Source organism: Planococcus chinensis (assembly GCF_020071995.1).
Lineage (GTDB): Bacteria > Bacillota > Bacilli > Bacillales_A > Planococcaceae > Planococcus > Planococcus chinensis_A.
Genome location: NZ_JABWTK010000004.1, coordinates 1 through 352,084, shown reverse-complemented (window position 1 = coordinate 352,084; position 352,084 = coordinate 1). Strand labels below are relative to the sequence as shown.

Sequence of the window (352,084 nt, the reverse complement as noted above, 5' to 3'; positions counted from 1 at the left end):
CAGAATATCAAAAAAATGACCCTCCTGCTTAACAGGAGGGTCTAAAAACTCGATGTTCAATTGATTTTTCATTCAAAAACAAAGAGCTTGATGGTCAAAACCTTAGTTTCTCAACAAGCTGAAAAAACCGGTCTATGACCGGTTTTTATTGTTGGATCAATTCTTTTAAGTCGCCCGCAATTTCATCTACCGGCACATCTGTATAGCCATCGTAGTTATTGGCGACGGCCCCTTCTGCATCCATCAAATAAAACGAAGTGCCGTGGACCACTTGGTTGCTGTTTGGATCGTCTTTAACCAAAGCCTTGAAATTATCGATGGCAAAATCCGCAATTTCTTCTTGGCTGTACCCTGTCAGCAAATGCCATTTCGATTCATCAGGCACTGAAAAATTGCCTAAGTACTCCTGCATTTTCTCGGGTGTATCTTCTTTCGGATCCACACTGAACGCCACAATTTTATAATCTTCGATGCCTTCTTCCACCAGTTTTTCCTGGATGCCGGCCATGTTAAAGGTCATCGGCGGGCACACCGTTTCACAATTGGTGAAGACAAAAGTGGCAAGCCATGGCTTCCCTTTTAAGCTATCCAGGGAAACTTGCTCCCCTCTATGATCGGTATAGGAAAAATCCTCAATTGATTGATTGCCGCAGGCTGAAAGAATCAGGATCAGCCCCATCAGGAGGGCAATTCGCAAATGTCTCATGATGCATTCCTCCATTCATCCATAACCTTAATCATATCGAATGCTCTTGGCCAATTCAACTGAACCTCTCTGCTCTTTGTCACAAATCTGTGAAGTCAGGAAAGTTTTAATGTCACCAGTGCATCGTGTATCGCCACAAGCTTTGCTTCCACCCGGTGCATCAAGTAAAAGGATACAAAAATCGGGAAGCCCACTTCTTGGATTAACCGCATCCACTCATCCATTTTTTTCACCTCGCTTCTATTCAAAAAGGCTCCCCCGAATCAGGAGAGCCCACTTGTTAAACTTCGTATTCGACGACGTTGCGTTCCACGATGCGTGCACCTTTGGCGGTGGCAAAATGTGAACCTTCCACTTCGAAAATATTTTGTGCAATGATCGTCTGCATGCCTGCCTGAAGTTCAAGCGGCGTGACGTTCTCGCGCGGCTCTTCTACCGACAGCGTGACTTCTTTGCCCGCTGCTGTGGCAAAGATCAATTCCAATGTTTTCGCCATTCCTTATTCCCCCTTTGTCATTATGCGTAAATGTTGAGCCCAGACTGTTTTTCCAGGAACATCAGCTCTTTCGTGCCAAAGCCTGTCAAAACGATTGCTACCGCGTGAATGGCGTCAGCCGCAGCTGTTTCCGTTACGTTGTGGTACGCTTTCACTTTTTTCTTCGTCTTGCCTTTGTCGTCCAAGCCGTTGTCATACGTGCACCGAATGCTTGCATTTTTAAATTCGCTTGCTGCCATGTCGATCACCTCCTTTCATTCGCTATATAGACACAAATCGAAAAAAGAGATACCTTTTGGATGAATTTTTACGAAAATCCTTCTATAATAGATGAAGGTAAGAATAAACGAGGTGAACGAAGTGGCACTTGAAGGCTGGTTTTTATGGTTTATCCTGTTCTGGGTCGTGGTATTGGTCGGCTTGTTTGCAATCGGCGGCTATTTCATGTTCCGGAAGTTTTTAAAGTCGATGCCAAAAAAAGACGGCTTATCGGATTTGAACTGGGAAGAGTATTACGTGGATAAAACCATCCACTTGTGGGGAACAGAAGAAAAAGCGATGCTGAATGAACTCGTGCAGCCGGTTCCGGATTTGTTCCGTCCGGTCGCTAAGCAGAAAATCGCAGGCAGAATCGGCCAAATTCTGTTGGAAGAAAAAGTGAAGAAAATGAAGCTTGAACATATTATTCGGGGATATATCATTGCGACTCCAAAACGCGACCACAAATTTCTCCGGAAAAAGCTGGCGGAAATGCAAATTGATATCGCTCCTTATGAACAATATTTTGGGAAATAAAAAAAGCTGTTCCTTTATAGGAACGGCTTTTTTATGTCCGAAGCACTCAAAAACTGAAAAGCGCCATGATTAAGATGAAGGCAGCCACGGCAAGAAAGAAATAACCGAGCCCTTTTTTGCGATTGTTCCGGAGTTCCTCAATGCCGAATAAGGCAAAAAAGAAACCCATAAACAAAGTAGAAAACGCTGAATACGTGTAATCTTTTGTCGTTAAGCCATATACCGATATGGCGATCACAATAAGTCCTATAACAAAGCGCAAAATTTTCAAATGGCTGCCCCCGGAATCAGTTTAGTTAAAAAGTGCAGTTCCTCAATTAGGAACTGCACTTTCCATTTTTCCCTGCAATTTTCTGTACTGCATGTACATGGCCAAACGCCATGGGACGATCATGCCGAATGCCAGGATCCAGAACATGCCGCCCAGTTCCCCAACATCAATTGTGGAACTTAACACGACTTTGCCAATCACACGGATCAGCAATAAGCCGATCAGGATAAAAACAAAGGCTTTTGACTGCTTCAAATAAATATCGCCGTCCCGGACTTCAAACTTGGATGACCATATCAGCACCGTTGAAAACAATACGCCGACGAGAAGCGCTTCTCCTATTTGGATAGGGGCGACTCGAAAAAAAGGAAATACGAACATCAAAGCCCCCGTAGACATAAATAAAGGAGGCAAAATGATTTTTTTCGCCGAAGCCGGTTTTTTAGCAGATTTGCTGCGGACAATCATTGCCATAATCCCCATACCCAGCGCCCCGACAGTGGTTACCACCAGCATGATCCAAGGAGGAACCATTTCAAGAAACTCAAACATGTCGGTCAACTCCGAAGCTCCGTATTTTTAGGCCAGTTTCTTCTATTATAAATCTAGTATTCATGCTTCCACCTGCTCTATCATTAGAATCCTTGGAAATCCCCGAAAACCGGGCTCAAGATACGGATCAAATACGTCATTCCGTCAAAAAACAGAAGCACACCGACAGCAATCATAACATAGCCGCCAACGGTCATGATCTTCTGGCTATTGCGGCGCAGCCATCCTGTCTGTGCCACAAAGAATGACAAGACGAAGAACGGAATCGCAAATCCAAGAATATACGCGACCATATACCAAATGCCAGACCCTGGGTTCGTTGCAGCAAGCGCATAAATGGCTGCTGTGATCGGTCCGGTACACGGCGTCCATCCTGCCGCAAAAGCCAGACCGATAACGAATGTTCCAAGAAAGCCGGACGGCCGGTTTTTAAACGACACTTTCCGGTCTTGCATTAAGAATTTTGGTGTAAACACACCGACAATCATCAGGCCGAACAAGACGATGAAAATAGCGCCGACTTGGCGGATCAATTCATCGTATCGAACAAACCATTCGTAAAAGAAAGAAGTGCTGAATCCGAGGGCAATAAAAATGGTTGAAAACCCTAATAGGAAAAATAATGTATGGTACATGCCACGTTTGCGCATGACCTTTTTGTCATTTTTGAGTTCATCTATCGACATCCCGGTTATATACGACAAAAATGCCGGATATAACGGCAGCGTACAGGGCGAAATAAAACTCAAAAATCCCGCACCAAAGGCGAGAAACAAATTGATATCACTGGCCACAATTGTCACCCTTTCACTATGCTCTCCCTATCTTACCAAATTTGTCTTTACATGACCGCCTCTTTGCCTGTGACATCTTTGTGGACATTGAAAACCGAAGGGGTATTTCGGCAACCAAGCCTAGTTCTTTGCTGAATAGTTAACTGTCGTTGGTTAGTTAAGCTTATTGTTTTTCATCATTTGGTCGTTTTTATGCATTTGTGTTTTTCTTCTTGTTGCTTGTTTTGATTTTTTATTATTTTCCTTATGTAGCTTTCTACATGTATTAAGGAAAAAGTGCTTTTCAATTTGATTCTGAATTTTACTGCTTTTTTAGTTTTTCCCTTTTGTAGTTTTCTACATTTATTACAGGTTAAAGCCTATTTTCAGAAATTGAAAAAGAACGGCCGCAACCGTTCCTTTGTTTTATTCCACAATGCCATTTTGAAGCAAGTACATTTTGTGGTACAGTCCGCGTTTTGCCAATAATTCCTGATGCGTGCCCCGTTCGACAATTTCACCGTGGTGCAGCACCAAAATCAGTTCGGCGTCCTGGATTGTGCTGAGCCGGTGTGCAATGGCAATCGTTGTCCGCCCCTGCCTCATCCGCTCAAGCCCAACTTGGATGGCCATTTCGGTTTCGGTGTCAATATTGGCCGTCGCTTCATCAAGCACCAGTATTTTGGGATCAGTGGCCATCGTCCGGGCAAATGCCACAAGCTGCCGTTGTCCGCTTGAAAACGTAGATCCACGTTCCGTCACTTGTTGCTGGTAGCCCCTTGGCAATTCATTGATAAAACGGTCAGCCTGTACAAATTGTGCTGCAGCCTGGACCGTCTGATCCGTCATGCTGCGGTTGTGCAAGCGGATATTGCTGTCAATCGTACCGTAGAACAGGAACGGATCCTGCAGAACAAGCCCCATTTTGCTGCGCAGCTCTTTTGCCGGGTATGCTTTCACCGACTGCCCGTCAATCAGGATATCGCCCCGTTCAAACTCATAAAACCGCATCAGCAAATTGATGATGGAACTTTTTCCGCTCCCCGTATGGCCGACAAGCGCCACGGTTTCCCCCGGCATTGCCGTGAAACTGATATTTTTCAATACATCGGCTTTGCCGTCATAGGAAAAGCTGACATTGCGGAATTCGATTTTTCCGTCGGCAATTTCTCCGCCTGTCCCGGCTTGCGCCGGCGCCAAATCGTCTTCATCGAGCAATTCAAAAACGCGGTATGCCGATACGATCGCCTGCTGGAAAATCGACAGCCGCTCCATGACCTGGTTGACCGGTTCGAAAAAGCGGTTGATGTACGCGACAAAGGCATACAGGACGCCTACTTCCACCGTATTTGTAAATGACGTTACGCCGAAGTAGCTGAGCAAAAGGATCAGTGCGAGGGCATATACCAGATCAATTGCCGGATGCAGAAGCAAGCCGTCCAATTTGATATTGCGTTTGCCTGCCTGCCAATGCTTCTCGTTGATTTCATTGAATTCATCCTGCAGCCGCGCTTCCTGGCCGAAAGCCTGGACCATGCCCATTCCTTGCAGCGATTCGGACAATTTGGCATTCAGCTGGCCGAGCCGTTCACGCAGGTCCTGGTAGAATTCCGAACTGTATTTGCGGTACAAATACATGATCCAAACAAGTACCGGCAGCACCAGCAGCGTAATAAGGGCGAGCCGAACATTCAGGAAGAACATCGCGATATAAACGCCGACGATCAAGAAGATGCTTTGCACAAATCCGATCAGGACACTGACAAACATTTCTTTGATGGCTTCGGTGTCATTCGTAACACGCGACACCATGCTGCCGGCAGGGGTCCGGTCGAAATAGCGCATGCCAAGATTTTGGACTTTCGTGAAAACATCAATGCGCAGCTGCTGAATGATTTTCAGTGCCGCTTCCTGGAATTTCAGCAGTTGAAAATAGCTGATGACCACATTGGAAACCTGGATGAAAAAATAGCCCAGCGCAAGCCCGACGACCGGGCCGGTTGGAAACGAACCGGGCGTCAAGTAATCATCGATGAATGTCTTGATCAGGACCGGCCCCAGCACATCGCCAATGACGGACAGCACCAACAGGAGCATGGCGACTGCCAGCATTTTCTTATGCGGCGCCAAATACTTCAACAAGCGTTTAAAGACGAGCCATTGGTCTTTGCCGGTCAATTCTTTCGGTTTTTCCATTACGCTTCGCCTCCCTGTTCGACGAGCGCTTCCAATTGCTGCAGCTCATACATTTCGTAATAGCGCCCTTTTTTCTTCATCAATTGGTCGTGGGTGCCGATTTCGGCAATTGTGCCTTCATGCATGACGATAATTTGGTGCGCATGCTGGATCGCGCTCAAGCGGTGGGACGTGATGATCGTCGTGGCGCCGGTCCGTGTTTTTTTCAAAGAAGAAAGGATCGCTTCTTCCGTTTTGGCATCGACCGCTGACAACGAGTCGTCCAAAATCAGCAGTTCCGGCTGCATCATCAACGCCCGGGCAATGGAAATCCGTTGTTTCTGGCCGCCAGACAGCGACACGCCGCGTTCCCCGACGACCGTGTTGTAGCCTTCCGTAAAATTCAGGATATCATGATGGATATGGGCAAGCTTTGCCGCCTCATGCACTTCATCAAGCGTCGCTTCCGGCCGGGCAAAAGCGATATTGCCGGCTATTGTCGTGGAAAACAGGAAGTGGTCCTGCGGCACATAGCCGATGGCTTTTCTCAATTGCTGTTTTTTGTAGTCGTTGACTGAAATGCCTCCAAACGTGATGTCGCCTTCATAATGGTCGAATTCACGCAAGAGCAGGCGTAAAATTGCCGATTTTCCGGAACCGGTCTTTCCGACAATGCCAAGCGTCTCTCCGCGCCGCAAGATGAAATAAATATCCCGGAGCGCCGCCCGGTCGTCGCCGGTGAATTGGAATTGTTCAAGCGAAAAGACAATATCGCCTTGCGGACGCACATCAACGGCGTTTTCCTGGTCATCGATATCGACCGGTTCTGCAAGCAATCGGCGGATCCGGTCATAGGAAGCCCGCCCGCGTTCAACGATATTGAAAAGCCAGCCGAAAGCAAGCATCGGCCAAACCAACAGACCAAGATAGGTAGTGAAGGCCACCATATCGCCGATGGTCATTTCGCCGTTCATGACAAAATATGTACCAAATCCGAGCGCCAGGAAATAACAGACACCGATAATCGCCGAAATGGTCGGATCAAACAGCGAATCGACCCGGGCCACCCGGATGTTTTCATCGACTACACGGTCGGACAACCTCTTGAAGTCGTCAATGTCCTGCTTTTCTTGCCCGAATGTCTTGATCACTTTCATGCCGGAAATGCTTTCCTGCGTCTTGTCATTAAGGCTGGAGAAAGCTTCCTGCGCTCCGTGGAACCGTTCGTGCAGCAGCTTGCCGTAATAATTGGTCATATACGCCATCAGCGGCATCGGCAGCAGCACGATCAATGTCAACTTCCAGCTGACGGTCAGGGCCATCGCCGCAATGACAAAACCGCCTGTCGCAATCGAATCGACCAGTGTCAAAACGCCGATGCCGGCTGTCTGCTGCACCGCCTGCAAATCGTTCGTGGCATGCGCCATCAAATCACCGACCCGCCGCTTCTGATAAAATGCCGGCGACATCCGGGTGAAATGAGTGAACAGGCGTTCACGCAAATTCCGTGCCAGCAGGATCGATGAACCGAAAATCATCAAACGCCAGGCATAACGGAGCGCATACATCAAAAGCGCCGAAGCGCCGAGTATACCCAGCCATTTCACCAAAAAAGCGGGCGTCAAAGTGCCCCGCCCAATTTCGTCGACGACAAATCCGATAATGCGCGGCGGCAGCACACCGAGAAATGCCACAAACAAGAGCAGGATGACTCCTGTCATGTATTGCTTTTTCCTTTCCTTGAAAAACCAGCCCAACTCCCAAAAAACGCGCATATTCTTTTCCCCTTGCTCTTTAAAATATATGTATGAGTGGATTCTTTTTTTATTTTACCAAGCTTATTTATGGAAAGATAGAAAATAATTCGAGTTTTGAAATAAATTGGGCAGCCATCATTCTTCCGTTTCTTCAAAGCTGCCGTCTGCATTATGGCCGCCGATCAGGCGGGCGCGTTCACGTGCCGTGCCGGCTTCTGTATAGGAAACCGCCCGCAAGACGGCGGTCGGCCCGTATTTTGACCGCAGTTGGTCCATCGCTTCCCCGAGTTTGCGCGTCTGCCATTTGCGCTGTTCAAACAAACTCAATTGCATGGAGGTTTCATCTTCGAGCTTTGTCAATGTAATGGCGAGCCTTCTCGCCGGGCGGCCGTCATAAAACTCCTCCAGCAATTCCTTGCACACTGCATAGATTTTCAGGGTCTCATTGGTCGCTTCGTCGATGGTGCGGGCCCGGTGGAAACCGCCGCCGAACGCTTTTTTGCTGTAGCCGACCGAAAGTGTTACCGTCCGTCCCGCTTTCCCTGCCGTGCGCGCCCGTCTGGCTACATCTTCAGCCATTTCAAGAAGCACCGTCAAAATATCCCGGGCAGTTGTATAATCGCGGTACAGAATCTGCCCCTTTCCGTAACTCACTTGCCCTTCGATGATCGGCGGGCCCAGCTCGGACAAATCGATGCCCCAAGCGTGGTGGTACAGCTGGTTGCCCAGTATCCCGAAACTGGCTTCAAGCTGCGCCAATTCCGTATGCGCCAAGTCGCCGACAGAGAAAATGCCCATGCCGTTCAATGTGGCTTCGAGCCGTGAACCGATTCCCCACATTTTGCTGAGCGGTGCAACCGGCCATAATTTTTCCGGCACATCTGCAAAATCCCATTTCGCAAACCCTTTGTTTTTGGCTTCCAAATCGAGTGCCAGTTTCGCCATCAGCATATTCGGGCCCATGCCGATTGCGGAAGGCAAACAGAACTGGCGGATGATATCGTCCTGGATGCGGGCAATCAACTGTTCCGGCGTCCCCCATAATTTTCGGGTGCCGCTTAAATCGACAAAACTTTCATCGACGCTGTACACATGGATCGCTTCAGTAGGAACATATTCTTTCAGCAAACGGGTAATTTCCATCGATACATCCAGAAAAAAGCCCATTTTTGGCTCGATTTTCAAAATGCGCGGATCGTCCGGAATTTCGAAGAGCCGGGTGCCGGTCCGCACGCCGAATTCTTTTTTCAGCATCGGCGAGGCTGCCAACACTACACTGCCGCGCCGCTCCTGGTTGCCGATAACGGCAATGCAGGCAGTCAATGGATCCAGGCCAAGGTCAATTGCCGTGCAGCTGGCGTAGAAACTCCGCATATCGAGGCAGATGATCGGCCGTATCTTCAATCCTTCATACATGCCTTTCGCCTCCTTTTTCTCTTTCTTCTTTAAGCATATAGGAACACTTGTTCTTAATCAATAACCGTTTTTGTCAGGCCTTAAACCCGCAGCAGCTGTATCGGAAGTCATTGGGCAAAGAAAAAACGGCTTGCCTTTGTGAAAGAGGCAAGCCGTTTTGGATAAAACAAATGTAAAAGCCGATTTTCCTTAGGGGAGAGGAAAATCGGCTTCCAGCTTCCAGATACGGGTACCAAGCGCATCTGGCTTATATGATTGGACTTTTCACCCGATGAGTTGCTTGGCAAGTCCCAGTTGATGGTGTACTTGATCAAATCCTGTGCCCCCGAGCGAATTTCTGCGCTGCACGGCAGTTTTCGGCTTCAAGGTTTCGTAAATGTCTTCGCCAATCAATGGGCTGGCATCCTGCAGATCCGAAAGAGGCAAATCTTTCAGGAAATAACCGCGCTGGATGCAGGTGAATACCAGTTTGCCGGTCACGTCATGCGCTTCGCGGAACGGCATGCCTTTTGCCGCCAAATAGTCGGCAAGCTCTGTAGCATTGGAGAAATCCGAATGCACAGCCTTTTCCATCGAATCGATGCGGACCGTCATCGTGCGGACCATGCCTTCAAATATCGGCAGCGAGCCCATTAACGTGTGGACGGTATCAAACATGCCTTCCTTGTCTTCCTGCATGTCTTTATTGTAGGCAAGCGGCAGGCCTTTCAAAGTGGTCAGCAAGCCGAACAAATTGCCGTAGACGCGCCCGGTCTTGCCGCGGATCAATTCCGCCATATCCGGGTTTTTCTTTTGCGGCATAATGCTTGAGCCGGTCGAGAACGCATCATCGAGTTCGATGAAACGGAACTCTTCACTCGACCAAAGAATGATTTCTTCGGCAAAACGCGACATATGCATCATCAGCATCGAAGCATTGCTCAAAAATTCCACGATGAAATCGCGGTCGCTGACGGCGTCCAGGCTGTTTTGGTAGACGCCTGAAAAACCGAGCAATTCCGCAGACATTTCACGGTCAATCGGAAAAGTCGTACCGGACATTGCACCGGCGCCAAGCGGCGACAGATCAATGCGTTTCAGCGATTCCGTCAAGCGTTCCTTATCGCGTTCGAGCATCCAGAAATACGTCAGCAAGTGATGGCCGAATGAAATGGGCTGCGCGCGCTGCAGATGCGTATAGCCGGGCACAATGGTATCCACGTGCGCTTCGGCCTGCTCCACAATCGCCGACTGGAAAGCCGCAACCGCTTCGATGATTTCCTTTACCCGATTTTTTAAATAAAGATGCATATCGGTCGCGACTTGGTCGTTGCGGCTTCTAGCGGTATGCAGCTTGCCGCCGACCGGACCAATTTCATCGATTAAATGCTTTTCCAAGTTCAAGTGGATGTCTTCATTCGAAACACTGAATTCCAGATCGCCGGCTTGTGCTTTTTCTTTCAAGGTTTCAAGACCTGATAGGATCAGCGCCGCTTCGTCTTCCGTAAGGATCTGGCAGGCTGACAGCATTTTCACATGCGCCGTGCTGCCTTCCAAATCTTCCATGACTAATTTCTGATCAAAAGAAATTGAAGCTCCGAACTCATCGACCCACTGTTCGGCCGATTTTTGGAAACGGCCTCCCCACAGTTTGGTCATGATTGAACGCCTACTTTCACGTTTTCAGGAACAACGACTTCTTTTTTGTTGACCATTGAATTGACAACAGTCGGAAGGCCCCACAATTCGATAAAGCCGACAGCCGAGTCGTGGTTGAACGTATCGTCTGTAGAGTACGTCGCCAATTGTTCGCTATACAGCGAGTTAGCCGATTTACGCCCTTCGATGATGGCATGGCCTTTGAACAATTTTACACGCACTGTGCCGTTGACAAATACTTGCGTTTCTTTCAGGAATGCCTGAAGAGCGGTACGAAGTGGAGAGAACCACAATCCTTCATAGATCAATTCCGTTAATTTTTTCTCGATGACCGGTTTGAAATGCGCCATTTCTTTCACCAGCGTGATGTCTTCAAGCTCTTTATGCGCCGCAATCAATGTCATGGCCGCTGGAGCTTCATAGATTTCACGTGATTTGATGCCGACCAAACGGTTTTCCACATGGTCGATTCTGCCGACGCCGTGTTTGCCGGCCAGTTTGTTTAATTCCAAAATGAGGTTCGCGAATGTATACGAAACGCCGTTCAACTGAACAGGCACGCCGTTGGCGAATTCGATTTCCACCACATCCGGCGTATCCGGTGTATTTTCCAATGCGTTTGTAATGTCATAAGCTTCTTCTGGCGGTGAAGCCCACGGATCTTCTAAAACGCCGCACTCGTTGGCGCGTCCCCAAAGGTTTTGGTCAATCGAGAACGGGCTGTCCAAGTTTACCGGAATCGGCACATTGTTTTCTTTGGCATAAGCGATTTCTTCGTCACGCGACCAAGCCCAAGCACGGACAGGCGCTACGACTTCAAGATTCGGGTTCAATGATTTGATCGATACTTCAAAACGCACCTGGTCGTTGCCTTTTCCTGTACAGCCGTGGGCAACAGCAGTTGAACCGGTTTCTTCTGCGATTTCAACCAATTTCTTGGAGATCAACGGACGCGACAATGCCGACACAAGCGGATATTTGCCTTCATATAAAGTATGGGCTTGCAATGAAATAAGTGCGTATTCATCGGCAAATTCTTCTCTTGCGTCGATCATGTAGCTTTCCACCGCGCCGACTTGAAGCGCTTTTTGTTTAATGAAGTTTAAATCTTTGCCTTCCCCGATATCCAGGCAAACCGCGACGACGTCGTAGCCTTGTCCTTTCAGCCATGGAATGGCTACCGATGTATCTAATCCGCCTGAGTATGCGAGTACGATTTTTTTATTCAATATGAAAACCTCCAGTGTATTTTTATACAGTTATATGATGTGAATATACATATAATAGCACGGACTATTTATAAGTGCAAGTAAATTAATTCATGTTTTTGCATAAAAAAAAGCAGCGCTAGCTGCTTGAGTTTGTAGGCAAAAGAATTTTTATGCTTGAGAGATGTAGGAATATGCAACAAGACATGCCGGATTCTCCGTTTCAGCCGGACGCGTTCCGCGGGCTCGCGCCGAACTAACTCGGAACTTACGTCCCGAGTGGATTTCGGCACTTCGCTATCCCGCTAGAGTCGCCGGCTTCCACTCCGGATTCTGAACATGAAGACTATCCAGAGACGTCGCTTATTCTCATAAGATAATTGTTTAAACTTCGACCCGATTCACATTCAGGATCGAATCAAAGAGAGACGCCCCAACCGGTCCGGCCACGCAGACTCCTGTGGAACAGTGAAAGCTGAAGACCCCGCAGGCAAGACATTGGCCGAATGCAGTGAGGTCATGTCTTTGCGACGAAGCTAGCGCAGCGATGCAGGAGCAGCGGGTTTTCAAAGCGACGAGGAGGCTGAAGCTGAGCCCACGGAAAGCGAAGTGGCCGGTCCGGTGGGTTAATGCATTTGTCTTCATTTACTTTGTATACAGTCTGAAACAGCGCTAGCTGCTTTTACTCTCCACCGACTGTATATTCATGTGTATCCATGTTGATGCGCACTTCCGTCATTTCCCCGTCTATCATATTATTGAACAGGAATCCGATTTCATTGTCCCGGACGATCGGCTGGCCCAGTATGACCAGGCTCGACAATTGTTCTCCTTCTATATAAGCGACAAGCGCTTCGGATTGCTCCGCAGACTCTTCATCGTTCAAAATAGAAACGGTTTGCGCTTCGCCTTCCATTGGAAAGGTTTCGCCGAGCGGCCCTTTATAATCGATGCTGACTTTCATGCCGGTTCTGATATCACTGATGACCCCTTCGGTCGTTTCGGTGCCATTATCAAACTGGACCTTTACATCTTTCGGGATGGTGAAATAAATATTGTTCACAAGGATCTGGTTCTCCTGCGTCACTTGTGTGATGAACCCTTCCTCAGACATTTCCTGCTGTTGTTCGGCAGTTGCTGCTTGCTGTTCGTTTGGCTTGTCTGCAACAGGCTCAGCGGCCTTGTCATCAGAACATGCAGCCAAAAATAGCAGGCTTGCCATCAAGATGCTTAATTTTTTCAACATAACCCATTCCTTTTCGCTTTAATCTTCGCTGTCTTTATGCATTTTTTGAAAAGTCCAACAGGTTCATTTTAACCGCTGAAAGTCCTTGGTGCAATAAAAACTGTTCAGACTTTCGAATACCGGAAAATCCCCGAATCATCCAGCCGTTCTGTGATTAAACCGTCTTCCAGCAAATAATCGATTTGTCCAATCGTTTCAGACAAGGTCAGCCCCAGCTCTTTTTCATACGCATATGGAAACAGCTGCTTCGTCAAGTCGTACACGGTCTGTTCTTCCCCGCTCCCCAGCATATCGAGCACTTTCATCGCACGCTGATGCTGCTTTTCTAAACGCCCTGCGACCAGTTCATGGACATTCCGCACTTCATCGCCATGTCCGCTGTAAATCACATCGATCGGCATTTTCAATAAACGCCCCAACGAAGCATTGTATTGAAGCAACGATTTCGGACGGCCATCAGCAGGATCAAGCGGAGGCTCAATCAGCGGATTCGAAGACACTTTGGCGATCACGTGGTCGCCGCCGATCATTTCTTTGCTTTCCGGATTCCAAAACGACAAATGGCTTTGTGCATGGCCAAGTGTTTCCATCGCATGCCATTCTTCATGCCCCGGCAAAGCATCGCCTTCATTAATCGACATATCCAGCGGCCGGCTGCCCATCAGATTCAACGGCCGTTTCATTTTCTTGACCCAAAACCACAGCTCTTCCGGAACGCCTTCTTCTTTCAGGCGTTCAAGGTAAAAAGCATCGTGGTAATCAAGAAAGGCCTGGTCGCGCCTCAACCATAAATCGTTATAGGGATGGCCATACAATTTGGCATTGTCAAAACCGTCAACCCAGCCGGCATGGTCCGGATGGTGATGCGTCAGCACAACCTGCTCCACATCTTCCGGTTCCACATGGGCTTCCTTCAGCCCCGCCTTTAGCGCAAGCCATGCTTCCGGTGTTTTCGGACCGGCATCAATCAATGTCAGCATATCTCCTTTAATCAAATAGGAATTGACGTCGCCGACTGCAAAAGGCGTCGGTATAATTATCTTATGTAAAGTCATTTCTCCATCTCCCTTGAAACTGAATCGCTATTCACCTATCATACCGATATTTTCCTGTTTCGTCACGCACCAAAGAGCATTTGACAAACAATTGAGACTCCCTCTATAATGCAGGTAATATAGACAGGCGAAGAAAAAGACCAGTACAGAAGGTGATGGTGCCAAGAGAGTGCGCTCTAGCTGAAACGCGCATCCCCTCTCCCTTCTCGAACCTGCTTTCGAGCTGCCGTGCAAACACGGCCGTATCTCTGCGATAAAGAGCTCGAGAAGTGCCGCTCGCCGGCAAACTTAGGTGGTACCGCGGAAACCAAGCGTTTTCGTCCTTGCAAAGCAGGGACGAATGCGCTTTTTTTGTGGAAAAACGGAAACGGCCGTTTAGATTCGACAGGCATAAGACGGATTGGCGAAGCGGCATGTTTTCAGCCGCACAGCCGGAGCGGCTTATGACCCGAGGAGCTGGGCACCGGAGTCTAGACAACGGAAAAGCGTAGGCAGCCGTATAGCCCCGACAAGCGCTGGAAGGCTTGCAGGCGATGGCGCTTTTTGCCATCGCAGGTAAGCCTGAAGCGACCTCGAGGGGCTGGCCGCCGGTGGCTAGACAATGAAATACGGAAGCGGACTTGAAGGGCTGGGCCTCGAAATGCGAAACGAGCCATTAAAATCCAATGCTCCACGCCCGCCAAATACATAAGAACCACAGAATCCAATCCATCCGATTACAGAAAAAAAAAGGAAGTGATCGCAATGAATATCGTTTGTGTAGGAGCCGGATCCATGGCGGAGTCCATGATCCACGGCTGGATCAATAAACGCATACTAAGTCCAAGGAATATTTCCGTAATGAACAAATCAGATGTTGAACGTCTGGAATTTTTGCGGGATGAGTACGGGGTCAATATTGTCCAAAAAGAAAAAACGGAACTGGAAAACGCCGATTTTATTCTGCTGGCCATGAAACCGAAAGATGTCAATGCTGCGCTGGGCGGCATTCAGGAACACTTATCTCCCGGCACGGTCATCTTGTCAGTTGTTGCCGGTGTCTCAATCCAGACCATTCAAAAGCTGGTCGGCGATTTGCCGGTTGCCCGCGCCATGCCGAACACATCCGCAAAAATCGGCAAGTCGGCGACCGGCGTCGCCTGGAGCAAACAAGTGACGTTGGACCAGCAGTACGAATTGCGCGATCTGCTTTCTTCGATCGGCAGTGTCACCGTCGTCCAGGAAAGCCAGCTCGATGCCGTGACAGCTATTGCCGGCAGCGGCCCGGCTTTCGTCTATTATTTTGCAGAAGCGATGACCGAAGCCGGAGTCAATAGCGGGTTGTCGCTCGAAGACGCCACCAAACTCGTGCGCCATACCATTTCCGGCGCCGCCGACATGCTGCAGCATGCAGATTTTAAAGAATTGCGGGAAAAAGTAACCAGCCCGAACGGCACCACCGCAGCTGGAATCGCTTCTCTGGAGAAAAACGACTTCAAACGCATCATCGGAGAATGCGTAGACCAAGCGGCTAGCCGTTCCCAAGCCTTGGGACGCGAATTCGAATAATTCCTTCTGCTATACTAGTTATCGACTCGTTTGGAAATAAAGGGGAGGAATTTGTATTGGCTAAATTATTTGAACCACTGACCATTAAAAATACCACTTTCAAAAACCGCATCGTCATGGCACCGATGTGTATGTATCAAAGCGATCAAGAAGACGGACAAGTGACCGATTGGCACCGCGTGCATTATCCGACGCGTGCTGTCGGGCAAATCGGACTGATCATCGTGGAAGCGACGGCTGTCCAGCCGCAAGGGCGAATTTCCACAAGAGACTTGGGCATCTGGAATGACAGCCATATTGAAGGGCTTGCGGAGATTGTCCGGCTGATGAAGCAAAATGGCGCCAAAACAGGCATCCAATTGGCGCATGCCGGCCGCAAAGCGGATTTGGAAGAGCCGATCCAGGCACCTAGCGCGATTGCTTTTAATGAAAAATACCAGACGCCGCATGCCATGACGGCAGAAGAAATCGAAGAAACCGTCCAGGCCTTCAAAGAAGGCGCAAGACGGTCCAAAGAAGCGGGCTTTGATGTGATTGAAATCCATGCGGCGCATGGCTACTTAATCAATCAGTTCCTGTCGCCGCTTTCCAATAAACGCACCGACGAATACGGAGGATCTGCGGAAAATCGATACCGCATCCTGCGCGAAGTAATCGACGCCGTCAACGAAGTATGGGACGGCCCGTTATTTGTCCGCATTTCAGCAACGGATCATACCGAAGGCGGCATGACGCCGGAGCAATACGTGGAAATGGCGCAATGGATGAAACAACAGGGCGTAGACTTGATTGATGTCAGTTCCGGAGCACTTGTGCCGGCTCAGATTTCTGTCTACCCGGGCTATCAAGTGCAGTATGCGGAAACCATCAAAAACGGCACACCGATTGCTACAGGAGCGGTCGGCTTGATCACGAGCCCGTTGCATGCAGAAGAAATTTTGCAAAACGACCGTTCGGATATGATCTTCCTGGCGCGTGAACTGCTTCGTGACCCTTACTGGGCTTATACGGCCGCAAAAGAGCTGAATGCCGATATTGAAGCGCCTACCCCCTATAAGCGCGGCTGGATATAAGGCAGTTGCAAAATCCCTGGAATTTAGTATACTGAAAGTAACGTAAAAAAACCGAATGCCGGAGCATTCGGCCAGCTGCATGCCGCACCATGGGCGGTTGGCTGGAAATCTTGGCTTTGAAAATAACCGTCATTCCTCTACCACAAGGGACGGTTATTTTCTTTGTCTATAGCCAAGTCCCTCGCCTGCAGCTGTATATTTATTTTAGCACAATAAGAACATATGTTCTATTATTTCTGTATTTTCAGAACAAAAAGTGTTTAAAAATCCGAACGGGTTTAGTATACTGAAATTAGCGTAAAAAAACCGAATGCCGAAGCATTCGGCCAGCTGCATGCCGCGCGTGAGCGGTTGGCTGGAAAACTAGGCTTTGAAAATAACCGTCATTCCTCTACCACAAGGGACGGTTATTTTTTTTCGTTCATGGCCAAAATCATGGAAACGACCAAAGTCACTGCACTGATCGTGAGTCCAATGCTCGTAAAAACGAGAGCAAATGATTCTGAAATAGTCATGTCACCACCCCCTTTCTCCGGGAATGGCCAAACCGTCCTCATGCAGCTGTACCTTTATTTTATCACAAATAGAACGTTCGTTCTATTATTTCCATTAAAAACTTTTAAAATCCAGAAAAAACCATCGTTCAGCGATGGTTTTCCAATTTTTTCTTTAATTCGTGTGACTGCTGGTGCCATTCGTACTCCGCAAAATCACGGGCGATCCATGTCCGGGGATGCACGTCTTTCACTTGGGCAATCAGTATTTTTTCATCTTCCGGCAAGAAGCGTGCGCTGATGTGATTGGCAATCAACGTCTTCGCACCAGCCCGGCTTGCCGTTTTTGCGGCATCCAGTATCGTGGAATGGCCGTAGTCCTTTGCCAGTTTTTGCGTTTCTGCATCAAAAGTGGCTTCGTGTACAACAACATCAGCATTTCGGCTTAACGCAACGGCGGCTTCGCAATAACGCGTATCGCCAAGTATGGTGACAATGAATCCCGGCTGGGCAGGTTCAGTGACATCCGCACTTTTAATTGCTGTTCCATCTTCAAGCACGACATCTTCCCCGCCTTTTAATTTGGCGAGCAGCGGCCCTTTCGGCACGCCGAGAGAAGTGGCGCGCTCCATATTCAATTTCGGCAGCAAAGGCTTTTGCGTAATGCGGAAGCCGTGCGACGGAATGACGTGGTCAAGCAACGCCGCTTCCACCTTCATGCTTTCGTCTTCGAAAATGACGCCCTCCAGTTGTTCATAGAACAGGATGTCATACGTCAAATGCGTCCGGCTAATGCGGAGGAAGGTTTCCACAAACTCTTTGATGCCTGTTGGACCGTATATTTCCAGCGGTTCGTCTCCTCCTTGGAACGACCGGGAACCGAGCAGGCCGGGCAAACCGAAAATGTGGTCGCCGTGCAAATGGGTGATGAAAATCTTTTCGATTTTGCGGGGTTTTACGGTGGTATGTAGAATCTGATGCTGGGTCGCTTCTCCGCAGTCAAATAGCCAGACTGTCCCGCGCTCTTCCAGCAGTTTCAGGGCAAGCGCACTCGTATTGCGCTGTTTGGATGGCATGCCTGCCCCTGTACCAAGAAATAATAACTGCATAAAGTCCCTACTTTCTATTGTGGTCGTGATCGTCAAGAAAATCTTTGCTGAAGCTGGTTTTCGAATCATAAGAGGTCTTCTTGTATTTTGCGCCGCGGACCAGGACGTTTTTGCCGAATTTCGATTCCAGTTTGGACATCAAATCCAAAATCGGCTCTTCTTTGGCATGCTCCTGAAAATTGAAAATTGACAGCTGCTCGGTCATATCGCCTTTGTCCTTGACGTTCGATACCGTGACCCCGACCAGCCGGAGCGGTTCCCCGTTCCAGTTTTTCGTGAACAATTGCCAGGCGTGGCGGAAAATATCGTCGCTTTTCCAGACGGTATTTTTCAAGGTGATGCTGCGGGTGTGGTTTTGCCATTCCGAACTGCGGGTCTGGATGCTGACGGTCGGCCCTGCCAGTTCCTTGGCTTCCAGCCGGTTGGCCACTTTTGCACTCAACTGGCGGAAAATCACCTTCAACTGCTCTTCATCCGTTTCATCGACCGGCAGCGTGGTGGACGTGCCGACGCTTTTCGTGTCGTAAATGGACTCGGGATCTACAATCCGGTCATCGATGCCATTCGCCCGGTTTTGGAGCCGCAATCCGTTCTTGCCCATTTTTTCCTTGATGAGGCCGGTATTGGCAGTCGCCAAATCCCCGATGGTCTCGATCGACAAGCGTTTTAATTTCGCTGCAGTGCTTTCGCCGATGCCATGCATTTCAATGACTTCCAGCGGCCATAATTTTTCCTGGATGTCGCGTTTCCGCAATACTGTAATGCCCATCGGCTTTTTCATATCGGATGCCGTTTTGGCCAAAAACTTATTCGGCGCAATGCCGATTGAACATGGCAAATCGAGTTCCGATTTCATGCGCTGCTGGATTTCTTCCGCAATCGACAACGCGTGGCGCTCTTTCGCAAGTTCCGTCACATCGACATAGCCCTCATCAATCGATACCGGTTCAACCAGATCGGTATACGAACGCAAAATCTCGAACATCGCTTTTGAAGCGGCCCGGTAGCGCTCGAAGTTCGGCGGCAGCAAGATCAGTTCCGGGTACTTCCGCTTCGCTTCATGCACCTGCATCGTAGTGTAGATGCCGTGCGCCCGCGCTTCGTAAGAACACGTCACGATGATGCCGCGCCGCTCTTTCGGATTGCCTGCAATTGCAATGGCTTTCCCTTTCAGGCTCGGGTCATGCGACTGCTCGACCGAGGCGTAAAAACTATTCATATCTATATGGAAAATCACTCGGCCAGCCATGCGGATCGCTTCACTTTCGTTTTCTTCCAGTTTACCACATGAAAAGCGCGGATGCTTGCTGCCCCGTATTTTCAGAATAGCGGTTCCAACCCATACGGCCCACATACATTACTGCCCATAAAAAAAACGCAGCTGCCGCCGGCTTTCCCGGCTGCAGTTGCGGTTTTCTCATCATTCTATTAAAGTGCTGATTCCTTCACGATTTCAACAAGCATTTCTGCCAGTTTTTCGAGCTCTTCGATCGGCATGCGTTCTTTTTTTGTGTGGATTTCTTCGTAGCCGACACAAAGATTGACCGTTGGTACGCCGTGGCCGTTGAAAATATTGGCATCACTGCCGCCGCCGCTCATCAAAATCGGTGCTGGGCGATTGATATTGGCTGCGGCTTTTTTAGCGATTTCGACGACGCGTTCATTTTCGTCAAAATGGAAGCCCGGATACATCAGTTTGACTTCTGTTTCCGCACGCCCTCCCATTTGTTCGGCCACTTCTTCAAAAACAGATTCCATATGCGCCGTTTGGGACGCCAGCTTGTCTTCTTTGATGGAGCGCGCTTCTGACAGGATATGCACTTCGTCGCAGACGATGTTTGTCGCTTGTCCGCCTTCAAAACGGCCGATATTGGCAGTCGTTTCCTCATCAATGCGCCCAAGCGTCATTTTCGCGATCGCTTTTGCTGCAATGGTAATTGCTGAAACGCCTTTCTCAGGAGCCACACCGGCATGGGCTGTCTTGCCGTAGATGGTCGTCCACAATTTCGCCTGGTACGGCGCCGATGTAACGATGCCGCCGACTTTGCCGTCGCTGTCTACAGCGTAGCCGTATTTGGCGAACAGCAAGGAAGAATCCATTTCTTTCGCTCCCACCAAGCCGCTTTCTTCACCCGCTGTGATGACCAGCTGGATATCGCCGTGTTCGATTTGCTGTTCCTGCACGCTGCGGATCATTTCAAACAACGCGGCGATGCCGGCTTTGTCGTCTGCACCCAGAATCGTCGTGCCGTCTGAATACACATAGCCGTCGCGGATTTCCGGCTTGACGCCTTTGCCCGGAACCACTGTATCCATATGGACAGTGAAATAAATGGCCGGTACATCTGCAGCCGTTCCGCGCAGTGTGGCAATCAAGTTGTTGGCGCCGTGGCCCGTACGTGTTGAGGAATCATCTTCTTGAACGTAAAACCCAAGTTCGCTCAACTTTTCTTTCAGCACACCGGCAATTTCTGCTTCATTTTTCGTTTCAGAATCGATTTGCACCAATTCAAGGAATTCGTTTAACAGCCGATCTTTTTTCATAAATTAGGACCTCTTTCTTTTTGGGCTTGTGCGCCCGGTTAAATCAATGAACAATCAGCGGGAAACAAAGCCCCCGCTGATTGAAGTTGTTCTTTATAAAGGCATATTGCCGTGTTTTTTTCGCTGGGCGTGTATCTTTTTTATTGCGCATCATTTCAAGCGCCTGAATCAATTTGACGCGTGTTTCCCGCGGATCGATGACGTCATCGACCATGCCGCGTGCTGCTGCCACGTATGGGTTGGCGAATTTCTCACGGTATTCCTCGATTTTCGCTGCACGCGTTTCTTCCGGATTGTCGCTTGCTGCAATTTCACGGGCGAAAATGATGTTCGCAGCGCCTTGTGGCCCCATAACCGCAATTTCAGCGTTCGGCCATGAGTATACCAAGTCAGCGCCGATTGATTTGGAGTTTAATGCGACATAGGCGCCGCCGTATGCTTTGCGCAGAATGACCGTCATTTTCGGCACGGTTGCTTCTGAATACGCATAGAGGATTTTCGCGCCGTGGCGGATGATGCCGCCGTGTTCCTGCTTGATGCCCGGGAAGAATCCGGTAACGTCTTCAAAAGTGATCAACGGAATATTGAACGAATCGCAGAAGCGGATAAAACGGGCCGCTTTGTCTGATGAGTCGATATCAAGCCCGCCGGCCATCACTTTCGGCTGGTTGCACACCAAGCCGACCGTTTCGCCTTTGATGCGAGCTAGCCCGACGACGATATTGCGGGCAAACTCCGGCTGGACTTCCATGAAACTATCGGCATCGACCACTTGCTCCACAACTTTGCGGACATCGTACGGCCGGATCGCTTCGTAAGGAACGATATCAGCAAGATCCGGACGGTAATCGTCTTCTTTGTCCACTTCAAGCCGCGGCGGCATTTCTTGGTTATTTTGCGGAAGGTAGCTGATCAAACGGCGCACCATCTGCAATACGTCCTGTTCGGAATCCGAACGGAAATGAGCGTTTCCGCTAATTGCTGTATGTACTTTCGATCCACCTAAATCTTCAGATGAAATTTTTTCGCCTGTCACCGTTTCAATGACTTTAGGACCTGTGATGAACATCTGGCTCGTCTTGTCGACCATGAAAACAAAATCCGTGATGGCCGGCGAATACACTGCGCCGCCCGCTGATGGACCCATGATGACGGAAATTTGTGGAATTACGCCGGAATAGATGGAATTCCGGTAGAAAATATGGCCGTATCCATCAAGCGACAACACGCCTTCCTGGATGCGTGCTCCGCCGGAATCGTTCAAACCGATGAATGGTGCCCCGTTTTTCGCCGCCAAATCCATAACGTTCGCAATTTTTTGGGCATGCATTTCGCCGAGTGCTCCGCCAAATACCGTGAAGTCCTGGGAGAACAAATAAATTGGACGTCCGTTCACTTTGCCGTAACCGGTTACAACCCCTTCACCCGGCCCTGCACCCATCCCAAAATCGGTAGTGCGGTGTTCCACGAACGGGCTCAACTCGACAAAAGAACCTTCATCCACTAATAGTTCGATGCGTTCACGGGCAGTCAGCTTGCCTTTTTCATGCTGCTTGTCGATGCGTGCTTCGCCGCCTCCAAGCTCGATTTCACGTTTGCGGTCATACAACTCATTGATTCTTTCGTAAATGTCCATTTCTCCACTCCTCAATCATTGCTTTTCACAAAGTTCGTATAATACTCCGTTTGATGACTTCGGATGCAAAAAGGCAACCATTGCCCCACCTGCCCCTGGACCTGCATGCTCGCTCAAAAGCTGGACGCCTTTGTCGCGCAGCTCTGTCATGCGCTGCTCGATGTTTTCTACTCCGAAAGCGATGTGATGGATGCCTACTCCCCGTTTTTCGATAAACTTCGCAACGGCGCCTGTATCATCCAGCGGTTCGAGCAATTCGAGTTTGATATTGCCGGCATCAATAAAAGCCACTTTTACCTTTTGGGATGCCACTTCTTCAATTTTCAACAATGGACAGCCTAGAGTTTCAGTATAGTATGTAAGGACTTCATCAATGCTGCGTACAGCGATTCCAATATGGTCGACTTTTTTCATTTTCTCACTTCCTTTTTTAAGTTCTCTTTTATTGTACCCATTCCGTTGCTAAAACTAAAGGGGCTACTTGAATATTTGGAAAACGGCAGAACGTAGAGCTACAAATCCGTCTCGGTTTATGGTATTATTTCTTAAAAGCCATTCTGGAGAATAAAGGAGCATTGCGTTCATGAACAACCCTGCATTCCGTAAGTTTATCGTCTATGCGATGATTGGCATCATGCTGTTGTCCACTTTAATGATGGGACTAAGCTTTGTCATCTAATATGCAAGAATCGAATACACAAAAAGACAGCTGAAATCATCCGACTTCAGCTGTCTTTTTATTGGTGAAGCCTTTATAGGACGATTTGATCTCCAAATACGATTCCATTTCTTCGATTACTTGGTAAAGCGCCGCCATCGCCAGGAATTTTTCGTGGCTGTCAGGCAGCGGCATACCGGCAAAGTCGTCTTTCACAGCTTGCAATTTGCTGATATAGCGGTAAGCCGTATTGCCGGAATGGACATGGCTTGCCAAATCTTCCAGAAAATCAGCCACCAGATGCGAATGGCCGACAATGACGGGCAGCGCCGTAATTTTCGGCAGGATGCGCTCGATGATTTCAAGCTGCTGCTCCCGCATGTCGAAATAATGATAGTACTTATTTTCGAGACGGGTCACGTGGTTTTCAACATCCTGATAAGCCAGCGCTTTCGCTTTTTTCAACAATTCAGCGCTCTGGGTCAATTCTTTGCCGTCCCAGTTCGACTCTCCTTGCCGCAGGAAAATCGAAATTTCCTGGAAGATGGAGGAATACAGCGATTCAATCTCATAGCGGTACATATTGAGTTTCCCTTCGATGCTCGGCATGTACATATTGACTGCCAGTGCTGTTCCGAAGCCGACGGCCATCAAAGACAATTCATTGAAGAACAAATCCAGCGTCAGGTTTTTCGAATCGTAAATATGCAGCAAGATGACCGAACTGGACACAAACCCGTCTGAAAACTTCAGGGAGACCAGCACCGGGATAAACACCAGAATCATCAGCCCGATCAGAAGCGGGTGATAAGCAATGCTTTCCAAAAAGACGAATGCAAAGGCGATGCCGATCAAACTTGCAACAAAGCGAGAGAATGCAGCGCGGATGGATTTCTTTTTCGTCGGCTGAATGCACAAAATCGTCAAAATCCCGGCAGACACATAATAATCCAAATTGAAAAATTGCGCCAGGGAAATTGCGATCGCTACACCTGCAGCGGTTTTCATTGTCCGGTAGCCAATAGAAAATCGTTTCAGTTTCATGTTCTGCTCCTTTTCGCCGGCATAAAAAAATGCCCCTTTTTGAGGGGCATTCGTTTTAGATTTCCTTGCAATGCTCTTCAAACAACTCTTGGATGTGCGTAATTACGGACATCGGATCATGGCCTTCAATTTCATGGCGCCCAATTTCATCTGCCACTTTGCCATCTTTCAAAAGAACAAACGATGGAGATGACGGAAGATGGTCTTCGCCAAAAATTGCGCGTGCCTGTGCTGTCGCTTCTTTATCCTGTCCTGCAAATACCGTCAACAGGCGGTCAGGGCGTTTGTCGTAATGCACGGAATGTACGGCTGCCGGACGGGCGATGCCGCCTGCGCATCCGCATACCGAGTTGATCATGACGAGGCTAGTGCCTGGCTGAGCAAAAACTTCCTTCACGTCTTCAGGTGTTGTCAATTCTGTATAGCCAGCGTCCACCATTTCCTGGCGTGCCTGCTTCGTAATATCATTCATAAGAAAATTAAAATCCATTGCCATTTCTATCACTCCTTATCATTTCCTTCATTAATCATAGCAGGAGTTGAAAAGACATGCAAAAAAGCTTACTCGAACAATTCCGCAATGGCTTGCGCCACCGTCAGCTGATCCTGAAGCACTTTCTGTTCAAGTGTGCCCACTTGCTTCCGGCGCTCGGCATCGCCGTAAAAACGGCTCAGCAATTCGTCCGTAATCATGGAATTGAACCAGTCTTTTGTTTGGTTCTGCCGGCGTTTTTTCCAGTAGCCGCTGCCTTTGACCGTGCTTTCGAAGTCTTTGACCATATCCCAGATTTCCGAAATGCCGGTTCCTTCAAGAGAAGAAGCAGGCAAGGCCTGCGTTTTCCAGCCCTCAGTCGCCCGCTGCAGGAAATGCAGGATCTGTTTATATTCGCGCACTGTCTTTTTGGCAAGTTCGGCATTGTGGCTATCCGCTTTATGGACAATGATGGCGTCCGCCAGCTCCAAAATCCCTTTTTTCATGCCCTGCAGTTCGTCCCCGGCGCCGGTGAGCACCAGCAGCATAAATATGTCAACCATGCCGCGGACGAGCGTTTCGCTTTGCCCGACTCCCACCGTTTCGACCAAGATGATATCATAGCCGGCCGCTTCGCAGAGCAGCATTGTTTCACGGGTCTTTTTATGGACACCGCCGAGCGTACCAGCCGTCGGCGATGGCCGGATAAACGCTTTGGGATTGCGCGCCAGGCTTTCCATGCGCGTTTTGTCGCCCAGGATGCTGCCGCCGGTGATCGAAGAACTCGGATCGATGGCAAGGACTGCCACACGGTGCCCAAGCGCCGTCAGCATTTCGCCGAACGTCTCGATGAATGTGCTTTTGCCTGCCCCCGGGACACCCGTGATGCCGATGCGCACCGAGTTTCCGGTATGGGGGAGCAAGCGGTTCAACAGCTCCTGGCCATGTTTTTTATGCTCCGGATTCGAGCTTTCAAGAAGCGTAATCGCTTTTCCTAAATGAAGGCGCGAACCGCTCCGGACCCCTTCGGCCATGTTGTCGTAATCGAAAGGGTTGTCCTGCGGTTTTTTGAATCGTTTCCGCGGCGAGGCCATCATTCCGTCATGGGCAGCTTTGACCCCCTCCATTACCCGGCGAGTCCCTGTTTCGCGGTCCATCAGTCGGCCACTTCCTCGTATCCAAGGCGCACATAAATTTCTTCAATCACTTTTTGCGCTGCCACAGGAATCACGGTACCTGGCCCGAAGATGGCGCTCGCTCCGTTTGTGCGCAGGAACTCATAATCCTGTGCCGGAATAACGCCGCCGACGACGATTAAGATATCTTCGCGTCCAATTTTCTTCAGTTCTGCCCATAAGTCCGGCACAAGCGTCATATGGCCTGCCGCCAGGGAACTGACGCCAATGACGTGCACATCATTTTCAACTGCCTGCTGCGCTGTTTCTGCCGGCGTCTGGAACAACGGGCCGATATCCACATCAAAGCCAAGGTCGGCGAATGCAGTCGCAATGACTTTCGCGCCGCGGTCATGGCCATCCTGCCCCATTTTCGCAATCAGGATACGCGGACGGCGCCCTTCATTTTCAATAAAGTCCTCGGTCATTTCTTTGACAACTTCGATTTCCTGCTGGTTCGAGAAGTTCGAACTGTATACGCCGCTCACGGAACGGATCACCGCCTTATGTCTTCCGGACGCTGCTTCGATCGCATCGGAAATTTCGCCAAGAGTAGCACGCAGGCGCGCAGCATCAACAGCACATTCTAAAATGTTTTCGTCGCCGCTTTGCGCAGCCGCCGTCAATCGGGTTAATGCTTCCTGGACTTTGTCGTTGTCGCGGGAAGCTTTCATCCGCTCAATGCGTTCAATCTGTGTTTTTCGCACAATGGTATTGTCGATATTCAAAATATCAATCGGATCTTCTTCGTCCAAACGGTAGCGGTTGACGCCGATAATCACTTCTTCATTGGAATCGATTTGCGCTTGCTTTTTCGCTGCTGCTTCTTCGATGCGCATTTTCGGAAGGCCGGTCTCAATCGCTTTGGCCATGCCGCCAAGTTCTTCGACTTCTTCGATCAGCTGCCAGGCTTTTTCCATCAATTCCTGCGTCAGTTTTTCGACGTAGTACGAACCGCCCCAAGGGTCGATCACTTTGGTCATCATCGTTTCTTCCTGCAGGAACAACTGCGTATTGCGTGCGATGCGGGCAGAGAAATCTGTCGGCAAAGCGATCGCTTCATCAAGGGCATTGGTGTGGAGCGACTGGGTATGGCCCATTGCCGCTGCATTTGCCTCAATCAATGTACGGGTTACGTTATTGAACGGATCTTGTTCGGTCAAACTCCAGCCGGATGTCTGCGAATGCGTACGAAGTGCAAGAGACTTGCTGTTTTTCGGATCGAACGATTTCATCATTTTCGCCCAAATTTCACGACCTGCGCGCATTTTGGCGATTTCCATGAAATAGTTCATGCCGATTCCCCAGAAGAATGACAAACGCGGTGCAAACGAATCAATATCGATGCCTGCTGCCAGCCCGGTGCGGACGTATTCAAGCCCGTCAGCCAATGTATACGCCAGTTCGATATCCGCTGTGGCTCCCGCTTCCTGGATATGATAGCCCGAAATGGAAATTGAGTTGAATTTCGGCATTTTGGTGGATGTGTACTTGAAAATATCCGCGATGATCTGCATGGACATCGCCGGCGGATAAATATACGTATTCCGCACCATGTATTCTTTCAGAATATCGTTCTGGATCGTTCCGGCCAGCTGCTCCGGTCCGACGCCTTGTTCTTCTGCTGCCACGATGAAGAACGCCATGATCGGCACGACTGCCCCGTTCATCGTCATCGATACGGACATCTGGTCAAGCGGAATGCCGTCAAACAGGATTTTCATGTCTTCGACGCTGTCGATGGCGACGCCCGCTTTTCCGACATCACCTACTACGCGTGGATGATCGGAATCATAGCCGCGGTGCGTAGCCAGGTCAAAAGCGACCGAAAGCCCTTTTTGGCCCATTGCCAAGTTCCGGCGGTAAAATGCGTTGCTTTCTTCTGCTGTTGAGAATCCGGCATATTGGCGGACGGTCCATGGCCGCGATACATACATCGTCGGGTAAGGCCCACGCACGTTCGGAGCAAATCCAGGGTGGCTTTCCTGCAAATCCGCGATGTCCTCTTGGGAATAAGCCGGCTTAACCGGTATTCCTTCGTTCGTTTCAAAAACTTCCTCGTGGATGGCCACGTCTTGATTGATTTTTAATTTCTGCAAATCCACTTTACTGAAATCCGGTCTTCCCATATCAAATGGCCTCCTTTCCAAGGCTAAGAATTTGTTCCAGCTTTGAGGTGATGTGTTTGCCGGAGAAAATGGCATCCGTTACGCCGAATTCTTCCCAGCGGTTTAAATCGTCTTTTCCGTATTTGCCTGCAACATCAATAGTGGCAGTTGTATCCAAAGCAGGAATGATGTTTTCGAACACTTCTTTTGGTCCGCATAGGACAGCGTAGTCGATGGCGTTGTACTCGAGGAACCGGTTGACTTCTTCAGCACTCGAAAGTTCCGGGCTGACAAGCGGTTCGATGCCGCCTACGGCCAAAAAGCCTTGGACAAAGTCCGATTGGGCTTTCACTGTTTTTAATGGCGCCACATGCAAAACAGCCGCTTTCAAAAGTTTTTCTTTGCTTTGTGCACGCAGTTTTTCAAACGGCGAGGCTAGGCGTTTGGCAGACATATAAACCAAATGGCTCTCGGCCACTTGCCCTTCTTTGACCGGTTCTTGCGGATTGGCATAGATATTCGTGCCGATCAAGGAATTTTCCCGGGTGGCGACTTTTTCTTTGCGTTCCACCCATTTGGCCTGAATATCGTCCGTCAGCCAGCCCGACTTGATAACTTCGGAATAACCGCCGGCTGCTTCAATCTCCAGGAAATAACTCCATGCCGCATCAACGAATTCTTTTGTCAAGGTTTCAATAAAGTAAGACCCGGCCGCTGCATCAAGTACATGCGATACATGGGTTTCTTCTTTAATGACCAATTGCACATTGCGTGCAATCCGGCGGCTCTGTGCATCAGGCACCGTCAAAAAGTCATGCGGGTGAACCGTATGCGCATTTGTGCCGCCAAGGACCGCTGAAAACGTGGCATTACCGGCACGCAGCAAATTCACGTAAGGATCCAGTTTTGAATAAGAGCGCACCGACGTTTCGGTGAAAACCGGAATGGTCGGCGCTTCTTTTCCGTAAGCCGAGCAGAACGCGTTCCAAAGAACACGGAAAGCACGCAGTTTGGCGATTTCCTGAAAGAATTGCGTATCAACCGCAAAACGCACCCACAGGTCTTCTGCCTGGGCATCGAAATTGCCGCGGTCCATCTTCTCCGCCAGAATGCTGAGTGCCACCCCTAATTCATGGACAATCGTTCCACCGGCATTATGTACAGGCACAGTATCGATCAATTGTGTACGGACTTTTTTCGGTGCATTCACTTCTGTTTCAGAAAAAATAACACCTTGCACATGCCCCATCTGTTCTTCTTCGATAAAATCGAAGACGCGGAGAATGCCGTTGTCATCAGATCCCAAACGGAAATACAGCGGATAATGGATGATTAGTTCTGCCAGTTCTTTCAGTTCGGCATCCGTCCATTCCAAGTTCTGATAGCTGAGATAGACAATCATTTCATTGCCGCGCTTCAAGTCATCTTTGATCGCTTCCAAATAATCACTGACAGTTGCGGCATGGGTTTCCTGGGCCACAAACCACCCTGGAAGCCGTTTGCCGTTTTGCACAGCTTTTGTCTGATCGAAAACAAAGGTGTCGAGGCGGTCCAGCATTTCTTTCGTATAAAGCGGCTCGAGTGTGATTCCTTCAATAGTGGGTGTTTTCAAAGTTTTTTCGAACGGTTTTCCTTTGAGCGCTTTTTCAGCAGCTGCCTGCCATTCTTCGTAGGTACGTTCCGAAAATTGAGTCTTTTTCATCGATTCTATTGTCAAGCTGTTCCCTCCTTAAAGGATATCTCTTCCCATTTTACCTGAGTAACCGCTCACATTAAAGAAAAAAAAAGCTGGAAGTCCGAAGACCCCCAGCAATCCGTCAATAAACGGATGTATTTTCTTTGTTCATATTCTCAAGTATTTCTTTGACGCGGCCGAGGAATTGTCCACAAACAAGCCCGTCAAGTACGCGGTGGTCAAGCGATAAACACAAGTTGACCATGTCGCGTGCTGCCATCATGCCGTTAGCCATGATCACCGGACGCTTCACGATGGACTCTACTTGCAGGATTGCTGCTTGCGGATGGTTGATGATGCCCATCGACTGGATAGAACCGAACGAGCCGGTGTTGTTGACCGTAAACGTCCCGCCTTGCATATCCGCAGAACCCAATTTCCCGTTGCGGGCTTTTAATGCCAGCTCATTGATATCGCGGCCGATTCCTTTAACCGACTTTTCGTCCGAGTTTCGGATGACCGGCACGAACAAGGCATTGTCCGAAGCGACAGCAATCGAAATGTTGATGTCTTTTTTCTGGATGATTTTATCTCCAGCCCACATCGAGTTCATCATCGGGAATTCTTTCAAAGCTTGGGATACGGCTTTCACGAAGAACGCGAAATACGTAATATTGAACCCTTCTTTTTTCTTGAAGTCGCCTTTGATGGAATCACGGTAGGAAACCAGGTCCGTTACATCCACTTCGATCATCATCCAGGCATGCGGCGCTTCGTGCTTGCTCTTCAGCATATTGGCTGCAATTGCACGGCGCACACCGGTAACCGGAATTTCGATATCGCCAGGAGCGCTTTCAATCGGTGCTGATTTTGCAGCAGGAGCCGATGTCGGTGCGGGCTGCGCTTTAGGTGCTTCTGTTTGCGGTGTCGGAGCTTCCTGCTTCGCTGCCGGCGCATCTCCCGCTTTCGGGATATTGCCGCTTTCAATCAACACCAGCAAATCTTTGCGCGTAATGCGCCCTTCATTGCCCGTGCCCTGTACTTGTGCAAGATCAATGTCGTTGTCTTGTGCAAGCCGCAAAACAGCTGGTGAATAGCGCGCTTTTGATCCTTCCGGACGTGCCGGCTGGGAAGAGCCTTTCGTTCCGCTCAATCCGGATGTCGGTTTTGTATCATCAGCAGGCATAACGTTTTCTTTACCAATATTGGCAGGCTGTGCTTCAGCTTCTTCTGCCGGAGCTGAGTCGCCGCCTTCGGTTTCGATCGTGCAGACGATTTCGCCTACTGCCAGTGTTTCGCCTTCTGCAGCAATTAATTCTTTAATGGTGCCGGTAAAGGAAGATGGCACTTCCGCTGTTACTTTATCGGTGTTGACTTCCGCCAAAGGATCGTACTTATTGACGTGGTCACCGGGCTGAACGAGCCATTTTTCAATCGTTCCTTCCGTCACACTTTCGCCTAGCTGAGGCATTTTTATATTTTCAATAGCCAAAGGGATTCCTCCTTAACTGCTTTTATCGTACTGTGGAGCGTATGTGGCGACTCCGCTTTTCTTGTTGTCCAGCTTCGTCGCCTAGTCCCTCGGGTCGCTTCGGTCTTGCCGGCAATGGCAAAGGAACGCCATTTCCTTCAAGCCCTCCAGCGCCTGTCGGGACTGGACAGGCGACTCCGCTTTTCTTGTCTTAAAACTCTGCTAGTTCCCGCATTGCTTTTTCTACTTTGTCCGGATTGATCATGAAGTATTTTTCCATTGTTGGAGCATAAGCCATTGCCGGAACGTCCGGTCCTGCCAAACGGCGGATCGGCGCATCCAGGTCGAACAGGCAGTTTTCAGCGATAATTGCTGCCACTTCGCCGATGATGCTTCCTTCTTTGTTGTCTTCTGTTACCAGAAGAACTTTGCCGGTTTTTTTGGCAGCTTCGATGATCGCTTCTTTATCCAATGGATAAATCGTACGAAGATCCAAAACGTGTGCTGAAATGCCGTCTTCTGCAAGGCGTTCTGCCGCTTGAAGCGCGAAATGCACAGCCAGTCCGTAAGTGATGACCGTGATGTCGTCGCCTTCGCGTTTCACGTCCGCTTTGCCGATTTCGATGGTGTAATCTTCTTCCGGCACTTCCCCTTTGATCAGGCGGTAAGCGCGTTTATGTTCGAAAAACATCACCGGATCTTCATCGCGGATTGCCGCTTTTAACAAGCCTTTTGCATCGTAAGGGGTGGAGGGAATGACGATTTTAAGCCCCGGCTGGTTGGCGAATACCGCTTCCACTGATTGGGAGTGGTACAAAGCGCCGTGGACGCCGCCGCCGAATGGTGCACGGAAAACAATCGGGCAAGACCAGTCGTTGTTTGAACGGTAACGGATGCGAGAAGCTTCCGAAATGATCTGGTTGACTGCCGGCATGATAAAGTCCGCAAACTGGAATTCCGCAATCGGTCGAAGGCCGTACATCGCTGCACCGATGCCGACGCCTGCAATTGCAGATTCCGCAAGCGGCGTATCAACTACACGGTCTTCTCCGAATTGGTCGTATAACCCTTGTGTCGCTTTAAATACGCCGCCTTTTTTCCCAACGTCTTCTCCAAGAACAAAAACGTTTTCGTCACGCTCCATTTCTTCTTTCATGGCAAGCGTGATGGCGTCAATATAGTTCATAACTGCCATTATTCGTTTCCTCCTTCAGCGTAGACGTATTTCAAAGCATGTTCCGGTTCAGCATATGCAGCGTTTTCCGCATAATCGGTCGCTTCGTTGACAATCGTCATGATGCGGTCGTTGATTTCTTTTTCAAGCTGATCGTCCATGATGTTGTGCTCTTTCAAATAAGCGCCGAAAGTCAAGATCGGATCTTTTTCTTTTTGCGCTGCCAATTCATCAGCAGAACGGTACTGGCGGTGGTCATCATCCGATGAGTGGGCGGTCATCCGTTCGGAAACCGTCTCAATCAGGCTCGGCCCTTCGCCGCGGCGTGCGCGGTCAGCTGCTTCTTTTACGTGTTTGTAGACTTCAATCGGATCGTTCCCGTCAATTGTCACACCCGGCATGCCGTATCCGATGGCCCGGTCCGAAACGTTCTTGCTCGCCACTTGGCGGTCAAAAGGAACGGAAATCGCGTATTTATTGTTTTCAACCATTGTGATGACCGGCAATTTATGGACGCCCGCAAAGTTCAATCCCTCATGGAAGTCCCCTTGGTTGGATGACCCTTCACCCAATGTGTTAAACGTGATGAAATCCTGTTTCTTCATTTTGCCTGCTAGGGCAACCCCAACTGCGTGAGGAAGCTGTGTTGTAACCGGCGAAGAACCCGTCAAAATGCGGTTTTTCTTCTGTCCGAAATGCCCTGGCATTTGGCGGCCGCCGGAGTTTGGATCTTCCGCTTTGGCAAAAGCCGACAGCATCAAATCTTTTGGCGTCATGCCAAAATGAAGGACTACGCCAAGATCACGGTAATAAGGAGCGACATAGTCTTTCGTGTTATCCAGTGCATAAGCAGCTCCAACTTGTGCCGCTTCCTGCCCTTGGCAAGAAATGACAAATGGAATTTTACCTGCACGGTTGAGGAGCCACATGCGCTCATCGACGCGGCGCGCCGTTAGCATCGTCTCGTAAATTTTCAGCAAATCTTCGCTGGTCAAGCCAACTTCTTCGTGTTTTGCAACCATTGAAATTCCTCCTTTAACTATGAATCGCTTTGCCGTCTACTGCCAGAGCCGCTTCACCCATCACTTCGGAAAGCGTCGGATGCGGATGGATCGTATCGGCGATTTCCCACGGCGTTGCATCCAGCACCATGGCAAGGCCCGCTTCTGAAATCATATCCGTTACATGCGGCCCGATCATATGGACCCCGAGAATATCGTTTGTTTCTTTGTCTGCGATGATTTTGACAAAACCGTCAGACTCTCCGTAAACTAACGCTTTGCCGATCGCTTTGAATGAGAATTTGCCTACTTTGACGTCAAAGCCTTTATCTTTTGCCTGCTGTTCTGTAATGCCGACGCTTGACGCTTCCGGACTTGAATAGATGCAGCGCGAAACCAAATCGTAATTGATGGCATGCGGCTTGTTGCCTTTAATATGTTCGACTGCCGTAATCCCTTCATGCGAAGCAACGTGCGCCAATTGCAGCCCGCCGATCACATCGCCGATGGCATAAATATGGGATTCTTTCGTCTGAAACGAATCTTTTACTTGAATAAACCCTTTTTCAACGATGATGTCGGTGTTTTCCAAACCGATATTTTCAACATTCGCCTGGCGTCCGACCGATACCAGCATTTTTTCAGCACTAAAAGTTTCTGTCCCAGCTTTCAGCTCTGCCTGAATCGACACGCCGCCCTCGCCTGTTTCAAGAGTGTCTGCCAAAACTTTGGCGCTCGTTGCAAATTTGATGCCTTTTTTCGTCAATAATTTCTGCATTTCTTTGGAAATGTCTTTGTCTTCTGTTGGAATAATGCGATCAGCATATTCGATGACCGTTACGTCAACACCGAAATCATTGAGCATCGAAGCCCATTCGATGCCAATGACGCCGCCGCCGACAATCAAGATCGACTTCGGAAGTTCTTCCATTTGAAGCGCTTCGTCAGAACTCATGACAAAGTTTCCGTCAATCGTTAATCCTGGCAATGTGCGAGGGCGGGAGCCGGTCGCAATGATGACGTTATGCGGAATCAGCATTTCGTTTTCTTCACCGTTAGCCATCTCTACGGATACGGTGCCGGCATTCGGCGAAAAGATGGAAGGCCCTAAAATGCGTCCAATTCCTTCGTAAACATCGATTTTGCCTTTTTTCATCAAGCCTTGAACGCCTGCGTGCAATTGGTCCACAATCCCTTGCTTCCGCTGTTGCACACGAGAGAAATCGAGTGAAACTTCTCCGGTGTTTACACCGAAATCCGCCGCGTGGTTTTTCGTTGTCGAATAGACTTCTGCACTGCGCAGCAGCGCTTTGCTTGGAATGCATCCTTTATGAAGGCATGTGCCGCCAAGATTGCCTTTTTCGACGATTGCCGTTTTTAAGCCGAGCTGGGCAGAACGGATTGCTGCTACATAGCCGCCGGTTCCGCCGCCAAGGATGACTACATCATAATTTTGTGCCATTTAAAGACGACCTCCTTTTAATCATTTTCGTGCTGTATATGTTTTTGCTTTTTCTTCTTTATTTAATACCCGAACGGCTCCTTCGACCAAAGCCTGAAGCTCGTTTTCGCCGGGCATGACCAGGACATCCGCAATCCAGTTGATGCGTTCGGAAATCGATGCAGTAAATTCTTTGCCGTAAGCCAAACGCCCCGTCAAAATGATGGCGTCTACTTTGCCGCATAAAACCGTACTGGCCGAACCGATTTCCCGCGCCACTTGGTATGCCATCGCTTCATAGATGCTTTGGGCTGTTGCATCGCCTTTTTGAACGCGCTTTTCCACTTTCACTGTGTCGGTGGTGCCGAGGTAACCGGCAAGGCCGCCTTGCCTGATGAGCATTTTCAGGATTTCCTGCCGGCTGTACTTGCCTGAATAGCAGAGCTCCACCAAATCGCCTGCCGGGACCGTGCCAGCCCGTTCCGGACTGAATGGGCCATCTCCATGAAGTCCATTGTTCACTTCTACGACACGCCCGTTCAGATGCACGCCGACTGTGATGCCGCCGCCCATATGGGCTACAATCAGCCGCACATCTTCATAGGCTCGCCCTTTTTCTTTGGCATAACGCCGGGCTACGGCTTTATGGTTCAGCGCATGGAAAATTGATTTCCGTTCAATCAACGGCAACCCCGAAATCCGGGCAATCGGGTCAAGCTCATCAACTACCACAGGATCTACAATGAATGAAGGGATGTTTAATCCTTCCGCAATTTCATAGGCGATGATGCCGCCAAGATTGGAAGCGTGCTGGCCCAGTATCCCTTTTCGCAAATCCTTGAGCATGGTTTTATTGACTTTGTATGTTCCGCCTTCGATGGGATGCAGCAGCCCGCCTCTCCCGCACACGGCGGAAAGTTTGGAAACATTCATGCCTTCTTCATCCAATGTTTCCAGGATGGCTTGTGTCCGAAAACGGTATTGATCAGGAATCGTTGGAAAATCAGCCAAAGACTCAGCCGAATGGTGAATCGTCCGTTCCATGATCAGGATTTCGTTGTCAAAAACGCCGATCTTAGTCGATGTAGAACCCGGGTTAATGACCAAAATACGATGCAGCTGTCCTTGCACAGCGAACCCTCCGTTCTTTTTCCATTTTCAGCGGAAAAAGCCAGTTTCCCGGCTCTTTCTGCGTTCTTTATGTGAGCTGAATGCCTGGTTTTGAGGAGACTCCGCTTTTCTTGTCTAGCTGCAGCGCCTAGCTCTTCGGGTCATAAGCCAGCCCAGCTGTGTGGCAAAGAGCGCCACTTTGCTGGTCTGTCTTATGCCCATCAGAGCTGGACAGGCGCTTCCGCTTTTCGATGGTGTCCAGTTCCGCCGCCTAGTCCCTCGGGTCGCTTCGGTCTTGCCGGCAATGGCAAAGGAACGCCATTCCCTTCAAGCCCTCCAGCGCCTGTCGGGACTGGACAGGCGACTCCACTTTTCTGGACTATCTTCTGCTGATGATGTTGTGTTCGTTGCGAAGGAAAGAGCTTCTTGATTTGGCAACGCGTTCGATGCGTTCTTCTGCCAAACGGTCTGCTGCTTTGTAGCTTGGGATTCCGTCGCGTTTTGAGATTTCAAAGATTTTTGAGATACTGTCGTAGATTGTGCCTACGCGTTTCAACGCACGTTCTTCGTTGTATCCGTATAATTCGTCAGCAACGTTGATTACGCCGCCTGAGTTGATAACGAAGTCAGGTGTGTAGACGATGCCGCGTGCTTCTAGTTCGTCGCCGTGGCGTTCTTCTTTCAACTGATTGTTGGCAGAGCCTGCCACCAATTTTACTTTTAACTGAGGAATCGTTTCGTCGTTGATAATGGCACCCATTGCACATGGAGCGAAAATGTCTGCTTCTTGCATGTAAATATCAGCCGGTGCCACTGCCACCGCTCCGAAATCATTTACCGCACGCTGAACAGCTTCTTCGTTGATATCGGACACGATTAATTTCGCGCCTTCTTCGTGAAGGTGTTTGCATAGCGTGTAAGCTACGTTTCCGACACCTTGGACTGTAACTGTTTTGCCTTCAAGTGAATCGTCACCGAATGCTTCCAAAGCTCCCGCTTTCATCCCTTTGTAAACGCCGTAAGCCGTTACCGGAGACGGGTTTCCTGATGAGCCGAATGCTGGTGATACGCCTGTCACAAAATCAGTTTCCTCACGGATCAAGTCCATGTCAGCAACTGTTGTGCCTACGTCTTCTGCTGTGATGTAACGGCCGTTTAAGCCTTGGACAAAGCGGCCGAAAGCACGGAACATTTCTTCGTTTTTGTCTTTCAATGGATCTCCGATGATAACGGTTTTACCGCCGCCAAGGTTTAAGCCGGCTGCAGCATTCTTGTAAGTCATGCCGCGCCCTAAACGGATCGCATCTTCAATCGCTTCTTCTTCTGTTGCATAGTTCCACATGCGCGTGCCGCCTAGTGCTGGCCCAAGCGTTGTATCGTGGATGCAGATAATCGCTTTAAGTCCTGAAGTTTTGTCTTGGCAGAAAACCAGTTGCTCATAGTCGTGTTGTTCCATTTTGTCAAAAATAGCCATTGTTAGTTCCTCCTAGTATGTTCGTTAAATGTTGGACGAGCGAAGAGCTAAAGCAAGCGAATACAGTTTGCTTTCAGCACTGTCGGCGCGTGAAGTCAATACGATTGGTGCTTTGGCACCGGCAATCAGCCCGCCGACTTTCGCTTTTGAAAAATACACCAATGATTTGTATAGGATGTTGCCGGACTCGATATTCGGGACGAGCAGAATGTCTGCATTTCCAGCGGTCTCGCCGGAAATCCCTTTATGTTTTGCCGCGTTGATCGAAATAGCATTATCGAGGGCAAGCGGCCCATCGACGATGCAATCGGTAATTTGGCCTCGCCTGTTCATTGCGGCAAGTGCTGCGGCATCCAGTGTCGCGTGCATCGCCGGATTGATGACTTCAATCGCGGCAAGCGGAGCAACGATCGGCTTGATGACGCCAACAGATTTGGCAATTTGAACAGCGTTTTGTATGATTTGAGCTTTTCGTTGAAGATCCGGATTGATATTCATTCCGGCATCGGTGATGAACAGCAAACGGTCGAAGCCTGGAATTTCAAAAGCTGCCACATGGGATAAGATCTTTCCGGTCCTCAGGCCGAAATTCCGGTTCAACACCGCCTTCATCAAAACAGCGGTAGGTATATGGCCTTTCATCAGCACGTTTGAATCGTTTATGTACACCGATTTAACCGCCTGTTCCGCTGCTTGGGCAGGCCCTGCAGCGTGAAGCACCTTAATTTTTGGATGATCAATCAGATGAGGAAAGTCGGCATGGATCATTTTTTTCAATCTGGCTTCGTCATCATACAGCCGGAAAAACGCAAAATTGCGTTCCACTGCCACGCTGACGGCTTTGAGCACTTCAAAGTCTGCCGCTGCTGCGAGCGCCACGGTATGTTCCGCTTCCACAGAAATTTCATCCATCAATTGAGTTAATGTAACCACTTTCAACACCTCATTCCTTTTTAATTAAAACAGAAAAAAGAGCGGAATATAAGAGTTGTAAGCGCTTTATTGCCATTATTAACTAAAAAACCTTGCAAATTCTTGCAAAACCCTGCAAGAATTTGCAAAGACCTTAGGAAAGTCCGTATTTTTCTAGTTTGTAATAAAGGGTGCGCAAGGAAATTTCCAGTTGCTTAGCGGTTTTGGATTTGTTGCCGTTAAACTGCTTTAATGCATGTTGAAGAATCCCTCTTTCAATCGTATCGAGCTGTTCCTGCAGCGGCACCGATGACTCGAAAGTCACTTCGTGTTTCGCTTCAGGCGCTTTAATCATATTTAACGGAATATGCTCTTCGGTCAGAACTTTGTCATTCATCTGCATAAAAATCATTGCCCGGCTCAGGACGTTTTCAAGCTCCCTTACATTGCCGGGCCAATCATAGACGCGCAGCAATTGCAGTGCTTTGTCCGTGACGGTTTCAATTTGTCGGCCATATTCCTGATTCAGCTTGAGCAGCAGCCGGTCCACGATGCTCGGAATATCCTGTTTCCGTTTCCGAAGCGGCGGGATTAAAATCGGCATCCGGTTTAGCCGGTAATACAAATCTTCGCGGAAAGTGCCTTCCAGCAATGCCTTTTCCATATTGGCATTGGTGGAAGCGATCACCCGGACATTTACGGGAATCGGTGTGGTGCTGCCGATCCGGAGCGTTTCATGTTCCTGCAGCACACGCAGCAATTTGCTTTGGATCATCGGCGACAATTCCCCGATTTCATCCAGGAAAATACTGCCATTATTCGCTTCTTCGAATAGCCCTCTTTTTTCGCCGCTTTTAATGCCGGGCAGCGCCCCTTCTTCGTAGCCGAACAATTCGCTGTCCAGCAATTCCTCTGTCAATGCGGCGCAATTTACCCGGACGAACTTTTTGTATTTCCGCTCGCTCGCACTGTGGATGGCGTGGGCAAATAATTCCTTGCCGGTCCCCGATTCGCCGCGCAATAACACCGTTACCAGCGTCTGTGCAGCAAGTTTGGCCTGCTGGAGGCTCAATTGCATTTCCGGACTCAAACCAATGATGTCGTCAAATGTATATTTCGATTCGAGTGTCCGGATAATGCTTCTTGCCCGGTCCAATTCTTTCATCAACGAGCGGATTTCAGTCGTGTCGTGGATAACGCCGACACTGCCTTTCAGCTTGTCATCCACGATAATCGGGGCAACATTGACGATTACTTCCCGGTTTGCCGGGCCGACTTTCAAATTAACGCCCCGGTAAGGCTTTCGGGTTTGGAGCGCTTTTAAGTGCATGCTTTCCCCTTCAGAAATATCCGCAGAAGCCGGCTGGCCGATGACTTCTTCCATTTGAAGGCCCGTGATGCGGGTATAGGCCGGATTCACGAGCAAGCCGTTGCCGTTTTCATCGACGACCGATATGGCATCATCGCTCGATTGGATAATCGCTTGCAGCATCGTCTGGACTTCTTTTAAATCCGTAATCTGTTCTGCCAGCGACACGACTTCCGAAATGTCTTTAAAGACAGCAAATGCACCAATCGTTTCACCATGTTCATCGACCATCGGAAAACGGGAGGAAACGATTTTAGCCCCGTTCGGCAAAATCAGCTCCCGGTTCAGTTCCGTGCGACCGCTTTCATATGTGTGCGGCAATTCACTGGCCGTGATGAATTCATGGATCGGCCGGCCGATGGCAAGCTCTGCTTGGACTTCGAGCATACGCGCGGCGCTTTTGTTCAGGAAATTGATATGCCCGTTCCGGTCAATCCCGACCATGCCTTCTTCAATCGAATTGAAGATGATGTTTTGTTTATGGCTTTCTTCGCTTAAAAGCGAGATGAAATGCTCTTTCTCGGTGATCAAACGGACCAAGACATTGGCAATGCCGCCTGGAATAATGACAGTGGACTTCGGAAAATGAAGCGGCAATTCCTGCTGGACTTCATCGCTCCCTGTCACATTGACCACCATATGGACCTCGTCTTTATTAAAATCCCGGTAATCGATTGAAACGGGAATGCCCCATTGTTTGGCTTTTTGTACGGCCGGTGCTGCCAGATTGATGTCTGCGATGCCGCACACCCGCATATAGTCAGATTCCAACAGCATCTGGAGAATAGCCGACCCTCCGGCGCCTCCACCTATAATCAATACGTTTTGCAATGGTCTTCATACCTTTCCGGTTTTGCTGTGCAAATCTTTGCAGTATCTTTCTTTAGCGTACCTGAGGATGTGTTTCTTGACAACTAAAACGGAATTAGAAACAATAGAGGTGAAGGAGTGGAAACATGGGACGTTTAATCGCATTTATCATTTTGCTGATTCCTGGTATTATGGCTGCATACGGCATAAAACTGATGCGCGATACCTTATTTAATAAACTATTGGAACCTTACCCTGCGTTGTGGATGCAATTTACATTAGGAACAATTTTCGTGGTGCTCGGCATCGGATTTTTTGCAGGCTTCCTGTTGAACCGGGACCGCAAAAAAGGGACCGTCGCCAAGAGATTCCAGAAGTAACAGTCTTCCTGGAATAACGTCAGAAACCGTTTAAAATCAACAGAATAAATGAACAAAAAAATTGCGTCTACCTGTCATAGGTCAGACGCAATTTTTTTGTAATCCGCTCCGGATGGTCAGTAATGATCCCTTTCAGCTGCGGTGCGATTTTTTTCATAGCAGCTTCCGAACCGATAATTCCATAAACCCGGATGGTTTTTTTCATTTCATGGAGGGCTTCCAGAAAAGACAAAGAATACAGCTTTCTGTGAAGGTGGATGCTATCTACCCAATCCATATGCCGAAGGGTTTCCAAAGGCAGGCTCTTCTTCAAGATCAATGCCATTTCTTTTGTCGGCATTAATTGTTTCATTTCCTTCAGGAGCTGTGGGTTAAACGAAGAGATATGGAAATCGTCCAACCCATCGAGCATCGCCGCCAATATTTTCGGCCCATTCGGATGGGCCGAAAATGAATTTTTCATTTCGACATTCAATGGAATGTTTTTTTCCTTTGCCCATTGGAACACTTCATAAGCAAGCGGAATTTCCAGATCTGAAAAACGGCGCTTCCACCGTTTGCCAATCTTTATTTCTTTTAAGTACTGATAATCAATTTCTTCGATTTTGCGTTTTTCGCCGCCAAGCCGCTTTAAATTGTCATCATGGAACACGACCACTACGCCGTCTTTGGTAATCTGCACGTCCAGTTCAATGCCAACTTCAAGCTCGCAAGCTTTCTGAAACGCATCCCACGTATTTTCCAGCGCATTTTTGGAAGCTCCGCGATGGGCATACACTTTTACTTCGGACAACTAGATCATCTACTTTCTGTTAGTTAGGTTTAATGCCGAATAATTGAACTTCTGATTGGAGCTAAAAAGAAAATAGGCCAGGTTTTGATCGCCCCGGCCTACCCCTCAATTTGTCAGTCAAAAGAGACGTTATGTTCAACCTCGTCCTGATTGGTCCACGTTACCACAGTGCCGGGAGCAACGGTCAATTCCGATTCGCTAAAAGCAAGATCCGCCATTTCCACTGCCGCTTCGCCGCTGGAAGATGCCCCATCTTCCACAATGACCGTCATTGTCATGGTCGGATGCGGATCGCAGTGGAGCGGAAATTCACCCGCTTCGCTAAAAACAAAACTTGTGATTTCGCCTTTTGCGATTAACGGGGAAGCCGTGCCGCTTGCTGCTTCAGGCGCATCGGCAGGATCGATCGAAGACGATTCCGGTTCATCCTCTTTGGCAGCGTCATCTGCATCATGATCGCCCTTGTCCATTTCATGGTCCGCAACATCTGTGTCCTCTGCCGGCTGCGCATCTTCCTGGCCACAAGCCCCTAACACCAAAACACCCCCAACAATAAGCGCACCCCATCTTCTGTTCATGCAAATCCTTCCCTTCTTGTATTTCTTATAAAGTCCAAAGAAACAAACGGGCAATTTACATTAAGAGAATGATTGCATGCAACTTCTGAGAGGGGGTCCTAGATGCTTGAATAGCCAGTTGCATCGCAAGGATTCTTTACCTCTTATTATAAGGTAGAATCCATCCGGATGCTATCGGCAACCATAGCAATAAACTGGGAATTGGTCGGTTTTGATTCCAAATGCTCTTCGCTGTATCCGAACAGTTTGGAGATGTGCTGTGTTTCTTTTCGGCTCCACACCACTTCGATGGCATGGCGAATAGAACGTTCCACCCGCTGGGGCGTAGAGTCAAAATGTTTGGCGATTCCCGGATAAAGCTCTTTTGTGACCCGATTTAAAATATCCGGATTTTCCAGCACCAATGAAACCGCTTCTTTCAAGAAAAGATAGCCATTGATGTGGGGAGGAACTCCGATTTCTTTAATCATATGGGTGATGGCTTCATCCTTCGCAGCTGCTTCGTTTTTGGGATTGTCCACGTTTTCGCGTTTATGCATAATGTGGCTGATTTGAACGGCCAGCCGTTCTGTCTCAAACGGTTTCATGATAAAGTACGACGCACCGTATTCAGCCGCTTGGCTCATGATGGATTCCTGTCCAAACGCAGACAGCATGATGACATCAATGTCCCTCAATTCCCCATCTTCTTTGATGGCGTCCAGCACGGCGATGCCGTCTAAATAAGGCATGATGATATCAAGCACCAGGACATCCACTTCGTGCTGTTTCAGCATCTCTATGCAAGTTTTCCCGTTATATGCGACAGCGACAACTTCCATATTCGATTGGCTGCTTAAATAATCACTCATGAGCTTTACCAATTCGCGATTATCGTCTGCGATTGCAATTTTGATCTTGTCCATCAACTTTCTCCCCCTGATGACTGCTACTTGCAATTTACCTCATCGTCAGTTTTCTGTCGCGCGCCAACGTCAACAATTCTTCGGCATGTTGCAATGTCAATTCCGTAATTTCTGCGCCGGACAGCATGCGGCTCATTTCTTCCGTGCGTTCCTGGCCATCCAGTTCATGGACGGCGGTGACCGTGCGCTGTTTTTCCACTTTCTTCTCGATGAACAAATGCTGGTCCGCCATCGCCGCTACTTGCGGCAGATGCGAAATGCACAGCACTTGTGAATGGACGGAAATCGCAGCAATTTTCTCGGCAATGGCCTGTGCCACCCGGCCGCTGACTCCCGTATCCACTTCATCGAAAATGATGGACGTAATGCCCTGGTGTTTCGAAAAGATCGTTTTTAAAGCGAGCATCATTCTCGACAATTCTCCGCCGGACGCCACTTTTGTCAACGGCTTTAGCGGCTCTCCCAGGTTTGTTGAAATGTAAAAAGCGATTACATCGCGGCCATTGCGGTCAAAGCGGCCACTCGGCAGCGAACTGAAATTCACTTCAAACGACGCTTTGCCCATATGCAAGGCCTGCAATTGTTCCATAATGGCGTTGCCCAGCTGTTTGGACGCTTTTTTTCTAAGAATCGTCAATTCTTCGGCTTCAACCCGCAGATCTTCCGTAAGTTCTTTCAGCTTTTCCTGGTCCAGCTGCAAACGCTGGTCCCGGTTAATCAGCCGGTCGAGTTCATCAACCTGCGTTTCATAATACAAGAGCATATCTTCAACTGAAGCCCCGTACTTCCGTTTCAACGATTGAAGCAGCGTCAGGCGCTGTTCAATTTCATTGAGGCGCTCCGGATCAAATTCCATATCGTCAATTACGCGTTTGATTTCAGTGGAGACATCCTGAAGCTGATAAAAAGCGCTCGATAAGGTTTCCGACTGGCTGCTGAACGCTTCGTCGACCGAAGCGGCGTGTTCGAGTTCGGACATTGCGGAACCGACCCAATCCAGGCCTTTGGATTCGCCTTGGATCGCTTCATGTGCTGCAGATACCGATTCGTAGATTTTATTGAAATTCTGCAGCCTTTTGCGTTCCTGCTGCAGTTCTTCTTCTTCTCCCGCTACCAGTTCGGCAGCTTCGATTTCCCGCAGCTGAAACGTCAGCAAATCGATTTTTTGTGCAATCTGCTGCTCGTTTTCATTGTACGAAGCAAATTCCCGCTTCAGCTTCAAGTATTTATCGTAGGTATTCAAATAACTTTCTTTCGCTTTGGCAATCGACTTTCCGGCAAACTGATCCAGCAAAAAGACATGCTGTTTTTCATCCATCAATTCCTGCGTTTCATGCTGGCCATGTATGTCGATCAAAGCCGCACCCACTTCCCGGAGAATCGAGATAGTCACCAATTTTCCGTTGATGCGGCATACATTTTTCCCTTTATCGTTCAACTCGCGGCGAAGCAAAATATCGCCGTCGCTCGAGGATATGCCAAATTCATCCAGCTTACGGAACACTGGATGCTTTTCATTGTCCAAAGAAAAAAGACCTTCAATTTCTGCTTTTTTAGCGCCGTGCCGTATAAATTCTTGGCTCCCGCGCCCCCCTGCCAATAAATGCACCGCGTCAATGATGATCGATTTTCCGGCGCCGGTTTCCCCGGTCAACACGGTCAATCCTTCTGTAAAGCTGACGGTCAATGCATCGATAATGGCGAAATTGCGTATATCCAGTTCCCGCAGCATACCCATCCACCTCTTTTTATAGCATTTCGATCAAACGTTGTTTCAGCACTTCCCGCTGTTCGGTATCCCGGCAAATGATCAGGCACGTATCGTCCCCGCAAATCGTGCCCAGAATTTCTTCCCAATCCAGATGGTCGATCAACGAGCCGATGGCATGCGCATTGCCCGGCAACGTCTTCATGATCAAAAAGTGGCTGGCCCCGTCAATGCTGACGAAAGCATCCGTCAACGCACGGTGCAGTTTTTGCATCGGGTTAAAACGCTGGTCTGCAGGCAAACTGTATTTATAGCGCCCATCCTGCAGCGGCACTTTTACTAGATGCAATTCTTTTATATCACGCGAGACCGTTGCCTGCGTTACTTCATACCCAGCGGACTTCAATAAATCCACGAGTTCGTCTTGTGTTTCAATTTCACGATTGGAAATCAAATCGCGAATTTTTATATGGCGTTGGCCTTTGTTCACTTTATTGTCCTCCCAGAATGAATAATTATTCTATATACCTAATATCGTACCTTTTATCCTTCCGAAAAACAAGCAAGGAACGGAATAAGCATTGGAAACAGCCGCACTGAAAATCACTCGGGCCGGCGTTTCCTGCCAGGAGCAACGAGCCAAAAAGAAAACACATCCCGCTGGAATGTGTTTAAAGTTTTTCATGTGCCATTTTGACGGTTTCTGCCACTTGCTCTGCCGAGAGAGGAGCAATCTCTTCCCCTTCAGCGGCGGATTGCAGATGGAACAGAAATTCGATATTGCCTTCTCCGCCGGTAATCGGCGAAAAAGACATGTTTTTCAAATGGAAACCTGCATCAATGGCGAAGCCCGCCACTTTTGCCAGTACTTCTTTATGGATTTTCGGATCGCGCACGATGCCTTTTTTGCCGACAGATTCGCGCCCTGCTTCAAATTGAGGTTTTACCAATGCAATAACATCGCCGCCCGGCACAAGAATCGTCTTGAGGACCGGAAGAATGATGCGCAGCGAAATAAAACTGACATCAATCGTTGCAAATTCCGGCAGCCCTTCAGCAAAATCTTCCGGCTTGGAGTGCCGGAAGTTGGTGCGTTCCATAACGGTGACGCGTTCATCCTGCCGAATTTTCCAAGCCAATTGATTATAGCCGACATCCAGCGCGTAGCAATGCTTCGCACCGTTTTGCAAAGCACAATCGGTAAATCCGCCGGTGGAAGAACCGATATCCAGCATCAGCTTGCCTTCAACTGATAAGTCAAATTCCGCCAATGCTTTCTCCAGTTTCAATCCTCCGCGGCTTACATATTTCAAGTCGTTGCCTTTCATCTGAAGCGGTGCATCTTCGGCGATTTTTTCACCGGGACGATCCATCCGCACTTCATTAGAGTAGATAATGCCTGCCATAATTGCCCGTTTTGCCTTTTCGCGTGTTTCGCAAATCCCGCGCTCTACCAGCAGCACATCTACCCGTTCTTTTTTCGGTTTGTTCATAGCGCCGTCGTTTCCGCCTTTGTTTCCGGCTTCACACGCTTTTTCACCACACGCACGACTTCATCGCTGTTCAAATGGATTTCATCCATCAGTTCCGCCACATCGCCGTGTTCGATAAACTGATCTGGAATCCCTAAGCGATCTACAACCGCTCCGCGGTATTGGTTTTCTTCAGCAAATTCCAATACTGCGCTGCCGAATCCGCCTTGCAGTACAGCTTCTTCGATCGTCACGATTGGTACACTGCGTTCGAAAATCTGGTGAAGCATGCTGATGTCCATCGGTTTGATAAAGCGGGCATTGACCACTTCCGCCTGGATGCCTTCTTCGCGCAATTGTTCCGCAGCGTGAAGCGCCATCGGGATGGTCGTTCCGAATGTTAAAATCACCGCATCCGTTCCTTCTTCCAGCACTTCCCATGAACCGATCGGCAAAGTTTTCAGCTCTGCGTCCATCGGAACACCTAGACCGTTGCCGCGCGGATAGCGCAGCGCAATCGGGCCGCCGTTGTAGTCAATCGCCGTTTTCACCATATGCTGGCCTTCGTTTTCATCTTTTGGCATCATGATGACCATGTTCGGCAAGTTGCGCAAAAACGCGACGTCAAAGACGCCTTGATGCGTTTCTCCGTCTGCTCCGACAAGCCCTGCCCGGTCAATGCCGATAAAGACATTCAAGTTCTGGCGGCAAATGTCGTGGAGAACCTGATCATACGCACGCTGCAGAAACGTCGAGTAAATTGCCAGGAATGGTTTCATGTCCTGGGTTGCAAGGCCCGCTGCCATTGTTGCAGCATGCTGCTCCGCAATCCCCACATCATAAAAACGGTCAGGGAATTCAGAAGCGAACCCGACTAATTTAGAGCCGACTGGCATTGCAGGCGTAATCGCCACAATGCGTTCATCGGTCCGGGCAAGTTTCCGGACCGTTTCCGCTACAAGTCCGCTCCAAGAAGGCGCCTTGGACGAAGATTTCACCAAATCACCGGTCTCCATTTTGTATGGGCCAGTTCCGTGCCAAGTGCCGACTGTATCCGTTTCCGCAGGCAAAAAGCCTTTCCCTTTTTTCGTGATGACATGGAGCAGAACCGGACCGCCGGTTTTCTTGGCGTACCGCAGGTTTTCTTCCAATTCTTCCAAATCGTGTCCATCAATCGGACCAAGGTAGGTAAAGCCAAGCTCTTCAAAAAACATGCCGGATACGACAAGGTATTTCAAGCTGTCTTTCAGACGCTCTGCCGTAGAGGCCAATTTACCGCCGACTGCCGGAATTTTCTTCAATAGATATTCCAAGTCGTCTTTGACTTTATTGTATTTTCCGGCTGTACGCATTCTGCCGAGCATGCTGTGCATCGCGCCGACATTCGGGGCGATGGACATTTCGTTGTCATTCAGGATGACAATCATATCGGTTTTTTCATGGCCGATGTGGTTCAGGGCTTCAAACGCCATGCCGCCGGTAAGCGCCCCGTCTCCGATAATCGGAATCACGTGGTTTTTCGCTTTTTTGATGTCTCGCGCCGCTGCCATTCCCATTGCTGCCGACAAAGAAGTCGAACTATGGCCGGTTTCCCAGACATCGTGATCGCTTTCATTGCGTTTAGGGAACCCGCACAAACCTTTGAATTGGCGAAGCGTATCAAACTGGCTCGCTCTGCCCGTCAAAATTTTATGCACATAAGACTGATGGCCAACGTCCCAGATAAACTTGTCATCAGGGCTGTTAAATACTTTATGCAACGCAATTGTCAGTTCCACAACTCCCAGGTTTGGCCCAATATGGCCGCCTGTCCGGGAAAGGTTTTCTATTAAAAATCGCCGTATATCTTCACTTAAACGAACGAGCTGTTTATTGTCCAGCTCTTTTAAGAAAGATGGACTAGTAATCGTATGCAGATCCATTCCATCACGCACCTTTTTAAATTTTTTCCATTAAATAGCCTGTTTCCATTATATCAATCTCAGCCCAATGTACAAATTCGGGGGCCGAAATTCAGTTTTTTCTTTTCACAATCAACGCAGTCAGTTCTTCCAAAAGCCCTTTTTGCCCGCCCAGCCCTTGGATCGCCTGCAGTGCTTCGGCCGCATGGTAATCGAGTTTTTCTTTTGCTTTTGGCAAAGTCAAAAGGCTCGGATACGTGCTTTTCTCACTCGATTCGTCTTTGCCTGCGGTTTTGCCCAGTTCCTGTGACGTACCTGTGACGTCTAAAATATCGTCCTGGATCTGGAATGCCAGACCGAGATGTTCGCCGAAGCGGCTGAGTGCCAGCATTTCTTCCGGAGTGGCTTTTCCAAGAATCGCTCCTGCCAAAATGCTGTAGGTCAGCAATGCCCCCGTTTTCAAGCGGTGCACTTGTTCAAGTTCCTCGAGCGTCAATTTCTTTTCTTCGCCTTCGATGTCGAGCACTTGCCCGCCGACCATTCCTTCAGCGCCTGCTGAAACACTCATCAAATCGATGAGCCGGATTTTGTCGTCGCTTGATACATGCTGCAGCCGCGCCACTACACCAAAGCTATAGGTAATCAAAGCATCACCCGCCAGAATGGCTACGGCTTCGCCGAACACTTTATGGTTGGTCGGCATACCGCGCCGCAAATCGTCATTGTCCATACTTGGCAGATCGTCGTGGATCAGTGAATACGTATGGATCATTTCAATCGCAGCAGCCACTTTCAATGCTTCCGGATGTTCCCCGCCTAGTTCATGGAGGACAGCCAACAGCAGAATGGGCCGGATTCTTTTTCCGCCCGCCTGAAGGGAATAGTGCATAGACTCTTTTAATGAAGACGGAATGGACAATGCGTCAATCAAATCCGCCAGCTCTTTTTGAATCAACGGTTCGTAATGTGATCGGAATTCGGTTAAGTTCATTTTGCATTACCTTCCGTTTCTATGTCCACTGACACTTCTTTGCCGTCTTTCATCATGGTCACGAGCTGTTTTTCCGCATTTTGCAGCTTGTCGTGGCAGACTTTCGAAAGTTCCATTCCTTTTTGGTATAAAGTCAGCGCTTCTTCGAGCGGCACATCGCCTTGCTCTAACTGACGCACGATCTCTTCAAGTTGTTCCATCGCCTGATTAAACATGATTTCTTTTTCAGCCATCTTTATTGTCTCCTTTGCTTGTTAAAATGCGTTCTGTAACAGTCGCTGCCAAGTTTCCGTCTTTCATCGAAATGGTCAGACTATCGCCTTCTTCAACTTGGGTGACACTTTTGACGACTTGGCCGCCTTTGTATGAAATCGAATAACCGCGGTCCATAATTTTCAATGGACTTAAGGCATCAAGTGTCCGCATAGCAGAAGACAGCTGCTGGGTACGGTTTCGCAAGGATTGGCCGATCAGACTGTCCAGCCTTCTTTGGAGATGATCCAATTCGCTTGTGGATTGTTTGATCAAATTTTCAGGGCTTCTGCCTGCCAATTGCCTATCCAGATAGGCATGCTGCTCTCTTGAGCGCCTGTAAGTTTGCACAACTTCACGCTGCAGGGAGTCTGTTGCCCGTTCAACCCGCTCAATAAACGGCCGGTACAAACGGTCTGGATAAGCGAACGGCATCGACGAAGTCAGCCGGTTCAGCGCCGTTTTTTCTTTTGTGATCGTATTGGAAGCCATCCGGTACATACCGGTCCGGTAGCTCAATAGCCGTTCGAGCAATTCGGCTTTGCTTGGCACCGCAAGTTCAGCCGCCGCTGTCGGAGTCGCCGCCCGAAGGTCCGCGACAAAATCGGCAATCGTGGTATCGGTCTCATGGCCAACTGCGGAAATGATCGGAATGCGCGACTGGAAAATCGCCCGCGCTACGGCTTCATCGTTAAATGCCCACAAGTCTTCAATCGAACCGCCGCCCCGTCCGACTATCAGGACGTCGTAATCCGATTTATTGGCTGCCTGGATGGATTGGACAATCGACTGGATGGCCTGCGTCCCTTGCACCAAGGTCGGATAAATCACAATTTTCGCCAGCGGATACCGGCGGTTAAGCGTAATGCAAATATCGCGTACCGCTGCCCCGGTAGGCGCAGTGACAACCGCAATTTTTTTCGGAAAACGCGGGAAGGGCTTTTTATGTACAGCATTAAACAGGCCTTCTTTCGCCAGCTTTTCTTTCAGCTGTTCAAAAGCCAGATAGTAATCCCCGATGCCGTCAGCCTGCATCGTTTGGGCATACAGTTGGTATTGGCCGGAAGCTTCATAGACGGTGACATCGCCGCGGATCAGCACGGTCATTCCGCTTTCCGGTTTGAACTTTACCGTCCGGGCATTTGCTGCAAACATCACAGCCGGCAGCCGGGACGAATTGTCTTTCAATGTAAAATAAATATGCCCGCTCGTATGGATTTTTACGTTTGATAATTCCCCTTTAACGTAAACGTCACGCAAATGGGGATCGGCATCAAATTTCTTTTTTATGTATTTGGTTAACGCCTTGACGGATAAATACGGGTCGCTCGACAAAATTTCAACCCCAATCTTAGAAATTAAAAAGCTGTCTTTCTTTCGAAAAACAGCTTCTTTTTTATTCATTTTACATCGTTTCGGCGCTTTTGTCTTTCTGAAGCCCATTTTCAGCGGATTGGACCGTGTTCTCCATTAGCATCGCAATGGTCATCGGGCCCACGCCTCCAGGAACCGGTGTAAGGAATGAAGCCGTTTGGGAAACCTCCGCAAAATCGACGTCCCCGCACAACTTGCCGTTTTCGTCGCGGTTCATGCCCACATCAATCACGACTGCACCAGGCTTGATAAAGCTTTGATCAATCAATTTTGCACGGCCGATTGCAGAAATCAGAATATCCGCCTGTTTTGTAAAAGAAGGCAAATCAGCTGTTTTGGAGTGGCAGTACGTAACTGTCGCATCTTTCTGCAGCATTAATTGCCCGACCGGTTTGCCGACGATATTGCTGCGGCCGATGACTACGGTATGTTTTCCGGCAGGGTTGATATCGTAATGTTCGAGAAGTTTCATGATGCCGTGCGGCGTACAAGGCAAGAAAGCCTCTTTTCCGATCATCATATTGCCGACTGAAATCGGATGGAAGCCGTCTACGTCTTTTGCCGGATCGATGGCCAGAATCACTTTGAATTCATCAATCTGCGCCGGAAGCGGCAGCTGCACCAGGATTCCGTGAATTTGCGGATCATTATTCAGTTCTTCTATCGTTGAAAGCAGTTCCGCTTCCGTCAAGCTATCCGGAAATTGATGCAAATCCGAACGCATGCCGAGGGCTTCACATGTTTTCTTCTTGTTTTTGACATATGTATGGGAAGCGGAGTCTTCACCGACCAGCACTACTGCCAGACCGGGAATAACCCCTTGTTCTTTCAATCGTTCCACGCGCGTTTTTACTTGCTCTTTGATTTTTTGGCTTACTGCTTTACCATCTATTGTTGTCGCAGTCACTGTAGTTCCTCCAATTCAATTTGCTAGTTCGTCTGTGAATTTCGATAATACCCCGTTGACAAAGCGGCTTGACTTGTCATCTCCGAATGTTTTGCTGAGTTCGATCGCTTCGTTCATAATGACGCTTGCCGGTGCATCTTCCATATACGCCAATTCAAAAACAGCCATGCGCAGGATGGTCCGTTCCACTTTTGGCAGGCGTTCAAGCGCCCAGTGCTCGAGGTGGCCTTTCAGCTTTTCGTCGATTGCCTCCATATTGGTATGCGTCCCTTGGACAAGCAAATCATAAAAATTATCGCGTTCAAGCCCCATTACGTGCTCGGTTGCTTCTGCAATTGTCAATTCCGTTCCATCCACTTGAAATAAAGTCTGGAGCGCCTTTTCACGTGCTTCATGTCGTTTCATAATAATATCCGGTCTCCTTTTCACACTAATTATCCCCCATTATACAGGTAATGCACCCGAACTTCCATGTTTGAAATGTTTCGATAATTAAGGGGAGGCGCAATGTCAGCGTGATGTTTAATCGGCAATCCGCAAAACGGAATTTGCCAAAAAGAAAGCACTGTCCGCCAAGCCTGTAAACAGACTGGATGGACAGCGCGTGCTTTTTTCGTTTAGCCCAAGCCGTGAAGCGTGCTTACTCTTCGGTCTGCTGGGTTTCGAATTGGACACCGGTAATATGGACGTTGACTTCCTGGGTTTGGAGAGACGTCATATTTTCGAGTGTCTGTCTTACTTGTTCCTGCAGCTTCAAAGCGGTTTGCGGAATCGAAACGCCGTACTTCACGACACAATAGATGTCAATCATCAATCCTTCTTCTGTCAGATCGGTCTTGACGCCTTTGCCGTGAATTTTCTTGCCAAGGCGTTCGGCAACACCGGAAGCGAAGTTGCCCTGCATGCTGGCAACGCCTTCGATATCAGTCGCTGCTATGCTGGCGATGATTTCAAGCACTTCCGGCGCCACTTCGATATTTCCTAAATGCTGTTTGCCGCTTGCTTTCATTTGCAAATAAGGGGCTGTTTTTTCTGCCATGTTGAGTTCCTCCCTTAGGATCAGGATCCTAGAACGTCGTACTTTTCAAGGAATTTCGTATTGAAGTCCCCGGATTTAAACACTTCATGATCCATCAGTTTCAAGTGGAACGGAATCGTTGTATGAACGCCTTCGACGACGAATTCATCGAGCGCGCGTTTCATTTTGGCAACCGCTTCCTCACGCGTATCTGCAAACGTGATGAGCTTCGCTACCATTGAATCGTAATACGGCGGAATGCTGTAGCCTGGATACATTGCCGAGTCCACGCGTACGCCAAGGCCGCCCGGCGGCAAGTACATCGTCACTTTCCCAGCAGATGGCATAAAGTTTTTCGCCGGGTTTTCCGCATTGATGCGGCATTCAATCGACCAGCCCTTGAATGTGATGTCTTCTTGCTGGAACGCCAAAGTTTCGCCCGAAGCCACTTTCAATTGCTGCTGGATCAAATCGATGCCCGTAATCATTTCAGTTACCGGATGCTCCACCTGGATGCGTGTGTTCATTTCCATGAAATAGAATTTCTGGTTGACTGCGTCGAAAATGAATTCGACCGTTCCGGCGCCGCGGTAATCAACAGCCAAAGCCGCTTTTACAGCCGCTTCACCCATTTCCGCACGAAGTTCCGGTGATAAGGCCGGAGACGGCGCTTCTTCTACCAGTTTTTGCATCCGGCGCTGAATCGAGCAGTCACGCTCGCCTAAATGGACGGCATTGCCGTGCGAGTCAGCCAGCACCTGGATTTCAATATGGCGGAAATCCTCAATGAACTTTTCAATATAAACGCCTGGATTACCGAAAGCGGCCGCAGCTTCTTTCTGTGTCATCCGAAGTCCTGTGATAAAATCATCGCGGTCACGTGCAACGCGGATGCCTTTGCCTCCGCCGCCGGCTGTGGCTTTGATGATGACCGGGAAACCGATTTCCTCAGCGATTTCAAGGCCTTCTTTCTCACTGCCGACAATGCCGGTAGAGCCGGGCACAACTGGAACACCTGCAAGGCGCATCGTTTCCCGTGCCACGTCTTTTGTTCCCATTTTGGAAATGGCAGCGGAAGTAGGTCCGATAAACATGATGTCGCATTCTTCACAGAGCTCTGCAAAACTGGCGTTTTCAGCCAAAAAGCCATAGCCCGGATGGATGCCGTCACAGTTTGTCAATTTCGCTACGGAAATAATGTTAGAGAAATTCAAATAGCTGTCTTTCGATAGCTTGGGTCCGATGCAATATGCTTCATCCGCCAATTCTACGTGAAGCGCTTCTTTGTCCGCTTCGGAGTATACCGCTACCGTTTCGATATCCATTTCCTTACAGGCACGGATAATCCGAACAGCGATTTCACCGCGATTTGCAATTAACACTTTTTTCATAGCTTTCTCCTCCTCAGTTAGCTTTTACGAGGAAAAGAGGCTGGCCGTATTCAACTAGCTGGCCATCTTTTACAAGAATTTCAGCAATTTCCCCATCCACTTCCGCTTCGATTTCGTTGAACAACTTCATCGCTTCTACGATGCAGACCACTTGGTCAGCAGAAACTTTCGATCCTGGCTGAACATATGCCGCTTCTTCCGGTGAGGGTGATTGATAAAATGTGCCGACCATCGGCGATAAGATCTTATGTAGATTTTCATCTTGCGCTGCTGGAATTTCAGGAGTCTCCTCTGAAATCAGTTCTTCCGGTTTTGCAGCTGGAGCTGGTGTTGAAGCTGGTGCTGGCGTAGCTGGAGCTGCTGCAGGTGCCGATTGGGCTGGCGCTGACGGCGCTTGTGATGCTGCATTTGCTTCGCCGCTGTTCTTCTTCAGCTTAACTTTTGTACCTTCGGATTCGTAGGTGAACTCATCAATTGATGAATTATCCACCAGTTTAATAATTTCTCTGATTTCTTGGATTTTCAATTTGTTCTACTCCCCTTTATGTATGGTTTATACAACTATTTCATTTTAGACTTTTTTCTGAAAAAATGAAATAGCCATTTGGCAATTGGAAAAGTGGCCTCTTGCGAAGAGACCACTTTTTCAACCAACTTCAGTGCACGAACTTACTGTGCGCGTGATACGTAAGAAGAATCTGTTGTGTTGATGATCAGCTTGTCGCCAACATTGATGAAGAAAGGAACTTGTACAACAAGGCCAGTCGACAAAGTAGCTGGTTTTGAACCGCCGCTTGCCGTATCACCCTTGATGCCTGGGTCCGTTTCTGTAACTTCCAGCACAACTGAATTTGGAAGTTCTACGCCGAGTACTTCGCCTTGGAACTGGATGACTTGAACTTCCATGTTTTCCTGAAGGAATTTCAATTCGTACTCAATGCTTTTCTCAGGCAATTCGATCTGGTCGTATGTTTCGGTGTCCATGAATGCATGAGTATCCCCACTTGCGTATAAATATTGCATTTTGCGGTTGTCAATTTGTGCTTTCGCCACTTTTTCACCGGCACGGAACGTTTTTTCGTTGACGTTGCCTGAACGCAAATTGCGCAATTTTGTGCGGACAAAAGCTGCGCCTTTTCCTGGCTTCACGTGCTGGAATTCCATTACGCGCCAGATGTCGCCATCCACTTCAATTGTCACACCTGTTTTAAAATCGTTTACTGAAATCATGTAAGTTCCTCCGTTTGTTATAAAATGCGTAGCTCTTTCGTGGAGTGAGTTAATCGTTCATTTCCTGACTCAGTTATCAGTATATCATCTTCGATGCGAACTCCGCCAATTCCCGGAAGATATATTCCCGGTTCCACTGTTACAGCCATTCCCGGTTCAAGAACTGTCTGCGATTTAAATGATAACCCAGGTGCTTCATGCACTTCAAGTCCGATGCCATGCCCCGTTGAATGGCCGAATGCTTCTCCGTAGCCTTTTGACTTGATGTAGTCGCGTGCAATGGCATCCGCCTCAATGCCGGTCATGCCCGGACCGATTTTTTCAACAGCTTGGACTTGTGCATCCAGGACCACTTGGTAAATCTCCTTCAATTTTTCGGAAGGCTCTCCAACGGCCACGGTACGCGTAATGTCCGAAATATAGCCGTTATACAAGGCTCCGTAGTCAAGCGTAATAAAATCGCCGCTTTCAATCTTTTTCTCCGTGGCTACGCCATGCGGCAAAGCCGATCGAAGTCCGGAAGCGACAATCGTATCGAACGAAGAAGACGTGGCTCCTTGTTTTCTCATGAAAAATTCAAGTTCATTCGAAATTTCCAGTTCTGTCTGGCCGACTTTGATGAATTTGCAGATATGTTCAAACGCATCATCCGCAATTTTCGCTGCCGCTTTTAGGATGCTCACTTCTTCTGGTGTTTTGATCATCCGGATTTTTTCAATCAAGCCGCTGACCGGTTTTAATTCCGCATCGATTTTGGCTTGGTAATCCTGAAATGCTGCGTATGTCACGTAATCTTTTTCAAAAGCCAGCGATTTCACGGCAAGGTTTTTCGCAAGTTCTGCCGCTTCTTCCAATAAATTCGTTTTAGCCTGCACGACGTCGAATTCTTTGACTTGTTCTCCCGCTTGTTCCGTGTAGCGGAAATCGGTGATGAAATATGCTTTATGTGGAGTGACAAGAGCCAATCCGGCCGTTCCGGTAAAGTCAGTTATGTAGCGAAGATTGTACTGGCTTGTAATCAACATAGCCTCGATTTGCTGTTGTTCCATTTCTTTGCGCAATTTTTGTAATTTCAATGGAGTCATCCTCTCGCTTGTTTTAATAACAGTGCATGCAGCGCCAGCTTGTAAACGTCCTGGCCGAATCCAGTAATCTGTCCGGCCGCTACCGGAGCGATATGCGAATGCTGGCGGAATTCTTCGCGTTTGTAGACATTTGAGATATGTACTTCAACTACAGGAATTTGAATGGCGGCAATGGCATCGCGTATTGCGACACTCGTATGGGTGTAGGCGCCGGCATTCAAGACAATTCCTTCCGTGCCGTCGTCAGCCGCCATATGGATCCAGTCGATCAATTCGCCTTCATGGTTCGACTGCATGCACATCAGGTTGATGCCGTTTTCTGATGAGAACTCCTTCAAGTCTGCTTCGAGTTCATCGAGCGTAAAGCTGCCGTATGCTTCTTTTTCGCGTTTCCCGAGGCGATTTAAGTTCGGGCCGTTCAAGCACAAAACTTTCATTTCTCCACTCCTTCCCTTCGCATTCTTCATTATTTTACCATACCGCTCAATTCAAGAGAGCAAATATTTCATTAATGGCCGGCTTCGTTCGTTGTTTCGGTTTTTTTATTTTCGGATATTATCCTTATGTAATTTTTTACATTTATTAAGAAATAAAAGCGTATAGCAAATTTGTGACATTGTTTCCCGCGCAGACTGGATTTGAATTTACTAATTGGTATACCAGTTGGGTTTTTGGCATGAAAAAACGCGGCGGCCGAAGCCGTCGCGTGGTTGGAGAAATATTATAATCCGCATTTCAGTTGAGCGTTGCAGTTGGTGCAAGTGTTGCAGCCGCCCATTTCTTCTACTGTCCCTTTGCGGCAGACCGGGCATGTGTTGCCCACTTCAGAGCCGATGGTGACATTCGTAGAACGCAGATCTTGGATGGTATCAATAAGGACGATAGGGCGTTTCCCTTTGACTTCTTCCGGATGGCTTTCTTCAAACGTGTTTTCTTCCGCTTTCAGCGTCAGCACCTGTGAATCACGGCTGCCGTCGACATAAACCGTGCCGCCTTTTGCTCCGCCTTTGTACAAGCGCTCGTAGACGCCTTGTACCTGCTCGACTGTATAGCCACGCGGTGCGTTGACCGTCTTCGAAATAGATGAATCGATCCAGCGCTGGATGATGCACTGCACATCCGCATGGGCTTCAGGAGCCAGGTCCATTGAAGTGACAAATGCTTTCGGCAAGTTTTCTTCATCCGCGTCCGGATTATTTTTCAGATACTCGCGTACGATATCGGCTTTCACTTCGATGAATTTGCCGAGACGTCCGCTGCGGTAGTAAGTAAAGGAATAATAAGGTTCAAGGCCAGTCGATACGCCCACCATTGTACCGGTTGAGCCGGTCGGAGCAACTGTCAGTAAATGCGAGTTGCGGATGCCGTTTTCCAGAATTCCCTGGCGTACTTCTTCCGGCATGCCCTGCATAAAGCCGGTTTCGGTGAATGCTTTCCGGAGTGCCGCCGTTTCTTCGTCGGTGTTGCCGACAAGGAATGGGAAGCTTCCGCGTTCAACTGCCAATTCTGTCGACTGCTCGTATGCTGCCACAGCGATGGCCTTGAAGATTTCATCGACCAATTCGTTGCCTTCAGGCGAACCGTATTCTTTGTCGCAGTAAATGAGAAGATCCGCAAGGCCCATAACCCCAAGTCCGACGCGGCGCTCACCCAGAGCCTGTACACGGTTTTCTTCAAGGAAGTAAGGAGTCGCGTCAATAACATTGTCCTGCATGCGGACACCGACGCGCACTGTTTCTTTTAATGCCTCGAAATCCACTTGCTTAGTTGACGGGTCGGCAAATTGCGCCAAGTTGACTGCTGCCAGGTTACAAACGGAATAAGGCGCCAACGGCTGCTCGCCGCAAGGGTTTGTCGCAACGACTTTTTGGCCGTATGCTTTCGCGTTTGTTTTGTCGTTGGCGTTGTCGATGAAGAAAATGCCGGGTTCTGCAGAATAAGTTGCACAAACATTGATCAAGTTCCAAAGTTCGCGTGCTTTCATCGTACGATAAGTGCGGACTTTATGGCCCATTCTTTCCCATTCGCGCACGTCGCCCACTTCATGCCATTGTTCGTTGTAGATGGCCATCTCTTCTTTCGAATAAGACTCTACAGCCGGGAAGCGCAAATCGAAGTCTGCATCTTCTTCCACCGCTTTCATGAAATCATCCGTCAAGGTCACGGAAATATTGGCGCCTGTCAGGAATTCTTCGTTATGAACGGAATACGTGCCGCCATCGCGCAATTTTGTTTCAGCGTCGCGCATGATTTTCTCGTTGAATCCGCCCATTCCCGGAATCGCCCGGTAGTTCAGGATGCCTTGGTACATGGCTTCTTCCTGTTCGGTCAGCGGCTTGAATTTCAATTTATTGTGCGCAAGCTTTTTGATCGTTTCATCTTCCGAGTTCTCGATCAGGAAACGGAGGATGCGGGGATTCTGCATTTTTGAAATGATGAATTCCGCAATATCCGGATGCCAGTCGGCAAGCATGATCATTTGGGCGCCGCGGCGTGATCCGCCCTGCTCCACCAAGTGAGTCAATTTGGCGATATCGTCCAGCCATGAAACCGATCCGGAAGATTTCCCGTTGACGCCTCGCGCCAGTGTGTTGCGCGGACGCAGCGTCGAGCCGTTCGTTCCGACTCCACCGCCTCGAGACATGATTTCCATCACTTGTTTGCGGTGATCCGAAATCCCTTCGCGCGAATCGGCCACAAATGGCATTACGTAGCAGTTGAAATACGTTACATCGGTATCTGCTCCCGCTCCGTAAAGAACACGGCCTGCCGGAATGAATTTCAATCCGACCAATTGCTGATAGAATTTCTCAAACCATTCCTGGCGTTTTTCCGGAGTCGCTTCAACAGAAGCCAAGCCCGTTGCATTGCGTTTTGCGATTTGCTCGTAATAGACTTCGAGCGGCTTTTCAATGACATCCAACGTACGGTTGACGATGCCGCTTTCCTGTTCGCTTTCTTTGTCAATCGCACTGCGGTAATCTTCTTCAATCCAGATTTTTGCCGTGTTGGCGGCTTTATCGATCGAGACAATATAGCCAAGGCCGCGAGCCGGGAATTTCGGATCTTCTTTGACGGTCAACACGACGAAGTCGCCGGCTTTAAGTGTCTTTTTCTCCGTATCTTTGAATGAATACCGGTCAATCATGACGAGGCGGGATACCCCTTTATGCGTAATTTTCATATCAGGAGTAATCGCATGCACCTGCGGAAACGCTTGGATGTCGATGTTGAGAGAATGTGGATCAAGTGTATATTGAGTTTGTGTAACAGAAACCATTTGACAATTCCTCCTTTGTATTATATGGAGTGAAACACTATATATAGTATTACTACTTTTCCCATGATACTAGATGTTGAAACTCTTTGGAATAACAAAATTTTGCGCTGGAATTTTTTCCAATTGAAAATCCACTAACAGCAAGCTTTTCAATCGGACCCAGAAATCAAAATGAGCCAAAAGACTCCTTAATTCCGAAAATTCCATTCATCATTTCCGTACTTTTTCTCTTCTATGGATTTAATATATGCAAGCTGTTCTTCACTTAATATGTAAGGCGTGAGATTGATGGCCAATGCTTCTTCAAAGCCGGCTTTAAAGGCATCTACGCACTCTTCAATTGTTGCAGGACGTGCTCTGAGCGAATTGATCGCCACCGCTTTTTCAGGAATTTTCCGGCGCATCGCCTCTTCGGATTCCGGACTCGAAAATTTAAACACAGACAGCAATTTTTCAGCATCCAGATCCAATAGGATAGCTCCGTGCTGCAGAATGACTCCCTTTTGCCGGGTCTGTGCGCTTCCCGCTACTTTTTTGCCTTCAACGACCATTTCATACCAGCTTGGCGCGTCAAAACAAACCGCACTTTTCGGCTTCTTTAAATCAGCCCGCTTTTCATCGGTATCCGGCACTGAAAAATAAGCATCCAGCCCCAGGTTCTTGAACCCTTGCAGCAATCCTCCGCTGATTACGCGGTAAGCTTCCGTCACTGTCTCCGGCATTTCGGGATAATCTTCCGATACGATGACGCTGTAGGTCAGTTCATGCTCATGGAGCACTCCCCTTCCCCCGGTCGGACGGCGGACAAAGCCGAGCCCGAGCGCTAAAACCTGCTCCATATCAATTTCTTTTTCCACGCGCTGAAAATAGCCGACCGACAAAGTTGCGGGGTTCCATCCGTAGAACCGGATCACCGGTGGAATTAACCCTTCGCTGTGCCAGTCCAATAACGCTTCATCCATTGCCATATTAAACGCGGGGCTGTTTTGCCCCGAATTTATGAAATACCAATCTTTAAATTTCACAAGATCGCCTCCTAAATCCAATAATTAGTGTAACATTGGCATTGAATAACCGTCACTCCTTCTTTTATAATAAAAGGAGAATAGAAAGGGGCAAGAACATTGGATTTTCTGTATATCATCTTAGGCGTTCTGCTGATAGCGATCATCTTCGGACTGATTTCCTATTTCCGAATTAAAAAAGCTGTCACAAATCTTACACAAGAACAATTTATCGAAGGCTACCGCAAAGCTCAGCTGATTGATGTACGCGAACCGAAAGAGTTTGCCGGCGGGCATATCCTTGGCGCGCGCAACATCCCTCAATCCCAATTGCGCCAGCGCTACAAAGAAATCCGTTCTGACAAACCGGTCTACTTGTATGACCAGAATGGTGCACGCAGCGGACGGGTTGCGTTATTCTTGAAGAAAAAAGGCTATAACCAGCTGTATCAACTGCAAGGCGGTTTCAAGCAATGGACCGGCAAAGTCAAATCCAAATGATGTACCCATAAAGTCTTTCCAAACCGGAAAGACTTTTTTTCTACCCAAACAGGCGATTAACTTCCATAGAAAAGAGGAAAACCATGACAAAACCAACGATTTTATTTCCGCACGACCATGCACTCCGCGAGACTTTGCCGCATTATGCGGATATCGCAGCCGTATCCGGACGCATCTTCTCCCAGCTCAACGAACGTTCAGCGGGTGCCTGGATGCACATCGACATCGCTGAGACGATTACGCAGCTCCACACCTATCTTCTCGATATGATGGAAAACGGCCAGCTAGCCTATGAAACGCTGTCTTATATTTACGAAGCGCGTCCGATGGGCAAAATCGGCAATGTGCCGGACGATCTGCACAGCGGCAATTTGAAAATCCAGGAAACATTTGAAAACCGGCTGATCTACTTTCCGGCCCATGAAGTCGCACTGACGCAATTGCCGTTTTATACAACGGCAGACAACAGCTGGCCGGAATTCCAATGTTACGCCAAATCCATCGACGGCGCGTTCCGCTTTCTTGAAGATTTGAACGAAATGCTGCGCCAGGCCTTGATGAATAATATTACATTCCTGGTCGACACCGAAGAAGGCGTGAAGCGGCGCAATTACGGCGAGATGGCGATCGTCTCACGCGACGATGTCATGCTCGAAGCCAGCGTCAAACAGGACATCTTCCGTTCGATTGACGAGTTTTTCCGCGACGGCGGCCAGTTCTTCAAGGAATACGGCGTGCCGTTCAAGCGCGGCATCCTGTTGTACGGCTCTCCCGGCAACGGCAAGACGACGCTTGTGAAGTCCATCACCGGCTCTACAGATGCGCCGGTCGTCTACTGGCAGATTACGGAGTACACAAACAGCTACACCGTCCAGGAAGTGTTTGGAATCGTCTCGAGGCTCGCTCCGGCCATTCTCGTGATCGAAGACATCGATTCGATGCCGGAATTCACCCGCTCGGTTTTCCTGAACACACTCGACGGCACCCAATCGCGCGAAGGCTTGTTCATTATCGGCACGACCAATTACCCGGAACGAATCGACCCGGCGCTCATCAACCGCGCTGGACGCTTTGACCGGGCTTATGAGATTCCATCGCCTGATAAAAAACTGCGCAAACAGTATTTGCGGAAACTCGACATCAAATCGATTTTCTCGGAAGATGAAATCGATGACATGGCGAAATTGACAAAAGGCTTGTCCATTTCGCAGCTGAACGAGCTGTATATGAGTTCTGCCCTCAATTGGCATTACGACGGCGACTCCGGCTATGCCAAGCGCATACAGGAGCTTCAGAAGCAGAATAAGCGCACCGAGCGCAATGACTGGGAAGATCCGGAATCGACAATCGGTTTTTGATTCCCCGAACAGAAAAAAGCCCGTTTGAAAGGAATAATCTTTCAAACGGGCTTTTGCATGCTATTCGGCTTTCGTGTAGCGCAGAACCGGCTTGCGGGCAGCCTGCGTTTCATCCAAGCGCTTGATTACGGTTGTGTGTGGAGCGTTCTGGACGATTTCCGGATTTTCTTCCACTTCTTTCGCAATCTGGATCATTGCATCGATGAACGCATCAAGCGTTTCTTTCGATTCTGTTTCCGTCGGCTCGATCATCATGCCTTCTTCCACGTTCAACGGGAAGTAGATCGTTGGCGGATGGTAGCCGAAGTCAAGCAGGCGTTTCGCCATATCAAGTGTACGCACGCCCAGTTTTTTCTGGCGGCGTCCGCTCAGCACAAACTCATGTTTGCAGTGGCGGTCATACGGCAAATCGAAATGAGGCGCCAGTTTGCGCATCATGTAGTTGGCGTTCAGTACGGCGTATTCGGTTACCGCTTTTAAGCCGTCCGGCCCCATGGAGCGGATATACGTATAGGCACGGACATTGATGCCGAAGTTGCCGTAGAACGGTTTTACGCGTCCGATTGATTCCGGGCGGTTGTAATCGAAAGTCAAACCTTCTTCGGACTTCACCAATACCGGTTTCGGCAAATATGCAATTAGGTCTTTTTTCACGCCGACAGGGCCTGAACCCGGTCCGCCGCCGCCGTGAGGGCCCGTGAAGGTTTTGTGCAAGTTCAAGTGGACAACATCAAAGCCCATGTCGCCAGGGCGTGCTTTTGACATAACCGCATTCAAGTTGGCACCGTCGTAGTACAATTTGCCGCCCACTTCATGGATGATGGCAGCCATTTCCAAAATCTGCTCTTCAAACAATCCGAGTGTATTCGGGTTGGTCAGCATCAATGCCGCTGTATCTTCCCCGACTACGCGCTTCAAGTCTTCAAGATCCACTAAGCCGTGTTCGTTCGATTTAACCGTTACGGTTTCGAAACCGGCTACTGTAGCCGATGCCGGGTTTGTGCCGTGTGCAGAATCCGGAACGATGACTTTTGTGCGTTTCATATCGCCGCGTGATTCGTGGTAAGCGCGGATCATCATCAATCCTGTCCATTCGCCGTGAGCGCCGGCAGCCGGCTGAAGCGTCACTTCGTCCATGCCGGTGATTTCTTTCAAGTGCTCCTGCAAGTCGAACATCAATGCCATCGCGCCTTGCACAGTCGATTCTTCCTGCAGTGGGTGGATGTTTGCGAATCCAGGGAAACGGGCAACGGTTTCGTTGATTTTCGGATTGTATTTCATTGTGCATGAACCCAATGGATAAAATCCGGAATCGACGCCGTGGTTGCGTTTAGACAAAGCTGTGTAATGGCGCATGATGTCGAGTTCCGATACTTCCGGAAGCTCTGCTGCTTCTTTGCGGATCAAGCCTTCCGGCAGAACATCTTCCAAATCGATTTCCGGAACTTCAAGATCCGGCAGGCTGTAGCCGATGCGGCCTTCTTTCGTCATTTCAAAAATGAGCGGTTGGTTGTCTTTATGCATGAGTAGCCCCCATTTCTTGCACTGCTGCAGCAACTGTCTGCACAAATGCATCGATTTCTTCTTTCGTACGCTGTTCGGTAACCGCAATGAGCATATGCCCTGCCAGTTCATCGTAGCTGCGCCCAAGATCGTATCCGCCGATGATGGCTTTTTCGAGCAAGCTGGCATTGATTTCCTTCACAGGCGCTTTCGTTTTGACAACAATTTCGTTGAAATGAGCGCCGTCAAAGGCGATTTCAAATCCAGCCTGTTTCAGCTGCTGTTTCATATAGTAGGTTTTGGTGATGTTTTGCACCGCCATTTGCTTAGTGCCGACTTTTCCTAGCGCCGTCATTGCAACTGAAGCAGCAAGTGCGTTCAAGGCCTGATTCGAACAAATATTGGAAGTCGCTTTGTCGCGGCGGATATGCTGTTCGCGCGCTTGCAAAGTCAAAACAAAACCGCGGCGCCCGTCTTCATCCGTTGTTTCACCGACTAAACGTCCAGGAACTTTTCTCATCAATTTTTTTGTCACAGCGAAGTATCCGCAATGCGGTCCGCCGAACGCTTCTGCGATTCCAAACGGCTGTGCATCGCCAACCGTAATATCAGCGCCCAGTTTTCCTGGGGGCGTCAATGCGCCGAGCGCCAATGGATTGGCTGATACAACGAACAACGCCCCCGCTTCGTGGATGATCGGTTCAAGCACAGCCAAATCTTCCACTTGGCCAAAGAAGTTCGGGTATTGGATCATGACAGCTGCCACATTGTCATCAATCAAGTTTTTCAATGCTTCAACATCGGTATGGCCGTCTTTCAATGGAATTTCTTCCACTTCAATGGATTGGCCGAGTGCGTAAGAACGCACGACGTCGCGTGATTCCGGATGGACTGCGCGGGACACGAGAATCTTTTTGCGGCGCGTATGTCCGGCAGCCAGCATCCCTGCCTCTGCAAGAGCCGTTCCGCCGTCATACATCGAAGAGTTCGCAAGATCCATGCCGGTTAATTCGCTGATCATCGTCTGGAATTCAAAAATCGCCTGCAATTCGCCTTGTGAAATTTCCGGCTGGTACGGAGTATAAGCCGTATAAAACTCAGAACGTGAAATCACATGGTCCACAATGATCGGTTTGTAATGGTCGTAAACGCCAGCGCCTAGGAATGAAGCGAAACGGTTGGAATCGGCATTTTTCGCCGCCAATTGAGCCAGCTCTTTTGTCAAGGAAGATTCAGATTTTGCCGGTTTGATATTGTATTCGCCTTTAAAACGGACTTTTTCAGGAATATCCGCAAACAATTCGTCGATCGATTGGATTCCGATTGTGTCCAGCATGTCTTTTTCGTCTTGAGACGTCATTGGTAAATAACGATGTTTCATGGAGTGCTGTCCCCTTTTCAAATGAAATTATTTTGATCGTTTGTAGAACGGTGTTTCGACTGTTTTCGCTTTTAGGCGTTTATTGCGGATTTCAATTTCCAGTTCCAATCCCACTTCGGCAAATTCAGTAGACACTAAAGCCAGCCCGATGTTTTTCTTCAAAGTCGGCGACTGGGTACCTGTCGTGACTTCCCCGATTTTTTCACCGTTTGCATAAACCGGATAGCCGTGGCGCGGAATTCCTTTATCGATCATTTCAATGCCGACCAATTTGCGCGGCACGCCGTTTTGTTTTTGTTCAGCAAGCGCCGCTTTTCCGATGAAATCCGATTCTTTCTTCAATTTCACGACAAAGTTGATGCCGGCTTCAAGCGGCGTGATGTCTTTTGACAATTCCTGGCCGTAAAGCGCCAGGCATGCTTCAAAGCGCAACGTGTCCCGTGCCCCTAGACCGCAAGGCAGCACACCGTCTGCCTGCCCTTCTGCAAGAATCTCATCCCAAAGCGCGACTGTCGCTTCCGGGTTTGCGTAAATTTCAAATCCGTCTTCTCCTGTATAACCGGTCCGGGAAACAATGACCGAATGGCTGCCGACTTTCACATCCGTTTTAAAACGGAATGCTTTGATTTCCGACAGGTCTTCATCCGTCAAACGCTGCAAAACGGATTGCGCAAGCGGCCCTTGAAGCGCCAATAGCCCGTACTTGTCCGATTGGTTGTCGAGATTTACATCGCCGGAAACAGCTTGCTGCATCCATTCGAAATCTTTATCGATATTGGAAGCATTGACCACCAGCAAGTAATGGCCGTCGCTGATTTTATAAATCAGCAAATCATCTACTGTACCGCCGTCTTCGTAGCACATTGCCGTGTACTGGGCTTGGCCGTCCTGTATTTTGGAAACATCATTGGTCACCAGGCGCTGCAAAAATTCCAGGCTGCCGGAACCTGTCACCAGGATCTCACCCATATGCGAAACATCAAAAAGGCCCGCTTTTGTTCTTACCGCTTCGTGCTCTTCTTTGATGCTTGAAAATTGGACCGGAAGTTCCCATCCGCCAAAATCAATTGTCTTTCCGCCGTACTTTGCGTATGCCTCAAAAAGAGGGGTACGCTGCAATTGTCCTGTCATTTCGCCCATTCATCTTCCTCCTCGGATAATCAAATTCCACAAAAAAAGGACAGAGATTCCCCTAAAATAGGGAAATCTCTGTCCTGGAACCTGAAAGTTTACCTTTACGGCTTTCCTCTTTGGTAGCTGCAAAGCAGCGTTCTCCAGAGATGCGTCCCGCACGAGTCTTTTTGCCTGAGAGATTCATAACTGTTGTTATTTGCTCCTTCGGCGACGCTTTCGCGTTCTCTCCCCGTGCGCTCATCCGCCCAAATCGAATCATTTGGTCCAAACCGTTATACAGAATAGTATAACTTTGACTATATCCTAACATTGATTAGGCGGAAGCGCAAACAATTTTCTACAGAGCACAAAAAGACGAACAATAAATGAAAAGATACATTTATCATTCGCCTTTTAAACGATTCACTTGAAAAGCGGCATATTGTGTTATTTGCCGCAAGGTGCGGAATTCTGTACGGATGGTAATATGGGCAGCCGCTTTATAATGGCGGTAGCGCGATTTGAACAAAGCTTCGATTTCTTCCCGAGTTGAGTTGCGGACAATCGGCCGGTTCACGTCATTATGGATCCGCCGCCAAATTTCCCGAAAAGGGGCATCCAAAAATAGCACCAAGCCGGTTTCTCGCATAATTTTCCGATTTTCTGCACGAAGCGCTACACCGCCGCCAGTCGAAATGATGCAATTGTCATGGCTGTGGTTTCTTAAAAACTGCGTTTCGAGATTCCGGAAATACTCTTCCCCGTTCTGTTCGAAAATCTCCGGTATCGTTTTGCCTGTCTGGCGGACAATTTCCTTATCCATATCGTAAAAAGGCAGTTTCAGTAAAAAACTGAGCCTTCTGCCCACCGCACTTTTGCCGCAGCCCATAAATCCGACTAAATATATTCTTTTCATCTTTCTACCTAAGACTCCCCTACTGCTCCGGCGTGTTCTGCTTTTCAATTTCCATTAGTAGTTGTATCGTAGCATGTCTATGCATATTTTCCAATCCATCATATGTTTTGTATTGGACAGAATAGACAGATACGCCGTGGGACAGCAGGATGAGCGCCGATAGAAAAAACACCAGTGTTCCCGGATATAACGCGCCCTTACCGGACTTAAGGAGGTGTAACCACATATTCCGCCTCCTCTATTGCACCGTTTGAAAATTCTGCATGGACGGTAAATTTCGGGCCATTCATTCCAAACCGGCAATTTTTGATGCCGGTCAGCATAATCTCATGGCCTTGCTTAAACTTCTGTTTCCTTACTGAATGATCATACAGCTCGATATCGAATTCCACACTTTGTTGAATTGTACGGATTCCCCCTCCATTATTGATGATTTCAATTGACTCGCTTCCTGCCAGATAGCTTTGCAACTCTACGCTGAATAACTGCCATTCCGTATGTTTGGCATGGGTTTCTTTGGAAAATGACACCATAAATCCGAAAAAAAGCACTATAATCGGCAGAAAAATCATCAAAATTGACAGTTCCAGCAGCGAATTCAAGAAGACGAAGCCTTTTTCATCAAGCCTGTTCATTCGATGCATATCGTTTTTTCAGCCTTCTGGTAATTTTCGTAATGCACACAAAGCTGGTCAGCCATTTCCCAACGGTAAACCGTCCCGTTGACTCGCCTTTCCCCGCTCGTGTTTTTGAATCCACGCATTTCCTTCGCGCCTTCATGGAGTGTCTCAACCGCAATCATGCGTTCTTTCTTTAAATGGAGCGACTGCTGCAGCTGCTGCATCACCGGCAGCAAGGTGCCGAATAGCATAAACAGCATCAGCAGGCTAACCATTGTTTCCGCCCAGGAATATCCGTGTTCATTCAGAAAAAACCACCCTTCCTTTTCCCAGATGGATGACCATCGAACGTTCACCCGTACTCGTAGAAAACCACATCGTTCCTGCACTTGTCACAGAACCGTTTGCCGTAAAATAGACGCCGTCGATATTGCTCGCCTTTTGGATGCTGACCGAGGGCGGCAGTTTTCTCGTCGGTAGCAGCTTTCTGAAATTCTGAATCACTTCGTAGGTCCGGTCGCTTTGGCGAAATACTACCATAACCGATGTTTTACTGCGATAAGTTTCACTTTGGGCATAGTAAATGTCCCGCAGCAGCAAATCAAAAAAACGGTCTTCTTGTTGTTCTGTTTCAAAGGTGCGGTACGAAGGGATGGCGATGCCGACCATGGTCATTAAAATCGCCAGCACGAGGAGCATTTCCAGCAAAGTAAAGCCTCCTTGCTTTAAGACGCTCTTGATGTCACGACTCCATCAGTGGAAATCTCCACCGCATCGCCGTTCGGGCAAGTGGTTTCATTGGTTTTCAAATATCCGCCTGACACCAGTTCGGCAATGGTCGGCACTTTTTTCTCATCCATCCGGTAAGATTCCACCTGGCCCTGCACCATGTGCACAAACGCTTTGCAGCCTTTTTCATCGACCGCCGATGTCTGCTTCGTGACGTTCGGGATGGCAATGGCGATCAATACCGTGATAATGAGCATAACGATCAGCATTTCAATCAATGTAAATCCTTTTTGGTTTTTTAATAGACGCATAATTCTCCTCCTCAAATGGTATGGACTAAATTGTACATGGGCAATAAGATCGCCAAATAAGCTCCGACAATGCAGATGGCAATCATGACAAAAAACGACGGCTGGATGATGCGCAGCAATTGGGCGGTGTGCTGTTCAATGCGCTCCATCAGCACTTCGCTGTAGAGAATCAATTCTTTCCCAAGATAACCGGTCATTTCCCCATGCTGGACAAACGAAGCCATATCAGCGGCGAAAAAAGGCTGGCGGCCAAGCGCCGCTGACAGCGGATTGCCTGTCATCACTTCTTCGTGGCAGGACTTTGCCATGAATTGAATGATGGAATGATAAGTCTGGTTTTGGAGCAGGTGAAGCGATTCCTGAAGTGAAATGCCGCTGTGAAGTAAAGTTCCCAACTCTCTTGCCAAAAGATGCGACCAGTACAGCCGCATGAATTTGCGGAGCAGCGGAAATTTCAGAAGCCAAGCGATTTGCCGGTCGACAGACTGCTTTTGGAGCAGCGCCCAGAAAACGGCGAATGTGATTCCGATGACTGCAAAAATACCGATAAACACATCAGGCAAACTCAATAAATATGCCGGCACCCCGCCCGATTCTTCCCCTGACTGCAAAGACTCCATCAATTCGGTTAAATTGGGGACGTAATTCGTGCGGAAAAACAGGAACAGCACCGATGTGAACAGCAGCAGCGACACCGGGTACACCAAAATGTTGCGGAGCTTTTTCTGGACGCCTTCGGTCCGGGCGAAGCTTTTGGCAATGCTTTCGATCGATTCCGCCAGGCGGCCATGGTGCTCCGCGATTTCCACGGGAAATAGCACCTGATCTTTAAAGCCGAGAAACTTCAGAATTTCTGCGGCATTGCCGCCGCCTTTCAGGATGCCTGTCATGCCGGTTAAAGCTTCTTCGGTCTTCGAGGTATGCATCGGCAAGAGCAGCGTCAGCGCCGTTGGCAATAAATAGCCTTCTTTCATCAGGACTGCGAGGCGGCTCAGAAAATGTTCCCGGTCACGGATAGGAATTTGGTTTGATTTCATAGGAAGCTTCAATCGCACCAATTTTCACTCCTTCCCTGATCTGTCCGCCGAAAGACAAATGCTCCGGCAAGGAATAGCTTTTCTGGCCTTTTGCGGATTCCAGCGCTTCATCCAGCCGGTCGCCGTGCAGAATTTCATACAAAGCCCGGTACGACAGTTCAGGGTCTTCCATATCCGGATACACCGGGATAATGCGCTGTGCGGAAACAGCAATCAGCGTTTGTGACATATCCTCAAAGGAAATGCCCAAGTCCCGAAGACGGTGCAGGCACCCGACTGAATGCCGGGCATGGATTGTCGAAAACACCAGGTGTCCGGTCAGCGCCGCGCGCACAGCAATTTGCGCCGTATCAGCATCCCGGATTTCGCCGATCATGATGATATCGGGGTCATGGCGGAGAATTGCTTTTAGCCCGGCTGCATAGCCTAGGCCGGCTTTTTCGTTGACCTGGATTTGCAGGATTGATTGGTTTTTGCGTTCGACTGGATCTTCGAGCGTGATAATATTGCGGTTCAGTTTTTCGCTGCAATGCTTTAAGAGTGAATAAAGCGTCGTCGATTTGCCGCAGCCAGTCGGACCGGTCAATAAAATCAGCCCTTGCGGCGCTTCTGCCAGTTTTTCCAGCAAATGTGCGGAATCCCGGAAAGCGGCAAGCTGATGGATCGATTCTGCAACATTATCTGCCATCACACGGATGACGATGCTTTCTTTTGTCAAAACGGAAGGAAGGGTTGATATTCTGAAATAATAAGGAAGGTCTTGAATGGGAAGGTGAAAGGATCCGGTTTGGGGTTTTCGTTTTTCGCTCATGTCTAATAGGGAAAGATATTTGAAATAGGCTATCATGCGATTGCCCAGATCAAGGGGGAGTTTGGCCACTTGCCGCAGCGATTGGAACGAGCGGTAAGAAACCGTGTAGCAGGTCGGTTCGGGTTTGATGTGGATGTCTGTTGTGCCATTTTCAACCGCATCCTGAAGCAGGTTGGCACATCGGCGTTCAACAATTTCTTGCATAGCCACCTCCTGTTTTGGATTGAACAAAGGCCGCCGCTTTGTACCCTCATAGTATAGCGAGCCTCCTCAAAAAATGGAATACTTTTTCCAAAAATAATTATTTGACCCCCGGTTTTCGGGGCAAATCCCATTTTTGGCATAGGCTTTTTTTGAACGCCTTGTCGGAAAATCGAATCTTTGTTAAGCTTGAAGCAACAATACACGTGTTTGTCACAAAGAAAGACCAACTCGTAGTTTACACACTCGCTCAATTTCCTATATAATAAACAGGAGATTACTGTAGTGTGGCAAAGGAGGGATTACCCATGGACAAAATGTTTAAATTAATGGGATGGTGGACTGGGATTTTTGCAGTTCTTTTTTATGTAGGCGACATGGTAGAAGTATCATTGATAATGGTTGCTAATACCGGCTTTTTTGTACTACTTGGATTCTTAAATATTTCTGAACGCATGTACTTGTATGTTTTTGGAGCTTACTTAACAGTATTTTTCGTCGGCTTCACTTATTACACTACGTTCATCCATATTCCTGGTGCTGGACACTAATCAACAACTTTAGAAAACAAAGAAAAAGCGGCCCTCGTGGCCGCTTTTTTGTTTGCTCGCTACGCTTTCAAAAAAGGGTTGCTCGCTTTTTCATTTTCAGGTGTCGTTTCCGGGCCGTGCCCGGGATAAAGGATCATATGCTCCGGAAGGGTCAGCAAGGATTCACGTATCGATTGCAATAACTTTTTCTCGGATCCGTCGATCAAATCGGTACGGCCGATGCTGCCGCGGAACAAGGTGTCGCCCACAATCGCAAAGCCTTCATCGCCGAATGAAAAAGTGACGCTTCCCGGAGAATGCCCCGGCGTATGGAATAAGTCCATTTTGAACGAACCGATTTCGAGCACATTTTCCTGGTCCAGCAAAACATCGGCTTCTTTCATCCGGTAATCCGGCACCATGCTGTATTTGCCGGAACCGTTTAAATTCGGGCGGCTCAGCCAGTCTTTTTCCACTCGGTGCAAATAAACCGGAATTGCATAGAGTTCCCGCAAGTCGTCGATTGCCCCAATGTGGTCAAAATGTGCGTGGGTTAACAGGATGGCTAGTGGCTTCAATTGTTTGGACTTCAGGAAAGACACAATCTTGCCGCTTTCCTCGCCCGGGTCGAAAATCAGGCATTCTTTTTGGTCATTTGATATGATATAGCAATTTGTCTGGACAGGGCCCAGCTCCATTTGGTTGATTTTCAGCATTTTGTTCACCTCTTTTAAATTATAGCATTCCAACTGTTCAACGGAATGACATTTTTAGCGCTCGACAAACTTAGCCAAATTCTTTACAATAAAAGAGAACGCGACGGCACTGGCTGTTAAAGTTGAAGGGAGTGTCATAGATGAACTTGCTTATGGTTATTTTTGGTCTTATTGCTGTGTTAGCGGCAATTGGCTCTGTGCAAACCATTAAAAACAAACAAATTTTAGGATTTCTTTTTAACTTCGGTACGTTTGTGATTTTCGGTGCTTTCACAGCAGCGACAATCATTTTCCAAGGTTACCCACCAAGCCTGCACTAATCCTTAAAAAACTGATGCTCCCATGCATCAGTTTTTTTCTTTCTGCCCAACAAAAAAAGGTTCCGGAAAATATCCCGGAACCTTTTTTGATTTAGTTTTGCGTATCCTCTTTAAGCTTCTGCTGCTCTTTTTCGAGTTTTTTCAAATCATCCTCTGACAGGATCAATTGGCCGTTCTTTTCATCATAGAACCGCAGAAGGTCTCCGTTGATGATTGACTCGGAATACTCCAGTTCGGTCATTGCAGGCTCGATGGAGGATTCACAGGCCGCTTTGTCCGTCTCTATGCCTGTGTCGATGTCGTAGCAGACATTCCCCGCATAGACATGCTGGCTGGTGATAAAACGGCCATCCCGGAAGATGACAAATTCTTCATGTTCTTCAGAGAACAAATCCCCGCCAAACTGAATGTCTTGTTCAGACTCAACACCCAGCAAATGCATGACAGTCGGCCGGATATCGATTTGCCCTCCGATTTCTTCATCGACATGGCCTTCCCCGTATCCTGGGATATGGACAAAGAAGGGAACTTTCTGCAATTGAGCGGATTCATAAGGCGTGATTTCTTTTCCAAGGTATTGCGCCATCGCTTCGTTGTGGTTTCCAGAAATGCCGTAATGGTCGCCGTACATCACAATGATGGAATTGTCATAAAGCCCCTGTTCTTTCAATTCCTCAAATAGGACTTTAACGGACTCATCCAAATAGCGGGCTGTCTGGAAATAGCGGTTGACGGTTCCCGAATTGGAATCATATTCGTCGATCAATTTGTCTTCCTCATCCAGATAAAAAGGATGATGATTGGTCAACGTGAGCAGACGCGTATAGAAAGGCTGCGGCAAATCGGCCATATGTTCAACCGACTGCTCCATGAATGGGATATCTTTCATTCCCCAGTTGACGGCATCACCTTCGCCGATTGCATAGCTCTCGATGCCAAAAAATTTCTCGATGTTCAATGACTGATACATGATGTCCCGGTTCCAGAAGCTCTTTGTATTGGCGTGCTGGACAGAGGTATGGTAACCCTTGTCGCCTAAGCTTTCCGCCATGGAATTGAAGGTGTTTCCGCTGTGCGTGAAGAAAACCGCTCCGCCGCTTAACGGGTAAAGCGAATTCTCTACCAGGAACTCAGAATCGGAGGTTTTGCCAAGGCCGGTCTGATGGTAGAAGTTTGGGAAGTAAATGGTATCCTCGTCTTCTGTCAAATCACTGAGGAAAGGCGTAATCGGTTCGCCGTTCATTTCTCCATTAATCGTAAACGACTGCAAAGATTCCAGTGTCACGATAATCAAGTTCCGCCCTTCGGCGACGCCAAACATGTCCTCAGACGGATCCGGCTGGTTCGCACGGATGTAGTTGTTCACTTCGACCAGTTCAGAGCCTGTAGCAAGGGCCCGCTGCGCCTGCGACTTTGATTGCACATACATATCGTATAAATGGTAATTGTACATACCGATATTTTTGACAAGCATTTCCCGGTCAAAACCGCGCGTCAACAATTGTGGGCGTTCCGTTTCGGCCAAACCCAAATTAAAAAACAGGACGGCTGCCGAAATTATGAAATACGCTTTTCTCTGGCCAGCAAGATTCAAGTTTGCAGCCGGTCTTGTCCGGATAAACTTAATAGCAAGCAAGATCAGGACGACATCCGTAAAATAGACGAGATCGGTGATAAAAACACTTTCGGAAGCGCTCGATCCCAAGTCTCCGAAATTGTCTGTCTGAAACAGGACCGGCAACGTGATAAAGTCACTGAAAAAGCGGTAAAAGGCAACGTTCGCATATAATATAATAGAAGAAATAAGTGCAATAACGAGTATATAACGGTTTCTGGCTTTGTCATTTTTAAAGAACAACGCGATTCCATAAGCAAACAGCAGCAAGCTTAAAGGGTTAATGAATAAAATGAATTCCTGTAGCGCATTATCTATGGTGATTGAAAAGCTGGTTTTATACGTTAGATAAGTCTTTAACCAGGTAGCTATGATGGCGATTGCAAGAATAGAATGCTTCGGCCATTCCTTCTTCCACATCCTCTGCATCCTCCTTTTAAATTGGGATTTTAACGTATCTTAACATATGCTCGGCTTAAGTAGACAGAATTGTCACAATCTTAACGGTGACTCAACATAAAAGATACCCCTTCTGATACGCTTCAAACACGCTTTGGTTTCCTATTTTAATTTAATTTGCATTTATTGGCGTTTTTTCTGGCGCAAGATAAGCATCGCGGTCGAGTATTCTTTGGCACTGATAAATTGCAGCCGGTAAAGCTCGCGGATTTCTTCCTCCATCAGCTCAAGATCCGCAATCGGGTCGCCCGTATAAATAATGGTGCCGTAACGTTTCAGCAGTTGCATCACATCGTATAAGTTCTTCATCCGCTCACCTTCCCTGTTGCAATCGATTCGCATTCTGTATGTATCATATCCACCGGAATGTCGTGGGGCTCCACAAAAATGCGGTCTGCCAGCTGCACGCCAAACGCCAATGAACGGGTTGCCCCGGTGTAAGTCGCTAAATAACGGTCATAATAACCCCCGCCAAAACCGATGCGGTAGCCTTCTCTCGTATACACCACTCCCGGCACGATGAGCAAATCAATGTCTTCCGCTTTCAAGTGCACCGTTTCCTCCACTTTTGGTTCTTTCAAATGCATATAAACCGTTTCCAATTGATTAAAATCGGTGATTGCATAAAAGTCCATTGTGCGGTCTTTGCGCCAGCACTTCGGAACAGCCACTCTTTTTCCAGCTTCCCAGCAGGCTTGTATCAGTTCATGGGTATCCACTTCCGGAAACGCCGAGATGGTGACACCGACTGTACCGGCTCTTTGGAAAGCGGGGTCTTCCATCAAACGGCCGACAATAAGGCGTGATTTCCGCTGGTGCTCCGCCCTTTCCATATTGTTCAATTGTTCGAGTACCTGCTTGCGCTGCATCGCTTTATCCAATTGAATGCCTCCTTCCTTCTTAAAAAAGTTAAAATGAATTCTATGTAATGTAAATGGAAGTATCTTTCTTTAGTTTAAAAGATTCCATCGGTTTTTGTCCTTTATAAAGAAAAAAGCCAAAACCCGTTAAGGTTTTGGCAGTCAATGAATTACTTCGTTTCACGGTGTAAAGTCATTTTCTTTTCACGTGAGCAATATTTTTTCATTTCAAGACGCTCAGGGTTGTTGCGCTTATTTTTAACAGTGCTGTAGTTACGTTCGCTACATTCTGTACAAGCTAAAGTGATGTTAACACGCATCGGTATCCCTCCTAATTCTTTCAAAGATCATTTGTTTATTTAAGCGGTTGATCTATACGACTTAATTATTATAGCATATTTCATGGCAAAGTCTACTGCTAGCGGCTAACTTTTATTTCCTTTCCATAAAAAATTCTCCGGCGGAAAGCTAAGCCGGAGAACGGGATTATTTGTTCAAATCGTAATGGCTGCCGCGCACCAGGTAAAATAGCTGTTCGGCTATATTGGTGGCATGGTCGGCCGAGCGCTCCATATAGCGGCAAACAAATGCAAGCTGCGTAATCTGGCTCAATTTATCCGGATGCTGTGCCCCCGATTTCATCAGCTTGTTGATGACAACGCCGTAAAGATTGTCCACTTGATCGTCCAGTTCTGCAATTTCCTTTGCTTTGACGATGTCTTCCTCAACAAACGCTTCAATCACTTGCCGCAGCATCGCAGCAGCAAGCGCATGCATCTGCTTGATTTCATGGATGGGCGACAACAATTCCTCTTTGCCGATCCGGATCGTTTCTTTTGCGATATTCACGGCATAATCGCCGACCCGCTCCATATCCGTCGCCACTTTGATGATGACAATGAGCCTTCTGAGGTCTGTCGCCACAGGAGACTGCTTGGCGATCAGCAAAATGACTTTGTCGTTGATTTCTTCTTCGAGCTGGTTGATCGCTTTATCGTCTTCAATCACTTCGAGGGCAGCGTCTATGTCATGGTCTGTCAGCGCATTGACCGCTTTCGTCAAGGCATCGACGGCCATATTGCTCAATGTAATTAATTGTTCCTGGGCAGATTGAAGTTCGTAATCAAATTTTTCGCGTACTGACATCTGGATTTCCTCCTTCTATTAGCCGAACCGGCCTGAAATGTAATCTTCCGTCCGCTTGTCTGAAGGGTTGGAAAAAATGGTATCCGTTTGATCGTATTCAATGACTTCCCCGTTTAGGAAGAAAGCGGTTTTGTCCGAAATGCGCGCCGCTTGCTGCATATTGTGTGTCACGATAATGATGCTGTAATCCCGTTTCAGTTCCTGCACCAATTCCTCGATCTTCAAAGTTGAAATCGGGTCTAGCGCCGAAGTCGGCTCGTCCATCAAGATGACATCCGGTTCGATGGCAAGTGCACGGGCAATACAGATCCGCTGCTGCTGGCCGCCGGAAACGCTGTAGGCATTTTCCGTCAAGCGATCTTTCACTTCATCCCAAATAGCGGCGCCGCGCAAACTTTTCTCGACAATTTCGTCGAGAATTTTCTTGTTTTTGATGCCGTGGATGCGCGGCCCGTAAGCGATATTGTCGTAAATCGATTTTGGAAACGGATTCGGCTTCTGGAACACCATGCCGACGCGAGTGCGCAATTCTTCGACGCCGTAATCCGAATCGAAGATATTGCGGTCCCGGTAAAGAATTTCCCCCGAGGTTTTGACCGATGGCACCAGCTCCACCATCCGGTTCAAAGTTTTGATGTATGTCGATTTCCCGCAGCCGGACGGCCCGATAATCGCTGTGACTTCGTTTTCTTTGATGTCGAGGTCAATGTTCTTTAACGCATGCTTTTCTCCGTACCATAAATTCAGCTGCTTCGTCAGGTAGACAGATTTACGGTTCTCCGTTTCCGCTAATTTTGAACCCTTCTTTGTTTTCGGTATGCTTACTGTTGTCATAATGAATCCCCTTCCGCATGAATAAGATTAGTAACGTTTTTGGAATTTGTTCCGGATGACGGCTGCGACGGTGTTCATCAAGAGAAGAACCACCATCAATACGATGATTCCTGCTGCGGCCACAACCTGAAATTCCTGCTGCGGGCGGCTGGACCAATCGTATATCTGCATCGGCAGAGCGGTAAATGTATCCATGACGCCGGACGGCAAGAACTGAATAATCACCGGTATGCCGATGACGATCAGCGGCGCCGTTTCTCCGATAGCCCGGGACAGTGCCAAGATACTCCCTGTCAAAATTCCAGGAATAGCAGCCGGCAAAATGACTTTGACAATCGTCTGCCATTTTGTAGCACCCATGCCATAAGACGCGTCGCGCAATTCTCCTGGAATGGCCCGTATGCTTTCTTGTGCAGCCACAATGATGACCGGCAAAATCAGCAAGCTCATCGTAAAGCCGGCTGCAAGGACACTGTTGCCAAGAGACAACGCACGGACAAAAATGGTCAATCCAAGCAAACCGAAGACGACGGACGGCACCCCGGCCAAGTTGGAAATATTGGTGCGGATAAAAGCAGTCATCCGGTTCTTTTTCGCGTATTCCTCCAAATAGATGGCTGAGCCGACACCGAGAATGATGGACGTCGGTGCGACTACCGCCATCAGCCATAACGATCCGACGAGCGCCGCTTTAATGCCGGCTTTTTCCGGGAAGCGGGAAGCGAAATTGGCCAGGAAATCCCATGAAAGATGGCTGATTCCCTGTGTACCGATCCGGTAAAGGAGAATCGCCAAAAACAATAGCGACACCAATGTGGCAAGCAGGAATAGCCCTTTAAAAAGCGTGTTTACTATATTTCTTCCGTTCATTCGTTTAACGACTAATTCTTGGTCAATGTATTTCATCTTAATACTCCTCTCTGAAACGTTTTGACACGTAACTTGCGAGGATGTTCATCACCATCGTGAAGACGAACAGCGTAAATCCGACTGCATAGATGGAGTAGTAAATGGTTGTGCCATATCCTGCATCCCCTTTGGAAACCTGGACAATATAGGCCGTCATCGTTTGGATGGAACCTGTAAAGTCCCCGTCCATCTTCGGCGTCGACCCTGCAGCAAGGGAAACAATCATCGTTTCCCCGATTGCCCGTGAAATGGCCAATACAACGGATGCGACAATTCCGGACAAGGCCGCCGGCAATGTCACTTTCATTGCCACTTCGAATTTTGTCGATCCCATGGCAAGCGCGCCTTCGCGGATTTGCTTCGGCACAGAACTCATGGCATCTTCTGATAAAGAAGCAATCATCGGAATGATCATAATCCCTACCACAATCCCCGGTGATATGGCATTGAAGATCTTAATTTCCGGAAAGAAACTTTGAAGAACCGGTGTGACAAACGTTAAAGCAAAGAATCCGTAAACAATCGTCGGAATACCGGCCAATATTTCCAGTACCGGCTTGACGATGCGGCGGACGGTTTCTCCGGCGTATTCGCTCAGATAAATTGCTGCTCCTATGCCGATCGGCACTGCCACGATGGTGGCGATCAAAGTCACTTTCAGTGTCCCGAGGATCAACGGCCAGATGCCGAACAGCGCTTCTTTATTCGAGAATGGCAGCCAAGTGGTGCCTAACAGGAAATCAGTGATAGGCACGCGGGTGAAGAATGTGACCGTTTCAACTATCAATGTCAATACGATGCCGATTGTTGTCAGTACAGATACTGAAGCAATTAAAAACAAAATGATGGGTATAATTTTTTCGATAAATTGTTTGTTCTTTTTACCTTTCGACTGCGCGATCATTTCTTGCACAGATGGACGCATATGGAATCCCCTTTCAACCGCAAAAGGCGAGCAGCGGCTGCTCACCCTTAGACTTGAACTTCCGAATTATTTTTTCAGTGCTTCTAGATCTGTTAAACCCTTTTTGTATTCATCTTCAGAAAGAGCTACATAGCCGACGGCCTCAGCCATTTCCCCTGCATTTTCCAGCGTATACTTCATGAAGTCGTATGCTGCCGGATCTTCAGCAAGTGCTTTGTTGCTGGCATAAGTGAAGAGCGGACGTGACAACGGAGCGTACTCTCCGGATTCGATCGTTTCGTTGTTCGGTTCAACGCCGCCGATTTTCACTGCTTTCAATGTATCCTGGTTAGCGACATAGTACGCATAGCCGAAGAATCCGATGGCATTTGGATCCGCCTGGATGCCTTGCACCAAAACGTTGTCATCTTCTGATAGTGTTGCAGCACTTACCAAGTCTTCATCTTCAAGGATGACTTCGTTGAAGTAATCGAATGTTCCAGAGTCCGTTCCCGGTGAGTAGAATACAACTTCTTCATCCGGCCATTCCGGATTGATATCAGACCATTTTTTCGTTTTGCCGTCTTCGACCCATAGTTTCTTCAGGTCTTCAACTGTCAAATCTTCGACCCAATCGTTTTCCTGGCTGACGACGACGGTCAATCCGTCAAATGCCAATTGGAATTCCGTATAATCAATTCCGGCTTCTTTAAGTTTGGCAGCTTCTTCTTCTTTAATAGGACGTGATGCATTTGAGAACGCTGTTTCCCCCTGGATGAATTTTTCAAATCCTCCGCCGGTTCCTGATACGCCGACTGTCACTTGGACATTTGGCTGAGCTCCCGCATATTCTTCTACAATGCCTTCCATGATTGGAGCGACTGTAGATGAACCGTCACCCGAGACCGATCCTTCAACTTGCGCCGATTCTTCTCCAGCGGTTTGTGAAGAAGTTTCTGTTGATTCATTAGCCGATGTTTCTTCCGAGCTGCTTCCGCAAGCCCCAAGAACTAAAGCCGATCCAAGAATGGTTGATGCCATAGCGTATTTCCAGATTCTCATTGTGCAGTTCCTCCTAGTGTTTGTTTGCTTTACTCTTTTTACTATATAGAGAGATTATTGAGGACATATAAAGCGATTGTTAAGAGATTGTAAAGTGAAGTTCCAATTATCAAAAAAATGCTTTCAATAATAGTTAGCCGGCTGTCCTTCTTTCCACTATTTGCTGCATTAGGCCCGTATATATGACGCGCAGCCAAAAGTCCAAACATTTCTACTAACTTATGTACCAGAAAAATGCTAAATAGTATGAGAACTGATTTTGAAATAAAAAAAAGGAAGCCATAGGATGGCTTCCTTTCTCAGATTGTTAATAAAGATATAGAAAAAATTCCTTCTTCTTATATCTCTGATATTCCGCAAAACAGCTCCGCTTTCCTGCGGGCTTGCGCCGAACTAACTCGGCCTGACAGCCGAGTGGATTTCGGCACTTCGCTGTCCCGCGGGAGTCTTTGCTGTTTTGCTCCATATCAAGAGTAGGCGAGAAACAAGCGTGCGCTTCATTTTGCTCTCTTTTCACGCGGATCCCTGTAAAGAAGCAAGAAACGGAATGAAGCGGAAGGCGGCGAAAAACTACTACTCCTGTTTCTGCATCGCTTCACTAGCTTCGAAACATGAAAGAGCGTTGCATCGCTGCGCTAGCTTCGTCGCAAACAATTCTGCTTTGCAGACTTGTTTCCTGCGGGAGCAGAGACGGAGTAAAGCGAAGGAGCGAAACGGCTTAGAGAATGGAATGTTTCTCAACAGCCAAAAAACGGAAGCCATAGGATGGCTTCCGCTTTTTATTGCCCTGCCCCTTCTTCCACTTCAGTGGAAGTGTAAGGCGGCAAGATTTCACTTGTTGAATCATTCACTCTTGATTTAGTCAGTTCAAAATACTTGTCAGCTGCCGCACGGGCGATTTCGTTATTCGTTTTCGGCACATTTTTATAATCCGTTGTCACATATGGAATAACAACCGCATATGCAATTTCCGGATTCTCAAAAGGCGCAAATCCGATATGCGCAATATTGATGGAAGATTTCCCATTCAATGGATGCTCTTTGTCGTAATACGTCACTTCCGCGGTTCCCGTTTTACCGGCAGCCTTGTAAGGTGCATCCTGGAAAAACGCACGTGCCGAGCCTTGGGCGCCGGTATACACACGCCGCATGCCTTCTTTGACCTGATTGATTTCTTCTTGTGTATTATTGATGCGATTCAGAACCTTCGGCTCGACAGTTGTTTCAATCGGGCCAAGAGTTCTTCCATCTGTAGATGGCTGGCGGATTTCTTTTACCAAATGCGGTTCCATCCGGTAGCCGTTATTCGCGATGGTAGAAATGTATTGCGCCAATTGCAGCGGCGTATACGTATCATACTGCCCAATCGCCATGTCCAATAACGAATAGCCATTGGTAGTGCCGCCGGCATATCCGGTTGCTTCGTTCGGCAAATCAATGCCGGTCTTGACGCCAAGTCCGAATTGGGCGTAGGATTTGCGCATCGTTGTAAAACTTTCTTCCGGTACCCGCAATCCGCGGTTGTATTGGTACGTAGTGCCAGCAATCCGAAGTGCAATCTTGAACATATACACGTTTGAGGAGCGCTCAATCGCCTGCAGGTCGCTCATTGGGATGCGGTTGAACAGATGCGTATTGAAAATCGAATTTTTTTGTGTTGTAGAGGCGAATTTCAATGGTTCATCGATCATGACTTCATTCAACTCAACGGCATCTTGCGAATAGCCAGTGAGCAAAGTCGCCCCTTTTACCGTCGATCCCATTTCATGGCTTGCCGTGAAAGCGCCGAACGCATAATCATTGACCACGGTTTTGCCGTCCCGGTCTTCGCCAAGGCGCTTGCCTACCAATGAAATGATTTCTCCGTTCTGAGGATTCATCATCACAAGATACGCGTCTTTCACCAATTGTGAATTCGGTCCGCGTTTTAATGCCAGCAATTTATCTTCCACGATTTTTTCCATTGCGCTCTGGATTTCACTGTCAATCGTCAACACCAAATCTTTCCCTGGTTTGCCTTCGTCGACAGGAACCGTATCTACTACCCGGCCTCGGCCGTCGGTAATATTCTTAACAACGGATTTCTGCCCTTGCAGCACTTCTTCATATTGTTCTTCCAAAAAACTCGTGCCGACCCGATCATTGCGGGAATAATCCCGGGCCAAGTAATAATCCAGTTTGCTTGCAGGGATTCCCTGGTCCGGCGTTGTGGTACTGCCAAGGATTGTCAGTTCAGTTGACTTTACACGTTTCCAATCGGTCACGGTATTAACGCCTTTTAGTTTCGGATCGGTCAAGCGCTCGGAAACACGGGCAAATTCTTCGTCTGTTACCCCTTCATTTTTGATGATCTGAGGAGACAACGCATACCCTGAAGTCATTTCCCGGTAAATCGCCAGAATCTCCAGCTCTTCTGCCGTCAGGCTATTCAATTCTTCTTCCGTGATTTTTTCACGGACTAGCGCATCCAGCTTGCGCTGTTTTTCTTTTTCCTGGATGTCTTCACCTTCGATGGCTTGCCTTTCTTCATCTGTCACTTTTGCTGTTGCTTCTTCACCATGAAGCAAAATATAAAAATCCTGCTTGTCGCGCAGAGTTACCCGATCGGTTTCTTTTTGGATCAATTTCGCCAATTCGGATGCCACTGTCAGCATCTCTTCTCTTTTTGTGGTCTGCATTTTCGTATATGTAATCGCATTGACAGGGTTGTTGTCGACCTGCACGCGGCCTTCGCTATCAAAAATCCGGCCTCTGGGCACGCTCGTATTGACCGGCACTTCTTCGGTTCGGGCCAATGCCCGGGTAAAATCTTCCCCTTTTACAATTTGAAGATAACCGAGGCGCAGAATCAAGACGGAAAACAGCAGAAAAATGGAGAAAAAGAGGACATTCATCCGAAAGACGGTATGTGATTTCAGCTTTGCCCTTGCAAGCGAAACACGTCTTTTCTGAGGGGTATTCATTGTTTGCACTCCTTCCGCCAAAATTACTTTGTTAGTATATCATCGAAATCAAAAAAACACACACTTTTTCAGACGAAAAAGTGTGTGCAAAGTTTCAATTTATGATAATTATTTAGCAGCTGTGAAGCGTTTTGATACTTCTTCCCAGTTAACTACGTTCCAGAAAGCTGCAAGATAGTCAGGGCGTTTGTTCTGGTACTTCAAGTAGTAAGCGTGCTCCCAAACGTCTACACCAAGGATTGGCGTTTGCCCGTCCATCAATGGAGAATCCTGGTTAGCTGTTGAAGTTACTTCCAACTCGCCGTTGTTAACAACTAGCCAAGCCCAGCCAGAACCGAAACGTGTTTTGCCTGCGTTTTCGAATTTCGTTTTGAACTCATCAAAGCTTCCGAACTTAGCGTCGATTGCTTCTGCAAGTTCGCCTGATGGAGCGCCAGTGCCGTTTGGTGTAAGCAATTGCCAGAACAACGAGTGGTTAGCGTGTCCGCCGCCATTGTTGCGCACTGCTGTGCGGATGTCTTCTGGTACTGCCTGCAAATCAGAAATCAATTCTTCAACTGATTTAGATGCAAGGTCTTCGTGGCCTTCTAATGCCGCGTTTACGTTTGTTACATAAGTGTTGTGGTGTTTCGTGTGGTGAATGTTCATCGTTTCTTTGTCGATGTGTGGTTCAAGTGCGTCATACGCGTAAGGTAATTCTGGTAATTCATAAGCCATGATCAAATTCCTCCTTGAGTCTATTGTTCTACTTTCTTAGCGTAACAAAGTTTTCAAAACCTTACAATTAAAATGCATGGCTTTTGGTGCGATTCAGCCTAAAGACTGATTAAACAAGGAAAAAGAACAAAGCGACCATCACGATTTGGATGATTCCTTTCGTAAAGACCGATGTGATGAATCCGACTACCGACCCAATGCCCGAACGGATCGATTGCTTAAGGCTTGACCGGTTGAAAATCAACTCCGCAATGATGGCCCCTAAAAACGGCCCGATAAGGATTCCCGCAATCGGAATGACGAACGGCCCGATGATCAGCCCGATGGTGCTTCCCCACAAGCCGGCTCTCGAGCCGCCGAATTTCTTGACCCCAAACGCATTGGCAAGTGCATCTGCCCCGAACAGCAGAACGACAAACAGCGATTGAATCAGCCAGAACCACCACGGCAAGTCGCTGAAGTCAAAAAACAGCCCATAAATCAAAAAGCCGCCGAATATAAATAGAACCGCTGGGATGATGGGGTAAACCAGACCCACAAAACCAATGATAAAAAACAAGACAATGAGTATCCAGCCGATCACTTCCATTTTTCAGCCTCCTAAATTAAAAACTCTCTTTCATCGTGCCTTACATTTAAATAAATGTAAAGCGATGAAAGAGAGTGGTTTACAGCTCTATGAAGTTTTTTGTTATGAACGGTTCCCGAGGATCGCTTCAGCAATATTCACGGAGTGGTCGCCAATCCGTTCCAAGTTGCTGACGATGTCTACAAAGACAATTCCTGCCTGAGCGGAACATTGGCCTTCATTCAAACGCAAAATATGTTTTTTCCGGAATTTGCGTTCCATTTTGTCGATCAAGTCTTCCTGTTCAGCTACTTCCCTTGCCAACTCATGGCTGGTCGTATCCAAAGCATTCAACGCTTTCTCGACGGTCGCAATGGTCAGTGTAAACATTTCGGCCAAATCAGCCATGGCATCATCCGTGATTTTCACCCGGTTGTTTTCCTGGTAGTCGATCAATTCGATGATGTTTTCAAAGTGGTCGCCGATGCGTTCGATATCGCGAACGGTTTCCATCAGCATCGTGTGGCGCGTGGAATCCGCTGCCGAAAGCGATTCTGCTGAAATCAGCACCAAGTAATCGGTGATTTTCTGATCCAGGTTATTGATGGCATCTTCCAACTGGTAGCCCATCTCGGCATCTTTTTTGCTCTTTGTTTTCAAATATTCATAAGTTTCCTGTAGCCCTTGTACCGCAAAATGGCCCATGCGAAGCACTTCTTCTTTTGCCTGTCCAAGCGCAATCGAAGGCGATTGTTCGATAAAGTGGACATCCAGGTGTTTCGGTTTGAATTCAATCGTTACATCCTGCCCTGGTATAACACGTGTCACCAGGTATGCCCAAGCCCCGATCAACGGGAACTGGATGATGGTGTTGACTACGTTAAAAGTACCGTGAGCAAATGCAATCTGCATTTTCGGCTCCAGGTTGAGCACTCCCGCTATCCATTCCACATACATGGTAAATGGAGTTAAAAGAATTAAGAAAATAACGGACCCGACTACATTGAACAGCACATGAACAGCTGCTGCACGGCGCGCTGCAATAGATGCGCCCAAAGCTGCCAGCACCGCTGTAATGGTGGTTCCGATGTTATCGCCGAACAAAACCGGCAAAGAAGCACCAAGCGTCAAAATGTTCTCATCATAAAGCCCCTGCAAAATTGCAACTGTTGCACTGGAACTTTGGACAATCAACGTAAACACCGTTCCGACAACAACGCCCAGAATCGGCATTTCGCTTAAGCTGATCGTGAGATCAATAAACGACGCAGATTCGCGGAGCGGCTTCATGCCGTCGCTCATCAGTTCAAGCCCGAAGAACAATCCGCCGAACCCGAAAATAACTTGCCCCATATTTTGAATCTGGTTTTTCTTAAAGAAGAAAATCAGAAGTGCGCCAAGTGCCATAATCGGCAAGGCATACGCACCGACATCCAGTCCAATGATAAACGCTGTAATGGTTGTCCCGATATTGGCTCCCATAATAACGCCAATCGCCTGCCGTAGAGTCATAAATCCTGCGCTTACAAGACCGACTACAATAACAGTCGTCCCTGAACTCGATTGAATCAGGACAGTTACGATGATACCAACGAGTACCCCCATGAACGGGTTGGTGGTAAAGCGGTCCAAAATACCGCGAAGTTTATCGCCCGCAGCCTTTTGCAAGGCATCCCCCATATACTTGATTGAGAATAGGAAAATCCCCAACCCTCCAAAGAAGGTAAAGAGCATTTCTTGCCAGTTCGTTTCCACGATTATTATTCATCTCCTAAATTTACGATTTCACACCTAACCTATTATGAAGACTTCAATAAGAACTTGTAAACACCTTTTGAGAAAATTTACAATCCCGTAACAAAGCAGTCTATTTTGAGCGCAGATGCATGGTACGATACACTTATAGCTTGAAAGGAAGATTGCTGTGAACCTATTTCAATTATTTAAAGCCAGTCTGATGGAACCTCGAAAGCAGGCAGCCGTCCGTATTATGAGCATCGGAAAAATCCTGCGCTATGTGTTTTTGCTGATTTTGCTGATGACCCTCGTTTCTTTCATAGAACTTGCGGCGGGACTTGGTGAAACAGGCAATGATATGGAAGGCTTGCTGGAATTCGTAGAGGACATCAAATGGCTCTTGTACCCGTTTGCTTTCATCTTTTTATTCGTCTCGACCACGCTTTACCAATTTGTCAAAATCAGCCTCTTTGCCTTGATTGGCCTCGCTTTCATCCATTTGAAAAAGCGCAAAGGCGAGTATCGGCATTTATGGCGCACGACGGCTCTTGCGGTCACAGTTCCGACACTTTTGTCGTTTGCTTTCAGTTTTTTTGATGTTGCCATCTGGGTGACATGGACAATCGGCTTACTGACAATCATTTATCTGCATTTTGCGACAAATTATTATCCGAAGCAGCCTCCGGCGAAAAAGAAGCCTGCCTGACCGTTCTTCTTGTCTTTTCCATTGAGACACTGCTAAAATGGCTATAGGTAACGGAACAAGCTAGCATTTGTCCTAGTTGAAGAAATGGGGAACTGGATATTTAACCAGCCATCCCAAAAAGGAGAGAATTTTAATGAGTGAAAGTATTCACCGTACGAAAACACGCCCCGTTAAAGTCGGAGACCTGACTGTAGGCGGAAGCAATGAATTATTCATTCAGAGTATGGCGACAACCAAAACACATGATGTAGAAGCGACAGTGGCGGAAATCCTGCGCCTCGAAGAAGCGGGTTGCCAGATCGTCCGTGTAGCTTGCCCGGATGAGCGTGCAGCTTATTCAATCGGTGAAATTAAAAAACGCATCAATATCCCTCTTGTTGTTGATATCCATTTTGATTATAAATTGGCGTTGATCGCCATCGAACAAGGCGCTGACAAAATCCGCATCAACCCGGGCAACATCGGGCGCCGCGAAAAAGTGGAAGCCGTCGTGAATGCAGCGAAAGCAAAAGGCATTCCGATTCGCATCGGCGTAAATGCCGGTTCACTGGAACGCAAAATCCTTGAAAAGTACGGCTACCCGACTGCAGACGGCATGGTTGAAAGTGCCCTTCATCATATTAAAATCCTTGAAGATCTCGACTTCCATGACATCATCGTTTCCATGAAAGCATCGGATGTCAGCCTGGCCATCGAAGCATACGAAAAAGCTTCCAAAGCTTTTGACTACCCGCTTCACTTAGGAATCACGGAATCCGGCACCTTGTTCACCGGTACAGTGAAAAGTTCTGCCGGCCTTGGCGCTCTGCTTGCCAAAGGGCTAGGAAACACCATGCGTATTTCGTTAAGTGCGGACCCTGTGGAAGAAGTCAAAGTGGCACGCGAACTGTTGAAAGTGTTCGGTTTGTCTTCAAACGCAGCTACCTTGATTTCATGCCCGACTTGCGGACGCATCGAAATCGATCTGATCTCCATTGCAAATGAAGTGGAAGAATACATCTCCCACATCAAAGCGCCGATCAAAGTAGCGGTTCTTGGCTGTGCAGTCAACGGTCCCGGAGAAGCACGCGAAGCAGACATCGGCATTGCCGGTGCCCGCGGAGAAGGTTTGCTGTTCATGCACGGGAAAACCGTACGCAAAGTTCCAGAAGAAACAATGGTAGACGAGTTGAAAATCGAAATCGATAAACTCGCTCAAGAGTATTTTGACAAACAAGCAGCTGAGAAAGCCGAAAAAGAAGCGCTTGAACAACAAGCATAAGGTTGTGAAGCTATGAGATACCGTTTTGGCATCGATATTGACGGAACTGTGACGTCCCCGACTTCGCTGATTCCGCATATCAATGAAGCATTCAATAGTACATTGACGCTCGACGACATAAAAGAATACGATTTGACTGCTGCCCTTCCCCATTTGCCGAAAGGCGAGTTCTACAACTGGTTCCGCGGCTCGGAAGCGAAGATTTACGCCGCTTCCCCGGTTTCGGAAAACGCCAAGAACATCCTCGACAAATGGAAGGACCAGTACGAACTGTATTTCATCTCTGCCCGAGGCGAAAACGTGCGCGACATCACGTTCGATTGGTTTGCGGAACACGCAATTGCCTATGACCATATTGAGCTGATCGGCACACATAAAAAGATCGAAACTGCAAAGCGCCACAATGTGAATCTGTTTTTCGAAGATAAACATGACAATGCCGTGGAAATTTCAGAAGAACTGGATATTCCGGTATTGTTGTTTGATACCCCTTATAACCGTGAACCGATTCCGAAAAACGTCATCCGCGTTTACAATTGGCTCGAAGCGGAACAATGGGTACAAAACGAATTTGCTTTGCAAAATGCCTTAAACGGCAAATAAACATAACGAAAGCCATCCGCGCCCTATGCGCGGATGGCTTTTTTGATTCGTTCATGAGTTTGGCTGTTTATATGCGATCAGAAATATTTAGTTGGGTTGTTCATTTTTTATCGACTAAAAAAAGAGCAGGCAGAGAAAATTCTGCTTGCTCTTTCATCTATTACTGGCATTCCGGACATGTGCCGTAGATTTCGAATTTGTGATTGGCGATTTGGTATGCTGGAAGAGCTGCACCGAGCATATCCATCGGACATACCGGAATTTCTTTGACATTGCCGCAATCCATGCAGATAAAATGATGATGGTGATGGTCGCTTTCGCATTGCATACGGAAATGGCGTTCGCCGGACAGTTCCGTTTCTTCCAATATGCCAAGCGAAACAAAAGTGGCCAAATTGCGGTAAACGGTATCGAAACTCATGCTTGGGTAATCTTTTTGCATGACGTCCAGCAAATCGCGCGCCGTCAGATAACGGTCATCTTCTGCAAACAGCTCCAGAATCTGTGACCGTTTCGCCGTTTCTTTATAGCCGTTTTCCTTTAAAATTTCCCATGCTTTCGTGATGTTCATGCAACTGCCCCCTTTTTCATTGAAACCGAAACTTTTTTATAGCCAATGACGATTAACAGCAATAAAATCGATGTCACAACAATGGTGCCTCCAGGTGCCAAATTGAAATAGAATGCGGTGATCAGCCCGGAGATCACGGAAAATTCCCCGAACAAAATCGACAGCCAGATGGTTTGTTTGAAGCTTTTGGATATGCGCATAGCGGCAGCTACCGGTATTGTCATCAGCGACGAAACCAAAAGAATCCCAACGATCCGCATAGATCCGGCAATAACAAGCGCCGTTACAATCATAAACAGGAAATGGATCCATTTTGCCGGAAGCCCGGAAGCTTTCGCGTACTCGTCGTCAAAAGACAGCACGAACAATTCCTTGAAAAACAGGAAAATGAACAGCAGTACGACAATGGCAATGCCGAGAACGATAAAGAGATCTTCCCGGCTGACAGCAGAAACCGATCCGAACAAGTAGCCAAACAAATCATTCGAAAAGCCTTGTGCCAAGGAAATAAAAATGGCCCCAAAGCCGATTCCGGCAGAAAGAATGATTGGAATCGCCAGCTCTTCGTAATGCTTGTATAAACTTCTCAGCCGTTCGATTAAGATCGAACCTCCGACCGATGCCGCAATCCCAAGAAATAAAGGATTCAGCATCGCAAAAGCTGCGACGCTCTGGCTTAAATACAGGCTCCCGGCAATGCCGGCAAGCGTTACATGGCTTAAGGCATCTGCAATCAGCGATAAGCGCCTGACGACGATAAATACCCCGAGAAGCGGCGCGATGACGCCGATGATAATGCCGGCTGCAAAAGCATTTTGTAAAAACGCATACGTAAATATCGCATCAATCATGGCTATGGACTCCTCCGATATGATGAATTTTCCGGACAGAATGGCCATACCATGCTTCGCGCTGAGCGTCGCTCATTGTATGGAGCTGGTCTTTAAATCCGTGGAAGTGAATGGTCTGGTTCAGACACGCTACGTGCGTAATTTTGTCCGTCACAGTATCGACGTCGTGCGTCACGAGAACCAATGTAATGTTCTGGTCCCGGTTGAGCGACGCCAGCATATTATAGAACGACTGGACGTTCTGGTGGTCGATGCCGACCGTCGGCTCATCAAGGATCAGCACTTTCGGTTTGGCTACCAGAGCACGTGCAATAAAGATGCGCTGCTGCTGGCCCCCGGACAACTCGCTGACGCTGCGTCCGCTGAATGCTTCCATGCCGACCGCAACCAAGGCCTGTTGGACCTGCGCTTTGTAGTCTTTCGGCAAGCGGTGGAACAAGCCGGACTTTTTAGCAAGCCCTCCTGCCACCACTTCTTCAACCGTTGCGGGAAAACCGGAGTTGAACGAATTCGATTTTTGTGACACATAGCCGACCCATTCCCGGTGCTTGAAATTTTTGGCGTCAACACCGAACAATTCAATCGAGCCTTGTGTCGGTTTGATCAAGCCAAGCATGATTTTCAGAAGCGTCGATTTGCCGGAGCCGTTCGGTCCAAGAATTGCCAAAAAGTCTCCTTCTTCCACTTTCAGTGAAATATTCTCGAGCGCTTTTGTTTGTTCATATTCAAAACTGATGTCTTTAATGTTGATCAATGGCGCGTCCATGAAGCCGCCTCTTTTCTAATTAATAATGATTACGATTTACAACCATTAAGAAATTATAGAGGAGTCTTACGTGAATGTAAATAGATAGGACTTAATTTGGTATCTTCTGATAATCGTATGCCGTTCCTGGTTTGTTTTGCTGATGTGCTTTTCTATGCCGAATCGGCTGAACTGCAATTCCAATGGTTGAAAGCCAGTTTTAGAACTAAAGTTTGCTTTCCATATAAAAAAGCCGCAGGCGAACCTGCGGCTTTTTTGTCCTTCTCTTAAAGAGGCGTTTTCAGTTCTTCGATGACGCCTGGCGTGAAAATTCCGTTTTTGAACATTTCAATTTCAAAAGCGTACGGCGCTTTTTTGTTTTTGGCATCAAGGCCGACGTAAGGCGTTTCCAGGATTTTCGGTACGTGCTTCAAATCCCGATGATGGACAATGCCATTCAACGCTTCAAAGCCGATTTCCCCGAATCCGATGTTTTCGTGGCGGTCTTTGCCGGCACCGCGGACGTTTTTGCTGTCGTTGATGTGCAGTACTTGGATCCGGTCCTTGCCGACGATGCGGTCAAATTTCTCTAACACGCCGTCAAAATCTTCTTTGATGTTGTAGCCGGCGTCGTGCGTATGGCAAGTATCGAAACAAACCGACAAGCGCTCATTATGGGTGACTCCGTTGATGATCGCAGCGATTTCTTCGAAGCTGCGGCCGATTTCCGTGCCTTTGCCCGCCATGGTTTCAAGGGCGATATTCACCGGATAATCCTGGGACAGCACTTCGTTCAGGCCTTCGATGATTTTCGCCGTCCCCACTTCCACTCCGCCGCCGACATGGGCGCCGGGATGCAGGACGATCTGCTTCGCGCCGAGCGCTGCTGTGCGTTCGATTTCCTTTTGCAGAAATTCGACGCCATGGGCGAACGTGTCCGGCTTCAAGCTGTTGGCGATATTGATGATATACGGTGCATGGACCACGATATTCGACAGATTGTTCGCTGCCATATGCGCTTGCCCCGCTTCAATATTCAATTCTTCAATCGGTTTGCGCCGCGTGTTCTGAGGCGCACCGGTATAAATCATGAAAGTAGTAGCTCCGTAGGAACTCGCTTCTTCACTGGCTGCAAGCAGCATTTTCTTGCCGCTCATTGACACATGTGATCCTAATAACATGATAAAATCTCCTTACTTTTTACGGTTTTTGCGGCGTTCGATTTTCTTGATTTCGTCCATTTTCCACTTCATTTTCTTTTTATAGCCCGGTTTTACGGCTTTCGGTTTATGGACCATTGTCTTCGCTTTAGCATCTGCTTCGTTCGGCGTTCTGCTGCGGGATTTACGGCTGTGGCGGTTTTTCAGGTCGACAAATTCGCCTTTGACAATGTCTTTCTGCTGGAATGGAATGCCCATTTTCTCAACGCGGACAATCGCATCTTCTTCTTCCGGATTGAAAATCGTGATGGCCAGGCCTTTCATTCCCGCACGGGCCGTACGCCCGACACGGTGAATAAAGAATTCCAGGTCTTCCGGCAATTCGTAGTTGATGACATGGCTGACCCCTTGGATATCGATTCCGCGGGCGGCCAGGTCGGTTGCCACAATGTACTGATACTCCAAGTCGCGGATCTGTTTCATCATTTTCACGCGTTCACGCGGCGGCAAATCACCGTGGACGCGTCCGACGCGAATGCCTGCTTTGCCCAGTTCCCCCGCTACATAATCGGCGTTGGTCTTCGTGTTGACGAAAATGATGCACAAATACGGATTGATAATGCCCATAACTTCTTTTAGGCGTTCAACTTTGCGCTTGCTGCGGGCTGGAAGCAAGTAGAAATCCAAGCCGTCTGCTGTCGGGCGCTTGTCGCCGATTTTCACATGGACCGGTGATTCCATATATTTTTTCAGGAACGGCTTTAATTTTTCCGGAATGGTTGCAGAGAAGACGTACATCTCCAAGTTCTCCTGCATTTTGCCCGCCACTTGGTCAATTTCTTCGATAAAGCCAAGGTCAAAAGCTAGATCCGCTTCGTCCACTACCAGGATTTTGCCCGTGTGGACCAAAAGTGCGTTTTCTTTTACTAAGTCTCTTAAACGCCCAGGTGTACCGATGACGATATGCGGCTGAGTCTTCAATTTATTGATCGACCGCTGCTTGTCTGTTCCGCCGATAAAGCTTTTCACTTCAATGTCGGACCCTTCTACAAGCTTCATCATTTCGGCATAAATTTGTGTTCCCAGTTCACGCGTCGGCGCACAAATGACAGCCTGCACTTCTTGGCGGCTCGTATCGATGCGTTCGGCAATCGGGATGATAAAGCTGTGGGTCTTCCCTGTTCCTGTATGGGATTGCCCGATTGCTGAGTTGCCTTTCAATATATGGGGCATGATTTCTTTTTGGATCGGTGTCGGTTCTGTAAATCCTAATTTTTCTACCGCTTCAAGTATAAACGGCTTTAAATTATATTCGTTAAATTTTGTCATGGGATTGAATCCCCTCCTTATGCTCTTGACATTATAGCATGAAATTGCATTTTCCGTATTGCAACTTTTGTAAAGCAGCGCCGTCTCCGTTATAATGAAAGTATGTTTTTGAAAGGAGTGCGGTTATGAAAGTAATGAAGATTTCTCCAAGAGGGTATTGCTATGGAGTGGTAGATGCAATGGTCATTGCAAAAAATGCGGCCATGGATGAAACTTTGCCCCGCCCTATTTATATATTAGGCATGATTGTACACAATAAACACGTAACAGATGCATTCGAAGAAGATGGCATCATTACACTGGACGGCAAAAACCGTCTGGAAATTTTGGAGAAAGTCGAAACCGGCACCGTTATCTTTACAGCGCATGGTGTTTCCCCACAAGTCCGCGAACTGGCGAAACGCAAAGGGTTGGTTTCAATCGATGCGACTTGTCCGGATGTGACCGTGACCCACGATTTGATCCGTGAAAAAACGGCAGAAGGCTACCAAATTGTCTATATCGGCAAAAGCGGCCACCCGGAACCCGAAGGTGCAATAGGAGTGGCTCCGGATTTGGTGCATTTAGTGGAAACAGTCGAGGACGTCAACAACTTGGAACTCGATTCCGACAAAATTATTGTCACCAATCAGACAACAATGAGCCAATGGGATGTTGTCGACATGATGAAGCGGTTGAAAGAAAAATTCCCGCATTCGGAAGTCCACAAAGAAATCTGCCTGGCGACGCAAGTGCGGCAGGAAGCTGTTGCTACACAAGCTACGGAAGCCGATTTATTGATTGTTATCGGCGATCCGATGAGCAACAACTCAAACCGTCTGGCTCAAGTTTCACAGGACATCGCCGGAACTCCGGCTTACCGCATTTCGGACCTGTCCGAATTGAACCTGTCATGGCTTGACGGCGTCGAAACCGTCGCGATTACAGCCGGCGCTTCTACTCCGACGCCAATTGTCAAAGAAGTGATGAACTTCCTGGATAAGTACGACCCGGAAGATCCAGCTACCCACGATTTGACGCGGAGCGTACCGCTTAACAAAATTCTACCAAAAATCAAGCATCCGAAACCTTCGGACCGCATTGAACCTTACCCGGTCGGTGAATAAAAGCATTGTCACGTCCACCCGTTAAGGTTTAAAATAAGGCAAGTGGAAAAAGACCGTCCCTGCCCCTAGCGACAAGTAAACCGTGAGCTTTTAAATAAGTCTCACGGTTTTTCTGTACATTACATCTTGGATATGGAGTGGATAGGATGAAAAAAATTGCTGTGATTGGATCCGGAGGCTCTGGCAAATCAACTCTTTCAAGAAAACTTGGCGAAAAACTGTCCATTGAAGTGTTCCATTTGGATGCGATTCTGTGGAAGCCGGACTGGGAAGCGGTTGCAAAAGACCAGCAAAAACTCATCCAGCAGCAATTGGTCGCAAAAGACCGGTGGATCATTGACGGCAATTACAACGGCACACTTGATATCCGCCTGAAAGCGGCCGATTGCATTATTTTTATGGATATTCCCCGTTCCCTTTGCCTGTATCGCGTCATCCTGCGGACTTTTCGCCACCGCAGCCAGCCCCGGCCGGACATGGCGACCGGCTGCGAAGAACGCTTCAACTTCAATTTTTTGAAATGGGTATGGAATTACCCGACCGACAAAAGGCCGGAAGTGATGAATAAACTTGAACGCTTGCGTGGGCAAAAAGAAATCATCATTTTAAAATCCCCTAAAGAAGCCCAGCTTTTCCTGGAGAATATAAAAAACGAGAGCACCGTCACTATTCCATAATAGTTCGGGCTCTCGTTTTTTATTTGTTTATTGCGGTCTTCCGCATGCAACAGGTGTTACTTAAACCGGAACGGTTCGGTATCGACTTCGGACGGCAAAAATTCACATTGCCAGTTCTGCCGGTTCGACATATGGTCGACAACGCCCTGAATCATGACTTTTTCAACATGATGGCCAGGATCAACCACCGCCAGATCCATCGCTTCTGCGTCCTGGGCTACGTGGAAATACAAATCGCCGGTTACATAGACATCCGCTCCCGAACGTTTTGCGGCCTGAATGTATTTATTGCCGTCTCCGCCAAGCACAGCCACTTTCCGGATCTTTTTGGCCATATCCCCGACAACACGGACTGCCGGTACATCGAGCCGTTCTTTAACCAGTTCCGCAAACTCTTCCAAGTTCATGTCATCAGGCAGCATTCCAACCCGGCCGAGGCCCATCGCTTCTTCTTTATTCTCCAGCGTAAACACATCATACGCCACTTCTTCGTATGGGTGAGCTGCAATCATGGCACGGATCGCCCGGTCTTTTTCGTATTTACGGATCACCACTTCAATTTTGGATTCAGCAGTGACTTCCATCTTCCCTGCTTCGCCGATATACGGATCCGCTTTTTCAGTTGGCCGGAATCGGCCGGTGCCCGATAAAGTATAGCTGCAGAATTCGTAATCGCCGATGGCTCCTGCTCCCGCTTTTCCTAATGCTTCTCGTACTTGTTCTTCGTGGCTTTCCGGAACAAACACGGCAATTTTCACCAGCTCGGCTTCGTATGTAGGGACGAGCACGTTCGTTTCGGCAAGACCAAGCGCATCTGCCAATAAATCATTGACGCCGCCTTTGGCGACATCGAGATTGGTATGGGCTGCATATACAGCGATATCGTGCTTAATCAACTTTTCGATCATACGCCCCTGCGGAAAATCGGTCTGTAGGTTTTTCATCGGACGGTAAATCGGCGGATGATGGGCAATGATCAAGCCGACGCCTTTTTCAATCGCCTCGTCTACCACTTGTTCATTGACATCCAGCGTAACCAGCACCCGTTCAACTTTTTTGTTCAGTGTTCCGACATGTAGGCCGATGGGATCGCCTTCCACCGCCAGGAATTTAGGTGACCATTTTTCAAACTCTTCGATGATTTGCTGTCCATTAGGAATTTTCACGATTCAGCACCTCTTCAACCAGTTTTATTTTTTGCACCAGTTCATTTTTCTTATCGACGATTTCCAGTGTTTGTTCTGTGGATTCAATAGAGGCAATGATATTTGTCCACTGCGCGCTTTCTCGCTGCCACTTCTCCTGGAACGCTTCCGTCTGCTGTTGCATGAGGACGGGCCCCATCAGCAGTTCGGCTGGCGTAAGGACAACCGGCTGGCTGCTCCGCTCCAGCACGAGAATTTCGTAAATCTTATTGTTTTCTTTGATAATTTCTTCATCAATGATGATCCAATGATGGGTTTGTGCCCATTCACGGATGGCTTTGGCATGGACATTCGGCTGGAGGATCAAGCGGCTGACACCCGCCAATTTTTCATTTCCCTGTTCCAGGATCGAAACGATCAGCGGACCGCCCATTCCAGCTATGGTAATGGCAGTAATGCCATCTTCCGGATGGATGGCTTCAAGCCCACTGGCCAGCCTGACCTCAATTTTGTCTTCCAATTGTTCTTGCTTGACCTGTTTTTTTGCGGACTCAAAAGGTCCTTTTACGACTTCTCCGGCAATTGCACGTTCAGCCAGTCCTTGTGAAACGAGGTAGCATGGCAAATAAGCGTGGTCGCTGCCGATATCCGCCACAATTGCCCCGGTCGGCACATGGCTCGCTACACGTGTAAGCCGCAATGATAATTGTTGAGCATTCATTTTTTAAATCCTCCTAATCTAGAAAAGCGCAGGCGCCTTGCTTAGCCCCGACAAGCGTTGGAAGGTTGGCCGATGATGGCGCTTTTTTGCCATCGCCGGCTGACCTGAAACGACTCGAGGGGCTAGGCGCCGGAGCTGGACAATCGAAAAGCGGAAACGGCCGTTTAGGTTCGACAGGCAAGAGATGGACCAAACTTCTTTGGTCCATCTCTTTGCGACGAAGCACAAAGTGCTGCAGGAGCAATAAGGTTTTTTGACGAACCAGCGAAGTGGCGCTCTTTGCCACTTCGCTGGGTTGACTTATGACCCGAGAACCTGGCCGTTCCAGCTGGACAATCAAAAAGCGCAGGCGCCGACTAAAGAAAAACCCTTAGCTCGTTGTGAACTAAGGGTTTTTTAATACTATTCGAGTGAAAGTACCCACTCAGCCATTGCTGGGATGTTCTCACCTTCGATGAGTCCACCTGGCATTGCGCCTTTACCATTTGCAATAATGTCTTCGATTGCTGCTTGATCCAGTTCAGTTGCGACTAGTGAAGGACCTACTCCGCCTTCATAGCTTGAACCGTGGCATGATACACAGCTTTGCTGTGCTTGTGCTTCAGGATCGAATTCAGCAGATTCCGTGCTTCCGCCATCGCCTTCTGGCGCTGCGTCTCCACTTTCTCCGCCTTCTTCTGCATGTTCAGCAGCAATGTCTTCTTGGTTATTGGCGCCTTCTAAAGATAAGAAGAAAATCAGACCAATACCGAACGCCATGATTAAGATGTAAGGTACAATTGCATTTTTTTGCATCCGTTACCCCTCCCTCTATAAGTTCTGCTTGATGATAGTGTTCGTATCATTCATTATTGTACTGTATTATTAGCAAAACGAAAAGCCATAACGGAGAACTTTTACTCGATTGTGACAAATTCAGCAACTTAACAGCCGATTTGGCGGGCGATGACCATCTTCTGCACTTCCGAGGTCCCTTCGCCGATTTCAAGCAATTTGGCATCGCGCATATAGCGCTCCACTTCGTACTCTTTCATGTAGCCGTAGCCGCCGTGGATTTGGATGGCTTCATCCGCCACTTCCATGGAAATTTCAGAAGCATACAGTTTTGCCATGGAAGCTTCTTTTGTGAACGGACGCCCCTGGTCTTTCAGCCATGCCGCTTTGTAGACCATATTGCGAGCCAATTCAATCTTCAATGCCATATCGGCTAATTTGAATTGCGTAATCTGGAATTCAGAAAGAGACTTCCCGAATTGCTTGCGCTCTTTTGAATAGTTCAAGGCACGGTTAAATGCCGCCTGCGCGATTCCTACCGCCATTGCAGCGATTCCAATGCGTCCGCCGTCCAAAGTTACCAGGAATTGCTTAAAGCCTTCTCCACGCTTGCCAAGCAGGTTTTCTTTCGGTACCCGTACGTTTTCCAGCACCAATTCCGTTGTATTCGAAGCGTGAAGGCCCATCTTTTCATAATTGTCGATGATGGTGAAGCCTTCTGCATCCGTCGGCACAATAATCGCCGAAATTTCTTTTTTGCCATCGTTCATGCCTGTAATCGCCGTGATGGCCAAATGTTTGGCATAGCTCGCGTTTGTGATATACACTTTCGATCCATTGATGACCCAGTCGTCGCCGTCTTCAACTGCACGCGTTTCCGTACCGCCTGCATCCGACCCGGCATTGGGTTCCGTCAATCCGAACGCTCCGAACGATTCACCTGTACAAATCGGCGCCAAGTACTTTTCTTTCTGCTCTTCTGTCCCGAACAGATTCAACGGTGCACCGCCCAAGGAAATATGGGCCGAGTAGGTTATTCCTGTAGAAGCACAGGCGCGGCTCAATTCTTCTGTCACGATCGCAAAGCTCGTCGTATCCGCCCCGGCTCCGCCGTATTTTTCATCAAACGGCAATCCCATCATCCCCATGTCGGAAAGCTGTTTGAAGATTTCTTTCGGAAATTCATTGGTGCGGTCACGATGGACGGCCCCTGGAGCTACTACCTTATCGGCAAACTCTTTAATGGTTTTCTTAATCATCTGCTGTTCTTGCGTCAAATCGAAATTCATTTCACTACATCCCCTTTGTTGTGAATACGCTTACAACTTTCATTATATAGGAAAAATTTAGACAAACTCAACTGTTATCCTAAAATACATAAAAAAACGCTCCTGTGCTTTATGCACAGGAGCGTTTGCAATTATTATTCCAAGAAATCTTTCAAGCGTTTGCTGCGGGAAGGATGGCGAAGCTTACGGAGCGCTTTCGCTTCGATTTGGCGAATCCGTTCACGGGTTACGCCAAACACTTTGCCTACTTCTTCAAGTGTACGTGTGCGGCCATCGTCAAGGCCGAAGCGCAACCGGAGTACATTCTCCTCGCGGTCGGTCAAGGTATCCAATACATCTTCAAGCTGTTCTTTCAGTAACTCGTAAGCCGCGTGGTCGGACGGAGACTGCGCGTCCGAATCTTCGATAAAATCGCCAAGATGCGAATCGTCTTCTTCACCGATCGGTGTTTCAAGCGATACCGGTTCTTGTGCAATTTTCAGGATTTCACGCACTTTTTCAGGAAGCAAGTCCATTTCTTCACCGATTTCTTCAGGCGATGGCTCGCGGCCAAGGTCCTGAAGCAACTGGCGCTGAACACGGATCAGTTTATTGATCGTTTCAACCATATGGACGGGAATCCGGATGGTCCGCGCTTGGTCAGCAATCGCACGGGTGATGGCCTGGCGGATCCACCAAGTGGCATACGTACTGAACTTAAATCCTTTGGAGTAGTCGAATTTCTCAACAGCTTTGATCAAGCCCATATTCCCTTCCTGGATCAAATCCAGGAACAGCATGCCGCGGCCGACGTAGCGCTTGGCAATACTTACTACGAGGCGAAGGTTGGCTTCAGCCAAGCGCTTTTTCGCTTCTTCATCGCCTTGTTCGATCAATTTCGCCAAGCGGACTTCTTCTTCCGCTTTCAACAGATCGACACGGCCGATTTCTTTCAAGTACATACGCACCGGGTCATTGATTTTCACGCCTGGCGGTACGCTCAAGTCATTCAAGTCGAATTTTTCTTCAGTCGGCTTCATCAGGCGATCCAAATGTTCTTCGTCGTCTGATTTGCGTTCAAGCTCTATGCCATGGCCTTCAAGTTGCTCAATGAACTCTTCAACTTGATCGGACTCCAGTTCAAAAATCGCTAATTTATCGGCTATCTGTTCATAGTTAAGTTCACCGGTTTTCTTACCTGTTTCGATTAATTGTCGTTTTGCTTCTTCTACTGTTGTTTCGGGACCTTCTGCACTTAATGAAACATTGCTTGCTTCAACTTTGTTTTTGCGTTCTGATTTCTCAGCCATACGACTTCCTCCTTTTAAAACCGGATAAACTTACAATGATTTGCGCAAAGCAATCACTTCTTGCGCAAGAAGTAAAGCGCGTTGTAGATCATGCTGTTTTTCCGCTTCTTTTGATTGCTGGATTTTCAAATTTATCTGCTGCTCTATCCGGTGCTTTTCAAGATGCTTGATGCAATCCGCTATTTCTTCATCCACATGCTCCGGATCACGTTCAGAAAGCGTCGTTTCCATGACCAGTTTCCGGAGTTCCGAGTCCTGGAGCGTTTCCAGGAATTTATGGAAATCCGCCTTGTCCCACTCTTCATAAAATCCGAGGAGCTGGACATACAGCGCTTTAAATTCTTCACTGACAAAAGGCATTCCCGATTCGACTTCAGCGAGTTTCCTCATCACTTCCCGATTGGCTAAGGCATGCGAGAAAAGCAGCCGTTCGGCCCGGTGGAAAGAGGTGATCCGCTTCGGCTCCCGCTTTACGGTGGTTTTGGCGGCCCTTTCCGGGCGGCTTTGCTCAATCGAGCGGTTCTCCAGTTTGCGGTACTGCTGCAAAATCGCTTCTTCAGACAATCCGGTTTCATTGGCCAATTGCTTTATATACAAATCACGTTCAATCGGTGAAGAACGGCCAGCCAAGAGCTGCAGCACTTCCTGGATATATTGCAGAAGATCGTTTTCATATTGGAAATTCTTATGTCTGCGGGCATGCATCATGGCAAACGCGATAAAGGCGTGCGGTTTGCCGATGACCTGTTCCCGAAATGCGTCTTGGCCATGCTCCCGGACATAATCGTCCGGATCCATTTTCCCCGGAAGAACAGCAACTTCCACTTTGAACTTGTCTTCATTGAGTGCAATAGCAGCCCTTTTTGCTGCTTCCCACCCGGCATCATCGCCGTCAAAGCAAATGACGATTTCCTGGGCAAAGCGTTTCATTGCGCGGATATGCTGTGGGGTCAGCGAGGTGCCCATTGTCGCAAGGGCATTGTCGACGCCGGCTTTTCCGGCAGCAATGACATCCATGAAACCTTCAAACAGGACGATTTTCCGGTTTTTCCGGATGGCGCTTCTCGCCTGATGAACATTGTAAAGGACCTGGCTTTTCTGGAAAATGGGTGATTCCGGGCTGTTCATGTATTTTGCTTCCGTCTTCGTATTTTCCAAGATTCTGCCCGAAAAGGCAATAACTTTGCCGTTTTCGTTCATAATCGGAAACATTACACGGCCGCGAAAGCGGTCAAAAAAGCCGGTTCCCTGTTCGCGCTGAATCGCCAGCCCGCTGTTCACCAATTCTTCTTCGCTATACCCTTTGCGCTGCAGGGCCGTCGCCATATAATTCCATTCCGGCAGTGACCATCCAATACGGTACCGTTCAATCATTTCCCGCGTAAATCCCCTGTTTTCCAGGTAATCCAGCGCAGATTGGCCTTCTTCCGTATTGAGCAGTATATGATGATACATGTCTGCCGAAAATTCGTGCATCAAAATCAGCTGATTGTCGCTTTTAGAAGGGGCATTCGCTGCTTCACCAGAAGCATGCGTGTTTACTTCGACTTCAATGCCGGCACGGCTTCCCAATCGGGCCAATGCCTCTTGAAACGTAATATTCTCTATATCCATGAGGAACGTAATGGCGTTTCCGCCGGCGCCGCATCCGAAGCAATGAAAAATCTGCTTATCGGAAGTGACCGAAAATGACGGTGTGCTTTCTCCATGAAACGGGCAAAGCCCGAACCAATTGCGCCCTCTTTTTGTTAATTGGACGTATTCTCCGACTATGTCCACAATATCCGTTGTTGACCGGATCTTTTCAATCACTTCTTCAGGAACTCGATTGGACACACTATCACCATCTTTTTTTCTTAACTTACTGTATTCGAGATATTCAGGTGAATTCCTTCATCTTTTCATAAAAAGATGAGCCAAATAAATAGACCTTAATATAATTTATCCACAATTCTTCATTATAAAACGTTTCTGTGAAAAAATCCACAAATAAAAATAGAAAAACCGCCCTTAGGGTGGTTTTTCAAATCCGATTATTTCGTTTATTCAAAATCAGGTTAGCGGTTTCTTCTACCGCCCGGTTGGTGACGTCCACCACTTCACAGCCGATGCGCCCCACCACTTTTTCGAAATGCGCAATTTCTTCGTGGATCCGGTTGATTCGGGCGTAATTTGCATCATCGCTTAAACCGAGTGCAATCAGCCGCTCTTTCCGGATATGGTTCAGTTTCTCCGGTGAAATGACAAGGCCGAAGCATTTGGCAGGGTCCACCTTGAACAATTCTTCCGGCGGATCCACTTCCGGCACCAGCGGAACGTTTGCCACTTTCAGCCGCTTGTGCGCCAAGTATTGAGACAAGGGGGTTTTGGACGTGCGGGAAATGCCGACAAGGACAATATCCGCCATCAAAATACCGCGCGGGTCCCGGCCGTCATCGTATTTCACTGCAAACTCAATGGCTTCGACTTTCTTGAAGTAGTCGTCATCCAATTTCCGGACGAGACCAGCTTCTTCCAGCGGCACCGAATCCAGTTCTTTTTCCAAAGCATCCATCAGAGGCCCCATCAAATCGACTGCCGTCACTTTGTATTTGATTGTTTCCTTTTTTATGTAGCTTCGCAAATCGTGAGACACCAGGGTGTACACGATAAAGGCTTTTTGCTGCTCAGCCAGTTTGATGATTTCCTGCAAATGATCCACCGAATCAATGTATGGAAATCTTTTAAGTACGGCATTTTGATCTGCGTATAAATATTGGCTGATCGCCGCCTTTGCGACAAGTTCCCCTGTTTCTCCGACAGAATCGGAGACGATAAACAAGCGAAGCTGTTTCATACTATGCACCTCACAATTCATGGCTTTCCGACAAGGATAAAAATGCCCGTGTAATATTCGTTTTTGTCAATCGGCCAATCACTTTAAAGCCTTCCGGCTGCTCATCGACCACCGGCAATGCGTCAATCTGCTGATTGATCAGGCGATGCGCTGCCTGGATCAACGATTCGTTTTTCACGCAATACGTGATATTCGGCATCCGTGTCATAATGATATGTACGGGGATGGCGGACAGGTCCTGGTTGCCCAGACTGGTTCTGAGCAAGTCTTTGCGCGACAATACCCCTGTCAAAAGGGAATTTTTGTCTACGACAAACAAAGTGCCGACATCGTCCAAGAACATCTGGCTGATGGCGTCGTAGACACTGACGTCTTCCCGCACGACGACGGGAATCGATTGAAAATCTTTCACTTTCATGTTGTTCATCGTATCCGAAATATCCTGCCCTGGTTTTTTGCCGGAATAAAAATATCCCACACGCGGGCGGGCATCCAAAAAGCCGGCCATCGTCAGGATGGCTAAATCGGGTCTTAATGTTGCTCTTGTCAAATGCAGACGGTCTGCAATCTGCTCACCCGTAATCGGGCCATTGCCTTTGACAATCCGCAAAATTTCTTCTTGCCGTTTATTGAGTTCGATCGGACTCACCGCCTCAAAATATGTTATACTCAATGTTAATTATTATATACTAATTAACGCGATATTGCGAAGAAAAGTTTAGCGTGGTACAATACTTATCGAATCGAATATCAGGCTACGATGGAGAAATACAGTACTGTCGCAAAAAGCGAGCGGGGATGGTGGAAGCCCGCACAGACAGGAAACAGGCGCTCCGGAGCCATTATCTTTTAAGAGGGCTGAAACTTTCAGCCAATCGGGGTGGAACCGCGGGTTATAACGTACTCGTCCTCGGACTATATGTCCGGGACGTGTACGATTTTTTATTTTATGGAGGTAATTTTTATGTCAATGGAAGATGTAGTATCGTTAGCGAAACACAGAGGATTTGTATTCCCAGGCTCTGAAATCTACGGCGGCTTGGCAAACACATGGGATTATGGCCCGCTTGGCGTCGAACTGAAAAACAATATCAAAAAAGCTTGGTGGAAAAAGTTTGTCCAGGAATCCGTCCATAACGTCGGCCTTGATGCGGCAATTTTGATGAACCCGAAAACTTGGGTGGCATCCGGACACGTCGGCAACTTCAACGATCCAATGATCGATTGCAAAAGCTGCAAGACGCGCCACCGCGCCGACAAACTGATCGAAGATGCACTCGATGCAAAAGGCATTGAAATGATCGTTGACGGCCTGTCTTTCGAACGAATGGCTGAATTGATCCAGGAACATGAAATCAAGTGTCCGACATGCGGCGCGCAGGATTATACTGACATCCGCCAGTTCAACTTGATGTTCAAAACCTTCCAGGGTGTGACCGAATCCTCAACGAACGAAATCTTCCTTCGTCCGGAAACGGCGCAAGGAATTTTCGTCAACTATAAAAACGTCCAGCGCTCCATGCGCAAAAAAATGCCGTTCGGGATTGCACAAATCGGCAAAAGTTTCCGAAATGAAATCACTCCGGGGAACTTTACGTTCCGTACGCGTGAATTCGAACAAATGGAACTTGAATTTTTCTGCAAACCGGGCGAAGACTTGGAATGGTACGCTTACTGGCGCGATTTCTGCAAAAACTGGCTGTTGAATTTGAATATGTCTGAAGACAATATGCGCCTTCGCGAACATGACGAAGACGAATTGTCCCATTACTCCAATGCGACAGTCGACATCGAATACAAATTCCCATTCGGCTGGGGCGAGCTTTGGGGCATCGCAGACCGCACCGACTTTGACTTGAAGCGCCATATGGAACATTCCGGCGAAGACTTCAACTACATCGACCCGGTTACAAACGAACGCTACGTTCCGTATTGCATCGAGCCTTCACTTGGCGCAGACCGCGTAACGCTGGCATTCCTAGTAGATGCTTACAATGAAGAAGAACTTGAAAATGACGACAAACGCACGGTCTTGAAATTCCACCCGGCGCTTGCGCCTTATAAAGCGGCTGTCCTGCCTCTATCGAAGAAATTGGCTGAAGGCGCAACGGAAGTATTCGCTGACTTGGCGAAGCATTTCATGGTGGATTACGACGAGTCCCAATCCATCGGCAAACGCTACCGCCGCCAGGATGAAATCGGTACTCCGTTCTGCATCACGTACGACTTTGATTCTGTGGAAGATGGCCAAGTAACCGTACGCCACCGCGATTCCATGGAGCAAGTGCGCATGCCGATCGGCGAAGTGCAGGCTTATATCGCTAAACACATTGAGTTTTAATAGATGAACAATCCGGAGCATCCATGTGGTGCTCCGGATTTTTTATGTCCGTGGGACCCGGCGGCTTTTGCTGCGGACAGTAAGGTGCCGGGTTGGGACGGTATTTGCCCCTGTCCCGACAGTATTTCGCCTCAAGCGGATAGTATTCCCTGCCTTTCAGACAGTACCCGCTTCCCGCCATGCTTTTTCCAATAAAAAAGACCCGCTCAGGTGATTTCATCCTGCTGCGGGTCTTCTTCTTCTTTTTTTGGCAAAAATTCAGGGGTGCGTTCAAGCTGTTCCAGGAATTTGCGTGATTTCAGGCGTATTCCCGCCTGTTCTTCGTAAATCGTCCGCACAATTCCTTTCAGCAGCGATTTCGATTCCTTTTTCAGCTTCAGCGAGCCGACGCGTTCGATCGGCACAAAATAAAATGTACGGATCAGCTTAACGAGCGCCGGGCTCAACCGGATGATATAGCGGTCGATGTGGAAACAACGATGGCACAAGAAGCCGAGTTCCTCGAACGAAAATGCGAATTCGCCGTCGGTGGCGCCGCAATTTGCACATTGGTGCAAAGTCGGCGTGAGGCCCGCGGACGGCAGCATCTTCCATTCAATGAACAGCGAAATCGCTTCCGGGTCGTAGCCTTCTTCGATTGCATGAAGCGCCTGGTACAGCATATCGTAAATGGCGGGCTGCGGTTCATCCTGTTCAGTCAGCCGGTCAATCAATTCGGTGATATAGCTGGCATAAGCCGTTTTCATGATGTCTTCCCGGATATGTCGGAGCGACTCCAGCGGGTCCCCGCTTTGCAGCGTGCCCATGCCTTTGCCTTTAAAAATCGAATAACTGCCATGCGTAAATTGCTGGGTCACAGCTGCGAGGCGGCTCGAAGGCTTTTTCGCACCTCTCGCCATGCAGGTGATTTTCCCTGCTTCCCGAGTGAACAAGGTGACGATTTTGTTGTTCTCGCCGTATGCCTGCGCCCGGATCACAATCCCCTCTAATTGATTCAGCATGAAACCGACTCCTTAATATTCGTCGTCTCTGAAACCGAAATCACGCAAATGCACTGCTTTGTTGCGCCAATCCTTCTGGACTTTGACCCATAGCTCCAAAAACACTTTTGAGCCAAGCAGGTTTTCGATGTCCTTCCGTGCACGGGAGCCGATTTCCTTCAGCAAAACACCTTTTTTCCCGATCACGATGCCTTTTTGGGAATCGCGTTCGACCATAATCGTTGCCTGGACGCGGATCATGTCTTTGTTTTCGCTGTCCGGCGCAATTTTTTCAATAACGACCGCGATGGAATGCGGAATTTCCTCCCGCGTCAAATGCAATGCTTTTTCGCGGATCAACTCCGAAATGATAAAGCGTTCCGGGTGGTCCGTCACTTGGTCGGCTGGGTAGTATTGCGGCCCTTCCGGCAGGTATTCCGTGATTTTTGCAAGCAAGTTCTCAACGTTATTGCCTTGCAGCGCCGAGATCGGAATCGCTTCTTTAAAATCGAATTCGCTGCGGTAGCCTTCAATGATTTTCGGCAGATTGTCCGGATGTACCTGGTCGATTTTGTTCAAAACCAAAAAGACCGGCACATCGATGCCTTTCAGCATCTCCAGGACAAAACGGTCTTGTTTGCCGATGCGGTCATCTGCACTCGCAACAAACAATAAAACGTCCACTTCGCGGAATGTGTTCTTCGCAACACGCAGCATGAAATCACCCAATTTATGGCGTGGTTCATTGATTCCCGGCGTGTCGATAAAGACCATTTGGCTGTCGTTTGTTGTTACGACTCCCTGCACTTTATTGCGCGTCGTTTGCGGCTTATCACTCATGATGGCGATTTTCTGGCCGACGACACGGTTTAGAAACGTCGATTTGCCGACATTTGGGCGTCCGATGATCGAGATAAAGCCCGATTTGAATCCGTTATTTCCCTGCTGCATACTCTAAATCCTCCGTTGAAAACGCACCTGGCAACAGTTCGCTGACTGTCGTTTCCTGGACGTCGCCATTTAAATTTGTTAAATAAACCGGCATGTTCGGCGCGCAGAATTCTGCGATCACTTGACGGCAGGCGCCGCACGGTGACACCGGGCCTTTCGTATCTGCTACAACAGCAAGTGCCGTAAAGTTTCGTTCGCCTTCTGAAACGGCTTTGAACATCGCCGTGCGCTCTGCGCAGTTTGTCATGGAATAGCCGGCATTTTCAATATTGCAGCCGTGGTAAACTTTGCCGTCAGCAGTCAAGAGCGCTGCGCCGACCTTAAATTTCGAATACGGTACATATGCCCGTTCGCGTGCAGTTTTTGATTCTGTCATCAATTGTTCTTTTTCCATTACGAATCACCTCTGTTAGTTAAAACCATTTTGGGATAAAGATTAGTAAACCAATTATAGCACTTGCAGCGGCAAATACCAAAACGGCGCCCGCCGCGATGTCTTTCGCTTCTTTTGCAAGCGGGTGGATGTCCGGCGACGCCAGGTCGACGACCCGTTCAATCGCCGAATTCATCATTTCCAGTGCCAGCATGCCGCCGATCACCAGCAGGACGATAAGCCATTCACTTTTTGAAAGCCCTGTCCAAACACCTGCGGCCAGGACCACAAGGGCGGCCAGGAGATGCAGCCGCATATTCTGCTCCCGTTTCAGCGCAGCCCCGATTCCCTGCACAGCAAACTTGAATGAGTTGAAAAATCTACTCGCCTTCATAACCGTCACGGGTTATTCCAAGCGAAGACAAAATTTCTTCCTGCTTGGCGAACATTGTCTTTTCATCTTCTTTTGTCATGTGATCATAGCCCAGCAGATGCAAAAAGCCGTGTACGGCCAAAAAGCCCAATTCCCGTTCAAATGAATGGCCGTAGTCTGCCGCCTGTTCTTTTGTCCGGTCCAGTGAAATGATGATATCGCCGAGCATACGCGGCTCCATCGACCCGACGATTTCAACTTCCCCTTCGCCCAGTTCTTCCATGGCAAAAGAAATCACATCGGTCGGCGCATCTTTGCCCCGGTATTCTTTGTTGATGTTCTGGATTTCTTCGTTGGTCACAAAAGTGACAGACACTTCAGCAGCACCGATATGTTCCGCGTCGGCCGCATGCTGGAGGATTTTTTCTACAAACTGAAGTTCGCTCTCGCCCAGACTTTCCGTTTCGTCCATAAAATCAATCGACATCATGCCTTTTCCTCCTGTCATTTTGTTTCTTTCGGATACTCAATGCGCGAATGGAAAATGCCATTCAGTGTCTCGCACATGATGTGCTTGACCGTCTTGAGTTCTTTCATGGTTAAATCGCATTCTTCGAATTGCCCATCTTTCAGTTTATCCTCTACAATTGCATCGACCAAATTTTTTATTTTTTCAGATGTTGGTTCTTTCATGGACCGCACGGCCGCTTCTACGCTGTCTGCCACTGAAATAATGGCAATTTCTTTCGTCTGCGGTTTCGGCCCGCTGTAGCGGTACATCGCTTCGTCCACTTCCGGATTTTGTTCTTTCGCTTTATGGTAGAAGAATTTCAGCAAACTGGTGCCGTGGTGCTGTTGCGCCACATCGACGATTTCTTTTGGCATCTTGTGTTTTTTCAACAGTTCGGCACCGTAAGAACCATGCTCCAAAATGATGCGGCTGCTCGTTTCCGGCGGCAGCGAATCATGGGGATTACGCATATGCATCTGGTTTTCGATAAAGAAATGCGGCTGCTTGGTCTTTCCGATATCGTGGTAATAGCAGCCGACACGGGCAAGCAGTCCATTTGCGCCGATTGCTTCACAGGAAGCATCCGCCAGATTGGCGACCATGACACTATGATGGTAGGTGCCCGGCGTTTCCGTCAGAATTTTTTTTAATAACGGATGGTTCGGGTTGGACAGTTCAATCAATTTCATCGTCGACAGCAAACCGAAAGCCGATTCAAAAAATGGCAAGAGCCCGATCGTCAGCGCGCCGGACAACAAACCGGAAATGACAGCAGCTGAAAAATAAAAGCCGATTTCGGTCCAATCATACTGGCTTTGCCCGATGAGCAGATAAAAGCCGACAAATAACGCATTAACAACCGCTACCGCAAGGCTTGTCTGGAGCAACCGGGTGCGCCGGTCGTCCTGCTTGATCAAGTAAATGCCAATCAGGCCGCCAAATATAATATACAAGGCAAGGTCCATTCGGATTATGGCGGCACTGCCTTCTTGCAACAACATACCCCCTAATGCCCCTGTAAGAAACGTCACACAGACTGCAATTCGTTCATTCAGCAGCATTCTGACAATCATTCCGGAAAGCGCAGTGGGAAACAGGAAAGCGATGACAACATCAAAATTGCCGCTTACCACATGAATAATTTCCATAATGGCCATCGAAAACGTAAGCACGGAAACCACGACCAGAAGCGCGGTTATTTTTTTCTGTTCGCCTGTATTGGATTGGCGGATCATGACCGCCAAAATCACCATGGCAATTACGACAAACAGCAGCAAACCGAAGAGCGGCTTGTAATCCTGCTGGTCTTCCGTCATGCCGGCAAGTTCCAGCTGCCGGTAAATTTCCCGGTCAACGACTTGCCCTTCCTGCACCAATACCTGTCCTTGCAGAATGCGCGTCGGTTCCACACTGGCTCTTGCCTGTTCAATCTGCGCATTCGTCAATTCCTCGTTGACGACTTCATTGGGAATGATACTGGAACGGCCAATCATCACGGCAGCCTGCAAAATGGAAGCAGGTATTTCAGTTTCTTTCCGTATTTCCTGCTCGGCTGCATTGCGGAAAGCCGCAACTTCGTCCTCGCGGATTGGATGTTCCAATGTATCTTCTACAATTCCCGTTAAAAATTGCTCCACTTCTTGAAGTTTATTTTGCGGCAGCACCACTAAGGCACGCAGCATATCATCGGTCAGCCTGAGGCCATTGTCGCTTGTTTCCATCAGCCGGATATTTTCCCGCAGCGATTCAATCATTTGATCGGTTTCAACCGGTTTGCCGTCTTTTTTATCGGGCAAGTTCTTCGCTTCGATGACATATCCAAACAGCGACTCGATAACGGCTGCCTGATTGGCAGCAATTTCCTCGTTGAATTGATAGCTCGGCTGCACTTCCGAAGCTGCCCGTTCCCTTTCCAATTCCGTTTTGAATGGATCGACTACGGTCTTAGCTGAACGGATCGGTTCTTCTGAAAGCTGAAAAAGTTCGATGGAATACTTGTCAGTTTGCAGTGAACTGTATAAAAACGCATACATGATGGCTCCGATTGCCACTATCAAAATGGCAGCCATCACTTTAAATCCCGCTTTTTCGTATAGTTGTTCTGCTTTTTTCCTCATTCCGAACACCCCACTCTAGTACTTCTATCATATCAATTACCGAATGGGATTTCACGGATAACTTGAAATTATTAGAAATTGAAAACCGGTTTTCACAAGACCGACATAAAAAAACCAGCCCTTAAGAAGGCTGGTCGTCGTATGCTTCGATAATTTTCGCAACAAGCGGATGGCGAACCACATCGCCCCGCTCCAAGTATTGAATATGGATGCCGTTGACGCGCTGCAGAATCGTTTCTGCCACGATTAAGCCGGATTCAGCTCCGCGCGGCAAATCGATTTGTGTTTTATCTCCGGTAATGATCATCTTCGAACCAAATCCAAGGCGTGTCAAGAACATCTTCATCTGTGCCTTAGTGGTGTTTTGTGCTTCATCGAGGATGACAAAGGCTTCATCCAAAGTCCGGCCTCTCATATAGGCGAGAGGGGCAATTTCAATGGTTCCCCGCTCAATCAAGCGGTTGGTCTGTTCTAGCCCCAGCACATCATGCAATGCATCGTATAAGGGACGTAGGTAAGGATCCACTTTTTCTTTTAAATCGCCGGGCAGGAATCCGAGGCTTTCGCCGGCTTCCACCGCTGGGCGCGTCAGGATGATTTTTTTGACTTGGCCGTTTTTCAGTGCCTGTACAGCCATCACGACGGCTAGATAGGTTTTGCCTGTTCCTGCCGGTCCAATCCCGAACACCAGGTCCTTGCTGCGCACAGCCTGTATATAATGGCGCTGGCCGATTGTTTTGGCGCGGATGGCTTTGCCATTGGCATTGCGGGCCACTTCTTCATCATATAATTCAGCGAAATATTCAATCGTGCCGGCTCTTGCCATTTCTATTGCGGAAACGATGTCACGTTGATCGATATTGATGTTTTTGCGGATCACTTTCAATAACTGTTCAATCAGCAATTTCCCGATCTGTTTGCCTTCTTCAGAACCGGACAGCCGGATGATATCGCCGCGGGTGATTATTTGAATTTGGAACGCTTCTTCGATTAAGGTCATGTGACTATCAGATATCCCGAGCAGCAGCACCGCTTCATTTGGGTCTTTCACATGAAGTTCAAGTAGTTGGTTTTCTGTCATGTAGTCGCTCCTTGGAATGTGAATTTACTATAAATTCACTGTATCATTAATTGTGAATAGTTGTAAAATATTTTGGAGTGTTATTTGTTTACATAATTAAATTATAAAAAACTAAAAACCGGCCAGTGTGTACTGGCCGGTTTGCATATTACCTTTTTGATTTTGGCGGCATTAAAATCTCCGCTAAAATAATTCCGCGCTGCACATCTTCTGCATCAAGCGGCAGCAGATCTTCTCTGCTGGTTGTTTCATTCTTCGTGCTTAAAGGCACAGGATTATGCGCAGACAATCTGCCTGGCGATGCCATCTCTTTTGCCTGTCTCTGTGTTTTCTGGACCGGCAGTCGTTCCGCAGCTTTTTCAGCAGCCCGTTTGACTTGCTGGGTTCTTTCCGGCTGCTGTTTCATCTGCGTTTGAAGGTCGCCATAAATTTCTTTGGCGTAATCCTCTGCCCGCTTCAAGGTCCGTTGTCCGGTTTCTCGCGCAGGCGTTCTCCGCTGCTGCGGTGCATCGTTGTCTCCTTCGCCTTTTTTGTTATTAAAGAAGGCACCGATGGCCATTACAATTAAACCGAATATGAGAGCTTCCATGCGAAAAACCTCCCTTGTGGCTGCCCATTATTATTTCGATTCCACTTTTTCAGAGCCTGTACGGGCGATTGAGTCTCTCATGCCGGTATCAGCCTGGACGTTTTTGTAGTTAACGTAGTCCATGACACCGATATTGCCGGAACGAAGCGCTTCTGACATGGCAAGCGGCACTTCTGCTTCCGCTCCCACAACTTTCGCTCTCATTTCGACAACTTTCGCTTTCATTTCCTGTTCGCTTGCTACCGCCATTGCTCGGCGTTCTTCCGCTTTCGCCTGGGCGATTTTCTTGTCTGCTTCTGCCTGCTCCGTTTGAAGTTCGGCACCGATGTTTTTGCCGATATCAACGTCTGCAATATCGATCGACAAGATTTCAAATGCTGTACCGGAATCCAATCCTTTTCCAAGCACTGTCTGGGAAATCAGGTCCGGGTTTTCAAGAACTTTCTTGTGGCTGGTGCTTGAACCAAGTGTTGAGACAATCCCTTCACCTACACGGGCAACGATTGTTTCTTCACCGGCACCACCGACTAAACGGTCAATGTTTGCACGAACGGTGATACGCGCTTTTGCTTTTACTTCGATGCCGTCCATGGCAACACCTGCGATAAATGGTGTTTCAATCACTTTCGGGTTAACCGACATTTGAACCGCTTCTAGAACGTCACGTCCGGCCAAGTCGATGGCTGCTGCACGCTCAAACGGCAATTCAATATTTGCACGGTGTGCTGCAATCAATGCATTCACAACGCGGTCAACGTTACCGCCGGCCAAGTAATGGCTTTCCAACTGATTGATGGAAACCGTCAACCCTGCTTTTGATGCCTTGATCAACGGGTTTACGATACGCGATGGAATAACGCGGCGTAGGCGCATCCCGATTAATGTGAAGATGCTGATGCGGACACCTGCTGCTAATGCAGAAATCCATAATGTGATTGGCACGAATGTAAAGAAAATCGCTAAGACAACGATAATCCCAATTATCGCGGCGCCAAGACCAATTGCTTCAATTCCCATACTTTATTCCTCCTCTTGTTTTTCAAGTTCTCGGACGACAATCCGAGAACCTTCTACTTTAATGATCTTCACTTGCTTTTTCGGATCGATAAACCGGCCTTCCGACACAGCATCAATCCGCTCGTCCCCTAGTACGATTGTTCCGGATGGGCGCAGCGCCGTAGCAGTCACGGCAATTTGCCCAATCAGTTCCGGACGGTTAACAGCTGAAACATAGCCGCTTTTCGTATCGGTGGCATCTGTTAATATCAGCCGTTTAAACAATTGCGGCCGTTTGCCAAAAAATTTCACTATGATCACCATCCCTGCTGTAGCTGCGATTAATGCGATGAAAATTGAAATGGCAGTAGACATTAAACTTCCTCCAGCCAGGAAAACACTGACCAGAATCGACGTGATGCCGAGTATTCCCAAAATGCCTCCGGGAATAAGAAATTCAGTAAACAGCAAACCGAGACCGATGACCACCAAAGCGATGGATCCGAATCCCGCATATCCCGCTACAAAATGCCCGTAAAAATACAGCAGTAGTGAAATGAGGCCGATAAAACCCGGAACGCCGACGCCTGGTGTGAAAAACTCCAGCAGCAGCCCGAGTGCAGCTATTGTCAATAAGACCGGCACTACTAAAGGATGAGTCAAAACAGCAGCCGCTTTGCTGGAGAAAGTTTCGGGAGCATCCGCATTTTGCAGGTCAGGAGCTTCTCTTGCAGATTCCGTTTCAGCAAAAACCGTGCTCTCCGCTGCATGAACGGAAGAGCCATCCAAAGCCTCAGGTAATGCATCTGAAAACAGCAATAATGATAAGAACAAAAGACTGAATGCCAGGATGCCTTTCAAGCTGTGCATAGGACTCGCCCCTTCCACTTTATCCCGCTTTTCCAATCAACAGGCGTACCGGCTCTGCTGAATGGGACTCTCATTTACTGTTCTATTGTATATACGGACAAACACGCTAATGGTTTCATTTTTCTCGCTATTTTTATTATAGACTATTTTCACGCGTTACTTAAAGAATGCGCTTACAGGATCCTACTGAGCTTACTTGGTGTGTCGATCTGATGGCGTATGTTTGTTAGGTGCCGGCTAAAAAAATGCAAATAGAAAACCGGCTGTACGATTAATCGTACAGCCGGTTTGTGCTGGTCGTTCATATTTTTTAAAAGTCATTTAAAAGTAAAGTCAATTAAAATTTACGTTTACGCGCAGCTTCTGATTTCAATTTGCGTTTTACGCTTGGCTTATCATAATACTCGCGCTTTCTTACCTCTTGCATTGTTCCGGACTTAGAAACAGTGCGTTTGAAGCGGCGAAGAGCATCTTCAATTGATTCGTTTTTACGAACAGTTGTTTTTGTCATCTCTTTTTCCCTCCCTCCGAACACACGTTGAAGCAAATAACAACAAGTGTTATATATTAAGAAATTATAACGTATAAACCTAGATAGGTCAACACTTAATAATCAGAACTTGCTGTTAGCCCCTGCATAATTTTGACGCCTGAGCTTGCACCGATGCGAGTTGCACCAGCTTCAACCATTGCTTCCAGATCTTCCAGGCTGCGGACTCCGCCTGAAGCTTTAACGCCCAGATCAGGACCGACCGTTTCGCGCATCAATTTAACATCTTCCACAGTAGCGCCGCCTGTTGAGAAGCCGGTTGATGTTTTCACAAAATCAGCTCCCGCTTCTTTAGTAAGGCGTGATGCCGTCACTTTTTCTTCATCTGTCAATAGGCTAGTCTCAATGATGACTTTGACAATCGCTTTGCCTTTTGCCGCTTCCACGACTGCAGCAATATCATTTTTAACCAACTCTGTATCACCGCTTTTCAATGCGCCGATGTTGATGACCATATCGATTTCGCCTGCTCCTTTAGAAATCGCATCTTTTGTTTCAAATGCTTTTGTTTCTGAAGTGGAAGCTCCCAGCGGGAAACCGATAACGGTGCAGACTTTGACTGTGCTGTCTGCCAATTCTTTTGCCGCTGTCGCTACCCAAGCAGGGTTCACACATACGGAAGCAAAGTTGTATTCTGCTGCTTCTTTGCAGATTTGGACGATTTGTTCTTTTGTTGCTTCAGCTTTTAATAAGGTATGGTCAATATAAGATGCAATGTTTGACATGTTGAGAAACTCCATTCTGATTTTAAATTGATTGGACCGCCATTTCTTCCATCACACGGACAAATTGCCCTTCGTTATATGGATAGCCGGCTTTCGTAATTTTCACTTTGACAATTTTGCCGATCATGGACTCATCGCCAGGAATCACGACTCTCAAGTAATTATCCGTATAGCCTTCCAGCATGCCGCTATCGGAATCCTCTTTAAACCGCTCTTCCGGAATGATCTCCAGCAATTCCCCTTCAAATTGGGAAGCGTATTCTTTTGCCAATTGATCGTTCAGCGCAATCAGCCGGTGGACGCGGTCGTTTTTAATGTTTTCATCGATCTGGTCTTCCATCCGTGCAGCCGGAGTGCCGGTGCGCTGCGAATAAGGGAACACATGAAGCTCGGAAAATTTATGGTCGTTGATAAAATGATAGGTCTCCATAAATTCCTCTTCTGTTTCTCCCGGGAATCCGACAATGACGTCAGATGTAATCGCAAGATCAGGCAAAGCTTTCCGCAGCTGAACAAGCCGGTCCGCGAAAAATTCCATCGTGTATTTTCTTCTCATCCGTTTCAGCACCGTATCCGACCCGGATTGAATCGGGATGTGAAGATGTCGGACCACGATATTGGACTTTTGCAGCACGTCAATTACTTCATCTGTCAACTGGCTTGCTTCAATGGACGAAATGCGCAGCCGCTTCAGCCCTGCGACTTCCATTTCCAAGTCGCGCAGGAGCTGTGCCAAGTTGTAGTTTTTCAAATCTTCTCCGTAACCGCCTGTATGAATGCCGGTCAGGACGATTTCCTGATACCCTGCATCCACCAACTGTTGGGCTTGGCGGACAACTTCTTTCGGATCGCGGGACCTCATGAGGCCGCGTGCCCAAGGAATGATGCAGAATGTGCAAAAATTATTGCAGCCTTCCTGAATCTTTAAAGATGCACGCGTATGGTCCGTGAACGACGGCACATCCAATTCTTCGTACACCCGGTTTTTCATGATGTTGCCAACCGCATTGATCGGTTTCCGCTCCCTTTTATACTGCTCGATGTATCCAAGCAGTTTGGTGCGGTCTTGTGTTCCGACGACAATGTCCACTCCGGGAATCGCCATTATTTCTGCAGGTGAAGTCTGTGCATAACAGCCTGTCACGCAAATGACGGCATCCGGATTTTGGCGGACAGCCCGGCGGATGACCTGGCGGCTTTTTTTATCTCCTGTATTGGTTACAGTGCATGTATTAATGACATAAACATCGGAATGACGATCAAACTCGCTGCGCTCGTAGCCTTGTTCTTTGAACAATTGCCAGATTGCTTCTGTTTCGTAATGATTCACTTTACAGCCTAAGGTATGGAACGCTACCGTTGACATCAGTGGCCACCTCTTTCATTCGAATTCATAGGACATTGCAGATAATGCATATAACGGAGCCGTTTCGGTTCGTAAAATCCGAGGGCCAAGTGACGTGAACAAAGCGCCGCCTTCTTTTAGGAGCGCTACTTCCGTGTCAGAAATCCCGCCTTCCGGGCCGAACAAAAACAAGATTGAGTCTTTATCATACAATGATTTCAAGGTTTCAGCAAACCGCGTCCGGCTCTGTTCGCGGGCTTCTTCCTCATACGCTACGACGACGGCATCAAAGCTTTTTGCCGTTTCCATCAGCTGTTTGAATGTATGGGTATTATGTATTTCAGGGATGTGGGTCCGGTGCGATTGCTCTGCCGCTTCTTTGGCAATCTTCTGCAGCCGCGCCCGTTTCTTTTCGCTTTTCGAACCATCCCATTTGACGATGGAACGTTCTGCAGCAAAAGGAATCAATGCATACATGCCAAGCTCCGTCGACTTTTGGGCAATCAATTCCAGCTTATCGCCTTTCGGCAATCCGCAGGCAATCGTCACTTTTTTCGGCATTTCCACATCCGTTTGAAACTCTTCTTCGACTTGGACGTCGACATCGAATTCCGCTTTTAAAATAGTCGAAAGAAATGCTTTTCCTTCGCTGACAATGATAATCTGGTCGCCGGGTTCCTGACGCATAACTTTGGCGATGTGCTTCGCATCATCGCCAGTTATCGTCACTTTTCGATTTTCAGGAACTGGGCCATCAATAAAATATCTTTGCATCACAGCACCCCGTTATTCCGGTTTTTTAGAAATGATCGTTACCCAGTCTTCCATCATCATGACGTCCTCAATGGCGAAGCCTGAAGCTTCCAGCGCTTCCTTCACATCGTTTTTCTTCGCAGAAATAATGCCCGAAGTGATGTAATGCCCACCCGGTTTAACTACCTGGAACGCATCATCCGTAAAGGACATGATGATTTCCGCCAGGATATTCGCTACAACAACATCCCCCGGCTCATCGATCGTATCAAGCAAATTCCCTTGGACGACGTTGATCCGGTCCTGCGCTTTATTCAATTTGACGTTGATGCGTGCAGAACGGACCGCTACTTCATCAAGATCCAACGCATGCACTTCTTTTGCGCCCAATAAGGCGGCACCGATTGCCAGAACACCAGAGCCGGTTCCGACATCGATGACCCGCTCGCCCTGTTTCACGGTTTTTTCCAAAGCTTGCAGGCTCATGACCGTTGTCGGATGGGTCCCTGTGCCAAACGCCATACCCGGGTCCAGTTCAATGATCAATTCGTCGCTTGATACCGGTTCATACGTTTCCCAAGTCGGCACCACAGTAAAGCGTTGGGAAATTTTGACCGGGTGGTAGTATTTCTTCCACGCGGTCGCCCATTCCTCTTCGTTCACTTCGCTGATGGTTACCAGATTGGCGCCGATGTTGATATCAAATTTCACGAGATTGCTGATGGCGAGTTTAATCGCTTCGACGGTTTCACCCAAAAAGGAATTGACCGGCAAATATGCTTTCACAATAACGCCTTCAGCCGGAAAGTCTTCCGGGTCCAACGAATAGATTTCGCCAAACTGGTCTTCCCGTTCTTTTGTCAAATCTTCCGAGTCTTCGATCACAACACCGCTCGCTCCTGCCTCATGCAAAATATTCGAGATAGGTTCAATCGCTTCATTTGTTGTACGGACCGCTAGTTCTGACCATTTCATTTAAAAACCGGCTCCTTTACTCACCTTTGATGGTGCGCTTGATTTTATCAAACAGCGAACTGCTTTGCTCTTCCGGAATATCTCCGCTGATCTCAGCAAAGTCACGGAGCAGCTGCTTTTGTTTTTCATTCAACTTGGTTGGCGTTTTCACGCGGATGATGATGTGCTGATCTCCAGTGCCGTAGCCATGAACGTTTTTAACGCCTTTTCCTTTTAAGCGGAAACGGGCGCCGCTTTGAGTGCCAGCGGGAATTTTCAGCTTCACTTTGCCGGAAACCGTTGGCACTTCAATATCATCACCAAGTGCCGCTTGTGCAAATGTAATCGGCAAATCCAGGTAAATATCATCGCCTTCGCGTTCAAACTGCTTATGCGGTTTTACACGGAATACGACATATAAGTCTCCTGCCGGCCCTCCGTTGACACCTGGGCCGCCTTGGCCGCTTACACGCAATTGCTGCCCGTCATCCACACCTGCCGGAACCGTAACTTTGATGGTTTTGACTTTGCGGACCGTTCCTTCGCCGCGGCAAGTCGTGCATTTTTCTTCGATGATTTGGCCGGTGCCTTGGCAGTGATGGCAGGCACGGCGGTTGACCATGCGCCCGAAAGGCGTATCCTGTGTCACATTCAATTGGCCAGACCCTTCACAGTGCGGACATGTTTTCGGCTTAGTGCCGGGTTTTGCGCCTGAACCGTGGCAAGTTCCGCACGTCTCGTCTTTAGGAATTTCCACTTCTGCTTCTTTTCCGAAAACGGCATCCATAAAGTCGATCGTCATGGAATACTGCAGATCGTCGCCTTTTCTCGGCGCATTCGGATCGCGGCGTCTCGTGCCGCCGCCGAAGAACGTACTGAAAATATCATCAAAGCCGAAGCCTTCAGCACCTCCGCCGAAACCGCCAAAGCCTTGGTTCGGATCCTGATGGCCAAACTGGTCATACTGTGCTCTTTTTTGGTCGTCGCTCAGCACTTCATATGCTTCTTTTACTTCCTGGAATTTCTCGGAAGCATCTGCTGCTTTATTGATATCCGGATGGAATTGTTTCGACAATTTCCGGTATGCTTTTTTGATTTCTTCTTTTGAAGCGGTCTTGGACACGCCCAACACTTCATAATAATCTCGCTTGTTCATATGTCACTCTCCCTCTTGCAGTCATCTGTAATTGTACACGGTTTAGAATAGCCATGCAAAGACTCTTAGAAAAGCGGAAGCGCCCATGTAGATTCGACGGGCATAAGACGCTTTGGCGAAGTGGCATATTTTCAGCCACACAGTCCCGAAATGCGGAAGTGCCTGTTCAGCTCTGACAGGCATAAGGAAGACCAGCAAAGTGGCGCTTCTTGCCACACTGCTGGTCTCACTTATGTCCAGAAGAGCTAGGCACTGGAGACTGGACACCAGAGTGGCTTATGACCCTAGAATCTGGGCGCTGGAGTCTAGACATAAATCCGCTATTAGTAAAACGTAAAAAAATACAGACACAATGTTCTTTTAAGTGTGAAAAAGCCAAAGCATGTTGCTTTGCTTTGACTTTTTCGGGTCCTGCTTATTTATCGTCTTTTACTTCTTCGTATTCAGCGTCAACGATGTCATCGTTGCCTGGCGCGCCGCCAGCTTGTCCGCCTTCAGCGCCCTGCTGTGCTTGTGCAGCTTGCTCGTAGGCTTTCATTGCCAATCCTTGAAGAATTTCGTTCAATTTGTCTTTTTTCTCACGGATTTCTTCGATGCTGCTGCCTTCAAGGGCAGTTTTCAACTCATCGCGAGCAGCTTCAGCTTGTTGTTTTTCTTCTTCCGTAACAACTTCGCCAAGGTCTTTGATCGTTTTATCTGTTTGGAAGACCGCTTGGTCCGCTTCGTTGCGGATTTCCACTTCTTCTTTCACTTTCGCATCCGCTTCAGCGTTTTCTTCCGCCTCTTTGATCATGCGTTCGATCTCGTCTTCAGTCAAAGATGTGTTCGACTGGATCGTGATTGTTTGCTCTTTTTGTGTTCCAAGGTCTTTCGCCTTAACGCTGACAATACCGTTTTTGTCGATATCGAATGTTACTTCGATTTGCGGAATGCCGCGTGGTGCCGGCGGAATATCAGCCAATTGGAAACGGCCAAGCGTTTTGTTGGCTGCTGCCATCGGACGCTCCCCTTGAAGAACATGGATATCAACAGCTGGCTGGTTGTCTGCAGCAGTTGAGAACACTTGTGATTTTGAAGTCGGGATCGTCGTGTTGCGTTCGATCAATTTCGTGAACACACCGCCCATTGTTTCGATGCCAAGTGAAAGTGGTGTTACGTCAAGAAGAACTACGTCTTTAACGTCGCCAGTCAAGACGCCGCCTTGAACTGCTGCACCCATTGCCACTACTTCATCCGGGTTAACGCCTTTATGCGGCTCTTTGCCAGTTTCTCTCTTGACTGCTTCTTGTACAGCCGGGATACGTGTAGATCCACCGACCAAGATAACGCGGTCAAGTTCAGAAGCTGAGATGCCTGCATCTTTCAATGCTTGGCGAGTTGGCCCTAAAGTACGTTCTACTAATGAATGAGTCAATTCATCAAATTTCGCACGTGTCATTGTCACTTCCAAGTGAAGCGGTCCAGCTTCTCCTGCAGTGATGAACGGCAATGAAATTTGTGTTGAAGAAACGCCGGAAAGGTCTTTTTTCGCTTTTTCAGCAGCATCTTTCAAGCGCTGAGTCGCCATTTTGTCCTTCGACAAGTCGATGCCGTTTTCTTTTTTGAATTCCTGCACCAAATAATCGATGATGATTTTATCGAAGTCATCCCCGCCCAGACGGTTGTCGCCGGCAGTAGATTTTACTTCAAATACGCCATCGCCAAGTTCAAGGATGGAAACGTCGAATGTACCGCCCCCAAGGTCATAAACCAGGATGGTTTCGTCAGTTTCTGTTTTATCCAAACCGTATGCAAGCGCTGCTGCAGTCGGCTCGTTGATGATGCGCTCCACTTCAAGTCCAGCGATGCGGCCAGCGTCTTTTGTTGCTTGGCGCTCTGCATCGTTAAAGTAAGCCGGAACTGTGATAACCGCTCTTGTAACTTTTTCGCCTAAGTATTCTTCGGCATAGCCTTTAAGATATTGAAGGATCATTGCAGAAACTTCCTGCGGCGTATAGTCTTTGCCTTCAGCAGAAACGGTTTGCGTAGTACCCATCAAACGTTTAACGGATTGGATGGTGTTCGGGTTCGTGATGGATTGGCGTTTTGCCACTTCACCGACTTGGCGTTCACCGTTTTTAAATGCTACGACAGAAGGAGTTGTACGGTTGCCTTCTGGATTTGGAATGATTTTTGGTTCGCCGCCTTCTAATACTGCGACTGCTGAGTTTGTTGTTCCTAAGTCGATACCGATAATTTTGCTCATTTAAATTCCTCCATTACCAAATTATTCGTTAACTTTTACCATAGACGGACGAAGCACTCTGCCTTTAAGGGTATACCCTTTTTGAAGTTCCATTAACACGGAGCCCGGCTCTGCGCTTTCGTCTTTTTCCTGCATGACTGCCTGATGGAAGTTCGGGTCGAATGGTTTCCCAAGCGCCTCGATTTCTTCCAAGCCTTCGCGTTTTACCGCTTCAAGCAAGTTGTTCTGAACCATTTGAAGCCCTTTAAGGATAGAAGCGGCTTCGTCGCTTTTTGCTTCGACAGCCAAAGCCCGGCCGAAATTGTCCAGCACCGGCAATAAATCCGTCAAAAGGGATTGAGAACGGTATTTTTCAGCATCCTGTCTGTCTTTTTGGGCACGGCGCTTGAAATTGTCGTAGTCCGCTAACAGACGAAGATATTTGTTCTGCTCCGCTTCAAGCTGTTCGCGAAGTTCGGCCGCTTCATCGACCTGTTCTTCAGCAGGCTGTTGTTCCGAAGCTTGCTCATCCGAAGCTTCAATAGCTTCTTCCGATGCTTCTCTTCGTGCTGCTTCCGTTTCAGGGTCCATTTGTGCCTGGAACTCCTCGTCCACTTCCACTTCGCTTACCACTTCTTCAGTTTGTTGAGGTTTTTTTTCTTTAGACAAATCTGTTCCTCCTTTATTCACTTACCCCGGATCATTCGGGTCAATTCTTTCGACAATTCGCCGCTGAGCGTATCCAATAAGGTAACGACACGTTTATAATCCATGCGTTTTGGACCTACAATGGCGATTGAACCCGTTTGTTCTTCTCCAATGTCGTATGAAACAGTAATCACACTGCAATCTTCCATCGCGGAAAGTGCATTTTCAGAACCGATCCGGATATGGAGACCTTGGCTGCCGACCGGCAGAATCATCGGAATATGCTTATGTTCTTCCATGACATTCATCAAATCCCTGATTTTCTGTAGATCATGGAAATCCGGCTGTTTGAGAATGTTCAGCTTGCCGCCGAAAAAGACATTGTCGTCATGCGGCATAACAACCGCTTGCCTGAAAGTGGAGAACAACTCCCCGTAGCGGTTGACATGCTGTTTGAACACCGTCAAGGTTTCCTGCTCCAAACGAAGATGCAAATCGTTCAGCGAAACTCCGGCAAGGCGTTCATTCAGTATATTGACCATCTTTTCGATATCCGCCGGATCCAGCCCTTCCGGAATGGTGAACACCCGGTTTTCTACATGGCCATTATCTGTGACAATGATGGCCACTGCCGTATCCATCGTCAGCGGGACAATCGACAACTTTTTCACCGTATGCTTCCGGACATCCGGACCAAGCAAAATGGCCGTGTAGTTCGTCAGCTCCGATAAAATCATCGCCGAGCGCTTGATGACTTCTTCGGTTTCAGCAATTTTATCTTCAAAAATAGACCGGAGCTGCTGGATGTCCTGCTTCGGCAATGGCCGAGGCGTCAGCAAATGGTCAACATAATAGCGGTACCCTTTTTGTGAAGGGACCCGCCCCGATGAAGTATGGGTCTTTTCCAAAAATCCTAATCCTTCGAGATCAGCCATTTCGTTACGAATCGTTGCCGGACTAAATGGAAGTTCGGATTTCTTTGATAGTTGGTTCGATCCTACCGGCTGAGCTGATTGAATATAATCATCTACTGTCACTTTTAAAATGAGCAACTGCCGTTCTGTTAACATGATCATCACCTCTGTTAGCACTCTATGTGTGCGAGTGCTAATACTACATTAAAATTACCAAATTCCATTTGGCTTGTCAACGGAGACGCCTGAATTTATCAAAATAAGTCAAACTAAAAAAATTGATTTGTTTTCACTGCTTTAGGGAGCAGCCGATTTATCGGTTCCCGTATTTTCTTAAAGCCATCGGCCGAAGAAATCCCGGCAATGGCTTCAAGGAATTATTTTATCGCAACCCCGACAGACGAACAGGCCGCATCCACTTGCCGGCCTATTAATCCCAATTCTTCTGTTTCATTTCTTTAATTCAATAAAAACTGTTCAAATACTTCGTTGCCGACAAAACGGCCTTGTTTCGTCAGTTTCACCCGGCCATCTTCAATCTGCAGGTGCTGATTTGCCACTTCTTTTTCCAAAATTGCTCCATATACTTCTTCCAGCGACTGCTGGAATTTTTCCTGGAAACCGCTGATGGAAACGCCTGCCGTTTTGCGCAGCCCCAGGAACATTTCTTCTTCCATCTTCTCATTGACGGGCACTTCATGCGTATTCAAGATCGGACGGACGCCTTCTTCAAGCGGCGCCATGTATTTTTTCAAGGGCCCGTGGTTGGAATAGCGCACGCCGTTCACGTAGCCATGGGCGCCCGCGCCGACGCCGATGTATTCCGCATTGTCCCAGTACAACAGATTATGGCGCGATTCAAAGCCCGTACGGCCAAAATTCGATATTTCGTATTGCTTCAAGCCGCGCTGTTCCATCTCGGCCATTAACTTTTCGTACATATCCGCTTCCAGATCTTCCGTCACCGTATTGAGTTTTCCTTTGGTCATCAAATTATAGAAAACCGTTTTCGGCTCGATGATTAGCGAATAGGCAGAGAAATGCGGCAGTCCGAACCCGAATGCCCGCTCCAATGTCTCTTCCCACTGCGCCATCGTCTGGCCGGGAAGCCCGTACATCAAGTCGAAACTCAAGTTCGTAAAGCCGACTTCTTTCGCTTCGGCAACTGCCCGTTCCACGTCTCCGTTGCTGTGGGTGCGGCCAAGGCGCTTCAACAGATCCTCATCGAATGACTGGACCCCCATCGACAAACGGTTGACGCCGCCGTCGAACAAGACCTGCATTTTTTCTTTCGTCAGTTCATCCGGATTGGCTTCAGATGTCCATTCCAGGTTGTCCGCCATCGGGACATATTGATGGATATAGCCGAGCAATTTCTGCAATTGCGCCGGCGTCAACGAGGTCGGCGTTCCGCCTCCAAGAAAAATCGTCTCCAGCGGCTGGTCAAGCGCTCCTTCCTGTTTCCAAAGCGCCAGTTCTTTTCCGACCGAATCGATATAGCCATCTACAGGCTGGTCTTTAAAAAATACTTTATTGAAGTCACAGTAGTGACAGATCTGATGGCAGAATGGGATATGGATATACAATCCTTTAACCATTGCTATTCCTTCTTTCTAATAGGAAAAGGAGGCGCAAAAAATCGGCCTCCTCCATTGTTTATTTTGATTGGTCGTCCATTTTCAGGATGGCCATAAATGCTTCCTGAGGCACTTCTACAGAACCGACTTGCTTCATGCGCTTCTTGCCTTCTTTTTGCTTATCAAGAAGTTTCCGCTTACGTGAGATATCTCCGCCGTAACATTTGGCAAGAACGTTTTTGCGCATCGCGCTGATCGTTTGGCGAGCGACGATTTTCTGTCCGATCGCTGCCTGGATCGGCACTTCAAACTGCTGGCGCGGAATCAATGACTTCAATTTATCCACAATGACTTTGCCGCGTTCGTAAGCAAAGTCGCGGTGGACGATAAAGCTCAAGGCATCCACTTGTTCGCTGTTCAATAGAATGTCCATCTTCACCAGTCTTGACTCTTTATAGCCGATCAACTCGTAGTCAAACGAGGCATATCCTTTTGTCCCGGATTTCAATTGATCGAAGAAATCGTAGACGATTTCAGCAAGCGGCAATTCATATATGATGCTGACGCGCGTGGCATCGATATAGTCCATCGTCAGGAAGTTTCCGCGTTTTTTCTGGCAGATTTCCATAACGGCTCCGACATAATCGTTCGGTACCATAACGGTCGCTTTCACATAAGGCTCTTCCACTTTATCAATCTTCTGTGCATCCGGCATCATGGCCGGGTTATCGATTTTCAGCACTTCGCCGTCTGTCATATGCACATCGTAGATAACGCTTGGTGCGGTTGTAATCAAATCGATGTTGAATTCCCGTTCGATGCGCTCCTGGATGATTTCCATGTGCAATAGCCCGAGGAATCCGCAGCGGTAGCCGAAGCCAAGCGCCTGGGAGGATTCCGGCTCGAATTGCAGCGCGGCGTCATTCAGTTCCAATTTTTCAAGCGCGTCGCGAAGGTCGTTGTATTTGGATGTATCAATCGGATACAATCCGCAATACACCATCGGGTTCAAGCGTCGGTAGCCTGGCAGCGCTTCAGCTGCCGGGTTGTTCGCAAGCGTAATCGTATCGCCGACTGTGGAGTCGCCGACATTTTTGATGGCTGCTGTGATAAAGCCGACATCGCCGACTGTCAATTCTTCCTGCAGCGCGGTATGCGGCGTGAAAACGCCCGCTTCGATTACATCGAACTCTTTGCCGGAAGCCATCATCTTGATGCGGTCTCCCGGTTTGACTGTTCCTTCTACAATCCGGATATACGCGACAACGCCGCGGTACGGATCATAAAGCGAGTCGAAAATCAACGCTTTCAGTGGTGCGCTCGGGTCACCGGTCGGTGCTGGGACTTTCTCGACCACCTGTTCCAGAATTTCTTCGATGCCGATGCCGGCTTTTGCTGAAGCAAGTACGGCTTCTGAAGCATCGAGTCCGATAACGTCTTCGATTTCGCCTCTGACGCGTTCCGGGTCAGCGGCAGGCAAATCGATTTTATTGATGACCGGCAGGATTTCCAATTCGTTGTCCAGTGCCAAGTAAACGTTCGCCAGTGTCTGGGCTTCGATTCCCTGCGCTGCATCCACGACCAATACGGCGCCTTCACAAGCAGCAAGGCTGCGGGATACTTCATATGTGAAATCGACGTGCCCTGGGGTGTCGATCAAGTGCATGATATAGGTTTCCCCGTCTTTTGCTTTGTAATGCAGCTGAACGGCATTCAATTTGATCGTGATGCCGCGTTCGCGTTCCAAGTCCATGGAATCCAATGATTGTGCTTTCATTTCACGGGAAGTCAAAGCTTCCGTTTTCTCTAATATGCGGTCAGCAAGCGTAGACTTTCCGTGGTCAATGTGCGCAATGATGGAAAAGTTACGGATTTTGCTTTGGCGTGCTAATCGTTCCTCATGATTCATTCTCTTCACTCCTAAATAAACTACTTTGAATTATAGCAGTGTAGCCGCCATCCGGCAATGAAAGCCTGTTGAAAACGTTTCACTGTCAAGGAAAACTTCTTTGCATGTATCTATTGCATTCTTTTCCTGGATTTGATAAAATAACTGATGTTGTATAGAGACATAAAAGAGTTGAGATGATTCCCATCTCTGTTCCTAATTGTCTAGGAGGTGAAATACATGCCAAACATTAAATCTGCAATCAAACGTGTCCGCACGAATGAAACGAAAAACGCTCAAAACTCACATGTGAGATCGACTATGCGTTCTGCTGTCAAAAAAGCTGACCAAGCTCTTTTGAACAACGAAGAAAACGCTGGCGATACAGTTAAAGCGGCAATCAAACAAGTGGAAAAAGCGGCTTCTAAAGGTCTTATCCACAAGAACACTGCAGCTCGCAAAAAATCTCGCTTGATGAAAAAACAAGCGTAAAACACAAAAGGCCGATTCCTCAGGGAATCGGCCTTTTTACTTTGTCCAACTAGTTAAAGAAAACGTTTCGCTGTGCGGATACTCCAGCAAAGAGCCAGCAAGAGCATCCGCTTTCTCTATCCACCCTTTGGACACGCCCCTTTTTTAAAGGGGTGTGTTTACTCGGAACGCTTACTGCGCTATTCCCGTTTTTCTCCCCTGCTTGCGTTTCATCAAAAAGAATTCCAGGATGCGTTCGCGGTTGCCGCTTTGGGTTTTCAGCTGCAAGTCGATTTCGGCAAGGTCATTGAGCACTTCGAGCAGCCGCTGTTCCGGAATTTGCTGGCGTTTTTCCACCAGCAGCTTGACCCGGTACGGATGCGCTTTTAATTGCTTGGATATTTGCTGCGCATGGTAGCCTTTTTTCTGCAGGTAGTAGACATGCACCATAAAGCGGATTTGGGAAGCCAGAAGCGCGGTCAGTGCGACCGGCTCTTCTTTTTGGCGGATCAAGTCGTAGTAGACGCTGAGCGCCTCGCTGATGTCGCCGTCAAGATAGGCCTGCAGCATTTTGAATGCATCCTGCTCCAGCGTCCGCGCCGTCATCTGCACAATCAGTTCGTCCGTAATTTCTTCCTCTGCTCCGAGGTACAGCGACATCTTCTCGAGTTCAGAAGACAGGAGCGTCAAATTCGTGCCGGCCATCTCAATCAAGCGCTGGGCAGATGATTTTTCGATGTGCTTGCCGAACTGTTTGGCTTCGTGCTGCACCCATACTTCCAGGTCATTGGCCTGCAGCGCTTTTGCCTCCACCATGACCGCGTGCTGCTTGATCAGTTTGGTTATTTTTTTGCGCTCATCCAGTTTTTCATAAGGCGCCACAAAAACAGTGACCGAACTCGAAGGCGGATTTTGGAGCCAGGCTTCCAGCGCTTTCAAATTGTGGTCAATTTTCTCTTTGCCGCGTTCGGCCGCTTTTAAGAACGAGGCGTTCTTGGCGATGATCAATTTGCGGTCGCTGAAAAACGGAATGGTGTCCGCTTCTTCTATCACATAATCCACCGGCACTTCGTCCAAATCAAAATTGATGAACTCCGGTTCGCCGTCTGTCAGTTTTGTTTTTAATAAATCCAAAGTTTTTTCGATGAAATAACTTTCGGTCCCTGTAATGACGTAAACAGGATCGATTTGTCCGTTTCGAATGGCTTTCCATATTGAAGTGATCATGAATCGCACCTCCTCTCTCTACTATATCGGATTTTCATGCGTTTTGGTATTTCGACATTTCTGTGTCGGCTTCCAATATCAGCGGATTATCTTCAGTTCAATCTAGATTTTTATACGCCGTTCAATTATAATAAGAGGGAATTAGGAGGGATAGCAATGAATGAATTTGAACAGAACGTACAGTCGAAGCGCAATGACGCCATCGACGCAGGAATGGGATTTGTTGTATCATTCGTATTTTTTGCGGCTATCTTCATTATTGCGGCAGTAGTGCAATTTGTAGCTCGCTAAATAGAAAAAAAAGTTCCCGCTTAATTGCAGGAACTTTTTTTTATTTCAGCGCATCGTTTGAAGCGTCGCCTGGCCGTCTTTGATTTCCATCTCGATGGTGCCGGTATCGGCCGTATTCAAAGTGGGCAAGCCAAGCGCGTTAAAGCGCTCGACCACTTCTTCACTGGGGTGCCCGTAGCGGTTATCGATCCCCGTCGAGAAAATCGACAGCTTCGGTTCGACCAGTTCCAAAAAAGCCTGGCTGCTCGATGTCTTGCTGCCATGGTGTCCCACTTTCAAGACGGTCAGTCCGGACAACGCCTGCCCGTATGCCGCTTCCAAATCGCGTTCCCCGGCTTCTTCCAAATCCCCGGTAAACAATGCCCGGTACTCTCCGCTCTCAACCAGCAGCACGAGCGAATCGTTGTTGCCTTCATACTCCGCGTCCGCCGGCGACAAATAGCGGAATGTGATTCCGCCTTTCGCCCATCCTGAACCCCTTCCCGGAAACCGCACGGCCGCTTCTTTCGCAAACGGCGCGATGTCCCGGATAATGCCTTCCGCCTGCGATCCGGGCGATAAATGGAGTTCTTTGATGCGCAGGAGCGGAAACAGTTCTTCCGCCCCTTCGGCGTGGTCTGCATCGGCGTGGCTCAATACCAGCACATCCACCGACGACAGGCCGTTCCCTTTTAAATAAGGCGCCACAATCTGCCTGCCGACTTCATAGGGACTGCCGCGCTTTTTGAATTCTTCCGTATCAAAACGCAGAAGCCCGCCGCTGTCAATTACATACACCCCTTGCCGGTAAGGCAATTCAATCACCGCACTGTCGCCTTGCCCGACATCCAGAAACGCCACTTTCAACGAAGGGTCGAAATACGGCAGCAGCGTGAAAACAACTGCCGGAACGATCAGCACAAGCAACTGCCGATAGCGGAAACCCTGCTCTGCCAAACTGTAAAACAGCAGGACGCTTACAAACAAGGCTGCGAGCATCCATGCTTCCGGCTTTCCCGGGTTCCACATTTGATAAGGCAGCCCCGACAGCCACACCATGAGCTTTTCAATAATCCCCCTCAACGGTTCATATATTCCAAATACAAATTCGGCTGCCGGCTGGAATAAAATCGTCAACGCCAAAAGCACGAGATTTGCCGGCAGAATAAACAGCGTGTAAAGCGGCACAAAAAGGCTGTTGACCAGGAAAGCCGACAAGGAAATTTCGTAAAAATGAAAAAGCAGCAAGGGATACAGCGTCACTTGCGAAATCGCGGTTAAAATCAGGCCGCTTTTAATAGCCGATTGGTCCGCCGTCAAAAAGCGGCTGGAGTAAATAATGCCAAACGTCGCCCCGTATGACAATTGAAAACCGATGTCGTACATCATGAAAGGGTTCCATAAAATAAAGAAGACAAAGCTGCCGAGCAGAATATGCGCAATCGAGACGCGCAGGTTAAAAAGGCGGACAAAAAGCACCGCGCTTACCATGAACACCGAACGGAGGACGGAAGGTGCACCTCCTGCGAGGACTGCATACACCGGCAAAATGCCAAGAAGCAGCAACAGCGCGGTTTCTTTCCGGACCCTAAGCCGCAGGAGCACAAAATACACAATGCCGACAAGAATGGCGACGTGCAAGCCGGAAATCGCAAACAGATGCGTAATGCCAAGTGTCTGGTACATGAGACGGTCTTCGTTCGCCATGTTTTCCTGCTCTCCGATCAGCAGCGCTTCCGCTTCTGCAGATAAACCGGCCGGAAACGCCTGTTGGATATGCTTTTTCAGCCATTGCCGCTGCCGGTATAATTTGCTGATCACCGTCTCTTGGCGCTCCATGCCGTTGATCGATTCGACGGCCAAAATGTAGCGGGCCCCGTTATGGTCCAAATGCTTTTGCATATCAAAAGAAAAGCGATGGGACGGCGGAGAAGGTGCTTCAAAGGCGCCTTGTACCACTAACATAGATTCAAACAAATTTTCTTCCAGTACCGCTTTTTCTTCAGCCGTCCCGATGCGGTATCTGGCATAAACACGGATGCCGCCGTCCAGCCGGGCAAACCCTCTCAGTCCGTCGCCGTCAATAACATAATCACCATCAAATTGGAGTTCTCCCGTATACGGCTTGCTATAATCAAACGAATCGTGGCTGCGGATTTCCTGCAGCAGGAAAAAACCGGCCGCAATGGCGGCGATAAATAATATATGCTGAAACGATTCCTTTTTCCAGCCCATCCAACAAAAAAGCAGCGCCATGAACACAAGGATTACCAGTGTTTCATGCGCTGCCAAAGTAGCCAGGACGATTGCGATCGCCAAGTAAAGCCAACTATTTTGATTTACACTTCGACTTCTCCGAATAATGCATTCACCCGTTCTGTATAATGGGCCAATTCTTCTTCGGTGCCGCCTTTTTCACGCAAAGTCTCCAGCATTTCCATGTAGAGTCCTGCTTTTTCCGCACTTAAAAAGTCGATTTTCCGTTCGTCAAATACGACTTGCACCACTTCGACTCCTGCCTGTTCGAATAATTCGATGGCATAGGCATGGTTTTTATAGTCTGCCGCGTAATATAGCCGGGCAATTCCTGCCTGAATGATGGATTTTGAGCATTGGAGGCACGGAAAATGGCTGACATACATATCGGCTCCATTCACGCTGACGCCGTATTTGGCGCATTGCAACAAGGCGTTCATTTCTGCATGGATGGTCCGCACACAATGGCCATCCACGACGTAACATCCTTTGTCGATGCAGTGGTCGCCACCTGAAATGGATCCGTTATAGCCGCCTGCCATGATGCGCCGGTCCCGGACAATCGTCGCGCCGACCGCCAGTCTCGTACAGGTGCTTCTGAGTGCTAATAAATGGCTTTGCGCCATGAAAAATTGGTCCCACGTGATTCGCTTCATCTAATTGCCTCCTGCTAATGTGTCTAAAATAAGTGTAGCAGAGGGGGAATTTTCGTCAACCGTCCGTTTGACTCATCTCGCTTTCAGTTGACGGTGATGCTGTCTTTCAATTTTTCGAAGGTTTTGTCGCCGATACCCGTGACATTCGTCAAGTCTTCGACTTTCTGGAAGTTGCCGCTGTCAGTCCGGTACGCGATGATTGCCGCCGCTTTTGAAGGGCCGATTCCAGGCAGCGTCATCAGCTCGGCGTCCGTGGCAGTATTCAGGTTAACGAGCGCTTCTTTGGCACCGCCTGCCGCCGTTGCACCCGGCTGAGCCGTTGGCAAGGCAGCTTCTTCACCGGCTTTCGGTACGTAAATGACCATTTCGTCCGCGACTTTCATCGCCAAATTGATCGCTTTTGGTTCAGCCGCCTCCAAAAAGCCGCCAGCTGCCTCAATGGCGTCTGTCGTCCGGGAATCCGCCGGCAATTCATAAACGCCGGGTTTCGCTACTTGGCCTTTAATGTCGACCATCACAGTTGTTGGAACTACTGTTTGGGTGGGGGTTTCTGACTGCTGTGGGGGTTCAGCTTGGATCAAATCAAGTGATGCCTGAAGATCTTCTTCCGGTTTTTCCTGAGGGATTAAAAAATAGATGGCTAACAACACAATGACTACTGCCGGAATCAGCAGCCAGCCAAACTTGCTCTGGAGCTCGGATACTTTCAGCGGGCATTCCTCATTTCTCCAGAAAGCAATTAGATAGAAGCTGTCTGAATTGTACATTAATGAAAAGGGATTGTCTATACTGTTTTATCGGTACATGAATATAAAAACTGACCACCAAATAGAGGCATTTTTCTGAGGCTGTCGAGCAACTCTGATGGTCTGAACCATTCCGCTTCTTTACAAGATGCCACGTGTAAAGGAGTGGGAAAATCAAGCAATCTGTAGTTTCCTGCCCTCTCTTGATATGAAGCAAAACAGCGGAGACTCCCGCGGGGCAGCGAAGCGACGCAGGAGCATATGTTTTTAGCGGAGCTGTTTTGCGGAATATCGCAGGTATTCTAAGTAGAATTTTTTCTATACCTTTCTCAACACGTTAAAAACCTGCCCGCAAAATGCGGACAGGTTTCTCGTCATTCATTTGATAATTTTTTGGCGTGGAAAAAGATCCGTTCGCTTTCCCCGTCCGGTGCTTCACCGGAAAAGTCAGCGGTGATCGATTCCACTGTAAAGCCTGCAGCTTCGAGCCAAGCGATGTAATCTTTGATTTCGTATGTTCGCTGCTCGTGCGTTTCCTCAAAGCGTTCAAACAAACGGCCCTGGCGGATAAAAAACGTGATGTCATGAACGACACTATGCGGGCAATCCCCCGGTTCCGTATGCCAAATATACGCAACGTCTTCCCCGTCAAAAACGAAAGGGCTGTCCATGTAGACCGCATCCACTTTATGGATGGAATGCACATCAAAGAAAAAATGCCCGCCTTCATTCAAAGCTTCGAACACTTCTTTGAATGTCTGCTGCACTTGTGTTTCCTTTTCCAAGTAATTGAGCGAATCTATGGCAATCGTCACGGCGTCAAAGCCGTCCAGACCTTCCAAATTGTCCATCGACAACTGCAGCGTCGGGATGCTCTGGCCCGCTTCCTGGAAGCGCTGGCTGGCGATTGTCAGCATTTCTTCCGACAAATCGCTGGCCGTTACATCAAAGCCCACTTCGTTAAAAAGCTGTGAAAGGGTGCCTGTCCCACAAGCCAGATCCAGAATTTTTCCGGACTGGATATGAGCGGCCACCCATTCCACATACTTTTCATACGGAATGTCTTCCATCAGTTCATCATAAACCGATGCGAATTTTCCGTACCTCATATTTCCATTGTCGGTGCTTCTCTCCATAGGCGTTCAAGATTGTAGTACGAACGCTCGTCTTTATGGAATACATGAGCCACGACATCTCCTAGATCGACTAAAATCCAGCGTGCTGCGTCAAATCCTTCAACGCTTTTCACCGGGTTGCCGGCTTTTTCAGACTGGTCGATCAATTCTTTGGCAATTGCCTGCACTTGGCGGTCGGAATTACCGCTGCAGATGATGAAATAGTCGGCAAGCAATGAAATGCCTTCCATGTTCAAAACGACGATATCCTCGGCTTTTTTGTCCTCGGCAGCACTGTATGCCATTTGTAGTAAAGTTTGTTTAGTCATTCTTTCACTTTCCCTTTCTGTTGTACGAAGTATTGATGACACTTCAGTGAATCCGGATACACCGGTTGATTTTTTGATACCAGAAACTCGATGGTATGTTTAATACTGGCTTCCATCATAACATCCAATCCCTGATCTTGTAATTGACGCAATTCTTCAACACCTGTAAATTTGCGGTTCGGTTCGACCAGGTCGGCAATATAGACGATTTTTTCAAGATCCGACATGCCGGCGCGGCCAGTTGTATGGTATTTGATGGCGTTCAGCACATCTTCATCTTCTACACCGAATTCTGTGCGGGCGACATAGGCGCCAACCGGGGCATGCCATAATTCTGCGTGGTACTCAAGCAGCAGCGGGTCCATGTTTTCGGAAATAATGATCGACTTCATCCATTCCCGGTCTGAAAACTTCGCCACGTCGTGCAAAATCGCCGCAATCCGGGCTTTTTCTGCCGGCACATTGAATTTCTCCGCCAAAGCGACAGCCGTTTCCACTACACCTCTGACATGATTGTACCGATTTTCAGGCAGCCGTTCCTTCACTTTCTCAATCATCATGCTTTGGTCCATATAACCGCTCCTCTCGAATAAAAGCTTCCACTTTTTCCGGCACTAAAAACCTGATCGTTCCTTGTGCAGCAACGCGTTCCCTCAGCATCGTCGATGACAAATGAAGTTCCGGCGAGTCGATCAATAAGACGGGATATGCGCTTTCGTGCAAATAGCCCGGGCGCCGTATTCCGATAAAGCGGACCATCTGCGCCAGTTCATCAATCCGGTGCCAAGTAGGCAGCCCTTCGATGCTGTCGCCCCCGATAATAAAATAGAACGCCGTCTCCGGTTCCCGCTGAATCATTGCTTTCATCGTGTCAAACGTATACGAAACGCCGCCTTGGCTGATTTCAAAATCTTCTACGCGAAATTGTTCATGCCCCTGGATCGCGAGCCGGGTCATTTCGAGCCGCTGGGCTGCAACGGCGCCGTAGACTTCTTTGTGCGGAGCAATGTAATTGGGCATAAAGCGGACTTCATCCAAACCGACGGCATGAAGCGCTTCGTTGGCCATGATTAAATGGCCTATATGAGGCGGATTGAAAGTTCCGCCTAATATCCCGACTTTTTTCATTTGGCTCTTGGCAGCTCAATTCGCTTATTGTTGACGGACGGCTTGTAAAGAACGACTGTGTGGCCGATCAACTGGACAAGCTCCGCGGAAGTGCCTTCAGCCAATTGGTTGGCGACATCGTGTTTGTCGTCATCGTTGTTCTGCAGAATGCTGACTTTCAATAATTCGCGCGCTTCGAGCGCTTCTTCGATCTGGCGCAGCATCGTTCCGCTGACGCCGCCTTTGCCCACTTGGAAGATGGGATCTAAATGATGTGCTTCGCTTCGCAAAAAGCGTTTTTGTTTACCTGTTAACATAATTGCCTCCTAGTTTTTCAGTGATAATCTGGATCATCTTTTCAGTATCGGGCTGGATGCCCGTCCATTTCTCAAATGCGATGGCGCCTTGATAAACGAACATGCCGACCCCGTTCAATATGGTGCAGTTTTTTTCTTTTGCCGCTTTTAAAAACGGCGTTTCGAGCGGATTGTAAATGATATCCGCCACAAGTGATCCGGTGCTGACCCGTTCAAGGGAGATCGGCAGCGCTTCATCTTTCGCCAAACCGACAGAAGTGGTCTGGATGATGATGCTGAAATCGCCAAGCGCTGCTTCTGCATCTTTTAAAGTCATAGCGGAACTGCCGCAGTCATTCGCCAGCTCCACTGCCCGGCGATGCGTGCGGTTCGTGATGGTGACGTCCGTGAAATTAGCGCGCTTTAATGCAAAAGCGATGCCTCTTGCCGCGCCGCCTGCACCGATGACCAATACTTTTTCATTGGGCGTGATAGGCTGGGCAGACAACGAGCGGACAAAACCGTCGCCGTCCGTATTCCAGCCGACATACTGGCGGCCGTTATAAGTGACGGTGTTCACCGCATTCATGATGACGGCAGTTTCATCCAATTTATCCAAAAACGGGATAACAGACTGTTTGTGCGGCAAGGTGATATTGAAGCCGCTGACGCCCAAAGCTTTCATAGAATGAAATGCGTTTTCCAGCTCGAACGGCTGAACGTGGATGGGTATATAAGTGGCATCGATTCCATGTTCTTCAAACCACAAGTCGTGCATAAAAGGCGACAAGGAATGTGCGATCGGGTCGCCGATGACAGCGTACCATTTCTTCATCAAAATCCCCCTAGATCAATGATGGACGTAAAAATACTTCAACGCCTTTAGGCGCATAGGCTGCTACTACCACATTCGGGTGCTGAACCGTAATCCAGCCAAGGCCGGAAAACACGATATCCGTTTTCCCTTCTTTTACCCGGAATTCCCGGCGGACTAACTCTGGGAACTCTTCTTTGTATTCAGCAGACGGCGGCGCGAGCATGCCACCTAAATGCTGTTCGTACAATGCATCGGCATTATCCAGCTTCGTCCGGTGGATCTGCAGGTCGTTCGCTACATGGACAGTGAACGATGAGCGGTCCCCCTGTATAAAGTCAAAACGGGCAAGTCCGCCAATAAACAGCGTTTGTTCCGGATTCAACTGGAATACCCGCGGTTTCAGCTCTTTTTTCGGCATGATCATTTTCAGTTCGGACGGGTGCAGATGATGCGCCAGTTGGTGGTGGTTAATAATCCCCGGTGTGTCATACATCGATTTATCGTCATCCAACGGAATTTCGATCATATCAAGAGTCGTTCCAGGGAAATGGGAAGTTGTGATAATATCCGCTTGGCCCGTCGCTTGTTTGATAACGCGGTTGATGAACGTCGATTTCCCGACATTCGTCGATCCAACGACATAAACGTCTTCGCCCTGGCGGTATTTATCGATTGCTTCCATCGCTTCCACGACGCCTGTCCCTTTATGGGCACTGACGGTCAAGACATCGATGGGTTTTAATCCCTGTTTTTTCGCTTCCTGTTTCATCCAGTTGATCAGCTTATGCTGTTTAACGGATTTCGGCAGTAAGTCGGCCTTGTTGGCAATCAGCAAAATATCGTTCGAGCCGACAAAGCGGTGAAGCCCCGGAAGCCAGCTGCCGTTGAAATCAAAAATATCAACAATTTTCACAATCAGGCCTTTCCGTTCTCCAAGTCCGTTCAGGATTTTTAAAAAGTCGTCATCAGTCAGCGACACCGGCTGCAGTTCGTTGTAATTTTTCAAGCGGAAGCAGCGCTGGCAAATGATTTCTTCTTTTTCTAATGAGGATACGGGTGCATAGCCAAGTTCCCCTGGCCGTTCTGTCTGGATTTGCGCACCGCATCCGATACATGTTGGCATTTCGTTCAATTTTCTTCCTCCCACGTTAATTGTCCTTTTTCTTTTAACTTCTTCATGATCCGGCGTTCCAGCAGGCGGTTAAATCGGGTGATGAATCCATCCGACTGCGCCACTGGCAAGACCAGGATGGTGTGCAATTTGTTTAAGTTTCCGCCAAAAATGTCCGTCATCATCTGATCCCCGATCACCACAACCTGGTCGCGTGAAACGTTCATCAATTTCAAGGCTTTCCGGAAAGCGCGTCCCATCGGCTTGCGCGCCTGGAAAATAAACGGAATTCCGAGTGGATCGGCAAACGATTTTACCCGCAGCTCTTTGTTGTTTGACACAATGATCACTTGGATTCCCGCTTCTTTCATGGATCTTAGCCAATCAATCAGCTTCGGCGTCGCATCCGGCCGGTCCCATTCGACAAGGGTATTGTCTAAATCGGTAATGATGCCGCGGACACCTTTTTCCAATAGCGACTCCGGCGAAATGTCAAAGACACTTTTTACGTATTGACTTGGTATGAATTTTTGATACATCATAAACCACTCCTGTTTCCCGAACTTAATTCTATTGATTATACCATATGTGCGAGTGCTTCTCCCACCTTGATTCGCTCTCCTGTCCTGACATTCGGAGAAAATTCAATGCGATCCCCTTCAAAAAACAGCACTACGGTAGAACCGAAACTGAAATATGCCACTTCTTCGCCTTTTTTCCAGGACTCCCGGGAGTTCGTCAATTGAATGGAATTGACAAACATAGCTCCGACTTTAACAACCAGCAGATTCGCCGATTGGGTTTCCAGCTCCGTGATCAAGCGGTAATTTCCGCTGATCGGCGACTTGCCGTAACGCAGGCCTGCGCCATTGACAGGATACGATTTTTTCCCTAACACATATTGTTTGAGGACTTTCCCGCTTGCGGGGCTGTGGATTCGATGATAATCGGCTGGTGAAAGATAAAGCACAATGTATTTGCCGTTCTGGTAGGAATCTGCAAGCGCAGCATTGCCAAGCAGATCCGCAAGCGAATATTGCTGGTTTTTCACAAGGAAACGGATGCCTTCATGCAAATCCCCGAAAACTTCAATTTTTCCGTCCACTGGCGATACGACCGGCACATCAGCTACTGGTCGGCTTTCCGCTTTTAACGTTCGGATGAAAAAATCATGCAGCGTCGGAAAAGATTCCAACGGATTTTCTATATCGGCTGTCGGTATTTTATAAGTTTTGATATAATTTGAAATCACCCGCCGGCTCAAAGAAGACTGGGCGAAAGAGCGGATCATTCCTGACGTCAACGGTCCATTCGTCAGTTCGATCGATCGCTGATAGATTTTTTTCTTCACACTGGCACCTCCATTGCTTAAAATAGTCTACCATTTTTTGTTCTTTCACAGTATAATGAACTGAAGAAGTTTACAAAAAAAAGGAGTGTTTTCCATTGCTGATATTAGAACGAATGGATCACACAATTAAAAAACTACGCTCTCAGGCAGCAAACATGCTGACAATAGGCAATATGGCTTTCGGCGGGGCGTCCTTAATGGCCGCTCTCAACGAGTTTTACAGCTATAGTGTGCTATTTATTTTTATTGCCGCTTTTCTGGACCGCTTTGACGGCATGGTCGCGAGGAAATTCAACCAGGAGTCCGAACTCGGCAAACAACTGGATTCAATGAGCGACATCATTTCCTTTGGCGTTGCACCGGCGATCCTGATTTACCAGCTGGTGCTGACTGAGTTTGGTGTGACCGGTATGGTCTTTACTGTCATCTACATCGCAAGCGGTGCTTTTCGCCTTGCACGTTTCAACATTTCGGAATCCAATGGCTATTTTGTCGGATTGCCCATCACAGCCGCAGGCACTGTGGTGACGTTGTCTTATTTCGGACTTTCCGTTTTTCCGCCTGTCGCATATATGTTTATGTTTATCATATGCTCACTCTTGATGATCAGCACTTTTACCCTCAGAAAAGTATAATAAAGATAAAAGCTGGAAGCGTTGTTTACAACGTTTCCAGCTTTTTTTGCATTTACTTGGCAGCCAGCCGTTCTACGACATTTAAAACAATTTCAGTGGAATGCTTTGCAGCAACCGGCAAAAATTCATCAAACGAGATATTGGATTCTTTTCCGGCAATATCCGATAACGCACGGATCACTACAAATGGCACGTTGAATTGGTGGCAAACTTGCGCTACAGCGGCCGCTTCCATTTCAGAAGCTTTCATCGACGGGAAGAACCCTCTGACTTTCTCCACACGTTCCGGATCGTTCATGAACGAATCCCCGGTTGCGATCAAGCCAACACCGTATGGATGCTCTCCCAGCTCTTCTACAGCTTTGGTCGCCAAGTCTATCAATTTCTTGTCTGAACGGAATGCTGCCGGCAATTGCGGCACTTGGCCCATCTCATAGCCGAAAACGGTCACATCAACATCGTGGTGGCGGACTTCATCTGAAATGACGATTGCCCCTACTTCCAGCGCCTGGTCAAATCCTCCTGCAGATCCGGTATTGATGACAACATCCGGCTTGAACTGCTGCAAAAGAAGCGTCGTGGACATCGCGGCATTCACTTTGCCGATTCCGCTCTTCAGCAGCACAACGTCCTGCCCTTTGTATGTACCTGATGTAAATTCACAATTAGCGATTTCGCTTACTTGCGCATTTTCAAGGCTGCTTCTCAATAATTCCACTTCTTCTTCCATCGCTCCGATAACGCCGATTCTCATTTTCCATCGCCCTTTCCCTGTCTAAAATCTATCCTGCCTAAATTCCCGCAAAAAAAGACGCCCATTAATAGGCGCCTTCCAGTGTTTTTAATACATCCATTTTCACGGGTTTCCAGCCTTCGCCATCTTTAAATTCCAGATGGACGCGATATTTTTGTGATTTGTCTTTGGACTGCACGACACCGATCGATTTCTGCGGGCCGCCGCCATTCTTAATCATCATAACATACATATTATCTTGGCTTAAACCGGTAGCATATGAAATTGCATTGATTTTTTCGTTCCAGTCGACCGACCCTTTATCATAGACCGATACGTGTTTGCCTGACTGTTTTGTGCCGACCGGCTCCCAGCTTGTGTTGATGACTGTTTCTTCAACAACCGGATCGCTCGAATCTTCACGCGTAATGGTGCCGCCTGTTACTTTTCCTTCTTCAGCAGCCTTTTCTTCTTCTGCTTTTTCTTCCGCAGCTTTATCTGCTTCTTCTTTTGCTTTCGCTTCTTCTTCAGCCTTTGCGTCAGCTTCTTCTTCCGCTTTTTCATCGGCTTCAGCATCTTCTTCTAGGTTGGTTTCTTCTCCGCTCGTTTGCTGTTCAGTATCTGTTTCGATTGTTACAGATTCCGGTTCTTGGGCACTTTCATCTCCGTTGTCCAGGAAGATAAAAGCTCCGGTAATCACTATCAAGGCAAAGACTACCCCGATCATCCAATTTAGAAGAGAATTCGACCGGTTCTTTTTGTCCAAACGAGAAGGATAAGGTTTTTTTTCATTTGTCATCGATTTGCCTCCTCTTCACATTATTTTAGCATAATGCCATGTTACAAATTTGACGTTTTAACAAAAGAAATGTTTCAATTTCGTGTTATTTGCTTTTAAGCTTGAATAAATTTCAAAAAAACAGCCATTCAAAAAAGAATGGCTGTGTATAATTTAAGAAATTGAAACGATTTTGATTTCCATTTCGCCGCCTGGCGTCAACACTTTTACATTTTCGCCAATTGTGCGCCCAATCATGCTTTTCGCGATAGGCGAGTCATTGGAGATGCGCCCTTCTAATGGGTCCGCTTCTGCAGAGCCGACGATTGTGTAAGACTCTTCATCGCCATCCGGCACTTCTACGAAAGTGACAGTTGTCCCTAAACGGACGATATCTTTATTCAATTCGTTTTCGTTGATGATCACGGCGTTGCGGATCATCGATTCCAACGTAGAGATGCGCCCTTCAACAAACGCCTGATCTTCTTTTGCTGAGTCGTATTCCGAGTTCTCGGAAAGGTCCCCGAAACTGCGTGCTATTTTAATCCGCTCAACGACTTCTTTCCGTTTAACGGTTTTTAGGAATTCCAGTTCTTCTTCCAACTTCAGCTTACCTGCAGCTGTCATCGGAAATTGTTTTTCATTTGCCATTATTTTTCCCCACTCCTTCAACTGCTGACTTTAGAAGGTTTTAAGCTACCATCCGTCAGTCTCGTATCATCATATTATAAATTGTCAATCTATTCAAGAATTGTTTTAATTTTTGTAACCATTAAGTCGATTGCCACTTCGTTTTGCCCGCCTTCAGGAATAATCACGTCGGCATAGCGCTTCGTCGGCTCGATAAACTGGTTATGCATCGGACGCACAACGTTCAAGTACTGGTCGATTACTGAATCGATCGTCCGGCCGCGTTCGTTGATGTCGCGCAGCAAGCGGCGGATAATGCGCAAGTCTGCATCGGTATCTACGAATAATTTGATGTCCATCAAATCACGGAGACGCTCGTCTTCCAGAACCAGGATCCCTTCGAGGATGATGACATCTTTCGGTTCAATCAAAACGGTTTCTTCAGCCCGTGTATGTAAGGCGTAATTGTAAACCGGTTTTTCGATCGGCTCCCGGTTTAATAATTTATTGACATGCTCAATCAGCAAATCGGTATCGAATGCCAATGGATGGTCATAGTTTGTTTCCAGACGTTCTTCAAAAGCCAAATGGCTTTGGTCTTTGTAATAGTAGTCCTGTTCGATCACTACCACTGAGTTTTCTTTGAATACTTCATAAATGGAATTCGTTACGCTCGTCTTGCCTGAGCCCGAACCTCCTGCGATCCCGATAACGACCGGACGGTTTTTAGACATTCTTCCAAGCTCCTTGCAAACTTATGTTTTTTAGTTGGCTCTTTTTTTGCAGACCATAATGCCGTCTCCGACCGGCAAAAGCTCCGTGTCATAAGAAGGATGATTCAGCATATGTTCTTTAAAAATTTTCAAGTTCCGGATCATCGTGCGTTTTCTCCGCGGAATCTCCGAAATCTCCTGGTCCGCCATTCCATGCATATACATATTATCACAATATACGACTCCCTGCTCAGACAATAAGGTTTCGTATTTTTCAAAAAACCGCTCGTATTGCCCTTTCGCCGCATCAATGAAAATCGCATCATATTCCTGGCTTAACAAAGACAGATCCATTTCGAGTGCATCCGCATGGAAAATGCGTATTTGATGGCCCAATCCGGATTGTGCGATAAACTCCACAGCCTTCTCATAGCGTACGTCATCCCGTTCAATTGTATCGATTCGGCAGCCTGCCAGTTCAGAAGCCATCATAATGGCAGAAAACCCGATTGCCGACCCGATTTCGAGGATTGACCCCGGCTGTTGCTGCAACAGCAAATCGGTCAATTCACGGATGCCCTGGTCTTCCATAATGGGAACATGGTGCTCTTCTGCATAAGCTTTGACCGCTGTTATTGTCTTTGCCAATTGTTCATGGTCCATTGTATTAAAGCTCCTTTTCGCCTGCTGCAAAAATTACAACCAATAATAACATAAAACAAGAAGGAAAGCGAGGTCGCTTCCTTCTTGTCATGTTTTGTACACTTATTCCCGTACTTGCCGGCGAGAAACCGCCGGCTTTTCCGAGGCAGCACTCTTCTTATTGGCCGATGTACTCATCGCGCTTTTTAAGATGTTCTTCATAGGTAGTAGAGAAATGGTTCGTTCCTTCTTTGTCTGCCAGGAAGTATAAATACTCCGTGTCAGCCGGGTCAAGCACAGCGGCAATCGACGATGCTCCAGCAGCGGCGATCGGCCCTGGCGGCAGCCCTTTATTCGTATAGGTGCTGTAAGGATGCTCGAATTCGTAGTCTTTATTGAATAAGCGTTCTTTGTGTTCGCCCATTGCATAAATGACTGTCGGGTCCGTCTGCAGCGGCATGTCCTTTTCGATGCGGTTGTAGAAGACGCTCGCGATCGTGTTGCGGTCAGAACCTGCTGTCGCTTCTTCTTCCAACAGAGAAGCGAAAGTCAGCAGCCAATGCGGCGTTTTACCCATCTCTTCCAACACGGCCTGGTACTGGACCACATTGGATTCCGTCGCCTTGAGCATGTTTTCGATGATCAAGTTCAACGAAGGGTCTTCTTCATAAAACGGATAAGTCGCTGGGAATAAATAACCTTCCAGTGCGTAACGGACATTTTCACCTTTGATTTCATCTGTCAGCAAAGTTGGGTATTTGACCATCAACTCGTCAATATACGCGTCGTCTTCCATTTTATCCATGAATTCCTCGGCGCTGTACTTCGTTTTCTTTGCAATGACGTTTTCAGCAATCTGATCCAGCGTCAACCCTTCCGGCACCGTAATATTAAACAACGGCTCCCGGTAGACTTTACCGGTCTTCAGGCTCTCGGTGATTTCATCAAGCGTCATGGAAGGCAAAAGCCCGTACGTGCCAGCCTGGAAATCCGCCTGATTTTTGAATTTCACGTAATACTTATAGATGCGCGCATCCTTGATCAAACCGTTCTCTTCCAGCAACGCTGAAATGCTGTCAAGGTTTGAGCCGATCGGCACTTCGACTTCGACGATTTTTTCTGACTCCGCATCAACCGGCTCCAGCGCGTCGGTGACATAGCTGTATGCAGCAAAAGCGCCAACGCCCAACACAAGCAGCAAAGCGACCGTCACGATAAAAACAATTCGGCGGACAACTTTCACTTCTTTTTTCTTCTCACTCATGCGTTCATACATAATTTCTTTTTTCGATTGCTTGTCCACGGGTCCCCCCCCTTAGCTTTTTCCTCTATCCCGTTTGAATGGCCAGCAATTTCCCGCCGGTAAAGCGGAAAACCACTGACCACACATACGCGTTTGGTACTACTCGCCCCCAGTGGAGATCATAAACCCAATGGTTGTAGTTTCTCATTTACAGTATACCGAATTTCCGGCAAAAGAAAAAGACGGAATCTACGTACAATTCCGCCCTTCTCCTGATCCGATTAAAGTTCTTCGTTCTCTTCTTCTTCGTCAAGGAACGTATTCAACATTTCTTCAATCATATCCCACTCCGCGTCCGTTTCGACCGGGCGAAGTTCTCCGCCTGCAATTTTGCCGTCTGTGTCGGCATTTTCAGTGAAAGAAGAAGCCTGGATTTCGATTTCGCCTTCATCATCTTCTTCAGCGCCTACCGGGAAATACAAAACATATGATTTTCCGAATTCTTCTGAGTCAAATGTGAATAATACTTCAAATAGCTGCTCGTTGCCGTTTTCATCAACGACTGTAATGTGTTCTTGTCCGTGTTCCATTTGCGTCACCTCATCATTTTTTAAAGTCAAGATAGCCTTGCAAAATCATGACCGCAGCCATCTTGTCAATTACTTTTTTGCGGTTCTTGCGGCTGACATCCGCTGAAATCAGCATTTTTTCTGCTGCCATCGTTGTCAGTCTTTCATCCCAAAGCACCACCGGTATAGCATACGCTTCTTCAAGCAAAGCTGCAAACTTTTCCGATGCTTCTGCACGCGGGCCGATCGAGTTGTTCATGTTTTTTGGATAACCAACCACAACTTGGCTGACTTCGTATTGCTTGATCAGTTCGCCCAGGCGCCCAAATCCGAAATCTTCTGCAGCTTCATTGATCTTAACTGTCTCGATGCCTTGCGCCGTCCAACCGAGTGCGTCGCTGATTGCGACGCCGATTGTTTTTGATCCGACATCCAGTCCCATTATTCTCATGCTTAGTCCTCTTTATTCTTTTTGATATAAAACTTTACAAGCTCTTCCAGAATTTCGTCCCGTTCAAGTTTGCGGATTTTATTTCGAGCATCCTGGTGGCGAGGAATATAAGCCGGATCACCTGATAATAAATATCCGACAATCTGATTATTCGGGTTGTACCCTTTTTCCTCCAATGCAGCATGGACTTGCAGCATTACCTGCTTCACTTCCTGCTCCATTGATTCATCAGACGGGTTGAATTTCATAGTTTGATCAAATGAGCTCACGACAAGCACCTCGCTTTCGGGTCTAGATAGGAGAAGAGCGCTCTCGCTGTCTGAAGTTTATTATAAACGATATCCGGCATTTATTAAACCTATTTGAACAAGTTGTAGACAGATTCCAACGCTGCGCCCAGTTTTTCCGGGTTCTTCGCGCCTGCCATTGCCATATCCGGACGGCCGCCGCCTTTGCCTCCGCACTGTTCCGCTACGTGTTTGACGATTTGACCGGCATGATAGTTCCCGCCTGCCAGATCTTTTGTGACGCCGGCAATCAGCATAACTTTTTCGCCGTCTGTTGCACCGAGTACGATGACCGCTTTTTCGAATTTCTGCTTCAGGTCATCCATGATCTGGCGCAGCTGGTTGTTGTCTTTTGCTTCCACTTTTGTAGACAGAACCGTAATATCGCCAATTTGAAGCGCCGAGTCCAACAATTCCCCGGACTGTGCATTCGAAATTTTCGCCATCAGCGATTCGTTTTCGCGCTGCAAAGCTTTCATGTCCTGCTGGAAGGTCTGCACTTTTTGGACCAAATCTTTAGCAGACGACTTCATCAGCCCTGCCGCTTCTTCAAGCGTGCGTTCGCTGTCTTTGAAGTTCTCGTATGCGCCTTTGCCGGTCACGGCTTCGATGCGGCGAATGCCTGCGCCAATGCCGCTTTCTGAGACGATCTTGAAGACACCGATTTCGGATGTATTGACGACATGGACACCGCCGCAAAGTTCAAGCGAATAGCCGCCGATTTCCACTACGCGGACCACATCGCCGTATTTCTCGCCGAATAAAGCCATTGCGCCCATGTCTTTTGCTTCCTGCAAATTGTGGTAGCCGGTTTTCACATCGATGCCGCTCCACACTTTTTCGTTGACAATTTGTTCAATTTGCTCGAGCTCTTCTTTTGTTACTTGCCCGAAATGAGAGAAGTCAAAACGCAGACGGTCCGGTCCGACATACGATCCTGCCTGATTGACATGCGTGCCCAATGTATCTTTTAATGCCTGATGGAGAAGGTGCGTTGCCGTATGGTTTTTCACCGTATGGCGGCGTTCGCTTGCGTCCACTTGGGCAAAAACAGCGGTTTTCGTCAATTCGCCGGTTTCAACACGGATTGAATGCAGGTTTTGGCCATTTGGCGCTTTTTTCACGTCCAATACAGAAGCCTGCACCAAATCGTTGCTGAGCGTTCCGCGGTCGGCAATCTGTCCGCCGCTTTCTGCATAAAACGGCGTGCGGTCCAAAATGACTTGCACTTCTTCGCCTTCGTGCGCGCTGTCAGCCAGTTCGCCGTCTTTGATGATTGCCAGGACATTAGCTTCTGCAGCAGTCAGGCTATAGCCGATAAATTCGCTTTCGTCTTTGATATTGCCAAGCACTTCGGATTGCGTCTGCATCGAGTTGACGTTTTGGCGCGCTTTTCGTGCACGGTCGCGCTGCGCTTCCATCGCCGATTCAAACCCTGCATGGTCGATTGCCATGCCGCTTTCTTCTGCATACTCTTCCGTCAATTCAACCGGAAAGCCGTAGGTATCGTACAAACGGAATGCGTCTTCGCCCGGGATTTCATTGTGCCCGGCTGCTTTTTGCTGTTCGACGACAGCCGACAGGATTGCGAGTCCGTCGTGAAGCGTTTCGTGGAAACGCTCTTCCTCGAGTTTCATGACGCGGATAATAAAGTCCTGTTTGTCGTTCACTTCCGGATAGAAGTCTTTCATGATGTCGCCGACAACCGGTACAAGTTCATACATGAACGGTTTTTCGATGCCCAATTTTTTCGCAAAACGGACAGCGCGGCGCAATAATCTTCTCAGCACATAGCCGCGGCCTTCATTGGACGGCAATGCGCCGTCTCCGATTGCAAATGCAACGGTGCGGACGTGGTCAGCGATCACTTTGAAAGCCATATCCGCTTCAGCGTCTTCGCCGTATTTTTTGCCGGAGATTTCTTCGGTTTTATTGATGATTGGCATGAACAGATCCGTATCGTAGTTCGTCGGCACGTCCTGCACGACAGAAGCCATGCGCTCAAGCCCCATGCCCGTATCGATGTTCTGTTTCGGAAGCGGTGTATACGTGTGGTCCGGGTTGTGGTTGAACTGGGAGAATACCAAGTTCCACACTTCCAGGTAACGGTCGTTTTCGCCGCCCGGGTACAATTCAGGATCGTTCAAATCATTGCCGTACGTCTCTCCGCGGTCGTAGAAGATCTCGGAGTTCGGTCCGCTCGGGCCTTCGCCGATATCCCAGAAGTTGCCTTCCAGGCGGATGATGCGCTCAGCCGGCACGCCGACTTCGTTCAGCCAGATGCTGTACGCTTCTTCGTCTTCCGGGTGGATCGTGACGGACAATTTCTCCGGCTCGAAGCCCATCCAGCGGTCGTCGGTCAAGAATTCCCAAGCCCAGTGGATCGCTTCTTTTTTGAAGTAATCGCCGATGGAGAAGTTCCCGAGCATTTCAAAGAATGTATGGTGGCGCGCCGTTTTCCCGACATTTTCAATGTCATTCGTGCGGATCGACTTTTGTGCGTTGACGATTCTCGGGTTTTCCGGAATCACGCGTCCGTCAAAATATTTTTTCAGTGTTGCTACACCGCTGTTGATCCACAATAGCGACGGATCTTCAAACGGCACAAGCGGAGCACTCGGCTCCTGGTCATGGCCTTTTTCTTTAAAAAATTCGATGTACAATCTTCTGATGTCTGCAGCTTTCATCGTCTTCATGGTTTTCATCTGTATTCCTCCTTCAACATAATAAAAAGCCCTCATCTCTTGCGCTTTGCGCAAGGGACGAAGGCTTTATTTCGCGGTACCACCCTAATTACACGGACAAAAGGGCTCCGTGTCTCTCATTGTGCCTTAACGCGGCTTCACGGCAGGGATTGGCTGCACTCCGGAGTAGCTTTCTAAAATTGCATGGCGAAGGTTCTTTCAGCCTGGGAACCTCTTTCTAAACAGATGCGAATTTTATACTGTCTCCATCAATGTGTTGGTTATTGATTATAGATTGAATTATATAGAAAAAGGAAGGGCTGTGTCAATAGCGGCGAATTTCGGGAATGCAGCCGGCAGTTTTGAAATACGCTCGGTTAAGGTTAAAATACGCTTCGTTTGGCAGAAATACGCCCAGATAAAGTTAAAATACGCCCAGCAGCAAAAGAAATACGCTTCTGGCTGAAAATTTCCGACAAAAAAGCGCCCGCAATGGACGCTTCTTTACGCTTCAATAAAATCAGTCGGCTTGACGCCTTCCATGCCGATCAGCGGATGGATCAGATGGGCATTTTCAGCAGTCAGGCTTACGGGTCCGCTCGGCTCTTTCTTCTCAACTGAAGGAGCGGGTGTTTGTGCCGCTGTGGCATCAGCTGAAGCTTTCACTGTAGCTTCTTCTGCTTCTTCCGGTTCTGCTGCCGATAACTGCAGACGGCTTTTCAACGTAGTCATGCGCTGCGTATCATCGGTCCGCTCGACGCCGTAGCGGAACACTTGCGGGTCGCCGCACAGGATCAGGAAATCCTTGCTGCGCGTGATGCCGGTGTAAAGGAGATTGCGACGCAGCATTTTCATGTAGCCGCGGACGACCGGCATGATGACCGTCGGGAATTCCGAACCTTGCGATTTGTGGATCGAGCAGCAGTACGCGAGCGTCAGCTGGTTCAAATCCGAGCGCTGATACGTCACTTCGATGCCATCGAACGATGCGACGAGCAGGTCCTGTTTCTCGACCGTTTCTTTTGCTTTCAAGATGGCGATGACTTCACCCATATCGCCATTAAAGACATTGCTTTCGGGCTGGTTGACAAGCTGCAAAATCTTGTCGCCGATGCGATATGTCACATCGCCGAACACCAATTCTTTCCGCTTGCCGTCCGTGTTCGGGTTGACCATTTCCTGGATCATGCGGTTTAAGGCATCGATGCCGGCCGGCCCTTTGTACATCGGTGCGAGCACCTGCACATCGCGAATCGAATGCCCTTTTGCGAGTGCGCTCTTGACCACTTTTTCCACCACTTGCGGAATCTGGTCGGCACCTGCTTTGATGAACGAACGGTCCGCAGTTTTCGCGGTGATGTCCGCCGGCAGCTGGCCGTTTTTCATTTGGTGGGCTAGCTCGATGATCGACGAGCCGGACGTCTGGCGGTAAATGTCGGTCAGTTCGACCGTCGGAATGCGCTTTGATTCCAACAAATCACGCAGCACCTGCCCCGGTCCGACCGGAGGCAATTGGTCCTGGTCGCCCACAAAAATGATCTGGGCGTCTTCTGGAACCGCTTTTAACAATTGATGCGCGAGCCATGTATCGACCATCGACATTTCATCGATGATGATCAGCCGGCCTTCAATGTCTCGCTCGGTTTCTTCTTCTTTTTCCTGGCCGTTAAAGCCGAGCAGACGATGGATCGTCATCGCCGGCAGTTCTGTCGATTCGCTGAGCCTTTTGGCTGCACGCCCGGTCGGAGCCGCCAGGATGATCGGGAACGGCTCTTTTTTCTTGGCATAGTCTTTCGGGTCAAGCGATAGGCCGTGGAGTTCCGCATATACTTCAACCAGTCCACGGACGACGGTCGTCTTGCCGGTACCCGGTCCGCCTGTCAGAATCATGACGGACGAGTTGATGCTTTGTTCAATGGCCTGGACCTGTGTTTCCGCATAATTGACGCCGAGCCGCTCTTCAGCTTCACCGAGCGCTTTCCGCACTTCGGACGCCGGAAAACGGTCGCGGTTGGCCTGAGAAGCGAGCATGGTTTCGATTTTCGTGGCGATGCCCAGTTCCGAATAATACAGCGATGGCAAATAAAGCCGGGTTTCTTCCCCCGCCACTTTTCTTTCTTCATTCAGTTCGATCATCGCTTTTGAAATCATCGGGATTGGAATTTCATCACGCTGGCTCGCTTCCAGCATTTCTTTCACCATCGGAATCATTGTTTTGGCATCCAGATAGACATGCCCTTCAGACAAAGACGCCTGGTTCAATAAATACAGGATCGACGCTTTGATGCGGTCCGGATGGCTGCCGGTAATCCCTAGTTTCCATCCGAGCTCATCGGCACGCTGGAAGCCGATCCCTTCAATTTCTTCAATCAAGCGGTACGGATTTTTCGTCAGCACATCGATCGTTTCTTCGCGGTAGGCCTGATAAATACGCATGCCGACTTGCGGGCCGAAACCCCAGTCGTTCAATTGGATCATAACCCGCTCCAGCCCCAAATTCATTTGCAAGGTTGAACGGATGGTATCTTTCTTGTCGTCCGACAAACGGGGCACGGCATCAAGCGCTTCCGGATCTTCCAGAATTTTTTTGATGGCGTCTTTGCCAAGCTTTTTAACGATCGTCTCTGCCGTCTTCCGGCCGATGCCGTTGAACATATCGCTCGACAGGTAATGGACGATGCCCTGTTCGGTTTCCGGAACTTCTTTCGTGAATGTTTCGACCTGGAACTGCACGCCGTATTTCGGATGATTTTTCACAGCCCCCGTAAAACGGTATTGTTCCTCAAGCGACAGTTTCGGAAAATAGCCCGACACGATAATTTCTTTTTCAGGGTATGAGGTGTTGGTTTCTTGAATTTTCACTTTGGCGATGGAAAACAAGTTTTGGGGATTGTGAAAAATCGAGACGACAGGACGGCCTAATACGAATTGCACTTCTTCTTGGAATAAATCAATTTGTCCGGTCATTGATGCCGTCTCCTTTCACAAATTATTGCAGTTTCGAAGCGATCATATCATACGCATAACGCGCCATTTCATTTCGTTCATCAAGCGTGTACGCCTGTTTCAAGTGAAACATGGCTTCGTTGACGCGGTCCGTTGACACCGCGTACAGAACGCCGAGGTTGTAATGGGCATCCGAATGGTTCGGGTCCTGCTCGAGCACTTGCAGGAAATGCGGTTCCGCCAACTCAAACAGTTCCACCGACGCCAGCGTGATGCCGTAGCTTAAGCGCGCTTGTGCGTCTTCCGGGTCCAATTCGATGGCACGCTGAAGATACGGAAGCGCCAATTTCGGCTGTTCTAGCTTCTCGAAACATTTGCCGATCATGAAATGAGCATCTGCGCCTTCCAGCCCATATTGGACCGCTTTTTCATACAATTTCAATGCTTCCGCGTAGCGTTCAACATTGAAATACAGATTCGCCAGCCCGTAATAAGCGGTAGCGGATGTTTCATCCAGGACGATCGCTTTTTGGAAAAAGCGCTCCGCCCGCTCCACATCGTCCATCGACGTCAGCACATGGCCGAAGTTGATATAGCCGAGCGGGTTGTTTGGTTCTTCTTCGATTGCTTGAGTAAAAGCTTTGATTGCTTCTTCGGTGTTGCCTTCTTGAAGGGCCTGAATGCCGATTTCGTTGTAATTCATACTAGTCTCTCCCATTAACCTACGTATTCTAGACGTGCGCCGTTTTTGAAGACACGGTCGATTGTTCCGCCGCCCAGGCATTCTTCGCCGTCGTAGAAAACGACTGCCTGCCCCGGTGTAATCGCACGGACCGGCTCATCGAATGTCACGATGGCTTCGTCGCCTTTAAATTCTACCGTTACGCCTACATCTGCCTGGCGGTAGCGGAATTTCGCGGTGCATTTCAATATACCTGTCGGCGCTGTATCTGAAGTGAAGCTCAAGTTGACCGCTGACAAGCTGTCAGAGAACAAAGCTTCGTGGTTGATATTTTGGCCGACGTATAAAATGTTTTTGTCGAGGTCTTTGCCGATGACGAACCAGGGGTCCCCTGCTCCGCCGATGCCAAGGCCCTGGCGCTGGCCGATGGTGTAATACATCAAGCCGTCGTGTGAGCCTTTTTTGACGCCGTCAAGCGTTTCCATCGAACCGGGCTGTGCCGGCAGATATTGGCCAAGGAATTCCTTGAAATTGCGTTCGCCGATAAAGCAGATGCCCGTCGAATCTTTTTTCGTCGCTGTAGCAAGTCCCGCTTCAAGCGCGATTTCGCGCACCCGTTTCTTTTCCATATGGCCGATCGGGAACATCACTTTTGACAATTGGTCCTGATTTAATTGATTCAGGAAATAGGTCTGGTCTTTGTTATTGTCTTTGCCGCGCAGCATTTTCGTTTCGCCGTTTTCAGCGTGCGCAACTTGCGCGTAGTGGCCGGTCGCAAGGTAATCCGCACCCAGGCTCAAGGCGTGCTCCAAAAATGCCTTGAATTTGATTTCTTTATTGCACATCACGTCCGGATTCGGCGTACGGCCCGCTTTGTATTCTTCCAGGAAGTACGTAAATACTTTGTCCCAGTACTGTTTTTCAAAATTGACGGCGTAATATGGAATGCCGATCTGGTTGCAGACGCGGATGACGTCTTCGTAATCGTCCGTCGCTGTGCAGACGCCGTTTTCGTCGGTATCGTCCCAGTTTTTCATGAAAATCCCGATGACGTCATAGCCTTGTTCTTTCAATAAATACGCGGCAACTGAAGAGTCGACCCCTCCGGACATGCCGACGACAACACGTGTATCTTGTGGTGCTTTTGCAGTCATTTTCTAATCACCTTTTCATTTTAGCGCGAGGCGCTTACTGATTTGAGCTGTCTTTTGTGCAGCTTCCGTTATTTGTTCTTCGGACAAACCGATGCCGAAACTGAAGCGGATCGAATTCCGCAGTTCTTCCGCCCGCTCGCCGTACATCGCCACAAGGACATGCGACGGGTCGATCGAGCCGGCCGTGCAGGCAGAGCCGCTTGATGCGGAAATGCCGGCTAGGTCCAAGTTGACCAAAAACGATTCAATTTCGATTCCGGGCAGGCTGAGGTTCAGGACATGCGGCATTTGGTTGATGCCGTTTTCCTTGAATTCCACGCCTTCCTCTCGGAGAATGTTCTTGAAAATCTCTTTATAGCCTTGGTAGGCCGCCTGTTTCTGGTCCATCGTTTCCAATGAAATTTCCACCGCTTTGGCAAATGCCATGATGGCCGGTACGTTTTCAGTCCCTGCGCGGCGTTTCCGTTCCTGCTCTCCGCCGTATAGCAGCGGCGCAAGCTGAGTGCCTTTTCGCTGATACAAAAAGCCGATACCTTTCGGGCCGTTCAGCTTATGCGCCGATACGGACAATAAATCCACATGCAGAGCTTCAACATCAATCGGCAATACGCCATACGCCTGCACGGCATCGGTATGGAACACTACATCGGTATCTTTTAGCAGTTCCCCGATTTCCGCGATCGGCTGCACAGTTCCGACTTCATTGTTGCCTAGCATGATGGTCACTAGAATTGTATCGTCCCGCAGCGCATTTTTCACGTCTTCTGCTCGGACGGAGCCGTTTTCGTCCACCGGCAAATACGTTACGTCGTAGCCTTCGCTTTCCAGCTTTTCGCATGCATGCAGCACGGCATGGTGTTCAATGGTAGACGTAATGATGTGTTTGCCCGCCTTTTTGGCAGCCGTTCCGAAAATCGCAAAATTATCGGCTTCTGTCCCGCCGCTGGTAAAGACGATTTCCGGATCGTTGGCGTTGATGCTTCCGGCAAAGATCCGGCGCGCTTCATCCAGCGCTTTGCGCGCAACGCGGCCGGTGCCGTGAATGCTTGAAGGATTGCCGTAGACGGTTCCGAGTGCTTGGGAAAAAACTTCAGCCACTTCCGGATGCATCGGTGAAGTGGCCGCATGGTCTAAATAGATTTGTTTCATTTTGACTGACTCCTTATATATAAAACATGTAGTTTTCGTTATCGTTGTCCTGCGTTTTCATTAAATCTTCAATGCTGGTCGTGTCCAAGACGTTTTTGACCGCGTCCCGGATGCGCACCCATAGCTCGCGCTGCGGCTGGGCTTCGTCTTCGATGCCTTCAACCGGCTGGATCGGCCCTTCCAACACGCGGATGACGTCGCCTGCCGAAATTTCTTTCGGATGGCGGGTCAGCATATAGCCGCCGTACGCCCCGCGCACACTTTTCACAAGGCCGGAATTGCGGAGCGGCCCGACGAGCTGTTCTAAATAAGCTTCGGACAAATCGTATTCCGCTGCAATTTTGCGGAGCGGAATCGGCCCTTCGCCGTATTGTTTGCCGAGCGCAATCATAATTGTTAAGCCGTAGCGGCCTTTTGTTGATATTTTCATCTTTACACCCCTGAATCAGTTTCCAATTATTCTTCAAAATAGTATATCATAACTCAGCAAAATGGACTTGCAATGACTTTTATTTCGTGAAACGCTATACTGATAGAACGAATGTACGGAAGGAGTGCTTAGTTTGCAGAACGAACCTTTAGCTTTCCGTATGCGTCCGCGGACGGTCGACGAAGTGGTCGGCCAGAAACATGTTATCGGACCGCATACGGCGTTGTATAAAATGATCCAGAACGGCCATGTGCCGTCGATGCTGTTGTACGGCGACCCCGGAATCGGCAAAACGTCGATTGCCCACGCCATCGCCGGCACCTCGAAACTGCCGTTCATCGCGTTGAACGCCACAACTTCCGGCAAAAAAGACGTCGAAGAAGTGGTCGCCGAATCGCGCATCACCGGCAAAGTCCTGCTGTTCCTGGACGAAATCCACCGCTTCAATAAACTCCAGCAGGATGCCCTCTTGCCCCATGTCGAAAGCGGCGCAATTGTGCTGATCGGCGCTACGACGGAAAACCCGTTCCACGACGTCAACCCGGCCATCCGCTCCCGCTGCGGCGAAATCAAGCAATTAAAGCGGCTGACGCATGAAGACATCGTCGAGCTCCTGAAAAACGCGTTGAGCGACGAAAAGCGTGGACTCGGTAATTACGAGATCGAAATATCCCCTGCGCAAGTTGAACGCATTGCAGAAGGCACCAACGGCGACGCCCGAAAAGCGCTGACGATGCTTGAATCCATTGTGGTGGCATCAGACGAGCGCGACGGCAAATACATCGTCGAAGACCAGATGGTGGAACAGATGATCAAACGCGTCGGCGTCTTCGGCGACAAAAAAGGCTCGCATTTCTACAATTTGCTGTCGGCGCTGCAAAAATCCGTGCGCGGCAGCGACGTCAATGCGGCGATGTATTATTTGGCGCATCTGCTGGAAAACGGCGATTTGACGGCCGTGACGCGCCGTTTGCTCGTCATGGCCTACGAAGACATCGGCCTCGCCAACCCGCAAGTCGGCGCCCATGTGCTCGCTGCCTGCCAGGCGGCCGACCGCCTCGGCTTGCCGGAAGCCCGCATTCCGCTCGCTCAGGCGGTCGCGGAGATGTGCCTGTCGGAGAAATCCAATTCGGCGTACAAAGCCATTGACGCGGCCATTGCGGCGATCAATAAAGGCGACACCGGCGATATCCCGCCGCACCTGAAAGACACCCATTACGCCGGAAGTGCTGAACTCGGCCACGGCGGCTACAAATATCCGCACGACACGCCGCTCGGCTCATTCGGTGGCTGGGTCGACCAGGATTATTTGCCGAAAGAAGTGAAGTCGGCGGATTACTATCAACCCGTCATTGCCGGCTCCGAAAAGAAATTTGCCGGCATTTACGAGAAATTAAAGTCTTTCCGAAAGAAAAAATAGTACGGCAGCCGTTTCCACTCATGGAAACGGCCTTTTTTATGGCTTTTCGCCCGCGAAAAGCGCCTTTTCTTTTGGCAATCGGCATTTGTGTTCGTTGATTGGAATTTATTTGCGTTCGCGGGAAGTTTATTTGCGTTTAAAATTTTTTATTTGCGTTTAAATAAATTTATTTGCGTTCAAAGCCGGTTTATTTGCGTTCAGCAAAATCCGACTGGCCAAGACCCGGTTTTGATGGCTTTTCGCCCGCGAAAAGCGCCTTCTCTTTTGGCAATCGTCTTTTGTGTGCATTTAGAACGATTTGTGTGCGTTCACAACGATTTCTGTGCGTTCGGCCAATTTCGGCACGCAAAAGCCGGCTCTACCTGCGAGCCGGCTTTTCATTAATTATTTCTGACGCGTTCAATCGGAATCTCGCGGGTGATGTCGTTGACAACCCAGCTTGCGCAGATCAAGCCGACAGTAGACGGCGTGAAGGCGTTGGAGCTCGGCGGCATTTTCGCTTTGCGGATGGCGGCATCCGGCTTTCCGACAGTTCCAACGACGTCTTCCCGGATGACAATCGGGCTTTCATCGGAAAAGACAACCGGAATGCCTTTGCGGATTCCTGCTTCACGCAATTTCTTGCGGATAATTTTCGCAAGCGGATCGGTATGCGTTTTGGAAATATCCGCAATGCGGAAACGCGTCGGATCCGTCTTGTTCGCTGCGCCCATGCTTGAGATGATTTTCACGCCGCGCTTGTAGCATTCCTGCATCAAGTGGACTTTGTAGATCATCGTATCGGATGCGTCGATGACGTAATCCGGGTTGTAGCTGAAGAATTCTTCAAACGTTTCTTCCGTATAAAACATATGTAAAGAAATCACTTCACATTCAGTGTTGATGTCGGCAATGCGCTCCTTCATCACTTCCGCTTTGGATTGGCCGACAGTTGAAAGGTTGGCCACCAGTTGGCGGTTGATGTTGGTGATGTCGACATTGTCTTTATCAACGAGGATAATGCGGCCGACTCCGCTGCGTGCACATGCTTCAGCGGCGAATGAACCCACGCCGCCCACGCCCAGAACAGCGACAGTTGTATTTTTCAGTAATTCGATTCCTTCTTTGCCCACGGCTAATTCGTTTCGTGAAAATTGATGTAACATGATTTTCCTGCCCTTCAAATTGAAAGTTGAGAGATATACTAGGAATTATACACAATTAAAAACCCCCCGACAAATTGCCGGAGGGTGAAAAGTTAAAATAATGGAGAATCCCAATCGTGCCGTCCTTGTGGTGCATATCGTTTTTGAACCCGCTTCTAGCAGGTGGGTGACCTCTCCATCACTTATAACTTCCCCTGAGAGGCATGTTAGCCATGACGAAATTTGGTCTCCCGACGACAAAATGTTGGGTCAAAACTGAATAGCTTAAAACGAACACATCAGGATTCTCTACTACTTGTATGTTAGCACACCTTTTTTAATTGCACAAGAATTTTACTTTAGTTATTTTTCATTATTCTGAATACTGACCGATAAGCTTAATTCTTCAAGCTGCGATTCGGAAACCGGGCTTGGCGCATCCGTCAAAAGATCGCTGGCGCTTGCTGTTTTCGGGAAGGCAATGGTGTCGCGCAAATTGGTGCGTCCTGCAAGGAGCATAACGAGACGGTCGAGGCCGAATGCAATCCCGCCGTGCGGAGGCGTTCCGTACTCGAACGCATCCATCAGGAAACCGAACTGGGCACGGGCTTCTTCGTCCGTAAATCCAAGCATTTGGAACATTTTCTCCTGGATGTCGCGGCGGTAGATGCGCAGCGAGCCTCCGCCAAGCTCATAACCGTTCAGGACAAGGTCATACGCCTGTGCGCGGACTTTCTCCGGCGACGTCGTCAGAATGTCCAGGTCTTCTTCAAACGGCATCGTGAACGGGTGGTGAGCCGCAAAATAGCGCCCTTCTTTTTCGTCGTATTCAAACAACGGCCAGTCCGTAATCCATAAGAATTTGTATTGTGAGTTGTCGATCAGGCCAAGTTCTTTGCCGAACTTCAAACGCAAAGCGCCGAGTGCATCTGCTACGACCGAAGAAGAATCCGCTACGAATAACAGAAGGTCTCCCGCTTCCGCTTCTGCGCGTTCTGTTAACGCAGTGGCTGCATCGCCTTCAAAGAATTTCGCAATCGGGCCTTTCACGCCGTCTTCTTCCACTTTCAGCCACGCCAGGCCTTTTGCACCGTAAACGGAAGCAAATGAACCGAGTGCGTCGATGTCTTTGCGTGAGTAGTTGGCTGCCTGGCCTTTGACATTGATCAATTTGACTTGACCGCCGTTTTCAACCGCTCCGGCGAACACTTTGAACGAAGAATCTTTCACCAAGTCGGACACGTTGACCAGTTCCAGGCCAAACCGGACATCCGGCTTGTCGGAGCCGAAACGGTCCATGGCTTCGGTATAGCTCATGCGCTGGAATTTCGGTTCAATGTCAAGGCCTTTGACGTCGCTCATCATTTGGACCATCAAGCGCTCGTTCATCTCCAGAATTTCTTCCATCGATTTGAAGCTCATTTCCATATCGATCTGTGTGAATTCCGGCTGGCGGTCTGCACGCAAGTCTTCGTCACGGAAGCAGCGGGCAATCTGGTAATATTTATCGAATCCGGAAACCATCAGCATTTGCTTGAACAATTGCGGCGATTGCGGAAGCGCGTAGAATTCGCCTTCGTGTACGCGGCTTGGCACCAAGTAATCGCGTGCGCCTTCCGGAGTGGATTTTGTCAAAATTGGTGTTTCCACTTCCAGGAATCCTTCTTCATCCAGGAAACGGCGGATTGATTTCGTGATGTCCGAACGCATTTTGAACGTTTCGTACATCGCCGGACGGCGCAAATCCAAGTAACGGTATTTCAAGCGCAAGTCTTCATTGACGTCGGTATTGTCTTCAATCGCAAATGGTGGGTTTTTCGCCGCATTGATGATGCTGGCGTTTGTAACCTGTACTTCCACTTTTCCGGTTTTCATAGCCGCATTGATTTGGCCGTCCGCTCTTGCAACGACGAGGCCTTCGATATGCACAACAAATTCGTTGCGCAAAGTTTCTCCGACTTTCGTCGCTTCTTCCGAAATTTCCGGGTTGAACACCACTTGGACGATGCCGCTGCGGTCGCGGACATCGACAAAAATCAATCCGCCCAGGTCACGGCGTTTTTGTACCCACCCCTTTAATGATACGGGTTGTCCGATAATTGCTTCGTTGACTTCTCCACTATAATGCGATCTCGACATGTCTATTCCTCCAATGATTTCTTTTTCGTAATCGTTCCAGCGATCTCTGCAAATGCAACGGTCTGTTGTTCGCCGGTCGCCATTTCTTTTAAAGCAACTTGTCCACTCGCCATTTCCGTCTCGCCCATGACGATGACATAGCTCGCGCCTTTGCGGTCGGCCGATTTCATCTGGGCTTTTAATTTCCGGCCCGTGTAGTCCATATCAGCTGAAATGCCGCTTGAGCGAAGGTCCTTGATGATGCCGAAAGCTTTTTTCTTCGACGCTTCGTCCATGGCAATCACGTATACTTCCAGGTTCTGCGACTGGCCGATTTCCACTTTTTCCATTTCCAGCGCCAGAAGCAGGCGTTCGATGCTCATCGCAAAGCCGATGCCCGGCGATTCCGGTCCGCCGAGGTCTTCCACCAGGCCGTTGTAGCGCCCGCCGCCACAAAGCGTCGTAATGGCGCCGAAGCCTTCCGCATCGCTCATGACTTCAAATGCGGTGTGGTTGTAATAATCCAGGCCGCGCACCAAGTTCGGATCGATGACATACTCAATGCCGAGCTCGTCCAAGTACATTTTCACCTGGTCGAAGTAAGCCTGTGATTCTTCGTTCAAATAATCAGCCAGTGACGGCGCTGTCGCCATCAACGGGTGGTCGCGGTCCACTTTGCAATCAAGAATGCGCAGCGGATTTTTCTCAAGGCGCGTCTGGCAATCGCTGCAGAACTCGTTGATGCGCGGTTCAAAATGTTTTACCAAAGCTTCTCTGTGTGCGATGCGACTTTCTGTATCGCCAAGTGAATTGAGTACGAGGCGCAGCCGCTTCAAACCGACGGAACGGTAAAGCTCCATCGCCAGTGAAATGACTTCTGCGTCAATCGCCGGATCTTTCGAGCCGATCGCTTCCACACCGAATTGCACGAATTGGCGCATGCGGCCTGCCTGCGGGCGTTCGTAACGGAACATCGGTCCGGTATAGAACAATTTCACCGGCTGGTCCGGCAAGCCGAATAATTTATTTTCCACAAATGAACGCACAACGGATGCAGTGCCTTCAGGTCGAAGCGTCAAACTGCGGTCGCCGCGGTCCTGGAATGTGTACATTTCTTTTGTCACGATATCCGTCGTATCGCCGACGCCGCGCTGAAACAATTCCGTGTGTTCGAAAATCGGTGTACGAATTTCTTTGTATTGGTAAAGATTGCACAGTTCAATGATTTTCGCTTCGATTTCCTGCCATTTGGCAGAATGATCCGGCAGCACATCGTACGTGCCGCGCGGTGCTTGAATATTATTGCCCATTTTTTCCACTCCTTCATTTTTCCATACAAAAAAGCCCCCGCCCCTTGCTTACGCAAGGGACGAGAGCTTTTAATATCAGCTTCCGCGGTTCCACCCTAGTTGATGCCAAAAAGACGGCACCCTCTCATTCCGGGTAACGGCCGGTTCCGTTCCTTCCTAATAAGCGCATGCAGCGCCTTTCAGAAAAAAGCCTCTTAAGTGTTTTTCATTACAGATTCCTGCAGGAAAGTTTACAGCCCAGGACTTTCCCTCTCTTTTCAGCCAATCTTGCAATTACTTTCTTCGTCATCAGCAAATGTATATAAGTATAATAATCTTAATCTTAAGGACTGCCCCAAACCTTGTCAACCTTTTTTGACAAATGGCCGTTTTTTTTTCATAATACTAAGAGGTGTAAATTTAAGGAGGTGCTAGATGAACCGCAAGTGGTTTATTGCCATTATTTTATTCATATTCATGTTTTCCGGAATTTCTCCGGCCCCTGCGGCTGATCCCGCACTCGCTGCCGCCGGCGATGTAGAGATTACCGGTGAAACCGTCAATGTACGGACCGGCCCCGGCCTTTCCTACGATGTGATCGGTGAATTCGCCCAAGGCGACACGGTGAAAACGCTATCGCAAAGCGGCGACTGGCTGGAAATCGAAATCGGCGGTGAACAAGGGTGGATCGCTTCCTGGCTGACGTCCGGAACGGCATCCGGGAATACGGAAGTTTCCGGCGTCACGGCTGTTGCAAGCGTCGACCGCCTGAACGTCCGCGCACAGCCGGACATCTCCGCTTCGGTGCTCGCCCAAATGAACGCCGGCGATCAGGCAACGGTCATCAGCGAAGCTGGCGACTGGGCAGAAGTGGATTTCCAAAATACGCGTGGATTTGTGTCTAAACAATACATAAGCACGTCCCAACAAACAGCGGAAAAGCCGGCCCCGGCCACTGCAGAAGCCGCTTCTTTTGAAATTGCGGTGGATGTTCTGAATGTCCGCAAAAAACCGGACCTCAACTCGAAGGTGCAGGGCAGCGTCAATAAAGGCGAAGTGTTCCCGGTGAAATCGACCAAAGACAATTGGGTCGAAATTCAGCTTTCCGAAAAGAAAACCGGCTGGGTCTATGCGTTCCATGGCCATTTGTCCGATGAATCAGCAACTGCTGTCGAAGAAACGGCAAAGTCGGATACTAAGAGCGTGACCGTCATTACGAACGGCACCAACCTCCGCTCCGAGCCTTCCACTTCTTCAAGCGTGGTAAGCCGTGCAGATGCAGGCGATAAACTGCAAGTTGCTGAACAAAGCGGCGACTGGTACAAAGTTTCGTTGCCGGACGGCACTGCTGCTTATGTCGCGACTTGGGTCGTAACTAGCGGCGAAGCGGAAGACACTGAAGAAGAAAAAGAGAAACCCGACCGCAAGAAAGGCACGCTTGACGGCTTGACGATTGTGCTCGACCCAGGCCACGGCGGCAATGACGGCGGTACGGTCGGCGCCCGCAAAACCCTGGAAAAAGATTTGACGCTGCAGACGGCTGAAACGCTGTCGCACCATTTGCGCTCTGCCGGAGCGGACGTGGTGTTGACGCGCCAATCCGATACATATGTCGACTTGCGGAAGCGCGTATCTGCTGCCCATCAAGTCTCAGCGGATGCCTTTATCAGCCTTCACTACGACGCAACGGATGACAGCAGCGTTTCCGGGTTTACGTCTTATTATTTGCATGAATTCCAGGAGCCGCTCGCGGCAGCCATCAATTCCGGCTTAGCCGGCAAAATCGAGCTCCGCAACCGCGGTGTCCAGGCCGGAAATTACCTCGTGCTTCGTGAAAACAAGCAGGCGGCTGTCCTGGTCGAACTCGGCTATTTGAGCAATTTCAACGACGAACGCACTGTGACGGCGTCGAAGTTCCAGGAACAAGCAGCGCTCGGATTATACACCGGCATCGTCAACTATTTTGATGCACAATTGGAAGAATAAACGGAAACAGCACGGGAGAAGAAAATCTCCCGTGCTGTTTTTTTATGAAATTCTTGCTAAGGCAAGCCTTCACGCTCCTGCAAATAAAAAACCGGCACAGGAAACATGCTCCTGTACCGGTCTTCTTACGACTCCACCAATATCGTCACGGGCCCGTCATTGACGAGCTCGACATCCATCATGGCACCGAACACGCCGGTTTCGACGGTCAGCCCGTTATTCCGCAAGGCGTCATTGAACGACTCCCAAAGCGGTTCAGCGGCTTCAGGGCGCGCCGCCGAAATAAAGCTCGGGCGCCGCCCTTTTTTCACATCGCCGTAAAGGGTGAACTGGGAAATCGACAGGATGTCCCCGCCGTTTTCCAGGATCGAATGGTTCATCTTGCCTTCTTCGTCTTCAAACAACCGAAGTCCGGCAATTTTATCCGCCACGTACTTGGCGTCTTTTTCTGTATCTTCATGCGTGATGCCGACGAGCAGGACGTAGCCGGAATCGATGGCTCCCGTCACCGCGCCGTCCACTTTCACGCTTGCTCTTTTGGAACGCTGTAAAATGACTCGCATATGTCCTCCTTAGTTCGTTACCCGTTTCACCGAATAGACATCCGGAATCTGCTTGATGCGCTCGACCACCCGGTTCAGATGAGAAATATGCGGAATCATGATCGTCATGTTGATGGTTGCGATTTTATCCGAATTCGCCCGGCCGCTGACAGCTGTGATCGTTGTTTTCGTTTCGCTGACCATGTGCATCACTTCGTTGATCAAACCGGTGCGGTCGTAAGCTTCCACTTCAATGTCGATGTGGTAGTCTTTTTTATCCGGTGCGCCGGCATTTTCCCATTCAACCGGTATCAGCCGGTCGGATTGGTTGGACTGTACATTCGGGCAATCCGCGCGGTGCACGGAAACTCCGCGCCCTTTGGTGATAAAGCCGATGATGCTGTCGCCCGGCACCGGATTGCAGCAGCGCGACAAGCGGATCATCATGTTGTCAATGCCGCGCACGATGACGCCGGACTCGGTTTGCTTCACCGGTGTATTGGATTTCATTTCCACCGTAATTTTTTCGATGGCTTCTTCCTGTTCGCGTTTTTTGCGCTGCTTTTCCGCCAGTCGGTTCACCACTTGCTGGGCGGTGATGCCCTGGAATCCGACTGCTGCGTACATATCGTCTTCCCCGGCGAAATTGAATTTTTCGCAGACGCGCTTGATGTTCTCATTCGTCAGCACTTCTTTTACCGGAAATTCCTGTGCCTTGATTTCTTTTTCAATCAATTCTTTGCCTTTTTGGACATTGTCGACGCGCAATTGCTTTTTGAAGAATTGCTTGATCTTATTTTTTGTCTGCGTCGATTTGGCGATTTTCAACCAGTCGCGGCTAGGGCCAAATGATTGTTTCGATGTCAAAATCTCCACGATGTCCCCGGTTTTCAGTTCGGTATCAAGCGGCGCCATCTTGCCGTTCACTTTAGCGCCGATCGTTTTATTGCCGATTTCCGAGTGGACGCGGTATGCGAAGTCGATCGGCACGGATCCTGCCGGCATCTCGATGACATCGCCTTTTGGCGAGAACACATAGACCATATCCGAAAACAAATCGTATTTCAACGATTCCATGAATTCTTCCGCATTGTCCGACTCGTTCTGGAAATCAAGGATTTCACGGAACCACGTCAAGCGGGAGTCCACAGTGTTTTTCGGCATATCGACTTTCCGGCCTTCTTTATAGGCCCAGTGCGCCGCAACCCCGTATTCGGCGATGCGGTGCATTTCTTCAGTCCGGATCTGCACTTCGAGCGGATCGCCCTGCGGCCCGATAACCGTTGTGTGAAGCGACTGGTAAAGGTTCTGTTTCGGCATCGCGATATAATCCTTGAACCGGCCCGGCATCGGCTTCCATGTCGAATGGATGATGCCCAAGACAGCGTAGCAGTCTTTGATGCTTTCCACTGTGACGCGGACCGCCAACAAGTCATAAATTTCGTTGAATTGCTTGTTTTGCAGCACCATTTTGCGGTAAATGCTGTAAATATGTTTTGGACGCCCAAAAAGATCCGCTTTAATGCCGACTTCGTCGAGCTGTTCGCGAATTTCATCCATGACATTATTCAAATATGCTTCCCGCTCTGTGCGTTTCTTTTTCATCAGATTAACGATGCGGTAGTACTGCTGCGGATTCAAATAACGGAGCGCTGTGTCTTCCAGCTCCCATTTGATCGTATTGATCCCTAAACGATGCGCAATCGGCGCAAAAATTTCCAGCGTCTCGTTCGCTTTCATGCGCTGCTTTTCCACCGATTGGTATTTCAGTGTACGAAGATTGTGCAGCCGGTCTGCCAGTTTAATCAAAATGACGCGGATATCCTGCGCCATGGCGACAAACATCTTGCGATGGTTTTCCGCCTGCTGCTCTTCTTTTGACATGTACTTGATTTTGCTCAGTTTGGTGACGCCATCGACCAGCATCGCCACTTCTTCATCAAAATCACGGACGATGTCTTCCCGGCTGACGGGCGTATCTTCTACAACGTCATGCAAAAAACCTGCAGCCACTGTTGCAGGATCCATTTGCAGTTCAGCCAGTATGCCGGCCACTTGGACCGGATGGACAATATAAGGTTCACCGGATTTCCGGAATTGTCCCTCGTGGGCAGCAAGCGCCACTTGGTATGCCCGTTTTATCGTATCAACATGATCGGCATTCATATAAGACGCAACCATTTCGAATACGTCTTCAGGTGTCCTAACTAAATCTTTCGCCATAATTGCCCACCTTGCTTCTGATTTTTCGAAAAGTATATCTTTCTATTATAAAAAACAATGGACAGAAAAGTAAAGCTTTCTTATTGCTGCTCCATTACTTTAATGAATTCGCGCATATAGTCCGGCAAATCCGGCGGCCGTTGGCTCGACACCAAATGGCCATCCACAACGACAGGTTCATCCAGCCATTCGGCACCGGCATTCACCATATCGTCTTTGATGCCCGGCGTACTGGTTACCTTTTTGCCGGTCAGAATGCCTGCTGAAATCAGCACCCAACCCGCATGGCAAATCTGGCCGATCGGCAGTTCGTGCTCGTCCATAAACTGGACAATATTCAGCACTTCCGGGAACCGGCGGATCTTGTCAGGCGCCCATCCGCCTGGAACCAGGATGGCGTCATAGTCTTTCGGGCTGATGTCGCCGTAGGAAAAATCCGATTCCGCCGGCACACCGTATTTTCCGATGTACTTTACCCCCGCTTCTTCCCCCGCAATGTCCACTTGCGCCCCTTCTTCACGCAAACGCAAAATCGGATACCACAATTCCAGGTCCTCAAATTCATGATGCACGAAACTAAGAATTTTCTTGCCGCTCAATTTCACTGGATGCACCTCCCTTTATTGGCTGTTACTTGTTATTTTATCGCTATTTTCAGTGAATTGCTGAATGAATGCCTAAGTTTTTTATAAATAGTAACACAGCATACACAAATTCGACATTTTTCGCGATTAATTTCGACAAAAATTTTAAGTCGGAAAAACCGCTTCCTGACCGACATTCTCCACAACGACCGTTGCATTGCCTTTGCCGCCTTTTACCGGATGCTCCGCAGAATCAAAGCAAAGGATATTTCGCACCATTACCCGGTCGCCGCTCCCTATATACAGATCGGATTTCGACTTTTTAAAACCGGTGATCCGCCCGTTCGTCAGCGATACGTCTCCCGCTTTGTACTGGATGGCTGCGGCCGGATGTCCCTTGTAATCGTATTCCGGGTCGCCGATAAACAGAAACCGGTTGATTGCCACATTGCGAAAGCCGGATACGACCAAAGCACGCGGCGACGAACCGGCATACATATCGGTGAATACCGGAGCAACAGATACCAGGCGCTGTGCGGCAATATTAAAGGCGGATAGGGAATCCGGGTCTTCGTTCGCATGGTGGCCAATATGGCGGAAGTTGAACGAGCGGTTGTCGCTGACCGACAAATGGCCGGAAATGAAGACGCCTGTCGCGGCGGAACTGGTCGCATGGGCTTTGATCTCCACGCCGCCGAAACAGCGCGTCGTTGAATTGTTGAGCAGCCACACAAAACGGGAACCGTCATCGATTTCAATGCCGTTTGAATTGGAAAAGCCTTTTTTATGCGAACGGCCGCTCGGGTCGCATAAATGCGAATTGGAAATGAATATGTAATCGCTGTGGTGGGTCGTGATGCCGTCATCGCCGAATCCCCAGCCGTTCACCCGGTCGAGCCAGACATACCGGCTGCCGCCTCTTGCCCGCCGCCCGTCGCCGCCGTAATTGTAGACAGTAGACGAAATGTCAAAGCAATGCAGCCCCGGATTCACAGCCGCCACTTCTTTCACCCAGCCATACGTAACATGGGCATAGGTCAGGCAGCTCGAAAAATTATTGCCGGCGCTCGTATTTGACACATTTCCTAGGCGCTCCACATTCCAATCGAGCCCCAAGCGCTCCACCGAGATGTGGCTGTTGCCCCGTATGAAATTCCGGTTGGCCAATAGGCGCTGGCGTTTCGGTGCAGCGCTATGCAATTTCAGCACGGTTGAAGCTTTTCCTGCTCCCCGAAGCCGCGTCCAGGAAGGCAGTTCCAGTTTCCGGACGATGTACACTCCTGCCGGCACATAAACATCCACCCGCCCGTTGCCGAATGCTTTCTGGAATGCTTTGGTGCAATCGGTTACGCCGTTTCCGACCGCTCCGAAATCCTCCACATTTACTTGCCGTGTAAAGGCGTTTTCCAGTTTGGTATATTCTTCGTCCAGCTCTGTTTTCCATTCCGGAACCACGTCGCCGTTTTCCACCCGCTCGGAATAATGGTGCGGGTCTTCGATAGAATGCTCTTCGGCCAAGAATGACCAGAGCCGCTCCAGGCGCGTTTTCTTGTAGGCGAAATTCCTATTGGGGCGATCGTTTGATTTAATTTGGCGGAAAAGTTCCTGTGTTTCGTTGGTCAGCTCTTCAATCGGCTGCGGGTCGTTCAATATCGCTGCCAGCAGTTCCTTGTTTTTTGCTGGATCGTGGTATTTGCTAAGCTCCATGTCCATCACCTCTCCCTTCCATACCCGCCGGACTATAAAAAATTCCCCCCGCCATTAATTGGCGGAGGGAAAAGATTAATATTGCATAAGTGTCATAACGTCATAGCCGTCAAGGTTCTTGCGGCCGTCCAAATATGTCAGTTCAATCAGGAATGCACAGCCGACGACGATGCCGCCCAGCTGCTCCACCAAATTGATGGTTGCGCCGATCGTTCCGCCCGTCGCCAATAAATCGTCCGTGATCAATACACGTTGGCCTGGTTTGATGGCATCTTTGTGCATCGTCAACACGTCTTTGCCGTATTCAAGGCCATATTCAGCGCGAATCACTTCACGCGGCAATTTTCCTTCTTTGCGGACAGGTGCAAAGCCGATTCCCAGTGCATACGCAACCGGGCAGCCAATGATAAAACCGCGGGCTTCAGGGCCGACGATAAGTTCTGCATTCACTGTTTTCGCGTATTCCACAATCTGGTCGGTAGCGTATTTATACGCTTCCCCATTGTCCATGATTGTCGTAATGTCTTTGAAACGGATGCCTGGTTTTGGCCAGTCTTCAACAATTGTTACGTACTGCTTTAAATCCATAATTCTTCCTCCTTGGCAGACACTTTCGCATCAAACCACTCTTTTAAATCCTTATAAGACGCATACAAGAGCTTTTGTTCCAACGCGATTTGCTGCTGGCGCTTCTTATAAATCGGCGCTTCCGACAAATCCCGTTTTCCCGGTGCTGCTGCAATCTCTGTAAGTCCATTGTTAAGTGTAACAAAACCGAGTTCAAAAAACACCTGAAGCATGAAAAATAATGCTTCCCGCGTCCAGCCTTTATGCTTGGCCAGCTCATCACTGTGCTTTTTAAAATCGAACGAACCGCGTTTTTTAATAAAGGCAAAGAGCCACGCAAACTGCTCCCGCGTAGGGATCTGCTCAAAATACTGCGACTCTTTTGCATAGAAATGGGCATAGATCCGTTTCGGATTAATATGTGACAAAACTTCGGCTAATTGCTCTTCGGTGTCCGGCAAATCCAGAAGCACCAGATGGAATTTCGGTTCATCAAGCTCTTGAAGCGTCTCTGGCGTATAAATCGGCTGCTGCAGAAGCGTCTGGAATACGGCAACGGTTTCCGGTTTAAATGCCAGGAAAACCTGCTCTTTTTCCGGAATCAGCTTCGACCAGCGGGACACTTGCCGAATGCCGCGAATATCGAACAACTGCCATTCATCCGTTCGGATGTCTTCGATCATCAGCTGCGGCTTTTTGCGGCCGTTCCATTCATTGATCTGAAGGTCGCCGATCACATCGATTTTCACATCCGGCGTCAATTCGTCGCCGAGAGGGCCGATGCCGAAACCGACCGCATCGATCGTCGCTGCGTTTTGGGCCAGTTCCATTTTCAAGTGGTTTTGCGCCGCGCCGATTTTACGGATCGACGCCACTTTCACTTCATCGAGGAAAAACTTCGGCTTGGCAAAGCCCATGCCGAATGGCGCCAAATAGCGCATCGATTCAATTGTGTCGATATCGATTTCTTCCAGGCGGACAGGGATGTCAATTTCCACTACGGGAATTAGATCTTCTTCGGTCAAACTCGTTTCCGCCTGTTTGTTCAACCGTTCGCGAAGCGCTTCGACATGTTCCATGTCGAGCGTCATGCCGGCTGCCATCGGATGTCCGCCGAAATGCGGCAGAATGTCGCGGTTCGCAGCCAGTTCATTGTACAAATGGAAGCCTTCGATGCTGCGGGCAGAGCCTTTCGCTTTGCCGGTTTCCGGATTCAGCGACAGCACAATCGTCGGACGGTAATATTTCTCCACGAGCTTCGAAGCCACGATTCCGACAACGCCGGGATTCCAGCCTTCCTGGGCCACCACAATGACGTGCGGCGGACCGTCCGGATAGCGCGCTTCCACTTGCGCCGTCGCTTCGTCTGAAATCTGTTTGACAATCGCCTGGCGCTCTTTGTTCAATACATCGAGCCCTCCAGCAAGGCTGCGCGCTTCCGATGCATCTTCGGTCATAAACAATTGCACCGCCGGATCGGCATCCTGCAGGCGGCCAATCGCATTGATGCGCGGGCCGAACATAAAGCCGATCGTTTCTTCCGTAATTTCGCGCTGCTTCACACCCGAAACTTCAGACAAGGCGTCAATCGCCGGACGCGGCGTATCCCGCAGCGCTTCCAAGCCCATTTTCACAAGAATGCGGTTTTCATCATGCAAAGGCACCAAATCGGCAATCGTGCCGATTGCGACCAGTTCCACCAGATGGTCCGGCACTTCTTCATACAAGGCCTGGGCGATTTTGAATGCCACACCGACGCCTGCCAGTTCGCCGAACGGATAATTGCCTTCCGGATGGCGCGGATGGACGATTGCCAGTGCAGCTGGCATCGTTTCACCGATGTCATGGTGGTCGCTGATGATGACTTCCATGCCGAGGCTATTGGCAAACGCCACTTCGTCGATGCCGGAAATGCCGTTATCGACGGTGATGATCAAGTTCACCCCTTCATCATGCGCTTCCTGGAACAATTCTTTATTCGGCCCGTAGCCATGCTTAAAACGGTTCGGGATCTTAAAGGAGACATCGGCGCCGAGGTCTTCGAGCACCGTCAACATGACGGTCGTGCTCGTTACGCCATCGGCATCGTAATCTCCGTATACTAAAATTTTCTGCTGTTCTTCAATGGCTTGGCGGATGCGCCCGACGGCAATGTCCATATCTTTCATGAGATACGGGTTATGTATTCCGTGCGCGTCCATGTTCATGAAATTGCGTGCTTCTTCAGCGGTCGTAATGCCCCGCGTTACTAATATTTTGGCCAAAACGGACGAAATGGACAATTCTTTTTGGATGGCTTGCACCCGCTCCATGTCCGGAGTGGTCAAGCGCCATCGCTTTTTGGATTCTATCATGTACATTCACTTCCTTACCCGTTCATTATACAGAATTTCCGCGCAGACAAAAAGAAGATGCCCCAAAAAGAAATTTAGGACATCTTCTTTGTCTGGTTTAAAGCGTTTGGCGGTCATCCGTGACGACCATCGCTTCCGGATGGACATCGGCTTTCTGGTATTCCGCAATTTCATTTTGCTGCGTGGCAATCAGCGATTCCTTCACCGCAATTTCTTTTTGCAGCGATTTGACTTTTCGCTGCAGCGTGAACATCCGGATGATGGCAACGATGCCGCTGAGCAGAAATCCTAAAAGAGCGGAGACAAGAATAACGAGAATGAGCGGCCATTGGGCTTCCCCAAATAAATAATTGACTGGAACATTTTCTACATTGGCAACGGCAAAAATTGCGAGCAATACGGCCAGTATAAGCCCGATAATGGCGAGCGCTTGAAATTTCATCGTGCACATCTCCCTTCAAAATGAATAAAAAAATGGAACAAGGTCATAAGTTCTATACCCTGTTCCATTTCTTTTATAAACTTATCCCGGCAAGGTAAAGAACCTACCTGAGCCAAACTTCTTTTTTAGACAACAGGCTCGTCAGAACCCCATTTGGATTGCGCTTCTTTTTTCTCGATATCGATTGGGCCTTTCTTGCCAAGCTCGCGTTTTTTCAAAACAAGCCATAACTGGGCTGCAATGAAAATCGAAGAATACGTACCGGCAATCAACCCGATTAATAAAGCGATCGAGAAGTTCGTAATAGATGGAGCACCGAAAATCAATAATGCGATTACAACAAAGACCACTGTCAAAACCGTGTTCACCGAACGCCCAAGCGTCTGGCGCAGCGACGTGTTGACCACTTTCTCCAGCTGCTCTACCGTATCGATTTTCTTCATGCGCTTCATATTCTCGCGGATCCGGTCAAAGGTGACGATCGTATCGTTGATCGAGTAGCCAACAATAGTCAGCACCGCAGCGATAAAGGTGATGTCCACTTCAAGGCGCAGCAAGCTGAATATGGCAACAATGAAGAACGCGTCATGCAGCAAAGCCACGATGGAAGCGACACCCATGCGCCATTCAAAACGGAAGGCCACATAAATGATGATGCCGATGGCCGCATAAGCCAATGCTTTAACTGCATTTTTCGCCAGTTCCAATCCGACTGTCGGAGATACGGTTGAAATATTCGGCTCTGCACCGAATTCTTCAGCAGCCACAGCCTTCAATTCATTGATTTGTTCCTGGCTGAAATCATCGGTATAGCGCGCTACGCCAATATTCGACGCATCGCCTGAAATGACGACATCCTCTGTCTCAAACCCGGATTCCGTCAAGAAGCTTTGGACTTCTTCTTTGGTCAACGCGGATTCAGATGTAATTTCGACACGCGTACCGCTTGAGAAGTCGATTCCAAGATTCAAGCGGAAAATTCCGATGACCACCATGCCTGCCACAATCAAGGCGATGGAAGCAATAAAGAATTTATTGCGGTTGCCGGCAAAATCGAATCGGTCGAAACGAGTCGACAAATCAAGGATTTCAAGATTTTCTTCCGGTTTGTGGACAAGCGATCTTCTAAGTCCGAACAAGCCGTATTTGCCATCCAGTACGCCGCTGTTCACCCATAGTCCAAGCAATAGACGCGATCCCCAGACAGCTGTCAGGAAGGAAACCAGGATCGAAATGATCAATAGCGTCGCAAAGCCTTTAACAGAACTTGTTCCGAAAATGAACAAGACGATCGCTGCAATCAACGTCGTTACGTTGGCGTCCAGGATTGCTGAGAACGAACTCGCTGCTCCGGCTTTGAACGATTCCTTGACGGAGCGGCCAACACGCAGTTCTTCGCGGATCCGTTCGTACGTAATAATATTGGCATCGACTGCCATCCCGACACCGAGCATGATCGCTGCGATACCCGGCAGCGTCAGAACGCCACCGATCCATTCGAATACAAGAAGAATCAAGTAAACGTAGACGGATAAAGTCACAACAGCGACTAGCCCCGGCAAGCGGTAGTAAATCAGCATGAATAATAAAATCAACGCGATACCGACACCGGCAGCAAACACCGTCTGGTCAAGCGCCTGAGCACCGAACTGGGCGCCGACTGAAGTCGAGTAGATTTCTTCCAGGCTGACCGGAAGCGCACCGGCGTTCAAAATGCCCGCCAAGTTCTGCGTTTCTTCTACTGTGAAGGCACCGGAAATTTCAACCGATTGTGAATTGATGCGCTGAGAGACACGCGGCGCGGAAACGAATTTCGGATCCGGCTTCGTTACTTCCTCTGCATATGAATCTACGCCTTCTTCAAAATCCAGCCAAATGACCAAGACATTGCTTGGCGGCGGCAATTGTGAAATTTCGCTCGTGATTTCCGCGAATTTCCCTGGATCGTTCAATTCAAGGGTTACAACGGGTGCTCCGTTTTGGTCAAACGTTCCTGTTGCTCCGCCTTGCTTCAAGTCACTGCCGTCAAGCATCACTTCATCTTCCGCATTGCGGAATGTCAAGTTCGCTTCGGTCGACAACAGTTCCCGGGCAGAAGCCTGGTCTTCTACACCCGCCAATTGGACGCGGATGCGGTCTTCGCCTTCAATCTGGATGACCGGTTCACTGACGCCGAGCACGTTGATCCGGCTCATCAAAGCGTCCGTTGTATCGGCCAGGACATCCTGCGTAATTTCCTGCTCCCCGCCGTTAAGCGGTTTTACTTCATAGAGAACTTCGAATCCGCCTTGCAGATCCAATCCCAATCTGATGTCTTTTGCAATGGGTAAACTCGTGGGAGCCATAATTCCTATCAAGGCGATGACGATTAGGAAAAAGGCGATTATACGGCCTCTTGCTTTCATATGTAACTATTCCTCCTCAGTGTGAAAAACACAGCACTATCATTATGAAACAGCCGCTTTAAGGTGTCAATTCGAAGAAGGCTTTTTTGGAACCGGACGCAAGAGCTGCTCGAGCTCTGCCAAATTTCCTTCTGCAAAGAAGCTTGCTCCTTTTAACCCTTCCACCTGATGATACGCGACAAATTCCGAAGCGGTCGTCCCCATAATATCGTTGACCATTTCGTGAAGCCGCATGTCCTCGATATTTTTCTTCTTCCACTTTTTCTTCAAACAGAATTGCCACAATGACTCCGGTGTTACGGTGTCGTACTGCATGTAATGGAACTCAGCAATTTTGCTTTCCAATGCAGGCAGCACCATGTCATATTGATCGGTAAAATCTACCATTTTAAATCTCCTTCCATCCGTTCTTTTCCATTGTATCCGATTGCAGGAATATTGAGAACATTGCTTTTTATTTTTTATGAGATTATTGCTTATATTTGACGATATTCCGTAAAACAGCTCCAAAGCAGTGTATAAAGTAAATACTTCTTTAATTCAAAATGCCGAGAAATTTTGGCAATCATAATTATTCCGCTTCAGGCGGACGCTTTTCGCGGGCTCGCGTCGAGCCGCTTCGTTGCTCCTGCGATTACTCGTCGCAAATTGAAAAAACATTCGCTTTGCAACTCCAGGGTCTCGACGGCTTCGCTTTCCCGCAGAAAAGGCATTGGCCGAAGCCTGCGAGGGCAAGCCTTTGCGACGAAGCTAGCGCAGCGATGCAACGCTCTTTCATGTTTCGAAGCTAGCGAAGCGATGCAGAAACAGGAGCAGTGGTTTTTCGCCGCCTTCCGCTTCATTCTATTTTCCCGCTTCTTTACAAGATGTCACGTGTAAAGAAGCGGGAAAATCAAGCAACCCGTAGTTTCATGCCCTTTCTTGATATGGAGCAAAACAGCGGAGACTCCCGCGGGACAGCGAAGTGCCGAAATCCACTCGGCTGCCAGGCCGAGTTAGTTCGGCGCAAGCCCGCAGGAAAGACATTAGCCGAAGCCTGCGAGGCTAAGTCTTTGCGACGAAGCTAGCGAAGCGATGCAACGCTCTTTCATGTTTCGAAGCTAGCGAAGCGATGCAGAAACAGGAGCATATGTTTTTAGCGGAGCTGTTTTGCGGAATATCAGAGATACTCTAAAGGAAATTATTGTATATCTTACTCAACAAGCTGTTTAATTCAACTATATACGGTTCAATTTTTAATTAAAAAAAATCGCCTTCAAAGTCGAAGGCGAGTTTTCTTAGACAGTTGTTTTTGCTGAATCGACAACGCGGGCGATTGCCTGGCGCTCGAATTGCATACGAGTTCCGTCTGCAACAGTCAGGTAAACCGTTGTGTCATCCACAGCGTCTACTTGGCCGTGAAGGCCTCCGATTGTTACCACACGGTCTCCGCGGCGCAATTCCGATTGCATGTTAGCTGTCGCTTTTTGACGCTTTTGTGCAGGACGGATAATGAAAAACCACATTAACAAGAACATCAAGATTAACGGTGATAATGCTACCAAAGTATCCATTTTTCAAGTTCCCCCTTTCACTCTCTCTTTTCTTTTAGAAATTTTTAGCGTTTGGCTTATTGAAACCATAAGCTTCAAAAAATTCTTCGCGGAAATCTCCCAGGCGGTCCTCACGAATCGCTTGGCGTACCTGTTTCATTAAGTTTAACAGAAATTGCAGATTATGATAACTAGTAAGTCTGATTCCGAAGGTTTCATCTGCACGAATCAAGTGATGCACGTACGCACGCGTGTAATTTGTGCATGTGTAGCAGTCGCATTTTTCGTCGATCGGCGTGAAATCGCGCTTGAATGCTGCGTTTTTGATGTTCAGGCGCCCCGTGCTTGTCATCAGTGTGCCGTTTCGCGCAATGCGTGTCGGCAGGACGCAGTCAAACATATCGACGCCGCGAATCGCTCCGTCGATCAATGAATCCGGAGAGCCAACGCCCATCAAATAACGCGGCTTGTCTGCCGGAAGCAATGGCGTCGTGAATTCAAGTGCGCGGTTCATGACGTCTTTCGGTTCGCCGACGGATAAACCGCCGATGGCGTATCCCGGGAAATCAAGCGACACCAGATCGCGTGCGCTTTGTTTGCGCAAGTCTTCGTATTCGCCGCCCTGGATGATGCCGAACAAGCCTTGGTCTTTTTTGCGGGCATGCGCTTCCATGCAGCGCTCCGCCCAGCGGGATGTCCGCTCGACGCTTGATTTCATATATTCATGGGAAGCCGGGTATGGCGGGCATTCATCAAACGCCATCATGATGTCAGAACCAAGGTCGTTCTGGATTTCCATCGCTTTTTCCGGGCTCAGGAACAATTTGTCACCGTTCATGTGGTTGCGGAAATGGACGCCTTCTTCTTTGATGTTGCGGAATTCGCTCAAAGAGAACACCTGGAAGCCGCCGGAATCCGTCAAAATCGGACGGTCCCAGTTCATGAATTTGTGCAGGCCGCCTGCTTCGCGGATCACATCGTTGCCTGGGCGCAGCCACAAATGGTACGTGTTGCTCAAAATAATGCCGGCATCCATCGCTTTCAATTCTTCAGGCGACATCGTTTTCACGGTTGCCTGCGTGCCAACCGGCATAAACGCCGGCGTTTCAAATGAACCGTGCGGCGTGTGGACAATCCCTAAACGCGCTCCGGTCTGTTTGCATGTTTTAATATGTTCGTACCATACTGCTTCAGTCATTGGTGAGTCTCCTTTTTCTGTGGTTCAATGAACATCGCATCCCCGAACGAGAAGAAACGGTAGCGCTCATTTACTGCTTCGTTATAGGCATTTAAAATGTTTTCGCGGTTCGACAAGGCACTGACCAGCATGACCAGCGTCGATTTCGGCAAGTGGAAATTGGTGATCAAGCCGTCGATTGCTTTGAATTCAAAGCCTGGGAAAATGAAAATATCGGTCCAGCCGCTGTCTTCCTGAAGCTCGCCGCCAAATTTCTCTGCAACGGATTCAAGCGTGCGGGTCGACGTCGTGCCGACGGAAATGACACGGCCGCCCTGTTTTTTCGTGTTGTTGATGAGATCTGCCGTTTCCTGCGTAATGCGGTAGAATTCGGCATGCATTTTATGGTCATCGATCGAATCGACCGATACCGGGCGGAATGTGCCCAGTCCGACATGCAACGTGATAAAAGCGATATTGATGCCTTTTGCGCGGATTTCATCGAGCAGTTCTTCCGTGAAATGAAGGCCGGCAGTCGGAGCCGCAGCGCTTCCCCGCTCTTTTGCAAATACGGTCTGGTAGCGCTCCTGGTCTTCCAGCTTTTCGCGGATATATGGAGGCAAGGGCATTTCGCCAAGAGCATCCAAAATTTCATAGAAAATGCCGTCGTAGATCATTTTGAAATGGCGGCCGCCGTGGTCAAGAAGCGCCGTACATTCTGCTTTCAATAGTCCGTCGCCAAATGAAATGACCGTGCCCACTTTCACTTTCTTCGCCGGCTTGACTAGCGTTTCCCATACATCGTCTTCAACTTGCTTCAACAGCAGCAATTCGATATGGGCACCGGTTTCTTCCTTGACGCCCATCAGGCGCGCCGGCAAGACGCGCGTATCGTTCAGGACGAGCGTGTCCCCTTCGTGCAAATAATCGATAATATCGCGGAAATGGCGATGGTCGACATCGCCTGTTTCTTTATTCATCACCAACAGCCGGCTTGACGTCCGGTCAAGCAGCGGCGTTTGGGCAATCAATTCTTCTGGCAGGTGGAAATCAAAATCGTTTACGTTCATTTTTCAAAACTTCCTTCATTTAGAATCATTCAGGCATTTCCATCTGGAAATGCTCATAAGCAAGCCGTGTAACAATGCGCCCTCTTGGCGTGCGCTGGATAAAGCCGATCTGCAGCAAATACGGCTCATAGACGTCTTCAATCGTCGTCGACTCTTCGCCGATGCTTGCAGCAATCGTATCCAGGCCGACCGGGCCGCCGCGGAAACGCTGGATCATGCCCATTATCAATTTATGGTCGATATGATCCAGGCCGAGCGGGTCGACCTGCAGCATTTCAAGCGCCTGGGAGGCCATGTCTTCTGTAATCGTGCCGTTGCCGCGTACTTGTGCATAATCGCGCACCCGTTTTAACAAACGGTTCGCAATACGCGGGGTCCCACGGCTTCGCCGAGCGATTTCAACCGCTGCATTCGGCGCAATATCTGCTTCGAACAATTTCGAACTGCGTACGACGATATCCGTCAGCGATTCGGTGTCGTAATAGTCGAGTCGTGCATGCACGCCGAAACGGTCCCGCAGCGGTGCCGACAAGGCGCCTGCACGCGTAGTGGCACCAATCAGCGTGAACGGCGGCAAATCAAGCCGCACCGAGCGCGCAGTAGGCCCTTTGCCGACCACGATATCCAGGCAGAAATCTTCCATTGCCGGATACAGCACTTCTTCAATCGAGCGGTTGAGCCGGTGGATTTCGTCGATAAAAAGCACATCCCCCGGTTCAAGCGACGATACGACGGCCGCTAAATCGCCCGGGCGTTCGATTGCCGGTCCGCTCGTCATTTTCACATTTACTGCCATTTCATTGGCGATGACGGCTGCCAATGTCGTTTTTCCGAGTCCAGGAGGCCCGTACAAAAGTACATGGTCCAAGCTCTCCTCGCGCATTTTCGCCGCTTCGATGAAAATTTCCAAATTGTGCTTCACTTTTTGCTGGCCGATATACTGCGCCAAATACTGCGGGCGCAGCGACTGCTCAAAGCGCTCATCAAATTCGGAAACTTCGCCTCCGATTACCCGTTCTTCCATGCCGTCCGCCTCCTTTTCATCAGTTTTGTTTCAATAATAATTGCAGCGCTTTTTTCATATAGCCTTCTGTGTTCAAATCCAGGTCTTTCAGCTTCGGCTTCACTTTCGCAATTTCGCGTTCGGAATAGCCGAGTGCCCCAAGTGCGAGCATCGCCTCTTCCAGCTCCACATCGTCATGCGCCAAAAAACTGTGTGACACGTCGCTTTCAAACGGCTCGCCGAAGAATTCGGTCAGTTTGCCTTTCAAGTCGAGAATCATCTGGCGCGCCGTCTTTTTGCCGACGCCCGGGAATTTCACGAGATACGACTCGTCTTCCCGTTCGATCGCTTCAATGACGTGCTGCGGCTGGCCGCTTGCTAAGATCGCGAGCGCCCCTTTTGGCCCGATGCCGGATACCGAAATCAGCTTGCGGAACAATTCCCGCTGCTCGAGTGTCGGAAAACCGAACAATAAATGCGCATCTTCCCTGACGTGGTAATGCACAAACACTTGCAGTTCCTCCGTTCCGAACGAATACGGATTCGGCGCGAAAATCTGCCAGCCAATCCCTTGCTGCTCCACTACTAAGTATTCCGGGGTCACGCGTGTGACAACCCCTTTTATGTAATCGTACATGTACGTCGCCCTCCAATTTAACTTATTGATTATAGCATATTTGTTCCCCTTTTACGAAATAAACCCGCTATGAAAATAGCCGTGTTAAAATAGAATTACCATTTAAGAAAGCTGGGATTCCCTATGACAAAATTATACGGCGAACAGCGCCGGCAAATCTTGCTCGAAAAATTGAAAACCTCAAACGAACCGTTGACCGGCGGCGAACTGGCGAGCTTCGCCGGCGTCTCCCGCCAAGTCATCGTCAGCGACATGACGCTCCTAAAAGCGCGGAACGAACCGATCATCGCGACTAGCCAAGGCTACCTTTATATGCGGGAGCGCGGAACGGAAACCATTAGCCGCCGCATCGCCTGCCGCCACCAGCCGGAAGACACCGAACGCGAATTAAAGATTCTGGTGGCTGCGGGCGTCACCGTCAAAGACGTATCGGTTGAACACCCGGTATATGGTGAACTGACAGCAGGCATCCACGTGTCGAATGCCGCAGAAGTCGAAGCGTTCATGCAGCGCGTCCGCGAAACCGGCGCGAGCTATCTATCGGAGCTCACCGACGGCACGCATCTGCACACCATCACCGCACCAAACGTCGCCATGCTGGAAAGCGCGATTGCCGCTATGCGCGAGCACGGCTTTTTGTTAGTAGATAACGAATAAGGAATGGCGAAAATCCGGAAACCCGTTTGGCGGTTTCCGGGTTTTTGTTTTGTGTGCACTTGTTGGAATTTGTGTGCGTTCAGAAAGTCTTCTGTGCGTTCAGCATATTCCGGACACTTTTTCGCCTTCACCACCACGGCCAAACCCTTTGAATGGATGCTTTTCGCAAGCGAAAAGCGAAACGGCCAACCAGAAGACAACTTCCCATAAAGTTTATTTGCGTTCATGGCGATTTATTTGCGCTCAACGGAATTTATTTGCGTTTAAAACTTTTTATTTGCGTTCAGCACAGGTTTATTTGCGTTCAGCATTTTTCGACAAAAAATCCCCGCAGCACAATCGCTGCGGGGATTTCTTTATGCCTGGTTGCGGTACGTGAAGTACGAACCGAGCGTTTTGACTTCACAGCCGATGGCGGCCAGTTCTTCGAACGCGCCGCGCATCATTGTGGCGCTTTCGTCTTCCAAGACATCGATGATAAAGAAGTAATTGCCGAGGCCGGTCTTTAACGGACGCGATTCGATTTTGCTCAAGTTGAGCTGGCGCCAAGCGAATACCGACAGCACCTGGTGCAGGACACCCGAGCGGTCGTCTTTTGGCGGCGAAATCATCAGCGTCGTTTTGATCTGGCCTTCGTGCCCTGTAACTTCCAGTTTATGATCGGTTTTGGACAGCACGAAAAAGCGTGTGTGGTTAAAATGGAAATCATGGATATCACGGTGCAGAATCGTCAAGCCGTATTTCTGCGCCGAGAATTCATTGCCAATGGCCGCAATCGGGCGCTCGGGCAGTTCCGACACCATTTTCGCAGCAGCCGACGTCGAGCTGTATTGCTCGAGCGGCGTGTTTTTATATGTATAATATAAAAATTTATGGCTTTGGGCCAATGCTTGCGGATGCGAATAAATCGCTTCGAACGAATCGGCGTCTGCATTGTCCGGGTGCACCAGAAAATGCTGGCCAATCGGCGAAAGGACTTCAGCCGTTACGTATAATTGAGCTTCATGGAACAGGTAGTCGACCGTCAGCGAAACCGATCCTTCCAACGCATTTTCCAGCGGCACGACAGCGTAATCGACGCTGCCTTCTGCCACTGCTTCAATGCATTCAGGAATCGTTGCAAACGGGACCTGCTGGCCATCCGGGAAAACCCGGAGCGCCGCCAAATGCGTAAACGACGCTTCCGGCCCTAAAAATGAAATTCGGTTTTTTGCAGTTTGTCCAGCCATCCAACCACTCCTCTTTATGATGATCCACTTGATACAATATCAGCCGACTCGACAAAATCGAGTTTCTTCAGCTGTTGCAGAAAAGCATCCAGTTCCATCTCCATCGCCGTCACGTCCAGCGACAGCGTCACATTGGCGCGCCCCTGGATCGGAATCGTCTGGTGGATGGTCAGGATATTGCAGCGGGCTTCCGCCACCGTATGAAGAAGCATCGCAAGCGTCCCGGAACGGTCCTCCAATTGAAGGAACACCGTCAGGATCCGCTCGCGCACGATTGAATGGAATGGAAATACCGCATCCCGATATTTATAAAACGCCGAGCGAGATAAGCCGGTTTTATTGACCGCATCCAAAATCGACATGCGGTCGCGCTGCAGCAGCCGTTTGACTTCCAGCGTCTTCTGCATCGCTTCGGTCAAAACATCCTCGCGCACTAAATAAAACCGTTGTTCCGATATATCCTTCATTCCTCAACCCTCCAAATAAAGTGCAACTAAAACCGGTAAGGGAGAAATCCCTTATCAGTCCATAAATTCGAATTCGAACTCAAGCAAACGGACCGTGTCGCCGTTTTCAGCACCGCGTTCGCGCAGCGCGTCGTCAATGCCCATGCCGCGCATCTGGCGGGCAAATCGGCGAATCGAGTCTTCTCTTGAGAAATCGGTCATTTTGAACAAACGCTCAATGGCATAGCCCGACAAAACATACGCGCCGTCCGGATCGCGTGTAATATCGAAGCCGTCTGCCTCTGATTCGTGCTTGTACAGAACGGTGCTTTCTGATTCATCCGCCTCTTCGTCGATCAATGGGAATTCTTCTGTGACTTCCAATAGATCGGCGATAGCGTGCAATAAGCTCGACAAACCTTTGCGGCTCAGCGCAGAAATCGGGAAAATGCGGGCATCTTCCGGCAATTTTTCACGGAACTTCGCCAGGTTTTCTTCCGCATCCGGCATATCCATTTTGTTGGCGACAATCAATTGCGGACGTTCCGTCAAACGCATATTGTATTGCTGCAATTCTTCATTGATGGTTACGTAATCCTCATAAGGATCGCGGCCTTCCATTGCGGACATATCGATGACATGCACGATGACGCGCGTACGTTCGATGTGGCGCAGGAATTGGTGGCCTAAGCCGACGCCTTGGTGTGCGCCTTCAATCAATCCCGGAAGATCGGCCATAACGAAGCTGCGGTGGTCTTCTGTTTCAACCATGCCGAGGTTCGGCACGATTGTCGTGAAGTGGTATTCCGCAATTTTCGGTTTTGCTGCAGAAACAACGGACAACAGCGTCGATTTTCCGACACTTGGAAATCCGACAAGTCCGGCATCCGCCAATACTTTCAATTCCAAGGTTACATTGCGTTCATAGCCCGGTTCGCCTTTTTCAGACAGTTCCGGTGCCGGGTTTGCAGGCGTCGCGAAACGGGAGTTTCCTCTGCCTCCGCGGCCGCCTTTTGCGATGACCGCTGTTTGGCCGTGTTCCACCAAATCCGCAATCGTTTCGCCGGTATCGATGTCTTTAACGACAGTGCCCGGCGGAACTTTGATGAATGTATCTTCGGCTTTCGCGCCGTGCTTATTGGAGCTCATGCCGTGTGTTCCACGGTCAGCTTTAAAGATCCGTTTGTAGCGGAAATCCATCAATGTGCGCAGACCTTCTTCAACGATGAAGACGATGTCGCCGCCTTTGCCGCCGTCGCCGCCCGCAGGACCGCCATTTGGTACATATTTTTCGCGGCGGAACGCAACCATACCGTCCCCGCCGTCGCCACCTCTAACATAAACTTTTACGTGATCGACAAACATATTATCCCTCCATCTGTGCGCGTACCGTGACCCGTAAGCCATCCGGACCGCACTCTTTTACAGCGTATAAATTTGAAACTTCCGGAATCTCAAGATCCGTCCAGTTTCCGTTCAAAGCTAATTCCATCGTCAAAGACTCGCCTTCATTTTTCAAAAGGATCTGTCCTGCGTACTCGGCATACGGATCCAGCTTCGGCTCTACGGTATGCACGAATTGTTCCATCACAGCCAAAAACGCCGCATCTTTTTTCCGTGATCCCTTTTGTCGCCAGGCACTCCACTCGAAAATGAAATTCCGGGTGCTGCCATTTTGAGAGCAGCAGCCACTCCTCAGTCATCGGCATTTTCAAGCCGGACAACCGGCTCAGATGCATAGCCGCTTCGGCATGCGAGCGAATAATCGCTTGGGCCTCTTCCTGCCGTCCCAGATCCAAATACATATTGATCAATTGCAATTCATTCAAGAAGTCATGGCGCGCATGCCGAAGCGATTGTGCCACCGTTTTCGTCTCTTTCATAAGTCACGTCCCGTTTTAGCTTCTTTTATTAGTATAACAAGATTCCGCGGGAATTTCTTGAAAAAGAAAAAGGGCTGCAAGCGCAGCCCTTTTCGTTTTGTATTAAGCTTCTTGTGCTACTGGGTATACGCTCACTTTTTTCTTGTCGCGTCCGTAACGTTCGAAACGTACGATTCCGTCAACTTTAGCAAAAAGTGTGTCGTCTCCACCGCGTCCTACGTTTTCACCAGGGTAAATTTTAGTACCGCGTTGACGGTATAAAATTGAGCCGCCAGAAACGAGTTGGCCGTCTGCACGTTTTGCGCCAAGGCGTTTAGATTCTGAGTCACGTCCGTTTCTCGTTGAACCTACACCTTTTTTGGATGCAAAAAACTGAAGATCTAATCTTAACATTCTGTTCCACCTCCTAAGCTGTGAAGGTTATTTTAATATATTGCCCATAATCTTGTTCAATCGTTTTTAAGGAAACGATCATCGCACGCACGAGCAATTGAACTTGCTCTTCTGTCTTCTCATCAAGGCGATCGGGAAACACAACTTTTAAATAGCCGCTGCTTTCCTGCTGGATTTGGGGTTCGATTTTCGTCAGCTCCATAATGGCATTCACCGCTCCAAAGGAGACAGCGGACGCTCCAGCACATACGAGGTCTTGCCCGTGTTCAGCAAAATCCGCGTGGCCTGACATTTCGAATGACAAAATGCGGTCAGATGTTTCTTTTACGTTTACTCGTATCATGTCTTACAGGTTGATCGCGTCGACAGTCAATTTCGTGTATGGCTGACGATGACCTTGTTTTTTGTGATAGTTCTTTTTCGCTTTGTATTTGAAGACAGTGATTTTCTTTTGTTTGCCGTGTTTTGCAACTTTAGCAGTTACAGTAGCACCTTCAACGAAAGGAACACCAACTTTAGTGTCTTCTCCACCTACGAATAAAACTTTGTCAAATGTGATGACGTCACCAGCTTCTCCGTTCAATTTCTCAACGTAGATCTCTTGGCCCGCTTCAACTTTGATTTGTTTACCACCAGTTTCAATAATTGCGTACATATCCTTGCACCTCCTCTTAGACTAAGACTCGCCTATTCAGGTGATCTGCATTGCTGCTGATTCTTACGTAACCTGATTCGAGCGGTTGTAGCACAGGTGCGCTACAAACATAACATTAAAATAATACCATGCGACAAAGGTCGCGTCAACCGATATTTGAAAGTAAGCGGCAATGTTTTGTTGCTTTAATATATTTACCCGGAAATTCCGTGAACTATTCATAGAACTGACCTGAATGCACGTAGAATTTTTCCGAGTGATCATAGAATTGCTTCGAACGCTCATAGAACTCTCCTGAGTGATCATAGAACCACTCCAAGCGCTCATAGAACTCGTTGAAGTGATCATAGAACCACTCCAAACGCTCATAGCCCCAGCATGAGTCAAATCGGCGACAGATTTCCGCCGCAAATAAAAAACCCCTGCATTTCTGCAGGGGCTCTCATTTTTATGATTTTGCGAAAATCGATTTGACTTTCGAGAAGAAGTTTTGGTTTTTCTTGTCCATCGTCATCAACGGCACAGATTCACCAAGAATCCGGCGTGCGATGTTGCGGTAGCCGATGGCGGCACGGTTTGTCGGATCCATGACAACCGGTTCGCCGCGGTTCGAGCTTGAGATGACCGATTCTTCGTCGGCTACGATGCCGAGAAGATCGATTGACAAATGCGTCGTGATTTCATTGACGTCCATCGACTCGCCGGAATTCATCAAATGCTGGCGGATGCGGTTGATGATCAATTTCGGCGGCTCAATGTTTTCTTCAAGTTCCAACAGGCCGATGATGCGGTCAGCGTCGCGGACAGCTGAAATTTCAGGCGTCGTCACGACGATTGCCTTGTCGGCGCCGGCAACGGCATTTTTATAGCCTTGCTCGATGCCTGCCGGGCAGTCGATGATGACGAAGTCATAATCTTTCTTGAGTTCCATCACCAATTCTTTCATCTGTTCAGGATTGACGTCGTTCTTGTCAGCTGTTTGCGCAGCCGGCAAAAGATACAGCATGTCATCAAAACGTTTGTCTTTGACAAGCGCCTGGTGCACTTTGCAGCGTCCTTCGAGCACATCGATCAAATCATAGATGATGCGGTTTTCAAGCCCTAAAATAACATCTAAATTGCGCAAACCGATATCCGTATCGATCAGGCAAACCTTTTTCCCTTGAAGAGCCAATGCAGTTCCGAGATTGGCGGTTGTCGTCGTCTTTCCGACGCCTCCCTTACCTGATGTAATAACTATAGCTTCTCCCACATTAGCTTCCTCCTTTAAACGTTGAAATTTCCGGCCGTAAGAACCGCAATTCCTGTAAACGATCTATGATGATGCTGCCACTCTTATGTAAATAAGCGCATTCCATTTCCGGCTGCTCCGATAATACGGTTAATTCATCCGTCATGATTTCCAGCATATCATCAATTTGCAGATGCGTCGCTTCCAGCCACGAAGCAGCAATGACTGCGTCGCGGTTGCCGTTGGCTCCTGCATGCGCGATGCCTTTCAGGCGCCCGAGCACGTAAATATTGCCGCCGGCCACGATGCGGCCGTTCGGATTAACGTCGCCTACAACTACGAGGTCGCCGTCCGCTTTGACCACTTGGCCCGAACGGACGATGCCGACGTAGGTTTCCGACTGCTGTTCCAATACCCGCTGGTTGCAATCCGCAACCGTCACGACGTCGCTTTTCACGCCCACGACCTGCAATTCGGTATTTTTTTGGGTAACTTCGGTAATTTCTTTGATCTGGGCCTCAGTGCAATACCGATTGCCCAGGGAAATCTGTACTTCTGCACTGCCTTCCAGCGCAGGGTCCGACACCTTTGCCTGCAGCTCTTTCAGCAGATCGGTGTAAGAACACTGGTCGTCGAGCTGCAGTACGAGCCCTTTGTTCGTCCCTTTGATATAGACAAGATTCTTCAAAAATGTGTCACCTGCGCTTCCATAATAATAAAAAACAGCTTCGGCCATCGGGCATCCAAGCTCCGACAGCCATCATCTTCCGCTTGAAGAGGCGGAAGTTTATTGATTGTAAAACCGTGACAAAGTCAGGCTTTTATTCTGTTCGAACGTTCTCCGGACGATAACCGACCGGAATGCCCAGCCAAGAACGATCAAAAATAATGAGTTTGCAATCATCGACGGCAGTAAGCGCATATTCAAAAACGAGCCTATTGAAACGGACGTTAAGCCGATCAATGAGAAAAACTGAAACAGCACAAATTCAAATACAGCCGTAAGCACCAATGCGCTGATTGCAGCAACGATTAAATTGCGCTCGATATTTTTCACGATGTACCCTGCAGCCACACAAAGTGCAGGATACAAAAACGAATATAGTCCAATTATATCGATGAAGAACACATCATACAAGAGCCCGAAGAATAATCCGTACAGCATTGCCCGTTTTGTGTTGTGAAAAATCGACACAAAAATTAAAAATATGATCAAAAACCGCGGCACAACGTAGTAATAGTCTCCGCCAATCGTCAAAGGTGAAAACATGCCGAATACCGGCTCCAGAAAAAACAGCGCTAGGCCGATCAGCGGAATCCAGAATCGTGTCATGATTCATCATCCTCAATCACGCCGTTGTCTTCCCCATCCACTTCCGGCAGCACGCGGTCTGCAATCACGACATGGTTCAACAACGTAAAGTCGGCAGCAGGTTTGACGTAGACAAGCTGCGTCAAGCCAAACTCATCAATGGTGATTTCGGTGATTTCCCCGATGACGATGCCTTTCGGGAAAATGCCGCCGAGCCCGCTGGACGTGACTTGCTGGCCTTTTTCAAGCTTGATGTCGGCGTCAATCCGTTTCAGGAGCAATTCGCGCCGTTCCACGTCGTAGCCTTCGATCAAACCAAAAACATTCTTTTGGCCGCCGATAACCATGGCGGAAACCCGGTAGTTCGGGTTCTGGGTCGAAATCAATTCTACTGTAGCGGTATTAGGGGTAGTTAAGGTCACTTTTCCAATGAGGCCTTGCGCCGTCATGACGGCCATGTTTTCCGACACACCGTCGTCCGTGCCTTTATTAATGATCATTTTTTCTTCCCATTGATCCGGATTCCGGGCAACTACTTGCGCCTGGATCGGGTTATAACTGCGCAAATCGGCTTCCTTGCCAACGAGTGTCTTCAACTCGGTATTTTCCGAGCGCAAGTCGGTCACTTCTGCCTGCACACTTGCAAACTCTTCTAGACGGGATTTCAAATACTTATTTTCTTCATATGTATTCAAAAGAGAATCGATATTATCAAACATTCCCGTGATGAATTGGGCTGGCACGGAAAAAACCATCTGGCCAGCGCCGACGACATCCTTGATCATTTGCTCCGGCGCCGATACATTGTCGCGGTCGCGAAGCGAAAAAGAAATTAAGGCAACAAGCAGGATAACGCCGAGCAGCAGCAAAATAAGCCGCTTGTTTGAAAAAAAGTGAAACATTGCGGCAATCCTCCTTATTTATGTGATTGCTGATATCGAAAATCTTCTATATGATCAAGCGCTTTCCCGGTCCCGATTGCAACGCAGTCGAGCGGATTTTCAGCCACAATCACTGGCATATTTGTTTCGTCTGAAATCAGTTTGTCCAGGTTTTTGAGCAAAGCTCCACCCCCGGTCAAGACAATGCCGCGCTCAATCAAATCCGCGGAGAGTTCCGGCGGCGTCGCTTCAAGCGTGGCTTTCACTGCATCCAGTATCGAAGCCACCGGTTCTTTCACGGCTTCGGCAATTTCTTCAGCACTGATTTCAATCGTTTTTGGAAAGCCCGTCAGCAAATCGCGCCCACGGATTTCCATTTTAGCATTTTTTTCTGAATCCGTAACAGTGCGTGCAGACCCAATTGTCCATTTAATCGTTTCTGCCGTGCGTTCGCCAATCGTTACATTATAAGCCTTGCGAATATAGTGGATAATGGCGACGTCCAGCGCATCGCCGGCAATTCGAACCGATTGGCTGGAGACGATGCCGCCGAGTGAAATGACGGCCACTTCAGTCGTTCCGCCACCAATATCGACGACCATACTGCCGGCAGGTTCCCAAATCGGCAAATTTGCTCCGATGGCTGCAGCAAGCGGCTCTTCAATCGTGAACGCTTCGCGCGCTCCCGCTTGCCTGGCTGCATTTTTAATGGCCCGTTTTTCGACAGACGTGATGCCAAATGGCACACAAACCATGACATTCGGCTTGCCCCATGAGCGGCCGGCCGTCTTCAGCGCGGTCTGCAAATAATGCCGGATCATCGCAGAAGTCGTCTCGAAATCTGAAATGACGCCGTCTTTCATCGGCCGTATCGCTACAATCGATGCCGGCGTACGGCCGATCATATTGCGGGCGTTTTCCCCGACGGCGACGATATCGCCCGTATTCGTATTTTTAGCGACTACAGAAGGTTCCCGCAGCACGATGCCTTGATCTTTGATGAAAACTAATGTATTGGCCGTACCTAAATCGATGCCGACATCTCTGGATCCGATTCCAAACACATCTATTCTCCCCTTCTTTAACGCTCTTTAACGGCCAATAAACCCACCTCTTAAAAAAGGTGGAATTGTATAGGGCCGCAAAGTCCGATTCAATCAACAAACAGCCTGCAGAACACTTATGCCCTGCGGATTGCGGTGTCTCTTTATAGAAAAAAAGTGATAGTGCCGATACAATAACTCTCATTATAGCGGATAAAATCCGAAAGTAACAGCCCTACATAAATCCCTTTTCATTCAAGGAAGTAAACTGATGGTCCCCGATAATGATGTGGTCCAATAGTTCAATGCCGATGATGCTGCCGGCTTCCATCAGGCGTTTTGTCACGGCAATGTCTTCCGGCGACGGCGCCGGATTTCCGGACGGGTGGTTGTGCGCACAGACGATCGACGCCGACGATCGACGCACCGCTTCCCGAAAAATTTCCCGCGGATGGACGATGCTGGCGTTCAGGCTGCCGACGAAAATGGTTTGTTTGTGCATGACTTGGTTTTTGATGTTGAGGAATAATACGACGAAATGTTCTTGTTTGAGCGAAGTCATATCCGCCATCAAATACGAGGCGGCGTCTTTCGGGGAACGGATGGTGAATTTCGTGTCGGTTTGTTTGGAGGACAAACGGCGCCCAAGTTCAACGGCTGCAAGGAGCTGCACCGCTTTGGCTTGCCCGATGCCTTTAATCGACGTCATTTCTTCGATGGTGGCATCCTTCAATCCCTGGATCTGTTCGAAATAAAGGAGGACCCGGTTCGCGAGATGCAAAACCGATTCCTGCTTTGTGCCCGTGCGGAGCAGGATCGCGATGAGCTCCTGGTTCGATAAGCTCATCGCGCCCTGGGTGACCAGCCGCTCGCGCGGACGGTCAGCAGCATGGACATCCCTGATCATTAAGGCTTGTTCAATCTGCATGGACATGGCTCCCTTCAAGCGAAATAAAACCGGAAAGCATCAATTTCTGCGTCAGGCTTGCCAGTGGAAATCCGACCACCGTATTGTAGTCGCCATCGATTTTCCGGACGAACAAACCGGACATTGTCTGGATGCCATAAGCACCCGCTTTATCGTATGGATCTTCGGTGCTGGTGTAAGCTTCAATCCATGTTTCCGGCAAGTCGTAAAACGTCACGCGGGTGATTTCCTGGAAGGTCTGCTCGCTGCCGCCTTTCACAATCGTGACAGCGGTGATGACGTCATGGGTCTCTCCGGACAGTTGGCGCAAGTAACGCTGTGCCTGTTCTTTGTTCTGCGGCTTCCTTAGGATTTCTCCGTCCAGTACGACAACGGTATCCGAACCGATGACGACGGCTTCCGGATGCTTTTTCGCCACGTCTTTCGCTTTCAGCAAAGCGCATTCGATGACATAGCCCATAGCGGTCTGGAACTTCGACGGATCCGGCTCTTCTTTGGAACTCGGCACAATTGAAAACTCGATGCCGAGGCTTTCCAGCAATTCTTTTCTGCGCGGTGATGCGGACGCCAGGATGACCGGCGCGTTGGCTTTAAATTTCATAAAACTATTCCTCCCTTTTCTAGCATCATACCGAAAATCGCCGCAGATGAAAATTGTAGACAAAAACACAAAAATAATTTTTGCCCGTGTTTCGGGATCTCAAAAATGAGATTTGAAGGATGTTTGGATTGGAAATCGCTTGGCTCCGCGGTTTGGGAAAATATTTTGAATGATGGGCAGTTGATTGATATTCCGCAAAATAGCTACGCTTGCCGCGGGCGAGCGCCGAGCCGCTTCGTCGCTTCGCTCCTGTTTCTGCATCGCTGCGCTAGCTTCGAAACATGAAAGAGCGTTGCAGGGTCTCGTCTGTCTCGCTTTCCCGCTGGCGTCTCCGCTATTTTGCTCCATATCTTTGATGAAAGAAAATGTAGCATAATAAAAAAGATGAAGCATTAAGCTTCATCCCCAGAAATTCATATACCAATTCAACAGCGCATCGCCCCAGAAATAGGTGATGACAGCGCCAAGTGCAATCGACGGTCCGAACGGTACCGGCGTTTTGCGGTCCTGATTACGGACGCGCAGTTGGACAATCCCGGCAATCGCCCCGATGAGTGATGCAAAGAACAATGTCAGCAACGTGCCGCTTGTTCCGAGCACCAAACCGATGACGAAAAACAATTTGATGTCGCCGCCGCCCATGCCGCCTTTTGAGATGACGGCAATCAATAACAGAATCCCGAACCCGACAGCCGCTCCGAGCAATGCGTCCCACCACGGATCAAGCGGGATAAACAAACGCAAAGCGAGCAGCACAATGCCGACCGGAAGCAACACTTTATCCGGAATCAGCATATACGCAATGTCCGACACGGTAATGATGACCAGCAATGAAACAAAGATCAAGGCGACAATCAGTTCCGGCTGGAAGCCCAGCTGCCAAAATGAAATGGCAAAAAGCGCTGCGGTGATCGCTTCCATCAACGGATAGACCCAGTGGATCTTCTCGCCGCACGAACGGCAGCGGCCTCTTAAGAACAGATAGGAAAATACCGGCACCAGGTCAAGCGCCGTCAATTGCCGGTCACATTTAGTGCAATGCGACGGCGGAAAGGCGATCGATTCGTTTTTCGGCACGCGCAAGCCGACGACGTTATAGAACGAACCAAACACCAGCCCGAATATGGAAAAGAATGCGGTATAAGTAATGAACATAGAAACCCTCTTCACGTTTAAGATTTTTTAAAGCAAAAAGAGAAATCACGATGATTTCTCTTTGGGTGTTTCCTTTTTACTGGCCGTCGGCAGCTGCCGATTCGCCGTCTTCAACATTGACTTCGACGTTGACATCAACATCCGTTGTGTCTTCAGGAGCAACAACTGCTTCCTCTTCCGCTAAAGCCGTGCCGTCGTTTTGCGGCAGCGGATTGACTTTTTTCGCCGGCGGCGGTGCATCCACTTTTGGAAGCGTGTCGGTCAATGCAATCAAATCCGGTCGGAAATATGCGGTAAAGCCTAATGTGACTTCAAGCTTTTCTTTTTCCGCTTCCATCGTCGTCACTTCTTCATTGGCGCTGAAGTCGATTGAATCGATGACCAAGATCCGGTCCATCGCTTCCACTTCTTTGATGAAGGTCGTGATGCCTTTATAATCTTTCGTTTCAAATGAAACGGTCGTTTTTACTTGTTGTAGATTTTCCAATCCTTCGACAGGAACTGGTAAAGTGACCGGCTCTTCAGCGATGGCAATATCGGTTACAAGCGACTTCGAAAGCAATTCAGCTTGTTCAATCTGCAGAACCAGCAATTCCGATAAGGGTTCGATTGATACTTTTTGCTGCAGTTCACTTGTGCTGATCTTCTCGCCTTCCGGCAGTTCTTTCAACTGGGTCTGAAGCGCGATCAAAACGTCACGTTCCGAGCTCAGTGTCTGTTCCGCTTGCAGGCGTGCATCTTTCGCCGGTGCATAAACCATGAAATAAGAATAAGCACCGAGCGACAATAGGAAGACAACTGCTAAAATGATCAGGCCTTTTTCTTTTTGGCTTTTCGTCAAACTGCTCATTGGCCATTCCCCTCCGTTCCTTCTGGAGTGGCTGGTGTTTCTTCGTTAACTTCAACGTCTACATTTACATCTGTATCAGTTGCTGGCGTTTCGGTTGTTCCAGCAGCCGGCGTCTCAGCCGGAGCTTCTGCTGCTGGAGTTTCAGCAGGCGGCGTTTCCGCTGCAGGTTCTGCCGGTGTTTCTACTGGCGTTTCGCCTTCCACCACTTCTGCCGGAATCCGTTCGTCAACAAAAATCAAGGTATATGTAGCAAGATAGCGTGGATTTTCGATGACTGCATCTTCATCTTCTACGACAACCACTGTTTCTCCCGCTACAGCAGCAACCGTTTCTTCTTGCAATTCTTCTTGAGATACAGAATCTAATGTCGCTGATTTAAGCAACTCAGAAGTTTTCAACTGTGCTAAATAAAACGCTGCTTCACGGGCTGTATCGAATTGAACCGTTAAAAGGGCTTGATCCAAACCAACATAAGAAAAACTGTCGAAAAATCCGCGCTGCGGCAATTTGGATACCAAATCGCTTAAGATGGGCAATGTATCAAATTGATAACTTTCCGCCCAGTCGACGGTAACTTTCAATTGCTGCTCTTCGTTCATGCCCTGCTTCGCTTCCAACTGTTCGCGGATTGCCGCTTGTTCGGCAGCCACTTGTGCGGATTGCGCATTAAGTTCGGCCTGTTCTTTTTCATTGGCACTCGCCATAAATGCAAAAACTGCCCATAGGATGACAGCCAAAAGTAATATCGCAATCGCCGCGATGAGAAAAGCGGGACGGTCCCGCTCTTTTTGCGGCAATAAGTTAATATCGACAAGCATGGATTACACCTCTTTCAGCGCAAGACCGATGGCGCGGTTAAAACGTCCGGGTATATCTTCCGAATCATCCGTTGGGATGGCATCAAGCACAACCGGCAAAACCGGCAAAGAAAAACGCTCTTCCAATCGAGCCCGGAATGCGTCCCAATCGCTGTATTCGCCGTTGCAGATGACTTTCGTTATGCCGACTTCGCCGCCATTCATATTAAAGCTATAAAAGTTGGCAAGTTTTTCTGTTTCCTCTTCAATGACCTCCATTACAGCTGCCGGATCTTCCGAAATCGTTGTGGATAATTCCAGATCAACCGGCCGCATAAATAGCGGGAAATGTTCATGGAAGATGGAAACCGTCATTTTTTTTGATTGCAGGTCAATCAGCATGACATGTTCGTCTTCGGTGAAGTCATGCTGCAGGTAAGCCAAGCGGTATAGGGCAAGCGGCGTGACGTCTGCCACAACTGCTTTTAATTTCACTTTATCCAACACATTTTCATAATCGTTGATGACCGATTCTTTCGAAGCGATAATAATCACTTCCGGTTCTTCAGTATCGGTATGATAAGGCACCACATCAAAGACGGGATCTTCGAAAGGCAAGTAAAGCGTTGAACCGATTTCGATGAAGAAATGTCCCTTCAGTTCATCGGGTTCAACATCTTCGGGGTAAGGTACTTTGCGGATAATAACGAATTCGTCAGGGGCGAGGAATCGGACTGACTTCTTAGAGAGACCCCACTGATTGACAGCCTTATCGAGTATCGCTTCCAGCGCTTCCGCATCGATGATTTTCCCGTCTTCTATGATACCGGCGGGAAGAGCAAGCTCTTCCGCACAGCTCAGTTGAAGCGGTAAATGGGATTTCAGGTCGACATGACGAATCGCGTCTTCTTCTATAGTTATTGTCGCGACTCGCGCTTTTCTCGATAAAAACGATAAGGCCATTTTCTCAGCTCCACTAATAAATTATAAATAATTATTGATATATTTGTTTCTGGGAACAAATTTTAATTTTATCTTCCGCTAACTGTAATTGAAGTGCCGGCTGCATAAACTGGATCTGCTACATATGCACCATTCTCAGCGCTATTTGGAAGTCTAGAAATATCGTTCTTAGTTGCAGCTTCAAAAGCAATTGTAATTCCATTCAAAGGTTCGTTAGTGCCTGTGAATTGACCAGTAGCTAGATTGATACTTACAGCTTTCTTCTCAGTTTCAGACAATCCTTCGAAACTTCCAGAATCTTCAATAAAGCCTGCTGATTCTAGCTGGAATAAAGTTACTGATGTTCCTGGGGTTGCTTCAGTATTATACAGATCTGCCGCATTTAAGATGTTTGTAGCATCAGACTTAATTGCACCAACTCTTGAATTTTCGATTATTCCTGCAATCGCCGGAATAGCAATTGCCGCAATAATCGCGATGATAACAATAACTGCCAAAAGCTCGATCAATGTCATACCTTTCTGGTCTTTCAATTTCTTTTGAAGAAATTTCTTCATTTTCTTTCCCCCTATAATTTGTATTTTTAGCACTACTTTGAGTACAACTTAATTATAACCATAGTCACGAATTACGCAATAGCATTTTTCAATTTTTTTAGAATTTTTTTCAATTATTTTTGTTATTTTGACCTACATTTGGTCCACATTTTGGAACATTTCAAACATAGGCATCATTATTGATAGGATTATAGTCCCAACAATTGCAGCTAAAAAAACAATCATCAACGGTTCTATCATTGCCTTTAAGCGGTCGGTTTCCGCTTCCACTTCTTTTTCGTAGAATTCCGCTACTTTGGCAAGCATATGATCGAGCGATCCGGTTTGTTCCCCGATCATAATCATATGCGGAATGAGCGGCGGAAAGGCCCAGTGGTTTTTCATCGGCTCTGTCAGAGATCCACCGCGCTCCAGTGAATCACGTGAAGCGATGATGACTTTGGACATAACGGCGTTGCCCACCACTTTTTCCGTCATGGTCATAGCCTGAAGGATTGGAACTGAACTCGAAAACAAGGAACTTAATGTGCGCGTTAAACGAGCAAGTGCCGATTTTTTTAACATATTTCCGAATAACGGTATCTTTAGCATGATTGTATCCAGAATAAACTTACCTTTTTCATTCCGTTTCATCAGCCAAATCGTTCCTGCAAACATCAAGGCTGCCGCTATCAAGATATACCAATAATTTTTAACAAAGTTACTGGAACCCATGACAAATTGTGTGAGCGGCGGCAATTCGCTGCCCATGCCTTCGAACATTTCCGCAAACATCGGGACGATAGACGATAGAAGGAAAATAACTACCCCGATCGCTAAGAATCCAACAACTATTGGATAAGACATCGCTGAGATGACTTTCTGCCGCGTCTGATACGCTTTATCGTAATGCGTCGCAAGCCGGTCCAGAGATTCATCAATATTCCCCGACAATTCTCCAGCCCGGATCAAGTTGATGGTCAGCGGCTCAAAAATTTTCGGGTATTTCGCCAAGGTATTGGATAAGGAATTCCCTTTACGAAGCTCATCATCCACTTCCGTCAAAGTTTTTCGGAGTGCCTTGGAATCGACTTGTTGAGATAAAATTTTCACCGCATCTACAATGGTTACCCCCGCTCGCATTAAAGTAGAGAACTGGCGTAGGAACATGATGAACTGGTCGCGTTTTACCGGCGCTCCGAAAGAAATATCTTTTTGAAGTGCCGTTGTCGGAATCTCCCGGATATCGATTACCCGCACTCCATCGTCCCTTAATTTCTGAACAGCACTTCGCTGGTTATCCGCGACGATGATGCCGGAGCGGATTTTTTTGCGGTCACGCCCTTCGTATTTAAAACGCGCCATCTTATTCCTCCTCTACCAAGAAAGGACGGGCAATTTCCCGTGTGATTTTCCCTTTTTTCAATAGCTCCTGAACAGTAGTCGACATCATATGCATACCGGAAGCACGATTTGTCAAAATGATGTTCGGAATCTGGTGCACTTTTTCTGTCCGTATCAAGTTGGCGATGGCGGTGTTATTGATCATGATCTCCGTTGCCGCTACACGTCCTTTACCATCAGCTGTTGGAAGCAAGCGTTGGGAAATAACTGCTTTTAAAATACCGCCAAGCTGCGTCCGAATCTGAGAGTGCTGTTCTGGCGGAAATACATCGATGATCCGTTCTACAGTAGAAGCCGCACTCGATGTATGGAGTGTCCCCATAACCAAGTGACCAGTTTCAGCCGCTGTGATGGCCGTCGTGATGGTTTCCAAGTCACGCATCTCACCGACCAGGATAACATCGGGATCCTGACGGAGTGCTGCCCGCAGGCCGTTCGCAAATGAGTTTGTGTCAAAGCCGACTTCACGCTGGTCAATGACCGATGTGCCATGGCTGTGCATATACTCGATTGGATCTTCCAGGGTAATGATGTGCTTGGACAGGTTTTCATTCATATGGCGGATCATCGCAGCTAGCGTCGTCGATTTCCCGGAACCGGTCGGGCCTGTCACCAGGATCAAGCCTTGGTGGGTGTCCGATAGTTTCTTCAATGTATCCGGCATGTTCAAATCATCGATAGTAGGGATTTTGGTCGGAATCGTCCGGAACGCATGAGAAATGGAGCCGCGCTGGTGGAACGAGTTGACCCGGAAACGGGCAACGCCGGGAATGGAGTACGAGTAATCCATCTCGCCTTTTTCAAGGAAGGTTTCCCACAGGGAGTCCGGCATCAAAACGCGGGCGATTTCTTTTGTCATTTCCGGCATTAGCTTTTCTTCGCCGTATTGCTTTAAGGCGCCGTGCATCCGGAATACCGGCGGGATGCCGGTTGTCATATGGATATCGGAAACTTTCAAATCCGTGGCAGCGGTCAAAACTGTATCTACGTAATTTAGCGTCGTATTCATCGGTTAATCTGTCATGGCAACGCGCAGCACTTCTTCTGTCGTTGTCAGACCCTCCTTCACTTTTAATAAGCCATCGTCGATCAGGAAGATGGTGTTGTTTTTCACGGCAACTTCGCGGATTTCCGCTGCCGTACCGCCGCGATTGATGATCGTTTTGATGTCTTCGTCGACCACCAGCACTTCGTGGATCGCCATACGGCCGCGGTAACCGGACATATTGCAGCGCGGGCAGCCTGCGCCGCGCGCTACGGTATCGACGGTCAAACCGCGTTTCGCAAAAATCTCCTGTTCACGCACGGTCGCCGGCTGCGCTTCTTTGCAATCCCGGCAAACCCGGCGGATCAGACGCTGGGCGACTACGGCATTCAGGGACGCGGTTACCAGGAACGGCTCGATGCCCATGTCCATTAGACGCGTAATCGATGCAATCGAATCGTTGGTATGGATTGTGCTGAGCACCAAGTGACCGGTCAAAGATGCGCGGATCGAAATATCGGCCGTTTCCTTGTCTCGGATTTCACCAACCATGACGATGTCCGGATCCTGGCGCAGAATCGAACGCAATCCGGCGGCAAACGTCAACCCGACATTCGAATTCACCTGGATCTGGTTGATGCCTTCAAGCTGGTACTCTACCGGATCTTCTACGGTGATGATATTGACTTCTTCACTGTTCAATTTATTGAGTGCTGCATACAGCGTCGATGATTTACCCGAACCGGTCGGACCGGAAATGAGGACGATGCCGTTCGGTTTGTCAATTTCACGAAGAAACCGTTGCATATTCAGTTCATTAAAGCCGAGCTTGTCGATATCGGTCAGGTTAGCGCCCAAGTCCAAGATACGCATAACGATTTTCTCACCGAATACGGTCGGCAGCGAGGATACGCGCAAATCGATGGCGCGCAGGTCGACGGTCGTCTTGATTCGTCCGTCCTGCGGAATCCGGTTTTCAGTGATGTCCAGGTTCGCCAGGATTTTGATGCGCGCCGTGACCATTTGCTGCATCGTTTTCGGCAGGATTTTTTCCGTGCGCAGCGTGCCGTCAATGCGGTAGCGCACGAGAATGCGGTTTTCCTGCGGGTCAAGATGCACGTCGCTCGCTTTCAGCGAGACGGCATTGGAAAGGATCTGGTTGACGAGGCGGACAATCGGCCCGTCAATGTCATCCAGGTCTTCTTCTTCCGTTGTGTTTTGCGGCATTTCTTCTAGCATGTCGTCGTACGATTCTTCTTCGTAGTATTTGGCGATCGTTTTTAGGATATCTTCTTTTGAAGCAATCGCAGGTTCAATCTGGAATCCCGTCGTCAGACGCAGATCATCAATTGTGATGAAATCCGTCGGGTCGGTCATCGCGATAAACAGCCGGTCGCCTTCCGCACGGAGCGGCACCAACGATTTCCGTTTCGCGAATTCTTTTGGCACAACGTTAAACAGTTTCGGATCGAACGGATAGCGGAACAGCGTGACATGCGGAATGCCGAGCTGCACTTCGAGTGTTTCGATCAATTGCTGCTCGGTGATCAAGCCGCGCTGTACTAATGCATCTCCGAGCTTTTGGTCCGATTGTTTGCCGTCGAGCGTGCCTTGCAGGTCTTCTTCGGAAAGAAGGCCCAGTTCTATTAAAATGTCACCTAGTCTTTTTCGTGTTCTTGCCAAATCTCTTCCCCCTCAAAACTCGTTAAGGATTGACTTTATTCCCGCTTTTGTCATACACCGGATCTTTCTCTTCTTCGGTATCTGGTGTTGTACCAGACGCCGGTGTATCGTGGACTCTGTCTCCGTTTTCATCCACAAGCCCAGGCTCGCCCGGTTGCGGTGTTACTGGAGTAGCAGCTGGTGTATCGTGTACGCCATCTCCGTTCTCGTCCACAAATCCTGGCTGGCCTGGCTGCGGTGTCGGCGTTACTGTTGATGTGCTGTCATGGATCCCGTCGCCATTGGCATCGACAAATCCGGGTTGCCCCGGCAGCGGTGCTGCGACAGTTCCGTCATGGACCCCGTCACCGTTGGCATCGATAAATCCTGGCTGGCCCGGAAGCGGCACCGCAGTACCGGCTGCAGGAGCCGTTTCGGTTTTGGTCAGCGGATAAATCTCAATGCGGTGAACCGGCGGATAAAAGTCCGTTGATACCGGATCAAGTTCCAATTCTTCTCCATCTTCGCGTGTAGAGCGAAGAACATTGATCCGGACGCCGTCGCGCCCTTTTTCTTCAAGCGCTACGCCTGAAGTGACGAATGCACTGTATTGTTTGATCAAGCGCGGTTCCACTTTTTCTTCCCCGCTTGTCATAATTTCATATTCGTAGATAAATGGATAACCGGTAATCATCGCTGTCAGCGAATCTCCGTCAATGCTCAAGTTTAATTGGAACGTATTGTCATTCGGGTTTGTGAAGACGAAATCGATTCCTAGCGGCCGGTTGATCGCGGATTCCTTGCCGAGCGGCACGGCAGTCGGTGCAACGGTTCCGATGCTGCGTTCTTCCACGGTAAAGTTGGTCTGGAGAACAGCGGCATAGATAGATGAAGCAATCTGTGTCAGCTCGGAATCGGTCACATTGGCTAGTTCCAAGCCGCTGATAAAGTCCAAGAAAGAAAACGGGCTATTCGGTGCAATGTCGATACCGTTCAATGCATTGACAACTGCCATGGCATCTCCGCCTTTTAAGCTATGGGAAATTTTCGCTTCGGATACAACATCTTTTGCCACTTGGAGTGTATCGTCGCTGATGGCTACTGTTGTTTGAGTCTGGCCGCCAGCCAAAGCTGTTTCCAGTTTTGTTGTGATGTTCTCAACGTCGGCTTCTGTAAAGGAGGCAGCCGGAAAATGCTGTTTCAGGAAAGCGCCGGTCGTTTCCGGTGAAAGCTGGAAAACGAAGCTGTTTTGCGTGCCGCTTTGTGCTTGTCTAATGGTATCGTCCAGCAGAATTTCCGCATTTTTAAGCGGGTAGCTTGCCGTAGCATCCTGGTAAGTCACCAGGAGCTCCGCTGTCTGGCGCCATAAATCCGCTTGGCCGACAAATAGCTGTTTTGCTTCTCCATGTTCCATATTGGAAACATCGGTTGTTCCGATATACGTATTGTCGCCGAATTCTTCCGTCGGGAAAATCCAGGTGTCTACGGCCATCGCTCCCGCGTTGGCTACGCCGAATAATAGCAGCGCTGATGCCAGTATCGCTGCAAAGGTAATTCCGAATACTTTATTGTCCACCTTGATCTTCCTTCCCGACTGGTTTAATCGATTGCATGCCGAACGGTTTCGCGCCGACAAGTTCTTTGATGCGTTCCGGTTCCTTCACAGGCTCCGGTTCTTTTTTCAGATCCGGCATTTTCACTGTTTCCGGCATGATGATCTTTTCCGGCACTTTGATGGTTTCAGGTGCCTTCACCGTTTCGCGCTCTTTGATCGGTTCCGTATCTTTAACGGGTTCCGCCTTTATGGCAGGCGGTGTAGTGGCTGCTGGAGCAAGCAATTCTTTCCGGCGCGCTTTCCGCTCTTCGGCATCCTGTTGTTTTGCCAGCTCTTCTTTTTCCAGTTGCTTCATATAAAGAAGGCTCGATAAAAGCGAAATGCCGACCAGTGCAAGCACCGGTAAATACCAGGCAAAACTGGATTGCATGAATAGTGCTACGGCGGCAGCGGCAAGCGCTCCGCCGGCCAAAGTCATTCTTCTGGCGAGCGGTATGGTTTTAAAGCCGAAATAAGCAAGCGGCAGTATTATAGCCGCGATAATGAGTAAAAATAATAAGCGTATCAAATTGTGACCCCCTAATCATGTGAAAAACTTTAGCTGAAAAAAATAAAGCTTAATACTCCACCTCGAAATCAAAATCCGTATTAATCGGATTCGGAACCGAAACATCTGTTGTCACTGTTTTCGTGTTCTTTAAAGTGACCCCGCAATTCTTTAAAAATGTGGAATACGTGTCTTCTCTGACTACATACAAAGCTGTCATATCACGCGTCTGATTATCTACTTTCGTTGTACGCGGTGTTCCGTTCGGGTTTTTCAAGGTGAAAGTCTTGCTCGGGTCTTTTGAGTAGTAAGAAAGCTTGCCGCCTTCTGAAAACTCGATTTCTTTTGAAAGCCTGTCCAGGTCGGTTTGTGATATCCGGTCGATATCGATGCAAAAATGTGAGAAATTAGAGACTTCGATATGATTTTTCCAATCAATACTTGCTTTTTCTGATTCCGTCACAGGATTTTCATAGCCCAGAACCAGGAAGTTTGTGTAATACAAATTTTTGATATTAACATCCACACTCAGCTCTTTGACAATAATGGTCTGTTTCACGCCATTTTTCCCCAGATTGATTAGGTTGTTTCCAGCATCCAGCTTTCCGTTAATAATCAGGTTCGCATTGACGAGATTGTTCATATTGTTGAAGGCGTTCGCATCTCCCTCCTGAACCACTATGCTGATGCCTTGGAAATCCAGGTTATTGCAATTGGTGGTGCAGACGTAGCCTGTAAAATCAGTGGTATAAACCCGGAAATCTTTCGGATCCAGATGTGCTGCTTTGATGTCAGTTATGAAAGCATTCAGTTTTTCTCCAGTTTTGGATACGCATTCGTATGGGGCAGCAGCAGTATTTGCTTTCACTTCAGCCAATAAGGTCGCACATGATTTAGTTGGAGGATTTAAAGTGAAGATTTTCTCATAAGTTAAATCCTCGTCAAGTTGAATTAGGATCGTATCTACTTTTAATGCTTCATCTGCATTTAAAAACGTGTCCGGCACGTTAATATCAAAAGTTGCGGTCAAGTCTTTATTGATACTTTCAGCCGTCCCTATTACGTCCAGCTTCACTTCAATGCTTTTCACTTTTTTATCCGCAACTGAACTATCGTTAACATCTAGCTTATCGGCATTTCTATTTGTCGCTACAGCAGATTGGACAGAATAATCAATTTGCCCTGTGGAAAAAGGATCGGATTGAGCTGTCAAACTATTTAATGCATTTACTTTAGCCAGAACTTCATTAATATATAGGGTTCTCATTTCTCCATCTATTTTCTGCTCCCAAGCTGTCCGCTTTTGAGGTGTATCGCAAGCGGTTCCCATCGGCGCCTTGATGCAGTCAATCAATTCATTCAGCTTTAATTGAGTTTGTTCGGAAACTTCTTGTTTGATAATTTTAAGCTCCCGCTCGAAATCTGATGTAAAGTACAGCGTGCCCATTTCCGCAGCTGCTACGGCATGATTCGACGTATCCACTGTTTTTTCTTGAGCAGCATGATTTAACGATCCTGCAATAAAGGTGGCAGATATCCCTAGAAATAAAACAATCACTAATAAAACGATTACCAAGGCATATCCATGTTTGTTTTTTATATATTTCATTTATCCTGCCCCCATCAACTAGTCCGTTATTATTCGTGTAAAAGTTGTATTAACAGTTACTTTGCCATCAAGTTGTAAACTAAAGTTTGCATGAGTTTTTTTAGGTTCAATTAGGACCGGCCCATCCGAATTTCCGTCAAATTTAGCATCTTTTAATTTAGTGCCTGTAAAATTATGATTGCTGCTCGATACCCGCATAAAAGGGGCTGTCGATGTATTGCATGTAGCCGCATCTGGACAGACCTGAATTTCAAGCTGGTTATTTGCATCGTACCTTAATATATATGAATCATTTTGGCGATGTGCATTTGATAAAGCAGTGATAATGATATTCGCTTCTTGTTGCAAGCGCGTTTTATTATTTTCTAATGCAGAATGCTTCATACCGATTGAAAGAGCTGTCCAGCCGATTCCGGCTATTAATGAGACAAGGGCCAATGCGGCAATCAGTTCGACAAGCGTTATTCCTTTTTGATTTAATTTCATCTTATGATTCACCTGGCTTTTCTACAGAAAATTTAATATAGGAAAAAGTTTCACTGCTCAATTGATTGTCTTTAAACACTTTAAGGTGTACTTTGTATAATTGGGTCAAGCTGGGGTCCTCACAAGGCAAGTTGACTGTTGCCGAAGAAGGCTGAAAAGGTTCACAATTCAGGTAAACATCTGCTTCATATTGATATTCCCCGCCTTTTTTAAACCTTACAAAAGCTGTGTTCGAGTTAGCAGTATCTTCTATATAAGAATATGTCCCATCTTGCGCTGGAATATTAGTCATCTCAATCGGAAGTTTCATTAGGAAAGTTTCATATACGGAAGCGTCGCTGGCGTCCCTTTTGCCTTTCCATTTTTCTTCTGACACGATTTTCGCCATTTCCTGCTTCACCAAGTTCATTGTGTCCAATTTTGCTTCAGTCTTATTGTTAAAAAGCGTCATTTGCGGAAAAATGGTTATGATGCTAGTAAATAGGATGCCAAAAATGACAAGGGAAGCAAGCACTTCAATCAAGGTTAGACCTTTTTCATTCCCGTACTTTTTCATTTCCATCCTCCTACTTAATATAGTAGTGTTTTTATTCCTTAATTTTACATTTAAAGCTGTATTTAAGTCTAAACGGTATTATAAGCCTATTATTACATTTTATCTACAATTTGGCACCACTTATTTACAGTAAAATATAATCTTTTTACCAATATTCTATTTTTAAAAAGTGTTTAATATAGTAAAAAAGACCGTGAAACGATTTAAAATCGCTTCACAGCCTTATTTGGCGTAGGCAGCAACTTTGTTACGCCCTGCCTGTTTGGCTCCGATATACAATGCGCGGTCTGCATTCCGCAGCAAAGCGTTCGGTTCGTCGCTGTCATCAGGGGCGGTCGAGACCCCGATGCTTAACGTAATATGGATTGTTTCAAGTGAACGCACTGCGTCCAGGTCCTGCTGGATTCGGAAACCGTGCTTTTCGATTTTCTTGCGCAGCCCTTCGGCAAACAGCAGCGTCAGGTCTTTGCTGTAGCCTTCGAATACGACGACAAATTCTTCGCCGCCGTAGCGTGCGACGATTCCTTCTTTCCCGACTTCCGCTTCTAGGATCCGCGCCAGCTCGACAAGGATGTCGTTGCCACTTTGATGGCCGTACCTGTCATTGATTCCTTTAAAATGGTCGATGTCTATCATGACGAGTGACAGGTTTTTAACGGCACCCGACTTTACTTTGTCCATGCTCCTCTCAAGCGCCTGATCCAGGTAGCGGTAATTGTATAGTTTGGTCAAGCCACAGCGTTCGCTGGTGGCGATCGCTTTTTGGACGTAGCCGGCTTTTTCAAGCGATACCGCGAAATAGGCACTCAAAATATCCAGTATTTTTAATTGGTGGTTCTTGAATGCGTATTTCTTTCGGGATGCCAGCATCAGGACACCCTCAATGCGGTTATTGCGGGAAATCGGCATGCACATGATGCTTTCTGAATCAATCGGCAGATAGCCCGTCACGATATCCTGCCATTCGCTTTTTTTATTGTAAAAAATAGGCGTATTCGACAGAATGACATTACCGGCGATGCCTTTGTAATAGCGAACCGGCGGAATGCTCAGTTTTTGGAACTCCTGGTATTCGAACATCCGGAGCATGAGCAAATTGCTGTCGCGGTAATCGATGACATACGTATAGTCCGATTTGAACATATCGGAAACCTGAATGACGAATTGGTCGAGCACTTCATCGGTCGTCAGCCGGGCCGCCAGCTGATGGCCGATTTCCCCTGCCCTTTGCAAATCGTTATTGATTAATTGACTGTTGTTGTAAAGCTTCATCACAGCGGTCATGATCAGGAACGGAATGCCGAGAAGGAGCAGCGCCGGAATGCCGATATAGGCTTCCGAAATGTATAACGCAATCGCATACGGGAAGATGATGAGCGTCAGCGCAAGATCCCATAAGGCATCGACGGAGAAGAATTTCACTTTATTGCCGGTCAAGCGGTCATATGAGTAGTAAATGATCTGATTGGCTGAAACGGATACCAATTGGAAGATCAAACCGTAAAACAGGATGTGCAGCAAATTCAGTGAACCGATTTGTCCGCCAGCCCCGAGATAGGCAAGCCCTGAAAAACAGGAAATCATGAAAAACATAATCGAGTTAAACGGAATCCGCATCGTCAGCGGTTCGTCGGTCCGGCTTCTGACCATGACAATCAGCATCGTCAACTGCGAGATCAAGATTTCAACGAAGATGCCGTATTTCAGGAAGACGGCGATTGTCACCCACTGGACGAGATAGGTCGAAGCCCCGTTGATGTTCATCGGCATCAGGCAGGTGAGAACAAAAAACAGGATGTATGCCGATAAATGCCAAGGTTCTATTTGAGGCGGGGGAAAGATTTGGTAGATCAAATACAGTCCCGGCGGCACAAGCAGCAGCCAGACAATCCATAAAGCCCAGCTGTTTTTGCTGATTCGCGTCATTTCTTCACCTCCCTGTAAGTCTGTAAAAGCAGCTTTCTTTCTCACTCAACAGGTTCTTGGTAGTTCTTGAACATGCTGAAATGATTGTTTCGAAGTGCGGACAGTAAATAAAGAGAACCCGTGACTATTGTCACTTCTTCTTTATTAGATACAGGTAATATATCACAATTAGTTATAATTGTCTTTATTTTACTTCTACTTTCTGTAAACAAAATTTTGGCAGGCAACGCGCGTTCATTGTCAAAGTCGATAAACGTAAAATGATCGCTAATTGTTTCCAGCTGCTCCAGGATATTGGCGTATGCTTTATCTTTCATCAGCGCCATCACGATATGAATCTTTTTATCGGGATAAACTTCTTTGATCGTATCAACAAGCGCACTGACGCTTGCTTCGTTGTGTGCGCCGTCCATGATGAGGTTCGGGTAGATTTCTTCAAAGCGGAACGGAATGAATGCCGAAGCCAGCGCCGTTTCTGCTAAGTTGTGGTTGAATTTCAGCAGCAGTATTTCTTTCGCCGCTTCGAGCGCCAAGCCGGCATTTTCTTTTTGATGCCGGCCTTTCAGTTTCAGTTCGGTGTTGATTTGTTTCTGGGGCCGAATCAATTCGGCGTGCAAGGAATCTGCTTCCTCCCGAATGACTCGTTCCGCCGCTTTTGGCAAATTGCCGATGATGATTGGTTTCCATTTTTTTATAATTCCCGCTTTATGCCAAGCAATATTTTCCAGCGTATCGCCCAAAAAAGCCGTGTGTTCATAGGAAATCGACGTGATGATCGAAAGTATCGGATTGATGACGTTCGTGCTGTCGAAGCGCCCGCCCATCCCTGCTTCAATGATGGCGATATCCGGTTTTTGCTGTTCGAAAATTAGAAACGCTGCAGCTGTCAATAATTCAAAATCGGTCAGCGGGGTTTTGATATTGGCCAACCGTGCCATTGCCTGATCCATGTCTTCTTCAGTTACGGCTTTTCCGTCCACCTGGATCTGGTCGTGCAGGTCTTCGATCCCTGGCGAGAAGAAATTGCCCACGGTCAGTCCGTGCTTGCGCAGGATGGCAGAAAGGAAAGCACCGGTCGAACCTTTTCCGTTCGTGCCGGCAATATGTATAAAGCTGATGTTTTGATGAGGGTTGTTTAATTCCGCAAGTGCGGCTGTAATGGCTTGAAGACCTGGTTTGATTGAAGCATCCGTCTGGATGTTCCATTTTTTCTTGTAGAAATTGAGTCCATTAATCATGATTTCGGCCTTCCTTCCCCGGTAAACGTGATACACTTTTTTTAAGTTAATTATAGCATGAAGGTGGAGTAGAAATGAAAACATGTTGGGTGATCTACAACGGGAGTTTGGTTTCGGATAAATTCGCGGACCAGGCGCAACTGGTGGCAGAAGCAGCGGAACGCGCCGGTGTTCAAACATATATAATGAAGAATTATGAAATTTTAATGGATTTGAAGAATGATGCAGCGCTGCCCGATTTTGCGGTGCTGCTCGATAAAGACATCCTTCTTGGGTATTTTCTGAAAAGCCACGGGATTCCGGTATACAATGATCCGGCCATCATCGACCTGTGCGACAATAAAGCCACACAGTATATCCGGTTAGCAGCAAGAGGACTGCCAATGCCGCGGACGATTGTGGCGCCGAAAGTGTATCCGAATTTCTCGATTTTGGAATCCGGTTATTTTGAACGGATCATCGAAGAGCTGAAGTTTCCGATGATTATCAAAGAAGGCCACGGCTCGTTCGGCATGAAAGTGTATCTGATCGAAGATGAAGCGGCCTTTTACGAAAAAGTGGAATCGCTTCGCGGCGTCGATTTTGTGTTTCAGGAGTTTATCGCTTCGAGCCGCGGCCGTGACATCCGCGTCAATATTGTCGGCGGCGAAATTGTAGCTTCGATGTACCGCCATTCGGAAACGGATTTCCGTGCAAACATCACAAACGGCGGAAAGGCGTCTCCTATCGACTTGACGGAAACCCAGAAACGGCTGGCACTAGATGCAGCGGATGCTGTTGGTGCCGTCTTTGCCGGCGTGGATCTGTTGTTTGGTACGGATGAAGAACCGCTTGTCTGTGAAGTGAACGCCGCGGCCCATATCCGTAACATCCTGAACGTTACCGGTATCAACGTGGCGGATGCCATGATCGCTTATATATTGGAGGACTTGCGATGATCGTTTTATACGAAACGAAAGATGCAGTTCGCAACGCCGGGTTTATCCAGGAACTGCAGAAGTTCGGGGAATTCCGGCTCGTGCAATGGAATGATTGGACCGAAGACGGACTGGCGGTTTTAGCAGATACTCTTCAGGGCCAGCTTGTGCTGTTCCGGGTGCGCCGTCCCGAAGCTGCCCGTTTTCTTGAAGACCATGGTGTGTTTCTCGTAAACCGCGCCGAAGTGAACCGCATTGCCAATGACAAATGGCAGAGCTTTCAACTATTGCAGATGCTCGGTGTGCCGGTAATTCCGACTTACCGGGAAGCGCCGGCGTTTCCTTGTGTGGTGAAGACGGCGGACGGGCACGGCGGGACGGAAGTGGAAGTGATAACGTCTTTAGATGAGATTCCGTTTGAATCCTGTTCGCTCGTTTTTCAGTCAGTGGTGGACCATACGGCCGATGTGCGGGCCTATGTTATTGGCAACGAAGTGATCGGCGCTGTGAAGCGGAGTTCTGCGGACGGCTTCAAGGCGAACTACTCGCTTGGCGGTTCTGCTGAGAAGTATATTCTTTCTGCTGCACAGGAGCAAGATGTGCTGAAAATTGCACGGGCGTTGAACAGCGATTACATCGGAGTGGATTTTTTGCTGCTGCCGGACGGGCGCCATGTGTTCAACGAAATTGAAGATCCGGTCGGTGCACGGTCGTTTTATGAGACGCATGATGACAATATTGCGGAGCTGCTGGTTACATATTTGAAAAAGATCGAAAAAGAACGGCCGTTTCGGCCGAAAGAGAAATGATTGGGCAGCCTGCTTTTGCGGGCTGTTTTTTATGGGCTCTTTTTCTTTGATTAGCAGTTCTGCAAGTTTGGTTTGAGTTGAAAGCTTTTCGTTGTGAGCTACAACCTCTATCGACTGAGTTACGACCCGCTTCTATACTAAAGCCTTTCATTTTCCAGGACTAAGTTTCCCAAAAGCGGGTATCTTACTAATTGGACAAAAAATTACTAGGAGGGATTCGATGAAGATTCAAGCAGCGGTAACGCACGGATTGGGTGAAGAGTTTAAGTTTGAGGAAGTGGAACTGGGCGAACCAAAAGACCATGAAGTTCTTGTGAAAATTGTAGCTTCGGGGGTTTGCCATACGGACGCAGTGGCAAGAGACCTTGGACTGTCCCCTTTCCCGGCCGTCCTTGGCCACGAGGGTTCGGGCATTGTGGAGAAAGTCGGTTCGGCGGTGACTTCGATTGAAGCCGGCGACCATGTCGTGTTGTCGTTCGCTTACTGCGGACACTGCGAAAACTGCCTGACAGGACACCCGACGGTATGCCTAAACTTTAACGACTTGAATTTCGGCGGAAAGATGCAGGACGGCACAAACCGGATTCATCACCACGACCACGCCGTTTCCACTTTCTTTGGCCAATCGTCATTCGGCACGTTCGCTGTGACGAATGAACGGAACGTCGTGAAAGTCGACAAAGAAGTCGACTTGGCTTTGCTTGGCCCGCTTGGCTGCGGCATCCAGACGGGTGCCGGGACCGTGCTGAACCGCATGAAGCCCGAATTCGGTTCATCGATTGCCATCTTTGGCAGCGGCGCAGTCGGATTGAGTGCGGTGATGGCAGCGAAAATTGCCGGCTGCCTCAACATCATTGCTGTCGATATCCATGACAACCGCCTAGAACTTGCCAAAGAACTTGGTGCTACGCATACATTGAACGGAAAAAATGTTGACGTCGTCAAAGAAATTAAGGAAATTACGGGCGGCGGCACGCATTACGCAGTGGAGACGACCGGTGTCCCTCCGGTTGTGAAACAAGCCATCCATTCATTGCGCCCGCTCGGCTCTTGTGCCATAGTCGGGGTAACACCGGAAATGACGTTTGATGTCCACAACGACATCATGGCGGAAGGCAAAACGGTGATGGGGGTCATCGAAGGCGACTCGATTCCGCAAGTGTTCATTCCCCAACTTGTCGCTTATTACAAACGCGGCATGTTCCCTTTTGACAAGCTGACTAAAGTTTATGAGTTTGAACAGCTTAATGATGCTTTCGAGGACTCAAAAAATGGCGCAACCATCAAACCGATTGTGAAAATCGGGAAATAAAAAAAGGGGTCCTGGAATTCGTTCCAGGACCCCTTTTTTTATTAAGAAGTCAGCCGCAACCCGACTACCGCCGCGACAATCATGGCGATAAAGGCGATGCGCTTCCAGTCTTTTGATTCACCGTAAACGAACATGCCGAGCAGCGTGCCGCCAACCGTTCCGATGCCGGTCCAAACTGCGTACGCAATGCCCATCGGCAAGGTTTCCATCGCCTGGCCGAGCAAGGTGAAGCTGACGATGAATCCTCCGATCAGAATGGCGTAGGAGGAAAGCTTTTTGTGTTTGACGACACGGTTCATGCCAATCACGCCCACCACTTCAAACAAGCCGGCTAATATTAAGTATACCCAAGCCATATTATATTACCTCTTCTTTCTTTTCGGGATCTGCGGTAACAAGTTTCAGCCCAAGAACTCCGGCTAGGAGCATGCTGATAAAGAACACTTTTGTCCAGCTGAACGGCTCTCCGAACACGACCATTTCCACAATGACGGTCCCCGCTGTCCCGATTCCGGTAAATACCGCATATGCTGTAGCGACCGGCACTTTTTCCAGTGCTTTTAAAAGTACGACAAATGAAAAGTAAATGAGTACCGCGACGCCCACCCATTCCATCCATGTGCTCGCGTACTTCAATCCGGTCGCCCATAGTATTTCGATAATGCCCGCCGCGATGACGAGTATCCAATGTAAATTCATAGCTTTTCCTCCGTTACTCTATTCAAACTTTTGATATGCCGCGCCAATAGAAATGCCAGGAAGCATCCAGTCTTTTATTCAGCCGCTCGGGCCCGCCGTACAGCATTTCCACAAAAATGCCGTCCAGTACGCCGAGAAATGCTGCAGTTGCCCGCTTTACATCAATTGACGCATCGAGCTGCCCTTCTTTTACAGCGTTTTCCAGAATCGGCTCCAGCTGATCTTCGAGTGAGTCGAGGTACAGATAAACCTTTTCCATCACTTCCTCGTACAGATGGGCCGGCGGGAAAAAGGAATTGCGCAGCCAGAACTTCGTATCGGCATTTTGTTCGTAGCGGACTTTATGATGCACGAGAAAATTGTATAGGAACTCCTTGATCGGTTTTGTTTGGTTGTCTTTAATAAAATCTGTGATAGAAGCAAGTTCATTGGCTACCACATCATTTGATACCTGCATAAACAATTCATCTTTCCCTTTAAAATGGGCGTAGATCGACTGCTTCTTGATGCCGACCGCTTCCGCGATATGCGCCATCGATGTCCCCTCGTAGCCATGTTCCGCAAAGCGGTTTAGTGCGGCTTCTTTTAATTGATTCAGCGTCATTTCTCCAGGCCCCTTCCGAACGTTCGTCAGGTATAACTATAGCAATTCGGTTTTCAGGTGTCAATCTTGGCGTATCGGGAAAACTTCGATAAAAGTCCTGGAAACTCCGATAGAAAACCTTAAAACTTCGATAAGAACTCCGAAAACGCCGATAGAGACTCCAAAAACTTCGATAAAAATTCTAAAAACCCCCGTTAGCGATAAGCTGCTTCGCAAGCTAAACGTTCAGCACATAAAAAACCGCTCTCCCGAAGGAAAGCGGTTCGTCATTTTACAGGTTTTTTAATTCTTCGATGCGTTTTTCGACTGTGGCGTGTTTTTCCAAGTAGTCGGCTTCTTTTTTGCGTTCTTCCGCAACTACCGCTTCCGGCGCTTTGGAAACAAAGCGTTCGTTCGACAGTTTGCCTTGAACGAGTTTCACTTCTTTTGCCCATTTCTCAAGTTCTTTGTTCAAGCGGGCCAGTTCTGCGTCGATGTCAATCAAGCCTTCAAGCGGCATGAACAACTCGGCACCCGATACAACGGCGGACATTGATTTTTCCGGAGCTTCGATGTTTTCACCAATCGTCAAAGTTTCCGGGTTGCAGAAACGCTCGATGTAGGCGGCGTTCTCTTTCAGAACCGCATGGATACCCGCGTCTTTTGCAGAAATCGTCAACGCCACTTTCTTGCTCATCGGCGACTGCACTTCTGCACGAATCGTACGAACAGCCGTGATGATGTCCATCAACAGCTTCATGCTCGACGACTGGCTTTGGTCGGTCAACGACTCGTCCACTGTCGGCCATGCAGCAACCGTAATTGATTCGCCTTCGTGCGGCAAGTTCTGCCAAATTTCTTCGGTGATGAATGGCATGAACGGATGCAATAAACGCATCGTGTTATCGAGTACATACGCCAGAACCGAACGCGTCATTTTCTTCGCGTCTTCGTCTTCGCCGTACAATGGCAATTTCGCCATTTCGATGTACCAGTCACAGAAATCATCCCAGATAAAGTTGTAAAGCGAGCGGCCCACTTCACCGAACTCGTAGCGTTCAGCGAGATGCGTCACTTGTTCGATTGTTTCATTCAAACGGGTCAAGATCCAAGAATCCGCTACCGAACGTTTGCCGGAAAGTTCGATTTCCTCGTATGTCATGCCGTCCATGTTCATCAATGCGAAACGGGAAGCGTTCCAGATTTTATTGGTAAAGTTCCAGATGGACTCCACTTTCTCCATCGAGAAGCGAAGGTCCTGCCCTGGAGATGATGCTGTTGCCAGGAAGTAGCGAAGCGAATCCGCTCCGTATTCCGCGATCACGTCCATCGGATCGACGCCGTTGCCGAGCGATTTCGACATTTTGCGTCCTTCGGCGTCACGCACCAAGCCGTGGATCAATACGTCTTTGAACGGTTTTTCACCGGTAAATTCAAGCGCCTGGAAAATCATGCGCGATACCCAGAAGTAAATGATGTCGTAGCCGGTAACTAAGGCATCTGTCGGGTAATAGCGTTTCAACTCATCGCTGTCTTCCGGCCAGCCGAGTGTCGAGAACGGCCAAAGCGCTGAAGAGAACCACGTATCGAGAACATCTTCGTCCTGCGTCCAGTTTTCAGCGTCTGCCGGCACTTCCATCCCTACGTAAATTTCGCCGGTTTCGTTATGGTACCAAGCCGGAATCTGGTGGCCCCACCACAGTTGACGAGAGATGCACCAGTCGCGGATGTTTTCCATCCAGTGCAGGTAGGTCTTTTCGAAGCGGTCCGGAACAAAGTTGACGCCGTCTTCGCCGTGCTGCAGGTCAACTGCCGTCTTCGCCAATGGCTTCATGTCAACAAACCACTGTGTTGAAAGATAAGGCTCAATAACTGCCCCGCTGCGTTCCGAATGCCCAACCGAATGCAAATGCTCTTCGATTTTGAATAAAACATCCATGTCCTGCAGGTCTTTAACGATTTGCTTGCGGCATTCGAAGCGGTCCATGCCTTCGTATTTGCCGGCATTTTCGTTCATCGTACCGTCTTCGTGCATGATCAATACGCGTTCCAAATTGTGGCGGTTGCCGATTTCAAAGTCATTCGGGTCGTGTGCCGGTGTAATTTTTACGGCGCCGCTTCCGAATTCCATGTCTACGTAATCGTCTGCCACGATTTCCATTTCACGTCCGATAATCGGCAATGTTACCTTCTTGCCGATCAAATGCTGGTAGCGCTCGTCTTTCGGGTGAACCGCTACCGCCGTATCGCCAAGCATCGTTTCGGGACGGGTAGTCGCGATTTCGATGTGGCCGGAACCGTCTGTCAGCGGATAGCGCATATGATAGAACGCACCTTGTACGTCTTTGTAGATAACTTCAATATCCGAAATCGCGGTTTTCGTCGCCGGATCCCAGTTAATGATGTATTTGCCGCGGTAAATCAGTTTCTTTTCGTAGAGCTTTACAAATACTTCCTTAACCGCATCCGACAAGCCTGCGTCCAAGGTAAAGCGTTCGCGGGAGTAATCAAGTCCAAGGCCCAGTTTCGACCATTGTTCACGGATATGCCCCGCATATTCGTCTTTCCATTTCCACGATTCTTCCAAGAATTTCTCGCGCCCTAAATCGTAGCGGGATTTCCCTTCTTCTTTCAGCTTGCCTTCTACTTTTGCCTGTGTGGCGATTCCAGCATGGTCCATTCCAGGAAGCCACAGCGCGTCAAAGCCTTGCATGCGCTTCATGCGTGTCATGATGTCCTGAAGCGTTGTATCCCAGGCGTGGCCCAAGTGCAATTTTCCGGTAACGTTCGGCGGCGGAATCACAATCGTATACGGCGTTTTGCCGCTTTCGGGTTTTGCTTCAAAGAATTTGTTGTTGACCCACCACTCATAACGGCCTTTTTCAATCGATTGCGGATCGTACTTCGTCGGCATTTGCGGTGTTGTCGGCGTTTGTTCAGTCATTGAAATTCCTCCTTTTGATTGTATTGCCTTGAGAGAAAGTTTCCCGGAAAATAAAAAAACCCCTTCGTCTGTAAAAGGACGAAGGAGTTGTTCGCGGTACCACCTTTATGCACAAGTCAAAATAAACCTGGCTCTCAAGTTCGATAACGGATTTCACATCCGGTTCCCACTACTCAACTTTCACAGGAACTGCTCCGAGGTGACATTCAAATGCTTGTTCATGAAAACCTCTCACCACTCGGTTTTCTCTCTGAAATGTACGCACATTCTACTATCCTCATCAACGCATCAAATATATACTTTCATCCATTATACTCAAGCTCCGCTTTTAGCGTCAAGTTTTTTCACAATATAGGCAACAATCGGCGACGCCACGAGCAAAATGAAAAACAACCGGAACAATTGGAAACTGGTGATGAGCGCGACGTCCCCACCGGTTGCGAGCGCTGTAATCGCCATTTCTGCAATGCCGCCGGGTGCGGCACTCAAAAAGAAATCAAGGAAGATGTAATCCGGCAGCCACTTAGCGAGAAGATAGGCAATGAATGCTGTGAAGCTGATGAGCAATACATTGTTGAGAACGATGGCTGCACCCAGACGAACTGTCAGCTTGTCGCCGATTCCTTCCATCTGAAGTCCGAGGCCAGCTCCGATGCAAACTTGTGCAAAGGCAGTCAGCCAGTACGGAATATCAATCAGCAGTTCCCCTGTCACCGTCTGGACAATTGCCAGCGTCAAAATCGGTGCCAGGATTTCCGCAGCTGGAAAACCGATACGTTTCATTCCGAAATACAGGATGATACCGACGAGTAAGCCGACAAGCACGGCTGTCGGCGCAAACGTAAATACCTGCTCGCTGAGTTCGCCTTGTTCCCTGCCTGTAAGGAATACTGTCAGAAACGGAACGACCGTCACCACCATGAAAATCCGGATCGTCTGCATCATCGTGACGACGGTGAGGTTCGCCGAAGGGATGTCTTCCGCGATGACAACCATCTGCGCAAGGCCTCCGGGAATCGAGCCAAGCAGGCTCGTTGCCAAGCTTTCATTGACCATCCTCTTGAACAACAGTCCGAGCACAATTGACAAGGAAACGACCGAAATCGTCATGAATGCCATATACGGCAAATCGAGCCACATGAGCAGGACTGCGTCGCGCGTAAACGACGAACCGATTTGTACGCCGAGCAGGATCAGCCCTGTCGTGCGCAGTGATTTTGGCCAGTACAATTGGAGGCTTGTAAATTGGCTAATGAGCAGTATGGTGAACATCGGCCCAAGAAGCCACGGCAAGAAAATGCCGAGCGTTTCGAACAGCCAGCCGGCAAGCGCGGCAATCCCAGCTGTCCTTAAGAATATGTACATCTGCATCCCTGCCTTTCGCTTTCCGAAATACTATTACTTCCTATCGTACAGGAAATGGGGCTTGAAATCTTGTAATTGCGAGAAAATCTTTCGGCGAACCAGGATTTTTCTTTCCTTCAAAACCCAAAAGATTTTGGATGCCGGCTTTTCGCCAGCGAAAAGCGAAACTGCCGGTTTACTTGCGGCAAAACGAAAATACTTGTGCAAAGCTTGTGTTTACTTGCGGCATGCGGCATATTACTTGCAGCAAACGCCTGTTTACTTGCGGCAACCGCTACTTTACTTGCAGCAGCGTCGCTGGAGCTGGTAAAATTCATAGTTTTGATTAGCCTGAGGGTGAAATACGGATTCTATGAGCGCTTGTTGGCGTTCTATGATCACTCCAACTGATTCTATGATCACTCATCGAGGGTCTATGATTACTCAGCCATAGTCTATGGTCACTTACCGCGTTTCTATGATCACTCACCCTAAAATCCGCACAAAAAAGCCCAACCGCAATCAAAGCGACCGGGCTTCAAATCTTATTATCTCGCTAATTTCGCAAATACGGTATGGAAAGCTTCCACTGTTTTCGCGATATGCGCTTCGGTATGTGCTGCCGACAGGAACATGCCCTCGAACTGGGAAGGCGGCAGGAAGATGCCTTCTTCCGCCATCAAGCGGTAGTAGTCTGCGAACAGTTCCGTATCTGATGTTTTCGCTGAATCGAAGTCAACCACGTCTTCATTCGTGAAGAAGAAGCCGATCATTGAACCCGCACGGTTCACAGTGTGCGGGATGTTGTACTTCTCAGCCGCTGCACGGAAACCGGCTTCGAGCTGATCGCCGCGCTGGACGAAGGTTTCGTACGTTTCTTCATTCAAACGGGACAAGGTTTCGTATCCTGCAGTCATGGCTAGCGGGTTGCCCGACAATGTGCCTGCCTGGTAAATTGAGCCGCTTGGCGCCACTTGCTGCATGATTTCGCGTTTGCCGCCGAATGCGCCAACCGGGAGGCCGCCGCCGATGACTTTCCCGAGGCATGTCATATCCGGCGTTACGCCGAAATGGCCTTGTGCACAGTTGTAGCCGACACGGAAACCGGTCATGACTTCATCAAAGATCAAGATTGTTCCGAATTCGGTTGTCAAATTGCGCAGTTCCTGAAGGAATCCGTCTTTTGGCGGCACGACGCCCATATTGCCGGCAACCGGCTCTACGATGACAGCCGCGATATCGTCGCCGAACTCTTTAAATGCCAGACGCACGCTTTCCAAATCATTGTATGGAACGGTGATCGTGTTCGCCGCAACCGATGCCGGCACTCCTGGTGAATCCGGCAGGCCGAGTGTTGCAACACCGGAACCTGCTTTGATCAGCAGGCTATCCGCATGGCCGTGGTAGCAGCCTTCGAATTTCAGGATTTTATTGCGGCCGGTATAGCCGCGTGCCACGCGCAATGCACTCATTGTTGCTTCCGTACCGGAAGACACCATGCGCACCATTTCAATAGAAGGAACACGTTCCATCACAAGTTTCGCGAGTTCATTTTCAAGCAAAGTCGGTGCGCCGAAACTGGTTCCGGACACAGCCACTTCCTGGATCGCTTTGACAACGTCCGGATGGGAATGGCCCAAGATCAACGGACCCCAAGACAAGACGTAGTCGATGTATGTGTTGCCGTCGATGTCTGTGATCGTTGCGCCGCTGCCGGATGCCATGAAAATCGGATCCATGTTAACGGATTTGAACGCACGGACCGGCGAGTTGACGCCGCCCGGCATTAATTTTTTCGCTTCTGTGAATGCTGCAATCGAATTTTCGTATCCCATTTATTTCTCCTCCAGCCAACGTGCCGCGTCTTTTGCATGGTACGTCATCAAAATGTCTGCTCCTGCCCGTTTCATGCTAAGCAAAGTTTCAAGAACCATTTTCTTCTCGTCCACCCAACCGTTTAAAGCGGCTGCTTTGACCATCGCATATTCGCCTGATACGTTGTAGGCAACAATCGGAAGATCGAAATTGTCGCGTACTTCACGGACGATGTCGAGGTAAGAAAGAGCCGGTTTCACAATCATGAAATCTGCGCCTTCTTCGATGTCAGATCCCGCTTCGCGAAGTGCTTCCAAGCGGTTCGCCGGGTCCATCTGGTAGGTTTTGCGGTCACCGAATTGCGGTGTGGAATGCGCTGCTTCACGGAACGGCCCGTAGTAGGCAGATGCGTATTTCACGCCGTAGCTCATGATCGGTGTGTTTTCAAATCCAGCCTGGTCCAATCCGTAGCGGATCGCTGCAACAAAGCCGTCCATCATGTTCGACGGTGCGATGATGTCTGCACCGGCTTTCGCCTGCGACACAGCTGTACGAGCCAGCAAATCAAGCGATTCGTCGTTCAAGATTACGCCGTTTTCAATCACGCCGCAATGGCCGTGGTCAGTGTATTGGCATAGGCACGTATCGGCAATAACCACCAATTCCGGATGGCGCTGTTTTGCAAAGCGGATCGCTTCTTGCGTGATGCCATGGTCGTGGTAGGCTTGTGTTCCGACTGCATCTTTTTCATTCGGCACACCGAACAAAATAACGGATGGAATGCCAAGGTCTACAACTTCGTCCAATTCTTCACCGAGGCGGTCCAATGAAAAATGGAATACGCCCGGCATTGACGAAATTTCTTCTTTGACGTTTTCGCCTTCTACGACAAAAATCGGATAAATGAAATCTTCTTTATGCAAGCTTGTTTCGCGGACCATTGAGCGGAGGTTGGCAGATCCGCGCAAGCGGCGTCCACGGTTGAATTTCAAATCAGTCATTTGTTAAAACTTCCTTTCGCGATTTCGTTGATCACTTCGATATACGTATATTTCTTTGGAATAAAATCCACTGTTCCGCCTTGCTTCTGGATAGCGGCTTCAGTTACGTGCCCGATGGCAGCAATGCGGATTCCTGACCAGTCCCCTCCGGCTTCGCGGTATGCAGCAACAGCGGACGGACTGGCAAAAATCACGGTTACGCCTTTTAAGGCTTTTAATTTCTCGGCATTCTCTATTTTAAAGCTCGTTTCGTAAATAATCCATTCATCCACCTTCAGCGGCATCGATGCAATGGTATTTTTGGCGAGCGACCCTTTGATGAAAAGACAGTCCGCGTTGCCCGCTACAGCCGGGAATTCCTGAATGAACACATCGGCACTGTAGATGCTTGGCATAAAGCTGACGGTGTAGCCATGCTGTTCCAAAACACTCGCCGTCTTTTCCCCTACCGCAGCAATTTTTGCAGCCGTTTTGATATGCAATTGGCAAAAAGCGTCTGCACTGTTGCCGCTGGTGAAAATTAACCAGTCGTAACGTTCGAAATCCGGCAGTTGCGACTGCCGGACTGAAGTTTCTATAAGCGGTAAATACCGGGTTTTGGCACCCAGCTTCTCTGCATAGCCAACCGCTTCCTGCGGCTCGTTGGAACCGGTGAAGACGATGGTTTCGCCTGTTAAAGGAAGATTAGCGTCACACATGGTTCTCGGCTTTTACTTTTTGAATTAATTCGTAGCCGCCTTGTGCACTGATGCGCTCGGCAACGATGCGCCCAGCTTCGATCGGGTCGCGGCTCACGGCTGTTTCTTTATACACTTCATCGGCTTCCGGAGAAGAAATGAGGCCGGTAAACGAGATTTCACCGTCTGCAACCGTTGCATAGCCGGCAATCGGTACTTGGCAGCTGCCGTCCATATCCCGTAGGAATTTGCGCTCAGCATGGACTGCCAACGCTGTTTTTTCGTCGTTGACTTTCGCCAAAGCTTCCAACAATTCCGCATCGTCTTCGCGGCATTCGATGCCGAGTGCGCCTTGGCCAATCGCTGGCAGGCAGTCTTCAACTTCAAGGAATTCCGTTACCAGGTCGTCTTTCCAGCCCATGCGCTTCAATCCTGCAGCTGCAAGGATAATGGCATCAAACTGGCCGGACTGCAATTTTCCTAAACGCGTATCGATATTGCCGCGGATCCACTGGATATCCAGGTCCGGACGCATCAACAAAAGCTGCGAACTGCGGCGCAGGCTGCTTGTTCCGACAACCGCTCCAACCGGAAGGTCCATAAACTTCACATGGCCATTTGAGATAAAAGCGTCGCGCGGGTCTTCGCGTTCCGGTACACAGCCGATGACAAAGCCTTCTGGAAGAACTGACGGCATGTCTTTCATGCTGTGGACAGCAAAATCGATTTCTTTGTCGTGCAAAGCCTGTTCAATTTCTTTTACAAACAAACCTTTGCCTCCGACTTTGGAAAGCGTCACATCAACGATGCGGTCGCCTTTTGTAACGATTTCTTTGATTTCAAATTCAAATGGCGCGCCCGCCGCTTTCAATTTATCGATAAACTGCCCTGTTTGCGTTAACGCAAGCTTGCTTCTTCTTGAACCTACAATAATTTTTCTCAAATGAATCCTACCTTTCTTTAATACCAAAAATGAAATTCAGACAACCGGCTTCCGAGGAAGAAGTTGATGAGTAAAAGCAAAAACGCATAGATATGCGCCATTGCATAAGACATGCCATTCAAATTGCCTTTTCGGTGGCGGTACAGCACCCAGCTATAAATAAGCAGCAGGATGAACGAACCGACGATTTTCATGTCCAGCAGCGAAAATTCCGCCAGAGAGATGATGGCCCATTGCAGCCCCAGAACCAACGACACGAACAACAGCGAAATTCCCACAAGAATGGAAATCGTCATGCCAAGTTCCGTCTGGCCAAGCGACGGCAAATTGCTCCATTGCTTTGTCCACTTTTTCTTTTTCAGCAAGCGGTACAAAACAAGGTGCAGCGCCGAGAACACAAACGACAGCGAAAAAGCGACGTACGACAGAATGGCGAATGTAATATGGATGAACAATAATTCCGAAACCAGGTCCTGTCCTGCCGGTGACTTTTCAATTTGCACCGGCGCAAATGTATGAATGGTCATAAAGATAAATCCGATAATATTGATGAAAAACACCGCAAAATCAAAGCGGTAAAAAATCCGCAGCACGAGCGACAAAGTCACCAGCAGCCACGCATAAAAGTAGATGCCTTCAAACAAAGTCAGGATCGGGAACCGCTGCGTTTCGATGATGTATAAAACGAGGAATACAGTTTGCATCATCCATACGACGCCAAGCAAGCTCATCGCAATACGGCTCGCTTTTTTCTCTTTATATAAATAATCAATAAAATAAAAAACAAGGCTGACAGCATATAGAATAACCATAGCTTCATGCAGCCTTGCCATTGTTATATCAGCCATCCCATTCCCCTTCGTTTCCATAATTAAAGGCGTTCCCGCATCTACATTTTAGCATATAGATTCGAAAACGCCTCTTTCAGAAAGCTTAAAATGAATATCCGGGAGTTTCTTGTTTTTGAACGTTCTGTTCTTTATTGGTTGCCGCCTTTTTCTGCGGAGCTTTCATTTGTTTTGTAATTTCCACTTGCACATCTTCTTCGATGCCGAAAATCTGCTGGAACAATTCAAGCTGTTCGCGTGATTTCGGTGCACCGGCCATTTCTTTTGCCTGCAAAATCGGCTCTTTCAACAATTGGTTGATAATCGATTTTGTGTGTTTGTTCAGGATCTTCTTCTCACGGTCGGTCAAATCCGGCATTTTGTTTTCAATGCTCGCCATTGTTTCCGCCTGGATCGTCAATGCTTTTTGGCGCAATGCGGAAATCACCGGTACGACGCCAAGCGTTGTCAGCCAGTCGTTAAACTGCTGTGCTTCGTGGTTGACCATTGTCATGATTTCACCTGCTGCGCGTTCCCGCTCAGCCAGGTTCGCTTCTACAATCCCCTGCATATCATCGATGTCATATAAGAATACATTCGACAATTCCGAGATGCGCGGATCCACGTCGCGCGGCACTGCGATGTCCACCATGAACAACGGCTTGCCTTTGCGAAGTTTTTCAACAAACTGCATCAATTCATAATCGATGACGTAGTCCGTTGCACCCGTTGACGAAATCAAAATATCCGCTTCTAAAAGTGCGCATTGCAATTGGTTCATTGGCACTGCACGGCCGTTGAATTTTTCTGCCAAGGCTTCGGCTTTTTCAAACGTACGGTTGATGACCGTCACGTTGTCTGCCCCGCTGCCTTGCAAGTTCTTGATGGCCAATTCGCCCATTTTGCCCGCGCCTAAAATAACGACCCGTTTGTTTTTCAACGTGCCGAAAATTTTCTTGCCCAGCTCAACAGCTGCATAAGAAACCGATACGGCATTCTCGCCGATCGCTGTTTCGGAATGCGCCCGTTTTGCCAATGTCACGGCCTGCTTGAACAATTGGTTAAAAACCGTTCCGGTCGTGCCGTTTTCCTGTCCGGCAAGGAAACTGTTTCTCACTTGTCCAAGAATCTGGGTTTCCCCAAGCACCATGGAGTCGATGCCGGCTGTCACACGGAATAAATGCTCAACCGCTTCTTCTTGTTCATGGACAAACAAATACTGGGAGAACGCCTCTTGGGACAGACCGAAATAATCCGCCAAGAATTGCTTCACATAATAGCGTCCTGTGTGAAGCTGATCGACCACCGCGTAGATTTCTGTCCGGTTGCAAGTAGACACGATGACATTCTCCAATATGCTTTTTTGTTCTTTTAACGCCTGCATTGCTTGTGGAAGTTCCGATTCGATGAATGAAAGCTTTTCGCGGATTTCCACCGGTGCAGAGCGATAATTCACCCCGACTACTAATGTATGCATGGGATCAAAACACCTTTCACGTTCATATTTCAATATAAGTAAGTATACCACTTTTGTACTGTTCTAAGCTTTACAATTTGTGAACAAGCAATGAATGTATGTTTATTTATAATTATTATAATGTAAGTTTATCAAAGCGTCAGACCACTAACAAGCATAACGCTCTTAGTCGAAATAGTGCGAGAACTTAAGCGCAGCGCGGCTTCAAATTAAGGAAATTTTGCATAGACAGGCTTAGGAATGAGGCTGGCTTGTGAATACGGCAAGCTGATTGGTTTATCTGCGGTTTTCAGGATTTATCTGCGGTACTTATGTTTTTTCTGCTTTCCTGAAGATTTATCTGCGTTGCTGAAATTATATCTGCGATGCGCAATTATCCAGCTCCGTTTCAAACTGAAAGCTCTTTTAAATGTCTGCTTTTCAAAAGCGAATATTCCCTTTCACTTGCGGCAAACAGGATTTACTTGCACCAACTTAAGTGTTACTTGCAGCATACGCCTGTTTACTTGGGCCATTTCATTTTTATTTGCAACAACCGACCTGTTACTTGCAGCAAAGCCCCACTCTTCTTTTTCCCACAAAAAAAGCGCAGCCTCAGCTGCGCTTCCTTCGCATTACATTCTTTTTTCGATTTCTGCCCAAGCGGCATCTTTGCCGAGGCCTGTTTCGGATGAAAAGACGATCAATGGATCGTTTTTATCCATTTCGAGCGTCTGGCGAACCACTTTTTTGTGCTTCTCCCATTTGCCTTTTGGAATCTTATCCGCTTTCGTGGCGATGATGATGCACGGAATATCGTAATGCTTCATGAAGTCGTACATCGCGATGTCATCCCGGCTCGGCGCATGGCGCAGATCGACGATTTGGATCACCGCACGCAATTCTTCACGTCCGGTAATGTAGCGCTCGATCATTTTGCCCCAAGCTTCACGTTCCGATTTCGAGACTTTGGCATAGCCATAGCCTGGAACATCGACGTAAAACAATTTTTCTTCTATTTTGTAAAAGTTCAGCGTCTGCGTCTTCCCCGGTTTCGAGGAGATGCGCGCCATGCTTTTGCGGCCGATCATTTTGTTGATGAACGACGATTTCCCGACGTTCGAACGGCCCGCTAAAGCGAATTCCGGCAGGCCGTCTTCCGGATACTGCTCCGGACGGACGGCACTGATTACAAGTTCTACATTATTGACTATCATTCGTTTGCTCCTTCTAATGCGATTTCCAGCGCTTCATCCGCCAGCGAAACGAGTTTGAACGTCAATTCTTCGCGGACACTTTCTGGAATGTCTTCAATATCCCGCTCGTTGTCAATTGGCAGGATGATCGTTTTCAATCCGGCACGGTGAGCGCTCAATGTTTTCTCTTTCACGCCGCCGATCGGCAAAACGCGTCCGCGCAAGGTGATTTCACCTGTCATGCCGACTTCGCGGTGGATCGGGCGTTTTGTCAGCGCAGATACGAGTGCTGTCGCAATTGTAATTCCGGCAGATGGACCGTCTTTTGGAACAGCGCCTTCCGGAACATGGATATGGATATCGTGCGACTCGTGGAAGTTCGGATCAATGCCCAGCGACTCAGCGCGTGCTCTGACAAACGACAACGCCGTTTGCGCCGATTCTTTCATGACGTCTCCGAGTTTCCCGGTCAATTGCAATTTGCCTTTGCCTGGTGACAGCGACACTTCAATTTGAAGCGTATCGCCGCCGACAGTCGTATACGCAAGGCCGGTTGCTACGCCGACTTGATTGACTGTTTCAGCCATGCCGTAGCGGAATTTACGTTTGCCGAGGTAATCCTCGATGGCATCCGCTGTTACCACCACTTGCTCTTTTTCGCCTGCAACGATCTGTTTCGTCACTTTCCGGCAAATCGATGCGATGGTGCGCTCGAGTCCACGGACACCTGCTTCGCGTGTGTAATAGCGGACCAGGTGAAGCAATGCACCTTCTTCAAACTGAAGCTGCTCTTCCGTCAAGCCATGTTCTTTCAATTGCTTCGGCGCCAAATGGTTTTTCGCAATCATTTGTTTTTCCGCTTCCGTATAACCTGCAATTGTGATGACTTCCATCCGGTCGCGGAGCGGACCTGGAATGGAACCAAGATCATTCGCCGTGGCAATGAACAGCACGTTCGACAAATCATAGGTTTCCTCAATGTAATGGTCGCTGAACGTATTGTTTTGTTCCGGATCCAATACTTCAAGCATTGCCGATGATGGGTCTCCCCGGAAATCATTCGACATTTTATCGATTTCATCCAGCAGGAACACCGGATTGACCGTACCTGCCCGTTTCATCCCTTGGATGATGCGTCCCGGCATCGCGCCGACATACGTACGGCGGTGGCCGCGGATTTCCGATTCGTCGCGCACGCCGCCAAGCGAGATGCGGACAAAGTTGCGGTCCAGCGATTCCGCGATCGATTTCGCCAGTGAGGTCTTCCCGACACCTGGAGGGCCGACCAGGCAAAGAATCGGTCCGCGAAGTGAATTGGTCATCTGTTGGACAGCCAAATATTCCAGTACGCGTTCTTTGACGCTTTCCAGTCCGTCATGGTCACGGTCCAGCACTTCTTCCGCGTATTTGATGTCGAGGCGGTCTTCCGTCGCTTCTGACCACGGAATCGTGACAAGCCATTCGATGTAATTGCGGATGATGCCGCTCTCTGCTGCTGCAGACGGCAATTTTTCGTAGCGGTCCAGTTCTTTCAAAGCGGCTTTTTCAGTTGATTCCGGCATGCCGGCGTCTTCAATGCGTTTCCGCAAATCGACGATTTCTCCAGATTTGCCGTCTTTGTCGCCCAGTTCCGTTTGAATGGCTTTCATTTGTTCGCGCAAATAAAATTCTTTTTGCGTTTGTTCCATCGATTTTTTCACACGCTGCGAAATGCGTTTTTCCAAATCGATTACTTCCTGCTCATTGTGAAGGCGCGCAATCAGCATCTCGAGGCGCGTATTGACATCAAAAGTCTCCAGCACTTCCTGCTTTTCGTTCACTTTCAGCGGCAGATGTGAAGCGACCATATCGGCCAGACGGCCCGGTTCTTCGATATCAGCTACCGTGTTGTAAGTTTCATTTGACACTTTTTTCGAAGCTTTCGCGTATTTCTCGAAATGCTCGAGCAGCATGCGCATCAAAGCATCTTGTTCAGCCGTGCGCTCCGGCTCATCCGGGAATGAAGTAACTTCCACGACAGTGATGGCTTCTTCTTCCTCGTAATTTTTCCATTGCCCACGCTCCAAGCCTTCCACTAAGACGCGGATCGTGCCATTCGGCAATTTCAGCATTTGTTTTACATAGGCAAGCGTTCCAATTTTTTGCAAATCGTCTTTTTCAGGCTGTTCGATGCTCATTTCTTTTTGGGTTGCCAAAAAGACAATATTGTCTTCGAGCATTGCCTGTTCCAATGCCGCGATTGAACGTTCTCGGCCGACGTCAATATGAAGCACCATTGTCGGAAATACGAGAAGCCCTCGCAGCGGCAATAATGGTACGCGTTTGGTTACTTTTCTTTTAGCCATTAGAGAGTTGCACCTCCGATTATTTTCGTCAAAAAAACAAGCTGACCCCTTACGCGCGGATGTGCACGATCAGAGTCAGCCCGTATCATCCTTTTTTACTCACTTTCCCCTTACGCCGCACTCCCGATTGCTCGGAAGGAAGCAAGAGTCAAAGTCTGATTGGTTAAACAGCCATCCATCGAGCAAAGCTCACAGGGACCGGCGTTTCACATTATGCGGATGTTTTTTCGTTGTCTTTTTCGTCGTATTCAGATCCATCTTCTAAGATGAGTCTTGGCGTTTCGTTTTTCGTTACCGTATCTTTTGTAATGATGCATTCCACAATGTCTTCGCGTGAAGGCAAGTCGAACATTACTTCAAGCATGATGTTTTCGATGATTGAACGAAGTCCGCGGGCACCTGTTTTGCGTTCAATTGCCAATTTCGCAATTTCTACCAGAGCTTCATCTTCGAACGTCAATTCAACATCGTCAAGCTCCATCATTTTTTGGTATTGTTTGATCAATGCATTTTTCGGTTCCGTCAAAATCTGAACAAGTGCATTTTCATCCAATTGCTCAAGGCTTGCCAATACCGGCAAACGGCCGATAAATTCAGGTATCAAACCGAATTTCAGCAAATCTTCCGGAATCAACTGGCTAAGAAGCGACTTGTCGTCCAGTTCTTCTTTGTTTGGATCTGCACCGAAACCGATGACTTTGTTGCCCAAACGGCGTTTGATGATTTGTTCGACGCCGTCAAATGCACCGCCGACGATGAACAGGACATTCGTCGTATCGATCTGGATGAATTCCTGGTGAGGATGCTTGCGTCCGCCTTGTGGAGGAACGCTGGCAGTTGTGCCTTCCAGGATTTTCAGCAATGCCTGCTGAACGCCTTCACCTGATACATCACGTGTGATGGACGGGTTTTCCGATTTGCGGGCCACTTTATCGATTTCATCGATATAGATGATGCCTTTTTCCGCACGTTCCACATCATAATCTGCAGCCTGGATCAGCTTCAAGAGGATGTTTTCAACATCTTCCCCTACATACCCAGCTTCTGTTAACGAAGTGGCGTCAGCGATTGCAAACGGCACATTCAGGATGCGCGCCAAAGTTTGCGCAAGCAAAGTTTTCCCGCTTCCTGTTGGCCCGATCAAGACGATGTTAGATTTCGACAACTCAACGTCATCGATCTTGCTGTTGGAATTGACGCGTTTGTAATGGTTGTAGACTGCTACAGCCAATGACTTTTTCGCCTTTTCCTGGCCGATGACATAGCCGTTAAGAATATCCAGAATCTCTTTTGGTTTTGGCACTTCTTTGAATTCCACTGCTTCTTCTGTACCCAGCTCTTCTTCTACGATTTCCGTACAAAGCTCAATACATTCGTCACAAATATATACACCTGGTCCTGCAACCAGTTTACGAACCTGTTCTTGCGGTTTTCCGCAGAATGAACATTTTAAATGGTCTTTTTCATCATTGAATTTGAACAATGTATTCACCCCTATTCAAGCCATAATATTACAAGATTATGCTTATTGTAGCAACTAATTAGAATTACTACAAAGAGAATGCTTCTATATTCCGAATAAATAAAAGAATAATTTTATGCCGCTTCCGCCGCTTTGGGCACGGCTCTCGCAAGCGCTGGAAAAGCTTTCTATAAAGAGAGATGCTTATCTATATATCCCTCTAATTACTAATCGTTTAGATATTCCGCAAAACAGTGGAGCTATGTTGCGGAATATCGACAGACTAACAGTATGAGTCAAACTTATATAGTTGTGTTTTTTATTCTATGTAGAGGAAAACAAGGCACGTCGCCGTGCCTTGTTTTCTATGAAGCTTATATGTGTTGATTATTCAGCGTCTTGAGCGTTTTCCACTTCAGTTGTGATCTTAGCGTTTTCCACTAGGAATTCAACTGTGTTTTGCATGCGGATATCGTTTTCAAGCATTTCAGTGCCGCCTAAAGCAGTTTTGATTTGCTCGATGTCCATGTTGAACTGGCCGGACATTTTTTCAAGTTCTTTGTCGATGTCTTCTGAAGTAACTTCCATGTTCTCTGCTGCAGCGATTGCTTCAAGCACTAGAGATACACGTACGCGAGTTTCAGCATCGTCATGCATTTGAGCGCGCAAAGCTTCTTCGTCTTGGCCTGAGAACTGGTAGTAAAGGTCAAGGTTCATGCCTTGCTGAGTCAAACGCTGTTCGAATTCCTGCATCATGCGGTCCATTTCAGTGTGGATCATGGCATGTGGAAGATCGATTGTTGCGTTTTCAGCTGCTTTTTGAACTAGCTCGTCGCGAAGTGCTGCATCCGCGTTTGCTTTTTTCTGTTCAGCCAAAGTTTCTTTCATTTTTGTGCGAAGCGCTTCTAGGCTTTCAACTTCTGGATCGATTTCTTTAGCGAATTCGTCATCAAGTTCTGGAAGCTCTTTCGATTTTACTTCGTTTACTTTCACTTTGAACGTTGCAGCTTTTCCTGCAAGTTCAGCAGCGTGGTATTCTTCAGGGAAAGTGACTTCAACGTCTTTTTCTTCTCCTGTTTTTACGCCTACCAATTGCTCTTCGAATCCTGGGATGAATGAGTTTGAACCGATTTCAAGAGAATAGCTTTCTCCTTTGCCGCCTTCAAATGCTTCTCCATCAACAAAACCTTCAAAGTCGATTACTGCAGTATCACCTTCAACGATTGCTTCGTCTTCTTTAACAGCAAGCTCAGCGAAACGCTCTTGGTTTTCTTTCAATTGGTTTTCGATTTCTTCGTCAGTTACGTCTGTAGCTGGCTGAGAAACTTCAAGGCCTTTGTATTCGCCAAGCTGAACTTCCGGTTTAACCGTTACTTTAGCTGTGAATACAAGCGGCTGTCCTTTTTCAAGAGTGACGATATCGATTTCCGGGCGGTCAACCGGGTTAAGGCCTGCTTCTTCAACAGCGTTTGCGTAAGCATCCGGCAAGATGAAGTCTAGGGCATCCTGGTAAAGTGATTCTACGCCAAAGCGTTGTTCGAACATCTGGCGTGGCATCTTCCCTTTACGGAAACCTGGTACGTTAATTTCTTTAACGACTTTTTTGAACGCTTTGTCCAATCCTGCATTTACTTCTTCTGCAGGCACTTCTACTGTAAGTGTTCCTGTGTTACCTTCTTGCTTTTCCCATTTTGCTGACATTTATAAGCCCTCCAAACATTTTCTACAAAGTCATATTACCCGTTTTATACGAATTTTGACAACTTCAATATTATAGCATAGATGCCACTATGTTCAACTATTTCTACCCATTGCGCAACTCAAACCATTGCTCGGCATGAAAAATGAGGCTCATCAGTTCCGAGTCGCCGTCAAAATTCATTTCCCCGGTGAACAATTGGTCCAAATAGCTCAAGTAAGCATCTGCAACTTCGGCCCCTTCATACTCATCCCACTGGAACGGATAAAACAAATAAATATGGCGGTCGAACAGTTCCTGGACCATTTCCAGGCGCGTCGGATCTTTCTCCAGCATCTCTTCCATCATCCGTTTGATGTCCCGGACTCTTGAATTGTTGATTGGATCCGGCAGATTCGCTACGGAAAATTCCTTTTCGTAATGGAATTTCTGCACCGTTACGCGGGCTTTCACTTTTTCCTGGTGAATCATGAACAATATGTATGTCTTCGTCAATAAATCGGTTTCCGGATGCTGCACGATTTCAACCAGGCTGTTCTTCAACATCTCATAGCTTGCCGGCGGCAATTCCATGATCAGCCTTTCCTGCTCATGCGGCGGCAGCTTGACGAAATTCTCCGGCACGTATTGGGTGAGATCGATTTTCACATTGGCGTTTTTCACCGCAATGCGCTCATTCAAATCGCGCAGCTGCAAAAACTGTGCCAGCCGCTCTTCCGGCAAAACTTTTTCTTCAATCAGCACTTCAATCATCCGTTCCGCTTCTTCAAACTCCCGGACCTGCATTAAAATACTTATGTATAATTCCATTGTTTCTAGGTAATGCACAGGCCCGACTTTCAGCAATTCCCGGCACACCTCAAGCGCTTCCTCGTATTCCCCCAACTCAAACAAGCAATAGGCGTATGCACCGAGTGCCCCGGCATGTTCCGGTTCGTAAGACAGCACTTGGTACAGCTTATCGCGAGCGTCTTCGTAATTCTCGTCTTTCAGCAGCGCCATGCCTTCTGTCAGCAGGCGGTGAATCGTGTTCGGAAATACGATCACATTGCCTTTGCGCTGCAAGTCCCTATATTTTTTTCGCATAAAAAACACCCCGTTTGTACTGTCTATCATACCATACCGGGATTTTACGGGAAAATAAAATAACAGACATTTTAGAAATTTCACGTGAAGAAACGCAGCAAACACCCCCTCTTCTGCTAAGACCTTGCCCAGTGGTGCTGTTAAAAACAAGGATGCTTTACTGATTCTTTTGGCTGGAGCCAAAAACAAGGAGCCTGACTGGAAGGCTCCTTGTTACATACCTAATAAAGTTTGGAATTGATTCGTACGGAACCAGCGGGGAAGAAATTGGCGAATTTCATCATCGTTATAGCCGACTTGCAGCTTTTTTCCATCATGAAGAATTGGGAGACGCAGCACACCGGGGTTATCTTGGATGACTTGATATAACTGAGGCATCGACAAACTGTCGAAATCGAGTTTTAATTTTTTTATGGCGTAGGCTTTTTTCGAAATGATCTCTTCGGTGCCTTCGTTGGTCAAAGACAGGATTTCCTGAATTTCTTCAATCGTAATCGGCGTAGTGGAAATGTTTTTCTCGACATACGGAATATTGTACTCATTGAGCCAAGCGATGGCTTTTCGGCAAGAGGTGTTGCTCGTTGCGGTAAATAGTTTTGCTTTCATCTGTTCACGGTCCTTTCCATATCTTTTATTTTTCCAGAGCGCATTTGTTCAATAATGTCCGGTGGAAACAATGTCCGGCAAAATACTTTGGCAAATTCCTTGTAATCCACGCAAACGCCTTCATTCTTTCGGCTTTGCAGCTTTTCCATCATCGACTGCAAGCACCAAGTCAACGTCTCGATGTCGATGTCCGGCCACATGAGCCCTTTTTTCTGAAGCATTTGCAGATGCTCGAGCACTTTTCCCTGCATGCGCGTTTTCGCTTCATTGACCACTTCGGCAAGTTCCGCATCTTTCAATAAAAGTTCCGGCATCAGCTTCCGCAAGTTTTTTTCGTTGATCTTGTGGTAATGCATTTCCAAGCGTCCCGCCAATAGCTTTTCGGGGTCCCCGCTTTTCCATTCCAAATCGAGAGGCATCATAGAATCTATCTGGTTGTCGATCAGCGTCATCAGCAATTGCCGCTTATCCGAAAAATACCGGTAAAACGTTCCCGTTGCCACTTTCGCATGGGCCGCAATTTCTTTCGCTGTTGTATGTTCAAATCCTTTTTCACTGAATAGCAGTTTCGCACTTTCAATCAATGCTTCTCTTTTTTGTTTTGAACGCAGTTGTTTTGGAAACGTCGGGAAATCTCCGACAAGGTTTTCATGCTGCATTTCCTCACCTCATAGATAAGAATAACACGCCGGCCCCCAAAACATGAACTCTGGTTCATGTTTTATTCATCTTTTTTTGCAGAATTGCTTCACATTTTCGCCAATAAATAAAAAAAAGCCCAAGTTTTTTCCTCGAGCCGGGAACCTGCCTACCAAAGAGGCTCTTCTTCGGCCGAAAGTTCCGTAAGAAATGGCATGTAGGCCACACAGAAGCAAAATAGCAGAACCATGAAGCCAATTATTATAAGCGGATTAACCGAAGCAATCGCATTTAATAACAAGGGCAGTAAAATCAGCATGTTCAAAAAACCGATTTTCTTGCGCGATTTTAAGGAGATGTATTGGCCCTTCCCGCAAACCGGGCAAATCAGCTTGCCGCTTAAAGTAAGCTTGAAGGTCTTTTTTATCGTCTGTTTCCATGTCCAGTTGGTTTGGCAATGGGTGCATGTCGGCATTTCGATCAACTCCTGTTACTATTTATACGATTCGCAACGGAATTGGTTTCGTTTTCCAGCTAAATTCTTTGTTAAACATAGGCTGAATCCGACAAACTATTATTGCCATGCGTGCAAATAAAAAAGGCCTTGAAGCGTTTTGCTTCAAGGCCTTCTTCTATGTACATTTCTATAACGTCCCAGGAGAGATTCGAACTCCCGACCGACGCCTTAGAAGGGCGTTGCTCTATCCAGCTGAGCTACTGGGACAAGGCTTTCTTAGCAGCTAAACTTCAGCGCCCCGATTCTAGTGGACGTTTGCGCTTTTCTACTGAAAGACAATTTTAATTATAGAAATGATTTTCGGAAAAGTCAATGCTATTTTAAAAAAACATTAAAATAAATATTATTCGTTTGATAGTAACCATTCAGGTACAGCCTGTTTTAATTGCTGCAAGGCATTGCCTCTGTGTGAAATGGCCGCTTTTTCTTCCGGCTTGAGTTCTGCCATGGCACGACCTTCACTCGGCACCCAAAAAATCGGATCGTAGCCGAAGCCATTTTCACCGCGGCGCTCCGTCAAGATTTCCCCTTCGCAAGAACCGGAGAAGGTGACGGTTTTCTGATTCGGTGCCGCAACAGCCAAGACGCAGCGGAAACGGGCAGTGCGTTCGTTTTCCGGAACACCTTCCAGTTTCCCTAATACTTTGTCGATATTTGCATTATCGTCTTTTGCTTCACCGGAATAGCGCGCAGAATAGACGCCTGGCTCACCGTTTAAGGCGTCTATTTCCAGTCCGGAGTCATCGGCGATAACCGGCATTTGAAGAGCTTTTGCAGCCCCTTCAGCCTTTAATATCGCGTTCTCTTCAAACGTAACCCCTGTTTCTTCAATGTCCAAGTCCTTGGCAACGTCCTGCAACGTCAATACATCATAGCCAAGCGGACGCAGCAAAGCTTCAAAGTCTCTCGCTTTCCCTAAGTTCTGAGTCGCAATCAATACTTTTTTCATAGATTCGATTTCACCTCTTCACCTACGCGATTGGCCAATTCGCCAAGCACTTCTTTTTGTTTGGAGATCAATTGGCGGATTCCTAATTCGCCGAGGTCCAGCATTTCATTCAGCTGTGTACGTGAAAACGTCGCTTCTTCGCCCGTTCCCTGAAGTTCCACAAAATGGCCGGCTCCAGTCATAACCAGGTTCATATCAACTTCTGCAGAAGAATCTTCGACATAGTTCAAGTCCAGAATGGCTCCGTGTTCGCCGTCGATGCCGACGCTCGTTGCAGCCAGAAAATCAGTCACAGGGAATGCGGTCAACTCCAATTTGCCGATGGCCATTGTCATCGCAACAAAAGCACCGGTGATGGAAGCCGTACGTGTACCTCCGTCTGCCTGGATCACGTCACAGTCGATCCACAGCGTGCGTTCGCCTAATTTCTCAAGATCAACGACTGCGCGCAGCGTACGGCCGATCAGGCGCTGGATTTCCATTGTCCGTCCACCGACTTTGCCGGCAGAAGATTCGCGCCGGTTGCGGCTGTTTGTTGCACGCGGCAGCATTGAATACTCTGCAGTGACCCAACCCTTCCCTTGCCCTCTTAGGAATGGCGGCACCTTGTCTTCAATGGTCGCTGTGCAAATCACTTTCGTTTGCCCGACCGTAATCAATACTGAGCCTTCCGGATGGATCAAATAATCTACATCCATGTGCACCGGGCGCAGTTCGTTTGTTTGTCTTTCATCTATTCGTGTCATTTTAAAATTCCTCCTCGTATATGCTTACCTAGCGTATCATATTTGCTCTTCTACAGCCAAAAACCTGACAGCCGAAGCTATCAGGTTTTTGGGAATCGAATGGAATGGATCACAGGTTCTTCAATCTTGAGCCATTTCTCAATAATGGTCTGGAAAATCGGAAGAGAGCCGGATGTATAAAAATGATGCACCGGCGGCCGTTTCCAGTCCGCGAATTTCTGGGCGAACCGAAGATGGCGCTCTACGTCCTTGGCCGTTTCCTGTGCAGATGACACCACTTGAACCCCTTCTCCAAAGACTTCTTCGATAAAGCCCTGCAGGAGCGGATAATGGGTGCATCCAAGAATCGCCGTATCAAAGGTTTCCCCATCAATTTGGGACAGCGTTTCCTGCACCATTTTGCGGGCAAACTCCCCTTCGTATTCATCACTTTCTACTAGCGGCACAAAACGCGGGCAGGCAAGCTGAACCACGTGTGCAGATGATACCAGCGACTTGATCGCTTTTTCATAGGCACCGCTTTGCACCGTTCCAAGTGTTCCGAGAACGGCAATATTCTTGGATGACGAATTTTTGACCGCCGCCCGGGCACCCGGAAAAATTACCCCGATTACCGGAATCGGCAGCTTTCTTTGAAGCGAATTCAACGCTGCGGCTGTTGCCGTGTTGCAGGCGATGACCAGCATCTTGATCCGTTTTTTCATCAATGCCTGTGCCATCTGCCACGTGTACTTCTTGACTTCCTGAAGGGATCGCGGGCCATACGGGCATCGCGCATTATCGCCTATGTAATAAATCTGTTCATTTGGCAGGAGTTTCATAATTTCCTTTGCAACTGTCAATCCGCCTACTCCTGAATCAATTACTCCAATTGGCGCATTCACGTTCATCGCCTCAATTCTATTTCATGTTGTTGTGAAGTTTCTCAAGCAAGAATGATAATTGCTCCACTTCGTCTCCGTCGAAATCAGCGAGAACATTTTCCAAATAATCCTGGCGTTTCTTAATTACTTCTTCAATGATGCGTTCGCCTTCTTTTAACAGCTTGATGCGCACGACGCGGCGATCCTGCTCTTCGCGGATGCGGACGACCAACTCGTTCTTTTCCATGCGGTCCACCAGATCCGTCGTTGTGCTGAACGCCAGATACATTTTATTGGAAAGGTCTCCAATGGTCATATCCCCATGTTCAAAAAGCCATTGCAAAGCAATAAACTGTGGAGGAGTAATGGTATAAGAATTTAAGATTTCCCGGCCTTTCTGCTTGATGATGCCGGCGATATACCGAAGTTCTTTTTCCAGAAACGCAATCCGTTCGGGATCATGGAGATTCGTTTGGTTGTTATCATTCATTGAAATCAACACTCCTTGGCTACGATCTACTATAACTATAGTGACGCTTTTTTATTCATAACGCAAGAACTCACTCAATTTTTCGAGGAAATTAAGCGATTATTTGTAAACAGTTCTTTCTCCTGTTCAGTCCAAGGATGGCCTTTACCGGTTTTTTTCGAAATCTGCACCATGGCACCGCGGCCTGTAAAGCAAGTCTCGCCTTTTTCGTTGGTGACCCAGTAATGCACATCGATTGAAGAATTGCCGACCGATTCCACTTTAACGTGGACTTCCAGCTTTTCGTCGAAATAAACCTGTTGGGTATAATCCACCTGGATGTCTGCCACAACCGGGAACAATTCATTGCCGCCGGCCAGCCAGCTTTGCATCAATCCCAATTCTTTCATATATTCGATGCGGGCAAATTCGAAGTACGTAATCGGCACGGTGTTGTTGACATGCCCGAACATATCCGTTTTCGAAAAACGGACCTGAACCGGCGCCGAAAAACGGAACCCTTTTTTCCAATCCTCAAAATCCTTGATATAAGCTGCTTTCATAAATGAACCTCCACCCATCTCTTTGTTTTTTTAGTATAGCAAATATTCCAAAGGGAAGGTTGCGGCATTTGTCCTATAAACAAAATAAAAACCCTGCCGAGGCAGGGTTTTGGGTAGGAGTAGACGATAAGAAAAAGAAGAAGTTTCTGCGCTTTTCTTGTTGTCTAGCTGCAACGGCCAGGTTCTCGGGTCATAAGCCAATCCAGCTGTGTGGCAAAGAACGCCACTTCGCTGGTCTGTCTTATGCCTGTCGAACCTGAACGGCCGTTTCCGCTTTTCTTGCTGTCTAGCTGCAGTGCCCAGATTCTAGGGTCATAAGCCACTCCGGCTGTGCGGCTGAAAACATGCCGCTTCGCCGAATCGTCTTATGCCCGACGAATCTACACGGGCACTTCCGCTTTTCTTTACTAGTCTACCATTCTGTCGCTTCCGAAGAAGTTGCGGAACATTTGAACAGTAGTGTCGCGGTTCAAAGCAGCGATTGAAGTTGTCAAAGGAATTCCTTTTGGACATGATTCAACACAGTTTTGAGAGTTACCGCAGCTTGCTAATCCGCCTTCGCCCATGATGGCATTCAAGCGGGCGTCTCTGTTCATGGCGCCTGTTGGGTGCGCATTCATAAGACGTACTTGTGAAAGTGGAGCTGGTCCGATGAAATCGGATTTATCGTTGACGTTCGGGCATGCTTCCAAGCATACGCCGCAAGTCATACATTTAGACAATTCGTAAGCCCATTGGCGTTTGCGTTCAGGCATACGCGGCCCTTCACCAAGGTCATGAGTTCCGTCAATCGGAATCCATGCTTTGACTTTTTTCAATGAATCGAACATACGGCTGCGGTCAACGACTAAGTCGCGGACTACAGGGAATGTTTTCATCGGCTGAAGGCGGATCGGCTGTTCCAATTGGTCAACTAGAGCTGTACACGACTGGCGCGCTTTGCCGTTGATGACCATTGAACATGCGCCACACACTTCCTCAAGGCAGTTCATGTCCCATGTTACTGGAGTGGTTTTTTTCCCTTCCATATTAACCGGGTTACGGCGAATTTCCATCAATGCCGAAATGACATTCATGTTCGCGCGATATGGCAATTCGAACTTCTCCATGTACGACTCTTCGTTCGTGGAGTTTCTGCGTTCGATTTCAAATATAACCGTTTTTGCTGCTTCACCCATGGTAAATTAGCTCCCTTCTTAGTGTTTCGCTGAGTAATCACGTTTACGAGGCTTGATCAATGATACATCAACATCTTCATAGTGGAAGATCGGTTCGTTGTATCCATTGAATTTCGCCATTGTCGTTTTCAAGAATTCTTCATCGTTGCGTTCCGGGAATTCAGGCTTGTAGTGAGCGCCGCGGCTTTCGTTGCGGTTCAATGCTCCAAGAGTGATTACTCGTGCTAAATGTAGCATATTTTTCAACTGACGTGTAAACATAGCGCCTTGGTTGCTCCAAAGCTGTGTATCCGTGATGCTGATGTGATTGAAACGCTCAAGCAATTCCTGGATTTTTTCATCCGTTGCTTTCAGTTTATCGTTGTAGCGTACCACGGTTACGTTATCCGTCATCCATTCGCCAAGCTCTTTGTGAAGTACATAAGCGTTCTCTGTACCGTCAAGAGCAAGAATTTCTTCCCATTTGCGCTGCTCTTCAGCAACTGCACGTTCGTAAATGTCCGAAGGAAGATCTTCTGCAAGAACTTCCAGTCCTTCGATATACTCAAGTGCGTTCGGCCCTGCAACCATACCGCCGTAAACAGCAGATAGAAGCGAGTTGGCGCCTAGACGGTTTGCACCGTGCTGAGAGTAGTCACATTCACCGGCAGCAAGTACGCCTGGGATGCTTGTAAACTGATGATCATCAACCCATAGACCGCCCATTGAATAGTGGACAGCCGGGAAAATCTTCATCGGCACTTTGCGAGGGTCATCACCTGTGAATTTCTCGTAAATTTCGATGATGCCGCCCAATTTTATGTCCAATTCTTTCGGATCTTTGTGTGATAGATCCAAGTAGACCATGTTTTCGCCGTTGATTCCTAGCTTCTGGTTAACGCAGACGTCGAAGATTTCGCGAGTTGCGATATCACGAGGCACCAGGTTACCGTAGGCCGGATATTTTTCTTCCAGGAAGTACCAAGGCTTGCCGTCTTTATACGTCCAGATACGTCCGCCCTCACCACGAGCAGATTCGGACATTAGACGAAGTTTATCGTCTCCCGGAATTGCTGTCGGGTGAATTTGGATGAATTCGCCGTTCGCATAATATGCGCCTTGCTGATAAACGATTGAAGCTGCAGACCCCGTGTTGATGACAGAGTTTGTTGATTTACCGAAGATGATCCCCGGTCCACCAGTTGCCATGATCACAGCGTCTGCGCGGAATGCCTGGATTTCCATTGTCGTCATGTTCTGAGCTGTAATCCCGCGGCCTACACCTTGGTCGTCCAGAACAAGGCCAAGGAATTCCCAGCCTTCGTATTTTGTAACCAGTCCGCTCACTTCGTGGCGGCGAACCTGCTCGTCAAGCGAGTAAAGCAATTGCTGGCCAGTTGTTGCGCCTGCGAAAGCTGTTCTGTGGTGCATCGTTCCGCCAAAACGGCGGAAGTCAAGAAGTCCTTCCGGAGTCCGGTTGAACATAACGCCCATACGGTCAAACAAGCGGATAATCGCTGGTGCTGCATCCGCCATTGCTTTAACCGGACGCTGGTTCGCCAGGAAGTCTCCACCATAGACTGTATCGTCAAAGTGAATATCCGGTGAATCTCCTTCACCTTTGGTATTTACAGCCCCGTTTATCCCGCCTTGAGCACAAACCGAGTGGGATCTTTTAACTGGGACGATAGAAAATAAATCAACGGGTGAGCCTGCTTCGGCTGCTTTAACAGCTGCCATTAAACCTGCAAGGCCGCCCCCGACAATAATAAGTTTGCCTTTCGCCATTTCGGTATTCACTCCTCTTTTAGTTCACCAATAATTCAACCGTTCTTAAACGAACGCGAATAAAGCTCTGATGCCAATGATTGAAAGCACAACAAACACTAGAAGCGTGAAATAAGTTGCACCGCGTTGAGCTTTTTCAGACTGCGTGATTCCCCAAGTAACAAGGAAAGACCAAAGTCCGTTAGCCAAGTGGAAAGTTGCCGCTAAAACTCCGACAATATAAAACGCTAACATTAATGGATTGCTTAAAATGTTTTCCATCATGTTGAAGTCCGCTTCAGCTGCATTGCCGATCGCAACTTGGAAACGAGTTTCAAACACGTGCCATGCGATAAAGATCACAAGGAAAACCCCTGTATAGCGTTGTGCTGTGAACAATGCGTTGCGCATGTAGCTGTATTTGCCCACGTTGTGTTTTGAAGTAAACGCTATGTATAAACCGTAGAAAGCATGAAACAACAACGGTAAATAAATAACGAAAATCTCCAAGAAGATGACGAATGGAAGATTCGCCATAAAGTGAGATGCAGTATTGAATGATGATTCACCCTGCGTTGCAAAATGGTTGACGATTAAGTGCTGCGTCAAGAACAATCCGATCGGAATAATCCCGAGTAAAGAATGTAACCTACGCAATAAAAATTCTCGATTTTCCAAAATTTTACCTCCCTCAAGACATTGTTACGCAGCAAAAAAAAGACAATCGTTTAAAGACAAAAGCTTTTTCTAACTGCCTTACATCATGATACAAAATTATGACATATTTATTGTACTCTCCGATATTAGGAGCGTCAAGGCAACTGGGGGTTTTTGTACATGATTCTTAATCGCAATTTATTATATTAAAAACTAATTCCGGCTTCTTGTGAAAACGGTTCCTTTTTCGCTGCTTCAGCCATTAATTCTGCTGCTAAGGGCATAAAACGATTCTGCTCCGTCAAAACTAAGGGATTTTAACATTTTTTTAAGCTTGCAAAATGTGAATTTTATCACAAAAGAAGAAGTCCGTTTCTTTTATTAAGCGGCAGGATGTCCATTCCTATTCTTATATAACATTTACGCTTTATTGTGATAAACGATGACAGCATTGTCATTTTTCTGACATATATAACAACGAAGCAATCTGTACCTCTGTTCGAACTGGCCATTTAATTTCGTAATCCGCTTCGATTCACTACATGATATCTTCTGTTCTTCTTGGCTCCAGCAGAAGGCAAACCGGAACCGCTTAATACATTGGTGTCGGCAAATCAAAAAAGCGCCCGCTCACAAGCGGACGCTTTTCCACAATTCGTTTATTCCGATAAACCAAATGCATCGTGCAGTGCATTAGCAGCACTTTGCATATCCGCTTCCGGCACAACGACGGAAATTTTGATTTCCGACGTGCTGACCATTTTGACCGGAATCCCCTGGACGCGGAGAATGTCGAACATCTGCGCCGCGACGCCGGGGTTGGAAACCATGCCGGAACCGACAATGGACACTTTTGATAAGCCGACTTCGTAATTGGCAGCTGAAAAGCGGATGTCTTCCTGAAATTCGTTCAGTACGCGTTTTGTTTCTTCGAGGCTTTCTTCTTTGATGGAGAAAGACACTGACGGCGGGAATTCGTCCGTAATGCTTTGCACAATGATGTCGACATCGATATGGTGTTCGGCCAGCTTCGTAAAGATATTGGCCAATGACCCGTTGAACGGTTTTTTATACGATACGGTCACCCGTGCAATGCCCGGTTCAAATGCAACGCCTCTGACGATTAAGTTTTTCTCCACAGTGATCACCTCTTGTATGATTGTGCCCGGTTCATCCGAGTAGCTTGCTCTGACGGATAATGGGACTTTGTTGTTTTTCGCAAATTCAACAGCGCGCGGATGCAGGACGCCTGCCCCCAAATTGGCAAGTTCAAGCATTTCGTCATACGAAATCTGCTCGAGTTTTCGGGCGCCGGCCACGGAACGCGGATCGGACGTATACACGCCGTCGACATCGGTGTAAATCTCGCATTTGTCTGCACCAAGTGCAGCTGCCAGCGCTACAGCGGTCGTATCGGATCCGCCCCGGCCAAGCGTCGTGATGTTGCCGATCCGGTCTACTCCCTGGAATCCCGCTACTACGCATATAAAGCCGTTTTCCAATACCCGTTCCAAACGCTCGGTATGGATGGTTTCAATGCGGGCATTCCGCGGAACTGATTCCGTTTCAATGCCCGCTTGCCAGCCGGTGAACGACAGCGCTTCGTGGCCCAATGATTTGAACGCCATCGCCAACAGCGAAATGGTCACTTGCTCGCCTGTAGCGAGCAGCATATCCATTTCTCGTTTTGAAGGTTCTTTTGAAATCTCACCAGCCAATGCGAGCAGCGTATCTGTCGTTTTGCCCATTGCGGATACGACGATGACGACCCGATTGCCTTTTTCTTTTTCCAGTATGGCCCGTTTCGCAACACCGATGATTTTTTCCGGTGTTGCCACGGAAGTCCCGCCAAATTTCATTACCACTGTTTTCATTTCCATTCACTCCCACATTTTTAAGATGTGGCTCTCAGCATGCCAAGTTTGGCAATAAAAAAAGGCAGCCCGCTGCGCATGCAGCAAACTACCTCTTTTATCATGTACGAATACGAAAAACGTCCATGTGAGATAGCCCTCCAGAGATTGACTCTGACAGCCCGGCACTTCTTAAATGCCGAACCAGCATACGGGTTTGCAACAACTCCGCACACTTCGGCGACCGCCCCTTTCTCCAGACTTCACAGATTTTGCACATCTCCGAATGGGTACTATTGACGTTCGCGCCTCTATCATCACTTTTCCAAGTGATTCAATTATGTTTTTACGATAGCATGTTATTGCTCGCTTGGCAATGCCTGCTGGGCAAAATGCTGTTGGATAGAAGTGGCAAGGCTTAGCGGCATGCCCGCTTCGCGCAATTCCTCCACCGTCGCTTCTTTGATTTTCTTGACAGAACCAAAATGTTTCAGCAGCTGCTGTTTGCGTTTTGGCCCGACGCCTTCCAAGTTATCGAGTGCCGATTGGATCGAATTCTTCCCGCGCAGCTGGCGGTGGAATGTGATAACAAACCGGTGAACTTCGTCCTGAATGCGCTGCAATAGATAAAACGCTTCGCTCGTGCGCTTTAGCGGCACCACTTCAATCGGATCCCCGTACAAGAGCTGCGACGTCTGGTGCTTGGCGTCTTTTGCCAGGCCGGCAATCGGAATTGACAAGCCCAGTTCATCTTCCAGGATTTCACGTGCAGACTCCATTTGCCCTTTCCCGCCGTCAATGACAATCAAATCCGGCAAAGGCAGGCCATCTTTCAACACACGCGAATAACGCCGGCGAATCACTTCCCGCATAGCGGCGTAATCATCCGGTTTTGACGCGTTGCGGGTTTTATATTTGCGGTAATCTTTTTTCGACGGCTTGCCGTCGATAAAGGTGATCATCGCGGATACGGCATCGGCTCCCTGGATATGCGAGTTATCGAATGCTTCAATGCGGAGAGGCGTCGCAATATTCATCGCTTCACCCAACTCCAAACAAGCGCCGACCGTCCGCTCTTCCTGGCGCTCCAATAGCCCGAATTTTTCCTTGATGGCAATATCGGCATTTTTCTTCGCCAGTTCCACCAAATCCTTTTTCTTGCCGCGCTGCGGCACCAGCACACGGACATCGAGCCATTCACGCACCAACTCTGCGTCAACGCCTTCCGGAACCAGTACTTCGTTCGGTTTCATATGGTGCGACTGCTCGTAAAATTGGCCGAGATAGGTCATGAATTCATCCTGCGGGTCGCGGTACAGCGGAAACAACGAAACGTCCCGCTCAATCAATTTTCCTTGGCGCACGAAAAAGACCTGCACACACATCCACCCTTTGTCGACAGCATAAGCAAAAACATCGCGGTTGGTGAAGTCGTTCATCGCCATTTTCTGTTTTTCCATGACCGTTTCAATATGCGAAATCTGGTCGCGGAATTCTTTGGCGCGCTCAAACTCCAGGTTTTCGGATGCCTCGGACATTTTTTCGACGAGCTGCTCTTTCACTTCCCGGAATCCGCCGTTCAGGAATTTGGTAATGCCGTCGATCATATCCTGATACGTTTCCTTTTCCACCGGTTTGATGCACGGTGCCAGGCACTGCCCCATATGGTAATAAAGGCAGGCGCGGTCCGGCATCGTATGGCATTTCCGGAGCGGATACAGCCGGTCAAGCAATTTCTTCGTTTCACTTGCGGCGTAAGCATTCGGATAAGGACCGAAGTATTTGCCTTTATCGCGCTTGACTTGGCGCGTAATGATCAATTTTGGATGGCGCTCACCCGTGATTTTCAAGTACGGATAGGTTTTGTCGTCTTTCAGCATGATGTTGTATTTCGGATCATGCTTTTTGATCAAGTTCAATTCCAGGATCAATGCTTCTTTTTCGGAATTGGTGACAATATATTCAAAATCCTCGATTTCACCAACCAGCCGCTGCGTTTTGGCATCATGGCTTCCGGTAAAATACGACCGTACGCGGTTTTTCAGCACTTTGGCCTTGCCGACATAAATAATCGTATTTTGGCGGTCTTTCATCAAATAACAGCCGGGCTGGTCTGGAAGGATTGCTAATTTATGTTGAATCAGTTCGTTTGCCATAGTCTCACCCTATTAAAAAACCGGGCCACCCGGACCCGGTTTAGAATTATGCGTGCTGGTTAACCAATTCTGCCAAAGCTTCTTTTGGTCTGAATCCAACCACTTTGTCAACTGTTTCTCCGTCTTTCATCAATAGAAGAGTCGGAATTGACATGATGCCGTATTTGCCGGCAGTTTCTTGGTTTTCGTCAACGTCTACTTTTACGATTTTTACTTTATCGCTCATTTCAGCATCCAATTCTTCTAATACTGGAGCAATCATTTTACAAGGTCCGCACCATGTAGCCCAAAAATCTACTAATACTAAACCTTCTGAGATTTCTTGTGAAAAGTTCTGATCTGTACCGTGTACAATTGCCATGAATAATTCCTCCTTAGTAGTGTAACCAAACTATGCTCTGATTATAGCATGCCCAAATTCGGCTAGCTATTTATTTGCCTAATGCTTCTTTACCCGGAAAATACCGGAGATAAACGAAGAAACGGCTCCTCTGTATTTAGAGGAGCCGGGTGGTATTACATTACCTTTTTAAACTCTTCAGTCAACATCGGAATAACTTCGAACAAGTCGCCTACGATGCCGTAGTCTGCCACTTTGAAAATATTCGCTTCCGGATCTTTGTTGATCGCCACGATGACTTTCGAGTTGGACATACCAGCCAAATGCTGGATTGCTCCTGAAATACCGGCAGCAATGTAAAGATCAGGTGTTACTACTTTTCCTGTCTGCCCGATTTGCAGGGAGTAATCCACGTAATCCGCGTCACAAGCTCCACGCGAAGCGCCTACAGCGCCGCCAAGCAAGTTCGCCAATTCCTGAAGCGGTGCAAAACCGTCTGCACTCTTCACGCCGCGGCCTCCAGCGATAATCACTTTCGCTTCTGAAAGGTCGACCCCTTCAGCAGATTTGCGGACAACGTTTTTGATGATGGTGCGCAAGTTTGTGATGTCAACAGACAATGAGCTGACGTCGCCAGAACGTTCTTCTTTTGCAAGAGGAGCGATGTTGTTCGGGCGTACCGTGAAGAACAACAAGCCGTCTTTGTTTTTCACTTTTTCAAACGCTTTACCTGAGAAGATTGGACGAACGAATACAGCATCATCACCTTCTCCTTCAATAGCAGTTACATCAGAAATCAAACCGGATTGCAATTTCGTTGCAATCTTCGGCGACAAGTCTTTGCCGACAGCCGTGTGGCCGAAAACAAGTGCTTCCGGGCTTTCCTGTTCGATGACCGCCATAAGCGCCTGACCGTATCCATCAGATGTATAATGCTTCAAATGCGGATGTTCGACTGTTACGACACGGTCCGCACCGTAGTTTACCAATTCTGCTCCAAATTCGCTGACAGCGTCCCCTAGCAGGACAGCTACCACTTCTCCGCCATCAGAAACTTGTTTTGCAGCAGCAATTGCTTCGAATGAGACATTGCGCAACGCGCCTTCGCGCGTTTCCGCCAATACTAATACTTTTTTCGACATAGTCCGTTTACCCCCTAAGTAGATGTGAAAATGTATGGAACGAAATAGTTTCGGTTAAAGATGATGCGAGCTAATTAGCAGGTCGCTTCCGCTTTTCTTATTGTCCAGCTCCGGTGCCCAGCCCCTCGAGTCGCTTCAGACCGGTCTGTGATGGCAAAGTACGCCATCACTGCCCAGTCCTCCAGCGCTTGTCGGTGCTGAACGGGCACCTCCGCTTTTCTTTATTGTCCAGCTGCAGCGACCAGATTCTCGGGTCATAAGCCACTTTGGCTGTGCGGCTGAAAACACGCCGCTTCGCCAAATTGTCTTATGCCTGTCGAACCTAAACGGTCGCCTCCGCTTTTCTTTATATAACTTTCGCTTCGTTGCGAAGCAAGCTGACCAATTCAGATACTTGATTTGATAAATCGCCCTCAAGTACGCGGCCTGCAGCTTTTTTCGGCGGCAAGTAAACTTCAATAGTTTCTGTTTTCGCTTCTACATCGTCTTCTTCGATATCCAGGTCATCCAGTTCCAGTTCTTCAAGCGGCTTTTTCTTCGCTTTCATGATTCCCGGAAGTGATGGGTAACGCGGTTCGTTCAAACCTTGCTGCGCTGTTACCAATAATGGCAATGACGTTTCAAGTTCTTCTGCATCCCCTTCGATGTCGCGGACAATCGTTACAGTAGAACCATCAATTTTCAAATCAGTGATCGTTGTTACGTAGTTGATGCCTAGCAAGTCCGCTACGCGAGGCCCGACTTGGCCAGATCCGCCGTCAATAGCGACGTTTCCTGTCAAAATCAGATCCGGCTCTTTGTCTTTCAAGTATTCAGCCAGTATGTACGCAGAAGTAAACTGGTCCATTTCTTCTAAATCATCTTCCGTATTGATTAAAACCGCTTTGTCAGCACCCATAGCCAATGCTGTGCGCAGTTGCTTTTCAGCTTCTTCTCCGCCCATTGTGACAACGGTTACTTCTCCGCCGTGCTCATCGCGGACAGTGATGGCTTCTTCAATCGCGTACTCATCGTATGGATTAATGATGAATTCCGCGCCGTCTTCCTGGATTTTGCCACCAGAAACGACGATTTTTTCTTCTGTGTCAAACGTACGTTTTACCAATACATAAATGTTCATGAACGTAAACCTCCCAAGTATTATTTCCCTTTAAATTGTGCTTCGCGTTTTTCCAGGAATGCCTGGATGCCTTCTTTTGCATCTTCTGACACAAATACAGTGCCGAAAGATTCCGCCTCAGCGTTTACCCCTTCAAAATAAGAAGCAGATTTGGCGTATTGCAGCATCTGGATCGCCGCTTTTACCGATACCGGGCTTTTCTTCGCAATTTTCTTTGCAATTGAAAGCGTTTCCGAAAGTAGGTCTTCTTCGGCATAAGCCCGGTTCGCAAGTCCAAGCTGAGCTGCTTCCTTGCCTGAAATCGGATCGCTTGTCAACAGCATTTCAGCTGCTTTCGCCACCCCGACATATCTCGGCAGACGCTGCGTGCCTGCAAATCCAGGAATCAGCCCAAGCTGAAGTTCCGGCAATCCCAGTTTAGCATTTTCGGAAACGAATCGCATGTGGCAACCCATAGCCAATTCCAGACCGCCGCCAAGTGCTGCACCGTGAATCGCTGCAATCACCGGTTTGTGGAAGGTTTCGACACGTTCGAAAACCTGCTGGCCACTCGCTGATAATTTCGAAAATTCTTCGCCTGAAGAAACTTCCGTAAACTCTTTGATGTCTGCTCCAGCAGAAAAGAAACGTCCTTCTCCGTGCAATAAGACAACCCGGACTTCGTCGTCGTTTTCCACTTCATTAAGCAGCTGGTCCACTTCAAGAATAAGTGAACGCGATAAAGCATTTGCCGGCGGACGGTTGATTGTAGCAATCGCCACACCGTCTTCTTTCTTCCAACTGATAAATTCCATCCGATGAGCCCCTTTCTTTAAGCGCGCATCCCTTTCATCAACAAGCGATGAACTTTCGGCGCCAAATCGACTAAATCATATTTATGATCGTTCATTACCCAAGTGGTAATCGTCTCATCCATTGTACCAAAAACCATTTGCCTTGCGAGTCTGATGTCCATATCTTTGTCAAATTCGCCATCTTCCATCCCTTTGACCAAAATCTTGTCCATCTGCAATAAATACTCCCGCAACACACCATTTATTTTCATGCGGATCTCATGGTTTGATTGCCTGAGTTCGAGCTGGGTGACGATGGCGAGGTGCAGATCGCTTGAAAGAAGTCCGAAGTGGCTTTCAATCATCAACCGGAGCTTTTCGGAAGCAGACACTTCTTGTGTAAGGATGTGTTCCAGCTTCTCGACGAACATGCCCATTTTTTCCTGAAAAACAGAAATGAGGATGTCCTCTTTGTTTTTGAAATATAAATAAATCGTTCCGTCCGCAACTCCGGCCTGTTTCGCAATCTTCGAGACCTGCGCTTGATGATAGCCATTTTCAGCAATAACAATCACTGCTGCATCAACGATTTGCTTGTATTTCGGTTTATCCTTCTTTACCAATTCATCACCACCCAAAAAAATATGAAAATATGAATGGCGGTTCATTCATATTTTCATATTATAGTTAATTTACTTTTGTGTCAAGCTTTTGTCCCACTTTAACGGTCGGTAGGACTTTCACTTCTTCAAGCGGAAGATCTGCTGACCGTTAAGATCTGTTTGGATCACGATGGAACGGCTTCGTTTTGTTTGGCGATTTCTTCATCGACCAGTGAACGCCGCAGAATTTTTCCGACTGCGGTTTTCGGCAGCTCTTTGCGGAATTCGTAAATGCGGGGAACTTTAAAGGAGGCTAAATGTTCCCGGCAATACGCGTTAAATTCTTCTTCTGAAACATTATACCCTTCTTTTTGGACAATGTATGCTTTCACCGTTTCTCCGCGGTAAGCATCCGGCACTCCGGCAACTACGCATTCCTGGACAGCTTCGTGTTCATAGAGCACTTCTTCGATTTCACGCGGATAGATATTAAAGCCGCCGGCGATGATCATGTCTTTTTTGCGGTCCACGATAAAGAAGAATCCTTCATCGTTCATGTAACCAAGATCTCCTGTCAACAGCCAGCCGTCTACAATGGTTGCCGCCGTATCTTCCGGGCGGTTCCAATAGCCTTTCATCACTTGGGGCCCTTTGATCGCAATTTCACCGATTTGGCCATTCGGAACGGGATCCGTTGTTCCGGGAAGGAAAATCTTGCAGTCAGTATCCGGATACGGCATTCCGATCGAACCTTTCACCCGTTCTCCCCACAGCAAGTTGGAATGCGTAACAGGCGAGGTTTCGGTCAGCCCGTAGCCTTCCACCAGTTTCCCGCCGGTGATCTTTTCGAACTTCTCCTGCACATCTGCAGGCAAAGGCGCAGAACCGCTGAGGCAGGCTTCAATGGATGACAAATCGTATTTTCCGATATCCGGATGGTTCATCAAGCCAATGTAAAGCGTTGGTGCGCCAGGGAACAGCGTTGGTTTTTGCTTGTTGATCGTTTTCAATGCCGTTTCCGGTTCAAACTTCGGCAACAGCACCATTCGGTTGCCTTGCATGACCGAAAGGATCAGGACAGTCGTCAAACCGTATACGTGGAACAGCGGAATGATGCCCATAATCGTTTCTTCGCCGTTTGTTCCTTTATACAGCCAGCTGTCGCACATCGTAGCGTTGGAAATCAGATTTTTATGCGTCAGCATAACCCCTTTCGGCGAACCGGTTGTGCCTCCGGTATACTGCAGGAGCGCCAAATCTTCTTCAAAGTCAAACGGCGTTTTCGCGACTTCGGTCGATGCGGTTTTCATAATTTCCGTAAACAAATGGTTGATGCCGCGGTGTTCGACTTTCACTGTCATGCCGTACTGTTTTTTCTGCACCATCGGATACATAAGGTTTTTCGGGAACGGCAGATAATCTTTGATGCCGGTAATAATGACGTTTTCCAATTTTGTTTCCTTGACCACTTTTGAAATTCGCGGGAACAAGATATCGAGCGATACAATGGCCTTGGCGCCTGAATCGTTCATCTGATAGGCGATTTCCCGTTCGGTGTAAAGCGGATTGGTCATGACTACGACGCCCCCCGCGTACAGCACTCCATAAAAGCTGATCACGGCTTGCGGGCAGTTGGGCAGCATAATGGAGACACGGTCCCCTTTTTTAATGCCAAGCGTTTGCAAGTAATTGGCGAAGCGTTTTGAGGAATCATACAGTTCGTGGTAAGTGACGTCTTTCCCCAAAAAGTGGATGGCCACTTTGTCCGGAAACTTTTCATAGGCATGAGTCAAATATTCCTGGACCGGCATGCTTGGATAGGAAAGGGTATGAGGCACTTCGGGCGGATAATGGGCGAGCCACGGCTTTTCAGTCATTCTTTTTTCCCCCTTTTGAACTTAATAATAGTGCGAATATTCCTATTTTTATTATACCGTGTATTGATAGCGCTTTCAATAGTGAATGACGGCTCATTTCCGTTAATCGTAAATTTATCTTTCCAGCTTCTCCTTCCATTCACTTTAAGCCCAATAAAAAAACGGCGCAGCACTGGGCTGGCCGTTCTCTTTAAATAAACAGAAAAACAATTCCTACGATGACGAATAAGATGCAAAAAACGAACAAAATTTTAATGAGGTTTTCCATTGCCCACAACTCCTATTAAATACTTGCGCCAACGACGTAAGACAATCCGACTGAAATGGTCAATGAAATAAATCCGACGGAGCGGTTGTCATTTTCAATTTCCTGGTCCACATTGAACTTCGGCGTCAGGAATTCAAACAATAGGTAAGCAAAAATCAGCAGCGTAAATCCATACAGCCCCCAGCCGATCATTTGCGCCAGCGTATTATGCTCTTCAATGGAAAAACGAAAAATGTTCGTGACCCCGAAAATCTTGCCTCCGGTTGCCATTGCTACTGCCAAATTCCCTTTTTTAATTTCTTCCCAGTTTTTATACTTGGTGACGATTTCAAAAATCACCATGGAAACGATTAAACACAATACAACCACACTGAAGTATCCAGCTGTTTCAACCAGTGGATGCGTCCAAAAACCTGTTTCTGACATGCCTCATTCTCCCCTATACTGAATCACTTTAACTCAGCGACTGTAACGCCCGAGCCGCCTTCCCCTGCTTCGCCAAAGCGGTAACTTTTCACTCGCGGATGTTTTTTCAAATATTGCTGGACGCCTTGGCGAAGGGCTCCAGTCCCTTTTCCGTGAATGATGGAAACTTGATGGTAATTAGATAGTAACGCATCATCGATGTATTTTTCAACACGGACTATTGCATCTTCATACCGTTCTCCGCGAAGATCCAATTCCAATTTCACGTGGCTGTCCCGGTTTTTGAGAGTGGCCATCGCTCTCGTTTCTTTCTGTTTTTCGGGCTTCGTGTACTGAAGATCGGTTTCCGGCAGCTTCATTTTCAAGATGCCGATCTGCACAATCCACTCGTTGGCGGATACTTTTTCCACCAGCGACCCTTTTTGGCCGAATGAAATGACTTTCACTTCGTCGTTCGGCTTCAGTTCTCGTGTTTGATTGGCTTTAGCCGCTTTTTTCAGGACACGGTTTTCAGGCATTGCCGCTTCCAGGCGTTTTTTGGCATCAATCAGTTGATGCTCTTTGATGCTCGACGCCTGATCCATTTGCATTTTGCGGAGTTCGGACATGACGCCTTCCGCTTCTCTTGTCGCCTGTTCGACGATTTTGCGCGCTTTTTCTTTCGCTTTTTCTTCCAGTTTCTCTTTTTGGTTTTCGTATTGCTTCAATTGCTCTTCCAAATCTTTTTTCAAATGCTCCGCTTCTTCCAAAAACTCTTTGGACTGCTCGGCATCCCGCTCCGATTCTCTCCGGCTCTTCTCGAGAGACGCGATCATTGAATCGACTTCTCTGCGATCTGTCCCGGTAAAGCTTTGGGCATGTTTGATGATGTGTTCAGGCAAGCCCAGGCGCTTCGAAATTTCAAATGCGTTGCTTCGCCCCGGCACACCGATCAGCAAGCGGTAAGTCGGGCTCAAGGTTTCCACGTCAAATTCGACGCTCGCGTTGGCAACGCCCGGCCGGTTATAGGCATAAGCTTTCAATTCCGGATAATGCGTCGTCGCGATGACGCGTGCGCCGCGTCCGTGCACTTCATCAAGCAAGGAAATGGCCAAGGCTGCACCTTCCTGCGGATCCGTACCAGCACCCAGCTCATCAAAGATCACCAGTGAATTTTCATCGAATTTCGTTAAGATGTCGACAATATTGACCATATGCGAAGAAAACGTACTTAAGCTTTGTTCGATCGACTGCTCGTCTCCGATGTCCGCAAAGACCTGGTCGAACACCGCAAGTTCCGAACCGTCAAGCGCCGGGATTGGAAGCCCTGCCTGCGCCATCAGTGTGAATAGGCCAACCGTTTTCAAGGTGACTGTTTTCCCGCCGGTATTCGGCCCGGTAATGACAATCGCCGTTACATCACGGCCAAACTCGATGTCGTTCGCCACCACTTCGTCAATCGGAATCAACGGATGGCGGGCTTTCCGAAGATTGATATAGCCTTCTGTATTCATCTCGGGTTTGGAGCATTTCTTAGCCGACCCGTATTTCGCTTTTGCAAGAATCAAATCGATTTCGCCAAGCACTTCCACCAGTTCAAAAAGTTCATGTGCCACTTCCTGAACTTGGGCTGATAGCATTTGGAGGATGCGGTCGATTTCTTCTTTTTCTTTCATTTTCAACCGGCGTACTTCGTTATTGGCTTGGACGACTGCGTCAGGCTCAATAAACAGGGTCTGGCCGGATGACGACTGGTCATGGACGATGCCGCCGTAATGGCTCCGGTATTCCTGTTTGACGGGAATCACGTAGCGGTCGTTGCGGATTGTGACAATCGAGTCCGACAGCATTTTCGATGCGTTTTTGCCGCGGATCAAGCTTTCCAGGCGTTCGCGCACCCGGCTTTCCTGGGCGCGCAATTGCTGGCGGATGGTGCGAAGCGTTGAACTGGCGCTATCCAGTACACCGCCGTTGTCGTCGATGCACATATTGATATCGTGCTCCAGTGCAGTTAAAATCGGCATCGATTCTTTCTTCTCCAGGAAGTGGGGGATTTGGATGTCCCCTTCTTCTCGGATGCCTTCAAAGAACTGGCGAAGGATCCGGCTTGCACGGATTGTAGATGAGACTTCCATCAATTCCATCGGGCTTAGACTTCCGCCGATTTGGGCGCGTTTTGCGTGCATGCGGATATCGAAAATGCCGCCCATCGGCACATTCCCTTTTACGCGGAGCACTTGCGATCCTTCATCCATTTCTTCCAGCAGGCGGTTTACTTCATTTATATCGGTCGATGGCAAAAGCTCATCGATTTTGGCTTTTCCAAGCGAAGACGTGCAGTATTTTGCCACTTCATCGCGGATTTTATAAAATTCGAGCGTTCTCAATGCGCGTTCAGCGATCAAGCGAGACCCCTCCTATTTTTTCAGGTATTCTTTCAATTTTTCCAATGGCCAGGTGTTGACAACATTGTCTTTTTTCAACCAGGCTTTTTGGGCATGGCGGACGCCGATGGCCATAACGTCAAGTTGTTCGATGGCGTGCGCGTCCGTATTAATGGCTACCGGCACCCCTTTTTCCTGCGCCATTTCCAGGTGTTCCACTGCCAAGTCCAAACGGTACGGGCTGGCATTCAATTCCACGATTTTGCCGTATTCTTTTGCCCAGTCAAGCAATTGTTCCATATCCGGGTCATACCCGCCGCGCTGGCCGACAATGCGGCCCGTCGGATGGGCAATCATGTCGACATGCGGATTTTTCATCGCCGTCAACAGGCGTTCCATGATTTGTTCCTGCGGCTGCTGGAAACTTGAGTGGATGCTGGCGATGACAAAATCAAGCTGTTCGAGCACGCTATCGTCAAAATCGAGCGAGCCGTCCGGCAGGATGTCCATTTCGGTGCCGGACAGCACTTCGATGTCATCGTATTTTTGGTTCAGCTCACGGATTTCCGCGTTCTGTTTCAGTAAGCGCTCCGGCGTTAAACCGTTCGCGACTTTCAAATACTCGGAATGGTCCGTGATGACCATATAATTATAGTTATGGGCACGGCATGCATCAATCATTTCGGTCAACGAATGGGCGCCGTCCGACCAAGTCGTATGCATATGCAGATCGCCTTTGATGTCTTCCAAGTCGACCAGCGACGGAATATCATCCAACAAATCCAGTTCCCGGCCGTCTTCCCGCACAGTCGGCGGAATGAACGGCAAGCCAAAATGAGCATAAAAGTCGGTTTCTGAGGCAAATGTCGCCACGGTTCCGTCTTCCTGCTCGACTCCGTATTCACTGATTTTCTTGTTCTGTGATTTCGCGAGCTGCCGCATTTTTACGTTATGGTCTTTCGATCCTGTAAAGTGATGCAGCGCCGTAACAAACTCTTCCGGGGCCACAAGGCGGAAATCGATGTCGATTGGATCCTGGAATTCCACCGTCACAGAAACTTTTGTATCGCCGGAAGCGATCGTTTCCTGGATCGGCAATGCGTCGAGCAACTGCTCTTTTACGACTGCCGGCTGTGCAGTAGCAACGATGAAATCGAGGTCTTTGCTCGTTTCTTTTGTCCGGCGGTAGCTGCCCGCAACCGAATATTCACTGACTTCTTTGATGCCTGACAAAATCCCATTGATAAACTCCACAGCTTCTTCTGTTTTCCAGATTGGGTGGCGGCCCGGTTTGGAATCGAATTCCATCAATTCCTTTAAAATCTTATCTTCGGATTTCGGCCCGAAGCCAGGCAACTTTTGAATCTGGTGGTCGAGGCACGCCTGTTTCAACGATTCAGCAGAATCAATGCCCAGTTCTTTATAGAGCTTGGCGATTTTCTTGCCGCCCATGCCTTGTAATTTCATCAACGGCACAAGCCCTTTTGGCACTTCTTCCTGAAGTTCTTCAAGCACGGACGATTTGCCGTTCTCCAACAAGTCGAGAATGACATCTCCTGTCCCTTTGCCGATGCCTTTCAGTTTCGTCACATCGTCGATTTCGTCCAGGCTGCGCTGGTCGAGTTCAAGCGCCTGTGCCGCTTTGCGGAATGCCGATACTTTGAACGGGTTTTCCCCTTTAAGTTCCATATACAGCGCAATTTTTTCAAGTGTTCTGATGATAATTTTTTTATTCATCCCAGAGCCCTCCAGTAATTTTGACTTAAAAAAACTTCCCTCGGCAAGAGAGAAGTTTTTGGTTACGTATAAATATACCACCATTCTTTTACTTTCTCAGAGAAATAAGGCGTATGTTCGAGCATCGACTGCGCAATGCCTGAGTTCTCGAGCTGGTTTTGGACCGCATCCATCGGAAGCAGCGCAAACACGTAAATGAAAATGAACAGGAGTATGTATACTTCGATAAATCCTAAAACCGCCCCTAATATTCTGCTGACAAATCCAAGGACCGGCAGATATTTGAGAAAATCGAACATCGTGGCAATCAGCTGCAGCCCAAATTTCACTACAAAGAAAATCAGCGCAAATGCGAAAAGCTGGTAAAAAGTCTGATCCAGATCAAGCTGTTCGATGGCGATGGTAAACCGTGATCCGTCATTGACAGCCGGGTAAGGTACCCACAGCACGAAATAATCAGCCAGCGGTTTGTAGTAAAGATAAGCAACGACGAGTGCGACAATAAACCCTACCATGTGGATCAGCTGGAGCACGAGGCCCCTTTTGGCGCCGACAATGATGCCGCCAATCAGCAAAATCAATAAAATAATATCAAGCATGTCCGTCAACCCTTCAACTTTCTCAATTCATTTTCTAATTGTTCTACCCGCTCTTTCAGTTTAAGATTATCATGTACCGTATTTACAGCTGTCAGTACAGCGAGCTTTGAACTGTCGAGAGATGGGGCCACCGCATGGATTTCACGCATCTTCTTGTCCACAATCGATGCCACTGATTCCATATGTGCAGAAGTCTCAGCGCCGACGATTTTATAAGTATAGCCATATATCTTTACCGAAGTGCGGATTTTGTGATCCTCTGCCAATGTGCCATCCCTCCTTAGAAATTCTATATATAATCATAACATGAACCGAACCAGAATGTGAATTATTAGAAAGGAGACTCACCATGTCAAATACTGTGCTCCAACTTCCAGAGGAAAGTCTCCTCCAAGTGATCAATCATTACGAAAACAAGCGGATTGCGGCGAAAGCTCCCTACATCCGTTTTACCGCTAAACTGACCGACACCGTCGTAACCGTCTACAATTCCGGCAAAGTGATGTTCCAAGGCGCCGGCGCTGAACGCGAAGCAGCCCGCTGGGGTTCCGCCTCCCCTTCTGCTGCCAAAACCGTATCCACTAAAGGCGACACACTGCCGCCGGATTTCGCGAACAAATCCGTCCTCGGCTCGGACGAAACCGGAACCGGTGATTTCTTCGGTCCCATCACAGTGGCAGCCTGCTACGTGCCGGCTGAGGGAGTCGCGCTCGCCCATGAACTCGGAGTGAAAGACTCGAAGCAATTGACCGACGACTACATGCGGAAAATCGCACCGGATTTGAAAGAAGCGTTTGCCCATAGTGTGCTGACCCTAAAAAATGACAAATACAACGCAGTCCAAAGCAAAGGCTGGTCCCAAGGGAAAATCAAAGCGCTGCTGCACAATCAGGCATTAAAGCATGTCCTTCGCAAAATAGCGCCGGAAAAACCCGACGCCATCCTGATCGACCAGTTTGCCGAACGCGGCATCTACTATAAGCACATTAAAGACGAAGCGGAAATCATCCGTGAAAACGTCCTGTTTTCCACAAAAGCGGAAGGCCTCCACGTGTCCGTCGCCTGCGCCTCGATCATTGCGCGCGTCGCTTTCCTGGAAGAAATGGATGCGCTCAGCCGAAAAGCAGGTGTCACTTTGCCGAAAGGTGCTGGCAAAATTGTTGACGAAGCGGCGGCGAAGATTTTGCTGAAGCACGGTGAAGCGTTTATGCAGTCGGTGACTAAGGTGCATTTTGCGAACACGAAGAAAGCGAAGGATTTAGCTTTTAAACGGCGTTCTAAATGAAATAAAGATCTGTTCGGAAACTCGGGGTATTTCTCGGGTTTTTTTGTTTAACTATGTAATTTTTGGAATAATTTTATATTAACATATTACTAGAATTAATGGTGAAGCTTTTTGAGGATTAAGTACTAGGGGGAATCAAAAGAACGGAATCCAAGGATTCCGTTCTTTTGATTATGGTTGGTAATCTACGTCCATTTCTAAATCCCAATCTAATTCGGAGATCAGTAGTGGCAAACTGAATTTTTCTTTACCTTCAACATTATAGTTTATAGAGACGCCGCAACTTTCAAGAAATTTTGTAGCATCATTAAAGTAAACCACTTTTGCTATACTAGGATTTACAGTCGGTATGACTGTTTTTGAGAATAAGTAAATTTTCCCACTTCCTTTAACGGATATATCCGAGCTGCTTTGGCCATTAGCATTACTCGTATCGATAGTAGTAAAGAGGTCACTAGGTGAAGGAGTAATTCCATCAAGATTTACGCAAAGTTTTGACCCATCATTAATGGTGATTTTACTAGCCGTGTAAGTACTTTTTGCACTGTTACCTACGTTAATGATGGTATTATTAACGATATTTTGGTTATTTTGAAAAGTGATGATTTCTGCTACGATAAAATTATTATTTGTGTGCTTATTGGTATTTTGGAAAGCCAATAAGCCTTTATAATACAAGGTGAGATTATCAGACTGGTTAATATTAGTATTTGTAGTAATAGTCCCGCCATCAGCTAATATAGGTATGTTATAAGCATTAAAATTGTTCATTTGGCTAGGGAATTGTTCTACTTTAATATAAAAAGAGCTGTCTACTCCCACTTCTCGCAATTTTTTCAAATAATCTTCAGTAATGACTCCACTAAATATGCATGGGGGCATGGTCTTAGTAATAGCTGAAGCTGCAGGACATGCACTTAAAGGTATACTGGTTAACTGCGGGAAGAAATTTGTTACTTCAGTTATTGGCTGCCCCCACTTTACTTCCACTTCAGACATAGCATTCTCATTAAAAAATGGAACTTCAGGAAAACTAAGATCTGAAGAAAGAATTTTTGTTCTTTGTGCAGTTGGTGTTGTAGATGCATTTTGTGCTACATCACTTTTTTCGCCAACTACATCAATTGTTAACTTAATCGAATTGTCTGTACTGCTCATCGGCATAATCGTAAGATCTTTTAATTTATGAGTAAGCGTATCGCTGATATTGATTTGACTGGCATTCGTTTTTAAAATGTTGAGTTCAGTACTCATCTTAGTAAAGAATTCATTTCTTAAATCTTCGTCATATTTATCAATATTACATTTAATCCAAATCTGCATCGCTTGCCCTGGTACCACAGGACAGCCAGTATTTATCGACTGATGATTTGGATACTTTTTCACTTCTGTTTCAAGTTCTGCTTTCTTCACCAAAGCTTTTGCATTTATCTCTGCATAAACTTTGGCAAAAATATTTTCTGCTTCTTTTGAATATTTCTCTACACCCATTTCAGCAGCTGTTACAGCTAAATTTCCTTGATCGACTGTTTGTTCCTGTTTCGCATGGCTCATAGAAGCTTGAATAAATACCGCTGAGAAACTCAAGAACAACACAATCATCAATAATGCAATGACTAGAGTGTACCCTTCCTCTTCTTTCAATTTTTTCATAGCATCCAGCCCTCCTTCAGAGAAAAATTAATAAAGCAAAATTCAACTTCGTATTTATGAAGGTTTTCTTTTTTATGCAGGTTTATCTTCTTAGCTGCCTTCAATATATCCAAAAGTTTCGCTATTGAACGTATCACCAGACTTTACTATTAAATGAACTTGATATAATTTTTCAATGCCTGTTTGTCCGGTGAATTTGGGATCTTCATAAAAACGCAATTCATATCGGTAATCACCTTCATTTTTTTCCAGGTAATGAATTGCTTTACCTCCAGCATCCACTTCATTCTTTGCGGTTTTTCGAACATAAAGACTAGCAGGGTCTGTTTCTAACTTACTTAATATTTCATTCTGCGCACCTGTAAAAGTCACCCCTTTTATCTCACTCATTTCCTGCCGCGCTAGATTCATCGTTTCCAGCTTCGTATACGTTTTGTCATTAAATAATGTCATTTGAGAAAAAACACCCATGATGCCAACAAATACAATTCCCAATAAAACTAGAGTGGCCAAAATTTCTACCAGTGTTAATCCTTGTTCATTTATCATTAATTTTTTCACTGTGCTCCTCCTTCTTGATTGGAAATTTTGTACCGGGACATCACTTGTGCCATTTTTACTACTAAAATCCCTTTATTCCCAGTTTATCACAAGAAAAATAATTTACTAGTTCTTTTTAATTACTTATATATAGAAAATAGAGACTTCCACCCTGTTTAACCACATAAAAAAGCGGAACCATAAAGATTCCGCTTAATTTTATATATCAATTTTCCTATTCGATTAACTGCGTAGTTCTGCGCCTACTTCTGTTAAGGCACTCAAAACTTTCTCATGAGCATTCGTCACTTCTTCATCCGTCAAAGTTTTTTCCGGATCGAAGTACGTCAACGAAAACGCCACTGATTTTTCGCCTTCTTCCATCTTGTCGCCTTCGTACAAGTCAAAGACGCGTACATCTTTCAATAGTTTGCCGCCTGCGTTGCGGATGACCGCTTCGATTGTGCCGGCTTCAACGATTTTCGAAAGAACCAAGGCAACGTCACGCGACATAGACGGGTAGCGTGGCACTGGTGTGTAAACAAGTGCTTCCAGCTGAACGTCCAATAATGCCGAAAGGTTAAGTTCCATCACAACGGTGTTTTTCAAATCGCGTGCTTTCTGCTCGTTCGGGTGAAGCTGTCCAATCACGCCGATCCGGTTGCCGTTCAACATGATGAAAGCGGTGCGTCCCGGATGCAGATCTTCCATTTGGCCGCGTTCGAATGCCAGTTCAACCCCTAGGCGAGCCGCCAATCCTTCGACAATGCCTTTCAGCACAAAGAAGTCGACTTCTTTCTTCTCACCTTGCCAGCTGTGGTCGAGCCATAAGCCGGTCATAGCGATTGCGAGATGCTCTTCTTCGTTCAATAATTCATCGTCCGCTTTCAGGAACACAGCGCCGGTTTCATACAAAGCGACCGAATCCATTCTTCTTGCGGTATTGTACGATACCGATTCCAATAAATGCGGCAGCAAGCTTTGGCGCAAAGTGCTGCGCTCTTCGCTCATCGGCATCAACAATTTCGTTGTTTCCGTTTCCGTCAATGCGAATTGCGTCGCTGATTTCTCAGATGTCAGTGAATAGGTTGTCGCCTGAAGAAGGCCAGCGCCTTCTAACACTCTGCGGACAATACGGCGTTTTTCCTGGTACGGCGTCAAGCCGCCCGGAGCCGCTTCTGTTACCGGAAGCGTTGCCGGGATTTCATCGTAGCCGTATAGGCGTGCGATTTCTTCCACAACATCTTCTTCTATTTGAATATCCTGGCGGCGTGTCGGAACAGAAATGACAAGTTGGCCGTTGATGGCATCTGTGTTGAATTTCAAACGGCCGAGAATTTCCATCATATCTTCAAATGGAATCTTCATGCCGAGGCGTGTATTGATAAAGTCCGGCGACACTTTAACGATTTTTTCTTCGCGTTCCAACTGATCGAAAACAAGCGATCCTGCCAGCACTTCCCCGCCTGCAAGTTCCGCAATCAAGCTTGCGGCACGTTCTGCAGCCGGGATGACGCGGTTCGGGTCAACGCCTTTTTCATAGCGTGAACTTGCATCGCTGCGAAGGCCATGGTCTTTCGACGTTTGGCGAATCGAACCTGATGCGAAGTATGCGGATTCGATGACGATTGTCGTTGTCGAATCGCTGACTTCCGAGTTGGCTCCGCCCATCACGCCTGCAAGCGCTACAGGTTCTTCTCCGTTTGTAATAACCAGGTTATGGGCAGACAAAGTGCGTTCTGTGTCATCAAGCGTCGTGATTTTCTCGCCTTCTTTTGCCTGGCGGACAGTGATGTTCCCTGTTTTTAATGAATCGTAGTCAAACGCATGAAGCGGCTGGCCGTATTCCATCAAGACATAGTTTGTCACGTCGACCACGTTGTTGTGCGGACGGACGCCGGCAGCCATCAAGCGCTGCTGCAGCCACATCGGGGATTCCTTCACTTCGATGTTGCGGATTACTTTCGCAACGTACAGTGGATTCGCTTCCGGCGAATCGACATTCAACGAAAGCATCGATTCCGCAGAATCTGCCGCTTCCGTGTAATTTGATTCCGGCAATTTGACGTCCTCTGAAAGGATGGCGCCGACTTCATAAGCCACACCGAGCATGCTCATGGCATCCGCGCGGTTCGGCGTAAGCCCAAGTTCAAGCACGGTATCATCCAAATCGAAGTTTGCAATAACGTCGCTTCCGACTTCCGCATCTTCCGGCAACACATAAATGCCTTCTGCATAAGCTTTGGGTACGAGTTTGCCTTCAATGCCCAGTTCCTGGAGCGAGCAAATCATGCCGTTTGATTCTTCGCCGCGAAGTTTCGCCTTTTTGATTTTCATGCCACCCGGCAAGTTTGCGCCGGGACGCGCCACGATGACTTTTTGGCCTGCTGCGATATTCGGCGCGCCGCAGATGATCTGCGTTGTTTCTTCGCCGACGTTCACTTGGCAGATCGATAGTTTATCCGCTTCCGGATGTTTGACGCATGATTCCACGTAGCCGACAACGACATTTGTCATGCCGTGGGAACGGTCAATCACCGCATCCACTTCGATGCCGGAGCGCGTGATTTTTTCACCCAAATCAGCGGGTGCCAAGTCTTGTGTATCTACATAATCTTTCAGCCATTTAATGGATACTAACATGTTTTATTTCCTCCTTAAACTTCAGTGCGTTGGAATTGGGATAAAAAGCGGACGTCGTTCGTATAGAAGTGGCGGATGTCTTCAACGCCGTATTTCAGCATCGCGATGCGCTCCGGCCCCATGCCGAAAGCGAATCCAGTCAGGCGCTTTGAATCGTAGCCTGCCATTTCCAGTACGTTCGGGTGAACCATTCCGGCACCCAAAATTTCCAGCCAGCCGGTTTTCTTGCAGACGTTGCAGCCCGACCCGCCGCATTTGAAGCAGGAGATGTCCATTTCAACGGACGGCTCTGTGAACGGGAAGAAGCTTGGGCGCAGACGGATTTCACGGTCTTCGCCGAACATTTTCTTCGCGAACACTTGAAGCGTCCCCTTAAGGTCGCTCATGCGGATGTCTTCGCCGATGACCAAGCCTTCGATTTGCGTGAACTGATGCGAATGCGTCGCATCATCGCTGTCGCGGCGGTACACTTTCCCCGGGCAAATGATTTTGATCGGTTCGCCTTTTTTGATTTCCATCGTGCGTGCTTGCACCGGTGACGTATGCGTACGCAGCAAGATTTCGTCTGTTATATAGAAGGTATCCTGCATATCGCGTGCCGGATGCCCTTTTGGCAAGTTAAGCGCTTCAAAGTTGTAGTAGTCTTTTTCCACTTCCGGGCCTTCTGCAATTTCATAGCCCATCGAAACGAAAAGATCTTCGATTTCTTCAACGACGCGCGTCAACGGATGCGAATTTCCCGTTTTCACAGGACGGCCCGGCAAGGTGATGTCGATCGTTTCGCTTTGCAGTTTTTCATTGATTGCCTGTTCTTCCAGGATCGCCATGCGCTCTTCAAGAGACGCCGTCACTTCCTCGCGGATGACGTTGACAAGAGCCCCCATTTTCGGGCGTTCTTCAGCCGGGAGTTTTCCCATGCCTTTCAATAAATCCGTAATCGGCCCTTTTTTCCCTAAATACGCCACACGGACATCGTTCAATTCTTTTACGTTTGTTGAAGCTGAAATTTTCTCCAGCGCTTCTGTTTTCAATTCCTGCAATTGTGCTTCCATCTTTTCTCCTCCTTTAAACAGTAAAAAGCCCCGTCCCAGAAAAGGGACGAGGCATTATTCGCGGTACCACCCTAGTTAATGCGCACAAGGCGCAATCACTCATTTACGTAACGGCTCTTCACCGGCCTGTCTTTACAGCATGGATGCTGGTCCCGTCAGGCAGCTCGCGGGGTGAACTTCCGAGGCGTTTTGCATATCCGCACTCCCAGTCAAGGTGCAGACTCCCTTTATGCATGCGCGCGACGTACTCTTCCCGGTCACAGCTTTTCATTATTTACTCTTTCATTATACGAAATCCTGTAAGTTTAATCAAACTTAGTTTTTCGGCACCAGGCTGTATAGCAAGATGCCCGTTGCAACAGCCACATTCAAGGATTCAGCGGCGCCGTAAAGCGGCACCACCAAATTCTGGTCCGTCTGCTGCAATAAAACCGGATCCACGCCGCTGCCTTCGTTGCCGACAAGCAGTGCGAATTGTTCCCGGCTCTCGGCTTCATGGACCGGTGTGGCATTGAGGAGTGCGGTGCCGAACACCGGGATGCTGCGCTCTTTTAAAGCTGGCAGCCATTCCGCCAATTCCCCTTTGACAACCGGAATCTGGAAATTCGATCCTTGCGCCGACCGGACCGTTTTCGGGTTGTAAGGATCGGCACAGCCTTTTCCAAGAACGACTGCGTCCATGCCGCTCGCCAAAGCGGTGCGGATCATTGTTCCGATATTGCCGGGGTCTTGAACCGCATCAATCAACAATAATTTCGTCCATGTCTGCTGCTCTTCTTCAGTGAATTCCGGCTGCGCACAGTGGGCGAAAATCCCCTGCGAGTGCTCCGTTTCCGAAATCTCTTTTGCCACTTGCGCCGTTACTGAGTATTGCGGTACATCCGATACGTCCCAATCTCCCGGAATGTCGACGCCTTCGCGGACAATCAAGGATTTGATCAAGCTTTTCTTTTTCACTGCCTCTTCCGTCAAATGAAAGCCTTCTACCAGAAATTCCGCAAACTTATCGCGTTCTTTCCGGGTAGTGACAAGCTTTTTCCAGTGCTTGACGAGTGAGTTTTGAGTGGATTCGATTCTTTTCATGTTTCGTTCACGCCTTTATTTCAGAATAGCTTAAGTATAGCACAGCTCAGATCTCTCTCGTGAAAAAGTCAAAGCCAAGTGCCGTCAGAATGCCGAAGGTCAATGTCCAAGCGGCGATGCTGATTGTCAGCCAAATGGTCGTGTTCTTCTTTGTCGCTCCGAGCGTCATGCCGATGAAAGCGGCAATGTGCGTTCCGATTAAGATCGGGCCGAGCATCGCAAGCCCCGGCAAACCGTATTTATTCCATATTTTTTTGGCACGCTCGCTTTTTTTATTCTGCGTCTTGCCTTTCGCTTCCTGCCGCTTGAGGTACCAGACTTTGAACCGGTCAAAGCCGATGATTAATGCAAGTACCGTCAGCATATTGCCGACAAACGCCGTGACCATGACCCAAAAAGGCGACAGTCCCCAGACGATGCCGAGCGGAATAACCAATGCAATTTCAAACCACGGAATCGCGGCTCCTAGAAAAACAAGAAAATATTCGTAGATCATTCTGTTTCCTCCTTTAAATGGCTTCTGACTTCACGGTAATAAATCCAGTATTGGCCAAGCGCAACCAATAAGATGCCCCAAATGACGAATAGTTTCGGAAGCGGCAAGATGATGGCAAAAGCCGCTAATAAAGGCAGGCTCCAAGTGATGAAAGTATACACTTTTTGAGCCGCTTTTCTTGTAATGTACGTCATGCCTTCATCCTGCTCTAAATATTCAGGCGGACGGATTGAAAAAGCAGAAACTTTTTGATGCGGATTGTTTTTATTGTGCTTACGAAGTTGGAAAGCGAAAACTGCAAGCAGAATCAAGTAAACCAGAATTGAAATCGTCGCAAAGAGGCTTTGTGCTCCTCCTATGCTTACTGTGACGCTTTGCTCCGTTTCCGTATTGACCACTTCAGTCAGCGGTGAGCTAATGCCATATGCAAAAACGCCGAGCAAAATAATAAATGCCATCATCCATAACGGATACTGCAAGCGAAAATCATTTTTCATCTCCTTCATCCCCTTCCAGCCAGAATAATTCATCGACATTTGTTTGAAGCGCGTTCGCAAGTTTCAACGCCAGCGTAATCGACGGCGAAAACTCTCCTTTTTCAATAAATGCAATCGTCTGCCGCGTAACATCCACTTGCTTCCCAAGATCGCTTTGTGTAAACCCGTACCGCGCCCGCAGCTCCTTCACCCGATTCTTCAGCATCCGCTACCTCCTCTGCTCGTCTCCATGTTCGGTTTATATAACATAATGTACACTATACTTAACATTAAGTAAAGTATTATTGACATCACTTGAACTTATCGGACCGCTGGATGCGGTCCCGGCATTTTAAAAGCCCTCCGCGAATGGAGGGCTTGAAGGTTTGAAATATGAGATGGAGGGCGGGTAATGGATGCTTTTCGCGGGCGAAAAGCGGAAAAAAGACTCTTAGTTGCGGCAAATAGTCCTTATCTTGTAGTATTTTAAAATTACTTGCAGCAAACTGAATCTTATTTGCAGCAAATCCTGCTTACTTGCGATAAAAGACAGTTTACTTGTAGAAAGTCAAAATTTGTCCTTTTTTATTTGATAAACGCGATTCCGATATGTCCCTTGAGTTTCTAAATCGTATTGCGAAAGCTCCCTAGAAGCCGTATATGGAGAATCGATTTTTAGAAAGTCTCTATATTGTTGGTTGTTCACTTTCGAGCTAACTAAAGAAAAATATTCCCTTAGAGCGTCTTGCGATGCTGTATGATCCGCTTTATTACAGCAGCTGCAAATCCATCCAGATTTATTCTTCCGGCTGATGGAGTATGTCATACATTCTCTACATAATATGCCAGGCTTTAACTCCCTCCGGTCCAACCGATATTGTTCACACAGCGGAATCCGCTGGTAAGGCACTTGATTGTCAGCAATCGCGCTCTTGATATTCATTAATCTATGTGAGGCTGTACGTTGAGGAAAGTTTTGAAGAATGATATGCAGATACTCTACCATCTGATAAGTTTTGCAAATATGCTTATCTTTTGGCTTTGAGATGAATTCGCATTGTTTTGGGGTAAACACTATGAGGCCGTCAATCGGCATGTTGATTTTCTGAAGCTTAAACCAGGCTTCCAGAAAGCGCATATGCTTTTTTAATTGAATAACCGGATCTTCCATCACTGTTTTTTCTTCAATTTCATTGAATCTGTAAAACTCACCTGTAGCTTCATCGAAATGAATCTTCCCGCTGATATTCTTCGATTCGATGATCAAAGCACAGCGGTCTGTCAGCAGCAGCCCGTCCATTTGCACTCTCCAATCATCAATCGCTAAATTGACATTCCAAATGATGTGATGCTCTTCTTCACAATAAAACTCTTTAAACTTCTTTTTCATTCGGGCTTCGCCCAACTTTCCGGCTTTGCTCCGGTACAGCTCCACTTCGAAAAACTTCCGATGGGAATGTTCCTCTGGCAGCCGGTTTAATAAGCATTCCAGCGCTTCTATTTCCGACAGCAAGTTCACTTCTTTTTTGTCCATAAAACACCTCCTAATAGATAAAGTAAACCAGTCCCATGGCTGTTTCAAACTATATTTTTAATCTTTATTTTTGATCCTATTTCTTGTATGAAATCCGATGTTTGCATCAAGATATATACTAGCGCTTATCGTGGCCGCACTTTACTTGCGGCAAATCAAACACGCTTGCAAAATACGAAAATTACTTGAGGCATCTTCCCGTCTACTTGCAGCAAATGGTCCATTACTTGCGACAAACACCGGTTTACTTGCACCAATAAAAAAACCCCCGCAAAAAGCGGAGGTTTCCAATCACATCACTCAAATGTAATGCGAGCGACTGTGTCTTTATCCAATTTCTTGATTACTTCGATGATCAATTTGACTGCATTTTCGTAGTCGTCGCGGTGCAGGATGCCTGCGTGCGAGTGGATGTAGCGGGTAGCGACGCCAATCGCAAGTGACGGAACGCCGTTTGCCGTCAAGTGAATCGAACCTGCGTCTGTACCACCGCCGGCGATCGTTTCGAACTGGTACGGGATGCCGGCTTCTTCTGCGGTATCAACCACCAGTTCGCGCAAGCCGCGGTGAGACACCATCGATGCATCGTATAACAGGATTTGCGGGCCAGCGCCCATTTTGCTGGTGGATTCCTGGGAAGAGATCCCCGGTGTATCACCGGCAATGCCGACATCAACTGCGAAACCGATATCCGGCTGGATATAAGCTGCAGCTGTTTTCGCCCCGCGTAGGCCGACTTCTTCCTGGACAGCTCCCACTCCGAAAACAATATTCGGGTGATCAACGCCTTTCAACCCTTTTAAAACATCAATCGCAATGGCACAGCCGATGCGGTTATCCCAAGCTTTTGCCAACAGCATTTTTTCGTTGTTCATGACGTGGAATTCGAAATATGGAGTAACCATATCTCCTGGAGCCACGCCCCATTCTTTTACTTCTTCGCGTGAAGAGGCACCGATATCAATAAACATGTCTTTGATTTCCACCGGTTTTTTGCGTGCTTCCGGCGAAAGGATATGCGGCGGCTTCGAACCGATGACACCGATCACTTCTTTGCCGCTGCGCGTTGTGATTGTTACGCGCTGTGCAAGCATCACCTGTGACCACCAGCCGCCGACTGTCTGGAATTTCAAAAAGCCTTTATCGTCGATTTGCGAAATCATAAAGCCGACTTCATCCAAGTGGCCGGCTACCATGATTTTCGGACCGTCCGCTGCGCCTTCTTTGCGTGCGATCAAGCTGCCTAGTCCGTCCATTTCAACAGAATCAGCAAATGGTGCTATGTATTTTTTCATGACTTCGCGTGATTGGCGCTCGTTTCCGGCAATTCCGTTCGCATCGGTCAATTCTTTGAGCATTACTAAAGTTTCGTCCATGTTCGTCATTAATTCGACCCCCTAAATAGTTGTACTAGCTTATTATAAATCAAAGGCTTCTCATTATCAAAAAATTTCAACTAGTATCCTTCGTTCTGGCGGTCATAATTTTTCTGGTTTTTGGCGATGTATGCTTCCAGCACTTCGTCGTAAGTAAATCCAAGCGAAGTGGCAATGGCGCCGTACCAGCTCCAAATGTCCTGGTAATTCCCCATCGAATAATCTTCCGCAAACTTGTGGATGCTCGCTTGTGTTCCCAAAAACAGTTCAGTCAAATCATCAATCGCAACGGGCTCGGGCCAGTTTTCCAGGCTGTTTAAGTCTTTCTCAATGCCGAGCGACAAAAGGAAATGAATCGAGTCCACGTATTCTTCGAGAATCACTTCTTTTTCAGATGGCCCTTTTGTGCTCCAGAACTTGAAGCAGCGGGTCTCATTGGCCAGCTCCGCGAGTTCCACCAATAATGCCAGACACTTCTTGCGGAATACGTCCTCCTCGATCCCCTGGTTTTCCTGGATAAAGCGGTCCAGTTCTTCCTGCATCACAAATAACTTTTGCAAATTCATAAAAATTCTCCTTTTTTCAAATAAAATCTTGAAACCAAAATACTTTTCATCCGTATATTATACATTAGAACAACTCGAGACAGGGGGACTTCATGTGGCTTTTTTAATTCGCATCATTGTCATCGCCATTATTGTTTATGTATTTTACCGCTTGCTCCGCTATATTTTGGATCCGATGCGGAAACTGGATGCAGCTGTCGAAAACGGCTCTTATTATTTTTATGATGATGTGAATAATGTCCGGAAGAATTTTTTCATCGCTATGCGCGGTGTGGTATTTGAAGGGGAAAAGTATTTGGGGACGACAGAGAATGCATTTGAAGTGGTGTCCATTTTTGTCTGGACCGAAAATCCGGATAAGCTGCAGGGATTCACCAAAGAAGACTTTTATTTCCTTGAAAAAGAAATTTCGATGAATTATCCGGATGCCCAGATCAACTGGAAAAATCCGATTGAGCAATTAATGAAAAACGGAGGGTGATGGACTCACCCTCCGTTGATTAACTGATAAATCCATACGAGCAATGCGGCATCAATTACGGCCAGCATCAAAAAGCCGACCCGGAAATTGGTGTGGCGCGTTTTGTGGCGGAACATCATCATGCCGAGATAGGCGCCGATGCCTCCGCCAAAAATGGCCGCAGTCCACAAATTCTTTTCCGGAATTCTTCGGCCGTGCTGCCTTGCCTGCTTTTTGTCTATGTACATCATGAGAAACGCCAGAACGGATACGGCTCCAAAATAACCGAGAATGATCGCAAACATGTAAATACCTCCATAAAAAAGACTGGCGAGTTTTCGCCAGTCTTTTTTATTTGTCCAGCTGCAATGGCCAGTCCCTCGGGGTCATAAGCCAACCCGGCTGTGCGGCAACTAGCGCCGCTTCGCCGGTTCGTCTTAACCCCCTATTGCTCCTGCAACGCTTCGCGTTTCGTCGCAAAGTTATGGCCAAAACTTCCTTTAGGCCATAACTTGCCTGTCGGGCCTAAACGGCCATTTTCGCTTTTCTTATTTGTTCATTGCGTTTTTAGCTTGGTCAGCCAATGCTGTGAAAGCAGCTGCATCAGATACAGCGATTTCAGCTAGCATTTTGCGGTTGATGTCGATTCCAGCAACTTTCAAACCGTGCATTAGACGGCTGTAAGAAATGTCGTTCAAACGAGCTGCTGCGTTGATACGAGTGATCCACAGTCTGCGGAAGTCACGTTTTTTGTTGCGACGGTCACGGTAAGCATAGTTACCAGACTTCATTACTTGTTGGTTAGCTACTTTATATTGAATGTGCTTCGCACCGTAATAACCTTTTGCTAATTTAATTACCTTTTTACGACGCTGGCGCGTCACTGTTCCACCTTTTACGCGTGGCATAATACATTACCTCCTGCTTGAATATGAAAAATTCGATTTTTGTTTTTGTAGAATTATAGCGTACAGCTTTGACAGCTGTTTTCGCTTTTCGATCTTGTCCAGACTTCAACGGCCAGCTCCTCGGGTCATAAGTCAACCCAGCTGCACGGCATAAACCGCCGCTTCGCTGAACTGCCTTATGCCTGTCGGAGCTGAACGGCCGTTTCCGCTTTTCTTACTTCATGTTGTAGATCAAAGATTTGATGCGTTTCAAATCGCCTGCAGAAACAAGTTTCCCTTTGCGAAGGTGACGCTTTTGCTTAGTCGATTTGTTTGCAAATAAGTGGCTTGTGTGTGAACGGTTGCGTTTTACTTTACCAGTTCCAGTTTTCTTGAAACGTTTCATCGCACCGCGGTGGCTTTTCATTTTCGGCATTTCGAGTTCCTCCTAAACAATTGTACTATTATTCTTTTTCGTGAGTTGGCGCTAGCATCAAGAACATGCTGCGGCCATCCATTTTAGGGCGCTGTTCAACCGTAGACACTTCTTTGCACGCTTCAGCGAAGCGCTCAAGAACGCGTTGTCCGATTTCTTTGTGCGTGATGGCACGGCCTTTAAAACGGATTGATGCTTTAACTTTGTCGCCTTTTTCAAGGAACTTGATCGCATTGCGAAGTTTCGTATTGAAATCATGCTCATCGATTGTCGGGCTCAAACGAACCTCTTTAACAACGATGACTTTTTGATTTTTACGGATTTCACGATCTTTCTTCTGCTGTTCAAACTTGAATTTACCATGGTCCATGATGCGAGCGACCGGCGGCTTAGCTTGAGGAGCCACAAGTACAAGATCCAAGTTGACACGAGCAGCAATTTCAAGTGCTTCGTTACGTGTCTTAATGCCGAGTTGTTCACCGTTCTGATCAATAACCCGTAATTCACGTGCACGAATACCTTCATTTACATTGATGTCTTTGCTAATATTAATCCACCTCCGGATAGTGTCGCGAATAGCTTAAATGCATGAACCGACGGACGTTGTCGGCTTACAGGTTCCGATCCAAAACAAAAGCGGGTGGACCACAGAGGTCCACCCGCAAATATGACACACGCACGCATGCGTGTAGTAGTCAATCGTGTATACCTGCCAACAATACGTCAATCAGGTGAGAAGCGGGTGCTCCTGCTTTGCACATATAAGTATTCTATAACCTTATTCATAATACCATGCACCTATATGCATGTCAACACTTTTAGCGAAGTTCGCTTTGGATCAGTTTCAGGAAGTCATCGAACGGCATGCTTTCTGATTTCTGCTCGCCGTATTTGCGGACGTTGACCGAACCGTTCTCAAGCTCCTGGTCTCCGATCACCAGCATATAAGGAACCTTTTGCATCTGCGCTTCACGGATCTTATAGCCCAGTTTCTCGTCGCGCTCATCAATATCGACGCGCAGGCGATGGTTTTGCATCTTCTCCTGAATTTCCTTTGCATATGCACTGTGGGCATCTAGTGAAACTGGAATTACTTCCACTTGCACCGGTGCCAGCCAAGTCGGGAAGGCGCCTTTGTATTCTTCGATCAGGAAGGCCACAAAACGCTCCATTGTTGAAACGACGCCGCGGTGGATAACGACCGGACGGTGCTGTTTGCCGTCTTCTCCGATATACGAAAGGTCAAAGCGCTCCGGCAATAGGAAATCAAGCTGGACAGTCGATAAAGTTTCTTCTTTGCCAAGCGCTGTTTTCACTTGGACATCCACTTTCGGTCCGTAGAACGCCGCTTCGCCTTCCACTTCTGTATACGGCAGCTCCAAATCATCCATTGCTTCTTTCAGCATGGCCTGTGCACGGTTCCACATCGCGTCATCGTCGAAGTATTTCTCTGTGTCTTCCGGATCGCGGTAAGACAAACGGAATGAATAGTCTTTGATGTCGAAGTCTTTATACACTTCGATGACCAAGTTGACCACACGCTTGAATTCTTCTTTGATCTGGTCCGGGCGAACGAAGATGTGTGCATCGTTCAATGTCATGCCGCGTACACGCTGCAGGCCGGAAAGCGCTCCGGACATTTCATAGCGGTGCATCAGGCCAAGTTCCGCGATGCGGATCGGCAAGTTGCGGTATGAATGGATGCCTTGTTTGTAAATCATCATATGGTGTGGGCAGTTCATTGGGCGAAGCACCAATTCTTCGTTGTCCATTTGCATAACCGGGAACATATCGTCCTGGTAATGATCCCAGTGTCCGCTTGTTTTATACAAATCGACGCTGCCCATTACCGGTGTATAGACGTGGTCATAGCCCAGGCGTTCTTCTTTATCGACAATATAACGCTCGATGATGCGGCGGATTGTTGCGCCTTTTGGCAGCCACATCGGCAAGCCTTGGCCGACTTTTTGGGAGTTCATGAATAAATTCAATTCTTTCCCGATTTTGCGGTGGTCGCGTTCTTTTGCTTCTTCCAGGAATGCCAAATGCGCTTTCAAGTCTTCTTTCTTGAAGAAAGCTGTGCCGTAGATGCGCTGCAGCATTTTGTTGTCGCTGTCGCCTCTCCAGTATGCACCTGCTACACTCAACAATTTGAATTCTTTTAATTTCCCTGTTGACGGTACGTGAATGCCTCGGCAAAGGTCGAAAAATTCGCCTTGCTCATAAATCGACACTTGCTCGTCTTCCGGAATCGCTTCAAGCAGTTCCAATTTATAAGGATCTTCAATAGAAGCAAAGCGTTCCTGTGCTTCTGCACGGGAAACATCCACTCGCACGATTTCCAAGTTTTCATTGATGATTTTTTTCATTTCTTTTTCAATGGCTGGCAAGTCTTCAGAAGTGATTGCTGACTCCGAATCAATATCGTAGTAAAAGCCGTTCTCGATGACCGGACCTACACCAAGTTTAGCATCGGGATACATGCGCTTCACCGCTTGCGCCAAAAGATGCGCTGTGGAATGGCGAAGAATTTCAATCGCTTCATCCGATTCCGGCGTGATGATGGCGATGCTGCCATCTTCTTGGATCGGCGATTTCAAATCAATCAATTGCTCGCCGACTTTACCTGCCAAGGCTTTCTTGCGAAGCCCCGGTGAGATCGATTGAGCGATTTCTTCTGTAGTCGTGCCTTTTTCAAACTCTTTTACTGCACCGTCTGGGAATGTTAATTGAATCATGTCTGACATTTTACTCTCTCCTTTTTATGTAGTATTGGGTTTCTCACGATCCAGCTGCAGCGCTAAACGGCCGCTTCCGCTTTTCTTGTCCAGCTGCAGCGGCCAGCCCCTCGAGACGCTTCCGCTTTTCCATACAAAAAAGCCCCATCCCAAAAGGGACGAAGCTCTGTTCGTGGTTCCACCCTTCTTCTATTCCGGACAGAAAAACTGTCCAAAATGAAGCTCTGCATCGGCTAACGGGCCGGTTCCGTCAACTGCTACTCGAATGTTCACAGTTGCTGCTCAAAGGGGGTAAACGTTTTGCCGGTACTAAGAAGCTTGCAGCCGGGGCTTCTCTCTCTGAAAGTCGTGCAAATCCGTTGTTGTCCTCATCCATGCATTTTAAATCTGATTGATTGTTTTTACTATACTGCGAAAAAATCAAAAACGCAACACCTGTATGGTTAATTCCGGCGGTTTTTGCCATCCAGCTTGATCGGCGCAGTCAGTGCTCTGATGCGTTCCATGACGCGCGCCGCTTTTAGGTCTTCTTTTTCGCCGCGCTGCGAATACGTCAGGTGATGCTGAAGTTCCGAGTAGCTGAAGTTGGACGTCATGAATGTCGGCAGCCGTTCAGCCATCCGGTAATGGAGGATGGTGCCGAGCACTTCGTCGCGCGTCCAGCTGGACATCGCTTCCGCTCCGATGTCATCAAGCATCAGCACGTCTGCACGCTTCACGTAATCGACTTTCTCCTGCAAGGTCTGGTCGCCGATTGCCTGTTTCATCTCACGCATGAATTCCGGCACAAACACCAGTACGGATTTGACGTTCACTTCTGCGAGTTCATTGGCAACGGCACTCAGCAAATATGATTTGCCGACCCCAAATTTCCCGTAGAAATACAAGCCTTTTTCAGGCAGGTTGTCAGGTCCTGTAGCATTATCCAAAAACTCCGTAACGGCACGAAACGCTTCCATGCGGCTCGCGTCCGGTTCAAAATCGGAAAGCGTCGCCTGCATCACTTCTTTTGGCATGTACATGCTGTGGATCAGCGAAGAGGCACGGCGCTTGTTGTCGTACTGGTTTTTCAAACGGCACGGTGTATACGCAATGCCGATATTGCCGCGCTCGAGCACCAAATTCGGCTCAAAGCCCTTCAAGGTATTGATGCAATCCCCAAGCCCCGGGCATTTATTGCAGTCATGCGATTGGTAAATATATTCGTACAGTTTGCCAAGGCCTTTGTCGACCACGTTTTTGTCCACTTCTGCTGCATTTTCTTCCAAGAACTTCTGGACGCCTGGATGTTCCAGCACTTCTCTTCGCATCTCGTTATAGCGTTCTGAAAAAGCAGGGGCGTTTACCACCCGTTTCATTGTTTCGCGAATCGGTTCCATTTAATCACCCTTAACTCTCTTCATCGCAAGTTTTGCGAGAAGTTTTTGTTTTTCCACTTCTAGATTATCGTTTTTCGGTGCGTTCGTTTCTGCCGGCGCTTCATCCTTCTGATAAAACCATTCGGGCAGTTTTTCTTCGCGCACGGGTTTGCCGCGGTTCGACCGTGCCGGCGCTTTGGAAGATGAAGCGGGAGAACCTTCCGACTTCCACTTCACGTACTGCTCGTGTTCTGTGCGCGCCAGCTCCATGGCATCTTTTGCCGTGGTGATATTTTTGCGAAGCCAGTGCGATGCGATTTTCTCCACGTAGGCTTTTGTCAGTTTCATATCCGTGCGCAACAAAACGTATTGCAGCAGCACATTGACGACCGCCGGCTCCATGCCGTATTGCACAACGAGCTGATTGGCCAGTTGGACATCTGCCGGCAGCGGTTCTTTGCCGTTTGCAATATCGCGCAGCACTTCGACCGGAGACGCCGACTCCAAATACAAAATCAGCTCATCCTGTCTTGTTTTCGGCGCTTCTGCCGGCTTCATTTCGGTTTTATGTACCGGCACCAATTGCGGCGCTGAAGTGGCTACGGTCAATTTGTAATAGTCTGCGGCCGCTTTTTTGATTCCTTCGACGGTCAGTCTGTAATCGTCGTCAATCGCGAGCAGCACGACTTTCTGCATTTCCAGCGGCCCCCAACTGTACAAAAATGCCAGCTTGGCGATGATGTCCCGGATGGACGCTGTCAATACACGATTCGGCACCAATTGTTCCGACAGCCCTTGGCGGAGAAGCCCGAAATCAAAGGCGGAATCGGTCTCATAGCTGCCGTTTGTCCGTTCCTGCAAATCTTTCGTTTCTGCCGGGTAGCCCGCTTTGGCGTGGACCGGCTGATATATATCGGTAAACGTGCGGGAAACTTCTTCGTAGCCTTCCCCTATTTCCGTATGAATGATAAAGCGGTCTCTGACTCTCCGGTAAGCCGATTCCCCGATTTTGCTGAACAGGAACATCGACAGCAAAGGATCCGCAAAAAAGCTTTTCGGATCCAGTGGAGGGCATAATTCATAAATGAACGAGCGGTTTTCATCGTCTTTGCGGTATGTACGAAGAAGGCCGATCGCTTCAAGTTGAATGCGCGCTTCGAATACTTTGGCAATCGGGATGCCGAGAATGTTCATCAAGGTGTAATGAGTCGCTTCTTCCCTGCTTACCTCACCTTCCGCCCAGAGCGTCAAGTAAAAGGCAGCCGCTTCCGCGCCGATCAGCGGCTGGTACAGCAGCGTCAATAATTGGCGGTCGTAATTTGAAAACGGGTAGGGCATCCGAATTTTAAAAGAATCCGCAGCTTGAAGTTCTTTATATAGTGCAGACATAATTCACCGCCTTACTCGGATTTCTTATCTTCCGGACTCTTTTTCAATAAATCCTTCAACTCATCAATAAATACAGTAATGTCCTTAAACTGGCGGTAAACCGAAGCAAAGCGGACATAGGCCACTTCATCAATCCCGGCCAGCCGGTCCATCACCAATTCCCCGACTTCTTCAGACTTCACTTCTGCGTTGCCTGCCCGCCGGAGGTTCTTCTCAATATCGAAAACTACTTCTTCTAGCACTTCCAGTGAGACTGGCCGTTTTTCACAAGCGCGGATCAAGCCTCTCAAGACTTTTTCACGGCTGAACTCTTCACGCGAGCCATCTTTTTTGACGACAATCAAAGGCATTTCTTCCACTTTTTCAAATGTGGTATAGCGATAGCCGCAGGATTCACATTCCCGGCGCCTTCTTATGGATTTATTATCATCAACTGGCCGCGAATCAACAACGCGAGTGCCATTGTGCTGGCATGCTGGACATTTCATTTCGACATCTCCCTAAACTTTCTATCTGTTCTCTCTAGTATAACAAAATTTCTTTTAGAAAATAGAAAAAGCAGAGGAATTAATCCCCCTGCTTGTTGTTTTTCATGTTAAATGAATTATGCATTTACTGAAACTTTGGTTTTTCCAACACTGACTGGACCCATTCCGCGTGGCACTTCTACAAATTCGCGTGTACCGGAATTTAGTGCTTCTGCGATATAATTCGCTGCAATGGTCGGATCTAAATCTCCACAAGTATAAACATCAATACTTGCGTAGCCGTGTTCCGGGAAGCTGTGGATCGTTAAGTGCGATTCAGAAATGATGACTACCCCGCTGACTCCTTGAGGTGCAAATTTGTGAAAAGCGACTTCTCTGACTTCTGCTCCGGACTTCAGTGCTGCATCAACAAAAGTTTGTTCGATAAAATCCATATCGTTTAATTTGTCAAAATCACACTGCCAAAGTTCTGCAATTACGTGACGTCCCATTGTTTCCATGGTTCGTTTTCCCCCTTTGATATCATTTTGTGTTTGATGCGCAAAATATTCAAAGTTGACTACCACGGGGGAAAGTTAGTCCAAAGAGGTCCTAACCCTTTAAGCAGTCATGTGAATAAAGATTGCTCCATCCGTTGCCGTAAACCTGTTGGTAACGAAGAAGTTCGCAGCCTTTTTGGCTACGAATGTTAGTATATGATGGATTGAAATGAAATGCAATAAAAATAACTTAAATTAAATAGTTTTTTTAAAGGAAAGTACTACATAAAAAACCGCCACTCTTCTATGAGAAGTGGCGGTTTTTATTAACTATCAGGCGAAAACCAGTGATTTCGCTACTTTTTTCGTCAAATCGACGACACGTGCAGAGTAGCCCCATTCATTGTCGTACCAAGCCAGTACTTTGACTTTGCGGTTCCCGATCACCATCGTGGAAAGGCCGTCAATTGTTGCCGACTCATAAGTGGTATTAAAATCGACCGACACAAGCGGCTCCATCGTAAATCTTAGAATGCCTTTCAAATCCGTTTCAGAAGCGCGGATAAATGCTTCGTTGACGTCCTCCACCGTAACGTCCTGCTCCAGGTCGACAACCAAGTCAACCAGGGAAACGTTCGGCGTCGGCACCCGAAGAGCCATGCCGTGCATCTTCCCTTCAAGTTCAGGAAGAACTAAAGACAGCGCTTTCGCGGCACCCGTAGAAGTCGGAATGATGGACTGGCTGCATGCGCGCGCCCGGCGTAAATCTTTGTGGGGATTGTCCAGGTTTTTCTGGTCGTTCGTGAAGGAGTGGACTGTTGTCATTAAACCGTTTTCAATTCCGAACGCATCGTTCAATACTTTAGCGACCGGCGCCAAGCAGTTGGTTGTGCAGCTCGCATTGGAAATGACGTCATGCTTTTCAACTTCCAGTTTGTCGTCATTCACGCCCATTACAATTGTGATATCGACGTTTTTGCCAGGTGCAGATAAAATGACTTTTTTGGCTCCTGCTGTTAAATGGAGGCCCGCTTGTTCGCGTGAATTGAATTTCCCTGTGGCTTCAATGACAATATCAATGCCCATCTTTTCCCATGGCAGCTTTAAAGGATCCCGTTCATTGACGAGTTGAACTCGTTTGCCGTTAACAATTATTGCATCTCCTTCAGCAGAGACCTCGGCATCGAAAGTTCCATGATTTGTGTCATATTTAACCAAATGCGCTAAAGTTTCAGCAGGGTAGCTGGCATTAATGGCAGCAACGGTGATGTCGTCCATTAAAATCGCTTGTCTAAAAACCATGCGGCCAATACGGCCAAATCCGTTAATCGCAATAGAAACTGTCATGTACGAGTCCTCCAATTAAATAAGTTATACTTATATTTTTAATTCGTTATATAGTATAACACATTTTACGGATTCTGGAACCTTAAAGTCACACGTTTCTTTATTATTCTGAATGTAATCGTTTCCACTGGTCCAAAATGCGGTTTAATTGCCATTTGGTTTCATCGACTGAGCCATTATTGTAGATAACGGCATCCGCTCCTTCTTCTTTTACGGACATCGGCAATTGGGATGCAATGCGCGCCCGTGCTTCTTTTTCGCTTAAGCCGTTGCGCTCCATCAACCGCTTCAGTTGGAGTTCTTCCGTTACGCTGACAACCAGCACTTTGTCGACCAAGTGCTGCAGGCGGCTTTCAAATAAAAGCGGAATGTCCATAATCACTGTAGCAAAGCCCTGATCTAAAAATTCGCCCCGCTGCCGAAGCATTTCCATCCGGATGGCCGGATGGATGACATCGTTCAGCTTTTTTCGGCTTGCCGGGTCGTTGAAAATCAGTTCCCCCACTTTTTTGCGGTCCATGGTGCCATCCGGAAGAATCACTTCATCCCCGAATAGCTCCCTGATTTTCTCCAGTGTTTCACTGCCCGGCTCCACCACAAGGCGCGCCACTTTGTCGGCATCCACAATGGGATAGCCCATTTCCGCAAGCATAGCGGAAACTGTACTTTTTCCGCTGGCAATGCTTCCCGTTAACCCAATAATCATCTTAAACCCTCACTTTTGGCAGGTTGGACAGTAAACCGAAGTCCTGCCGCCGATTTTCAGCGACTTGGTGGCACTGCCGCACACCATGCATTGTTTTTTCCCATACATTCCAAAGCGGTTTTGCATGCTTCCCGATTCACCGTTGATGTTCCGGTAATCCGAAATAGTGCTCCCGCCAGCTTCAATGCTTTCCAGCAATATGGCCACAATCGATTCAAACAGCTGGCTTTTCCGCAAACGGCTAATTCTGCCTGCTGCCCGGTTCGGATGGATTTTCATCCGGTAAAGGGCTTCCGTGGCGTAAATATTGCCGCATCCGGAAATCACCTGGCCGTCCATGATCACTTCTTTGATGGCTTTGTTTTTGTATTTCGGGCTATCGGCCATCTGCAGGAAATGGTCCAGCGCCCCTGCTTCAAAAGGTTCCGGCGCCATCAAAAGAAGCGGCGGGTAATCCGCCTCTTCCTTTAACACACGCATTTCCCCGAATCGCCGGATATCTGAATAAGCGAGCAGGTTGCCGTCGCTCAATGTCAGCACCACGTGGACGTGGCGCCTGAATTTGTCTTCGTTGATCGACAGCAGGCTGTCGACATAAAACCAGGCGCCAGACATCCCCAAATGGTTGACGAGCAAAAACTCCTCTTCTGTTTTCAAGGTAAAATAGATATACTTGCTGCGCCGTTCCACGCTGATAATTTGTGCTCCGATCAAATTGCCGATAAAAGAATCGGCTTCCATCTTTTTAATAATGGCTTCTTTTCCATTTGTTTTCGATAAGCGAATCGTATCTGACACATAGACATCGCGGATCTTTTTCCCAATGGAGACCGGGCGTATCAGGCGGACAACGCCTTCCACTTCCGGAAGTTCAGGCATCCAAGAGCCCTCCTATCATTTTGTATCGTACCAAGTATCGCCAAATGCAAAGTCCACTTTCAGCGGCACGTTCAATTGGACTGCATTTTCCATAATCTGCGGCACGAGTGTTTTCAGTTTCTCCAATTCTTCAGGAGGCGCTTCAAAAATCAATTCATCGTGCACTTGCAGCAGCATACGCGTCTGCATATTTTCCTGTTCCAGCGCATCCGCCATATCGATCATCGCTTTTTTGATGATATCGGCTGCACTTCCCTGGATCGGCGTATTCATCGCTGTCCGCTCGGCAAAGCTGCGCAGATTGAAGTTCGAGCTGTTGATGTCCGGTAAGTAGCGGCGGCGCTTCATCAGCGTCGTCACAAATCCGTTCTGCTTCGCTGTCTGGATGCTGCCGTCCATGTAATTTTTGACGCCCGGGAAACTCTTCAAGTAATTGTCAATGAATTCCGCGGCCGCTTTCCGGGTGATGTTTAGGCTCTGCGACAACCCATAGTCGCTGATGCCGTAGACAATGCCGAAGTTGACCGCTTTTGCGGCACGGCGCATGTCCGATGTAACTTCTTCTAAAGGCACGTTAAACACGTCACTTGCTGTTTTCGTGTGAATATCTAAATCGTGTTTGAAGGCGTCTATCAGGCTTTCGTCTTTCGACATATCGGCAAGTACACGCAGTTCAATCTGCGAGTAATCTGCTGCAACCATGATCCAATCCGGTTCAGATGGCACAAACGCTTTTCTGATTTTGCGCCCTTCTTCTACCCGAACAGGGATGTTCTGCAAGTTCGGATTGATGGAGCTGAGGCGCCCGGTAGTCGTCAAAGCCTGTTGGAAACGCGTATGGACTTTGCCGTCTTCATGAATTTCTTTCAACAAGCCTTCAATATAAGTCGAAAGGATTTTGCCCAGCTGGCGGTACATCAGGATTTGCGAAATGATTTCATGCTGGCCTTCCAGCTTTTCCAGTACGTCTGCCGCCGTCGAATAGCCGGTCTTTGTCTTTTTCAAGACAGGCAAACCCAAGTTTTCAAACAGCACGACGCCTAATTGCTTCGGTGAATTGATGTTGAATTTTTCTCCGGCAAGCGAGTGGATGTTCTTTTCGATTTCGGCCAATTTCTCGCCCAATTCTTTGCCCATCGCCACCAGCTGCTCTTTGTCCACTTTCACGCCAAACGATTCCATCGTCCCGAGAACCGTAGCAAGCGGCAATTCCAGGTTGTAATACAGCTCGAATTGTTCGTTCTCCTCCAATTTCTTGAGGACGGTCGGGCGGACTGCCCAGATCGTGCGGCCTTTTCTGGCAATGTGTTCATGCAGAATGCTGTCATCCGGAACCGATTTTTTCGCGCCTTTGCCGTAAATCTGTTCGTTCTGCGATACGTCTGTATAGCCGTATTCCTGGACGATGTTTGCCAGGTCGGTGTAAGTGAGCGACGGATTGACGATATACGCGCCGAGCATCAAATCAAAATCAACGCCTGCCACTTCCAAGCCGCAGCGATAGAAAGCCGCTGTTGCCGCCTTTGAGTCCGACATGTATTTTTTCTTCGTGTCGTCCATCAACCATAGTTTAAAGGCTTCAGAACCTTTAACGACATCCATTGGAATGACATAGGTTTTAGAAGCAGTGGCAAGCGAAACGCCAAGCAAATCGCATGTATGGTATTGTTCATCATACATTTCAAGATGGATGGCCATTTCGTCTTCAAAGATCGCCGGGTCGATTTCCTGCAGCACTTCAAATACCAGCTCTTCTTTCTCCGACTCTTCTGCTGTGTAGTCCATTTTTTCCAGCAGCGATTTAAACGCCAGCTCATTCCAAACCTGAACCAATTCGTCCTGGTCCGGGCCTGAATAAGCCAGTTCATCAATCTTAATTTCAATCGGCGCCTTGCGCTCGATCGTCGCCAATTTTTTGCTGATCAATGCCAGCTCTTCGTTTTCAACGAGCTTCTCTTTCAGTTTTCCTTTTTGCTGGTCGATCGCTTCATACACGCCTTCGACCGAGCCATGGGCTGCCAACAGTTTAAGGGCCGTCTTTTCCCCGACACCCGGAACTCCCGGAATATTATCGGAAGAATCTCCCATCAGGCCTTTCAAATCGATAATCTGCTCAGGCGTCAAACCGTATTTTTCCTGGATATGGTCAACAGTATATTTTTCAATATCGGTGATTCCTTTGCGCGTAATGTAGACGGTCGTCGACGGAGAAGCGAGCTGCGTCAAATCTTTGTCTCCTGAAATGACAATGACTTCATCGCCTGCTTGTTCCGCCTCCAAACTTAAAGTTCCGATAATATCATCGGCTTCATAATTCGGCAATTCGTAGCGCTTGATGCGGTAGGCATCAATCAATTTACGCAAATACGGAAACTGCTCAGATAGCTCGGGCGGTGTTTTCTGGCGTCCGCCTTTGTATTCACTGAATGTTTCGTGGCGGAAGGTGGTTTTTCCGGCATCGAAAGCGACCACCATATGCGTCGGCTTTTCTTCCTCCAGTATTCGCTGCAGCATCATCGTAAATCCGTAGACAGCGTTTGTATGGACCCCGTGTTCATTTGTTAATAGCGGCAAGGCAAAAAATGCCCGGTACGCCAAACTGTTTCCATCCAATAATAATATTTTCTTCGCCACAATATTACCCCTTTCAATAGGACCCATGCAGACAGCTAGTTCGTCTTCGAACAAATTCGCCCATTCTGCGTCTCCTTGTAAAATCATTATGCTTACCAATTAAATAAAAATAAGCCGTCATTCCTTTTATTTTACCACGTGGGCAAAAAGAAAAGAAATGACGGCCTAGCTTATTCCATATTCCCTGACAGAATTTGGGCATATGGCGAATCAGACGGTAAGATGATGACGGTATCTTCCCCGATTGTTTTTGTATAAGATGACAGCGAACGGTAAAGCCCGTAAAACTCTGGATCTTTCGAAAACGATTGGTTGTAGATTTTGGCTGCTTCCGATTCCCCTTCAGCCTGGATCAAAGCGGCTTCTTTCCGGGCAGTCGCAATCACTTCCTGAGCTTCCCGGTCTGCCTGGGCTTCGATTTCGCGTTTTTTCGCATCGCCTTGCGACAAATAGTCCTGGGCCGTTGAATCCCGTTCCGAAATCATCCGCGTGTAAACCGACTGCTCATTTTCTTCCGGCAAATCGGTGCGTTTCATCCGGACATCGACTACTTTAATCCCATACTGGTCTTTTTCAAGCAGTTCATTGACTTTCGCTGTTACATTGTCATTCAAACTGCCGCGCGAGGAATTCTCATCATTGATGATTTCATCGTAATTCAGCTGGCCAAGTTCCGTGCGGACCACTGAATAAATAAATTCTTCCATCCGCGATTCCGCATTGACGATTGAAACAGCGTTGGTGATCAAATCAATCGGATCTACCACTTGCCAAACAGCGTAGTTGTCGATGATGATGCGCTTTTTGTCTTTCGTATTGATTTCCGCTTCCGATACATCGTAGGTCATCTGGTATTTCGGCAAAGTAGTAATGCTTTGGATAAACGGAACCTTCATCCGGATGCCTGGTTCATCTTGTATCGCCACCACTTCCCCGAATTGGCGGACCACCCGGTATTCGTTTTCTTTTACCACATAGACATTCGTCAAAATGACAACCAAGGCAAACAAGGCGACCGATAGCGCTACAATCAATTTCCAATATTTTTTGAATTGAATAGGCTCTTTCGGCGGTCTTTGCTTTTTCGGCTTGATCGGCTTTTCCCATGGATTCGGTTTTTTAGGCGTTTGCAAAGGATTGTTGGGTTCCATCAGTTTCCGCCTCCTTCCTCTGTTTCTTTCGTTTCTTCAGTTTCTGCCGCTGGAGGTACGACTGTCTGCATCTCGTTAAGAGGCAAATACTTCATCGTGCCGCCGTCGTCGTTCATAATGTAAAGTTTGGCATTCGGCAAAACCGTTTCCAAGGTTTCCATGACGAGGCGCTGCTGCGTGACATCAGGATTTGTTTTATACTCCGCATATAATTTATCGAAGATGGCCACATCCCCACGTGCTTGTTCGATGCGCGATACTTTCTGGCCCTCTGCACGGGAATTGATTGCCGCTTTTTCCCCTAATGCTTCATTTCGCTTCTGGTTTTCGTATTTTTGCGCTTCGTTGATTTTGGTGTTCATCGTTTCACGGGCATCTGTTACATTGGTGAACGCTGCCCGGACTTCTTCGTTCGGCAATTCCACGTCCTGCAGCTTCACCGCCAGAACCGTTACGCCGATATCGTATTTTTCAATCAATGAAGCCAAGAGATCTCTAGTTTCTGCTTCGATTTCCGCTTTTCCGGATGTCAGTGCATCATCAATCAACGAACTGCCGATAATGGAACGGATGGAAGCAGAAGTGGCATCGTGAAGAATTTCCTGGGGGGCTTCTGAATTGAATAAGTACTTTTTAGGGTCGGTGATTTTCCACTGGACGACCAGGTCAGTCAACACAATGTTTTCATCACCCGTAATCATTTTTGTTTCCTTATCAAATGCGACAATCTCACCTTCTGCGTTTTGGTTATAGCCAAACTGAAGGCTGTACGTTTCTTTGGAAAGAATTTCCGCTTTTTGGATTGGCCAAGGCAATTTAAAATGCAGGCCGGACTCCACAACTGTTTCTTTTGCTTCCCCGAATGTAATAATGACAGCTTGTTCGGATTCATCTACGGTGTACCAGCTGGTAAAGACGGCTATCAGCACTAAAATGCCTGCAATGGACAAGCCGATAATCGACAGAACTTTTTTCGTAGCCATTTTTGCTCCTCCTTTTTTTCCTTATATTTCATATACGTAACAATATTGAAATAGTTTCAGGAAAAAAGAAAAAGAGCCCCGGGGAGGGCTCCTTTTCCCTTCATGCGGTTGAAGGGGGGTTCTATTAAACCTTAACACTTGAATGTGAAGCCAGTGTTAAGGTTCTGTAAATGTTAAGATTCTTTGATAAATAAAACAACCAGCGTCACCATTGGTTGTTTAGACTGTAGACAAAAACAAATTAAAGGAATAGCAATGCATAAAACCAACCGGACCGGCCACTTCGCTTTCCGTGGGCTCAGCTTCAGTCTCCTCGTCGCTTTGAAAACCCGCTGCTCCTGTTTCTGCATCGCTTCGCTAGCTTCGAAACATGAAAGAGCGTTGCATCGCTGCGCTAGCTTCGTCGCAAAGACATGGCCTCACTGCCTTCGGCCAATGTCTTGCCTGCGGGGCCTTCAGCTTTCGTCGCTCAGTCGCACTGCTCCTTCACTGCTCCCACTGGAGTCTTCGTGGCCGGACCGGTTGGACGTGTCACTTTCATTTGAAAATAAACAATAGACCGAATGACGCTCAATTTTTTAGTTACAGAAGAAAAGCGACACCTTTGGGTAGCCTGCACACTAAGGATCCGAAGTGAAAGCCCGCGGAACGCGTCCGGCTGTAACGGAGGATCCGGCATTTCCGGTTGCCTGTTCATTCACCTTTCAAGCTTAAAAATTATTTTTCTACAAGCTCAACAACCAGCGTCACCACTGGTTGTTTTTGTATTTCTTATAATAATTCACTTGTCTTGCAAACAGGTACAATTTCCGTTTCAAATGTGTATCTTTCTTATAGAACAAAGGATTGACGTATTTGCCTTTTTTCAATAATTGATTGATGTCACGCTGCACCGCTTTATTGTCGACAAATTTGCGGAGGACAATTTTCGGTACGACCGTGAACAAGAATTCTTCATTCAAATACGTGACAGGTTTTTCCACGCCGTAAATCAAGTCGTCAACAAAATACGTGGCCATGTTATGCCCTAAAGCAGTGACGTAGTAACTTGAACGTCCTTGGCGGATATTCACTTCGAACACTTTGAACTTGCCGTCCCGCTCATCATATTTCAAATCGAAATTGGCAAAGCCGGTATAGCCCACTGCTTCCAGGAAATTCTGGAGCTTGACCATCATATCTTTGTTGTAGCGTGTGATCAAAGCGGTATAGTTCCCGATCGCCGTAACGGTATGCTCCTGCAGCACCACCTGGGCATAGGTTACGAGCTGCGTTTTGCCTTTGGAATTGGCATAGATGACAGAATCCCACATATATGTATCATCGCCTGGAATATAATCCTGGATGATCAATTCATCCTGATACCCGCTGGCAATAATTGTCCGGATGACTTCCTGCAATTCCCGTGGATTTTCAACTTTATAGACTTTCTGCTGGCCTTCGAATTTATTGAGGTTATACTCAATGCCGTTGCTCGGCTTAATGATGACTGGATACATCATTTGCTCTTCAAACGGCTGTCTGGAACGGCAGTCGTAAAAGAACGTTGTCGGTGTATCGATGCCATGTTCGCGGCATAACTTGTAAAAATTCGATTTTACCTGCAACTGGTTCATCAAATCTTCCGAAATGTAATTAAAGACAAAATGCTCTCGTAGGACCGATGCATTTTCGATGATCAAGCGCACGTACAAATCATTTGTGCCGACCAGCAGCAATGTTTTTCCCGGTGTTCTGTATTTGCCGGCCACTTCTGTCAAGATCCCCGCAAATTGCGCCGGGTCGGACAAGCCGGAGCGCAGCTCGATGGTCTCTGTTATTGTACTCATTGCCGTAAACGACAACGGTTCTTTCCCCACTAAAACGGGTTTGATGCCATATGCTTCGTGAAATGAAATGGCCATATTATAAGCGTTCATATCAGTGCCTACAATAATCGGCAGAAAAGGTAAATTATCCATATGTTCCTCCTATATATTAATCTGCTAAAGGCAAATAAATGGTAAAGGTCGTGCCGACGCCTACTTTGCTCGCAACTTTCACTTTGCCGTGATGTGCCTCTATCAAATGTTTAACTATTGATAATCCTAACCCGGTTCCGCCGGAATTTCGACTGCGGGCACGGTCGACCCGGTAAAACCGTTCAAATAGCCTATCAATTTCTGATGCTTCAATACCTATACCCTGATCTTCCACTTCGATAATCGCTTCATCGCCTTTTTTATACAGGCGAACCGTAATGGCTGTTTTAGCTTGCGAATACGTGATGGCATTGATCAATAAATTCATCATGACTTGTACAAGGCGATTTGGGTCCCCTTGTACACTAACCGGTTCGAGTTCAAGTTTCAACTCGATATTTTTATCTTCAAGCTTTCTTTCAACCATTTCTCCTGCCCGTTCGATCAGCATTTCCAAATCGGTCGGCACGGCATCCACTTGAAAACCAGCTTGTTCCACTTTAGAAAGCTCCAGCAGATCCTTGACGAGCATCTCCAGCCGGTGGCTTTCTTTTTCAATGATTTCCAAAAAAGAAAGCGTCGTTTCCGGATCTTTGTAGGCACCGTCAAGCAGCGTTTCCGTGAAGCCTTTAATCGATGTAACCGGCGTTCGCAGTTCATGCGAGACGTTGGCCACAAAATCTTTCCGGATTTGTTCCAGCCGCTTCAACTCGGTAATGTCATGGGAAACAATGACAATTCCGAGCCATTGCTCATGCTCCCCCAAAACCGGCGCGCCGTACACATCGATATGCTTCGTACTGATGCCTTGCTTGAACTCCAGCTGATTGCGGGCAGAAGTTTCCGTCATAAAGACCTGTTCGATAAACCGCTCCAGAACATGCGGAATCGGGATTTCTTTGTAAAATTTCCCTTCGATATCCTCACTCGATAACTGAAACTCGGTCATGAACGAGCGGTTGACCAATGTTATGCCGCCCTGCCGGTCAATCATGATCAGCGCACTGCCCATGTTTTCGATGAGCGTTTTCAAACGTTCTTGCTCCATCTCGCGAACCGAAGTGATTTCCTGCAAGTTTCTAGCCAAAATATTAATAGTGGAACTCAACTCCACTGTACTGGCATTGCTGTATTCAAAGGCCCGCGCCCGGTAATTCCCTTTTGCCAATTCCAAAGCGGTTTCTGTCACATTCTCAATCGGCAGCGCCTGGACTTGAATGATGCGGTAGCCGATAATCGCAGAAAAAAGCATCGCCACCACAAAAATTAAAAACAGGAACAGCCAGACCTGCATTTTGTCGTGCGTTTCCGCATAGATAGGAAAAAGCTGGCCAATGACGACAAAAAGGCCAGCTAACAGCACACCGATCCAAAGCAGAATCGTCATCAGCAATCGATGCTTAAATGATTTCATCCTGCCTTCGGCTCCTCGAATTTGTAGCCCAGTCCTCTAATCGTTTTGATATAGAGCGGTTTCCGGCTGTTTTCTTCTATTTTATCCCGCAAGTGGCTGATATGTACATCAACAATCCGGGTATCTCCTGCAAAATCGTATTTCCATACGGCACTAAGCAGTTGATCGCGCGTCAAAACCCGGTTTTTGTTTTCCATTAAATACACCAGCAGCTCAAACTCTTTTGGTGTGAATTCAATTTGTTCTTCGCCGAGGTAAACTTCAAATTGTTCCGGGAAGACTTTTAAGTTGCCAAATGTCAGCGGTGCAGAAGAATCTGTTTGGGCAACGGACGTTTGATCTGTCCGCCGCAAAACCGCCTTAACACGGGCAACTACTTCACGCGGACTGAACGGTTTGGTCATATAGTCATCCGCCCCAAGTTCAAGGCCCAGCACTTTATCGAATTCATCGTCTTTTGCGGTCAGCATGATAATCGGTGTTTGGACTTTTTGCTGGCGCAGCGACTTGCAAACCTCCACCCCGTCCATAGACGGCAGCATCAAATCAAGCAAAACCAAAGACGGCTTTTCTGTTAAAGCTTTTTCGTACCCTTCTTTTCCATCGTTCGCAATGATCGTTTCATAACCGGCTTGCACCAAGTTATATGACAACAAAGTCGCAATTGAATGTTCATCTTCGATAATCAATATTTTTTTCAGCATTTGACATCCTCCACATTCAGTTTGAAACCCCCATTCCAAACCGCTTTAGATATTATCTGCAGCTTAAGTGGACAGCTGATTGATGATTTGGGGCGGATGGACCAATACAGTTCCTTCCACTACAGGACTGCCTTCTTCATTTGTTGCTGCGATGTGGATGGTGACTTCGTTATGTTTGATATCCACTTCAATCACTTCCAGCAAGAACTCGATTGTTGCATAGTGATAGACCGGCTCGCGGAATTTCAGCTTTTGTTCTGTAATATAAGATCCAGGACCAGGCAAATATTTGGAGATTGCAGAAGTGATAATGCCCGTCAGCATAATATTCGGCACAACGGGTTTTCCGTAAACTGTTTGCGAAGCGAAATCATGCTGTATATACAGCGGATTGCCGTCATTCGTCAAACCAAGATAAAGCAGAAGATCTTTGTCTTCAATTTTCTCTGTCAGATTCAGCTTTTCTCCGACATTCATTTCTTCGACTTTACGGCCTAATTCACGCTTCTTTCCAAGCAACAATAACTTTCCCTCCTAAATCTTGATACCTCTATAGTATCAAGTAAGCTCATATAAGTGCAAGCGCTCGGAGACCTACTCTCCCCGCATCTGCCGCTATTAAAAAAACGAGCAAGAAAAATCCCTGCTCGCCTGGTGTTAGGCTAAAACTTTCATGACGGCTTTTACTGATTCAGCCGAGTTGTTCAATAAGGTTTGTTCTTCATCGTTCAAATCGATTTCGATAACTTTTTCGATGCCGCTAGCGCCAAGAATCGTCGGTACGCCCAAATAAATGCCGTCCAGTCCGTACTCGCCTTCTAAATAAGCGATGGAAGGCAAAATCCGGCGCTGGTCTTTAATAATAGCTTCTGCCATTTCAACCAATGATGCAGCCGGCGCATAATAGGCAGATCCATTCCCTAAAAGATTAACAATTTCCGCTCCGCCTTTTCGCGTCCGTTCCACGATTTCGTCGAGGCGTTCTTTAGAAATCAAAGTTTCCAGCGGAATGCCGCCTGCATAAGAATAACGAACCAAAGGCACCATATCATCTCCATGGCCGCCTAGCACAAATCCGGTGACGTCTTTCACCGATACCTTCAATTCTTCAGCAACAAAGCTGCGGAATCGGGCGGAATCCAGAACTCCCGACTGGCCAATGACGCGCTCTTTCGGGAAGCCGGACTCTTTGAACACGGTATAAGTCATCGCATCTACCGGGTTTGTTAAAACAAGGATGGTGGTATTGGGCGAATATTTTACAACTTCAGCCGTAACAGATTTCATGACTTTTTGATTGGTCTGGACCAGATCATCACGGCTCATCCCTGGTTTTCTTGCGATTCCGGCAGTAATGATAACCAGATCCGAGTCTTTCGTGTCTTCGTAGTTGGCTGTTCCGGTCACCCGTGCGTCGAAGCCTTCGACAGGACCGGTTTCAGCCATATCCAGCGCTTTTCCTTTTGCCGGGTTCTCCATTTGCGGAATGTCCACGAGCACGACATCGCCCAATTCTTTTTGGGCAAGCAGAAATGCAGCTGTTGCACCTGTAAAACCTGAACCGATTACAGAAATCTTTTTACGTTTGAATGTCATAAAAAACTCCCCTTTGGTATCGATTTGGATATGAAAAAAAGAGGGGTTTCCCCCTCTCCTTATCTTACAAGTTTTTAATTAATTCGTCAGCGAACTCAGAGCATTTCACTTCTGTAGCGCCGTCCATTAGACGTGCAAAGTCGTAAGTTACAACTTTAGAAGCAATTGTTTTCTCCATAGAATTCGTGATCAATTTAGCAGCTTCGCCCCATCCAAGGTGTTCAAGCATCAATACGCCTGAAAGAATAACAGATGAAGGGTTTACTTTGTCTTGGCCAGCGTATTTAGGAGCTGTACCGTGAGTTGCTTCAAAAATCGCATGTCCAGTATCGTAGTTGATGTTCGCACCAGGTGCGATACCAATTCCGCCTACTTGAGCAGCCAAAGCGTCAGAGATGTAATCTCCGTTCAAGTTCATTGTTGCAACAACGTCGAACTCGCTTGGACGTGTAAGGATTTGCTGAAGGAAGATATCAGCGATTGAATCTTTAACAAGGATTTTGCCTGAAGCAAGAGCTTCTTCCTGCGCTTTGTTTGCAGCATCAGTTCCTTGCTCATCTTTGATTGCATCGTACTGGTTCCAAGTGAAGACTTTATCGCCGAATTCTTGTTCAGCCACTTCGTAGCCCCAGTTTTTGAAAGCTCCTTCAGTGAATTTCATGATATTGCCTTTGTGTACAAGAGTTACAGACTCGCGTTTTTCAGTCAATGCATAGTTGATTGCAGCACGGACCAAACGTTTTGTTCCTTCTTCAGAAATCGGCTTGATGCCTAGGCCTGAAGATTCAGGGAAGCGGATGTTTTTAACGCCCATTTCATCTGTTAGGAAAGCAAGCAATTTTTTCACTTCGTCAGAACCGTTTGCATACTCGATACCTGCATAGATATCTTCAGTGTTTTCACGGAAGATGACCATGTCAGTGTCTTCTGGGCGTTTAACCGGTGAAGGTACGCCTTCGAAGTAGCGAACAGGACGCAGGCAAGTGTATAGATCAAGTTCTTGGCGCAAAGCTACGTTCAATGAACGGATACCGCCGCCGATTGGTGTAGTAAGAGGCCCTTTGATCGCGATCAAGTATTCGTTGATTACGTCCAAAGTTTCTTGCGGCAACCATTCGCCAGTTTGGTCGAATGCTTTTTGTCCAGCAAGGACTTCTTTCCAAACGATCGCTTTTTCGCCGTTATAAGCTTTGTTGACTGCTTCTTCAAGAACGCGTGATGCTGCATTCCAGATATCCGGGCCAGTACCGTCACCGATAATGAATGGAATTACTGCTTGGTTAGGGACGTTCAATACGCCGTTTTCAACTGAGATTTTTTCACCGTTAGTCATTTGTAATAGCCTCCTGTAGTCAAAGTCATAGGGCTGCACAATGTGCGAGCCCCATGTATTTTTTGTTTTCAACTTAACTGCTTTAAAGCTTGTCTAGTTCCGGTGCCTAGCCCCTCGAGGTCGCTTCAGTCAGTCCAGCAATGGCAGAAAACGCCATTACCAGCCTGACTTCCAGCGCTTGTCGGGGCTGAATAGGCACCTGCACTTTTCTATTGTCCAGACTCTGGCGATCAGTCCCTCGGGTCATAAGCCAACCCAGCTGCGCGGCAAAAAGCGCCACTGCGCTGGTCTGTCTTATGCCTGTCGGGCCTAGACGATCGCCTCCGCTTTACTATTTATCTTTCAGAAACTGGAACATAAGTCTGCATTCCAGGTCCGATGTATTCAGCACGCGGACGGATCAAGCGGTTGTTTGAATACTGCTCAAGGATGTGAGCCAACCAGCCTGATGTACGGGATACAGCAAAAATCGGAGTGAACAGGTCGTGTTCGATATTCAAAGAATGGTAAACAGAAGCAGAGTAGAAATCCACGTTCGGTGGAAGATCTTTTTGCCCAGTTACGATTTCTTCGATACGGATTGACATTTCATACCATTTTTCTTCGTTGCGGATTTTCGTTAATTTTTGGGACATTTCGCGCAAGTGTTTCGCACGTGGATCACCTTGGCGGTAAACGCGGTGTCCGAAGCCCATGATTTTTTCTTTGTTCGCTAATTTTTCATTGATGATTTCATCAACTTTATCAACAGAACCGATTTCAGTCAGCATCTTCATTACTTGTTCGTTCGCTCCACCGTGCAATGGCCCTTTTAATGCGCCGATTGCTGCAGTGATTCCTGAATAGACATCAGACAATGTAGCAACTGCAACGCGTGCAGTAAATGTAGATGCATTCAATTCGTGGTCAGCGTGTAGAACAAGTGCTTTGTTGAACGCTTCTACTTCAATGTCTTCAGGCATAGATCCTGAAAGCATGTAAAGGAAGTTCGCTGCATAGCTCAAATCGCTCTTCGGTGCCACTGGCTCTTCCCCTTTGCGGATGCGGGCGAAAGCAGTAACGATTGTCGAAATTTTAGCCTGGATGCGAATTGCTTTGCGGTAATTCGCTTCAGGGTTCATTTCTTCTGCCTCTTCGTCAAATAGTCCAAGCATTGAAACGGCTGTGCGAAGAGCCGCCATTGGATGAACTTTTGCGATTGGGTATGTTTTGAAGTGATCCAGCACTTCTTGAGGGATGGCCATGTCATCCGCCAATTGCTGTTTCAATTCTGCTAATTCATCTTCTTTTGGCAAACGCTGATGCCAAAGCAGATAAACGACTTCTTCGAAGCTAGCATTGTCTGCTAAATCGTCGATATTGTAGCCAACGTATGTAAGAGTGTCATCAATAATAGAACTGATGGCAGATTGTGTCGCTACTACACCTTCTAAACCTTTTGCCGATGTCATATAAATCGCTCCTTCTTATTCTAATTCATCATTCCAAAAAAAAAGCCCGAATGATGGGTTTTCAATCATTTGTAAATCTGAATCAAATTCCTTACTTTGTCATTATAATCAACTTTGAAGAATTTGTGAATGAAAACGCTTAGTTTTATTAAATTTTCCTGAAAAACGATGAATTCACTCGGGATTATCGGACGATAACCCGAGTGTTTTTCATGTTTTTTTGAATCAGCTTGAAAACAAGCGGTTTATACAATTTCTGGGTCGGTTTAAAAAGCATGGAAAGGCCGACTGCATCTGAAATAAAGCCAGGCGTCAAAAGCAGGACGCCGCCCACTAATACAAAAGCGGCGTTCAGCAAATGATCTCCCGGCGGCTGGAAGCGGCTGAAGCTATCCTGGATATCATGGATTGCTTTCACTCCCCGCTTTTTCGCCAGATAAGCTCCGATAAGCCCGGTTACAATGATGATGGCGAGCGTCGGAAAAAAGCCGATTTTTCCTCCGGCCCAGATAAGCAAGGCCAATTCAAGTGTTGGAACAATAATCAGAGCTGTAAAAAACCATTTCATAGTTCGGTTGAACCTCCTGAGTTGTTTTACAAGACGCTGGCGTGGCCGTGGTAAATAATGCCGGTTTCGGCATCAATCGTAATATCGTAATCATTCTCGATCATTCCTGTCGCATTCGTAACACCGACAATTACCGGAATCCCAAGGCTTAAACCGACAACCGCCGCATGGCTCGTCAATCCGCCTTCTTCTGTCACAATGCCCGCACATTTTTCAATTGCCGGCATCATTTCACGGTCTGTCCCGATGGTTACGATGATTTTCCCTTGAGTATCTGCAGCCAAAGCTTGTTCAGCATTTCTGACAACCAAAGTTTTGCCCATCGCAACCGTTTTGCCGATGCCTTGCCCTTTGGCAATGCTGTCGCCGATTAAATGCACTTTCATCAAGTTGGTTGTACCTGCCTGGCCGACCGGTACACCTGCCGTGATGACAACTAAATCACCATGTTTTACAAAATGGTGCTTCAAGCTTTCATCCACTGCATTTTCAAGCAATTCATCGGTCGAATGGACTTTAGAACCGACGATCGGCTGAACACCCCATACAAGCGTCAGTTTACGGGAAGCGATATCTGCAGATGTAACTGCGATAATCATGACGCCCGGACGGTATTTCGAGATCATTCTTGCTGTATGTCCGCTTTCCGTCGGTGCGATGATCGCTTTCACTTTCAAGTTCAAAGCTGTGTAAGCAACGGCTTGGCCAATCGCTTCCGTCATGTTTGATTCTTTTTCTTTTCTGCGTGTAGAAACGATTTGTTTATAATTCAATGCATCCTCAGTCGTCATCGCAATGCGGTGCATCGTTTCAACCGATTCAACTGGATAAAGGCCGGCTGCCGTTTCTCCAGAAAGCATGATGGCATCCGTGCCGTCAAAAATGGCGTTCGCTACGTCACTTGCTTCTGCACGTGTCGGGCGCGGGTTGCGCTGCATGGAATCGAGCATTTGAGTGGCAGTGATTACCGGTTTGCCGGCGCTGTTGCATTTCTCAATCAGCGATTTTTGAACCAAAGGAACAACTTCCGCCGGAATCTCAACGCCAAGGTCGCCGCGTGCTACCATTAAACCATCGGAAATCATCAGGATGTCGTCAATATTGTCAACGCCTTCCTGGTTTTCGATTTTCGGAATGATTTGGATATGCGAACCGTTATTGTTTTCCAGAAGTTCACGGATTTCCATCACGTCAGATGATCTTCTGACAAAAGAAGCAGCGATGAAATCTACGCCTTGTTCGATGCCGAAAAGAATATCTTGGGCGTCTTTTTCCGTAATTCCTGGCAATTGCACAGAAACGCCTGGTACGTTGACGCCTTTTTTGCTTTTAAGGGTTCCGGCATTTTCCACGTAAGTATGGATCAAGCCTTTTTCTTTATCGATGCCGGTTACACGGAGTTCAATCAACCCGTCATCTAGCAAGATGATGGATCCTTCGTTCACGTCTTCAATCAGTTGGCCATAAGTAATAGAGAACAATTCATTTGTTCCCAGCACTTCCGTCATGGAAATGGCAATGGATTGCCCTGTAACCAGTTCAACTCCGTTGTTCTCCATGTTATGTGTGCGGATTTCAGGTCCCTTGGTATCAAGCAGAATCCCAATAATTTTCCCTGTTTTTTTCGATGCTTCACGGATGCGTTGAATGCGCAATGCATGTTCTTCATGGCTGCCGTGCGAAAAATTCAAGCGGGCCACGTTCATCCCAGCTTCAATTAATGATTCCAGTAATTCCGGGGTTTCACTTGCCGGACCAATTGTACAAACGATTTTTGTTTTTCTCAATATACTCACTCCATTTGACTTATTAAATTGATAACTCTTTCGATAAGGTAAATAAACTCATGTCAGCGTCGTGCTTTTCCGTAAACGCTTTGGTCATATCATAGTCTACCACTTGATGATTTTTCATGCCAATCGCGCGGCCGCCTGAACCTTCAAGCAGCACTTCTACAGCACGTGCGCCAAAAAGGCTTCCAAGTACACGGTCCCGTGCAGTTGGGGATCCGCCGCGTTGAATATGGCCCAAAACGGAAACCCGCGTTTCAATACTTGCGCGTTCTTCTATTAAAGTGGCCAATTCATTGCCGTTCATCACACCTTCAGCGACAATAATGATGCTGTGCTTTTTGCCGCGTTTTCTGCCTTTTTCCAAACGGTCGATCATATCGTCCAAGTCGAAATCTTCTTCCGGGATCAAAATGGTTTCCGCTCCGCCTGCAAGCCCTGCCCATAAAGCCAAGTCTCCAGCATCCCGTCCCATTACTTCTATAATAAACGTGCGCTCATGGCTGGTCGCCGTGTCACGGATTTTATCAATCGCTTCAATGACCGTATTTAATGCCGTATCAAAACCGATGGTGTAATCTGTTCCTGGGATGTCGTTGTCGATTGTTCCCGGTACACCGACACAAGGGAACCCTCGTTTTGTCAATGCCATCGCTCCACGGTAGGAACCGTCGCCTCCGATGACAACCAGGCCGTCCAAGCCGTTCTTTTTCAATTGCTCGATCGCTTTTTCCTGCCCCGCATCGGTTTTGAATTCTTCGCACCGTGCAGAAAAAAGTTTGGTGCCGCCGCGTTGGATAATGTCCCCTACATCGCCGGCTTCCATGTTTTTGATGCGGCCGTCAATCAGCCCTTGGTAGCCGGAAAAGACGCCAGCTACTTCCACTCCGTGGAAAATCCCTTTCCGGACGACTGCCCGGATTGCTGCGTTCATTCCTGGTGAATCTCCACCACTAGTCAGTACGCCAATTCGTTTCATACTAATCGCCTCCCACAATTCCTTTTACTCTTTTCACCTTACCATGTGGCTTCCCACCTGTCAGTCTTGAAAACACAATTCTTCCATTAAGATTTTATTTTGTCAAAAACACGCAAAAAGAAACCGCCGGGGCGGTTTCTTTATTCGCTGAAAATGCCGATTGATTTGAATTTTTCGTAACGCTGATCGATCAGTTCCTGGCCAGACAATCCGTTTAATTCATCCAATGACTCTTTGATGGACTCCCCGATAAATCCGGCCTGTTTTGCGTAGTCGTGATGAGCACCGCCCCGGACTTCTGTGATCATCCGTTCAATGATTTTCATTTCCAGCAAATCAGGTGCCGTAATTTTCATCGCTTCTGCAGCCGTTTGTGCAAGTGCTGAATCTTTCCAGAGAATCGAAGCAGCGCCTTCCGGTGAAATAACGGAGAAGGTTGAGTTTTCAAGCATCAAAATGTGATTGCCGACGCCAAGCGCCAACGCGCCGCCGCTTCCGCCTTCGCCAATTACGATTGAAATGACCGGCACTTCAAGGCCTGCCATCTCCACGAGATTGCGTGCAATCGCTTCGCTTTGGCCGCGCTCTTCTGCCGCTTTACCCGGATATGCACCTTTTGTGTCAATCAGGCAAATGATCGGACGCTTGAATTTCTCAGCCTGCTTCATCAAACGAAGTGCTTTCCGGTAACCTTCCGGATGCGGCATCCCGAAATTGCGGCGGATATTTTCTTTTGTCGCCTTGCCGCGCTGATGGCCGATCACTGTCACCGGCTGTCCATGAAACGAAGCAATGCCGCCGACGATGGCTTCGTCGTCTCCGTAAAGCCGGTCGCCGTGCAGTTCAATAAAATCTTCGAACAGAAACGGAATATAGTCGAGCGTGGTCGGACGTTCCGGATGGCGCGCCACTTGGACACGGTCCCACGGCTTCATATTTTCGTAAATATCGTTCTCAAGCTTGGATAAACGCTCTTCCAGGCTCTGAATCTCCGAACTTAAATCCACGTCAGCTGTTTTCGTATAGTCTTTCAGCTCTTCAATTTTTTGGCGCAGCTGGATCAGCGGCTCTTCAAATCCCATGGCTTTCGGAGCTGTTTTCGTTTTAGGCATTCTGTTGTGCCCCCTTTGTGTGCAAACGCACAAGTGTCGACAATGTCGCCTGCATGTCGTTCCGGTGCACGACGGCATCCAATTGGCCGTGTTCCAACAGAAACTCTGCAGTTTGGAAGTTTTCAGGCAGTTTCTCCCGGACCGTCTGTTCAATAACGCGGCGTCCGGCGAATCCGATCAATGCTTTCGGCTCTGCAATATTGATGTCTCCAACAGAAGCGAAACTTGCAGAAACGCCGCCTGTTGTCGGGTGTGTCAGAACGGAGATGAACAATAGCCCTTCGTTGCTGTGGCGTTTCAGCGCCACACTTGTTTTGGCCATTTGCATCAGTGACAGCACACCTTCCTGCATGCGCGCACCGCCGCTCGCCGTAAAGATGATGAACGGCAACCGTTGTTTCGTGGCTGCCTCGATGGCCCGCGTAATTTTTTCGCCGACAACCGATCCCATGGATCCCATACGGAAATGGGAATCCATAATCGCCACAATCACTTCCTGGCCTTTCAATTTGCCTGAACCCGTCAATACCGCTTCATTCAATCCGGTTTTTTCGCTGTCGGAATTGATTTTTTCCGTGTACCCCGGGAAGCCTAAAGGATTTTCCGTCTTCAAATGATCATCCATTGAAGTGAACGACTCTTCATCCAACAAGCTTTCCACTCGTTCATGCGCCGTCATTTTAAAATGATGGTCGCATTTCGGGCAGACTTTATGAAGTTTAGCCAATTCTTTCGTCAGCGTAATATGCTTGCATGAAGGACATTTTGTCATTAAGCCTTCTGGAACGTCTTTTGCTTTTTTTGTAGGAATCGTCGTTTCTTTTTTGTCTTTATTTCGTTTAAAAATCTCACGAATCATCGCCATTTTGCATTCTCCTCTTTTGTATCCATCCGCTCCACGATTTGAAGGATTGGACGGCTAACTCTGTATCTCGCTGCTCCAGCGCCGATAAAATCGGCTTCAGGAGTTCTTTTTCCGGGCCGGAAACAGCTTCTGCATAAGGATTACCGCTGTATTGCTGCAATAAAAACCATATTTTCAAAGATAAACGATTGCCTGAAAGTACCATGACTTCCCGGACAAAGTCTTCTCGAAGTATATTTTCTTCACTTTCCAGCTTCTTTCGAAAGCTGTCCCACACTCGAATGCCGTCAAGCGCTTCGTTCTGGCAAATCAACCGGATGGCGGCCACTTCGTGCATAAGCCTCGTTTCCCACACATCTTCCTGTGATTGATTGTCCTGCAGGATGAATGTGGATAAAACTTCTACTAATTTGTGGTTGCGGTGGTCTGACAAAAACGTGCCTTCTCCTCGGCGCGTTTCGATCAATCCAAGCAATTCCAAACTGCGCAGCGCTTCCCGCAGTGTAGATCTTCCCACCTGCAAAGTTTCAGCCAATTCTCTTTCTGATGGAATGCGGTCACCCGGACGGATTTTCTCCCGTCGGATCATATCACGAATATCGCTGACTATATCTAAATATCGCTTTGGTTGATTCATGATCGCTCCTCAGTTTCCATTAATTTGAAAGTGGTCTGGCCACTCGTAAGTTAAAGGATACAAAACTTTTCGGCTCTCGTAAAGAAAAAAATACGATTCTTTGAAGAAAAACGAAGAATGCCATGAATAAAGGGATTCAGCGGAAAAAAGACGCACTATTCCAACAACAAAAAGACTGCAAAACAAGCTCATTGCCATGAGTTTGTATGCAGTCTTTTGTCTGTCCCAAGTTATTCTTCTATCGATTTGCAGATGATTGAACTTTTGTTGTTGCGGTTTTCAATCGCTCCTTGGACTTCCAGAACGGCATGCGGTTCGAGCAGCGCGTTGTATTTGGCGTACTCTTTTGGGAACAAGGTAACAGAAGCAGGACCGGTTTCATCCTGCAAGTTGACGAACGCCATGGCGTCCCCTTTTTTCGTGCGGATCCGTTTGACTTCTTCCACCATGCCAAGAACCGCCACTGGCTGCCGGTCTTTGATATTCTTCAGGCTGCGCATCTCGGCATACTTTTTGCCGCGCTTTTCTTTTTCACGGGCAATGGGATGAGTGGACAAATAAAAGCCGAGAACTTCTTTTTCAAAATCCAGTTTCAAATTCTCCGGAATCGGCGAAGCTTTGGCATATTTCGGTTTCATGAAACTGGAGCCCATTTCATCGAACAACCCTGGCTCCTCATTCGGTTTAACAAGTTCAGCATGCTTGATGGCGCTGTCGAGTGAGGCAAGCAGCACCGCGCGGTCCAGGCCGAAATCGTCCAGCGCTCCCGCTTTGATCAGCGGCTCAAATGCCTTGCGGGTAAAGTGGATTGCGGAAATACGTTCCGCGATATCGAACATGCTCGAAAAAGGCCCTTCTTTCCGTGCTTCCAGCAGCACTTTGACGGCGCTTCCCGGAACGCCTTTCACTGAATTCAGCCCTACCCGGATTCGGCCCTCTTCCACCGAATAGGAATGGAAACTGCGCTGTACGGAAGGCGGCAGCAAGCCGATATTCTTATCTTTTATTTCCTGCAGCAATTGCTGCGTCTTTTCAGCATTGCCCGCACTGTTCGCAAGGATGGCTGCGTAAAAGTACACCGCATAATGCGTTTTCATATAGGCCAGTTGATAAGAGATCATGCTATAGGCAACCGCGTGGCTTTTCGGAAAGCCGTAATCGGCGAATCGGACAATCAGGTTATACACTTCCGTTGCAGCTTCTTCCGTAAAGCCCTTGGCGGTGGCGCCGCTCGTGAAATGCAGCCGCTCCTCGTCCAGGATTTCCCGCTTTTTCTTGCTGACTGCCCGGCGCAGCAAATCGGCTTCTCCAAGCGAAAATCCTGCCATGCGGGCAGCAATCTGCATGATTTGCTCCTGATAAACAATGACGCCATAAGTTTCGCTTAAGATCGGCTCCAGAATCGGGTGGACATAATCGACACGCTCCTGTTTATGCTTTCGTCTCGCATACAGTGGAATAAATTCCATCGGGCCCGGACGGAACAAGGCATTGACTGCCACGATATCCCCGAACGCCGTCGGGCGGATTTGCTGGAGTGCGCGGCGCATGCCGTCCGATTCCAGCTGGAAGATCCCTGTCGTGTCCATTGCAGCTAGCAAGGCATAGGTTTTATCGTCATCCAACGGAAGGCTGCGGTAATCGATGCGTTTTTTCGTATCCAAATAGACAAGTTTCCGGATTTGTTCGAGTATCGTTAAATTCCGGAGACCCAGAAAATCCATCTTCAACAACCCAACCGCTTCAAGTTCCCCCATCGGCCATTGCGTGATGAAAATACCTTCGCTGCCTTTTTCAATCGGTACATGCTCGACCAGCGGCGTCGGGCTTAAAATAACGCCCGCTGCATGGGTGGAAGCATGGCGCGGCAAGCCTTCCAATTTCAAGGCTGTTTTGAACCACGATTTGCGTTCTTCTTTTTGGACTATCCAGTCATTCAGTGCAGGCGACTCTTTTAAGGCAGACCTCAAAGTAGTGCCGATCCGGCTCGGAATCATTTTGGAAATGGCTTCAAGCTCTTCCGCTTCAAAACCGAACACGCGGGCTGTGTCGCGGGCAACCGCTTTTGCCGATAACGTTCCGAATGTGATGATTTGGGCGGTGCGCACATCGCCGTATTTTTCTGCTACGTATTCCACCACTTCGTGCCGACGGTGATCGGCGAAATCGATGTCGATATCCGGCAGCGTCACCCGTTCCGGATTCAAGAACCGCTCGAACAATAAGCCGTGTTCGAGCGGGTCAACGTCCGTAATCTGAAGCGAATAGGCGACAAGCGAACTTGCCGACGACCCCCGTCCCGGCCCCGTTAAGATGCCGTTGTCCCGGGCAAACTTCATAAAGTCCGCTACAATCAGGAAATAATCGATATAGCCCATATTGCTGATGACGGATAATTCATACCGAAGGCGCTCGGTATAGGCTTTCGTATACTTCGGAACGCGCTCTTTCAGCCCCTTTTGGCAAAGCTCCCAGATGTAAGCCTTGCGGTCCGTATTTTCAGGCAGCGGATAAACCGGCAGCAATTGCTGATTCATCGGAATGCTAACCTGGCAGCTTTTGAGCATTTTCTTTGTTTCTTCCAGCCATTCAGGATTTGAAGAAAACCAGGAATTGAATTCTTCTCCCGAGGGCACATAAGCTTTTGTATGTTCCGGACGTTTCCGCTGTTCATCGTTCATTTTCAAACCTTGGCCAATGGCTGATGCCACTTCAAACGCAAAAGCATCCGCTTCCTGCATGTACCGGCTTTCCTGCGTAGCCATGATTTGCATATTGTACTGCACGCATTGAGCAGCAAAACCGTCTTCTTCAGCCCTCCGCTCGCCGCCGGGCCGTTCAATGCTGCCAAAGCAAAACTCCCCAAAAATGGCTTTTACGAATCCAAAAACTTCACTTCGGTCCGTTAAGGTCCATTCTGTTTTATTCGGAATCACACACAGGAGCCCGCCGCGATACGCCTTCAACCAGGATTCCGGCAAGGCGGTTTTATCCCGGGTTGACAAAGCACTGCTGATTTTCAATAAATTCTTGTAGCCCTGATTGGTTTGGGCATAGAGCACGACCGGATACTCCTGCTCTTCAAATTCGATAAACGTGGAAAGGCCGACCACCCCATGGATGCCGGCCTTTCGGCAAGCTTCCCAAAAAGGAAGGATGCCATATAATTTTGTGTTGACGATGGCAGCTGATGCCGTCCCTTGTTCCATTAGAAAAGGGAAAAGTTCGTCAAGGCGCACCGTGCTTTTCAGCAGATCAGCCGATGTGCTTATATGCGGATAAACCATTGACAACTTGATCCCTCCTTTTTTAAGATGCGCAAATTTCAATCAGCCGCTCAATTACGCGGTCCGCTTCTTCCCAGGAATACGCTGTAGCGCCAGAAGCCATCGGATGGCCACCGCCTCCAAATTCTTTTGCCAATCCATTGATGACGGGGCCTTTGGAGCGAAGCCGTACGCGGATCTCAGTTTCTTCTTCTATAAAGATGACCCATGCTTTTAAGCCTTTCACATTGCCGAGTGAACCAACAAGCAACGAAGTCTCGCTCGCTGTCACTTCGAATTCCTTCAAGACATCCAATGTGATTTTCACATAAGCGGCGCCGCTGTCATCCATCACAAAGTTCTGATAAATATAGCCTTGCAGATGAAGCAGATTGCGGTCCATCTCATACATACCGTTGTGAAGCTCGTTTCGGTCAAAATTGGATTTGATCAACTCTCCTGCCACTGCAAATGTCTTTTGGGTCGTGCTCGGAAACAGGAATCGGCCGGTGTCTCCGATAATTCCCGCATACAGGAGCCGTGCAGCCGAATCGGGCATTGTCCAATTCTCCTGTTCCTGTCCGTATGTAAACAATTCGTAGATCAATTCCGAAGCAGAACTGGCATTGGTATCCACCCATAAAATATCCCCGTATGCATCGTCGTTCGGGTGATGATCGATTTTAATGATTTTAGCTCCGTTGGCGTAGCGCTGATCGTCTACCCGTTCCGTGTTGGCGGTGTCTGTGACGATGACAAGAGCGCCTTCAAAATCAGCGTCCTGGACAACATCCGGAAAATCCATAAAATCAAGCGTGGTGTCATGTTCTCCAGCTGCCAGGATCCGCTTTTTTGGATAATTGTGCTGCAGCAAGTATTTCAGGCCAAGCTGGGAGCCGTATGCATCGGGGTCCGGACGCACGTGGCGATGGATCACAATGGTTTCATACTGTTTAATTGTGTCGATGATTTGACTGTTCATATCCAAGTTCCTCCGTTATCTAAGGAAATCCATTCGCATTTTCAGCCGATTCTCAGTACAATAGAGTTGAGTTCTGGAATACAGGAGGTCCCTAATGTTAGTATTTGTTGGTTTAATCATTGTATCATTTGTTTTTTATTTTTATTATAAAACAAAACAATTCCGTGCGGTTTTGCCGATTCGCAAAAAATGGTATGCCGCTGTCGCAGCATTCTCACTCGGAAGTTTCATCTTCTTTTTCGGCATCAATTTTCTTTTCATCTACCAGTCTTTGGTGACTTATATCGTTTCCGGCGTTTTCATTATCCTCGGCTTTATGATGATGTACTCTAATTACAAAGCCGCTAAGCACTACCACAAATTCGTGGCAGAAGAAGCCCGGTTGAACCAGTAAAATCTCTCCTTGCGGGGAGATTTTTTATTTGTCCATCATTTACCTGTCCAACAATTGGAACGTCAGCAAAGCTTTGCCCACAATCTTATGGTCGGCCAGCACTTCCACATCCACTTTGGCGGACTTGCGGCTGATGTGCAATATCAAAGGTTTGATATGGAGCGTGGAATCCAGCTGCACCGGGTTCAGGTAATAAATCGTCATATTTTCCAATGCACTTTCTCTCCGGTTTTTGGTTTTTAAGGCAGCTGTTGCCGCTTCCACTAAAATGGTGGTGTATGCCCCGTACGAAACCGATCCATAGGCATTGGTCATCTGCGGCGTAACCTTGAACTCCAAAGCGAGCTTGTCCGTTTGCGGCAAATGCAGCTGGCTCTTGATGATGTCATCAATGGTCTCCCCTTGCTGCGGCTGCCGCTGGGCCGTTTGAATGGCTTTCAGCACATCTTGCCGGCTGATGACGCCTTTCAGTTTTCCGTGGTCATCGGATACCGGCAGCAAATCAATACCTTCCCAAATCATCCGGTGGCCTGCTGCGGCTACACTGGTTTGAAGCGAAACGGTGATGGGATCTTTCGTCATCACTTTCTCAACCGTTTCTTCATCTGAATGGCCGATTACATCGCGGGATGTAATGATGCCGACCAGTTTGCCGCTGTCATCGATTACTGGAAACCCGCCATGCGTCGTTTCTTTGTTCAATTCACGGTACCGGCTGATGGGATCTTTTTCATATAGCAAATGCGTATTTTCGAATGGAATCAAGATATCTTCTATCAACAGGATTTCTTTTTTGATCAATTGGTCATAAATGGCCCGGTTGATCATCGTTGCTACAGTAAACGTATCGTAGCTTGTTGAAATGACCGGCAGCTCGTACTCATCCGCCAGCCGCTTAACATTGTCCGAGGCATCGAATCCACCTGTGACAAGCACAGCCGCTCCTGCCCGCAGCGCATATTCGTGCGCTTTAAAACGGTTTCCGACAATCAGCAGATTCCCGGCTTCGGTATAGCGCATCATGTCTTCAAGTTGCATGGCACCGATGACGAATTTGGTCAATGACTTATGCAGGCCTGCTCTTCCGCCCAGCACCTGTCCGTCGACAATGTTGACGATTTCTGCATACGTCAGCCGCTCGATATTTTCTTTCTTTTTACGCTCGATGCGGATGGTGCCGACCCGTTCAATTGTCGAAACGAGGCGCTGGGTTTCTGCCTCTTTGATCGCCCGGTAAGCCGTTCCTTCGCTGACCTGCAGATCTTTTGCAATCCGCCTCACCGAAATTTTCTCTCCGACCGGCAGCGTCTCTATATACTCTAAAATCTGTTCGTGTTTCGTTGCCATAAACTCACCTTTTCTTTCTGCTTGCTCTTGCCCATAGTGTACCATATTTCCTATTGAAACAAAGGCACTGGTGCGGCTAAAGAGGCGGTTCGAACAAAATTTTTCAGCTCAAAAAAATCCAGAGAATAAGATTCTCCGGATTCTGGTTTTACAAGTCGATGGTTCCGCCGGCCTGCAAGATATTCACTTCTGCATTTTTCACCAATGCTTTGAATTTTTCAGGATCCTGTTTGATTGGCGGGAATGTGTTGTAATGGATCGGCACAACGGTTTTCGGCTTTAACAGTTCAACTGCATAGGCAGCGTCTTCCGGCCCCATGGTGAAAAAATCGCCGATCGGCACAAATGCCACATCAATTGCGTTGCGTTCTCCGATAATCGCCATATCACCAAAAACTTCGGTATCTCCGGCATGGTAAACCGTCTTGCCTTCCGCTTTAAACAGAAGCCCTGCCGGCATGCCGCCATAAATGACGTCTCCTTCTTCTGTCGTATAAGAGGAGCTGTGGAACGCTTTGGTGTATTTCACTGTTCCAAAATCAAACTCATAAGAGCCGCCGAGGTTCATACCGATTGTATTCAGCCCTTGGCTTCCCAAATAATTCGCCAGTTCCACCGGCGCCACAACTTGGGCATCATTGGTTTTCGCCAAGTCAATCGTATCGCCCACATGATCGTTGTGTGCATGCGTCAGTAAAATGACATCCGGCTTTTCTTCACTGGCCGTCAAGTCTGTTAAACTGTTGCCGCTGATGAATGGATCAATCAAAATCGTTTTGTTTCCTGTTTTGATTTTTACAACCGAATGGCCATGATAAGATACTTGCATGTAATCCCTCCCGAGTTTATTGGCAATCATTTCAAGCAGTATTATACCCTGAAATTTGATATGCTACACATATAGAAGGAGGAATACATATGAATAAAATACAGCAATTGAAAGCTTACTTAACCGAATCCGATATTGATGCAGCATTTATCACTAACCCTGACAACGTTTTTTACGCCAGCGGTTTTAAAAGCGATCCACACGAACGCCTTCTTGGTGTCATGGTCTTCAAAGATGCAGAACCGTTTCTGATTTGCCCGCAGATGGAAATTCCGGATGCGAAAAGCGCCGGCTGGAACGGCGACATTGTCGGCCATGTCGATACAGAAGACGCGATGCAGGTACTGCACCGTACAGCTGCGGAACGGAACGAAAATGTCCGCCGGATCGCCATCGAAAAATCCCATATGACGGTGGACCGCTTCGAAGCTTTGAACCGGCTGTTCGGCAATCCTGAATTTGTGGCGCTTGATGAAAAGATCAATGCCATGCGCGTCATTAAAGATGAAGCAGAACTTCAAATTTTGAGAGAAGCAGCCGAACTTGCGGATTACGCGATTGAGATTGGAGCCAAAACTTTGCGTGAAGGCATCACTGAAATTGAAGTGATGACCGAAATCGAATTGGCGCTGAAAAAACGCGGCGTTACGCATATGTCGTTTGATACAACCGTCCTCAGCGGACCAAAAGCGGCTTCTCCGCACGGCAAAACCGGCGACCGCAAAATCCAGAAAGGCGATTTGGTGCTGTTCGACCTTGGCGTTGTCCATAAAGGCTATTGCTCGGACATCACCCGTACACTGGCGTTCGGCGAACCGAATGACGAACAAAAAGCCGTGTATGACATTGTCCTTCGCGCTGAACTTGCTGCTGTAAATGTCGTGAAACCGGGCATAACTGCTGCAGAACTTGATCAGGCCTCGCGCCAAGTGATTGAAGATGCCGGCTACGGTGAATATTTCACGCATCGCCTGGGCCACGGGCTTGGCATTTCCGTGCACGAATTCCCTTCCCTTCATGGATCCAACGATATGGCGATGGAAGCTGGAATGGTCTTCACCATCGAACCCGGCGTTTATGTACCTGGAAAAGTCGGCGTCCGCATTGAAGATGATGTCGCCGTTACAGAAAATGGCGTTGAAGTATTGACGAAATTTCCAAAAGAACTTCAAATCATTTCAAATTAAATGCAAAAAGCAGTCACCGGAGAAAGTTCGGTGACTGCTTTTTTGATAATGCCCAATTGTTCAATAATCTTACTTACGCCAACAATTCGTCGACTGATTTGTACTCGATGCCCTGGTCGTCTGCAACGGCTTTATACGTTACATAGCCTTTAAGCGTGTTGACGCCTTTTTTCAGCGCTTCGTTTTCTAAAATAGCTTTTTCGTAGCCTTTGTTGGCGATTTGTACTGCGTAAGGAACGGTAACGTTCGTCAAACCGATTGTCGAAGTCCGTGGAACAGCTCCTGGCATATTTGCCACCGCATAGTGAACCACATCGTGCTTAACGTAAGTCGGGTTGTCGTGAGTTGTGATGCGGTCGCTCGTTTCGAAAATACCGCCTTGGTCGATCGCGATATCCACGACCACAGAACCTGGTTTCATGGATTTGATCATTTCTTCTGTTACCAGTTTCGGAGCTTTCGCGCCTGGGATCAATACAGCACCGACTACCAAATCCGCTTCTTTTACAGATTCTGCAATGTGGAATGGATTTGAGATCAATGTCTGCACATCACCGCCGAACAAGTCATCCAGCTGGCGCAGGCGATCCGGGTTCAAGTCAAGGATTGTTACGCTTGCGCCCATTCCGACTGCCACTTTCGCTGCGTTCGTACCAGCAACACCGCCGCCGACAATAGTTACTTTGCCGCGTGAAACGCCAGGAATGCCGCCAAGCAGAATGCCGCCGCCCCCGTGGATTTTCTCAAGGAATTGTGCACCGATCTGAGTGGACATTTTGCCCGCCACTTCGCTCATTGGTGTAAGCAATGGCAAAGTATTGTTCGGAAGCTGAACTGTTTCGTAAGCAATCCCGACCACTTTGGAATCAAGCATCGCTTTTGTCAATTCCGGTTCTGGAGCCAAGTGAAGATATGTAAAGAGAATCATGCCTTCACGGAAATAACCGTATTCCGAAGAAACCGGTTCTTTCACTTTCATGATCATTTCCTGTGCCCATGCTTCTTCAGCAGTGTTTACGATTTGCGCTCCAGCAGCTTTGTAATCTTCGTCTGTAAAACCAGAACCAAGACCAGCTTCTGTTTCGATAAATACTTCGTGTCCATAAAGCGCCAAGTTTACTACGCCTGCCGGTGTCATTGCTACACGGTTTTCATTGTTCTTAACTTCTCTAGGTACCCCAATACGCATTACAAAACCCTCCATTTGTGTGCTATAGAATAGTAATTTATAAAACATCTAAATGTTCAAAGCAAGTCTATTCTATCAGATAATTCCTGTTTCTGCTCTTCTTTTTTATGTTTTTCGAATTTTCTCCTTAAAAAGCCCGTTCCGACAATTTAATTATTATGATAAAACAAAAACTACCTCCTTTTAGTTCTCCAAAAAGCGTAAATCCGTTCATATAACCGCCAAATACCCGGTAAATTTTTGTGCGAAAAGAAGGAACTCGCCTTTATTTATCGAAAGATATAACTATAGACAAGGAGGAATGCACAATGACATTGAAGTATTCACAAATCCTAGTGGCAGTTGACGGTTCGAAAGAGGCAGAATGGGCTTTTAAGAAATCGGTGGGAATTGCCAAACGAAATAATGCGACATTGAATTTGGTAAATATCATCGATACACGTTCGTTTGCGGCTATTGAAGCGTATGACCGTTCGATTGCAGACCGTGCTCAGAAGTTCGCTGAAGATTTGCTTGGAGGCTATAGAAAAGAAGCCGAAGCAGCCGGTGTCAGAAGCGTTAATATTCTCGTGGATTACGGTTCTCCAAAATCAATGATTTCACGTGAACTCGCTAAAAAGGTAAATGCTGATTTAATCATTTGTGGTGCAACTGGTTTAAACACAGTTGAACGTTTCCTCATCGGCAGTGTGTCTGAACATATTGTGCGTTCGGCAAAATGCGACGTTCTAGTGGTGCGTACAGAAGACGCAGATGACGACGACATCAGCGCAAGCACATACAGAGCAAGCGATGAGATCGATTCAGACACAAATTCTGAACAAATTGTCGGCGACAAAACTCCGCTTCATCAAGGTTCAGAAGTAGGCAAAGACATCGGCAGACGATAACTGGTTAAAAAATCCCCTGATTGCAAAAACTGCAGTCAGGGGATTTTCTTTTGCATTCAATCGGAAGGGCTTTTCTTTTTCATGAGGATCAGCCGATTTGTCGAAGAAATTACGTCCACTTGCTCTTCGCCTTTGTGGTACATCACCGAGGCCCCTTCTCTAGTCCCCTTTTTCCAGCCGCTTGCCCGGATGACAACTTCATAGCCAAAGGGAATCCCATTTTCTTCTGATGCACCGTTCCAATAGTACAATTTTGCAGTTTCTTTATCTTCTGTAATTTCCGCGAAAACCGGCTCCGGGAAACCTGAAAGTGTTTCAGCCGGTTCGTATGCATAAAACGTAGCCACATATAAAAATCCGGCAAGCAAAATTAAAAAAGCACCTGGCCATGCCAGCTTTTTCTTCATTTGTCCTCCTCCTAGTTTTACCGAAGCATCTTAACTATATGTACGCTTTTCATTTAAAAAAGTTACGCAGAATAGAGTGAATTTACAAATTTCTTTTCGAAATAAAAAAACAAGCGGTAGATTGCATCCGCTTGTTTTTGGGTCACCGTTTAAAACTTCCCCGGGTATTCCTTTGCCAGTTTTTCATTTAGATCTTCCATCACATAAGGGTTCCAGACCAGCTCCTGTTCAACAATCATTTTGTAGCCGCTTAGAGGGCTGGGCGAATTTATTTTTTGGTAAGCTTGTTCGAGCAGCTCAAGCTCCATCGGATCGTAATAGTCGCCGCTTTCCTCGTTTAACGCTTTGGCCTGTTTCAACTGTTCTAATGATTTTGCCGGATCCATGATTAACTGCACTTCGGCAAGCAAAAGCAAATCATCTATTTGAAACTCCTCTTCCCCTTTGCTGATTTTCTCCTCCAGGGAAGCAATCGCTTTGGCGTACAATCCTTGCTCCAAATAGATATCCGTCAACATCCAATACGCCTCATCTACCTCAAACTTATTGCCGCTCTTTTGAAGGTCTTTTAAGATTTGTTCCGCTTTGTCAAATTGCTTGGCGTCGATGGCATTATACGCCTGATCCAATTTTGCATTGCGCATTTTCTGTTCTTCCAGCATATCTTGCAAAAACGTTTTCTGGAATTCCGCAAGTTCCATCCCGGTTAATGCCTCCAGTTTGCGGTAAAATTCCGAAGTATTTCTAGAAGCTAATAAATCAGGAATAAAATCCGTTCCGTGGTCCATCACCAACGATTGTACAGCCAGAAAACTTTGGGCATACGGGTCGTAGCTTTCGGTAGATGCCTCTTCAAATTCGGTGTAGATATCCAGACTGCGGAAATCAATCAGCTCGACCGATTGCAGGTCATACCAGTAGCTATTATCTTCCGCCAGAAAATCAGCGAGCCCTTCTTCAAACCAGGACGGAATCCGTTGAATACCCAAATTGTTTTCTTCGGCATATAGATGGCTCTGGTAATGGGTATATTCATGAAGCAGGATCAGCTCCCAAATTTCATCCTCGGGCATCAGATGAATCGTCCGGTTGCCGGAATTGTAATAACCTGCAATCCCTTCCATTCCCGAACTCGACTCAAGCGATTCATAGCTGCTGTGGAATTCAATCGACAACCCACTGTCATCTTCAATGCCAAAAAATGAATGGAATCCCTGCTTTTCTTCTTGAAGCAGCCGGTCGATTTTTTCAATTTGCTGTTTCTGGTCTTCAGAATAAAAATAGGTCACCCCATTTTTTTCAGTCTTTTTCAACTCTTTCTGGGAAGGCACCTGAAAAATGCTGCTTGCAAAAAGACGGGATTTTTCTGTATAGGCTAAGTTATTGTCTCCGACTGTGTATTCCACAAAAGAGTTCGCGACTGCAACAGATCCTACTACGGTTGAAAGAACAATGGAGAATATCATTAAACCGATGTGCTCTGGGATAGTACGGAACCCTATAAATTCCAAGCGGTTCGTCACCACTCCGTAAACGCTCACAATAAAGAGAATCAGACAAACCAAAAGGAATAGTGAAGCGATTACCAGCCCTCCTACAAGCCCTTGGTCAAAAATTAATAAAAAACTCGCAACCGATGACGCAACGAGTACTAAAATTAAGGTAAAAAACTTCATTGTGCTATTCATGTCATCCTCCGTCTTTCTGTAATGGCCGTTTTGTCCGATTCTCATTGCTCTGTAAACGAATCCGTTTTCAATTTATACTTTCCTATATCATTCCCCCGGAGCCGATTACGTACGCAGAAATTCAGAAAAAAATCTTGAGTGGATTTTTCCTCGTTTATCCTTGCGGCATCTGGATTTTTCAGTGCTCCAACAGCCAGCGAAATGTCTGCCTATTCATAAGCAAATATCTTTTAAAGTTCTCCAGTAAAAAACCGTCTCTTTTAGCTTTTTGCCAGCGATTTCAATATCCAGTTGATCGATCGCTTTTCCGCCTAGGTTGCTATAAAAGCCGCATGCTGGATTGTCTTCCAAGGCGAGGATAATGAGTTCATCCATCTCTTGTTGCTGCAAATTATCGATAATCGGCTTTATCAATTGCTTTCCGAATCCGCGTCCCTGATATTCTTGCAAGAGATAAATGGCATACACTTCTCCGACAGTATCCCCGTAATTTCCAGTCCGTTCTTTGCCGCCGGTCGAAAAACCGGCCACTTGTTTGTCTTCCGTTTCCGCAATGAATACCTGGCTTACCGCAATATTGCTGCGCCATTGCTGTTCCCGGACTTCGTAATCCAAGCGGTCCAAATAATCCTGGGGGACAATGCCGCGGTAAGTGGTTTTCCAACTGTCTATATGAACTTGCGCAATCCCTTTCGCATTACCTATTCCAGCTTGTTTAATATGCATCAAACCACCTCAGTCTTTTCTATATTTTAACAGCTTCTCTTTTCAGAAAATAGTTTTATTTTCAATAAAAAAGCTCTTTCATTTTGTGAAAGAAATCCAGGTTGAGTTGAATGCTATACAGCAAGTCAACCCAAACAACCTTCTGGTTGGTCATGTTTTGATTGTTAAAGGAGTTTGAATATTTACCTAACGGGTATTTCTGGGTTAGTAGACTTTTCAAAACTAGGGGGCTTTAAAATGGAAAACAATGATCGAAATGATTCTGTCCGAAAAGATCGGCAAAATACTCAGCAATTCCAGGCATCTGATTCAGGTACGCCTAAGGATGTTGGAAAAGAAGCGCAACGGGACAGTGTTCTTCAGGAAAGAGGCACTTCAGACACACATAACAATAGTTCCAACGAGCCTTACCTTGCTGACGGGGACACCACCATCAGAAAAAAAGACCCGGATAATTCAGCGGACTGGCGGGAATCGGAAGAACCAAACCCGAGCAGAGAAACAAGCGGTTGGCAAAAAAGCAATGATTTTGACGACACCATCCGGGAACCAGAGGGAACTTTTACAACAGGGGAACGCGGAAACGTCATAAACAGCGCTACTTGGGATCCGGGGAGCCAGACAAGTGAAGAAGATGTGGCACACGTAGATGTGAACGATTACGATCAAACCAGTTCACCAGAAAACCAAAAGCGGGAACAGCAGATCAAATCTCGCGAAGAGCGTTTAGACGTGAACAAAGACCGTACTTAAAAAGAGAAGTAACTATAGAAAATTGCTTGGTGGAAGAAAACCATTCCATTGACATACCGATAAAGCGAGAAGAGCCGAAAGGATGAACCAGTCCTTCGGCTTTTTTTATGGACAAATTCCAAAAATAAAGAATTCTCCTTAATAGGAACGCCCACCGTACTTCGTTTTCAGCAGGTGTTTTCTTCCTTGATTTCCCTTGAGAAGATGCAGATTCAGTCTTTTGGGTTCAATTTTCGGTATTGTAATTCGCTCCCTTTTTAGCATGTCACTTAGACACTGAAATAGCCGGTTTATAATTCTATTTGCAGTCCTGATAATCAGTGTCCAAAAAAGACGCAAAAGTGCTTGAACCCTCTTGGCATCCATAAAAACAGACCGCTAATTAGGGGTCTAATTAGCGGTCTATTTGACGTTTTTAATGACGGTTTTGCGATTTCAAAACTGAACAGCTTATGTTCAGAAGCACGGTTTTCATTTATTGGAGCCAGCTATCCAAAAACTCCCGGTGTTCTTCTCCGTAATATGAAGTGAAAAAATCTTTAAAAGTCGGCGTGTTCACGTATTTGAATTGATATTCCTCGTAATAAGCCGCTAAAAACTCCAGCGCTTCGTCACTGCCGCCGCGTTCCTCGAAGAAATTCCGCAGCACAAGCGGCGCTTCCCCGTAAACGGTCGATACGTATTCACCTTCGTTGTATTCACTCAACGGCAGATTCGCATACTTCTCTTGGCGGTAAGCATCTGCTGCCATTTGTGCCGATCTGAATCCGTAGTCTTCATCCTGGTAGTAGTCCGACAGAAAAATGGAAGTGGCAAACTCGGTGATGCTTTCATCAAGCCAGGCATCTTCGTATGGATCATTTCCCACAATATAATAGAACCATTGATGCCCAATCTCATGGACCAGCACTTCATCGAGCGCATCCCATGTACTGGCTACTTCAATCACGTTCGGGTATTCCATGTAGCCGTCATTGGCAATGATATCGAGTTCCGGAAACGGGTTGTCCCCAATCCGTTCTTCAAAAAATGCGTACGCCGCTTTTGCCTTGACGATATTTTCATCCATAAATTCCTGGTCCCTTGGCATAAAGAGCCGCAGGACCGTCTCATTTACTTCTACCGACTCAGAGAGCCATTCTTCGGTGTTCAGAAAAGCCAAGTAAAAATCTTTGATCCGCTCCCCTTTCACTGTACCGGATGAAGACGGCTGGATGCTCCCTTCAGTGGCAGAACTGGCCACCAGGTACTCGTTCAGCAACGTATAGCTCACTTCAAAATCCCCAAATCCGCTATGGTAACTCTCCCCGTTCATATCAAAATCCTGAATGTCCCATCCTTTGTCATATTGGGCAAGCATCGGGTACCATTGCGCTAAAAAGTAATTGTCCCCGTCCTGTGACAATCGCATGCCGTTTTCCGGCAGCTTCAAGGTATAAGCAACTGATATTTCTTCCGTACTTTCCGGTTCCAATCCCGCTTCCAGTTCTACCAGCAATTTATTGTTCTCCAGGCTATAAGACAATTCTTCATCTCCGCGCTTTACTGATTCGACAGCGATTTCAGCGGATGCTTGCGCCAATTCCGCCATGTCGTCCGGGTTGATGGCATTTGGAATCAAATAAAATCCAAGATCTTCAAAGGCTTCGTTCGATTCATTCAACACGTTGATGTCCGCAGAAATCCGGAAGCGATTTTGATCATCCATTTGTACGTCCAATTTGTAATCAGCGCTTGCGCCCATTTCGGTTGAACCTTTTTCATTACTGGTTTCGCGCAGTGAAAAATAGATAATCGCTGCCGCAACCAGGATCGCAACTGCTGCAACCGCTACCCATATCATTTTTTTATTTGCCGACTTGTTCTTCATGTGGCATCTCCTATCTTGCTTGTGCTGCTGTCCAGCACCCAGTCCGCCTGCTCTGCTGGCCTGAGCATTTCTTCGTAATACGCTTCCGCTTTCCAATAGCGCCGCTTCAATAAGGCACTATTGCCCCGCATTGTCTCTGATTCCCGTAAAAACCGTTGGTCTGCCGGACATTCCAGGTATGCCACGCAATCGAAAAAATGGCGCCATTCTTTCCTTTGAAGAAACACCCCTTCAATCAGGATCACGCCTTCACCAGGCAGGGTAAACGTCTGCAAAGAGCGGCTATCCCGGTCCGCATCATATACCCAAAGGTTTAACTGTTCTGCCGTTTTCAACTTTCCAAAGAAGAACTCAGCGAGATGTTCCGCTTCCCATTGGAGAAAATAATACTCCTGCCACTCTTCAAGCCCGGTTCCATAGCGCCGCTTCTTTTCCACGATGAAATCATCGATATGAAAGACATAGACCGTTAAGCCCTGTTTCGTGAGATGGGCTTCGAGTTCTTTAGACAGTTTTGTTTTCCCGGTGCGGCTGAATCCATCAATACCAAGGATGGCCCTTCCGGAGAAATCCTGCCAATCCATTTGTGAAAACCATTCTTCTGGTTCTATTTTCAATTGTTCCTCAAACCTTTCCCTACTTCTTCTTTAAATCCTATTCGACGATTGGCGTTTTTTTCCTTCTTACACATTCATACGCTAACTGTTCTGTAAAAGTTTCAAAGTTTTCCCTGTTTTATTCTATGTTATTATTAACAGTGTTCGAAAAAAGAGGTTCGCAAACTCCCTCTCTAAAAAACTAAGGAGATGTTTCATTTGAAAAACGAAAAAGCGGTTGTCGTATTCAGCGGCGGCCAAGACAGCACCACTTGCCTGTTCTGGGCATTAAAGAATTTTAAGGAAGTAGCTACCGTGACATTCGATTATGGACAACGCCATTCGGCAGAAATCGAATGCGCTCTTAAAATTGCAGAGGAGCTCGGCGTCTCGTTCAAAGTGCTTGATATGACCTTGATCAACCAACTGTCAGCCAATGCGCTGACGCGCGACGACATCGAAGTAACAGCAACCGAAGGCGAATTGCCCTCTACATTTGTGCCGGGCAGAAATCATTTGTTTTTGTCTTTTGCAGCGGTTTACGCCGATGCCATCGGAGCGCGGCATTTGATTACAGGCGTCAGCGAGACCGATTTCAGCGGTTATCCCGATTGCCGGGATACGTTCATCAAATCGCTGAACGTGACGTTGAACCTGGCCATGGACAAGCAATTCGTCATCCATACTCCGCTCATGTGGCTCGACAAATCCGAAGTATGGGAGCTGTCGGACCAATTGGATGCGCTCGACTTTGTCCAGGAGAAAACACTGACCTGCTACAACGGCATTCCGAGTTCCGGCTGCGGTGAATGTCCGTCCTGCATCCTGCGGAATGAAGGGCTCAGGGCCTATAAAGTGAAAAAAGCTGCAGGTGCTCATTTATGATGCAGCAATTCTATCCGTCTGTGCCGCATGCGTTCCGATTCGAATTGAATAAAGACATGCATTTTTCAGCAGCCCATTTCATCCCGAGCGAAGACGCAGGCAAATGCCAGGAAATGCATGGCCATACGTATTTCATCAATCTCACTATCTGTGGAAACGAACTCGACGCCACTGGTTTTCTAATCGACTTTAAACTGCTGAAAAATTTAATCCATAAAAAATACGATCATTCGGTATTGAACCACCACCCTGAATTTGAAGCCAAATTCCCAACGACCGAACTGTTGGCCCAACAAATCTGGCAAATGGTTGAAAACCTTCTTCAATCCACCGCCAACCAGCCGCATTGCCTGCAGGTAATCGTCCGGGAAACGCCGACGAGCTATGTCGTATACCGTCCCGCCAAGGAGGACTTCGAATGAGAATACCGGTTATGGAAGTATTCGGTCCGACTATCCAAGGCGAAGGCATGGTCATGGGCCAAAAAACGATGTTTGTCCGGACCGCCGGCTGTGATTACTCTTGTTCGTGGTGCGATTCCAAATTCACATGGGATGGCACCGGCAAAAGCGTCTCTAAACAACCAGCTGACATCATCGAAGAACTAAAAACGATCGGCGGCCAAGCTTTTTCTCATGTGACCATATCCGGAGGCAATCCGACGTTGCATAAAGGCATTGCCGAACTTGTGGCTCTATGCCATGAAAACGGCTGGAAAGTCGGTGTGGAAACGCAAGGGTCGATTTGGCAGGACTGGATGCCGGCAATTGATGACATCACCATTTCACCGAAACCCCCAAGTTCCGGCATGAAGACGGATTTCAGCAAACTGGACTTCTTCATGGATAAGCTGGCATCTGCCAATGCCAGCTTAAAAGTGGTCATTTTTGATGAAGATGATTTCAAGTATGCCGAAGACCTTCATCTGCGCTACCCAGCTGTCCCGTTCTTTTTGCAGACAGGCAACAGCGATACCGCAACAACGGACGACGCCGGGCTGACAGCCTCTCTTTTAGAGCGCTATGAATGGCTCATTGACCTGGCCGTCCAGTCATCGGTGATGAACAATACCAAAGTCCTGCCCCAGCTCCATACCTTGGTGTGGGGAAATAAACGCGGCGTGTAAATAAAAAAGCGTGAAATCGAATGATTTCACGCTTTTTTGGCTGTCGAGAAACATTCCATTCTATAAGCCATTTCGCTCCAAGTGGACGCTTTCCGCTTCATTCGGCTCACTCTTTTAATAAAGAGTTGTTTTCATTAAAAAGAGTGGATGAGTATACATGCTATTTATTCACAGTTCACTGTCGATATGGAGCAAACCAGCGGAGACGCCTGCGGGAAAGCGAGACAGCCGAGACCCTGCAGGAGCGAAGCGACGAAGCGGCTTGGCGCTCGCCCGCGGCAAGCGCAGCTGGTTTGCGGAATATCGGAGATATTCTAAAAGATTTTTTCTATACCTTTCTCAAAAAGCTAAAAAGCGTGAAATCGAATGATTTCACGCTTTTTCCTGTTCAGTTAATACTTTCAAAGCCTGTTTGACCGTTGCATAAGACTCGGTCATCGACATGTCCATTCCTGTGTTGACAATTGTCTGGGCAAGATCCGGACGCAAGCCGGCAACCACGATATGAATCCCCATCAAACGCAGTGTGCCGCCGATCTGGTAGATGGCTTCTGCTACTTGGGCATTGATCATCACTAAACCTGAAAAATCCGAGATGACGTGCCGGACATTCATCTCAGCCAACTGAGGAATCACATTATCAATGATGTGGCGGACTCGTACTTCATCGATAAAACCGATCAGCGGCAGAACCACTATATCGTCCTTGATTGGAACAATCGGAGCTGATAATTTGGTCAGCTCTTTTCGCGTTTCTTCCTGGTACTGATCCGACAGCCGTTCAAATGCAAAAAACGTTTCGTTTAAACTGACATCCAAAATTTGGCTGATGCGTTTCAAGATAAAACCTGCTTCTCTGACAGTCAACTCAAGGTCTACGCTAAGATCGGTAAATATTTCATTGACAATCTCCCGCGTCGGGCCATAGCGCACCACGATCTCAGAAATTTTGCCGCCACCCGCAACTTGCATCGCCGCATTGTTTTTGCTCCATTTGATCAGTTCTTCCGGAACCACTTCTTCGTCTTTATAAATCAATACATCGCCGAAAAAGCCAAGAAGTTGATTGTACATGGCAAGGGCCTGTTCTTTTTCAGCATCGGAAATGACTAATCCCATTCTGCCAATGACACTTTCAACAATTTGATTGGAGATTGAATCTACATTGCTGTTTATATAAGTAGAAAACTTCGAAATTCCGTTCATGGCTCTTCCCCTTTTTAGATACTCACTTTTCATTATATATGAAAAAAGCAACTATACTCTAAAAATATTGACAATAAACGGAATTTCTACCTAGTTTCTTATACATTCTCTCAAAAACATGTCGCAATCTCCTTGGTTACTGCAGTTCTTCCGCTTTCCGGTAAGTCAAAGTTTTGCCCGTATAGCCAAACAGAACCGTTAAAATCGGTGACAGGAGGCAAAAGAAGGCAAACGGCAAATAAGTTAACGTGGAAACGCCTAAAACGGAAGTGATAAAAATGCCGCAGACGCTCCAAGGGACAAGCGGGTTGACCACCGTTCCTGCATCTTCCATTACACGGCTTAAATTTTTCCCGGCAAGACCGACTTTTTCGTACTGCGATTGGAAAGCTTGCCCGGTCAATAAAATCGACAAATATTGCTCACCAATCAAGACGTTGATCCCGATGGCTGTCAACGCTGAAGCCGCAATGACCGAAGAAACCTTTCTTAATAAGCTTTCCAGTTTATCTAGCAGACATTGGACGATTCCGAGCGTGAACAACAATCCGCCCATGCTGAGTGCAAGCAGAACCAAACCAATTGTAAACAGCATGCTTTCCATACCGCCTCTTGATAGCAGGGTATCAATATCCGTAACCCCTGTTTCAGAAACAAACCCGCTGTACAAAATCGCCAGCACTTCTGCCGCGCTGTAACTGAAATGGAAAAAGGAAATCGCAACAGCGACAAATGAACTGACGGCAAGTGTCATCATGGCCGGCACTTTTCCGATTGTCAAAAGGATCAGGACAATTAACGGAATCAATGAATACCAATGGATGGCACCGGTATCCAGCAAGCCTTGCTGGAAAATGGCGACATCATCTACTTGAGCCACAGAAGAATCCGGCGACAGCACGGCAAATACAATCAGTGAAATGATAAATGCCGGAACGGTCGTCCATCCCATATTGCGGATATGCTCGAACAAATCCACACCGACCATAGAAGATGCCAGATTGGTCGTGTCAGACAGCGGCGACATTTTGTCCCCGAAAAATGCACCTGAAACAATGGCACCGGCCGTAATCGCCAGTGAAATGTCCATAACAGATGCCATGCCGATAAAGGCAACGCCGACCGTTGCTACGGTCGTCAGTGAGCTCCCGATGGATAGCCCGATAATGGACGTGACCACGAAAACAATGGCAAAAAAGAACAGCGGCGTGACCAAATTGAAGCCTGCATATATAAGCGTTGGAATCGTACCGCTCATCATCCAGCTGCTGATCAGGATGCCGATGAAGAAAAAGAGAAATACCGCGCTCATACCGGCTCCCGCTCCGGCGACCAAGCCTTTTTCCAGTTTGTAGTACGGCACGCCTTTGATCAATCCGTAGCAGATCAACAAGAGAATCGAAAAAAGAATCGGAATATGCGGCACTGCTTCAAATTGGATGAGGCTGACGCTAATGATCAGAACGATCAAAGCGGTCATTGCAAACGCTTCTTTGACGGACGGTGTTAAAACTTCTTTAATCTGAAACATGGCTGATTCCCCCTGAATGTAAAAAAATATAATAAAAAAAACCTGTCATCCCCATAAAAAGGGACGAAGGTTTCTCCGCGTTACCACCCTATTTGACAGCCTAGGCTGTCCACTTCATTAAAAAGTTGAAAAACGGATGGCGTACTTCATCCATATCGCTGCCTGAACTTCCACCACATATCCAGTCTCTGCTTGCTGCCCGCGAAATGCTTACTGCACCATCTTCAACACTATTTGATTGCATCTTTGATTGTTCTAAATCTTATCATGTTCCCTGTACAAGTCAAGGCCTTATTTGGCCGGGGCATTAGTTTTTATGGGAAGATCCCGCCAAACTAGTGTTTTCTGCCCTGCTTTCTTTACCAGCGAAAAACTTTACAAATGGCACAATGAATACGGACAGGAATAAAATCCGGAATAATTGAAAAGCCGTGACCACTGTTACATCGGCATGGACCGAAGCCGCAATGATTCCCATTTGATCCAGCCCCCCGGGCACGACGCTCAGGAAACTTGTGGAAAAGCTTAAATCGTATAGGTCCTGGAGAATGAAACTAAGGCCATAAGCAAAGGCAATCAGTACCGCACTTGAAAAAATGGAATAGAAAATCAGTTTCGGAGTGAGTTTCATGTCTTCTTTTTTCAATAGCAAACCAATATAAATCCCGATCAGCAGTTGCGCTATATGGAGCAGCAAGTTCGGCATTAAAGGGACGTCCACTCCGGTGATGTTTAGCACCATAATCAGAAACACAGGCCCTAACAAAAAGGCAGTCGGCACGTTAATTTTCTTAAAAAGCATACCTGCTGCGTAGCAGAAAGCTAAAAGGACGAAAAGATAGATTGAATATTCGCCTGCCGCTGCCGTCCCTGGCTGCACAGCACTGCCGCTTGCCACGATAAACGGCACGGTCGCGACAATCAACAATACCCGGAGCACATGGTAAAACGTTACGGCTGTCAAGTCGATATTTTTCTGTTCTTCGGCAAACGTGATGATCTGGGACAAGCCACCTGGCACACAGCAGGTCATGGCTGTTGCCTTATCCACTTTTGTCCGGTTTGCCATCAACGAACTGATAATCAGAAACAGCCCGAAAAAAGCAATATTGATGATGAGCATCGGCAGAAAATACTGTTTCATGCCATGCAGCGCATCTAGTGTAAAGGCAATTCCGATGACGTATCCGGCAATCACAAGGCCGGTATTCCGGAAAGCGGCGTCCCACTTCAACGAAACCGGCGTAAACAATTGGACCAGCAGCACGGCAAACAAAGAGCCCAGCAGCCAAGGCATAGGCGCACCCAAAAACTCAAAAAGCAATGCTCCTGCCAATCCAATGATAAATGCTTTTCCCATTGGGTATAAGTTCAAGTAGGTCATCTTCTTTCCTAATTTGCCATTCTATTTTTCCATTATAGCTTTTTTCTGTTGTTCATAAAATTTTTTCACTTGGATTCCTGCATAAAAAAAGCCTGCCTCTGTCCGGCAAGCTTTCGTGGTTTATTGATTTCCGTTGATTGAAACGGTTTATTTTTTTATGAAATGGCCGGTTCCGAATAAACGGGGATCGGCAAATCAGAAGTGCCGCGCACTTTAGCAAGGAAACGGGCTGCTTCTTTTGACAGGTGCATCTCCTTCGACTGCATTTGTTCTCTCAAAACTTCGAGCATCCGGTAAGCTGTCTCTTCTTTTTGGTAGGAGGGATTCACGGAAAAGTGCAAGATGACAAAGTAATCATCCTGCTGCTCCACTCCTGCAAGTCCGGTGATATTGTCTCCTTCTTTCCAAAGAAAAAGCTGCCGCTCCGGATTTTCCTCATACATCCGAATGGTTTCCTGCAGCAATCTAAAATTGAGGCCTTTTGCCATTAAAGACAATAATCCTATGGCCACTTTGTTATATGATTTTTTGTATTTGTAAAACATCCTGCAATCCCTCGATTTCGATTTTCTAATCTTAAACAGTCTGTCGCGCTACCCATCTACATTTGTATACGCCTTTTTTAAAATTTATAAACCTGAAATTACTATTTTTTTATAATTTCACTCTCTTATTTTTACAAATAAAAAAGTCCAACTTCTTAAAGTTGGACTGAAAGGACTTTGGCTATTTATTATAAGTAATTCACAGAATGCAAGGCACGGATGGCGCTTGCTGCATGCGTTCCCCAGTGAATTTCAAAATTGTATTTCCATTCAGCGATTGCTTCTGCATGGTTTCCCTGCTCATATAAAATCAATCCACGTTTGACATCGCTGTAAATGTCCAGCACATCGTCCGTCAAAGTTTCGTTTAGCGGCTCTTCCATCATTTCTTCCAAGTCTTCATCGGAGTGATAGGGATCGTACCCTCCCCAATACACATTGTGGGTGCCAAAGTCTACTTGGGGCAGTTGGAAATCAATATCAAAAGAATCATCTTTGCCTGGTTCGGTTTCCGGCAGATATAGAGCCTTCGTGTACAATTCAGTCACTGCTGCATGCAGCTGCTTAAATTTCTCAATTTCCCCTAAAGAATTTAACGAGTCCATCAAATGGCAGTATTTTTTTGCGGCTTGTAAAAAAGCGGCTACTTCAGTAGATTCCATATCCTGTCACGTCCAGTCCTAGAGTATCTGTGGAAACCTTCGTTTCTCCAATAACCTTTTTGGTTTACTTTTTCCTTTATGAATGATCCTGCAGGGCCGTCTGCTTCACCCTTTTCGGTCTATTTTTTCATGAGTTTTATGTACTCCTGTTGGACAAGGTCACTAAAACTTTCCTGATCTTCTTTGGATGCCAAAAGTTTTGCGATGCGCTTCGAATCTCCTACCACCTTCCGCACTTTTGCATTGTAGCGGATGATGTGATCATATCGAAAATCTTTCCGCAATTCGGCAAACCATTCTTCCTGATCCAGCCGTTCCAGATTTTTTTCGAAATCCGAGGGTTTAAGAAAATAATTTTGCAATTGGTTGCCGGCTTTGAAGAGGACCGCACTCCCTAATAATTTGATCACAAATTTGAACATAGTAAGCCACCCCGTGAACTTATTATCGATTACGTGTACACGTTCGAAAAGTTGTTTATTTCCCTTTGAAGAACGACGGATTTTTTATCCAGTCTTTTATTAGATCAATAAAAGACTTTCTAAACTTTATATTCTCGTTTGCCGCATTAAATTCCTTCTTTAGGAACGGCTGCTGCCCGCTTATCCGGCCAGTTCACCAGGAATATTCCCGTGAAAATCATAAACCCTCCTGCAAGCAAGGTTGGACCGATGGCTTCGCCCAGCAGTAGCCACCCTGAAATAATCCCGAAAAAAGGCGCCAGGAACAGGAATGCACTGACTTTCCCCGGATTGCCGTTTTGCAGCAGGAAAAACCAGATGGCAAATTGGACGATTGACGCCGGGATGGCGAGCCACAACACGATGAAGATCGAAGTTGGATTGATTACAAGCCGGGCATCTTCCAAAAGGAAACTTCCAATCAGCAAAAGCAAACCGCCGGAAAGCATTTGATAAGCGGTCAGTACCCAAATATCAAAACGCTGCCCCCATTGCTTAATGAGCAGCGTGGCGATTGCCCAAAAAACCGCACTGCAAAATCCGAGAAGCGTCCCGACTTCTGCCTGCAGCTGTCCACCCATCGTTACAAATACACCGATAAACCCTAGAATCACACCGCACCATTGGACAAGCCGGTAGCGGATGCCCAGTGCCAATGTCCCAAAGATCACCACCAACAGGGGATTCATGAACGTCAGGATAGCGGATTCGCCGGCTGTGATGGTCCGCAGGCTTAAAAAGATGGAGCCCATAACACCAGCCGTCTGAAAAGCCCCGATGCAGATAATTTTTAGCCAGTCTTGCAATTTTTTTGGATGCGGCCGCCGAAGCACCCGGACGATTGCCCCCATCAGCAAACCAGCCAGCGTAAAACGTATTCCGACTAACAGCAACGGCGATACATGAACCATTCCTATCTTGCCTACCGCAAAAGATGATCCCATTAAACTGGTCGTTAAAATGACCAACAGCGCAAAAGCCCATTTATTGTTCAAACCCACATCTCCCTTTGGCATTCCATTATCCGTGTCTGCTGCCCATACGATTTAAAGTTTGCGCCAGTACCTTACCGAAACGATTTTTTCCTCGGTACTTGAATGGGTAGCCGACAGTTCACTGCAGCTTATAAATTCGCGTGCTTCGTAAAAAGGAATGCCTTTTTCATTTCCTTTCGCGACCGATACCCATTGTTCCTGTGCGCCGAATTCCTCTTTTTGCTGCCGGGTAATGGCCTCCAACAGTTTTGTTCCAATGCCTTCGCCAAGCCTTCGGGGGTCCAGGTATAACACGAAAATTTCTCCCTCTTTTCCGGAAATCATTCCGCCGCCGCCTGCCCCGACTACTTCGCTGTTTTCGAGTGCGACAAAATATCCGCCCCATTCCCTGCTGCTGTTTTCCACTTCTTCCAATATCCGCTGTTCGTTATAAAACTCTTCGATCACTGCTGCGATATAATCAGCTGAATACATCTCGCTGTAGGTCGCCCAATAGCCTTCCGTACAGACGCGGGCAATCCCTTTCACATGTTCCGGCTGTGCTTTTTGAATAACTGCCAATCTGACTTCCCCCTTCAGATAAACTCCATCATTTGGTAGTGGATAAAAATATTTATTATAGGTATGAAATTTTCTGATTATTGTTTATGATTTTATTGTATCTTATTTGGATTAATAAAGTGCTTTGCTTTAGAAACAACTTGATGCGGGAGGAGGAATTGGATGATTACGAGGAGAACGGTCCTTTTTCTTGGTTTATCCCAGCTGGTTTGCTGGGGCATTTCTTATTATTTGATTGCCGCATTCGGTGAAGTAATAGCGGATGAACTGGGCTGGAGCAGCACTTTGGTATACGGAGGTTTTTCTGCCGCTTTGGTCGTCATGGGCCTCACTTCCCCGTTAACAGGAAAACTGATCGACCAGTACAGCGGCCGCTTTGTGATGTCTGCCGGGTCCCTTCTTTTAGCCATCAGTTGTGCCGGCATCGCCTTGTCGCAGTCCGTTTTAGCCTATTACATTTCATGGATTGTTCTGGGTTTCGCCATGCGCCTCAGCTTATATGATGCGGCTTTTGCAACATTGGTCCGCATTGCAGGATCCGGCGCAAAACGATCCATTTCACAAATTACGCTTCTTGGCGGACTGGCTTCCACCGTTTTTTGGCCGATCGGCTTTTTCCTTTCGGAAGCTTTCGGTTGGCGGACCGCCTTGCTTGTTTACGCTGGATTTGCACTGCTGACGCTTCCGCTTCATCTGGCCATTCCAAAAGAACGGTTCCAAGAAAGCGAAACGGACGAAGAACTAAAATACGCTGCTTTTGAAAAACTGAATTTAACGGGCCGCGAACGCATTTTTGCCGGCAGCCTCTACGCACTCATTTTCACGCTGCTTAACTTTTTGAACTCCGCCATGTCGGCCCATATGATCGCCATATTGTCGGGGCTCGGCCTTGCAGCAGCTGTTTCGGTCTGGATTTCCACACTGCGCGGAATCGGGCAGTCTCTCGCACGAGTGGCTGAAATCCTGTTTGGCGGCCGGCTGCATCCGTTCAAGCTGACCGTCCTTGCTTCTTCATTGCTGCCGCTTTGCTTTGTCATCGGATTATTCAGCGGCGATTTTTTGGCAATGGCGTTTATTTTTGCTTTTTTGTACGGCGCAGGCAATGGCCTGATGACCATTACCCGCGGCTCTCTTCCCTTGGTCTTGTTTGACAACCGGACTTACGGTGCTTTCGTCGGAAAACTTCTGGTGCCGAGTTTCCTGCTATCCGCCATCGCACCGGTTTTTTATACCGTCATCATTGAGCATTACGGAGAACAAACCACTCTCTTATTTTCTGTCGCTTTAGCATTTGTTGTTTTTGCGGCCACTTTATGGTTGAAAAAAAGGTATACATATACCGAAGCGGCTTAAACCCTCGGTTACCGCTTTTGAAACAACGCAGCCCATAAAGCGGATACCCCAAACACCTTGTCCGTTTTTGCAGCGTCTTTCATTCGGCAAATCTCAATTTCCTCAAACTCATAAAAAATCCTTCTCAGCCGCTGCTCCGTAAACCCGAGTCCGCCTTCGAGGCTTCTTTTCCGGTATACTTCCCAATCAGACATACCGGATCCTCCAAGCTCTCCTTCCTGCACAAAACAAGTAATGGCAAAATATCCGCCTGGCTTCAGCGCCCGTTTGACCAGGTTGATATAGTCAAGTCGGCGGTGCGGAGCAATATGGTGGAAGCAGCCTGAATCATACACCAAATCATAGGCACCTTCTTCGACTTCAAGCTTAAAGATATTCCCGTGAATATAATTCACTTTCACGCCATGTTCTTTTGTCCGTTCTTTCGCCCACTCAATCGATTGCTCCGATACGTCCACTGCGTCTATAGAACATCCTTGTTCTGCAAGAAAAATCGCATTCCTGCCGGGGCCGGAGCCTAACTCCAGAGCCTTTTGGGCGTTAACCCTTCCCGTATCCATGTAGCGGACTAAATTTTCATCCGGTTTGTCCACAAAAAAGGGATATTCTTTCCGCGGTCTGCATAGAAGCCGTCCCAAAAAGGCGCAGGTTCACGCAGCAACGAATCGAGCATATCGAGCAAGTCTTCTTGATTGTTGATTTCTTCTGCCATAACTTTCCCTGCCTTTGATTGGTCTATTTTAACGTCTGATTGTTCAAATTGCTGATCCACGAAGAGGTGGGATGGTGTTTCGTTAATGCCTTCAAAAGCCACTCTTTTTGTTGATCACTTAAGCGCAGCATCGCGACTGAGAAATCGTGCTGGTCTTTATCCCTTTCTTCTTTCGCTTTATAAAGAAGCTGCAGTTCTGGTGCAATGTATTTTCTTCCTGATCGATCTGTACGAATCGCATCTTGAATCGCCATCCTTATGTCCGGATCTCTTCGGAAGACAATCTCACCATCTTGTTTATCCGTCAGCAGCACCTCAATAAACTCTTCGTTTTTAGTCAAGTGAAGCCCATAACGGGGAGGGCAGAGATCGTCGGCTGAACGGACCGGTTCTAGCCTGTTTTCTTTCGGGATGGCCACTTCGATTTGCCAATCCGAAAAATACGCCAGTACTTCCTCGGCATGTTCCCGAAAAATACAGATATCCATATCCTCGTGTTTTCGAGTAACTCTGCCGACTTCAAGGTCAATCGACCAGCCCCCGCCAATAATTAAAGCCATTCATGATCCGGTCGATATTGTCCAATTGCGGATGACTAATAGTCAATACAAGTCCACTCCTTCTAGGCCATCTTCTAAATGACAGGCAGCATCCAGAATTTCCTGATAGAAATCCCGCCATCCCCCGTGGTAGTAATTGCTGATTTCCTCAGGTGAGATGAATTGCCTTTCGACCGATTCAAATTCTGCTCCAAATGGATGCAGCGCTTCAATCTCCATCCGGTAATAAACTTGATAGCCCACTTTAGGGTAAGGACTGGTTTTGTCCCAGTTCGGATTTTCTCCGTGGTCCACAACCACCCATCCAAGCAACTGGCACTTCCCTGTTGCATAGCCTTCTTCCAGCGCTTCCCGTTGAAAGCATCTTTCCGGTGTTTCGCCCTCTTCAATATGCCCGCCCGGAAAATCCCAGCCGCGGTGTTTCAGCTTTACCAGTAATAACTGTTTTTGATAGAAGCAAAATCCATGAACACTCGTGATCAATTGCCGCGGCGGCAACGCATCCCCTCTTTCCCACGTCAACTTCACTTTTCCGTTTCCCCAATTTACATACGTCTCTGCCACTCGAAATCCCCATTTCGGTTTGTCAGTTATCTTTTGTATTCCATCAGCCAGCAATCTTTCATCTCGCCTTCGTGCAGTTCATGTGCAGGCAGAAACTTCACTTTCTGAAACCCGCATTTTTCGTAACAGGCAATCGCCCGTTCGTTCCAGACCTGTGGATCCATCACGATCGTATCCGCCTGTTTTTCACTCAATAAATATGTTTTCATCAGATTCACGAGCTCAGTTCCGAGGCCTTGATTCCAGTAATCCGCTTCGCCAATGAATTGATCGGTTCCATAGACGACTTCATCGGGATTCCAATAGCCATATTCCATCCGCTCCTCTTCAAGAACCGGATAAAATTGAATATAGCCGATGGGTGTTTCTTCATATTCCACAAGGCATCTTGTTGTCTCATCTTCCCGTTCAAAATAATGCCTTTTCACTTCTTCCATTTCATGCGGATTGTCCCGGCCTTCGTAGTATTTCAACACTTCCGGATCGGTCAGCCATTTCACCATCGTCTCTTGATCTCTTTCTTCCAGCTTCCGGATCGTCATTTTTCCGTCCTGGATCAACATCAGTTCCACCTCTTCCTTCATGGATTAACTTGTTTGGATAACTTGCCCTTTTAGAATATACGGCACTGAACAATTGGCCCTGACGCGTTCTTCGGCCTTTTCTGGAATATGTAAATATTGGGCTGCATGTTGAATCGGCATCCATGTGACTTCTTCGATTTCTTCCGGAAATGCAATCGCGATTTCCCCGTCAAGAATTTGTCCAGCGAAAATGAAGAATATGGCGTGATGCCCTCTTTCTTCAAAGAAATCTTCACTGACCGAAAAAAGGCCGCCGATGGAAACGTCAAGCCCGGTTTCTTCTTTTGCCTCCCGGATAGCCGCTTCCTGCAAAGTTTCACCCGCTTCAACCGCCCCTCCCGGAAGCGTATAGTAAGATCCGTTCTCACCGTAATTTTTCACCATCAACAAATTTTCTCCGCTGTCATCCCGCAGCATGACATACACAACGTCTATTCGTTTCATGGAAGGCTCCTTTTTAGAATGGAATTTAAATCAATGCGTATGCATTTCTTGTTTTAGATGCGTTTCAAACAGGATTCGAATATATTTTTTTATGCCAGCTGTTAATATTAATTGTGATTTTATTTTTTGCATCCTTATATACTTGTTGATTTCCTAATCGGAAATAAAGTGTCTTGGCGAAATTTAAGACATTTGTTTTAAGTTGAAAAAATTCCAGCGAATAGCCATGCGTTTCGTGATATGCCTCAAGTTCTTTAAAGATCTTAACGACCCAACTTTCCAATTCCTGATCAGATAACCCTTTTGCAGTTAATTCATCAATGATGAAAATCAGTCGCTCATCCTCTTCATTGATATAGCAGCCTCTTTTAAATAAACACATATGCACTGTCTCTATAAATTCATTTGCCCATTCTGAACTGTAAAAAGAGTGGCTAACAGCAGCTGCCAAAAGGTCCGCTCCATGTGCAATACTGTGAGCCCAGCCTTTATCTATTACATAACCGCGCGTATCCTCTTCTTCCCTCATATACAAATTAATTTTTTCAAACACCTGTCTCAGGATTTCATCCGTTAAAAATCTTCGGCTCTTATCTTTAACTAAAATCAAAGCTATCACTAATGAGGAAAACGAGCGTGTAAAGACTGCATCATCATTTGCAGTGCCGATCTTAAGAAAAAGATGATGGCCACCCATACATGTTTTCAGTAGATCAGTCATTTGGGCGTCCGATAAAATATCAAGCATGATCAATTTATCGAATGTGCGATAAATCAGCGTGTCCCGCAATTCAGGGTCGACTGATCCGATGTTTATCGTCATCTTTTTTAGTAATTCCTCTATTTCATGGCTATTCATTTGTTTCATCTGCATAGCATCCATGCTTTTTATATTCGTTAGTTGTTCCTTTAACAATCATTCCCACCTCCTAACACAATAAATTATTTTGATCGTTCAAAAAGAAAATCTCTCACGAATCCGTCTTGCCGCTTCATCCGGCTCCAGATCGGTGTTGTTGATCCGGAGATAATTTTCACGTTCTATTTCTCCCTTGAATGAATTCAGCCGGTGGACTTCCATCGATGACAGCAGTTCCCGTTCCGATTCGGCAATATTGCGCTTGGTCGGCTTTTCTTCGAGCCGGCTTGCTTCTTTGTTGCGCTGAAGCCGGGTTTCCACTTCGGCTTCCAATTCGACAAAATAGACTTCATTTCCAGCAGACTCGAAGATTTCACATATTCGTTCGACAAAGTCCCAGTCCTCTTTCATGTCGAATGCCCAGACATAGGTAAAAACGATGCCCTCCGTTTCGCCGGCAGCCAGTGCTTTGAATATTTCCGTTCGGATCATGTCCGACAGCTCGAACATTTCTTTGCTGAAGCCGAAAAAGGGGTGAAGCATTTCAATGGTCATATGGTTATGGAACAGTTTGAATGCGGTTATTTTTTCGAGTTCTTTTCCGATTGTCATTTTCCCGGCCGCTTGCGGTCCGAATAATAAGATGAATTTCATCGCTGCTCCTTTAAGTTTCGTAATCACTTCATCACCATGCATTAAACTTTTGCTCTGATCAAATAACGGGAATAGCTTATCGCCAATCCTTTTTCAGTCGCGTGCGCCCTGAAAATCTGTTCTAGTTCTGACAGATTTTCTTCTGCCGCTTTATTGAACACTTCTTCTGCTTGGCCAAAGCATCTGTACTTAATAACGTCAAGCGGTGCTTCAAGATATTCGGTGCTGGTTACTTCTTCAAACGCACATTCGCTAAATGGCAAGGCACTTAAACCTCGCTGCAAATGATCCGCAATCGGAGTGCCTTTGGATTCTTTGAATAGCCCTGGAAACAATTCTGGCAGTTCCTTCCCAGAGCCATCGCCTGGATGCAGACCAAGAATCTCTCCTCCTTTTTTCACTACTCGCAAGAGTTCAGGATAAGCCGACGTAGGACCTTTCCGGTTATAAGCAACATCAAATTCACCCGTCTTAAAAGGCAGCCCCTGTTTTGCGTTGCCAACCACGAACCTAATATTTGAAGGAGCCTTTTTTTGCGCATTTTCAATAAATCGAGCAGTGACATCAAAACCTACAATTTCCTTTGCCTGTCTCCCGCATTGAAATGTAAAGTCGCCAGGGCCGCATCCTGCGTCCAGCACTTTTTTTCCTGCAGCTAAGCGGACCGCTTCCTCATCAAAAATTATTTCGCCGTTTGGCTCCATAATCAGAGAATGCCACGGGTACTTGTATACGCCCTCTATTTCACTCAATTGTTCATACCATTTTATTGAATGAGGGGTTAACCATTCTGCAAGCTCAGATGGATCGCTAAATCTCATGGTTCTTCTCCCCTTGTTCAGCTCATGATTTTAGCCATATAATACTCATTCACATATTCACCGTTTATGTATAGCGAATCTTTCTTGATTCCTTCGATTTCAAATCCCATTTTTTGATACAGGGCTAAACCGGCTGCGTTATGTTCAAGGACCGTAAGTTCAATCCGGCGAAGCTCTTTTTCTCTTGCCCATTGCTCCAACGCTCGAAAAAGCTTCGTGCCAATTCCTTTTCCGCGCTGTCCTTCCCGGATGCCGATGGCTACGTATGCGGAATAACGTTTTCTCAACAACGCATCTCCAATAGCAAACAAATACCCCTGCAGCACACCGTTTTCTTCTGCCAGGAAAATCGCTGAATGTCCGTCCAGCCCTTCAATCCGTTTTTTGAACTGTTCGGGTACTGTTTTTCTTTCGCCGGGCTCAAAAAGCATAAAGCCGGAGTCTTCCACTTCTTTCATTAACTCAACGAGCTTCTCTGCATCCGCTGCCGCTGCTTTTCGTATACGAATTTCCGTTTCCATAGCAAAGTCATCCCCGTTTCATTTCCGTTTGAATGCGTTCCTGAATCATCACAGCTTCAGTTTTCAAATCCACCGGCAGGTAGTCTTCGTCGATGCATGCTTCCCAAAATGCCAAATGCTTTTTATCTATTTCATGATGGGAATCCGTAACTTCGCTGCCGCCTTCGCCCTGGACGGAATACCAGTAAAGAAATTCGCTTTCTTCCTGCACTTCTCTGAATATCGTTTCGACGTACATTTTTTCATCATTCAAGGTCAACAAAACTTCTTCCATATGTTCATTTAGAAATGCCATCCATTCATCCACTTGTCCAGACTTTCCGGCTTTTACTTTGAATCTGCTCAATTCAACATTAATCGTCATGTTTAATTCCCCCAGTCATTCTCTCTACCTTTAATTGTACCTAAAATTCCCAAATACAGATAGAACAATTAGAATGTTTTGTGAAATCTATCTACAATAAAAACCTTCACCTATGCCGCTCGCATAAGTGAAGGAATTTTACAGAATCGCTTCCGTCGATTCTGTGCTTTTTGAAGTTGTGCCTCTTACGAATAACCCGGTGTAAACAAGGAAAGTACCCATCATTAAAATGACCCCGATATACACAGACATCATCGTCGGGACAAGGTAAGCACCGATGATAATCGTCGAACGTGCAATCAAATCTGCGCCGCTGAATGAAATATTCGAAAAGGCGGAATAAGATCCGCGCTTATCAGCCGGAATCATATTGGCCTGTTCAGCATTCCGGACCGGCGAGTAAATCAATTCCCCAAGGGTTGCAATCATATTAAAGAAAATTAACATGTACCAGCTATCCGCAGAGGTGACGATGATATAGCCGATGCTGTAAACAATCAGCCCGGTGAGCAGCACTTTCCGTTTGGTGAAACGGTCTGTGATCCTGCTGACAAGGAACGTGAAGAACACGACAAACAGCATGTTCTGGATATTGAGCAAGCTCAGCATCCGGACGCCAGCAATGTCAAAGTTCCCTAAACTCACCGTTTCAAATGTTTCGGCCAGCCGGACTCCGATATAGCTGTTCAGGGAAAATTCAGCTGCAAAGATAAACATCGACCCGACGACCACCTTTACAAAAGGCAAATCTTGAAAAGCTACTTTGTAATTATGGAATACATCAATCAGCACGTTTTGATGCTGCTTTTTCAATACGCTTGTCTGTTCATCAATCAGCCAAATCTGATAAGCGAACGGCAAGCTGATGGATGTAACACTCAGCAGCACAAATAATTCAATTTGGTGATTGACGTATAACAAGCCGCCTAGCGCTGCACCGATGGCCATCGACAAATTCGTCAGCCAGTATTCAATCGTGTATACCGCTTTGCGGTTTTCCGGCGTTGTGGAATCGATGATGAGGGCATGCATTGCCGGCCGGCCTAAACTGCTTGAGATGATGAATCCGATATAAGATGAGGCAAACAGCCAGATCAGGTTGTCTTCCGGTATCAAACTGATGGTCATGCTCACAAATGCCAATGCACTGCCCATGGAAGTGCCTACGACTACTCCTTTTCGCGGAAAGCGGTCTGAAATATAGCCGCCGATTAAATTGATGAAAAAACTGATGATGACGGTTCCGACTAAAAACAATCCTGCCCACACTTTGCCCATTTCGATAGCAAAGAACAATGCCATAAACGGCATGACAGCGGAACCTACAGCCCGGTTAAAAAACGAGGTAATCAGCCGGACTTTGATATTTTGCGGGTAGTCTTTCCAGCTCATATTGTCAACCTCCTTTGTCTTATGTATATTAAACTAGACGAATAGATTGAAAAATGGACATTTTCAAAAGACATGTCCCCTTTTAGGGAGGAATCAAGCGTGGACAATAATTTACTGATTCTCTGGCGTACCGTGCCGTCAGGAAAAATAAAAAAAGAGGAGCTTGTGAAGCTCTTGGATGTCAGTGCCAAACAAGCTTCCCGTTATATTCAGAAATGGACACAGGAAGGCTGGTTCGCCTATACCGCCGGACGTGGGCGGGGCAATGCTTCCGAACTGCACTGGCAAAAAGACGTGGAGCGGCTGTTTGAGGAGCAGCTGATGGGCATCATTGACCGGGAACCGGTGGAAACCAGCAGCAGGTATTTGCTGTTTGACTGGTCCGAAGAAGTGAAACTGCGCTTGATTGAACGGTTCCGCAACAAATTCGGCTTTTCTCAAAACCAGGGCGATATTGATAAATTGATCATCCCGCGCCGGCATCAGCTCATGACGATGAACCCTTTGGAGACGGCAGATGTCCATAGCGCCAATTTTGTAGCTACGGTTTTCAACCGCCTCGTATCCGTGGACAGCAAAGGGAAGGTTTCGCCTGAAATTGCACATAGCTGGGACCTTTCACCGACGAAGCTTCGCCTGTATTTGAAAAAAGGCATTAAGCTCCATGACGGTTCCTTATTGACCGCCGAAGATGTCGCAGACTGCCTGAACCGCATCCGTTCTCATGAAAATTCCCAGGAATTGTGGCGGCCCGTCCAAAAAATCACGGTGCCTGCTCCACTTGTCATCGACTTCGATTTTCCGGGAGGCTGCAGTTACTGCCTGCAGATGCTCGGCATGATCAACTCGAGCATCTTCAAAGAAAGCCAAGGACAGCTGTACGGAACAGGCAGCTTTTGCCTCGACAACAGCCATGAACTAAAAACCGTTCTGGTGGCATTCAAGGATTATTTCGGTGAGCGCCCACTTCTTGATGCCATCGAATTTGTACAGGTTCCGGAAGACTTTGATTTTGCATACCGGACGTCCCAACAAAAAGAAGCCGATGAAACGTACCTGGTAGAAAGCGATTCAGGAGTCGGAATCATTGTCATGAATGCCTTCCGTAATTCAGCAATCCGCCGCAAAGAAGTCCGTGATTACCTTCACGCAATCATCCGAAAGCACCGTTATTCCGTCAGCGAAGCGGATTCCCGCATCCTCCCGAATGAAGAAGGCATGCTGATCGGGCAAAACCAGCAATATTGCCATACGGCTGCCGAACGTCCACTGTTCGAAGAGGCTCTGGTCATCAAAACCACCAGTTATCTGAAAAACGTATCGGAATGGCTTCAGACAATATTCGAGCAGGAAGGAATACCCGTAGAAGTGCGTGTTCTGCCGTTTCACGAATACCTGGTGGACAACGGCAAAGACCAGCAAGCGGACCTCTACATCCACGGCGAAGTGTTCGAGATGAATCAGGACTTTTCTTTCTTTTATTTCCTGACCAACGGCTTGTCTCCGTTTGCCTGTTTGATCGATCGTGATCCGGAGCTAACGCAATTGCTCGGGCAGTACCGGCACACCCCTTTTGAAGAATGGACGGCGCTGAATCTGCAAATCGAAAAATCCTTGGTGGAATCCTCGATTCTGGTTCCGCTCTATTATGCCAAGCGCCAGATCCCGTTTTCATCGGAATTGATGAATATCAAATTATCCCATTTCGGCTATGTCGATTTCAGCAAACTTTGGGTACGGCCAACTTTGGACTGCCGAGCGTTTAGCCAATAAAAAGGGATTTTGCAGCAAGGCAGGGAAATCTATAGATTCTGCTGAAATTATAGATTGAAAGGAGCACTCCCTTGAAAAAACAAATAAAGAAAAGTGAATTAAAAGATCGGTCGGATATTTGGAATGCGGTCATCGCTGAAATCACTAACCACGATCTCCCTTCTGAAGGTGCTTTACTGAACGAATGCAATTTGGCTTTCCAGTACTACTCCGAGATGGAAAGCGGCGGCCACGAGATTTTGCTCAACTGGACCCAGGATTACATCCGGGAAGTTGGAATCGCCCATTACCTGAAGGAGTTAACCGCTGCCTTGGAAAAAATCGGCGCAACGGATTACGCCCAAATCGAAAAGACATACGGTGAACAGCTATGGCGCTTATTTACCGCTCTTGAGAACGAAGAAATTGAAGAAGAAGCGTTTTATGAAGAGGTTGAAAAAGCCGACGAAGAATATTATGCCTTGGATGGCAAGCTGGAGCAGCTTTTGGAATCGTATTTTGTGGATATCCATACAGAACTGTTCGAAATCGTTTGAACTCCCTAAATTGCTGCAAACAAAAAATCAGTTCAGTCTTTAAGCTGAACTGATTTTTGTATGCAGATTTCTTTTTATGGTTAAGAATTGCCATATGACTTCAGAATCGGCAACTTGCAGTTTTCCGTGTTTAATTTTCAGCTGCCACTTTCCGGTTCCTCATAATAGTTATATTGTAAACCCAAGCATTTTCTGCTGTCAGCAGCCTTTGTTGGCTTCTTCTCTTGCATGAAGATCCACCATTTTCCTTAGCAAAGGTTCGATCTGCTCGGACTGGCAAACCTTTTCAAGCATCCATTCCATTTCTTCTTCCACCAGGCCGCTGATTTGTGCAGCTGCCTCTGAATGGGAAGTTGCTGTCATGCAATTAAAGATTTTTTCCACTTTTCCTAACACCGTCTCTGGCAATGAAACACTTAACGCCTTTAATCCTAAACGTGCCCGGTGCGGTGCGTATTTATAAAGCAGCACCCTTGCCAAATGGTCCATAATATACGAAAGCATTTTCACCGACCAAATATCGTTGCCCCGGGCTGCAGACTTTTTATACTGAAAGAGGAACCAGGCTACGTCCATGACGTCGTCCCGGTACTCGTTTTCTGTCAGTTCCAGGCTTTGGGTATCTTTGAATTTCTCCATCAAGCCTTCCGGATCGTACAATACCTTGAAATAGTCTTTCTCCGTAAATTTCTCCGGCGTTACGGTAAACAAATCGATGTGCAAAAAATCATCAAAAACGGCAATGATTTGAGGCGCAATGATGAAAATATCATCTTGAAAGAGTATTGGCCGGTATGCCTGCAAATGGTGCACCCGGTTTTCAAAAAAACGTTTTTCGTTTTCTTCGTCGACGAGGCAATACATATCAACATCCGAATGCTCATCATGCTCGTTTCTGCCCATCGATCCTTTCAGATAGACCGCCCGGACCAACGGGTCTCTTTTTAAACTGCTGCAAATCTTCTGGACTGCATCTTCCTGTGGCAACATAAACTCTCCTGCTTTCAATGAATAGATTAGAAAATTCTCGGCTTTTTTGCCCAATAAGCAGGGCGTGCTATGCCTTTTGGCAATTTCGTGTGGCAGTCTCCAATTGCTGCGTTGACCTGTACTTGCGTCAAATAAAGGCTCGTCGATAAGTCGGCTCCACTGATGTCTGCATCCCGGAAGTCAGCCCCAATTACATCCGCTGTCCGCATATCGGTTAGGCGCAGATTCGCGGCAATGAAATAAGCCCCCCTGAAATCAATGCCTTTCAAGTCAGCGCCTTTTAATTCTGCCCCCATCAAGTCGGCGTTGTGTCGGTTCAGCGCTTTGCTTTTTCGTCCTTTATGCCGTTTTATGGCATTGGCTCTAACTTTTCCGCTTACTTTCACAAGCAGTTCATTCACCAATGCGCGGTGAGCTGGAATATCCAATTTCTTCAGTTCCTCAGCCGGCAGCAAAGTCAGTTGCTCGGTTTTCCCCAGCATGTCCGCCAGTTCTTTTCGGAGTAGCTGGGCATTGTCCTGTTGCATCGCATCAGTTAAATACCACATCATCTCGTGCAGCTGCGTCATTACCGGAAACACGGCAAACATCTCTTTTGCCGCAGCAGCATCGCTTCGCCAGTCTTGACTTTGGAACGTCACTTGTACTACTTTCTGTCCTGAACCGTAGCAGTCAAATACCGTACACCCTTTAAAGCCGCTCCGCCGAAGATCTTCGTGGATGCCGCAGCGGAAATCATTCTGCAGGTTCGGGCACGGCACACCAGCCGCCTTATCAAAAGCAAAATCTGCAGACGCCATAAAAGACAAGCCGACACAGCAAAGTGCGGCGCAATTCCCGCAGTCGGCTTTCAGGCTTTTCTGGAGAACCTCAAGTTGTTCCATGGTTTCATAGTTGTTTTCCATCCGGCTTCCCTCTCCCTGAAAATCGATTCAGTGGCAGTTCGGTTAATCGTATTTTCATTATAAAGTAAAAGGGATGCAATTGAACAAACATTTCGACAAAAGATTTCTATAAAAAAGAGACGCCTTGACTGAAGGCGCCTCGCTTTCTGAATTCATTTTGTATTTCCGGCAATTTGTTCTTCCACGACTTCAGGCAAATGCTTTGTGCAATTGTATAAGGTGCACTCCCATTTGCTTTCCACGTTTTCTAAAATGGTGATGGATGTATTGTTTAATAGTATCTTTTCGAATCGATCCGGCAGCAAATTTTTCAGTGCCAATCCAATCAGCCCGCCATGGCTGACCATTAAAATGCGTTTGCCTGGATACTTTTCCATCGCCTCTTGTATCGCTTCAGTGCTTCTTTTGACGCCAGCCGACAAAGGCTCTCTTCCCAAATCCTTCTCGCGCCAGTCTGTTCCCCATCTCTCGACACGGTCCGCTTCCGTTGTCCCTTCAATCAACCCGCCGGACAATTCACGGATGCGCGGGTCGATTTCATCAATTGGCATTCCCAGTTCCGCTGCGATCGTTTCAGCCGTCTCCCTTGCACGGATCAAATCACTGCTAATGATGACATCCCATGGTTCTTCTTGTGCCAGCCGGCTGGCGATGGCACGGGCCTGTTCTCTCCCAGTTTCGTTCAATGGAATATCCGAACTGCCTTGCGCAATGCGCTGGATGTTCCAATCTGTGATGCCGTGTCTTACAAATCCGATTGTGGTCATGTTTCATTTCCCCTTTTAGTATACTGATTTCCATCATACTGCATTTTTTAGGAAGCTGTCGAACGGATCGCGCTCAAAAATTTCTTCAGTTCCTCATCAAAAAGTTCAGCCTCTTCCAGGAATGGATAATGGTTGCTTTCTTCAAAAACCACCAATCGGGCATGCGGAATCCGCTCTTTCATTTCAATAGAGTATGTAAGGGGGCACTGAACATCGTATCTGCCGCAAAGAATTAAAGTTGGGGCTGCAATCAGCACCAGCTTTCGGGTTACGTCATAAATCGGCAGTTCCCGGTTAAAAAAGTTCATCCGATCAGCAGACATGGATTTAGAGATTTTCCTATGAAAGTATTCGTTGTATTTTTCCGGGCGGAACAGCGAGAATTTGGTCCGCTCTTCTGACAATTGCTTGCGCTTTCCAACTGGAATACCTTGCCGCTTTAACTGCTCAATCAAGTTCTGCATCCGTTCAAATTTTGGATGTTCCGGATTGTAGATGCATTCTTTCGAAAACGTCGCATATTCTCTGGCTGCCGCCCCCGTCAAGATCAAGCAGCTTAATCTTGACGAATAGTAAATGCCGTAAATTATACCGAGCATACCTCCGGTTGAGTGCCCTGCAAATCCCCATTTTTCGAATCCCAGTTCTTCCCGGATCGCTTCCAAATCGAAAATTGTTTCCAGCATGCTTAATTGAAAAGGCTCGGCAGCTTTATCCGACTGTCCAGCTTCCCGCAAATTGACTAAGAAGACGGCATGGCTTGTTGTAAAAGCTTCTGCATAATAATCTCCGGTTTCGTTGAATACGGAATAATGATGGGTGACGCATAGCGGCGGCCCTTCCCCTTTTTGAAAGACTTCAAAGTTTCCGCGCCGGGTTGTGATTATGGTTTGTTTCCAGTTTTCCATAGACAGGCTCCTTCTTAAAGTGATAGAGAACTTGTTCTCCAACACCCCGTTTATTCCCTGCACATTGCGCCTTAGTTCAGAATATAGCCTTATTTTGATTGAGTGATCATAGAATCCTCATAACTGCTCATAGCAGTCCGTTAAGTGATCATAGAATCTTCATAACCGCTCATAGAACCCCGTGAGTGATCATAGAATCTAATAACCGCTCATAGAACCTCGTTTAGTGATCATAGAACCCGTTCCACTGCTCATAAGCATCTCCCCAAAATAAAAAACCCGACAAAAAGATGTCGGGTCCGAAATTAGACGCCCATTTTCCGGCGCGTGTTGCTTACTTTTTTCGTTTGCTGGCTTTTCAGCTTTTTTGTTTCTGCTGACATGCCGGTGCCGCCTTTATTGTTCGCAGCCTGGTTTTTCTTCGCTTCCAATTGGCGTTTTACCGCTTCCTGCAAGCTTACTTTTTTCGGAGCTTCATTTGATTCAGTCATGACCATCCCTCTTTTCTGTTTGGACTATTAATTGCGGATGCTTTAATGACTTCCATTATAACACAAAATGTCCCAATTACTGCTTATTTTCTTTAACCCACTGGCTAACCTGCGAGAAGAATTTGGCCATCGATTGGGCATTCGACATATTCGGAACGCGAGCAAGCAACACTTCTTTCGGCGCTTTGACGCCTTCTTTTTTCTTTTGCAGCACCAGGATGCCTTTGGCAAAAGCCGAATTTTTAAAGAGGCTTTCCGGCAATTCCATGACAGACTGAATATACGCCGTCTTTTTCAGGAATGTATGCAATTGGCTGGCTTGCGGCGATTCAAACAGCGCTTTTGGAATGACAAAAAATAAATAGCCGCCATCTACAGTATGTTTTAACGCTTGTTCAATAAACAGATGATGCGCATACGACATGCCTTCTTCCGCTTTCAGCTCATACGTTGCAGCGACTTCTTCATCCGGATAGTATCCGACCGGTAAATCGGCGACGACTGCATCGACCGGATCGATCAATAGCGGCTGCAAAGCATCCTGCCGGTAGAACGTCACCGGCTGCTCTGTCAAATCCGAAGTCGATGCCGCCAAACGGATCAAAAGATCGTCAATTTCCACTCCGGCTCCTGTAATGCGGCCGTCCAGGTAATTCATGACCGTCAACAGAAGATTCCCTGTCCCAAGCGCAGGGTCAAGCAAGGTGAATTCCTTTTCTTTCACAAACAGTTCCACCAAATACCCGACCAGCAGACCAAGTGCATCCGGCGTCATCTGATGGTGAGGCTGGACGTATTCTTTCATGCCTTTTAACACGGCCAGCTGAATCGCTTTGCGGACGTCCTCTTTTCCGGCTTGTGCGTCAGGCTCGATATGCCCGTCCAACCAAGTCTCAGTTGTTTCCAGCAAGCTTTCCAAATACGGCAGATCCTGTTCTTTTTGCAATTTGGAGGCATGTCCATCGATAAAATTAAATACTTTTTCCATTTCTGAATTCATTCTAATCCGTCCTCAATAAGGAAACCCACTCGGAAAGAGTGGGTTTCTAGTATTAGTTTGTTAAGGCCTTTACGGCTTCAATCGCTTTGTCGTAATTCGGGTGGTCGGTGCCTTCTGGAACATATTCCACATAAGCCACTTGGTCTTTGTCGTCAATAACAAAAATCGAGCGTGCCAGCAGACGCAGTTCCTTCATCGTTGTACCGTAAGCTTCTCCAAACGATAAGTCGCGGTGATCCGAAAGAAGTGTAATGCCTTGTGTACCGTTTTCTTCCGCCCAGCGCTTCTGTGCGAATGGAAGATCAGCTGAAACCGTCAGCACTTCCACATTGTCGCCAAGAGATGCTGCTTCCTGGTCAAAGCGTTTTGACTGCAGTGAACATACTCCTGTATCCAGTGAAGGTACAACGCTGATCAAACGGACTTTGCCCGCTGTATCCTCTAAAGATACGGGACTCAAATCGTTTGCAAGGACCGTGAAATTCGGTGCTTGTTCTCCTACTTGTACTTCTTTTCCGGGCAATGTTACCGGATTTTGCTTGAATGTAACTTGTACCAAACATAACGCCTCCCTTTCCAATACCTTTATCTTACTAGAAGGTTTCAGCCTCTTGCAACTCAGACCCTTCCGAACGCTTTTTCTCAAAGACGATTTGCTTCCGGTACGTCTGTTCATGAATGACTGTTGTATCCGCGATAAAATCGTGGACGCCTTGTTTCAGCTTTGTAAAACCGACAATCCAGTACAATGGCAGGATCGTCACGGAAATGAAACGGCCAATCCATTCACGGAACAACAATGTTCCCCAGGATAAGTGGTCTTCTTTCAACGAAACGACGCGCAGCCCCAAAATCATTTTGCCGACGGTCTGCCCGAAGAACTTCGTCATCAGGACAAAATATGCGTAGAACAGCACAGCCGAAATGATGGCATATGGTGCATACCATACCGTTTCCGCCGTCTCTAAGCCAATCAACAAGAAAATCGGTTTGACTAAAATGGAAGTTACCGAAGCAATGATTAGAAGATCGATCAAATACGCCCAGAACCGTACCCAGAAACCTGCCGGCTGGCGTTCGTAAAACATCACTTCTTTATAGTTCTGCAATTCAGGGCGATCGTTTTGAATAGTTGCTGCTGCATGCGTTTCATCGTTGGAATGATTCGTCATTGGTATCGCCCCTCCTTATTGTTCACCATACATATACATCATTCGCGGTGCACTATTGTCGGTCAAGAGTTTCGCAATCAGTTTCGATTCCATGTCGTTTCCAAACAGGGAACTTAATTTCATCGAGAACAGCGATCCAATTCCTTGGTCTGCTCCGTACTCGATGACTTGTGCACCTTTCAGGTCATAATCCGTACGCAGAGCTGTCAGCACATCTTCTTCAAAACCGAAGTCGTCTGCCAGTTTTGCTTCAACTGCCTGGCGCCCGTTCATGATGCGCCCATCAGCAACCGCTTTGACTTGTTCTTCAGGCATGCCGCGGCCCTCTTCAATCACATCTACAAACGCTTCATACGAGTCGTCCAGCATTTCTTGAAGCAGTGCTTGCTCGTCGGCTGTCATTTCACGTGTCGGGCTTCCAATGTCTTTAAATGGCCCCGATTTGATTGTGACAAAATCCACACCGTATTTTTTTGCCAGTTCTCCGTAATTGACGGTCTGCATGATGACGCCAAGTGAACCGGTCATGGTTTCACGGTTAACGAAAATCTTGTCCGCTGGAGCTGAAATATAATAACCGCCGGAAGCAGCTACAGCACCCATCGATACATAGAAAGGTTTTTTGGTTTCTTCTTGGATTTCCGTAATTTTGTCATGGATTTGCGCCGATTCCACTACTCCGCCGCCCGGCGAATTGACTTTCAGCATAACTGCTTTAATGGAATCATCGTTTTTCACTTGTTCCAATTGCTCCATAAACAAATCGTGATTATAGCCGGTTCCGCCCAAAAGCGAAGCAGCTTCCCCCGTATCCTGGATGGTTCCTTCAACATTCAACACCGCAATGCGCTTATCAAAATCGCCATCTTCAACGATTTGCTCGGAAACGGTTGTTTCAGATACCGCCAATAATTCATCCACATTAGCGCCGAGTGTACTCTGGAAAATCGCAAATGCAGAGTTGATGACCAATGAAATAACCAATATGGCCGCTGCCGCAATTAATGCAATCCATCTTTTCGTATTCATCTACTACATGACCTCCTTTTATTTCTCTCTTTATTATACGGGTATCATGTTGAAATGTTTCACATTAACTCATCTGAATTAATGCTGTGCATTTAATTTTTCTCTTCTGACGCTCCGTGCTTCCATTACTTTTGAAGTTGTAAACAATGCAAGAGCAACCCAAATAAATGAAAACGAAATCAAATCGATCCGGTCAAAAGCTTCTCCGTAAACCAATACGCCAAGCAAGAGCATTAAAGTCGGTGCAATGTACTGCAAAAATCCAATCATATACATCGGAATGAGTGGTGCACCTGTCGCAAACAACACGAGCGGCAAGGCTGTGGCTGCCCCACTGATAATCAGCAGAATATCCGTCGCTGCTCCTTCATGCAAAAACGAAGCGCTGCCGTTCGAAAACAAATAGGCATAATAAATGAGCCCAAGCGGCAAGACAAACAAAGTTTCCAGCGCAAGGCCGCGCAGTGCATCCAGCTTGATTGTTTTTTTGATCAGGCCATAAAATGCAAAGCTGAACGCCATTCCGAATGCCATCCAAGGGAATGTGCCGTAGGAGATGGTCAAAATCGATACGCCGACCGCCGCCAAGCCAAATGCTACTTTCGTGGCGTTCGATAATTTTTCTTTCAAGAAAAACACACCCAGCAACATCGAAACCAGTGGATTGATGTAATATCCCAGGCTTGTTTCGACAATCCGGTCATTTGTCACGGCAAAAATATATAAAAACCAGTTGGCTGTAATTAAATAAGAAGCCAACATCAAACTGAAGAATGTCTTCTTCGACTGCCACAAACTTTTTACATCGGCCAGCAGCTGCTTGCCGCCGCCGATTAATAAGATGAAAATCACCGTCAGGATAAAAGCCCATAAAATGCGCGATGTCAGAATTTCATCGCTTGGTACATGATCCACTTGCTTCCAGTAGAGCGGCAAGAAACCCCAAATCGTATAAGTTAAAATCGTAAACAGTATGCCTTTTTTTTCGTCTGCCATCGTGCTTCTCTCACCATTCTTTCTTTATTTTGCTACTCGAAATAATATTCCTATTATATGCCCGTCTAATTTTAATGTAAACAACAGAAAAAAGCAGCCGGTTTGCACCGACTGCTCAAACTATTGACAAAGTATACTGGAGAATGAATAAATCTGCAGAATTCCCACCCGGTTCAGCCACTTCGCTTTCCGTGGGCACGGTCTTAGCCGCTTCCTTCGCGTTGCTCAGTCCAGCGTCTTCGGCTCGTGCTGGCCCCACAGGAGTCTCGTGGCCGAACCGGGTGGGGGTGTCGCTTCACATCAAGGACTCATTTCCATTCTTTGTTCCACTTTTCGAGTGAGTAAGCAGAAAAATCATCTGTTTTTTACTTCTCTCCAGGTTCTGCCGTGGAAACCGGCGAAAACCTCTGCTCTTGTTTCTGTCCCTGCACCGCTTCGCTAGCTTGGGGACATGATAAACCGTTGCATCGCTTCGCTAGCTTCGTCGTAAAGCGACGGTTGAAACGCAGAAACGAGGTAAAACCCTATTTTTGAATTTCTTCACTGGATTGAAAGTATATTCTTTCATTTACTACAAGCTAAAGCAGCCGGTTTGCACCGGCTGCTCTTATTTTTTCGCTTGTTCTTTTTGGCGCAATTCAACGCGCCGGATTTTTCCGGAAGCGGTTTTCGGCAATTCTTCCACAAACTCGACCGCTCTCGGGTATTTATAAGGAGCTGTCAGCTCTTTTACGTGGTTTTGCAAATTCTTCACCAACTCATCATTCGGCTCATTGCCAGGAACCAATACGACAAAGGCTTTGACAATGGCGCCGCGGATTTCGTCCGGTGCACCGATGACCGCACATTCCTGGACAGCCGGATGCTTCACAAGGGCATCTTCCACTTCGAACGGCCCGATTGTATAGCCGGAAGAAATGATGATGTCGTCGCCTCTTCCTTCAAACCAGAAGTAACCGTCATCGTCTTTTGATGCTTTGTCTCCGGTGACGTAATATTCGCCGCGGAACTGCATTTTTGTCCGTTCATCGTCCTTGAAATACCCTTTGAACAAGGCTGGCGTATCGACGTGGACCGCGATGTCTCCAACTTCGCCGGCTTGGACCGGATTTCCGAATTCATCAATGATTTCCACACGGTTGCCCGGTGTCGGTTTGCCCATCGAGCCGATGCGAATTTCCATCCCTTTCATAACTCCGACAAGCAAAGTGTTTTCAGTTTGCCCATAGCCGTCGCGGACTTCAAGCCCGAAGTGTTCTTTAAAGACGTTGATCACTTTTGCATTTAATGGTTCCCCTGCAGACACGGCACTGTGCAAGGCTTTTAAATCGAACGATGACAGATTTTCCTGTTTCGCCATAATGCGGTATTCCGTCGGCGTACAGCACAAAACATTAATCTTACGGCGTTCCAAAATTTGCAGGTACACTTCCGGATCAAACTTGCCATTATAGACAAAGCCGGTCGCTCCGCTGCCTAATGTAGCCAGGAACGGGCTCCAGATCCATTTTTGCCATCCCGGGCTCGCAGTGGCCCAGACCAAATCGCCTTCTTTTGCCCCGAGCCAATGCTCGGCAGAAGTACGTAGGTGTGCGTATGCCCACCCATGGCTATGCACAGCACCTTTTGGATTTCCGGTCGTTCCGGATGTATAAGACAAAAACGCCGTATCGTTGCTCTTGGTGTCCGCTGCTTCATATACGTCTGAAGCCGCTTTCATTTCTTCTTGCAAAGAAATCCACGATTGATCAGAGTGGCCGATAACGAATTTTGTTACCCGCGCCATTTCTTCCACTTCATTGAATTGATCCATAAACGGCTCATAGGCAATGACTGCTTTTGCGTTGCTGTGGTTTAAGCGGTACGAAATATCTTTTGCGCGCAGCATTTCAGAACTCGGAATCACTACAAGCCCGGCTTTCAATGCCCCGATATATGCGACATACGCTTCAATTAGGCGCGGGACCATCACAAGGACAATATCCCCTTTTTTCAATCCGGCTTTTTCAAAGCTGTTTGCCGCTTTGTTGGCTTTTTTCATCAATTCTTCATATGTAACTTGCTGCTCTTCTCCTTTGTCGCTTTCCCAAATAATCGCCAGTTTGCCATCGCCCGTGGCGTACTTTTCAATTTCTTCGACTAAGTTGTACTTCTCAGGTGCCAGTAATTCTTCACGATTCATTATGTATTCCCCCTAGGCGTGTAATAAAAAATGATACTTTATCATTATACCGGAAAAATTTTATTATTCAAAATAATTTTAAAAAACAAAATACAAACTTGAAATAAATTGAGGTTTTAGTCAAAGAAAAGACAAAAAAAGCGGGAGGCAAATGCAACTTTGCCTCCCGCTTTTTCAGGGTTTCACGCTTATAGGAGATTTTCAAATTTCGCTTCTTTGACGCGTGGGAACTTAACGGTTTCCCGCTGATCTGCCGCTTCCTGAATCAGTTCATCGAACGATACGAAGTTTTCGTAGAACTCAACTTTTTCAAGCTTTGGTTTGGTTTTTGGATTGGCCGGGGTGAAAATGGTGCAGCAATCTTCGTATGGCCGGATGGAAATGTCGTATGTTCCGATTCTTTGGGCGGTTTCAATAATATCCAGCTTGTCCATCGCAATCAGCGGACGGAGCACCGGGGTATTTGTCACCGCGTTAATCGCATGCAGTGATTCCAAAGTTTGGCTTGCCACCTGGCCGAGGCTTTCCCCTGTGATGATGGCCTGGCTTTTCGTTTCCGCAAGCACCAAATCCGCTACGCGCATCATCATTCTGCGCGTGGAAGTCATCGTAATATTATCCGGCACTTGCTTGTGCACTTCCTGCTGGAGTTTCGTGAATGGAATGATATGCAGCGTGACGGAAGAACCAAACTGGCTCAACTTCTCAGCCAAATCGAAGACTTTTTCTTTTGCCCGGTCGTTTGTATAAGGCGGGCTGAAAAAATGGATCAGTTCCAGTCTGACGCCCCGCTTCAGCATATGATAGCCAGCTACCGGGCTGTCAATTCCACCGGAAAGCATCAACAAAGCTTTTCCTCCGGCGCCGACAGGCAATCCGCCAGCTCCTTCGATGACCTCAGCCATCATGTAAGCCGCTTCTTCCCGAATTTCCACTTTCAATTCGATATCCGGGTGTTTCATTTGAACCGAAAGTTCCGGGAAACTGCGGAGCACATGTGATCCGATTTCCTGGGTAATTTCCGGCTTTTCGTGCGGAAATTCTTTGAATGGACGCTTGACTGAGACTTTAAAACTTTTGTTGTCGCGGTCCAATTTGCCGACTACTGCAATTGCCGCTTTTTTCATCGCTTCAAAGTTCAATTCAGCTTCCATGACCGGGCTGAACGATTGGATGCCAAAAACGTTCGGCAACCGCTCAAGCACTTGCTCCATCTCGTGCTCATCGTCCGCCAAGATAAACATGCGGTCCCGTTCCGCTTTGACGCGGACCGTTTCCAGATCGGCAAACATCTGCCGGACGTTGTCCCGAAGGCGCCCGATAAACGAACTGCGGTTTTTTCCTTTTGTGGATAATTCCCCGTAACGGACGAGGACTTGTTTTGTTTTCATACGATTAAACTCCTTCGTTGCCTATCTCTTATTTGATCAAGCGGTAAACCCGCTCAAATGCAGTTTTCAATGCAGCGATATCTCCGGCTTGTGTGAAAGCTCCAAAACTGATGCGGATCACGCCTTCTTTATACCCGCGCGGCACGCCGGTCGCTTCAATGACATGGCTCGTTTCTTTGCTTTTTGATGAGCAGGCGCTTGAGGTGGATACAATGACTGACTCCTGCTGCAAGCCGGATACCAGTACTTCGCCTTTCATCCCTTTCACTGCAATGGCCAGTATATGGGGAGCTGCAGTTTCCGGGCTGATAATTTTAACGCCTGTAAATCCGGCAAAAAATGTGCGGAGCTCCCGGTTCCAATCGGCAAATTCCGTTCTTGGCTCTGCCAGGCGAAGCGCTTTTGCAAAGGCGACTGCCTGCGGCACAGCGACGGTTCCGCTTCTTAAGCCGAACTCCTGGCCGCCGCCGTAAAGAACCGGCTGAAGTTCGACCTCGTTGAACGCCAGGATTCCGCTGCCTTTCAAGCCGTGGATTTTATGCCCCGAAACACTCAATAAATCCGGCATGGCGCTGAGAGGAAGATCCAGCTTACCAATGCTTTGGACCGCATCGACATGGAGCAAGGTCCGAGTTCCGGCAAGCCGTTTTTTCACTTCAGCAATGGGATGCACCGTGCCGATTTCGTTATTGACATGCATCAAGCTTACCAAAATCGTATCGCTTCTGAGGGCGTTATTCAACTCATTCAAACTGATGGCACCGGTTTCGTCGACCCGAAGCCGGGTAATTTCAAATCCCTGCTCCTTTAATACGGCTAAAGGATTGAGAACCGCGGGATGTTCCGTTACGGCGGTGATGATGTGCTTCCCCCGGTGCTGGTATGCTTTTGCAGCGCCGATTAATGCAAGGTTATTGGATTCCGTGCCGCCGGATGTAAAAACAACGTGTTCCATATTCAGGATGTGCTTGATTTGCGTGCGTGCGCCTTCCAGCAAATCTTCCGCTTCGTTTCCCATTTTGTGGATTGAAGCCGGATTGGCGTAAAATTGTTCATTCACCTTTACGAACGCCTCGAGCACTTCTTTTCGCGGCTGGGTGGTTGCACTGTTATCCAAGTAAATCATTTAGCTACCTCCGAAAAGAAAACCACCAGCACGAATGCTGGTGGTTTTCAATATTGTTTTAAACTCGCCATGCTTCTTCTTTAACTAGCACTTCAATGCGTTTCATTGACCCTGGTTCGAAGCTTTCAACTGCTGTTGCCGCTTCTTCCAATGCTTTTGAGTAACGGAGCTGTCTGAATGACTCTTCCGCTTCCTTCAACTTGGCATCCATTTGCGGGTTTGTTTTGCGGAAACGGTTGCCGTACTGAATAATGCGTTCAACGAGAAGTACGTTTTCAATCATTTCAGCTGATTTTTCTTCAACTTCTTCGATTGATTGTTCTGCATTCATCACGTAATTGTCTACCAGTTTCATGTTCAATGGAACTTCCTGCAAGCTTTGCATCGCTACAAACAACTGCTCTTCCGCTTCTTCCAACCGGACATCCATTTCTTCCGGAATGCCTGGTGTATTGGCTTTGTGCAGCATTCTGTCTGTTTCCTGCAAGCGGCGTTTCAAGTCTTCCACTTTTCTGCGTGCTTCATTTTCGCCAATCCGCAAGCTCTTCAGTGATTCTGTGAAATCTTGCTGGGTGACGTCAATCTTCGCTAACTCTTCACGAATATAAACCAGTTCTTCTTCCAGGTTCGAATATGCGGACTGGTCTTCTTCTGTCCGCGATTTGAACAAATCAAACCGGCGGTTGAGCTCTTCCAGTTTTTCCAAACAAGCCTTCGGAATGGCTGCATCGCTCTCAGAAATCTTATAGCTTTGCTGAACAAACAGGCATTCATCGTGCATATCGCGCGCATCCCGGTTGATCAGTTCCAAATGCCGTCCTGTTTCCGCTTTGTAGTAATCCACGAAATGCTTGGCTTTCACTTCTTTTTCCAGAATTTCATAGAACGAATCAATGCGTTCTTTCATGTCTTCTGCTTTTTCTTTTGTTTCATCTACATTCAACCGGGCAACTTCTTCTTTCATCCCGACAAGTTCGTCTTCCATTCTATCGAGTTGGCGCGTCAGTTCCAAATGGTTCAAGTAGTAGGACTGGCTTTCCATTTCCCGGATGCCATTGCGCAATTCATTGATATAGGAAGGGATTTTCGAGTTGATGTCTGTCAACAGCGCCGGAATTTCATCGATCAAGGAGAAAACATAATCTCCTTCTTCTGAAAGGCCCATAACGGTTGTCCGCGCCTTCAAGTAATTGCCTTCCTCTGTCAAACGGTCGTATTCTTCAAACAACGGCGAGAAAGCCTCCAACTTTTTCTCCAAAGGAGCAGCTGCTGCACCGTAGGAATGCTGATGCGCCAATAAATTCTTCCGCGCCAGGCGGTATTGGTCTTTCATGATATCCATTTCGCTGCGGTTTTTCTCTTCACTGCCGATCAATTCTTCAAGTTCACTTAAAATCTCGTTCATTTGGCGGTCGACTTCGTCGATACGGACTTCAATGTCCTTTTCAAGCTCCGTAGCTTTTCCGAATCTGAAGCGATTAATCGCCTCGTCTGCATCAAATAGCAACGCATCAATTTTCGGAATATGTACGTCCATCATTTCCGTCCATATCTCACGCCAGCGCTCGAACATCTCTTCTGTCTGGCCGTTCATGTTCAATTGTTTTACTTTCGTCAATTCTTCCAGTATTGGTTTGTTTTGTATTTGCAGTTTTAACTGTTCCAAGCGTTCAATTTCCGCGTTGTGCTTCTTGCGAAACAACAAGCCGACGATAATTATCGCTAATAGAATGATGACCGCAATGATGATATACTTCATCATAAGTCATTTAGCCCCCTGTTCCAAAATCACATTTCCTTTTCTATATAAATGTTTTACATACCTTAACTATTTTAACATGTATTCGATTCTTATGTTTGTGAAATCGAAGAAAAGAGCGAAATATTTTCAAATCTGTAGAAAGATGGTGGTTTTATGAAAAGAGATGGACACATTCATACCCCTTTTTGCCCGCATGGCACAAAAGACGAATTGCATACATACATAGAAAAAGCGATTGAATCCGGCTTCGGCGATATTTCCTTTACGGAACACGCGCCTCTCCCCTCTTCTTTCGTGGATCCGACTCCTGAAAAAGACAGCGGAATGAGTTTGGAAACCATGCACTCTTATTTAGACGCCATCCGGCAGGCAAAAGATGCCTATAAGAATGATATCCAAATTCGCGCCGGATTGGAAGTGGACTATATCACCGGTTATGAATCCGAAACCCGGTCTTTTCTTGATGAATATGGACCACTGCTGGACGATTCGATTTTATCGGTTCATTTCCTGCGTGTAGACAGCGATTATTTCTGCATGGACTACAGCAAGGAAGTTTTCATGGAAATTGCCCATCAAGCCGGTTCAGTTGAAGCCGTATATGAGCTTTACTACAAAACGGTCGAAGCGTCTATCTCCGCTGACCTTGGAGCCTTTAAGCCAAAACGAATCGGGCACCCGACGCTGGTCCACAAATTCCAGCTTGCACACGGCAAAAAAATTGATGACGACCATTATATCAAACGCGTCTTGGAAAAAATTGCGGAAACAGGCTACGAAATGGATCTGAACGGCGCCGGCTTCTCAAAACCCGATTGCCTTGAATCCTATCCTCCACAGCGTTACATCCCTTTTGCCGAGTCGCTCGGCATCCCGCTCGTCTTCGGCTCGGATGCACATAGCGTCAATGGCTTGCATAAGCATTACGGTAAACTTTATAATAGGTAAATCATAAAACGAAATGGGGCTTTTCTATGTTTTCTCAAACAACTTACAGCGGCTCAAGCTTGGATCAATACACCATGCTCGGCAAACAACTGGACGCACTTCTCGAAGGCGAATCCAATCTTACCGCTAATTTAAGCAATGCTTCTGCACTGCTCAACCAATTTTTAGAGCGCATCAACTGGGTCGGCTTTTATTTGATGGAAGACGGTGAGCTCGTTCTTGGACCATTCCAGGGGCTTCCGGCGTGTGTACGGATTCAAGTTGGGAAAGGCGTGTGCGGAACGGCAGTGGCAGAAAAGAAAACGATGCTTATCGAAGATGTCCATGCGTTTCCTGGCCACATTGCCTGCGATGTAGCTTCCCAGTCTGAAATCGTCATTCCGTTGATCAAAGACGGCAATGTAATCGGTGTCCTGGATATCGACAGCCCGGTACTGAGCCGCTTTACGAAAGAAGACCAAGAAGGCCTTGAACTCTTTACCGAAGTATTAATGAAGCATCTATAAAATTGAAAATGCCCGGATCTCCTAACTTGAGATCCGGGCATTTTTATTACGCTTCCTGTAATTTCGGCTTTACGGCTTCAAAAGCTTTTGTGAGGTCTGAAATCAGGTCATCGGTATGCTCAAGGCCGACAGACAAACGCATCAACGATTCGGTAATGCCCATCGCTTCCCGGCTCGGCTGCGGCACCACCGCATGGGTCATCGAAGCCGGATGCTGAATCAGTGTTTCTGCATCCCCCAGGCTGACGGCAATTTTCACAAGCGACAACGCATTCATGAAGGCCTGTGCTTCTTTTTTCCCGCCCTCAATCTCAAACGAGATCAAACCGCCGCCGTCCCGCATCTGGCGTTTGGCAATTTCCATTTGCGGATGATTTTCATCAAACGGGTAATAGATTTTTTTGACCAGCGGTTCCTGTTTCAAGAATGCAAGCACTGTCTTGGCATTTGAGATATGCCGGTCCATGCGGACATGAAGTGTTTTTAAACCGCGCAGCAAAAGCCACGCATCGAATGGCGACATGATGCCGCCGACATCTTTCTGGACCGTCATCCGGAGCTGCTGCATTTCGGCGCCATCTTTGCCGACCAATATTCCGCCGACCACATCCCCATGGCCGTTCAGATATTTAGTTGCGCTGTGCAGCACGAAATCCGCGCCCAATTGAATCGGGTTCTGCAGATAAGGCGAACTGAATGTATTGTCGACCACGACACGCAGCCCGTGTTTTTTGGCAACCGAAACAACGGCGTCCAGATTGACGATTTCCATCGTCGGATTAATCGGCGTTTCAACATAGATGCAAACTGTTTCCGGACGCAGTGCTTTTTCAATTTCCTGTTCCGTCGTCATGGAAACCAAATTATGCGTTATGCCGTATTTTTCTTCCATCATCTCAAGCAGCCCGAACGTACAGCCGTAGATGCCTCTTGAGCAAAGCACGTGATCTCCCGCTTTTGTCAGATGAATCAGCACCGCACTGACTGCTGCCATTCCTGAACCGAAAGCGAGTGCCCCTTCGCCGTATTCGATTTCCGCCATCCGTTCTTCCAGCACACGGACCGTCGGATTTCCAAGCCTCGAGTAAATATTGCCTTCGCAATTTCCGGCAAAGCGGTTTTCCCCTTCTTCAGCACTTTCAAAAGCAAAAGTTGACGTTTGATAAAGCGGAGTCGCTAAACTGTCATGGTGGAGTGAACTGTTATACCCCTTGTGGATAACTGCTGTCTCCAAATTGATTTCTGGTTTCTTCATTTCCATACACCCCTTATTCAATATAGAAAGCGCTTACATCCCATCTCTTTCCATTCTACCTTTAATAATAAAAAAAAGAAAGCCAGCCTTATTGATCTCCTTTCTGTAATTGTTGACTTATGGTCTTAAGTGCGGTTATACTATAATTTGTGTAAAATAATCGCAGCAGTTGTATGTGCGGGTTTGTCCATTTTATTCCTATTAGTTAAATAAGTAGGTGTATCGCGTAACTCTTGGCTGCTGAGCGAAGGTACAAGAATATAAAATGGCTTACAGCATGAATACAATTGGTTTTTATTTTACTTCAAAAACCAACAATAGAGGAGGAGACATATATGTCTCGTTATACAGGTCCAGCATGGAAACAGTCTCGCCGTCTAGGAGTTTCTCTTAGCGGAACAGGCAAAGAACTAGAAAAACGCCCTTACGCACCAGGTCAACACGGTGCTAACCAACGCAGAAAAGTTTCTGAGTACGGTTTGCAACTTCAAGAAAAACAAAAACTTCGTTTCATGTTTGGTGTAAACGAACGCCAATTCAAAACTTTATTCAACAAAGCTGGTAAAATGCCAGGTAAACACGGTGAAAACTTCATGATCTTGCTTGAAGCTCGCCTTGATAACGTTGTTTATCGTTTAGGTCTTGCGCGCACTCGCCGCCAAGCTCGCCAATTGGTAAACCACGGCCACATCCTTGTTGATGGCAAACGCCTTGACATTCCGTCATACAGCGTGAAACCAGGTCAAACAATCGCATTCCGCGAACGTTCAAACAACCTTGATGTCGTTAACGAAGCAATCGAAGTAAGCAACTTCGTTCCTGAATACGTATCAATCGACGCTGAAAACAAAGTAGGTACTTTTGTACGCTACCCAGAACGCAGCGAATTGTCTGCTGAAATCAGCGAACAGTTGATCGTTGAGTACTACTCACGTTAATAAAAGTGCTTAGTAAACGATAGTATTTAAAACCCTGAAAACCTTGTTAAATCAACGGTTTCAGGGTTTTTTATTTGTTTTCTGCTTTGTGGAATATACTTTAATCC

Annotated in this window: 346 protein-coding genes, 1 tRNA gene, 1 other RNA gene, 3 pseudogenes, 4 riboswitches and 6 other annotated features; of the genes and pseudogenes, 39 read left to right on the top strand and 312 right to left on the bottom strand. The window is 47.7% G+C overall.

Annotated elements, in window-relative coordinates; all coding sequences use genetic code 11:
• Window positions 1-145: 145 nt before the first annotated feature.
• From HU147_RS09350 to HU147_RS09335, 4 genes are all read right to left on the bottom strand, one after another.
• Complete coding sequence (locus HU147_RS09350; RefSeq protein ID WP_224075965.1) at window positions 146-706, bottom strand: SCO family protein; 561 nt, start codon at window positions 704-706, stop codon at window positions 146-148.
• 95 nt (window positions 707-801) lie between these two features.
• Window positions 802-930, bottom strand: a complete 129-nt coding sequence (locus HU147_RS09345; RefSeq protein ID WP_074511431.1) for a YvrJ family protein — start codon at window positions 928-930, stop codon at window positions 802-804.
• Between the two features lie 56 nt (window positions 931-986).
• Window positions 987-1,202, bottom strand: a complete 216-nt coding sequence (locus tag HU147_RS09340; RefSeq protein ID WP_224075964.1) for a DUF2922 domain-containing protein — start codon at window positions 1,200-1,202, stop codon at window positions 987-989.
• Between the two features lie 20 nt (window positions 1,203-1,222).
• On the bottom strand, window positions 1,223-1,441 hold the full coding sequence (locus HU147_RS09335; protein WP_224075963.1) for a DUF1659 domain-containing protein: 219 nt from the start codon (window positions 1,439-1,441) through the stop codon (window positions 1,223-1,225).
• A gap of 91 nt (window positions 1,442-1,532) precedes the next feature.
• Between HU147_RS09335 and HU147_RS09330 the strand changes: the two genes are divergently transcribed.
• Window positions 1,533-1,997: a DUF2621 family protein gene (locus HU147_RS09330; protein ID WP_176294875.1), complete on the top strand. Its 465-nt coding sequence runs from the start codon at window positions 1,533-1,535 to the stop codon at window positions 1,995-1,997.
• Window positions 1,998-2,043: 46 nt separating this feature from the next.
• Here the strand turns inward: HU147_RS09330 and HU147_RS09325 are convergent, their stop codons facing one another.
• The 10 genes from HU147_RS09325 to HU147_RS09280 form a co-directional block, all read right to left on the bottom strand.
• A complete protein-coding gene (locus HU147_RS09325; RefSeq protein ID WP_224075962.1) occupies window positions 2,044-2,268 on the bottom strand; it encodes a DUF3953 domain-containing protein in 225 nt (74 codons plus the stop codon).
• 42 nt (window positions 2,269-2,310) lie between these two features.
• The gene (locus HU147_RS09320; RefSeq protein ID WP_224075961.1) at window positions 2,311-2,820 is read right to left on the bottom strand and encodes a CcdC family protein; all 510 of its coding nucleotides are present in this window, start codon (window positions 2,818-2,820) and stop codon (window positions 2,311-2,313) included.
• 83 nt (window positions 2,821-2,903) lie between these two features.
• The gene (locus HU147_RS09315; RefSeq protein WP_036809163.1) at window positions 2,904-3,614 is read right to left on the bottom strand and encodes a cytochrome c biogenesis CcdA family protein; all 711 of its coding nucleotides are present in this window, start codon (window positions 3,612-3,614) and stop codon (window positions 2,904-2,906) included.
• Window positions 3,615-4,019: 405 nt separating this feature from the next.
• Window positions 4,020-5,789 (bottom strand): ABC transporter ATP-binding protein, encoded by a 1,770-nt coding sequence (locus tag HU147_RS09310; protein ID WP_224075960.1) that lies wholly within the window; start codon window positions 5,787-5,789, stop codon window positions 4,020-4,022.
• Window positions 5,789-7,543 (bottom strand): ABC transporter ATP-binding protein, encoded by a 1,755-nt coding sequence (locus tag HU147_RS09305; protein WP_224075959.1) that lies wholly within the window; start codon window positions 7,541-7,543, stop codon window positions 5,789-5,791. The genes HU147_RS09310 and HU147_RS09305 overlap by 1 nt, the downstream gene beginning before the upstream one ends.
• A 117-nt stretch (window positions 7,544-7,660) precedes the next feature.
• Window positions 7,661-8,941, bottom strand: coding sequence for a Y-family DNA polymerase (locus HU147_RS09300; RefSeq protein ID WP_224075958.1), 1,281 nt, complete (start codon window positions 8,939-8,941; stop codon window positions 7,661-7,663).
• A gap of 264 nt (window positions 8,942-9,205) precedes the next feature.
• Complete coding sequence (argH, locus tag HU147_RS09295; protein WP_224075957.1) at window positions 9,206-10,579, bottom strand: argininosuccinate lyase; 1,374 nt, start codon at window positions 10,577-10,579, stop codon at window positions 9,206-9,208.
• Window positions 10,576-11,811: an argininosuccinate synthase gene (locus HU147_RS09290; RefSeq protein ID WP_224075988.1), complete on the bottom strand. Its 1,236-nt coding sequence runs from the start codon at window positions 11,809-11,811 to the stop codon at window positions 10,576-10,578. The genes argH and HU147_RS09290 overlap by 4 nt, the downstream gene beginning before the upstream one ends.
• 658 nt (window positions 11,812-12,469) lie before the next feature.
• Entirely contained in the window at window positions 12,470-13,033 is a 564-nt protein-coding gene (locus HU147_RS09285; RefSeq protein ID WP_224075956.1) for a YobA family protein, read from the bottom strand.
• A 104-nt stretch (window positions 13,034-13,137) separates the two neighbouring features.
• Window positions 13,138-14,088 carry an MBL fold metallo-hydrolase gene (locus tag HU147_RS09280; protein WP_224075955.1) on the bottom strand — a complete coding sequence of 317 codons (951 nt, stop codon included), beginning with the start codon at window positions 14,086-14,088 and terminating at the stop codon, window positions 13,138-13,140.
• Between the two features lie 744 nt (window positions 14,089-14,832).
• Here HU147_RS09280 and proC point away from each other — a divergent pair.
• Complete coding sequence (proC, locus tag HU147_RS09275) at window positions 14,833-15,636, top strand: pyrroline-5-carboxylate reductase (protein ID WP_224075954.1); 804 nt, start codon at window positions 14,833-14,835, stop codon at window positions 15,634-15,636.
• A gap of 56 nt (window positions 15,637-15,692) precedes the next feature.
• Window positions 15,693-16,709 (top strand): NADPH dehydrogenase NamA, encoded by a 1,017-nt coding sequence (gene namA / locus HU147_RS09270; protein ID WP_224075953.1) that lies wholly within the window; start codon window positions 15,693-15,695, stop codon window positions 16,707-16,709.
• Window positions 16,710-17,352: 643 nt separating this feature from the next.
• Here namA and rnz read toward each other — a convergent pair.
• From rnz to mce, 5 genes and pseudogenes are all read right to left on the bottom strand, one after another.
• Window positions 17,353-18,312 (bottom strand): ribonuclease Z, encoded by a 960-nt coding sequence (gene rnz / locus HU147_RS09265; RefSeq protein WP_224075952.1) that lies wholly within the window; start codon window positions 18,310-18,312, stop codon window positions 17,353-17,355.
• A 7-nt stretch (window positions 18,313-18,319) separates the two neighbouring features.
• A complete protein-coding gene (locus HU147_RS09260) occupies window positions 18,320-19,561 on the bottom strand; it encodes a DNA polymerase IV (protein WP_224075987.1) in 1,242 nt (413 codons plus the stop codon).
• A gap of 179 nt (window positions 19,562-19,740) precedes the next feature.
• Window positions 19,741-20,856 carry a M20/M25/M40 family metallo-hydrolase gene (locus HU147_RS09255; protein ID WP_224075951.1) on the bottom strand — a complete coding sequence of 372 codons (1,116 nt, stop codon included), beginning with the start codon at window positions 20,854-20,856 and terminating at the stop codon, window positions 19,741-19,743.
• A 93-nt stretch (window positions 20,857-20,949) separates the two neighbouring features.
• Window positions 20,950-22,492, bottom strand: a pseudogene (locus HU147_RS09250) (acyl-CoA carboxylase subunit beta).
• Between the two features lie 15 nt (window positions 22,493-22,507).
• The gene (gene mce / locus HU147_RS09245) at window positions 22,508-22,906 is read right to left on the bottom strand and encodes a methylmalonyl-CoA epimerase (protein ID WP_224075950.1); all 399 of its coding nucleotides are present in this window, start codon (window positions 22,904-22,906) and stop codon (window positions 22,508-22,510) included.
• Between the two features lie 169 nt (window positions 22,907-23,075).
• On the opposite strand from mce, the gene prli42 reads away from it, so the two are divergent.
• Window positions 23,076-23,171, top strand: a complete 96-nt coding sequence (gene prli42, locus HU147_RS09240) for a stressosome-associated protein Prli42 (RefSeq protein ID WP_152911803.1) — start codon at window positions 23,076-23,078, stop codon at window positions 23,169-23,171.
• A gap of 36 nt (window positions 23,172-23,207) precedes the next feature.
• On the opposite strand, the gene HU147_RS09235 is transcribed toward prli42, so the two are convergent.
• The 13 genes from HU147_RS09235 to HU147_RS09175 all read right to left on the bottom strand — a co-directional run bounded on the left by HU147_RS09235 (window position 23,208) and on the right by HU147_RS09175 (window position 40,407).
• A complete protein-coding gene (locus HU147_RS09235) occupies window positions 23,208-24,194 on the bottom strand; it encodes an aromatic acid exporter family protein (RefSeq protein ID WP_224075949.1) in 987 nt (328 codons plus the stop codon).
• Window positions 24,195-24,249: 55 nt separating this feature from the next.
• Window positions 24,250-24,690 (bottom strand): BrxA/BrxB family bacilliredoxin, encoded by a 441-nt coding sequence (locus tag HU147_RS09230; protein ID WP_220628953.1) that lies wholly within the window; start codon window positions 24,688-24,690, stop codon window positions 24,250-24,252.
• A 65-nt stretch (window positions 24,691-24,755) separates the two neighbouring features.
• Window positions 24,756-25,823 carry a methylmalonyl Co-A mutase-associated GTPase MeaB gene (gene meaB, locus HU147_RS09225; RefSeq protein ID WP_224075948.1) on the bottom strand — a complete coding sequence of 356 codons (1,068 nt, stop codon included), beginning with the start codon at window positions 25,821-25,823 and terminating at the stop codon, window positions 24,756-24,758.
• On the bottom strand, window positions 25,823-27,970 hold the full coding sequence (gene scpA / locus HU147_RS09220; RefSeq protein WP_220628955.1) for a methylmalonyl-CoA mutase: 2,148 nt from the start codon (window positions 27,968-27,970) through the stop codon (window positions 25,823-25,825). Before scpA ends, meaB begins: the two co-directional genes overlap by 1 nt.
• A 1-nt stretch (window position 27,971) precedes the next feature.
• The gene (locus HU147_RS09215) at window positions 27,972-29,666 is read right to left on the bottom strand and encodes a methylmalonyl-CoA mutase family protein (RefSeq protein ID WP_224075947.1); all 1,695 of its coding nucleotides are present in this window, start codon (window positions 29,664-29,666) and stop codon (window positions 27,972-27,974) included.
• Window positions 29,667-29,766: 100 nt separating this feature from the next.
• Entirely contained in the window at window positions 29,767-31,116 is a 1,350-nt protein-coding gene (locus HU147_RS09210; RefSeq protein WP_224075946.1) for a dihydrolipoamide acetyltransferase family protein, read from the bottom strand.
• Window positions 31,117-31,306: 190 nt separating this feature from the next.
• Window positions 31,307-32,290, bottom strand: coding sequence for an alpha-ketoacid dehydrogenase subunit beta (locus HU147_RS09205; protein WP_036809219.1), 984 nt, complete (start codon window positions 32,288-32,290; stop codon window positions 31,307-31,309).
• Window positions 32,290-33,291, bottom strand: a complete 1,002-nt coding sequence (locus HU147_RS09200; RefSeq protein ID WP_224075945.1) for a thiamine pyrophosphate-dependent dehydrogenase E1 component subunit alpha — start codon at window positions 33,289-33,291, stop codon at window positions 32,290-32,292. The genes HU147_RS09205 and HU147_RS09200 overlap by 1 nt, the downstream gene beginning before the upstream one ends.
• A 13-nt stretch (window positions 33,292-33,304) precedes the next feature.
• Entirely contained in the window at window positions 33,305-34,732 is a 1,428-nt protein-coding gene (gene lpdA, locus HU147_RS09195; protein WP_224075944.1) for a dihydrolipoyl dehydrogenase, read from the bottom strand.
• A gap of 21 nt (window positions 34,733-34,753) precedes the next feature.
• Complete coding sequence (gene buk, locus HU147_RS09190; RefSeq protein WP_224075943.1) at window positions 34,754-35,842, bottom strand: butyrate kinase; 1,089 nt, start codon at window positions 35,840-35,842, stop codon at window positions 34,754-34,756.
• Window positions 35,843-36,200: 358 nt separating this feature from the next.
• Complete coding sequence (locus HU147_RS09185) at window positions 36,201-37,295, bottom strand: Leu/Phe/Val dehydrogenase (RefSeq protein ID WP_224075942.1); 1,095 nt, start codon at window positions 37,293-37,295, stop codon at window positions 36,201-36,203.
• 24 nt (window positions 37,296-37,319) lie between these two features.
• A complete protein-coding gene (gene yqiS / locus HU147_RS09180; RefSeq protein WP_317985506.1) occupies window positions 37,320-38,228 on the bottom strand; it encodes a phosphate butyryltransferase in 909 nt (302 codons plus the stop codon).
• A gap of 133 nt (window positions 38,229-38,361) precedes the next feature.
• On the bottom strand, window positions 38,362-40,407 hold the full coding sequence (locus HU147_RS09175) for a sigma-54 interaction domain-containing protein (RefSeq protein WP_224075941.1): 2,046 nt from the start codon (window positions 40,405-40,407) through the stop codon (window positions 38,362-38,364).
• A 125-nt stretch (window positions 40,408-40,532) separates the two neighbouring features.
• Here HU147_RS09175 and HU147_RS09170 point away from each other — a divergent pair, with 125 nt between their 5' ends.
• Window positions 40,533-40,766, top strand: coding sequence for a DUF2627 domain-containing protein (locus HU147_RS09170; protein ID WP_036809233.1), 234 nt, complete (start codon window positions 40,533-40,535; stop codon window positions 40,764-40,766).
• A 67-nt stretch (window positions 40,767-40,833) separates the two neighbouring features.
• Here HU147_RS09170 and HU147_RS09165 read toward each other — a convergent pair whose 3' ends face one another.
• The 20 genes from HU147_RS09165 to HU147_RS09070 all read right to left on the bottom strand — a co-directional run bounded on the left by HU147_RS09165 (window position 40,834) and on the right by HU147_RS09070 (window position 60,619).
• Window positions 40,834-41,559, bottom strand: coding sequence for a glycerophosphodiester phosphodiesterase (locus HU147_RS09165; RefSeq protein ID WP_224075940.1), 726 nt, complete (start codon window positions 41,557-41,559; stop codon window positions 40,834-40,836).
• A gap of 113 nt (window positions 41,560-41,672) precedes the next feature.
• Window positions 41,673-42,137, bottom strand: coding sequence for a plastocyanin/azurin family copper-binding protein (locus HU147_RS09160; protein WP_224075939.1), 465 nt, complete (start codon window positions 42,135-42,137; stop codon window positions 41,673-41,675).
• A gap of 146 nt (window positions 42,138-42,283) precedes the next feature.
• Complete coding sequence (gene spo0A / locus HU147_RS09155) at window positions 42,284-43,042, bottom strand: sporulation transcription factor Spo0A (protein ID WP_224075938.1); 759 nt, start codon at window positions 43,040-43,042, stop codon at window positions 42,284-42,286.
• Window positions 43,043-43,076: 34 nt separating this feature from the next.
• Window positions 43,077-44,774 (bottom strand): DNA repair protein RecN, encoded by a 1,698-nt coding sequence (gene recN, locus HU147_RS09150; protein ID WP_224075985.1) that lies wholly within the window; start codon window positions 44,772-44,774, stop codon window positions 43,077-43,079.
• Window positions 44,775-44,790: 16 nt separating this feature from the next.
• Window positions 44,791-45,240 (bottom strand): transcriptional regulator AhrC/ArgR, encoded by a 450-nt coding sequence (gene ahrC / locus HU147_RS09145; RefSeq protein ID WP_036809248.1) that lies wholly within the window; start codon window positions 45,238-45,240, stop codon window positions 44,791-44,793.
• A 181-nt stretch (window positions 45,241-45,421) separates the two neighbouring features.
• Complete coding sequence (locus HU147_RS09140) at window positions 45,422-46,243, bottom strand: TlyA family RNA methyltransferase (protein WP_224075937.1); 822 nt, start codon at window positions 46,241-46,243, stop codon at window positions 45,422-45,424.
• Complete coding sequence (gene dxs, locus HU147_RS09135) at window positions 46,240-48,144, bottom strand: 1-deoxy-D-xylulose-5-phosphate synthase (RefSeq protein ID WP_224075936.1); 1,905 nt, start codon at window positions 48,142-48,144, stop codon at window positions 46,240-46,242. The genes HU147_RS09140 and dxs overlap by 4 nt, the downstream gene beginning before the upstream one ends.
• Window positions 48,145-48,235: 91 nt before the next feature.
• Complete coding sequence (locus HU147_RS09130) at window positions 48,236-49,114, bottom strand: polyprenyl synthetase family protein (protein ID WP_224075935.1); 879 nt, start codon at window positions 49,112-49,114, stop codon at window positions 48,236-48,238.
• A complete protein-coding gene (xseB, locus tag HU147_RS09125; protein ID WP_036809260.1) occupies window positions 49,111-49,347 on the bottom strand; it encodes an exodeoxyribonuclease VII small subunit in 237 nt (78 codons plus the stop codon). Before xseB ends, HU147_RS09130 begins: the two co-directional genes overlap by 4 nt.
• Window positions 49,340-50,701 carry an exodeoxyribonuclease VII large subunit gene (xseA, locus tag HU147_RS09120; RefSeq protein ID WP_224075984.1) on the bottom strand — a complete coding sequence of 454 codons (1,362 nt, stop codon included), beginning with the start codon at window positions 50,699-50,701 and terminating at the stop codon, window positions 49,340-49,342. The genes xseB and xseA overlap by 8 nt, the downstream gene beginning before the upstream one ends.
• Before the next feature lie 70 nt (window positions 50,702-50,771).
• Complete coding sequence (gene folD / locus HU147_RS09115) at window positions 50,772-51,647, bottom strand: bifunctional methylenetetrahydrofolate dehydrogenase/methenyltetrahydrofolate cyclohydrolase FolD (protein WP_224075934.1); 876 nt, start codon at window positions 51,645-51,647, stop codon at window positions 50,772-50,774.
• 15 nt (window positions 51,648-51,662) lie between these two features.
• On the bottom strand, window positions 51,663-52,052 hold the full coding sequence (gene nusB, locus HU147_RS09110; protein WP_224075933.1) for a transcription antitermination factor NusB: 390 nt from the start codon (window positions 52,050-52,052) through the stop codon (window positions 51,663-51,665).
• A gap of 235 nt (window positions 52,053-52,287) precedes the next feature.
• Window positions 52,288-52,686 carry an Asp23/Gls24 family envelope stress response protein gene (locus HU147_RS09105; RefSeq protein WP_036809269.1) on the bottom strand — a complete coding sequence of 133 codons (399 nt, stop codon included), beginning with the start codon at window positions 52,684-52,686 and terminating at the stop codon, window positions 52,288-52,290.
• Between the two features lie 20 nt (window positions 52,687-52,706).
• Window positions 52,707-54,056, bottom strand: a complete 1,350-nt coding sequence (gene accC / locus HU147_RS09100; RefSeq protein WP_036809272.1) for an acetyl-CoA carboxylase biotin carboxylase subunit — start codon at window positions 54,054-54,056, stop codon at window positions 52,707-52,709.
• A gap of 13 nt (window positions 54,057-54,069) precedes the next feature.
• A complete protein-coding gene (gene accB, locus HU147_RS09095) occupies window positions 54,070-54,582 on the bottom strand; it encodes an acetyl-CoA carboxylase biotin carboxyl carrier protein (protein ID WP_224075932.1) in 513 nt (170 codons plus the stop codon).
• A 143-nt stretch (window positions 54,583-54,725) separates the two neighbouring features.
• Window positions 54,726-55,286, bottom strand: a complete 561-nt coding sequence (gene efp / locus HU147_RS09090; RefSeq protein ID WP_224075931.1) for an elongation factor P — start codon at window positions 55,284-55,286, stop codon at window positions 54,726-54,728.
• Window positions 55,287-55,303: 17 nt separating this feature from the next.
• Complete coding sequence (locus HU147_RS09085; RefSeq protein ID WP_317985505.1) at window positions 55,304-56,371, bottom strand: M24 family metallopeptidase; 1,068 nt, start codon at window positions 56,369-56,371, stop codon at window positions 55,304-55,306.
• Window positions 56,368-56,808: a type II 3-dehydroquinate dehydratase gene (gene aroQ / locus HU147_RS09080; RefSeq protein WP_224075929.1), complete on the bottom strand. Its 441-nt coding sequence runs from the start codon at window positions 56,806-56,808 to the stop codon at window positions 56,368-56,370. The genes HU147_RS09085 and aroQ overlap by 4 nt, the downstream gene beginning before the upstream one ends.
• Before the next feature lie 284 nt (window positions 56,809-57,092).
• Window positions 57,093-59,651 (bottom strand): vitamin B12-dependent ribonucleotide reductase, encoded by a 2,559-nt coding sequence (locus HU147_RS09075; RefSeq protein WP_224075928.1) that lies wholly within the window; start codon window positions 59,649-59,651, stop codon window positions 57,093-57,095.
• Between the two features lie 188 nt (window positions 59,652-59,839).
• Window positions 59,840-60,619: a lipoate--protein ligase family protein gene (locus tag HU147_RS09070; RefSeq protein WP_263427803.1), complete on the bottom strand. Its 780-nt coding sequence runs from the start codon at window positions 60,617-60,619 to the stop codon at window positions 59,840-59,842.
• Window positions 60,620-60,775: 156 nt separating this feature from the next.
• Here HU147_RS09070 and HU147_RS09065 point away from each other — a divergent pair, with 156 nt between their 5' ends.
• Together HU147_RS09065 and HU147_RS09060 are read left to right on the top strand one after the other, a co-directional pair.
• The gene (locus HU147_RS09065) at window positions 60,776-61,156 is read left to right on the top strand and encodes a rhodanese-like domain-containing protein (protein ID WP_036809291.1); all 381 of its coding nucleotides are present in this window, start codon (window positions 60,776-60,778) and stop codon (window positions 61,154-61,156) included.
• Window positions 61,157-61,239: 83 nt separating this feature from the next.
• The gene (locus HU147_RS09060; protein ID WP_224075926.1) at window positions 61,240-62,514 is read left to right on the top strand and encodes an AAA family ATPase; all 1,275 of its coding nucleotides are present in this window, start codon (window positions 61,240-61,242) and stop codon (window positions 62,512-62,514) included.
• 60 nt (window positions 62,515-62,574) lie between these two features.
• Here the strand turns inward: HU147_RS09060 and gcvPB are convergent, their stop codons facing one another.
• From gcvPB to comGA, 11 genes are all read right to left on the bottom strand, one after another.
• Window positions 62,575-64,038 carry an aminomethyl-transferring glycine dehydrogenase subunit GcvPB gene (gene gcvPB / locus HU147_RS09055; RefSeq protein WP_224075925.1) on the bottom strand — a complete coding sequence of 488 codons (1,464 nt, stop codon included), beginning with the start codon at window positions 64,036-64,038 and terminating at the stop codon, window positions 62,575-62,577.
• On the bottom strand, window positions 64,031-65,398 hold the full coding sequence (gene gcvPA / locus HU147_RS09050) for an aminomethyl-transferring glycine dehydrogenase subunit GcvPA (RefSeq protein WP_224075924.1): 1,368 nt from the start codon (window positions 65,396-65,398) through the stop codon (window positions 64,031-64,033). Before gcvPA ends, gcvPB begins: the two co-directional genes overlap by 8 nt.
• Window positions 65,399-65,425: 27 nt before the next feature.
• A complete protein-coding gene (gene gcvT / locus HU147_RS09045) occupies window positions 65,426-66,529 on the bottom strand; it encodes a glycine cleavage system aminomethyltransferase GcvT (RefSeq protein WP_224075983.1) in 1,104 nt (367 codons plus the stop codon).
• Between the two features lie 74 nt (window positions 66,530-66,603).
• Window positions 66,604-66,680: riboswitch (glycine riboswitch) on the bottom strand.
• A 1-nt stretch (window position 66,681) separates the two neighbouring features.
• Window positions 66,682-66,773, bottom strand: a riboswitch (glycine riboswitch).
• A 141-nt stretch (window positions 66,774-66,914) separates the two neighbouring features.
• Window positions 66,915-67,427 carry a shikimate kinase gene (locus HU147_RS09040; RefSeq protein WP_053165566.1) on the bottom strand — a complete coding sequence of 171 codons (513 nt, stop codon included), beginning with the start codon at window positions 67,425-67,427 and terminating at the stop codon, window positions 66,915-66,917.
• 19 nt (window positions 67,428-67,446) lie between these two features.
• A complete protein-coding gene (locus HU147_RS09035) occupies window positions 67,447-67,653 on the bottom strand; it encodes a hypothetical protein (protein ID WP_224075923.1) in 207 nt (68 codons plus the stop codon).
• Window positions 67,634-68,062, bottom strand: coding sequence for a competence type IV pilus minor pilin ComGF (gene comGF / locus HU147_RS09030; protein ID WP_224075922.1), 429 nt, complete (start codon window positions 68,060-68,062; stop codon window positions 67,634-67,636). Before comGF ends, HU147_RS09035 begins: the two co-directional genes overlap by 20 nt.
• Entirely contained in the window at window positions 68,059-68,322 is a 264-nt protein-coding gene (locus HU147_RS09025; RefSeq protein WP_224075921.1) for a hypothetical protein, read from the bottom strand. Before HU147_RS09025 ends, comGF begins: the two co-directional genes overlap by 4 nt.
• 25 nt (window positions 68,323-68,347) lie before the next feature.
• Entirely contained in the window at window positions 68,348-68,788 is a 441-nt protein-coding gene (comGD, locus tag HU147_RS09020; protein ID WP_224075982.1) for a competence type IV pilus minor pilin ComGD, read from the bottom strand.
• The gene (gene comGC / locus HU147_RS09015) at window positions 68,773-69,087 is read right to left on the bottom strand and encodes a competence type IV pilus major pilin ComGC (RefSeq protein WP_224075920.1); all 315 of its coding nucleotides are present in this window, start codon (window positions 69,085-69,087) and stop codon (window positions 68,773-68,775) included. The genes comGD and comGC overlap by 16 nt, the downstream gene beginning before the upstream one ends.
• 11 nt (window positions 69,088-69,098) lie before the next feature.
• Window positions 69,099-70,124 (bottom strand): competence type IV pilus assembly protein ComGB, encoded by a 1,026-nt coding sequence (comGB, locus tag HU147_RS09010; protein WP_224075919.1) that lies wholly within the window; start codon window positions 70,122-70,124, stop codon window positions 69,099-69,101.
• The gene (comGA, locus tag HU147_RS09005) at window positions 70,096-71,139 is read right to left on the bottom strand and encodes a competence type IV pilus ATPase ComGA (RefSeq protein ID WP_224075918.1); all 1,044 of its coding nucleotides are present in this window, start codon (window positions 71,137-71,139) and stop codon (window positions 70,096-70,098) included. The genes comGB and comGA overlap by 29 nt, the downstream gene beginning before the upstream one ends.
• A gap of 305 nt (window positions 71,140-71,444) precedes the next feature.
• Between comGA and HU147_RS09000 the strand changes: the two genes are divergently transcribed.
• Complete coding sequence (locus HU147_RS09000) at window positions 71,445-71,687, top strand: DUF2626 domain-containing protein (protein ID WP_224075917.1); 243 nt, start codon at window positions 71,445-71,447, stop codon at window positions 71,685-71,687.
• 59 nt (window positions 71,688-71,746) lie between these two features.
• Here HU147_RS09000 and HU147_RS08995 read toward each other — a convergent pair whose 3' ends face one another.
• Complete coding sequence (locus tag HU147_RS08995; protein WP_224075916.1) at window positions 71,747-72,382, bottom strand: MBL fold metallo-hydrolase; 636 nt, start codon at window positions 72,380-72,382, stop codon at window positions 71,747-71,749.
• A gap of 140 nt (window positions 72,383-72,522) precedes the next feature.
• Between HU147_RS08995 and HU147_RS08990 the strand changes: the two genes are divergently transcribed.
• Window positions 72,523-72,702 carry a DUF2759 domain-containing protein gene (locus tag HU147_RS08990; protein ID WP_224075915.1) on the top strand — a complete coding sequence of 60 codons (180 nt, stop codon included), beginning with the start codon at window positions 72,523-72,525 and terminating at the stop codon, window positions 72,700-72,702.
• 91 nt (window positions 72,703-72,793) lie between these two features.
• Here the strand turns inward: HU147_RS08990 and HU147_RS08985 are convergent, their stop codons facing one another.
• The 13 genes from HU147_RS08985 to HU147_RS08925 all read right to left on the bottom strand — a co-directional run bounded on the left by HU147_RS08985 (window position 72,794) and on the right by HU147_RS08925 (window position 86,494).
• Window positions 72,794-74,737: an LTA synthase family protein gene (locus HU147_RS08985; RefSeq protein WP_224075914.1), complete on the bottom strand. Its 1,944-nt coding sequence runs from the start codon at window positions 74,735-74,737 to the stop codon at window positions 72,794-72,796.
• Between the two features lie 162 nt (window positions 74,738-74,899).
• Window positions 74,900-75,085: a YqgQ family protein gene (locus HU147_RS08980; protein ID WP_224075913.1), complete on the bottom strand. Its 186-nt coding sequence runs from the start codon at window positions 75,083-75,085 to the stop codon at window positions 74,900-74,902.
• A complete protein-coding gene (locus HU147_RS08975) occupies window positions 75,082-75,657 on the bottom strand; it encodes a 5-formyltetrahydrofolate cyclo-ligase (RefSeq protein WP_224075912.1) in 576 nt (191 codons plus the stop codon). The genes HU147_RS08980 and HU147_RS08975 overlap by 4 nt, the downstream gene beginning before the upstream one ends.
• Window positions 75,658-75,806: 149 nt before the next feature.
• On the bottom strand, window positions 75,807-75,956 hold the full coding sequence (gene rpmG / locus HU147_RS08970) for a 50S ribosomal protein L33 (RefSeq protein ID WP_036809376.1): 150 nt from the start codon (window positions 75,954-75,956) through the stop codon (window positions 75,807-75,809).
• A gap of 166 nt (window positions 75,957-76,122) precedes the next feature.
• Window positions 76,123-76,782: a phosphate signaling complex protein PhoU gene (gene phoU, locus HU147_RS08965; RefSeq protein ID WP_224075911.1), complete on the bottom strand. Its 660-nt coding sequence runs from the start codon at window positions 76,780-76,782 to the stop codon at window positions 76,123-76,125.
• Window positions 76,783-76,800: 18 nt separating this feature from the next.
• Entirely contained in the window at window positions 76,801-77,616 is an 816-nt protein-coding gene (pstB, locus tag HU147_RS08960; RefSeq protein WP_224075910.1) for a phosphate ABC transporter ATP-binding protein PstB, read from the bottom strand.
• A 27-nt stretch (window positions 77,617-77,643) separates the two neighbouring features.
• A complete protein-coding gene (gene pstA, locus HU147_RS08955; protein ID WP_224075909.1) occupies window positions 77,644-78,522 on the bottom strand; it encodes a phosphate ABC transporter permease PstA in 879 nt (292 codons plus the stop codon).
• A gap of 1 nt (window position 78,523) precedes the next feature.
• Window positions 78,524-79,450, bottom strand: coding sequence for a phosphate ABC transporter permease subunit PstC (gene pstC, locus HU147_RS08950; protein ID WP_224075908.1), 927 nt, complete (start codon window positions 79,448-79,450; stop codon window positions 78,524-78,526).
• Between the two features lie 66 nt (window positions 79,451-79,516).
• Entirely contained in the window at window positions 79,517-80,491 is a 975-nt protein-coding gene (locus HU147_RS08945; RefSeq protein WP_224075907.1) for a PstS family phosphate ABC transporter substrate-binding protein, read from the bottom strand.
• Window positions 80,492-81,270: 779 nt separating this feature from the next.
• Window positions 81,271-83,454, bottom strand: coding sequence for a peptidoglycan D,D-transpeptidase FtsI family protein (locus tag HU147_RS08940; protein WP_224075906.1), 2,184 nt, complete (start codon window positions 83,452-83,454; stop codon window positions 81,271-81,273).
• A 108-nt stretch (window positions 83,455-83,562) separates the two neighbouring features.
• On the bottom strand, window positions 83,563-84,171 hold the full coding sequence (locus HU147_RS08935; protein ID WP_036809395.1) for a superoxide dismutase: 609 nt from the start codon (window positions 84,169-84,171) through the stop codon (window positions 83,563-83,565).
• Window positions 84,172-84,280: 109 nt separating this feature from the next.
• A complete protein-coding gene (locus HU147_RS08930; protein ID WP_224075905.1) occupies window positions 84,281-84,760 on the bottom strand; it encodes a DUF456 domain-containing protein in 480 nt (159 codons plus the stop codon).
• Between the two features lie 102 nt (window positions 84,761-84,862).
• Window positions 84,863-86,494 (bottom strand): Na/Pi cotransporter family protein, encoded by a 1,632-nt coding sequence (locus HU147_RS08925; protein WP_224075904.1) that lies wholly within the window; start codon window positions 86,492-86,494, stop codon window positions 84,863-84,865.
• A gap of 202 nt (window positions 86,495-86,696) precedes the next feature.
• Between HU147_RS08925 and HU147_RS08920 the strand changes: the two genes are divergently transcribed.
• The 3 genes from HU147_RS08920 (at window position 86,697) to HU147_RS08910 (ending at window position 89,046) form a co-directional block, all read left to right on the top strand.
• Window positions 86,697-87,182 carry a DUF1189 family protein gene (locus HU147_RS08920; RefSeq protein ID WP_224075903.1) on the top strand — a complete coding sequence of 162 codons (486 nt, stop codon included), beginning with the start codon at window positions 86,697-86,699 and terminating at the stop codon, window positions 87,180-87,182.
• A 133-nt stretch (window positions 87,183-87,315) separates the two neighbouring features.
• A complete protein-coding gene (gene ispG, locus HU147_RS08915) occupies window positions 87,316-88,443 on the top strand; it encodes a flavodoxin-dependent (E)-4-hydroxy-3-methylbut-2-enyl-diphosphate synthase (protein ID WP_224075902.1) in 1,128 nt (375 codons plus the stop codon).
• 12 nt (window positions 88,444-88,455) lie between these two features.
• Complete coding sequence (locus HU147_RS08910; protein WP_224075901.1) at window positions 88,456-89,046, top strand: hypothetical protein; 591 nt, start codon at window positions 88,456-88,458, stop codon at window positions 89,044-89,046.
• 160 nt (window positions 89,047-89,206) lie between these two features.
• Here HU147_RS08910 and HU147_RS08905 read toward each other — a convergent pair whose 3' ends face one another.
• The 5 genes from HU147_RS08905 to HU147_RS08885 all read right to left on the bottom strand — a co-directional run bounded on the left by HU147_RS08905 (window position 89,207) and on the right by HU147_RS08885 (window position 93,702).
• On the bottom strand, window positions 89,207-89,617 hold the full coding sequence (locus HU147_RS08905) for a Fur family transcriptional regulator (protein WP_224075900.1): 411 nt from the start codon (window positions 89,615-89,617) through the stop codon (window positions 89,207-89,209).
• Window positions 89,614-90,468: a metal ABC transporter permease gene (locus tag HU147_RS08900; protein ID WP_224075899.1), complete on the bottom strand. Its 855-nt coding sequence runs from the start codon at window positions 90,466-90,468 to the stop codon at window positions 89,614-89,616. Before HU147_RS08900 ends, HU147_RS08905 begins: the two co-directional genes overlap by 4 nt.
• Window positions 90,461-91,234, bottom strand: coding sequence for a metal ABC transporter ATP-binding protein (locus HU147_RS08895; RefSeq protein ID WP_224075898.1), 774 nt, complete (start codon window positions 91,232-91,234; stop codon window positions 90,461-90,463). Before HU147_RS08895 ends, HU147_RS08900 begins: the two co-directional genes overlap by 8 nt.
• Before the next feature lie 266 nt (window positions 91,235-91,500).
• On the bottom strand, window positions 91,501-92,397 hold the full coding sequence (locus tag HU147_RS08890; protein WP_224075981.1) for a deoxyribonuclease IV: 897 nt from the start codon (window positions 92,395-92,397) through the stop codon (window positions 91,501-91,503).
• Window positions 92,398-92,406: 9 nt separating this feature from the next.
• Window positions 92,407-93,702 carry a DEAD/DEAH box helicase gene (locus HU147_RS08885; protein ID WP_224075897.1) on the bottom strand — a complete coding sequence of 432 codons (1,296 nt, stop codon included), beginning with the start codon at window positions 93,700-93,702 and terminating at the stop codon, window positions 92,407-92,409.
• 125 nt (window positions 93,703-93,827) lie between these two features.
• On the opposite strand from HU147_RS08885, the gene HU147_RS08880 reads away from it, so the two are divergent.
• A complete protein-coding gene (locus HU147_RS08880; protein ID WP_224075896.1) occupies window positions 93,828-94,808 on the top strand; it encodes a 4-hydroxy-3-methylbut-2-enyl diphosphate reductase in 981 nt (326 codons plus the stop codon).
• A 146-nt stretch (window positions 94,809-94,954) separates the two neighbouring features.
• The gene (locus HU147_RS08875; protein WP_224075895.1) at window positions 94,955-95,485 is read left to right on the top strand and encodes a DNA topology modulation protein; all 531 of its coding nucleotides are present in this window, start codon (window positions 94,955-94,957) and stop codon (window positions 95,483-95,485) included.
• Between the two features lie 56 nt (window positions 95,486-95,541).
• Here the strand turns inward: HU147_RS08875 and HU147_RS08870 are convergent, their stop codons facing one another.
• The 8 genes from HU147_RS08870 to HU147_RS08835 form a co-directional block, all read right to left on the bottom strand.
• Window positions 95,542-96,651 carry a Nif3-like dinuclear metal center hexameric protein gene (locus HU147_RS08870; RefSeq protein ID WP_224075894.1) on the bottom strand — a complete coding sequence of 370 codons (1,110 nt, stop codon included), beginning with the start codon at window positions 96,649-96,651 and terminating at the stop codon, window positions 95,542-95,544.
• The gene (locus HU147_RS08865) at window positions 96,638-97,351 is read right to left on the bottom strand and encodes a tRNA (adenine(22)-N(1))-methyltransferase (RefSeq protein WP_224075893.1); all 714 of its coding nucleotides are present in this window, start codon (window positions 97,349-97,351) and stop codon (window positions 96,638-96,640) included. The genes HU147_RS08870 and HU147_RS08865 overlap by 14 nt, the downstream gene beginning before the upstream one ends.
• A gap of 402 nt (window positions 97,352-97,753) precedes the next feature.
• Window positions 97,754-98,146: a cytochrome c550 gene (gene cccA / locus HU147_RS08860; RefSeq protein WP_224075892.1), complete on the bottom strand. Its 393-nt coding sequence runs from the start codon at window positions 98,144-98,146 to the stop codon at window positions 97,754-97,756.
• Window positions 98,147-98,274: 128 nt separating this feature from the next.
• The gene (locus tag HU147_RS08855) at window positions 98,275-99,414 is read right to left on the bottom strand and encodes an acyl-CoA dehydrogenase (protein ID WP_224075891.1); all 1,140 of its coding nucleotides are present in this window, start codon (window positions 99,412-99,414) and stop codon (window positions 98,275-98,277) included.
• Between the two features lie 134 nt (window positions 99,415-99,548).
• On the bottom strand, window positions 99,549-100,703 hold the full coding sequence (gene rpoD, locus HU147_RS08850; RefSeq protein ID WP_224075890.1) for an RNA polymerase sigma factor RpoD: 1,155 nt from the start codon (window positions 100,701-100,703) through the stop codon (window positions 99,549-99,551).
• 30 nt (window positions 100,704-100,733) lie between these two features.
• Window positions 100,734-102,539: a DNA primase gene (dnaG, locus tag HU147_RS08845; protein ID WP_224075889.1), complete on the bottom strand. Its 1,806-nt coding sequence runs from the start codon at window positions 102,537-102,539 to the stop codon at window positions 100,734-100,736.
• A gap of 187 nt (window positions 102,540-102,726) precedes the next feature.
• Window positions 102,727-103,539: a pyruvate, water dikinase regulatory protein gene (locus HU147_RS08840; protein ID WP_224075888.1), complete on the bottom strand. Its 813-nt coding sequence runs from the start codon at window positions 103,537-103,539 to the stop codon at window positions 102,727-102,729.
• A gap of 10 nt (window positions 103,540-103,549) precedes the next feature.
• Window positions 103,550-104,188 (bottom strand): helix-turn-helix transcriptional regulator, encoded by a 639-nt coding sequence (locus HU147_RS08835; RefSeq protein WP_176294848.1) that lies wholly within the window; start codon window positions 104,186-104,188, stop codon window positions 103,550-103,552.
• Between the two features lie 315 nt (window positions 104,189-104,503).
• On the opposite strand from HU147_RS08835, the gene HU147_RS08830 reads away from it, so the two are divergent.
• Window positions 104,504-105,880 (top strand): glycine--tRNA ligase, encoded by a 1,377-nt coding sequence (locus HU147_RS08830; RefSeq protein WP_176294847.1) that lies wholly within the window; start codon window positions 104,504-104,506, stop codon window positions 105,878-105,880.
• 206 nt (window positions 105,881-106,086) lie between these two features.
• On the opposite strand, the gene recO is transcribed toward HU147_RS08830, so the two are convergent.
• The 21 genes from recO to lepA form a co-directional block, all read right to left on the bottom strand.
• Entirely contained in the window at window positions 106,087-106,881 is a 795-nt protein-coding gene (recO, locus tag HU147_RS08825) for a DNA repair protein RecO (RefSeq protein WP_224075887.1), read from the bottom strand.
• A gap of 12 nt (window positions 106,882-106,893) precedes the next feature.
• Window positions 106,894-107,811, bottom strand: coding sequence for a GTPase Era (gene era / locus HU147_RS08820; protein WP_224075886.1), 918 nt, complete (start codon window positions 107,809-107,811; stop codon window positions 106,894-106,896).
• Window positions 107,795-108,205: a cytidine deaminase gene (locus tag HU147_RS08815; RefSeq protein WP_036809460.1), complete on the bottom strand. Its 411-nt coding sequence runs from the start codon at window positions 108,203-108,205 to the stop codon at window positions 107,795-107,797. Before HU147_RS08815 ends, era begins: the two co-directional genes overlap by 17 nt.
• Before the next feature lie 19 nt (window positions 108,206-108,224).
• Complete coding sequence (locus HU147_RS08810; RefSeq protein ID WP_224075980.1) at window positions 108,225-108,578, bottom strand: diacylglycerol kinase family protein; 354 nt, start codon at window positions 108,576-108,578, stop codon at window positions 108,225-108,227.
• Complete coding sequence (gene ybeY, locus HU147_RS08805; RefSeq protein WP_224075885.1) at window positions 108,565-109,047, bottom strand: rRNA maturation RNase YbeY; 483 nt, start codon at window positions 109,045-109,047, stop codon at window positions 108,565-108,567. The genes HU147_RS08810 and ybeY overlap by 14 nt, the downstream gene beginning before the upstream one ends.
• A gap of 14 nt (window positions 109,048-109,061) precedes the next feature.
• Complete coding sequence (locus HU147_RS08800; RefSeq protein WP_224075884.1) at window positions 109,062-111,185, bottom strand: HD family phosphohydrolase; 2,124 nt, start codon at window positions 111,183-111,185, stop codon at window positions 109,062-109,064.
• Window positions 111,186-111,306: 121 nt separating this feature from the next.
• Window positions 111,307-112,266: a PhoH family protein gene (locus tag HU147_RS08795; RefSeq protein WP_224075883.1), complete on the bottom strand. Its 960-nt coding sequence runs from the start codon at window positions 112,264-112,266 to the stop codon at window positions 111,307-111,309.
• Between the two features lie 148 nt (window positions 112,267-112,414).
• Window positions 112,415-112,855 (bottom strand): hypothetical protein, encoded by a 441-nt coding sequence (locus tag HU147_RS08790; protein ID WP_224075882.1) that lies wholly within the window; start codon window positions 112,853-112,855, stop codon window positions 112,415-112,417.
• Between the two features lie 30 nt (window positions 112,856-112,885).
• The gene (floA, locus tag HU147_RS08785) at window positions 112,886-113,872 is read right to left on the bottom strand and encodes a flotillin-like protein FloA (protein WP_224075881.1); all 987 of its coding nucleotides are present in this window, start codon (window positions 113,870-113,872) and stop codon (window positions 112,886-112,888) included.
• Between the two features lie 3 nt (window positions 113,873-113,875).
• Window positions 113,876-114,721 (bottom strand): NfeD family protein, encoded by an 846-nt coding sequence (locus tag HU147_RS08780; protein ID WP_224075880.1) that lies wholly within the window; start codon window positions 114,719-114,721, stop codon window positions 113,876-113,878.
• Between the two features lie 337 nt (window positions 114,722-115,058).
• Window positions 115,059-115,232, bottom strand: coding sequence for a 30S ribosomal protein S21 (gene rpsU / locus HU147_RS08775; RefSeq protein ID WP_008431605.1), 174 nt, complete (start codon window positions 115,230-115,232; stop codon window positions 115,059-115,061).
• Between the two features lie 95 nt (window positions 115,233-115,327).
• Complete coding sequence (gene deoC, locus HU147_RS08770) at window positions 115,328-115,996, bottom strand: deoxyribose-phosphate aldolase (protein ID WP_224075879.1); 669 nt, start codon at window positions 115,994-115,996, stop codon at window positions 115,328-115,330.
• A gap of 22 nt (window positions 115,997-116,018) precedes the next feature.
• Window positions 116,019-117,362, bottom strand: coding sequence for a tRNA (N(6)-L-threonylcarbamoyladenosine(37)-C(2))-methylthiotransferase MtaB (gene mtaB, locus HU147_RS08765; protein WP_224075878.1), 1,344 nt, complete (start codon window positions 117,360-117,362; stop codon window positions 116,019-116,021).
• 15 nt (window positions 117,363-117,377) lie between these two features.
• Complete coding sequence (locus tag HU147_RS08760) at window positions 117,378-118,115, bottom strand: 16S rRNA (uracil(1498)-N(3))-methyltransferase (RefSeq protein ID WP_224075877.1); 738 nt, start codon at window positions 118,113-118,115, stop codon at window positions 117,378-117,380.
• 12 nt (window positions 118,116-118,127) lie between these two features.
• Window positions 118,128-119,069 carry a 50S ribosomal protein L11 methyltransferase gene (gene prmA, locus HU147_RS08755; protein ID WP_224075876.1) on the bottom strand — a complete coding sequence of 314 codons (942 nt, stop codon included), beginning with the start codon at window positions 119,067-119,069 and terminating at the stop codon, window positions 118,128-118,130.
• 16 nt (window positions 119,070-119,085) lie between these two features.
• Window positions 119,086-120,204 (bottom strand): molecular chaperone DnaJ, encoded by a 1,119-nt coding sequence (gene dnaJ / locus HU147_RS08750; protein WP_224075875.1) that lies wholly within the window; start codon window positions 120,202-120,204, stop codon window positions 119,086-119,088.
• A 415-nt stretch (window positions 120,205-120,619) separates the two neighbouring features.
• Window positions 120,620-122,449 (bottom strand): molecular chaperone DnaK, encoded by a 1,830-nt coding sequence (dnaK, locus tag HU147_RS08745; protein ID WP_224075874.1) that lies wholly within the window; start codon window positions 122,447-122,449, stop codon window positions 120,620-120,622.
• 21 nt (window positions 122,450-122,470) lie between these two features.
• On the bottom strand, window positions 122,471-123,097 hold the full coding sequence (gene grpE / locus HU147_RS08740) for a nucleotide exchange factor GrpE (RefSeq protein WP_317985504.1): 627 nt from the start codon (window positions 123,095-123,097) through the stop codon (window positions 122,471-122,473).
• A gap of 17 nt (window positions 123,098-123,114) precedes the next feature.
• The gene (hrcA, locus tag HU147_RS08735) at window positions 123,115-124,146 is read right to left on the bottom strand and encodes a heat-inducible transcriptional repressor HrcA (RefSeq protein ID WP_224075978.1); all 1,032 of its coding nucleotides are present in this window, start codon (window positions 124,144-124,146) and stop codon (window positions 123,115-123,117) included.
• 302 nt (window positions 124,147-124,448) lie between these two features.
• Window positions 124,449-125,588 carry a radical SAM family heme chaperone HemW gene (gene hemW, locus HU147_RS08730; protein WP_224075873.1) on the bottom strand — a complete coding sequence of 380 codons (1,140 nt, stop codon included), beginning with the start codon at window positions 125,586-125,588 and terminating at the stop codon, window positions 124,449-124,451.
• A gap of 58 nt (window positions 125,589-125,646) precedes the next feature.
• Window positions 125,647-127,476 (bottom strand): translation elongation factor 4, encoded by a 1,830-nt coding sequence (lepA, locus tag HU147_RS08725; RefSeq protein ID WP_036809509.1) that lies wholly within the window; start codon window positions 127,474-127,476, stop codon window positions 125,647-125,649.
• Between the two features lie 219 nt (window positions 127,477-127,695).
• On the opposite strand from lepA, the gene rpsT reads away from it, so the two are divergent.
• Complete coding sequence (rpsT, locus tag HU147_RS08720; RefSeq protein WP_036809512.1) at window positions 127,696-127,947, top strand: 30S ribosomal protein S20; 252 nt, start codon at window positions 127,696-127,698, stop codon at window positions 127,945-127,947.
• A 171-nt stretch (window positions 127,948-128,118) separates the two neighbouring features.
• On the opposite strand, the gene holA is transcribed toward rpsT, so the two are convergent.
• Window positions 128,119-129,153 carry a DNA polymerase III subunit delta gene (holA, locus tag HU147_RS08715; RefSeq protein WP_224075872.1) on the bottom strand — a complete coding sequence of 345 codons (1,035 nt, stop codon included), beginning with the start codon at window positions 129,151-129,153 and terminating at the stop codon, window positions 128,119-128,121.
• A 156-nt stretch (window positions 129,154-129,309) separates the two neighbouring features.
• Between holA and HU147_RS08710 the strand changes: the two genes are divergently transcribed.
• Complete coding sequence (locus HU147_RS08710; RefSeq protein WP_036806444.1) at window positions 129,310-129,444, top strand: YqzM family protein; 135 nt, start codon at window positions 129,310-129,312, stop codon at window positions 129,442-129,444.
• A 45-nt stretch (window positions 129,445-129,489) separates the two neighbouring features.
• Here the strand turns inward: HU147_RS08710 and HU147_RS08705 are convergent, their stop codons facing one another.
• The 12 genes from HU147_RS08705 to HU147_RS08650 form a co-directional block, all read right to left on the bottom strand.
• Window positions 129,490-131,742 carry a DNA internalization-related competence protein ComEC/Rec2 gene (locus HU147_RS08705; protein WP_224075871.1) on the bottom strand — a complete coding sequence of 751 codons (2,253 nt, stop codon included), beginning with the start codon at window positions 131,740-131,742 and terminating at the stop codon, window positions 129,490-129,492.
• Between the two features lie 20 nt (window positions 131,743-131,762).
• Window positions 131,763-132,335, bottom strand: coding sequence for a ComE operon protein 2 (locus HU147_RS08700; protein WP_224075870.1), 573 nt, complete (start codon window positions 132,333-132,335; stop codon window positions 131,763-131,765).
• Between the two features lie 83 nt (window positions 132,336-132,418).
• Window positions 132,419-133,102 carry a helix-hairpin-helix domain-containing protein gene (locus HU147_RS08695; protein WP_224075869.1) on the bottom strand — a complete coding sequence of 228 codons (684 nt, stop codon included), beginning with the start codon at window positions 133,100-133,102 and terminating at the stop codon, window positions 132,419-132,421.
• Window positions 133,103-133,455: 353 nt separating this feature from the next.
• Window positions 133,456-134,190, bottom strand: coding sequence for a class I SAM-dependent DNA methyltransferase (locus HU147_RS08690; RefSeq protein WP_224075868.1), 735 nt, complete (start codon window positions 134,188-134,190; stop codon window positions 133,456-133,458).
• A complete protein-coding gene (rsfS, locus tag HU147_RS08685; protein ID WP_224075867.1) occupies window positions 134,187-134,525 on the bottom strand; it encodes a ribosome silencing factor in 339 nt (112 codons plus the stop codon). Before rsfS ends, HU147_RS08690 begins: the two co-directional genes overlap by 4 nt.
• On the bottom strand, window positions 134,522-135,097 hold the full coding sequence (gene yqeK / locus HU147_RS08680; RefSeq protein ID WP_224075866.1) for a bis(5'-nucleosyl)-tetraphosphatase (symmetrical) YqeK: 576 nt from the start codon (window positions 135,095-135,097) through the stop codon (window positions 134,522-134,524). Before yqeK ends, rsfS begins: the two co-directional genes overlap by 4 nt.
• Entirely contained in the window at window positions 135,075-135,653 is a 579-nt protein-coding gene (locus HU147_RS08675; RefSeq protein WP_224075865.1) for a nicotinate-nucleotide adenylyltransferase, read from the bottom strand. The genes yqeK and HU147_RS08675 overlap by 23 nt, the downstream gene beginning before the upstream one ends.
• Entirely contained in the window at window positions 135,650-135,949 is a 300-nt protein-coding gene (gene yhbY, locus HU147_RS08670) for a ribosome assembly RNA-binding protein YhbY (protein ID WP_036806419.1), read from the bottom strand. Before yhbY ends, HU147_RS08675 begins: the two co-directional genes overlap by 4 nt.
• The gene (aroE, locus tag HU147_RS08665) at window positions 135,936-136,763 is read right to left on the bottom strand and encodes a shikimate dehydrogenase (protein ID WP_224075864.1); all 828 of its coding nucleotides are present in this window, start codon (window positions 136,761-136,763) and stop codon (window positions 135,936-135,938) included. The genes yhbY and aroE overlap by 14 nt, the downstream gene beginning before the upstream one ends.
• Window positions 136,764-136,773: 10 nt before the next feature.
• Window positions 136,774-137,877, bottom strand: a complete 1,104-nt coding sequence (gene yqeH, locus HU147_RS08660) for a ribosome biogenesis GTPase YqeH (RefSeq protein WP_224075863.1) — start codon at window positions 137,875-137,877, stop codon at window positions 136,774-136,776.
• Window positions 137,874-138,398 carry a YqeG family HAD IIIA-type phosphatase gene (locus HU147_RS08655; protein WP_369075685.1) on the bottom strand — a complete coding sequence of 175 codons (525 nt, stop codon included), beginning with the start codon at window positions 138,396-138,398 and terminating at the stop codon, window positions 137,874-137,876. The genes yqeH and HU147_RS08655 overlap by 4 nt, the downstream gene beginning before the upstream one ends.
• A gap of 35 nt (window positions 138,399-138,433) precedes the next feature.
• Window positions 138,434-139,207, bottom strand: a complete 774-nt coding sequence (locus HU147_RS08650; protein ID WP_224075862.1) for a phosphatidylserine decarboxylase — start codon at window positions 139,205-139,207, stop codon at window positions 138,434-138,436.
• 95 nt (window positions 139,208-139,302) lie between these two features.
• On the opposite strand from HU147_RS08650, the gene pssA reads away from it, so the two are divergent.
• Window positions 139,303-139,842 (top strand): CDP-diacylglycerol--serine O-phosphatidyltransferase, encoded by a 540-nt coding sequence (pssA, locus tag HU147_RS08645; protein WP_224075861.1) that lies wholly within the window; start codon window positions 139,303-139,305, stop codon window positions 139,840-139,842.
• Window positions 139,843-139,894: 52 nt separating this feature from the next.
• Here pssA and mtnN read toward each other — a convergent pair whose 3' ends face one another.
• The 15 genes from mtnN to cymR form a co-directional block, all read right to left on the bottom strand.
• Window positions 139,895-140,596 carry a 5'-methylthioadenosine/S-adenosylhomocysteine nucleosidase gene (mtnN, locus tag HU147_RS08640; RefSeq protein WP_224075860.1) on the bottom strand — a complete coding sequence of 234 codons (702 nt, stop codon included), beginning with the start codon at window positions 140,594-140,596 and terminating at the stop codon, window positions 139,895-139,897.
• Window positions 140,597-140,660: 64 nt separating this feature from the next.
• The gene (locus HU147_RS08635; protein WP_224075859.1) at window positions 140,661-141,374 is read right to left on the bottom strand and encodes a YrrS family protein; all 714 of its coding nucleotides are present in this window, start codon (window positions 141,372-141,374) and stop codon (window positions 140,661-140,663) included.
• Between the two features lie 153 nt (window positions 141,375-141,527).
• Window positions 141,528-142,004 carry a transcription elongation factor GreA gene (gene greA / locus HU147_RS08630; protein WP_036806395.1) on the bottom strand — a complete coding sequence of 159 codons (477 nt, stop codon included), beginning with the start codon at window positions 142,002-142,004 and terminating at the stop codon, window positions 141,528-141,530.
• 89 nt (window positions 142,005-142,093) lie between these two features.
• Window positions 142,094-142,717 carry a uridine kinase gene (udk, locus tag HU147_RS08625; RefSeq protein ID WP_036806392.1) on the bottom strand — a complete coding sequence of 208 codons (624 nt, stop codon included), beginning with the start codon at window positions 142,715-142,717 and terminating at the stop codon, window positions 142,094-142,096.
• A 30-nt stretch (window positions 142,718-142,747) separates the two neighbouring features.
• Window positions 142,748-143,359 carry an O-methyltransferase gene (locus HU147_RS08620; RefSeq protein WP_224075858.1) on the bottom strand — a complete coding sequence of 204 codons (612 nt, stop codon included), beginning with the start codon at window positions 143,357-143,359 and terminating at the stop codon, window positions 142,748-142,750.
• 157 nt (window positions 143,360-143,516) lie between these two features.
• Window positions 143,517-144,641, bottom strand: coding sequence for an endolytic transglycosylase MltG (mltG, locus tag HU147_RS08615; protein ID WP_224075857.1), 1,125 nt, complete (start codon window positions 144,639-144,641; stop codon window positions 143,517-143,519).
• A 221-nt stretch (window positions 144,642-144,862) separates the two neighbouring features.
• Window positions 144,863-145,171, bottom strand: a complete 309-nt coding sequence (locus HU147_RS08610; protein WP_036806386.1) for a DUF1292 domain-containing protein — start codon at window positions 145,169-145,171, stop codon at window positions 144,863-144,865.
• A gap of 13 nt (window positions 145,172-145,184) precedes the next feature.
• Window positions 145,185-145,601 carry a Holliday junction resolvase RuvX gene (gene ruvX / locus HU147_RS08605; RefSeq protein ID WP_036806384.1) on the bottom strand — a complete coding sequence of 139 codons (417 nt, stop codon included), beginning with the start codon at window positions 145,599-145,601 and terminating at the stop codon, window positions 145,185-145,187.
• Window positions 145,602-145,603: 2 nt separating this feature from the next.
• Window positions 145,604-145,870, bottom strand: a complete 267-nt coding sequence (locus tag HU147_RS08600; protein WP_224075856.1) for an IreB family regulatory phosphoprotein — start codon at window positions 145,868-145,870, stop codon at window positions 145,604-145,606.
• 89 nt (window positions 145,871-145,959) lie between these two features.
• Entirely contained in the window at window positions 145,960-148,584 is a 2,625-nt protein-coding gene (alaS, locus tag HU147_RS08595) for an alanine--tRNA ligase (protein ID WP_224075976.1), read from the bottom strand.
• Between the two features lie 59 nt (window positions 148,585-148,643).
• Window positions 148,644-148,854: a binding site (T-box leader), on the bottom strand.
• 222 nt (window positions 148,855-149,076) lie between these two features.
• Complete coding sequence (gene recD2, locus HU147_RS08590; protein WP_224075855.1) at window positions 149,077-151,539, bottom strand: SF1B family DNA helicase RecD2; 2,463 nt, start codon at window positions 151,537-151,539, stop codon at window positions 149,077-149,079.
• A 22-nt stretch (window positions 151,540-151,561) separates the two neighbouring features.
• Window positions 151,562-152,221, bottom strand: coding sequence for a tetratricopeptide repeat protein (locus tag HU147_RS08585; protein ID WP_224075854.1), 660 nt, complete (start codon window positions 152,219-152,221; stop codon window positions 151,562-151,564).
• Between the two features lie 14 nt (window positions 152,222-152,235).
• A complete protein-coding gene (gene mnmA, locus HU147_RS08580; protein ID WP_224075853.1) occupies window positions 152,236-153,354 on the bottom strand; it encodes a tRNA 2-thiouridine(34) synthase MnmA in 1,119 nt (372 codons plus the stop codon).
• A 15-nt stretch (window positions 153,355-153,369) separates the two neighbouring features.
• Window positions 153,370-154,503, bottom strand: a complete 1,134-nt coding sequence (locus HU147_RS08575; RefSeq protein ID WP_224075852.1) for a cysteine desulfurase family protein — start codon at window positions 154,501-154,503, stop codon at window positions 153,370-153,372.
• Between the two features lie 13 nt (window positions 154,504-154,516).
• A complete protein-coding gene (cymR, locus tag HU147_RS08570) occupies window positions 154,517-154,933 on the bottom strand; it encodes a cysteine metabolism transcriptional regulator CymR (protein ID WP_036806362.1) in 417 nt (138 codons plus the stop codon).
• 133 nt (window positions 154,934-155,066) lie between these two features.
• Between cymR and HU147_RS08565 the strand changes: the two genes are divergently transcribed.
• Window positions 155,067-156,353, top strand: a complete 1,287-nt coding sequence (locus tag HU147_RS08565; protein WP_224075851.1) for a replication-associated recombination protein A — start codon at window positions 155,067-155,069, stop codon at window positions 156,351-156,353.
• 380 nt (window positions 156,354-156,733) lie between these two features.
• On the opposite strand, the gene HU147_RS08560 is transcribed toward HU147_RS08565, so the two are convergent.
• The 4 genes from HU147_RS08560 to hisS all read right to left on the bottom strand — a co-directional run bounded on the left by HU147_RS08560 (window position 156,734) and on the right by hisS (window position 160,905).
• Complete coding sequence (locus HU147_RS08560) at window positions 156,734-157,498, bottom strand: tRNA threonylcarbamoyladenosine dehydratase (RefSeq protein ID WP_074510964.1); 765 nt, start codon at window positions 157,496-157,498, stop codon at window positions 156,734-156,736.
• A 103-nt stretch (window positions 157,499-157,601) separates the two neighbouring features.
• A non-coding RNA gene (ssrS, locus tag HU147_RS08555) (6S RNA) lies at window positions 157,602-157,786 on the bottom strand.
• Window positions 157,787-157,840: 54 nt separating this feature from the next.
• Window positions 157,841-159,616, bottom strand: coding sequence for an aspartate--tRNA ligase (aspS, locus tag HU147_RS08550; protein WP_224075850.1), 1,776 nt, complete (start codon window positions 159,614-159,616; stop codon window positions 157,841-157,843).
• Between the two features lie 2 nt (window positions 159,617-159,618).
• Window positions 159,619-160,905, bottom strand: coding sequence for a histidine--tRNA ligase (gene hisS / locus HU147_RS08545; RefSeq protein ID WP_224075849.1), 1,287 nt, complete (start codon window positions 160,903-160,905; stop codon window positions 159,619-159,621).
• A 52-nt stretch (window positions 160,906-160,957) separates the two neighbouring features.
• Window positions 160,958-161,203, bottom strand: a binding site (T-box leader).
• Between the two features lie 116 nt (window positions 161,204-161,319).
• On the opposite strand from hisS, the gene HU147_RS08540 reads away from it, so the two are divergent.
• Window positions 161,320-162,870 (top strand): SH3 domain-containing protein, encoded by a 1,551-nt coding sequence (locus tag HU147_RS08540; protein WP_224075848.1) that lies wholly within the window; start codon window positions 161,320-161,322, stop codon window positions 162,868-162,870.
• Between the two features lie 125 nt (window positions 162,871-162,995).
• On the opposite strand, the gene dtd is transcribed toward HU147_RS08540, so the two are convergent.
• The 14 genes from dtd to ruvA form a co-directional block, all read right to left on the bottom strand.
• The gene (gene dtd, locus HU147_RS08535) at window positions 162,996-163,433 is read right to left on the bottom strand and encodes a D-aminoacyl-tRNA deacylase (protein WP_074510960.1); all 438 of its coding nucleotides are present in this window, start codon (window positions 163,431-163,433) and stop codon (window positions 162,996-162,998) included.
• A gap of 9 nt (window positions 163,434-163,442) precedes the next feature.
• Window positions 163,443-165,635, bottom strand: coding sequence for a RelA/SpoT family protein (locus tag HU147_RS08530; protein ID WP_224075847.1), 2,193 nt, complete (start codon window positions 165,633-165,635; stop codon window positions 163,443-163,445).
• 80 nt (window positions 165,636-165,715) lie between these two features.
• A complete protein-coding gene (locus HU147_RS08525) occupies window positions 165,716-166,240 on the bottom strand; it encodes a type 1 glutamine amidotransferase domain-containing protein (RefSeq protein ID WP_224075846.1) in 525 nt (174 codons plus the stop codon).
• A gap of 144 nt (window positions 166,241-166,384) precedes the next feature.
• Window positions 166,385-167,926 carry a glycoside hydrolase family 55 protein gene (locus tag HU147_RS08520; RefSeq protein WP_224075975.1) on the bottom strand — a complete coding sequence of 514 codons (1,542 nt, stop codon included), beginning with the start codon at window positions 167,924-167,926 and terminating at the stop codon, window positions 166,385-166,387.
• Window positions 167,927-168,001: 75 nt separating this feature from the next.
• Window positions 168,002-168,514 carry an adenine phosphoribosyltransferase gene (locus HU147_RS08515; RefSeq protein ID WP_224075845.1) on the bottom strand — a complete coding sequence of 171 codons (513 nt, stop codon included), beginning with the start codon at window positions 168,512-168,514 and terminating at the stop codon, window positions 168,002-168,004.
• Window positions 168,505-170,847: a single-stranded-DNA-specific exonuclease RecJ gene (recJ, locus tag HU147_RS08510; RefSeq protein WP_224075844.1), complete on the bottom strand. Its 2,343-nt coding sequence runs from the start codon at window positions 170,845-170,847 to the stop codon at window positions 168,505-168,507. Before recJ ends, HU147_RS08515 begins: the two co-directional genes overlap by 10 nt.
• A gap of 97 nt (window positions 170,848-170,944) precedes the next feature.
• Complete coding sequence (locus tag HU147_RS08505; protein WP_224075843.1) at window positions 170,945-171,289, bottom strand: LapA family protein; 345 nt, start codon at window positions 171,287-171,289, stop codon at window positions 170,945-170,947.
• Between the two features lie 125 nt (window positions 171,290-171,414).
• On the bottom strand, window positions 171,415-173,694 hold the full coding sequence (secDF, locus tag HU147_RS08500) for a protein translocase subunit SecDF (protein ID WP_224075842.1): 2,280 nt from the start codon (window positions 173,692-173,694) through the stop codon (window positions 171,415-171,417).
• Window positions 173,695-173,760: 66 nt separating this feature from the next.
• The gene (locus HU147_RS08495; protein WP_224075841.1) at window positions 173,761-174,081 is read right to left on the bottom strand and encodes a post-transcriptional regulator; all 321 of its coding nucleotides are present in this window, start codon (window positions 174,079-174,081) and stop codon (window positions 173,761-173,763) included.
• Window positions 174,082-174,971: 890 nt separating this feature from the next.
• Window positions 174,972-175,247 (bottom strand): preprotein translocase subunit YajC, encoded by a 276-nt coding sequence (gene yajC / locus HU147_RS08490; protein WP_036806256.1) that lies wholly within the window; start codon window positions 175,245-175,247, stop codon window positions 174,972-174,974.
• A 34-nt stretch (window positions 175,248-175,281) separates the two neighbouring features.
• On the bottom strand, window positions 175,282-176,424 hold the full coding sequence (gene tgt / locus HU147_RS08485) for a tRNA guanosine(34) transglycosylase Tgt (protein WP_220628998.1): 1,143 nt from the start codon (window positions 176,422-176,424) through the stop codon (window positions 175,282-175,284).
• Window positions 176,421-177,473, bottom strand: coding sequence for a tRNA preQ1(34) S-adenosylmethionine ribosyltransferase-isomerase QueA (gene queA, locus HU147_RS08480; protein WP_224075840.1), 1,053 nt, complete (start codon window positions 177,471-177,473; stop codon window positions 176,421-176,423). The genes tgt and queA overlap by 4 nt, the downstream gene beginning before the upstream one ends.
• A gap of 25 nt (window positions 177,474-177,498) precedes the next feature.
• Window positions 177,499-178,497 (bottom strand): Holliday junction branch migration DNA helicase RuvB, encoded by a 999-nt coding sequence (ruvB, locus tag HU147_RS08475; RefSeq protein ID WP_224075839.1) that lies wholly within the window; start codon window positions 178,495-178,497, stop codon window positions 177,499-177,501.
• Window positions 178,498-178,516: 19 nt separating this feature from the next.
• Complete coding sequence (gene ruvA / locus HU147_RS08470) at window positions 178,517-179,113, bottom strand: Holliday junction branch migration protein RuvA (RefSeq protein WP_224075838.1); 597 nt, start codon at window positions 179,111-179,113, stop codon at window positions 178,517-178,519.
• A 123-nt stretch (window positions 179,114-179,236) separates the two neighbouring features.
• Here ruvA and HU147_RS08465 point away from each other — a divergent pair, with 123 nt between their 5' ends.
• Window positions 179,237-179,770: a transcription repressor NadR gene (locus HU147_RS08465; protein ID WP_224075837.1), complete on the top strand. Its 534-nt coding sequence runs from the start codon at window positions 179,237-179,239 to the stop codon at window positions 179,768-179,770.
• A gap of 356 nt (window positions 179,771-180,126) precedes the next feature.
• Here the strand turns inward: HU147_RS08465 and pheA are convergent, their stop codons facing one another.
• The 30 genes from pheA to HU147_RS08320 form a co-directional block, all read right to left on the bottom strand.
• Window positions 180,127-180,999 (bottom strand): prephenate dehydratase, encoded by an 873-nt coding sequence (pheA, locus tag HU147_RS08460; RefSeq protein WP_224075836.1) that lies wholly within the window; start codon window positions 180,997-180,999, stop codon window positions 180,127-180,129.
• Window positions 181,000-181,013: 14 nt separating this feature from the next.
• The gene (locus HU147_RS08455; protein WP_263427789.1) at window positions 181,014-181,466 is read right to left on the bottom strand and encodes an ACT domain-containing protein; all 453 of its coding nucleotides are present in this window, start codon (window positions 181,464-181,466) and stop codon (window positions 181,014-181,016) included.
• A 54-nt stretch (window positions 181,467-181,520) separates the two neighbouring features.
• Complete coding sequence (obgE, locus tag HU147_RS08450) at window positions 181,521-182,810, bottom strand: GTPase ObgE (RefSeq protein ID WP_036806233.1); 1,290 nt, start codon at window positions 182,808-182,810, stop codon at window positions 181,521-181,523.
• Between the two features lies 1 nt (window position 182,811).
• On the bottom strand, window positions 182,812-182,943 hold the full coding sequence (locus tag HU147_RS19420) for a hypothetical protein (protein ID WP_263427788.1): 132 nt from the start codon (window positions 182,941-182,943) through the stop codon (window positions 182,812-182,814).
• Window positions 182,944-182,953: 10 nt separating this feature from the next.
• Window positions 182,954-183,328 (bottom strand): Spo0B domain-containing protein, encoded by a 375-nt coding sequence (locus HU147_RS08445; protein WP_224075835.1) that lies wholly within the window; start codon window positions 183,326-183,328, stop codon window positions 182,954-182,956.
• Window positions 183,329-183,430: 102 nt separating this feature from the next.
• The gene (gene rpmA, locus HU147_RS08440) at window positions 183,431-183,721 is read right to left on the bottom strand and encodes a 50S ribosomal protein L27 (RefSeq protein ID WP_036806229.1); all 291 of its coding nucleotides are present in this window, start codon (window positions 183,719-183,721) and stop codon (window positions 183,431-183,433) included.
• A gap of 13 nt (window positions 183,722-183,734) precedes the next feature.
• Window positions 183,735-184,064, bottom strand: a complete 330-nt coding sequence (locus HU147_RS08435) for a ribosomal-processing cysteine protease Prp (RefSeq protein ID WP_224075834.1) — start codon at window positions 184,062-184,064, stop codon at window positions 183,735-183,737.
• A 3-nt stretch (window positions 184,065-184,067) separates the two neighbouring features.
• Window positions 184,068-184,376, bottom strand: a complete 309-nt coding sequence (gene rplU / locus HU147_RS08430) for a 50S ribosomal protein L21 (protein WP_224075833.1) — start codon at window positions 184,374-184,376, stop codon at window positions 184,068-184,070.
• 14 nt (window positions 184,377-184,390) lie between these two features.
• Window positions 184,391-184,473: a sequence feature (ribosomal protein L21 leader region), on the bottom strand.
• A gap of 351 nt (window positions 184,474-184,824) precedes the next feature.
• Window positions 184,825-185,628: a septum site-determining protein MinD gene (minD, locus tag HU147_RS08425; RefSeq protein WP_224075832.1), complete on the bottom strand. Its 804-nt coding sequence runs from the start codon at window positions 185,626-185,628 to the stop codon at window positions 184,825-184,827.
• Window position 185,629: 1 nt separating this feature from the next.
• Entirely contained in the window at window positions 185,630-186,343 is a 714-nt protein-coding gene (gene minC, locus HU147_RS08420; RefSeq protein WP_224075831.1) for a septum site-determining protein MinC, read from the bottom strand.
• Window positions 186,344-186,394: 51 nt separating this feature from the next.
• Complete coding sequence (gene mreD, locus HU147_RS08415) at window positions 186,395-186,940, bottom strand: rod shape-determining protein MreD (protein ID WP_224075830.1); 546 nt, start codon at window positions 186,938-186,940, stop codon at window positions 186,395-186,397.
• The gene (gene mreC / locus HU147_RS08410) at window positions 186,937-187,821 is read right to left on the bottom strand and encodes a rod shape-determining protein MreC (RefSeq protein WP_224075829.1); all 885 of its coding nucleotides are present in this window, start codon (window positions 187,819-187,821) and stop codon (window positions 186,937-186,939) included. The genes mreD and mreC overlap by 4 nt, the downstream gene beginning before the upstream one ends.
• A 14-nt stretch (window positions 187,822-187,835) precedes the next feature.
• The gene (locus tag HU147_RS08405) at window positions 187,836-188,864 is read right to left on the bottom strand and encodes a rod shape-determining protein (protein WP_224075828.1); all 1,029 of its coding nucleotides are present in this window, start codon (window positions 188,862-188,864) and stop codon (window positions 187,836-187,838) included.
• A 214-nt stretch (window positions 188,865-189,078) separates the two neighbouring features.
• Window positions 189,079-189,771 carry a RadC family protein gene (gene radC, locus HU147_RS08400; protein ID WP_440137294.1) on the bottom strand — a complete coding sequence of 231 codons (693 nt, stop codon included), beginning with the start codon at window positions 189,769-189,771 and terminating at the stop codon, window positions 189,079-189,081.
• Complete coding sequence (locus tag HU147_RS08395; protein WP_224075826.1) at window positions 189,761-190,372, bottom strand: Maf family protein; 612 nt, start codon at window positions 190,370-190,372, stop codon at window positions 189,761-189,763. The genes radC and HU147_RS08395 overlap by 11 nt, the downstream gene beginning before the upstream one ends.
• Before the next feature lie 399 nt (window positions 190,373-190,771).
• Window positions 190,772-191,527 carry a prepilin peptidase gene (locus tag HU147_RS08390; protein ID WP_224075825.1) on the bottom strand — a complete coding sequence of 252 codons (756 nt, stop codon included), beginning with the start codon at window positions 191,525-191,527 and terminating at the stop codon, window positions 190,772-190,774.
• Window positions 191,528-191,603: 76 nt separating this feature from the next.
• A complete protein-coding gene (locus HU147_RS08385; protein ID WP_224075824.1) occupies window positions 191,604-192,377 on the bottom strand; it encodes a pilus assembly protein PilO in 774 nt (257 codons plus the stop codon).
• Window positions 192,374-193,195: a fimbrial assembly protein gene (locus tag HU147_RS08380; RefSeq protein ID WP_224075823.1), complete on the bottom strand. Its 822-nt coding sequence runs from the start codon at window positions 193,193-193,195 to the stop codon at window positions 192,374-192,376. Before HU147_RS08380 ends, HU147_RS08385 begins: the two co-directional genes overlap by 4 nt.
• A 3-nt stretch (window positions 193,196-193,198) precedes the next feature.
• Window positions 193,199-194,137, bottom strand: a complete 939-nt coding sequence (gene pilM, locus HU147_RS08375) for a type IV pilus biogenesis protein PilM (protein ID WP_224075822.1) — start codon at window positions 194,135-194,137, stop codon at window positions 193,199-193,201.
• A 68-nt stretch (window positions 194,138-194,205) separates the two neighbouring features.
• Complete coding sequence (locus tag HU147_RS19525) at window positions 194,206-194,694, bottom strand: prepilin-type N-terminal cleavage/methylation domain-containing protein (RefSeq protein ID WP_317985503.1); 489 nt, start codon at window positions 194,692-194,694, stop codon at window positions 194,206-194,208.
• Between the two features lie 132 nt (window positions 194,695-194,826).
• Window positions 194,827-196,038 carry a type II secretion system F family protein gene (locus HU147_RS08365; RefSeq protein WP_224075821.1) on the bottom strand — a complete coding sequence of 404 codons (1,212 nt, stop codon included), beginning with the start codon at window positions 196,036-196,038 and terminating at the stop codon, window positions 194,827-194,829.
• 1 nt (window position 196,039) lies between these two features.
• Window positions 196,040-197,086 (bottom strand): type IV pilus twitching motility protein PilT, encoded by a 1,047-nt coding sequence (locus tag HU147_RS08360; RefSeq protein ID WP_224075820.1) that lies wholly within the window; start codon window positions 197,084-197,086, stop codon window positions 196,040-196,042.
• 3 nt (window positions 197,087-197,089) lie between these two features.
• Window positions 197,090-198,745 carry a GspE/PulE family protein gene (locus HU147_RS08355; protein WP_224075819.1) on the bottom strand — a complete coding sequence of 552 codons (1,656 nt, stop codon included), beginning with the start codon at window positions 198,743-198,745 and terminating at the stop codon, window positions 197,090-197,092.
• 22 nt (window positions 198,746-198,767) lie between these two features.
• A complete protein-coding gene (locus tag HU147_RS19520) occupies window positions 198,768-200,300 on the bottom strand; it encodes a VanW family protein (RefSeq protein ID WP_224075818.1) in 1,533 nt (510 codons plus the stop codon).
• On the bottom strand, window positions 200,290-200,847 hold the full coding sequence (locus HU147_RS08345) for a hypothetical protein (protein ID WP_224075817.1): 558 nt from the start codon (window positions 200,845-200,847) through the stop codon (window positions 200,290-200,292). Before HU147_RS08345 ends, HU147_RS19520 begins: the two co-directional genes overlap by 11 nt.
• A 49-nt stretch (window positions 200,848-200,896) precedes the next feature.
• Window positions 200,897-202,435, bottom strand: coding sequence for a hypothetical protein (locus tag HU147_RS08340; RefSeq protein WP_224075816.1), 1,539 nt, complete (start codon window positions 202,433-202,435; stop codon window positions 200,897-200,899).
• Between the two features lie 18 nt (window positions 202,436-202,453).
• The gene (locus HU147_RS08335; protein ID WP_224075815.1) at window positions 202,454-202,921 is read right to left on the bottom strand and encodes a pilus assembly FimT family protein; all 468 of its coding nucleotides are present in this window, start codon (window positions 202,919-202,921) and stop codon (window positions 202,454-202,456) included.
• 1 nt (window position 202,922) lies between these two features.
• Complete coding sequence (locus HU147_RS08330; RefSeq protein WP_224075814.1) at window positions 202,923-203,477, bottom strand: type II secretion system protein; 555 nt, start codon at window positions 203,475-203,477, stop codon at window positions 202,923-202,925.
• A gap of 222 nt (window positions 203,478-203,699) precedes the next feature.
• Window positions 203,700-205,403, bottom strand: a complete 1,704-nt coding sequence (locus HU147_RS08325) for a sensor domain-containing diguanylate cyclase (RefSeq protein WP_224075813.1) — start codon at window positions 205,401-205,403, stop codon at window positions 203,700-203,702.
• A gap of 41 nt (window positions 205,404-205,444) precedes the next feature.
• A complete protein-coding gene (locus tag HU147_RS08320; protein ID WP_224075812.1) occupies window positions 205,445-206,641 on the bottom strand; it encodes a bifunctional folylpolyglutamate synthase/dihydrofolate synthase in 1,197 nt (398 codons plus the stop codon).
• 74 nt (window positions 206,642-206,715) lie between these two features.
• Between HU147_RS08320 and HU147_RS08315 the strand changes: the two genes are divergently transcribed.
• The 3 genes from HU147_RS08315 to HU147_RS08305 all read left to right on the top strand — a co-directional run bounded on the left by HU147_RS08315 (window position 206,716) and on the right by HU147_RS08305 (window position 209,679).
• Window positions 206,716-207,579, top strand: coding sequence for an ATP-grasp domain-containing protein (locus HU147_RS08315; RefSeq protein ID WP_224075811.1), 864 nt, complete (start codon window positions 206,716-206,718; stop codon window positions 207,577-207,579).
• Entirely contained in the window at window positions 207,576-208,367 is a 792-nt protein-coding gene (locus HU147_RS08310) for an ATP-grasp domain-containing protein (protein WP_224075810.1), read from the top strand. The genes HU147_RS08315 and HU147_RS08310 overlap by 4 nt, the downstream gene beginning before the upstream one ends.
• A 220-nt stretch (window positions 208,368-208,587) precedes the next feature.
• A complete protein-coding gene (locus HU147_RS08305; RefSeq protein WP_224075809.1) occupies window positions 208,588-209,679 on the top strand; it encodes an NAD(P)-dependent alcohol dehydrogenase in 1,092 nt (363 codons plus the stop codon).
• A gap of 41 nt (window positions 209,680-209,720) precedes the next feature.
• Here HU147_RS08305 and HU147_RS08300 read toward each other — a convergent pair whose 3' ends face one another.
• From HU147_RS08300 to zapA, 42 genes are all read right to left on the bottom strand, one after another.
• Entirely contained in the window at window positions 209,721-210,035 is a 315-nt protein-coding gene (locus tag HU147_RS08300; protein WP_220629024.1) for a DMT family transporter, read from the bottom strand.
• Window position 210,036: 1 nt separating this feature from the next.
• The gene (locus tag HU147_RS08295) at window positions 210,037-210,378 is read right to left on the bottom strand and encodes a DMT family transporter (protein WP_224075808.1); all 342 of its coding nucleotides are present in this window, start codon (window positions 210,376-210,378) and stop codon (window positions 210,037-210,039) included.
• A gap of 22 nt (window positions 210,379-210,400) precedes the next feature.
• Window positions 210,401-210,982: a TetR/AcrR family transcriptional regulator gene (locus HU147_RS08290; protein ID WP_224075807.1), complete on the bottom strand. Its 582-nt coding sequence runs from the start codon at window positions 210,980-210,982 to the stop codon at window positions 210,401-210,403.
• A 271-nt stretch (window positions 210,983-211,253) separates the two neighbouring features.
• Window positions 211,254-213,905: a valine--tRNA ligase gene (locus HU147_RS08285; RefSeq protein WP_224075806.1), complete on the bottom strand. Its 2,652-nt coding sequence runs from the start codon at window positions 213,903-213,905 to the stop codon at window positions 211,254-211,256.
• Window positions 213,906-213,976: 71 nt separating this feature from the next.
• Window positions 213,977-214,198: a binding site (T-box leader), on the bottom strand.
• Window positions 214,199-214,220: 22 nt separating this feature from the next.
• On the bottom strand, window positions 214,221-215,276 hold the full coding sequence (locus tag HU147_RS08280; RefSeq protein ID WP_224075805.1) for an AbrB family transcriptional regulator: 1,056 nt from the start codon (window positions 215,274-215,276) through the stop codon (window positions 214,221-214,223).
• A gap of 110 nt (window positions 215,277-215,386) precedes the next feature.
• A complete protein-coding gene (locus HU147_RS08275; RefSeq protein ID WP_224075804.1) occupies window positions 215,387-215,587 on the bottom strand; it encodes a hypothetical protein in 201 nt (66 codons plus the stop codon).
• Window positions 215,588-215,797: 210 nt separating this feature from the next.
• Window positions 215,798-217,084, bottom strand: a complete 1,287-nt coding sequence (hemL, locus tag HU147_RS08270) for a glutamate-1-semialdehyde 2,1-aminomutase (protein ID WP_224075803.1) — start codon at window positions 217,082-217,084, stop codon at window positions 215,798-215,800.
• Complete coding sequence (hemB, locus tag HU147_RS08265) at window positions 217,085-218,065, bottom strand: porphobilinogen synthase (RefSeq protein ID WP_224075802.1); 981 nt, start codon at window positions 218,063-218,065, stop codon at window positions 217,085-217,087.
• On the bottom strand, window positions 218,062-218,763 hold the full coding sequence (locus HU147_RS08260; protein WP_224075801.1) for a uroporphyrinogen-III synthase: 702 nt from the start codon (window positions 218,761-218,763) through the stop codon (window positions 218,062-218,064). Before HU147_RS08260 ends, hemB begins: the two co-directional genes overlap by 4 nt.
• Window positions 218,756-219,685, bottom strand: a complete 930-nt coding sequence (hemC, locus tag HU147_RS08255; protein ID WP_224075800.1) for a hydroxymethylbilane synthase — start codon at window positions 219,683-219,685, stop codon at window positions 218,756-218,758. The genes HU147_RS08260 and hemC overlap by 8 nt, the downstream gene beginning before the upstream one ends.
• Before the next feature lie 17 nt (window positions 219,686-219,702).
• Window positions 219,703-220,533 carry a cytochrome c biogenesis protein CcsA gene (ccsA, locus tag HU147_RS08250; RefSeq protein ID WP_224075799.1) on the bottom strand — a complete coding sequence of 277 codons (831 nt, stop codon included), beginning with the start codon at window positions 220,531-220,533 and terminating at the stop codon, window positions 219,703-219,705.
• Window positions 220,534-220,618: 85 nt separating this feature from the next.
• Window positions 220,619-221,989: a glutamyl-tRNA reductase gene (gene hemA, locus HU147_RS08245; RefSeq protein ID WP_224075798.1), complete on the bottom strand. Its 1,371-nt coding sequence runs from the start codon at window positions 221,987-221,989 to the stop codon at window positions 220,619-220,621.
• Window positions 221,990-222,603: 614 nt separating this feature from the next.
• The gene (yihA, locus tag HU147_RS08240) at window positions 222,604-223,185 is read right to left on the bottom strand and encodes a ribosome biogenesis GTP-binding protein YihA/YsxC (RefSeq protein ID WP_224075797.1); all 582 of its coding nucleotides are present in this window, start codon (window positions 223,183-223,185) and stop codon (window positions 222,604-222,606) included.
• Window positions 223,182-225,509 carry an endopeptidase La gene (lon, locus tag HU147_RS08235; protein WP_224075796.1) on the bottom strand — a complete coding sequence of 776 codons (2,328 nt, stop codon included), beginning with the start codon at window positions 225,507-225,509 and terminating at the stop codon, window positions 223,182-223,184. The genes yihA and lon overlap by 4 nt, the downstream gene beginning before the upstream one ends.
• A 211-nt stretch (window positions 225,510-225,720) precedes the next feature.
• Window positions 225,721-226,992 (bottom strand): ATP-dependent protease ATP-binding subunit ClpX, encoded by a 1,272-nt coding sequence (gene clpX / locus HU147_RS08230; RefSeq protein ID WP_224075795.1) that lies wholly within the window; start codon window positions 226,990-226,992, stop codon window positions 225,721-225,723.
• 366 nt (window positions 226,993-227,358) lie between these two features.
• Window positions 227,359-228,672, bottom strand: a complete 1,314-nt coding sequence (tig, locus tag HU147_RS08225; protein WP_224075794.1) for a trigger factor — start codon at window positions 228,670-228,672, stop codon at window positions 227,359-227,361.
• 103 nt (window positions 228,673-228,775) lie between these two features.
• Entirely contained in the window at window positions 228,776-229,756 is a 981-nt protein-coding gene (locus HU147_RS08220; protein WP_224075793.1) for a tetratricopeptide repeat protein, read from the bottom strand.
• Between the two features lie 213 nt (window positions 229,757-229,969).
• Complete coding sequence (spx, locus tag HU147_RS08215; RefSeq protein ID WP_224075792.1) at window positions 229,970-230,362, bottom strand: transcriptional regulator Spx; 393 nt, start codon at window positions 230,360-230,362, stop codon at window positions 229,970-229,972.
• On the bottom strand, window positions 230,359-231,021 hold the full coding sequence (locus tag HU147_RS08210; protein WP_224075791.1) for a TetR/AcrR family transcriptional regulator: 663 nt from the start codon (window positions 231,019-231,021) through the stop codon (window positions 230,359-230,361). The genes spx and HU147_RS08210 overlap by 4 nt, the downstream gene beginning before the upstream one ends.
• Window positions 231,022-231,170: 149 nt before the next feature.
• Window positions 231,171-231,476, bottom strand: coding sequence for a TIGR04104 family putative zinc finger protein (locus HU147_RS19575; protein WP_224075973.1), 306 nt, complete (start codon window positions 231,474-231,476; stop codon window positions 231,171-231,173).
• A gap of 175 nt (window positions 231,477-231,651) precedes the next feature.
• Window positions 231,652-231,725: transfer RNA gene (locus HU147_RS08200), tRNA-Arg, on the bottom strand.
• Window positions 231,726-231,861: 136 nt separating this feature from the next.
• A complete protein-coding gene (locus tag HU147_RS08195; protein WP_224075790.1) occupies window positions 231,862-232,467 on the bottom strand; it encodes an XTP/dITP diphosphatase in 606 nt (201 codons plus the stop codon).
• Complete coding sequence (gene rph, locus HU147_RS08190; protein WP_224075789.1) at window positions 232,464-233,213, bottom strand: ribonuclease PH; 750 nt, start codon at window positions 233,211-233,213, stop codon at window positions 232,464-232,466. Before rph ends, HU147_RS08195 begins: the two co-directional genes overlap by 4 nt.
• A gap of 80 nt (window positions 233,214-233,293) precedes the next feature.
• The gene (racE, locus tag HU147_RS08185; RefSeq protein ID WP_317985509.1) at window positions 233,294-234,097 is read right to left on the bottom strand and encodes a glutamate racemase; all 804 of its coding nucleotides are present in this window, start codon (window positions 234,095-234,097) and stop codon (window positions 233,294-233,296) included.
• 16 nt (window positions 234,098-234,113) lie between these two features.
• Window positions 234,114-234,566, bottom strand: coding sequence for a MarR family winged helix-turn-helix transcriptional regulator (locus tag HU147_RS08180; protein ID WP_224075787.1), 453 nt, complete (start codon window positions 234,564-234,566; stop codon window positions 234,114-234,116).
• A 74-nt stretch (window positions 234,567-234,640) separates the two neighbouring features.
• Window positions 234,641-235,108, bottom strand: coding sequence for an acyl-CoA thioesterase (locus tag HU147_RS08175; protein WP_224075786.1), 468 nt, complete (start codon window positions 235,106-235,108; stop codon window positions 234,641-234,643).
• Window positions 235,109-235,515: 407 nt separating this feature from the next.
• Window positions 235,516-236,286 (bottom strand): succinate dehydrogenase iron-sulfur subunit, encoded by a 771-nt coding sequence (sdhB, locus tag HU147_RS08170; RefSeq protein ID WP_224075785.1) that lies wholly within the window; start codon window positions 236,284-236,286, stop codon window positions 235,516-235,518.
• 18 nt (window positions 236,287-236,304) lie between these two features.
• Entirely contained in the window at window positions 236,305-238,053 is a 1,749-nt protein-coding gene (gene sdhA, locus HU147_RS08165; protein WP_224075784.1) for a succinate dehydrogenase flavoprotein subunit, read from the bottom strand.
• A 45-nt stretch (window positions 238,054-238,098) separates the two neighbouring features.
• Window positions 238,099-238,713, bottom strand: a complete 615-nt coding sequence (locus HU147_RS08160; protein ID WP_317985508.1) for a succinate dehydrogenase cytochrome b558 subunit — start codon at window positions 238,711-238,713, stop codon at window positions 238,099-238,101.
• Window positions 238,714-239,348: 635 nt separating this feature from the next.
• A complete protein-coding gene (locus HU147_RS08155) occupies window positions 239,349-240,563 on the bottom strand; it encodes an aspartate kinase (RefSeq protein ID WP_224075782.1) in 1,215 nt (404 codons plus the stop codon).
• A 125-nt stretch (window positions 240,564-240,688) separates the two neighbouring features.
• Window positions 240,689-240,864: riboswitch (Lysine riboswitch) on the bottom strand.
• Between the two features lie 37 nt (window positions 240,865-240,901).
• Window positions 240,902-242,698, bottom strand: coding sequence for an excinuclease ABC subunit UvrC (uvrC, locus tag HU147_RS08150; protein WP_224075781.1), 1,797 nt, complete (start codon window positions 242,696-242,698; stop codon window positions 240,902-240,904).
• A gap of 46 nt (window positions 242,699-242,744) precedes the next feature.
• On the bottom strand, window positions 242,745-243,059 hold the full coding sequence (trxA, locus tag HU147_RS08145; RefSeq protein ID WP_036806063.1) for a thioredoxin: 315 nt from the start codon (window positions 243,057-243,059) through the stop codon (window positions 242,745-242,747).
• Between the two features lie 155 nt (window positions 243,060-243,214).
• Window positions 243,215-244,180 (bottom strand): electron transfer flavoprotein subunit alpha/FixB family protein, encoded by a 966-nt coding sequence (locus HU147_RS08140; protein WP_224075780.1) that lies wholly within the window; start codon window positions 244,178-244,180, stop codon window positions 243,215-243,217.
• Between the two features lie 346 nt (window positions 244,181-244,526).
• Window positions 244,527-245,300, bottom strand: a complete 774-nt coding sequence (locus HU147_RS08135; protein ID WP_224075779.1) for an electron transfer flavoprotein subunit beta/FixA family protein — start codon at window positions 245,298-245,300, stop codon at window positions 244,527-244,529.
• 20 nt (window positions 245,301-245,320) lie between these two features.
• The gene (locus HU147_RS08130; RefSeq protein WP_224075778.1) at window positions 245,321-246,094 is read right to left on the bottom strand and encodes an enoyl-CoA hydratase; all 774 of its coding nucleotides are present in this window, start codon (window positions 246,092-246,094) and stop codon (window positions 245,321-245,323) included.
• 17 nt (window positions 246,095-246,111) lie between these two features.
• Window positions 246,112-246,696: a TetR/AcrR family transcriptional regulator gene (locus HU147_RS08125; RefSeq protein WP_317985502.1), complete on the bottom strand. Its 585-nt coding sequence runs from the start codon at window positions 246,694-246,696 to the stop codon at window positions 246,112-246,114.
• Between the two features lie 164 nt (window positions 246,697-246,860).
• Window positions 246,861-248,552 (bottom strand): AMP-binding protein, encoded by a 1,692-nt coding sequence (locus tag HU147_RS08120; protein WP_224075776.1) that lies wholly within the window; start codon window positions 248,550-248,552, stop codon window positions 246,861-246,863.
• 283 nt (window positions 248,553-248,835) lie between these two features.
• Window positions 248,836-249,246, bottom strand: coding sequence for a DUF350 domain-containing protein (locus HU147_RS08115; RefSeq protein WP_224075775.1), 411 nt, complete (start codon window positions 249,244-249,246; stop codon window positions 248,836-248,838).
• Window positions 249,247-249,269: 23 nt separating this feature from the next.
• On the bottom strand, window positions 249,270-251,630 hold the full coding sequence (locus tag HU147_RS08110) for an endonuclease MutS2 (protein WP_224075774.1): 2,361 nt from the start codon (window positions 251,628-251,630) through the stop codon (window positions 249,270-249,272).
• A 12-nt stretch (window positions 251,631-251,642) separates the two neighbouring features.
• Window positions 251,643-253,346, bottom strand: coding sequence for a DNA polymerase/3'-5' exonuclease PolX (polX, locus tag HU147_RS08105; protein WP_224075773.1), 1,704 nt, complete (start codon window positions 253,344-253,346; stop codon window positions 251,643-251,645).
• A gap of 62 nt (window positions 253,347-253,408) precedes the next feature.
• Window positions 253,409-253,945, bottom strand: a complete 537-nt coding sequence (locus HU147_RS08100; protein ID WP_224075772.1) for a CvpA family protein — start codon at window positions 253,943-253,945, stop codon at window positions 253,409-253,411.
• A gap of 5 nt (window positions 253,946-253,950) precedes the next feature.
• Entirely contained in the window at window positions 253,951-254,211 is a 261-nt protein-coding gene (zapA, locus tag HU147_RS08095) for a cell division protein ZapA (RefSeq protein WP_036806034.1), read from the bottom strand.
• 83 nt (window positions 254,212-254,294) lie between these two features.
• On the opposite strand from zapA, the gene rnhC reads away from it, so the two are divergent.
• Window positions 254,295-255,230 carry a ribonuclease HIII gene (gene rnhC / locus HU147_RS08090; protein ID WP_224075771.1) on the top strand — a complete coding sequence of 312 codons (936 nt, stop codon included), beginning with the start codon at window positions 254,295-254,297 and terminating at the stop codon, window positions 255,228-255,230.
• A 171-nt stretch (window positions 255,231-255,401) separates the two neighbouring features.
• Here rnhC and HU147_RS08085 read toward each other — a convergent pair whose 3' ends face one another.
• The 11 genes from HU147_RS08085 to HU147_RS08035 all read right to left on the bottom strand — a co-directional run bounded on the left by HU147_RS08085 (window position 255,402) and on the right by HU147_RS08035 (window position 266,649).
• Entirely contained in the window at window positions 255,402-256,883 is a 1,482-nt protein-coding gene (locus HU147_RS08085) for a hypothetical protein (protein WP_224075770.1), read from the bottom strand.
• 90 nt (window positions 256,884-256,973) lie between these two features.
• Window positions 256,974-257,444, bottom strand: coding sequence for a type IV pilus modification PilV family protein (locus HU147_RS08080; RefSeq protein ID WP_224075769.1), 471 nt, complete (start codon window positions 257,442-257,444; stop codon window positions 256,974-256,976).
• 222 nt (window positions 257,445-257,666) lie between these two features.
• Entirely contained in the window at window positions 257,667-260,066 is a 2,400-nt protein-coding gene (gene pheT, locus HU147_RS08075; RefSeq protein WP_224075768.1) for a phenylalanine--tRNA ligase subunit beta, read from the bottom strand.
• A gap of 14 nt (window positions 260,067-260,080) precedes the next feature.
• Window positions 260,081-261,118 (bottom strand): phenylalanine--tRNA ligase subunit alpha, encoded by a 1,038-nt coding sequence (gene pheS, locus HU147_RS08070; RefSeq protein WP_224075767.1) that lies wholly within the window; start codon window positions 261,116-261,118, stop codon window positions 260,081-260,083.
• 39 nt (window positions 261,119-261,157) lie between these two features.
• Window positions 261,158-261,388 (bottom strand) — a binding site (T-box leader).
• Window positions 261,389-261,433: 45 nt separating this feature from the next.
• Complete coding sequence (locus HU147_RS08065) at window positions 261,434-262,201, bottom strand: TrmH family RNA methyltransferase (protein ID WP_224075766.1); 768 nt, start codon at window positions 262,199-262,201, stop codon at window positions 261,434-261,436.
• Window positions 262,202-262,247: 46 nt separating this feature from the next.
• A complete protein-coding gene (locus HU147_RS08060; protein WP_224075765.1) occupies window positions 262,248-262,697 on the bottom strand; it encodes a small multi-drug export protein in 450 nt (149 codons plus the stop codon).
• Window positions 262,694-263,194, bottom strand: coding sequence for a hypothetical protein (locus HU147_RS08055; protein ID WP_224075764.1), 501 nt, complete (start codon window positions 263,192-263,194; stop codon window positions 262,694-262,696). Before HU147_RS08055 ends, HU147_RS08060 begins: the two co-directional genes overlap by 4 nt.
• Window positions 263,184-263,399: a helix-turn-helix transcriptional regulator gene (locus tag HU147_RS08050; protein ID WP_224075763.1), complete on the bottom strand. Its 216-nt coding sequence runs from the start codon at window positions 263,397-263,399 to the stop codon at window positions 263,184-263,186. Before HU147_RS08050 ends, HU147_RS08055 begins: the two co-directional genes overlap by 11 nt.
• A gap of 342 nt (window positions 263,400-263,741) precedes the next feature.
• Window positions 263,742-264,707: a nuclease-related domain-containing protein gene (locus HU147_RS08045; RefSeq protein ID WP_224075762.1), complete on the bottom strand. Its 966-nt coding sequence runs from the start codon at window positions 264,705-264,707 to the stop codon at window positions 263,742-263,744.
• Window positions 264,708-265,003: 296 nt separating this feature from the next.
• The gene (locus HU147_RS08040) at window positions 265,004-266,092 is read right to left on the bottom strand and encodes a M42 family metallopeptidase (protein WP_224075761.1); all 1,089 of its coding nucleotides are present in this window, start codon (window positions 266,090-266,092) and stop codon (window positions 265,004-265,006) included.
• 71 nt (window positions 266,093-266,163) lie between these two features.
• Window positions 266,164-266,649 carry a dUTP diphosphatase gene (locus HU147_RS08035; RefSeq protein ID WP_224075760.1) on the bottom strand — a complete coding sequence of 162 codons (486 nt, stop codon included), beginning with the start codon at window positions 266,647-266,649 and terminating at the stop codon, window positions 266,164-266,166.
• Window positions 266,650-266,743: 94 nt separating this feature from the next.
• Between HU147_RS08035 and HU147_RS08030 the strand changes: the two genes are divergently transcribed.
• Window positions 266,744-267,130 (top strand): sigma-w pathway protein ysdB, encoded by a 387-nt coding sequence (locus HU147_RS08030; protein ID WP_224075759.1) that lies wholly within the window; start codon window positions 266,744-266,746, stop codon window positions 267,128-267,130.
• Window positions 267,131-267,135: 5 nt separating this feature from the next.
• Here HU147_RS08030 and HU147_RS08025 read toward each other — a convergent pair whose 3' ends face one another.
• The 30 genes from HU147_RS08025 to HU147_RS07880 all read right to left on the bottom strand — a co-directional run bounded on the left by HU147_RS08025 (window position 267,136) and on the right by HU147_RS07880 (window position 301,242).
• Window positions 267,136-267,414: a DUF1294 domain-containing protein gene (locus HU147_RS08025; RefSeq protein ID WP_224075758.1), complete on the bottom strand. Its 279-nt coding sequence runs from the start codon at window positions 267,412-267,414 to the stop codon at window positions 267,136-267,138.
• Between the two features lie 243 nt (window positions 267,415-267,657).
• Window positions 267,658-268,017, bottom strand: a complete 360-nt coding sequence (gene rplT, locus HU147_RS08020) for a 50S ribosomal protein L20 (RefSeq protein ID WP_036804741.1) — start codon at window positions 268,015-268,017, stop codon at window positions 267,658-267,660.
• A 214-nt stretch (window positions 268,018-268,231) separates the two neighbouring features.
• Complete coding sequence (rpmI, locus tag HU147_RS08015) at window positions 268,232-268,432, bottom strand: 50S ribosomal protein L35 (RefSeq protein WP_033541514.1); 201 nt, start codon at window positions 268,430-268,432, stop codon at window positions 268,232-268,234.
• A 28-nt stretch (window positions 268,433-268,460) separates the two neighbouring features.
• Entirely contained in the window at window positions 268,461-268,967 is a 507-nt protein-coding gene (infC, locus tag HU147_RS08010; RefSeq protein ID WP_224075972.1) for a translation initiation factor IF-3, read from the bottom strand.
• 87 nt (window positions 268,968-269,054) lie between these two features.
• Window positions 269,055-269,192, bottom strand: a sequence feature (ribosomal protein L20 leader region).
• Window positions 269,193-269,250: 58 nt separating this feature from the next.
• Complete coding sequence (gene thrS, locus HU147_RS08005) at window positions 269,251-271,179, bottom strand: threonine--tRNA ligase (RefSeq protein ID WP_224075757.1); 1,929 nt, start codon at window positions 271,177-271,179, stop codon at window positions 269,251-269,253.
• Window positions 271,180-271,613: 434 nt separating this feature from the next.
• The gene (dnaI, locus tag HU147_RS08000; RefSeq protein WP_224075756.1) at window positions 271,614-272,549 is read right to left on the bottom strand and encodes a primosomal protein DnaI; all 936 of its coding nucleotides are present in this window, start codon (window positions 272,547-272,549) and stop codon (window positions 271,614-271,616) included.
• Entirely contained in the window at window positions 272,550-273,917 is a 1,368-nt protein-coding gene (locus tag HU147_RS07995; protein WP_224075755.1) for a replication initiation and membrane attachment family protein, read from the bottom strand. It lies immediately after the preceding gene.
• Window positions 273,918-273,928: 11 nt separating this feature from the next.
• A complete protein-coding gene (nrdR, locus tag HU147_RS07990) occupies window positions 273,929-274,405 on the bottom strand; it encodes a transcriptional regulator NrdR (protein WP_074510649.1) in 477 nt (158 codons plus the stop codon).
• A 116-nt stretch (window positions 274,406-274,521) separates the two neighbouring features.
• The gene (speD, locus tag HU147_RS07985) at window positions 274,522-274,905 is read right to left on the bottom strand and encodes an adenosylmethionine decarboxylase (protein WP_036804755.1); all 384 of its coding nucleotides are present in this window, start codon (window positions 274,903-274,905) and stop codon (window positions 274,522-274,524) included.
• A gap of 312 nt (window positions 274,906-275,217) precedes the next feature.
• A complete protein-coding gene (locus tag HU147_RS07980) occupies window positions 275,218-276,231 on the bottom strand; it encodes a glyceraldehyde-3-phosphate dehydrogenase (RefSeq protein ID WP_224075754.1) in 1,014 nt (337 codons plus the stop codon).
• 103 nt (window positions 276,232-276,334) lie between these two features.
• A complete protein-coding gene (coaE, locus tag HU147_RS07975) occupies window positions 276,335-276,937 on the bottom strand; it encodes a dephospho-CoA kinase (protein WP_224075753.1) in 603 nt (200 codons plus the stop codon).
• A gap of 9 nt (window positions 276,938-276,946) precedes the next feature.
• Complete coding sequence (gene mutM / locus HU147_RS07970) at window positions 276,947-277,816, bottom strand: bifunctional DNA-formamidopyrimidine glycosylase/DNA-(apurinic or apyrimidinic site) lyase (RefSeq protein WP_224075752.1); 870 nt, start codon at window positions 277,814-277,816, stop codon at window positions 276,947-276,949.
• A 15-nt stretch (window positions 277,817-277,831) separates the two neighbouring features.
• Window positions 277,832-280,453: a DNA polymerase I gene (gene polA, locus HU147_RS07965; protein ID WP_224075971.1), complete on the bottom strand. Its 2,622-nt coding sequence runs from the start codon at window positions 280,451-280,453 to the stop codon at window positions 277,832-277,834.
• 167 nt (window positions 280,454-280,620) lie between these two features.
• Window positions 280,621-281,601 (bottom strand): protease modulator HflC, encoded by a 981-nt coding sequence (gene hflC / locus HU147_RS07960; protein WP_224075751.1) that lies wholly within the window; start codon window positions 281,599-281,601, stop codon window positions 280,621-280,623.
• A complete protein-coding gene (hflK, locus tag HU147_RS07955; protein ID WP_224075750.1) occupies window positions 281,601-282,584 on the bottom strand; it encodes an FtsH protease activity modulator HflK in 984 nt (327 codons plus the stop codon). Before hflK ends, hflC begins: the two co-directional genes overlap by 1 nt.
• A 746-nt stretch (window positions 282,585-283,330) precedes the next feature.
• Window positions 283,331-284,545 (bottom strand): carboxylate--amine ligase, encoded by a 1,215-nt coding sequence (locus HU147_RS07950; protein WP_224075749.1) that lies wholly within the window; start codon window positions 284,543-284,545, stop codon window positions 283,331-283,333.
• 16 nt (window positions 284,546-284,561) lie between these two features.
• Window positions 284,562-285,959 carry a two-component system histidine kinase PnpS gene (pnpS, locus tag HU147_RS07945; RefSeq protein ID WP_224075748.1) on the bottom strand — a complete coding sequence of 466 codons (1,398 nt, stop codon included), beginning with the start codon at window positions 285,957-285,959 and terminating at the stop codon, window positions 284,562-284,564.
• On the bottom strand, window positions 285,956-286,663 hold the full coding sequence (locus tag HU147_RS07940) for a response regulator transcription factor (RefSeq protein WP_224075747.1): 708 nt from the start codon (window positions 286,661-286,663) through the stop codon (window positions 285,956-285,958). The genes pnpS and HU147_RS07940 overlap by 4 nt, the downstream gene beginning before the upstream one ends.
• Window positions 286,664-286,726: 63 nt before the next feature.
• The gene (locus tag HU147_RS07935) at window positions 286,727-287,185 is read right to left on the bottom strand and encodes a MaoC/PaaZ C-terminal domain-containing protein (protein ID WP_224075746.1); all 459 of its coding nucleotides are present in this window, start codon (window positions 287,183-287,185) and stop codon (window positions 286,727-286,729) included.
• Between the two features lie 135 nt (window positions 287,186-287,320).
• Entirely contained in the window at window positions 287,321-288,259 is a 939-nt protein-coding gene (mdh, locus tag HU147_RS07930; protein ID WP_224075745.1) for a malate dehydrogenase, read from the bottom strand.
• Between the two features lie 64 nt (window positions 288,260-288,323).
• Entirely contained in the window at window positions 288,324-289,631 is a 1,308-nt protein-coding gene (icd, locus tag HU147_RS07925; protein WP_317985507.1) for an NADP-dependent isocitrate dehydrogenase, read from the bottom strand.
• Window positions 289,632-289,927: 296 nt separating this feature from the next.
• Window positions 289,928-291,043: a citrate synthase gene (gene citZ, locus HU147_RS07920; RefSeq protein WP_224075743.1), complete on the bottom strand. Its 1,116-nt coding sequence runs from the start codon at window positions 291,041-291,043 to the stop codon at window positions 289,928-289,930.
• Between the two features lie 184 nt (window positions 291,044-291,227).
• Window positions 291,228-291,611 (bottom strand): FxsA family protein, encoded by a 384-nt coding sequence (locus HU147_RS07915; protein WP_224075742.1) that lies wholly within the window; start codon window positions 291,609-291,611, stop codon window positions 291,228-291,230.
• A 26-nt stretch (window positions 291,612-291,637) separates the two neighbouring features.
• Complete coding sequence (gene pyk / locus HU147_RS07910; protein ID WP_224075741.1) at window positions 291,638-293,398, bottom strand: pyruvate kinase; 1,761 nt, start codon at window positions 293,396-293,398, stop codon at window positions 291,638-291,640.
• A 22-nt stretch (window positions 293,399-293,420) separates the two neighbouring features.
• Complete coding sequence (gene pfkA, locus HU147_RS07905; RefSeq protein ID WP_224075740.1) at window positions 293,421-294,380, bottom strand: 6-phosphofructokinase; 960 nt, start codon at window positions 294,378-294,380, stop codon at window positions 293,421-293,423.
• Window positions 294,381-294,520: 140 nt separating this feature from the next.
• Window positions 294,521-295,492 (bottom strand): acetyl-CoA carboxylase carboxyl transferase subunit alpha, encoded by a 972-nt coding sequence (accA, locus tag HU147_RS07900; protein ID WP_224075739.1) that lies wholly within the window; start codon window positions 295,490-295,492, stop codon window positions 294,521-294,523.
• Window positions 295,485-296,357 carry an acetyl-CoA carboxylase, carboxyltransferase subunit beta gene (gene accD / locus HU147_RS07895; RefSeq protein WP_224075738.1) on the bottom strand — a complete coding sequence of 291 codons (873 nt, stop codon included), beginning with the start codon at window positions 296,355-296,357 and terminating at the stop codon, window positions 295,485-295,487. The genes accA and accD overlap by 8 nt, the downstream gene beginning before the upstream one ends.
• Entirely contained in the window at window positions 296,341-296,994 is a 654-nt protein-coding gene (locus HU147_RS07890; protein ID WP_224075737.1) for a FadR/GntR family transcriptional regulator, read from the bottom strand. Before HU147_RS07890 ends, accD begins: the two co-directional genes overlap by 17 nt.
• 230 nt (window positions 296,995-297,224) lie before the next feature.
• Window positions 297,225-300,281, bottom strand: a complete 3,057-nt coding sequence (gene dnaE / locus HU147_RS07885; protein WP_224075970.1) for a DNA polymerase III subunit alpha — start codon at window positions 300,279-300,281, stop codon at window positions 297,225-297,227.
• Between the two features lie 22 nt (window positions 300,282-300,303).
• On the bottom strand, window positions 300,304-301,242 hold the full coding sequence (locus tag HU147_RS07880; RefSeq protein ID WP_224075736.1) for a DHH family phosphoesterase: 939 nt from the start codon (window positions 301,240-301,242) through the stop codon (window positions 300,304-300,306).
• A gap of 94 nt (window positions 301,243-301,336) precedes the next feature.
• On the opposite strand from HU147_RS07880, the gene HU147_RS07875 reads away from it, so the two are divergent.
• Window positions 301,337-301,636: a YtpI family protein gene (locus HU147_RS07875; protein WP_224075735.1), complete on the top strand. Its 300-nt coding sequence runs from the start codon at window positions 301,337-301,339 to the stop codon at window positions 301,634-301,636.
• Window positions 301,637-301,675: 39 nt separating this feature from the next.
• Here HU147_RS07875 and HU147_RS07870 read toward each other — a convergent pair whose 3' ends face one another.
• Window positions 301,676-302,983 carry a DRTGG domain-containing protein gene (locus HU147_RS07870; protein WP_224075734.1) on the bottom strand — a complete coding sequence of 436 codons (1,308 nt, stop codon included), beginning with the start codon at window positions 302,981-302,983 and terminating at the stop codon, window positions 301,676-301,678.
• Between the two features lie 148 nt (window positions 302,984-303,131).
• Window positions 303,132-303,812, bottom strand: a complete 681-nt coding sequence (locus HU147_RS07865; protein WP_224075733.1) for a metal-dependent hydrolase — start codon at window positions 303,810-303,812, stop codon at window positions 303,132-303,134.
• Between the two features lie 89 nt (window positions 303,813-303,901).
• On the opposite strand from HU147_RS07865, the gene HU147_RS07860 reads away from it, so the two are divergent.
• A complete protein-coding gene (locus tag HU147_RS07860; protein WP_224075732.1) occupies window positions 303,902-304,999 on the top strand; it encodes a M24 family metallopeptidase in 1,098 nt (365 codons plus the stop codon).
• Between the two features lie 73 nt (window positions 305,000-305,072).
• On the opposite strand, the gene ald is transcribed toward HU147_RS07860, so the two are convergent.
• Window positions 305,073-306,188, bottom strand: a complete 1,116-nt coding sequence (ald, locus tag HU147_RS07855) for an alanine dehydrogenase (protein ID WP_224075731.1) — start codon at window positions 306,186-306,188, stop codon at window positions 305,073-305,075.
• Window positions 306,189-306,496: 308 nt separating this feature from the next.
• Here ald and HU147_RS07850 point away from each other — a divergent pair.
• Window positions 306,497-306,943: pseudogene (locus HU147_RS07850) on the top strand (universal stress protein); the annotation flags it as partial.
• 191 nt (window positions 306,944-307,134) lie between these two features.
• Here the strand turns inward: HU147_RS07850 and HU147_RS07845 are convergent.
• The 3 genes from HU147_RS07845 to HU147_RS07835 all read right to left on the bottom strand — a co-directional run bounded on the left by HU147_RS07845 (window position 307,135) and on the right by HU147_RS07835 (window position 309,899).
• Window positions 307,135-307,485: a hypothetical protein gene (locus HU147_RS07845; protein WP_224075730.1), complete on the bottom strand. Its 351-nt coding sequence runs from the start codon at window positions 307,483-307,485 to the stop codon at window positions 307,135-307,137.
• Window positions 307,486-307,634: 149 nt separating this feature from the next.
• Complete coding sequence (locus tag HU147_RS07840; RefSeq protein WP_224075729.1) at window positions 307,635-309,218, bottom strand: collagenase; 1,584 nt, start codon at window positions 309,216-309,218, stop codon at window positions 307,635-307,637.
• A gap of 168 nt (window positions 309,219-309,386) precedes the next feature.
• Window positions 309,387-309,899, bottom strand: coding sequence for a GNAT family N-acetyltransferase (locus tag HU147_RS07835; protein WP_224075728.1), 513 nt, complete (start codon window positions 309,897-309,899; stop codon window positions 309,387-309,389).
• Window positions 309,900-310,136: 237 nt separating this feature from the next.
• Here HU147_RS07835 and HU147_RS07830 point away from each other — a divergent pair, with 237 nt between their 5' ends.
• Complete coding sequence (locus tag HU147_RS07830; protein WP_224075727.1) at window positions 310,137-310,652, top strand: hypothetical protein; 516 nt, start codon at window positions 310,137-310,139, stop codon at window positions 310,650-310,652.
• Between the two features lie 475 nt (window positions 310,653-311,127).
• Here the strand turns inward: HU147_RS07830 and HU147_RS07825 are convergent, their stop codons facing one another.
• Window positions 311,128-312,522 carry a M1 family metallopeptidase gene (locus HU147_RS07825; RefSeq protein WP_224075726.1) on the bottom strand — a complete coding sequence of 465 codons (1,395 nt, stop codon included), beginning with the start codon at window positions 312,520-312,522 and terminating at the stop codon, window positions 311,128-311,130.
• Window positions 312,519-313,106 carry a hypothetical protein gene (locus HU147_RS07820; RefSeq protein ID WP_224075969.1) on the bottom strand — a complete coding sequence of 196 codons (588 nt, stop codon included), beginning with the start codon at window positions 313,104-313,106 and terminating at the stop codon, window positions 312,519-312,521. The genes HU147_RS07825 and HU147_RS07820 overlap by 4 nt, the downstream gene beginning before the upstream one ends.
• Window positions 313,107-313,286: 180 nt before the next feature.
• Window positions 313,287-313,330, top strand: a riboswitch (PreQ1 riboswitch).
• Between the two features lie 7 nt (window positions 313,331-313,337).
• Here HU147_RS07820 and queC point away from each other — a divergent pair.
• From queC to queE, 3 genes are read left to right on the top strand one after another with little or no spacing between them, the layout of a single operon-like run.
• Complete coding sequence (gene queC / locus HU147_RS07815; protein ID WP_224075725.1) at window positions 313,338-314,003, top strand: 7-cyano-7-deazaguanine synthase QueC; 666 nt, start codon at window positions 313,338-313,340, stop codon at window positions 314,001-314,003.
• Entirely contained in the window at window positions 314,000-314,425 is a 426-nt protein-coding gene (gene queD / locus HU147_RS07810; protein ID WP_224075724.1) for a 6-carboxytetrahydropterin synthase QueD, read from the top strand. The genes queC and queD overlap by 4 nt, the downstream gene beginning before the upstream one ends.
• Window positions 314,422-315,129 (top strand): 7-carboxy-7-deazaguanine synthase QueE, encoded by a 708-nt coding sequence (queE, locus tag HU147_RS07805; protein WP_224075723.1) that lies wholly within the window; start codon window positions 314,422-314,424, stop codon window positions 315,127-315,129. Before queD ends, queE begins: the two co-directional genes overlap by 4 nt.
• Window positions 315,130-315,501: 372 nt before the next feature.
• Here the strand turns inward: queE and HU147_RS07800 are convergent, their stop codons facing one another.
• The 8 genes from HU147_RS07800 to HU147_RS07765 all read right to left on the bottom strand — a co-directional run bounded on the left by HU147_RS07800 (window position 315,502) and on the right by HU147_RS07765 (window position 322,474).
• Window positions 315,502-316,335: an STAS domain-containing protein gene (locus HU147_RS07800; RefSeq protein WP_224075722.1), complete on the bottom strand. Its 834-nt coding sequence runs from the start codon at window positions 316,333-316,335 to the stop codon at window positions 315,502-315,504.
• A 136-nt stretch (window positions 316,336-316,471) separates the two neighbouring features.
• On the bottom strand, window positions 316,472-317,866 hold the full coding sequence (nhaC, locus tag HU147_RS07795) for a Na+/H+ antiporter NhaC (protein WP_224075721.1): 1,395 nt from the start codon (window positions 317,864-317,866) through the stop codon (window positions 316,472-316,474).
• 307 nt (window positions 317,867-318,173) lie between these two features.
• Window positions 318,174-319,250: an AbrB family transcriptional regulator gene (locus HU147_RS07790; RefSeq protein WP_224075720.1), complete on the bottom strand. Its 1,077-nt coding sequence runs from the start codon at window positions 319,248-319,250 to the stop codon at window positions 318,174-318,176.
• 155 nt (window positions 319,251-319,405) lie between these two features.
• Complete coding sequence (locus HU147_RS07785) at window positions 319,406-319,762, bottom strand: GNAT family N-acetyltransferase (RefSeq protein WP_224075719.1); 357 nt, start codon at window positions 319,760-319,762, stop codon at window positions 319,406-319,408.
• Between the two features lie 221 nt (window positions 319,763-319,983).
• Window positions 319,984-320,457, bottom strand: coding sequence for a DUF5063 domain-containing protein (locus HU147_RS07780; RefSeq protein WP_224075718.1), 474 nt, complete (start codon window positions 320,455-320,457; stop codon window positions 319,984-319,986).
• A 119-nt stretch (window positions 320,458-320,576) separates the two neighbouring features.
• Window positions 320,577-320,879: a hypothetical protein gene (locus HU147_RS07775; protein ID WP_224075717.1), complete on the bottom strand. Its 303-nt coding sequence runs from the start codon at window positions 320,877-320,879 to the stop codon at window positions 320,577-320,579.
• Window positions 320,880-321,025: 146 nt separating this feature from the next.
• Window positions 321,026-321,862 (bottom strand): DMT family transporter, encoded by an 837-nt coding sequence (locus HU147_RS07770; protein WP_263427795.1) that lies wholly within the window; start codon window positions 321,860-321,862, stop codon window positions 321,026-321,028.
• A 102-nt stretch (window positions 321,863-321,964) separates the two neighbouring features.
• Complete coding sequence (locus HU147_RS07765) at window positions 321,965-322,474, bottom strand: GNAT family N-acetyltransferase (protein ID WP_224075715.1); 510 nt, start codon at window positions 322,472-322,474, stop codon at window positions 321,965-321,967.
• A gap of 162 nt (window positions 322,475-322,636) precedes the next feature.
• Between HU147_RS07765 and HU147_RS07760 the strand changes: the two genes are divergently transcribed.
• Entirely contained in the window at window positions 322,637-323,827 is a 1,191-nt protein-coding gene (locus HU147_RS07760; RefSeq protein ID WP_224075714.1) for an MFS transporter, read from the top strand.
• A gap of 8 nt (window positions 323,828-323,835) precedes the next feature.
• Here HU147_RS07760 and HU147_RS07755 read toward each other — a convergent pair.
• The 11 genes and pseudogenes from HU147_RS07755 to HU147_RS07705 form a co-directional block, all read right to left on the bottom strand.
• Window positions 323,836-324,539 (bottom strand): annotated as a pseudogene (locus HU147_RS07755) (class I SAM-dependent methyltransferase).
• Between the two features lie 23 nt (window positions 324,540-324,562).
• On the bottom strand, window positions 324,563-325,099 hold the full coding sequence (locus HU147_RS07750) for a nucleotidyltransferase domain-containing protein (protein ID WP_224075713.1): 537 nt from the start codon (window positions 325,097-325,099) through the stop codon (window positions 324,563-324,565).
• 42 nt (window positions 325,100-325,141) lie between these two features.
• The gene (locus tag HU147_RS07745; protein WP_224075712.1) at window positions 325,142-325,663 is read right to left on the bottom strand and encodes an NUDIX hydrolase; all 522 of its coding nucleotides are present in this window, start codon (window positions 325,661-325,663) and stop codon (window positions 325,142-325,144) included.
• A 26-nt stretch (window positions 325,664-325,689) separates the two neighbouring features.
• The gene (locus HU147_RS07740) at window positions 325,690-326,226 is read right to left on the bottom strand and encodes a GNAT family N-acetyltransferase (RefSeq protein WP_440137295.1); all 537 of its coding nucleotides are present in this window, start codon (window positions 326,224-326,226) and stop codon (window positions 325,690-325,692) included.
• A gap of 24 nt (window positions 326,227-326,250) precedes the next feature.
• A complete protein-coding gene (locus HU147_RS07735) occupies window positions 326,251-326,691 on the bottom strand; it encodes an NUDIX hydrolase (protein WP_224075710.1) in 441 nt (146 codons plus the stop codon).
• Between the two features lie 64 nt (window positions 326,692-326,755).
• The gene (locus tag HU147_RS07730) at window positions 326,756-327,574 is read right to left on the bottom strand and encodes a DUF2785 domain-containing protein (RefSeq protein ID WP_224075709.1); all 819 of its coding nucleotides are present in this window, start codon (window positions 327,572-327,574) and stop codon (window positions 326,756-326,758) included.
• 72 nt (window positions 327,575-327,646) lie between these two features.
• A complete protein-coding gene (locus HU147_RS07725; RefSeq protein WP_224075968.1) occupies window positions 327,647-328,204 on the bottom strand; it encodes an AAA family ATPase in 558 nt (185 codons plus the stop codon).
• Window positions 328,205-328,245: 41 nt separating this feature from the next.
• Window positions 328,246-329,025, bottom strand: a complete 780-nt coding sequence (locus HU147_RS07720; RefSeq protein WP_224075708.1) for a class I SAM-dependent methyltransferase — start codon at window positions 329,023-329,025, stop codon at window positions 328,246-328,248.
• A gap of 17 nt (window positions 329,026-329,042) precedes the next feature.
• Window positions 329,043-329,546: a GNAT family N-acetyltransferase gene (locus HU147_RS07715; protein ID WP_224075707.1), complete on the bottom strand. Its 504-nt coding sequence runs from the start codon at window positions 329,544-329,546 to the stop codon at window positions 329,043-329,045.
• A 7-nt stretch (window positions 329,547-329,553) separates the two neighbouring features.
• Entirely contained in the window at window positions 329,554-329,904 is a 351-nt protein-coding gene (locus HU147_RS07710) for a DUF6176 family protein (RefSeq protein ID WP_224075967.1), read from the bottom strand.
• A 144-nt stretch (window positions 329,905-330,048) separates the two neighbouring features.
• Complete coding sequence (locus tag HU147_RS07705) at window positions 330,049-331,302, bottom strand: MDR family MFS transporter (protein WP_224075706.1); 1,254 nt, start codon at window positions 331,300-331,302, stop codon at window positions 330,049-330,051.
• 99 nt (window positions 331,303-331,401) lie between these two features.
• On the opposite strand from HU147_RS07705, the gene HU147_RS07700 reads away from it, so the two are divergent.
• On the top strand, window positions 331,402-333,075 hold the full coding sequence (locus tag HU147_RS07700; RefSeq protein WP_224075705.1) for an ABC transporter substrate-binding protein: 1,674 nt from the start codon (window positions 331,402-331,404) through the stop codon (window positions 333,073-333,075).
• Window positions 333,076-333,146: 71 nt separating this feature from the next.
• Window positions 333,147-333,611, top strand: a complete 465-nt coding sequence (locus HU147_RS07695; protein ID WP_224075704.1) for a DMP19 family protein — start codon at window positions 333,147-333,149, stop codon at window positions 333,609-333,611.
• A 198-nt stretch (window positions 333,612-333,809) separates the two neighbouring features.
• On the opposite strand, the gene HU147_RS07690 is transcribed toward HU147_RS07695, so the two are convergent.
• The 14 genes from HU147_RS07690 to ezrA all read right to left on the bottom strand — a co-directional run bounded on the left by HU147_RS07690 (window position 333,810) and on the right by ezrA (window position 348,330).
• Entirely contained in the window at window positions 333,810-334,601 is a 792-nt protein-coding gene (locus tag HU147_RS07690; RefSeq protein WP_224075703.1) for an aminoglycoside 6-adenylyltransferase, read from the bottom strand.
• Window positions 334,602-334,627: 26 nt separating this feature from the next.
• Window positions 334,628-335,506, bottom strand: coding sequence for a pentapeptide repeat-containing protein (locus HU147_RS07685; RefSeq protein ID WP_224075702.1), 879 nt, complete (start codon window positions 335,504-335,506; stop codon window positions 334,628-334,630).
• Between the two features lie 152 nt (window positions 335,507-335,658).
• Window positions 335,659-336,273 carry a histidine phosphatase family protein gene (locus HU147_RS07680; protein ID WP_224075701.1) on the bottom strand — a complete coding sequence of 205 codons (615 nt, stop codon included), beginning with the start codon at window positions 336,271-336,273 and terminating at the stop codon, window positions 335,659-335,661.
• A gap of 47 nt (window positions 336,274-336,320) precedes the next feature.
• Window positions 336,321-337,181 (bottom strand): alpha/beta fold hydrolase, encoded by an 861-nt coding sequence (locus HU147_RS07675; protein ID WP_224075700.1) that lies wholly within the window; start codon window positions 337,179-337,181, stop codon window positions 336,321-336,323.
• A 305-nt stretch (window positions 337,182-337,486) separates the two neighbouring features.
• Window positions 337,487-337,672: a hypothetical protein gene (locus tag HU147_RS07670; RefSeq protein WP_224075699.1), complete on the bottom strand. Its 186-nt coding sequence runs from the start codon at window positions 337,670-337,672 to the stop codon at window positions 337,487-337,489.
• Window positions 337,673-337,748: 76 nt separating this feature from the next.
• Window positions 337,749-338,672, bottom strand: coding sequence for a class I SAM-dependent methyltransferase (locus HU147_RS07665; RefSeq protein WP_224075698.1), 924 nt, complete (start codon window positions 338,670-338,672; stop codon window positions 337,749-337,751).
• Between the two features lie 52 nt (window positions 338,673-338,724).
• On the bottom strand, window positions 338,725-339,231 hold the full coding sequence (gene tpx, locus HU147_RS07660) for a thiol peroxidase (RefSeq protein ID WP_224075697.1): 507 nt from the start codon (window positions 339,229-339,231) through the stop codon (window positions 338,725-338,727).
• A 34-nt stretch (window positions 339,232-339,265) separates the two neighbouring features.
• The gene (locus tag HU147_RS07655) at window positions 339,266-339,844 is read right to left on the bottom strand and encodes an RDD family protein (protein WP_224075696.1); all 579 of its coding nucleotides are present in this window, start codon (window positions 339,842-339,844) and stop codon (window positions 339,266-339,268) included.
• A gap of 15 nt (window positions 339,845-339,859) precedes the next feature.
• Entirely contained in the window at window positions 339,860-340,873 is a 1,014-nt protein-coding gene (gene sppA, locus HU147_RS07650; protein ID WP_224075695.1) for a signal peptide peptidase SppA, read from the bottom strand.
• 78 nt (window positions 340,874-340,951) lie between these two features.
• Window positions 340,952-341,869, bottom strand: coding sequence for an EamA family transporter RarD (rarD, locus tag HU147_RS07645; protein WP_224075694.1), 918 nt, complete (start codon window positions 341,867-341,869; stop codon window positions 340,952-340,954).
• Window positions 341,870-342,476: 607 nt separating this feature from the next.
• Window positions 342,477-344,051 (bottom strand): acyl-CoA synthetase MbcS, encoded by a 1,575-nt coding sequence (gene mbcS / locus HU147_RS07640; RefSeq protein WP_224075693.1) that lies wholly within the window; start codon window positions 344,049-344,051, stop codon window positions 342,477-342,479.
• Between the two features lie 188 nt (window positions 344,052-344,239).
• Complete coding sequence (thiI, locus tag HU147_RS07635; protein ID WP_224075692.1) at window positions 344,240-345,442, bottom strand: tRNA uracil 4-sulfurtransferase ThiI; 1,203 nt, start codon at window positions 345,440-345,442, stop codon at window positions 344,240-344,242.
• Between the two features lie 28 nt (window positions 345,443-345,470).
• On the bottom strand, window positions 345,471-346,568 hold the full coding sequence (locus HU147_RS07630; protein ID WP_224075691.1) for a cysteine desulfurase family protein: 1,098 nt from the start codon (window positions 346,566-346,568) through the stop codon (window positions 345,471-345,473).
• Between the two features lie 58 nt (window positions 346,569-346,626).
• Window positions 346,627-348,330: a septation ring formation regulator EzrA gene (gene ezrA / locus HU147_RS07625; protein WP_224075690.1), complete on the bottom strand. Its 1,704-nt coding sequence runs from the start codon at window positions 348,328-348,330 to the stop codon at window positions 346,627-346,629.
• A gap of 153 nt (window positions 348,331-348,483) precedes the next feature.
• On the opposite strand from ezrA, the gene hisJ reads away from it, so the two are divergent.
• On the top strand, window positions 348,484-349,278 hold the full coding sequence (hisJ, locus tag HU147_RS07620; protein ID WP_224075689.1) for a histidinol-phosphatase HisJ: 795 nt from the start codon (window positions 348,484-348,486) through the stop codon (window positions 349,276-349,278).
• A 26-nt stretch (window positions 349,279-349,304) separates the two neighbouring features.
• Window positions 349,305-349,784 carry a GAF domain-containing protein gene (locus HU147_RS07615; RefSeq protein WP_317985501.1) on the top strand — a complete coding sequence of 160 codons (480 nt, stop codon included), beginning with the start codon at window positions 349,305-349,307 and terminating at the stop codon, window positions 349,782-349,784.
• Window positions 349,785-349,830: 46 nt separating this feature from the next.
• Here HU147_RS07615 and megL read toward each other — a convergent pair whose 3' ends face one another.
• On the bottom strand, window positions 349,831-351,039 hold the full coding sequence (gene megL, locus HU147_RS07610; protein WP_224075688.1) for a methionine gamma-lyase: 1,209 nt from the start codon (window positions 351,037-351,039) through the stop codon (window positions 349,831-349,833).
• 335 nt (window positions 351,040-351,374) lie between these two features.
• Here megL and rpsD point away from each other — a divergent pair, with 335 nt between their 5' ends.
• Complete coding sequence (rpsD, locus tag HU147_RS07605; protein WP_036804882.1) at window positions 351,375-351,977, top strand: 30S ribosomal protein S4; 603 nt, start codon at window positions 351,375-351,377, stop codon at window positions 351,975-351,977.
• The last annotated feature ends 107 nt before the right edge of the window (window positions 351,978-352,084 follow it).

What these genes read in the sequence shown, in the direction of transcription:
- HU147_RS09185 (WP_224075942.1), bottom strand. Translation starts at nt 37,295, where the DNA reads ATGGCTATTTTTGACAAAATGGAACAACACGACTATGAGCAACTGGTT.
- HU147_RS07860 (WP_224075732.1), top strand. Translation starts at nt 303,902, where the DNA reads ATGAATAAAATACAGCAATTGAAAGCTTACTTAACCGAATCCGATATT.
- lpdA (WP_224075944.1), bottom strand. Translation starts at nt 34,732, where the DNA reads ATGGCACAAAATTATGATGTAGTCATCCTTGGCGGCGGAACCGGCGGC.
- HU147_RS08025 (WP_224075758.1), bottom strand. Translation starts at nt 267,414, where the DNA reads ATGTTTGCGATCATTCTCGGTTATTTTGGAGCCGTATCCGTTCTGGCG.
- pilM (WP_224075822.1), bottom strand. Translation starts at nt 194,137, where the DNA reads ATGGCCTTATCGTTTTTATCGAGAAAAGCGCGAGTCGCGACAATAACT.
- gcvT (WP_224075983.1), bottom strand. Translation starts at nt 66,529, where the DNA reads ATGACAGGACAATTGCAGCGTACCCCTCTTTTTGAGGCATACGCAAAG.
- HU147_RS08985 (WP_224075914.1), bottom strand. Translation starts at nt 74,737, where the DNA reads ATGTGGAAGAAGGAATGGCCGAAGCATTCTATTCTTGCAATCGCCATC.
- pheS (WP_224075767.1), bottom strand. Translation starts at nt 261,118, where the DNA reads ATGGAAGCACAATTGCAGGAATTGAAAACAGAAGCGCTGGAGAAAATT.
- HU147_RS07680 (WP_224075701.1), bottom strand. Translation starts at nt 336,273, where the DNA reads ATGACCACAATCGGATTTGTAAGACACGGCATCACAGATTGGAACATC.
- HU147_RS07725 (WP_224075968.1), bottom strand. Translation starts at nt 328,204, where the DNA reads ATGAAATTCATCTTATTATTCGGACCGCAAGCGGCCGGGAAAATGACA.
- mbcS (WP_224075693.1), bottom strand. Translation starts at nt 344,051, where the DNA reads ATGAATCGTGAAGAATTACTGGCACCTGAGAAGTACAACTTAGTCGAA.
- speD (WP_036804755.1), bottom strand. Translation starts at nt 274,905, where the DNA reads ATGGAAACAATGGGACGTCACGTAATTGCAGAACTTTGGCAGTGTGAT.
- HU147_RS08220 (WP_224075793.1), bottom strand. Translation starts at nt 229,756, where the DNA reads ATGCGAAAAAAATATAGGGACTTGCAGCGCAAAGGCAATGTGATCGTA.
- HU147_RS08155 (WP_224075782.1), bottom strand. Translation starts at nt 240,563, where the DNA reads ATGAAAACAGTGGTAATGAAATTTGGCGGGACTTCCGTGGCAACACCG.
- HU147_RS07940 (WP_224075747.1), bottom strand. Translation starts at nt 286,663, where the DNA reads ATGCTGAAAAAAATATTGATTATCGAAGATGAACATTCAATTGCGACT.
- rpmI (WP_033541514.1), bottom strand. Translation starts at nt 268,432, where the DNA reads ATGCCGAAAATGAAAAGCCACCGCGGTGCGATGAAACGTTTCAAGAAA.
- HU147_RS07665 (WP_224075698.1), bottom strand. Translation starts at nt 338,672, where the DNA reads ATGAATTCAGAAATGGAAAAAGTATTTAATTTTATCGATGGACATGCC.
- HU147_RS07835 (WP_224075728.1), bottom strand. Translation starts at nt 309,899, where the DNA reads ATGCATATTAAACAAGCTGGAATAGGTAATGCGAAAGGGATTGCGCAA.
- HU147_RS09140 (WP_224075937.1), bottom strand. Translation starts at nt 46,243, where the DNA reads ATGAACAAACCGAAAAAAGAACGGGTAGATGTGCTGCTGGTAGAGCGC.
- pheT (WP_224075768.1), bottom strand. Translation starts at nt 260,066, where the DNA reads ATGTTAGTATCCATTAAATGGCTGAAAGATTATGTAGATACACAAGAC.
- HU147_RS08875 (WP_224075895.1), top strand. Translation starts at nt 94,955, where the DNA reads ATGAAAAAAATTGCTGTGATTGGATCCGGAGGCTCTGGCAAATCAACT.
- prli42 (WP_152911803.1), top strand. Translation starts at nt 23,076, where the DNA reads ATGAACAACCCTGCATTCCGTAAGTTTATCGTCTATGCGATGATTGGC.
- HU147_RS08115 (WP_224075775.1), bottom strand. Translation starts at nt 249,246, where the DNA reads ATGTCAGAAACAGGTTTTTGGACGCATCCACTGGTTGAAACAGCTGGA.
- yihA (WP_224075797.1), bottom strand. Translation starts at nt 223,185, where the DNA reads ATGATAGTCAATAATGTAGAACTTGTAATCAGTGCCGTCCGTCCGGAG.
- comGA (WP_224075918.1), bottom strand. Translation starts at nt 71,139, where the DNA reads ATGCAAGAAATTGTTGAACGCCGATGTGCCAACCTGCTTCAGGATGCG.
- HU147_RS09300 (WP_224075958.1), bottom strand. Translation starts at nt 8,941, where the DNA reads ATGTATGAAGGATTGAAGATACGGCCGATCATCTGCCTCGATATGCGG.
- HU147_RS09075 (WP_224075928.1), bottom strand. Translation starts at nt 59,651, where the DNA reads ATGGTTTCTGTTACACAAACTCAATATACACTTGATCCACATTCTCTC.
- HU147_RS07720 (WP_224075708.1), bottom strand. Translation starts at nt 329,025, where the DNA reads ATGAGATTTAGCGATCCATCTGAGCTTGCAGAATGGTTAACCCCTCAT.
- HU147_RS08320 (WP_224075812.1), bottom strand. Translation starts at nt 206,641, where the DNA reads ATGATTAATGGACTCAATTTCTACAAGAAAAAATGGAACATCCAGACG.
- HU147_RS08980 (WP_224075913.1), bottom strand. Translation starts at nt 75,085, where the DNA reads ATGAAGAACTTATACGATGTGATGCAACTGCTGAAACGTTACGGCACC.
- citZ (WP_224075743.1), bottom strand. Translation starts at nt 291,043, where the DNA reads ATGACATCGGCAAAAGGTTTAGAAGGTGTAGTAGCGACACAATCTGCC.
- HU147_RS08135 (WP_224075779.1), bottom strand. Translation starts at nt 245,300, where the DNA reads ATGAACATTTATGTATTGGTAAAACGTACGTTTGACACAGAAGAAAAA.
- HU147_RS07830 (WP_224075727.1), top strand. Translation starts at nt 310,137, where the DNA reads ATGGAAAACAATGATCGAAATGATTCTGTCCGAAAAGATCGGCAAAAT.
- alaS (WP_224075976.1), bottom strand. Translation starts at nt 148,584, where the DNA reads ATGAAGACGATGAAAGCTGCAGACATCAGAAGATTGTACATCGAATTT.
- HU147_RS08035 (WP_224075760.1), bottom strand. Translation starts at nt 266,649, where the DNA reads ATGAATTTGCAAAAGTTATTTGTGATGCAGGAAGAACTGGACCGCTTT.
- HU147_RS09105 (WP_036809269.1), bottom strand. Translation starts at nt 52,686, where the DNA reads ATGGCAGAAAAAACAGCCCCTTATTTGCAAATGAAAGCAAGCGGCAAA.
- dxs (WP_224075936.1), bottom strand. Translation starts at nt 48,144, where the DNA reads ATGGATCTGCATACGATTACTAGTCCATCTTTCTTAAAAGAGCTGGAC.
- HU147_RS08830 (WP_176294847.1), top strand. Translation starts at nt 104,504, where the DNA reads ATGTCAATGGAAGATGTAGTATCGTTAGCGAAACACAGAGGATTTGTA.
- HU147_RS08520 (WP_224075975.1), bottom strand. Translation starts at nt 167,926, where the DNA reads ATGGAGCTTAGCAAATACCACGATCCAGCAAAAAACAAGGAACTGCTG.
- HU147_RS07685 (WP_224075702.1), bottom strand. Translation starts at nt 335,506, where the DNA reads ATGGAAAACAACTATGAAACCATGGAACAACTTGAGGTTCTCCAGAAA.
- rplT (WP_036804741.1), bottom strand. Translation starts at nt 268,017, where the DNA reads ATGCCACGCGTAAAAGGTGGAACAGTGACGCGCCAGCGTCGTAAAAAG.
- HU147_RS08945 (WP_224075907.1), bottom strand. Translation starts at nt 80,491, where the DNA reads ATGAGAATCTGGAAATACGCTATGGCATCAACCATTCTTGGATCGGCT.
- HU147_RS07675 (WP_224075700.1), bottom strand. Translation starts at nt 337,181, where the DNA reads ATGGAAAACTGGAAACAAACCATAATCACAACCCGGCGCGGAAACTTT.
- HU147_RS07820 (WP_224075969.1), bottom strand. Translation starts at nt 313,106, where the DNA reads ATGGATTGGCAGGATTTCTCCGGAAGGGCCATCCTTGGTATTGATGGA.
- dnaE (WP_224075970.1), bottom strand. Translation starts at nt 300,281, where the DNA reads ATGGTTTATCCGCATATAAGCACATCGGCTGATCTGCTGAAAAGCACG.
- HU147_RS07840 (WP_224075729.1), bottom strand. Translation starts at nt 309,218, where the DNA reads ATGAGAATCGGACAAAACGGCCATTACAGAAAGACGGAGGATGACATG.
- HU147_RS07880 (WP_224075736.1), bottom strand. Translation starts at nt 301,242, where the DNA reads ATGAACAGTCAAATCATCGACACAATTAAACAGTATGAAACCATTGTG.
- HU147_RS09070 (WP_263427803.1), bottom strand. Translation starts at nt 60,619, where the DNA reads ATGGCAATGGATGAAGCGTTATTGGACTGGCACAGCGAAGGGTTAATT.
- rph (WP_224075789.1), bottom strand. Translation starts at nt 233,213, where the DNA reads ATGACACGAATAGATGAAAGACAAACAAACGAACTGCGCCCGGTGCAC.
- thiI (WP_224075692.1), bottom strand. Translation starts at nt 345,442, where the DNA reads ATGAAAACAAAACAAGTCCTCGTCCGTTACGGGGAATTATCCACAAAA.
- HU147_RS09335 (WP_224075963.1), bottom strand. Translation starts at nt 1,441, where the DNA reads ATGGCAGCAAGCGAATTTAAAAATGCAAGCATTCGGTGCACGTATGAC.
- rplU (WP_224075833.1), bottom strand. Translation starts at nt 184,376, where the DNA reads ATGTACGCAATTATTGAAACTGGTGGTAAACAAATCAAAGTTGAAGCG.
- HU147_RS08385 (WP_224075824.1), bottom strand. Translation starts at nt 192,377, where the DNA reads ATGAGCAGTTTGACGAAAAGCCAAAAAGAAAAAGGCCTGATCATTTTA.
- HU147_RS07705 (WP_224075706.1), bottom strand. Translation starts at nt 331,302, where the DNA reads ATGAGCTGGAAAGACTACCCGCAAAATATCAAAGTCCGGCTGATTACC.
- HU147_RS07670 (WP_224075699.1), bottom strand. Translation starts at nt 337,672, where the DNA reads ATGACTGAATCAAATGAAGCTCCGAAAAAAGTAAGCTTGCAGGAAGCG.
- pheA (WP_224075836.1), bottom strand. Translation starts at nt 180,999, where the DNA reads ATGGCTGGACAAACTGCAAAAAACCGAATTTCATTTTTAGGGCCGGAA.
- aspS (WP_224075850.1), bottom strand. Translation starts at nt 159,616, where the DNA reads ATGTCGAGATCGCATTATAGTGGAGAAGTCAACGAAGCAATTATCGGA.
- HU147_RS08910 (WP_224075901.1), top strand. Translation starts at nt 88,456, where the DNA reads ATGAGATACCGTTTTGGCATCGATATTGACGGAACTGTGACGTCCCCG.
- HU147_RS08695 (WP_224075869.1), bottom strand. Translation starts at nt 133,102, where the DNA reads ATGTACAATTCAGACAGCTTCTATCTAATTGCTTTCTGGAGAAATGAG.
- mdh (WP_224075745.1), bottom strand. Translation starts at nt 288,259, where the DNA reads ATGACATTCAAACGTAAAAAGATTTCTGTAATCGGTTCAGGTTTTACA.
- HU147_RS08560 (WP_074510964.1), bottom strand. Translation starts at nt 157,498, where the DNA reads ATGTTACATCAATTTTCACGAAACGAATTAGCCGTGGGCAAAGAAGGA.
- HU147_RS08130 (WP_224075778.1), bottom strand. Translation starts at nt 246,094, where the DNA reads ATGGAATTTATCAGTTGGAAGAAAGAAGACGGTGTGGCGATTGCTACA.
- HU147_RS07865 (WP_224075733.1), bottom strand. Translation starts at nt 303,812, where the DNA reads ATGCAAGTATCTTATCATGGCCATTCGGTTGTAAAAATCAAAACAGGA.
- rpsU (WP_008431605.1), bottom strand. Translation starts at nt 115,232, where the DNA reads ATGACAAAAACAACTGTTCGTAAAAACGAATCAATTGAAGATGCTCTT.
- HU147_RS19525 (WP_317985503.1), bottom strand. Translation starts at nt 194,694, where the DNA reads ATGAAGAAATTTCTTCAAAAGAAATTGAAAGACCAGAAAGGTATGACA.
- HU147_RS09285 (WP_224075956.1), bottom strand. Translation starts at nt 13,033, where the DNA reads ATGTTGAAAAAATTAAGCATCTTGATGGCAAGCCTGCTATTTTTGGCT.
- ezrA (WP_224075690.1), bottom strand. Translation starts at nt 348,330, where the DNA reads ATGATGAAGTATATCATCATTGCGGTCATCATTCTATTAGCGATAATT.
- HU147_RS08280 (WP_224075805.1), bottom strand. Translation starts at nt 215,276, where the DNA reads ATGCAGATGTACATATTCTTAAGGACAGCTGGGATTGCCGCGCTTGCC.
- HU147_RS07980 (WP_224075754.1), bottom strand. Translation starts at nt 276,231, where the DNA reads ATGACAGTTTCTATTGCGATTAACGGATTTGGCCGTATTGGCCGCATG.
- dnaJ (WP_224075875.1), bottom strand. Translation starts at nt 120,204, where the DNA reads ATGAACAAGCGAGATTATTATGAAGTGTTGGGCGTGTCCAAGACCGCT.
- HU147_RS08795 (WP_224075883.1), bottom strand. Translation starts at nt 112,266, where the DNA reads ATGACAGAAAACCAACTACTTGAACTTCATGTGAAAGACCCAAATGAA.
- ruvA (WP_224075838.1), bottom strand. Translation starts at nt 179,113, where the DNA reads ATGTACGATTACATAAAAGGGGTTGTCACACGCGTGACCCCGGAATAC.
- HU147_RS08085 (WP_224075770.1), bottom strand. Translation starts at nt 256,883, where the DNA reads ATGAAAAAATTGAAAGAAGAGGAAGGGTACACTCTAGTCATTGCATTA.
- HU147_RS08790 (WP_224075882.1), bottom strand. Translation starts at nt 112,855, where the DNA reads ATGGAAGCTCTCATATTCGGTTTAATTGTAATGGCCATCGGTGCCTTC.
- HU147_RS08175 (WP_224075786.1), bottom strand. Translation starts at nt 235,108, where the DNA reads ATGAAAGCAGCTTATATCAAGGATTTTGAGGATTGGAAAAAAGGGTTC.
- HU147_RS08895 (WP_224075898.1), bottom strand. Translation starts at nt 91,234, where the DNA reads ATGGACGCGCCATTGATCAACATTAAAGACATCAGTTTTGAATATGAA.
- accC (WP_036809272.1), bottom strand. Translation starts at nt 54,056, where the DNA reads ATGAAAAAAGTGTTAATTGCAAATCGCGGTGAAATCGCTGTTCGGATT.
- HU147_RS08635 (WP_224075859.1), bottom strand. Translation starts at nt 141,374, where the DNA reads ATGACAAATGAAAAAAAACCTTATCCTTCTCGTTTGGACAAAAAGAAC.
- HU147_RS09345 (WP_074511431.1), bottom strand. Translation starts at nt 930, where the DNA reads ATGGATGAGTGGATGCGGTTAATCCAAGAAGTGGGCTTCCCGATTTTT.
- thrS (WP_224075757.1), bottom strand. Translation starts at nt 271,179, where the DNA reads ATGTCAGACATGATTCAATTAACATTCCCAGACGGTGCAGTAAAAGAG.
- accD (WP_224075738.1), bottom strand. Translation starts at nt 296,357, where the DNA reads ATGGCGATGATTCGTGAGATTTTTAAACGAAATAAAGACAAAAAAGAA.
- minC (WP_224075831.1), bottom strand. Translation starts at nt 186,343, where the DNA reads ATGGCCGAAGCTGTTTTTTATTATTATGGAAGCGCAGGTGACACATTT.
- era (WP_224075886.1), bottom strand. Translation starts at nt 107,811, where the DNA reads ATGCAGCAGGGAAATAACGGATTCAAATCGGGCTTTATCTCGATCATC.
- HU147_RS08575 (WP_224075852.1), bottom strand. Translation starts at nt 154,503, where the DNA reads ATGAAACAAATCTATTTAGACCATGCGGCCACTTCACCGATGCATCCG.
- prmA (WP_224075876.1), bottom strand. Translation starts at nt 119,069, where the DNA reads ATGAAATGGTCAGAACTAGCGGTCCGTACAACAAATGAAGCGATTGAA.
- HU147_RS08050 (WP_224075763.1), bottom strand. Translation starts at nt 263,399, where the DNA reads ATGCTGAAGAATCGGGTGAAGGAGCTGCGGGCGCGGTACGGGTTTACA.
- hisS (WP_224075849.1), bottom strand. Translation starts at nt 160,905, where the DNA reads ATGGGCAATAATATTCAAGCACCGCGCGGCACGTACGATGTGCTGCCG.
- phoU (WP_224075911.1), bottom strand. Translation starts at nt 76,782, where the DNA reads ATGTCAGTACGCGAAAAATTTGATTACGAACTTCAATCTGCCCAGGAA.
- HU147_RS08445 (WP_224075835.1), bottom strand. Translation starts at nt 183,328, where the DNA reads ATGAAAGAGACGAAAACGGTGGCACAATCGCTTCGGCATGCGCGCCAT.
- ald (WP_224075731.1), bottom strand. Translation starts at nt 306,188, where the DNA reads ATGCGTATTGGGGTACCTAGAGAAGTTAAGAACAATGAAAACCGTGTA.
- HU147_RS08700 (WP_224075870.1), bottom strand. Translation starts at nt 132,335, where the DNA reads ATGAAGCGAATCACGTGGGACCAATTTTTCATGGCGCAAAGCCATTTA.
- HU147_RS07740 (WP_440137295.1), bottom strand. Translation starts at nt 326,226, where the DNA reads ATGTTGATCCAGGACGGAAAAATGACGATCCGGAAGCTGGAAGAAAGA.
- queD (WP_224075724.1), top strand. Translation starts at nt 314,000, where the DNA reads ATGATGCAGCAATTCTATCCGTCTGTGCCGCATGCGTTCCGATTCGAA.
- nrdR (WP_074510649.1), bottom strand. Translation starts at nt 274,405, where the DNA reads ATGAAATGTCCAGCATGCCAGCACAATGGCACTCGCGTTGTTGATTCG.
- HU147_RS07770 (WP_263427795.1), bottom strand. Translation starts at nt 321,862, where the DNA reads ATGGGATCATCTTTTGCGGTAGGCAAGATAGGAATGGTTCATGTATCG.
- HU147_RS08040 (WP_224075761.1), bottom strand. Translation starts at nt 266,092, where the DNA reads ATGACGAACATGGACGAAACTTTAGTAATGCTCAAAGAATTGACCGAT.
- pfkA (WP_224075740.1), bottom strand. Translation starts at nt 294,380, where the DNA reads ATGAAACGAATTGGCGTACTGACTAGTGGTGGAGATTCACCAGGAATG.
- gcvPB (WP_224075925.1), bottom strand. Translation starts at nt 64,038, where the DNA reads ATGCATAAAGACAACCAACCGCTCATTTTTGAAATGACGAAAGAAGGC.
- HU147_RS07825 (WP_224075726.1), bottom strand. Translation starts at nt 312,522, where the DNA reads ATGAAGAACAAGTCGGCAAATAAAAAAATGATATGGGTAGCGGTTGCA.
- cymR (WP_036806362.1), bottom strand. Translation starts at nt 154,933, where the DNA reads ATGAAAATATCAACAAAAGGCCGCTACGGCTTAACAATTATGATTGCG.
- recD2 (WP_224075855.1), bottom strand. Translation starts at nt 151,539, where the DNA reads ATGACCGGACAAATTGATTTATTCCAAGAAGAAGTGCAATTCGTATTA.
- HU147_RS08885 (WP_224075897.1), bottom strand. Translation starts at nt 93,702, where the DNA reads ATGACAAAATTTAACGAATATAATTTAAAGCCGTTTATACTTGAAGCG.
- HU147_RS08100 (WP_224075772.1), bottom strand. Translation starts at nt 253,945, where the DNA reads ATGCTTGATATTATTTTATTGATTTTGCTGATTGGCGGCATCATTGTC.
- HU147_RS08760 (WP_224075877.1), bottom strand. Translation starts at nt 118,115, where the DNA reads ATGCAAAGATATTTTATTGATGGCCCAGTTCCTGAAAATCGAAAAGTG.
- HU147_RS07690 (WP_224075703.1), bottom strand. Translation starts at nt 334,601, where the DNA reads ATGTTGCCACAGGAAGATGCAGTCCAGAAGATTTGCAGCAGTTTAAAA.
- sdhB (WP_224075785.1), bottom strand. Translation starts at nt 236,286, where the DNA reads ATGGGTGAAGCAGCAAAAACGGTTATATTTGAAATCGAACGCAGAAAC.
- HU147_RS09200 (WP_224075945.1), bottom strand. Translation starts at nt 33,291, where the DNA reads ATGGTTGCAAAACACGAAGAAGTTGGCTTGACCAGCGAAGATTTGCTG.
- HU147_RS09000 (WP_224075917.1), top strand. Translation starts at nt 71,445, where the DNA reads ATGGACAAAATGTTTAAATTAATGGGATGGTGGACTGGGATTTTTGCA.
- queE (WP_224075723.1), top strand. Translation starts at nt 314,422, where the DNA reads ATGAGAATACCGGTTATGGAAGTATTCGGTCCGACTATCCAAGGCGAA.
- scpA (WP_220628955.1), bottom strand. Translation starts at nt 27,970, where the DNA reads ATGGGAAGACCGGATTTCAGTAAAGTGGATTTGCAGAAATTAAAAATC.
- HU147_RS09340 (WP_224075964.1), bottom strand. Translation starts at nt 1,202, where the DNA reads ATGGCGAAAACATTGGAATTGATCTTTGCCACAGCAGCGGGCAAAGAA.
- HU147_RS07750 (WP_224075713.1), bottom strand. Translation starts at nt 325,099, where the DNA reads ATGGCTTTAATTATTGGCGGGGGCTGGTCGATTGACCTTGAAGTCGGC.
- trxA (WP_036806063.1), bottom strand. Translation starts at nt 243,059, where the DNA reads ATGGCAATTGTACACGGTACAGATCAGAACTTTTCACAAGAAATCTCA.
- comGC (WP_224075920.1), bottom strand. Translation starts at nt 69,087, where the DNA reads ATGCGTCTATTAAAAAACCAAAAAGGATTTACATTGATTGAAATGCTG.
- mutM (WP_224075752.1), bottom strand. Translation starts at nt 277,816, where the DNA reads ATGCCTGAACTTCCGGAAGTGGAAGGCGTTGTCCGCCTGATACGCCCG.
- tgt (WP_220628998.1), bottom strand. Translation starts at nt 176,424, where the DNA reads ATGACTGAAGCAGTATGGTACGAACATATTAAAACATGCAAACAGACC.
- comGB (WP_224075919.1), bottom strand. Translation starts at nt 70,124, where the DNA reads ATGAAATCAAACCAAATTCCTATCCGTGACCGGGAACATTTTCTGAGC.
- uvrC (WP_224075781.1), bottom strand. Translation starts at nt 242,698, where the DNA reads ATGGCAAACGAACTGATTCAACATAAATTAGCAATCCTTCCAGACCAG.
- HU147_RS09130 (WP_224075935.1), bottom strand. Translation starts at nt 49,114, where the DNA reads ATGAACTTAACCGAATTCCGATCACATTACGAACCGTTGATTCAAAAA.
- HU147_RS07775 (WP_224075717.1), bottom strand. Translation starts at nt 320,879, where the DNA reads ATGTTCAAATTTGTGATCAAATTATTAGGGAGTGCGGTCCTCTTCAAA.
- HU147_RS07730 (WP_224075709.1), bottom strand. Translation starts at nt 327,574, where the DNA reads ATGGATGCTATGCAGATGAAACAAATGAATAGCCATGAAATAGAGGAA.
- HU147_RS08305 (WP_224075809.1), top strand. Translation starts at nt 208,588, where the DNA reads ATGAAGATTCAAGCAGCGGTAACGCACGGATTGGGTGAAGAGTTTAAG.
- HU147_RS07890 (WP_224075737.1), bottom strand. Translation starts at nt 296,994, where the DNA reads ATGAATCAACCAAAGCGATATTTAGATATAGTCAGCGATATTCGTGAT.
- HU147_RS08840 (WP_224075888.1), bottom strand. Translation starts at nt 103,539, where the DNA reads ATGAAACAGCTTCGCTTGTTTATCGTCTCCGATTCTGTCGGAGAAACA.
- HU147_RS08585 (WP_224075854.1), bottom strand. Translation starts at nt 152,221, where the DNA reads ATGAATTACAACGAAATCGGCATTCAGGCCCTTCAAGAAGGCAACACC.
- hemB (WP_224075802.1), bottom strand. Translation starts at nt 218,065, where the DNA reads ATGACTGATTTGAAATTCAACCGTGGACGCCGCTTGCGCGGATCTGCC.
- HU147_RS07995 (WP_224075755.1), bottom strand. Translation starts at nt 273,917, where the DNA reads ATGTCTGCACTATATAAAGAACTTCAAGCTGCGGATTCTTTTAAAATT.
- rarD (WP_224075694.1), bottom strand. Translation starts at nt 341,869, where the DNA reads ATGGCAGACGAAAAAAAAGGCATACTGTTTACGATTTTAACTTATACG.
- HU147_RS09320 (WP_224075961.1), bottom strand. Translation starts at nt 2,820, where the DNA reads ATGTTTGAGTTTCTTGAAATGGTTCCTCCTTGGATCATGCTGGTGGTA.
- secDF (WP_224075842.1), bottom strand. Translation starts at nt 173,694, where the DNA reads ATGAAAGCAAGAGGCCGTATAATCGCCTTTTTCCTAATCGTCATCGCC.
- hemA (WP_224075798.1), bottom strand. Translation starts at nt 221,989, where the DNA reads ATGCATACATTAGTAGTCGGGGTGAATTATCGCTCTGCACCGGTGGAA.
- hflC (WP_224075751.1), bottom strand. Translation starts at nt 281,601, where the DNA reads ATGGAACCCAACAATCCTTTGCAAACGCCTAAAAAACCGAATCCATGG.
- polX (WP_224075773.1), bottom strand. Translation starts at nt 253,346, where the DNA reads ATGAATAAAAAAATTATCATCAGAACACTTGAAAAAATTGCGCTGTAT.
- meaB (WP_224075948.1), bottom strand. Translation starts at nt 25,823, where the DNA reads ATGGACCGCGAAACAGGGACTCGCCGGGTAATGGAGGGGGTCAAAGCT.
- mreC (WP_224075829.1), bottom strand. Translation starts at nt 187,821, where the DNA reads ATGTTTCACTTTTTTTCAAACAAGCGGCTTATTTTGCTGCTGCTCGGC.
- HU147_RS19575 (WP_224075973.1), bottom strand. Translation starts at nt 231,476, where the DNA reads ATGCCGACATGCACCCATTGCCAAACCAACTGGACATGGAAACAGACG.
- HU147_RS08655 (WP_369075685.1), bottom strand. Translation starts at nt 138,398, where the DNA reads ATGATGTATCAAAAATTCATACCAAGTCAATACGTAAAAAGTGTCTTT.
- mnmA (WP_224075853.1), bottom strand. Translation starts at nt 153,354, where the DNA reads ATGACTGCAAAAGCACCACAAGATACACGTGTTGTCGTCGGCATGTCC.
- rnz (WP_224075952.1), bottom strand. Translation starts at nt 18,312, where the DNA reads ATGCAGTTATTATTTCTTGGTACAGGGGCAGGCATGCCATCCAAACAG.
- HU147_RS07630 (WP_224075691.1), bottom strand. Translation starts at nt 346,568, where the DNA reads ATGATTTACTTGGATAACAGTGCAACCACCCAGCCGCGAAAAGAAGTG.
- tig (WP_224075794.1), bottom strand. Translation starts at nt 228,672, where the DNA reads ATGTCAGCAAAATGGGAAAAGCAAGAAGGTAACACAGGAACACTTACA.
- rpmG (WP_036809376.1), bottom strand. Translation starts at nt 75,956, where the DNA reads ATGCGTGTTAACATCACTTTAGCTTGTACAGAATGTAGCGAACGTAAC.
- hisJ (WP_224075689.1), top strand. Translation starts at nt 348,484, where the DNA reads ATGAAAAGAGATGGACACATTCATACCCCTTTTTGCCCGCATGGCACA.
- HU147_RS09280 (WP_224075955.1), bottom strand. Translation starts at nt 14,088, where the DNA reads ATGACTTTACATAAGATAATTATACCGACGCCTTTTGCAGTCGGCGAC.
- HU147_RS09160 (WP_224075939.1), bottom strand. Translation starts at nt 42,137, where the DNA reads ATGAACAGAAGATGGGGTGCGCTTATTGTTGGGGGTGTTTTGGTGTTA.
- HU147_RS08325 (WP_224075813.1), bottom strand. Translation starts at nt 205,403, where the DNA reads ATGACGCGAATCAGCAAAAACAGCTGGGCTTTATGGATTGTCTGGCTG.
- HU147_RS09035 (WP_224075923.1), bottom strand. Translation starts at nt 67,653, where the DNA reads ATGTGGTTACACCTCCTTAAGTCCGGTAAGGGCGCGTTATATCCGGGA.
- HU147_RS08855 (WP_224075891.1), bottom strand. Translation starts at nt 99,414, where the DNA reads ATGAATTTCGATTTGACGCAAGAACAGCAGATGATTAAGAAAACCATT.
- hrcA (WP_224075978.1), bottom strand. Translation starts at nt 124,146, where the DNA reads ATGTTAACAGAACGGCAGTTGCTCATTTTAAAAGTGACAGTAGATGAT.
- HU147_RS08120 (WP_224075776.1), bottom strand. Translation starts at nt 248,552, where the DNA reads ATGACTGAAAAGCCGTGGCTCGCCCATTATCCGCCCGAAGTGCCTCAT.
- holA (WP_224075872.1), bottom strand. Translation starts at nt 129,153, where the DNA reads ATGATCACTTCAATATGGAAAGCCATTCGAAACGGACAAATCGATCCT.
- HU147_RS08285 (WP_224075806.1), bottom strand. Translation starts at nt 213,905, where the DNA reads ATGACTGAACAAACGCCGACAACACCGCAAATGCCGACGAAGTACGAT.
- sdhA (WP_224075784.1), bottom strand. Translation starts at nt 238,053, where the DNA reads ATGGCGAAAGGCAAACTTATTATTGTCGGGGGCGGCCTTGCAGGTTTA.
- pstA (WP_224075909.1), bottom strand. Translation starts at nt 78,522, where the DNA reads ATGAAATACATTGACCAAGAATTAGTCGTTAAACGAATGAACGGAAGA.
- HU147_RS08395 (WP_224075826.1), bottom strand. Translation starts at nt 190,372, where the DNA reads ATGAAATTTAAAGCCAACGCGCCGGTCATCCTGGCGTCCGCATCACCG.
- accA (WP_224075739.1), bottom strand. Translation starts at nt 295,492, where the DNA reads ATGCCTAAAACGAAAACAGCTCCGAAAGCCATGGGATTTGAAGAGCCG.
- HU147_RS08300 (WP_220629024.1), bottom strand. Translation starts at nt 210,035, where the DNA reads ATGGCTTGGGTATACTTAATATTAGCCGGCTTGTTTGAAGTGGTGGGC.
- HU147_RS09230 (WP_220628953.1), bottom strand. Translation starts at nt 24,690, where the DNA reads ATGGCAATGGATTTTAATTTTCTTATGAATGATATTACGAAGCAGGCA.
- HU147_RS08530 (WP_224075847.1), bottom strand. Translation starts at nt 165,635, where the DNA reads ATGGCGAAAGATTTAGTTAGGACACCTGAAGACGTATTCGAAATGGTT.
- HU147_RS08940 (WP_224075906.1), bottom strand. Translation starts at nt 83,454, where the DNA reads ATGAATACCCCTCAGAAAAGACGTGTTTCGCTTGCAAGGGCAAAGCTG.
- ruvB (WP_224075839.1), bottom strand. Translation starts at nt 178,497, where the DNA reads ATGGAAGAACGGGTAATCGGAGGCGAAGTTTCCGAATTTGATGAGCGC.
- HU147_RS07715 (WP_224075707.1), bottom strand. Translation starts at nt 329,546, where the DNA reads ATGGAAACGGAAATTCGTATACGAAAAGCAGCGGCAGCGGATGCAGAG.
- pstB (WP_224075910.1), bottom strand. Translation starts at nt 77,616, where the DNA reads ATGACAACAGTAAGCATACCGAAAACAAAGAAGGGTTCAAAATTAGCG.
- rpoD (WP_224075890.1), bottom strand. Translation starts at nt 100,703, where the DNA reads ATGGCTGAGAAATCAGAACGCAAAAACAAAGTTGAAGCAAGCAATGTT.
- HU147_RS08900 (WP_224075899.1), bottom strand. Translation starts at nt 90,468, where the DNA reads ATGATTGATGCGATATTTACGTATGCGTTTTTACAAAATGCTTTTGCA.
- nusB (WP_224075933.1), bottom strand. Translation starts at nt 52,052, where the DNA reads ATGAAACGACATGAAGCACGTGAAAAGGCGCTCCAGACTTTATTTCAA.
- HU147_RS08690 (WP_224075868.1), bottom strand. Translation starts at nt 134,190, where the DNA reads ATGAGGTACGGAAAATTCGCATCGGTTTATGATGAACTGATGGAAGAC.
- HU147_RS07780 (WP_224075718.1), bottom strand. Translation starts at nt 320,457, where the DNA reads ATGGAATCTACTGAAGTAGCCGCTTTTTTACAAGCCGCAAAAAAATAC.
- HU147_RS08540 (WP_224075848.1), top strand. Translation starts at nt 161,320, where the DNA reads ATGAACCGCAAGTGGTTTATTGCCATTATTTTATTCATATTCATGTTT.
- dnaK (WP_224075874.1), bottom strand. Translation starts at nt 122,449, where the DNA reads ATGAGCAAAATTATCGGTATCGACTTAGGAACAACAAACTCAGCAGTC.
- mtnN (WP_224075860.1), bottom strand. Translation starts at nt 140,596, where the DNA reads ATGAGAATCGGCGTTATCGGAGCGATGGAAGAAGAAGTGGAATTATTG.
- HU147_RS07790 (WP_224075720.1), bottom strand. Translation starts at nt 319,250, where the DNA reads ATGACCTACTTGAACTTATACCCAATGGGAAAAGCATTTATCATTGGA.
- HU147_RS08140 (WP_224075780.1), bottom strand. Translation starts at nt 244,180, where the DNA reads ATGTCGAAAAAAGTATTAGTATTGGCGGAAACGCGCGAAGGCGCGTTG.
- HU147_RS09085 (WP_317985505.1), bottom strand. Translation starts at nt 56,371, where the DNA reads ATGACTCCATTGAAATTACAAAAATTGCGCAAAGAAATGGAACAACAG.
- deoC (WP_224075879.1), bottom strand. Translation starts at nt 115,996, where the DNA reads ATGTCAAACATTGCATCTTATATTGACCATACCTTATTAAAAGCTGAA.
- HU147_RS08360 (WP_224075820.1), bottom strand. Translation starts at nt 197,086, where the DNA reads ATGAATACGACGCTAAATTACGTAGATACAGTTTTGACCGCTGCCACG.
- HU147_RS08780 (WP_224075880.1), bottom strand. Translation starts at nt 114,721, where the DNA reads ATGCACAGCTTGAAAGGCATCCTGGCATTCAGTCTTTTGTTCTTATCA.
- HU147_RS07735 (WP_224075710.1), bottom strand. Translation starts at nt 326,691, where the DNA reads ATGAAACGAATAGACGTTGTGTATGTCATGCTGCGGGATGACAGCGGA.
- HU147_RS08315 (WP_224075811.1), top strand. Translation starts at nt 206,716, where the DNA reads ATGAAAACATGTTGGGTGATCTACAACGGGAGTTTGGTTTCGGATAAA.
- HU147_RS08920 (WP_224075903.1), top strand. Translation starts at nt 86,697, where the DNA reads ATGGAACCTCGAAAGCAGGCAGCCGTCCGTATTATGAGCATCGGAAAA.
- rpsT (WP_036809512.1), top strand. Translation starts at nt 127,696, where the DNA reads ATGCCAAACATTAAATCTGCAATCAAACGTGTCCGCACGAATGAAACG.
- HU147_RS09305 (WP_224075959.1), bottom strand. Translation starts at nt 7,543, where the DNA reads ATGCGCGTTTTTTGGGAGTTGGGCTGGTTTTTCAAGGAAAGGAAAAAG.
- HU147_RS08065 (WP_224075766.1), bottom strand. Translation starts at nt 262,201, where the DNA reads ATGAAAAGAATCGAATCCACTCAAAACTCACTCGTCAAGCACTGGAAA.
- mtaB (WP_224075878.1), bottom strand. Translation starts at nt 117,362, where the DNA reads ATGTCAACGGTAGCGTTCCATACCTTAGGCTGTAAAGTGAATCATTAC.
- hemW (WP_224075873.1), bottom strand. Translation starts at nt 125,588, where the DNA reads ATGGTTAAAGGATTGTATATCCATATCCCATTCTGCCATCAGATCTGT.
- HU147_RS08045 (WP_224075762.1), bottom strand. Translation starts at nt 264,707, where the DNA reads ATGGACAAAAAAGAAGTGAACTTGCTGTCGGAAATAGAAGCGCTGGAA.
- ybeY (WP_224075885.1), bottom strand. Translation starts at nt 109,047, where the DNA reads ATGATGTCGATTGATTTTATGGACGAAACGGAAAGTCTGGGCGAGAGC.
- HU147_RS08435 (WP_224075834.1), bottom strand. Translation starts at nt 184,064, where the DNA reads ATGATACGAGTAAACGTAAAAGAAACATCTGACCGCATTTTGTCATTC.
- HU147_RS08310 (WP_224075810.1), top strand. Translation starts at nt 207,576, where the DNA reads ATGATCGTTTTATACGAAACGAAAGATGCAGTTCGCAACGCCGGGTTT.
- HU147_RS08505 (WP_224075843.1), bottom strand. Translation starts at nt 171,289, where the DNA reads ATGAAATTTCAAGCGCTCGCCATTATCGGGCTTATACTGGCCGTATTG.
- HU147_RS08465 (WP_224075837.1), top strand. Translation starts at nt 179,237, where the DNA reads ATGACAAAATTATACGGCGAACAGCGCCGGCAAATCTTGCTCGAAAAA.
- lon (WP_224075796.1), bottom strand. Translation starts at nt 225,509, where the DNA reads ATGGCTAAAAGAAAAGTAACCAAACGCGTACCATTATTGCCGCTGCGA.
- yhbY (WP_036806419.1), bottom strand. Translation starts at nt 135,949, where the DNA reads ATGTTAACAGGTAAACAAAAACGCTTTTTGCGAAGCGAAGCACATCAT.
- HU147_RS08935 (WP_036809395.1), bottom strand. Translation starts at nt 84,171, where the DNA reads ATGGCTTATGAATTACCAGAATTACCTTACGCGTATGACGCACTTGAA.
- pnpS (WP_224075748.1), bottom strand. Translation starts at nt 285,959, where the DNA reads ATGAAATCATTTAAGCATCGATTGCTGATGACGATTCTGCTTTGGATC.
- HU147_RS09310 (WP_224075960.1), bottom strand. Translation starts at nt 5,789, where the DNA reads ATGGAAAAACCGAAAGAATTGACCGGCAAAGACCAATGGCTCGTCTTT.
- HU147_RS08055 (WP_224075764.1), bottom strand. Translation starts at nt 263,194, where the DNA reads ATGAAAAATGATTTTCGCTTGCAGTATCCGTTATGGATGATGGCATTT.
- proC (WP_224075954.1), top strand. Translation starts at nt 14,833, where the DNA reads ATGAATATCGTTTGTGTAGGAGCCGGATCCATGGCGGAGTCCATGATC.
- HU147_RS07655 (WP_224075696.1), bottom strand. Translation starts at nt 339,844, where the DNA reads ATGACGAATCATTCCAACGATGAAACGCATGCAGCAGCAACTATTCAA.
- pstC (WP_224075908.1), bottom strand. Translation starts at nt 79,450, where the DNA reads ATGCGTCCATCTGTGCAAGAAATGATCGCGCAGTCGAAAGGTAAAAAG.
- hemL (WP_224075803.1), bottom strand. Translation starts at nt 217,084, where the DNA reads ATGGGATACGAAAATTCGATTGCAGCATTCACAGAAGCGAAAAAATTA.
- HU147_RS07800 (WP_224075722.1), bottom strand. Translation starts at nt 316,335, where the DNA reads ATGAACGGAATTTCGAAGTTTTCTACTTATATAAACAGCAATGTAGAT.
- mce (WP_224075950.1), bottom strand. Translation starts at nt 22,906, where the DNA reads ATGAAAAAAGTCGACCATATTGGAATCGCTGTACGCAGCATTGATGAA.
- HU147_RS08930 (WP_224075905.1), bottom strand. Translation starts at nt 84,760, where the DNA reads ATGGAAGTGATCGGCTGGATACTCATTGTCTTGTTTTTTATCATTGGT.
- HU147_RS08620 (WP_224075858.1), bottom strand. Translation starts at nt 143,359, where the DNA reads ATGGACCATGAACAATTGGCAAAGACAATAACAGCGGTCAAAGCTTAT.
- comGF (WP_224075922.1), bottom strand. Translation starts at nt 68,062, where the DNA reads ATGAACAGGCTTGATGAAAAAGGCTTCGTCTTCTTGAATTCGCTGCTG.
- HU147_RS07760 (WP_224075714.1), top strand. Translation starts at nt 322,637, where the DNA reads ATGATTACGAGGAGAACGGTCCTTTTTCTTGGTTTATCCCAGCTGGTT.
- HU147_RS09260 (WP_224075987.1), bottom strand. Translation starts at nt 19,561, where the DNA reads ATGGCTGGCCGAGTGATTTTCCATATAGATATGAATAGTTTTTACGCC.
- HU147_RS08295 (WP_224075808.1), bottom strand. Translation starts at nt 210,378, where the DNA reads ATGAATTTACATTGGATACTCGTCATCGCGGCGGGCATTATCGAAATA.
- HU147_RS08880 (WP_224075896.1), top strand. Translation starts at nt 93,828, where the DNA reads ATGAAAGTAATGAAGATTTCTCCAAGAGGGTATTGCTATGGAGTGGTA.
- radC (WP_440137294.1), bottom strand. Translation starts at nt 189,771, where the DNA reads ATGCAGATTGAACAAGCCTTAATGATCAGGGATGTCCATGCTGCTGAC.
- HU147_RS08340 (WP_224075816.1), bottom strand. Translation starts at nt 202,435, where the DNA reads ATGAAATATATAAAAAACAAACATGGATATGCCTTGGTAATCGTTTTA.
- rsfS (WP_224075867.1), bottom strand. Translation starts at nt 134,525, where the DNA reads ATGACTAAACAAACTTTACTACAAATGGCATACAGTGCTGCCGAGGAC.
- aroE (WP_224075864.1), bottom strand. Translation starts at nt 136,763, where the DNA reads ATGAAGAAATGGTACGCTGTCATCGGCGACCCGATCGCACATTCCTTG.
- ispG (WP_224075902.1), top strand. Translation starts at nt 87,316, where the DNA reads ATGAGTGAAAGTATTCACCGTACGAAAACACGCCCCGTTAAAGTCGGA.
- HU147_RS07915 (WP_224075742.1), bottom strand. Translation starts at nt 291,611, where the DNA reads ATGAAATGGTTTTTTACAGCTCTGATTATTGTTCCAACACTTGAATTG.
- HU147_RS08365 (WP_224075821.1), bottom strand. Translation starts at nt 196,038, where the DNA reads ATGGCGCGTTTTAAATACGAAGGGCGTGACCGCAAAAAAATCCGCTCC.
- HU147_RS07950 (WP_224075749.1), bottom strand. Translation starts at nt 284,545, where the DNA reads ATGGATAATTTACCTTTTCTGCCGATTATTGTAGGCACTGATATGAAC.
- greA (WP_036806395.1), bottom strand. Translation starts at nt 142,004, where the DNA reads ATGGCAAATGAAAAACAATTTCCGATGACAGCTGCAGGTAAGCTGAAG.
- HU147_RS08990 (WP_224075915.1), top strand. Translation starts at nt 72,523, where the DNA reads ATGAACTTGCTTATGGTTATTTTTGGTCTTATTGCTGTGTTAGCGGCA.
- mreD (WP_224075830.1), bottom strand. Translation starts at nt 186,940, where the DNA reads ATGACACGATTCTGGATTCCGCTGATCGGCCTAGCGCTGTTTTTTCTG.
- ruvX (WP_036806384.1), bottom strand. Translation starts at nt 145,601, where the DNA reads ATGAGAATAATGGGACTGGATGTCGGATCAAAAACAATCGGCGTCGCA.
- HU147_RS08455 (WP_263427789.1), bottom strand. Translation starts at nt 181,466, where the DNA reads ATGAAGGATATATCGGAACAACGGTTTTATTTAGTGCGCGAGGATGTT.
- HU147_RS08290 (WP_224075807.1), bottom strand. Translation starts at nt 210,982, where the DNA reads ATGACGCTGAATCAATTAAAAGAAGCCGCACTAAACCGCTTTGCGGAA.
- udk (WP_036806392.1), bottom strand. Translation starts at nt 142,717, where the DNA reads ATGTCTAAAAACCGTCCGGTCGTTATCGGGATCGCAGGAGGTTCGGGC.
- HU147_RS07845 (WP_224075730.1), bottom strand. Translation starts at nt 307,485, where the DNA reads ATGAAGAAAAAGCTGGCATGGCCAGGTGCTTTTTTAATTTTGCTTGCC.
- HU147_RS08905 (WP_224075900.1), bottom strand. Translation starts at nt 89,617, where the DNA reads ATGAACATCACGAAAGCATGGGAAATTTTAAAGGAAAACGGCTATAAA.
- hflK (WP_224075750.1), bottom strand. Translation starts at nt 282,584, where the DNA reads ATGGCTACGAAAAAAGTTCTGTCGATTATCGGCTTGTCCATTGCAGGC.
- HU147_RS07875 (WP_224075735.1), top strand. Translation starts at nt 301,337, where the DNA reads ATGTTAGTATTTGTTGGTTTAATCATTGTATCATTTGTTTTTTATTTT.
- HU147_RS09255 (WP_224075951.1), bottom strand. Translation starts at nt 20,856, where the DNA reads ATGAAAAAAGATCGGCTGTTAAACGAATTCCTTGAATTGGTGCAAATC.
- obgE (WP_036806233.1), bottom strand. Translation starts at nt 182,810, where the DNA reads ATGTTTGTCGATCACGTAAAAGTTTATGTTAGAGGTGGCGACGGCGGG.
- HU147_RS08515 (WP_224075845.1), bottom strand. Translation starts at nt 168,514, where the DNA reads ATGGATTTAAAGCAGTACGTAACAATTGTTGAAGACTGGCCAAAACCA.
- xseB (WP_036809260.1), bottom strand. Translation starts at nt 49,347, where the DNA reads ATGGCTGAAAAAGAAATCATGTTTAATCAGGCGATGGAACAACTTGAA.
- HU147_RS08710 (WP_036806444.1), top strand. Translation starts at nt 129,310, where the DNA reads ATGAATGAATTTGAACAGAACGTACAGTCGAAGCGCAATGACGCCATC.
- HU147_RS08180 (WP_224075787.1), bottom strand. Translation starts at nt 234,566, where the DNA reads ATGAATGATAACAACCAAACGAATCTCCATGATCCCGAACGGATTGCG.
- HU147_RS08390 (WP_224075825.1), bottom strand. Translation starts at nt 191,527, where the DNA reads ATGTTCATTACTTATACCGCATTCTTTTCCATATTCGGGCTGGTGTTT.
- yajC (WP_036806256.1), bottom strand. Translation starts at nt 175,247, where the DNA reads ATGGATACTTTGGTAGCATTATCACCGTTAATCTTGATGTTCTTGTTA.
- HU147_RS08335 (WP_224075815.1), bottom strand. Translation starts at nt 202,921, where the DNA reads ATGAAATTAAATCAAAAAGGAATAACGCTTGTCGAACTGATTGCCGCA.
- HU147_RS08260 (WP_224075801.1), bottom strand. Translation starts at nt 218,763, where the DNA reads ATGTGTGACGCTAATCTTCCTTTAACAGGCGAAACCATCGTCTTCACC.
- rpmA (WP_036806229.1), bottom strand. Translation starts at nt 183,721, where the DNA reads ATGTTAAGATTAGATCTTCAGTTTTTTGCATCCAAAAAAGGTGTAGGT.
- aroQ (WP_224075929.1), bottom strand. Translation starts at nt 56,808, where the DNA reads ATGAAAGTTTTGTGCTTGAACGGCCCGAACTTAAATCGCCTCGGGAAA.
- HU147_RS08275 (WP_224075804.1), bottom strand. Translation starts at nt 215,587, where the DNA reads ATGAATTTTACCAGCTCCAGCGACGCTGCTGCAAGTAAAGTAGCGGTT.
- lepA (WP_036809509.1), bottom strand. Translation starts at nt 127,476, where the DNA reads ATGAATCATGAGGAACGATTAGCACGCCAAAGCAAAATCCGTAACTTT.
- megL (WP_224075688.1), bottom strand. Translation starts at nt 351,039, where the DNA reads ATGAAGAAACCAGAAATCAATTTGGAGACAGCAGTTATCCACAAGGGG.
- HU147_RS08675 (WP_224075865.1), bottom strand. Translation starts at nt 135,653, where the DNA reads ATGAAAAAAGTCGGGATATTAGGCGGAACTTTCAATCCGCCTCATATA.
- HU147_RS08380 (WP_224075823.1), bottom strand. Translation starts at nt 193,195, where the DNA reads ATGCTTGTCGATATTAACTTATTGCCGCAAAAAGAGCGGGACCGTCCC.
- HU147_RS09170 (WP_036809233.1), top strand. Translation starts at nt 40,533, where the DNA reads ATGGGACGTTTAATCGCATTTATCATTTTGCTGATTCCTGGTATTATG.
- ccsA (WP_224075799.1), bottom strand. Translation starts at nt 220,533, where the DNA reads ATGGCTGATATAACAATGGCAAGGCTGCATGAAGCTATGGTTATTCTA.
- recO (WP_224075887.1), bottom strand. Translation starts at nt 106,881, where the DNA reads ATGCTGAATCAATTAGAGGGGATTGTGATCCGGGCGCAGGCATACGGC.
- HU147_RS07615 (WP_317985501.1), top strand. Translation starts at nt 349,305, where the DNA reads ATGTTTTCTCAAACAACTTACAGCGGCTCAAGCTTGGATCAATACACC.
- gcvPA (WP_224075924.1), bottom strand. Translation starts at nt 65,398, where the DNA reads ATGAAACATCGTTATTTACCAATGACGTCTCAAGACGAAAAAGACATG.
- efp (WP_224075931.1), bottom strand. Translation starts at nt 55,286, where the DNA reads ATGATTTCAGTAAACGATTTTAAAACAGGTGTGACAATTGAAGTGGAT.
- HU147_RS09060 (WP_224075926.1), top strand. Translation starts at nt 61,240, where the DNA reads ATGACAAAACCAACGATTTTATTTCCGCACGACCATGCACTCCGCGAG.
- HU147_RS09025 (WP_224075921.1), bottom strand. Translation starts at nt 68,322, where the DNA reads ATGGTTAGCCTGCTGATGCTGTTTATGCTATTCGGCACCTTGCTGCCG.
- HU147_RS08995 (WP_224075916.1), bottom strand. Translation starts at nt 72,382, where the DNA reads ATGCTGAAAATCAACCAAATGGAGCTGGGCCCTGTCCAGACAAATTGC.
- yqeK (WP_224075866.1), bottom strand. Translation starts at nt 135,097, where the DNA reads ATGGACCAAAGCATGATGATTGAGAAAGTGAAGGAACGGCTGCCTGAA.
- HU147_RS08210 (WP_224075791.1), bottom strand. Translation starts at nt 231,021, where the DNA reads ATGCAGCATGAAAACCTTGTCGGAGATTTCCCGACGTTTCCAAAACAA.
- floA (WP_224075881.1), bottom strand. Translation starts at nt 113,872, where the DNA reads ATGGGAATTGAAGCAATTGGTCTTGGCGCCGCGATAATTGGGATTATC.
- HU147_RS09235 (WP_224075949.1), bottom strand. Translation starts at nt 24,194, where the DNA reads ATGAAACTGAAACGATTTTCTATTGGCTACCGGACAATGAAAACCGCT.
- HU147_RS08195 (WP_224075790.1), bottom strand. Translation starts at nt 232,467, where the DNA reads ATGAAAAAAGTATTGATTGCGACTCAGAACTTAGGGAAAGCGAGAGAC.
- recN (WP_224075985.1), bottom strand. Translation starts at nt 44,774, where the DNA reads ATGCTGCGGGAACTGGATATACGCAATTTCGCCATTATCGATGCATTG.
- nhaC (WP_224075721.1), bottom strand. Translation starts at nt 317,866, where the DNA reads ATGTTTCAGATTAAAGAAGTTTTAACACCGTCCGTCAAAGAAGCGTTT.
- HU147_RS08610 (WP_036806386.1), bottom strand. Translation starts at nt 145,171, where the DNA reads ATGGAACACGGACAAGAACACATTACAGTCGTTGATGAAAACGGCAAC.
- HU147_RS08800 (WP_224075884.1), bottom strand. Translation starts at nt 111,185, where the DNA reads ATGAGGAAAAAAGCAGAACAACTATACGAAAAAGCGGGATTTAAAGTG.
- spo0A (WP_224075938.1), bottom strand. Translation starts at nt 43,042, where the DNA reads ATGGACAAGATCAAAATTGCAATCGCAGACGATAATCGCGAATTGGTA.
- HU147_RS08495 (WP_224075841.1), bottom strand. Translation starts at nt 174,081, where the DNA reads ATGGTAGATTTTACCGATCAATATGACATGGTGCTGCCTGCATTGGAA.
- HU147_RS08865 (WP_224075893.1), bottom strand. Translation starts at nt 97,351, where the DNA reads ATGAATGCTCAACAATTATCATTGCGGCTTACACGTGTAGCGAGCCAT.
- spx (WP_224075792.1), bottom strand. Translation starts at nt 230,362, where the DNA reads ATGAAAGCAAAACTATTTACCGCAACGAGCAACACCTCTTGCCGAAAA.
- HU147_RS09350 (WP_224075965.1), bottom strand. Translation starts at nt 706, where the DNA reads ATGAGACATTTGCGAATTGCCCTCCTGATGGGGCTGATCCTGATTCTT.
- sppA (WP_224075695.1), bottom strand. Translation starts at nt 340,873, where the DNA reads ATGAATACGAAAAGATGGATTGCATTAATTGCGGCAGCGGCCATATTG.
- dtd (WP_074510960.1), bottom strand. Translation starts at nt 163,433, where the DNA reads ATGCGAGTCATTTTACAGCGTTCCAAAAGAGCAAGCGTGAAAGTGGAC.
- recJ (WP_224075844.1), bottom strand. Translation starts at nt 170,847, where the DNA reads ATGATAGAATCCAAAAAGCGATGGCGCTTGACCACTCCGGACATGGAG.
- queA (WP_224075840.1), bottom strand. Translation starts at nt 177,473, where the DNA reads ATGAACGTAAACGATTTTGATTTCCACCTGCCAGAAGAATTGATTGCC.
- rpsD (WP_036804882.1), top strand. Translation starts at nt 351,375, where the DNA reads ATGTCTCGTTATACAGGTCCAGCATGGAAACAGTCTCGCCGTCTAGGA.
- HU147_RS08810 (WP_224075980.1), bottom strand. Translation starts at nt 108,578, where the DNA reads ATGAAGGCGAGTAGATTTTTCAACTCATTCAAGTTTGCTGTGCAGGGA.
- coaE (WP_224075753.1), bottom strand. Translation starts at nt 276,937, where the DNA reads ATGATTATTGGGTTAACGGGAAGCATTGCCAGCGGAAAAAGTACAGTT.
- HU147_RS08330 (WP_224075814.1), bottom strand. Translation starts at nt 203,477, where the DNA reads ATGAAAAAGTACGGGAATGAAAAAGGTCTAACCTTGATTGAAGTGCTT.
- rnhC (WP_224075771.1), top strand. Translation starts at nt 254,295, where the DNA reads ATGTCAAATACTGTGCTCCAACTTCCAGAGGAAAGTCTCCTCCAAGTG.
- cccA (WP_224075892.1), bottom strand. Translation starts at nt 98,146, where the DNA reads ATGCAAAAAAATGCAATTGTACCTTACATCTTAATCATGGCGTTCGGT.
- HU147_RS07870 (WP_224075734.1), bottom strand. Translation starts at nt 302,983, where the DNA reads ATGGCAACGAAACACGAACAGATTTTAGAGTATATAGAGACGCTGCCG.
- HU147_RS09040 (WP_053165566.1), bottom strand. Translation starts at nt 67,427, where the DNA reads ATGAAAAGAATATATTTAGTCGGATTTATGGGCTGCGGCAAAAGTGCG.
- dnaI (WP_224075756.1), bottom strand. Translation starts at nt 272,549, where the DNA reads ATGGAACCGATTCGCGAAACAATGAAACGGGTGGTAAACGCCCCTGCT.
- HU147_RS09330 (WP_176294875.1), top strand. Translation starts at nt 1,533, where the DNA reads ATGAAGGTAAGAATAAACGAGGTGAACGAAGTGGCACTTGAAGGCTGG.
- HU147_RS09205 (WP_036809219.1), bottom strand. Translation starts at nt 32,290, where the DNA reads ATGGCAGTTATGAACTATATTGACGCCATCACGCTTGCCATGAAAGAA.
- argH (WP_224075957.1), bottom strand. Translation starts at nt 10,579, where the DNA reads ATGACCAAACTGTGGGGAGGCCGTTTCCAAAAATCGGCCGAACAGTGG.
- HU147_RS08060 (WP_224075765.1), bottom strand. Translation starts at nt 262,697, where the DNA reads ATGATCTACGAATATTTTCTTGTTTTTCTAGGAGCCGCGATTCCGTGG.
- HU147_RS08815 (WP_036809460.1), bottom strand. Translation starts at nt 108,205, where the DNA reads ATGGAAAAAGAACAATTGATGACAGAATCAAAAACTGCACGCGAACGG.